This window comes from Pseudomonas sp. FW305-3-2-15-E-TSA4 (assembly GCF_058787295.1).
The window spans coordinates 57,224-415,422 of sequence record NZ_JBYSZP010000003.1; the positions used below are offsets into that span (position 1 = coordinate 57,224).

General features: G+C 61.3%; 293 protein-coding genes, 2 tRNA genes, 3 pseudogenes and 1 riboswitch. Of the genes and pseudogenes, 153 read left to right on the plus strand and 145 right to left on the minus strand.

Annotated features, from left to right (window positions below):
• Window positions 1–131 precede the first annotated feature (131 nt).
• The 3 genes from AC3WMV_RS04710 to AC3WMV_RS04720 form a co-directional block, all read right to left on the minus strand.
• Entirely contained in the window at window positions 132–839 is a 708-nt protein-coding gene (locus tag AC3WMV_RS04710) for an SPOR domain-containing protein (protein WP_041074932.1), read from the minus strand.
• Window position 840: 1 nt separating this feature from the next.
• Entirely contained in the window at window positions 841–2,577 is a 1,737-nt protein-coding gene (gene argS / locus AC3WMV_RS04715) for an arginine--tRNA ligase (RefSeq protein ID WP_103368728.1), read from the minus strand.
• Between the two features lie 230 nt (window positions 2,578–2,807).
• Complete coding sequence (locus tag AC3WMV_RS04720) at window positions 2,808–5,027, minus strand: primosomal protein N' (protein ID WP_103368727.1); 2,220 nt, start codon at window positions 5,025–5,027, stop codon at window positions 2,808–2,810.
• A gap of 288 nt (window positions 5,028–5,315) precedes the next feature.
• On the opposite strand from AC3WMV_RS04720, the gene rpmE reads away from it, so the two are divergent.
• The 3 genes from rpmE to AC3WMV_RS04735 all read left to right on the plus strand — a co-directional run bounded on the left by rpmE (window position 5,316) and on the right by AC3WMV_RS04735 (window position 7,807).
• Window positions 5,316–5,531 carry a 50S ribosomal protein L31 gene (gene rpmE, locus AC3WMV_RS04725; RefSeq protein WP_007968345.1) on the plus strand — a complete coding sequence of 72 codons (216 nt, stop codon included), beginning with the start codon at window positions 5,316–5,318 and terminating at the stop codon, window positions 5,529–5,531.
• Window positions 5,532–5,572: 41 nt separating this feature from the next.
• Complete coding sequence (locus AC3WMV_RS04730; RefSeq protein WP_103368732.1) at window positions 5,573–6,355, plus strand: thermonuclease family protein; 783 nt, start codon at window positions 5,573–5,575, stop codon at window positions 6,353–6,355.
• Between the two features lie 183 nt (window positions 6,356–6,538).
• A complete protein-coding gene (locus AC3WMV_RS04735; RefSeq protein ID WP_003220889.1) occupies window positions 6,539–7,807 on the plus strand; it encodes a malic enzyme-like NAD(P)-binding protein in 1,269 nt (422 codons plus the stop codon).
• A gap of 247 nt (window positions 7,808–8,054) precedes the next feature.
• Here the strand turns inward: AC3WMV_RS04735 and AC3WMV_RS04740 are convergent, their stop codons facing one another.
• Window positions 8,055–10,499 (minus strand): penicillin-binding protein 1A, encoded by a 2,445-nt coding sequence (locus AC3WMV_RS04740; protein WP_373558105.1) that lies wholly within the window; start codon window positions 10,497–10,499, stop codon window positions 8,055–8,057.
• Window positions 10,500–10,718: 219 nt separating this feature from the next.
• Between AC3WMV_RS04740 and AC3WMV_RS04745 the strand changes: the two genes are divergently transcribed.
• The 12 genes from AC3WMV_RS04745 (at window position 10,719) to AC3WMV_RS04800 (ending at window position 27,223) form a co-directional block, all read left to right on the plus strand.
• Window positions 10,719–11,783, plus strand: coding sequence for a pilus assembly protein PilM (locus AC3WMV_RS04745; protein ID WP_103368726.1), 1,065 nt, complete (start codon window positions 10,719–10,721; stop codon window positions 11,781–11,783).
• A complete protein-coding gene (locus AC3WMV_RS04750) occupies window positions 11,783–12,349 on the plus strand; it encodes a PilN domain-containing protein (protein ID WP_103368725.1) in 567 nt (188 codons plus the stop codon). Before AC3WMV_RS04745 ends, AC3WMV_RS04750 begins: the two co-directional genes overlap by 1 nt.
• The gene (gene pilO / locus AC3WMV_RS04755) at window positions 12,346–12,969 is read left to right on the plus strand and encodes a type 4a pilus biogenesis protein PilO (RefSeq protein WP_027611313.1); all 624 of its coding nucleotides are present in this window, start codon (window positions 12,346–12,348) and stop codon (window positions 12,967–12,969) included. Before AC3WMV_RS04750 ends, pilO begins: the two co-directional genes overlap by 4 nt.
• Window positions 12,966–13,493 (plus strand): pilus assembly protein PilP, encoded by a 528-nt coding sequence (locus tag AC3WMV_RS04760; RefSeq protein ID WP_027611314.1) that lies wholly within the window; start codon window positions 12,966–12,968, stop codon window positions 13,491–13,493. The genes pilO and AC3WMV_RS04760 overlap by 4 nt, the downstream gene beginning before the upstream one ends.
• A 13-nt stretch (window positions 13,494–13,506) precedes the next feature.
• Window positions 13,507–15,579, plus strand: coding sequence for a type IV pilus secretin PilQ (locus AC3WMV_RS04765; protein WP_103368724.1), 2,073 nt, complete (start codon window positions 13,507–13,509; stop codon window positions 15,577–15,579).
• 4 nt (window positions 15,580–15,583) lie between these two features.
• The gene (gene aroK, locus AC3WMV_RS04770) at window positions 15,584–16,102 is read left to right on the plus strand and encodes a shikimate kinase AroK (RefSeq protein WP_027611316.1); all 519 of its coding nucleotides are present in this window, start codon (window positions 15,584–15,586) and stop codon (window positions 16,100–16,102) included.
• A 151-nt stretch (window positions 16,103–16,253) separates the two neighbouring features.
• On the plus strand, window positions 16,254–17,354 hold the full coding sequence (gene aroB, locus AC3WMV_RS04775) for a 3-dehydroquinate synthase (protein ID WP_103368723.1): 1,101 nt from the start codon (window positions 16,254–16,256) through the stop codon (window positions 17,352–17,354).
• Window positions 17,355–17,364: 10 nt separating this feature from the next.
• Window positions 17,365–18,954, plus strand: coding sequence for an AAA family ATPase (locus AC3WMV_RS04780; protein WP_103368722.1), 1,590 nt, complete (start codon window positions 17,365–17,367; stop codon window positions 18,952–18,954).
• Window positions 18,955–19,304: 350 nt separating this feature from the next.
• Window positions 19,305–23,750: a glutamate synthase large subunit gene (gltB, locus tag AC3WMV_RS04785; RefSeq protein ID WP_103368721.1), complete on the plus strand. Its 4,446-nt coding sequence runs from the start codon at window positions 19,305–19,307 to the stop codon at window positions 23,748–23,750.
• A gap of 33 nt (window positions 23,751–23,783) precedes the next feature.
• Complete coding sequence (locus AC3WMV_RS04790; protein WP_096794696.1) at window positions 23,784–25,202, plus strand: FAD-dependent oxidoreductase; 1,419 nt, start codon at window positions 23,784–23,786, stop codon at window positions 25,200–25,202.
• A 252-nt stretch (window positions 25,203–25,454) separates the two neighbouring features.
• A complete protein-coding gene (hemE, locus tag AC3WMV_RS04795) occupies window positions 25,455–26,522 on the plus strand; it encodes a uroporphyrinogen decarboxylase (protein ID WP_007952372.1) in 1,068 nt (355 codons plus the stop codon).
• 188 nt (window positions 26,523–26,710) lie between these two features.
• Window positions 26,711–27,223 (plus strand): cytochrome b, encoded by a 513-nt coding sequence (locus AC3WMV_RS04800; RefSeq protein WP_027611321.1) that lies wholly within the window; start codon window positions 26,711–26,713, stop codon window positions 27,221–27,223.
• Window position 27,224: 1 nt separating this feature from the next.
• Here AC3WMV_RS04800 and AC3WMV_RS04805 read toward each other — a convergent pair whose 3' ends face one another.
• On the minus strand, window positions 27,225–28,502 hold the full coding sequence (locus tag AC3WMV_RS04805) for an MFS transporter (protein ID WP_103368720.1): 1,278 nt from the start codon (window positions 28,500–28,502) through the stop codon (window positions 27,225–27,227).
• A 118-nt stretch (window positions 28,503–28,620) separates the two neighbouring features.
• Between AC3WMV_RS04805 and AC3WMV_RS04810 the strand changes: the two genes are divergently transcribed.
• The gene (locus tag AC3WMV_RS04810) at window positions 28,621–29,523 is read left to right on the plus strand and encodes a LysR family transcriptional regulator (protein ID WP_027611323.1); all 903 of its coding nucleotides are present in this window, start codon (window positions 28,621–28,623) and stop codon (window positions 29,521–29,523) included.
• A gap of 105 nt (window positions 29,524–29,628) precedes the next feature.
• Here AC3WMV_RS04810 and AC3WMV_RS04815 read toward each other — a convergent pair whose 3' ends face one another.
• Window positions 29,629–30,066: a hypothetical protein gene (locus AC3WMV_RS04815; protein ID WP_027611324.1), complete on the minus strand. Its 438-nt coding sequence runs from the start codon at window positions 30,064–30,066 to the stop codon at window positions 29,629–29,631.
• A gap of 117 nt (window positions 30,067–30,183) precedes the next feature.
• Here AC3WMV_RS04815 and AC3WMV_RS04820 point away from each other — a divergent pair, with 117 nt between their 5' ends.
• A complete protein-coding gene (locus AC3WMV_RS04820; protein ID WP_103368719.1) occupies window positions 30,184–30,489 on the plus strand; it encodes a type II toxin-antitoxin system RelE/ParE family toxin in 306 nt (101 codons plus the stop codon).
• Window positions 30,486–30,773, plus strand: coding sequence for an addiction module antidote protein (locus AC3WMV_RS04825; protein ID WP_007943750.1), 288 nt, complete (start codon window positions 30,486–30,488; stop codon window positions 30,771–30,773). The genes AC3WMV_RS04820 and AC3WMV_RS04825 overlap by 4 nt, the downstream gene beginning before the upstream one ends.
• Window positions 30,774–30,830: 57 nt before the next feature.
• On the opposite strand, the gene AC3WMV_RS04830 is transcribed toward AC3WMV_RS04825, so the two are convergent.
• From AC3WMV_RS04830 to AC3WMV_RS04930, 21 genes are all read right to left on the minus strand, one after another.
• Window positions 30,831–31,634: a hypothetical protein gene (locus AC3WMV_RS04830; protein ID WP_027611326.1), complete on the minus strand. Its 804-nt coding sequence runs from the start codon at window positions 31,632–31,634 to the stop codon at window positions 30,831–30,833.
• A 25-nt stretch (window positions 31,635–31,659) separates the two neighbouring features.
• Complete coding sequence (locus tag AC3WMV_RS04835) at window positions 31,660–32,886, minus strand: beta-ketoacyl-ACP synthase (RefSeq protein ID WP_103368718.1); 1,227 nt, start codon at window positions 32,884–32,886, stop codon at window positions 31,660–31,662.
• Window positions 32,886–33,614 carry a 3-oxoacyl-ACP reductase FabG gene (gene fabG, locus AC3WMV_RS04840; RefSeq protein WP_103368717.1) on the minus strand — a complete coding sequence of 243 codons (729 nt, stop codon included), beginning with the start codon at window positions 33,612–33,614 and terminating at the stop codon, window positions 32,886–32,888. Before fabG ends, AC3WMV_RS04835 begins: the two co-directional genes overlap by 1 nt.
• Window positions 33,607–34,071: a hotdog family protein gene (locus AC3WMV_RS04845; protein WP_103368716.1), complete on the minus strand. Its 465-nt coding sequence runs from the start codon at window positions 34,069–34,071 to the stop codon at window positions 33,607–33,609. Before AC3WMV_RS04845 ends, fabG begins: the two co-directional genes overlap by 8 nt.
• Window positions 34,068–35,264, minus strand: coding sequence for a beta-ketoacyl-[acyl-carrier-protein] synthase family protein (locus AC3WMV_RS04850; protein WP_027611330.1), 1,197 nt, complete (start codon window positions 35,262–35,264; stop codon window positions 34,068–34,070). The genes AC3WMV_RS04845 and AC3WMV_RS04850 overlap by 4 nt, the downstream gene beginning before the upstream one ends.
• Window positions 35,261–35,857: a hypothetical protein gene (locus tag AC3WMV_RS04855; protein WP_492561386.1), complete on the minus strand. Its 597-nt coding sequence runs from the start codon at window positions 35,855–35,857 to the stop codon at window positions 35,261–35,263. The genes AC3WMV_RS04850 and AC3WMV_RS04855 overlap by 4 nt, the downstream gene beginning before the upstream one ends.
• Window positions 35,857–36,582: a class I SAM-dependent methyltransferase gene (locus AC3WMV_RS04860; RefSeq protein ID WP_103368714.1), complete on the minus strand. Its 726-nt coding sequence runs from the start codon at window positions 36,580–36,582 to the stop codon at window positions 35,857–35,859. Before AC3WMV_RS04860 ends, AC3WMV_RS04855 begins: the two co-directional genes overlap by 1 nt.
• Window positions 36,579–37,826, minus strand: coding sequence for an NAD(P)/FAD-dependent oxidoreductase (locus AC3WMV_RS04865; RefSeq protein WP_103368713.1), 1,248 nt, complete (start codon window positions 37,824–37,826; stop codon window positions 36,579–36,581). Before AC3WMV_RS04865 ends, AC3WMV_RS04860 begins: the two co-directional genes overlap by 4 nt.
• Window positions 37,813–38,976 (minus strand): sodium:proton antiporter, encoded by a 1,164-nt coding sequence (locus AC3WMV_RS04870; RefSeq protein WP_103368712.1) that lies wholly within the window; start codon window positions 38,974–38,976, stop codon window positions 37,813–37,815. Before AC3WMV_RS04870 ends, AC3WMV_RS04865 begins: the two co-directional genes overlap by 14 nt.
• Window positions 38,973–41,312 carry an MMPL family transporter gene (locus AC3WMV_RS04875; RefSeq protein WP_103368711.1) on the minus strand — a complete coding sequence of 780 codons (2,340 nt, stop codon included), beginning with the start codon at window positions 41,310–41,312 and terminating at the stop codon, window positions 38,973–38,975. Before AC3WMV_RS04875 ends, AC3WMV_RS04870 begins: the two co-directional genes overlap by 4 nt.
• Entirely contained in the window at window positions 41,296–41,898 is a 603-nt protein-coding gene (locus AC3WMV_RS04880) for an outer membrane lipoprotein carrier protein LolA (RefSeq protein WP_103368710.1), read from the minus strand. The genes AC3WMV_RS04875 and AC3WMV_RS04880 overlap by 17 nt, the downstream gene beginning before the upstream one ends.
• Window positions 41,895–42,320 (minus strand): acyl-CoA thioesterase, encoded by a 426-nt coding sequence (locus AC3WMV_RS04885; RefSeq protein ID WP_027611337.1) that lies wholly within the window; start codon window positions 42,318–42,320, stop codon window positions 41,895–41,897. The genes AC3WMV_RS04880 and AC3WMV_RS04885 overlap by 4 nt, the downstream gene beginning before the upstream one ends.
• Entirely contained in the window at window positions 42,313–43,857 is a 1,545-nt protein-coding gene (locus tag AC3WMV_RS04890; protein WP_096794708.1) for an HAL/PAL/TAL family ammonia-lyase, read from the minus strand. Before AC3WMV_RS04890 ends, AC3WMV_RS04885 begins: the two co-directional genes overlap by 8 nt.
• Complete coding sequence (locus AC3WMV_RS04895) at window positions 43,838–44,785, minus strand: lysophospholipid acyltransferase family protein (protein WP_103368709.1); 948 nt, start codon at window positions 44,783–44,785, stop codon at window positions 43,838–43,840. Before AC3WMV_RS04895 ends, AC3WMV_RS04890 begins: the two co-directional genes overlap by 20 nt.
• On the minus strand, window positions 44,782–45,516 hold the full coding sequence (locus tag AC3WMV_RS04900; protein ID WP_103368708.1) for a glycosyltransferase family 2 protein: 735 nt from the start codon (window positions 45,514–45,516) through the stop codon (window positions 44,782–44,784). Before AC3WMV_RS04900 ends, AC3WMV_RS04895 begins: the two co-directional genes overlap by 4 nt.
• A gap of 128 nt (window positions 45,517–45,644) precedes the next feature.
• Window positions 45,645–47,324, minus strand: coding sequence for an acyl-CoA synthetase family protein (locus tag AC3WMV_RS04905; protein WP_103368707.1), 1,680 nt, complete (start codon window positions 47,322–47,324; stop codon window positions 45,645–45,647).
• The gene (locus AC3WMV_RS04910) at window positions 47,321–47,866 is read right to left on the minus strand and encodes a COG4648 family protein (RefSeq protein ID WP_103368706.1); all 546 of its coding nucleotides are present in this window, start codon (window positions 47,864–47,866) and stop codon (window positions 47,321–47,323) included. The genes AC3WMV_RS04905 and AC3WMV_RS04910 overlap by 4 nt, the downstream gene beginning before the upstream one ends.
• A complete protein-coding gene (locus tag AC3WMV_RS04915) occupies window positions 47,863–48,117 on the minus strand; it encodes an acyl carrier protein (protein ID WP_003220947.1) in 255 nt (84 codons plus the stop codon). Before AC3WMV_RS04915 ends, AC3WMV_RS04910 begins: the two co-directional genes overlap by 4 nt.
• 9 nt (window positions 48,118–48,126) lie before the next feature.
• Window positions 48,127–48,387: a phosphopantetheine-binding protein gene (locus AC3WMV_RS04920; protein ID WP_007967290.1), complete on the minus strand. Its 261-nt coding sequence runs from the start codon at window positions 48,385–48,387 to the stop codon at window positions 48,127–48,129.
• Window positions 48,368–49,177, minus strand: a complete 810-nt coding sequence (locus tag AC3WMV_RS04925; protein ID WP_027611343.1) for a lysophospholipid acyltransferase family protein — start codon at window positions 49,175–49,177, stop codon at window positions 48,368–48,370. The genes AC3WMV_RS04920 and AC3WMV_RS04925 overlap by 20 nt, the downstream gene beginning before the upstream one ends.
• Window positions 49,153–49,872, minus strand: a complete 720-nt coding sequence (locus AC3WMV_RS04930; RefSeq protein ID WP_103368705.1) for a beta-ketoacyl synthase chain length factor — start codon at window positions 49,870–49,872, stop codon at window positions 49,153–49,155. The genes AC3WMV_RS04925 and AC3WMV_RS04930 overlap by 25 nt, the downstream gene beginning before the upstream one ends.
• A gap of 361 nt (window positions 49,873–50,233) precedes the next feature.
• On the opposite strand from AC3WMV_RS04930, the gene AC3WMV_RS04935 reads away from it, so the two are divergent.
• The gene (locus tag AC3WMV_RS04935; protein ID WP_027611345.1) at window positions 50,234–51,004 is read left to right on the plus strand and encodes a ParA family protein; all 771 of its coding nucleotides are present in this window, start codon (window positions 50,234–50,236) and stop codon (window positions 51,002–51,004) included.
• A gap of 131 nt (window positions 51,005–51,135) precedes the next feature.
• Here AC3WMV_RS04935 and trxC read toward each other — a convergent pair whose 3' ends face one another.
• The 6 genes and pseudogenes from trxC to AC3WMV_RS04965 form a co-directional block, all read right to left on the minus strand.
• Complete coding sequence (gene trxC / locus AC3WMV_RS04940) at window positions 51,136–51,570, minus strand: thioredoxin TrxC (RefSeq protein WP_096794713.1); 435 nt, start codon at window positions 51,568–51,570, stop codon at window positions 51,136–51,138.
• A gap of 80 nt (window positions 51,571–51,650) precedes the next feature.
• Window positions 51,651–53,114, minus strand: a complete 1,464-nt coding sequence (gene selO / locus AC3WMV_RS04945) for a protein adenylyltransferase SelO (protein WP_103368704.1) — start codon at window positions 53,112–53,114, stop codon at window positions 51,651–51,653.
• 48 nt (window positions 53,115–53,162) lie between these two features.
• Window positions 53,163–56,516, minus strand: coding sequence for a mechanosensitive channel MscK (gene mscK, locus AC3WMV_RS04950; RefSeq protein WP_097087044.1), 3,354 nt, complete (start codon window positions 56,514–56,516; stop codon window positions 53,163–53,165).
• 34 nt (window positions 56,517–56,550) lie between these two features.
• Window positions 56,551–58,293, minus strand: coding sequence for a potassium/proton antiporter (locus AC3WMV_RS04955; RefSeq protein ID WP_096794715.1), 1,743 nt, complete (start codon window positions 58,291–58,293; stop codon window positions 56,551–56,553).
• Window positions 58,294–58,596: 303 nt separating this feature from the next.
• Window positions 58,597–59,469: a methyl-accepting chemotaxis protein gene (locus AC3WMV_RS04960; protein ID WP_371917813.1), complete on the minus strand. Its 873-nt coding sequence runs from the start codon at window positions 59,467–59,469 to the stop codon at window positions 58,597–58,599.
• A 30-nt stretch (window positions 59,470–59,499) separates the two neighbouring features.
• Window positions 59,500–60,252 (minus strand): annotated as a pseudogene (locus tag AC3WMV_RS04965) (MCP four helix bundle domain-containing protein); the annotation flags it as partial.
• A gap of 248 nt (window positions 60,253–60,500) precedes the next feature.
• On the opposite strand from AC3WMV_RS04965, the gene AC3WMV_RS04970 reads away from it, so the two are divergent.
• The 3 genes from AC3WMV_RS04970 (at window position 60,501) to AC3WMV_RS04980 (ending at window position 63,068) form a co-directional block, all read left to right on the plus strand.
• Entirely contained in the window at window positions 60,501–60,731 is a 231-nt protein-coding gene (locus tag AC3WMV_RS04970) for a hypothetical protein (RefSeq protein ID WP_003220969.1), read from the plus strand.
• A complete protein-coding gene (locus tag AC3WMV_RS04975; protein ID WP_027611351.1) occupies window positions 60,728–61,030 on the plus strand; it encodes a cell division protein ZapA in 303 nt (100 codons plus the stop codon). The genes AC3WMV_RS04970 and AC3WMV_RS04975 overlap by 4 nt, the downstream gene beginning before the upstream one ends.
• Window positions 61,031–61,130: 100 nt before the next feature.
• Window positions 61,131–63,068 (plus strand): methyl-accepting chemotaxis protein, encoded by a 1,938-nt coding sequence (locus tag AC3WMV_RS04980; RefSeq protein ID WP_027611352.1) that lies wholly within the window; start codon window positions 61,131–61,133, stop codon window positions 63,066–63,068.
• Between the two features lie 119 nt (window positions 63,069–63,187).
• Here AC3WMV_RS04980 and AC3WMV_RS04985 read toward each other — a convergent pair whose 3' ends face one another.
• Window positions 63,188–64,990: an acyl-CoA dehydrogenase gene (locus tag AC3WMV_RS04985; protein WP_103368703.1), complete on the minus strand. Its 1,803-nt coding sequence runs from the start codon at window positions 64,988–64,990 to the stop codon at window positions 63,188–63,190.
• Window positions 64,991–65,250: 260 nt separating this feature from the next.
• Window positions 65,251–69,204 carry a trifunctional transcriptional regulator/proline dehydrogenase/L-glutamate gamma-semialdehyde dehydrogenase gene (gene putA, locus AC3WMV_RS04990; protein WP_103368702.1) on the minus strand — a complete coding sequence of 1,318 codons (3,954 nt, stop codon included), beginning with the start codon at window positions 69,202–69,204 and terminating at the stop codon, window positions 65,251–65,253.
• Window positions 69,205–69,661: 457 nt separating this feature from the next.
• Between putA and putP the strand changes: the two genes are divergently transcribed.
• The 5 genes from putP (at window position 69,662) to AC3WMV_RS05015 (ending at window position 76,008) form a co-directional block, all read left to right on the plus strand.
• On the plus strand, window positions 69,662–71,146 hold the full coding sequence (gene putP, locus AC3WMV_RS04995) for a sodium/proline symporter PutP (RefSeq protein ID WP_103368701.1): 1,485 nt from the start codon (window positions 69,662–69,664) through the stop codon (window positions 71,144–71,146).
• A 349-nt stretch (window positions 71,147–71,495) separates the two neighbouring features.
• Window positions 71,496–73,511 carry a type VI secretion system Vgr family protein gene (locus AC3WMV_RS05000; RefSeq protein WP_103368700.1) on the plus strand — a complete coding sequence of 672 codons (2,016 nt, stop codon included), beginning with the start codon at window positions 71,496–71,498 and terminating at the stop codon, window positions 73,509–73,511.
• The gene (locus AC3WMV_RS05005) at window positions 73,501–74,205 is read left to right on the plus strand and encodes a DUF4123 domain-containing protein (protein WP_103368699.1); all 705 of its coding nucleotides are present in this window, start codon (window positions 73,501–73,503) and stop codon (window positions 74,203–74,205) included. The genes AC3WMV_RS05000 and AC3WMV_RS05005 overlap by 11 nt, the downstream gene beginning before the upstream one ends.
• A gap of 326 nt (window positions 74,206–74,531) precedes the next feature.
• A complete protein-coding gene (locus AC3WMV_RS05010; RefSeq protein ID WP_097087106.1) occupies window positions 74,532–74,852 on the plus strand; it encodes a hypothetical protein in 321 nt (106 codons plus the stop codon).
• Window positions 74,853–75,168: 316 nt separating this feature from the next.
• Window positions 75,169–76,008, plus strand: a complete 840-nt coding sequence (locus AC3WMV_RS05015) for a 23S rRNA (adenine(2030)-N(6))-methyltransferase RlmJ (protein ID WP_003220988.1) — start codon at window positions 75,169–75,171, stop codon at window positions 76,006–76,008.
• A 124-nt stretch (window positions 76,009–76,132) separates the two neighbouring features.
• Here AC3WMV_RS05015 and msrA read toward each other — a convergent pair whose 3' ends face one another.
• The 5 genes from msrA to aceE form a co-directional block, all read right to left on the minus strand.
• The gene (gene msrA / locus AC3WMV_RS05020; protein WP_097087056.1) at window positions 76,133–76,798 is read right to left on the minus strand and encodes a peptide-methionine (S)-S-oxide reductase MsrA; all 666 of its coding nucleotides are present in this window, start codon (window positions 76,796–76,798) and stop codon (window positions 76,133–76,135) included.
• Window positions 76,799–76,813: 15 nt separating this feature from the next.
• Entirely contained in the window at window positions 76,814–79,573 is a 2,760-nt protein-coding gene (locus AC3WMV_RS05025; protein WP_492561387.1) for a putative bifunctional diguanylate cyclase/phosphodiesterase, read from the minus strand.
• A 252-nt stretch (window positions 79,574–79,825) separates the two neighbouring features.
• Window positions 79,826–81,223 (minus strand): alkaline phosphatase D family protein, encoded by a 1,398-nt coding sequence (locus AC3WMV_RS05030; protein ID WP_103368212.1) that lies wholly within the window; start codon window positions 81,221–81,223, stop codon window positions 79,826–79,828.
• A 279-nt stretch (window positions 81,224–81,502) separates the two neighbouring features.
• Complete coding sequence (gene aceF / locus AC3WMV_RS05035) at window positions 81,503–83,479, minus strand: dihydrolipoyllysine-residue acetyltransferase (protein WP_027611362.1); 1,977 nt, start codon at window positions 83,477–83,479, stop codon at window positions 81,503–81,505.
• Window positions 83,480–83,490: 11 nt separating this feature from the next.
• Window positions 83,491–86,136, minus strand: a complete 2,646-nt coding sequence (gene aceE / locus AC3WMV_RS05040; RefSeq protein ID WP_103368213.1) for a pyruvate dehydrogenase (acetyl-transferring), homodimeric type — start codon at window positions 86,134–86,136, stop codon at window positions 83,491–83,493.
• Between the two features lie 262 nt (window positions 86,137–86,398).
• Between aceE and AC3WMV_RS05045 the strand changes: the two genes are divergently transcribed.
• The 16 genes from AC3WMV_RS05045 (at window position 86,399) to AC3WMV_RS05120 (ending at window position 104,748) form a co-directional block, all read left to right on the plus strand.
• Window positions 86,399–86,524, plus strand: a complete 126-nt coding sequence (locus AC3WMV_RS05045; protein ID WP_256584922.1) for a hypothetical protein — start codon at window positions 86,399–86,401, stop codon at window positions 86,522–86,524.
• Window positions 86,521–89,460 (plus strand): bifunctional [glutamate--ammonia ligase]-adenylyl-L-tyrosine phosphorylase/[glutamate--ammonia-ligase] adenylyltransferase, encoded by a 2,940-nt coding sequence (gene glnE, locus AC3WMV_RS05050; RefSeq protein WP_103368214.1) that lies wholly within the window; start codon window positions 86,521–86,523, stop codon window positions 89,458–89,460. The genes AC3WMV_RS05045 and glnE overlap by 4 nt, the downstream gene beginning before the upstream one ends.
• Window positions 89,461–89,787: 327 nt before the next feature.
• Window positions 89,788–90,822, plus strand: a complete 1,035-nt coding sequence (gene waaF, locus AC3WMV_RS05055) for a lipopolysaccharide heptosyltransferase II (protein WP_047290935.1) — start codon at window positions 89,788–89,790, stop codon at window positions 90,820–90,822.
• Between the two features lies 1 nt (window position 90,823).
• Window positions 90,824–91,885 carry a lipopolysaccharide heptosyltransferase I gene (waaC, locus tag AC3WMV_RS05060; protein WP_027611365.1) on the plus strand — a complete coding sequence of 354 codons (1,062 nt, stop codon included), beginning with the start codon at window positions 90,824–90,826 and terminating at the stop codon, window positions 91,883–91,885.
• The gene (locus tag AC3WMV_RS05065; RefSeq protein ID WP_027611366.1) at window positions 91,885–93,006 is read left to right on the plus strand and encodes a glycosyltransferase family 4 protein; all 1,122 of its coding nucleotides are present in this window, start codon (window positions 91,885–91,887) and stop codon (window positions 93,004–93,006) included. Before waaC ends, AC3WMV_RS05065 begins: the two co-directional genes overlap by 1 nt.
• Window positions 93,007–93,813, plus strand: a complete 807-nt coding sequence (rfaP, locus tag AC3WMV_RS05070; protein ID WP_098966890.1) for a lipopolysaccharide core heptose(I) kinase RfaP — start codon at window positions 93,007–93,009, stop codon at window positions 93,811–93,813.
• Complete coding sequence (locus AC3WMV_RS05075) at window positions 93,813–94,547, plus strand: lipopolysaccharide kinase InaA family protein (RefSeq protein ID WP_097087069.1); 735 nt, start codon at window positions 93,813–93,815, stop codon at window positions 94,545–94,547. The genes rfaP and AC3WMV_RS05075 overlap by 1 nt, the downstream gene beginning before the upstream one ends.
• Complete coding sequence (locus tag AC3WMV_RS05080; RefSeq protein ID WP_103368215.1) at window positions 94,544–95,296, plus strand: lipopolysaccharide kinase InaA family protein; 753 nt, start codon at window positions 94,544–94,546, stop codon at window positions 95,294–95,296. The genes AC3WMV_RS05075 and AC3WMV_RS05080 overlap by 4 nt, the downstream gene beginning before the upstream one ends.
• Complete coding sequence (locus AC3WMV_RS05085) at window positions 95,296–96,747, plus strand: lipopolysaccharide kinase InaA family protein (RefSeq protein WP_103368216.1); 1,452 nt, start codon at window positions 95,296–95,298, stop codon at window positions 96,745–96,747. The genes AC3WMV_RS05080 and AC3WMV_RS05085 overlap by 1 nt, the downstream gene beginning before the upstream one ends.
• Window positions 96,748–96,960: 213 nt before the next feature.
• Window positions 96,961–97,296: a YceK/YidQ family lipoprotein gene (locus tag AC3WMV_RS05090; RefSeq protein ID WP_027611371.1), complete on the plus strand. Its 336-nt coding sequence runs from the start codon at window positions 96,961–96,963 to the stop codon at window positions 97,294–97,296.
• A gap of 171 nt (window positions 97,297–97,467) precedes the next feature.
• The gene (locus AC3WMV_RS05095) at window positions 97,468–99,225 is read left to right on the plus strand and encodes a carbamoyltransferase family protein (RefSeq protein ID WP_007967355.1); all 1,758 of its coding nucleotides are present in this window, start codon (window positions 97,468–97,470) and stop codon (window positions 99,223–99,225) included.
• Window positions 99,209–100,339, plus strand: coding sequence for a glycosyltransferase (locus AC3WMV_RS05100; RefSeq protein ID WP_103368217.1), 1,131 nt, complete (start codon window positions 99,209–99,211; stop codon window positions 100,337–100,339). Before AC3WMV_RS05095 ends, AC3WMV_RS05100 begins: the two co-directional genes overlap by 17 nt.
• Window positions 100,339–101,235: an antimicrobial resistance protein Mig-14 gene (locus tag AC3WMV_RS05105; RefSeq protein WP_103368218.1), complete on the plus strand. Its 897-nt coding sequence runs from the start codon at window positions 100,339–100,341 to the stop codon at window positions 101,233–101,235. The genes AC3WMV_RS05100 and AC3WMV_RS05105 overlap by 1 nt, the downstream gene beginning before the upstream one ends.
• Window positions 101,236–101,243: 8 nt before the next feature.
• Window positions 101,244–102,680 (plus strand): PIG-L deacetylase family protein, encoded by a 1,437-nt coding sequence (locus tag AC3WMV_RS05110; RefSeq protein ID WP_103368219.1) that lies wholly within the window; start codon window positions 101,244–101,246, stop codon window positions 102,678–102,680.
• Window positions 102,677–103,831, plus strand: coding sequence for a glycosyltransferase family 4 protein (locus AC3WMV_RS05115; RefSeq protein ID WP_103368220.1), 1,155 nt, complete (start codon window positions 102,677–102,679; stop codon window positions 103,829–103,831). Before AC3WMV_RS05110 ends, AC3WMV_RS05115 begins: the two co-directional genes overlap by 4 nt.
• A gap of 32 nt (window positions 103,832–103,863) precedes the next feature.
• Window positions 103,864–104,748 carry a glycosyltransferase gene (locus AC3WMV_RS05120; RefSeq protein WP_027611376.1) on the plus strand — a complete coding sequence of 295 codons (885 nt, stop codon included), beginning with the start codon at window positions 103,864–103,866 and terminating at the stop codon, window positions 104,746–104,748.
• Window positions 104,749–104,766: 18 nt separating this feature from the next.
• Here AC3WMV_RS05120 and AC3WMV_RS05125 read toward each other — a convergent pair whose 3' ends face one another.
• Window positions 104,767–105,984 (minus strand): acyltransferase family protein, encoded by a 1,218-nt coding sequence (locus AC3WMV_RS05125; protein WP_103368221.1) that lies wholly within the window; start codon window positions 105,982–105,984, stop codon window positions 104,767–104,769.
• The gene (locus AC3WMV_RS05130; RefSeq protein WP_103368222.1) at window positions 105,984–107,846 is read right to left on the minus strand and encodes a bifunctional O-antigen ligase/aminoglycoside phosphotransferase family protein; all 1,863 of its coding nucleotides are present in this window, start codon (window positions 107,844–107,846) and stop codon (window positions 105,984–105,986) included. Before AC3WMV_RS05130 ends, AC3WMV_RS05125 begins: the two co-directional genes overlap by 1 nt.
• A 153-nt stretch (window positions 107,847–107,999) precedes the next feature.
• Between AC3WMV_RS05130 and msbA the strand changes: the two genes are divergently transcribed.
• The 4 genes from msbA to hldE all read left to right on the plus strand — a co-directional run bounded on the left by msbA (window position 108,000) and on the right by hldE (window position 112,868).
• Window positions 108,000–109,802: a lipid A export permease/ATP-binding protein MsbA gene (gene msbA, locus AC3WMV_RS05135; protein ID WP_027611379.1), complete on the plus strand. Its 1,803-nt coding sequence runs from the start codon at window positions 108,000–108,002 to the stop codon at window positions 109,800–109,802.
• Window positions 109,803–110,035: 233 nt separating this feature from the next.
• A complete protein-coding gene (locus AC3WMV_RS05140; RefSeq protein ID WP_103368223.1) occupies window positions 110,036–110,740 on the plus strand; it encodes a sulfotransferase family 2 domain-containing protein in 705 nt (234 codons plus the stop codon).
• Window positions 110,733–111,344, plus strand: a complete 612-nt coding sequence (cysC, locus tag AC3WMV_RS05145; protein ID WP_103368224.1) for an adenylyl-sulfate kinase — start codon at window positions 110,733–110,735, stop codon at window positions 111,342–111,344. Before AC3WMV_RS05140 ends, cysC begins: the two co-directional genes overlap by 8 nt.
• Before the next feature lie 102 nt (window positions 111,345–111,446).
• Window positions 111,447–112,868, plus strand: coding sequence for a bifunctional D-glycero-beta-D-manno-heptose-7-phosphate kinase/D-glycero-beta-D-manno-heptose 1-phosphate adenylyltransferase HldE (gene hldE, locus AC3WMV_RS05150; RefSeq protein ID WP_103368225.1), 1,422 nt, complete (start codon window positions 111,447–111,449; stop codon window positions 112,866–112,868).
• A gap of 90 nt (window positions 112,869–112,958) precedes the next feature.
• Here the strand turns inward: hldE and AC3WMV_RS05155 are convergent, their stop codons facing one another.
• From AC3WMV_RS05155 to AC3WMV_RS05170, 4 genes are all read right to left on the minus strand, one after another.
• Window positions 112,959–113,927 (minus strand): hypothetical protein, encoded by a 969-nt coding sequence (locus AC3WMV_RS05155; RefSeq protein WP_027611383.1) that lies wholly within the window; start codon window positions 113,925–113,927, stop codon window positions 112,959–112,961.
• A gap of 31 nt (window positions 113,928–113,958) precedes the next feature.
• Window positions 113,959–114,771 (minus strand): aldo/keto reductase, encoded by an 813-nt coding sequence (locus AC3WMV_RS05160; RefSeq protein ID WP_097087087.1) that lies wholly within the window; start codon window positions 114,769–114,771, stop codon window positions 113,959–113,961.
• Window positions 114,768–115,943: an NAD(P)/FAD-dependent oxidoreductase gene (locus AC3WMV_RS05165; RefSeq protein WP_103368226.1), complete on the minus strand. Its 1,176-nt coding sequence runs from the start codon at window positions 115,941–115,943 to the stop codon at window positions 114,768–114,770. The genes AC3WMV_RS05160 and AC3WMV_RS05165 overlap by 4 nt, the downstream gene beginning before the upstream one ends.
• A 204-nt stretch (window positions 115,944–116,147) precedes the next feature.
• Window positions 116,148–116,480 carry a DMT family transporter gene (locus AC3WMV_RS05170; protein WP_003221050.1) on the minus strand — a complete coding sequence of 111 codons (333 nt, stop codon included), beginning with the start codon at window positions 116,478–116,480 and terminating at the stop codon, window positions 116,148–116,150.
• Window positions 116,481–116,582: 102 nt separating this feature from the next.
• Between AC3WMV_RS05170 and AC3WMV_RS05175 the strand changes: the two genes are divergently transcribed.
• Both AC3WMV_RS05175 and waaA read left to right on the plus strand, forming a co-directional pair.
• Complete coding sequence (locus tag AC3WMV_RS05175) at window positions 116,583–117,485, plus strand: LysR family transcriptional regulator (protein WP_096794744.1); 903 nt, start codon at window positions 116,583–116,585, stop codon at window positions 117,483–117,485.
• Window positions 117,486–117,496: 11 nt separating this feature from the next.
• Window positions 117,497–118,771, plus strand: coding sequence for a lipid IV(A) 3-deoxy-D-manno-octulosonic acid transferase (waaA, locus tag AC3WMV_RS05180; RefSeq protein WP_097087091.1), 1,275 nt, complete (start codon window positions 117,497–117,499; stop codon window positions 118,769–118,771).
• 168 nt (window positions 118,772–118,939) lie between these two features.
• Here the strand turns inward: waaA and AC3WMV_RS05185 are convergent, their stop codons facing one another.
• The gene (locus AC3WMV_RS05185) at window positions 118,940–120,373 is read right to left on the minus strand and encodes a TolC family outer membrane protein (protein ID WP_103368227.1); all 1,434 of its coding nucleotides are present in this window, start codon (window positions 120,371–120,373) and stop codon (window positions 118,940–118,942) included.
• A 205-nt stretch (window positions 120,374–120,578) separates the two neighbouring features.
• Window positions 120,579–120,684, plus strand: a riboswitch (TPP riboswitch).
• Window positions 120,685–120,832: 148 nt separating this feature from the next.
• On the opposite strand from AC3WMV_RS05185, the gene thiC reads away from it, so the two are divergent.
• Window positions 120,833–122,722, plus strand: coding sequence for a phosphomethylpyrimidine synthase ThiC (thiC, locus tag AC3WMV_RS05190; RefSeq protein ID WP_103368228.1), 1,890 nt, complete (start codon window positions 120,833–120,835; stop codon window positions 122,720–122,722).
• Window positions 122,723–122,922: 200 nt separating this feature from the next.
• The gene (cytX, locus tag AC3WMV_RS05195) at window positions 122,923–124,215 is read left to right on the plus strand and encodes a putative hydroxymethylpyrimidine transporter CytX (protein WP_103368230.1); all 1,293 of its coding nucleotides are present in this window, start codon (window positions 122,923–122,925) and stop codon (window positions 124,213–124,215) included.
• Here cytX and AC3WMV_RS05200 read toward each other — a convergent pair.
• On the minus strand, window positions 124,184–124,930 hold the full coding sequence (locus AC3WMV_RS05200; protein ID WP_096794749.1) for an RsiV family protein: 747 nt from the start codon (window positions 124,928–124,930) through the stop codon (window positions 124,184–124,186). The two genes, cytX and AC3WMV_RS05200, sit on opposite strands and share 32 nt — an antisense overlap.
• A 229-nt stretch (window positions 124,931–125,159) precedes the next feature.
• On the opposite strand from AC3WMV_RS05200, the gene AC3WMV_RS05205 reads away from it, so the two are divergent.
• The 9 genes from AC3WMV_RS05205 (at window position 125,160) to AC3WMV_RS05245 (ending at window position 134,614) form a co-directional block, all read left to right on the plus strand.
• On the plus strand, window positions 125,160–125,777 hold the full coding sequence (locus AC3WMV_RS05205; RefSeq protein ID WP_027611392.1) for an NUDIX domain-containing protein: 618 nt from the start codon (window positions 125,160–125,162) through the stop codon (window positions 125,775–125,777).
• Entirely contained in the window at window positions 125,768–126,220 is a 453-nt protein-coding gene (locus AC3WMV_RS05210) for a DUF1249 domain-containing protein (RefSeq protein WP_007967395.1), read from the plus strand. Before AC3WMV_RS05205 ends, AC3WMV_RS05210 begins: the two co-directional genes overlap by 10 nt.
• 99 nt (window positions 126,221–126,319) lie before the next feature.
• Complete coding sequence (gene cpdA, locus AC3WMV_RS05215; RefSeq protein ID WP_098966917.1) at window positions 126,320–127,135, plus strand: 3',5'-cyclic-AMP phosphodiesterase; 816 nt, start codon at window positions 126,320–126,322, stop codon at window positions 127,133–127,135.
• Between the two features lie 241 nt (window positions 127,136–127,376).
• Window positions 127,377–127,985 (plus strand): YqiA/YcfP family alpha/beta fold hydrolase, encoded by a 609-nt coding sequence (locus tag AC3WMV_RS05220; protein WP_096794752.1) that lies wholly within the window; start codon window positions 127,377–127,379, stop codon window positions 127,983–127,985.
• A 42-nt stretch (window positions 127,986–128,027) separates the two neighbouring features.
• Window positions 128,028–129,935, plus strand: coding sequence for a DNA topoisomerase IV subunit B (parE, locus tag AC3WMV_RS05225; RefSeq protein ID WP_007967400.1), 1,908 nt, complete (start codon window positions 128,028–128,030; stop codon window positions 129,933–129,935).
• Window positions 129,935–130,924, plus strand: a complete 990-nt coding sequence (locus AC3WMV_RS05230; RefSeq protein ID WP_096794753.1) for an esterase-like activity of phytase family protein — start codon at window positions 129,935–129,937, stop codon at window positions 130,922–130,924. The genes parE and AC3WMV_RS05230 overlap by 1 nt, the downstream gene beginning before the upstream one ends.
• Window positions 130,921–131,445 (plus strand): retropepsin-like aspartic protease family protein, encoded by a 525-nt coding sequence (locus AC3WMV_RS05235; RefSeq protein ID WP_027611396.1) that lies wholly within the window; start codon window positions 130,921–130,923, stop codon window positions 131,443–131,445. The genes AC3WMV_RS05230 and AC3WMV_RS05235 overlap by 4 nt, the downstream gene beginning before the upstream one ends.
• 7 nt (window positions 131,446–131,452) lie before the next feature.
• Window positions 131,453–133,717 carry a DNA topoisomerase IV subunit A gene (parC, locus tag AC3WMV_RS05240; RefSeq protein WP_027611397.1) on the plus strand — a complete coding sequence of 755 codons (2,265 nt, stop codon included), beginning with the start codon at window positions 131,453–131,455 and terminating at the stop codon, window positions 133,715–133,717.
• A gap of 186 nt (window positions 133,718–133,903) precedes the next feature.
• Window positions 133,904–134,614 (plus strand): PqiC family protein, encoded by a 711-nt coding sequence (locus AC3WMV_RS05245; protein WP_095138104.1) that lies wholly within the window; start codon window positions 133,904–133,906, stop codon window positions 134,612–134,614.
• 220 nt (window positions 134,615–134,834) lie between these two features.
• Here the strand turns inward: AC3WMV_RS05245 and AC3WMV_RS05250 are convergent, their stop codons facing one another.
• Complete coding sequence (locus AC3WMV_RS05250; RefSeq protein WP_096794755.1) at window positions 134,835–136,349, minus strand: AhpA/YtjB family protein; 1,515 nt, start codon at window positions 136,347–136,349, stop codon at window positions 134,835–134,837.
• A 134-nt stretch (window positions 136,350–136,483) separates the two neighbouring features.
• On the opposite strand from AC3WMV_RS05250, the gene serB reads away from it, so the two are divergent.
• Complete coding sequence (gene serB / locus AC3WMV_RS05255) at window positions 136,484–137,698, plus strand: phosphoserine phosphatase SerB (protein WP_007967407.1); 1,215 nt, start codon at window positions 136,484–136,486, stop codon at window positions 137,696–137,698.
• Between the two features lie 118 nt (window positions 137,699–137,816).
• Here serB and AC3WMV_RS05260 read toward each other — a convergent pair whose 3' ends face one another.
• Complete coding sequence (locus tag AC3WMV_RS05260) at window positions 137,817–139,571, minus strand: cyclic-di-GMP receptor FimW-related protein (RefSeq protein WP_103368231.1); 1,755 nt, start codon at window positions 139,569–139,571, stop codon at window positions 137,817–137,819.
• A 220-nt stretch (window positions 139,572–139,791) separates the two neighbouring features.
• Here AC3WMV_RS05260 and AC3WMV_RS05265 point away from each other — a divergent pair, with 220 nt between their 5' ends.
• The gene (locus AC3WMV_RS05265) at window positions 139,792–140,193 is read left to right on the plus strand and encodes a lectin OAA family protein (RefSeq protein WP_027611401.1); all 402 of its coding nucleotides are present in this window, start codon (window positions 139,792–139,794) and stop codon (window positions 140,191–140,193) included.
• A 60-nt stretch (window positions 140,194–140,253) separates the two neighbouring features.
• Here AC3WMV_RS05265 and asd read toward each other — a convergent pair whose 3' ends face one another.
• From asd to AC3WMV_RS05280, 3 genes are read right to left on the minus strand one after another with little or no spacing between them, the layout of a single operon-like run.
• A complete protein-coding gene (gene asd / locus AC3WMV_RS05270) occupies window positions 140,254–141,114 on the minus strand; it encodes an archaetidylserine decarboxylase (RefSeq protein WP_027611402.1) in 861 nt (286 codons plus the stop codon).
• Window positions 141,114–141,947, minus strand: a complete 834-nt coding sequence (gene rhdA, locus AC3WMV_RS05275) for a thiosulfate sulfurtransferase (RefSeq protein ID WP_098966921.1) — start codon at window positions 141,945–141,947, stop codon at window positions 141,114–141,116. Before rhdA ends, asd begins: the two co-directional genes overlap by 1 nt.
• A gap of 42 nt (window positions 141,948–141,989) precedes the next feature.
• On the minus strand, window positions 141,990–143,528 hold the full coding sequence (locus AC3WMV_RS05280; RefSeq protein ID WP_103368232.1) for an HDOD domain-containing protein: 1,539 nt from the start codon (window positions 143,526–143,528) through the stop codon (window positions 141,990–141,992).
• A 166-nt stretch (window positions 143,529–143,694) separates the two neighbouring features.
• Between AC3WMV_RS05280 and motA the strand changes: the two genes are divergently transcribed.
• Together motA and motB are read left to right on the plus strand one after the other, a co-directional pair.
• Window positions 143,695–144,546: a flagellar motor stator protein MotA gene (gene motA, locus AC3WMV_RS05285; RefSeq protein WP_007952169.1), complete on the plus strand. Its 852-nt coding sequence runs from the start codon at window positions 143,695–143,697 to the stop codon at window positions 144,544–144,546.
• A gap of 3 nt (window positions 144,547–144,549) precedes the next feature.
• Window positions 144,550–145,626, plus strand: coding sequence for a flagellar motor protein MotB (gene motB, locus AC3WMV_RS05290; protein ID WP_096794759.1), 1,077 nt, complete (start codon window positions 144,550–144,552; stop codon window positions 145,624–145,626).
• A 52-nt stretch (window positions 145,627–145,678) separates the two neighbouring features.
• Here motB and AC3WMV_RS05295 read toward each other — a convergent pair whose 3' ends face one another.
• From AC3WMV_RS05295 to rsgA, 4 genes are all read right to left on the minus strand, one after another.
• Entirely contained in the window at window positions 145,679–146,164 is a 486-nt protein-coding gene (locus AC3WMV_RS05295; RefSeq protein ID WP_027611406.1) for a toll/interleukin-1 receptor domain-containing protein, read from the minus strand.
• Window positions 146,164–147,123 (minus strand): caspase family protein, encoded by a 960-nt coding sequence (locus tag AC3WMV_RS05300; RefSeq protein WP_098966926.1) that lies wholly within the window; start codon window positions 147,121–147,123, stop codon window positions 146,164–146,166. The genes AC3WMV_RS05295 and AC3WMV_RS05300 overlap by 1 nt, the downstream gene beginning before the upstream one ends.
• Before the next feature lie 2 nt (window positions 147,124–147,125).
• Complete coding sequence (locus tag AC3WMV_RS05305) at window positions 147,126–147,533, minus strand: TIR domain-containing protein (protein ID WP_103368233.1); 408 nt, start codon at window positions 147,531–147,533, stop codon at window positions 147,126–147,128.
• 212 nt (window positions 147,534–147,745) lie between these two features.
• Window positions 147,746–148,777, minus strand: a complete 1,032-nt coding sequence (gene rsgA, locus AC3WMV_RS05310) for a small ribosomal subunit biogenesis GTPase RsgA (protein WP_095138114.1) — start codon at window positions 148,775–148,777, stop codon at window positions 147,746–147,748.
• Window positions 148,778–148,884: 107 nt separating this feature from the next.
• Here rsgA and orn point away from each other — a divergent pair, with 107 nt between their 5' ends.
• From orn to AC3WMV_RS05325, 3 genes are all read left to right on the plus strand, one after another.
• A complete protein-coding gene (gene orn, locus AC3WMV_RS05315) occupies window positions 148,885–149,427 on the plus strand; it encodes an oligoribonuclease (RefSeq protein ID WP_003221098.1) in 543 nt (180 codons plus the stop codon).
• A 204-nt stretch (window positions 149,428–149,631) separates the two neighbouring features.
• Window positions 149,632–150,243, plus strand: a complete 612-nt coding sequence (locus AC3WMV_RS05320; RefSeq protein ID WP_003221099.1) for a trimeric intracellular cation channel family protein — start codon at window positions 149,632–149,634, stop codon at window positions 150,241–150,243.
• 154 nt (window positions 150,244–150,397) lie between these two features.
• Window positions 150,398–151,444, plus strand: a complete 1,047-nt coding sequence (locus tag AC3WMV_RS05325) for a Fic family protein (protein WP_103368234.1) — start codon at window positions 150,398–150,400, stop codon at window positions 151,442–151,444.
• A 2-nt stretch (window positions 151,445–151,446) separates the two neighbouring features.
• Here AC3WMV_RS05325 and queG read toward each other — a convergent pair whose 3' ends face one another.
• Complete coding sequence (gene queG, locus AC3WMV_RS05330; RefSeq protein WP_097089863.1) at window positions 151,447–152,517, minus strand: tRNA epoxyqueuosine(34) reductase QueG; 1,071 nt, start codon at window positions 152,515–152,517, stop codon at window positions 151,447–151,449.
• Between the two features lie 63 nt (window positions 152,518–152,580).
• Between queG and AC3WMV_RS05335 the strand changes: the two genes are divergently transcribed.
• The 12 genes from AC3WMV_RS05335 (at window position 152,581) to AC3WMV_RS05390 (ending at window position 167,573) form a co-directional block, all read left to right on the plus strand.
• Complete coding sequence (locus AC3WMV_RS05335; RefSeq protein WP_103368235.1) at window positions 152,581–154,080, plus strand: NAD(P)H-hydrate dehydratase; 1,500 nt, start codon at window positions 152,581–152,583, stop codon at window positions 154,078–154,080.
• Window positions 154,068–154,538 carry a tRNA (adenosine(37)-N6)-threonylcarbamoyltransferase complex ATPase subunit type 1 TsaE gene (gene tsaE / locus AC3WMV_RS05340; protein WP_098966932.1) on the plus strand — a complete coding sequence of 157 codons (471 nt, stop codon included), beginning with the start codon at window positions 154,068–154,070 and terminating at the stop codon, window positions 154,536–154,538. The genes AC3WMV_RS05335 and tsaE overlap by 13 nt, the downstream gene beginning before the upstream one ends.
• 51 nt (window positions 154,539–154,589) lie before the next feature.
• Complete coding sequence (locus AC3WMV_RS05345) at window positions 154,590–155,969, plus strand: N-acetylmuramoyl-L-alanine amidase (RefSeq protein WP_371260346.1); 1,380 nt, start codon at window positions 154,590–154,592, stop codon at window positions 155,967–155,969.
• A 5-nt stretch (window positions 155,970–155,974) separates the two neighbouring features.
• The gene (mutL, locus tag AC3WMV_RS05350; protein ID WP_178085243.1) at window positions 155,975–157,873 is read left to right on the plus strand and encodes a DNA mismatch repair endonuclease MutL; all 1,899 of its coding nucleotides are present in this window, start codon (window positions 155,975–155,977) and stop codon (window positions 157,871–157,873) included.
• On the plus strand, window positions 157,873–158,844 hold the full coding sequence (gene miaA / locus AC3WMV_RS05355) for a tRNA (adenosine(37)-N6)-dimethylallyltransferase MiaA (protein ID WP_027611415.1): 972 nt from the start codon (window positions 157,873–157,875) through the stop codon (window positions 158,842–158,844). Before mutL ends, miaA begins: the two co-directional genes overlap by 1 nt.
• Window positions 158,845–158,938: 94 nt before the next feature.
• Window positions 158,939–159,199 carry an RNA chaperone Hfq gene (gene hfq / locus AC3WMV_RS05360; protein ID WP_003221112.1) on the plus strand — a complete coding sequence of 87 codons (261 nt, stop codon included), beginning with the start codon at window positions 158,939–158,941 and terminating at the stop codon, window positions 159,197–159,199.
• A 12-nt stretch (window positions 159,200–159,211) separates the two neighbouring features.
• Window positions 159,212–160,513 carry a ribosome rescue GTPase HflX gene (gene hflX, locus AC3WMV_RS05365; RefSeq protein WP_003221114.1) on the plus strand — a complete coding sequence of 434 codons (1,302 nt, stop codon included), beginning with the start codon at window positions 159,212–159,214 and terminating at the stop codon, window positions 160,511–160,513.
• A gap of 96 nt (window positions 160,514–160,609) precedes the next feature.
• The gene (hflK, locus tag AC3WMV_RS05370) at window positions 160,610–161,785 is read left to right on the plus strand and encodes an FtsH protease activity modulator HflK (protein WP_103368237.1); all 1,176 of its coding nucleotides are present in this window, start codon (window positions 160,610–160,612) and stop codon (window positions 161,783–161,785) included.
• Entirely contained in the window at window positions 161,785–162,654 is an 870-nt protein-coding gene (hflC, locus tag AC3WMV_RS05375; protein ID WP_047600702.1) for a protease modulator HflC, read from the plus strand. The genes hflK and hflC overlap by 1 nt, the downstream gene beginning before the upstream one ends.
• A gap of 313 nt (window positions 162,655–162,967) precedes the next feature.
• Window positions 162,968–164,155, plus strand: a complete 1,188-nt coding sequence (locus tag AC3WMV_RS05380; protein ID WP_047600701.1) for an ATP phosphoribosyltransferase regulatory subunit — start codon at window positions 162,968–162,970, stop codon at window positions 164,153–164,155.
• A gap of 54 nt (window positions 164,156–164,209) precedes the next feature.
• A complete protein-coding gene (locus AC3WMV_RS05385) occupies window positions 164,210–165,499 on the plus strand; it encodes an adenylosuccinate synthase (RefSeq protein ID WP_003221122.1) in 1,290 nt (429 codons plus the stop codon).
• 139 nt (window positions 165,500–165,638) lie between these two features.
• The gene (locus AC3WMV_RS05390; RefSeq protein WP_097089869.1) at window positions 165,639–167,573 is read left to right on the plus strand and encodes a methyl-accepting chemotaxis protein; all 1,935 of its coding nucleotides are present in this window, start codon (window positions 165,639–165,641) and stop codon (window positions 167,571–167,573) included.
• Window positions 167,574–167,673: 100 nt separating this feature from the next.
• Here AC3WMV_RS05390 and AC3WMV_RS05395 read toward each other — a convergent pair whose 3' ends face one another.
• The 4 genes from AC3WMV_RS05395 to AC3WMV_RS05410 all read right to left on the minus strand — a co-directional run bounded on the left by AC3WMV_RS05395 (window position 167,674) and on the right by AC3WMV_RS05410 (window position 170,806).
• The gene (locus tag AC3WMV_RS05395) at window positions 167,674–169,239 is read right to left on the minus strand and encodes an ABC transporter permease (RefSeq protein WP_103368238.1); all 1,566 of its coding nucleotides are present in this window, start codon (window positions 169,237–169,239) and stop codon (window positions 167,674–167,676) included.
• On the minus strand, window positions 169,239–170,249 hold the full coding sequence (locus tag AC3WMV_RS05400; protein WP_003221127.1) for an iron ABC transporter substrate-binding protein: 1,011 nt from the start codon (window positions 170,247–170,249) through the stop codon (window positions 169,239–169,241). Before AC3WMV_RS05400 ends, AC3WMV_RS05395 begins: the two co-directional genes overlap by 1 nt.
• A 203-nt stretch (window positions 170,250–170,452) precedes the next feature.
• Window positions 170,453–170,539 (minus strand) — tRNA-Leu (locus AC3WMV_RS05405).
• A 180-nt stretch (window positions 170,540–170,719) separates the two neighbouring features.
• Window positions 170,720–170,806: transfer RNA gene (locus AC3WMV_RS05410), tRNA-Leu, on the minus strand.
• A 225-nt stretch (window positions 170,807–171,031) separates the two neighbouring features.
• On the opposite strand from AC3WMV_RS05410, the gene rnr reads away from it, so the two are divergent.
• The 11 genes from rnr (at window position 171,032) to AC3WMV_RS05465 (ending at window position 187,933) form a co-directional block, all read left to right on the plus strand.
• The gene (gene rnr / locus AC3WMV_RS05415) at window positions 171,032–173,662 is read left to right on the plus strand and encodes a ribonuclease R (protein WP_103368239.1); all 2,631 of its coding nucleotides are present in this window, start codon (window positions 171,032–171,034) and stop codon (window positions 173,660–173,662) included.
• A complete protein-coding gene (gene rlmB, locus AC3WMV_RS05420) occupies window positions 173,659–174,423 on the plus strand; it encodes a 23S rRNA (guanosine(2251)-2'-O)-methyltransferase RlmB (RefSeq protein ID WP_003221131.1) in 765 nt (254 codons plus the stop codon). Before rnr ends, rlmB begins: the two co-directional genes overlap by 4 nt.
• A gap of 313 nt (window positions 174,424–174,736) precedes the next feature.
• On the plus strand, window positions 174,737–175,159 hold the full coding sequence (rpsF, locus tag AC3WMV_RS05425; protein ID WP_003221133.1) for a 30S ribosomal protein S6: 423 nt from the start codon (window positions 174,737–174,739) through the stop codon (window positions 175,157–175,159).
• 28 nt (window positions 175,160–175,187) lie between these two features.
• Window positions 175,188–175,418: a 30S ribosomal protein S18 gene (gene rpsR, locus AC3WMV_RS05430; protein WP_002551829.1), complete on the plus strand. Its 231-nt coding sequence runs from the start codon at window positions 175,188–175,190 to the stop codon at window positions 175,416–175,418.
• Window positions 175,419–175,454: 36 nt separating this feature from the next.
• The gene (locus tag AC3WMV_RS05435) at window positions 175,455–176,348 is read left to right on the plus strand and encodes a hypothetical protein (protein ID WP_103368240.1); all 894 of its coding nucleotides are present in this window, start codon (window positions 175,455–175,457) and stop codon (window positions 176,346–176,348) included.
• A gap of 19 nt (window positions 176,349–176,367) precedes the next feature.
• Window positions 176,368–176,814: a 50S ribosomal protein L9 gene (gene rplI, locus AC3WMV_RS05440; protein WP_003221136.1), complete on the plus strand. Its 447-nt coding sequence runs from the start codon at window positions 176,368–176,370 to the stop codon at window positions 176,812–176,814.
• Between the two features lie 120 nt (window positions 176,815–176,934).
• On the plus strand, window positions 176,935–178,332 hold the full coding sequence (gene dnaB, locus AC3WMV_RS05445; RefSeq protein WP_003221138.1) for a replicative DNA helicase: 1,398 nt from the start codon (window positions 176,935–176,937) through the stop codon (window positions 178,330–178,332).
• Between the two features lie 192 nt (window positions 178,333–178,524).
• Window positions 178,525–180,828, plus strand: a complete 2,304-nt coding sequence (locus AC3WMV_RS05450; protein WP_027611423.1) for a YgiQ family radical SAM protein — start codon at window positions 178,525–178,527, stop codon at window positions 180,826–180,828.
• Window positions 180,829–181,192: 364 nt separating this feature from the next.
• Complete coding sequence (locus AC3WMV_RS05455) at window positions 181,193–184,468, plus strand: transglutaminase family protein (protein WP_103368241.1); 3,276 nt, start codon at window positions 181,193–181,195, stop codon at window positions 184,466–184,468.
• A gap of 88 nt (window positions 184,469–184,556) precedes the next feature.
• Complete coding sequence (locus AC3WMV_RS05460) at window positions 184,557–187,043, plus strand: circularly permuted type 2 ATP-grasp protein (protein WP_103368242.1); 2,487 nt, start codon at window positions 184,557–184,559, stop codon at window positions 187,041–187,043.
• Window positions 187,043–187,933, plus strand: coding sequence for a transglutaminase family protein (locus tag AC3WMV_RS05465; protein WP_096794772.1), 891 nt, complete (start codon window positions 187,043–187,045; stop codon window positions 187,931–187,933). Before AC3WMV_RS05460 ends, AC3WMV_RS05465 begins: the two co-directional genes overlap by 1 nt.
• 154 nt (window positions 187,934–188,087) lie before the next feature.
• Here the strand turns inward: AC3WMV_RS05465 and AC3WMV_RS05470 are convergent, their stop codons facing one another.
• Window positions 188,088–188,273, minus strand: a complete 186-nt coding sequence (locus tag AC3WMV_RS05470; protein ID WP_103368243.1) for a hypothetical protein — start codon at window positions 188,271–188,273, stop codon at window positions 188,088–188,090.
• A 68-nt stretch (window positions 188,274–188,341) separates the two neighbouring features.
• Window positions 188,342–188,929, minus strand: coding sequence for a cytokinin riboside 5'-monophosphate phosphoribohydrolase (locus AC3WMV_RS05475; protein WP_027613525.1), 588 nt, complete (start codon window positions 188,927–188,929; stop codon window positions 188,342–188,344).
• Between the two features lie 340 nt (window positions 188,930–189,269).
• Between AC3WMV_RS05475 and azu the strand changes: the two genes are divergently transcribed.
• Entirely contained in the window at window positions 189,270–189,716 is a 447-nt protein-coding gene (gene azu, locus AC3WMV_RS05480) for an azurin (RefSeq protein WP_027613526.1), read from the plus strand.
• Window positions 189,717–189,938: 222 nt separating this feature from the next.
• Window positions 189,939–190,859 carry a hypothetical protein gene (locus tag AC3WMV_RS05485; RefSeq protein WP_103368244.1) on the plus strand — a complete coding sequence of 307 codons (921 nt, stop codon included), beginning with the start codon at window positions 189,939–189,941 and terminating at the stop codon, window positions 190,857–190,859.
• A 68-nt stretch (window positions 190,860–190,927) separates the two neighbouring features.
• On the opposite strand, the gene nadE is transcribed toward AC3WMV_RS05485, so the two are convergent.
• The 3 genes from nadE to AC3WMV_RS05500 all read right to left on the minus strand — a co-directional run bounded on the left by nadE (window position 190,928) and on the right by AC3WMV_RS05500 (window position 194,099).
• Window positions 190,928–191,755: an NAD(+) synthase gene (gene nadE, locus AC3WMV_RS05490; RefSeq protein ID WP_047600682.1), complete on the minus strand. Its 828-nt coding sequence runs from the start codon at window positions 191,753–191,755 to the stop codon at window positions 190,928–190,930.
• Window positions 191,756–191,759: 4 nt separating this feature from the next.
• Window positions 191,760–192,983 (minus strand): nicotinate phosphoribosyltransferase, encoded by a 1,224-nt coding sequence (pncB, locus tag AC3WMV_RS05495; RefSeq protein ID WP_003221154.1) that lies wholly within the window; start codon window positions 192,981–192,983, stop codon window positions 191,760–191,762.
• A gap of 213 nt (window positions 192,984–193,196) precedes the next feature.
• Window positions 193,197–194,099, minus strand: a complete 903-nt coding sequence (locus tag AC3WMV_RS05500) for a LysR family transcriptional regulator (protein WP_096794776.1) — start codon at window positions 194,097–194,099, stop codon at window positions 193,197–193,199.
• 165 nt (window positions 194,100–194,264) lie between these two features.
• On the opposite strand from AC3WMV_RS05500, the gene amaB reads away from it, so the two are divergent.
• From amaB to AC3WMV_RS05545, 9 genes are all read left to right on the plus strand, one after another.
• Window positions 194,265–195,755: an L-piperidine-6-carboxylate dehydrogenase gene (gene amaB / locus AC3WMV_RS05505; protein WP_007967480.1), complete on the plus strand. Its 1,491-nt coding sequence runs from the start codon at window positions 194,265–194,267 to the stop codon at window positions 195,753–195,755.
• A 221-nt stretch (window positions 195,756–195,976) separates the two neighbouring features.
• Window positions 195,977–197,260 carry an L-pipecolate oxidase gene (gene amaA, locus AC3WMV_RS05510; protein WP_103369803.1) on the plus strand — a complete coding sequence of 428 codons (1,284 nt, stop codon included), beginning with the start codon at window positions 195,977–195,979 and terminating at the stop codon, window positions 197,258–197,260.
• Window positions 197,261–197,628: 368 nt separating this feature from the next.
• Window positions 197,629–198,762: an ABC transporter substrate-binding protein gene (locus tag AC3WMV_RS05515; protein WP_027613531.1), complete on the plus strand. Its 1,134-nt coding sequence runs from the start codon at window positions 197,629–197,631 to the stop codon at window positions 198,760–198,762.
• A gap of 238 nt (window positions 198,763–199,000) precedes the next feature.
• Complete coding sequence (locus AC3WMV_RS05520; protein WP_027613532.1) at window positions 199,001–199,915, plus strand: ABC transporter permease subunit; 915 nt, start codon at window positions 199,001–199,003, stop codon at window positions 199,913–199,915.
• A 3-nt stretch (window positions 199,916–199,918) separates the two neighbouring features.
• Window positions 199,919–201,220 carry a high-affinity branched-chain amino acid ABC transporter permease LivM gene (gene livM / locus AC3WMV_RS05525; protein ID WP_096794779.1) on the plus strand — a complete coding sequence of 434 codons (1,302 nt, stop codon included), beginning with the start codon at window positions 199,919–199,921 and terminating at the stop codon, window positions 201,218–201,220.
• Window positions 201,217–202,089 (plus strand): ABC transporter ATP-binding protein, encoded by an 873-nt coding sequence (locus AC3WMV_RS05530; protein ID WP_027613534.1) that lies wholly within the window; start codon window positions 201,217–201,219, stop codon window positions 202,087–202,089. The genes livM and AC3WMV_RS05530 overlap by 4 nt, the downstream gene beginning before the upstream one ends.
• A complete protein-coding gene (locus tag AC3WMV_RS05535) occupies window positions 202,086–202,802 on the plus strand; it encodes an ABC transporter ATP-binding protein (RefSeq protein WP_047600666.1) in 717 nt (238 codons plus the stop codon). Before AC3WMV_RS05530 ends, AC3WMV_RS05535 begins: the two co-directional genes overlap by 4 nt.
• An 850-nt stretch (window positions 202,803–203,652) precedes the next feature.
• Window positions 203,653–204,417, plus strand: a complete 765-nt coding sequence (locus AC3WMV_RS05540) for an SDR family oxidoreductase (RefSeq protein WP_027613536.1) — start codon at window positions 203,653–203,655, stop codon at window positions 204,415–204,417.
• Between the two features lie 198 nt (window positions 204,418–204,615).
• Entirely contained in the window at window positions 204,616–205,521 is a 906-nt protein-coding gene (locus tag AC3WMV_RS05545) for a cation diffusion facilitator family transporter (protein ID WP_103369805.1), read from the plus strand.
• A 122-nt stretch (window positions 205,522–205,643) separates the two neighbouring features.
• Here AC3WMV_RS05545 and AC3WMV_RS05550 read toward each other — a convergent pair whose 3' ends face one another.
• From AC3WMV_RS05550 to AC3WMV_RS05580, 7 genes are all read right to left on the minus strand, one after another.
• Window positions 205,644–206,777, minus strand: coding sequence for an AGE family epimerase/isomerase (locus AC3WMV_RS05550; RefSeq protein ID WP_103369806.1), 1,134 nt, complete (start codon window positions 206,775–206,777; stop codon window positions 205,644–205,646).
• A gap of 181 nt (window positions 206,778–206,958) precedes the next feature.
• A complete protein-coding gene (locus tag AC3WMV_RS05555; RefSeq protein WP_103368036.1) occupies window positions 206,959–207,531 on the minus strand; it encodes a HupE/UreJ family protein in 573 nt (190 codons plus the stop codon).
• A gap of 27 nt (window positions 207,532–207,558) precedes the next feature.
• A complete protein-coding gene (ureG, locus tag AC3WMV_RS05560; protein WP_103368037.1) occupies window positions 207,559–208,173 on the minus strand; it encodes an urease accessory protein UreG in 615 nt (204 codons plus the stop codon).
• A gap of 11 nt (window positions 208,174–208,184) precedes the next feature.
• A complete protein-coding gene (locus tag AC3WMV_RS05565; protein WP_103368038.1) occupies window positions 208,185–208,859 on the minus strand; it encodes an urease accessory protein UreF in 675 nt (224 codons plus the stop codon).
• Window positions 208,856–209,356, minus strand: coding sequence for an urease accessory protein UreE (gene ureE / locus AC3WMV_RS05570; protein WP_103368039.1), 501 nt, complete (start codon window positions 209,354–209,356; stop codon window positions 208,856–208,858). Before ureE ends, AC3WMV_RS05565 begins: the two co-directional genes overlap by 4 nt.
• Window positions 209,357–209,569: 213 nt before the next feature.
• On the minus strand, window positions 209,570–210,202 hold the full coding sequence (locus AC3WMV_RS05575) for a TetR family transcriptional regulator (RefSeq protein ID WP_027613541.1): 633 nt from the start codon (window positions 210,200–210,202) through the stop codon (window positions 209,570–209,572).
• Between the two features lie 172 nt (window positions 210,203–210,374).
• Window positions 210,375–210,839 (minus strand): hypothetical protein, encoded by a 465-nt coding sequence (locus AC3WMV_RS05580; RefSeq protein WP_027613542.1) that lies wholly within the window; start codon window positions 210,837–210,839, stop codon window positions 210,375–210,377.
• Window positions 210,840–211,224: 385 nt separating this feature from the next.
• On the opposite strand from AC3WMV_RS05580, the gene AC3WMV_RS05585 reads away from it, so the two are divergent.
• Window positions 211,225–213,300, plus strand: a complete 2,076-nt coding sequence (locus tag AC3WMV_RS05585) for an AsmA family protein (protein WP_103368040.1) — start codon at window positions 211,225–211,227, stop codon at window positions 213,298–213,300.
• Between the two features lie 103 nt (window positions 213,301–213,403).
• Here the strand turns inward: AC3WMV_RS05585 and AC3WMV_RS05590 are convergent, their stop codons facing one another.
• Complete coding sequence (locus AC3WMV_RS05590) at window positions 213,404–213,937, minus strand: ferritin-like domain-containing protein (protein ID WP_027613544.1); 534 nt, start codon at window positions 213,935–213,937, stop codon at window positions 213,404–213,406.
• Window positions 213,938–214,027: 90 nt separating this feature from the next.
• On the minus strand, window positions 214,028–214,957 hold the full coding sequence (locus tag AC3WMV_RS05595) for a LysR substrate-binding domain-containing protein (protein WP_178085239.1): 930 nt from the start codon (window positions 214,955–214,957) through the stop codon (window positions 214,028–214,030).
• A 108-nt stretch (window positions 214,958–215,065) separates the two neighbouring features.
• Here AC3WMV_RS05595 and AC3WMV_RS05600 point away from each other — a divergent pair, with 108 nt between their 5' ends.
• The 3 genes from AC3WMV_RS05600 (at window position 215,066) to AC3WMV_RS05610 (ending at window position 216,992) form a co-directional block, all read left to right on the plus strand.
• Window positions 215,066–215,704, plus strand: a complete 639-nt coding sequence (locus AC3WMV_RS05600; protein ID WP_027613546.1) for an FMN-dependent NADH-azoreductase — start codon at window positions 215,066–215,068, stop codon at window positions 215,702–215,704.
• Complete coding sequence (locus AC3WMV_RS05605) at window positions 215,705–216,010, plus strand: DMT family transporter (protein ID WP_027613547.1); 306 nt, start codon at window positions 215,705–215,707, stop codon at window positions 216,008–216,010.
• Window positions 216,011–216,101: 91 nt separating this feature from the next.
• A complete protein-coding gene (locus AC3WMV_RS05610; RefSeq protein WP_103368042.1) occupies window positions 216,102–216,992 on the plus strand; it encodes an esterase/lipase family protein in 891 nt (296 codons plus the stop codon).
• A gap of 120 nt (window positions 216,993–217,112) precedes the next feature.
• Here AC3WMV_RS05610 and AC3WMV_RS05615 read toward each other — a convergent pair whose 3' ends face one another.
• Entirely contained in the window at window positions 217,113–218,000 is an 888-nt protein-coding gene (locus AC3WMV_RS05615; RefSeq protein ID WP_027613549.1) for a DMT family transporter, read from the minus strand.
• Between the two features lie 97 nt (window positions 218,001–218,097).
• On the opposite strand from AC3WMV_RS05615, the gene AC3WMV_RS05620 reads away from it, so the two are divergent.
• The 3 genes from AC3WMV_RS05620 (at window position 218,098) to AC3WMV_RS05630 (ending at window position 220,472) form a co-directional block, all read left to right on the plus strand.
• Window positions 218,098–218,892 carry an AraC family transcriptional regulator gene (locus tag AC3WMV_RS05620; protein WP_103368043.1) on the plus strand — a complete coding sequence of 265 codons (795 nt, stop codon included), beginning with the start codon at window positions 218,098–218,100 and terminating at the stop codon, window positions 218,890–218,892.
• Window positions 218,893–218,955: 63 nt separating this feature from the next.
• Window positions 218,956–219,261 (plus strand): PsiF family protein, encoded by a 306-nt coding sequence (locus AC3WMV_RS05625; RefSeq protein ID WP_007966973.1) that lies wholly within the window; start codon window positions 218,956–218,958, stop codon window positions 219,259–219,261.
• A 197-nt stretch (window positions 219,262–219,458) separates the two neighbouring features.
• Entirely contained in the window at window positions 219,459–220,472 is a 1,014-nt protein-coding gene (locus AC3WMV_RS05630; RefSeq protein WP_027613551.1) for an AI-2E family transporter, read from the plus strand.
• A gap of 156 nt (window positions 220,473–220,628) precedes the next feature.
• On the opposite strand, the gene AC3WMV_RS05635 is transcribed toward AC3WMV_RS05630, so the two are convergent.
• Window positions 220,629–221,903: an Hsp70 family protein gene (locus AC3WMV_RS05635; RefSeq protein WP_007966976.1), complete on the minus strand. Its 1,275-nt coding sequence runs from the start codon at window positions 221,901–221,903 to the stop codon at window positions 220,629–220,631.
• Between the two features lie 291 nt (window positions 221,904–222,194).
• Between AC3WMV_RS05635 and AC3WMV_RS05640 the strand changes: the two genes are divergently transcribed.
• Entirely contained in the window at window positions 222,195–223,142 is a 948-nt protein-coding gene (locus AC3WMV_RS05640; RefSeq protein ID WP_103368090.1) for a DnaJ C-terminal domain-containing protein, read from the plus strand.
• Window positions 223,143–223,165: 23 nt separating this feature from the next.
• Window positions 223,166–223,471, plus strand: coding sequence for a chaperone modulator CbpM (locus AC3WMV_RS05645; protein WP_027613554.1), 306 nt, complete (start codon window positions 223,166–223,168; stop codon window positions 223,469–223,471).
• Between the two features lie 124 nt (window positions 223,472–223,595).
• On the opposite strand, the gene AC3WMV_RS05650 is transcribed toward AC3WMV_RS05645, so the two are convergent.
• The 26 genes from AC3WMV_RS05650 to cbiE all read right to left on the minus strand — a co-directional run bounded on the left by AC3WMV_RS05650 (window position 223,596) and on the right by cbiE (window position 249,765).
• Window positions 223,596–224,723 carry a sensor histidine kinase gene (locus AC3WMV_RS05650; protein WP_103368044.1) on the minus strand — a complete coding sequence of 376 codons (1,128 nt, stop codon included), beginning with the start codon at window positions 224,721–224,723 and terminating at the stop codon, window positions 223,596–223,598.
• 147 nt (window positions 224,724–224,870) lie between these two features.
• Window positions 224,871–226,571 (minus strand): urease subunit alpha, encoded by a 1,701-nt coding sequence (ureC, locus tag AC3WMV_RS05655; protein WP_103368045.1) that lies wholly within the window; start codon window positions 226,569–226,571, stop codon window positions 224,871–224,873.
• Window positions 226,572–226,720: 149 nt separating this feature from the next.
• Window positions 226,721–227,026 (minus strand): urease subunit beta, encoded by a 306-nt coding sequence (locus AC3WMV_RS05660; RefSeq protein WP_098966985.1) that lies wholly within the window; start codon window positions 227,024–227,026, stop codon window positions 226,721–226,723.
• Window positions 227,023–227,559 carry a GNAT family N-acetyltransferase gene (locus AC3WMV_RS05665; protein WP_027613558.1) on the minus strand — a complete coding sequence of 179 codons (537 nt, stop codon included), beginning with the start codon at window positions 227,557–227,559 and terminating at the stop codon, window positions 227,023–227,025. Before AC3WMV_RS05665 ends, AC3WMV_RS05660 begins: the two co-directional genes overlap by 4 nt.
• A gap of 6 nt (window positions 227,560–227,565) precedes the next feature.
• Window positions 227,566–228,099 carry a GNAT family N-acetyltransferase gene (locus AC3WMV_RS05670; RefSeq protein WP_047600616.1) on the minus strand — a complete coding sequence of 178 codons (534 nt, stop codon included), beginning with the start codon at window positions 228,097–228,099 and terminating at the stop codon, window positions 227,566–227,568.
• Between the two features lie 9 nt (window positions 228,100–228,108).
• Window positions 228,109–228,411: an urease subunit gamma gene (gene ureA / locus AC3WMV_RS05675; protein ID WP_007915951.1), complete on the minus strand. Its 303-nt coding sequence runs from the start codon at window positions 228,409–228,411 to the stop codon at window positions 228,109–228,111.
• Window positions 228,412–228,558: 147 nt separating this feature from the next.
• Complete coding sequence (locus AC3WMV_RS05680) at window positions 228,559–229,398, minus strand: urease accessory protein UreD (protein WP_103368046.1); 840 nt, start codon at window positions 229,396–229,398, stop codon at window positions 228,559–228,561.
• A 30-nt stretch (window positions 229,399–229,428) separates the two neighbouring features.
• Window positions 229,429–230,127 (minus strand): urea ABC transporter ATP-binding subunit UrtE, encoded by a 699-nt coding sequence (gene urtE / locus AC3WMV_RS05685; RefSeq protein WP_027613561.1) that lies wholly within the window; start codon window positions 230,125–230,127, stop codon window positions 229,429–229,431.
• A 133-nt stretch (window positions 230,128–230,260) separates the two neighbouring features.
• Window positions 230,261–231,130 carry an urea ABC transporter ATP-binding protein UrtD gene (urtD, locus tag AC3WMV_RS05690; protein WP_103368047.1) on the minus strand — a complete coding sequence of 290 codons (870 nt, stop codon included), beginning with the start codon at window positions 231,128–231,130 and terminating at the stop codon, window positions 230,261–230,263.
• Window positions 231,127–232,206: an urea ABC transporter permease subunit UrtC gene (gene urtC / locus AC3WMV_RS05695; RefSeq protein WP_103368048.1), complete on the minus strand. Its 1,080-nt coding sequence runs from the start codon at window positions 232,204–232,206 to the stop codon at window positions 231,127–231,129. Before urtC ends, urtD begins: the two co-directional genes overlap by 4 nt.
• Window positions 232,206–233,708: an urea ABC transporter permease subunit UrtB gene (gene urtB / locus AC3WMV_RS05700; RefSeq protein WP_103368049.1), complete on the minus strand. Its 1,503-nt coding sequence runs from the start codon at window positions 233,706–233,708 to the stop codon at window positions 232,206–232,208. The genes urtC and urtB overlap by 1 nt, the downstream gene beginning before the upstream one ends.
• Before the next feature lie 237 nt (window positions 233,709–233,945).
• Entirely contained in the window at window positions 233,946–235,211 is a 1,266-nt protein-coding gene (gene urtA, locus AC3WMV_RS05705) for an urea ABC transporter substrate-binding protein (protein ID WP_103368050.1), read from the minus strand.
• A gap of 329 nt (window positions 235,212–235,540) precedes the next feature.
• Window positions 235,541–236,551, minus strand: a complete 1,011-nt coding sequence (locus AC3WMV_RS05710; protein ID WP_103368051.1) for a FecCD family ABC transporter permease — start codon at window positions 236,549–236,551, stop codon at window positions 235,541–235,543.
• The gene (locus tag AC3WMV_RS05715) at window positions 236,548–237,495 is read right to left on the minus strand and encodes an ABC transporter substrate-binding protein (RefSeq protein WP_103368052.1); all 948 of its coding nucleotides are present in this window, start codon (window positions 237,493–237,495) and stop codon (window positions 236,548–236,550) included. Before AC3WMV_RS05715 ends, AC3WMV_RS05710 begins: the two co-directional genes overlap by 4 nt.
• Window positions 237,492–238,280, minus strand: coding sequence for an ABC transporter ATP-binding protein (locus AC3WMV_RS05720; RefSeq protein WP_103368053.1), 789 nt, complete (start codon window positions 238,278–238,280; stop codon window positions 237,492–237,494). The genes AC3WMV_RS05715 and AC3WMV_RS05720 overlap by 4 nt, the downstream gene beginning before the upstream one ends.
• Window positions 238,281–238,452: 172 nt before the next feature.
• On the minus strand, window positions 238,453–240,576 hold the full coding sequence (locus AC3WMV_RS05725) for a TonB-dependent receptor (protein WP_103368054.1): 2,124 nt from the start codon (window positions 240,574–240,576) through the stop codon (window positions 238,453–238,455).
• A gap of 150 nt (window positions 240,577–240,726) precedes the next feature.
• Window positions 240,727–242,106: a PepSY-associated TM helix domain-containing protein gene (locus AC3WMV_RS05730; protein ID WP_103368055.1), complete on the minus strand. Its 1,380-nt coding sequence runs from the start codon at window positions 242,104–242,106 to the stop codon at window positions 240,727–240,729.
• Window positions 242,107–242,283: 177 nt separating this feature from the next.
• A complete protein-coding gene (locus AC3WMV_RS05735) occupies window positions 242,284–244,404 on the minus strand; it encodes a TonB-dependent copper receptor (protein ID WP_103368057.1) in 2,121 nt (706 codons plus the stop codon).
• Window positions 244,405–244,489: 85 nt separating this feature from the next.
• The gene (locus tag AC3WMV_RS05740; protein ID WP_103368058.1) at window positions 244,490–244,936 is read right to left on the minus strand and encodes a DUF2946 domain-containing protein; all 447 of its coding nucleotides are present in this window, start codon (window positions 244,934–244,936) and stop codon (window positions 244,490–244,492) included.
• A gap of 21 nt (window positions 244,937–244,957) precedes the next feature.
• Window positions 244,958–245,437: a copper chaperone PCu(A)C gene (locus tag AC3WMV_RS05745; protein WP_027613572.1), complete on the minus strand. Its 480-nt coding sequence runs from the start codon at window positions 245,435–245,437 to the stop codon at window positions 244,958–244,960.
• Window positions 245,438–245,485: 48 nt separating this feature from the next.
• Window positions 245,486–245,884 (minus strand): DUF2946 domain-containing protein, encoded by a 399-nt coding sequence (locus AC3WMV_RS05750; RefSeq protein ID WP_097089901.1) that lies wholly within the window; start codon window positions 245,882–245,884, stop codon window positions 245,486–245,488.
• A gap of 98 nt (window positions 245,885–245,982) precedes the next feature.
• A complete protein-coding gene (locus AC3WMV_RS05755; RefSeq protein WP_103368059.1) occupies window positions 245,983–246,273 on the minus strand; it encodes an addiction module antidote protein in 291 nt (96 codons plus the stop codon).
• Window positions 246,274–246,276: 3 nt separating this feature from the next.
• Complete coding sequence (locus AC3WMV_RS05760; protein ID WP_003221246.1) at window positions 246,277–246,579, minus strand: type II toxin-antitoxin system RelE/ParE family toxin; 303 nt, start codon at window positions 246,577–246,579, stop codon at window positions 246,277–246,279.
• 159 nt (window positions 246,580–246,738) lie between these two features.
• Window positions 246,739–247,467 (minus strand): cobalt-precorrin-6A reductase, encoded by a 729-nt coding sequence (locus AC3WMV_RS05765; RefSeq protein WP_103368060.1) that lies wholly within the window; start codon window positions 247,465–247,467, stop codon window positions 246,739–246,741.
• The gene (locus AC3WMV_RS05770) at window positions 247,464–248,561 is read right to left on the minus strand and encodes a cobalt-precorrin-5B (C(1))-methyltransferase (protein WP_097089903.1); all 1,098 of its coding nucleotides are present in this window, start codon (window positions 248,559–248,561) and stop codon (window positions 247,464–247,466) included. The genes AC3WMV_RS05765 and AC3WMV_RS05770 overlap by 4 nt, the downstream gene beginning before the upstream one ends.
• Window positions 248,554–249,765 (minus strand): precorrin-6y C5,15-methyltransferase (decarboxylating) subunit CbiE, encoded by a 1,212-nt coding sequence (gene cbiE / locus AC3WMV_RS05775; protein WP_103368061.1) that lies wholly within the window; start codon window positions 249,763–249,765, stop codon window positions 248,554–248,556. The genes AC3WMV_RS05770 and cbiE overlap by 8 nt, the downstream gene beginning before the upstream one ends.
• A 233-nt stretch (window positions 249,766–249,998) precedes the next feature.
• Between cbiE and AC3WMV_RS05780 the strand changes: the two genes are divergently transcribed.
• From AC3WMV_RS05780 to AC3WMV_RS05810, 7 genes are all read left to right on the plus strand, one after another.
• Window positions 249,999–250,655 (plus strand): hypothetical protein, encoded by a 657-nt coding sequence (locus tag AC3WMV_RS05780; protein WP_027613579.1) that lies wholly within the window; start codon window positions 249,999–250,001, stop codon window positions 250,653–250,655.
• A 119-nt stretch (window positions 250,656–250,774) separates the two neighbouring features.
• The gene (gene cobG, locus AC3WMV_RS05785; protein WP_310650487.1) at window positions 250,775–252,073 is read left to right on the plus strand and encodes a precorrin-3B synthase; all 1,299 of its coding nucleotides are present in this window, start codon (window positions 250,775–250,777) and stop codon (window positions 252,071–252,073) included.
• Window positions 252,066–252,692, plus strand: a complete 627-nt coding sequence (locus tag AC3WMV_RS05790; RefSeq protein WP_096794809.1) for a precorrin-8X methylmutase — start codon at window positions 252,066–252,068, stop codon at window positions 252,690–252,692. Before cobG ends, AC3WMV_RS05790 begins: the two co-directional genes overlap by 8 nt.
• The gene (locus tag AC3WMV_RS05795; RefSeq protein WP_409077710.1) at window positions 252,689–253,423 is read left to right on the plus strand and encodes a precorrin-2 C(20)-methyltransferase; all 735 of its coding nucleotides are present in this window, start codon (window positions 252,689–252,691) and stop codon (window positions 253,421–253,423) included. Before AC3WMV_RS05790 ends, AC3WMV_RS05795 begins: the two co-directional genes overlap by 4 nt.
• Window positions 253,423–255,123, plus strand: a complete 1,701-nt coding sequence (cobJ, locus tag AC3WMV_RS05800) for a precorrin-3B C(17)-methyltransferase (protein ID WP_096794810.1) — start codon at window positions 253,423–253,425, stop codon at window positions 255,121–255,123. The genes AC3WMV_RS05795 and cobJ overlap by 1 nt, the downstream gene beginning before the upstream one ends.
• 409 nt (window positions 255,124–255,532) lie before the next feature.
• A complete protein-coding gene (locus tag AC3WMV_RS05805) occupies window positions 255,533–262,588 on the plus strand; it encodes a TcdA/TcdB pore-forming domain-containing protein (RefSeq protein ID WP_103368063.1) in 7,056 nt (2,351 codons plus the stop codon).
• Window positions 262,589–262,698: 110 nt separating this feature from the next.
• On the plus strand, window positions 262,699–269,658 hold the full coding sequence (locus AC3WMV_RS05810; protein WP_256584954.1) for a TcdA/TcdB pore-forming domain-containing protein: 6,960 nt from the start codon (window positions 262,699–262,701) through the stop codon (window positions 269,656–269,658).
• Window positions 269,659–269,720: 62 nt separating this feature from the next.
• On the opposite strand, the gene AC3WMV_RS05815 is transcribed toward AC3WMV_RS05810, so the two are convergent.
• Window positions 269,721–270,317: a MarC family protein gene (locus tag AC3WMV_RS05815; RefSeq protein WP_027613585.1), complete on the minus strand. Its 597-nt coding sequence runs from the start codon at window positions 270,315–270,317 to the stop codon at window positions 269,721–269,723.
• Window positions 270,318–270,573: 256 nt separating this feature from the next.
• Between AC3WMV_RS05815 and AC3WMV_RS05820 the strand changes: the two genes are divergently transcribed.
• Both AC3WMV_RS05820 and AC3WMV_RS05825 read left to right on the plus strand, forming a co-directional pair.
• Window positions 270,574–271,359, plus strand: a complete 786-nt coding sequence (locus tag AC3WMV_RS05820) for a hypothetical protein (RefSeq protein ID WP_103368065.1) — start codon at window positions 270,574–270,576, stop codon at window positions 271,357–271,359.
• Window positions 271,340–272,134 (plus strand): hypothetical protein, encoded by a 795-nt coding sequence (locus AC3WMV_RS05825; protein WP_223849607.1) that lies wholly within the window; start codon window positions 271,340–271,342, stop codon window positions 272,132–272,134. The genes AC3WMV_RS05820 and AC3WMV_RS05825 overlap by 20 nt, the downstream gene beginning before the upstream one ends.
• 30 nt (window positions 272,135–272,164) lie before the next feature.
• On the opposite strand, the gene AC3WMV_RS05830 is transcribed toward AC3WMV_RS05825, so the two are convergent.
• From AC3WMV_RS05830 to gcbA, 12 genes and pseudogenes are all read right to left on the minus strand, one after another.
• Entirely contained in the window at window positions 272,165–274,939 is a 2,775-nt protein-coding gene (locus tag AC3WMV_RS05830) for a hybrid sensor histidine kinase/response regulator (protein ID WP_103368066.1), read from the minus strand.
• A 99-nt stretch (window positions 274,940–275,038) separates the two neighbouring features.
• The gene (purD, locus tag AC3WMV_RS05835; protein WP_103368067.1) at window positions 275,039–276,334 is read right to left on the minus strand and encodes a phosphoribosylamine--glycine ligase; all 1,296 of its coding nucleotides are present in this window, start codon (window positions 276,332–276,334) and stop codon (window positions 275,039–275,041) included.
• Between the two features lie 149 nt (window positions 276,335–276,483).
• On the minus strand, window positions 276,484–278,091 hold the full coding sequence (gene purH / locus AC3WMV_RS05840) for a bifunctional phosphoribosylaminoimidazolecarboxamide formyltransferase/IMP cyclohydrolase (protein WP_097089909.1): 1,608 nt from the start codon (window positions 278,089–278,091) through the stop codon (window positions 276,484–276,486).
• Window positions 278,092–278,173: 82 nt separating this feature from the next.
• Window positions 278,174–278,494, minus strand: a complete 321-nt coding sequence (gene fis, locus AC3WMV_RS05845) for a DNA-binding transcriptional regulator Fis (protein WP_003221275.1) — start codon at window positions 278,492–278,494, stop codon at window positions 278,174–278,176.
• Window positions 278,491–279,501: a tRNA dihydrouridine synthase DusB gene (gene dusB, locus AC3WMV_RS05850; protein WP_007961945.1), complete on the minus strand. Its 1,011-nt coding sequence runs from the start codon at window positions 279,499–279,501 to the stop codon at window positions 278,491–278,493. Before dusB ends, fis begins: the two co-directional genes overlap by 4 nt.
• A 185-nt stretch (window positions 279,502–279,686) precedes the next feature.
• Window positions 279,687–280,961, minus strand: coding sequence for a DUF3426 domain-containing protein (locus AC3WMV_RS05855; protein WP_097089910.1), 1,275 nt, complete (start codon window positions 280,959–280,961; stop codon window positions 279,687–279,689).
• A gap of 30 nt (window positions 280,962–280,991) precedes the next feature.
• Complete coding sequence (gene prmA / locus AC3WMV_RS05860) at window positions 280,992–281,870, minus strand: 50S ribosomal protein L11 methyltransferase (protein ID WP_027613592.1); 879 nt, start codon at window positions 281,868–281,870, stop codon at window positions 280,992–280,994.
• Window positions 281,871–282,040: 170 nt separating this feature from the next.
• On the minus strand, window positions 282,041–283,399 hold the full coding sequence (gene accC / locus AC3WMV_RS05865; protein ID WP_007961940.1) for an acetyl-CoA carboxylase biotin carboxylase subunit: 1,359 nt from the start codon (window positions 283,397–283,399) through the stop codon (window positions 282,041–282,043).
• Window positions 283,400–283,416: 17 nt separating this feature from the next.
• Complete coding sequence (gene accB / locus AC3WMV_RS05870; protein WP_027613594.1) at window positions 283,417–283,878, minus strand: acetyl-CoA carboxylase biotin carboxyl carrier protein; 462 nt, start codon at window positions 283,876–283,878, stop codon at window positions 283,417–283,419.
• A 48-nt stretch (window positions 283,879–283,926) separates the two neighbouring features.
• Window positions 283,927–284,379, minus strand: coding sequence for a type II 3-dehydroquinate dehydratase (aroQ, locus tag AC3WMV_RS05875; protein WP_025111759.1), 453 nt, complete (start codon window positions 284,377–284,379; stop codon window positions 283,927–283,929).
• Window positions 284,380–284,621: 242 nt separating this feature from the next.
• Window positions 284,622–285,128: pseudogene (locus tag AC3WMV_RS05880) on the minus strand (methyl-accepting chemotaxis protein); the annotation flags it as partial.
• A gap of 1,491 nt (window positions 285,129–286,619) precedes the next feature.
• The gene (gene gcbA / locus AC3WMV_RS05885; protein ID WP_027613596.1) at window positions 286,620–288,290 is read right to left on the minus strand and encodes a diguanylate cyclase GcbA; all 1,671 of its coding nucleotides are present in this window, start codon (window positions 288,288–288,290) and stop codon (window positions 286,620–286,622) included.
• Window positions 288,291–288,716: 426 nt separating this feature from the next.
• Between gcbA and AC3WMV_RS05890 the strand changes: the two genes are divergently transcribed.
• The 7 genes from AC3WMV_RS05890 (at window position 288,717) to AC3WMV_RS05920 (ending at window position 296,285) form a co-directional block, all read left to right on the plus strand.
• Entirely contained in the window at window positions 288,717–289,784 is a 1,068-nt protein-coding gene (locus tag AC3WMV_RS05890; protein ID WP_007963034.1) for a DUF2333 family protein, read from the plus strand.
• Window positions 289,785–289,787: 3 nt separating this feature from the next.
• Entirely contained in the window at window positions 289,788–290,345 is a 558-nt protein-coding gene (locus AC3WMV_RS05895; RefSeq protein ID WP_103368069.1) for an NUDIX hydrolase, read from the plus strand.
• A gap of 188 nt (window positions 290,346–290,533) precedes the next feature.
• Window positions 290,534–290,905, plus strand: a complete 372-nt coding sequence (locus AC3WMV_RS05900) for a translation initiation factor Sui1 (RefSeq protein WP_007914613.1) — start codon at window positions 290,534–290,536, stop codon at window positions 290,903–290,905.
• A gap of 219 nt (window positions 290,906–291,124) precedes the next feature.
• On the plus strand, window positions 291,125–293,038 hold the full coding sequence (gene speA / locus AC3WMV_RS05905; protein ID WP_103368070.1) for an arginine decarboxylase: 1,914 nt from the start codon (window positions 291,125–291,127) through the stop codon (window positions 293,036–293,038).
• 230 nt (window positions 293,039–293,268) lie between these two features.
• On the plus strand, window positions 293,269–294,606 hold the full coding sequence (locus AC3WMV_RS05910; protein ID WP_103368071.1) for a contractile injection system protein, VgrG/Pvc8 family: 1,338 nt from the start codon (window positions 293,269–293,271) through the stop codon (window positions 294,604–294,606).
• Complete coding sequence (locus tag AC3WMV_RS05915) at window positions 294,603–295,397, plus strand: DUF4123 domain-containing protein (RefSeq protein ID WP_103368072.1); 795 nt, start codon at window positions 294,603–294,605, stop codon at window positions 295,395–295,397. The genes AC3WMV_RS05910 and AC3WMV_RS05915 overlap by 4 nt, the downstream gene beginning before the upstream one ends.
• A 12-nt stretch (window positions 295,398–295,409) precedes the next feature.
• Entirely contained in the window at window positions 295,410–296,285 is an 876-nt protein-coding gene (locus tag AC3WMV_RS05920) for an alpha/beta hydrolase (RefSeq protein WP_103368073.1), read from the plus strand.
• Here the strand turns inward: AC3WMV_RS05920 and AC3WMV_RS05925 are convergent.
• Window positions 296,279–297,628 (minus strand): MATE family efflux transporter, encoded by a 1,350-nt coding sequence (locus AC3WMV_RS05925; RefSeq protein WP_103368074.1) that lies wholly within the window; start codon window positions 297,626–297,628, stop codon window positions 296,279–296,281. The two genes, AC3WMV_RS05920 and AC3WMV_RS05925, sit on opposite strands and share 7 nt — an antisense overlap.
• 151 nt (window positions 297,629–297,779) lie before the next feature.
• A complete protein-coding gene (locus AC3WMV_RS05930; RefSeq protein ID WP_007963021.1) occupies window positions 297,780–298,073 on the minus strand; it encodes a hypothetical protein in 294 nt (97 codons plus the stop codon).
• A 160-nt stretch (window positions 298,074–298,233) separates the two neighbouring features.
• Here AC3WMV_RS05930 and AC3WMV_RS05935 point away from each other — a divergent pair, with 160 nt between their 5' ends.
• The 5 genes from AC3WMV_RS05935 (at window position 298,234) to AC3WMV_RS05955 (ending at window position 302,759) form a co-directional block, all read left to right on the plus strand.
• Entirely contained in the window at window positions 298,234–298,536 is a 303-nt protein-coding gene (locus AC3WMV_RS05935) for a MazG-like family protein (protein WP_007951009.1), read from the plus strand.
• Complete coding sequence (locus tag AC3WMV_RS05940; RefSeq protein WP_103368075.1) at window positions 298,536–299,285, plus strand: methyltransferase; 750 nt, start codon at window positions 298,536–298,538, stop codon at window positions 299,283–299,285. Before AC3WMV_RS05935 ends, AC3WMV_RS05940 begins: the two co-directional genes overlap by 1 nt.
• Before the next feature lie 12 nt (window positions 299,286–299,297).
• Complete coding sequence (locus tag AC3WMV_RS05945) at window positions 299,298–299,909, plus strand: DUF4136 domain-containing protein (RefSeq protein WP_097089917.1); 612 nt, start codon at window positions 299,298–299,300, stop codon at window positions 299,907–299,909.
• 51 nt (window positions 299,910–299,960) lie between these two features.
• Window positions 299,961–300,518 (plus strand): DUF4136 domain-containing protein, encoded by a 558-nt coding sequence (locus AC3WMV_RS05950; protein ID WP_103368076.1) that lies wholly within the window; start codon window positions 299,961–299,963, stop codon window positions 300,516–300,518.
• A gap of 252 nt (window positions 300,519–300,770) precedes the next feature.
• Window positions 300,771–302,759 (plus strand): TadG family pilus assembly protein, encoded by a 1,989-nt coding sequence (locus AC3WMV_RS05955; RefSeq protein WP_103368077.1) that lies wholly within the window; start codon window positions 300,771–300,773, stop codon window positions 302,757–302,759.
• Here AC3WMV_RS05955 and AC3WMV_RS05960 read toward each other — a convergent pair.
• Together AC3WMV_RS05960 and AC3WMV_RS05965 are read right to left on the minus strand one after the other, a co-directional pair.
• Entirely contained in the window at window positions 302,756–305,485 is a 2,730-nt protein-coding gene (locus AC3WMV_RS05960) for a PAS domain-containing sensor histidine kinase (protein ID WP_027613606.1), read from the minus strand. The genes AC3WMV_RS05955 and AC3WMV_RS05960 overlap by 4 nt on opposite strands.
• Complete coding sequence (locus AC3WMV_RS05965) at window positions 305,482–305,922, minus strand: TadE/TadG family type IV pilus assembly protein (RefSeq protein ID WP_027613607.1); 441 nt, start codon at window positions 305,920–305,922, stop codon at window positions 305,482–305,484. The genes AC3WMV_RS05960 and AC3WMV_RS05965 overlap by 4 nt, the downstream gene beginning before the upstream one ends.
• Window positions 305,923–305,997: 75 nt before the next feature.
• On the opposite strand from AC3WMV_RS05965, the gene AC3WMV_RS05970 reads away from it, so the two are divergent.
• Both AC3WMV_RS05970 and AC3WMV_RS05975 read left to right on the plus strand, forming a co-directional pair.
• A complete protein-coding gene (locus AC3WMV_RS05970) occupies window positions 305,998–306,468 on the plus strand; it encodes a prepilin peptidase (protein ID WP_027613608.1) in 471 nt (156 codons plus the stop codon).
• 126 nt (window positions 306,469–306,594) lie between these two features.
• On the plus strand, window positions 306,595–307,371 hold the full coding sequence (locus AC3WMV_RS05975; RefSeq protein WP_027613609.1) for a response regulator transcription factor: 777 nt from the start codon (window positions 306,595–306,597) through the stop codon (window positions 307,369–307,371).
• A gap of 44 nt (window positions 307,372–307,415) precedes the next feature.
• Here the strand turns inward: AC3WMV_RS05975 and AC3WMV_RS05980 are convergent, their stop codons facing one another.
• Window positions 307,416–307,823 (minus strand): response regulator, encoded by a 408-nt coding sequence (locus AC3WMV_RS05980; RefSeq protein WP_027613610.1) that lies wholly within the window; start codon window positions 307,821–307,823, stop codon window positions 307,416–307,418.
• A gap of 59 nt (window positions 307,824–307,882) precedes the next feature.
• Window positions 307,883–308,086 (minus strand): Flp family type IVb pilin, encoded by a 204-nt coding sequence (locus AC3WMV_RS05985; protein WP_027613611.1) that lies wholly within the window; start codon window positions 308,084–308,086, stop codon window positions 307,883–307,885.
• Window positions 308,087–308,423: 337 nt separating this feature from the next.
• Between AC3WMV_RS05985 and cpaB the strand changes: the two genes are divergently transcribed.
• The 9 genes from cpaB to AC3WMV_RS06030 all read left to right on the plus strand — a co-directional run bounded on the left by cpaB (window position 308,424) and on the right by AC3WMV_RS06030 (window position 318,557).
• Window positions 308,424–309,374 (plus strand): Flp pilus assembly protein CpaB, encoded by a 951-nt coding sequence (gene cpaB / locus AC3WMV_RS05990; RefSeq protein WP_027613612.1) that lies wholly within the window; start codon window positions 308,424–308,426, stop codon window positions 309,372–309,374.
• A gap of 21 nt (window positions 309,375–309,395) precedes the next feature.
• Window positions 309,396–310,667 (plus strand): type II and III secretion system protein family protein, encoded by a 1,272-nt coding sequence (locus AC3WMV_RS05995; protein WP_027613613.1) that lies wholly within the window; start codon window positions 309,396–309,398, stop codon window positions 310,665–310,667.
• Entirely contained in the window at window positions 310,664–311,854 is a 1,191-nt protein-coding gene (locus tag AC3WMV_RS06000; RefSeq protein WP_027613614.1) for a CpaE/TadZ family protein, read from the plus strand. Before AC3WMV_RS05995 ends, AC3WMV_RS06000 begins: the two co-directional genes overlap by 4 nt.
• Window positions 311,851–313,122, plus strand: coding sequence for a TadA family conjugal transfer-associated ATPase (locus AC3WMV_RS06005; RefSeq protein ID WP_027613615.1), 1,272 nt, complete (start codon window positions 311,851–311,853; stop codon window positions 313,120–313,122). Before AC3WMV_RS06000 ends, AC3WMV_RS06005 begins: the two co-directional genes overlap by 4 nt.
• A 10-nt stretch (window positions 313,123–313,132) precedes the next feature.
• Entirely contained in the window at window positions 313,133–314,017 is an 885-nt protein-coding gene (locus AC3WMV_RS06010) for a type II secretion system F family protein (protein ID WP_027613616.1), read from the plus strand.
• Window positions 314,014–314,904 carry a type II secretion system F family protein gene (locus AC3WMV_RS06015; RefSeq protein ID WP_103368078.1) on the plus strand — a complete coding sequence of 297 codons (891 nt, stop codon included), beginning with the start codon at window positions 314,014–314,016 and terminating at the stop codon, window positions 314,902–314,904. Before AC3WMV_RS06010 ends, AC3WMV_RS06015 begins: the two co-directional genes overlap by 4 nt.
• A 10-nt stretch (window positions 314,905–314,914) precedes the next feature.
• A complete protein-coding gene (locus AC3WMV_RS06020; protein WP_103368079.1) occupies window positions 314,915–315,610 on the plus strand; it encodes a tetratricopeptide repeat protein in 696 nt (231 codons plus the stop codon).
• 11 nt (window positions 315,611–315,621) lie between these two features.
• The gene (locus AC3WMV_RS06025; RefSeq protein ID WP_103368080.1) at window positions 315,622–315,903 is read left to right on the plus strand and encodes a DUF3613 domain-containing protein; all 282 of its coding nucleotides are present in this window, start codon (window positions 315,622–315,624) and stop codon (window positions 315,901–315,903) included.
• A 254-nt stretch (window positions 315,904–316,157) separates the two neighbouring features.
• Window positions 316,158–318,557 (plus strand): autotransporter family protein, encoded by a 2,400-nt coding sequence (locus tag AC3WMV_RS06030; RefSeq protein ID WP_103368081.1) that lies wholly within the window; start codon window positions 316,158–316,160, stop codon window positions 318,555–318,557.
• Between the two features lie 169 nt (window positions 318,558–318,726).
• On the opposite strand, the gene AC3WMV_RS06035 is transcribed toward AC3WMV_RS06030, so the two are convergent.
• The 4 genes from AC3WMV_RS06035 to AC3WMV_RS06050 all read right to left on the minus strand — a co-directional run bounded on the left by AC3WMV_RS06035 (window position 318,727) and on the right by AC3WMV_RS06050 (window position 324,633).
• Window positions 318,727–320,397: a ShlB/FhaC/HecB family hemolysin secretion/activation protein gene (locus AC3WMV_RS06035; protein WP_103368082.1), complete on the minus strand. Its 1,671-nt coding sequence runs from the start codon at window positions 320,395–320,397 to the stop codon at window positions 318,727–318,729.
• 134 nt (window positions 320,398–320,531) lie between these two features.
• A complete protein-coding gene (locus AC3WMV_RS06040) occupies window positions 320,532–322,121 on the minus strand; it encodes a collagen-like triple helix repeat-containing protein (protein ID WP_097089931.1) in 1,590 nt (529 codons plus the stop codon).
• 302 nt (window positions 322,122–322,423) lie between these two features.
• Complete coding sequence (locus tag AC3WMV_RS06045) at window positions 322,424–323,278, minus strand: MaoC family dehydratase (RefSeq protein WP_103368083.1); 855 nt, start codon at window positions 323,276–323,278, stop codon at window positions 322,424–322,426.
• Window positions 323,279–323,280: 2 nt separating this feature from the next.
• Complete coding sequence (locus AC3WMV_RS06050) at window positions 323,281–324,633, minus strand: 3-oxoacyl-ACP reductase (protein WP_027613624.1); 1,353 nt, start codon at window positions 324,631–324,633, stop codon at window positions 323,281–323,283.
• A 236-nt stretch (window positions 324,634–324,869) separates the two neighbouring features.
• Between AC3WMV_RS06050 and AC3WMV_RS06055 the strand changes: the two genes are divergently transcribed.
• The 3 genes from AC3WMV_RS06055 (at window position 324,870) to AC3WMV_RS06065 (ending at window position 328,813) form a co-directional block, all read left to right on the plus strand.
• The gene (locus tag AC3WMV_RS06055; protein ID WP_103368084.1) at window positions 324,870–326,147 is read left to right on the plus strand and encodes an acetyl-CoA C-acetyltransferase; all 1,278 of its coding nucleotides are present in this window, start codon (window positions 324,870–324,872) and stop codon (window positions 326,145–326,147) included.
• 322 nt (window positions 326,148–326,469) lie between these two features.
• A complete protein-coding gene (locus AC3WMV_RS06060) occupies window positions 326,470–327,366 on the plus strand; it encodes a PA4780 family RIO1-like protein kinase (RefSeq protein WP_003221347.1) in 897 nt (298 codons plus the stop codon).
• Window positions 327,367–327,598: 232 nt separating this feature from the next.
• Window positions 327,599–328,813 (plus strand): MFS transporter, encoded by a 1,215-nt coding sequence (locus tag AC3WMV_RS06065; RefSeq protein WP_103368085.1) that lies wholly within the window; start codon window positions 327,599–327,601, stop codon window positions 328,811–328,813.
• Here the strand turns inward: AC3WMV_RS06065 and cueR are convergent.
• The 3 genes from cueR to AC3WMV_RS06080 form a co-directional block, all read right to left on the minus strand.
• Window positions 328,767–329,180, minus strand: a complete 414-nt coding sequence (cueR, locus tag AC3WMV_RS06070) for a Cu(I)-responsive transcriptional regulator (protein WP_103368086.1) — start codon at window positions 329,178–329,180, stop codon at window positions 328,767–328,769. The two genes, AC3WMV_RS06065 and cueR, sit on opposite strands and share 47 nt — an antisense overlap.
• Complete coding sequence (locus tag AC3WMV_RS06075) at window positions 329,177–331,570, minus strand: heavy metal translocating P-type ATPase (RefSeq protein ID WP_103368087.1); 2,394 nt, start codon at window positions 331,568–331,570, stop codon at window positions 329,177–329,179. Before AC3WMV_RS06075 ends, cueR begins: the two co-directional genes overlap by 4 nt.
• Window positions 331,571–331,764: 194 nt before the next feature.
• A complete protein-coding gene (locus AC3WMV_RS06080) occupies window positions 331,765–332,148 on the minus strand; it encodes a hypothetical protein (RefSeq protein ID WP_027613629.1) in 384 nt (127 codons plus the stop codon).
• A 148-nt stretch (window positions 332,149–332,296) separates the two neighbouring features.
• Between AC3WMV_RS06080 and AC3WMV_RS06085 the strand changes: the two genes are divergently transcribed.
• The gene (locus tag AC3WMV_RS06085; protein ID WP_096794848.1) at window positions 332,297–332,497 is read left to right on the plus strand and encodes a heavy-metal-associated domain-containing protein; all 201 of its coding nucleotides are present in this window, start codon (window positions 332,297–332,299) and stop codon (window positions 332,495–332,497) included.
• A 233-nt stretch (window positions 332,498–332,730) separates the two neighbouring features.
• The gene (locus tag AC3WMV_RS06090) at window positions 332,731–333,933 is read left to right on the plus strand and encodes a multidrug effflux MFS transporter (protein ID WP_103369680.1); all 1,203 of its coding nucleotides are present in this window, start codon (window positions 332,731–332,733) and stop codon (window positions 333,931–333,933) included.
• A 5-nt stretch (window positions 333,934–333,938) separates the two neighbouring features.
• On the opposite strand, the gene AC3WMV_RS06095 is transcribed toward AC3WMV_RS06090, so the two are convergent.
• From AC3WMV_RS06095 to AC3WMV_RS06105, 3 genes are all read right to left on the minus strand, one after another.
• Complete coding sequence (locus AC3WMV_RS06095) at window positions 333,939–334,112, minus strand: hypothetical protein (RefSeq protein WP_166496092.1); 174 nt, start codon at window positions 334,110–334,112, stop codon at window positions 333,939–333,941.
• Window positions 334,113–334,265: 153 nt separating this feature from the next.
• Window positions 334,266–335,279 (minus strand): zinc-binding alcohol dehydrogenase family protein, encoded by a 1,014-nt coding sequence (locus AC3WMV_RS06100; RefSeq protein WP_027613632.1) that lies wholly within the window; start codon window positions 335,277–335,279, stop codon window positions 334,266–334,268.
• Window positions 335,280–335,311: 32 nt separating this feature from the next.
• On the minus strand, window positions 335,312–335,605 hold the full coding sequence (locus AC3WMV_RS06105; RefSeq protein WP_103369679.1) for a putative quinol monooxygenase: 294 nt from the start codon (window positions 335,603–335,605) through the stop codon (window positions 335,312–335,314).
• A gap of 118 nt (window positions 335,606–335,723) precedes the next feature.
• On the opposite strand from AC3WMV_RS06105, the gene vimR reads away from it, so the two are divergent.
• The 3 genes and pseudogenes from vimR (at window position 335,724) to AC3WMV_RS06120 (ending at window position 339,205) form a co-directional block, all read left to right on the plus strand.
• Window positions 335,724–336,653, plus strand: coding sequence for a transcription regulator VimR (vimR, locus tag AC3WMV_RS06110; RefSeq protein WP_027613634.1), 930 nt, complete (start codon window positions 335,724–335,726; stop codon window positions 336,651–336,653).
• A gap of 315 nt (window positions 336,654–336,968) precedes the next feature.
• A pseudogene (locus AC3WMV_RS06115) lies at window positions 336,969–337,699 on the plus strand (ArsR/SmtB family transcription factor).
• A 126-nt stretch (window positions 337,700–337,825) separates the two neighbouring features.
• Window positions 337,826–339,205, plus strand: a complete 1,380-nt coding sequence (locus tag AC3WMV_RS06120) for an MFS transporter (protein WP_103369678.1) — start codon at window positions 337,826–337,828, stop codon at window positions 339,203–339,205.
• Between the two features lie 109 nt (window positions 339,206–339,314).
• Here AC3WMV_RS06120 and AC3WMV_RS06125 read toward each other — a convergent pair whose 3' ends face one another.
• The 3 genes from AC3WMV_RS06125 to AC3WMV_RS06135 form a co-directional block, all read right to left on the minus strand.
• Window positions 339,315–340,268, minus strand: a complete 954-nt coding sequence (locus AC3WMV_RS06125; RefSeq protein WP_003221371.1) for an adenosine deaminase — start codon at window positions 340,266–340,268, stop codon at window positions 339,315–339,317.
• An 82-nt stretch (window positions 340,269–340,350) separates the two neighbouring features.
• Complete coding sequence (locus tag AC3WMV_RS06130; RefSeq protein ID WP_096794852.1) at window positions 340,351–341,316, minus strand: 2-oxoglutarate and iron-dependent oxygenase domain-containing protein; 966 nt, start codon at window positions 341,314–341,316, stop codon at window positions 340,351–340,353.
• A gap of 144 nt (window positions 341,317–341,460) precedes the next feature.
• Entirely contained in the window at window positions 341,461–342,534 is a 1,074-nt protein-coding gene (locus AC3WMV_RS06135; protein WP_103369677.1) for a BMP family ABC transporter substrate-binding protein, read from the minus strand.
• A gap of 286 nt (window positions 342,535–342,820) precedes the next feature.
• Between AC3WMV_RS06135 and AC3WMV_RS06140 the strand changes: the two genes are divergently transcribed.
• Window positions 342,821–343,912 carry a calcium:cation antiporter gene (locus tag AC3WMV_RS06140; RefSeq protein WP_096794854.1) on the plus strand — a complete coding sequence of 364 codons (1,092 nt, stop codon included), beginning with the start codon at window positions 342,821–342,823 and terminating at the stop codon, window positions 343,910–343,912.
• Window positions 343,913–344,036: 124 nt separating this feature from the next.
• Here the strand turns inward: AC3WMV_RS06140 and AC3WMV_RS06145 are convergent, their stop codons facing one another.
• From AC3WMV_RS06145 to AC3WMV_RS06185, 9 genes are all read right to left on the minus strand, one after another.
• Window positions 344,037–345,395 carry an 8-oxoguanine deaminase gene (locus AC3WMV_RS06145; RefSeq protein ID WP_027613641.1) on the minus strand — a complete coding sequence of 453 codons (1,359 nt, stop codon included), beginning with the start codon at window positions 345,393–345,395 and terminating at the stop codon, window positions 344,037–344,039.
• Window positions 345,396–345,654: 259 nt separating this feature from the next.
• Window positions 345,655–346,341: an SDR family oxidoreductase gene (locus AC3WMV_RS06150; protein ID WP_095138233.1), complete on the minus strand. Its 687-nt coding sequence runs from the start codon at window positions 346,339–346,341 to the stop codon at window positions 345,655–345,657.
• Between the two features lie 248 nt (window positions 346,342–346,589).
• Entirely contained in the window at window positions 346,590–347,516 is a 927-nt protein-coding gene (locus tag AC3WMV_RS06155; RefSeq protein WP_003221385.1) for an ABC transporter permease, read from the minus strand.
• On the minus strand, window positions 347,516–348,622 hold the full coding sequence (locus AC3WMV_RS06160) for an ABC transporter permease (protein ID WP_003221387.1): 1,107 nt from the start codon (window positions 348,620–348,622) through the stop codon (window positions 347,516–347,518). The genes AC3WMV_RS06155 and AC3WMV_RS06160 overlap by 1 nt, the downstream gene beginning before the upstream one ends.
• Before the next feature lie 15 nt (window positions 348,623–348,637).
• Window positions 348,638–350,185, minus strand: a complete 1,548-nt coding sequence (locus AC3WMV_RS06165) for an ABC transporter ATP-binding protein (RefSeq protein WP_103369676.1) — start codon at window positions 350,183–350,185, stop codon at window positions 348,638–348,640.
• A gap of 606 nt (window positions 350,186–350,791) precedes the next feature.
• Complete coding sequence (locus AC3WMV_RS06170) at window positions 350,792–351,373, minus strand: IMPACT family protein (protein WP_103369675.1); 582 nt, start codon at window positions 351,371–351,373, stop codon at window positions 350,792–350,794.
• 7 nt (window positions 351,374–351,380) lie between these two features.
• Window positions 351,381–352,031 carry a TetR/AcrR family transcriptional regulator gene (locus AC3WMV_RS06175; protein WP_027613646.1) on the minus strand — a complete coding sequence of 217 codons (651 nt, stop codon included), beginning with the start codon at window positions 352,029–352,031 and terminating at the stop codon, window positions 351,381–351,383.
• A gap of 87 nt (window positions 352,032–352,118) precedes the next feature.
• The gene (locus AC3WMV_RS06180; protein WP_103369674.1) at window positions 352,119–353,507 is read right to left on the minus strand and encodes a uracil-xanthine permease family protein; all 1,389 of its coding nucleotides are present in this window, start codon (window positions 353,505–353,507) and stop codon (window positions 352,119–352,121) included.
• Window positions 353,508–353,629: 122 nt separating this feature from the next.
• Window positions 353,630–354,550, minus strand: a complete 921-nt coding sequence (locus AC3WMV_RS06185) for a LysR family transcriptional regulator (RefSeq protein WP_007968115.1) — start codon at window positions 354,548–354,550, stop codon at window positions 353,630–353,632.
• A 138-nt stretch (window positions 354,551–354,688) separates the two neighbouring features.
• On the opposite strand from AC3WMV_RS06185, the gene aptA reads away from it, so the two are divergent.
• Together aptA and AC3WMV_RS06195 are read left to right on the plus strand one after the other, a co-directional pair.
• Window positions 354,689–356,038, plus strand: a complete 1,350-nt coding sequence (gene aptA / locus AC3WMV_RS06190; protein ID WP_097089949.1) for an omega-aminotransferase AptA — start codon at window positions 354,689–354,691, stop codon at window positions 356,036–356,038.
• A gap of 76 nt (window positions 356,039–356,114) precedes the next feature.
• Window positions 356,115–357,608 (plus strand): CoA-acylating methylmalonate-semialdehyde dehydrogenase, encoded by a 1,494-nt coding sequence (locus AC3WMV_RS06195; RefSeq protein WP_041067919.1) that lies wholly within the window; start codon window positions 356,115–356,117, stop codon window positions 357,606–357,608.
• The last annotated feature ends 591 nt before the right edge of the window (window positions 357,609–358,199 follow it).

The window sequence follows — 358,199 nt, forward strand, 5'->3', positions numbered from 1 at the left end:
CTGAAACCTGCGGTTGCAGCGGTCTGACGCACCGCGAATGCCGGATTTACGACTGCTGCGCAGCCGGTCGGGGATAAATCCCCTCACCACAAGGTTGTGGGCAACCTCAGAGTGAGGTGCCCACAGGCCAATCAGCGGCTCTGGCGTTGTTGTAACAACAGGTTGCTGAAGCCGCTGCCGGCCAGTTGTTTTTGCGCAGTCGTCAGCTGTTCGCGGTTGCTGAACGGGCCGACCAATACGCGGTACCAGGTTTCATCCTTCACCGTGCCCGACTCAACCGAAACAGCCTGGCCCAGCAGAATGATCTGCGCCCGCACCTTGTCCGCGTCCGCCTCTTTGCGGAACGAGCCGGCCTGGAGGAAGAACTTGGTCACCGGCGCCGCTTTCGCCACCGGTGGCGCTGGCGGCGGGGTAATACCTGACAGCGCAGCCTGCGCCCGCGCGGTGTCGATCTTCGCCGCTTCCGCCGGGGTGACCGGCGTGGTCGGCACTTGTGGCGTCGGCAGGGTTTTCTCCGGCACGGCATCCGGCGGCACGATCACTTCCGATTCCGGCAGCAAGGTGTAGAAGTCGTACTTCGGCTTCACCGGTTGCGTCGGGCTCGGCGGGGTCTTGTTGGCCTCGGCGATCTTCGACGCTTTCTGCTGTTGCGCCTGCTCGACTTTCTCGCGCTTGACCGTGTCGCTGCCCTTGCCAGGCTCCAGTTTCATCAGAAACACGATGAACGCACCGACCGTCAGGCCGATGGCCATCCACAGCCAGCCCGGGATCGGTTGCTTTGCAGGAGCTTGGTAACGGCTGGCGCCACGCTTGGGTGCAGGTTTTTTCTTGGCAGCCAACTTACATTTGCTCCAGGACTTTCAGGCCCAGCAGCTCCAGGCCTTGTTTAAGGGTTCGACGCGTCAACTCGGTCAGGCGCAGACGGCTTTGCATCTGTTCTGGTGTTTCAGCTTTCAGGATCGGGCAGTTCTCATAAAAGCTGGAGAACAGGCTGGCCAGATCGTAGAGGTAAGTGCACAGAATATGCGGAGTGCCTTTTTCCGCGACGCCGTTCAGCACTTCACCGAATTGTGCCAGTTTGGTGCCCAGCTCCTGTTCCAGCTCGGCTTCGAGGACAATTTGGCCCTGGACCTCGCTGAAGTCTTTGTCCAGTTTGCGGAATACGCCGGCAGCGCGGGTGTAGGCGTACAGCAGGTATGGCGCGGTGTTGCCTTCGAAATTCAGCATCAGGTCGAAGTTGAAGCTGTAGTCGCTGGTGCGGTGCTTGGACAGGTCGGCGTATTTCACCGCACCGATGCCGACAACCTTGGCGATGTTGCGCAGTTCGTCTTCGGCCAATGTCGGGTTCTTCTCTTTGACCAGGTTATAGGCACGTTCCTGCGCTTCGGTCAGCAAATCGATCAGCTTCACGGTGCCGCCATCACGGGTCTTGAACGGACGGCCGTCGGCGCCATTCATGGTGCCGAAGCCCATGTGCTCCATTTCCATCGGATGGGTCACGAAACCGGCCTTGCGCGCCACAGCGAACACTTGCTGGAAGTGCAGGGCCTGACGCTGGTCGACGAAGTACAGCGCGCGGTCGGCCTTCAGTTTGCCAGAACGATAGCGCACGGCCGCCAGGTCAGTGGTGGCGTACAGGTAACCGCCGTCAGCCTTGACGATGATCACCGGCAGCGGATCGCCGTCGGCGTTCTTGAACTCGTCGAGGAACACGCACTGGGCGCCGTTGCTCTCGACCAGCATGCCGGCGGCTTTGAGGTCGTTGACCACGTTGATCAGGTCGTCGTTGTAGGCGCTTTCGCCCATCACGTCGGCCATGGTCAGTTTGACGTTGAGCAGTTCGTAGATCTTCTGGCAGTGCGACAGCGAGATGTCCTTGAACTTGGTCCACAGCGCCAGGCACTCGGCATCGCCGGCCTGCAGCTTGACCACCAGACCACGGGCGCGGTCGGCGAATTCTTCGGATTCGTCGAAACGCTGCTTGGCGGCGCGGTAGAAGTTTTCCAGATCGGACAGCTCGTCGCTGGTGATCGGGTTTTCCTGCAGATACGCCATCAGCATGCCGAACTGGGTGCCCCAGTCGCCCACGTGGTTCTGGCGGATCACTTCGTCGCCGAGGAACTCGAGAACACGGGCCACGCCGTCGCCGATGATGGTCGAGCGCAAGTGGCCGACGTGCATCTCTTTGGCCAGGTTCGGTGCCGACAGGTCGACCACGGTGCGCTGCGCCGGGCCGGCCTTGCGCACGCCAACGTTAGCGTCGGCCAGAGCGGCGTCGAGGCGCGAGGCGAGGGCCTGGGTGTTCTGGAAGAAATTGATGAAGCCTGGACCGGCGATTTCGGCCTTGGTGACGTTCTCGTCGGCCGGCAGCGCAGCGATGATTTTCTCCGCCAGATCGCGCGGCTTCATGCCCGCAGGCTTGGCCAGCATCATGGCGATGTTGCTGGCGAAGTCGCCGTGGGTTTTGTCGCGGGCGTTCTCCACCTGAATCGCCGGCGACAGGCCTTCAGGCAACACACCTTCGTTGACGAGTTGGGTGAGGGCTTGTTGGATCAGCTGGCGAATGGTGTCTTTCATGGTCTTCTCTTTCGACCGCAAGCGCGGCGGCGCATCGATGCGCGGGTGGAAAAACTGGGCATTATCCGTTGCGAAGACGGGCTTGCCAACCTTAGCAGGCAGCTTATGGATATGTGGTGACAATTCGGGCCTATTCGCGAGCAAGCCCGCTCCCACAATGGATCAGCGGCGTTCATTTGCCTGGCTCATACGCTGTGGGAGCGGGCTTGCTCGCGAAGGCGATTTTCAGATCAATACAGATCCACGGGATCGACATCCAGCGACCAGCGCACCGCCCGCCCGCTCGGCATCTGCTCCAGTTCCAGCAACCAGTTGGCGAGCAACCGATGCAGCGGGGCCCGGGCTGCCGCCTGCACCAACAACTGTGCACGATAGCGACCGGCTCGGCGCTCCATCGGCGCCGGCACCGGCCCGAGCAATTCGATGCCGCTCAGATTCTGCTCGACCAGCAAGCGTTCGGCCGCGTTGCATGCCTCATCGAGAAAACCTTCGGCCTGCCCCGGTTTGTGCGCTTCGGCACGCAACAGCGCCAAGTGTGAAAACGGCGGCAGTCCGGCGGCGCGGCGCTCGCTCAAGGCCTGTTCGGCAAAGGCGAAGTAACCCTGCTCGGTCAGTTGCACCAATAAAGGATGGTCGGCCAGGTGGGTCTGGATGATCACCTTGCCCGGCTCCTCAGCCCGCCCGGCGCGCCCGGCCACCTGCACGATCAATTGCGCCATGCGCTCGCTGGCGCGGAAGTCGCCGGAGAACAGCCCGCCGTCGGCATCCAGAATCGACACCAGCGTGACCCGGGGGAAGTGATGCCCCTTGGCCAACATCTGCGTGCCGACCAGAATGCATGGCTGGCCCTTCTGAATCGTCGCGAACAGTTGATTCATCGCGTCCTTGCGCGAAGTGCTGTCGCGGTCGACGCGCAGCACCGGGTAGTCCGGGAACAGAATCGCCAGGCGCTCTTCGGCGCGTTCGGTGCCGGCGCCCACCGGCCGCAGATCGACTTTGTTGCACTTGGGGCATTGGCGCGGCGTGCGCTCGACGTTGCCACAGTGGTGGCAGCGCAGTTCGCCGTAGCGCTGGTGCACGGTCATTCGCGCATCGCAGCGTGAGCACTCGGACATCCAGCCGCAATCGTGGCACAGCAACGTCGGCGCAAAGCCGCGCCGGTTGAGAAACACCAGCACCTGCTGGCCGGCCGCGAGGGTCTGGCCGATGGCTTGTTGCATCGGCCCGGAAATGCCGCTGTCCAGCGGACGGCTTTTCACGTCCAGCCGCAGGAACCGTGGTTGCTTGGCACCGCCGGCTCGCTCGTTGAGACGCAGCAGGCCATAACGACCGGTGTAGGCGTTGTGCAGGCTTTCCAGTGAAGGCGTGGCGGACCCGAGGACGATCGGGATGTTTTCCTGTCGCGCGCGCACCAGTGCCAGATCCCGGGCGTGGTAGCGCAGGCCTTCCTGCTGTTTATAGGAGCCGTCGTGTTCTTCGTCGATGATGATCAGCCCCGGGTTCTTCATCGGGGTGAACAGCGCCGAGCGAGTGCCGATAATAATGTCGGCCTCGCCGTCGCGGGCAGCGAGCCAGGCGTCGAGGCGCTCGCGGTCGTTGACCGCCGAATGCAGCAGGGCGATGCGCGCATTGAAGCGCTGCTCGAAACGCGCCAGGGTCTGCGGGCCGAGGTTGATCTCCGGGATCAGCACCAGCGCCTGCTTGCCGGCTTCGAGGGTTTCGCGGATCAGTTGCAAATAGACTTCGGTCTTGCCGCTGCCGGTGACGCCCGCCAGCAGAAACGCGTGATAACTGTCGAACCCGGCGCGGATCGCTTCGTAAGCGGCGCGTTGTTCGGTATTGAGCGGCAGTTCCGGTTGCGCCAGCCAGTGTTCATGGCGCACGCCGGGGGCGTGCCGGCGGATCTCCACCTGCACCAGGCCCTTGGCCAGCAGCAGGTCGAGGCTGTCCTTGCTCAACATCAGTTTGCTCAACAACTGATGGGCGACGCCGTGCGGGTGCTGCGCCAGCGTCGCCAGCGCTTCCCGTTGCCGTGGCGCGCGGGCGATGCGCGGATCATCAAGGCTGGCGCCCGGCGCGACCGACCAGAAACGCTCCTGACGGGCTTCGGCCGGTTCGCCCTGACGCAGCAATACCGGCAGTGCCCAGCTCAAGGTGTCGCCGAGGCTGTGCTGGTAATACTGCGATGTCCACAGGCACAGCTTGAACAGCGCGGGCGGCAGCGGCGGCTCGGTATCGAGCAGGGCCAACGCCGGCTTGAGTTTCTCCAGCGGCACGTCGCTGGTATCGGCGATCTCGACCAGAATCCCGATCATCTCCCGCCGCCCGAACGGCACCCGCAGGCGCATGCCCGGCTGCAACTGGGCGCGCAGCACCCCGGCCGGCGCCCGATAATCGAACAGGCGGCGCAGGGGCGAAGGCAGGGCGAGGCGCAGAATGGCGTCGGGCACGCGGGGGGATCTCGATCAGCAGGCGATTAAAAGGACTGCGTATATAACCTGTGGGAGCGAGCCTGCTCGCGAAAGCGGTGTATCAGGCGGCTGATATGCTGGCTGATAGATCGTCTTCGCGAGCAGGCTCGCTCCCACAGGGACAGCGCAATGGGCCGGGAGCCTAGCAGACGGTCGGTCTCAGGGACAGCTTGCGCGATTGACATTGTCTGGTAGAATCCGCGGCCTAATTACGTGCGGTATTCAACAATAGTGTTGGGTGGCGGCACGCTAGCTGAGGAAGACATCATGAAAGCTGATATCCACCCGAATTACCCAGAAGTTGCAGTAACCTGCAGCTGCGGCAACAAGTTCGAAACCCGTTCGACCTTCGGCAAAGCCCTGGCGATCGACGTTTGCAACGAGTGCCACCCGTTCTACACCGGTAAGCAGAAGACTCTGGACACCGGTGGCCGCGTTCAGAAGTTCGCCGACCGTTTCGGTGCCTTCGGCGCCAAGAAGTAAGATTGGTCATTCTGGAAAACTTCGACGGTTTCTCCAGGCTGATGAAAAAGGCGTCCCTTGTGGGCGCCTTTTTTGTGTCCGCGATTTGGCTGTCCGCTGCCCAGGCATTTTGCCCCACGCCTGCCGGCCTGAGCAGCGTCAGCGTCCAGCGCGTGGTCGATGGCGACACGCTACGCCTGAGCGATGGGCGCAGTGTGCGGATGATCGGTCTCAACACGCCGGAGCTGGGCAAGCAGGGCCGCAGTGACGAACCCTTCGCCGTGGCGGCGCGCAAACGTCTTGAAGCACTGGTGGCGGACAGCCAGGGTCGGGTCGGTCTGCTCCCCGGCAAGCAGGCCAAAGACCATTTCGGTCGCACCCTCGCGCATGTCTACAGCACCAACGGCACCAATCTTGAAGCGCAAATGCTCGCCGACGGCCTCGGTTTTCAGGTGGCGGTGGCACCGAATGTCGATCTTGTTGCCTGTCAGCAGGCGGCCGAACGCAGCGCCCGTCAGGCCGGTCGAGGCCTCTGGCGCCAGTCGCCTGTACTGAAAGCGGAGCAGATCCGCACTTCGGGTTTCGCCGTGGTCAGTGGGCGTGTGAGCAAGGTTCAGCGCAATCGCGGCGGAATCTGGATCGAGTTACAGGACTCGGTTGTACTGCGCGTTGCACCCAATCTGGTCGGACAATTCGACAGCGCTCGGTTGCAAACGCTGAAGGGCAGACAGATCGAGGCTCGCGGGTGGGTTGTCGATCGTTCGCGGCGTGGCGGGTTGAAACCGGGTCAGCCGCGTTGGCTGCTGCCGTTGACCGATCCGTCGATGCTGCTAAGCGCGCGCTGAAGAAAAATTGTAGACATTTTTTCTACCGATTGTGAACAGTCAAGCCCTTGTGCGCCGTGGCTCTTGGCCCAAAGTCGTAGGACAGGGCGCTTGACAGGGGTGACCGCTCAGTCTTGTGGGGACTTTGCGAGGCGCGTATCCTCGCTGACCAGTCTGTCCAACAGTAAAAAGCGGAATGCCAAAATGTCTGATCTGAAAACTGCCGCTCTCGAATATCATGCCAATCCTCGTCCAGGGAAGCTGAGTGTCGAGCTCACCAAGGCCACTGCTACCGCCCGCGACCTGTCGCTGGCCTACAGCCCCGGCGTAGCTGAACCAGTGCGTGAGATCGCCCGCGATCCTGAACTGGCCTACAAATACACCGGCAAGGGCAACCTGGTTGCAGTCATTTCCGATGGCACCGCGATTTTGGGCCTGGGTAACCTCGGCCCACTGGCCTCCAAGCCAGTGATGGAAGGTAAAGGTGTACTGTTCAAGCGCTTCGCCGGTATCGACGTATTCGACATCGAAGTCGACTCCGAAAGCCCGCAAGCCTTCATCGACACCGTAAAACGCATCTCCATCACCTTCGGTGGCATCAACCTGGAAGACATCAAGGCGCCTGAGTGCTTTGAGATCGAACGTGCTCTGATCGAGCAGTGCGACATTCCGGTATTCCACGATGACCAGCACGGCACCGCGATCGTGACCGCTGCGGGCATGATCAACGCCCTGGAAATCGCCGGCAAAACCCTGCCGGAAGCCAAAATCGTCTGCCTCGGCGCCGGCGCTGCGGCCATCTCCTGCATGAAGTTGCTGGTGAGCATGGGCGCAAAAATCGAAAACATCTTCATGGTTGACCGTACCGGCGTGATCCACTCCGGCCGTGATGACCTGAACCAGTACAAAGCCGTGTTCGCTCACGCCACCGACAAGCGCAGCCTGGCTGATGCTCTGAAAGGCGCTGACGTGTTCGTCGGCCTGTCCGGTCCGAACCTGCTGAGCGCTGAAGGTCTGCTGTCGATGGCGGCCAACCCGATCGTCTTCGCCTGCTCGAACCCGGATCCGGAAATCTCCCCGGAGCTGGCGCACGCCACCCGCAGCGACGTGATCATGGCCACCGGTCGTTCCGACTACCCGAACCAGGTGAACAACGTTCTGGGCTTCCCGTTCATCTTCCGTGGTGCCCTGGACGTTCGCGCCAAGCGCATCAACGAAGAAATGAAAGTGGCTGCGGCCAACGCCCTGCGTGAGCTGGCCAAACTGCCAGTGCCACAGGACGTGTGTGACGCCTACGGTGGTGCGCCGCTGGAATTCGGTCGTGAGTACATCATTCCGAAGCCAATGGACAAGCGCCTGATCACCCTGATCTCCGACGCTGTGGCCAAGGCTGCGATCGAGACCGGTGTGGCGACCCTGCCGTATCCGAAGAACTACCCGCTGAAAAGCGTGGATGACGTGTTCAACGGCTAAGCCGTTGTAGCGCTTCAACGAAAGCCCCGGCTTGTGAGAGTCGGGGCTTTTTTGTGCCTGTGTGATTTGTGGTGTTCTTCAGTGCCTCTTCGCGAGCAAGCCCGCTCCCACAGGTTTTGTGGCTACAACTCGCTCACTGTGGGAGCGGGCTTGCTCGCGAAGAGGCCGGCCCAGACAACATAAAATCACAGCCATAAAAAAAAGCCCCGCATTTCAATCGAAGGCGGGGCTTTTTGGGGCGCATTGATCAGAACAGATCGATCGGCGCCTGCTCATCCGCCGGCAGCGGACTGCCCGGTACGGCGCCGTTGCCCAGCTCATTCACCGAGGGCGGCGTGTCTTCGGACTTGAACAGCTCGAAGTAGGCGCCCGGCGTGCTCGGCGTTGCCGCACGACCGCTGACCGGATCCACCCGCAGGCTGAGAATGCCTTCCGGCTCAGGCTGTACGTGCGGCGGCTTGTCCTTGAGCGCGGCAGACATGTAGTTCATCCAGATCGGCAACGCCACGGTGCCACCAAACTCGCGGCGACCAAGGCTTTCCGGCTGGTCAAAGCCGGTCCACACGGTGGTCACGTAATCGGCGTTGTAACCGGAGAACCACGCATCCTTCGATTCGTTGGTGGTACCGGTCTTGCCGGCGATGTCGCTGCGACCCATGGCCAGTGCGCGACGACCGGTGCCGAGCTTGATCACGTCCTGCAGCATGCTGTTGAGGATGTACGTGGTACGTCCATCGACGATCCGCTCGGCCACGGCCGGCGCTTGTGGCGCAGTGGCAGCGCCCGGCGCTTCACCCGGAACCGGCGCGGCGTTGACGGTGATCGGCTGGGACTCCGGCGCGGCAAGGCCATCGGTCGCCGAGCCACCCTGTGGCACGGTCGGCGGGTTGGCGACGAACAGCGTGTCGCCGTTGCGGCTTTCGATCTTGTCGATGATGTACGGGGTGATCTTGTAACCGCCGTTGGCGAAGGTACTCCAGCCGGTAGCGATTTCCATCGGGGTCAGGGTCGCGGTGCCCAGTGCCAGCGACAGGTTCGGCGGCAGGTCCTGCTTGTTGAAGCCGAAACGGGTGATGTAGTCGATGGTCTTGCCCACACCCATCGCCTGCAGCAGGCGGATCGACACCAGGTTACGCGACTTGTACAGCGCTTCGCGCAGACGGATCGGGCCGAGGAAGGTGTTGGTGTCGTTCTTCGGCCGCCAGACCTTGTCCAGGTACTCGTCGACGAACACGATCGGCGCGTCGTTGACCAGCGTCGCGGCGGTATAACCGCTGTCCAGTGCAGCACTGTAGACGAACGGCTTGAAGCTCGAACCCGGCTGACGCTTGGCCTGCAGGGCGCGGTTGTAGTTGCTCTGCTCGAAGGCGAAACCGCCGACCAGCGAGCGAATCGCGCCGTTCTGCGGATCCAGCGACACCAGCGCGCCTTGCGCCTGCGGGATCTGGCTGAACTTCAGCGAATTGTTCGGCTGACGCTGCACGCGAATCAGGTCGCCGACCTGCGCCACATCCGACGGCTGACGCGGTGCGGCGCCCATGCTGTTGGTGTTGAGGAACGGCCGCGCCCATTTCATGGTGTCCCAGGCGACGTGCTCTTCGCCGGTACGGGTCAGCACCTGCAAGCCATTCTTGTCGACCTGGGTGACGATGGCCGGCTCCAGGCTGCTGATGGTGCGCTGCTTGGTCAGCTCGGTCGCCCACGCTTCGTGAGTCTTGCCCGGCAGGCGCGACTCGGGTCCGCGGTAGCCATGGCGCTGATCGTAGGTCATCAAGCCTTCGTGCAGCGCGGTGTTGGCCATTTCCTGCAGGTTGCTCGGCACCGTGGTGGTGACGCGGAAACCTTCGGTGTAAGCGTCGCTGCCATAGCGACCGACCATTTCGGCACGGGCCATTTCGGCGATGTACGGTGCGTTCACTTCCGGGGTCGGCACGTGATAGCTGGCGTTCAGCGGCTCGTTGATCGCGGCGGTGTAGTCAGCCTCGGAAATCTTCCCGAGCTTGTACATGCGTCCGAGAATCCAGTCGCGACGCTCCTTGCTGCGCGCCGGGTTGGCCAGCGGGTTGAAGCGCGACGGGGCTTTCGGCAGGCCGGCGATCATCGCCATCTGCGCCAGGCTGACGTCGCGGATCGACTTGCCGTAATACACCTGCGCCGCCGCCTCGATGCCGTAGGCGCGGTTACCCAGATAAATTTTGTTCACGTACAGCTCGAGGATCTCGTCCTTGGTCAGCTGCCGCTCGATCTGCAGGGCCAGAAGAATCTCGGTGGTTTTGCGCGAGAAGCTGCGTTCGCTGGTCAGGAAGAAGTTCTTCGCCACCTGCATGGTGATGGTGCTGCCGCCGGACTGAATGTGCCCGCTTTTGACCAGTTGGGTCGCGGCGCGCATCAGGCTGCTCGGATCGACGCCATAGTGGTTGGCGAAATTGTCGTCTTCAGCACTTAGTAACGCATTAATGAAATTGGGTGGAATGTCGGCGAAACGGATCGGAGTACGGCGCATTTCGCCAAATTCTGCGATCAACTTGTTGTCGCTGCTGTAGACCCGGAGCGGAATCTGCAACTGAATGCTTCTCAGCGCCTCCACAGACGGCAAACCCGGACTAAGGTAAAGAAACGCGCCGCTGAGACCTAAAAGCAGTCCGCAGAAAACGGCGACGATGGACCAACCGAAAAATTTCAGCAGACGAATCAAGGCTTTTGAACATCCAGGGCAAAGAATGAATTGGGCGACAGGGTTCCGGTAACACACAGAACAGCCTGGGCCGGCAGTAAAAAGCGGAAAAAAACGCTGGGCATTATAAGCACTTTTCTGCTGGGGGCGTCATTTGCGCTTCTGTCAAGACGGGGTGAAGGAACGCAATGCGTATTACAGAGTCCGTAACTCACGGAAAGTCATAGGGAATTGGTAGTGCTGGGACTCTTCAAGAAAAAGACCAATACGTTACTGGGGATCGACATCAGCTCCACTTCGGTGAAGCTGCTGGAGTTGAGCCGTCAGGGCGACCGCTACCGGGTCGAGGCCTACGCGGTAGAGCCGCTACCGCCCAACGCCGTGGTCGAAAAGAATATCGCCGAGCTCGAAGGCGTGGGCCACGCCTTGTCCCGGGTACTGGTCAAGGCACGCACCGGGCTCAAGAGCGTGGCGGTGGCGGTGGCCGGTTCTGCGGTGATCACCAAGATCATCGAGATGGACGCCGGGCTGACCGATGACGAGCTGGAAAACCAGCTGAAGATCGAAGCCGACCAATACATTCCCTATCCACTGGACGAAGTCGCCATCGATTTCGAAGTCCAGGGCGTGTCGCCGCGCAACCCGGAGCGGGTCAGCGTGCTGCTGGCCGCCTGTCGCAAGGAAAACGTCGAAGTCCGCGAAGCGGCGCTGGCGCTGGCCGGGCTGACCGCGCGCGTGGTCGATGTCGAGGCCTATGCACTGGAGCGCTCGTTCAGTCTGCTCGCTACTCAACTGGCAGCCTCGCAGGAACGCCTGACCGTGGCGGTGGTGGACATCGGCGCGACCATGACTACCCTCAGCGTCCTGCATAACGGCCGCATCATCTATACCCGCGAACAACTGTTCGGTGGCCGGCAACTGACCGAGGAAATCCAGCGCCGCTACGGCCTGACTGTCGAGCAGGCCGGGCTGGCGAAAAAGCAGGGCGGTCTGCCGGATGACTATGTCAGCGAGGTATTGCAGCCGTTCCGTGATGCTCTGGTGCAGCAGGTCTCGCGCTCGTTGCAGTTCTTCTTTGCCTCCGGGCAGTACAACGCGGTCGATCACATTCTGCTGGCCGGCGGCACCGCCTCGGTGCCGGGGCTGGATCGGCTGATCGAACAGCGTCTGGGCACCCCGACCCAGGTCGCCAACCCGTTTTCCGACATGGCCTTGAACAGCAAGGTCAACGCCGGGGCCCTGGCCAGTGACGCGCCGGCCCTGATGATTGCCTGCGGGCTCGCGCTCAGGAGTTTCGACTGATGGCGCGGATCAACCTTCTCCCCTGGCGTGAGGAACGTCGCGAAGAGCGGCGCAAACGCTTTCTGCTGATCCTGATCGGGGTGTTCGTCGGTTCGGTGGGCGCAGTGTTCATCGCCGATCAGATCTTCAGTACCGCCACCGAGCGGCAGGCAGCACGCAATGCCTACATCGGCAAACAAATCGCCGTGGTGGACGAGCGGATCAAGCAGATCAGCGAGCTAAAGGCACGGCGCCAGCAACTGGTCGAGCGCATGCGCATCATCCAGGACCTGCAGGGCAACCGGCAGATCAGCGGGCGGATTTTCGATCAGCTGGCGCGCACGCTGCCGGACGGGGTGTATTTCACCAGCGTGAAATTGCTCGGCAAGACGCTGTCGATCAGCGGCGCGGCGGAGTCGAACAACCGCGTTTCGGAGCTGATGCGCAATCTGGATGCTTCCGACTGGTTCGATGCGCCCAGCTTGAACGAGGTGAAGGCGACGACCGCCGGTCAGGTGGATCAGGCCAACGTCTTTCAGCTGACTGTGCGTCAGACCCAGCCAGCCGTGACGGAGGGCGAAAAATGAAGCCGTCCGAATGGCTGCAAAGTCTGCGCAACATCGACTTCAACGATCTGGATACCAGCAACATCGGCTCCTGGCCGGCCGCGGTGAAAACTATCGCGGGAGCATTGCTGGCGGTGCTGGTGTTGGCGCTTGGCTATAACTTTTTCATCAGCGACATGGAAAACCAGCTGGAAGCCAAGCGTCAGGAAGAGGACACCTTGAAGGAGCAGTTCGCCAGCAAGGCGCACATGGCCGCCAACCTGGAGCTGTACACCCAGCAGATGAAGGAGATGGAGAACTCCTTCGGCGTACTCCTGCGGCAGTTGCCCAGCGACACCGAAGTCCCGGGATTGCTCGAAGACATCACCCGCACCGGGCTGGGCAGTGGTCTCGAATTCGAAGAAATCAAGCTGCTGCCGGAAGTGACCCAGCCGTTCTACATCGAGTTGCCGATCCAGATTACTGTCACCGGGGCTTACCACGACCTCGCGACCTTCGTCAGTGGCGTCGCCGGGTTGCCACGGATCGTCACCTTGCACGATTTCGAACTGGCACCGGCCAATCCCGACGGCGGGACGAAGCTGCGCATGAGCATTCTCGCCAAGACCTACCGCTATAACGACAAGGGGTTGGACAAATGACCCCGATCCGTTATTTCGCCCTGTCGGTGCTGTTGCTGGGTCTTGGCGGATGCTTTGGTGGAGATGACTTCAGCGACCTCGATGCCTACATGAACGAAGTGCGTCTGCGCCCGGCCGGCCGGATCGAGCCGACGCCGACGTTTCATTCCTATCCTACTTTTACCTACAGCGCGGCCAACCTGCGTAGCCCGTTCTCGCGCCAGGTGCGCGTCGATCTGGCCGGGCAGCAGCGTGGCTCGCGCAACGTCAAACCCGACCCCAACCGGGTCAAGCAATACCTCGAAGGTTTCAACATCGAGCAGTTTGAAATGGTCGGCACGATCTCCAATGCCAGCGGCTCCTTCGCCTTGCTGCGCGGGGCGGGTGCAGTGCATCGGTTGAAAGTCGGCGACTACCTGGGGCGCAACGACGGGCGCATTGTCGCCATCAGCGCCACTCAGGTCGATGTGGTCGAGATCGTGCCCGACGGCGAAGGCGCCTGGCTGGAACGTCCGCGCACCATTCCTTTGAAAGAGCACTCATAGTGGAAGTCGAACAATGAACAGGATTTTCTCCACCCTCGGTTTTTCGCTATGGATAGCGCTGCTTTCACCGATGGTTCAGGCGGCCAGCCTCAAGACGCTGGATGTCGCGGCGTTGCCGGGTGACCGCATCGAGTTGAAGCTGTCGTTCGACAGCCCGCCACCGCAACCCAAGGGCTACACCACCGAATCGCCGGCGCGAATCGCCCTGGATCTGCCGGGTGTCGCCAGCCAACTGACGAGCAAGACCCGCGATCTGGGCAGCGGTAACGCGCGAACCGCCACAGTGGTGGAAGCCAACGACCGCACGCGCCTGATCATCAACCTGACGCAACTGACGCCCTACACCTCACGGGTCGAGGGCAACAATCTGTTCGTGGTGGTCGGGCAGGGCGCCAAGCCTGCTGCGCCACGGCCAGCCGTTGTTGCGCCACGACCGGTCGCGGCGCCGGCGAAGGCTTATACCCCCGTCGCCAAAACCATTCGTGGTGTCGACTTCCAGCGCGGCACTGCGGGGGAGGGCAATGTCGTCATCGACCTGTCGGACCCGACCATCGCCCCGGACATCCAGGAGCATGACGGCAAGATCATCCTCAGCTTTGCTCGCACGCAGTTGCCCGACAGGCTGCGGGTGCGCCTCGACGTCAAGGACTTCGCCACGCCGGTGCAGTTCGTCAACGCTGCCGCCACTGGTGATCGTGCGGTGATCACCGTCGAACCCAGCGGCACGTTCGACTATTCCACCTACCAGACCGACAACAAGCTGACCGTCAGCATTCGCCCGATGACGGTCGATGACCTGCAAAAGCGCAACGCTGACCGCAACAGCTACAGCGGTGAAAAGCTTTCGCTGAATTTCCAGGACATCGACGTGCGTTCGGTGCTGCAACTGATCGCCGACTTCACCAATCTCAATCTGGTGGCCAGCGATACGGTGCAGGGCGGGATCACTTTGCGTCTGCAGAACGTGCCATGGGATCAGGCGCTGGACCTGGTGCTGAAAACCAAGGGCCTGGACAAGCGCAAGATCGGCAACGTGTTGCTGGTGGCGCCGGCCGACGAAATCGCCGCCCGCGAACGCCAGGAACTGGAGTCGCAGAAACAGATCGCTGAATTGGCGCCGCTGCGCCGCGAACTGCTGCAAGTGAATTACGCCAAGGCCGCGGACATCGCCAAGCTGTTCCAGTCGGTGACCAGCGCCGAGGCGAAAATCGACGAGCGTGGCTCGATCACTGTCGATGAGCGCACCAACAACATCATTGCCTACCAGACCCAGGATCGCCTCGACGAACTGCGGCGGATCGTGGCGCAACTGGATATTCCGGTGCGTCAGGTGATGATCGAGGCTCGGATCGTCGAGGCCAACGTCGATTACGACAAGAGTCTGGGCGTGCGCTGGGGCGGTTCGATCCAGAACAAGGGCAACTGGAACACCTCGGGGGTCAGCAATGGCTCGTCGACCACCATCGGCACACCGGGCAGTACCAGTACCAACTCGCCGTTCGTCGACATGGGCACGGTCGGTAATACCTCGGGGATCGGCATCGCCTTCATTACCGACAATGTGCTGCTCGATCTTGAGCTGACCGCCATGGAGAAGACCGGCAACGGTGAGATCGTCTCGCAGCCCAAAGTGGTCACCTCCGACAAAGAGACGGCGAAGATCCTCAAGGGCACCGAGATTCCGTATCAGGAAGCCAGCTCCAGCGGTGCGACGTCGGTGTCTTTCAAGGAGGCTTCGCTGTCGCTGGAAGTGACGCCGCAGATCACCCCCGACAACCGCATCATCATGGAGGTCAAGGTCACCAAGGACGAACCGGACTACCTGAACAAAGTGCAGGATGTACCGCCGATCAAGAAGAACGAGGTCAACGCCAAGGTGCTGGTGAACGACGGCGAGACCATCGTGATTGGGGGCGTTTTCTCAAATACTCAAAGCAAGGTCGTAGATAAGGTGCCATTTCTTGGCGATGTGCCGTATCTTGGCCGCCTTTTCCGGCGTGATGTGGTTTCGGAGAAAAAATCCGAGCTGCTGGTATTTCTCACTCCGCGTATCATGAATAACCAGGCGATTGCTGTGAGTCGTTGATTCTGTGCGAAATTTGATTCTTGTAGGACCGATGGGCGCTGGAAAAAGCACCATCGGCCGGTTGCTGGCCAAAGAGCTGCGCCTGCCGTTCAAAGATTCCGACAAGGAAATTGAACTGCGCACGGGCGCCAATATCCCGTGGATCTTCGACAAGGAAGGCGAGCCCGGCTTTCGTGACCGTGAGCAGGCGATGATCGCCGAGCTGTGCGCGTTCGACGGCGTGGTGCTGGCGACCGGCGGCGGCGCGGTGATGCGTGATGCCAACCGCAAGGCCCTGCACGCGGGCGGACGGGTGGTGTATCTGCATGCCTCCGTCGAGCAGCAGGTCGGGCGTACGTCGCGCGATCGCAATCGTCCTTTGCTGCGCACCGCCGATCCGGCGAAAACCCTGCGAGACCTGCTCGAGATCCGCGATCCGCTTTATCGGGAGATCGCCGATCTGGTGGTGGAAACCGACGAACGGCCACCGCGCATGGTGGTGCTCGACATTCTCGACCGTCTGGCACAGCTGCCACCCCGTTAAAGCGCCGCCGGAAATGCGCTATCCTCGGCGTCCTGTCACAACCGCCGAGGTTGTGGCGGATGGCGTGCGAGCGGCGTCAGATTCGCTACAGGCCGCAGACAACCAATAATTCAGGGCAGGACGCCTGCTTCCATCTTCACTGTGGGGACACATGCAGACACTCAAGGTCGATCTAGGCGAGCGCAGCTACCCGATTCATATTGGCGAAGGTTTGTTGGATCAGCCCGAGTTGCTGGCGCCGCATATCCATGGGCGGCAAGTGGCGATCATCTCCAACGAGACCGTTGCGCCGCTCTATCTCGAACGTCTGACCCGCAGCCTTGCGCAGTTCTCGGTGATCTCGGTGGTGCTGCCGGACGGCGAAGCCTTCAAGAACTGGGAAACCCTGCAACTGATCTTCGACGGCCTGCTGACTGCCCGTCACGACCGCCGCACCACGATCATCGCCCTCGGCGGCGGTGTCATCGGTGACATGGCCGGTTTTGCCGCCGCCTGCTACCAGCGCGGTGTCGATTTCATCCAGATTCCTACCACGCTGCTGTCCCAGGTCGATTCGTCGGTGGGCGGCAAGACCGGTATCAACCATCTGCTGGGCAAGAACATGGTCGGCGCGTTCTATCAGCCGAACGTGGTGCTGATCGATACTGCATCGCTGAAAACCCTGCCGGAGCGTGAGCTGTCCGCTGGTCTGGCTGAAGTCATCAAGTACGGTCTGATCTGCGACGAGCCGTTCCTGACCTGGCTCGAAGACAACGTCGACGCTCTGCGCGCGCTGGACCAGAAGGCCCTGACCTACGCCATCGAGCGTTCCTGCGCGGCCAAGGCGGCAGTGGTCGGTGCCGATGAGAAGGAAACCGGCGTGCGCGCCACGCTCAATCTCGGCCACACCTTCGGCCACGCCATCGAGACCCACATGGGCTATGGTGTCTGGTTGCATGGTGAGGCGGTGGCCGCTGGCACCGTGATGGCGCTGGAAATGTCCGCGCGTCTGGGCTGGATCAGCGAGCAGGAACGTGATCGCGGCATTCGTCTGTTCCAGCGTGCCGGTCTGCCGGTGATTCCGCCGGAAGAAATGACCGAAGCCGATTTTCTCGAACATATGGCAATTGATAAAAAAGTGATCGACGGTCGTCTGCGCCTGGTGCTGCTGCGCCGGATGGGCGAAGCGGTGGTGACCGCCGATTATCCGAAAGAGGTTCTACAGGCCACGCTGGGAGCGGATTACCGCGCTCTGGCTCAGCTTAAAGGTTAATAAGATTCCGATGACTAGTTTGCATGCCGACGAGGCGTTCCTCGGCCATTTCCAGTTAAGTCACGACCCTTTCGCGCCGCGGGTGCCGGGCTTCAAATTCTTCCCGGCCCAGCGCAAACCGGTGCTGGGGCAATTGCACCACCTGGCGCGTTACAGCCAGTTGCTGCTGGTGGTCACCGGGCCGCAGGGCAGCGGCAAGACCTTGCTGCGTCAGGCGCTGGTGGCCAGCACCAACAAGCAATCGGTACAAAGCGTTGTCGTGTCGGCCCGTGGAGCTGGCGATGCCGCCGGCGTGCTGCGTCAGGTGGCTCAGGCACTGAACGTGGCTCAGGCCGAAGTTGGCGCGATTCTGGATCAGGTGGTGCAGCTCGCGCTTACCGGCCAGGAGGTCTATCTGCTGGTGGATGACGCCGAGCAGCTCGACGAATCCGCGCTCGAAGCGCTGATGGCGCTAGGGGCCGGTGCACCGGAAGGTCGCCCGCACGTGTTCCTGTTCGGTGAGTCGTCGCTGATCGCGCAACTGGAGGCCTTGCACCTCGAGGAAGAGCGCTTCCACGTCATCGAACTGCAGCCGTATACCGAAGAAGAGACCCGCGAATATCTCGACCAACGGCTCGAAGGTGCGGGCCGGGGTGTCGAACTTTTCACCGCGGATCAGATCTCTGAGATTCACGAAAGCGCCGAGGGTTGGCCTGGCAACATCAACCAGGTCGCTCGCGATGCACTGATCGAAGTCATGATTGCCAGCCGCTCTGCGGTCAAGCGTCCAAGTATGGGGTTCAACATGCCGAAGAAACACGTATTGGCGATATCCGCCGTCGTTGTGGTCGCGGTCGCCGCCGCCTGGCTGATGCCGGGTCGCAACAAGGCGCCAACCACTGGCGCACCCGCCAACGAACAGGCACAACTGCCATTGGGTCAGGGCGCCAAGGGTGGCGCACCGAACGTCGAGTTCGCCGGCAATACCCAGCCGATGCCGCTGCCGCTGGTCGGCAACTCGCAACCGGTGATGCGCGGCCCGTTGGCTGAAGCCGCAGGCGGCATCACTGAAGGTGACGACGGCGTGCCGGTCGAAGGCTCCAGCGCAACGCCGCCGACCGTCACGACTTCCGCACCACCGGCAGGTGTTCCGGCCGGCCCGGCTCCGACGCCAGTACCTGTTCCGGCGGCCAAGCCGACCCCGGCACCGACTCAGGTCGCCACCGCCAAGCCTGCTCCGGCAGCGCCAGCGGCCAAACCGGCTCCGGCTCCGGCCAAGCCTGTTGCGGCTGCCAAACCGGCAGAGAAGTCGGTTACCGTGGCCAAGGCTGCCGGTGGCAGCTGGTACGCCGGTCAGCCGACCAGCAATTACGTGGTGCAGATCCTCGGCACCAGCTCCGAAGCGACCGCGCAGAACTTCGTCAAGGAGCAGGGCGGCGAGTACCGTTATTTCAAGAAAGTCCTCAACGGCAAGCCTCTCTACGTGATCACCTACGGCAACTTCGCCAATCGTGATGCAGCCGTTTCTGCCATCAAGGCCTTGCCAGCGAAGGTTCAGGCTGGTAAACCTTGGCCTCGCACTGTCGCCAGCGTCCAACAGGAACTGGCAACAACTCGCTGAAGATTCGGCGGCCTTACCCAGGCCGCCTCTCCAAGCACCTCAAAATTTCTACGAGTGCGCGCCGTCTCTACAGACCGCGTGCCTTGTGGTGTCTGCGTCACAGTAGTCTTTGAGTCGTTGCAGTCAAAATTAAAAAAGTTTTGACTAGCACAGCAGATCGCTTTAAACCTTTCACAAATGCGACATGAATTTGCGACATTTCGTCGTCAAATTTGTGAGCCTCTGTGTCGCTGTGTACAATGACCACCCTTTTGCCCCCGCAAAGCCGGCGTACGTTCGGCGCGGCAAGCAAGTGGTTGAATTGAAAAGAAATTTGCCTCGTAAAGAGGCAGCCTGGTGAGAAAGTGTCTATGAAAGCAGGTCTGTACCAACCAGATGAATTCAAGGATAACTGCGGTTTCGGCCTGATAGCTCATATGCAGGGCGAGCCCAGTCATACCCTTTTGCAAACGGCCATCGAGGCCCTGACCTGCATGACCCACCGCGGTGGGATTAATGCCGACGGCAAGACCGGTGACGGTTGCGGTCTGCTGATTCAAAAGCCTGACGCGTTCCTGCGGGCGATGGCCCAGGAAAACTTCAGCGTCGAGCTGCCCAAGCAATATGCCGTGGGCATGGTCTTCTTCAACCAGGATCCGGCCAAGGCCGAAGCCGCTCGCGAGAACATGAACCGCGAGATCCTCGCTGAAGGCCTGCAACTGATCGGCTGGCGCAAAGTGCCGATCGACACCAGCGTCCTCGGCCGACTGGCCCTCGAGCGCCTGCCGCAGATCGAGCAGGTGTACATCGGCGGTGAAGGCCTGAGCGATCAGGACATGGCGGTCAAGCTGTTCAGCGCCCGTCGTCGCTCGTCGGTGGCCAACGCCGCCGACACCGACCACTACATCTGCAGCTTTTCGCACAAGACCATCATCTATAAAGGCCTGATGATGCCGGCCGACCTGGCTGCGTTCTATCCGGACCTGGGTGACCAGCGCCTGCAAACCGCGATCTGCGTGTTCCACCAGCGCTTCTCCACCAACACCTTGCCGAAATGGCCGCTGGCCCAGCCATTCCGCTTCCTCGCCCACAACGGTGAGATCAACACCATCACTGGTAACCGTAACTGGGCACAGGCCCGTCGGACCAAGTTCACCAACGATCTGATGGATCTGGAAGAGCTCGGCCCGCTGGTCAACCGTGTCGGTTCCGACTCCTCGAGCATGGACAACATGCTCGAACTGATGGTCACCGGTGGCATCGACCTGTTCCGTGGCGTGCGGATGATCATTCCGCCAGCGTGGCAGAACGTTGAAACCATGGACCCGGATCTGCGTGCGTTCTACGAGTACAACTCGATGCACATGGAACCGTGGGACGGCCCGGCCGGCGTGGTGATGACCGATGGTCGTTACGCGGTGTGCCTGCTCGATCGTAACGGTCTGCGCCCGGCGCGCTGGGTCACCACCACCAACGGTTTCATCACCGTTGCGTCGGAAATCGGCGTCTGGAACTACCAGCCGCAAGACGTGATCGCCAAGGGCCGTGTCGGCCCGGGGCAGATCCTCGCCGTGGACACCGAGACCGGGCAGATCCTCGACACCGACGCGATCGACAACCGTCTGAAGTCCCGTCATCCGTACAAGCAATGGTTGCGCAAGAATGCCCTGCGCATCCAGGCGACCATGGAAGACAACGACCACGGTTCGGCGTTCTACGATGTCGATCAGCTCAAGCAATACATGAAGATGTATCAGGTCACGTTTGAAGAGCGCGATCAGGTACTGCGTCCGCTTGGCGAACAAGGCTACGAAGCCGTTGGCTCGATGGGCGACGACACGCCAATGGCCGTGTTGTCGCAGCGTGTGCGCACGCCGTACGACTATTTCCGCCAGCAGTTTGCGCAGGTCACCAACCCGCCGATCGACCCGCTGCGTGAAGCGATCGTGATGTCGCTGGAGATCTGCCTCGGTGCCGAGCGCAACATCTTCCAGGAATCGCCGGAGCACGCCTCGCGCGTGATCCTCAGCTCGCCAGTGATCTCGCCGGCCAAGTGGCGCTCGCTGATGAACCTCGACCGCCCGGGTTTCGAGCGGCAGATCATCGACCTCAACTACGACGAAAGCGTCGGCCTCGAAGCGGCGATCCGCAATGTTGCCGATCAGGCTGAAGAAGCCGTGCGTGCCGGTCGTACCCAGATCGTTCTGAGCGACCGTCATATCGCCCCGGGCAAACTGCCGATCCACGCCTCCATGGCGACCGGCGCGGTGCACCATCGTCTGACCGAAAAAGGCCTGCGCTGCGATTCCAACATCCTCGTTGAAACCGCCACCGCGCGCGATCCACATCACTTTGCGGTGCTGATCGGTTTCGGCGCCTCGGCGGTCTATCCGTTCCTGGCCTACGAAGTGCTGGGCGACCTGATCCGTACCGGTGAGGTGCTGGGCGACCTCTATGAGGTGTTCAAGAACTACCGCAAAGGCATCACCAAAGGTCTGCTGAAGATCCTGTCGAAGATGGGCATCTCGACCATCGCCTCGTACCGTGGTGCGCAACTGTTCGAAGCCATCGGCCTGTCCGAAGAAGTTTGCGAACTGAGCTTCCGTGGCGTGCCGAGCCGCATCAAGGGTGCGCGTTTCGTCGACATCGAAGCCGAGCAGAAAGCCCTCGCTACCGAAGCCTGGAGTCCGCGCAAGCCGATCCAGCAGGGCGGTCTGCTGAAGTTCGTCCACGGCGGCGAATATCACGCTTACAACCCGGACGTGGTCAACACCCTGCAAGCCGCCGTGCAGCAGGGCGACTATGCCAAGTTCAAGGAATACACCTCGCTGGTGGATAACCGCCCGGTGTCGATGATCCGCGACCTGTTCAAGGTCAAGACCCTCGACAAGCCGCTGGACATCAGTGAAATCGAGCCGCTGGAATCGGTGCTCAAGCGCTTCGACTCCGCCGGCATCTCGCTGGGCGCCTTGTCGCCGGAAGCGCACGAAGCCCTGGCCGAAGCCATGAACCGCCTCGGTGCGCGTTCCAACTCCGGCGAAGGCGGCGAAGACCCAGCACGCTACGGCACCATCAAGAGCTCGAAAATCAAGCAGGTCGCGACCGGCCGTTTCGGCGTAACCCCGGAATACCTGGTCAACGCCGAAGTGCTGCAGATCAAGGTCGCCCAAGGCGCCAAGCCGGGCGAGGGCGGGCAACTGCCGGGCGGTAAGGTCAACGGGCTGATCGCCAAACTGCGTTATGCAGTGCCGGGCGTGACCCTGATTTCGCCACCGCCGCACCACGACATCTATTCGATCGAAGACTTGTCGCAACTGATCTTCGACCTGAAACAGGTCAACCCGAAGGCACTGGTCTCGGTGAAACTCGTGGCTGAAGCAGGCGTCGGCACTATCGCCGCCGGTGTGGCCAAGGCCTATGCGGACTTGATCACCATCTCCGGCTACGACGGTGGCACCGGTGCTTCGCCGCTGACCTCGATCAAATACGCCGGCGCTCCGTGGGAACTCGGCCTCGCTGAAACCCACCAGACCCTGCGCGGCAACGACCTGCGCGGCAAAGTCCGGGTGCAGACCGACGGCGGCTTGAAAACCGGCCTCGACGTGATCAAGGCGGCCATCCTCGGCGCAGAAAGCTTCGGCTTCGGTACCGCGCCGATGATCGCGCTGGGCTGCAAATACCTGCGCATCTGCCACCTGAACAACTGCGCCACCGGCGTTGCGACGCAGAACGAGAAGCTGCGCAAGGATCACTACATCGGTACCGTTGACATGGTGGTGAATTTCTTCACCTACGTCGCCGAAGAAACCCGTGAGTGGCTGGCCAAGCTCGGCGTGCGTTCCCTCGAAGAGCTGATCGGTCGTACCGATCTGCTGGAAATCCTCGAGGGCCAGACCGCCAAGCAGCACCATCTGGATCTGACCCCGCTGCTGGGCAGCGATCACATCCCGGCGGACAAACCGCAATTCTGCGGCGTTGAGCGCAACCCGCCGTTTGACCAGGGCCTGCTGGCCGAGAAAATGGTCGACATGGCGACGTCGGCGATCAACGACCTCAGCGGCGCCGAGTTCGAACTGGACATCTGCAACTGCGACCGTTCGATCGGTGCGCGGATCTCCGGCGAAATCGCACGCAAGCACGGCAATCAGGGCATGGCCAACGCGCCGATCACCTTCCGCTTCAAAGGCACGGCCGGTCAGAGCTTCGGCGTGTGGAACGCCGGCGGTCTGAACATGTACCTGGAGGGCGACGCCAACGACTACGTCGGCAAAGGCATGACTGGCGGCAAACTGGTCATCGTGCCGCCGAAGGGCAGCGTCTATCAGACTCAGAACAGCGCCATCATCGGCAACACCTGCCTGTACGGCGCCACCGGCGGCAAGTTGTTCGCCGCCGGCACCGCGGGCGAGCGTTTCGCCGTGCGTAACTCCGGTGCCCACACGGTCGTGGAAGGCACTGGCGATCACTGCTGCGAGTACATGACCGGTGGTTTCGTCTGCGTCCTGGGCAAGACCGGTTACAACTTCGGCTCTGGCATGACCGGTGGTTTCGCCTACGTGCTCGATCAGGACAACACCTTCGTTGACCGGGTCAACCACGAACTGGTGGAAATCCAGCGGATCAGCGGCGAGGCGATGGAAGCCTACCGCAGCCACCTGCAGAACGTGCTGAACGAGTACGTCAAGGAAACCGAGAGCGAGTGGGGTCGTGAACTCGCCGAGAACCTTGATGACTACCTGCGTCGTTTCTGGCTGGTCAAGCCTAAGGCTGCCAACCTGAAGTCGTTGCTTTCCAGCACTCGTGCCAACCCGCAGTGATATGCGCCTGAAGAGTTTGATGAGGTTTTAACAATGGCTGAACGTCTGAATAACGACTTCCAGTTCATCGATGTCGGGCGCAAGGATCCGAAGAAGAAACTGTTGCGTCAACGCAAGAAAGAGTTCGTCGAGATCTACGAACCGTTCAAACCCCAGCAGTCGGCCGATCAGGCCCACCGCTGCCTGGGTTGCGGCAACCCGTATTGCGAGTGGAAGTGCCCGGTGCACAACTTCATTCCCAACTGGCTGAAGCTGGTGGCCGAGGGCAACATCCTCCAGGCCGCCGAGCTGTCGCACCAGACCAACACCCTGCCGGAAGTCTGTGGCCGGGTGTGCCCGCAGGATCGGCTGTGCGAGGGTGCCTGCACCCTCAACGACGGTTTCGGTGCGGTGACCATCGGTTCGGTCGAGAAGTACATCACCGACACCGCATTCGCCATGGGCTGGCGCCCGGACATGTCCAAGGTCAAACCGACCGGCAAACGTGTCGCGATCATCGGTGCGGGCCCGGCGGGTCTGGGCTGTGCCGACGTGCTGGTACGTGGCGGCGTGACCCCGGTGGTGTTCGACAAGAACCCGGAAATCGGCGGTCTGCTGACCTTCGGCATTCCCGAGTTCAAGCTTGAGAAGACCGTGCTGAGCAATCGTCGCGAAGTCTTCACCGGCATGGGCATCGAGTTCCGCCTCAACACTGAGATCGGCAAGGACGTGACCATGGAGCAACTGCTCGCCGAATACGATGCGGTATTCATGGGCATGGGCACCTACACCTACATGAAGGGCGGTTTTGCCGGTGAGGATCTGCCGGGCGTCTACGACGCGCTGGACTTCCTGATTGCCAACGTCAACCGCAACCTGGGCTTTGAAAAGTCGCCGGAAGATTTCGTCGACATGAAAGGCAAGAAGGTCGTGGTACTCGGCGGCGGCGACACGGCGATGGACTGCAACCGCACCTCGATTCGTCAGGGCGCCAAGTCGGTGACCTGCGCCTATCGTCGTGACGAAGCGAACATGCCCGGCTCGCGCAAAGAGGTGAAGAACGCCAAGGAAGAAGGCGTGAAATTCCTCTACAACCGCCAGCCGATCGCGATCGTCGGTGAAGACAAGGTCGAAGGCGTGAAGGTGGTCGAGACCCGTCTCGGCGAACCGGATGCCCGTGGCCGTCGCAGCCCCGAGCCGATCCCGGGCTCCGAAGAGATCATCCCGGCCGACGCCGTGGTCATTGCGTTCGGTTTCCGTCCAAGCCCGGCACCGTGGTTCGAACAGTTCGAAATCCAGACCGACAGCCAGGGCCGCGTCGTCGCGCCTGAGCAAGGTCAGTACAAGCACCAGACCAGCAACCCGAAAATCTTCGCCGGTGGCGACATGGTGCGCGGTTCCGACCTGGTGGTAACGGCAATCTTCGAAGGCCGCAATGCGGCTGAAGGGATCCTCGATTACCTGGGTGTCTAACCTCGGATCCTGAACCAAACGCAATAACCCTGTGGGAGCGAGCCTGCTCGCGAAAGCGGTCTGTCAGCCAATTTCACTGTTGGATGTACCGGCCTATTCGCGAGCAGGCTCGCTCCCACAGTTGTTTCTCGGTGTTGCAAAATCAGTATTCCAACGCAATAAATTGACCCGATAGACAAAAGGCTGACCTGCATCCGTGCCTTTTGCGTCGCGCTCTGAGAAAATGCCCGCACTTTTTTTCCGGATGCCGACATGACTGCCCTGAAGAACGACCGTTTCCTCCGCGCCCTGCTCAAGCAACCTGTAGACGTCACCCCGGTGTGGATGATGCGCCAGGCCGGCCGCTACCTGCCTGAATACCGCGCCAGCCGTGCCCAGGCCGGTGATTTCATGAGCCTGTGCATGAATCCGGAATTCGCTTGCGAAGTTACGTTGCAACCGCTCGACCGCTACCCGCAACTGGACGCGGCGATCCTGTTTTCCGACATCCTCACCATCCCCGATGCCATGGGCCAGGGCCTGTACTTCGAGACCGGTGAAGGTCCGCGCTTCAAGAAAGTCGTCAGCACCCTGGCCGACATCGAAGCGTTGCCGATCCCTGATCCACACAAAGACCTCGGCTACGTGATGGACGCGGTCAGCACCATCCGCCGCGAGCTGAACGGCCGTGTGCCGCTGATCGGCTTCTCCGGCAGCCCGTGGACCCTCGCCACTTACATGGTTGAAGGCGGCTCGTCGAAAGACTTCCGCAAGACCAAGGCGATGCTCTACGACAACCCGCAAGCCATGCACCTGCTGCTGGACAAACTGGCGCAGTCGGTGACCTCGTACCTCAACGGCCAGATCCAGGCCGGCGCGCAAGCGGTGCAGATCTTCGATACCTGGGGCGGCAACCTGTCGGCGGCGGCGTACCAGGAGTTCTCCCTGGCCTACATGAAGAAAATCGTCAGCGGCCTGATCCGCGAGCACGACGGTCGCAAGGTGCCGGTGATCCTCTTCACCAAGAACGGCGGCCTGTGGCTGGAAAGTATCGCCGACGCTGGCGCCGACGCACTGGGCCTGGACTGGACCTGCGACATCGGCAACGCCCGCGCCCGCGTCGGCGACAAGGTCGCGCTGCAAGGCAACATGGACCCAACCGTGCTCTACGCCAAACCGGAAGCGATCCGCACTGAAGTCGGGCGCATTCTGGCCAGCTACGGCAAGGGCAGCGGCCACGTGTTCAACCTCGGCCACGGCATCACCCCTGAGGTCGATCCGGAGCACGCCGGTGCGTTCCTGCGTGCGGTGCACGAGTTGTCGGCGCAGTATCACGAGTAAGATTTTGACACGACCGCCCGAATGCAATGTTCGGGCGGTAATTGATTTTTGTATGTTTAAGTTGAAAGTTCAATAAACCTTGTTCGTAAAGATTGTTTACTTTGTGCAGTTTCTGTTAATGGTTTTCTCGTTGACGTTGATAATTCAGAGCTTTGTAATGGCGCCACTTGTTTATCAGGATGGTTGCAATGAAAAGGGTTGGATATTCGCGTCTCCAGATTGCTTTGCACTGGATATCTGCGGCAGTAATTTTATGGGCTCTGTTGTCTGGCTTCTATGTGTCAGTCATTAAAGTTGCAGCGGAAACAAAATCGATAGTCGGATTTATAAATGTTTCGGTGACGGCTTTATTTATTCCGATATTTATACTGAGATTGTATGTTTCTGTCAGAGGCTCTCACACCACTTGCGAGGTGGACAGGACCTTTGTGGAGCGTCTGGCGAGTTGGATGCATAAGTCTATTTATCTGATGACGGCGGTTGTCTTGCTCACAGGAATATTAATGATGGATCGACCGATCAATATATTTGATCTGGTTCTTATTCCGGCGCCGCTGAACGATCTACAGTGGATTGATCGGTTCTTCGTCATCCATGTTTGGGCGTGCGTGATGTTACTGGTTCAAGTAGCGCTACACATCGCAGCCGTTATCAAACACGAAATGTGTGGGCGCCGAATCCTGAAAAAAATGGTGTTCTGACTCAAGCGGGAGCGCTGCCACCGAGGGGCGGCAACTTCGCCAGTTTCAACGCCACCAACAGCGCGATCATCAGCAGGGCGCCAATAAACAGGCCGATGCCATTCCACCCGCCGAGATGCCAGAACACCCCGCCAGCCGTGCCGGCAATACTCGACCCGGCGTAATAGCTGAACAAATACAACGACGACGCCTGGCCCTTGGCCTTGGTCGCACGCCGGCCGATCCAGCTGCTCGCCACCGAGTGCGCGCCGAAGAAGCCGAAGGTGAAGATCAGCATGCCGACGATCACCAGCAACAGCGGTGTGAACATAGTCAGTGCAAGGCCGGCGAACATCAGTGCGATGGTTGCCCACAGCACTTTGCGCCGCCCCAGTTTGTCCGCCAGTGAACCGATCTTCGCCGAGCTGTAGATGCCCGACAGGTACACCAGCGACAGCAAACCGACGAACACCTGATCGAGGTTGTACGGCGCGGCCAGCAGGCGATAGCCGATGTAGTTGAACAGGGTGACGAAAGCGCCCATCAGCACGAACGCTTCAAGAAACAGCAGCGGCAGGCCGGCGTCGCGAAAGTGCATGGTGAAGCCATCAAGCAGGCTGCGTGGATGCAGCGAGCGCGAGCGGAAGTTGCGCGATTCGGGAAGGATCTTCCAGAACACCGCCGCTGCGACCAATGCCAAACCGCCGATCACCAGCATCGCCGTGTGCCAGCTGACAAAGTCGATCAGCACCCCGGTGATCAACCGCCCGCTCATCCCGCCAATTGCGTTGCCGCCGATGTACAGGCCCATCGCCAGACCGATGTGCTGCGGATGGATTTCCTCGCTCAGATACGTCATCGCCACCGCCGCCAGACCACTCAACGACAGCCCGATCAGCGCGCGCATGATCAGCACACCGTGCCAGCTCGGCATCATCGAGCTGGCGATGGTGCACAACGCGGCGGCGAACAGTGCCGCGACCATCACCGGTTTGCGTCCGACCCGGTCGGAGATCGGCCCGGTGATCAACAGCCCGACGGCCAGCATGCCGGTCGCCACCGACAGAATCAGGCTGCTCTGCGCGGCGTTGATCGAATACTCGTGAGACAGCAGCGGCATCATTGGCTGCACGCAATACAGCAAAGCGAAGGTCGCGAAGCCACCGCTGAACAGCGCGAGCACCGTGCGCATGAACATCGGCGTGCCTTTTTCGATGTAGATCTCCTGCAGCTCGGCGATGACATCGTCCGTCGCGGCAGGCGGAACTTCATGGGCAAGAGGGGCGGCGGCGGTTTTCACATCAGACCTCGGAGGGCACGGCCAGGCAGGCAATGAAAAAATCATATAGCTGGCTAATGTTTCTATCCAATATATTGTTCGACCTGTTTGATAGCTTTAACGACCTAATGGGGTTTCCATGGAATTGCGTCATCTGCGCTACTTCATCGCCGTCGCCGAAGAACTGCATTTCGGCCGCGCTGCACAGGTACTGGGGATCTCTCAGCCACCGTTGAGTCAGCAGATTCAGGCGTTGGAGCAAGAGGTCGGCGCGCGGTTGTTCGAGCGCACCAATCGTCGGGTCGAACTGAGTGAGGCCGGCCGATTGTTTCTGCAGGAGGCGCGGCTGGTGCTGGCGCAGGTCGACAAAGCCGCGGATGTCGCCCGGCGTGCGCAACTCGGCGAGCTCGGCGAATTGAAGATTGGCTTCACCTCGTCGGCGCCGTTCAACTCGACCATTCCCCAGGCGATTTTTTCTTTTCGCCAGCGTTTCCCGGCAGTGCACCTGAACCTGCGGGAGATGAGCAGCACCATGGTCGCGGATGCGCTGGTGGATGAGTCGATCGAAGTCGGGATCATGCGCCCGCTGGGCCTGCCGGATTCGCTCAGTGTGGTGGAGCTGATGCGTGAGCCGCTGGTGGCGGTGCTCGGCTCCAAACATCCGTTGGCGCAGGGCAGCGAGGAAGGCTTGTTCCTCTCGGCGCTGGCGCTGGAGCCGTTCGTGTTCTTTCCACGCAGCTACGGCAGCGGGCTGTATGCGCAACTGCTCAGTCTGGCCCGCGATGCCGGATTCAGCCCGCACTTCGCCCAGGAGGCCGGTGAGGCGATGACCATCATCGGACTGGTCGCAGCGGGGCTGGGGGTTTCGGTGTTGCCGGCGTCGTATCAGCGGATGCGCATTGACGGTGTGGTCTATCGACCACTGCTTGATCCGGAGGCGGTGTCGGCGGTGTGGCTGGTGCAGCGCAAGGATCAGAAATCGCCGATGGCCAAGGCGTTCGTCGAGCTGCTGACGCGCAAGGTTGAGCCTTCAAAAGCTTGATTGCTGCGCAATCAAATCGCGAGCAGGCTCGCTCCCACAGGGGAACGCATTCCAAGGTGGGAGCGAGCCTGCTCGCGAAGGCGTCAACTCAAACACCAACGCCCCTCAGGGCAACCGCACCAGATCCCCCTTCAACGCCACCCGTGTCACAAACACTCCCGCACGGCACTCATAGGTATTCAAATCCTTGCGCACATGCTGGTCGTAATAACTGACGATATTGACCACCGCATTCGCCCCGACCCGTTTGGCATCGGCCTGCAACTTGATCAGGTTCGACTGCAGCACCCACTCGCAGGAGTCGTGATCGCTCTTGTTGAAACCGTTGGTGCGCAAATCACTGACCACATCCCGGCGTAACAACTGCTGCGTGCCCTGCGGCCCGTTGCCGATCAGATAGAACTTCACACTGCCATCCAGCCGCCCGGCGCGGATCGCATCCGAGAGCACGGTTTCGAACGGCATGTACATCAGGTTGGTGGCGTGGCTGGCGATGGGCAATAGCCCGAGGAGTGCGGCGGCGATCAGGGCTTTCACTTGCATGGTCATCTCCTTGACTTTGCGAGTCAGCATTCAACGATTTAACGAGTGTAGACACCGTACGTCGGTGCAGAAAAAACCATCTGGAACATGTGTAGCTCAAGGGCTACACTTCCGAGCATGCCCGAGATTATTCGAAGTTCAACATTCTCCAGCTGGCTTTTGAAGCTGGCTGACAGCCGCGCCAGGATGCGTATTCAGGCGCGCATTGATCGTATGGCCGATGGGAATTTTGGTGATGTCAAAGTCGTCGGTGAGGGGCTCAGCGAAGTCAGAATTGACTATGGCCCCGGATATCGAGTCTATTTCATGCAACAAGGTCGGCAAGTGGTCATCCTCCTTTGTGGTGGAGACAAGAGCAGCCAACCCCGAGATATCAAGCAAGCCAAGCTCATCGCGGAGTCTTGGCAGGAGCAAAACCCATGACCGAACAATTCACTCGTTGGGACTCAGCCGAGTACCTCAAGACAGAAGAGGACATGGCCAATTATCTGGATGCCTGCATGGAGGAGGCTGGAGATGATCCTGCCTTTATCGCCAAGGCACTGGGCACCATTGCGAGAGCGCGAGGCATGACCCAAGTCGCACGTGACGCCGGGCTGTCTCGAGAAAGTCTCTACCGTGCACTGTCAGGTGAAGGAAATCCTGAGTTTGGAACGATTCTGAAAGTGGTAAAGGCGTTGGGCTTGAAGTTACATGCCAGCACTTGAGCTGAACAGAATAGCAAAGGGCGCCGCAAGGCGCCCTTTGTCGTTTCTACAGTTCAATCAATCAACGTGCGCCAAATCCCCACGCAACGCCACGCTCGACACCACCAGGCCGGCGCGGCACTGGAATTTCTCGGTGTCTTTGTACAGGTCGCGCTGGTCGACGCTGGCGATGTTGATCACGGCGTTGGCGTCGGCTTTTTTCGCGGCGTTCTGCAGGGTGGCGAGGGCCGACTGCAGCGCCCAGAAGCAGGCGTCGGCGTCGGATTTGTTCGAGCCGTTGGTTTTGCGGCTGCTGCTGACGGTGTCGAGTTTGCGCACCTGTTTTGGCAGGGTTTCGCCGGCCAGGTAGAACTTCACGCTGCCGTCGAGCAGGCCGGCGTCGGTGGCGCGTTTGACGCCCTCGCGAAAGCTCAGGTAGGTCGGTTCGTCGGCGCCTTGCTTGACGATGCCCAAGTCGTTGACGAACTCGATGTCCGGGTTGATCGACAGTTCCTTGAGCACGTTGTCGCGCAGGCGGTTGACCCAGCGATTGTAGTTGCCGTGGATCTTGCCGTCCTTGGCGTCGAGGCCGTAGCTGCTGCGGTAGTCGATTTCAAACGAGGTCGGGCTGAACGGGATGTCGACTTCGGCGTGGTGACGGCCGCGTACGGTAATCGCCGCTTTGATCATGCCCGGGCGCACCGACTGCACCACCCACTGGCGATCATTGAGTGCGGTGACGATGGCGCGGCTCATCTGTTGCTGGGTGAAGCCGAGGTTGGGCGAGAACTCTTCCTTGGCGTTGTAAACCGGTTTGCTGGTGCAACCGCCGAGCACAAAGGCCAGGGCCAGCAGGGCGGCGATGCGGTGAAACTGAGTCATTCCCTTCACTCCAAACGTGTTGCGGTCAGTGCCAGCGGCGGAAAATCAACGAGGTGTTGACGCCACCAAAAGCGAAATTGTTGTTCATCACGTACTCGTGATGCATCTGGCGGAATTCGCCGCGCAGGTAATCGAGCTTGCCGCAGTGCGGGTCGACCTCGTCGAGGTTGAGCGTGTGCGTGTACAGGTCGCGATTGAGCATTTCGATGCTGAACCACGACTCCAGCGCGCCGCAGGCCCCCAGCGTGTGGCCGAGGAAACTCTTCTGGGAGCTGATCGGCATGTGTTCGCCGAACAGACTGCTGGTCGCCAGTGTTTCGGCAATGTCGCCCTGTTCTGTAGCCGTGCCGTGACCATTGACGTAACCGATGGCATCCGGCGTCAGCCCGGCGTCGTCCAGCGCCAGTTCCATGGCGCGGCGCATGGTGATCTGCTCGGGGCGAGTGGTGTGCTGGCCGTCGGCGTTGCTGCCGAAACCGACGATCTCGGCGTGGATCCGCGCACCGCGAGCCAGCGCATGCTCCAGCTCTTCGAGCACCAGCATGCCGCCGCCTTCGCCGATCACCAGACCATCGCGGCCCTTGTCGTACGGACGTGGGCTGGTCTGTGGCGCGTCGTTTTTCAGGCTGGTGGCGTATAGCGCGTCGAAGACCATGGCTTCGGTCGGGCACAGTTCTTCGGCACCGCCGGCGAGCATCAGCGGCAGCCGTCCGAACTTGATCGCTTCATACGCGTAGCCGATGCCCTGACTGCCGCTGGTGCAGGCGCTGGACGTCGGGATCAGGCGTCCGGTGAGGCCGAAAAAAATGCTGATGTTGGCCGCGGTGGTGTGCGGCATCATCCGCACGTAGGAGTTGGCGTTGAGCCCCTCGGCCACCGAGTTCAGCAGCATGTTGCCGAAGGCCTTGATCTCGTCGGTGCTGCCGGTGGACGAACCACACGCCACACCCATGCGTCCGTCCTTGATCGATTCGTCACCGAGCAGGCCGGCGTCAGCGAGCGCCTGTTCCGCCGCACCCACCGCCAGCCGTGACACCCGGCCCATGCTGCGCAGTTGCTTGCGGGTCCAGTGCGGCGGTACGACAAAATCATCGATCGGCCCGGCCAGGCGGGTGTTGAGTTCGCTGAAGCGGTCCCACTCGTCCATGCGGCGGATGCCGCTGCGGTTGGCCGCGAAGTTGCCGGCGATGGTCTGCCAGTCGCTGCCCAGCGAGGTGATGCCGGCCATGCCGGTGACGACAACGCGCTTCATCAGCACAGGCCTCCGTTGACCGCCAGGACCTGGCGGGTGATGTACGAGGCTTCCGCCGACATCAGGAAATTTACCGCAGCAGCGACCTCTTCCGGGGTGCCCATGCGTTGCGCGGGGATAATTTTCATCAGCTCTTCCACCGGCACGTTTTCGTCGAGCATCGCCGTGTTGATCAGGCCCGGCGCGACGCAATTAACCGTGATTTTGCGCTTGCCCAGTTCAATCGCCAACGCTTTCGCCGCACCGATCACCCCGGCCTTGGAGGCGCTGTAGTTGACCTGGCCACGATTGCCGATCAAACCCGACACCGAAGTGATGCAGACGATCCGACCGGCGGCGCGACGACGGATCATCGGCATCATCACCGGGTGCAGGACGTTGTAGAAACCGTCGAGATTGGTGCGCAGCACCACGTCCCAATCGTCATCGCTCAACGCCGGAAAAGCGCCATCGCGGGTCAGGCCGGCGTTGAGTACCACGCCGTAATAGGCGCCGTGGGTTTCGACGTCGGCTTCGAGAATGGTTTTGCAGGCTTCGCGGTCGGCGACGTCGAATTGCAGGATGCGCGCGCTGCGGCCCAACGCTTCGACTTCGGCTTTCACGGCCTGGGCTTCAGCCACTCCGCTGCGGCAATGCAGGACGATGTCATGCCCGGCCTGCGCCAGACGCAAGGCAATGGCGCGGCCGATGCCACGGCTGGAGCCGGTGACCAGTACGGATTCAGTCATCGTTCGACTCTCTGTTTTGTTCAAGGTATTGGCTGGGCTGCGGCGGGCGGAACACGTTCAAGCGTGCACTGGCCTCGATGCCGGGGGCGTTGATGTGGCATTCGAAAACACCCATGCCGTTGTCGTCTTCCAGCGAACGGATGCCATGGATAGTCAGTTCGCTGCCGGCCGGAAACGCCTCGACGTTGCACTCGAATTTGCGCGTGCCGAGGAGGAAACCCAGCTCTACCGGGTTGCCCTTCAATCGGGCATGGCAACCGGCGAACGCGGCAACGCTCTGCGCCATCAACTCGATGCCAACCCACGCCGGCAGGCTGCCGTCGGGCAGGCTGAACAAGCCGTCGGACTTGACCGTGAGGCGGGTGTGGATCTGCTCTTCGTCGAAACTGAGGATGCGGTCGAGCAGAATCATGTCGCCAGCGTGGGGCAGCAGTTCGGCGAGCGGCCAGTCGTTCATGGGGCGTCTCCGATAATCAGGCTGACGTTGTTGCCGCCGAAGGCAAACGAGTTGCTCATCAGGTAGCGGGGTGCAATGGACGACAGGCGTTCGCTCGCGGTCACCCACTTCAACGCCGGCAAGTCGGGGTCGGGCTGGGCGTCCCAGACGTGTGGCGGCAGGGCGTGCTGCGGGTTGTCGGCGCTCAGGCTCAGCCAGCAGAACGCCGCTTCGAGGGCACCGGCCGCGCCGAGGGTGTGGCCGGTCATCGGCTTGGTCGACGAGCAGGCCACGCCGTCGGGGAACAGCGTGGCGACCGCCAGACTTTCCATCGCATCGTTGTGCTGGGTCGCGGTGCCGTGCAGGTTCAGGTAGCTGATTTGCGCCGCTTGCAGCTGTGCGCGGCTCAAGGCTTTCTGCATCGCTTGCAGGGCGCCGCGGCCGCTCGGTTCCGGCGCGGAAATGTGGTGCGCGTCGGAGCTGGCGCCGCTGCCGAGCAGGGCAATGGCCGGGCCGTCGCTGCGTTGTTTGCTCATCAGGAACAGCACCGCCGCTTCGCCGATGTTGATGCCGTTGCGGTTGGCCGAGAACGGATTGCAGCGCTGGTCAGACACCGCTTCCAGTGAACTGAAACCGTTGAGCGTCAGTTTGCACAGGCTGTCGACCCCGCCGCACAGCACCGCGTCGCACAGGCCCAGATCGAGCAGGCGCTGCGCGCTCATCAACGCCCGCGCACTGGACGTGCAGGCGGTGGAAATCACGTAGGCCGGGCCGCTGAGTTGCAGCCAGTCGGCGAGAAAATTCGCCGGGGCGCCGAGTTCCTGTTGCCGATAGTCGTACTCGGCCGGGAACTGCTGCTCACGAAGGTAGTGCGCCAACCCGCGACTGGCTTCGTCGATCCCCGAGGTGCTGGTGCCGAGCACCACGCCGATGCGCGCGCGACCATAGGTCTGGATCGCCCGATCGATGTCCTCGCGAATCTGCAGTGCGGCTTCCAGCAGCAGTTGATTATTGCGGCTGCTCTGGTCGGCCAGTTCGGCCGGAATCGCCGCCAGTTCACCGTGCACCGCCGCCACCGGCAACTCACGCCCGGCCACCCAGCCGGACTCGCGGCGCATGCCCGAGCAGTCACCGGCAAACAGGTTGTGCGCGACCTGGTGCTTGTCGCGGCCCAACGCGCAGATCACGCCGAGGGCATTGAGGTAGGCAGTCATGGCGTCGGTTCAGCGAGAGGAGAAACCCGATAGTGCGGGCCTTGGGGCAGATTCAATTGGAAACTCAACGGTTGTGCATAACGGATCGTCCAGCGCGGCACCAGCGTGCGTTGCTCGCCCTGCTGCTGCGCGGCGGGATAATTGCGCGCCAGTTCGCCGGAGGGAGTCAGGGCGAACAGCAGCGCGGCAAACAGCTCCCGGGCTTCCGGGTTGGGCGGCAATAGCCCGTCGGCCTGCCAGCGACCGTCGATCAGTTGTTGACGCGCCTGGGGGATGCCCAGCGGGTCCATCATCGACCAGCGGATGCCGGAGCCTTCGCGCTGGATCACCAGCAGCCAGTCCTGGCGTTGATCGGCCTGTTGGCGTTCGATGTGCAGTTGCAGCGGTAACGGCAGCGTCGGGTTGCTCGCGGGCAGCGGGGCCTGGCTGGCGCAACCACTCAACAGAAGCATCATGCTGACCACAAAAAGTCGCCACAACTCGGACACTGTGGGAGCGAGCCTGCTCGCGAAGACGCCGGCACATTCAACAAAGAGGCTGGCTGACCCACCGCTTTCGCGAGCAGGCTCGCTCCCACAGGTTAAGTGTTGCATCAGGAAGCCTCTGCGAGTGGTTTTCGGGCAACAACGTTGACCAACGTTTCCTCACGCTCGCCAAACGGCTTCGGCCGGCGCAATCCAAACCGCTCCAGCAGTCCGAAATCCTGCGACCGGCTCCACCACAAATACGGGTACGAGACATTGCGTTCGCCAAACTCGAAACCCTGCTGGCGAATCATTTCCAGGTACTGCGCCGCGCTCTTCTGCACATGCATCGGATGGCGGAACAGCCAGCGAATCACCCAGGTATCAATGTAAGCCTCGGTGGACTCGGCGAACAGCAGATAACCACCCGGCTTCAGTACGCGGTAGAACTCGGCGAGGGCTTTTTCCTGTTCGACCAGATGATGAAAGGTCTGATGGCAGAACAGCAGGTCGACACTAGCGTCCGCCACGTTGAGCGTCGCGCAGTCACTGCCGATCAGCTCCACATCGAAACCCTGACGCGCCGCTTCTTCGGCGCTCAATTCAAGGCTATGCGGATCGGCATCGACACCGATCAAGCGCTGCGGGGCGAAGGTCTGGCGCAAATGCCGGAACGACTTGCCCTGACCACAACCGGCATCCAGCAGCACCGGATTGGCCGGCAGCGACTCGCTGAACAGCCCGCGCAAATCGTTGATCGCCACGCGCAACACATGGTGCTGCCAGGTGTGGCTGCGCAGGAACCAGAAACCGAAGCGGGTTTCCTCGACGTAGCTGTCGCTCAAGTAATTCATGGGGCGTCCTTTGCACAGAGTTCGGAAATCATCTTCAACCGGCGGCGCGCTTCGCTGACGAACGGGTTGCGTTCATCCCAGGCATAACCGGCGAGGATCGAGCAGATCATTCGGCGAATCTCCGCCTGACTGTCTTGATAAAAAATCACGTCCTGAAAGGTGCCGGCATACCAGCCTTCGACGTAGCAGCGGAAGGTGTCGACCCCACGTTTGAGCGGTTCGGCGAACTCGCGCTGCCAATCGACGGTTTCGCCCTGCAACTGCCGGTGCAGGACGGCGGCGGCCATGCTCGCCGAACGCATGGCGATGGTCACGCCGGAGGAGAACACCGGGTCGAGAAATTCCGCGGCGTTGCCGAGCAGGGCGAAGCCGGGGCCATGCAGGGTTTTCACATTCGCCGCATAACCACCGAGGGTGCGCGCCGGAGTGTCCCACACCGCGTTGTTCAGCACGCCGGCGAGGCTTGGGGTTTCGGCGATGAAGCCGCGCAGGCAGGCGTCCAGATCGCTGTCGCGACCCTTGAAGTGTTCGGCGGCAGCCACCACGCCCACCGAGCAGCGCCCGTTGCTGAACGGGATCGTCCAGAACCAGATGTCGCGGTGCTCCGGGTGGGTGGTGACGAGGATCTTTTCGCGGTCGAAGGCCGGGTTGTCGATGTGATCTTCAACGTGGGTGAACACCGCCTGGCGCACCGGGAAATTCGATGGCGCTTCCAGATCGAGCAAACGCGACAGCAAGCGCCCGTAGCCGCTGGCGTCAAGTACGAAATCCGCTTCGACGCGGTACTCGCTGCCGTCCTCGCGCAGCACGTCGAGCTGCGGTCTGGCGCGATCGAAATCGACGCGGTCGATGGCGTCGCCGTAACGGATCTCGGCACCTTGCAGTGCAGCCTGATCGGCCAGCAGCTTGTCGAAATCGGCGCGCTGCACCTGGAACGTGGTGGGTTTGCCTGCGGTGAAGGTGTCGCTGAAATCGAAGGCGCTGTAGCGCTCGCCCCAAGCGAACGCAGCACCGGTCTTGCGCTGGAATCCGGCGGCGTTGACGGCGTCGAGCATGCCGGCTTCTTCGACGAAGTCCAGGCAATGGCTGAGCAGGCTTTCACCAATGGAAAACCTCGGGAAGTACTGGCGCTCGATCACTAGCACATCGTGGCCCTTGCGCTTGAGCAGGGCGGCGGCGATGGCGCCGGACGGGCCGGCACCAATGATCACTACCTGACGACGTTGCATTTCAACGGTTGGCACGTGAACTCCCGGGCGCAGTGGCGGTGGTTTTCAGGGGCGCGCGGTGCAGGCCGATCAGGGCCGGCAACAGCGTCGCGATCAGGCCCATCAGCATCAGCGCGAAGTACAGCGCCGGGCTGATCAGCTGTTGTTGCAGCAACAGGTTGAGAAAGACGATTTCGCTCAGCCCGCGAATGTTCAGCAGCACGCTTTCACGCCAGCGGCTGGCGCCTTCGAACGAGGCGCCGGCCCAGCCCAGCCCGAGCCAGTTGCCGAGCAGTTTACTGGCAATCGGCAACAGCAGCAGCGCCGCCCATTGCACCGCGCCGAGGCTGGCGAGGGCGCTGTGCACGTCGATCTGCACGATACCGAAGGTGAGGATCAGCGGGATCGCGATCCATGTCTGCAAACGGCTCATCCACCGCGCCGGCAATGGCAGCACCAGCGGCACTTTCAGCAAGGCCATGCACAGCAGATAACCGATGCCGAAAATCAGCGCGTTGAGTTTGTAGTGCTCGGCCAGCACCAGCAGCGCAAAGAAACCGAGGCTGTAGGTCAGCGGTCGACGCACGCGCAGCAGACTCAACAGCAGCGGCACGCAGGCCAGTCCCAGCGGCAACAACAGGCTGCTCAAATGCAGACTGCCCTGAGCGAGACCGAACAGCGTCCAGCAGGTCAGGTCGATGAGGATGGCGGTCTGCACCAGACGCCGGGTGGCGGCGGGCGGATAGTCGATGTGGCGCAGGTACAGGTACAGCACCGGGATCGCCGTGATCGCGAACACCAGACCGATCGCCAGCGAGTTCAGCCACGGTTGCGCTGGCAGCAACCAAGCGGCGGCCGCCAGACCGGAGGCAAATGGCACGGCAAAACTCGGCACGGCGATTTTCACGCTCTGGCGGTCCAGCCGCAGGTCGATCACATCACTGAGAATGTGCCCGAGCAACAGCGCGAAACTCAGGCTGTAGAGGTCTTTCAGCCACACCGGCGCAATCAGTTCGGCACCGCTGAGCTGCCAGCCCGGTTCGATCCAGAAATACATCAGCAGCGGCAACCCGAAGCTGGCCAGCAGCAACTGGCTGACGATCGGGATCAGGCCGAAATGCCGACCGACACGGGTCGCCACAGCGAACAGCGCCAGGGCCATCAGCCAGAAACCGACGACCATCATGCTGCCGGCTCTGCGACGGCGGCGCGGTGGACGTGACGTCCGGCCCACGGCGCCAGAATGAAACTGAAGGCCAGTCCCAGGCTTACCGCCAGGCCGAAGTTGCTCACCGCCGGCGTGCTCGACACCGCCAGCAGGCCGAACGACAACCAGGTCGTCAGCGCCGCCAGCAAGGTGCCCAGCAAGCTGACAGCCGCACCGCCGACCTGCTCACGCATGAGGATTGCGTAATCGACGCTGATCGCCGTTACCAGCAGCAGGCCGAACAGACTGAACAGGGTCAGCGGCTGACCGAGCCAACCGAGACTGGCGAGGCTGCACAGCGCCGCGAGTAACGGCAGAGCGACGATGCGCAAGGCGCCGCCGAAGCCGAACGGCACGATCAGCACCAGCACGATCAACACGCAGGAGGCGAGTTTCAGTTCGGCGGCGCTGATCTGGGTCGCGGCGAACACGTTGTTCAATTCGCCGAGACGATCCACCAGTATCACCCCCGGCAAGTCCAGCGCCTGCACCCGCAGCAGTGACGGATTGTTCAACCCTTGCAGGCTGGTCATCGCCGCCACGCCGTCAGCGGTCGGGCCGAGCCACAGCGTGCGGTAAGGCTCGCCCAACGGTCCGGCCAGTGCCGCGTCGATGTCTTCGGCAGGCAGGCTCTGCAACTGCTGCAACTCGGTTTGCAACGCCGCGAGCGGTACGCCGAGGTCGAGCAATGGCTGCCAGTATTGCGCCAGTTTGCTCAGCGCTTCGCGCACTTGCTGTTGCTGGCTCGGTGGGCTGAGCAGTTGATCGAGGGCCAGATAGCCTTGCAGTTTGTCGAGGTTGACCAGTTGCTGCAGACGCTCGCTCAACGCGGCCTGACGCTCCAGCAGTTGCTGCTGATTGGCGCCGCGCACGAGGAAGAACTGGCTGGTCGGCTGATAGCCGGTGATGCGCGCGATGGTCTGCGCCTCATCGGTCAGGCGTTGTGGTGCACCGACCCACTGGCGGATGTCATTCTTGCTTTGCAGCTGCACCAGACCGCCAGCGCAGAACGCGATCAGCAGCGCCAGCAGCACCGGGGTGCGCACGTGTTCGAGCAGGGTTTCGCGCAGCTGCACCAAACGCTCGGCCAGGCGCAGCGGCCATTGCGCCGGTTGCAGCTCAACGTTGTTCAGCAGGGCCGGCAGCAGGCACACCGCCGACAGATAGGCACCGAGCAATCCTGCGGCAGAGAACACCGCGATTTGTGTCAGCGCCGGGAAGGGCGTCCAGGCCAGCGCCAGATAACCGATGGCGCTGGTGATCAGGCTCAGCGTCAGTCCGGAGAGTGTCAGGCGCAGCGCCGGCCAGCTGCGCCACGGCTTGAGGCTCCAGCTTTTCGACAGATAGTGCAGCGGGTAATCCACCGCCACGCCGATCAGGCTGGAACCGAGTACCAGGGTCATCACGTGCATGTGGCCGAACAGCGCCACGCAGGCCACCGCGCCGAACAGCATGCCCACCAGCACCGGCACGAACGCCAGCAGCACCCGCCAGCGGCGAAACGCCAACAGCAGCAACAACAGAATCCCGAGAGTGGCGCCGCCGCCGACCCAGGTCATTTCGCGGGTGGCTTGTTGCTGGCCGTTGGCGGCGTACAGCAGACCGCTGGCGGCCAACAGTTGCACGTCGGCTCTCGCCGCCTGCTCGCGACTGTGCTGCAGCAGATCAGCGACTTTCAGCGGCAGGTTCATGTCGAAGGCATTGCCGGTGGTGCGCGCGCGCAGCAGCACCCAGCGCTTGCCGTCGGCATCGGCGACCAGTGCGCCGCTGCCGATGTCCAGTTGCACCGCGCCGTGTTTCGGCTGGCTGTTCTGGATCCGTCCGGTCAGGCCCAGCCAGTCGTCCTGGCTCGGCACTAGGGTGAAACCGTTGAACGGGTCGAACAGTGCCTGCACCCGTTGCTGAATGAACGCATCGGGATGCTCGGTCAGCAGTTGCCGGTCATCCGCTGAGAGCATCGCCAGCCGCCCTTGCAGCAGTTGCGTACGCAGCGCCGGCAGATCCGCCTGCAGGTTCCACTGGACCTTTTCGAACAGACCGCTGGCCTGCCATTGCTCGCCCAAAGTCTGGGCCATGGCCACCGCTTGCTGGCGATCAGTGTGACCGACCAACACCAGCATTTCCCGATTGAGCGGCTCCTGCATGCGCTGTTCGGCGCGCAGTTCGAGGGCGTCAGGGTTGGTCCCGGGCACCAGCTCCATGAGGTTGGCCGACAGCGGCGCACCGTCGCGCCACTGCCATCCGGCCAGCGCGATGACTGCCAGCAGCAGGATCAGAAACAGCCACGGCAGCCTGCGCTCACTCGGCAAAGTCATATTGCTCCGCTTCGCTCAACGGTTGACCGGAGGTACTGTCCTGCATGCGCAACACGGTGCTGTCGCCCTGGGTTTCCAGCAGTTCGATGGTCTGTACCAGCTCACCGCCGTCGATATTGATCTGATTGAACACTTGCTTGAGCAGCACCGAACGCGGGGTCAGGGTGAGTTTCCACTGCTGTGCGTCGCCGCTCAGGGCCAGTTCGAAATCCCGCTGCAAACCGCTGCTGTCGCCTTGCAGCACAGCGAGGAACAAGCGGTTCTGTTCGGCACCGGCGCTCTTGTTCGGCAGCAACTGCCAAGCGTTGCCGTCACGACGGGCGATGCCGTTGGCGGTGATGCGGTAATCCTGTTGCAGCGGGGTCTTGAGCAGCCACAGCAGGCCGTGATTTTTCGCCAGCACGAAGCTGCCCTTGCTGATCAACGGCTGAGGCAGGGCGCGCAGATGTTTTTCCTGAATGAACTGGCCGTGGATCACGTCCGGTTTCGCCAGTTGCTCGCTGAGCTGTTGCAGGTCGAAGGCGTTGGCCAGCGTTGACACGGCGAGCAGCGCCATCGCGCCAAGGCATTTGCAGAACAGTTTCATCGCAGCATCCTTTCCACCGCATCGGTGAACACTTTGGGTGAGGCCAGTTGCATCTCGCGGCTGCTGATCTCGACCGCTACCTGCACCGAGCTGGCACGGGTCAGGCGCTCACCGGTCTGCAGGTCGGTGATCAGATAATTGATCTTCAAGCGGTTCTCCCACTCCACCAGACTGGCGCGTACGTTCAAGCGCTGGCCGAACACCGCGCCGCGCACATAACGCAGTTGCAGGTCGATGATCGGCCACGCGTAACCGGACTCGGACATCTGCGTGTAGTTGTGGCCGATCTGGTCGAGCAGCGCGCAGCGCGCCACTTCCAGGTATTTGACGTAATGCCCGTGCCAGACCACGTGCATAGTGTCGACGTCGAAAAACGGTACGAGGATTTCCGTGTCGGCGTGCAGCACTCCGGCGCTACGCATGCAGCCTCCAGTGTTGCTCGGCGATACGTTGCAGACACAGGCGCAATTCGCCTTCGAGTGCACGGTCTTCGATGACCGGCGGGAAGTCCTTGGCCAGCTCTTCGTGCATGGCGGCCAGCGAAGGTGGCAGCGCGCGTGCGTCTTCATCGCGACCACGCAGCCAGACGCCCTGATTGGCCGCGAGCAACGTGGCGGCGGCGACTTGTTCGGTCAGCTCCAGCACGCGGATCGCGTCACGGGCGGCGATGGTGCCCATGCTCACCTTGTCCTGGTTGTGACACTCGGTGGAGCGTGAGAACACGCTGGCCGGCATGGTGTTTTTCAGCGCTTCGGCGGTCCAGGCGCTGGTGCCGATCTGCACGGCCTTGAAACCGTGGTTGAGCATGGCGCGATCCGCCGGGGCGCCGGACAGGTTGCTCGGCAAACCGTGGTTGTAGCGCTCGTCGACCAGCAGCGCGAGCTGCCGGTCGAGCAGGTCGGCGACGTTGGCCACCAGATTTTTCAGGCTGTCCATGGCGAACGCGATGTGCCCGCCGTAGAAGTGCCCGCCGTGCAGTACGCGCTCGGCTTCGGCGTCGATGATCGGGTTGTCGTTGGCGCTGTTGAGTTCGGTCTCGATGAACGCACGCAGCCAGTTCAGGCTGTCGGCCAGTACCCCGAGCACGTGCGGGGCGCAGCGCAGCGAGTAGCGATCCTGCAGGCGATGCAGCGGCGCGGTCGGCGCGTCGATCGCCAGATCCTTGCGCAGCCACGCGGCAACCTGCATCTGCCCCGGATGCGGCTTGGCGGCGAACAGACGCTCGTCGAAGTGTTCCGGATTGCCTTGCAGCGCGACCACGTTGAGCGCGGTGATGCGCGTGGCCAGTTGCAGCAGATAGTCGGCGCGGGCGAAGGCGAGGCAGGCGAGGCCGGTCATCACCGCCGTGCCGTTCATCAAGGCCAGCGCTTCTTTCGGACGGAGCACCAATGGCGTCCAGCCCAGTTCGCGATGCACGTCGGCCGCTTGCCGGCGTTCGCCACGGAACAGCACTTCGCGCTCGCCGGACAGGGTGGCGGCGACGTAGGACAGCGGCGTCAGATCGCCGCTGGCCCCGACCGAACCTTCTTCGGGGATCAGCGGCAGGATGTCGTGTTCGAGGAAGGCGTGCAGGCGCTCCAGCAGTTCGATGCGCACCCCGGACACGCCGTGACACAGCGACTGCAAACGCGCCGCCAGCACGGCGCGGGTGGCTTGCGGGTCGAGCAGTTTGCCGAGTCCGCAACCGTGGAAGGTGTAGAGATGACGCGGCAGTGCCTCGACGTGATGCAGCGGCACCGCGACCACGCAGGAATCGCCGTAACCGGTGGTCACGCCGTAGATCACGCCTTCCTTGTCCAGCAGCGAATCGAGGAACCGTGCGCCTTTGGCGATGCGCTCGCGGTAAGCGGCGTCGCTCTGCAACTGCACGGGCGCCTGACGGTTGGCCAGGGCCAGCACGTCTTCGATGCGCAAAGGGCGTTCGCCGAAGGTTACCGGCTCATGGGTTGGCGTCGTCATCGGTCTTCCAGAAAGGGTAAAAGTTGAACCATTGGTGCGGGGCTTCGAGGCAATAGTGACTCAGGCGCTGCGCATAGCGGGTGGCCCACTGATGAATGACCTGCTCGCGCTCGCGGCGTGTCCAGGTCACGCTGTCGGCGAACGGCTCGAGGGTCAGGCGATAGTGGCCGTCCGGTTGTTTCAGGCACATCAGCAGATTGACCGGACACTTGAGCAAACCGGCCAGCAGCCACGGGCCTTGCGGAAGCGCTGCCGGGTGGCCGAGAAAGTCCACGCTGACGCTGCGCCCGCCGTGCAACGGCACGCGGTCGCCAGCAATCGCCAGCCACTCGCCGCGCTCCAGGCGTTCGTGCAGTTGCAGCATGATCACCGGGTCCAGTTCGCTGACCTGGATCAGGCGCAGATTGGTCGCCCCGGCCTCGCCCAGCAAACGGTTGAACTGCTCGGCGTGCTTGGTGTGCACCAGCACATTCATGGTGACCTTTTCGCCGATCTCGGCCAGCGCCCGGCAGACTTCGAGGTTGCCCAAGTGCGCGCCGACCAGCAGTTGCCCGCGACTGCCGCGCAACTGATTGCGCAGCAGCGCCGGGTCGATGATTTCGATCTGCTCGATGCGCAGCTTGCCGTTCCACACGTCGAGCTTGTCGAGCAGCGAATCGGCGAACGCCATGAACTGGCGGAACACCCGCCAGTAACTCGGGCGCAATTCGGCGCGGTTGCTCCAGTCGGCCAGCCGTTGCTGGTATTGCCAGGCACTGTTGCGCGCGGTGCGGCCGAACAGGAAGAAGTACAGGACGATGCCGTACAGCAGCGGACTGAGCAGGCGTCGGCCAAGCACCTTGGCGGCGAACGCGGTGAATTTCATCAGCAGGAAGCTGCCGCGCTCTTCGCGGTCGGCCCAGTGCTTCTTGTCGGTCTCGACGCTCATGTGCGCCACCGGCGCCAGAGGATGACGGGCAGGCGCAGCAGCATGCCGAAGAACAACCGGGTGTGCATGCTGGAAATCAGCGCGTTGTCGTGCAGCAGACGGAAGTGCGAGACGCCGTCCAGCGGGTAATGCACGCTGGTCTGCAGCCAACGCATCGGCTGGTTGCGCCACGCCAGACGCACGAGGATGTCCGAGTCGAAATCCATGCGCTTGCCGACCCGCGCCGAGTCGATCACCGCCAGCGTCGGGGCCAGCGGATAGACGCGAAAACCGCACATCGAATCGCGGATCTGCAGCGACAGCGTGTTGATCCAGACCATCACATGAGTCAGATAACGTGCGTACAAGCGGCCCTTGGGCACGCTCTCGTCGAACAGCGGATAACCGCAGATCATGGCGTGCGGATGGGCGCGGGATTCCTCGACGAAACGGGCGACGTCGTGCAGGTCGTGCTGGCCGTCGGCGTCAACTTGCAGGGCATGGGTGTAGCCCAGACGAGCAGCTTCGCGCAGGCCGGTCATCACCGCGCCGCCCTTGCCCTGATTGAGGGTCAGGCGCACCAGATGCACGCTTTCGCGTTCGGCCAGCGCATCCAGCACTCGCGCGCAGGACGGGGTGCTGGCGTCGTCCACCAGAATGCACGGCAGGCCTTGGGCGAGCAGCGCGTCGACCACGGTGCCGATCGCGGTTTCATGGTTGTAGACCGGAATTACGGCGCAAGGGTTATGCATTGAACACATCCCCACTGTGGCGAGGGAGCTTGCTCCCGCTGGGCTGCGAAGCGGCCCCAAATCCAGTCGACATAAAATTGCTGGCGAGCGCTTCGCACTCGAGCGGGAGCAAGCTCCCTCGCCACAGGTTAAGCATTGGCAGGCTCCAGGATGATTCGTCCGCTGGAGCAGGTCGCGGTGTCGTTACGGTAGGCGAAATACAGTTTGCCGCGCTCGGGATCGAAACGCAGGTGCAGCTGGACTTCATCGCCCGGGCGCACCAGTTGCTGGAATTTCAGCACTTCCATGCCGGCAAATTTGCCGGGCAGGTTCAGCAGTTGTCGGCCAAGGTTCAGCGCCCATTCGACCTGCACCACACCGGGCAGCACCGGGGCCTTGGGGAAGTGGCCGCTGAAGTAGGCCAGGTCCGGCGGAACACTCAATTGCAGGCTCCACTCGCCGTCGGTTTCGACCTGCTCCAGCACTTCCGGGGCTTTCGGCCGTGGCGCCAGCAGCAGCGCTTCGATGTCGGCCTGCGGCAGCTTGCCCTGGCTGTTCAGCGGCAGTTGCCGCACCAGACGCCAGCGCCGGGGCAAGGCCAGCGCCTCGCAATGCTGGCTCAGGTGTTTGCGCAGGGCTTCGGTCAGGCTGCGACGACCGTGCTCACGCAAGGCAAACAGGCCCGCCTCGCTGAGCACCATCAAGGCGCCAAGTACCGCGCGGTTTTCCTGAACCACGCCCAGCCGTGCTTCGGCGACCCACTCGTGGGCGACCAGTGCCTGTTCGAGCATCGGCAGGGAGATGCGCTTCTCTTCGAGTTTGACGATGCGGTCCAGCCGCCCGAGCAGTTCGAAACGTCCGTCGGCGGCGATGCGCACGGCATCGGCGGTATGTTCGACATGCCCGGCCGGCAGATAGGGAGAAGTGATCAGCAGGGCGCCGTCGCTGTCCTGGCTTAGCTCAACCCCGGCGAAGGGCTGCCACAGACTGGCGCCCTGACGCCAGGCGATGCCGCCGGTTTCCGAGCTGCCAAGGATTTCGGTCGGCCATTGTTGCAGGCGTTGCTGCAGGCTCTGCGCGGCGTCTGCGGGTAAAGCGCCGCCGGAGGAAAACACCCGGCGCACGGCGCTCAGGGCCGGCCAGTCGAGGTTATCGCCCATGCGCTTGAGCAATGCCGGGCTGCCGACCCAGGCGAAGGCCGGGTGTTCGCGGCTGGCGCGCTGCAGGTCTTCCGGAAACGCCAGTTGCCTGCGCGCGAACGGGCGTCCGGCGCACAGCGGCCACAGCACCCGGAACAACAAACCGTAGATGTGCTGGGTGGCGACGCTGCCAATGATCCAGGCTTCTCCCAGATCCGCGCCCCACAGTTGCTCCAGTGCTTCGACCTCGTTGGCCAGTTGGCGCAGAGTCTTGTCGATACGCTTGGGCTCGCCGCTGGAGCCGGAGGTGCACAGGCTCAGGCGGCACTGCTCGAGGTCGAGTTCAGCACCGGGCAGGGCCGGCTGCAGCAGATCGCTCAAGTGAGCATCATCGGGGTGATCGCTCAACCACAGATCGACCTCACTCGACCAGCGCTGGCGGGTCTGCGCTTGCAGGTCGGAGGGCAGCAGGACGGCGACGCCCGCGCGCCAGGCGCCGAGCAGGGCGATGGCGAGGTCGGCGGCATCTTCCAGATGCACCGCCATGCGCTGCACGCCGCGTGCCTGCAGGCCGGCGGCAACGCTCAGCGCCTGCTCGCGCAGTTGCGTGTGGTCGAGCGCCGGGGCGGCGCTGATCGCGCGCTCCGGCAGGGCCTTGAGCAACAGGTGCTCAAGTTTTATCCAGTTCATTTACGGCCTCTTACCCGTTGTCGTATCAGCCATTCAATGGCAAACATCAGGCCGATCAATCCGTAGGAGATCAGGCCGGTGTACAACATCCACCAATGCAGCGGCGCCCACAGGGTCAGGAACGCGGCGCACAAACCGTTGCAGAAGAAAAACACGCTCCAGGCCACCGTGACCTGACGGGTGTAGCGGATCGCTTCGGGCGGCAATTGCGGCTCGCGCAATCGCGCCAGACGCTCGACCATCGGCGGCCCGTATTTCAGGCTCAGGCTGAACAGCACCAGCATGAAGCCGCTGATCAGCACCGGATACCAGCGCAGCAACAGCGGACTGTCGAACAGCGCCAGCAGCAGGCAGAACACGATCGCTACGCAGGCCATCCAGCGGCTGCCGGGTTTGCGCTCGCCGGTCAGCGCGCGCGCCAGCCACAGCCCGCCCAGCAGCAGTCCGAACTGCCACGGGGCGAAGTGCTCCATGCCGAAATACACCGCAAAGGGGTACAGCAGCCCCGCCAGCAGCAGGCCGAGGCCGATCAATCGGCTCATGCGGCCGGTTGAACCAGACGGTAGACCGCCTCGACCACGTCACCGACGGTGCGCACCGATTTGAATTCTTCGGCGGCGATTTTCTTGCCGGTCTGGCGTTTGATGTGATCGATCAGGTCGACCGCGTCGATGCTGTCGATCTCCAGATCCTGATACAGGTTGGACTCCAGGCTGATCCGCGCCGGATCCAGTTCGAACAGCTCGACCAAGGCATCGCGCAGGGTGTTGAAAATGTCGTCACGAGTTTGCATGGTCCGGTCTCAAGCTGCCTGTTTTGCCGTGACGAACGCCGCAAGGCTCGCCACATTGGTGAAGTGGTTACGGGTGTCTTTGGCGTCGGCGTCGATCTTGATACCGTACTTTTTCTGGATCGCCAGACCCAGTTCCAGTGCGTCGACCGAATCCAGGCCCAGGCCTTCGCCGAACAGCGTCTGCTCGTCGCCGATGTCGTCGACGCTGATGTCTTCGAGGCCCAGGGCGTCGATGATCAGCAGTTTTATTTCACGGTGCAGATCGCTCATCTTCGGCGAGCTCCTTAATGTAGTAAGAGTGCAAATAATCATTGAGCTTGCGCGAGGCCTGCGGTGCCGGGCCTTGCGTGGCGAAAGTCTGTGGATCTATATCGGCCCCGACACGAAAACTGAAGTGCACGCGGCGGTGGGGGATGCGATACCAGGGTTCGGCCTTGGTCAGGGTGGTCGGATTGACCTTGATGACCACTGGCGTAAGGATTTTCGCACCGCGCAGGGCAATCGCTGCAGCCCCCCGATGAAAGGCTGGCGCCTGACCAGGTTGAGTGCGCGTGCCCTCGGGGAAAATGATCAGGGTCTGGCCGTTTTGCAGGGACTCGGCGGCAGCGTCGAGCATGTCCATGCTGCCGTCGTTGCTGATGTATTCGGTACTGCGCAGCGGGCCGCGGGTGAAGGGGTTTTCCCACAGGCTTTTCTTCACCACGCAATTGGCCTGGCGCACCAGGCCGATCAGGAACACCACGTCGATCAGCGACGGGTGGTTGGCGATGATCATCTGCCCTGGACGCCCGAGGCGTTCGGCCCCTTGAATGTCATAAGTCAGCACACCGGTGCGGGCCATGAACCGCACGAAAAACCAGAACAGCCGACTGACGGTTTGCCGCGCGCGTTGACGATGCCTGAGCGCGTCACCCGGCAGACAGCCGAGCAGCGGAAATACCAGCAAGCGCAGGCACAACCCGCCGAGCCCGAACAGGGTGAAACTGGCGGCGGTGGCCAGCAAGCGCCAGTAATAGGCGTCGCGGTTCTTCTCGGTCACGGGTTGCGTTGCCAGGTCCATACACGATTTTTCCAGGCATGTTGGCAATGGGTTTGCTGACCGAGCAGGGCGCGCAACAGATTCAGCGCGTGGGGCCAGTGCGCTTTGGACACTGTTTCCTGGCCGCTGTTCAGGGTCAGCCGCCAGTCGGTACCGGGGGTGAGCAGCAGACCCAGCGCATAAGGGAACGGCACGTCGTCGACCCACTGCGAATAGGCCTCGGGCGGCTGTTCTTCGGTGATGATCAGCAGCACCGCGGGAGCGCCTTCAGCGAGCAGGGCGGAGGCTTCGATGATGCCGTGTTCCAGGCCATCGCCTGCGGCCGCCAGTGCAGTCATTTCGCTGGTTTCACCGCGCATGATCGACCACAGACCAATGATCGCGTTGTGCACCGACAGGCTGAACTGGGTCGGCGACAACGGCTCGTCCTTGGCCAGATCACTGAGGATCTCGAAGGTGCGCGGGGTTTCGCCGTGTCGTGAAACAAACACCAGCGGCAGGTTCTCCCGTCCGTCGGCCAGCGGCCAGCCGACGCTGAACGCCATCCGCGCCAGACGGCTGAGGCGTCGGCGCTGCATGGCTGGCAGAAACGACACATCGGGCGCGGCATCGCTGCTCGGGAGTACGACCGGTTGTCGGCTCCAGGCCTGCCACGCGTCCACGCTGTCGAGCCCCGGGGCCCACGCGCGCCATTGGGCGATGTTGAAGTTGATCACGGATGTTCATCCCGCCCCTGCGGGCTTTTATGACGCTTTGAGTCGCCAGGGCCGCGGCTGACCTGAGGTGGCGCATGGCGCCGGGTGGCGCGCATTATCCCGGTGCGACGAGTGTGTAGCAAATGTTGGTTACGTTTTACGCAACGAAATGTACCGAGTGGTTCGTGGAAAAAATGTCATTTGGCCATTATCCGGATCGTGCGGGATTTGTCTGTCGGGCATATCGGCGCACTCGGGAGGTTTTTACCCGCCGTGCCCGCTGATTTTTGCGCCTGACTCTGTAGTCCGCTTCGTTGAAGGTAGCGAAGCGCACGCACAGGCAACTACACTCGGTCATTCTTTGATACACGGAGGTTTTGTCATGCGGCGCGTGGTGTTCAATCAGAAAGGTGGCGTGGGCAAATCCAGCATTGCCTGCAATCTGGCAGCGGTGAGTGCCAGCGAGGGCTATCGCACGCTGTTGGTCGACCTCGATGCCCAGGCCAACTCCACTCAGTACCTGACGGGGCTCACCGGCGATGACATACCGATGGGCATTGCCGACTTCTTCAAGCAAACCTTGTCATCAGGGCCGTTCTCGAAGAAAAACCAGGCCGACATCTACGAAACCCCGTTCGACAACCTGCACATCATCACCGCTACCGCTGAGCTGGCCGATCTGCAGCCCAAGCTTGAGGCCAAACACAAGATCAACAAGCTGCGCAAATTGCTCGATGAGCTGGATGGCGAATACGACCGGATTTATCTCGATACCCCGCCAGCATTGAACTTCTATGCAGTGTCGGCGTTGATCGCCGCCGATCGGGTATTGATTCCCTTCGATTGCGACAGCTTCTCGCGGCAGGCGCTGTACGGCCTGCTGGCGGAGATCGGAGAGTTGAAGGAGGACCACAACGAAGGTCTGGAAGTCGAAGGCATCGTGGTCAACCAGTTCCAGGCCCGGGCCAGCCTGCCGCAGCAGATGCTTGATGAGTTGATCGCTGAAGGTTTGCCGGTGCTGCCGGTGTACTTGAGCAGCTCGGTGCGCATGCGTGAGTCGCACCAGGCCAGCACCCCGCTGATCCACCTCGACCCGAGGCATAAACTGACGCAGCAATTTGTCGAACTGCACAACCTGCTCGAAGACCACTGATTTCCGGATTTCACTCCACTCTCCTGTGGGAGCGAGCCTGCTCGCGAAGAGGCCAGCACGTTCAACATCTCTGTTGACTGAACGGGCGCGTTCGCGAGCAGGCTCGCTCCCACATTGGGGTCTCTGGAGGGTCAGATCCCTTGGCTGCGCAGCCACGCCATCAACTGCGGCAACGGAAACGCCCCGCTCTGGCGCGCCACTTCCCGACCGTTCTTGAACAGAATCAAACTCGGAATCGAGCGAATCCCCAGCTGCGCCGACAACTGCTGATTGGCTTCGCTGTCGAGCTTGGCCAACCGGCACTTGCCCGCCAACTGCGCCGCCGCCTGCTCGAATACCGGCGCAAAGGACTTGCACGGCCCACACCAGTCCGCCCACACATCCACCAACAACGGCAGATCCCCTTTGATCTGGCTGGCGTAATCGCCTTGCTTGAGTTCGAACGGCTTGCTCAATAGCACCGCGGACTTGCAGCGCCCGCATTTTGGCTGGTCGGCGAGGCGTTCGGCGGGGATGCGGTTGAGGCCGTTGCAGACGGGGCAGGGGATGAGGAGTGGAGTGGTCATGACGGGCTCGGTTTAAGTTGATATCTCGTACGACTGATCTGGAGTCGTACGAGGCGTTTATCAAGGTTGAATCCGGAGCCTCAAGACGAACAACTGATCTCCAGATGCTTGCCCCACTCCGGCGGCCGCTCGGCATAACCTTCCATCCCCGGCTGCTCGTCGAACGGCTTGCTCAGTACCGCATGCAGCCGTCGTACTTCGGAGTAGTCGCCTTGCTCGGCGGCGTCGATGGCTTTTTGCGCGAGATAGTTGCGCAGGATGTACAGCGGGTTGACCGCGTGCATCCGCGCCCGGCGCTGTTCCTGATCGCTGTCGCCATCGCGGGCAACCCGTGCCACGTAGCGTTCGCCCCAGGCATCGAAGCCTTTGATGTCGACGAAGTCATCGCGCAAGCGGGCGACAGCCTGCTCTGCGGACTCTTCGCCGAGATGGCGGAAGAACAGCGTGTAATCGACGCCGCTGTTCTGCATCAGTTGCAACAGGTCTTCGAGCAGTTTCTGGTCGTCATCCTCGGCGCTGGTGAAACCGAGGCGGCGGCGCATCAGGTCGAGGTAGTGCGCCTGGAACAACGGCAGGTACAAACCGAGGGTTTCGCGCAGGGCTTCGACGCTGATGAACGGCGTCAGGGCCTGGGCCAGAGCGCTGAGGTTCCACTGGCCGATCGGCACCTGGTTGCTGAACGAGTAGCGGCCCTGATCATCCGAGTGGTTGCAGATGAAGTTGGCATCGAAGTCGTCGAGGAAGGCGAACGGGCCGAAGTCGAAGGTGATGCCGAGGATCGACATGTTGTCGGTGTTCATCACCCCGTGACAGAAGCCGTAGGCCTGCCACTTGGCGATCAGTTCGGCATTGCGCTCGACGATCTCGCGGAACATCGCCAGATACGGTTCCGGTTGCTCCAGGCATTCGGGGAAGTGCATCGCCAATACATGTTCGCCGAGCTGTTTCTGCTGCTCTGGACGCTTGGTGTAGTAGAAATATTCGAAGTGGCCGAAGCGGATGTGGCTTGGCGCCAGACGCAGCACCATCGCCGCGCGTTCCTGCTTTTCGCGCCACACCGGAGTGTCGGAGCCAATCACACAGGCGGCACGTGAAGACGGGATGTTCAGCGCGTGCAGCGCCTCGGAGGCGAGAAACTCACGAATCGACGAACGCAGCACCGCGCGGCCATCGCCCATGCGCGAAAACGGCGTCTGCCCGGCGCCCTTCAGATGCAGGTCCCAGTGTTCACCGGCGTTGTTGTAGACCTCGCCGAGCAACAACCCGCGACCATCGCCCAGTTGCGGCGTGTAGCCGCCGAACTGATGCCCGGAATAGACCATCGCCCGTGGTTCGGCATCGGCCCACAACTTGTGGCCGCCGAACAGTTCAGCGAATTCCTGAGTCTCAGCGGTTGCCGGATCAAGATCGAGCAAGGCCAGGGCCGCCGGGCTGGCGACGACCAGACGCGGGTTGTCGATCGGCTCGGGCAGCACGTGAGCGGAGAACGCATCGCCCAGGCGGGCGAAGCGATTGTCGAAGGTCAGTTCGTCGAGGGCTTTCAAGGGCCGGCTCCAGCAGAATGTCCGAACATTCTGCTGGGATCAGACCGGTTAGTCGAGTTTGGCCGGCGGCGGCTCTTGCAGGGGCTTTTGCTCGGCGCCGATCGGAACGATGGTTTTGTTCTCGTCCTCGATGGGCACCAACTTGTATTCCTGACCGTGGAGGTTCTTCAGGTACACCTCCATCTGGCGGAACGAGATGTTGATGTGCTGCTTCTTGAACTCGCGGTTGATGAAGCGGTTCACTTCGTCGATCACCGGGTTGCGGTCACCGAGGTCACGCACGTGCATGCGCAGTTCGTGATCGAGGGTGCTTTCGCCGAAGTTGAGGAAGTACACGTGCGGCTCGGGTTCCTTGAGGACGCGCGGGTTTTCCCGGGCAGCCTTGAGCAGCAGTTCCTTGACCAGATCCAGGTCGGAGCCGTAATCCACGCCGAGTTTCAGGGTGACGCGGGTGATGGTATCGGTCAGCGACCAGTTGATCAGTTGCCCGGTGATGAACGTCTTGTTCGGGACAATGATGTCCTTGCGGTCGAAATCGGTGATGGTCGTGGCGCGGATGCGGATCTTGCTCACCGTGCCCGACAGGTTGCCGATGGTGATGGTGTCGCCGATCCGCACCGGACGCTCGAACAGGATCATGATGCCGGAGATGAAGTTGGCGAAGATCTCCTGCATACCGAAACCGAGACCGACCGACAGCGCCGCCACCAGCCACTGCAACTTGTCCCAGCTGACGCCGAGGGTCGACAGAGTGGAAACGAAACCGACGCCGGCGATCACGTAGGACAGCAGCGTCGTGGTCGCATAGGCGCTGCCCTGCGCCAGATTGAGTTTCGACAGCACGAACACTTCCAGCAGACCCGGCAAGTTGCGGGCGAGGGCGAAGGTGATGCCGATGATGATCAGCGCGCCGAGCATGTCGCCGATGCTGATCGGCACCATGCTCATGTTGGCGCCGGTGCCGCTGGTGTATTCGTAAAGGGTGATGTTGTCGAGGTACGAAAACACCGAGATCAGGTCTGCCCAGACCCAGTACAGCGCGGCGATAAAGCCACCGAGCAGCGCCAGACGGATCAGGCGCAGCGACTGTTCGTTGACCTTTTCGATGTCCAGGGTCGGCTCTTCGATGACTGCTTCGCCGTCGCCTGCTTCTTTCGCCGCCTGACGTTTGGCCAGGGCGCGCTGGTAGGCCAGGCGGCGTGCGGCGACCGCCAGACCACGGACGAAGGTAGCCTCGATCACCAGCCAGAACATCAGCAGGTACAGGGTGTTGATCAACCGGTCGCTGAGTTTCAGCGCGGTGTAGTAGTAGCCGAAGCACACCGCGACGAACAGGGCGATTGGCAGCAGGGTGAACATCACGCCCACGGCCCTGCGGAACAATGAGGTGTTTTCGTGGGCCGGACTGCTGATCAGCAGACGGCTGAGCAGCCACGCCATCAGGGCGTAGCAGGTCAATACCACCGGCATGCCGAGCACGTCGTCAGCCAGCGCTGCCGGTTGCAATTCGGCCACCGCCACCACGGTCACCAGCGCCATCACCACCAGCCCGAGGCGGCGGATCCAGCCTTGAAGGAACTCGACCTGCGGTTTGTCCCAGCGGAAATGCAGCTCGGCCACGCCGCCCGGCGAGAGAATCCGGTAAGCGGTGTAGAACACCAGCCACGCCTGGCCCATCTGCAGCAACGCCGCGCCCATGTTGGCGTTTTGCCCGCGGGCGTCGATCTGCAAGGCCAGGCCGCACAGGCCCAGGCCCAGCGCTACCGGCATCGCCAGCAGAATATTGATCAGAATCGCCTGGGGCGTATGCCACTGGCTGTCACGCTTGAAGTGCCCGATGTCCTGGTGAACCTTGTTCAGGCGCGCATAAAGCGCCTTGCGCCGCCACAGCAGAGCGCCGATCAGCAAGGCCAGCGGCAGGAACAGCAGCGGACGCTGGGTCAGACCGTCGGTCAGCTCGCTCAGGCTTGAGGCCAGCGGCAGGGTGTCGATCTGGCGCTTGAGCCGCTCTGGCACGCCGCGAATCCATTCCGCGTCCAGCGGCTTGTTGCTGGGGATCCAGAACATCTGCTCGTCAAGGGTCGCGCGCAGGCTTTGCGCGGTGCTCAGCAGTTGTTTTTGGTTGAGTTGCAGGGTGATCGATTCGTTGAGCACCGCGCTCAGTTCGCGGTTCAGGCGCTCCAGCAGGTCGGCGCGGGTGTTGGCCAGTTCCATCAGGCTCTTGCGCAGTTGCGGGGTGACTTGTTCCGGCGGCTGGGTGGAGAGCAGGTTGTCGACATAGGTCGCCGGGTTGCTCAGCAGTTCGCGCTGCTGGCTGACTTCGAATTGATACAGGCGAATGTCGGCGATCTGATCCGCCAGATCGCGGTCGACCTTGAGTCGCGGCAGCGCCTGTTTCTGCTTATAGAGAATCTTCGACAGCAGCAGACTGCCCTTGAGCACGTTGATCTGCTCGTCGAGGGCCGAATCGCTTTGGGTCAGGCTGTCGAGTTGCTGTTTGGTCTGCAGGTTCTGTTGAGTGACTTCGTTGAGGCGGTCGGTGCTTTTGAGCAGGTAATCGGAGAGCTTGAGGTTGGCCGCACTTTCGGTGGCGAGCAGGCTGCTGCCGCCGGCCTTCTGCGCCTCGATCGACTGCTGAGTGACAGTTTCCTGAGATTGCGCCAGACGCTTCTGGTTGATCAGGGTCTGCAGCTCCTGGATCTCGCGATCGAGACGGTCGGACTTCTCCGAGAGCAGGTCGTGCTGACTGTTGCCCAGATCCTGCAACTGGCTGTTGCCCGCCAGTTCCTGACGGCGCAGCGGAATCAGTGAGTTCAACGCGGCGAGCTCGGCGTTCAACTGGTCGCGCTGCTCGGCGCTGACGGTCTTGCCCGCGTCCTTACCGGACTTGAGGATGTTGTTGATCTGCTGGATGCGCGTCTGGCTGGCAGAGATTTCTGCCTGTGCACGCTCGGGGCGAGTCTGGGCGGTGATGATCAGGCTGTTGGCATCGGCCAGGGCCTTTTGCAGATCGCTCTGCTGGGTCGAGCGATCGGTGAGGATCTGCTCCAACTGCTGGATCGACTCTTTGGTGAAGCGCTGCGCCACCGGCACCACTGGCGTGGCCTTGAGGCGCGTCAGTTCGCGGGTGTTCTCGATGGTCTGCCGCGGGGCGGAGGCCAGTTGCTGCTTGAGGTCGATCAGCTTCTGGTCGTAATCACGCCGGCTGTTGAGTTGATTGAGCGTGGTTTGCAGGACCGTCTGCAGGCTCTTTTTGTCGGCATCCGGCAGTTTGCTGTCGGCCAGTTTGTCGAGGCTGGCCTGCACGGCTTCGCTGGACGGCGGTTCGGCGGCGTAAAGCGGGCCGACGGAAAGACTCAGGCCCAGCAGGGCCGCGAAAAAGAAGGAGCGCAGGGTAGGCATAGAGACCGGTCAAGCAAGTGAGAGTGGACGCAGTTTAGAGGAAGAGACCGGGGCCCGGGCGACTTCCTTCGGGGAATCTGACGCCCACTTTGCCGATCTTGTTCCCGTCCATGACCGCGACCGTCCAGTGAGTGTTGTTCCACTCCACCTGGTCGCCAACGATCGGTGCCCCCCCGACCTTGTGGGCAATGAACGCACCCAGGGTCATGTCCGGATCGATGCCTTCGGCCGGTAGGCCATATAGCGCGGCAACCGCTTTAAGCTGGGCGTCTCCTTCGAGCACGAAGTCGCCGAAGAAGCGCAGATCCAGACCGCGTTGCGGCGCCTGGCTGAACAGTTTTCCGAGGGCTGGCAAGTTGTGTTCATGGCCGATAACACACAGTAAATCATCGACTTCCAGCACCGTACTACCCGACGGATGGAGCAGTTGCTGGCCACGAAACAGGGCGGCGATGCGGGTGCCTTCGGGCATTTTCAGCTCACGCAGGGGCGAACCGATGCACCACTTCTCGGCACCGAGCTTGTAAACGAACAGCTCCCACTCGCTGGTGATGTGCACTTCCAGTGCCGAACGGGAGATAGGCGCCGGCTCCGGCGGGACCGTCACCTTCAACAGTTTGGCCACCCACGGCAGGCTCGTGCCCTGCACCAGCAGCGACACCAGCACGATGAAGAACGCGAGGTTGAAATACAGCTGCGCATTCGGCAGCCCGGCCATCAACGGGAACACTGCGAGAATGATCGGTACCGCGCCGCGCAACCCGACCCAGGAAATGAACGCTTTCTCGCGACCGTGAAACGCCTTGAACGGCAGCAGGCCGACCAGCACCGACAGCGGCCGGGCGAACAGAATCATCCACAGTGCCAAGCCAAGAGCGGGCAGGGCGATCGGCAGCAAGTCATGCGGAGTGACCAGCAGCCCCAGCACCAGGAACATGCCGATCTGTGCCAGCCACGCCATGCCATCGAGCATGTGCAGAATGCCGTGACGGCTGCGCACCGGGCGGTTGCCGATCACCAGACCGCACAGGTACACCGCGAGGAAACCGCTGCCGTGCAGCGCGTTGGTCAGGGCGAACACCACCAGACCGCCGGCGATCACCAGGATCGGATAGAGGCCGGTGGCGAGGTTGATCCGGTTGACCAGTTGCAGCATCAGCCAGCCACCGCCCAGGCCGATCACGCCGCCGATGCCGAACTCGCGAATCAGGTGGGTCAACAGGCTCCAGTGCAGGCCGGTCTGGCCGCTGGCGAGCATGTCGATCAGGGTCACGGTGAGAAACACCGCCATCGGGTCGTTGCTGCCGGATTCGATTTCCAGGCTGGCGGTCACCCGTTCGTTGAGGCCCTTGCCGCCGAGCAGCGAGAACACTGCGGCGGCGTCCGTGGAGCCGACGATGGCGCCGATCAGCAGGCCCTGGATCAGATTCAGGTCGAACAGCCATGCCGCGGCCATACCGGTCAGCCCGGTGGTGATCAACACCCCGACCGTCGCCAGCGACAACGCCGGCCACAGGGCCACGCGGAAACTCGAGACCCGTGTGCGCAAGCCGCCGTCGAGGAGGATCACCGCCAGTGCGAGGTTGCCGACCAGATAGGCCGTCGGGTAGTTATCGAAAATGATCCCGCCGCCATCGACCCCGGCGGCCATGCCGACCGCAAGAATAATGACCAGAATCGGGATGCCGAGACGGGAGGAAAGTGAGCTGACAAGAATGCTCGCACCTACCAGCAACGCGCCGATCAAGAACAGGCTGTTGATGGTCGTCGCATTCAAAGGCAGTACTCCAGAAGCGTAAAGACGGGCACAAACTGACCATGCAGTCTGCGTGCCAGCGATTCTAACCTGTTGAAATGTGATGCTGTCAAAAAGCTTTTTACGTGGGCATCACATTGAATGGGCACCGAATGAAAACTGTGGTGAGGGGATTTATCCCCGATGGGTGGCGAAGCCGCCCTAAACGCTGAATGCGAGGTGCATCAGATACACCTCGCACGATGGTTTTACGACTGCTTCGCAGCCGATCGGGGATGAATCCCCTCGCCACAATGGATTGCTCCCGATATGGCGAAGTGGGCCTTACAGGCTGAACCGCCCAACCATATTGTTCAGATCCAGCGCCAGGCGCGACAGCTCGTTGCTCGCCGCACTGGTCTGATTCGCGCCGGTAGCCGATTGCACCGACAGGTCGCGGATGTTCACCAGGTTGCGATCCACTTCGCGGGCCACTTGTGCCTGTTCTTCAGCGGCGCTGGCGATCACCAGATTGCGCTCGTTGATTTCGACGATGGCGGTATTGATGGTGTCCAGCGACATCCCGGCACCCCGCGCGATGTTCAGCGTCGATTCGGCGCGCTCGGTGCTGTTGCGCATCGAATCCACGGCGTGTTCGGTGCCACTCTGGATGCTGCCGATCATGCGTTCGATTTCGCTGGTCGACTGCTGGGTGCGATGCGCCAGCGCACGGACTTCGTCCGCCACCACGGCAAAACCGCGACCGGCTTCACCGGCACGCGCCGCTTCGATCGCCGCGTTCAGGGCCAACAGGTTGGTCTGATCCGCCAGACCACGAATCACGTCCAGCACCTTGCCGATGTCACGGGATTCATTCGCCAGATCACCGATCAGGGTCGCGGTGCTCTGTACGTCGGCGCTCATGCGTTCGATGGCGCTGACGGTTTCCTGTACCAGGTCACGGCCGTCGCCCGCCGAAGTGGTGGCGTTCTTCGAGGCTTCCGAAGTGCTCACCGCATTGCGCGCGACTTCTTCCACGGCGCTGGTCATCTCGTTGACGGCGGTGGCGGCCTGCTCGATTTCGTTGTTCTGCTGGGTCAGGCCACGGGCGCTTTCGTCGGTGACGCTGTTCAGCTCTTCGGCAGCGGAAGCCAGCTGGGTGGCCGAGCCGGAGATGCGCTGCAAGGTGTCGCGCAGCTTCGATTGCATCTTGGCCATGGCCGCCAGCAGACGCCCGGCTTCGTCGGTGCCGTCGACGTGGATCGGCTGGGTCAGGTTGCCTTCGGCGATGGTTTCCGCCGCGTCCAGCGCTTTGGAAATCGGCTTGGTGATGCTGATGGTCAGCAGCCAGGCGAACAGGAAGGTCAGGCCGGTCGCCACGACCAGCAGGGTGACCACCAGATTGAACGCCGAGGAATACTGGTCGACCGCCTCTTGATTGGTCTGGCTGATCTGCTCGCCGTTGATCTGCATCAGGCGGTTGAGCACGGTGTTCATCGCTTCGGAGTTGTTCAGCAACTCGGTGTTGAGCAGGTTGCGCAGCTCATCCACCTGATTGTTGCGCGACAGGCTCTTCATCCGGTCTTCGATCTGGCGGTACTGGCCGAGCAACTGCACATATTGATCGTAGGCCGCGCGTTCCTGCGGGCCGCTGATCAACGGCTCATAGGCCGTTTGGGCGGCGCGGATCTGCTGGTTGCGGGTGTCCAGCAGTTCCATGGTCTTCTGCTGTACGTCCGGCTCGCGGTTGACCAGCAAGCGGTAGGACAGCACCCGCAGGCGCAAGGTCAGTTGGGTGAACTCGTCGAGGTTCTTGATGCTCGGCACGCTGCTGTTGGTGATGTCCTCGGCAGCGCCGCGGATTTTGCTCATCTGGTTCAGGGCGAACACGCCGAGAATCAGCATCAGGCCGCCGATCAGGGCGAAGCCGGTGAACGCCCGGGGGGCGATATTCATATTGCGAAGGGACATGGCGCGGATACCAAAAAGGGCCGCATCCATGCGGGCTGAGACTGCTGTATGGATGACTTATCGGTCATACGACTAAAGTCTTGAGGCACTGTGCGTATTTGTCGCATATGGGCCTGAGCGACGAAGTGCAGGAACCAGATCGGCAGATCACAGTCTTTTAAACTCGCGAGAACGGTCGGCCGCCAGGAAAATCAAGGCCTTGCGCCGGTATAACCCTGGCATCCGCAGTGACTTTTCTTTATCGTACGCGCCCTTTGAAAAACGCTTGGAAGATCAAAATGTTGGAAGCATCCCTCAGCCAATTGGAACAGCTCGTCAGCGACCTGGTGCAACAGAACCAGACCCTCACGCAAACCAACCAGACCCTGTCCACGGAACTGGCCCAGGCCAAGGATGAAAACGAAAGCCTGCAACTGAGCCTGATGGAACAGGAAGAGAAGCACGGCGCCACCGCAGCGCGCATCCAGGCTCTGGTTGATCGCGTCAACGCAGGCCCTGTCAGCGCATGAACCACGGCACCGCAGGGGTAAAAGTCATCTCCATTCTCGGGGAGGACTATTCGATCAAGGCACCGGCCGGGGAAGAACAGACCCTGCTGGACGCCGCACTGATGCTCAAGGCCGCACTGGCCGACACCAAACGCAAATACCCGACGCTGATCGGTGACCGCTTGCTGGTGCTGGCAGCGATGAACCTGTGCTCGCAGCAGATCGAAATGAAGAAGCAGCATCAGGCAGAACTCGACCGTTACCAAGAGCAAGTCAGCGCCACGGTCGACACCATCGCCAAGACCATCAATCAGGGCTGATGGGGTTGCGCACAACCAAAGAATAAATTGTCGATACAGGTTGTATACAATCGGCACGGCTGTTGCATTGTTTCGGCCACTTATTCTTTGGGGGTGCTCCATGCAGTTGTGGCGACGCAGTATTCAATGGCAGCTGATTCTCAGCATGGGCACCGCCCTGCTGGTCAGCATCCTTATCGTGGTTGGCATTTATACCCTGGTGGTCAACCGCCTCGCCCAGAGCTATCTGGTCGAACAAGCGCTGCCGTCGAGCATCGAAGCGACGCGCAACGACATCGAACGCATCCTCGTCCAGCCGCTGACCGCCGCCAAAGACATCGCCAGCAATTCCATGGTGCGCGACTGGTTGGCGTCGGGTGAAGACAGCAGCAAAACAGCGGCCTTCGCGCAGTATCTGGAGGGCATCCGCGCCGAACATAAAGCCTTCACAGCACTGATCATCGGCACCGATTCCAATCACTACATCACCGAAAAAGGCCTCGACCGCACCCTCAGTCGGGCCAAACCGGCCGATGCCTGGTTTTATTCCTTCCTCGACAGCCATCAGCCGCGCACCCTGAACATCGACAACGATGGCGCCACCGGAGAATTGGCACTGTTCATCGACTTGAAGGTCGAGCAGGCCGGCAAAGTGGTCGGCGTCGCGGGACTCGGCCTAAGCATGAAAGAGCTGTCGGAGTTGATCCACAACTTCAGCTTTGGCGAGCGCGGTAAGGTCTATCTCGTGCGTTCCGACGGTTTGATCCAGGTTCACCCCGAGGCGCAGTTCAGTGGCAAGCGCACCCTCACGGAGCAGATCGGTGCGTCGGCGGCGCAAGCGGTCATGGGTCAAAAAGTTGCCACCAGCAGTTCCTTCCAGCGCGATGGCGAAGACTTCCTCGCCTTCAGCCTGCCGCTGCGCGATCTGGGCTGGACGCTGGTGGCCGAAGTGCCGCAATCGCAGATCTACGCCGAAGCCCGCAAGGCGATGTGGATGAGCGGCGGCATCGGTCTGGCGGTGGCACTGGTGTGCCTGGCGTTGGTGGTGTGGCTGGCCCAAGGGCTGGTGCGACCGATTCGTCAGGTAACAGCCGCGCTGGTAGCGATCGGTAGCGGCGGTGGAGATTTGACCCATCGGTTAGATTCCAGTCGCGCCGATGAGCTGGGCGATCTCGCGCGCGGCTTCAACCGTTTTCTCGACAGCCAGCGCGGGCTGATTGGCGAAGTGCTGACCACCAGCGAGCGCTTGCGCACGGCAGTCGGCCAAGTGGCGAAAGTGGTGGAAAACACCGCTGAACGCTCCGGGCGCCAGCAGGAAATGACCGACATGGTCGCCACGGCGGTGCATGAAATGGGTCTGACCGTGCAGGAAATCGCCCAGAACGCCGGCAACGCCGCGCTTGCTTCACAAACTGCTCGCGATGAAGCGCTGCAGGCGCGGGAGGTGGTCGGTGGCTCGATCCGTCATATCGAAAGCATGTCCGACGAGATTGGTGTGGCGGCAGGTGCGGTGGGTGAGCTGGCGCATCAGGTGGCGTCGATCGACTCGGTGCTGGCGGTGATTCGCGGGGTGTCCGAGCAGACCAACTTGCTGGCGCTCAACGCGGCGATTGAAGCGGCGCGCGCCGGAGATATGGGGCGCGGGTTTGCGGTAGTGGCGGATGAAGTGCGCACCTTGGCGCGCAGAACCCAGGCCTCCACCGACGAGATTCAGCAAATGATCGGCAGCCTCAAGCAAGGCGCCGAGAATGCCGTGTCATCGATGCGCACCGGGCAGGCTGCGACCGGCACCGGGGTTGAGTCGAGCCAGCGTACCGGCGCGTCGTTGACTGCGATTACCGGGCAGGTCGAGCGCATCAGCGACATGAACCATCAGGTGGCGACCGCGACGGAAGAACAATCGGCGGTGACCGAGGAGATCAATCGCAACGTGCAGGGGATTTCCGATCTGGCCCGGGCGACGGCGGGCGAGGTGCGGGCGTGTCGCGAGGATTGTCAGATGTTGCAGCGGTTGGCGGATGATCTGGCAAGGCAGATGGGTGGGTTCAAGCTGTCCTGAGAGATGTGTTGTTTGAACTGACGCTATCGCGAGCAGGCTCACTCCTACAGAGGAACGCATTCCAACTGTAGGAGTGAGCCTGCTCGCGATTGGATTTCAGCCGCGGCACACAACTCGGATCAGAACCACCCATCCTGCATCGCCAGGCACGTATCATCCCGCGCCTCCAGCAACGCCAGCTCCTGGTGACAGCCCGGCACTTCCCACGTCAGGAAATACCGCGCCGCCTGTAGCTTGCCCATATAGAAGTCAGCATCCGCCGCATTGCCTTTGGCCAAACCTTCCTCAGCCCGAATCGCCTGCTCCAGCCAGCGCCAGCCAATCACCGTGTGCCCGAACACCCTCAGGTACAGCGCCGAATTCGCCAGGCTGCTGTTGACCTTGCCCTGCGCCAGATCGGTGAGCAGGCCGATGGTCACCGCTTGCAGGCGCGCCACCAGTTTCTCCAATGGCTCACGCAGTGCGGTCAACGATTCATACGCAGTCGCGCGCTCGGCGGTGTTGGCGATCAGACGGATCAGTTGTTTGAGCCCCGCGCCGCCGTTCTGCGCCAGTTTGCGCCCGAGCAAGTCCAGTGACTGAATGCCGTGGGTGCCTTCGTGGATCGGGTTCAGGCGGTTGTCGCGGTAGTACTGTTCCACCGGGTATTCGCGGGTGTAACCGTGACCGCCGAGAATCTGGATCGCCAGTTCGTTGGCCTTCAGGCAGAACTCCGACGGCCAGGATTTGACGATCGGCGTCAGCAAATCCAGCAGCTCGTGGGCCTGTTTGCGCTCGGCTTCGGTTTCCAGCGTGGTGGTGTCATCGAACAGCCGCGCCGCGTACAGGCCGAGGTCAAACGCCCCTTCGACGTAGGACTTTTGCGTCAACAGCATGCGTCTGACGTCCGCGTGCTGAATGATCGCTACCGGCGCGGTGCTCGGATCCTTGCTGTCCGGCACTCGGCCTTGCGGGCGTTCGCGGGCGTATTCCAGCGAGTACAGGTAACCGGCGTAGCCGAGCATCACCGCGCCCATGCCGACGCCAATCCGCGCCTCGTTCATCATCTGGAACATGTAGCTCAAACCATGGTGCGGATTGCCCACCAGATAGCCGACGCACTCGCCGTTATCGCCGAAGTTCAGCGCGGTGGAAGTGGTGCCGCGCCAGCCCATCTTGTGGAACAGCCCGGCCAGCAGCACATCATTGCGCTGGCCGAGGCTGCCGTCATCGTTGACCAGAAACTTCGGCACAATGAACAGCGAAATACCTTTCACGCCTGGCGGCGCGTCGGGCAGTTTGGCCAGCACCATGTGCACGATGTTTTCCGACAGCGGATGATCGCCGCCGGAAATGAAGATCTTGTTGCCCTTGAGTCGATAAGTGCCGTCGGACGCCGGCTCGGCGCGGGTACGAATATCCGACAGCGACGAACCGGCGTGCGGTTCGGTCAGGGCCATGGTGCCGAAGAAACGGCCGTCGATCATCGGTTGCAGGAATCGCTGTTTCTGCTCGTCGGTGCCAAAGCTTTCGATCAGATTGGCCGCGCCCATGGTCAGGAACGGGTAGGAAGTGGTCGCCGCGTTCGCCGCTTGAAAGTGCGCGAAGCACGCTTGCGACAGCAGCGTCGGCAGTTGCATGCCGCCGGCTTCGAAGCTGCGCGCGGCATTGAGGAAACCCGCTTCAAGGAACGCGTCCACCGCCGGTTTCACTTCGGGAATCAGCATCGCCTGGCCGTTCTCGTAGCGCGGCTCGTTCTCGTCGCCCTTGCGGTTGTGCGGCGCGAAGTATTTCTCGGCGATGCTGCGCGCGGTGCCGATGGCCGCATCGAAGGTCTCGCGGTTGTGCTCGGCAAAGCGCTCACGCCGGGTCAGGCCCTCGGCATCGAGGACTTCGTACAGCTCGAAAGCCAGATTACGGGAACTGAGCAGCGTCTCGGACATGGCGGCCTACCTGAAAATGGGGGTTGGGCCGAGTCTAGGCTTGCTGATAAAGACTGAATACGATGATTGATAACGGTGATGTCAGGGCCGAGCACCGACTTAACAAACACCCCAAAACAACTGTGGGAGCGGGCTTGCTCGCGAATGCGGTGGATCAGTCACTGGAGATGTCGACTGACACAACGCCTTCGCGAGCAAGCCCGCTCCCACATTGGGATTTGATTGTCAGGCAACCATCGCGGTTGCCTGACTTCTCGGGTTTAACCGATAGTCATCAGGCTGGCATTACCCCCCGCCGCCGCGGTGTTGACGCTCAATGCACGCTCGATCACCAGACGCTCCAGCGCAATGTTGGTCTCGCCCTGGGACAGGCCCTGAACGCCAACGATCGCACCGGCACGCTTGGCAATCTGCTGGCAGACGCCACGCAACTGGTCGGAATGGCCGTGATGCAGAACCGCATCAAACACCACTTCATCCTTGTGCCAGTCGGCAACCCGTTTGATCCGCGCCTGAACTTCCTTCGGCAGGCGTGCGAACAAGGCCTTGCTGATGTCGGACTCCGGCCATACCGCCGAACCGCCGACAGCCAATACCGCCGCCAGTTGAGTCAGCAGATCGCCTTCGACGTCGGCCAGGCACAGCACGTGTTCACGCGGCAGGATCGCGTAGCTGTTCTTCTCGCCGGTCGGGCCGGCCAGCACGCGGGTGATGCCGCTTTGCGATTGCGCGGCGTACTGCACGCACAGGGTGCTCAGTTCGGCGTACTGGTTGCTCTCGGCCCAGGCCTTGAAGGCGTTCAGCGGTTTGCTCATGGCATCACGCAGACGCACGTCCGGGGCGACGACTGCATCACCGCGAGCGAAGGATTGCTCGATCGCGTCAGTAGGACGGGTCGACAGCAGACGGTACAGGTACAGCGGACCACCGGCTTTCGGGCCAGTACCCGACAGGCCTTCGCCGCCGAACGGCTGCACGCCGACCACGGCACCGACGATGTTGCGGTTGACGTAGACGTTACCGGCGTTGACGTTGTCGATCACCTTGGCGATGGTCTCGTCGATGCGGGTGTGTACGCCGAGGGTCAGGCCATAACCGGAGGCATTGATCTGGCCGATCAACTGGTCGATGTCCTTGCGCTTGTAGCGCACCACGTGCAGCACCGGGCCGAAGATCTCGCGTTGCAGCTCGTCGAAGCTTTCCAGCTCGATCAGGGTCGGCATGACGAAGGTGCCGCGTTTGACTTCTTCGCTGTCGGCGATAGCCACTTGGTACACGCTGCGACCTTTATCGCGCATGCCCTGGATGTGCTTGTCGATGCCGGCCTTGGCTTCGGCGTCGATCACCGGGCCAATGTCCACGGACAGACGCTCAGGGTTGCCGAGGCGGCTTTCAGCCATCGCGCCTTTGAGCATTTCGATGACACGGTCGGCGGAATCTTCCTGCAGGCACAGCACGCGCAGGGCCGAGCAACGCTGGCCGGCACTGTCGAAGGCCGAGGACACCACGTCGATCACCACTTGTTCGGTCAGCGCCGAAGAGTCGACGATCATCGCGTTCTGCCCGCCGGTTTCGGCGATCAGCGGAATCGGACGGCCCTGGCTGTCGAGACGGCCAGCGATGTTGCGTTGCAGCAGGCGCGCGACTTCGGTGGAACCGGTGAACATCACGCCTTTGACGCGCTCATCACCGACCAGACCGGCACCGACGGTTTCACCGCGACCCGGCAGCAGTTGCAGCACGCCTTCGGGAATCCCGGCTTCCAGCAGCAAACGTACGGCTTGCGCGGCAACCAGCGGCGTCTGTTCCGCAGGTTTGGCCAGTACCGGGTTACCGGCGGCCAGTGCGGCAGCGACCTGACCACTGAAGATGGCCAGCGGGAAGTTCCACGGGCTGATGCACACCACCGGGCCCAGTGGGCGGTGGGCGTCGTTGCTGAAATCGTTGCGCGCCTGCACCGCGTAGTAACGCAGGAAGTCGACCGCTTCACGCACCTCAGCAATGGCGTTGGCGAAGGTCTTGCCGGCTTCACGGGCCAGCAGGCCCATCAGTGGCTGGATCTCGCCTTCCATCAGGTCGGCGGCACGCTCCAGAATCGCCGCGCGCTCGGCCGGCGGGGTGGCCTGCCAGATCGGTGCAGCATTCAGCGCGCACTGGATCGCGTTGTCGACGTCTTCGACGGTGGCTTCCTGCACGTGACCGACCACATCGCGGTGATCCGCCGGGTTCAGCACCGGTGCCGGGGCTTCGTTGCTGGAAGCGCAACCGAGCATCGGCACGGCTTTCCAGTTGTTGTGCGCAGTGGCGAGCAGGGCGCAGGACAGCGAGGCCAGACGATGTTCGTTGGCCATGTCGATGCCGGCGGAGTTGGCGCGATCGGCGCCGTAGAGGTCTCGCGGCAGCGGAATGCGTGGGTGCGGCAGGCCGAAACCACCTTCCACGGTCGCCATCTGCTCGATCTGGGCCACCGGATCGGCCACCAGTTCCTGAATCGAAATCGACTGGTCGGCGATGCGGTTGACGAACGAAGTGTTGGCGCCGTTTTCCAGCAGACGACGCACGAGGTATGCCAGCAGGGTTTCGTGGGTACCGACCGGTGCGTACACGCGGCACGGACGGTTCAGCTTGCCTTCGGAAACTTTGCCGACAACCTGCTCGTAGAGCGGTTCGCCCATGCCGTGCAGGCACTGGAATTCGTACTGGCCCGGGTAATAGTTCTGACCGGCAATGTGGTAAATCGCCGACAGGGTGTGGGCGTTGTGCGTGGCGAACTGCGGGTAGATGACTTCCGGCACCGACAGCAGTTTGCGCGCGCAGGCAATATAGGAAACGTCGGTGTACACCTTGCGGGTGTAGACCGGATAGCCTTCCAGGCCTTCGACCTGGGCGCGCTTGATTTCGCTGTCCCAGTACGCGCCTTTCACCAGGCGGATCATCAGGCGATGACGGCTGCGGCGGGCCAGATCGATCACGTAGTCGATCACGTACGGGCAACGCTTCTGATAAGCCTGGATAACGAAACCGATGCCGTTCCAGCCGGTCAGTTGCGGTTCGAAGCACAGGCGCTCGAGCAGATCCAGCGACAGCTCCAGGCGGTCGGCTTCTTCGGCGTCGATGTTCAGGCCGATGTCGTATTGTTTGGCCAACAGGGTCAGCGACAGCAGGCGCGGGTACAGCTCGTCCATCACACGCTCGTACTGCGCACGGCTATAACGCGGGTGCAGCGCCGAGAGCTTGATGGAAATGCCCGGGCCTTCATAAATCCCACGGCCGTGGGAGGCTTTGCCGATCGAGTGAATGGCTTGTTCGTACGACGCCAGGTACTTCTGCGCATCGTGTTCGGTGAGGGCCGCTTCACCGAGCATGTCGTAGGAATAGCGGAAGCCCTTGGCTTCGAACTTGCTCGCGTTGGCCAGCGCTTCGGCGATGGTTTCGCCGGTGACGAACTGCTCGCCCATCAGACGCATGGCCATGTCGACGCCCTTGCGGATCATCGGCTCGCCGCTCTTGCCGATGATTCGGCTCAGCGACGAGGTCAGACCAGCTTCATTGTGGGTCGACACCAGTTTGCCGGTCAGCAGCAGACCCCAGGTGGCGGCGTTGACGAACAGCGACGGGCTGTTGCCCAGGTGCGGCTGCCAGTTGCCGGTGCTGATCTTGTCGCGGATCAGCGCATCGCGAGTGCCTTTGTCCGGGATACGCAGCAGTGCTTCGGCCAGGCACATCAGGGCCACGCCTTCCTGAGACGACAGGGAAAATTCCTGCAGCAGACCCTGAACAATGCCTGCACGACCGCCGGCACTTTTCTGGTTACGCAGTTTTTCCGCGATGGTCGCAGCGAGTTTGTTGGTGGCTTCGGCCATCGGTGCCGGCAGGCGTGCCTGCTCGATCAGCATCGGCACCACTTCCGGCTCAGGGCGGCGGTAAGCAGCAGTGATCGAAGCGCGCAGTACCGATTGCGGCAGGATGCTTTCAGCGAATTCGAGGAAGCACTGGTGGGCGTGATCGGTATGGACTTCGCCAGCGTCATCGCTGTCTTTGGCGGTCAAACCGTTCAGTTCGGTCAGGGTTGCACCACCCTCGAGTTTTTCCAGGTAATTGAAAATTGCCTGCTTGATCAGCCAGTGCGGTGTGCGATCAATCGAGGTCGCGGCAGCCTTCAGGCGCTCGCGGGTCGGGTCATCGAGTTTGACCCCAAGGGTGGTGGTAGCCATATTTTTATCCTCATGGTTGCCACAGTTGCGTGGCATCAGCTGGCGGCAAGATTAGCCGTGCGCCGGAAGAGGTGCAACCGGGTGCAACCCTTTTTTTGTCAGAAAAATAAACGCTTCGTCAGGAATTATTTTCTGGTACTGAAGTGCCGCTCCTGCTTGGTGCTTTTACTTCTAGCGGAGCGCCGTGACTGCGCTAAAAAGGAGCAAAAACGGCATATTTATTGGTATATCCGACTAGGTGCAACTTAATCGCCAGAAACTGGTTGCACCTTTTTTACTTTGTTGCATAGCATTCGCGCCCAAGGTGCAACCGGGAATACCCGGTGCATCGGCTGGTGGCTTTCCTGGGGAAACATCAGTCCTAAATGCGCGGGATCCCGTTTCGTCTGCCAAACGTCGTCGTTTGTGGACGATCAATCACCGCTGCAACATAAAAACAAAGCCAGGGCGTAACTTAATGAGCGTAAGCAATCCAACACTGATCACGTTCGTGATCTACATCGCAGCAATGGTGCTGATCGGCTTCATGGCCTATCGCTCCACCAATAACCTCTCTGACTACATTCTTGGCGGCCGCAGCCTGGGCAGCGTCGTGACGGCTCTGTCTGCCGGTGCTTCCGACATGAGCGGCTGGTTGTTGATGGGCCTGCCGGGCGCCATCTACATGTCCGGTCTGTCCGAAAGCTGGATCGCCATCGGCCTGATCGTCGGCGCCTACCTGAACTGGCTGTTCGTCGCGGGCCGTCTGCGCGTGCAGACCGAGCACAACGGCGATGCCCTGACTCTGCCGGACTACTTCTCCAGCCGTTTCGAAGACAAAAGCGGCCTGCTGCGTATCATCTCGGCGGTGGTGATTCTGGTGTTCTTCACCATTTACTGCGCTTCCGGCATCGTGGCTGGCGCCCGTCTGTTCGAAAGCACCTTCGGCATGTCCTACGAGACGGCGCTGTGGGCCGGTGCTGCGGCGACGATTGCCTACACCTTCGTCGGCGGTTTCCTCGCGGTGAGCTGGACTGACACCGTACAAGCCACGCTGATGATCTTCGCGCTGCTGCTGACGCCGATCATCGTGCTGCTGGCCACCGGTGGTGTCGATACTACGTTCCTCGCCATCGAAGCTCAGGACCCGAGCAACTTCGACATGCTCAAGGGCACCACCTTCATCGGCATCATCTCGCTGATGGGCTGGGGTCTGGGTTACTTCGGTCAGCCGCACATCCTCGCGCGTTTCATGGCCGCTGACTCGGTGAAGTCGATTGCCAACGCCCGTCGCATCTCCATGACCTGGATGATCCTGTGCCTGGGCGGCACCGTCGCCGTGGGTTTCTTCGGTATCGCCTACTTCTCGGCGCACCCGGAAGTGGCCGGCCCAGTCACCGAGAACCACGAGCGGGTGTTCATCGAACTGGCGAAAATCCTCTTCAATCCTTGGGTGGCCGGTGTCCTGCTGTCGGCGATTCTCGCCGCTGTGATGAGCACCCTGAGCTGCCAGCTGCTGGTTTGCTCGAGCGCTCTGACCGAAGACTTCTACAAAACCTTCCTGCGCAAATCCGCCTCCCAGGTTGAGCTGGTGTGGGTCGGTCGCGCGATGGTGTTGCTGGTAGCGCTGATCGCTATCGCCATGGCCGCCAACCCGGAAAACCGCGTACTGGGCCTGGTGTCCTACGCCTGGGCCGGTTTCGGTGCCGCGTTCGGTCCGGTGGTGCTGATCTCGGTGATCTGGAAGGACATGACCCGCAACGGCGCACTGGCCGGCATCCTGGTCGGCGCGATCACCGTAGTGGTCTGGAAGCATTTCGAACTGCTGGGTCTGTACGAAATCATCCCGGGCTTCATCTTCGCCAGCCTGGCGATCTACATCGTCAGCAAAATGGGTGAGCCAACCAAAGGCATGGTGCAGCGCTTTGAAGCGGCGGAAAAAGATTTCCACCTGAACAAGTGATGCATTGAGCTTCGGCTCACCAGAAAACGGCCCGCTTCCTACAGGAGGCGGGCCGTTTTTTTATGCCTTTGATTTCTCAAGAACTTGGAGAACCCTGTGGGAGCTGGCTTGCCAGCGATGGCGGTGTGTCAGTGAGCGCATAAGTTGGATGTGCCGGCCTCATCGCTGGCAAGCCAGCTCCCACAGGTCCAGTGGTGGTTTTGGGGGATATGTCTGTAGTCGATTGCGCCAATATCCGAAGGCTTTTTCGACAGGAGAAGTAGGGCAAATCTGATTTTCCCGTCACCCACCCAACACCTCTTGCCCCTCATGCAGAATCGCCCGCCCTCAATCTGCAGAGAGACATCGGATGTTCGCGCCTGCCAATCAACCGCGTTTCACGTTGACCCTCGAAGGCGCCCAAGTTGATCTCAAAGTCCTTGAGTTCACGGGCAAGGAAGCCATCAGCCAACCCTTTCGTTTCGAGCTGGAACTGGTCAGTGAGCGTCCGGATCTGGACCTCGAAAGCCTGCTGCACCGTCAGGCGTTTCTGAGCTTCGATGAGGAAGGTTCCGGTGTCCATGGTCAGATTTATCAGGTCGGGCAGGGCGATTCCGGGAAACGTCTGACGCGCTACCACCTGAGCCTGGTGTCGCGTCTGACCTACCTCGGTCACCGCATCAACCAGCGGATTTTTCAGCATCAGACGGTTCCACAGATCGTCGCGCAGATCCTCAAGGATCACGCAATCCTGCGCGATGCCTTCGAGTTCCGCCTCGGCAGCGATTACCCGGTGCGGGAATATTGCGTGCAATACGCCGAGAGCGATCTGGCGTTCATCCAGCGCCTGTGTGCCGAGGTCGGCATTCATTACCACTTTCAGCACAGTCCCGAAGGCCATCTGTTGGTGTTCGGCGACGATCAAACGGTGTTTCCGCGCCTGGCCGAGCCGACGCTGTATCTGCCGGGCAGCGGCATGGCGTCGACGGCGCCGGCCATCAAGCGCTTCAATGTCCGAGTGGAAACCCGTACCAGCGTGGTGACCCGGCGCGACTACAACTTCGAAAAGCCGCGACTGCAACTGCAAAGCCGCAGCGACTGTGAGCAGCGCCCGGTGCTGGAGGACTATCACTTTCCCGGCCAATTCAACGATCGAGAAACCGGCAGGCAACTGGCGCAACGTACGCTGGAAAGGCATGTCGCCGACTACCGTCAGGCTGAGGGCATCAGCGACGTATCCGCACTGGTTTGCGGACATTTCCTGCAACTGAGCGAGCATCCGCGCCAGGACTGGAATGACCTTTGGCTGCTCACCGTCATCGAGCATCATGGCCGACAGCCGCAAGTGCTGGAGGAATCGGTGACCAGCGATGGGGAAACATTCCAGGGTTACCGTAATACCTTTCTTGCCACGCCGTGGGAGGTGTTCTTTCGCCCGGCGTTGGGGCCGGAAAAACCGCGCATGCCCGGTTATCAGCCTGCCGTGGTCACCGGGCCGCAAGACACGGAAATCCATTGCGACGAGTACGGCCGGGTCAAGGTGCAACTGGCCTGGGATCGTGACGGCGAGCTCAACGAGCATTCCAGTTGCTGGCTGCGCGTTGCCACGGGCTGGGCGCATGATCATTACGGCAGCGTGCTGATCCCGCGGGTCGGCATGGAAGTGCTGGTCGGTTTCATCGATGCCGATGCCGACAAACCGTTGGTGATGGGTTGCCTGCCAAACGCCGCAACTCCGCTGCCGCTGGACCTGCCCACCGACCAGACCCGCAGCATCTTCCGCAGCCAGAGCAGCCCCGGTGGTGGCGGTTACAACGAGCTGCGCATCGAGGACAAAAAGGGCGCCGAAGAAATCTACCTGCGCGCCCAGCGCAACTGGACGCAGCATGTCCTGCACGACCAGCAGGTGCAGGTCGACAACCAGCGCAGCATTGTCGTCACTGGCCTTGCCAGCCATGAACTCAAGGCCGACGAGCAGCGCATCACCCACGGCCAGCGCCAGACCGAAGTGAAACAGGACGATCACCTAACGGTTATTGGTGATCGGCATATTCGGGTGAGTAGTCAGGCAACCAGTGCGAGCGCACAAATTCACGTCAGTGCCGGGCAACAAGTGGTGATCGACGGTGGCGCGAGCGCGACGATTCAGGCCGGCGGGCAATGGATCAACATCGGTCCCGGCGGGATTTTCAGTAGCGTGCCGATTGTCGTGGGTGGGGCGCCAATGGCGGCGATGAGTGCAGCGCCGGGAGTGCCGGGATTGCCGGCAAAACTCGCAGCAGCACCAGCGGCCATGCTCACTGCTGCGCAAATCATGAGCTTTAAAGGTGATGCACCATTCTGCGAAGAATGCGAGCGCTGCAAGGACGGTGTCTGTGCTGCCTGAGTGCCTCACACCTGCAGAGTGGTTGGCGCGTGAGCCGCTGAAACCTTCGGAGCAACTGTTCGCGATTTTCAGTAACGCTAGCGACGCCAGGCCTCCACTGGTTGCACCGAGCCCGATCTGGGCAGAGACGATCTACGCCGAGTGGGATGCGGTGATGCCCTTCGTGGGAATTGTCGCTGCGGACAGTGAGTTTCTCGATTGGGTGGCCTCTACCGAGTCTCGCGACTGGGGGTGGTTGGCGGTGTCTTCCGCGAGCCTTGAGGTGGTAGTTGAGCATTTTCGCAGCCTGACTCAAGTGCTGATGCCGGACGGCGCAGCGGTGTTTTTTCGCTTCTGGGATGGGCGGTTTTTGTTGCCGATCCTGCAGTCCGATGAAGTGCAATCTGCGCAGTTGATGCCGGTGATCTCGCGCGGCTTGATCAATGGACAGGCCGTGGATATCGGGGGCAGGGCGCAGGTTTCAGGGCGGGTGTTTCCCTGGTGGAAAGTGCCTGAGTCAGTGCTGGCTTCAGCAGGGAATTCAGTCCGGATCGGGAATGCGCTGCAGTGGCTGAGCGAGGAGCATCCGGCGCTGTACGAGGCGTTTCCGCAGGCTGTGTTGCGCTGCAAGGTTCAGCAGTTTTTTCAGGTTTCGGCGTCGGAAGAATCGTCGCAATCGGCGTTATTGGCATATTTGCAGGACGAAACGGAGTGAAATTTCCGGGCGAAGGCTTCGGAAATTTCCCGCGAGTTGCGGCGGATTTCATGAACTGGTGGGCGGTGGGTTGCGGGGATAGTCTTTTCGTTGTCACCGCGAGAGTGGTGACAGGGTGTAGGAACCCGTTACCTATGGTGCATCAGCGCTGTTGATTTAATTGCGACATGTAACTTGTGCCAGCAATATCTTTAGCGGCGGCTGTGTGCGGGGCACGCTTTGGCGTGGCCGAATTCCATGGGTCGGTTCCTACTCCCGTGCACAGCTGCCACCCGATCCCGTAGGAAGGAGCGAGGCAGTTCATTTTCACATCCATGGTAGAAAATATGACGATGCTTAAACCCGACCCACCCTACGAAAAAATCATCCCCCATCCCGACAACCGCTTCATGGCCCTGACCGGCAACTGCAGCGACATGCCCACTCTGTTCATCGACACCCAAGTCCCCCTCGACATCCTCATGGACGCCGCCAACCACCGCATCCGCGCCGTGATTCAAGTGCTGGAAAACATGTGCATGCGCGGCTCGGTCGAATGCGACTCGATCATCCTCAGCGACTTCGCCATGCTCTGCGCCATTCCGCTGCGTGACGGCTGCGATGTGCTGGATGTCATCGGCAAACGCCTCGGCAACCTATCCCTGTAAGTTTGAGAGCGTTTTTGTGGCGAGGGAGCTTGCTCCCGCTCGGCTGCATAGCGGCCGCAACCAGGTTGTCGCGGCGTCAGACGGAATGAGGGATTGAGGTCTTGGGGCCGCTGCGCAGCCCATCGGGGATGAATCCCCTCGCCACAAAGGCAAGGGCAAAAGATCGCAGCCTTCGGCAGCTCCTACAGGGGGGAACGCCAATCCCGTGTAGGAGCTGCCGAAGGCTGCGATCTTTGCTGTTGAGGCCCGCTCGGCCGCCAACCCCTGACTTGCCGCCCGGTAAAAGGTAAACTTCACGGCCCTCGCAGGAGCAGCCATGAATTATCGTCACGCCTTCCATGCCGGCAATCACGCCGATGTGTTCAAACACCTGACCTTGACCCGCCTCATCGCCCTGATGTCGCGCAAGGAGCAGCCGTTTGCCTATCTCGATACGCACGCCGGTATCGGTTTGTATGACTTGCAGGGTGATCAGGCCAACCGTACCGGCGAGTACCTGGAAGGCATTGCGCGTTTGTGGGATCAGCCGGATCTTCCGGCGCTGACCGCCGACTACATGAAGGTGCTGCACGAGATGAACCCGGATGGCCAGTTGCGCTATTACCCGGGTTCGCCGGAGTTGGCGCGGCGTCTGACCCGGCCGCAGGACCGGGTGATGCTCAACGAGAAACACCCGGAAGACGGCGTGCAGCTCAAAGAGAACATGGCCGGTGACCGTCGGGTGAAAGTGCATCTGGGCGAGGGCTGGCATGTGGCGCGGGCGATGCTGCCGGTGCAGGAGAAGCGTGCGGTGATGTTGATCGATCCGCCGTTCGAGCAGCTCGACGAGATGCAAAAGTGTGCGGCGTCGCTGAAAGAAGCGATTGGCCGGATGCGCCAAACCGTGGCGGCGATCTGGTACCCGGTAAAGGATCAGCGTGCGCTGCGACGTTTCTATCAGGATCTGGCTGGTACCGGTGCGCCGAAGTTGCTGCGCGTGGAACTGCTGGTGCATCCACTGGATACGCCGAACAGCCTCAACGGCTCGGGGATGGCGATTGCCAATCCGCCGTGGGGGCTGGAGGAAGAATTGCGTGAGCTGCTGCCGTGGTTGTCGAAGAAGCTTGGGCAGACTCAGGGCGGGTGGCAGATGGATTGGTTGATTGCTGAGAGCTGATCAACTGTTTTAGCGGTGTCTGAACGGACGCCTTCGCGGGCAAGCCCGCTCCCACAAAGTACTGCGCCATTTTGAAGTCGGCGCTAAACCTGTGGGAGCGGGCTTGCCCGCGATGCTTTGAGGTTTAGTTACCCGCCAGGCTCGGTGGCATGCACACGCCGGTGCCGCCAATCCCGCAATAGCCCTCAGGGTTCTTCGCCAGATATTGCTGGTGATACGCCTCGGCGAAGTACACGGTAGGCGCCTGCTCGATCTCGGTGCTGATTTCGCCCAGACCCGCCTTCGACAGTTCAGCCTGATACACCGCTTTGCTCTTCAGCGCCGCGTCCAGTTGCTCTGGTGAGGTGGCGTAGATCACCGAACGGTACTGGGTGCCGATGTCGTTGCCCTGACGCATGCCTTGCGTCGGGTTGTGCAGCTCCCAGAACATCGCCAGCAGCTCTTCGTAGCTGACTTTGTCCTTGTCATACACCACCAGCACTACTTCGGCGTGGCCGGTCAGGCCCGAGCAGACTTCTTCGTAGGTCGGGTTCGGCGTGTAGCCGCCGGCGTAGCCGACCACGGTGCTGACCACGCCTTCGCGCTGCCAGAAGCGGCGCTCCGCCCCCCAGAAGCAACCCAGACCGAAGATCGCAAAGTCGACGTCCTGGAAAAACGGGCCGAGCAGCGGAGTTTCTTCGAAGACGAAATGCTTTTCAGGCAGGGTCATCGCGGTTTCGCGGCCGGGCAGAGCTTGATCTTTGGTCGGTAGCACGTTTTTGTTCACCAGAATTTCCGAGCGCAGAACCATGATCGTTCCTCTCAGTCAGGATGGGATGTAAAAAGTCAGACCGCCAGTGTGCCGAATGATGCCGGATTTCGCACTATTCAAATGTGGGAGCGGGCCGCGCGGGTAGCGCTTGAGCGCCTGAATCAGCTCAGCGCCGGGGATCGGCCGGTCGAACAGGTAGCCCTGGCCGACGTCGCAGCGGTGGCGACGCAAAAACGCCAGTTGCTCGGCGGTCTCGATGCCTTCGGCCACGACTTTGAGTTTCAGGTTGTGGGCCATGGCGATCACCGCGGAGGTGATTTCCATGTCGTCCTGGTTGTCGGGGATTTCGTGGATGAAGCTGCGATCGATCTTGATGATGTCGATCGGGAATTTCTTCAGGTAGCTGAGCGACGAGTAACCGGTGCCGAAGTCGTCCATGGCCAGGGTCAGGCCCAGACGCTTGAGTTGATCGAGCTGCAAGTGAGTGTCTTCAGTGGCTTCCAGCAGCAGACCTTCGGTCAGCTCCAGTTCGAGCAGATTGGCCGGCAGCGCTTCTTCCTTGAGGATGTTGGCGATGGACGCGACCAGATCCGGGTCGGAGAACTGCTTCGGCGAAAGGTTGATCGCCACCTGCAGACTGCCCAGGCCAGCGGCGGTCAGGGCCTTGCTCATGCGGCAGGCCTGACGCGCGATCCACTTGCCGATCGGAATGATCAGACCGGTTTCTTCGGCGACGCTGATGAACTGGTCGGGGCGGATCATCCCGCGCTCCGGGTGGTTCCAGCGCAGCAGCGCTTCCATGCCCAGCAGGCGACCGCTGCGCAGGCACAGCTTGGGCTGGTAGAACACGTCCAGCTCGTTCTGGGTCAGGGCGCGGCGCAGGTTGTTCTCGACGAACAGCTTGTAACTGGCCTCGGCGTTGAGTGCTTCGGTGAACACCTGGACCTGGTGTTTGCCGTTGGCCTTGGCCTTGTGCAGGGCCAGGCCGGCGTTGCGCATCAGGGTCTGTGGATCGCGGCCGTGCAACGGGGCGCAGGCCAGGCCCACGGAGCCGGTGACGCTGATCAACTGGTTGTCGACGAACATCGGTTTGTCGAGGGTCGCCAGTAATTGGTTGGCGATCTGTTGGCCGGTGGCGAGGTCGGTGTCGTCGAGCAGCACCGCAAATTCGTTACTGGCGAACCGCGCGAGGCTGCCGCTCGGGCTCAGGCTGTTGCGCAGGCGTCGGGCGAGGCTGATCAACAACTTGTCACCGGTCTGGTGACCGAGGCTGTCGTTGATCCGCTTGAAGTTGTCGATGTCCACCAGCAGCAGGCTGATCGGCGTATCGCTGTCGCGGGCGAAGCGTTCGTCCAGATTGCGGATAAACGCCGGGCGGTTGCCGAGGTTGGTCAGGTTGTCGGTGTAGGCCAGACGCTCGATGCGCTGTTGCGCCAGTTTGGTTTGGGTGATGTCTTCGTAGATGCCGATGTAGTGCGTCAGCTCACGGTTGTCGCCATACACCTTGGAGATCGACAACTGGCCCCAGTACGGTTCGAGGTTTTTGCGCCGGCTCTTGAATTCGCCCTGCCAGCTGTTGCTCTTGGCCAGCGCCGAAGGTGCGTCGAACAGCAGCTCGCTGAGGTTTTCCAGCGCCGGCAGCTCCGACAGGCGCTGGCCATGGACTTCCTCGGTGGAGTACTGGGTGATCGCGGTGAAGCTCGGGTTGACGTACTCGACCACGCCGTCGCAATTGACCAGCAGAAAGGCGTTGGCACTTTGCTCGACCGCACGCTGGAACAGGTGCAGGGCGCTGGTGGCGGTGCGGCGGTTGTGGTTGTTGATGACCTGGGCGAACTGGTCGGCCAGCTCACCGGCAAAGGCGATTTCGTCGGACTGCCAGGCGCGGGTGACGCCGGTCTGCTCCAGACAGAGCACGCCGACCACCTGGCCGTCGACGCGGATGCTGGCGTCGAGCATGGCGTTGACGTCACGCGGGCGCAGGGCTTCGGCCATCTCACGGGTGCGCGGGTCGCGCATCGCATTATGCGCGTCGATGGCGCGGCTGCCGTGCAGCGCTTCCATGTAGTCGGGGAAACCGCTGATGTCGATCACCTCCGGCAGGATGTATTCCTGCGTCGCGCGGTGATACGCGGAAATCGGCACCAGCAGATTGCCTTCGAGGTTCCACAGGCTGGCGCAGTCGATTTCATAGATGTCGCAGGCGCAGCGGGTGATCAGTTCGGCGGCTTCCTGCAGCGAGTTGTGGCTGCTGTAGCGCTGGCGGGCGAGCAGCAGAATCAGATCCTGCTGGGCGCGCACGCGATCGAGGTGCTGCAGCTGTTCCTGCTGGGCACGTTGGTTGAGTTCGAGGGCGATCTGCAGGCGCGAGTTCTGGGTTTCGAGGTCAACGGACGGCAGCGTCGGCGCTTCGTCGAACACGTTATCGACTGCCAGCAGATAACCGCGCAGCAAGTGTCGATTGTGCTGTTTATAGGCTTCGCCGAGTTCGAGGATGCTAAGCACGCCCGCAGCGGTGTGCAGGGTGTAGCGCACCAGATAATGCGGGCTGTCGCGCAGTTGCTGCTGGATCGCGTCGTGCAACTGATAGCGCGCTTCAGGCTCCATCAGGCTGGCATACGGTGAACCGACCAGTGCACAGAGCTCAACGGCCGGCTGGCCGAACTGGCGTTCGCAGTTGGGATCGAGAAACAGCATCGCCCAACTGGCTTCATTCAAGCGCTCGAAACGCAGCATGCCGAGCCGCGAGGGCACAGGCAACTGCGTCACTACCTCGGCCGCCATACGGCTGGCGGCATCGGGTTGGCTCTTCATGAAGGAACTCGCTTGGAAATATGCTGAACGCGCCGGGCTCGCGCCCTCTTTACTGTTGCCTGCGGCAAGGTTGCATCATTGCGGCACCGACTGACAAGAGAGATGAAGGCCAAGTGCTATAAGAATGTGTCGGCCGCTCGGGGCATTTCTCCAGTGGGTGGTTGAAAAGAGCAAAAGATCGCAGCCTGCGGCAGCGCCTGCAGGGATATACGATGTCCTTCAGGAGCTGCCGAAGGCTGCGATCTTTTAGATTCAACGTAATTTCAGGCTGAGCGATTGCAGCTTCTTGCCATCTCGATCATGGTAATTGATCAAAATCTGATCAGCCTCGACCACTACATGGGCGAAGTTGTCTTCGCTGACCACAGTGCTGGTCAACTCATGTTGATAGTCACCCGCCGCAGTGCGTACCAGTGGCTGATCAAGGATGAACGTCGACGCCGTGGCATAGGGCAAAAGTTTGCTGTTACACAACGGCGAGGAGACGATGGTGTGGACTTCGAAGTCCGGGTCTTCGCTATGGGTCAGGCGCGAGGTCAGCGAGCCGTGCACGTCGCCCGAGACGAATACGACATTCCTGATCTGTCGGGTGCGGATGGTTTCCAGCACACGCAGGCGCTGCTCCGGGAAGGCTTTCCAGGCATCGTCGCCGTGCAGTTTGCGATCCGGATAGAACATCACGCTGGTGACCACGAATTTGACCCGTGCCTTGCTGTTGCTCAGCCAGGCGACCAAGGCCTGTTCCTGCTCGCTGTCCAGGATGCGTCGATCATCAGCAGCCAGGTTGCGCCGAGTCCGGCTATCAGTGACAAACCATTCAATATCGCCATCGCTGAACTGATACCAGTAATGCGCCAGTTTTGAATGATCAATCTCGCCATCAACTGTTAGTTCATGCGCCGGACTATGACTGGCTTGATACAACTCATACGCCGCCATTGCATTGCGATATAACTCATGATCGGACTTGCTGGCGTTCGCCGGCCAGTTGTCTTCAATTTCGTGATCGTCGAGGATCATGTAAGTCGAAGTGCCGGACATCAGCCGCTGAATATTCGGTTGCGAGAAGGCCGCGCGGTATTTATCGAGGATGTCCTTGTACTCGCGATCCGGGGCAATCAGGTTGAGGTCGTCGACATAGATCTGGTCTCCGGTCATCAGGGTGGCGCTGATCGGCGGCTCGGCGCCTTCGATCAACTGATTGATCGAGGCGAATATACGGTCGCCAATTTGGGGCATGGAAGCAATGCCGGCGGTCATGCGCAAGTAGCGACAGGAGCCGATGATATAAGCGCGTGGCTGCGCGGCGTCGCTGGCACGGGTGCGAAAGCGGTAGATCTCGCGCGGCCATTGCAAAGGCAATTCGGCGATGCTCTCGACGGTATGCACCGGGCTCATGGGGCTGAACCAGCCCACTTGGTATTCATACTCGCAATGGCTCTCCAGGTCATTCAATGAAAAGACCTGGCAAAAATCGCGCAAAGCACTTAAACGGGAAAAAAGGCTATTTGACCATTGATTGCTGTCGCGCTTTCGATAACGCAGGCCGGCAAATGTGGTGGCGTTGTTTTGCGAGTCGCCGCGCATGAAGATGCGTGCGTGATTAGTTGTTGTATGGCCAATAATCGGGCCGACAGTTGGTTTTAACATGTTCGAATCCGTTCGAATTGATACTTGAATAGCGGTCAGTGTGTAGCAAGTTATTCGTTTAACTTGTGCCGCCAAGGTTAGTTGTCGGCGGATAAAAAATATCGGCGCGAAGTGGACTGGACTCGTGGCTTAAGTAGACCGAAGTTGTAGGAATAAAAGCGTTGTAACTTTTCTTCGGGCAAAAAAAGCCCCGTCAAACTGACGGGGTTGAGGTACGAGCGTGTGGCGCCCGAAAACGTGGAACGCAATCGGCCCTCCGTTGCCGGAGGGCCGAACGCTTTACAGCAGGATGGTGCGGATGTCGCCCAACAGGCTGCCCAGACGCTGGGTGAAGCGTGCAGCAGCAGCGCCGTTGATCACACGGTGATCGTAGGACAGCGACAGTGGCAGCATCAGTTTCGGCTGGAAGGCTTTGCCGTCCCAGACTGGCTGGATGGTTGCCTTGGAAACACCGAGGATCGCCACTTCCGGCGCGTTGACGATCGGCGTGAAGCCGGTGCCGCCAATGTGGCCGAGGCTGGAAATGGTGAAGCAGGCGCCTTGCATCTCGTCCGAAGAGAGCTTCTTGGTGCGGGCTTTTTCAGCCAGCGAAGCAGCTTCTGCGGCCAGTTGCAGCAGGCTCTTCTGGTCGACGTTCTTGATGACCGGTACCAGCAGGCCATCCGGGGTGTCGACCGCGAAACCGATGTTGACGTACTTCTTGCGAATGATCGCCTTGCCGCTTGGCGCCAGCGAACTGTTGAAGTCCGGCAGCTCTTTGAGCAGGTGCGCACAGGTCTTGAGCAGCAGCGGCAGGATGGTCAGCTTGACGCCGGCCTTCTCGGCGACGGCTTTCTGCGCAACGCGGAACGCTTCCAGCTCGGTGATATCCGCCGAGTCGAATTGCGTCACGTGCGGCACGTTCAGCCAGCTGCGGTGCAGGTTGGCGGCGCCGACCTGCATCAGGCGGGTCATCGGTACTTCTTCGATTTCACCGAAGCGGCTGAAGTCCACGACCGGGATCGGCGGGATGCCCGCGCCACCGGTTGCACCGCCAGCGGCTGGCGCTTCTTTGGCCTTCTGCATCATCGCCTTGACGTAAACCTGCACGTCTTCCTTGAGGATGCGACCGTGCGGACCGCTGGCGCCAACGGCGCTCAGCTCGACGCCGAACTCGCGGGCCAGTTGACGCACGGCAGGGCCGGCGTGAACTTTCGCGCCAGGCTTGGCCGGAGCAGCAACCGGAGCGGCAGCAGCAGGTGCAGCGGCAGCCGGAGCAGCAGCGGCTGGCGCCGGAGCGCTAGGAGCAGCGGCGGCAGCTGGAGCCGGGGCAGCAGGGGCAGCAGGGGCCGCGCCTTTGACTTTCAGCTTGAGGATCAGGTCGCCGGTACCGACTTCGTCGTCCAGCTTGATGGAAATGCTTTCCACCACGCCAGCGGCAGGCGATGGGATTTCCATGCTTGCCTTGTCGGATTCCAGAGTGATCAGCGACTGGTCGGCTTCAACGCTGTCGCCAGCCTTGACCAGGACTTCGATGATCTTGGCCTTGCCGGCCGAACCGATGTCCGGAACGTGGATGTCCTGAACGCTGTCAGCCACTGGAGCAGCCGGGGCTGCCGCAGAAGCAGGCGCAGCGGCAGCGGCCGGCGCAGCAGCCTGAGCCGGAGCGGCCGCAGCAGGCGCCGCAGCCCCCGCCACTTCCAGATCCAGAATCAGGTCGCCAGTGCCGACTTCGTCGTTGAGCTTGACGCTGATGGCCTTGACCACGCCCGCGGCAGGCGACGGGATTTCCATGCTCGCCTTGTCGGATTCCAGGGTGATCAACGATTGATCAGCCTCGACGGTGTCGCCGACCTTGACCTGGATCTCGATGATCTGCGCCTTGCCCGACGAGCCGATGTCCGGCACGTGCACTTGCTGTACCGAAGCGGCAGCAGGGGCAGCAGGGGCAGCGGCTGGCGCGGCAGCAGCAGGAGCGGCAGCCGGTTTGGCTTCAGCTTTTGCAGCCGGTGCAGCAGCAGGTGCAGGGGCCGCTTGCGCGGCGCCCTCGACTTCCAGCTCAAGCAGTTCGTCGCCTTCTTTCAGGCGGTCGCCCAGCTTCACTTTCAGGCTCTTGATGACGCCGGCTTTCGGGGCCGGCACTTCCATGCTGGCCTTGTCCGATTCCAGAGTCAGGATGCTCTGGTCGGCTTCGATACGGTCGCCGACCTTCACAAACAGTTCAATTACTTCACCTTCACCGCTGCCGATGTCAGGTACGCGAATGAGTTCGCTCACAAAATGTCTCCTCAGCAGTCCAGTGGGTTGCGTTTTTCCGGTTCGATGCCGAACTTGACGATGGCCTCGGCCACGACTTTAGGTTCGATATCACCACGGTCAGCCAGTGCTTCCAGGGCTGCCAACACCACGAAATGACGGTCGACTTCGAAGAAATGACGCAGTTTCTTGCGGCTGTCGCTGCGGCCGAAACCGTCGGTGCCCAGGACTTTGAATTCCTTGGACGGTACCCACTGACGGATCTGCTCGGCGAACAGCTTCATGTAGTCGGTAGAGGCAATCACCGGACCCTTACGGCCGCTCAGGCACTCTTCAACGTAGCTCTGCTTAGGCTTCTGGCCAGGCTTGAGACGGTTGCTGCGCTCTACGGCCAGGCCGTCGCGACGCAGTTCGTTGAAGCTGGTAACGCTCCATACGTCAGCGCCGATGTTGAACTCTTCACGCAGGATCTTCGCCGCTTCACGCACTTCACGCAGGATGGTGCCGGAGCCCATCAGCTGTACGTGATGCGCCGCATCGCGGGTGTCTTCTTCGAGCAGGTACATGCCTTTCTTGATGCCTTCTTCGGCACCGGCCGGCATGGCTGGCTGCTGGTACGACTCGTTCATCACGGTGATGTAGTAGAAGATGTCCTGTTGTTCTTCGGTCATCTTCTTCATGCCGTCCTGAATGATCACCGCCAGCTCGTAGCCGTAGGTCGGATCGTAGGTGCGGCAGTTCGGGATGGTCGCGGCCAGCAGGTGGCTGTGACCGTCTTCGTGCTGCAGGCCTTCACCGTTCAGGGTGGTACGGCCGGCGGTGCCGCCGATCAGGAAGCCACGGGTACGGCTGTCGCCAGCGGCCCAGGCCAGGTCACCGATACGCTGGAAGCCGAACATCGAGTAGAAGATGTAGAACGGCAGCATCGGCTGGTTGTGGCTGGAGTACGAAGTACCGGCAGCGATGAAGGAGCTCATGGCGCCTGCTTCGTTGATGCCTTCTTCAAGGATCTGACCTTTCTGGTCTTCCTTGTAGAACATCACCTGGTCTTTATCGACTGGCTCGTACAGCTGGCCGACGGAGGAGTAGATGCCCAGTTGACGGAACATGCCTTCCATACCGAAGGTACGGGCTTCGTCCGGGATGATTGGCACGATGCGCGGGCCGATTTCCTTGTCCTTGACCAGTTGCGCGAGGATCCGCACGAAGGCCATGGTGGTGGAAATTTCACGGTCGCCCGAACCATCGAGGATGGCTTTCAGGGTGTCCAGGTCCGGCGTCGGTACGCTGAAGCTCTGCGCGCGGCGCTGCGGTACGAAACCGCCCAGTGCGGCACGGCGCTCGCTCAGGTAGCGGGCTTCGGCGCTGTTTGGCTCTGGCTTGAAGAACGGCAGGTTCTCCAGCTCTTCGTCCTTGACCGGGATGTCGAAGCGATCGCGGAACAACTTCAGGCTGTCGACGTCGACTTTCTTGGTGTTGTGCGCAGTGTTTTTCGCTTCGCCGGCACCGGTGCCATAACCCTTGATGGTCTTGGCGAGGATGACGGTTGGTTGTTCTTTGTGGTTGACCGCTTCGTGGTACGCCGCATAGACCTTGTACGGGTCGTGGCCGCCACGGTTGAGTTTCCAGATCTCGTCGTCGGACAGGTCGGCAACCATCGCCTTGAGTTCAGGCGTGTTGAAGAAGTGCTCGCGAACGAACGCACCGTCTTTGGCTTTGTAGTTCTGGTACTCGCCGTCGATGACTTCGTCCATGCGACGTTGCAGGATGCCGTCGACGTCTTTGGCCAGCAGTGGGTCCCAGAAACGGCCCCAGATGACTTTGGTCACGTTCCACTGTGCACCGCGGAACACGCCTTCGAGTTCCTGGATGATCTTGCCGTTGCCGCGAACCGGGCCGTCGAGGCGCTGCAGGTTGCAGTTGATGACGAAGATCAGGTTGTCCAGCTTCTCGCGGCCAGCCAGGGAGATCGCGCCCAGGGATTCCGGCTCGTCGCACTCGCCGTCGCCCAGGAAGCACCAGACTTTCTGTTTGCCCGGCTGGATGAAACCGCGGTGTTCCAGGTACTTCATGAAGCGTGCCTGGTAGATCGCCTGGATCGGACCCAGACCCATGGATACGGTCGGGAACTGCCAGAAGTCAGGCATCAGCCAAGGGTGCGGGTAGGACGACAGGCCCTGACCGTCGACTTCCTGGCGGAAGTTGTTCATCTGGTCTTCGGTGATGCGGCCTTCCATGAACGCACGGGCGTAAACGCCTGGCGAGGTGTGGCCCTGGAAGTAGATCAGGTCGCCGCCGTGTTCGTCGGTCGGGGCCTGGAAGAAATAGTTGAAGCCGATGTCATACAGGGTCGCGCTGGAAGCGAAGCTGGAGATGTGACCACCCAGGTCAGAATCTTTCAGGTTCGTACGCATTACCATGGCCATTGCGTTCCAGCGCACCAGCGAGCGAATGCGGCGTTCCATGAACAGGTCGCCAGGCATGCGTGCTTCGTGGGTTACCGGGATGGTGTTGCGGTAAGGCGTGGTGATGGCGTAAGGGAGCTGCGAACCGCTGCGGGTCGCCAGTTCACCCATACGGGTCATCAGATAGTGAGCACGGTCTTCGCCTTCTTTGTCGAGAACCGATTCCAGGGCGTCCAGCCATTCCTGGGTTTCGACGGGATCGAGGTCTTGCATGGCTTGCTCCAGGGCGGAAAGGCTTCCAGAATCGGTTGCCTGAGTTTGCGACTGGCCTTGTGGGCAGACGATTTAAAATTCTTGGATTGCCGACAGGTTGTTCCGGCGGCGTGTAGTTTTACTACAAATCTTTGAGCATTTCAGCCTTTCGCCTGTATAGACGAGTAGTAAAACTACAGAGGAAAGGCTTGTGGCCTCCGACTGCGTTGTGAGAATAATCGTTAAGGTTGGTCGATTACCATCCGAAAAAGGTGAAAGTTTGATGCTGGATGCCAAAAAAGAAGAAATTTCAGCTATTTCTAACTTTTGTTCGACAGTCCTTCGCGTAGCGGGTTTTCATCAAACACTACAAGCGGCCATTTACACGCCGATCAAGGATAGACCATGACCCTGCCCGTGCTCGCTGAACTCCCCGCCATTCTCCTGCCGTTGGTCACTCGATCCGAGCAGTCGTTCCGTACGGCCGTCGCCGCGCTGGAAGACGATCACGGCTTCTCTAACTGGACCCCGGAACGCTGGGCGCAATTCGCCCGCGTCAGTGCCGCCAGCGATTTCGTCATTGAACAGGGCGTTCGTGACCCTTTGATGTTGTTGTCACTGGTGCAGTCCGGCGAACTTGATCGGCCGTTCGCACCGGGTGAATTGTGCGCGCAGATTGCCGCCGCCGTGAACACCGCGCAAAGCGAAGACGAACTCGGGCGCGTCCTGCGCCGCCAGCGCGCCCGCCATCAAGTGCGGATCATCTGGCGTGACCTCAACCGCCAGGCCGATCTGGTGCAGACCTGCCGCGACCTCTCCGACATGGCCGACGCCACCATCGATCAGGCTTACCGGTGGCTGTACAGCCGCCATTGCCAGCAGTTCGGCACGCCGACCGGCCGGCGCAGCGGCTTGCCGCAGCAGATGGTCATCCTCGGCATGGGCAAGCTCGGTGCGGTCGAGTTGAACCTGTCGTCGGACATCGACCTGATCTTCGCCTACCCCGAGGGCGGTGAAACCGTCGGCGTGAAACGCGCGCTGGATAATCAGGAATTCTTCATTCGCCTCGGTCAGCGCCTGATCAAAGCCCTCGACCCGATGACCGTCGACGGCTTCGTGTTCCGCGTCGACATGCGCCTGCGTCCGTACGGTTCATCCGGCGCGCTAGTGCTGAGCTTCAATGCGCTGGAACAGTATTACCAGGATCAGGGCCGCGACTGGGAACGCTACGCGATGATCAAGGCGCGGGTGGTGGCCGGTGATCAAGCGGCGGGCGCACAGTTGCTCGACATGCTGCGCCCGTTCGTTTACCGCCGTTACCTGGACTTCTCGGCGATCGAAGCGCTGCGCACCATGAAGCAGCTGATCCAGCAGGAAGTGCGGCGCAAGGGCATGGCCGACAACATCAAGCTCGGCTCTGGCGGGATCCGCGAGGTCGAGTTCATTGCCCAGGCCTTTCAGTTGATCCACGGCGGGCGCGACCTGAGCCTGCAACAGCGTCCTTTATTAAAGGTGCTGAGCACGCTGGAAGGCCAGGGCTACCTGCCACCGGCGGTGATCAGCGAGCTGCGCGAAGGTTACGAATTCCTGCGTTACACCGAGCACGCGATTCAGGCGATTGCCGATCGCCAGACCCAGATGTTGCCGGACGGCGCTCAGGATCAGGCGCGTATCGCGTTCATGCTGGGCTTCGCCGATTGGCAGGCCTTCCATGAAAAGCTGATGTTCTGGCGTGGTCGGGTGGCCTGGCACTTTGCGCAGGTGATCGCCGATCCCGATGAAGAAGAGGGCGCCGACTGCGAAGTGGTAGTGGGCGGTGAATGGTTGCCGCTGTGGGAAGAGGAGCAGGATGAAGAGGCCGCTTGCCGACAGCTCGAAGAGGGCGGCTTTGCTGATGCGACCAAGGCCCTGAAGGCGCTGGCCGGTTTGCGCGGCAGCCCGCAGTTGCGTGCGATGCAACGGCTGGGTCGCGAGCGTCTCGATGCGTTTATCCCGCGTCTGCTGGCCCAGGCGGTGGAGCATGACAACCCGGATCTGGTGCTGGAACGGGTGCTGCCACTGGTCGAAGCCGTGGCCCGACGTTCGGCTTATTTAGTGTTGCTGACGGAAAACCCCGGCGCCCTGCGGCGTTTGCTGACGCTGTGTGCGGCCAGTCCGTGGATTGCCGAACAGATCACCCGTTTCCCGTTGCTGCTCGACGAGTTGCTCAATGAAGGCCGGCTGTTCAAGCCGCCACTGGCCCCGGAACTGGCCGCCGAATTGCGCGAGCGCCTGACGCGGATCCCCGAAGATGACCTCGAACAGCAGATGGAAGCCCTGCGTCACTTCAAACTGGCGCACCGCTTGCGCGTCGCCGCCTCGGAAATCGCCGGCAGTCTGCCGTTGATGAAAGTCAGTGATTACCTGACCTGGCTCGCCGAAGCGATTCTCGAGCAAGTGCTGGCGCTGGCCTGGCGTCAGACGGTGGCCAAGTACGGCACGCCGCTGCGCACTGACGGCAGTTTGTGCGATCCCGGCTTCATCATTGTCGGTTATGGCAAAGTCGGCGGGCTGGAACTGGGGCATGGTTCGGACCTGGACCTGGTGTTCATCCATGACGGTGATCCGCAGGCGGAAACCGACGGGCCGAAGCCGATCGATGGCGCACAGTTCTTCACCCGGCTGGGGCAGCGGATCATTCACTTGCTGACGGCGCAGACCAACTCCGGCCAGCTGTATGAAGTGGACATGCGTTTGCGCCCGTCCGGCGCGTCGGGGCTGTTGGTCAGTTCGCTCGGGGCGTTTGAGCGCTATCAGGAAAATGAAGCCTGGACCTGGGAACATCAGGCCCTGGTGCGGGCGCGGGTGCTGGTCGGCAGTCAGGATGTCGGCCAGGCCTTCGAGAAAGTCCGCGCGCAGGTTTTGGGCAAGCCGCGGGATCTGGCCAAGCTGCAGCAGGAAGTCAGCGAGATGCGTGCCAAGATGCGCGATAACCTCGGCAGCAAGAGCACGGCGGCCGGTACCGCGGCAAATGCCTTCGAAGCCACGGCGCCGTTCGACCTCAAGCAGGACGCCGGAGGTATCGTCGATATTGAATTTATGGTGCAATACGCGGCCCTGGCGTGGTCGCACAGCCACCCGCCATTGCTGCGCTGGACCGATAACATTCGCATTCTGGAAGAGCTGGAACACGAAGGGCTGATGCCTGCCGAAGATGCCAGCCTGCTGCGTGAGGCCTATAAAGCCTACCGCTCCGCCGCCCACCGACAAGCCTTGCAGAAGGACGCCGGGGTGATATCGGGCGATCAGTTTGCCGAAGAACGGCGGCAGGTTTTGCGGATATGGAAAGAGATGGGGTTAAGCTGAAACCGGATATTTGAAGCACCGAGTACCTTGTGGGAGCGGGCTTGCTCGCGAAAGCGCAGTGTCAGTCACCATCGATGCAGGATGTGACGGCCCCTTCGCGAGCAAGCCCGCTCCCACATCGGATCTGCGTTGATTGCAGATTAAGGGCCGGATGCAAAACCCTGTGGGAGCGAGCCTGCTCGCGATAGCGGAGTATCAGACGACAATAATGTTGGATGTGAAGACCCTTTCGCGAGCAAGCGCGCTTCCACAGCAGATCTACAGTGTTTGTAGAATTCTCGAGGCGGGGAGGCGTAAATGCCTCCCCGGTTCGTTTATGGAAACCACATGAATATTCTGATCGTTGGGCCCAGTTGGGTCGGTGACATGGTGATGGCGCAGACACTGTTTCAGTGTCTCAAGCAGCGCCACCCGCAATGCGAAATCGACGTGCTGGCCCCCGAGTGGAGCCGGCCGATCCTTGAGCGCATGCCCGAGGTACGCAAGGCCTTGAGCTTTCCGCTCGGCCATGGCGCTCTGGAACTGGCGACGCGTCGGCGAATCGGCAAGTCCCTGGCCGGCCAGTACGATCAGGCGATCCTGCTGCCGAATTCGCTGAAGTCGGCGCTGGTGCCATTCTTCGCCGGCATCAAACAACGCACCGGCTGGCGTGGCGAATTCCGCTACGGCCTGCTCAATGACGTGCGCACGCTGGATAAAGAACGTTATCCGCTGATGATCGAGCGCTTCATGGCGCTGGCTTACGAGCCGAACGCCGAGCTGCCGAAGCCTTATCCGCGTCCGAGCCTGCAAATCGATCCGGTGACCCGCGAAGCGGCGCTGGCCAAGTTCGGCCTGACTCTGGACCGTCCGGTGTTGGCCCTGTGCCCCGGCGCCGAGTTCGGCGAATCCAAGCGCTGGCCGTCCGAGCATTACGCCAAGGTTGCCGAAGCGCGGATTCGCGAAGGCTGGCAGGTGTGGCTGTTCGGCTCGAAAAACGACCACGCGGTAGGCGAAGACATTCGCGCGCGGCTGATTCCCGGCCTGCGTGAGGAATCAGTCAACCTCAGCGGCGGTACCTCGCTGGCCGAGGCCATCGACCTGCTGTCCTGCGCAGACTCGGTGGTGTCCAACGACTCCGGCCTGATGCACGTTGCGGCGGCGCTGAACCGTCCGCTGGTGGCGGTCTACGGCTCTACGTCACCGGGGTTCACCCCGCCGCTGGCCGAGCACGTCGAAATCGTTCGTTTGGGACTCGATTGCAGCCCGTGCTTCGACCGTACCTGCCGGTTCGGCCATTACAACTGCCTGCGCCAGCTGATGCCGGACGCGGTCAACGATGCCTTGCAGAAACTGCAGGGCTCCGTGGTCGAGGTTCATTAAGTTGCGGGTATTGCTGATCAAGACTTCATCGCTGGGCGACGTGATTCACGCGTTGCCGGCGCTGACCGACGCGGCCCGGGCCATCCCCGGGATCAAGTTCGACTGGGTGGTGGAAGAAGGCTTCGCCGAGATCCCGACCTGGCACCCGGCCGTCGGCAAGGTGATTCCGGTGGCGATCCGCCGCTGGCGCAAGAACCTCTGGCAGACGATCAAGAGCGGCGAGTGGAAGCGCTTCAAGCAAAGCGTGCGCGCCAGCCAATACGATCTGGTGATCGACGCTCAGGGCCTGCTGAAAAGCGCCTGGCTGACCCGCTACGTCAAAGCCCCGGTGGCCGGTCTCGACAAAGGCTCGGCGCGCGAGCCGATCGCTGCACGTTTCTACGACCGCAAACTGGCGGTGGCCCGTGGGCAACACGCCGTCGAACGGGTGCGTCAGTTGTTCGCCATCGCCCTTGGTTATGACCTGCCCAAAGGGTTGGGCGACTACGGCCTCAACGTCGAGCGTCTGGTGGAATTGCCGCGCAAGAGCGCCTTCGTGGTGTTCCTGCACGGCACCACGTGGGACACCAAACACTGGCCGGAAGCCTACTGGCGCGAGCTGACCGAGCGGGTCGGCTATCTGGGCGTCGGGGTCAAACTGCCGTGGGGCAACCCGCTGGAGAAGGCCCGTGCCGAACGGATTGCCGCCGGTTTCAAACACGCCGAAGTGCTGCCGAAGCTGAATCTGGCCGGGGTCGGCAAAGTGCTGGCCGGCGCCCAGGCCTGCGTCGCGGTGGACACCGGCCTCGGCCATCTGGCGGCCGCGCTGGACGTGCCGACGATTTCCCTGTTCGGCCCGACCAACCCGGGCCTGACCGGCGCCTACGGCAAGGTGCAGATTCACATGGCCAGTGATTTCCCCTGCGCCCCTTGCCTGCAAAAGAAATGCACTTACCAACCGACCGCGCAGGATGCCCGCCAGTTTGACCTGAAACGCGAGCAGCCCCTGTGCTTCACGCGTGTGAATCCCGAGCGTGTCGCCAGCCGTCTGAGCACGTTGTTAATGGCTGAGGAGCTGCGCTGATGCAATTGGCTTTTGTTCTGTACAAATATTTCCCGTTCGGTGGCTTGCAGCGCGACTTCATGCGCATCGCCCTCGAATGCCAGAAGCGCGGCCATCAGATCCGTGTCTATACGCTGATCTGGGAAGGCGACGTGCCGCCCGGTTTCGAAGTGCTGGTGGCGCCGGTCAAGGCGTTCTTCAATCATCGGCGCAACGAAAAACTCACGGCGTGGATGGAAGCGGATCTGGCCAAGCGTCCGGTGGACCGCTTGATCGGCTTCAACAAGATGCCGGGGCTGGACGTCTACTACGCCGCCGACGGCTGCTTCGAAGACAAGGCGCAGAACCTGCGCCATTCGCTGTACCGCCGCTGGGGCCGCTACCGCCACTTCGCCGAGTACGAGCGCGCGGTGTTCGCCAAAGACGCGAAAACCGAAGTGCTGATGATTTCCGAAGTGCAGCAGCCGCTGTTCATCAAGCATTACGACACGCCATTGGAGCGCTTCCACCTGCTGCCGCCGGGTATCGCCCAGGATCGTCGCCGGCCGGCGGATGCCGACCAGATTCGCGCCGGTTTCCGCGCCGAATTCAGCCTCAAGGACGATGAACTGCTGCTGGTGCAGATCGGCTCCGGGTTCAAGACCAAGGGCGTCGATCGCAGCCTCAAGGCGCTGGCCGCATTGCCCGCCGAGCTGAAGAAACGCACCCGGCTGTTTGTAATCGGCCAGGATGACCCCAAATTGTTCCAGATGCAGAGTGCGACTTTGGGCCTGGGCGACAACGTGACCTTCCTCAAGGGGCGCAGCGATATTCCGCGCTTCCTGCTTGGCGCCGACCTGTTGATCCACCCGGCGTACAACGAAAACACCGGCACCGTATTGCTCGAAGCGCTGGTCGCCGGGTTGCCGGTGCTGGTCAGCGCGGTCTGCGGTTACGCCCATTACATTGCCGAGGCGGACGCCGGGCGAGTGCTGGACGAACCGTTCGATCAGGCGCAACTGGCGCAATACCTGACTGACATGTTGAATGACGACGCTGCACGCGCGGCCTGGAGCCGCAATGGTCTGGCTTTCGCCGAGACGGCCGACCTCTACAGCATGCCGCAGCACGCGGCCGATGTGATTCTGGCGGAGCACGCTTAAATGAAGTTGATGCTGGCTGAACCGTTCAAGAGCCTTTGGGCCGGGCGCGACCCGTTCGCCGAAGTCGAAGGCTTGCAGGGCGAGGTCTACCGCGAGCTGGAAGCTCGACGGACTCTGCGCACGGAAGTCGACGGCAACGGATTTTTCGTCAAGATCCACCGGGGCATCGGCTGGGGCGAGATCTTCAAGAACCTGCTGACCGCCAAGCTGCCGGTGCTCGGCGCGGGTCAGGAGTGGAAGGCGATCCAGCGTCTGCAGGAAGTCGGCGTGCCGACCATGACCGCCGTGGCTTACGGCGAGAAGGGCAGCAACCCGGCGGATCAGCATTCGTTCATCGTCACCGAAGAGCTGGCGCCGACCATCAGCCTTGAAGACTTCAGCATCGATTGGGTCAAGAACCCGCCGCAGCCGAAACTCAAGCGCGCGCTGATCGCTGAAGTCGCGCGCATGACCGGCATGATGCACCGCGCCGGGGTCAACCATCGCGACTGTTACATCTGCCACTTTCTGTTGCACACCGACAAGCCGATCACCCCGGACGATTTCAAACTCTCGGTGATCGACCTGCACCGCGCCCAGACCCGTCCAAGAATTACTCAACGCTGGCGCAACAAGGATCTGGCCGCGCTGTATTTCTCGGCGCTGGACATCGGCCTGACCCGACGCGACAAGCTGCGTTTCCTCAAGGGCTACTTTCAGCAGCCGCTACGGCAGATCCTCGCCGAAGAAGCGCCGTTGCTGAGCTGGCTCGAAGGCAAGGCCAACAAGCTTTATGCGCGCAAGCAGCGTTACGGGGATGCGCTCTGATGGCGGGTTGGACGCTTGAACCGCAATACAGCGAACTGGCCGAAGATTTCGGCAGCCTCGAAGCGGTGTTTGCCCTGCAGGGCGAACGTCTGACCCGTGATCCGCTGTCCGAAGTCATCCGCGTGCAGCGCAACGGCGTGAATTACTACGTCAAACGCTACGTCGGCGCCGGTAAAGGCTTGCGCCGTTACCTGGGTAAGCCACGGGTGAAGATGGAGTGGCAGAACCTCAAGCGCTTCGCCAAGTGGGGTATTCCCACCGCCGAAGTGGTGGCCTGGGGTCTGGAGCGACGTGGCGCGGCCTATGCCCGTGGCGCCATGATCACCCGCGAGCTGCCGCGCACCGAAGACCTCTCGGCGCTGGCTGAACGCAACGATCCGAAACTCAAGGATCGTCTGTGGGTCGATGGCATCAGCCGCCAACTGGCCGGCTACACCCGAACCATGCACGACCACCGCTTTACCCATAACGATCTGAAATGGCGCAACCTGCTGATCGACGATCAGGCGCAGCTGTTTCTGATCGACTGCCCGAACGGCGATTTCTGGCGCGGCTTCTGGCTCAAATACCGGATCACCAAGGATCTGGCCTGTCTCGACAAGGTGGCCAAGTATCACCTGTCGAACACCCAGCGCCTGCGCTTCTACCTGCAATACCGCGGACGTGATCGGCTGAATGCCGCCGACAAGAAACGGATTCGCCACGTGGTGAGATTTTTCGAGGGACGCGAATGACTGATTTCCTGGCCGCTGAAGACCGGGCGCTGCTTGAGCGTCATGGCCTCGGCACTTTCGACGCGCTCTGGGCCAAACAGCTCGAAGCCGTGGACGAACCGAACACCGATGGCGGTGGCTGGAGCAGCGTGTTTCGCCTGGAGCTGGAAGGGCAGGCCTACTACCTCAAGCGCCAGAGCAACTACCTGACCCGCACCCTGCATGCGCCGTTCGGCGAGCCGAGTTTCGCCCGCGAGTTTCGCAATATCAGCCGCTACAACAAGTTAGGGATCCCGGCGCTGCAAGCGGCGTTCTTCGGTGAGCGCAAGGTCAAGGGCGATGTCCAGGCGATCCTGCTGACCCGTGCCCTCGACGGCTGGGACGATCTTGATTCGCTGTTGCAACGCTGGTCCGACCTGACCGCCGCGCAGCAATCGGCCATTCTCCAGGCCTGTGGACAACTGGCGCGCCAGCTGCACGGCGTGCGTCAGGTACACGGCTGCTTTTATCCGAAACACATCTTTTTGCAGGCTGATGGCGACGCGTATAAGGCGCAGTTGATCGACCTGGAAAAGACCCGACCCCTGCTGTTCGGCATGCGCGACCGGGTCAAGGATCTGGAGCCGCTGCTGCGTCGTGCGCCGGAATGGAGCGAAGCGCAATTGCGCGAGTTGCTCGCGGCCTATCTCGATCAGCCAGTCAACAGTTCGCTGGTCGACACCTGGGTGACGCGCCTGACTGCACGGCGCAGTCGCAAGGAGACCCGTTGATGCGCTTGTCAGAACTGAAAAACGCCGGACGTGCGCCGAGTCTGCCGCTGACGATTTCGCTTGCCGATGCGGCAGGCCCAGCGGATCTGCAACTGCTGAGTCTGCTGCGGGTGTTGCCGGGGCAGCGCTATGTCGGTGCAGGGGTGTGGCGCGGCCGGCCGGTGCTGGCCAAATTACTGGTGGGCAGCAAAGCTGCGCGGCATTTTCAGCGCGAACTGGCGGGCGTCAAGTTGCTCGCCGAACAAGGTCTGACCACGCCGCTGTTGTTGGCTGATGGCCTGACGGATGGCGAGGGCGGCTGGCTGCTGTTCGAGTTCCTCGAAGGTGCTGAAAGCCTCGGTGAGGCCTGGCAGAAAGTCGAATCGCTGCCAGTGCTGGCGGACGAGCAATCGGCGGTACTCGCCGAGGCGCTGGGCGCGATCGGTCAACTGCATGGCAAAGGCCTGTGGCAGGAAGATCTGCACCTGGACAACCTGCTGCGCCAGGGCGGTCAGCTGTACCTGATCGACGGTGCCGGGATTTGTGCCGAGACCGCTGGCCAGCCGTTGTCACGGCAGAAAGTGCTGGAAAACCTCGGGGTGTTTTTCGCCCAGTTGCCCAAGTCTCTTGAGCCGTTCACCGAAGAATTGCTGGTGTATTACCTGCTGAGCAACAGCGAACACGCGTTGCCGCTGGAAGCCTTGCAGAAGCAGATCGCCAAGGTGCGCGCCTGGCGCCTGAAGGATTACCTGATCAAGGTGGGCCGCGAGTGCACGTTGTTCAGTGTGCAGCGCGGTGCGTTCGGTCTGCGGGCGATCCGTCGCGAGGAAGAAGCGGCGATGCTGCCGGTGCTGGATCAGGCCGATGCACTGCTCGATCAGGGCCATCTGTACAAGACCGGCGGCGCGGCGAGCGTCGGCAAGGTCGAAGTGGCCGGGCGTACACTGGTGATCAAGCGCTACAACATCAAAGGCTTCGCGCACTGGCTCAAGCGTTTCTGGCGTCCGAGCCGCGCGTGGCACTCTTGGCGTGAAGGTAATCGTCTGGCATTCCTTGGCATCGCTACGCCGAAACCGCTGGCAGTGCTGGAAAAGCGCTTTTTGTGGCTGCGCAGCCGCGCCTATCTGGTGACCGAGTTCCTGCCAGGGCCGGACATCATCGAGCGCTTTGCGCCATATGTGGAAAGCGGTGCGGCGCCGGAGTCCGAGTTGCAGGCGCTGGATCAACTGTTCGCACGGTTGATTGCCGAGCGCATCAGTCATGGCGACTTCAAGGGGCATAATCTGTTCTGGCAGGAAGATCGCTGGGCACTGATCGACCTGGATTCGATGTGTCAGCACAGCTCTGTCGGAAGTTTCGCAGCGGCCTATGCGCGGGATCGGGCACGGTTCATGCGCAACTGGCCCGAGAGCAGCGCGCTGTATCAGGTGATCGATCAGCGGTTGCCCAAGGACATCTCCAGCGCGGCCTGAACCGCCTTCGCCAGCAGGCTGGCTCCCACATGGGATAGCATTCCCCTGTAGGAGCGAGCCTGCTCGCAACAGGGCTTTAAAGCCCCAAAAAACTCCCGTTGAGCAATAGCGGACAAACTGCACTGACTTGTCCTACAGCTTCTCCAGAAGCCATGAACTGTGCCCGCTCCAGCCCCGATGCTAGCTTGCCCTGACCACTTCGGAGGGCAAGACTTGACCATCAAAAACGCTTTAACACTCAGCACCTGCGCATGGCTTTTATCCGGCTGCGGCACCGCCGCCTCGGTCCTGCAAATGGACGCTGACGTCGCCCGCGACATGCGCAAACAGAAAACCTACTGCCAATCGATTCCACGGATCTACAGCGGTCTGGCGTTCGACTTCTGTGTGCTCCACGCGCCCCCTGACCCCTCCGGCGTCCTGGTGCCATTCGTGTTGCTGGACCTGCCATTGTCCGGGGTGCTGGATACGGTGGTGTTGCCGTATACGATTTATCAACAGGTCGTGGATGGCAATATCGGCATCTATTGGCGCGCGGGCGGTTATTGAGTGTGAAAGCAAGGTTTCACCGGGCCGATTCACCTGGGGCAATTCGCACAGGGTCATTCCCGCCACGTTTACGCTATAATCCCGCCCTTTAGCTGTCTCTCGCCCGGTGCGAGGGCACATCAATTTTCGAGGCGCATCGCGCCTGAATGCAGACTAAAGAGGCTAGACCCTGTGGCATTGACGATTCTTGGCCTGTCCGGCGCCCTTAGCCATGACCCTTCAGCCGCCTTGTACATCGACGGCAAGCTGGTGGCGGCGGCTGAAGAAGAGCGCTTCGTCCGCGATAAGCATGCAAAGAACCGCATGCCCTACGAATCGGCGAAGTTCTGCCTGGAACAGGCCGGTATCAAGCCGTCCGACGTTGACGTGGTGGCGATTCCGTTCGCCCCGATCAGCCTGTTCGGCAAGGCCCGCTGGCACTATGCCAAGCGTTACTGGTACGCACCGGATCGCGCCCTCGATGCGATCCTGATGGGCAACCGTCGCTACAAGCGCTATCGCAACAAGATCGTCTGGTGCCTGGAGCAACTGGGTTTTGATCCGAAGAAGATCAAGATCGAGCCGGTCGAGCACCACCTCGCTCACGCCTCCAGCGCCTACCACTGCTCGGGTTTCAAAGAGAAAACCGCGATCCTCGGCATCGACGGCAAGGGCGAGTACGCCACGACCTTCTTCGGTTATGGCGAAAACGGCAAGATCCACAAGATCAAGGAATTCTTCGATCCGGACTCCCTCGGCGGCCTGTACGGCGCGATCACCGAGTTCCTCGGTTTCGAGATGCTCGACGGCGAGTTCAAGGTCATGGGCATGGCGCCGTACGGCGACGCCAGCAAATATGACTTCTCGCGTCTGGCCTCGTTCGAGAACGGCGAACTGGTGATCAACACCGACTACGCCAACGTGATCGGCCTGCGTCGCTACAAAGAGAAGGGCAAAGGCTTCTACTTCTCGCCGAAGCTGATCGAGTGGCTGGGTCCGAAGCGTGAAGGCGATATCGCCGACGAACCGTACATCCACTACGCCGCCAGCATGCAAGCGCTGTTCGAGAAACTGGCGTTGCAGATGATCGATTACTACCTGGGCGATGTGCTCAAGGAAACCGGCAAGCTGGCCTTCGCCGGTGGCTGCGCGCTGAACGTCAAGCTGAACCAGAAAATCATCGCCCGCGATGACATCAAGGAACTGTTCGTCCAGCCTGCGTCCGGCGATGCCGGCACCGCGGTCGGCGCAGCAGCCTATGTGTCCCACGCCCGTGGCGTGCCGGTCGAGAAGATGGAACACGTCTACCTCGGCCCGTCGTACAGCAACGAAGACGTGATCGCCGCGTGCGCCCGTCACGAGAACAAGCCGACCTGGCGCAAGCTCGACAACATGCCGGAGCAGATCGCCAAAATCATGGTCGATGGCAACCCGGTGGCCTGGTTCCAGGGCCGCATGGAATTCGGTCCGCGTGCGCTCGGTGGTCGTTCGATCATCGGTTGCCCGAGCGTGGCCGGTGTGGCTGACCGCATCAACCACCAGATCAAGTTCCGCGAGCGCTGGAGGCCTTTCTGCCCGTCGATGCTCGACACCGTGGCACCGCAGATGATCAAGATCGATCACCCGGCGCCGTTCATGACCTTCACCTTCGAAGTGGCGGAGGAGTGGAAGACCCGCGTGCCGGAAGTCGTTCACGAAGACGGCACTTCCCGGGCCCAGGTCCTGAAGCGCGAATACAACCCGCGCTACTACGACATGATGAAGGCACTGGAAAACCTCACCGGCAACGGCGTGTCGCTGAACACCTCGCTGAACCGTCGTGGTGAACCGATGATCTGCTCGCCGACCGACGCCCTGAACATGTTCTTCGGCTCCGATCTGCAGTACCTGATCATGGAAGACATTCTGGTGGTCAAAGAGGGCGCAAACGCTTATGACTCGCTCGGCTGAACGCCATGTGCTGCAGTTCTGTCACGGCTATGACGGGCCGTTCCTCGACTGCGCACGGCAGTACGCCAGCCTGTTCGCGGGCACCGGTTATCGGGTGACCACGGTCTTTCTGACCGGGGCCGCCGATAGCGAGGTGGCTGCAGCGTGTGCTTCCGATGAAGTGTTGTTCATGGAATACAGCTCCAAGGCCATTCGTGGCCTGAAGCTGGGCGCCATCGGTGATCTGCGCAAGATCGCCGCTTCACGCAATTTCAGTTTCTGCATCGCCCATCGCTTCAAGCCGATCTACATCGCCTTGCTCGGCACGTCGCTGCCGGTGATTGGCGTGCACCACGCGTTTGACGATTACAAACGTGGCACGCGCAAGCTGTTCGCGCACATTTTCCGCAAGCGTTTGAGTCTGCTCGGCGTCTCCGATGCCGTGCGCGACGACATGCGGCGCTGCCTGCCGAAATGGCCGTCGACCCGCATCCAGACCTTGTACAACCGCATCGATGTGCCGGCCTTGCAGGCCAGCCAGGTGTCGGCCCGCGAAGCCCGCGAGACCCTGGGTCTGGCGGCGGATGCGTTCATTGTCGGCAACGTCGGACGGCTGCACCCGGACAAGGATCAGGCCACGTTGCTACACGGTTTCGCCGCGGCGTTGCCCGGTCTGCCGGGCAACAGTCAGCTGGTGATTCTCGGCAAGGGCCGTCTGGAACAGAACCTCAAGGAGCTGGCGCGCGAGCTGGGCATCGGTGACCGGGTGCTGTTTCTCGGTCAGGTACCGGACGCGCGCAATTACTTCCGCGCCTTCGATCTGTTTGCCCTGAGCTCCGATCACGAACCGTTCGGCATGGTGCTGCTGGAGGCCATGGCCGCCGGCGTACCGTTGCTCGCCACGGCCTGTGGCGGGGCGAAGGAAGTGGTGGAAGGCGTGGGCATTCTGTTCCCGCTGGGCGATGCCGAACACCTTGCACAAGGCCTGCAACATTTGGCCGGTATGGATGATCAGCAGCGCCGGCAGTGCGCCGAGCTGATGCTCGACCGCCTGCGCGAGCGTTTCTCCGACCGTGCGGTGCGCGACACCTTCTGGCGTCTGCCGCAAGTTACCGATCTGGCACCGAGGGGCTGATGCTCAACCGATTTCAAGGCTGGCGCGAACGTGGCTGGTCGCCCGTTGACGCCTCCACCTATGCCAGCGCCTGGCAGCGTTTTGGCGGCAGCGTCGCGACGCATCCTTTGGTAGTCGAGCGTCTGGCTTATCTGGCCGGCATCCCGGTGCGCTATCTGGCGTGGGAGCAGGACGGTGAAGTCAAAGCGGCAATCCCGACCTGGGGCCGCGACCTGGCCCTGTCCAAGGACGTGCTTAAGCGCAACGGCAAGAAAGGCCTGTTCGACCTCGGCAATGCCGAGCTGATCCTGCCGGCCGCCGTCGATGCCCAGGCACCGTTGCGCCATCGTGCACGCTATCTGTCGGCTCTCAACGAAAACCGCTTCAGCGGCCTCAAGTTGCAGACCGAACAACTGGCCATGGCCCGCACCCCCGAAGAACTGTCGAAGAAGTTCCGCTACAACCAGCGCCGCGAACTGCGCCTGCTGGAGGAGGCGGGTGGCGTGGTGCGTCCGGTTGCCGAGTTCTCCAGTGCCGAACTGGCGGCGATCTACTGTGATCTGTTCCAGCGCCGCTGGGGCTTCCCGGCCACCGGCGCGGCGCGCATGGCCGAAGTCATCGAGCTGCTGCGCGAACTGCTGATTGGCTCGGTGATTTTTCTCAACGATGCGCCGATCGCCATTCAACTGGTGTACCGCGTCGAAGCGCCGGAGTGGATCAGCGTCGAGTACATCAACGGCGGCGTCGATCCCGAAACCCGCGAATTCAGCCCCGGCAGCGTGTTGAGCTTCCTCAATACTCAAAGCGCCTGGGAACACGCGCGAGCACTGAACAAGCCGCTGCGGTTTTCCTTCGGTCGCGCCGACCGTGAATACAAGGATCGCTGGTGCAATCCTGTGCCGGTGTTCACCGTATGAGTCAGCCCATGAGCCGCAAACAGCAACTGCTCAAGCGTCATCGTCGCAATAAACGCATTACCTTGCTGATCGCCCTGAGCGTGTTGATCGCGCTCGGTGTGCTGGTCGCGTGGTGGTTGCCGCTGGTGCTCGCGGTGGTTGGCTGGGTCGCCCATGAAGCGTGGTTTGCCGATCACCTGTTCTATTCGCCGAAAGACGATTACCAGTACAGCTTTCCGCCGTTCACACCGCAGCCGAAGGTGCATTTGAGCGGCGAGCAATTGCGCCTGGACGAGGGTGTGATGCTGGTCGACGAAGCGACGTTGATCCTCGCGGTAAAGGTCAAAAGCACTTGGCTGGGACGTTTTCTCGATCCGCGCGTGGAACTGCTCGGCGGGACGCATCCGGATGCGCAAACCTTCGAGCGCGGGGTCAATGGCCTGCGTTACCTGAACCTCAGCGGTCAGGCGCAAGCTCTGGCGCAAGGCCAGTTGCGCTTGCGCGGGCGCTTCTGCCGGGTCTTTGGCGAGCCGGTGCTGTGGGCGCTGGAGCAACCGGACTACCGCCGTCAGCGGGTGATGGTGATCGCCCCGCACGCCGACGATGCCGAGCTGGCCGCCTATGGCTTGTACAGCCAGGCCGACGAAGCCTGGATCGTCACCCTGACCGCTGGCGAGATCGAAGCCGAACATTATCAGCAGATGGGCATGAGCAAGGTCGAGGCGGCACGGCTCAAGGGCCGGTTGCGCGCCTGGGACAGCCTCGCCGTGCCGCGTTGGGCCGGTGTGCCGCAGGAACACTGCGTGCAACTCGGTTACTTTTGCCTGCAACTGGCGGCGATGCAGGCCGCGCCGAATCAGGCGGTGGGCTCGCGTGAAGCCGACCTGAACGACACGCGCCTGTTTCGTCAGTTGAATCCGTTCACTCTGCCGGGCGATGCCGACGGCGCGCCGAGCTGGAACAACCTGCTGGCCGACTTGCGTGAAGTGCTGTTGCGCGCCCGACCAGAGGTGATCGTGCTGCCGCACCCGACTCTCGATCCGCACCCTGACCATATCTGCGCCCAGCAAGCGGTTTTGCAGGCGCTCCAAGGCCTCGACTGGCAGCCGACGCTGCTCGGTTACGCCAACCACTTGCACGACAACGACCGCTGGCCGATGGGCAACACCGGGCAGGGCATTGCCTTGCCGCCGGCCTTCGATTCGGCGGTGCCGATGCAGCCGCTGTGCCTGCCGCTGTCCATCGAGTTGCAACGGGACAAGGCCATGGCGCTGGGCATGATGCATGACCTGCAGCCGCCGGCACCGTTCAAGCGTCGCCTGCGCCGGGTTATCCAGCGTGTGCTCGCCGGGCGGGCTGGGTCGGTGTACGGCGAAAACGAATTTTTTCGAAAAGCAGTCAGGCGCCAGGAGTTGTTCTGGCTACTGAAGCACGGTGAGACAGGCGTCCAGCGGGGAGAGTCATGAGTCAACGGTTCAAGGTGTTGCAGCTGCAACCCGACTACAACGTCAAAGCCCATGACTTTGCCGACCTCGCCGAGCAGATCGTCAAGGCGCTGCCGAGCGATCGCTATGAGATCACCGCGGCTTTCCTGCGCGGCAAACCGGGGCCGGGCGAGCCGGTGAGCCGGGCCGACCATTCGGTGTACTTCGAGTTTTCCGACAAGTCGCTCAAGGGCATGCGCCTGCGGGCGATGTGGCAGTTGTACAAGTTCTGCCGCCGGGAAAAGTTCGACGTGGTGATCTGCAACCGCTTCAAACCGGTGAACATGATGCTGGCGCTCAACCGCTGGTTGAAGGTGCCGCTGTGCATTGGCATCTCCCACGGTTTCGGTGAATACGACCGCTTTTACCGACGACGCCAGACCCAGCGTCTGATCGATCGACACTGGCGCTTCGTTGGCGTGTCACCCGCAGTCAAACAGTACCTGCTCGATTGTGACTGCGGCTTCACCGACCAGAACACCTACGCCATCACCAATGCCATCGACATCGAGCAGGCCGAGGGCTTGCAGCACAGCCGCGAAAAAGCTCGCGAGTTGTTGGGCCTCGACCCGAATGTGCGTTTGATCGGTGCGTTGGGGCGGCTGGTGTCGGTCAAGGGCCACACCTATCTGCTGCAAGCCTTTGCCGCATTGAAGGACAAATACCCGAACACCCAGTTGGCGATCATCGGTGCCGGGCGCCTGCAGGCACCGCTGGCGGCCGAGATCGAGCAACTGGGCCTGAGCGGTCGCGCGCACCTGCTGGGCTTCAAGGAAAACGCTCTGCAATACGTGCGTGCGTTCGACATCTGGACCATGCCGTCGCTGGCCGAAGGCCTGGGCCTGGCCTTGCTCGAAGGCATGAGCGGCCATTTGCCGGTGATCGCTTCGAACGTGCCGGCAATGTTGCCGCTGATCGAAGGTGCCGGTGGTCTGGCGATCACGCCCAAGGACGTGCCGAGTCTGGTCGCCGCGCTGGATCACTATCTTGCGCTGTCGGACGACGAGCTCAAGGCCAAGGGCGAGCAGGCTTACCGCTATCTGCAGGAACAACACGACATCGAGGTGTTCCGTCAGGAATATCTGGACCTGATCGACTCCGGCCTGGAGCAGGCCCGCAAGGAACAGCCGTGAGCGAAGAGAAAACCGTGAGCGAAGAAAGAGTCATGAGCGAAGCCAACGCCCTCGTCACCGTGATCATCGCCTCGTACAACCACGGCCCGTACATCGAGGAAAGCATCCTCAGTGTCCTCAACCAGAGCTACAAGAACATCGAGTTGCTGGTGGTCGACGACGGTTCGAAGGACGACAGCGTCGAGCGCATCAGCGCGTTGCAGGCGCAGTACGGCTTCGATTTCCGAGTGCAGCAGAATCAGGGCCTGACCAATACCCTCAACGGCGCTATCGCCCGTTCGAAGGGCAGCCTGATTGTGCCGTTCGGCTCCGACGACATCATGTACCCCGAACGTATTGCCACCCAGGTAGCGTACATGGACGGCAAGCCTGAAGTCGGGATCTGTGCCGGCAATATCGAGCTGATGCACGCCGACGGCAGTCTTTACCCGGAGAAACGTCAGCGCCGCGACGTGCCGTTTCGCCGCCTCGATTTCGACGACATGTTTCTTGAACGCAAGCCGTATCCGCCAGCACCGACGTTGATGATCCGTCGTGAGGCGCTGGAAAAGGTGGGAGGGTTTGATCCAACGATTCGTCTTGAAGACCTGTACATTGAGCTCAAGGTGACCCGTGCTGGCTACTTCATCGACGGTTTGAACGTGGTGATGGCGCGTTACCGCAAGCACGCCACCAACTCGTACAAGAATCATCGCTTCATGATCGAGAACATCCTGCGCACCTATGCGCTGTTCAGCGATCATCCGCTGTACGACGAAGTGCGCTTCAAGGCGCTGAACTCGATGTTCCTCAAGACCGCCAACCGCAATCGCAAACTGGCAAGGGAGCTGCTGGCGCAGATCCCGTTCAAGGCCTGGAACAAGAAGACCTGGCGCGGACTGGGGCGTTTACTCTTTTCCCCGCTGGAAAAGGACTGAGGCAGCGGTCGCTCGCGCTCAGCGGGCGACCTTCTCCGGCAGGCGCTTTTCGCCCTTCTGACGCTGGCGCAGCCAATGCACAACCTTCTTGCCGGCAGCCATGCCCGGCTGCTCGATATAGAGGAACGTCGCGCTGCTGATCAGAATCAGCAAGCAGGTGCAGACGGCCACCAGGGGCAGGTACACCGCTGTTTCCCGCGCATCGATATTCAGCAGCAGCGGCAGCCGTTGCACCATCAGCCACAGCACGAACCCGTGCAGCAGATAGGTGCTGTAGCTGATCTCGCCGAGCCAGCGAATGCTGCGTGGTTTCAGCGCGCCGAACAGATTATTGCCGGACGCGACGATCACGAAAAACAGTCCCAGCAGAAACAGCGGTGCAGTCTTGAACGCCCGACTGAACGCGGTGAACGCAATCACCAGCGCGAGCACGGCGATGATGCTTGCCAGGCGTGACTGGCTCCATGCCACGAGCGCCGGTCGGCGAATCCAGTAGGCGGCGGCGATGCCACCGAGGAAGCTCGCCAGAAAGTTTTTCTTCAGCGAATGTTCCCAGCCGATGACCTGGTACAGCGTGTAGATGCCGATCAGGCACAGCACCACCTGCAACCAGCTGCCGCGGTAGATGAACACCAGCCCGGCCAATGGCAGCGCCATGTAGAAAAACACCTCATAGGCCAGCGTCCAGGTGACGTTGGATATCAGCATGCCGGAGTGGCGGTACTGGTTGATGTCCGGGCGGTCGAACGTCAGCCAGGCGAGGATCTGTTTGAACAGCTCCAGGCCAGGCTCCTTCATTTGCCAGCCCTGCAAGTGGAAGATCGAGACGAACACCAGCAGCATCAGTGGCAGATAAAGCGGATACAGGCGAAATACCCGTGACACGCCGAAGGCCAGCCAGTCATGGTTGCGTCCCTGCGCGAGCAGGCGGCTCCAGAACAGAAAACCGGTGATCATGAAGAACAGCGCGACGCTGCCTTGACCCAGCATCGAATAGAAGTTGCTCGGCGGAAAGTCGATCACCCCGGTGCGCAGGAAAATCCAGGTAATGACCGAGTGGTGCACGAACACACCAAACGCCAGATAGCCGCGCAGGCCGTCGATGCTGGCATATCGACTTTCGCCGGAATGCTGCAGGTGCCGAGCGATTTTCGGCACCGCGCGCAACAGCAGGGCGGAAGTGACGATGGCCAGCAGATAGGCTGCCAGCGCGATAAGCGGATTGGTTTCGATCATCAATGAACCCGAGCCGGGGTGTTGCCGGCCAGCACTTGCCTGTGCAGATTTTCAACCGCGGATTTAGACGCCGTCATGGCGTACCCCTGGAGCAACGCATCGAGGTGATCCTCGAACAGCCAGCGTTTGTCGACAGTGTAACGTTGCATATGACGCAAATTGCGTTGGCGCAGGGAAAGACTGAGCGGGGTAGGGTAGATGCGCAGGTCGGCCAGATCGATCAAGCCGAACTCGCCGTCTTCCAGTACCAGTACGTTGCCCAGGTGCAGCGAGCGGAAATAAACGCCTTTCTCGTGCAGTTGCGCCATGAATTTGCCAAAGCGCTCCACCAGCGCCTGGCGCACCGCAGGAGCGGTAATACTCTGCAGCACCTGACGCAGCGTGTGCCCCGGCAACGGCGCGTAATGCACAGCGCTGCTACCATCGTCGAGACGGTACAGATTCAATATTTGCGGGGTCGGGATGCCCATCTGACGCAGTTGTTCGCTGTTGACCGCGAAACGTTCGGAGTAGGGATTGAAGCTGCCGGAGGTGTACCAGCGGCGACGGCGGAACAGCTTGAGGAAACTGCCGTCGGTCAGGCGCAGGACTTTCGGGCCGAGGCCATCTTCTTCAATGATCTGGGCCGTGCTGCTCATGTGCTCCAGGTCAGCGGTCGCAAGCTTTTGCACCGGCTGGGTCAACAGGCGCCGCGCGCGTTGATTGATGCTCAACGCTGCGATCAGTGCCAGCGGGATCCACAACAGGAACCAGTGTTCCTTGGGCCGCGAAATGATCCCGCCGCCTTCGGTCAGCCCGGCGCCGATACCGAATACCAGCCAGGTCGAGGCAATGATCAGCAGTGGCTGCACACGCTGGCGCCAACTGCTCAGCAGGCCCCACAGCAGGAAGAACAACCAGGGCAGCAAGCCGATGATGCCGACGTAATACAGCACACCCAGGATAAAGCTGTGCGGCTCCTGAAAGCTGATGCCGTTACCGGGGTCTACGGCAAGGCTGGCGCTGTAGCCATGACCGATCCATGGATGATCGGCAATCATGTGCAGTACCTTCTGCCAGATTTCCAGACGATAGGAGTCGCCACGTTCGGTGATCATCTGCGAAAACTGCGTAATGACTGCTACGCCGCTCAGGACCAGCGCGATCAGTAACCCCACCGAGCGCTTGTTCCAGCAGATGAAACACAGCCACAGCGCCGCCATGGTCAGTGCCACCAACGGCGTCCGGGAACCGGTGCCGATCACGGCCATGAACATGATTGCCATCGCCGGCAAGCTGAGCCACATCATCTGGCGACGTTTGCAGGTCATGGTCACGCTCAGCCAGTAGGCACTGAAGAAGCCGAACAGGTGCGAGCTGAGCAACGGGTTATCGAAGGCACCACCGCCGATCAGGCGCATGCCCGGCTCATAAACCCGGGCGAACATGAACAGGAAAATGGTCGTGGCAATCAGCGCGACCAACGCGGCGCCGAACAGCAAGGGTTGCAGGATGTCGCTGCGGTAGCGCACCAGCAGGTAGCAGCCGGCAAACAGCAGCAAGGTATGCAGTGGCGGCTTGAACATTCCGCCGAGCGGCTCCCCGCCCGGCCCCCAGGCGAGGCTGAGCAACGCCCAGGCGGCAAACAGCAGAACCGCGATGAAAATCGGCTCGCGCAGCAGCTCCTTGAGTTCGCGCGGGCGCAGGCACAGCGCGATCAGTGTCGGAATGCTGAACAGGCCATAGAACAACTTGTGATGCAGACTTCGACCCGGCAAGAAGAACAGCGCGCACAGGAGCAGGAAATAACCGGTGGGAAGAATCCACAGGCTAATGAAATCGAAAATCCGATTGGACGTACTGCTGAAGCCGCGAAGTTGCATGCTGTGAGATTCATTCCTGAGGTTGATCGACCATTCGAGTGATGGCTATTTGATGCAGAAGAGGTGCATAACAATAACAGCCTTTCGCCGATTGCCAGAACCCTGAAGAAGCTGTGCTAAAGTCAGCGTCCTTTTTATCGACTTTCGCGTGATATGACCGATTCCAGTCCCGCCGCAAGCCCATCGAGCTTGAAAATCTACTTCCGCCTGCTCGGCTATGTCCGGCCGTACATCAGTCTGTTCCTGATCAGCATCGTCGGCTTTCTGATTTTCGCCTCGACGCAACCGATGCTTGGCTACATCCTCAAGTACTTTGTCGATGGCCTGTCCAACCCTGAAGCGGTGCTGTTTCCCTCCGTGCCCTATCTGCGTGACCTGCAGCTGCTGCAGGCCGTGCCGCTGTTGATCATCCTGATCGCCGCGTGGCAGGGGCTGGGCTCCTATCTGGGCAACTATTTCCTGGCCAAGGTTTCTCTCGGGCTGGTGCATGACTTGCGTGTGCAGTTGTTCAACAACCTGTTGGTGCTGCCTAACCGCTATTTCGACAAGCATAACTCCGGTCATCTGATTTCGCGTATCACCTTCAACGTGACGATGGTCACGGGGGCGGCAACAGATGCGATCAAGGTCGTAATCCGTGAAGGCATGACGGTGATCTTCCTGTTTGCCTCGCTGTTGTTCATGAACTGGAAGCTGACCCTGGTGATGGTGGCGATCCTGCCGCTGATCGCCGTAATGGTGCGCACCGCCAGCAAGAAATTCCGCAAGCAGAGCAAGAAGATCCAGCTGGCGATGGGCGATGTCACGCATGTGGCCTCGGAAACCATCCAGGGTTATCGCGTGGTTCGCAGCTTCGGCGGCGAGGCCTATGAAGAAAAGCGCTTCCTCGATGCCAGCCAGGGCAACACCGACAAGCAACTGCGCATGACTCGCACGGGTGCGATCTATACGCCGATGCTGCAACTGGTGATCTACACCGCCATGGCCGTGCTGATGTTCCTGGTGCTGTACCTGCGCGGTGACGCCTCGGCCGGTGACATGGTCGCCTACATCACGCTGGCGGGCCTGCTGCCCAAGCCGATCCGTCAATTGTCCGAAGTCAGCTCGACCATTCAGAAAGGCGTGGCCGGTGCCGAGAGCATTTTCGAGCAACTGGATGTCGAGCCGGAAGTCGATACCGGCACCGTCGAGCGCGATGCGGTGAGTGGCCGTCTGGACGTGCGCAACCTCAGCTTCACCTACCCTGGCACCGAACGCCAGGTGCTGGACGACATCAGTTTCTCGGTCCAGCCAGGGCAGATGGTCGCACTGGTCGGGCGTTCGGGCAGCGGCAAGTCGACGCTGGCCAACCTGATTCCGCGTTTCTATCACCACGACAAGGGCGAAATCCTCATCGACGATGTGGAAGTCGAACAGTACAAACTGCTCAACCTGCGTCGTCACATCGCTCAGGTGACTCAGCACGTCACTCTGTTCAGCGACACCGTGGCCAACAACATCGCTTATGGCGATCTGGCCGGTGCGCCGCGTGAAGACATTGAAAAAGCCGCGCGTGATGCCTACGCGATGGACTTCATTTCGCAGTTGCCGCAAGGCCTGGACACTCAGGTCGGCGAGAACGGCGTCTTGCTTTCCGGTGGCCAGCGCCAGCGTCTGGCGATTGCCCGTGCGTTGCTGAAGAACGCGCCGCTGCTGATTCTCGACGAGGCCACCTCGGCACTCGACACCGAGTCCGAACGGCACATTCAGGCGGCACTGGATCAGGTGATGAAGGGGCGTACCACGCTGGTAATCGCTCACCGTCTGTCGACCATCGAGAAGGCCGACCTGATTCTGGTCATGGATCAGGGGCGCATCGTCGAGCGCGGCACCCACGACCAGTTGCTGGCGCAAAATGGTTACTACGCGCGCCTCAACGCCATGGGCCTCGATGCCCCGGCCGAAGATATCGCCTGATTCCAGGCCCTGTCCTGTGAGAGCGAGCCTGCTCGCGAAAGTGCTGCAACAGACGACGTCCGTGTCGAATGTTCATGCGCTATCGCGAGCAGGCTCGCTCCCACAGTCGTTTGTATCCAGACCTTTACCCTTCTTGACCAAACCGGAATAAAACCGGGCACCGCGCTTGTTAAGGTTCCTCAACGAACTCTGACTTCCATCGAGGGGGCCATCCCCGTCGCGCGGGTGCTTTCATGCTGCAACGCTATCTCTGGAAACTGCTGCCCAAGCCACAGCGGGCTTTTCTGCTCGGGCGCCTGTCGGTGGTCGATCGGCAGGTGGTGAACAAGTCGATGTCGGCCAACCTGACGTTTCCTCAGGCCTTCCAGCAGCGCTCCTGCCTGTTTATCCATGTTCCGAAATGCGCCGGCAGCAGCGTTTGCGCGGCGCTGTTCGACGGCTGGCGACCCGGGCACTTGCCGCTGTATTGGTATGAAGAGCAGTTTCCCGAGCAGTTCGCCAACGCCTTCAAGTTCGCTTTTGTTCGCGACCCGCTGGAACGTGCCTATTCGGCCTACGCCTTTTTGCGTGGCAACGAGTTGAGCGCGCGTGACCATATGGCGCAACGGCTGGTGCGGCAGTACCGGGATTTCGACGCTTTTGTCGCGCGCTGGCTGCATCCGGAAACGATTGCCCGGCAATTGCACTTTGCCGCCCAGACCGACTTTCTGACGGACTCGCTGGGGCATCTGGCGCTGGACTTCATCGGTTATCAGGAACACCTGACGCGGGATTTTCGTCTGGTTTGCGAACAGTTGGGGCTGACTGGCGAGTTGCCTCACGTCAACGGCTCGCGGGAACGGCAATCATTGCCGGCGCGGGAGTTCTGTACGGTGCGCACCCGGCGTCTGGTGCGTCGGGTTTATCAGCGTGATTACGAGTTGCTTGGGTATGAATGAGTCCCTGTCACTGCCGCTACAGACGCTCGCCATTCGGCCTTACGGTCTGGCGCTCTCGCACCAGGCCCGGGCAGCGCTCAAGGCACAACACCCACGCTGCCTGTGGTTGACCGGGTTTTCCGGCGCCGGCAAGTCAACCCTGGCCAATGCCCTCGAACTGCGTCTGCATGCGTCGGGTCTGCACACCTTTTTGCTCGATGGCGACAATGTGCGCAATGGCCTGTGCCGCGACCTGGGCATGAGCGACCTCTGCCGCCGGGAAAACATCCGGCGTATGGCCGAGGTGGCGCGGTTGATGGTCGACGCCGGGCTGATTGTGATCGTTGCGGCCATTTCGCCGTTCCGTGCCGAGCGCGACGCTGCGCGCAGGCTGTTTGCCCAGGATGAATTAATTGAGGTGCACGTCAGCACTTCGCTCGAAGTCTGCGCCCGGCGCGATCCGAAAGGTTTGTATCAGGCCGTACGGGAAGGCCGGATCACGCACTTTACGGGCGTGGACAGTCCTTACGAAGCGCCATTGGCAGCCGAGTGGCAAATCGACACCGAGGCGCTGGAATTGTCCGAAGCCTGTGGACAACTGGCGGCACTGGTGCTCAAAAAATGAGCAAAGTAACGGACTGTTTCATCCTGTTGCAGGCTGCACGCAAGCCTGCGCCAACCCTGTGTTAATATCGCGCCCCTGTTCATTTTGTATGTGGGTTGCTCCATGAAGTTGTCCATGCCGCGATTCGATCAAGCCCCAGTCTTGGTGGTCGGCGATGTCATGCTCGACCGTTACTGGCATGGTGGAACCTCACGGATTTCCCCTGAGGCACCGGTACCGGTCGTAAAAGTCGAGCAAATCGAAGACCGCCCGGGCGGTGCTGCCAACGTTGCCTTGAACATTGCCGCGCTGGGTGCGCCGGCGTCGCTGGTCGGTGTGACCGGCGACGACGAAGCCGCCGACAGCCTGAGCAACAGTCTCAAGGGCGCGGGCGTGCGCGCGCTGTTCCAGCGCATTGCGCATCAGCCGACCATCGTCAAACTGCGGGTCATGAGCCGGCACCAGCAGTTGCTGCGTATCGACTTTGAAGAACCGTTTGCCACCGATGCGCTGGCCCTGGCCTCGCAGGTCGATGATCTGCTCGAAGGCATCAAGGTGCTGGTGCTGTCGGACTACGGCAAAGGCGCGCTGAAGAACCATCAGGCCCTGATTCAGGCGGCCCGTGCCAAAGGCATTCCGGTGCTGGCCGATCCCAAGGGCAAGGATTTTTCGATCTACCGTGGCGCCAGTCTGATCACGCCGAACCTCAGCGAATTCGAAGCCATCGTCGGCGGTTGCGCCGATGAGCACGAACTGGTGAGCAAGGGCGCAGCCCTGATGCACGATCTCGAACTCGGCGCGCTGCTGGTCACCCGTGGTGAACACGGCATGACCCTGTTGCGTCCGGAGCATCCGGCGCTGCATTTGCCGGCCCGTGCCCGTGAAGTGTTCGACGTGACCGGTGCCGGCGACACGGTGATTTCCACCCTGGCGGCGGCGATCGCTGCCGGTGAAGAACTGCCGCACGCGGTGGCGCTGGCCAATCTGGCGGCGGGCATCGTGGTCGGCAAACTTGGTACTGCGGCGATCAGCGCCCCGGAACTGCGCCGCGCGATTCAGCGTGAAGAAGGTTCGGAGCGTGGGGTGCTAGGTCTGGAACAGCTGGTGCTGGCAGTGGCCGATGCCCGTGCGCATAACGAGCGCATCGTCTTCACCAACGGCTGCTTCGACATTCTGCATGCCGGGCACGTGACCTACCTCGAGCAGGCGCGCGCCCAGGGCGACCGTCTGATCGTGGCGATCAACGATGACGCCTCCGTCAGCCGCCTGAAGGGGCCGGGACGTCCGATCAACAGTGTCGACCGACGCATGGCGGTACTCGCCGGCCTCGGTGCGGTGGACTGGGTGATCAGTTTCCCGGAAGGCACCCCGGAAAACCTGCTGCGCGAGGTCAAGCCGGATGTGCTGGTCAAGGGCGGTGATTACGGTATCGACCAGGTTGTTGGTGCCGATATCGTCAAGGCTTACGGCGGCACGGTGAAAGTGCTGGGTCTGGTGGAAAACAGCTCGACCACTGCGATCGTGGAGAAAATCCGCGGTAACTGATTCAAGCTAAAAAGATCGCCGCCTGCGACAGCGCCTACATTGGAATGCGTTTCCCTGTAGGAGCTGCCGCAGGCGGCGATCTTTTGCTTTTCAGGAACTGACTTTCTTGCGCGGTACGATCTTCTTCAGCAATTGCCTGGCCTTGCCGCGCAACCGCGCCAGTCCCGTGGGTTTCTCCGGCGGGGTCAGGCCTTGTTGGCGTAACCAGTCCTTCCAGCGAATCCGCTCGTCACGCACCAGCCAGCCATCCTGTCTGGCAAAACTTTCGGCCAGATACAAACCGCGCGTGCCCGCCGGAGACAGCTGACCTTTCTTCAAGGTATACAGCTCGGCCAGCGGTTCGCCGTCCTGCAACGGCATCAGGTACAAATCCGGGCGCTTGCGGTCCAGTCGCGCCACCAGTTGATCACCTTCCAGGCGTTCATCGACGTGAAACAGACTCAGGGATTTGGCTTCCTTGGGCACGTCCAGGCGCAAGTCGTAGATCAGTTGCAGCGATGCGGTCGGCAGATGCACGTAGGCCCGTGGTCGTTCGAGCAATTGCAGATTGGCGCAGCGCACCGGCCGCGCCGAGCCGGACTGCGGCGTCAGGCGAAACGGCAGGGCCTCGCGATAATGCAGGGCGGAGGCGTAGGGTGCGGGTAGCCAGGTGTCGTTGAAGCGTCCGCCGAGCCAGCCTTCCGGGGTTTCCAGCAGGCACTCTTCGGCAATTTCCTGAATCGCCGTGTGCAGCGGGATGTTCAGTTCTTGAGCAGGCACGTAACCGGAAATCAGCTTGAGCACGACATCCCCACGATCCTGCCGACGCTGGCGCACCAGCACCCAGTAATCGCGATTCTGCCAGTGCAGGGTCAGGCGCACAGAGACCCCGAGGTTGGCCAGTTCCACCGCAAAGCGCTCGGCATCCGCCACGCTCACCGGTTTGCGCCGCTGCAGGGTCTGGGCGAAATTCAGCGGCATGCCGACGCTCTGATACGTCAGGCCTTCGGGCGTGGCCTCGACGAACAGCGGCAGCGTCTTGAAGTTGCTCGGGTTCTTTCTGATGAGCGTGCGCGGCATGTCGGCTCCTGCTTAAGGCCGCGGGGCGGCGTCAGTGACCACGGAGGACCTGGGCAACGGTCGCAACGTTATGGGCGAGGTGCAGCGGATTGATCGTCCCGACAATAGCACTGGCCACGCCGGGCTGCTGGAACAACAACTCGAAGCTGGCGCGCACCGGATCCACGCCCGGACTCAGGCATACATGGCCGCTGGCCAGGGCTTTTTTCACCAGAATGGCTTTGCCGTGGGCAGCAGCATAGTCAATGACTGCCTTCTCGTTCTGTTCGTTCAGATTGTAGGTGACCATCGCGCAGTCCCCTTGCTCCAGCGCCTTGAGTCCGCCCTCGACCGTTTTGCCGGAGAAGCCGAAACCGCGAATCTTGCCCTCGGCCTTGAGTGCAGCGAGGGTGGCGTAGACCTCTTCGCGCTCAAGGATCGCCAGATCGTTGCCGTCGGAGTGCACCAGCACCAGGTCGATAAAATCGGTTTCAAGACGTTGCAGGCTACGCTCGACCGACATCCGCGTATGCGCCGCACTGAAGTCATGGCGCGACAGGCCGTCGGCAAACTCTTCACCGACCTTGCTGACGATTACCCAGTCCTGCCGCTGGCCGCGCAACAACGGGCCGAGGCGTTCTTCGCTGCGACCGTAGGCCGGGGCGGTGTCGATCAGGTTGATGCCCAATTCGCGTGCCTGCCTGAGCAGCATGCGCGCGGCATCGTCATCGGGAATCTGAAAACCGTTGGGGTATTTCACCCCTTGGTCGCGGCCCAGTTTGACCGTGCCCAGGCCCAGCGGCGAGACCGTCAGGCCGGTGCTGCCCAGTGGGCGGTGGAGGTCGTGCAGGTTCGCGATAGTCATGGCAGCAGTTGCTCCCAGGCTGGAACGCCCATCGGTGGTTTTGGCAACGCCGGCAAAGGTTCGGCGGCTTGTGGCTGAATGCCGTCGCGCTCCAGCGCAGCGATGACCCGGTCGGCGAAGTCCGGCGCCAGTGCGAGTTTGGTCGGCCAGCCCACCAGCAGGCGACCCTCCTCGGCGAGGAAGGCGTTGTCCGGACGGCTCAGGCCGGTTTGCAGCGGCTCGGCGCGATCCACGCGCAAGGTCGCCCATTGCACCTGGCTCAGATCGATCCATGGCAGCAACTGGCCGAGCTCTTTCTGCGCGGTGGCGATCTGCTCGGCAGGTTCGCGGGCCACGCCTTCGCTTTCGGCAATGTCGCCGCCCAGGTACCAGACCCAGTTGCCGTCAGCGGCCGGGTGGGTGGTGACGGTGATGCGCGGCTTGGTGCCGCCGCCCAGGCAGTGAGCGTACAGCGGCTTCAGGCTTGGGCCTTTGGCGATGATCATGTGCAGCGGTCGGCGTTGCATCTGCGGATGGGTCAGGCCCAGGTCTTCCAGCAATCGGGCAGTGCCGGCGCCGGCACTGAGGACGATGCGTTGGGCGTGGATTTCACGACCGTCGACCTTCAGACCGACCAGCACACCGGCTTCCAGCAGCGGCTCGATGGTTTGCCCGGCGAGCAGGCCGTCACCGGCCAGATCGGCCAGGCGCTGAATCAGGCTCGGCACGTCAACCACCAGTTCGGCGAGGCGATAGACCTTGCCCTTGAAGCGCTTGTCTTGCAGGGCCGGCGGCAGTTGATCGCCCTTGACCTGATCGACCCGGCCACGCACGGCTTTGCTGGCGAAGAAACTGGTGAGGTTGCCGGCGAGGGTGCCGGGCGACCACAGGTAATGCGCTTCGGACAACAGGCGCACGCCGGACAGGTCCAGCTCGCCGTTGCCGGCCAGCGCTTCACGCCAGCGGCGCGGCATGTCGGCGATGGCTTCCGAGGCGCCGGTCAGCGCACCGTGCAGCGCATACTTGGCGCCGCCGTGGATGATGCCCTGGGACTTCACACTCTGCCCGCCGCCGAGGCTGGCGCTTTCCACCAGCACGGTCGAAAAACCCTGACGGCGCAGACGCGCGTTCAGCCAGAGGCCGGCGACACCAGCGCCGACAATCAGAACGTCGGTGGAAATAACGGATGGCATGCAACGACCTCAGTGTTCAAGACGAGGGCGCAGTATACAGACTCGGGAAAGAGCGGGATTTGTCGATGATCAACAGGGCAGATGCAAAACCAAATGTGGGAGCGGGCTTGCTCGCGAACGCGGTGTGTCAGTTAACAGAAATGTTGTTGCCACACCGCCTTCGCGAGCAAGCCCGCTCCCACAGGGGATTTGCGTTACTGCAAATCAGTGCCCGGCAGTCTTGGAGAACAGCTGGATGACCACCACGCCGAGCACGATCAGCGCCATCCCGAGCATCGCCGGCACGTCCAGCTTCTGCCCATAAATGAACAGCGCTGCGACGCTGACCATGACGATGCCCATGCCCGCCCACACGGCGTAGGCGACCCCCACCGGCACAGTGCGCACCACCAGCGTCAGCATCCAGAAGGCGATCCCGTAGCCGACGATCACCAGAATCAACGGCAGCGGGGTGCTCAAGCCTTTGACCGCTTTCATCGAAACGGTGGCGATCACTTCGGCGCAGATGGCGATAGCCAGGAAGGCGTAGGCGTTCATGTGTAGATCCTCATGTAAAACGTTGCTTGCTGAGGCGGCATTCTAGTCGCTCGCCAGATGGGGTATAGTCATTACCTATCTGTTTTGAAGATGGGTTGCTGCATGAATACCCTGTGGAATCTGGAACAACTGCGCGCCTTCGTCAGCGTCGCCGAACAGCGCTCGTTTTCTGCCGTGGCGCGCCAGCAGCGCAAGGCGCAATCGGCGATCAGCAGTGCGATTGCCATGCTGGAGGACGATTTGGGCGTCAGCCTGTTCGAGCGTAGCAGTGGTCGCTCACCCAGGCTCACCGAAGCGGGCGAAGCCTTGCTCGAAGAAGCCCGGGAAGTGCTGCGCCAATGCGAGCGCCTCAATGGTCGGGCGATGGCGATGATGCGCGGTCAGGAAGCGCAGTTGCGCGTGGCGCAGGATGAAGCAATGCCGTATCAGGCACTGGTGGAAAGCTTCGATGCGCTGGCCGAGCAATTTCCCAGCCTCGAAGTGCAACTGACCAGCGCCGCCCAGGGTGAAGTCGCACGCAAACTGGTCGAGCGTCGCGCCGATCTGGGCTTGCTGTTCTATCACGACGAAATTCCCGAAGCGCTGGAGCGTCGGGTATTGGGCCGGGTGGAAATGGTCACCGTCTGCGGGATCAATCATCCGCTGGCGACGCAGTCCTATGTCACCTGCCAGCAACTGGCACAGCATCGGCAATTGTTGATGTCGACGCAGACCAGCGTCTACCCCGGCAACGAACCGGCTAGCCCGCAAGTCTGGCGCGCTGACAGTTTCTACGTGATGGCCGAATGGTTGGTGCGGGATCTGGGCTGGGCCTGGTTACCCCGGCATGTGGTGCAGTATTCGGCTTATCAGGGCCTGATGGTCGAACTGGACAGCGAATGGACCCCGCCGGCCTTGGTGGTGGAACTGGTCTGGCGCCGGGATGAACCCCTGGGACCTGCGGCGCGCTGGCTGGCCGAACGTTTTGCCGTGCACTTGCGGGCGATTGGCGACAAAAGTCGATAAACTCCGCCGCCATGAATAGAACTCTCTACACCGCGCTGTTTTACCTGGGGCTGCCATTGGTGGCGATTCGGCTGTGGCTGCGCTCGCGCAAGGCCCCGGCGTATGCCAAGCGGATTGGTGAGCGCTTCTCTTACGGGATGCCGCGACTGCAACCCGGCGGGATCTGGGTGCACGCGGTGTCTGTGGGCGAAAGCATTGCCGCCGCGCCGATGATTCGCGCCTTGCTGCAGCGTTATCCACAGCTGCCGATCACCGTGACCTGCATGACGCCGACCGGATCGGAACGGATTCAGGCGTTGTTCGCCGGCGAACCGCGCATCCAGCATTGTTATCTGCCCTACGACTTGCCGTGCGCAGCGGCGCGTTTTCTTGATCACGCCAAACCGAAACTGGCGGTGATCATGGAAACCGAACTCTGGCCCAACCACATCCATCAGTGCGCCAAGCGTGGGATTCCGGTGGCGCTGGCCAACGGGCGATTGTCCGAGCGCTCGGCCCGAGGCTATGGCCGCTTCAGCAAGCTGACCGCGCCGATGCTCGCTGAAATGAGTTTTTTCGCGGTGCAGACCGAGGCCGAAGCCCAGCGCTTCCGCGATCTCGGCGCGCGTCCGCAGACGGTCGAGGTCACTGGCTCGATCAAGTTCGACCTGACCATCGACCCGCAACTGCTGCAGCGCGCCCATGAGTTGCGCGGCCAATGGCAGGCGCTGGAGCGCCCGGTGTGGATCGCTGCGAGTACCCACGAAGGCGAAGACGAAGTGGTGCTCGACGCCCATCGCCGGCTGTTGGCGAACTACCCGAATGCGCTGCTGATTCTGGTGCCGCGCCATCCCGAGCGCTTCAACTCGGTGTTCGAGTTGTGCCAGCGTGAAGGCTTTGCCACGGTGCGCCGTTCCACCGGTGCCAACGTCGAAGCGGACACTTCAGTGCTGCTCGGCGACACCATGGGCGAGCTGCTGTTTCTCTACGCGCTGGCTGACAGTGCTTTCGTCGGCGGCAGCCTGGTGCCCAACGGCGGGCACAATCTGCTGGAGCCGGCGGCACTGGCAAAACCGGTGCTCAGCGGCCCGCATCTGTTCAACTTCCTCGACATCGCCGCGCAGTTGCGCGAGGCCGGTGCGCTGGCCGAAGTGGATGATGCCGAAGGGCTGGCGGTGGAAGTGCAGCGTCTGTTCGAATTGCCGCGCGATGCCCAGCGCATGGCCGAGGCGGGGCTGGCGGTGATGCGGCGTAATCAGGGTGCGTTGCAGCGGTTGCTGGATGGGCTGGGCCGGTTGATCAAATAGTCGCCCGGAACATTTATTGTGGTGAGGGGATTTATCCCCGATCGGCTGCGCAGCAGTCGTTAACCCTGCTTGCCATATCAGACTGAATCACCGCGGTGAATGGTTTTGGGGCTGCTACGCACCCCATCGGGGATAAATCCCCTCGCCACAGGGGATTTTCCAGATTGTTTAGGGGCGCGCCTTGAGTTGCGCTTCGGCTGCCTTGGCCAGATCCGGTGGCAAGAAGTCCTTGTCCGGGTTGTAGTCGGCCTTCAGATAGCGCGCCAGGTCTTGCAAGTCACCCGGATTCAACGTTCCTGCCGCCTGCTTCAAGCGCAGGTTGTCGAGAATGTAGTCGTAACGGGTGTTGTTGTAGTTGCGCACCGAGGTGTACAGCTGACGCTGGGCGTCGAGCACGTCGACAATGTTGCGCGTACCGACCTGATAACCGATTTCCGTGGCTTCCACTGCGCTCTGGTTGGAGATGATCGACTGGCGACGCGCCTGCACCTGCTCGACATCGGTGTTCACCGCGCGGTGCAGGTTGCGGGTGTTTTCCACCACTTGCCGGCGCAGGGATTCGCGCTGTTGCTCGCTCTGATCCAGTTGCGCATAGGACTGGCGCACTTGCGAACTGGTCAGCCCGCCACTGTAGATCGGAATGTTCAGTTGCAGGCCCAGGGTGCTTTGCTCGACGTTGCCACTGTACGGCGTACCGAAGGCGTTCGGGTTGGCGAAACCGAGGGCGTCGTTGTCACCCTTTTCGTATTTGGCCACGGCATCGAGGGTCGGCAGGTGACCGGCCTTGCGCTGTTTGAGGGTCTGTTCGGCGGAGCTGACCGCAAAGTTGCTCGCCAGCAGATTGAGGTTCTGCTTGCCCGCCGTGTCGACCCAGGCCTTGGCGTCGTTTGGCGCCGGCGGCAGGATCGGCAGCGTGTGGACGATGCCCTGAATCGAGTTGTACTGACGGTTGGTCAGGGTGATCAGCGCTTCGAACGCATCGTCAACCTGACGCTGCGCAACGATACGGTTGGCGCGCGCGGTGTCGTAACTGGCCTGCGATTGCAGGACATCGGTCTTGTCCGACAGGCCGACATCGAAACGCTCGTTGGACTGGTCGAGCTGACGCTTGAACGCGGCTTCTTCAGCCTTGGTCGAGGCCAGGTTGTCCTGACTGCGCAGCACGTTGAAGTAGCTTTCGGCCGATTGCAGGATCAGGTTCTGTTCGGTGGCTGACAGTTGCAGCGCGGCTTGTTCGTTGACGTCTTTCGCCGCTTGGTACTGGAACCAGCGATCGGCGCGGAACAAGGGTTGTGCCAGGGTCGCCTGATAGGAATGCGCGCTGCGATTGGCAGTGGCTGAAGGCTGGTCGATCGAGGTGCGCACATCCGCCACTTCGGCGCCGCCGGACAGGTTAGGCAGCAACCCCGCGCGTGCCTGCGGCACCACTTCTTTCTGGGCGCCGTACTGGGCGCGGGCGGCGGCCAGATCGGCGTTGTTGTCGACGGCTTCCTGATAGACGCTGACCAGATCGGTCTTGGTCGACAAGGGCGCTTCTGCTGCCCAGGCCATTGCGTTGGACGCACAAGACACGGCAAGAGCCAGTGAAAGTTTGCGCAGCATGAGGCGATCCCTAGCAAAAATATTACGAAAATAATGTGCGCGCCAAGGCTACGGCGCGGCCCCGGCAGCGTCAAGGCGCGCAGGGCACAGCGAGTGTAGTTGCGCAATCGTGCGGCAACAATCCTGCAAGTCCCGGTAATTGCGCCATTCATCATGGTGTTTGCCGCGGTGTTGGCGTTCTTTGCCGGTTGTGTCTAGACTGGCCGGGTTCTTGTCGGGGTGCCTTGCTATGAGGCTGAGATCGAATAATTTCGGATCCCGTTGAACCTGATCAGGTTAGCGCCTGCGTAGGGAACAAGATTTCTCGTCACCCGGCGAGTCCTCTTGTGCTTCGTCCGGGATATTGTTCGACAATCGAACGCTCGACGACGATGCACAGCACCAGTCCTGGTGCGCGTCCGTGCCTTTCAGGTTCTGCTCCGACAATCCATTGCCTGGATGCTGTCTGGAGAGCCCGTGATGACTACAAAAGCAAAAAACGCGATCAACCTGAGTGACTCGGCCAAGGTCGATGAGCAGTCGGTTCAGCCGTTCACCCGTTCGCAAAAAGTCTACGTTCAGGGCTCGCGCCCGGACATCCGCGTGCCGATGCGCGAAATCACCCTCGATGTGACGCCGACCGATTTCGGTGGCGAAATCAACGCGCCGGTCACCGTCTATGACACCTCCGGCCCGTACACCGATCCGAACGTGGTGATCGACGTGCGCAAAGGTCTGGGCGACGTGCGTTCGGCGTGGATCGACGACCGTGGCGACACCGAACGTTTGCCTGGCCTGAGTTCCAATTTCGGCCAGGAGCGCCTCGCCGACCCTGAACTGACCAAACTGCGTTTCGCTCACGTCAACAACCCGCGCCGGGCCAAGGCCGGGGCCAACGTCAGCCAGATGCACTACGCGCGCAAAGGCATCATCACCGCCGAGATGGAATACGTCGCCATCCGCGAAAACATGAAGCTGCAAGAAGCCCGCGCCGCTGGCCTGTTGACTCAGCAACACGCCGGCCACAGCTTCGGCGCGAGCATCTCGAAAGAAATCACCGCTGAATTCGTCCGCGAAGAAATCGCCCGTGGTCGCGCGATCATTCCGGCCAACATCAACCACGTCGAACTGGAACCGATGATCATCGGCCGTAACTTCCTGGTGAAGATCAACGGCAACATCGGCAACAGCGCCCTGGGTTCGTCCATCGAAGAAGAAGTGGCGAAACTGACCTGGGGCATTCGCTGGGGTTCGGACACGGTGATGGACCTGTCCACCGGCAAACACATTCACGAAACCCGCGAGTGGATCATCCGCAACTCGCCGGTGCCGATCGGTACCGTGCCGATCTATCAGGCGCTGGAGAAGGTCAACGGCGTCGCTGAAGACCTGACCTGGGAGCTGTTCCGCGACACGCTGATCGAACAGGCAGAGCAGGGCGTCGACTACTTCACCATCCACGCCGGCGTGCTGTTGCGCTACGTGCCGCTGACCGCCAAGCGCGTGACCGGCATCGTTTCCCGTGGCGGTTCGATCATGGCCAAGTGGTGCCTGGCGCACCACAAAGAGAACTTCCTCTACACCCACTTCGACGAAATCTGCGAAATCATGAAGGCCTACGACGTCAGCTTCTCGCTGGGCGACGGCCTGCGTCCGGGCTCGATTGCCGACGCCAACGACGAAGCGCAATTCGGCGAACTGGAAACCCTCGGCGAGCTGACCAAGATTGCCTGGAAACACGACGTGCAGTGCATGATCGAAGGCCCGGGCCACGTGCCGATGCAGTTGATCAAAGAGAACATGGACAAGCAGCTGGAGTGCTGCGACGAGGCGCCGTTCTACACCCTCGGCCCGCTGACCACCGACATCGCGCCGGGTTACGACCACATCACCTCGGGTATCGGTGCGGCGATGATCGGCTGGTTCGGTTGCGCCATGCTCTGCTACGTGACGCCGAAGGAACACCTCGGCTTGCCGAACAAGGATGACGTGAAGACCGGGATCATCACCTACAAGATCGCGGCGCATGCGGCGGACTTGGCCAAAGGGCATCCGGGCGCGCAGATTCGTGACAACGCCCTGAGCAAGGCGCGTTTCGAGTTCCGCTGGGAAGACCAGTTCAACCTCGGTCTGGACCCGGACACCGCGCGTTCGTATCACGACGAAACCCTGCCGAAAGACTCGGCCAAGGTCGCGCACTTCTGTTCGATGTGCGGGCCGAAATTCTGCTCGATGAAGATCACTCAGGAAGTCCGCGAATACGCGGCCAACCAGCGGATCGACGCGGTCGACGTGGACGTCGCCCAGGGCCTTGCGGAGCAGGCCGAGCGGTTCAAGAAGGAAGGCAGTCAGCTCTATAAAAAAGTCTGATCCCTGACTGATCTTTTGTGGTGAGGGGATTTATCCCCGATCGACTGCGCAGCAGTCGCAATTTTGAGAACCGGGTCCTTCAGATGTACCGCATTCTCAGGTTTTGGGGCTGCTTCGCAGCCCATCGGGGATGAATCCCCTCGCCACAAGTGGGCCAGCTTGATCACACACAACAACAAATGTCCCTCTGAGATAACACCTTGAGCATTCAACCCGGCACTTATTCCCCCGACCTCGCCGTACCCGCCGACAAGCGGGTGTTCGGCGGTCGCGATCTGTTTTCCCTGTGGTTTTCCCTCGGCATCGGCTTGATGGTATTGCAGACCGGCGCCTTGCTCGCGCCGGGTCTGGGCCTTTCCGGTTCGCTGCTGGCGATTTTCCTCGGCACGCTGGTTGGCGTGCTGCTGCTGGCAGCGGTCGGCGTGATCGGCAGCGATACCGGTCTGTCGTCGATGGCCGCACTCAAACTGAGCCTCGGCCACAAAGGCGCGAGCCTGCCGGCGCTGCTCAACCTGCTGCAACTGATCGGTTGGGGCTCGTTCGAAATCATCGTCATGCGTGACGCTGCCAGCCTGCTCGGCAGCCGTGCGTTCAGCGAAGGTTCGCTGTGGGCCAGCCCGATGCTCTGGACCTTGTGCTTCGGCGCACTGGCGACTTTGCTCGCGGTCAGCGGGCCGCTGACGTTCGTGCGCAAGATCCTGCGTAAATGGGGTATCTGGCTGATCCTCGCCGCGTGCATCTGGCTGACCTGGAATCTGTTCGCCAAGGCTGATCTGGCGGCACTCTGGGCGCGTACCGGAGACGGCTCAATGCCGTTTGCCGTGGGCTTCGACATTGCCATCGCGATGCCGTTGTCGTGGCTGCCGCTGATCGCTGATTACTCGCGCTTCGGCAAGCGTGCGAAGAACGTCTTCGGCGGCACCGCCATCGGTTTCTTCATCGGCAATTTCTGGCTGATGAGCCTCGGCGTGGCTTACACCCTGGCCTTTGCGCCGAGCGGTGAAGTCAATGCGTTACTGCTGGCACTGGCCGGGGCCGGTCTGGGCATTCCGCTGTTGCTGATTCTGCTGGATGAGTCGGAAAACGCTTTCGCCGACATTCATTCGGCAGCGGTGTCGAGCGGGATTCTGTTGCGCTTGAAAGTCGAGCATCTGGCCTTGGCCATCGGCGTGATCTGCACCCTGATTGCACTGCTGGCGCCATTGGCGCAGTACCAGAACTTCCTGCTGTTGATCGGTTCGGTGTTCGCGCCGCTGTTCGGCGTGGTGCTGGTCGATCACTTCATCATGCGCAAGCGCAGTGCTCAGGTGGCGTCAGCCGCATTGCGCTGGCCGGCGCTGCTGGCGTGGCTGGGCGGGATCAGCACCTACCACTTGCTGGCGAATCTGTATCCGGATGTCGGCGCGACCCTGCCGGCACTGGTGCTGGCAGGGCTGTTGCAACTGGTGCTCGGTCGGGCGTTCAGTTACGGCCGGGAAACAGTTCGGGTTTGAGAATGCCGTTCAGACGCGGGTAAGGGATCTTCAGTTCGACGTGGCCCAGCGCGTAAGGCGCGATGGTGCTCACGTCGTACTTGAGGATCACGCCACCGTAGGTCAGCGCCACGTTCGGGGTTTTGACGAACGGCCAGCTCTTCACGAAATCCGCTTCCTGATCGAGCTTGGTGCTGATCAGCCAGCTGTTGTGCGCCACTTGCGCCGCTTTCCAGAACGCCTCTTCCTGACCCGGCAGCAACATGTCCGACAGGTTCAGCACTTTATGCTGCTGACGCGAATAGTTGATGAAACCGCGGCCCGGCGTGCCATGGGCGCCGCCGGTGTCGAGGTAGCTCGACAGTTCGATGATCACCAAGCCGTCATGCTGCTCGCGTACCTTGGCCTGCAAATAGCTGCTGTTGCGCGGGCCGGCGTTGCGCAGGAATTGATCACGATAGGCAGCCAGGGTTGGCGCCACCGCTGTGTTCTGCTCGGTGCGGGTCATTTGCAGCAGGCGTTTTTCGATAATGCCGTCCAGCGCAGGCTCGGCCGCGAAGTGCACGGTATCGATATTCACCAGCGGGCAGTCCGGGTTGGAACAGCCGGGTTTCAGGGTTTCCGACGCATCGCGGGTGGTTTCCAGCGGCGTGCGGTAGTTGGGCTGGAACAGGTTGGCGCAGGCGCCCAGGGTCAGGGCGATGGCGGCCACGGAGGCAATTTTGAAAAGCGACATGGGCGTCCTTTCTGAAACAGGGGAAGGCAAAAAGTTATCCGCTTCGACTATCGCCGAAGCAGTCAGTTCGCCACTAAGCTAATTAGAGTGGGTTTCGCCTCCACCGTCCATCCCGCTGACGGTAAAGGGGCTGCATCAATCATCGCGGGCGCGTTAGGATGGCGCGAAGTCGAGGTCGCCAGTAACCAAAAGCAGCCTCGTATTGGATTTGCAGCAAGAGAGGATGCTCATGACAGATTTTGCCAACGCCACTCCGGCCACCGTCGATGTCGTAAAGCGCGAGCGCTGCTACGAGGGCTTCTACAAGCTCGACCGTTTGCACCTGCGCCATGAGCTGTTCGCCGGGGGCATGAGCCGCGAGATCAACCGCGAAGTCTTCGTGCGTCACGATGCCGTGTGCCTGCTGCCTTACGATCCAAAGCGCGATGAAGTGGTGCTGCTCGAGCAGTTTCGCGTCGGTGCCATGGGCAAGACCGACAACCCGTGGCTGGTTGAACTGGTCGCCGGTCTGATCGACAAGGCCGAAGTGCCGGAAGAAGTTGCTCACCGCGAGGCGCAGGAGGAAGCTGGGCTGGACATCAAGGCCCTGTGGCCGATGACCAAATATTTCCCGTCGCCGGGCGGCAGCAACGAATTCGTGCATTTGTACCTGGGGCACTGCAGCACCGAAGGTGTAGGCGGCCTGCATGGGCTGGAGGAAGAAGCAGAAGACATCCGCGTCACGGTCTGGGCCTTTGAAGATGCCTTGCAGGCCGTCCGTGACGGACGCATTGCCAACGCGGCGAGCATCATCGCCTTGCAATGGCTGGCGCTGAACCGCGCCGAAGTGAGGGGGTTATGGTCGTAAACAAGCTGCGCGATCGCTATCGAGTCGACCTCGCCGGGCTGCAGGCCGCCTGCGAGGCCAACTACGCGCGCCTGATGCGACTGGTGCCGGACATGCGCAACGACCCCGAGGCGCGGCGGATCGCCGTGACCCAGGGCGAGCAGATGCTCGGCGTGCTGGCCCTCGAAGTGCTGCAGACCTGCCCCTACACCACCACTTTGCAGGTGCGTCAGGAACACAGTTTGCCGTGGCTGCCGGTGCCGCAACTGGAAGTGCAGGTCTATCACGACGCGCGCATGGCCGAGGTGATCAGCGCCGAACATGCACGACGCTTTCGCGGCATCTATCCTTACCCGAACGCCGCGATGCATCAGCCGGATGAAAAGGCCCAGCTCAATCTGTTCCTCGGGGAATGGCTGAGCCATTGTCTGGCCCTGGGGCACGAGTACGAAGTCGTACGCTAGTTGTGAACTGCGTCCGGTTCGCCGGTTTCCCCTTTGCGTCATCCCCCAGCATAATTGCGGCACTCAACCGATTCCGTGCTTTTGCCCTGGGAGAACGCCTTGCCGAGCGTATCCACATTGACCACCGCCGATCCGGCGCTGCTGGTGCAGTTATCCGACAGTCATCTGTTCGCCGAGGCGGACGGCACACTGCTGGGCATGAACACCCGCGAGAGCCTGCAAAAGGTCATCGAACTGGTGCTCAGGCAGCAACCTCGGATCGACTTGATTCTGGCCACGGGGGACCTTTCCCAGGATGGCACTCTGGAGTCGTATCAGCAGTTTCGTGAAATGACGGCGCAGATCGATGCACCGGCGCGCTGGATTCCCGGCAATCACGATGAGCCGCAAATCATGGCTCAGGCCGCGGTGCAAAGTGCATTGCTGGAGTCAGTGGTCGATGTCGGCAACTGGCGCGTGACCTTGCTCGACTCGGCGGTGCCGGGCTCTGTGCCGGGGTATCTGCAGGATGATCAGTTGCAACTGCTGGCACGCTCGCTGAGCGAAGCGCCAGAGCGCCATCATCTGGTGTGTTTCCACCATCATCCGGTGCCGGTGGGTTGTGCCTGGGCGGAGCCGATCGGCTTGCGCAATCCCGAAGCATTCTTCGACGTGCTCGATCGTTTTCCTCAGGCTCGCGCGGTGCTGTGGGGGCATGTGCATCAGGAGATCGATCGCGAACGCAACGGCGTACGGCTGATGGCCTCGCCATCGACCTGCATTCAGTTCGAGCCCGGCAGTCACGACTTCAAGGTCGGCGAACAGGCGCCGGGCTATCGCTGGTTGCGGCTGCTGCCAGACGGGCGGCTGGAAACTGGCGTCGAGCGCGTTACCGACTTCCAATTCACTGTCGATTACGGCTCCGAAGGCTACTGATTTCGATCAAGAGCCCCTCACCCCAGCCCTCTCCCGGAGGGAGAGGGAGCTGACCGAGGTGTCTGGCATTATCCATCGACCTGAAAGAATGTGTCGATTATGGATTCGCTGAAACTCGCTCAAGTCGGTGTAGCTCTTGAATATCCCCCATTCAGTCCCCTCTCCCTCCGGGAGAGGGCTAGGGTGAGGGGCTTTCTCCCTGTAAACTCCGCTATCTTTTGCCGACACCCAGGGAGCTCAAATGTCCGGTTCGATCCTCTATATCCACGGTTTCAACAGCGCGCCGGCCTCGAAAAAGGCCTGTCAGCTGGTCGAGGTGATGGAACGGCTGGGTTTGAGCGACCAATTGCGTGTCCCGGCGCTGCATCACCACCCGCGTGAAGCCATCGGTCAGTTGCAGCAGGCGATTGCCGAGCTGGGCCGGCCGTTGCTGGTGGGAAGCTCACTCGGCGGCTACTATGCGACTCACCTGGCTGAGCGCCACGGCTTGAAAGCCCTGCTGGTCAACCCGGCGGTCAGCCCGCACCGGATGTTCGACGGCTACCTGGGCACACAGAAAAACCTGTATACCGATGAAACCTGGGAATTGACCCACGACCATGTGACGGCCCTGGCCGAGCTGGAAGTGCCGGCACCCGTGGATGCACAGCGTTATCAGGTGTGGTTGCAGACCGGCGATGAAACACTGGATTATCGCCTCGCCCAGCAGTATTACCGGGCCTGCGCCTTGCGCATTCAGGCCGGCGGCGACCATGGTTACCAGGGTTTTGCCGAACAATTACCGGCGTTGTTGAGTTTTGCCGGCATTGGCGCCGATTTGTATCAGGCAATCGACTTCACCGCACTGTGAAGTCTTGCCCCTTTTTCATTGAATCACTGACGACGAGACCCTATGGCCACTCCCAGCGCTAGCTCTTATAACGCCGACGCCATCGAAGTCCTCTCGGGCCTCGACCCGGTGCGCAAACGCCCCGGCATGTACACCGACACCAGTCGGCCGAACCACCTCGCCCAGGAAGTCATCGACAACAGTGTCGACGAAGCCCTGGCCGGCCACGCCAAATCGGTGCAGGTCATTCTGCACGCCGATCACTCGCTGGAAGTCAGCGACGACGGTCGCGGCATGCCGGTCGACATTCACCCGGAAGAGGGTGTGTCGGGTGTCGAGCTGATCCTCACCAAGCTGCATGCGGGCGGCAAGTTTTCCAACAAGAACTACCAGTTCTCCGGCGGTCTGCACGGGGTGGGTATTTCCGTGGTCAACGCCTTGTCGACCGAAGTCCGGGTGCGCGTGAAGCGTGACGGCAACGAATACCAGATGACCTTCAAGGATGGCTTCAAGGCCACCGAGCTGGAAATCGTCGGCACCGTCGGCAAGCGCAACACCGGCACCAGCGTGTACTTCGCGCCGGATCCGAAATATTTCGATTCACCGAAATTCTCCATCAGCCGCCTCAAGCACGTGCTCAAGGCCAAGGCTGTGCTGTGTCCGGGGCTGCTGGTCAGTTTCGAAGACAAAGGCACCGGCGAGAAAGTCGAGTGGCATTACGAAGACGGCCTGCGCTCCTATCTGGTGGACGCGGTCAGCGAGTTCGAACGCCTGCCGGACGAGCCATTCTGCGGCAGCCTCGCCGGTAATAAAGAAGCGGTGGACTGGGCGCTGCTGTGGCTGCCGGAAGGTGGCGACGCGGTGCAGGAAAGCTACGTCAACCTGATCCCGACGGCGCAGGGCGGGACCCACGTCAACGGTTTGCGTCAGGGCCTGCTCGATGCGATGCGCGAGTTCTGCGAATTCCGCAGCCTGCTGCCGCGCGGCGTGAAGCTGGCGCCGGAAGACGTCTGGGAACGCATCGCTTTCGTGCTGTCGATGAAGATGCAGGAACCGCAATTCTCCGGCCAGACCAAAGAGCGTCTGTCGTCCCGTGAAGCGGCGGCATTCGTTTCCGGCGTCGTGAAAGATGCATTCAGCCTGTGGCTCAACGCCAACCCGGAAACCGGTCTGGCGCTGGCCGAACTGGCGATCAACAACGCCGGTCGCCGCCTCAAGGCAAGCAAAAAGGTCGAGCGCAAGCGCGTCACCCAAGGCCCTGCGTTGCCGGGCAAACTGGCTGACTGCGCCGGACAGGATCCGATGCGTTCCGAGCTGTTCCTGGTCGAAGGTGATTCCGCCGGCGGTTCCGCCAAGCAAGCGCGGGACAAGGAATTCCAGGCGATCCTGCCGTTGCGCGGCAAGATCCTCAACACCTGGGAAGTCGATGGCAGCGAAGTGCTGGCCAGCCAGGAAGTGCACAACATCGCCGTGGCCATCGGGGTCGATCCGGGTGCGGCAGACATGAGTCAGCTGCGCTACGGCAAGATCTGCATCCTCGCCGACGCCGACTCCGACGGTCTGCACATCGCGACGCTGCTGTGCGCGTTGTTCGTCCAGCATTTCCGCCCGCTGGTGGATGCCGGTCACGTCTACGTAGCGATGCCGCCGCTGTACCGCATCGACCTCGGCAAAGAGATCTACTACGCCCTCGACGAAGCCGAGCGCGACGGGATTCTCGATCGTCTGGTGGCCGAGAAGAAACGCGGCAAACCGCAGGTCACCCGATTCAAAGGTCTGGGTGAAATGAACCCGCCGCAACTGCGTGAAACCACCATGGACCCGAACACCCGGCGCCTGGTGCAGTTGACGCTGGGCGATGATTTTGCCGAAACCTCGGAAATGATGGACATGTTGCTGGCGAAGAAACGCGCCGGTGACCGCAAGACCTGGCTCGAATCCAAGGGCAACCTGGCCGAGGTGCTGGCCTGATGCGGTTTGGCTGGGCCTTGGCGGGTGCGTTGCTGCTGAGTGCGATGAGCGTGTCGGCGGAGCCGCTGCAGGAATTGCGCGTGCTCTCCGAACACCCGGTCGAAGGCATGCGTGGCGGCAACCTGTCGGGACTGGCCATGTGTGGCAGCGAGTTGTGGACGGTGTCGGACCGCGATGACGATCAGATCTATCGGCTGAATACCGCCGATCAGGTCTGGCAGGCCGAGGCCTTGCACATCGACGTGCCGCTGGTGCCGGAGACCGGTTTGCCGTGGGGATTGCGCTCGCGCAATTGGGCCGCGTCGTTCGTGCGCGGTGGCGACCTCGATTTCGAAGGCATCAGTTGCGACAGCGCCGGCAATCGCTACATTGTCAGCGAGGGCCACGCGGCGGTCTTGCAGGTGCCCGTCAGCGGCCCGGTCAACTGGCTGAAGATTTCGCCGATGATGGTTCGCGAAGCGCGGGCCAGTGGCATGCTCCTGCATTTCAATGCGATCTTCGAAGGTTTGGCGATCAACCCGGCGGGCGATCAGATGTGGCTGGCCGGCGAACGGCAAAACCGCGGCCTGCTGCTGATCAAGCGTCAGCAGACGGTGTGGGATTGCGACGGTCGTTGCGTGCTGCTCAGCGAGGGCGGCAAGGAAATGCAGCCGCCGCAGTTTCCGCACGCCAAAGCGGTCGACCGCGACTTTTCCGACCTTTCGTTGTTCAACGGCAAATTGTTTACCCTTGAACGCAACGCCTTCCAGATTTGTCGGCGCGATGCGCAGACTGCCAAGGTCGAGCGCTGCTGGTCGTACGCCGCTGAACTGTTGCAGGCCAACCGCCGTTACTCGCAGAACTTCGGGTTGGAAGAAGCATTGATCGTTGACGCTGAGGGTGCGTGGATCGGCGTCGACAATAATTTCGGCCCCCGCGCCGACGGTGAGGTAAGGCCGATCGTCTGGCGCTTCGCCGCGCCTGAAGGTGGCTGGAGCGCCAAACCGTGAGTCAGCAACCGCCGGGCAAGCGCGCCGGCCGGGTGTTGATGATTCTGGCCTGGTGCGCGGGGCTGTTTCTGGCCACGCGGTTTTTCGGCCAGTGGGAAGAACGTCAGCAGAATCCGAATGTGGTGGTCACGTCCGAGCAGCATGGCGGCGTAATCGAAGTGAAGCTGGCCGGCAACGCCCAAGGGCATTTTGTCGCCAGCGGTCAGATCAACGGTGAGCCGGTGGAGTTCATGCTCGACACCGGCGCGACCGATGTGGCGATCCCGGCGGATCTGGCCAAGCGCTTGAAACTGGAAGAGGGTTTCGGTGTGACCCTGAGCACGGCCAACGGCCTGAGCCAGGGCTACCGGACAAAGATCGACCGTCTGCAACTGGGCGACATTGTGCTGCGGGATGTCCGCGCGCTGGTGGCGCCGGGGCTGCATGGCGATCAGGTGCTGCTCGGCATGAGCGCCCTGAACAAACTTGAATTTACCCAGCGCGGTGGCACCATGCTGCTGCGCCAGACAACGAACCGATGAGGCCCGCATGAGCGACTCCCTTGATCTCAGCCTGGACGGTGTAGAACGCCGCTCGCTGGCTGACTTCACCGAAAATGCCTACCTCAACTACTCCATGTACGTGATCATGGACCGTGCCCTGCCGCATATCGGCGACGGCCTGAAACCGGTACAGCGGCGCATCATTTATGCGATGAGCGAGTTGGGGCTGGACGCCGATTCCAAGCACAAGAAATCGGCGCGTACCGTCGGTGACGTGCTCGGCAAGTTCCATCCGCACGGCGATTCGGCGTGTTACGAAGCGATGGTGTTGATGGCCCAGCCGTTCAGCTATCGCTACACGCTGGTCGACGGCCAGGGTAACTGGGGTGCGCCGGACGATCCGAAATCCTTCGCCGCCATGCGTTACACCGAAGCACGCCTGTCGCGCTATTCCGAAGTGCTGCTCAGCGAACTGGGCCAAGGCACCGCTGACTGGGGCCCGAATTTCGACGGCACCCTGCAGGAACCGCTGGTGTTGCCGGCACGTTTGCCGAACATCCTGCTCAACGGCACCACCGGCATCGCTGTCGGTATGGCCACCGACGTGCCGCCGCACAACCTGCGCGAAGTTGCCACCGCTTGTGTGCGCTTGCTCGATGAGCCGAAAGCCACGGTCGAACAGCTCTGCGAACACATTCAAGGCCCGGACTATCCGACCGAAGCGGAAATCATCACGCCGCGTGCCGACCTGCTGAAAATGTACGAAACCGGCAAGGGCTCGGTGCGCATGCGCGCCGTGTACCACGTCGAGGACGGCGACATCATCGTCACCGCGCTGCCGCACCAGGTCTCCGGGGCCAAAGTGCTGGAGCAGATCGCCGCGCTGATGCAGGCCAAGCCGTCGAAAGCACCGCAGATCGCTGACCTTCGTGATGAATCCGACCACGAAAACCCGTGCCGCATCGTAATCATTCCGGTCAACAGCCGCGTCGATCACGAAGCGCTGATGCAGCACCTGTTCGCCAGCACCGAGCTGGAGTCGACCTACCGGGTCAACGTCAACATCATCGGTCTGGATGGCAAGCCGCAACTGAAGAACCTGCGTGCATTGCTGGTCGAATGGCTGGAGTTCCGCGTGCTGACCGTGCGCCGCCGCCTGCAATTCCGCCTCGACAAGGTCGAGCGTCGCCTGCACCTGTTGGACGGTTTGCTGATCGCCTACCTCAACCTGGATGAAGTGATCCACATCATCCGCACCGAGGAGCACCCGAAAGCCAAGCTGATCGAGCGATTTGCCCTCAGCGAGATCCAGGCCGACTACATCCTCGACACCCGCCTGCGGCAGTTGGCGCGTCTGGAAGAGATGAAGCTGCGCGACGAGCAGGACGAACTGCTCAAGGAACAAGCCAAGCTGCAAGCCCTGCTGGGCAGCGAAGCCAAGCTGAAGAAGCTGGTGCGCACCGAGCTGCTGAAAGACGCTGAAACCTATGGTGATGACCGTCGTTCGCCGATCGTCGAACGTGCTGAAGCGAAGGCGCTGACCGAACACGATCTGCTGCCGAACGAGAAAGTTACCGTCGTGCTGTCGGAAAAAGGCTGGATCCGTTCGGCCAAAGGCCATGACATCGATGCCACCGGCCTGTCGTACAAGGCGGGTGACGGCTTCAAAACCTCGGCGGCGGGACGTTCCAACCAGTCTGCCGTGGTAATTGACTCCACTGGCCGCAGCTATTCGGTCGCCGCGCATACGTTGCCGTCAGCGCGTGGCCAGGGCGAACCGTTGACCGGGCGTCTAACCCCGCCACCGGGCGCGACCTTCGAGTGCGTGCTGATGCCGGAAGACGATGCGCTGTACGTGATCGCCTCCGACGCCGGTTACGGTTTCGTGGTCAAGGGCGAAGACCTGCAAGCCAAGAACAAGGCCGGTAAAGCCCTGTTGAGCTTGCCGAACAACGCCAAGGTGATCGCGCCGCGTCCGGTGACTGATCGCGAGAATGACTTGCTTGCCGCCGTGACAAGCGAGGGGCGGATGCTGGTCTTCAATATCAGCGATTTGCCGCAGTTGGCGAAGGGCAAGGGCAACAAGATCATCGGTGTACCGGGTGACCGTGTCGCCAGCCGTGAAGAGTTTGTCACGGACATTGCTGTGATTCCCGCGGGTGCAACGTTGATCCTGCAAGCAGGCAAACGTCCGTATAAACTGAAAGCTGAAGACCTCGAACACTACAAAGGTGAGCGTGGACGGCGTGGCAACAAGCTTCCACGTGGCTTCCAGCGGGTCGATGCACTGCTCGTCGAAAACCTCAATTAGGCGAAAACGCCCATCTAGAGGCGTCGATCTACGATTTAACGCGTAGATCGACGCTTTGGCGCTGGAGTCGGAACGCATATTCACGGATGATATGGCCTTTCCAAGCGCCGGCGTGGCCGAGCGTTCTTCATATTTATTGAGTATTTTCACTGTGGTCAGCCTTGTGGCGGCCACCTGGACGGGATGATGACTGCTCTGCGCCCCCTTATTTTCCTGCTCGCCGGCGTTTTGGGCCTGGCGGGTTGCAGCGTTCACCAGCCGGTGTCGCTGTATCAGCTGGACAGCGGAAGTCCGGCTCAGCCTGCGCAAAGCACAGGCATGGCGGTTTTGTTGGGTCCGGTAGTCATTGCTGATTACCTGCAACGTGAAACTTTGCTGCAACGTCAACCAGACGGCAGCCTGCAGGCCTCGACCGACGGTCGCTGGGCGGGCAGCCTTTCGTCGGATATCGATCAATTGCTGATGCGTCAGGTGGCCGGTCATCTGGACAGCCAGCGTGTGGTATTGGCACCCGCCACTCTGGGATTTGCCCCGGATGTGCAGGTATTGCTGACCATCACGCGTCTGGACTCCGGTGAGAAGCAACCGGCGATCCTCGATGCACAATGGCGTCTGATCGACCGTCGTGGTCAGGTGCGCGATAACCGCATCGTTCATCTGCAGGAGCTGCATGCCGGTACCACGGCTTCGCAGGTGCAGGCGCAGGGGATTCTGCTGCAGCGTCTGGCCGAGCAGTTGTCGGTGGCGCTCAAGCCATTGGCCAACCAGCCTCCGGTGGCCGAAGCACCGCGTAAGGCAGCGCCTAAACCGGCAGCGCCGGCGGCGGATGCAGAGAAGCAGCCGAAGATTCCGATGGCTTCGCCGATTCGCACGGATATGGAAGTGTTCCGCTTCTGAGTCTGAATCAGAGTCAAACCAGAGCCCGCCTTGTGCGGGCTTTGTTGTTTCTGGGGGCTGGAGGACAGTTGCTCCCACCATTTGATCAGCGGTGGGCACGTACCCTGTGGGAGCGGGCTTGCTCGCGAAGGTGTCGGAACAGGCGCCATAAAAGATCGCAGGCAACAAAAAGCCCGCAGACAATCACTTGTCTGCGGGCTTCTATGCATCTGGCTAAGGCTTACGCCCGGCGCTCATGCATCCGCGCCAGTTGTCGCTCGAGCATCGAGGGATAAGGCTCCATCAACCGCTCGACACAGCAGGCCCCCTCAGGGCTGGCGATCGGGCGGATTCGCGCTCGCTGACGAATCAGCGCATCGTCACCGATCTTGCGCTCGACCAGCAGCAGGTTGCGACTGTGTTGCGACAGGGCCAGCGCATCCTGAGCCGAATCGGTCAGCAGCAGGTCGATCTGGCTCAGGCCGAACAACTCGTCGCCCAGGGTCAGGCCCAGTTGCAATTGCAGGGTGATGCCGCTGTCGGCGACTTCGATCTGCAACTGATGGCCCAGCGCCCGCAGCAACTCGCCGCAGCAGATGGCGTTGGTCAGGTAGTCGTCACCGCTGTCTTCGGTGTGGAACAGCATCAGTGTGCTGCCATCGTTCAGGGTTTCGATTTCGCCCTGATACAGCGAAGCGGCCTGATCGAGACAATCGCGATAGCGCTCCAGCAACTCTTCCAGACGGGCACGCGGCAGGCGCCGCAGTTGCTCTTGCGAACCCAGCTGGATCGCCAGCACCGCGCTGTGCTGCGGCACGCTTGGTGTCGCTTTACGCGGCGCCGGAACAGCTTCGGTCAGCGACTCGTCGCGCAGATCGGCAAACGGGTCTTCGTCGTCATCATCGTCTTCAACGGTGCTGACCACGTGGCGCGGCGCCGGTTTTTGCGCGGCCATCGGGCGGGTTTCGTCAAAGCTCGGGTCACGCAGGTTGCGCACTTCGAACTCTGGCTCATCCTCTTCCTCGAACTCGGGTTCCGGCTCTGGCTCAGGTTCAGGCGCAGGCTCCGGAGCGTAGTTGGCGTGCAGCTGACGCGCCAGATCGCCGATTTCGTCCTGACGATCTATGCCCGGCGTGTGTTCGTCGATGCGCCGCAGCCAGACGCGCAATTGCAGCAACGGCGTCGATAGATAGCGCCCCATGCGCAGGCTCAGGGCCAGCGACAAGGCCAGCAGGATCGCACTGAGAATGCCCATGCTCTGCAGGCTGATGGTCATCGGCTGCTGGAACTGATCCATGTCCAGGCTGATGCGCAGTTGCCCGGCAGTCACGTCCTGGAAGGTGATCTTGCTCTCGTACATGCCCTCGGCTTCGCCCAGCAGGCTGTGCTTGGGGCGCTGACCGGATTCGGCGAGGATGCGGTTGTCCACGCTATAGATCGCGGCGTGTGCCACCAGCTTGTTCTTGGTCAGGTTGTTGAGCAGCACGTTGAGGCTGAGGATGTCGTTGGACACCAACAGTTCAGTGGCAGAGGTGGCGGTCTGCGTGGTCAGGCTTTCGCCCAGCGCATCGGCCTGCTCGTGCATGGCCTGCTTGAACTGCAAGCCCATCACCCCGGCATAGATCACCAGGGCCAGAGCGACCAGGATCACGTTATGGCTGGCAATGCGCAATGCAATCGGTACACGGCGATGGCGCAGTGCACGGAAGATCAGCAGGAAGAAGTTATCGGTTTTAACTGGCGTGGGCCGGTTCACTGAGCTCGGCTCTTTTGTCCGTGAAGTTGACGCGCAGTATAGCGACAGGCCCTAGACCGGCAAAGCGCTCGCGGTGCCCGATGGTCACTGAAAGTGGGTAGAATGCGGTTTTTTTCCAGTTGCGGGGGTGCGCGTTGCGCGAAATCGTCCTGATTAACATCACGGGAGTCGACCGTCCGGGTCTGACTGCGGCCATTACCGGCGTTCTGGCACAAGGTGGTGTGAACATTCTCGACATTGGTCAGGCGGTGATCCACGACACCCTGTCGTTCGGCATCCTGGTTGAAATTCCCGACTCCGAGCAAGGCAAAGCCGTGCTCAAGGACATCCTGTTCAAGGGCTACGAGCTCGACCAGCAGGTGCGCTTCACCCCGGTGTCCGAAGAGGATTACCAGCAGTGGGTGGGCAATCAGGGCAAGAAACGCCACATCGTCACCCTGTTGACCCGCAAAGTGACCGCCGGCCAATTGCAGGCGGTCAGCTCGATCACCGCCAAATATGGCCTGAACATCGACCATATCGACCGTCTGTCGGGTCGCATGCCGCTGGACACTCCGGCGGACAAGGGCAAGGGCTGCATCGAGTTCTCCGTGCGTGGTGAAGCGGCTGATCCGCAGGCGCTGCGTGCCGAATTCCTCAGCGTTGCGCAGGAGCTGAACGTCGACATCGCCTTCCAGGAAGATTCGCTGTTCCGCCGCAACCGGCGTCTGGCGGTGTTCGACATGGACTCCACGCTGATCGAAGCCGAAGTCATCGACGAACTGGCCAAGGCCGCCGGTGTCGGCGAGCAAGTCTCGGCCATCACCGAGCGCGCGATGGCCGGCGAACTGGACTTCCGCGCCAGCTTCAAAGAGCGCCTGGCGTTGCTCAAAGGTCTGGATGTCAGCGTGCTGGACTCGATCGGCGCTTCGCTGCGCCTGACCGAAGGCGCCGAAACCTTGTTCGCCGAACTCAAGCGCCTGGGCTACAAGACCGCGATCCTGTCCGGCGGCTTCACTTACTTCGCCAAGCAGTTGCAGGCCAAACTCGGCATCGACTACGTGTTCGCCAACGAACTGGAAGTGGTCGACGGCAAGTGCACCGGCGTGGCCATCGAGCCGATCGTCGATGCGCAGCGTAAAGCGGATCTGCTGAAGGAGCTGGCGCACAAGGAAGGCTTGCGTCTGGAGCAGACCATCGCCGTGGGCGACGGCGCAAATGACCTGCCAATGCTGGCGATTGCCGGGCTGGGTGTGGCGTTCCGCGCCAAGCCGCTGGTCAAACAGTCGGCGAAGCAGGCGATTTCCACCCTTGGGCTGGATGGCGTGCTGTATCTGCTGGGCTTTCGCGATCGCGACGGGCAGCTCTGACATCTCTATCGTCTGACTGGCCTCTTCGCGAGCAGGCTCGCTCCCACAGTTGAAATGCATTCCAGTGTGGGAGCGGGCTTGCTCGCGAAGGTAGCGCCGCCGATCCATCGGCGGGTACTTAAAGCGATTTCCACAACGAATCAAAATCCTCCTCGCCCCCGCCATTCTGCGCGGCCTCCAGCGAGCGATAGGCAAACTGATTGAAACTGTGCGTACTCGCCACCCGTCGATCCAGCCCGGCGCGGTGTTCTTCGCCGTGGGTGTTGATCAGCACTTTATTGCCTTCCTGAAACGGCAGGCGCGGGGCGAGCAAGGTCGCGGGCAAGTCGATGGCGCTGATCTCCGGTAGCAGCAGACCGCGCAAATACTGACTGTGATCATCTCGCGAGCGCACCAGTTGCAAACCGCAGGGTTCGGCGTGTGGCGCCACCAGTTCTATGCCCATTTGCGGCCCGCTGCCGCGCACCTGACGAATCCAGCGCACCACCGCAATGCTCCAGCCCTGATTCGCACTGTCCTGAATCCCGAGCATTTCCCCGGCCTGCAATTCGGCGGGTACTTCGCTTGGCCACGCCAGACAATAGCCGCCGGGACTGTGGTTGATCACCGGCAAGCTGTAGGTCGGGTAGTGTGGAGGGCTGTCCGCGTTGCTCTCGTCTTCGCCCAGATGGTCGTACTGGATTTCTTCGTACGGCAGCAACTCTTCAGTCGCGCCCTGCGGTGCGGCGTCGAAGGCCTGGCTCCAGCTGTCCTTTTCGCCCTGGACCACCACGCGACTGAAATTGGCCGCGCGAGCACCGGGATGTTTCAGCAGTTCGCTGAAGCTGCGTTCGCCGCCCAGGTAAAAGTGCAGGGCGCTCATGCCGACGCACACGGTCAGGCTGCCTTGACCGGCGGTGCGCTGAAAACTGCGCTCAGCGGCCTGGCCCCAACTGGCGTGCAAATGTTGTAGGGTATCGAGGCTCAGTCCTGCCGGGATCGGCAACGGCGTCGACGTCTCCTGCTGCAGTAAATGCGCTTCGATCACGTTCACCAGCGGTTGCGGATCGAAGCCCAGCAGTGCGCCCTGTTGTTCTTTGCGAAACATGCTGCGGTAGCGCGGGCCGGCGTCCAGTTCAGCGCTGATGGCGAACAGTCCATCCTGCGGACTGCCGGGATGCAATTTGAGCAGGGCACTCCACGGCTCCAGCACTTCGGCCAGCCGAGCGATCTGGTTCTGGCGCAATTGATTGCAACGGGCGCTACCCAGCAGCAGGGCGGCGATATAGGTCTGTTCCAGGCTCAGTTCGCTGCTCAGGCTCGCCAGATCGTCATGCACCCGACGCTGTTGCAACTGCAAGGCGCAAGCGCAGCGATACAACTGATGCAGCTCGAACCACAGATGTTCCGGCGGCGGACTGTACAGCTGCGTCGCCCGCAGCAGTTGCCCCTTGAGCGCATGCGCGGCCCGTTGCAGGGCCTGACTGACCAGTGCCGCCCGATCCTTGTGATACTTGGGGACAATGCGCAGAACGATCTGCTTGTAGCCGATAGCCAGATGACTTTGCAGCGCCTGGCACAAGTTGCTGATCTTGCGAGAGCGCTCATCGAGCATGATTGCCTGATGCAGAAAGTGCCGCTCCAGATGCTGGCAGACGAAGTAAACCTCGGGGCGCAGCAGCTCCAGCAGTTGCAGGCGATTGTCACTAGGGGTGAGCAATTGGTTGAGTTCGCCCAGGCCTAGGTACAACTGGCGGGCGGTTTCGCCGATGTTGGCCTTGGGCAGGCCGGCGATCCAGCGCTTGAGATCGCGCGGGGTGGCTTCGCAGAACGACAGGCGCGTTTGCGTCGGGATCGGGGCGCGCAGGGAGGGTTGGGGGCGTGACTCACTCATGCCGTGACTGGCTCCAGCGGCGAAATTGGCAACACCAAGAACTCTAGCAGCTGTAGTCTGTTTCGCCGGATGGCGTCAGGCTTTTTGACCACTGGTCTGCTGGCCGGATGCCATTCAACAAGCCCTACTAGTCTCTCAGACGTGCGATCGGAAACGCACGGTTGCACGGCCTGCCGTCAACCTCGGGCAGGTCTCCCGAAACTTCAAGGAGATGAGGTTCATGTCTAAATATGCAGTGGCAAATCAATGGGGCGGTAGTTCGGCACCGTGGCATCCGGGTGGAACCTGGGTGCTGGGCGGGCGGGACAACCAGCAAGTCGTCGCCATCGAGATCAAGTCGGGCGATGGCGGCAAAAGCTTCACCGGCACCATGACTTACGCCGGCGAAGGCCCGATTGGCTTCAAGGCGCAGCGCACCGGTCAGAATCAATACAACGTCGAGAACCAGTGGGGTGGCAATGATGCCCCATGGCATCCGGGTGGCAAGTGGGTGATCGGTGGACGGGACAATCAGAACGTTGTCGCGTTGAGCGTCACTTCCAGCGATGGAGGGAAAAACCTCAGTGGCACCAATACCTACGCCAACGAAGGGCCGATCGGCTTCCGTGGGCAGATAGAGTAACGGCGCCTCCCAGGTCGTGTCCGCCCCTTCACAGACGTGTGAAAGGGCGGATCAGCCGGCTCAGGCCGTCGGCAGGGCCAGAGCCTGGCCCATTTGCACTGGCGAACCCGCCACCAGTTCTTCAGCCCATTTCACTTGATCCGGGCCAAACAGCACGATCGCCGTCGAACCCAGTTTGAAGCGCCCCAGTTCCGCACCTTTTTCCAGATGAATCGGCGCACGGGCGGCTTCGTCGTAGCGGAAGGTTTTCAGTTCGCGCTTCGGTGGGGTGACCAGACCGGCCCACACGGTTTCGATCGAAGCGACGATCATCGCGCCGACCAGCACCACGGCCATCGGCCCGCGTTCGGTGTCGAAAATGCATGCTACACGCTCGTTGCGGGCGAACAGCTCCGGAACGTTTTCCGCAGTGGTCTGGTTGACCGAGAAGATCCGGCCCGGGATGTAGACCATCTCGCGCAGGGTGCCGGCCAGCGGCATGTGCACGCGGTGGTAATCCTTCGGCGACAGGTAAATGGTGGCGAAGTCGCCGCCCATGAACGGCGCGGCATTCGCCGTGTCACCGCCCAGCAGTTCCAGTACGCTGAAGCTGTGGCCCTTGGCCTGGAACACCCGACCGTGTTCGATCGGGCCGAGCTGGCTGACCGCACCGTCGGCCGGGCTGAGGATCGCGCCCGGGGTCTGATCCAGTGGCCGCGCGCCGTCTTTCAGGGCTCGGGTGAAGAACGCGTTGAAGTGCTCATAGGCGGTCAGGTCTTCGACCAGCGCTTGCGACATGTCCACCTGATAACGCTTGGCGAACCACTGGGTGAAGGCATTCTTGAACCAGCGCACGCGGCACTCGGCGACGCAGCCGGCCAGGCGCGACAGCAGGTGATGAGGCAGCAAGTACTGGCTGAGGATAAACAGACGCTCTTTCATTAGTTGTCCTTAGAACCTTGAATCTCGACAGGCGTGTCAGGGTGGTTGCCCCATTCGCCCCAGGAACCGGCGTAGCCCTTGACCCGCGGATAACCGAGGGACTTGGCCACCAGATAAGTGAAGCCCGACCGGTGATGGGTCTGGCAGTGGGTAATGATTTCTTTGTCCTTGGTGATCCCGAGGTCTTCGAGGATCTGCGGCATGTCCGTGCGAATCCGCAATTGACGCGCCTTGTCCATGCCGGCGGTCCACTCGAAGTTCACGGCGCCGGGGATGTGTCCACCCTTGGCGGCCAGCACTTTCTCACCGGAATATTCCAGCGGCCCGCGTGCGTCCCAGATCGCCAGATCGGCGGCGCCGAGACGGCTTTGCAGGTATTCGCGGGTTGCCGTCGGCTCGTCGTGCAGGGTCAGCGCCACCGGCCCACCCACAGCAGGCGGAACCTGGATCGACATCGGCATGCCGGCTTCCAGCCACGCCGGCAGACCGCCGTCGAGGTAGTGGTATTTGTCGTGACCGATCACGTCGAGCAGCCAGATGAAACGCCCGGCCCAGCCACCGCCCTCGTCGTCATAGACCACGTAGACCGCGTCTGGACGATGGCCCAACTCACCGAACAACGCCTCCAGATCGGCTTTGGCCGGCAGCAGCCCCGGCGCCGGCGGCTGGCCGAGCTGGGTGCGCTTGGGGTCGACAAAGCGTGCGCCGGGCAGATGGCCCTCGGTATAGCGGGCGGCACTGGTCAGGTCCACCAGAATCAGTTCGCTGGCATCCAGCCGAGGGAGCAGGTCGCTCGGTTCGATGACGAGCGGCAAGCCAGAGAAGTCAGACATGTGAGGTCTCCAGAGCACAAAGGGGGGGATTGTAGCGCAGCCTCATCGGCCACGGCTGCTAAAGCTGTGCAGGGCCTTTTCGATGCACTGTGCGGTTTTGCCGAAAGCCTGCACGCTGATGTCGGCGAACGGCCCACCGCCCTGGTCGGCGACTACGATCATGATCACCCGGCCGTTATTGACCAGCGAACGCAGGAACAGATGCTCGCCACGGAACAGCGCACGCAGGCCCGGCGGCAACAATGCGGAAAATTGTGCGTTGTTCTCGGGGGTGATCCGCACCTGTGCCTGTTGTGCGAGCAGGCGCTGCAAGACTTTGCTCTGACTGACGACAAAATTCAGCGCGGCGGCTTCCTTCGGCAAACCGAAGGTCTGGTTGACCCGCAGATTCGATTGCGTGCGGTCGGCCATCAGAATCATCACCCGGCGCATGCCGCTGGCGACCAGCGCATCACGGGCGGCGACGGTCAGGCTCATGGCATTGGTGAAGCGGCTCGGCTCGGCCAGCAGTTCGGCGCATTGCCGGCGCCATTGAGTCAGATCCTCGGCATTCGGCGCCGCCGCCGGCAGCATCCCGGCCGGCAAGCGATGGGTGCCCCATGGCCATAATAATGAAACGGCCGGGTGCCACAGATCGGGCATGGCATGCTGGCGCGCACTGTTGGCGGCTTGCTGGTGCAACTGCTGCTGCACTTCGTCCATCGAGATTTGCAGATAAAGGCTGGTCAGGTACTGCCAGCGCTCGCTGTGCGGACTGTCCCAGGCCTGTTGTGCCGACAGCGCCAGGCCGTTGGCCAGCAACACGGTGTTGGCCGGCTGGTTGAGCCAGCGGCGCAGGGTCGGATCGTCGTCGAGGCGATTCTGCTGGCGCAACGGATGTTCGCTATCGCGGGCGATGCGCAGTACTTTCACCAGTTCGCGCTGTTCGCTGAGCAGCAGTTTATAACCCTGCTGCACCCAGATCGGCAGGTGCCAGACCTGTACCAGCGCCTCGGCGATCTTCAGCAGGCGCACACCAAACAGTTGCTTCTCGACCGTGCGCGCCGATTCGCCCTTGTGGATAACCCGCAGCTCCCACTCTTCGAGCAATTCGGGAAACGTCAGCGCCAGCGGCCATAACGGCGACAGAAACAACAGGCTGCCCCAGTGAATGTCCTGCCACAGTCGTGCGAGGCGACTGGCAAAAAAACCGTTGGCCTGTTGTGTTGCGTGCTGGCTGATCATCTGCAGTTGGCGCAAGGCCTTGGGGATCTGCATCTGCGGTTCGACGGGCAGACGTACGAGCAATTCTTCGGTACGCGCCAGGCCCAGACGGTTGATCGCCACCTCGAGATTTTCCGCTGGAGCGGCCATGGTGCCATGGGTGTGACGATTTGCCTCACGGATGATGCTCAAGGCCAGCGCCGGACTGTCCTGCATCAGGTCGGCGATATCGCGCAGCGAGCTGCGGTTGTCACGGATCGCCCGGCAAACCTTGTCGTGCGCCTCTTGCGGCACGGGCAGGCGCACGCCATCGAGCAGTTTGACCCAGCCCTCGAGCGTGGTCGGTTTTGCGTGTGGGACGTTCGTTTCATTAGCCATGTCTGGACGAGATCTTCACTGACTGTAGACGCGCCCGGCATGGGCTAAATTGGCTTTTCGCCTGAACTGGCTATAGTCTGGCGCAGTTTTGCCGATAAGTAGAAGAAGAGATTTTTTAACTTCCGAATATGACCTTGAACCCGACTTAAATAAGTACTTTCTACCTATGGCTAAAATTATCGGCATCATCGTCGTATTCGCGAGCGTGCTCGGCGGATACGTGCTCTCCCACGGCAAAATTGCCGCCCTGATCCAGCCCTTCGAGGTGATGATCATCGGTGGTGCGGCCCTCGGTGCATTCCTCCAGGCCAACCCCGGTTACATGACGATGCACGTGCTCAAGAAATCCCTGAGCATGTTCAGTTCGCGCTTCAGCCACACGTTCTATCTGGAAGTGCTCGGCCTGATCTACGAGATCCTCAACAAGAGCCGCCGCGAAGGCATGATGGCCATCGAAGGCGATATCGAAGACGCTGCCGCGAGCCCGATCTTCGCCAAGTACCCGGCCGTGCTCAAAGACGAACGCATGACCGCGTTCATCTGCGATTACCTGCGCATCATGTCCTCCGGCAACATGGCTCCGCATGAGCTGGAAGGCCTGTTCGACATGGAACTCTACAGCCTCAAGGAAGACCTCGAGCACCCATCCCATGCGGTGAACGGCATTGCCGACGCCATGCCCGGTTTCGGTATCGTTGCGGCGGTATTGGGTATCGTGGTGACCATGGCGTCGCTGGGTGAAGGCGATCAGAAATCCATCGGTCTGCACGTGGGTGCGGCACTGGTGGGTACCTTCTTCGGTATTCTCGCGGCCTACGGTTTCTTCGGGCCGTTGGCGCATTCCCTGGCGCACGATGCCAAGGAAGAACTGAACGTCTACGAAGCCATCAAGGCCTCGCTGGTGGCGTCGGCTTCCGGTATGCCGCCATCGCTGGCCGTGGAGTTCGGGCGCAAGGTTCTGTACCCGGCGCACCGTCCAAGCTTTGCCGAGCTGGAACAAGCCGTTCGCGGTCGCTAAGCCATGGAAAATAATCAGCCGATAATCATCAAGCGCGTCAAGCGCATAGCCGGTGGGCACCACGGCGGGGCGTGGAAAATCGCCTTCGCCGACTTCGCCACGGCGATGATGGCGTTCTTCCTGGTGTTGTGGCTGCTGTCCACCGCAACGCCTGAGCAAAAGATCGCCATCGCCGGTTACTTCAAGGACCCGGTCGGCTTCTCCGAAAGTGGCACGCCGTACATCATTGATCTGGGCGGCACGCCGACCCTGGCCCCAGAAAACACCCTCAACCCTGAGGTGAAGTCGCAGCCGCAACCGGACAAGGTCACGGTCGACACCGAGCAGGTCGAAGGCATGGCCGAGCAGGTCGAGAAAGAACGCCTGGAGCTGTTGCTGCAAGAACTGCAGAACAAGGTCGACGAGAACCCGCAGCTGCAGAAGTTCAAGGATCAGATCCTGTTCGAGATCACCCCGAACGGCTTGCGCATTCAGATCATGGACGCGGAAAACCGGCCGATGTTCGACTCGGGCTCCGCACGCCTGAAGCCGTACTTCGAAGACATCCTGCTGGCCATGGCCGACACCATCAAAGCGGTGCCGAACAAGATCAGCATCAGCGGCCACACCGACGCCAAGCCGTACACCGGCACCGGCGATTTCGGTAACTGGGAACTCTCGGCCAACCGTGCCAACGCCGCGCGGCGTGCGCTGGTGGCAGGCAGCTATCCGGATTCGCAGGTGGCGCGCGTGGTCGGTTACGCCTCGTCGGCGCTGTTCGACAAGGAAAACCCGTTCAACCCGGTCAACCGCCGCATCGACATTGTGGTCCTGACCAAAAAGGCCCAGGCCGCCATCGAAGGTTCGCAAGGTGCCGACGCGGCCAAGCCAGCGGCCGAAGATCAGAACGGCGCCGCTCCGGCGACGCCGGTCGATCCGAACGCGCTGCCGGCGGATCAGCAACCGGTGCCGGCGCACGAGTTGCGCGAACGCTTGAACCTGTTCGACGACGCCGCACCGAAACCGGCAGTGCCGGGGACTGCGGCGCCAGCGCCAACAGCTCCGCCAGCCGCTGCACCGGCCCCTGCGCCGAAGCAGTGAGCGACAAAAAAGCCGACAGTGATGTCGGCTTTTTTGTGGCTGTCGATTGGCCTCAGAAACCGCGCCGAATCCGGTTCTTCAGTTGTTCATGGAAAAGATCGGCGTTGCGCTTATAGGTGCCGCTGAAGGATTCGTTGCTCGAATCCAGCGTCATCGAGCGCTTGCTCGATACTTCTTCACGATAGGCATCGATGAAGAAATTCAGATCACTGGCCGTGCTCAGCTTCGGCCACTTGTCCAGATACTCCGGCAGCTTTGCCGGCCCGGTGCGGAACGAGCAGATCCGGCGGTTGCTGATCGTCGCTTCGCCGATTTCGAACGGTACCCACCACGACAGAGCGGTTTTCTCTGAAACCACCGCGAGCAGGTGTGTGCATTCGGTGATGTTGCGGGTGATCACGCCGGTGATGTCGTCGGTGGTCTGCGACTCCGGGTCGAGTACGTCGAGGTAAGTCTTGATGTTGGCCTGCATCAATTGCGCATTGATCGCCATGGCCTGCGGGCGATCCATGTGGCGGTAGCTGATGAATACGGGCATCAGAAGTGTCCTTTGAGGGCGAGTTCACGGTAATAGGCGCCGAGCGCCGTGAGGCGGCAGCCAGTGGAGTGAATGGCGGCGTAGTACATGTGCTCGGCATCCACCGGTTCGATCAGGCTGTGGCGATTGCACATTTGCAGTTGCTTGAAGATGTCGCCGTGTTCGGGGTCGAACAGTGCTTCGGTGGGCTCGTAGCTGGGATCGAGTCTGAAAACGAAGCTCGGCTCCGGGAACCAGTCCTTGAGTTTGCGCAGGGTTTCCTCGGCAATCAGCGGTGCGACCTCGCGTAACGGCACAAACTGCGAGACATTGGTCTTGAACACCGGACGCTGTTCCCAGGCGCCCAGCGCATTGTCGACAAATGAGTAAACGCTACCGGGGGTGACCTTGCCGAGTACGTTGGCAGCGCCACCGTGCAGCGCTTGCAGCAACAGATCCGTGAATACGCCATGACCGCGACTTTCCAGGGCGTACTGCTCTTTTTTGCAGGCCGTGAGAATGGTCACGCCTTCGCCGATCACACTGCTGCCGCCACGCAGATTGCGCATGGCGCCTGCTGCGCCGGCCTGGCAGCAATCGAGAATGATGATTTTGTTCTTGATGTGCGGGGCCTTGTCCGCCCACTCCAGAATGTCGCTGATGCGGATCCCGTCTCCGCCAGGCTGATAGTCCTGGGGAATCAGGAGTCCTTCGTCGATGCTGGTGTCAAACTGACCATGGCCGGCGAAGTACAGCAGTGCCACGTCACAATCGCCTGAGAACAGGCTCTGGATCTGCTGTTTCATGTGGCTGAGCGTGAGTTTTTCTTCGGCTGAAGTCAGCACTTTGCTGCTGAAGTTCGGTCGCCCGTTGGCATGACGCTCCAGCACCGACGCCATGGCCATGGCGTCGTTGTTACAGCCGCTCAAGGGCGAGACGTGGTCGTAGTGGTTGATGCCGATAAACAGTCCCTTGCGCATGGTTACACCGCCGTGTGCTGACGGATCGCACCGATGATGCTGTTGGTGTTCCACGCGCACTCGGCGTGCGCCGCGTCACGCACGACGCTGGAAATACGCTCGGCGCCGAACGGCTTGATCGCGATGATCACTTTGCCCATGCGCTTGGCGATCTCGATTTCCTTGTTGATCCACTTGCTGTAAGTCGAATACATCCCGGCCATGATCAGCACCGCCGAGCACGGGCGAATCTTGTTCTCGATGGCTTCTTCGAGTTGCTTGTCGGTCTGCGCGCCCATGATCGGGTTGTGCGGCGGCACGGAAAAATTCTTGAAACTGAAATCCGGTCTGGCGCCGAGCAGGCGTACCAGATTGTCGTGAGCGTGGGCGTAGTTCCACGAATGGCTGATGAACAAATGGTAGGTCTGCATGGGGTTCCTCGAAGGTCGCGAAGGTGCGAAGGAGGACCCCAATCTAGGCATCTGACGCGAGCCTACAAGGGCTGGGCGGTGAAAGAGAAATGTCCTGCAAACAGGTGCGAACGAGTCTGTCAGAAGAGTCTGACGTTTAACGGAATCGAGGATTTGTCAGGCGCGGTCCGACATCCGGCAGCCCTCGGGCGAGAGGCTGCCGGTGCAGATGTTTAGTAGCCGTTTTCCGGCAGGCTGGCGATGATCGAGCGGTAGCTGTTCATCCGCTGCTGCTGCACGCGGCCGTCTTCCAGGGCCTTGAGCAGTGCGCAACCGGGTTCGCGATCGTGCTTGCAGTCGCGGAAGCGGCAGGTGCCGAGCAGGTCGTTGAACTCGATGAAACCGGCTTCGACGTCGGCGCGGCTGACGTGGCCCAGACCGAACTCACGGATACCCGGGGAGTCGATCAACTCGCCGCCGCCCGGGAAGTGGAACAGGCGTGCGGTGGTCGTGGTGTGCGTGCCCTGACCGGACAGCTCCGACAACGGGCCGACACGGGTTTCGACTTCCGGCAGCAGGCTGTTGACCAGCGACGACTTGCCGACGCCGGACTGGCCGACGAACACGCTGATGCGCCCGTCGAGCTGCTTCTGCAACTGTTCCATGCCATTGCCGTGATGCGCCGAGACTTCCAGCACCGGATAACCCAGCGTGCGGTACACCGCCAGCAGGGCATTGAGCGCCGGGGCGTTCTGCTCGTCGATCAGGTCGAACTTGTTCAACAGCAGCAACGGGCGGATGCCGGCGTGTTCGGCGGCGACCAGGTAGCGGTCGATCAGGTTGGCATGCGGCTCGGGCAGGGGTGCGAAGACGATGACGATCATGTCGACGTTGGCGGCGACCGGCTTGAGCTGGCCACGGCTGTCCGGGCGGCAGAGTTCGGTGTTGCGCGGCAATTGCGCGACGATCACCCCGATGCCCTGGTTGCCGGCGCGCCAGACCACCCGATCACCGGTCACCAGCGCCGGCAGGTTGGCGCGCAAGTGGCAACGGAAAACCTGGCCGGCCTGTTCGCCGTCCACAGCCTCGACTTCGACCTGCACACCGAAGTGGGCGATCACCAGGCCGTGTTGCTCGGGGCCGAGGTCGCCGCCCTCGAGGGCTTCGACCGCCGAGGACTCGCGTTTGGCGGCGCGGGCGGCGCGCTCGCCCTGAATCTTTTCGATGCGCCAGTTTTGACGACGATTGAGTTGGCGTTTGGCCATGGGTGTTCCGTCTGAAGAATGCAGCGATTAGGTAAAACGGCCGCGAGTTTAGCACGCCCGGGCACCGGCCTAGGCTAAACTGCGCAGCATTGCCTAGGAGCCCGAATATGCAAAACCCGCAGAACCTGATCTGGATCGACCTGGAAATGACCGGTCTGGATCCGGAAAACGACGTCATCATCGAAATGGCCACCATCGTCACCGACAGTGACCTGAACACCCTGGCCGAAGGCCCGGTGATCGCCATTCACCACAGTGACGAAGTGCTCGCCCGCATGGACGAGTGGAACACCCGCACCCACGGCAACTCGGGCCTGACCCAGCGCGTGCGTGACAGCCGTATCAGCATGGCCGAGGCCGAGGCCGAAACCATCGCTTTCCTCGAGAAATGGGTACCGAAGGGCAAGTCGCCGATCTGCGGCAACAGCATCTGCCAGGATCGCCGCTTCCTTTATACCCACATGAAGGCGCTGGAAAGCTACTTTCACTACCGCAACCTCGACGTGTCGACACTCAAAGAGCTGGCCGCACGCTGGGCTCCGGACGTGCGCGACAGCTTCAAGAAGGGCAGCACCCACCTGGCGCTGGACGACATCCGCGAGTCGATCGCCGAGCTGCAGCACTACCGCAAGCATTTCATCAAGTTCTGATTGAGGGGTGTCTGCCCTGACGTCTTCGCGAGCAAGCCCGCTCCCACCATTTGGAATGCGTTCCCCCTGTGGGAGCGGGCTTGCTCGCGAAGAGGGCGTCAGAGTCCCGTAAGATTCAAGTCAGAAATGCATCCCGGAGCGCGCCCCCTTCTGGTGCGGCGCTGAAATGGCTAGACTGCGCGCCTTCCTGCCAGGACCGCCGCCATGTTGCTGATGCTCTATCTGATCGCCATTACCGCTGAAGCCATGACCGGCGCGCTGTCTGCCGGGCGGCGCGGCATGGACTGGTTCGGGGTGGTGTTGATCGCCTGCGTCACGGCATTGGGCGGCGGTTCGGTGCGCGATGTGTTACTCGGGCACTATCCGCTGACGTGGGTCAAGCACCCGGAATACCTGGTGCTGACTTCGGCCGCCGCGATGCTCACTGTATTCACCGCACGCTGGATGCGTCACCTGCGCTCATTGTTTCTGGTGCTCGATGCGGTCGGTCTGGTGGCGTTTACCCTGATCGGCTGCATGACCGCTCTGGAAATGGGCCACGGCATGCTGGTGGCCTCGGTCAGCGGTGTGATCACCGGCGTCTTCGGCGGCATCCTGCGCGACATCTTCTGCAACGACATCCCGCTGATCTTCCGCCGCGAACTGTACGCCAGCGTCTCGTTCGCCGCCGCGTGGTGCTACATGCTCTGCCTGTACCTGAATGTGCCGAGCGAACAGGCGATTCTGATTACCCTGTTCGGCGGTTTTCTGTTGCGGTTGCTGGCCATTCGTTTCCACTGGGAAATGCCCAAGTTCGTTTATAACGACGCACCTTGACGTCACGCTGGCGGGCGCGTGGAAATATTCTGTCGGGAATGTTGAATAGATGCTGCGCCTCTAAATAGGGTAAAAAATAAAGCCTAAAAGGGGTATTTTGTCATGAAATACCCTATTTAAGTCTTTTTACCTCATTTAGACGGCTGCCTGAATCATGCACTCACTCACCCCGGAATTTCTTGACGCCTTGCGCTTCGACGGTCTTCAGATTGCGACGCTTCGTGCATTGGGAGAGTTTCGGGGTAAGCAACAACTGTTCGTTGCTCAATCGCCGCAGGTCCTCCAAGGGCTTACGCAGATAGCCGTAATCGAATCCACGGAGTCATCTAACCGACTGGAGGGTGTAACTGTCGCGCCAGCGCGGCTGAAGTCACTGATGAGCAAAAACACTGATCCCAAGAGCCGATCCGAACAGGAAATTGCTGGCTATCGGGACGCACTGTCACTCATCCATGAATCTGCCGATGGGATGCCATTTGCCGAAGGTGTACTTAGACAATTACACAGTCTTCTTTACCGCTATCTACCTCAGGATGGTGGTGAATGGAAGGCGATGAACAACGACATCATCGAGCGTCATGCCGATGGTTCATCGCGGATTCGCTTCCAACCTGTTCCTGCTCATATGACCCCTATTGCGGTGACTGAAACCCTGGGGCATTACCACCGGGCGCTGGCATTGAATCTGGCTGACCCTTTGGTTTTAGTGCCGCTTACGGTCCTCGACTTCCTTTGCATACACCCCTTCTCTGACGGAAATGGTCGCGTCGCTCGTCTGCTGACATTGCTGCTGCTCTATCAATTTGATTACCGAGTCGGGCGATTTATCAGTCTTGAACGGATATTCGAGGAGTCAAAGGAGGGCTATTACGCAACACTCGAACTGAGTTCTCAGGGATGGCACGAGGGCACGCATGATGTTCGGCCATGGATGGATTATTTTTGGGGGGCATTGCTTAGAGCGTACAAAGAGTTCGAAGAGCGAGTGGGTACGATTGAGAAGCGTCGAGGGGGTAAAAGCGACCGAATCAGAGACGAAGCCTTGAAGCGAGTCCTCCCTTTTTCCATCTCGGAAATTGAAGAGTCCTGTCCGGGAGTCAGTCGCGATACAGTGCGCCTGGTTTTACGATCACTGAAAGCAGAAGGGCTGATTGAGCCGACAGGTAAGGGGCGCACAGCCAAGTGGAGAAAGCCGGCATAGCCTCAATTACGGCGTTCAGCGTGCTGTTTCAGCGCCCACTCAACATGTTCACGCACCAGCTCTGATGGGTAGTCACGGCGCGCCTTCAAGGCCTCCAGCACCGGAATACTCGATGGCGCGTTGCCCAGCCCGACTGCCAGATTGCGCAGCCAGCGCTCGTAACCGGCGCGGCGCAGCGGCGAACCCTCGGTGCTGCTGAGGAATTTGTCCTCGTCCCACATGAACAGCTCCGCCAGTTCGGCGTTGTCCAGGTTGTGCCGTGGCTTGAAATCGCTTTCCCCGGATGGCTTGGCGAAGCGGTTCCACGGGCAGACGATCTGGCAGTCGTCGCAGCCGAACACGCGGTTGCCGATCAGCGGGCGCAGGTCTTCGGGGATGGCGTTTTTCAGTTCGATGGTCAGGTACGAGATGCAGCGCCGGGCGTCCAGCACATAGGGGCCGACGAAGGCGTTGGTCGGGCAGATGTCCAGGCACGCCGTGCAGCGCCCGCAATGTTCGCTGCTGTGCGGTTCGTCCACCGGCAGCGGCAGATCGACAAACAGTTCGCTCAAGAAGAAATAACTGCCGGCCTTGCGGTTCAGTACCAAAGTGTTTTTGCCGATCCAGCCCAGCCCGGCCTGCTCGGCGATGGCTTTTTCCAGCACCGGGGCGCTATCGACGAAGGCGCGAAAACCGAACGGGCCGATCTCGGATTGAATCCTGTCAGCCAATTGCTGCACACGTTTACGGATCAATTTGTGGTAATCGCGGCCCAAGGCATAACGCGAAACATAGGCTTTCTCCGGTTGGGCGAGCATTTGCGCCATTTGCGTGTCGCCGGGCAGGTAGTCCATGCGCAGCGAAACCACGCGTAACGTACCCGGAACCAGTTGCTCCGGATGCGAGCGTTTGCTGCCGTGGGCGCCCATGTAATCCATTTCGCCGTGGTAACCGGCGGCGAGCCAGCGCTCCAGGTGCTGCTCATGCTCGGCCAGGTCCAGACCGCTGATGCCGACTTGCTGGAAGCCCAGCTCGCGGCCCCAATCCTTGATCGATTGGGCGAGGGCGGGCAGATCTGTGGTGATGGCGGACATGAGGCGAGAGAAACCGGAGCTGAGGTGCGTATAATTCTGCCAGACATCGGAGCCCGAAGACGCATGCCGCACACGAAAGATCAATTACCCGACGCGCTGTATGGCGCCGCACAGGTGCGAGCACTCGATGCGCGGCTGATCGCGGCGGGTACGCCGGGCTTCGAATTGATGCAGCGCGCCGCGCACGCGACCTGGCGTGCACTGGTACGGCAATGGCCGTCGGCGAGCGAAATGACTGTGCTTGCCGGGCATGGCAACAACGCCGGCGATGGTTTTCTGATCGCCACACTGGCGCACCGGGCCGGGTGGGCGGTGCGGGTGCTGGCCGTCGGTGATCCGCAACGTTTGCAGGGCGATGCAGCACAGGCTTATGCGCAGGCCATCAGCGATGGCGTCGCCGTGCAGAGCTGGGCTGCGCAAAGCGAGCTGCGCGGGGTGATTGTCGATGCCTTGCTCGGCACCGGGCTGGCCGGCGATGTACGTGAGCCGTATGCCGCTGCGATCAAGGCGATCAATGCCAGTGGCCTGCCGGTGGTGGCGGTGGATATTCCTTCCGGATTGTCTGCCGATACCGGACATGTCCTCGGCGTTGCGGTTCACGCTGACCTTACCGTGACTTTCATCGGCTTGAAGCTCGGCCTGTTCACCGGGGTGGCGGCGGATCAGGTCGGGGCGTTGGTGTTTAACGATCTGCAAGCCGCCGCCGACATTTACCGTGACATTCCTGTCAGCGCTCTGCGTCTCTCGGCGGCTAATCTTCCACGATTGGCCCCGCGTGCGCCCGCTGTACACAAAGGGCGCTTCGGGCACTTGCTGCTGATCGGCGGCGATCAGGGTTTTGGCGGGGCGATTCTGCTCAGTAGCGAAACGGCCTTGCGCAGTGGCGCCGGGATGGTGTCGCTGGCAACCCGTGCGGAACATGTCCCGGCAGCACTGACGCGGATGCCGGAAGTCATGGTGCTCGGCACGTCGTCGGCCAATCAGTTGATGGGGCTGCTGGAAAAGGTTTCGGTGCTGGTGGTTGGTCCGGGACTCGGACAGGCGAGTTGGGGGCGGGCACTGTTGTCCGCTGCCGCCAATGCGCCGCTGCCACAGGTGTGGGACGCCGACGCATTGAATCTGCTGGCGAGCGGGTTTGTCAGCCTGCCTGAGGATTGCGTGATCACCCCGCATCCGGGCGAGGCGGCGCGCCTGTTAGGGATCAGCACTGCCGAGGTGCAGGCAGATCGTCCGGCCGCCGCGCGGGCGTTGAGCAAAAAATACTCGGCCGTCGTCGTGCTCAAAGGCGCCGGCAGCTTGATCGCCCACCCCGATGGGCGTCTGGCGCTGTGTCATCAAGGCCATCCGGCCATGGCCACCGCCGGCCTGGGCGACGTACTCGCCGGCTTGACTGGCGCGTTGTTGGCCCAAGGCATGGATGGCTTCGATGCCGCGCGCCTGGCAGTCTGGCTGCACGCCAATGCCGGCGCGCAACAAGGTAAATTCGGCCGTGGACTGGCGGCCAGTGATCTGATTCCAGTCATTCGTCAGTTGTTGGAGGAGCATGCACCGTGTCTGAAGTAACCCTGTACCTGGCCGATGAACAGGCCATGAGCGACTTTGGCGCACGGATCGCCCGCATTACCCAGGGCCACGGCCTGATTTTCCTGGAAGGCAATTTGGGCATGGGCAAAACCACCCTGTCGCGGGGCATCATTCGTGGGTTGGGGCATGTCGGCGCGGTAAAAAGTCCGACCTTCACCTTGGTCGAACCCTACGAGATCGGTGATGTGCGCGCCTTCCACTTCGACCTGTATCGCCTGGTCGATCCGGAGGAGCTGGAGTTTCTCGGCATCCGCGACTATTTCGAAGACGATGCTCTGTGCCTGATCGAGTGGCCCGATAAAGGTGCAGGCTTTTTGCCAAAGCCTGACCTGACCATTACCATTAGTCCGCAAGACAGCGGGCGTTCGCTGAAAATTTTATCCCAGGGCTCGCGTGGCGAGGCCTGGTGTGCCGCTTTGGCATTGGAATCCAATTAAATGATGGGGTTAGGTATGCGCTTTCGCGCGTTGGTGGCTGCCGTTGGACTGATGTTGATGGCAGTGACCGTCAACGCTGTGGCCGAGACAAAGGTCAACAGCGTGCGCCTGTGGCGGGCGCCGGACAACACGCGACTGGTCTTCGACCTGAGCGGTCCGGTGCAGCACAGCGTCTTCACCCTGACCGCACCGGATCGGCTGGTGATCGACATCAATGGCGCCACCCTGGGGGCGCCGTTAAAGGTCTCGACTGCTAACACGCCGATCACCGCGATGCGCTCGGCCCAGCGCACGCCGACCGATCTGCGAGTGGTCATCGACCTGAAAAAAGCCGTCACCCCGAAAAGTTTCTCGCTGGCGCCGAACGCGCAATATGGCAACCGTCTGGTGGTCGACCTGTTCGACAACCCGGCCGATGCCGCGCCGCCGCCTGCGCCAACGCCATCGGTCGCCACCGTGCCGGCAGTGCCGGTGACACCGTCGGAACCGGCGATCAAGTTGCCACCGGCCCCGGCCGGCAAGCGCGACATCATTGTGGTGATCGACGCCGGTCACGGCGGCGAAGACCCGGGTGCGTCCGGCTCGCGCGGCCAGCGTGAGAAAGACGTGGTGCTGCAGATCGCCCGCGAGCTGCAGCGTCAGGTCAACGGCATGAAAGGTTTCCGCGCCGAGCTGACCCGTACCGGTGACTACTTCATCCCGTTGCGCGGCCGTACCGAAATTGCCCGCAAGAAGGGCGCCGACCTGTTTGTTTCGATCCATGCCGACGCTGCGCCGTCTGCGGCAGCCTTCGGTGCCTCGGTGTTTGCCCTGTCCGATCGCGGCGCGACATCCGAGACCGCCCGTTGGCTGGCCGACAGCGAAAACCGTTCCGACCTGATCGGTGGTGCCGGCAATGTCAGCCTCGACGACAAGGACCGCATGCTCGCCGGCGTACTGCTTGACCTGTCGATGACCGCATCGCTGACTTCCAGCCTCAACGTCGGCCAGAAAGTTCTGACCAACATCGGTCGCGTGACTCCGTTGCACAAGCAGCGCGTGGAGCAGGCCGGGTTCATGGTGTTGAAGTCGCCGGACATCCCGTCGATCCTCGTCGAAACCGGATTCATCTCCAACGCCAACGAAGCGAACAAGCTCTCGGCTTCAAGCCACCAGCAGGCGCTGGCGCGTTCGATCAGCAGCGGCGTGCGCCAGTTCTTCCAGCAGAATCCGCCACCGGGCACCTACATCGCCTGGCTGCGCGACTCCGGCAAGATCGCCCAAGGCCCGCGCGATCACCGCGTGAGCCCGGGCGAGACGCTGGCGATGATCGCCGTGCGTTATCAGGTGTCCCCCGCGACGCTGCGCAGTGCCAACAACCTCAGTAGCGATGAGCTGAAGATCGGCCAGCACCTGACCATTCCCGGCACCGAACTGGCGTCCAAAGAATGAATCAGGTGTTGAACGCCGCACGCATCGAACTGCTCAGCCCGCGGCTGGCGAACCAGATCGCCGCCGGCGAGGTGGTCGAGCGCCCGGCTTCGGTGATCAAGGAGTTGCTGGAAAACAGTCTCGACTCCGGTGCCAAACGCATCGATGTCGATGTCGAGCAAGGAGGCGTCAAGCTGCTGCGGGTGCGTGACGATGGCAGCGGCATTTCCGCCGACGACCTGCCGCTGGCGCTGGCGCGTCACGCCACCAGCAAGATTCGCAATCTCGAAGATCTGGAGCAGGTGATGAGCCTGGGCTTCCGTGGTGAAGCACTGGCGTCGATCAGCTCCGTGGCGCGCCTGACCCTGACCTCGCGCACACGCGATGCCGATCAGGCCTGGCAGGTCGAAACCGAAGGTCGCGACATGGCGCCTCGCGTTCAGCCGGCGGCGCATCCGGTCGGTACCTCGGTGGAAGTGCGCGACCTGTTTTTCAATACGCCGGCGCGGCGCAAGTTTCTCAAGACCGAAAAAACCGAATTCGATCACCTGCAAGAAGTGATCAAGCGTCTGGCGCTGGCGCGTTTCGACGTGGCCTTCCATCTGCGCCACAACGGCAAGACCATCCTCAGCCTGCACGAGGCCTACGATGATGCAGCCCGCGCTCGGCGTGTGGCGGCGATCTGTGGTTCGGGCTTCCTCGAACAGGCGCTGCCGATCGAGATCGAGCGCAATGGCCTGCACTTGTGGGGCTGGGTCGGGTTGCCGACCTTCAACCGCAGCCAGGCGGACTTGCAGTATTTCTTCGTAAACGGCCGTGCGGTACGCGACAAACTGGTGGCCCACGCGGTGCGTCAGGCTTATCGCGATGTGCTGTTCAACGGTCGTCATCCGACCTTCGCGCTGTTTTTCGAAGTCGATCCGGCGGCGGTGGACGTCAACGTGCACCCGACCAAGCACGAAGTGCGCTTCCGTGACGGACGTATGGTGCATGACTTCCTTTACGGCACATTGCACCGCGCGTTGGGCGATGTGCGTCCGGAAGATCAACTGGCCGGCTCTGTCACCACAGCCGTGGTGCGTCCAACCGGTATCGAGGCCGGTGAATTCGGCCCGCAGGGCGAAATGCGTCTGGCGGCCAACGCGCTGCTGGAACAGCCGCAGGCGCAACCGGTGTTCAACACCTCGTCGGGCGCCAGCGCTGGCGGCGCTTATCAGTATCAGTACACGCCGCGTCCGCAGTCGGCTGTGCCGGCCGCCGAGGCACAAGCTGCTTACCGCGAGTTCTTCGCACCGTTGCCGGAAGCGAATGCCAACGCGCTGCCAGCCGGCCAGGAAGACATTCCGCCGCTCGGTTACGCGCTGGCGCAACTCAAGGGCATCTACATTCTCTCCGAGAATGCTCAGGGTTTGGTGCTGGTGGACATGCATGCCGCGCACGAGCGGATCATGTACGAACGCCTGAAAATCGCCATGGCCAGCGAAGGTCTCAGCGGCCAGCCGCTGCTGGTGCCGGAGTCGCTGGCGGTCAGTCAGCGAGAGGCCGATTGCGCTGAAGAGCACGCTGCATGGTTCCAGAAACTGGGCTTCGAGCTGCAGCGTCTGGGCCCGGAAACATTGGCGATCCGGCAGATTCCGGCGCTGCTCAAGCAGGCCGAGGCCAATCGGCTGGTGGGTGACGTGCTGTCGGACCTGATGGAATACGGCACCAGCGACCGGATTCAGGCACACCTGAACGAACTGCTCGGGACCATGGCCTGCCACGGCGCGATCCGTGCCAACCGGCGCCTGGCTTTGCCGGAAATGAACGGCCTGCTGCGCGACATGGAAAACACCGAGCGCAGCGGACAATGCAACCATGGCCGACCGACCTGGACCCAACTGGGCCTGGACGATCTGGACAAACTGTTCCTGCGCGGTCGTTGATGAGCCAGCTTCCTCCAGCGATTTTTCTGATGGGCCCGACCGCTGCGGGCAAGACCGACCTGGCCATCGAGCTGACCAAGGTGCTGCCGTGCGAGCTGATCAGCGTCGACTCGGCGCTGGTCTATCGCGGCATGGACATCGGCACCGCCAAACCTTCCAAAGAATTGCTGGCCGAATTTCCGCATCGGTTGATCGACATTCTTGATCCGGCCGAGGCCTATTCGGCTGCGGATTTCCGCCGCGATGCCCTGCAAGCCATGGCTGAAATCACCGCACGCGGGAAAATTCCGCTGCTGGTTGGCGGCACCATGCTCTATTACAAGGCGTTGGTTGATGGCCTGGCGGACATGCCGGCGGCGGATCCCGAGGTCCGTGCGCAGATCGAAGAAGAGGCTGCACGCCTTGGCTGGCAAGCCCTGCACGATCAACTGGCGATCATCGATCCGGTGTCGGCAGCACGCATTCATCCGAACGATCCGCAGCGCCTGAGTCGGGCGCTGGAGGTTTATCGGGTCAGCGGTCAGAGCATGACTGCCCTGCGTCAGCAACAATCTGCGCAAAGTACTGAAGCAGCCGCTTCGGGACGGCAACAATTGCCCTATACTGTCGCGAACTTGGCCATTGCTCCGGCAAATCGTCAGGTACTGCATGAGCGCATTAAACAAAGATTCACAAATATGCTGGAACAGGGGTTCATCGACGAGGTCGTAGCCCTGCGTAAAAGAAGTGACCTGCATTCCGGGTTGCCGTCTATACGTGCGGTAGGCTACCGCCAAGTCTGGGACTACCTGGATGGCAAGCTGTCGTTAGCTGAAATGCAGGAACGCGGCATCATTGCCACGCGTCAATTGGCCAAGCGCCAGTTCACCTGGCTGCGCAGCTGGGAAGAACTGCACTGGCTGGACAGTCTTGATTGCGACAATCTGCCACGCGCCTTGAAATACCTTGGGACCATCTCCATATTGAGCTGAGTCCTTGCAATTGCCGTCTATCCTTGGGGGTGTGGCGGCCAAAGCCATCTGAATTACCTATTTTTATTATTGAATCCTTAAAGGAGTGCGGCACATGTCAAAAGGGCATTCGCTACAAGACCCTTACTTGAATACTTTACGTAAAGAGAAAGTTGGGGTTTCCATCTACCTGGTCAACGGTATCAAACTGCAAGGCACGATCGAGTCGTTCGACCAGTTCGTTATCCTGCTGAAAAACACCGTCAGCCAGATGGTTTACAAACACGCTATCTCGACAGTCGTGCCAGTACGTCCAATTCGTCTGCCTAGCGCAACCGAATCCGATGCAGGTGACGCTGAGCCAGGTAACGCCTGATAGGAGTCTCCTTTGTTCTTTGAGCGCCACGGTGGTGGTGAGCGAGTCATCCTCGTTCACTTGGAAGGTCAGGACCCTGAGGCGCGCGAAGATCCGCAGGAGTTTCAGGAATTGGCTAATTCGGCGGGCGCCGAGACCGTTGCGTTTTTTAACGTACCGCGTCATCGGCCAACCGCCAAATTCCTGATTGGCAGCGGCAAGGTCGAGGAATTACGCGACCTGGTCCATGCCGAAAAGGCCGATCTGGTGATTTTCAATCACATTCTCACGCCCAGTCAGGAGCGTAACCTCGAACGTGTTTTCGAGTGTCGCGTGATCGACCGTACCGGCCTGATTCTCGATATCTTCGCCCAGCGCGCCCGTACCCATGAAGGCAAGCTCCAGGTAGAACTGGCCCAGCTTGATCACATGAGCACCCGCCTGGTCCGCGGCTGGACTCACCTTGAGCGTCAGGGTGGCGGTATCGGCATGCGTGGCCCGGGCGAAACCCAGCTCGAAACCGACCGGCGTCTGCTGCGGGTTCGTCTGCGTCAGATCAAGGGTCGTCTGGAAAAAGTGCGCAGCCAGCGCGAGCAATCGCGTCGCGGCCGCTCTCGTGCGGATATCCCTACCGTGTCTCTGGTGGGCTATACCAACGCCGGCAAATCCACGCTGTTCAATAACGTGACCAAGTCCGAGGTGTACGCAGCCGACCAGTTGTTCGCCACGCTGGACCCGACCCTGCGCCGTCTGGAACTGGACGACCTGGGGCCGATCGTTCTGGCTGACACGGTAGGGTTCATTCGGCACTTGCCGCACAAGCTGGTCGAGGCATTTCGGTCTACGCTCGAAGAGTCGAGCAATTCCGACCTGCTGTTGCACGTAATCGATGCGGCCGAGCCGGATCGCATGTTGCAGATCGAGCAGGTGATGGTGGTACTGGGCGAGATCGGAGCCCAGGACTTGCCGATCCTCGAGGTATACAACAAACTCGATTTGCTTGAAGGCGTGGAGCCACAGATCCAGCGCGATGCCGATGGCAAACCGCAACGGGTCTGGCTGTCAGCGCGTGATGGCACGGGGCTGGAATTGCTTGAGCAAGCCATTGCCGAATTGCTGGGCAGTGATTTGTTCGTGGGCACATTGCGCTTGCCGCAACGGTTCGCTCGACTGCGTGCGCAGTTCTTCGAACTCGGTGCGGTACAGAAAGAAGAGCATGACGAAGAAGGCATCTGCCTGCTGGCCGTTCGTTTGCCCCGGGTCGAGTTGAATCGACTGGTAAGCCGCGAAGGATTGCAGCCGATGGAATTCATCGAGCAACACACTTTGCAATAAAAGCCTGGCAAAGCGGTTGTGCCGCAACGGCAGGCATTCTGTAGCATTGGTCGGCGCGCCGTGGGTGCGTCTTTGCTTTATCAGATGGAGAGCGCTATGGCTTGGAATGAGCCGGGTGGCAACTCGAATAATCAGGATCCTTGGGGTGGCAAGCGCCGCAATAACGGCGACCGCAAGGGGCCACCGGATCTCGACGAGGCCTTCCGAAAGCTGCAGGAAAGCCTGAACGGGTTGTTCGGTGGTGGTAAGAAACGCGGTGGTGATGACGGCGGTGGTTCGGGCAGGAGTGGTGGCGGCTTCGGCGGTCTGCTCGGCATCGGCCTTGTCGTGCTGGCGGCTGTCTGGCTGTACAGCGCGGTCTATGTGGTCGACGAGCAGGAGCAAGCCGTGGTGCTGCGCTTCGGCAAGTACTACGAGACGGTCGGTCCCGGCCTGAACATCTATTTCCCGCCGATCGACAAGAAGTACATGGAGAACGTCACGCGTGAGCGTGCCTACACCAAGCAGGGCCAGATGCTGACCGAAGACGAGAACATCGTCGAAGTGCCGCTGACCGTGCAGTACAAGATCAGCAACCTGCAGGACTTCGTGCTGAACGTCGATCAGCCGGAAATCAGCCTGCAGCATGCGACCGACAGCGCCCTGCGCCACGTGGTGGGTTCAACCGCCATGGACCAGGTGCTGACCGAAGGTCGTGAACTGATGGCCAGCGAAATCAAGGAGCGTCTGCAACGTTTCCTCGATACCTATCGTACTGGTATCACCGTCACTCAGGTCAACGTACAGAGCGCAGCGGCACCGCGTGAAGTGCAGGAAGCCTTTGACGACGTGATCCGCGCCCGTGAAGACGAGCAGCGTTCGCGCAACCAAGCGGAAACCTACGCCAACGGCGTAGTGCCGGAAGCTCGTGGTCAGGCCCAGCGTATCCTCGAGGATGCCAACGGTTACCGCGACGAAACGGTCTCGCGCGCCAAGGGTGAGGCTGATCGCTTTACCAAACTGGTCGCCGAGTATCGCAAGGCGCCTGAAGTCACCCGCCAGCGTCTGTATCTGGACACCATGCAGGAAGTCTTCAGTAATACCAGCAAGGTACTCGTAACCGGCAACAAGGACGGCCAGAGCAACCTGCTTTACCTGCCGTTGGACAAAATGATCCAGAACAGTTCGGGCGGCAATGCACCGGTTACCGGTTCGGCCGCCGCCAGCAACAACACGGACGTCACGCCGCATGTCTCTGACGTGCCGCAGACACGTACAAGGGAGACCCGCTGATGAGCAATAAATCGCTGATCGCCCTGATCGTAGGCGTCGTCGTGGTACTGGTGGGCTGGAACTGCTTCTATATCGTGGCTCAGACCGAGCGTGCGGTGCTGCTGCAATTCGGTCGTGTGGTTCAGGCCGATGTTCAGCCAGGCCTGCATGTGAAAGTGCCTTACGTTAACCAGGTGCGTAAATTCGACGCACGTCTGATGACGCTGGATGCACCGACACAGCGCTTCCTGACCCTGGAAAAGAAAGCCGTGATGGTCGATGCCTACGCCAAGTGGCGGGTGAAAGATGCCGAGCGTTTCTACACCGCGACGTCCGGCCTCAAGCAGATCGCCGACGAGCGTCTGTCCCGTCGTCTGGAGTCCGGTCTGCGTGACCAGTTCGGCAAGCGCACCCTGCACGAAGTCGTGTCGGGTGAACGTGATGCGCTGATGGCTGACATCACCGCATCGCTGAACAAGATGGCGGAAAAAGAGCTGGGGATCGAAGTGGTCGATGTCCGGGTCAAAACCATCGATCTGCCGAAAGAAGTGAACCGCAGCGTGTTCGAGCGTATGAGCACCGAGCGTGAGCGTGAAGCTCGCGAGCATCGCGCCAAGGGTAACGAGCTGGCTGAAGGCATCCGTGCCGACGCCGATCGTCAACGCCGCGTGCTGCTGGCTGAAGCCTATCGTGAATCCGAAGAGATTCGCGGTGACGGCGATGCCCAGGCCGCTGCGATCTACTCCAAGGCCTACGGTCAGGACCAGGAGTTCTACGGTTTCTACCGAAGCCTGCGTGCCTACCGTGAAAGCTTCGCGAACAAATCCGACGTCATGGTTCTCGACCCAAGCAGCGACTTCTTCCGTTACCTGGAAAAGTCCAAGCCTTGATACGACGTTGACCTGAATCATTCCGCCCGGCGGCTAAAACCTCGGGCGGGGTGATCCTTTGGGAAAACGTGTGTATGATGCGGCAGCCGGGAAATTCCCGGCTTTTTTGCGTCTGCACGTTTGATTGCTGTTTTTTGTTGCAGGCATCGGGTTGAATGGCCCGAGCGTTTTTCGAGGAAAGTGATGGGCGAAGCCGGTAACAGGCCTTTCGCCGCGTCGTTCATGCGCGTGCGTTTTGAACGGATCGGTCATTTTCTGCTTCACTCAAGGCTCGCCCGCAGGCTGGCCGCCCGGATCAAAGGGGAATGGCGTAATGGCAACGGTAGACCGCTGGCTGCTGCCAGATGGCATCGAAGAAGTACTGCCACCGGAAGCGGCGCGCATTGAAGTCGCGCGTCGTCAGGTGTTGGATCTGTTCCAGAGCTGGGGTTACGAGTTTGTCGTGACTCCCCATATCGAGTACCTGGAATCCCTGCTGACCGGTGCGGGCCAGGACCTGGATCTGCGTACCTTCAAGGTCATCGACCCGCAGTCGGGTCGGCAGATGGGGTTCCGTGCCGACATCACGCCGCAAGTGGCGCGCATCGATGCGCATACCCTGCGTCGCGAAGGTCCGAGCCGTCTGTGCTACGCCGGCAGCGTGCTGCATGCCCAGCCGCGTGCACTGTCGTCCTCGCGCAGCCCGATTCAGCTGGGTGCCGAGCTGTACGGCGATGCCAGCCCGAGCAGCGACGTTGAAGTGATCAGCCTGATGCTCGCCATGCTGCAACTGGCCGATGTGCCGGATGTACACATGGACCTTGGCCATGTCGGCATCTACCGTGGTCTGGCGCGCGCCGCCGGTCTGTCCGGTGAAGTCGAGCAGCAGTTGTTCGATGCGTTGCAACGCAAGGCCATCGACGAGGTCATTACCTTGACCGAAGGCCTGCCGGCCGATCTGTCCGGCATGCTGCGGGCGCTGGTCGATCTGTGTGGCGGACGTGAAGTACTGAGTGCGGCCCGTGAGCGTCTGGCCAATGCACCGGCGCCGGTGCTGGCGGCGCTGGAAGATTTGCTGGAGATCGCCGATCGTCTGGCGACGCGTTTCCCGGAGTTGCCGCTGTACTTCGACCTGGGCGAGCTGCGCGGCTACCACTACCACACCGGTGTGGTGTTCGCGGTGTTTGTCCCGGGCGTGGGCCAGTCCATCGCTCAGGGCGGTCGTTACGACGACATCGGCGCCGACTTCGGTCGTGCCCGTCCGGCGACCGGTTTCTCTACCGATTTGAAAACCCTGGTGACCCTGGGGCGTGCTGAGATCGAGCTACCGTCTGGCGGTATCTGGATGCCTGACAGTACGGATGCGGCACTCTGGCAGCAGGTTTGCCAGTTGCGCAGTGAGGGTCAGCGTGTCGTTCAGGCATTGCCTGGACAACCTTTGGCCGCCGCCCGTGATGCGGACTGCGACCGGCAATTGATTCAGCAGAACGGGCTTTGGCAAGTATCGCCACTGGCTTCTTGAGTTTTCCTGCCGGCCATCGCCGGCACCAAGTTTGCGCGAATGAGGACAAGTGTTATGGGTAAGAATGTCGTAGTCCTGGGCACCCAATGGGGTGATGAGGGCAAAGGCAAGATCGTTGATCTGCTGACCGAACATGCTGCCGCCGTAGTGCGCTACCAAGGTGGCCACAACGCTGGCCACACCCTGGTGATCGACGGCGAGAAAACCGTCTTGCACCTGATCCCGTCGGGCGTGCTGCGCGAAGGCGTGCAGTGCCTGATCGGCAACGGCGTGGTGGTTGCACCTGACGCCCTGCTGCGTGAGATCACCAAGCTGGAAGAGAAAGGCGTACCGGTGCGCGAGCGCCTGCGTATCAGCCCGTCCTGCCCGCTGATCCTGTCCTTCCACGTGGCGCTGGACCAGGCCCGTGAAAAAGCCCGTGGCGAGCTGAAGATCGGTACTACCGGTCGCGGCATCGGCCCGGCTTACGAAGACAAGGTTGCACGTCGTGGCCTGCGCGTGGGCGATCTGCTGAACATGCCGCGTTTCGAAGACAAGCTGCGTGAGCTGGTGGATTACCACAACTTCATGCTGGTCGGTTACTACAAAGAGCCGGCCATCGAGTTCGAAAAGACCCTGGCCGAGTGCAAGGAATACGCCGAGCTGCTCAAGCCGCTGATGCTCGACGTGACTGCCGAGCTGCATGACCTGCGTCGCGCCGGCAAAGACATCATGTTCGAAGGCGCTCAGGGTTCGTTGCTCGACATCGACCACGGTACCTACCCGTACGTGACCAGTTCCAACACCACCGCAGGTGGCGTGGCGACCGGTTCGGGCGTTGGCCCGATGTTCCTCGACTACATCCTGGGCATCACCAAGGCTTACACCACTCGCGTCGGTTCGGGTCCATTCCCGACTGAGCTGTTCGACGACGTGGGTGCGCATCTGGCCAAGCAAGGTCACGAGTTCGGCGCGACCACCGGCCGTGCCCGTCGTTGCGGCTGGTTCGACGCCGTCATCCTGCGTCGCGCTATCGATGTGAACAGCATCTCGGGCATCTGCCTGACCAAGCTGGACGTACTCGATGGTCTGGAAACCATCAACATCTGCACCGGCTACAAGGACGCGCAAGGCAATGCCGTGGCGCCGACCGACGCTGACAGCTACGTGGGCCTGCAGCCTGTGTACGAAGAAGTGCCGGGCTGGACCGAATCGACCGTGGGTGCCAAAACCCTGGAAGAGCTGCCAGCTAACGCTCGTGCCTACATCAAACGCGTTGAAGAGTTGATCGGCGCGCCGATCGACATTATTTCGACGGGCCCGGATCGCAACGAAACCATCGTTCTGCGTCATCCGTTCGCTTGATAAGTCGTTGATGTAAAAAACAAAGGCCCCTTAATCGGGGCCTTTGTCGTTTATGCCTGTTGGACGGCATGACCTTTGCTGTAAATCTTCCTACAAGAGTGCCATCAAATTAATGGCGTCAGAAGTAGAGGGATTCACAGTGTCGGCCGTTCTCTCACTGTTACAAAGCCGTTTGTTGCGGCCCGTGTTCGTTACCCTTGGTATCGCCCTTTTGGTGCAAGTGCTGGTGGCAGTCGCCCTGACACGAAGCACGGTCACGGCGCTGGAAGCCGATCTCGGCGCTCGTCTGGGCGCTGACAGCCAAAAGCTCTCCGGCGAACTGGAGCAGGCCGGGCGCGAGGTCACCTCAAGCCTCGATAACCTTTCCTCAAGTACCCGGCAGCGCCTGACCGCCGGCCTGTCTTCCCGTCTGAAGGAAGAGCAGGCGCAACTGCGTACGACACTGGAAAAAGATCTCAAGGACTCGGCCAATGACATGGCTCAGTTGCTCGCCTCGGTGGCGCCGCGCGCCATGTGGGACAGCGACGTGCCGACCCTGTCCGAATTTGCTCGTCGCGCCCAGCGCAATCCCAACGTGTTGTTCGTGGTTTACGACGATGCCACCGGACAGCACCTGACGCGTTATCTCAACCGCGAAAACCCGATCAACAAGGCCTTGCTGGAAAAGGGCCAGGGCGAACGCGCGCTGGATAAAGTGCTGGACGCGGCGAAAAACGATCCGTCGGTCTACTACCTCGAGGCCTCGATCAATCCCAACGGCGTGGAAATCGGCAAGGTGCTGATGGGCGTATCGACGGCTTCGGTGGACACCGATCTGGCGGCGCTCGACCAGCGCTTCTCGGCGCTGATCGCCAGCAGCGATCAACTGGTCGGCGACAGTCTCAAGGGTGCCGCTGCCGATAGCGCGACGGCAATGCAGGCGCGTCTGCAGTCGGCGCAATCCACCGCGACCGAGATGAAAGCCAATACCAGCAGCACCGTGCAGGAAGCCGCCGCGACCTTGCGCTGGCGCATCGGCATGGGCCTGGCACTCGTCGGTTGCGGCGTGCTGCTGTTGCTGGCGGTGGTGCTGGGGCACCGGGTGGTCAATCGCTTGAAGATGCTCAACGCGGCGATGGACGATCTGGCGGCAGGCGAGGGCGACCTGACCAAGCGCGTGCAGATCAACAGCAAGGACGAGATCGGCGACATGGCCTCGGCAGTCAATCGCTTTGTGGATAAGTTGCAGCCGATCGTGCGCGAGGCGGGCGACGTGGCCCAGCGTACCGGTGTGGAAATCGGCGCCATGACCCTGCGCAATGCCGGTGCCGACGCAGCGGCCGGGATGCAGCGTGACGAAGTGGCGGAAAGCCTGCGCGCGCTGTCGCAAATGGCTGACGAGGCGCAATCGGAAAGCCATGCCATGCAGGCGGCGTTGAAGCAGGTGGTGGATATTCGTCAGGCCACCGATGAAAACACTCGTACCTCGGCGAAAGTCGGCAGCCTGATCGAGGCGCTGGCAGGACAGGTCGACACCGGGGCGAAAGTCATCGAGCGGCTGGCGCAACAAAGTGAACAGATTGAAGTGGTGCTGACGGTGATTCACGGCATAGCCGAGCAGACCAACTTGCTGGCCTTGAATGCGGCGATCGAAGCGGCGCGGGCCGGTGAGACCGGCCGCGGTTTTGCCGTGGTCGCGGACGAGGTGCGCGCCTTGGCGAGCAAGACGCAAAGCTCGACCGGCGACATTCAGGCGCACATCGTCGCGTTGCAGCAGGGCGCGCGTGAGGCGGTAGAAGCGATTGGTCAGGCGGGGCGTCAGGCCAGCGAAGGTTTGCTGGTGTTGCGCGACAGCGCACGGTTGCAGCAGTCAGTGCAGGCCTCGGTCGAGCAGGTGCACGCGGCAATCGGTCTGGCGACGCAGGCAGCGGCGCATCAGGCGCAGGGCGCGCAGGCAGTGCGCGGACGGGTCGAAACGATTCATGCCCAGGCCGAAAAAGCGGCGCAGGCGGTGGTGGAAACCACGGCCAGTGGCAAGGTACTGGATGGGCTGGCGGCGCAGCTGAAGGCCAGTCTGGGGCAGTTCAGGGCCTGATGTTTCCCCCTTCGCGAGCAGGCTCGCTCCCACATTCGATCGCATTCCTCTGGTGGGGCTCGGTCAAGCTGTGGGAGCGGGCTTGCTCGCGAAGGCGATTTCAGCGGCTCAGATACATCCGCGTCGTCAGCAGATACACCGGCAACCCCGACACCACAATCAACAACGCCGCATAAGGCGCTGCCGCCGCGAACTCGACATTTGCCGTATGTGCCCAGACCTCGGTCGCCAGCGTGTTCAGCCCGGTCGGACTGAGCAGCAGCGTCGCCGTCAATTCCTTCATCGCATCCAGAAACACCAGCGCAAACGCCGCACCCAGTGCCGGGAAGATGATCGGCAGGGTCACCCGGCAAAACGCGGTGAATGACGATGCCCCCAACGTGCGTGCCGCTTCTTCCAGCTGCGGCGCAGCCTTGTTCAGTGCCGTGCGAATCGGCGCCTGTGCCAATGGCAGGAACAGCAGCGCATAAGCGATCAGCAGCAATGCCGAGGTCTGGTACAGCGCCGGCACGTAGTGCAGGGCGAAATACACCAGTGTCAGCGCGATCACTAGGCCCGGCAAGGCGTGGAGCAGATACGGCAAGCGTTCGGCCCAGATCGCCAGTTGACCCTTGTAACGCACCACCAGCAGCCCGACCGGCACCGCCAGCAGCAAGCACAGCGCTGCGCCACCGAGCGACAAGGCCAGCGAAGACAGCAGGGCTTCGGTGATCGCCGCGACCGGGAAGGCTGCCGATGAGCCCACCGCCAGCCAGTACGCGAGCATGCCCAGCGGAATCCCGCTGCCGACAATCGCCAGCAACAGGCAATACAACTGACCGGCAACCGCCCACGGCCCCAGCCGCACTTGCTCGGCCTGACGCGCTGCGCCCTGGCCGGTGCGCACATGGCGACCCTTGCCGCGTACACGCAGCTCCAGCCACAACAGCATCAGACATAGCGCGAGCAGCACCGCCGAAAGCATCGCTGCATTGGCGTTGCTGAATTCCAGTTCGAATTGCTGGTAGATCGCGGTGGTGAAAGTTTGCAGGCCGATGATCGACAGCGCGCCGAACTCGACCAGCATGTGCAGGGCAATCAGCAGCGAACCGGCCAGCAGCGACGGCCAGAGCAGCGGCAGGGTGACGCGGAAGAACACACCCCAGCGATTCTGTCCCAAGGTGCGGGCGGATTCTTCAAGGGACGGATCGAGGTTGCGCAGGGTCGCCGCGACCGGCAGAAAGATCAGCGGATACTTCGACAGGCTCATCACCAGAATCGCCCCGCCGAGGCCTTCGAACTGCGCGCTCAACGACACCCAGGTGAAGCTGCTGACAAACGCCGGCACCGCAAACGGCAGGCACAGAATCACCCCCCACAGGCGTCGTCCGAGCAGATTGCTGCGCTCCAGCAGCCACGCCAGTGACAGGCCGATCACGCCGCAAGTCAGCGTTACGCCGACCATCAACGCCAGGGTGTTGCGCAGCAGACCGAATACATAAGGGCGCCACAACAGGTGCAGCGCTTCGGCCCAGCCGGCCTGCCAGGCTTTCAGGCCGACATAGGCCAGAGGCAACAGGCTCATGACCACCAGCAATAAGACCGGCAGCACCAGCCAGATTGACGGCCGCTTGCGTCGTGGTACGAAACCCCCGCGCGCGGCGGGGGCGGATAACGATGTGGCCATCAGTTCAGGCCAACTTCACGTTCCAGGTCCAAGGCTTCTTCGGCGTTGCCCAGATCGGCCGGGGTCACGTTTGGCGCTTGCAGTTCGCTGAACGGCTTGAGCCCGCGATCCGATTCCATACCTTTGTGCAGCGGGTATTCGGCGGTGGTCTGAGTGATCACGCGCTGGCCTTCCTCACTGGCCATGTAGGCAAGGAATTGCTGGGCTTCTTTTGGATGTTTGCTGGATTTCAGCACGGCAGCGCTAGATACAGTGATCAGTCCGCCGACGTCGCCGCCGGTGAAGTAATGCAGTTTCGAGTCGAGTTTGCCTTTTTCGCGTTGCAGGGCGAACCAGTAGTAGTTGTTCACCAGCACGGTGGCGACTTCGCCGTTTTCCACGGCTTTGAGCGCGACCATGTTGTTGCTGTAGGTCTTGCCGAAAGCGCGCAGGCCGGTCAGCCATTCTTCGGCGGCGTCGCGACCGTGCATCTTGATGATCGCCACGGCCTGTTCCTGAAATGCGCCGCTGGTCGGGACGAAGCCGACTTTGCCTTGCCACTTCGGATCGGAGAATTCCATCACCGACTTCGGCAGGTCTTTCTCATCGACCAGTTTCGGGTTGTAGGCAACCACGCGAACCCGCGCGGTGACACCGATCCAGGTGCCGTTGCCGGCGACGTATTGCTTGGGCAGCACCGCCAGCGTGGCGTCGTCAGTCTTGGCCAGCAGGCCTTGCTCGCCGAGGTTGTTCAGCGGAGGAGATTCTTCGGTGTAGATCACGTCGGCGGGGGAACGGTCGCCTTCTTCGATGACCTGGCTGGCGAGCTGGTTGCTGCTGCCCTTGCGTACGTTGACGTGAATGCCGGTCTTGGCCTCGAAAGCCTTGGCGATCGCATCGCCGACTTCCTTGTGTTGACCGTTGTAGAGCGTCAGGGAAACCGCATCGGCTGCCTGGGTGAGGGGAGTGGCGAGTGCCAGGCCGAGCAGGGTGAAGGTCAAGCCGCGGCGCAGGGTATTTCGAAACATCATTCGCAGGGTTCCTCACTGTCGCATTGCAAAAACTTGCAACAATGATAAACGATATTGTTTCTCAAGTGCGCCTTGCGGGTCGGTTGAGTGTTTGCTAGAGGCTGGTCGCCACAAGGTCTTGCAGGTTTTCAAACGCCAGAAACACAAAAACCCGCTTTCGCGGGTTTTTTGGGAAACTCAACGTCGTAACCTTGAGTTTGAATTGGTGCCCAGAAGAAGACTCGAACTTCCACGACCGTAAGGTCACCAGCACCTGAAGCTGGCGTGTCTACCAATTTCACCATCTGGGCATTCATCGCGAGCGTTGCCGCTGTTGATGTGGCGCACTATACGGAGCGCTTTTTGATCTGTAAACCCCTGATTTAATTTTAATTAATCAGTTTTAACAAACCCGTTCCTTAGAATGCAAAAAACCCGCTTTCGCGGGTTTTGTGTGAGCCTTGAAACTGATCTAGTCTCAAACTCGAAATTGGTGCCCAGGAGAAGACTCGAACTTCCACGACCGTAAGGTCACCAGCACCTGAAGCTGGCGTGTCTACCAATTTCACCACCTGGGCATCTCGTCAACGTGTGTACGTCGTCGATGGCGCGCACTATACGGAGCGCCTTTTTAACTGTAAACCCCTGTCAGCAAAAAAAATGAATTTTTTTACCAGCGGTGTTCAAAAGGGCTTTCAGGCGTCGATACAAGGCTCCAGAAGGGCCTTATATAGTCGGAAATTTCCCGTTTGATGGCGCCTATGCCAAACTAACCCGCATATAGACAAGGTGAAAACTCTCTAATGGCCGATTGGCAGTCCCTCGATCCCGAGGCCGCTCGTGAAGCGGAAAAATATGAAAACCCTATTCCCAGCCGCGAACTGATCCTGGCGCATCTCGCCGATCGGGGTTCGCCTGCTGCCCGCGAGCAACTGGTCGAAGAGTTTGGTCTGACCACAGAAGACCAGATCGAAGCCCTGCGCCGCCGCCTGCGCGCCATGGAGCGCGACGCTCAATTGATCTACACCCGCCGTGGCACCTATGCGCCGGTGGACAAGCTCGACCTGATCCTCGGCCGCATTAGCGGTCACCGTGACGGTTTCGGCTTCCTGGTGCCGGACGACGGCAGCGATGACCTGTTCATGAGCCCGGCGCAGATGCGTCTGGTGTTCGATGGCGATCGTGCGCTGGCCCGCGTTTCGGGTCTCGACCGTCGTGGTCGCCGTGAAGGCGTGATCGTCGAAGTGGTGTCCCGTGCCCACGAAACCATCGTTGGTCGCTACTTCGAAGAGGGCGGTATCGGTTTCGTCGTTGCCGACAACCCGAAGATCCAGCAGGAAGTGCTGGTTACGCCAGGCCGCAACGCCAACGCGCAGATCGGTCAGTTCGTCGAGGTGAAAATCACCCACTGGCCGACGCCGCGCTTCCAGCCGCAAGGCGATGTGGTCGAAGTGGTCGGCAACTACATGGCGCCGGGCATGGAAATCGATGTCGCGCTGCGTACCTACGACATTCCGCACGTCTGGCCTGAAGCGGTGCTCAAAGAAGCCGCCAAGCTCAAGCCGGAAGTCGAAGAGAAAGACAAAGAGAAGCGTGTCGACCTGCGCCATCTGCCGTTCGTCACCATCGACGGCGAAGATGCCCGCGACTTCGACGACGCGGTCTACTGCGAAGCCAAGCCGGGCAAGTTGCGCCTGTTCTCCGGCGGCTGGAAGTTGTACGTGGCGATTGCCGACGTCTCCAGCTACGTGAAGATCGGTTCGGCGCTGGACAACGAAGCCCAGGTACGCGGCAACTCGGTGTATTTCCCCGAGCGCGTGGTGCCGATGTTGCCTGAACAGCTGTCCAACGGCCTGTGCTCGCTGAACCCGCACGTCGATCGTCTGGCCATGGTTTGCGAGATGACCATCTCCAAGTCCGGCGAAATGACCGACTACTGCTTCTATGAAGCGGTGATCCATTCCCACGCCCGCCTGACCTACAACAAGGTCAGCGCGATGCTGGAAACCCCGAAAGCCACCGAAGCGCGCAAGCTTCGCGGCGAATACACCGACGTGGTGCCGCACCTCAAGCAGCTCTATGCGCTGTACAAAGTGTTGCTGGCTGCCCGTCACGTGCGTGGCGCGATCGATTTCGAAACCCAGGAAACCCGGATCATCTTCGGTTCCGAGCGCAAAATTGCCGAAATCCGTCCGACCACCCGCAACGATGCGCACAAGCTGATCGAGGAATGCATGCTGGCGGCCAACGTGGCCACCGCCGAATTCCTCAAGAAGCACGAAATCCCCGCGCTGTACCGTGTCCACGACGGTCCGCCACCGGAGCGTCTGGAAAAGCTGCGCGCGTTCCTCGGCGAGCTCGGCCTGTCCCTGCACAAAGGCAAGGACGGCCCGTCGCCGAAGGACTATCAGGCCCTGTTGGCGAGCATCAAGGACCGTCCGGATTTCCATCTGATCCAGACCGTGATGCTGCGCTCCCTGAGTCAGGCGGTGTACAGCGCCCAGAACGAAGGCCACTTCGGCCTGAATTACGAGGCCTATACCCACTTTACCTCGCCGATCCGTCGTTACCCGGACCTGCTCACGCACCGCGCCATCCGCAGCGTGATCCATTCGAAACAGGACACTCCGCACGTTCGTCGTGCCGGGGCGATGACCATTCCGAAGGCGCGCATCTATCCCTACGACGAAGCGGCGCTGGAGCAACTCGGCGAGCAGTGCTCGATGAGCGAGCGCCGTGCCGACGAAGCCACCCGCGACGTGGTGAACTGGCTCAAGTGCGAGTTCATGAAAGATCGTGTGGGCGAATCGTTCCCGGGCGTTATCACCGCCGTGACCGGTTTTGGCCTGTTCGTCGAGCTGACTGATATCTACGTCGAAGGCCTGGTGCATGTCACCGCGCTGCCGGGCGACTACTACCACTTCGACCCTGTGCATCACCGCTTGGCGGGCGAGCGCACCGGTCGCAGCTTCCGTCTCGGCGATACCGTTGAAGTGCGCGTGATGCGCGTCGACCTCGACGAGCGCAAGATCGACTTCGAGATGGCAGAAAAAACCATCAGCGCGCCGATCGGTCGCAAGAAACGTGGCGCCGATACCGCAGCACCTGCGAGCAAGGCTGTGGAAGACAAGGCTCCGGCGAAAACCGCCAGCCGTCGTCCGGCCAAGGAAAAAGCCGTCGAGGCCTATCGCCCGAGCGATGCCGTGGCGAAAAACGCCGAGCTGCGCAAAAGCCGTGAATTGAAGAAGGCCTTGCTGGCCGAAGCCAAAAGCGGTGGTAAAGCGGCGTCTGGGGGAAAGACCGGACGGTCGGCGCCGGAGAAGGCCGTCGGCGGCAAGCCAGCCAAACCGAGCAAACACCGTAAAGGCCCGTCGAAAGCGGGTTCGGCTCCAGCCAAAAGTGGCGGGTCGCGTAAACCGAAGGCGAAGTCATGAGTCAGTTGGAAAAAATCTACGGCGTTCACGCGGTAGAAGCGTTGCTGCGTCACCACCCGAAACGCGTCAAGCAGATCTGGCTGGCCGAAAGCCGCAACGATCCGCGCGTGCAGACCCTGATCGAGCTGGCCAACGAAAATCGTGTGCAGATCGGTCAGGCCGAGCGCCGCGAAATGGACGCCTGGGTTGAAGGCGTACACCAGGGCGTGGTCGCGGACGTCAGTCCGAGCCAGGTCTGGGGCGAGGCGATGCTCGACGAGCTGCTCGACCGCACCGAAGGCGCACCGCTGTTGCTGGTGCTCGACGGCGTGACCGACCCGCACAACCTCGGCGCCTGCCTGCGGTCGGCGGATGCTGCCGGCGCGCTGGCGGTGATCGTGCCCAAGGACAAATCGGCAACCCTGACGCCGGTGGTGCGTAAAGTGGCCTGCGGCGCGGCGGAAGTGATTCCGCTGGTGGCGGTGACCAATCTGGCGCGCACTCTGGAAAAGCTTCAGCAGCGCGGTCTGTGGGTGGTCGGCACGGCGGGTGAGGCCGAGGTCAGCATTTATGACCAGGACCTGACCGGCCCGACCATCCTGATCATGGGCGCCGAAGGCAAAGGCATGCGTCGCCTGACTCGCGAGCACTGCGACTATCTGGTGAACCTGCCGATGGCCGGCAGCGTCAGCAGTCTCAACGTGTCCGTGGCCACCGGTGTGTGCCTGTTCGAAGCGCAGCGTCAACGCGGCGCCAAGGCCAAAGCTGCCGCGAAGAAGTAGTCTTGAGCTGAAATCGGTTCAAATGTGGGAGCGAGCCTGCTCGCGAAAGGGGTGTGTCAGCTGACAATAATGTTGCCTGATATATCGCATTCGCGAGCAGGCTCGCTCCCACAGTGTTTTGTGTCAGGTCGAAGATCGGTGGTTGTTCAAATAATCACCAATTGCCTTGCACCTGCGCAGTCCCTTCTCTACAATTGCGCCCCTTGCTGTGACGGCAGGCACGCATGTGCCCCGCGCCAGCAAGTCCATAAGTGTCATTCACTCCTTGTCTGACCGTTTTTGAGCGGCAGGCTACAACCCGTAAGGAGCATTCATGCGTCATTACGAAATCATCTTTCTGGTCCACCCTGACCAGAGCGAGCAAGTCGGCGGCATGGTTGAGCGTTACACCAAGCTGATCGAAGAAGACGGCGGCAAAATCCACCGTCTGGAAGACTGGGGCCGTCGTCAACTGGCCTACGCAATCAACAATGTTCACAAGGCTCACTACGTGATGCTGAACGTTGAGTGCACTGGCAAGGCCCTGGCCGAGCTGGAAGACAACTTCCGCTACAACGATGCTGTGATCCGTAACCTGGTCATCCGTCGCGACGAAGCCGTTACCGGCCAGTCCGAGATGCTCAAGGCTGAAGAAAACCGCAGTGAGCGCCGTGAGCGTCGCGACCGTCCTGAGCACTCCGACGCTGATGGCGTTGAGGGTGATGACAGCGACAACAGCGATAACGCTGACGAGTAATCCACGGACCTTTTAAGGAGCCTATCAAATGGCACGTTTCTTCCGTCGTCGTAAATTCTGCCGCTTCACCGCTGAAGACGTGAAAGAGATCGATTACAAAGATCTCAACACTCTGAAAGCCTACGTATCCGAGACCGGCAAAATCGTTCCAAGCCGCATCACCGGTACCAAAGCTCGTTATCAGCGTCAGCTGGCCACCGCTATCAAGCGCGCCCGCTTCCTGGCCCTGCTGGCCTACACCGACAGCCACGGCCGCTGAGACCGGGCAGTCGACAAGTAGCAAAGGATTGAATGCATGCGTGCCTTAGCTGAGTTCATCATGCGAGGCCGTATGCAGGCCACTCTCGTGGTGGCCGGATGTGCAACATTGCCGTTGTTGTATTGGTTGGGTGCTGCCGCCGGGAGCCTTGTGCTTCTGCGGCGCGGACTGACGGACGCCCTGGGTGTTCTGTCTCTGGGGCTGCTGCCGGCTTTGGTCTGGTGGCTGTATGCCGATGATCCACGGGCACTTCTGGTGCTGCTGGGGTCTTCGGGGCTTGCGTTGGTGTTGCGCGCAAGTGAGTCCTGGGTTCGCACGCTGCTGGTCAGCGTAGTGATTGGAGTGGTGTTTTCAGTGGTGCTCGGGGCAGCGTTTGCGGCCCAGATTGAGATGCTCGCGCAGGCCTTGATAAAGGTCATGCCGGCGCTTCTTGGTGAAACCTACAAGCAATTGTCGGTCGATGAGCAAGCGCGCTTCGCGTCCCTGATTGCACCAGTCCTGACCGGACTGATTGCGGCTCTGTTGCAGATCGTCAGCGTGCTGAGCCTGATTGTCGGGCGGCATTGGCAAGCGTTGTTGTACAACCCGGGTGGTTTTGGTCGCGAGTTTCGCGTCATCCGGATCCCGCTGGGGCCGGCGATGTTGCTGCTGGCGTTGATGCTTCTGGGCCCGAATCTCGGTGCACAGATGGCCATGTTGACGCCGTTGTGCAGCGTACCGCTGGTGTTCGCCGGACTCGCCCTGATTCACGGGCTGGTCGGGCAGAAGCGACTGGCCGGTTTCTGGCTGGTGGGGTTGTACGTCACGCTGCTGTTGTTCATGCAGCTGCTCTATCCGTTGCTCGTGGTTCTGGCCATTGTCGACAGCCTGATTGATTTTCGCGGTCGTCACGTGTCGAAAAACACCGATAACGCGAACGGTGAAGGTTAAAAGTTAAGAGGATTTCCACATGCAACTGATCCTTCTGGAAAAAATCGCCAACCTGGGCAACCTGGGCGACAAAGTAAACGTTAAGGCCGGTTACGGCCGTAACTACCTGCTGCCTTTCGGCAAAGCTACCGCTGCGACCGCTGCCAACCTGGCTGCATTCGAAGAGCGTCGTGCCGAGCTGGAAAAAGCTGCCGCAGACCGTAAAGCATCGGCTGAAAGCCGTGCTGCCCAACTGGCCGAGCTGGAAGTGACCATCACTGCCACCGCTGGCGACGAAGGCAAGCTGTTCGGTTCGATCGGTACTCACGACATCGCTGACGCACTGACCGCCTCCGGCGTTGAAGTGCAGAAGAGCGAAGTTCGTCTGCCGAACGGCACCATCCGCAACGTGGGTGAATTCGACGTGGCTGTGCACCTGCACGCCGAAGTTGAAGCCACCGTACGCGTTGTCGTGGTAGCAGCTTAAGCAATACTTGTCGGCTGGCACCCTCGGGTGCTTGCCGGTAACATCGGGCACGATCCTGTTTACAGGTCGTGCCCTTTGTCTTTCTGGTACTCCCGTTTTCAAACCTGACTCCAAGTGGCCATGAACGAAATCACCGCTCCCGAGCAATACGATCTGCAAACCGCTGCCCTGAAGGTGCCGCCGCATTCCATCGAGGCCGAACAGGCCGTACTCGGTGGTCTGATGCTGGACAACAACGCCTGGGAACGCGTGCTCGATCAAGTCTCCGACGGCGATTTCTACCGACATGACCACCGTCTGATCTTCCGTGCGATCGCCAAACTGGCCGATCAGAACATGCCGATCGACGTCGTGACCCTTGCAGAGCAACTGGACAAGGAAGGTCAGACGTCCCAGGTCGGCGGCCTCGGTTACCTCGGCGAGCTGGCGAAAAACACGCCGTCCGTCGCCAACATCAAGGCCTATGCGCAGATCGTTCGCCAGCGGGCGACGTTGCGTCAGTTGATCGGTATCAGCACCGAAATTGCTGACGCCGCCTTCAACCCTGAAGGCCGTACAGCCGAAGAGATCCTCGACGAAGCCGAACGGCAGATCTTCCAGATCGCCGAGGCGCGGCCGAAGACCGGCGGCCCGGTGGGGGTCAACGAACTGTTGACCAAGGCCATCGATCGCATCGACACCCTGTTCAACACTGCCGACGCGATTACCGGCCTGTCCACCGGCTATACCGACCTCGACGAGAAGACCAGCGGTCTGCAGCCGTCCGACCTGATCATCGTCGCCGGCCGTCCGTCGATGGGTAAAACCACCTTCGCGATGAACCTGGTGGAAAACGCCGTACTGCGCAGCGACAAGGCGGTGCTGGTGTACTCCCTCGAGATGCCAGGCGAATCGCTGATCATGCGTATGCTTTCGTCCCTGGGTCGTATCGACCAGACCAAGGTGCGTTCCGGCCAGCTCGAGGACGACGACTGGCCGCGCCTGACCTCGGCGGTCAACCTGCTCAATGATCGCAAACTGTTCATCGACGATACCGCCGGCATCAGCCCGTCGGAAATGCGTGCGCGAACCCGACGTCTGGTGCGTGAGCACGGCGACATCGGCCTGATCATGATCGACTACCTGCAGTTGATGCAGATTCCGGGTTCAAGCGGTGACAACCGGACCAACGAGATTTCCGAGATCTCCCGATCCCTGAAAGCCCTGGCCAAAGAATTCAACTGCCCGGTGGTGGCGCTGTCGCAGCTCAACCGTTCCCTGGAACAACGTCCCAACAAGCGTCCGGTGAACTCCGACTTGCGGGAATCCGGAGCGATCGAGCAGGACGCCGACGTCATCATGTTCGTGTACCGGGACGAGGTGTATCACCCGGAAACCGAGCACAAGGGCATCGCCGAAATCATCATCGGCAAGCAGCGGAACGGCCCGATCGGCTTTATCCGCCTGGCCTTTATCGGTAAGTACACCCGCTTCGAAAACCTCGCGCCGGGCAGTTACAACTTCGACGACGATGAGTAAATTCTTCATCGTTTGAGCTGACGCCTTCGCGAGCAAGCCCGCTCCCACACCTGGAATGCATTCAAATGTGGGAGCGGGCTTGCTCGCGAATGGGCGTGGCGCAATTTCCGACCACAGCCGTCGGAATTGGTCAAAATTTGTGCTATATTCCGCGCCCGCGAAATTCAATGAAAGCCAACACCGGTTATCGACATGCAAGCAGCCAAGCCGTTATTTGACTATCCGAAGTACTGGGCCGAATGTTTCGGGCCAGCGCCATTCCTGCCGATGAGCAGGGAGGAGATGGATCAGCTCGGCTGGGATTCCTGCGACATCATCATCGTCACTGGTGATGCCTACGTCGATCACCCGTCGTTCGGCATGGCGATCATCGGCCGGCTGCTGGAGTCCCAGGGCTTCCGCGTCGGGATCATCGCCCAGCCGAACTGGCAGTCCAAAGACGACTTCATGAAGCTCGGCGAGCCGAACCTGTTCTTCGGCGTCGCGGCCGGCAACATGGACTCGATGATCAACCGCTACACCGCGGACAAGAAAATCCGTTCCGACGACGCCTACACCCCGGGTGGCATGGCGGGCAAGCGTCCGGATCGCGCGAGCCTGGTCTACAGCCAGCGCTGCAAGGAAGCCTACAAACATGTGCCGATCGTCCTCGGCGGCATCGAAGCTTCCCTGCGTCGCATCGCCCACTACGACTACTGGCAGGATCGCGTGCGCAACTCGATCCTGATCGACGCCAGCGCCGACATTCTGCTGTACGGCAACGCCGAGCGCGCCATCGTCGAAGTGGCCCAGCGTCTGTCCTACGGGCACAAGATCGAAGATATCACCGACGTGCGCGGCACCGCGTTCATCCGTCGTGACACGCCGCAGGGCTGGTACGAAGTCGACTCCACGCGTATCGACCGTCCGGGCAAGGTCGACAAGATCATCAACCCGTACGTCAACACCCAGGACACCCAGGCTTGCGCCATCGAGCAAGAGAAGGGCCCGGTGGATGATCCCGAGGAAGCCAAGGTCGTACAGATCCTGGCCAGCCCGCGCATGACTCGCGACAAGACCGTGATCCGCCTGCCGTCGATGGAAAAGGTGCGTAACGACCCGGTTCTGTACGCCCACGCCAACCGCGTGCTGCACCTGGAAACCAACCCGGGCAACGCCCGCGCGCTGGTGCAGAAACATGGCGAGGTCGACGTCTGGTTCAACCCGCCGCCGATTCCGATGACCACTGAAGAAATGGACTACGTGTTCGGCATGCCTTACGCACGGGTTCCGCACCCGGCGTACGGCAAGGAGAAAATCCCTGCTTACGACATGATCCGTTTCTCGGTGAACATCATGCGTGGCTGCTTCGGCGGTTGTACCTTCTGCTCGATCACCGAGCACGAAGGCCGGATCATCCAGAACCGTTCCGAAGAGTCGATCATTCGCGAAATCGAAGAGATCCGCGACAAGGTCCCGGGCTTCACCGGCGTCATCTCCGACCTCGGCGGCCCGACCGCGAACATGTACCGCATCGCCTGCAAGAGCCCGGAAATCGAATCCGCGTGCCGCAAGCCGTCCTGCGTGTTCCCGGGCATCTGCCCGAACCTGAACACCGACCACTCGTCGCTGATTCAGCTGTACCGCAGCGCCCGTGCCCTGCCGGGTGTGAAGAAGATCCTGATCGCCTCCGGCCTGCGTTACGACCTCGCGGTCGAGTCGCCGGAGTACGTCAAAGAGCTGGTGACCCACCACGTTGGCGGTTACCTGAAGATCGCCCCGGAACACACCGAGGAAGGTCCGCTCAACCAGATGATGAAACCGGGCATTGGCAGCTATGACAAGTTCAAGCGCATGTTCGAGAAGTACACCAAGGAAGCAGGCAAAGAGCAGTACCTGATCCCGTACTTCATCGCCGCGCACCCGGGCACCACCGACGAAGACATGATGAACCTGGCGCTGTGGCTCAAGGGCAACGGTTTCCGTGCCGACCAGGTGCAGGCGTTCTATCCGTCGCCGATGGCCACTGCGACCGCGATGTACCACTCGGGCAAGAACCCGCTGCGCAAGGTCACCTACAAGAGCGACGGCGTGACCATCGTCAAGAGCGAAGAGCAGCGCCGCCTGCACAAGGCGTTCTTGCGTTATCACGACCCGAAAGGCTGGCCGATGCTGCGCGAAGCGTTGATTCGCATGGGCCGTGGTGATCTGATCGGTCCGGGCAAGGATCAGTTGATTCCGCTGCACCAACCTGCCACCGACAGCTACCAGAGCGCCCGTCGCAAGAACTCGACGCCGGCCGGCAGCCACAAGGTCGCGAAAGAGAAGACCACCAAGATTCTCACCCAGCACAACGGCCTGCCGCCGCGTGCCAGCGACGGTGGCAATCCTTGGGACAAGCGTGAACAGGCCAAGGCTGCGGCATTCGCCCGCAACCAGCAGGCGGCCAAGGAGCGCAAGGAAGCAGCCAAGGGCAAGGGGCCGAAACCGGCTCGCAAGCCAGTCGTTCCGCGCTAAGTCGCTTTTTGTTTCAACAAAACGCCAACCTTCGGGTTGGCGTTTTGCATTTCAGGTGTCAGGAAATTTGCTGAAGTCACTGCCCTCATCGCTGGCAAGCCAGCTCCCACAGGTTTATCTGTCGCTCACAAAACTGTGGCCACCGAGGAACCTTGTGGGAGCTGGCTTGCCAGCGATGGGGCCAGATCAATCACCTCATCAATCACTGCCCGCCACATTTAGGCGCAACTTCCTCGAACCATTTCCCCGCATCGCCCGATTTTGGTGCTGTACTGCCCTGAGCATTCCGGGAAAGCGCCCAAGCCCCTGCATGGCATAAGTCTTGCGCGCTTTCGAATACGCTTAGGCTCGCAGGAGGCACGCCGTGTCGATTCATGTCGCTTTGCATCACGTCACGCATTACCGCTACGACCGCGCTGTCGAACTCGGCCCGCAGATCGTACGCCTGCGCCCGGCCGCCCACAGCCGCACGCGGATCCTCTCGTATGCGCTGAAGGTCTCGCCCGAGCAGCATTTCATCAACTGGCAGCAAGACCCGCAGGGCAACTACCTCGCGCGGCTGGTGTTCCCCGAGAAAACCGATGAGTTGCGCATCGAGGTCGATCTGCTGGCCGAGATGGCGGTGTTCAACCCCTTCGACTTCTTCCTCGAACCCTACGCCGAGAAAATCCCCTTCACTTACGCCGCCGATGAACGCAAGGAATTGGCGCCGTACCTCGAAACGCTGCCGCTGACGCCTTCATTCAAAGCCTATCTGGACGGAATCGACCGTACGCCGCTGCCCGCCGTGGATTTCCTGGTGATGCTCAACCAGCGCCTCAGCGAAGACATCCGCTACCTGATCCGCATGGAACCGGGCGTGCAGACCCCGGAACACACCCTCGAACATGCCTCCGGCTCCTGCCGCGACTCGGCGTGGCTGCTGGTGCAACTGCTGCGCAACCTCGGGCTGGCCGCGCGGTTCGTCTCCGGTTATCTGATTCAACTGACCGCCGACGTGAAGAGTCTCGACGGCCCGTCCGGCACCGAAGTGGACTTCACCGACCTGCACGCCTGGTGCGAGGTGTACTTGCCGGGCGCTGGCTGGATCGGTCTGGATGCTACGTCCGGATTGTTCGCCGGCGAAGGGCATATCCCGCTGGCCTGCAGCCCTGATCCATCCTCAGCCGCGCCGATCAGTGGTCTGGTCGAGCCGTGCGAATGCCAGTTCAGCCACGAAATGTCGGTGGAGCGGATCTGGGAAGCGCCACGGGTGACCAAGCCCTACACCGATGAGCAGTGGCTGGCGATTCAGGCGCTGGGCCGGCAGATCGATGCCGACCTGCTGGAAGGCGATGTGCGCCTGACCATGGGCGGCGAGCCGACCTTCGTCTCCATCGACGACCCCGATGGCGCCGAGTGGAACACCGCCGCGCTGGGCCCGGACAAGCGCCTACTCTCCGCTGAACTGTTCCAGCGCATGCGCCAGCACTATGCGCCGAAAGGTCTGGTGCACTTCGGTCAGGGCAAGTGGTACCCGGGCGAGCAATTGCCGCGCTGGTCGCTCAACTGCTATTGGCGCCGCGACGGCGTGCCGATCTGGCACAACAGCGCGCTGATCGCCGATGAGCAGCAGGACTACGGCGCCGATGGCGAGCTGGCCGGGCGTTTTCTGGCGAGTGTTGCCGAACGCCTGAAACTGCCGGCACGTTTCGTGTTCCCGGCCTACGAAGACAATTTTTATTACCTTTGGCGTGAGGGCGCATTGCCGAGCAACGTCAACGCTGAAGACTCGCGTCTTGAAGAACCGCTGGAGCGTGCGCGTCTGCGCAAGGTTTTCGCGCAGGGCCTGGATAAAGTGATCGGCCAGGTGCTGCCGCTGGCCCGCACCGCCAAGGGTGATCAATGGCAGAGCGGGCGCTGGTATCTGCGCGACGAGCATTGCCGACTGGTACCGGGGGATTCGCCGTTGGGTTATCGCTTGCCACTCGGTTCACAGCCGTGGGTGAAGGCCGCCGAGTATCCGTTCATTCATCCCAACGATCCGAATCAGGACTTCCCCGAGCTGCCGGACACCGCGCAGCTCAACAGTCATGCCGAACCCGCCACGGCCGCCGAACGCGCGCCGAAAATCGACGAGTCCGCCGACTGGCTGACCCGCACCGCCTTCTGTGCCGAGGCCCGCGAAGGGCGTCTGTATCTGTTCATGCCGCCGCTGGAGCGGGTCGAGGACTATCTGGAACTGGTGGCGGCCATCGAAGCCACCGCCGAAGAGCTGCATTGCCCGGTGCTGCTGGAAGGTTACGAGCCGCCGAGCGATCCGCGCCTGAGCAACTTCCGCATCACCCCGGATCCGGGCGTGATCGAGGTCAACGTGCAGCCGTCGGCGACCTGGGACGAACTGGTCGAACGCACCGAGTTTCTCTATGAACAGGCGCGGCAAACCCGCCTGACCACCGAAAAATTCATGATCGACGGGCGCCACACCGGCACCGGCGGCGGCAACCATTTCGTCCTCGGTGGCGCGACCCCGGCGGACTCACCGTTCCTGCGCCGCCCGGACCTGCTGCGGAGTCTGATCAGTTACTGGCACAACCACCCGTCGCTGTCCTACCTGTTTTCCGGCTTGTTCATCGGCCCGACCTCGCAGGCGCCGCGGGTCGATGAAGCGCGCAACGACGCCCTGTACGAACTGGAAATCGCCTTCGCGCAGATGCCTGAACCGGGCGAAGCGTGCGCGCCGTGGCTGGTGGATCGCCTGCTGCGCAATTTGCTGATCGACGTCACCGGCAACACTCACCGCGCCGAGTTCTGCATCGACAAACTGTATTCGCCGGATGGCGCTACCGGGCGTCTGGGCCTGCTGGAGCTGCGCGCCTTCGAAATGCCGCCGCATGCGCGGATGAGCCTGGCTCAGCAGTTGTTGCTGCGTGCGCTGGTTGCGCGATTCTGGCGCGAGCCCTATGCGCCGCCGAAACTGGCGCGCTGGGGCACCGAGCTGCACGACCGCTTCATGCTGCCGCATTTTATCGCGCAGGATTTCGCTGACGTCATCGTCGAACTGAACAACGCCGGTTATCCATTGCGCGCCGAATGGTTCGCGGCGCATCTGGAATTCCGTTTTCCCAAAGTCGGCGATTACGCGGTCAACGGCATCGAGATGGAGCTGCGCCAGGCGCTGGAACCTTGGCACGTGCTGGGCGAGGAGGGGACGGCGGGCGGCACGGTGCGTTATGTCGATTCGTCGCTGGAGCGTTTGCAGATCAAGCTCAGCGGCTTGCCGCCGCAGCGCTATCTGCTGACCTGTAACGGCATTCCGCTGCCGCTGCAACCGACCGGGCGCATCGGTGAGTTCGTCGCCGGCGTGCGCTTTCGGGCCTGGCAACCGGCCAACTGCCTGCAACCGACCATCCCGGTGCACGCGCCGCTGGTGTTCGACCTGCTCGACACCTGGATGCAGCGTTCGCTGGGCGGTTGCCAGTACCACGTGGCGCACCCGGGCGGGCGCAATTACGAGACGTTGCCGGTCAATGCCAACGAAGCTGAGAGCCGGCGCATGGCGCGGTTTTTCCGCATCGGACACACGCCGGGGAAACTTCCGATACCGAACCTGACAATCTCCGACGAGCTGCCGATGACGCTCGATTTGCGACGTTTCTAAGTCCTGCACGACATGCGGATTTTTCGTATATCCGCACGTCATGTGCCTGCGTTAGTCTGACCGTTCCCTGCTGTCTGCCGAGCTTTCCATGCCTGACCTGCTAGACCGCTACCCGCTGACCGCGGGCACTTATCACGAACTGCTGAATGACAGCGGGGAAGTGCGCCCGCACTGGCGGCGGCTGTTCGATCAATTGCAGCGCAGCACCCCGGCGCAACTGGTGCAGCGGCAGGCGTTGCTGGCCCGGCAGATTCAGGAAAACGGCGTGACCTACAACGTCTATGCCGATCCCAAGGGCGCTGACCGCCCGTGGGAGCTGGACCTGCTGCCGCACGTGATCGCTGCTGACGAGTGGCAACAACTCTCGACGGGGATTGCCCAGCGAGCACGCCTGCTCAATGCGGTACTGGCCGATCTGTATGGCCCGCAGCGGCTGATCAGCGAAGGGTTGTTACCGGCGGAGCTGGTGTTCGGCCACAACAATTTTCTCTGGCCTTGTCAGGGTATCGCGCCACCGGAAGATGCCTTTCTGCATCTGTACGCCGTGGATCTGGCGCGCACGCCGGACGGGCGCTGGTGGGTCACGGCGGATCGTACTCAGGCACCGTCGGGCGCGGGCTATGCGCTGGAAAACCGCACCATCGTTTCGCGGGCGTTTCCCGAGTTGTACCGCGATCTGAAAGTGCAGCACCTGGCCGGCTTCTTCCGCACCCTGCAGGAAACCCTCGCGCGTCAGGCACCGTGTGCTGACGATGCGCCGCTGGTGGTGCTGCTGACGCCCGGGCGCTTCAACGAAAGCTATTTCGAACACCTTTACCTGGCACGCCAGCTCGGTTATCCGCTGGTGGAGGGCGGCGACCTCACCGTGCGCGATGCCACGGTGTACCTGAAAACCCTCAGTGGTCTGCGCCGGGTGCACGCGATCATGCGCCGGCTCGACGATGACTTCTGCGATCCGCTGGAGCTGCGCACCGATTCGGCACTTGGTGTGCCTGGCCTGCTGGAAGCGGTGCGTCAGGGCCGGGTGCTGGTGGCCAATGCCTTGGGCAGCGGCGTGCTAGAGTCGCCGGGGTTGCTCGGATTTCTGCCGAAGATCAATCAGTACCTGTTCGGCGAAGAACTGCTGCTGCCGTCCATCGCCACCTGGTGGTGCGGCGAGGCGCCGGTGCTGGCGCAGGCGTTGGAAAAGCTTCCCGAGCTGCTGATCAAACCGGCGTTCCCCTCACAAAGCTTCGCGCCGGTATTCGGCCGCGATCTGAGCAAACAACAGCGCCAGGCGCTCGCCGAGCGCATGCAGGCGCGGCCATACGCCTATGTCGCGCAAGAACTGGCGCAGCTGTCCCAGGCGCCGATCTGGCAGGCCGAAGACGGCCAACTGCAACCGCGAGCGATCGGCATGCGCGTGTACGCGGTGGCCAGTGGTGACGGCTATCGCGTATTGCCCGGTGGGCTGACCCGGGTCGCCGCCGAGGCCGATGCCGAAGTGGTGTCGATGCAGCGCGGCGGGGCGAGCAAGGACACCTGGGTGTTGGGCGATCGTGCGCCGAGTGGCGAGCAATGGAAAACCCAGCGCAACGTCGGCGTACACGATCTGGTGCGCCGCGACCCGTACCTGCCCTCGCGGGTGGTGGAGAACCTGTTCTGGTTCGGCCGTTACTGCGAGCGTTGCGACGACAGTGCGCGACTGCTGCGGATCATGCTCGCGCGGTATGTCGATGGCGATGATCCGCAAGCCTTGCAGGCGGCCGTGGAGCTGGGCGAGCGGCTGATGTTGCTGCCGGAGGAGGGTGAGCTACCGGAGCGGCTGCTGGCGGCGCTGCTCGGCGAGGACTGGTCGTTCAGCCTGCGCTCCAACCTGCAGCGCTTGCAGTGGGCGGCCTCGCAGGTGCGCGGCAAGCTTTCACGGGAAAACTGGCAGGCGTTGGTCGAGTTGCAGCGCGAGGCGCTGGAACTGGACACCGAAGAGCCGGACTTCGGCGAGTTGCTGGATTTCCTCAACCGGCTGGTGATGTCGCTGGCGGCGCTCTCGGGGTTCGCGCTCGACGACATGACGCGCGACGAAGGCTGGCGCTTTCTGATGATCGGCCGGCGCATCGAGCGGTTGCAGTTTCTCAGCAGCAGTCTGGCGGCGTTTCTGCGCGGCGCCGGGGCGTTCGATCAAGCGGGGCTGGAATGGCTGCTGGAGTTGGGCAACAGCAGCATCACCTACCGTTCGCGGTATCTGGCGGTGGCGCAGTTGATTCCGGTGCTCGACCTGTTGCTGCTGGATGAGCAGAACCCGCACGCGGTGTTGTTCCAGTTGAAACTGGTGACCCGCACTTTGAAACGCTTGAACGATGATTTCGGCGTACCTCGCGAGGCCGGGCTGCCGCAATTGGTCGAGCGTCTGGCGCGGTTCGATCTGGGCTGTCTGGAGAACCCGCTGTTCGGGGAAAACAGCGTGCGTGCCGCGCTCGATGGTCTGGCGGATCTGCTGCAAGAGATTGCCGAAGCCAGCGGTCAGGTGTCCGATCGACTGGCGCTGCGCCACTTTGCCCATGTCGATGATGTCAGCCAGCGCACGGTGTCCGTCTGATGAGCGCGCACTACCAGATCTTCCACGACACCTGTTACCACTACGACAGCCCGGTGTCGCTGGCGCAGCAACTCGCGCACCTGTGGCCGCGTGAGTGCACGTGGCAACGCTGCACCGAGCAGCAGTTGCTGATCAGCCCGGACCCGACCACGCGGCGGGATGAACTGGATGTGTTCGGCAATCCGCTGACCCGACTGGCCTTCGAGCGCCCGCATGACGAGTTGCAGGTCAACGCCCGGCTCACGGTTGAGGTGCTGGCGCGGCCACCGGCGGATTTCAGTCTGTCCCCGGCGTGGGAGCAGACGCGTGATGCGCTGACCTACAGCAGCCAGCCATTGTCCGCCGAAATGCTGGAGGCTTGTCGCTATCGGTTTCAGTCACCCTACGTGCATTTGAAACGCAGTTTCGTCGAATTTTCGGAAAGCTGTTTTCCACCGGGAAGGCCCTTGTTGCTGGGCGTGCAGGCCTTGATGCAGAAAATTTTCAGCGAATTCACCTTCGATGCCGAGGCCACGCAAGTGGCGACGCCGCTGGTCGAGGTGCTGGAGCGCCGGCGTGGCGTTTGTCAGGACTTCGCGCATCTGATGCTCGCTTGCGTGCGCTCGCGAGGGCTGGCAGCGCGCTACATCAGTGGTTATCTGCTGACCCAGCCGCCGCCGGGACAGCCACGGCTGATCGGCGCCGACGCGTCGCATGCCTGGGTATCGGTGTTCTGTCCGGTATTGGGCTGGGTGGATTTCGATCCGACCAACAACGTGCAGCCGGCGCTGGAGCACATCACCCTGGCATGGGGCCGGGATTTTTCCGATGTGTCGCCGTTGCGCGGGGTGATTCTGGGGGGCGGCAGTCACGACCCGGAGGTCCGCGTCACGGTGATGCCATTGGAATGAAGACAATCGAGTGTGGGGAGCTTTTGTGGCGAGGGGATTTATCCCCGATGGGTCGCGAAGCGGCCCCAAATTGTTTTGCGACTGCTTCGCAGCCGATCGGGGATAAATCCCCTCACCACAGATCGCTCCCGCAGGGAGCGAGTCAGCAATCAGCTCAGGCGTCAGGAGCCTGGTCTTTCGGTGCATCAACATCATCATCGTGGTCAGTCGCCACTTCACCGTCAGGGTTCAGTGCCGCTTCTTCAGCCTGCTGTTTCTTGCGCTGAAGCTTTTCCTCTTTCTTCTTTTCCTTTTCCAGGTCTCGTTGACGTTTGGCGAAGGAGTAATTGGGTTTGGCCATGGGCGATCCTCTGGGGTCGAAGGTGAGGTTGAGCGGCGCGTATTCTGCCCTGTATCGGTGCCCGGCGGTTAGCCGGGTTTTTGGTCGACCCACTTGGGCGTGACGGTCGGCTTCCAGTTATCCAGGGCGTCGAGCAGCGATTGTGCTGATTCGCTCACTTGCAGCATGTCACGGTGTGGGGCGCGAACGAAGCCTTCGCCGACGATATGGTCAAGAAAAGCCGTGAGTTTGCTGTAAAAACCGTTCACCTCAAGCAGCCCCAGCGGTTTGCCGTGGTAGCCGAGCTGGCCCCAGGTCCAGACTTCGAACAGCTCTTCCAGCGTGCCGAGACCGCCGGGCAACGCGATGAACGCATCGCTCAGCTCGGCCATGCGGGCCTTGCGCGCGTGCATGCCATCGACGACTTCGAGGCGCGTCAGGTTTTTGTGGCCGATCTCCTTGTCCATCAGGCTTTGCGGAATGATCCCGATCACTTCGCCGCCGGCGGCCAGCGCGGCGTCCGCCACCAGGCCCATCAGGCCCACGGCACCACCGCCGTAAACCAGCGTCAGTTGGCGCTCGGCGAGTGCCCGGCCAAGGGCTTGGGCGGCTTCGGTGTAAGCCGGATCAGTGCCGGCGTTGGCACCGCAAAATACACAAACGGATTTGAGAGACATGCCTTCCTCCTGGGTCAATCCGTCACAGGGTAATGGCTGGCACGTCTTGATCCAAGGGCTAAGCTTCGCGTTCTGGCGATTCAAAGGTACCGCTGGCGCCACAGGCGTAGGCGGCGAGCAAACTGCACAACAGGCCGTTAAAGAACATGATCGGTACTCCGTTTCAGTAGATGCGCCGATCATAGGCCCGGCCCGGGATTATCGCCGGTAGATTGTTTCGATGAGTGTCATAGCCTGAAAGTTGTATACAATTTTTGACTCAAGTCATAGGAACTTGCGAAGATTTCAGGCAGTCTTTCCACCATTAGTGTTTTTGTTAACCCTGCCTTGGAGATTCACCATGTTTTCCAAAGTTGTTGCGGTATCCCTGCTGGCGCTGGCCAGCAGCCAATTGATGGCTGCCGAGTGCAAAACCACCGTCGATTCCACCGACCAGATGTCCTTCAACACCAAAGAGATCGTGATCGACAAGAGCTGCAAGACCTTCACCGTCGAACTGACTCACTCCGGCAACCTGCCGAAGAACGTCATGGGCCATAACCTGGTGATCAGCAAAGAAGCCGACATGCAGCCGATCGCTACCGACGGCCTGGCTGCCGGCATCGACAAGAACTACCTGAAGGACGGTGACGAGCGTGTCATCGCTCACACCAAGATCATCGGCGCTAAGGAAACCGACTCGCTGACCATCGACGTGTCCAAGCTCAAGGCTGACGAGAAGTACGGCTTCTTCTGCTCGTTCCCGGGCCACATCTCGATGATGAAAGGCACCGTGACCCTAAAGTAATACTGCTCACACGTAACACGAAAAACGCCGCTGCAAGTGATTGCAGCGGCGTTTTTTCTGCTGATCAAATCTTCACCTTACCTCATTTCTGTGATCATGACCGCCCGTCGGAATTGCCCTCGTACCTGTAATTTCTGACAGTAGACACGGATTTCGAAGAAGCCTCGAATGAGGGTGCGCTCAGATGACTGTACGCATCCATTCCGAAAAAGGAGTTTTCGTATGACCGATCAAGAGAATTTACCCCAGCAGCGTACGTTGGTTCAGGATCCGAACAGAAGTAATGTGACAAGCGGAACCGTTATTGAGACAGTTACCAATGGCAATGGTGAACTCATCGAAAATGGCGGGGTCAGCACAAATCCATATTTGTCTTTTGTTGGTTCCGCTGCTCCCAATCAAAAGGCGCAGCTTTTCGACAACGGTGTCCCTGCGCATTCCCCGGTAAATGTTGATCACGTTGGCCACTACAGTTTGATCATTACAGATCAGAAAAACGGGCCGCATTTCTACACCGTGGAAACCACCGACGGGCAGGCGTCTGATCCATACATAGTTCACATGAAACTGTCCCTGCACGCCGCAATTTTGTGGATAAACGATCCCAACGGAGAGGTCATCGAAAATAGTGGAAGCACTACGTTTGTCGATCTGAGCTTTGTAGGTGAGGGAGAGCCAAATACAACAGTCAGTCTTCTGGATCGCGGAATTCATGTAGGCACACTGAATATCGATGCAAATGCGCACTGGAGTGCTGTGCTGAACGGACTGTCAGTAGGGGCGCATAGCTTCACAGTGGTAGGAAGCGATGGTGTTGAATCCAGTCCCTGGAACATTCGAGTCGTGAACTCCGTGCCGGTAAGCATCCAGTTTCTTCTGGGAGAAAGCGGGCAGTTGATCGACAATCACGAGCAAACGACCGATACATCGTTAACGGTTGTCGGTACGGCAAACCCTGGTGAAAACGGAACAATCGTCGACTACGATAACGATCTGGTTAAATTCGCGGCTAACTTGAATGGAATCTACACGGCAAAGATTTCGAATCTGGCTGAAAAGGTTCACACCATCAGAGCGGTAACGGCGAGTGGTCGAGTCTCGGACCCTTGGGCATTCAGGGTGGTTGCACCCAAAGCCCGTTAAATCGTTTATTGACACTGCTAAAGCCCGCTGAGGATCACTCCTTAGCGGGCTTTTCATTCACTTACCGATCAAGGCGCAAACGGCATCACACGCTTGTGATGAGTCTTGTTGTACGTATTGACGATGATGTCGAACGCTTCCTGACGCACCGGCTCGCCGTGCAGGAAGGCGTCGATCTCGGCGTAAGTCACGCCGTGGGAGGCTTCGTCCGGTTTGCCCGGCGACAGGTCTTCCAGATCCGCAGTCGGCACTTTTTCCACCAGCGATTCCGGTGCGCCAAAGCTGCGGGCAATCGCCCGGACCTGGTTTTTCACCAGACCGCTGAGCGGGGCCAGGTCGCAGGCGCCGTCACCGAACTTGGTGAAGAAGCCCATCACCGCTTCCGCCGCGTGGTCGGTGCCGATCACCAGACCGTGCGCGGCGCCGGCGATGGTGTACTGGGCGACCATGCGCATCCGCGCCTTGGTGTTGCCGAGCACAAAATCCACCGACACCGCATGTTTGCCTTCGAACGCCGCCACTTCCTTGGCCAGGGATTTGACCGCCGGGCCGATGTTCACCGTGTGGCGTTCGTCCGGGGCGATGAAATCCACCGACGCCTGGGCGTCGTGCTCGTCGAACTGGGTTTCGTACGGCAGGCGCACGGCGATGAACTTGTATGCGTTGTCGCCGGTGCGCTCGCGCAGTTCACGCATGGCGCGCTGGGCCAGGAGGCCGGCGGTCAGCGAGTCGACGCCGCCGCTGATGCCAAGCACCAGGGTCTTGAGGCCAGAGTTGACCAGGCAATCCTGGATAAAGGTGATGCGCCGGGCGACTTCCGCTTCGAGGGCCTGATGCCCGGCGAATGGCGGTTGCACCTTGAGCTGTTCAGCAATCTCACGCTGTACGGCTTGCATGAATTCACTCCTTGCTAGATAGACTGGAATCGGCAGGAACCTGGAACACATGTCGCAAATAGGCGACGAAATTCGGGTCTTTGCAGTGGGTCTTGCCGGGCTCGTCGGAGATCTTCGCCACCGGCTGGCCGTTGCAGGCGGTCATTTTAAGCACGATGCTCATCGGTTCGACACCCGGAATGTCACAGGTCAGGTTGGTGCCGATGCCAAAGCTGACGTTGATCCGCCCGTGCAGCGCGCGGAAGATCTCCAGCGACTTGGGCAAGGTCAGGCTGTCGGAGAACACCAGGGTCTTGCTCATCGGGTCGATGCCGAGCTTGTGGTAGTGGGCGATGCACTTTTCACCCCACTGCACCGGATCCCCGGAATCGTGGCGCAGACCATCGAAGAGCTTGGCGAAGAACAGGTCGAAGTCGCCGAGAAACGCGTCGGTGGTGATGCAATCGGTGAGAGCAATCCCCAGCAGGCCACGGTATTCGCGCACCCAGCAGTCGAGCGCGGCGATCTGGCTGTCGATCAAGCGTGGGCCGAGTTGCTGGTGGGCCATGATCCATTCATGGGCCATGGTACCCAGCGGTTTCATGTCCAGCTCGCGGGACAAGTGCACGTTGCTGGTGCCGACAAAGCGCCCGGGGAAATCGTGCTTCAGCACATTGACCACTTCTTCCTGCACGCGGTACGAAAAGCGCCGGCGGGTGCCGAAGTCGGCGACCTGCAATTGCGCCAGTTCGTCAGCCGAGGCGTTGGCGCTGAGCCAGTCGAACTTGCGATACAGCTGTTCCCGCGCCTGCACCAGTTCGATTTCCCGGTAGCGATAGCGGTTGCGCACTTCGCTGACGATCGCCAGCAGCGGCACTTCGTAGAGGATCACATGCAGCCACGGGCCACGCAGACGGATGAACAGTTCGCCGTTCTCGATGCCGGTGTGCAGGTAGCGCAGGTTGAAGCGGAACAGGCCGAGAAAGCGCAGGAAATCCGGTTTGAGGAAGGTGATGCGCTCGAGAAAACTCAACTGGTCGGCACTCAGGCTCAGCTCGGCCAGACGCTCGATCTGGTAGCGAATCTCGGCCAGATACGGCCGCAGATCTTCGCTGTTACGGCAACGAAACTCCCATTCGACTTCGACGTTGGGGTAGTTGTGCAGCACCGCCTGCATCATCGTCAGTTTGTAGAAGTCGGTGTCGAGCAGGTTCTGCACGATGCGATCGGCAAACACACTCTCGCTCATAAACGGGGTCTCCAGGTGCACCGCGCGGTTGCGCGGGATCAATCAATGACGCTAGTGGCGCATATCAGCGGTGGGGATTGCCAGCAATTTTTTAGATCACCGCAGAACCCTTGTGGGAGCGAGCCTGCTCGCGAAGGCGTCATTTCAGTCGACATTGACATTGAATGTGCCGGCCTCTTCGCGAGCAGGCTCGCTCCCACAGTTTCAATCGGGTCAGGCATTCGGGCTGTCGATCTGCTCCAGCATCCACTTCACAAAATCCCGCACCTTCGGCACTTCCGCCGCATGCTCCGGGTAGGCCAGGTAATAGGCGTCGGAACTGGGCATTGCATGCTGCCAGGGAATGACCAGTTTGCCGTCGGCCAATTCCTCTTCCACCAGAAACCGTGGCAGCAGCGCCACACCGCAGCCGACCTGGGCGGCGCGGATGCACATATAAAAGGTTTCGAAACGCGGGCCGTGATAGCTGTGTTCGGTGTGGTAACCCTGACTGTCGAACCAGTCATGCCAGGCCTGTGGGCGCGAGGCATTTTGCAGCAGCACCAGATCGGTCAGTTGCGTCGGGTCGGTGAAGGGCTGATCCGGCAGGCTGCCGGGCGCACAGACCGGCACCAGCTCTTCGCCGAACAGCTTCAGGCATTCGGTGCCGGGGCGTGAGCCCTGACCGAAATAGAACGCCAGATCGCTGCGCCCCTGTAGCAAATCGTCGGCCTCCTGCTCGTTGCACAAGTCGAGATGGATCGACGGATGGCGCAGACGCCAGCCCTTCAGACGCGGTACCAGCCAGCGCGCGCCGAAGGTCGATGGTGTAGAGACGCGCAGGACTTCGGTCTCGCCGCCGTAGGAACGCAGGTAATGCGTGGACATTTCCACCTGGGTGAGGATTTTTCGGACTTCCACCAGGTACAAATCCCCGGCCGGGGTCATCTGCAAACGCCGACGCACCCGACGGAACAACAAGTGCTGCAACAATTCCTCAAGCTGCGCGACCTGTTTGCTGACGGCACTCTGGGTCAGGTTCAGCTCCTCGGCAGCCCGGGTAAAGCTCAGGTGCCGGGTCACGGCCTCGAAGCACTGCAACGCGGTGATCGATGGCAGGTGGCGTTTATTCAGCATGGGTGATCCCTTTTTCTTGTCTTTCTGTGCGCAGCATGAATAAACGGAATGATATCTCGCGTAAAGGTCGTTTGTTGCCTCGCCTTCGGGAAGCTACAACTAAAGGCCTGCCCGGTCGCGAAAATGCGTCCGCACACATTCTGTTTTTCGCTTGAGGAGTGACCCATGGTTGCCGCATTGCTTGATCGTCTTGGTGTGAACCCGGCCCTGTACCAGAACGGCAAAGTGCCGGTGCATTCGCCCATCGACGGCAGCCGCATCGCCGCCGTGAACTGGGAAGGCCCGGCTGAAGTCGAGCAGCACATCAGTCGCGCAGATCATGCTTTCGAGCAGTGGCGCAAGGTGCCGGCCCCGCGTCGCGGCGAACTGGTGCGTCAGTTCGGCGAAGTGCTGCGTGAGTACAAGGCTGACCTCGGCGAACTGGTGTCGTGGGAGGCGGGCAAGATCACTCAGGAAGGCCTCGGTGAAGTGCAGGAGATGATCGACATCTGCGACTTCGCCGTCGGCCTGTCGCGTCAGTTGTACGGTTTGACCATCGCCTCCGAGCGCCCGGGCCACCACATGCGTGAAACCTGGCATCCGCTGGGCGTGGTCGGCGTGATCAGCGCGTTCAACTTCCCGGTCGCGGTGTGGGCGTGGAACACCACGTTGGCGCTGGTCTGCGGTAACCCGGTGGTGTGGAAGCCGTCGGAGAAAACCCCGCTGACCGCACTGGCCTGTCAGGCGCTGTTCGACCGTGTGGTGAAGAATTTCAGCGATGCGCCGGCGCACCTGTGCCAAGTGATCATCGGTGGCCGTGACGCTGGCGAAGCGCTGGTGGATGACCCGCGTGTTGCGCTGATCAGCGCCACCGGCAGCACCCGCATGGGCCGCGAAGTGGCGCCGAAAGTCGCCGCACGTTTCGCCCGCAGCATTCTCGAACTGGGCGGCAACAACGCGATGATCCTCGGCCCGAGCGCCGACCTGGACATGGCTGTACGCGCCATTCTGTTCAGTGCGGTCGGTACTGCCGGGCAGCGTTGCACCACCCTGCGGCGGCTGATTGCCCATGAATCAGTGAAGGAAGAAATCGTCACCCGCCTCAAAGCCGCGTACGCCAAAGTGCGCATCGGTCATCCGCTGGAAGGCAATCTGGTCGGCCCGCTGATCGACAAACACAGCTTCGAAAACATGCAGGACGCGCTGGAGCAGGCACTGAGCGAGGGCGGTCGGGTGTTCGGCGGCAAGCGTCAGCTCGAAGATCAGTTCCCCAACGCCTACTACGTGTCGCCGGCCATTGTCGAAATGCCAGAGCAGAGCGACGTGGTCTGCAGCGAAACCTTTGCGCCGATCCTCTACGTGGTCGGCTACAGCGACTTCCAGGAAGCGCTGCGCTTGAACAATGCGGTGCCGCAAGGCCTGTCGTCGTGCATCTTCACCACCGACGTGCGTGAGGCCGAGCAGTTCATGTCGGCGGTCGGCAGCGACTGCGGCATCGCCAACGTCAACATCGGCCCGAGCGGCGCGGAAATCGGCGGCGCGTTTGGTGGCGAGAAGGAGACCGGCGGCGGTCGTGAGTCGGGCTCCGACGCCTGGCGCGCCTACATGCGCCGCCAGACCAACACCGTGAACTACTCGCTGGAGTTGCCGCTGGCGCAGGGCATTACCTTCGACTGACAGGTGGAGATCCCCTGTAGGAGTGAGCCTTTGTGGTGAGGGGATTTATCCCCGACCGGCTGCGAAGCAGCCGCAAAACGTTGTATGCGGTTTTGTCTGGCAGTACGCGATTGCAGGTTTTGGGGCCGCTACGCAGCCCGTCGGGGATAAATCCCCTCACCACAGGGTTCGCTCCCACAGGATCAACAGTGTGTTTGGCAGGTTTCTGTTGGAGTCTGGCAATGCCGTTACGCGAAGAATGTCTGTGGGAAAAACTCACGCCGCAGCGCCCGGATAACACCGCGCTCAAGGATGAGGTCAAAGTCGATGTCTGCGTGATCGGCGCCGGGTTTACCGGGTTGTCGGCGGCGCTGCATCTGTTGGAAAAAGGCAAAAGCGTCTGCGTGCTCGAAGCGCATCGTGCCGGGCATGGCGGCTCCGGACGCAATGTCGGGCTGGTCAACGCCGGCATGTGGATCCCGCCGGATGAGATCGAGGCCGGATTCGGCGAAGCGGTCGGCAGTCAGCTCAACCGCATGCTCGGGGCGGCGCCGGCGCTGGTGTTCAGCCTTGTGGATAAATACAACATCGATTGCCAGTTGCGGCGCGAAGGCACCCTGCACATGGCGCACAACGCCAAGGGCGAGGCGGATCTGCGCAGTCGCGAGCAACAATGGAAGCGCCGCGGGGCGCCGGTCGAGTTGCTCACCGGCAAGGCCTGCGAGCAAGCCACCGGCACGCAGAAGATTGCCGCCGCACTGCTCGATCGCCGCGCCGGTACGCTCAACCCGATGGCCTATGTCACCGGCCTGGCCAACGCGGTGAAGGGCCTGGGCGGGCAGATGTTCGATCACTCGCCAGTGACCCGTCTCGAACGCGTGGGCCAGCTATGGTCGGTGCAGACCGAGCTAGGTTCGGTACTCGCCGAGCAAGTGGTGATCGCCTCCAACGCCTACACCGAGGGCGACTGGACCGAACTCAAGCGCAACTTCTTCCCCGGTTACTACTATCAGGTCGCTTCGGTGCCGCTGACCGAAGACGCCGCCCATGACATCCTCCCCGGCGGGCAGGGCTCGTGGGACACGCGCCAAGTGCTGAGCAGCATCCGTCGCGACAAGGACGGCCGCTTGTTGCTCGGCAGTCTGGGCAACGGCAATCAGAAACCGACGTGGTTCCTCAAGGCCTGGGCCGACCGGGTGCAGCAGCATTACTTCCCCCATCTGAAACCGGTGGAATGGGAATGCACCTGGACCGGGCGCATCGCCTTCACCCCCGATCACCTGATGCGCCTGTTCGAACCGGCGCCGGGACTGGTGGCCGTCACCGGTTACAACGGTCGTGGCGTGACCACCGGCACTGTGGTCGGCAAAGCCTTCGCCGACTACCTGTGTGACGGAAATCCTCAAGCCCTGCCGATCCCCTTCGCACCGATGCAGCCCCTGGCCGGCGTCGGCCTGCGCAGTTGCCTGTACGAGGCCGGCTTCTCGCTGTATCACGCGGGCCAGTGCCTGCGCATCGTCATTTGAGTGTTGAAATATGTTGCCGGAAGCGGCGCTTTTCGGCGTAGCGACTAGCCTCTAATGGTGCGGGTTGTAGCAGTCCCGCACCAGCAGTGTGCAGTTCGGTGACGCGAGCTGTTACAGGCTGGTTGCACGTCGTTTGGTGCCGCGGTTGCAATGATGGCGCAAGCGGGTTGCGCCTAAGATTTAAAAAGGTTTCACCTTCCGCGGTTTAGACGGTTGCACGCCCAATGAAAATGGGAACGAAACAGTCGAAATAACAAGAAAGCAGCGACTTTTTGAAGAATAAAAAACCGATGGCACGGCGCTTGCTCAGAGCATTCAGTGAAGTGAAGTCGCAGTGCCAACTAAAAAAAACCTTGGAGCACCACCTCATGTCCCAGACGTTTTACAAGAAAGGCTTTCTGGCCCTCGCAGTAGCTACTGCGCTGGGTGTTTCTGCGTTTGCTCAAGCTGATGTGAAAATCGGTGTAGCGGGTCCGATGACTGGCGCCAACGCGGCATTTGGCGAGCAGTACATGAAGGGTGCACAGGCAGCGGCGGACGCAGTCAACGCGGCAGGCGGCGTCAACGGCGAGAAAATCGTACTGGTCAAGGGCGATGACGCCTGCGAACCGAAACAGGCAGTGACAGTCGCCAAGGACCTGGTCAACCAGAAAGTCGCCGGCGTGGTCGGGCACTTCTGCTCCTCTTCCACCATTCCAGCCTCGGAAATCTACGACGAAGCCGGCGTTATCGCGATCACTCCGGGTTCCACCAACCCGCAGGTGACCGAGCGCGGCCTGAGCGCCATGTTCCGTATGTGCGGGCGTGACGACCAGCAAGGCATCGTCGCGGGCGATTACATCGTCGACGTGCTCAAGGGCAAGAAAGTCGCCGTGCTGCACGACAAGGACACCTACGGTCAGGGCCTGGCCGATGCGACCAAGGCTCAACTGGAAAAACGTGGCGTGAAGCCGGTGCTGTATGAAGGCCTGACCCGTGGCGAGAAAGACTTCAGCGCCGTGGTCACCAAGATTCGTGCAGCCGGTGCCGACGTGGTCTACTTCGGCGGCCTGCACCCGGAAGCCGGCCCGCTGGTCAAGCAACTGCGTACCGAAGGCCTGAAAGACGTCAAGTTCATGTCTGACGACGGCATCGTCACCGACGAACTGGTGACCACCGCCGGTGGCCCGCAATACGTTGACGGCGTGCTGATGACCTTCGGCGCCGACCCTCGCCTGCTGCCAGACAGCAAGACGGTAGTGGACGCGTTCCGCAAGGCCGGCACCGAGCCTGAAGGCTACACCCTGTACGCCTACGCGTCGGTTCAGACCCTGGCGGCCGCCTTCAACGGCGCCAAGTCCAACAGTGGCGAAAAAGCCGCCGAGTGGCTCAAGGCCAACCCGGTGAAAACCGTCATGGGCGAGAAAGCCTGGGACAAGAAGGGCGACCTGAAAGTCTCTGACTACGTGGTTTACCAGTGGGACAAGGACGGCAAATACCATCAGCTGGAAAAACAGAAGTAAGGGCTGACGTGATCATCCGAACACCATGAACCCCTGTGGGAGCGGGCTTGCTCGCGAATGCGGGATGTCAGTCGCCATCAACGGTAGCTGATACACCGCTTTCGCGAGCAAGCCCGCTCCCACAGGAGGCGATGGTGTTCCGGGGGAACGTGTCTGCATTGCTCCGACGTAAATCTGTATTTTTCCTAGAAGAGCCGCCCGCTCCGGTGGGCAGGTTCTCATTGCGTGAGATTGCGTTATGGATGGTATTTTCCTGCAGCAACTGGTCAACGGCCTGACCCTCGGGTCGGTCTATGGCCTGATCGCCATCGGCTACACAATGGTCTACGGCATCATCGGCATGATCAACTTCGCCCACGGCGAGGTTTACATGATTTCCGCGTACCTCGCGGCAATCAGTCTGGCTCTGCTGGCTTACTTCGGTATCGAATCCTTCCCGCTGTTGATGCTTGGCACGCTGGTTTTCACTATCGTCGTCACCGGCGTCTATGGCTGGGTAATCGAACGCGTCGCTTACAAACCTCTGCGCAACTCCACCCGACTGGCACCGCTGATCAGCGCCATCGGTATCTCGCTGATCCTGCAAAACTATGCCCAGATCAGCCAGGGCGCCCGTCAACAGGGTGTTCCGACGCTGCTCACCGGTGCCTGGCGCATCGACGTCGGCAGCGGTTTCGTCCAACTGACCTACACCAAGATCTTCATTCTGGTCGCCGCATTTGTCGGCATGGGCCTGCTGACCTACGTGATCAAGTACACCAAGCTCGGCCGCATGTGCCGCGCCACCCAGCAAGACCGCAAGATGGCTTCGATCCTCGGGATCAACACCGACCGGGTGATTTCCTACGTGTTCATCATCGGTGCAGCGATGGCGGCGCTGGCCGGCGTGCTGATCACCATGAACTACGGCACGTTCGACTTCTACGCAGGCTTCGTCATCGGCATCAAGGCGTTCACCGCCGCCGTGCTTGGCGGGATCGGCTCACTGCCCGGCGCGATGCTCGGCGGGATCATTCTCGGGATCTCCGAGTCGCTGTTCTCGGGCCTGGTCAACTCCGACTACAAAGACGTGTTCAGCTTCTCGCTGCTCGTACTTGTTCTGGTCTTCCGGCCTCAGGGCCTGTTGGGCCGTCCTCTTGTGTCGAAGGTGTAAGCGATGTCTTCAACCACTCAAAAAAATATCGATATCAAAAAAAGCCTGGTTGAGGCGATTCTGGCCGGCCTGATTGCCCTGATCGTGTTCGGCCCGATTGTCGGCGTCGTGCTCGAAGGCTACAGCTTCAACCTCGAACCAACCCGCGTGGCGTGGCTTATCGGCATCGTGATGATCGGCCGCTTTGCCTTGAGTCTGTTTCTGCAGACGCCCAAGGGCCTGAAGATTCTCGACGGATTCGAGAGCACCGGCTCCGGTGTGCATGTGCTGCCTGCCGATCACAAATCACGCCTGCGCTGGATCATTCCGCTGTTGATTGTGCTGGCGGTGATTGTGCCGTTTGTCTCCAACTCGTACCTGCTGGGCGTGGTCATCCTCGGGCTGATCTACGTGCTGCTGGGTCTGGGGCTGAACATTGTGGTCGGGCTGGCCGGTCTGCTCGATCTCGGTTACGTGGCGTTCTACGCCATCGGCGCCTACGGTCTCGCGCTCGGTTATCAATATCTCGGGCTGGGCTTCTGGACCGTATTGCCACTGGCGGCAATCACTGCCGGTTTGGCCGGCTGCATCCTCGGTTTCCCGGTGCTGCGTCTGCACGGCGACTATCTGGCGATCGTGACCCTGGGCTTCGGTGAAATCATCCGCCTGATCCTCAACAACTGGCTGTCGCTGACCGGCGGGCCGAACGGCATGCCGGCGCCATTGCCGACGTTCTTCGGCCTGGAGTTCGGCAAGCGGGCCAAGGATGGCGGGGTGCCGTTCCATGAGTTTTTCGGCATCGCCTACAACCCGGACGTGAAGTATTACTTCATCTACACGGTGTTGTTCCTGGTGGTACTGGCCGTGCTGTACATCAAGCATCGGCTGGTGAAAATGCCGGTGGGTCGCGCTTGGGAAGCGCTGCGCGAAGATGAAATCGCCTGCCGCTCGATGGGCCTCAACCATGTGCTGGTCAAGCTCTCGGCGTTCACCATCGGTGCATCGACCGCGGGGCTGGCCGGGGTGTTTTTCGCCACCTACCAGGGCTTCGTCAACCCGACCTCGTTCACCTTCTTCGAATCGGCGCTGATCCTCGCCATCGTCGTGCTCGGCGGCATGGGCTCGACCATCGGTGTGGTGATCGCCGCATTCGTGTTGACGGTTGCCCCGGAACTGCTGCGCGGCTTCGCTGAATACCGCGTGCTGCTGTTCGGCATCCTGATGGTGTTGATGATGATCTGGCGACCACGCGGGCTGATTCGCATCAGCCGTACCGGGGTCACTCCACGCAAAGGTGCCATTCACTATGAGAGGACTGCGCCATGAGTGAAGTCGTACTCTCTGTGGAAAAACTGATGATGCACTTCGGTGGCATCAAGGCCCTGAGCGATGTCAGCCTCAAGGTCAAACGCAACTCGATCTTCGCCCTGATCGGGCCGAACGGTGCCGGCAAGACCACGGTGTTCAACTGTCTGACCGGGTTCTACAAGGCCTCCGGCGGCAAGATCGAACTCAACGTGCGCGGCAAGCAGACCAACGTCATCCAGTTGCTGGGCGAGTCTTTCAAACCGACCGACTTCGTCTCGCCGAAAAGCTTCCTCAGTCGCCTGTACTACAAGATGTTCGGCGGCACCCATTTGGTGAACCGCGCCGGCCTGGCCCGGACATTCCAGAACATTCGCCTGTTCAAGGAAATGTCGGTGCTGGAGAACCTGTTGGTGGCGCAGCACATGTGGGTCAACCGCAACATGCTCGCCGGCATCCTCAACACCAAGGGCTACCGCAAGGCCGAAAGCGATGCGCTGGACTGCGCGTTCTACTGGCTGGAGGTGGTCGATCTGGTGGACTGCGCCAACCGTCTGGCCGGTGAACTGTCCTACGGCCAGCAACGCCGTCTGGAGATCGCCCGGGCCATGTGCACGCGGCCGCAGATCATCTGCCTCGACGAACCGGCTGCTGGCCTCAACCCTCAGGAAACCGAAGCGCTGAGCGCGATGATCCGGCTGCTGCGCGACGAGCACGATCTGACCGTGGTGCTGATCGAACACGACATGGGCATGGTCATGAGCATTTCCGACCACATCGTGGTGCTGGATCACGGCGTGGTCATCGCCGAAGGCGGGCCTGAAGCCATTCGCAACGATCCGAAAGTGATTGCCGCCTACCTGGGCGCCGACGAAGAGGAGCTGGTATGAGCAAACCGATCCTCGAACTGAAAGACCTGGACGTGTTCTACGGCCCGATCCAGGCCCTCAAGGGCGTGTCGCTGCAGATCAACGAAGGCGAGACCGTCAGCCTGATCGGCTCCAACGGCGCGGGTAAATCGACGCTGCTGATGTCGATCTTCGGCCAGCCGCGCGCGGCGGGTGGGCAGATCCTCTATCAAGGCGTCGACATCACCCACAAGTCCTCGCACTACATCGCCTCCAACGGCATCGCACAGTCGCCGGAAGGGCGGCGGGTGTTCCCCGACATGACCGTCGAGGAGAACCTGCTGATGGGCACCATCCCGATCGGCGACAAATATGCCAAGGAGGATATGCAGCGCATGTTCGAGCTGTTCCCGCGGCTCGAAGAGCGCCGCACTCAGCGGGCAATGACCATGTCCGGCGGCGAGCAGCAAATGCTCGCCATCGCCCGTGCGCTGATGAGCCGGCCGAAGCTGTTGTTGCTCGATGAGCCTAGCCTGGGCCTGGCACCAATCGTGGTGAAACAGATTTTCGCCACCCTGCGGGAACTGGCGAAAACCGGCATGACCATTTTCCTCGTTGAGCAGAACGCCAACCATGCGTTGAAGCTGTCGGATCGGGCGTATGTGATGGTCAACGGCGAGATTCGTCTGACCGGTACCGGCAAGGAGTTGTTGGTGAATGAGGAGGTGCGTAACGCTTATCTGGGCGGGCACTGATTCTACTTGAGTTGTCCACAAAGCCCCGCGACGAAAGTCCCGGGGCTTTTTACATCCCAATTCCAGCACAAATCCCTTGTGGGAGCGGGCTTGCTCGCGAAGAGGGTGTGTCAGATAACGCCGTGTTTTATGACACATCCTCTTCGCGAGCAAGCCCGCTCCCACAGTTGATCTGCGTCAGATTTCCGAATTGTGGAAAACAAATTCCCATAGCTGCCAAAGCGCGACATATAGACGCTGCAAATGGCTGTTTTTCCACAGTTTTGACTTGTCCCCGTTTACTGTGGAGCTGGCTGTGAATAACGTGGGAGTAGCTGGCTGAAGCCCTTGTTTTCCGTGGCTTGCAGGCTGGTGATCGCTTTTTGATCAGGCGTTTTTGCTGGAGCTGAAGACGCTGTTGTCAACCTTTTTCTAGGCTGTTCTGTAGAAATAATTACGTGTAAGCAAGCCTGTGGATAAGTCTGTGACTAAACTCTGGAAAGACCGCGCTGAGGGCCGTAATTACTGGCCTCGCGCAATCACTGCGCTGGCCGGTCGTTCGTGCAAAATGCCATCTCCGGCACAACAGCGGCTTCAGGGTCAAGCAAAAAACTTTCTGTTTCCCGCGCAAAGCCTTGTATGGCGCGGCTTTGCGCGTTTTCACTTGCCCCCGGAAACTGTGGAAGGGACTGTGGATAACGTGCGCGCACATGGCTACAGGCCAAGCCACATACGGTGTAGCGACGATTGATCAAATTTTGATCGGAAGATGTCCCGGTGCGGGTGTTGCTCGTAAATGCCGGGCCGGGCATGCTGGCTGCTGATTTTCTATTCCAATGGCTGCGCTGGCGGCCGACGCAAGGAGAACACGATGTCCAACACCCTGTTTATTACCGGCGCAACCTCCGGTTTTGGTGAAGCCTGTGCCCGACGTTTTGCCGAGGCAGGCTGGAAACTGGTGTTGACCGGCCGTCGTGCAGAGCGTCTCGATGCGCTGTGCGCCGAGTTGTCGAAGCAGACTGAAGTGCATGGTCTGGTGCTCGACGTGCGTGACCGCAAGGCGATGGAAGAGGCAATTGCCAATCTGCCGCCGTCGTTCGCCAAGCTGCGTGGCCTGATCAACAACGCCGGGCTGGCACTGGGCGTTGACCCCGCACCGAAATGCGACCTCGACGACTGGGACACCATGGTCGACACCAACGTCAAAGGCCTGATGTACAGCACTCGTCTGCTGCTGCCGCGGTTGATCGCTCACGGCCGTGGCGCCGGCATCGTCAACCTCGGTTCGATCGCTGGCAACTACCCGTACCCGGGCAGCCATGTGTATGGCGCGACCAAGGCGTTCGTTAAACAATTCTCGCTGAACCTGCGTTGCGACCTGCAGGGCACTGGCGTGCGTGTCAGCAACATCGAGCCGGGTCTGTGCGAAAGCGAGTTCTCGCTGGTGCGCTTTGCCGGTGACCAGGAACGCTACAACGCCACTTACGCCGGTGCCGAGCCGATCCAGCCGCAGGACATCGCCGAGACCATCTTCTGGGTGCTCAACGCCCCGGCGCACATCAACATCAACAGCCTGGAGCTGATGCCGGTGAGCCAGACCTGGGCGGGGTTTGCGATCGAGCGTAACAAGGCGTAAGACCGCATAATGGCCATCGCTGGCAAGCCAGCTCCCACAGGATCGTCGGTATACATAAATCTTGTAATCGACTCGGTACCTGTGGGAGCTGGCTTGCCAGCGATGAGGCCGTAACAGGCAAAACATGGCGATAAGGTAAACTCTCTCCTCAACAACCCCGCCGCACCCTGCGGTTTTCAAGGTTTTCGAGGAGTTAAAGTGAGTAACCGAGGTGAGCAGTCACTGCTCAAACAATCGACCATCCTGATGTTCGCGGTGTCGATTGCCGGGATCGTCACCGGTTTTGTTTCAGGTTCGCAATCCATCCTTTTCGATGGTTTTTTCTCGCTGATCGCAACGTTCATCAAAGTGCTGATGCTGATCACCGCCCGGCTGATCGCCAAAGAGAGCAATCACCGCTTCCAGTTCGGTTTCTGGCATCTGGAGCCTATGGTGCTGCTGATCGAAGGCAGCTTCCTGCTGTTGATCGCGATCTATGCGTTTCTCAACGGTGTGTTCGGCATCATCAACGGCGGCCGCGAGATCGAGCTGGGGCTGGTGATCATTTATGCGGCGGTGTTCACCGTCGTCGAATTCGCCTATTTCTTCTACGTGCGTCGGCGCAATCGCAAGATCAAGTCCAGCCTGATCCAGTTCGACAACATCAGCTGGCTGGTGGACGCGATGCTCTCGGTCGGCCTGTTGATCAGTTTTCTCGCCGCGTTGCTGCTCAAGGCCCAGGGCTTTGACGAGTGGGCGAAGTTTGTCGACCCACTGATCCTGATCGTGCTGGCGCTGACCATGTTGCCCCCGGCGTTCAAGATCCTCGGCCCGGCGCTGCGTGATGTACTGGGTATTGCACCGGACACCCTGGATGATCAGGTGCGTCAGGTCATGGAAGCGGCGAAGGTCGAGCATGGTTTCGATGATTACGTGACCTACGTGCAGAAGCACGGGCGGGCGCGGTTTATCGAGATTCATGTGGTGTTGCCGGCGGATTACCGGCTGCAAAGCGTGGGGCAACTGGATGCGTTACGTGAGGAAATTTCGGCGCAGCTCGGCGAGCCGGATGCGGCACGCTGGTTGACGATCAGCTTTACCGGTGACAAGAAGTGGATTGCCTAGAGACCGTGTAACGGCTATTCGCGAGCAAGCCCGCTCCCACAGGGATCCAGGCTGTTCACAGATTATGTGTTCGCCGAAATTCCCATGTGGGAGCGGGCTTGCTCGCGAAAGCTATTTTTCAATCAACGCAGATATTCGGCTAAACCGCTGTAGCACGTCGCCAAGTGATAAGGCGTCGTTGAAGGCATGTCCTTGCGGCTGACCTCTCCCAGCTCATCTCGGCACTCATGCCAACCGCCCGCATGCAGAAAACGCTGTTGCAGCGCCTGCAACTGGCGCAGCACTGTAGCTTCGCTGTCCGGGCGCAAGGTCAGGGCGCGCAGGTATTCCGCCTGCGCCCAGATGCGTTGGGTCGAATCTTTCGGCCGTCCATCCAGTTGCAGATCGAGCATCGCCCGCACCGCCCCTGAAGGCTGTTCAACACCGAATTGCTCGGTGAAAGCGAATGCCCGGTCCAGCGCTGCATGCAGTTTCGAACCGCGCAGCAGGGCTGAAGACTCAAGCAGGAAATACCATTCGAACTGATGCCCTGGCTCGTACCAGTTATCCACAGCCCCGAGCGGTTTCTCCATCAACACACCGTGCTGCGGATCGACGAACTGCTTGTGCATGGCTGTGCATAACTCCACCAGCGCTTGCTGCGTCGCCGCGTCTTCACGCACCGCCAAGGTGGCGAGGAACGCTTCGGCCAGGTGCATCAGCGGGTTTTGCAGTGGCCCGGTTTGCAGGGTGATCCAGTCGCGGTCCAGGCAGGCTTCGTACAAGCCATCGCCGGTGGCGAAGCGTCGGCCGATGACTTCCAGTGCGGCGTTGAGCGTGGATTCCACCAGCGGCTCCCGGGACTTGGCCCAGTAATGGGCGCAGGCGAACAGGATGAAAGCGTGGGTGTAGAGGTCTTTGCGCTGATCCAGCGGCTTGCCTTGCGCGTCGATGCTGTAGAACCAGCCACCGTGCTCTGCATCGTGAAAATGCCGTTGCAGAGAGCGGAATAGCGCGGCGGCGCGCACCTCGGCGTTATCCACAACCCCGATCAGGCTGGAAAACAGGTACAGCTGCCGTGCGCAGGCCATCGCCCGATAGCGTTGCGGTGGCAACGGATGATGCGCCGCGTCGAGTGCTTCGTAGGGCAGCGCCATGTCGGCGTTCCAGCCCGGGCCTTGCCAAAGCGGCACGATCACGTTCAGAAAGTGCTGTTGCACATCGCTGAACAGGGCGGTCAATTCGGGCAGGGAGGTGGAGCGGCAAGCATGGGGCATTGGCGGACGTCGTCACGGCTGGGGCGATTGCGCGACATGGTAGCAGAGCCGCGTCCTTTAGAGACGCGGAGTCTGTCAGACCGCTTTCGCGAGCAAGCCCGCTCCCACACTGGAATTGTGGTGTACACAAAACCTGTGGGAGCGGGCTTGCTCGCGAAGAGGCCGGTTCAGGCGATAAAGATCAGCCGGCCAGCAACCATGCACCGGTCACCGCCGAAGCAGCCCCCGCCACTCGCACCAATGGTGCAGCAGCCTGAGGCAACACGCGCACCAGGCCATAACCCGCCGCATGCAGCGCCGCCGTCGCCGCGACAAAACCGGCGGCATACGCCCAAGGGCTGCTCATGTCCGGCAGCTCCAGGCCATGCGCCACGCCATGGAACAGCGCAAACAGCGCCGTTGCCGCCACCGCCATCACCAGCGGTGGACGCACCGCCAGTGCCACTGCCAGACCCAGCGCCAGCACCGAAGCGGCGATCCCGCTTTCCAGCGCCGGCAACTCCAGCCCTTCAAAACCCAGCATGCCGCCGATCAGCATGGTGCCGACAAACGTGCACGGTAGCGCCCAGCGCGCCGCGCCTTGTTGCTGCGCGGCCCACAGGCCGACCGCGACCATCGCCAGCAAATGGTCGAGGCCACCGATCGGGTGGCTGATGCCGGCGACCAGACCGCTGTCGCCGTGGCCCGGGTGGGCGAAGGCGAGTGCCGGGGTCAGCAGCAGCGCCACGGCGCCGAGAATACGTTTGAGTGTCATGGATAAGCTTCCTTGTTGGTCAATAAGTCAGGCGGCGTTCAGCAGGCCCTGGCGTTCGATGAAGGCGATGATCTCTTCCAGGCCCTGGCCGGTTTTCTGGTTGCTGAAGACGAATGGCTTGCCGTTGCGCATGCGCTGGGTGTCGCTATCCATCATTTCCAGCGAAGCACCGACCAGCGGCGCCAGGTCGATCTTGTTGATCACCAGCAGATCGGACTTGCAGATCCCCGGGCCGCCCTTGCGCGGCAGCTTGTCGCCGGCGGAGACGTCGATCACGTAGATGGTCAGGTCTGACAGCTCCGGGCTGAAGGTTGCCGAGAGGTTGTCGCCACCGGATTCCACCAGAATCAGGTCCAGCCCCGGAAAGCGCCGGTTCAGTTGATCGACGGCTTCGAGGTTGATCGAAGCGTCTTCGCGGATCGCCGTGTGCGGGCAGCCACCGGTTTCCACGCCGATGATGCGTTCCGGTGCCAGCGCTTGGTTGCGCACCAGAAAGTCGGCGTCTTCGCGGGTGTAGATGTCGTTGGTGACGACGGCCAGGTTGTAGCGATCGCGCAACGCCAGGCACAGGGCCAGGGTCAATGCGGTCTTGCCGGAACCGACCGGGCCGCCGATGCCGACGCGCAGGGGTTGTGTGTTCATGGTTTGTTCTCCTAAGAGCGAAACAGTCGGCTGTACTGGCGCTCATGCGCCATGCACGCCAGGGACAGGCCGAACGCGGCGCTGCCGATGTGTTCGGGATTGATGCGGGTGGCGTCCTGCTGCGCCTGTTGCAGCAGCGGCAACAGTTCGCTGGTCAGGCGCTGAGCGGCTTGCTGGCCCAACGGCAGGGTTTTCATCAGCACCGCGAGCTGGTTTTCCAGCCAGCTCCACAGCCACGCGGCGAGCGCATCCTGCGGACTGATTTGCCAGGCGCGGGCAGCCAGTGCCCAGCCAAGAGCCAGGTGCGGTTCGGCGCATTGCTCAAGAAAGCGGCGGGCCGGCGCGTCGAGTTCCGGAAGACCGTTGAGCAATTGCTGCAGCGAGTAGCCCATCTGCCGGCTCTCCAGATGCAACTCGCGGGTCTCGCGACTGGCACGGTGGGTTTCGCAGAGATGCAGCAACTCGGGCCAGTTTTCCTCGGCCGCGGCCTGACAATGGGCAAGCAGCAGCGGCGCCTCGAAACGGGCGAGGTTGAGCAGTAGTTGATCGCTGATCCAGCGGCGGGCGCTGTCCGGGTTGTTCACGCGGCCGTTATCCACCGCCATTTCCAGGCCTTGCGAATAGCTGTAGCCGCCAATCGGCAGTTGCGGACTGGCCAGGCGCAACAGCGCCCAGGCCGGATTCACAGACGTACGCCGAACTGATGGAGTTTGGGCGCGTAGTTGAAATCTTCGTCGCCATGCCGCGAATGGTGATGGCCGCCGCCGTAGGCACCGTGTTCCGGTTGGAACGGCGCTTCAATCGCCTCGACCTGGGCGCCGAGCTGTTCGAGCATGGCCTTGAGCACGTAATCGTCGAGCAAACGCAGCCAGCCATCGCCGACTTGCAAGGCGACGTGGCGATTGCCCAGATGATAGGCGGCGCGGGTCAGTTCGAAGGCATTGGCGCAGGTGACGTGCAGCAGTTGCTCGGGGCGGGCGCAGACGCGAACGATGCGGTCGTCCTCGGCCTGCAGGCATTCGCCGTCATATAACGGTGCCTGACCGCGCTCCAGAAACAACCCGACGTCTTCGCCATCGGCACTGAAACAGCGCAGACGGCTTTTGCTCCGCGCTTCGAAGGTCAGGTGCAACTCGGCGGACCAGACAGGTTGAGGGTCTATTCTGCGATGAATCACCAGCATCGGAAAGCTTCCAGCAGTGGACTTGTAGGAGGGCTAGAGCAAGGGGCTTGCCAACCGGACGAGATGTAGGAAATCCCTGTCGGAGCGTAGAGGATGTTTCAAGATGTTGCAGAATTTTGGAAGGTTTTGGTGCGTGAAGATTTTTACATGCACCAAATCGGCGCCGGCTCGCTCCCACAGGGGAGTAGGGTGTGTCAGTAATAGGAGGGGGGATTACTCGGTACTGCCCAACCCTTGCCAGTGCTTGAGGCCGATAAAGATGAAGCGCAATTGCTGGGTGATCTTCGCCTGCGGCGTCAGATGCTCCGGCAGGGCCTCGGCGGGCGGGTCAATGATGTCCGGCAGGGTGGCGAATACCGATTTGACGATCAGGTCAGCGATCACGCTCAGGCCGGCAGCATCCAGATGTTGCAGCTTGGGCATCAGCGTCAGGTCGGCCGCGAGGTCGGCGCTGATGTTCTCGCGCAGACGGCCAATCGCCTGACGCACCGGCTGCGAGCCGCCGTATTGCTCACGAGCGAGAAACAGGAACTGCGAACGGTTGGCGCTGACCACGTCGAGGAAGATCCGCACCGACGCATCGATGATCCCGCCCATGACGAATTCATTGTGGCGCACCAGGCGGATGGTTTCGCGGAAGGTCTGGCCGACTTCACTGACCAGCACCAGACCCAACTCGTCCATGTCGGCAAAATGCCGATAGAAACCGGTGGGCACAATGCCGGCGGTCTTGGTCACTTCGCGCAGGCTCAGGCTGCCGAAACCTCGGCCGCTTTCCATCAAATGGCGGGCAGCGTCCATCAGGGCGTTGCGGGTCTGTTGTTTCTGTTCGGCGCGGGGCAGCATCGCAAAGGCGTTTTCTTGAGCGGGACAAGCGCCGCACTCTAGCAAATCGGCTTTGCTGGCGTCGAACGGCAGGGGGAAAGTCAGCAGGAAAAAAGGTTTCGCAGATTGTCGGTACTGAAAAAGTCAAAAGCCCAATCCGGTGATTGGGCTTTTTTTCCAGGCCGCCATGGGCTTAGCTCAAAGCGCTGTTGCGTTCGATCACACGGTCACCACCGCCTTCGGCAACGGCTTGGCCCAGTGGGGTTTTATCGAAACCGTCTTCAGCCAGGGTCTGGCCTTGTGGAGTACGGTCGCTGCCATCGGAAGCCAGGGTCTGACCTTGTGGAGTTTTATCATAGCCGTCTTCAACCAGACCTTTCTGTTCCAGGCGATCACGGCCGCCTTCTGCTACAGCTTGACCTTGTGGGGTCTTGTCGTAGCCATCTTCAACCAGACCTTTTTCTTCCAGACGATTACGACCGTTTTCAGCCAGGGTCTGACCTTGTGGGGTACGGTCGCTGCCGTCAGCCGCCACAGTCTGGCTGAACACCGAGTGGCTGGATTTCACTTGTGGGGTAGCCTGATCGGCAGCGGGCAGGGCAAAAGCGGTGCTGGCTAGCATCGACAGGGTAAGGCTGAGCAGTAATTGGCGTTTCATGATGGGTTGCTCCTTGGGAGGGCGATAAAGTGGGTACGAAGCCAATGCTACTCTCGATAAGTCGATATAAAAGTTCATAAACGCAATGGTAATAATCAACAGAATTGATTGTTCTGCGGAAGCGCTCTAGCTCGGGCATTTGCGGGCGGTGGTTTTGCACCGCAGTGGGTATTTTCGACTCACTCGCGCCTCGCAAATGTGCGGGCAGCGGTAACGCTGTTCGACCAATCGGTCAGCATTCGGGCGATTTTTTGCGCCGGATTCTATATTCCGATTAAACCTGCGCACTGTTTGCCAGTCGTAGAATTCATGAGGGCCGCTTTGGCCCGCCGTTTCAGCTGTGCGTCGCGAAGTCGGCGTGCGGTCGTCATCAGGAGTTTTGTGCATGACGCGCACCGGAAAAATCTTCAGTTGGACCTTCGCCATCCTCGTACTGCTGCTGGCGGTACTGGTTCTGATCATCGTGTTCTTCGACTGGAACCGGATCAAACCGCCGCTCAACGCCAAAGTCTCGGAAGAATTGCATCGTCCGTTCGCCATCAATGGCAACCTCGCGGTGATCTGGCAGCGTGAGCCGGACGAAGGCGGCTGGCGGGCCTGGGTGCCGTGGCCGCACGTGGTGGCTGAGGACCTGACGCTGGGCAACCCGGATTGGTCGAAGCAGCCGCAGATGGTCACGCTCAAACGCGTGGAACTGCGCATCTCGCCGCTGGCACTGCTGGCGCAACGGGTGACGATCCCGCGAATCGACCTGACCGAACCCAACGCGCAACTGCAACGCCTGGCCGATGGCCGCGCCAACTGGACCTTCAAGTTCGACCCGAAAGACCCGAATGCCGAACCGTCGAACTGGGTGGTGGACATCGGTGCGATTGGCTTCGACAAGGGCCACGTCACCCTGGATGACCAGACACTCAAGACTAATCTCGACGTGTTGATCGATCCGCTGGGCAAACCGATTCCGTTCAGCGATATCGTCGGCGCCAAAGCCGCGAAGACCGCGCAGGACAAGGGCGCCGCGCCGCAGGACTATGCATTCGCGCTGAAGGTCAAAGGCCAGTACCACGGTCAGAATCTTACCGGCCAGGGCAAGATCGGCGGATTACTGGCGTTGCAGGACGCGAACAAACCGTTCCCGCTGCAGGCTCAGGCGAAGATCGGCGCCACCAGCATCGAACTCGCTGGCACCTTGACCGACCCGCTCAACCTCGGCGCCCTCGATCTGCGTCTGAAACTGGCCGGCGCCAGCCTCGGCAACCTCTATCCACTGACCGGCGTGACCCTGCCGGACACGCCGCCGTACTCCACCGACGGCCATCTGATTGCCAAGCTGCATGATGCCGCCGGTGCGAAATTCACCTATGAACAATTCAACGGCAAGATCGGCGGCAGTGACATTCACGGCGATCTGACCTACGTCGCCAGCCAGCCACGGCCCAAGCTCAGCGGCGCGTTGCTGTCCAATCAATTGCTGTTCGCCGACCTCGCGCCGCTGATCGGCGCCGACTCCAATGACAAGCAAAAGGCCCGCGGCGGCGAGAGCAAGCAGCCGACCGACAAAGTGCTGCCGGTGGAAGAATTCAAGACCGACCGCTGGCGCGCGATGGATGCCGACGTCGAGTTCACCGGCAAGCGCATCGTCCACAGTGAAAAGCTGCCGTTCACCGACCTCTATACCCACCTGAAACTCAACGACGGCGAACTCAGCCTCGAACCGCTGCGCTTCGGCGTGGCCGGCGGCAATCTGGACGCGCAGATCCGCCTCAATGGTCGCACCGAACCGCTGGAAGGCCGGGCCAAACTGACTGCGCGCGGCTTCAAGCTCAAGCAGTTGTTCCCGACCTTCGAACCGATGAAAACCAGCTTCGGTGAGCTCAACGGTGATGCTGATATCAGCGGTCGCGGCAACTCGGTGGCCAAGCTGCTCGGCGGCGCCAATGGCCAGTTGAAGATGCTGATCAACGACGGCGCAATCAGCCGTGAGCTGATGGAACTGGCCGGTCTCAACGTCGGTAACTACGTGGTTGGCAAGATTTTTGGCGACAAGGAAGTGAAGATCAACTGCGCGGCGGCGGACTTCGACATCAAGACTGGCCTGGCGACCACACGGCTGTTTGTGTTCGATACCGAGAACGCGATCATCTACATCGACGGCACCGCGAACATGGCCACCGAGCAATTGGACCTGACGGTGACACCGGAGTCCAAGGGCTGGCGTCTGATTTCGCTGCGTTCACCGTTGTACGTGCGCGGCAAGTTCATCAAGCCGGACGCCGGGGTCAAGGCCGTGCCGTTGATGCTACGCGGCGCGGGGATGGTTGCACTGGGCGTGATTGCTGCACCGGCGGCGGGGCTGCTGGCGCTGGTGGCGCCGAGTGGTGGGGAGCCGAATCAGTGCGCGCCTCTGCTTGAACAGATGAAGTCGGGCAAGGCGCCAGTGACCGTCAAGCCAACCACGTAAATCTTCAGCGTCTGTAAAAGCGTCATCGCGAGCAGGCTCACTCCTACAGGTACAGCGCAAATCTTGTAGGAGTGAGCCTGCTCGCGATAGCGGTATAGAAGGTTCAGAGGTCTTTCAGGATGTCGGCCATGTCATCGGCATGCTCTTCTTCCTGCGCGAGGATATCTTCGAAGATGCGCCGGGTGGTCGGGTCTTTCTCGCCGATGTACTGGATGATCTCGCGGTAGCTGTCGATGGCGATCCGTTCGGCCACCAGGTCTTCGTAGACCATTTCCTTCAAGGTGTTCCCGGCCACGTATTGGGCGTGGGACATTTTCGACAGCAGATCCGGATTGAACTCCGGTTCGCCACCCAGTTGCACGATGCGCTCGGCCAGACGGTCGGCGTGTTGCGCTTCCTGGGTCGCGTGTTCGAGGAATTCTTCCGCGGCCACATGGGCTTTGACGCCGTTGGCCATGAAGTAATGACGCTTGTAACGCAGCACGCAGACCAGCTCGGTGGCCAGCGACTCGTTGAGCAAGCGCAGCACCTCGTCACGGTCGGCGCTGTAGCTCTCGGTTACCGCGCCGTTCTCGACGTGTTGTCGCGCACGTTCGCGCAGGGTTTTGACATCTGACAAGTGCAGGTCGTCGCTCATGTTGATCTCCAGGAGGCTAATCCAATGGCGCCACGCTCTACAGGCGTGATCGGTTACCCAAGTTGTGAGTCTTGAGCGACGCAAAAAGTTTTATGAGATTTCCGGCGACCTTGGTACCAGCCCGGACAACTGCGCTTCTTCGCGCAACCAGGCAAAAAACGCCCGCACCGGCGGATGCCGCTCCCGTCCCGGCACACACAGCGCGCTGTACCCGGCACCATCGACTTGCACCTGCCCCTTGTACGGCACCAGCAACCCACTGGCGACGCTCTGCGAGACCAGAATATTGCTCGCCAGCACCAGACCTTGCCCGGCAATCGCCGCTTGCAGAGCGTAATGCTCCTCATCGTATTCACGGATCGCCGGATGCTGGTTCAGCCACGACTCGCCGGAGCGAGCGCACCACGCTTCCCAGCCATGGGCATACAGCTTCGAGTTGTGCCAGCGCACGCTGATCAGCGCCGGCGTGCGCCGGGCGGCCAGCGCCACCTGTTCCGGCGAGCCATACACGCCGAAGGTCTCATCGAACAGGCACAAGCCGTAAAGGTTGGGGTAGTCGTCGAGGCTATAGCGCAGCACCAGATCGACGCTGGCGTCCTGATGCAGGTCGATGACTTCGCAGTGGGTATCGAGGCGCACGTTGATGTTCGGGTGTTGCACATAAAACCTTCCGAGGCGCGGCACCAGCCACAGCGCGGCAAACGCGGCGGTGGTCGACAGTGTCAGGTTGCTGCCGCTGCGTTGCGGACGCAGGGTGTCGACGCTTTGCGCCACTTCCAGCAACGCGCCGTGCAGGCTGCGAAACAGCCGCTCGCCCCCTTCGGTAAGGCGCACCTGACGCGGCAAACGCTCGAACAGCGCCACGCCGAGCCAGTCTTCCAGCGCTCGGATCTGATGGGAAATCGCCGTCGGTGTGACTGACAGCTCTTCAGCAGCGGCCTTAAAGCTCAACAGCCGCGAAGCGGATTCGAAGGCGCGCAGGGCAGTCAGCGGCAACGAGGCGAACATTGAATACTCCATGGATGAAACAGATTCATCCCGACTGATTTTTGCTCAGTTGAGACGGCGGCGGGTCGGCGCCAATCTGGCGCTACGCAGCCATTCAAGTCTAGACCCAAGGAGATTCAGATGAGCAAGATTCTTGCGATCCATGCCAGCCCTCGCGGTGATCGTTCGCACTCACGGCGTTTGGCAGAAAGTTTTCTCAGCGCCTGGCAGGTGCGCCATCCACAGGCTCAGGTCACCCGCCGGGAAGTCGGACGGGCGCTGATCCCTCCAGTCAACGAAGCCTTTGTCGCCGCCGCGTTTCACCCTGAACCCGAAGCGCGTCCGTTGTCGATGCAGGCCGATCTGGCGCTCAGCGATCAACTGGTCGGCGAGTTGTTCGAGCATGACCTGCTGCTGATTTCCACGCCGATGTACAACTTCAGCGTGCCCAGCGGCCTCAAGGCCTGGGTCGATCAGATTGTGCGACTGGGCCTGACCTTCGACCACACCCTGGATAACGGCGTGGCCCAATACACCCCGCTGCTGCAAGGCAAGAAAGCGCTGATCGTCACCAGTCGCGGCGGTTTCGGCTTCGGCCCCGGCGGCGAACTGGAAGCACTGAACCACGCCGATCCGTGGTTGCGCACCGCGCTGGGCTTTATCGGCATCAACGACGTCAGCGTGGTCGCGGCCGAGGGCGAGGAATCGGCCGAGCGCACCTTCGCCGTGTCAGTGGCCGAGGCCGAGCAGCGTTTGCTCGACCTCGCCCGGACGTTCTAAGTGGCCTGGCTGTGCCTGCTGATCGCCGCCGGCTTCGAGGTGACTTTCGCCATGGGCATGAAGTACGCCGAAGGCTTCACCCGCTTGTGGCCGTCGCTGATCACGGTGGCGGCGGCGATTGGCGGGATTTACTTCCTGACGTTGGCGATGCGCGAGTTGCCGGTGAGCATCGCCTATCCGATCTGGACGGCGATCGGCTCGCTGGGCACGGTGTTTCTCGGTTTTGCCCTGCTCGGCGAGAGCCTGACCCTGGTCAAACTGCTGTCGGTGGGGCTGATTGTGGCGGGGGTGGTGGGCCTGAAGTAGGCTGATGGTGCAGTTGTCATCATCAGGGAGGAGGCTTGGCGGGCGTTTTGCACGTCTGGCATCCACTCAGCGACCACAAGGATGTTTGCCCATGTCACAAGGTTCGGCGACACGTTATCCACTGGTGCTGGTGCCGGGCATGCTCGGGTTTATCCGGCTGGTGCTGTATCCGTACTGGTACGGGATCATCAAGGCGTTGCGCCGTGGCGGGGCGACGGTGATTGCGGTGCAGGTATCGCCGCTCAATTCCACCGAGGCGCGTGGCGAGCAGTTGCTGGCGCGCATCGACGAAATTCTGCGCGAGACCGGCGCCGCCAGGGTCAATCTGTTCGGCCACAGCCAGGGCTCGTTGACCGCGCGTTATGCCGCCGCCAAACGACCGGATCTGGTCGCGTCGGTAACGTCCGTGGCCGGACCCAATCACGGTTCTGAACTGGCCGACTATCTGCAGAAACACTACCCGGCGAACAGCGCCAAGGGCCGCTTGCTTGAGGTGCTGTTGCGTTTTGTCGGCTGGCTGATGGCGTTGCTGGAAACCGGTTACCACGGGCCGAAACTGCCGGTGGACATCCACGCTTCGCATCAATCGCTGACCAGCGAAGGCGTGGCGCTGTTCAATCAGCGTTATCCACAGGGCCTGCCCGAGACCTGGGGCGGTCACGGGCCGGAAGAGGTCAATGGCGTGCGTTATTACTCGTGGTCGGGGACGTTGCAACCGGGCAAAACGGATCGCGGTGGCAACCTGTTCGACGGCACCAACCGCAGCTGCCGCTTGTTCGCAAAAACCTTCGTGCGCGAGCCGGGGCAGTGTGACGGGATGGTCGGGCGTTACAGCTCGCACCTCGGCACGGTGATTGGCGACGACTATCCGCTGGATCACTTCGACATCGTCAATCAGTCGCTGGGGCTGGTGGGCAAGGGCGCGGATCCGGTGCGGTTGTTTGTCGAGCATGCGGCGCGGCTAAAGGCTGCCGGATTGTGACTCGCTTTTGTGGCGAGGGGATTCATCCCCGATGGGCTGCGCAGCAGCCCTTGTTTTGAGATAAATAGCGGGGTCGCTTCGCGCCCCATCGGGGATAAATCCCCTCACCACAGGGCCAGATCAGGCAACGCTGAGTTTGCGGCCTAGAACGGTGGTCCAGCGCTCCGACAGAATCACCCCACCCAATGTCAACACCCCACCCACCAGGTGATACATCGCCAACTCTTCCTTCAACACCACCGCCGCAATCAGCGCGGTAATCAGCGGCAGCAGGTTAAAGAACAAGGTCGTGCGACTCGGCCCCAGACGCTGCACCGCCTGCATCCACGCCAGCGGCGCGAGCATCGAGGCCAGCAGGCACGCGTACAGCACCAGCGGAATGTTCTGCGCGGTGAAGCCGGTTTTCGGCGAGGCGGCGTACAGCGGAAACAGCACCACAATCGCCACCAGAACCTGCAGGTACAGCAACACCAGCGGCGGCAGGCGCAGCTGCCATTTTTTCAGCAGGGTGCTGTAGATCGCGTAGGCCAGGGTGGCGATCAGCATCATCGCGTCACCCAGGTTCACCCCGTGTTGCAGCAAGGCGCCGAGGCTGCCGGACGACACCACCACCAGCACCCCGGCGAACGACAGCACCGCGCCGAACAAGGCGCCGGCGGTCAGGCGCTGGCCGAGGCTGATGATGGCCATGGCCAGCGACATCAGCGGCATCAGCGACAGGATGATGCCCATGTTGGTCGCCGTGGTCAGCGTCGCGGCGAAGTAGGCGAGGCTTTGATAGACCGCCATCCCGAGCACGCCGAGGATGAAGATCTTGCCCAGATTCGGACGGATCTGCGGCCAGTGCGCGATCACCGCTTTGAGCATGAACGGGGTGAACAGCAGCCCGGCCAGCAGCCAGCGGTAGAAACCGATCTCGGCGGGGAAGATCGCCCCGACCGCCAGTTTGTTGATCACGGTATTGCCGGCCCAGATGAAAATCGCCAGCAGGGGAAACGCGTATTGCATGGGGTTAAAACCAGTACGTTGATGAACGCTGATTATCCCTTGTCTGGATGTAGGCCTATACTGCGAAACGGCCAACCTGCCTCTGCAACCGGACAGCATGAACAGTAAACATATCGATCTGCTGGATTTCAGCGAACTGCCGTCGGCGGTGTACTTCCGCTACGCCGATTTCAACACCCATGAATATGCGGCGCCGCACCGCCATCCGTGGGGCACGCTGGAGTACGCGGCCCACGGCGTGCTGCACATGGATGTCGACGGCAGCCGCTTCATGTCGCCACCGCACTACGCGGTGTGGGTGCCGCCGCAGGTCGAGCACAGTTTCTACAGCCACCAACCGGTCAACTACCGCGCGGTGTGCCTCGATCCGAAGGTTTGCGCCGATCTGCCGCCGCGCGCCTGCACGCTGGCAATCAGCGACATTCTCAAGGCGATTCTCAAGGACTTCGCCGCCCGCGACGTGAAGATCCCCGAACTCGACGCTGACCAGCGTCTGGCCCAGGTGTTGGTCGATCAACTGCAACAGGCGCCGGTGCATGAATGTTATCTGCCGTACGCGAGCAATCCTGGGTTGCTGGCGATCCTCGACGCCTTGCAGGCTGATCCGGGCAATAACCAGCCACTGGCGCACTGGGCGGCGCAGGTGTACGTAAGTGAGCGCACGCTGGCCCGGCAGTTCGTGCGTGAACTGGGGATGAGTTTCGGCGAATGGCGTCAGCGCCTGCGTTATCTTGCGGCGATCGAGGCGCTGGAAAGCACGAAGAGCGTGCAGGAAATCGCCTTCGATCTCGGCTACAGCAGCGGCTCGGCGTTCATTGCCATGTTTGCCCGGCAGGCCGGGTGTACGCCGGAACAGTATCGGCGTAGCCACCTGGAAGGCAGGAAGGTGTAACAAGATTTGGCTACACTTCAGCGGAGGCCGCATCCATCGATGCGGCGACAAGGAGAAAACTCCATGAAGATGTTGCGTGTCCCTTTGTTGATGATCGGTCTGCTCCTGTGTTCCCAGGGTTTCGCCGCCACGGCGCAACAGAACAAAATGACCACCTGCAATGCTGACGCTACCGCCAAAAGCCTCAAGGGCGACGAGCGCAAGACTTTCATGAGCACCTGCCTCAAGGCTGCACCGGCCGCCAATGACGGCAAAGTGCTGACCCCGCAGCAGGAAAAAATGAAAACCTGCAACGCCGACGCGAAAACCAAGGCGCTGACCGGCGATGCGCGCAAGACCTTCATGAGTGATTGTCTGAAGAAAAAATAATCAGCAAGGATTGCGGTGAACGGGCCGGCCTCTTCGCGAGCAGGCTCGCTCCCACATTGAAATGCGTACCCCCTGTGGGAGCGAGCCTGCTCGCGAAGGGGCCATTGAGCGCGACAATAGCCCCTGCATATCCCTAGTGCTCTCCCCGGATCGCTGGCAGACTGCCAATCCTTTTACGCCGTTCGTTTTGAGGCTGTATGCCAACGTTTTCTGAGCGTCATGTTGTGTTTTGGGTCAGCTGCATCATCATTTGCGGCGGTTTGTTGCTGGCGTTGCCGCTGCGCTTGTTGCCCAGCCTGCTGGCCGGTTTGCTGGTGTTCGAGCTGGTCAACATGCTCACCCCGCAACTGCAACGGCTGATCGAAGGTCGACGTGCGCGCTGGCTGGCGGTGGCACTGCTGGGCACCCTGGTGGTCAGCGTGCTGGCGCTGATCTTTGCCGGTGCCATCAGTTTCCTGCTGCACGAAGCGGAAAACCCGGGCGCCTCGCTCGACAAATTCATGGGCGTGGTCGATCGCGCGCGCGGGCAACTGCCGCCGTTTCTCGACGCCTACCTGCCGGCCAGCGCAGCGGAATTTCGCGTGGCCATCGGCGAATGGGCGAGCAAGCACCTGTCCGAGCTGCAACTGGTGGGCAAGGACGCGGCGCATATGTTCGTCACCCTGCTGATCGGCATGGTCCTCGGCGCGATCATTGCCCTGCAGCGCGTGCCGGATCTGACCAAACGCAAACCGCTGGCCGCCGCCCTGTTCGACCGTCTGCATCTGGTGGTTCAAGCCTTTCGCAACATCGTCTTCGCGCAGATCAAGATTTCCCTGCTGAACACGTTCTTCACCGCGATTTTCCTGGTGGTGGTCTTGCCGCTGTTCGGTATCAAGCTGCCGCTGACCAAGACCCTGATCGTCCTGACCTTTCTGCTCGGCCTGCTGCCGGTGATCGGCAACCTGATGTCGAACACGCTGATCACCATCGTCGGCCTGTCGCTGTCGATCTGGGTGGCGGTGGCGGCGCTGGGCTATCTGATCTTTATCCACAAGCTCGAATACTTCCTCAACGCGCGCATCGTCGGCGGGCAGATCAGTGCCAAGTCGTGGGAGTTGCTGCTGGCGATGCTGGTGTTCGAAGCCGCGTTCGGCCTGCCGGGAGTGGTGGCGGGGCCGATTTATTACGCGTACCTGAAGAGCGAGTTGAAGCTGGGCGGGATGGTGTAAGAGCTGGTTTTTGTGGCGAATGACTGTGGTGAGGGGATTTATCCCCGATAGACTGCGCAGCAGTCTCTGCTTTTAAGATAAAAAGCGGGGGTCGCTTCGCGACCCAGCGGGGATAAATCCCCTCACCACAAAAGTCTCCTGCCACTGGATTGCTGATCAGTTCATGGCGCCGTAGCGCTTCATCGCCTCAATCGCCAGACCGCTGCCGATGCTGCCAAAGATATTCCCTTCAACATGTCGCGCATTCGGCAGCATCGCCGAAACGCTGTTGCGCAGTGCCGGAATGCCGCTCGAACCGCCGGTGAAGAACACCGTATCGACCTGCGCCACCGACACGTTGGCATCGTTCAACAGCTGCGTGACGCTGCCGCGCACGCGTTCAAGCAAGGCGTCGATCGACGATTCGAACAGGGCGCGGCTCAGTTCCACGCTCAGGCCCGGCTCAATACGGTCCAGCGGCACGTGGCGGCTGTCGGCGTGGGTCAGCTGAATCTTGGTTTCTTCGACTTCCATCGCCAGCCAGTGCCCGGCGCGCTGTTCGATCAGCTTGAACAGACGGTCGATACCGCCGGTGTCTTCAATGTCGTAGCGCATGCTGCCCAGCGCCAGGGTGGATTTCTGCGAGTACACCGAGTTGATGGTGTGCCAGGTCGCCAGGTTCATGTGGTGACTGGTCGGCATGTAGGCGCCGCTCTTCATCCGGCTGCCGTAGCCGAACAGCGGCATCAGGCCTTGCAGGCTCAGCTGTTTGTCGAAGTCGGTCCCGCCGATGTGCACGCCGCCGGTGGCGAGGATGTCATCGTGGCGGTTGTCCATGCCGCGACGCTCGGGCGACAGACGTACCAGCGAGAAGTCCGAAGTACCACCGCCGATGTCGACGATCAGCACCAGCTCTTCTTTTTCGATGGTCGACTCGTAGTCGAATGCTGCAGCGATCGGTTCGTACTGGAACGACACGTCCTTGAAGCCGAGCTTGCGTGCCACTTCGACCAGGGTGTCTTCGGCTTCCTGGTCAGCCAGCGGGTCGTCATCGACGAAAAACACCGGACGCCCCAGCACCACTTGTTCGAACTCGCGACCGGCGGCCGTTTCGGCACGGCTCTTGAGCTGACCGATGAACAGACCCAACAGATCCTTGAACGGCATCGCCGTGCCGAGAACGCTGGTGTCGTGCTTGATCAGCTTGGAACCGAGCAGGCTCTTGAGCGAGCGCATCAGCCGGCCTTCGTAGCCTTCCAGGTATTCGTGCAGGGCCAGACGACCGTAAACCGGACGGCGCTCCTCGATGTTGAAGAACACCACCGACGGCAGGGTGATCTTGTCGTCTTCCAGCGCGATCATCGTTTCCATGCCGGGGCGCAGCCAGCCGACGGTGGAGTTGGAGGTGCCGAAGTCGATACCGCAGGCACGGGCTGGAGAGGCGTTGTTCATGTCTTTCGGGTTCCGGTCAAAAAACGGCCGCGCAGTGTATGTCAGTGCGCGGCAGATTCGAAGGCCGGTCATCTGCTATTTCACGACTAAGCTTCTTGAAAGTCGCAGCTTCGCCCCAAACTTGCTGGCATGGGCCGGCAGACATACCGGCGGTCGCAAGAACCGTCGTCCACTGCCGATAAACTTCTGCTGCGCCACCCGGTCACAAAGTTGAGATCGGTCAACCCGGCACGCGCGAATGAGCGCATGCTGGCCTCGGCGCGAAATCGATAACGGATGGTGATTCCTTCGATGGACTTCAAAGACTATTACAAGATACTCGGCGTGGAGCCGACAGCGGACGACAAGGCAATCAAGGCTGCCTATCGCAAGCTGGCGCGCAAATACCACCCCGATGTCAGCAAGGAAAAAGACGCCGAGGCCAAGTTCAAGGACGCCTCGGAAGCCTATGAAGCGCTGAAAAGCGCCGACAAACGCGCCGAATATGACGAGCTGCGCCGTTATGGCCAGCACGGTCAGCCGTTCCAGGGCCCGCCGGGCTGGCAGAGCCGTGGCGGTTTTGGCGGCGGCGGTGGCGACACCGGCGACTTTTCGGACTTCTTCAGTTCGATCTTCGGCAATCGCGGCGCCGGTTTCGGTGGCGACGGTCGGCAACAACGCAGTGCAGGGCGCCGAGGGCAAGACGTGGAAATGGAACTGCCGGTCTTCCTTGAGGAGACCCTGTCGGACGAATCGAAGAAGGTCAGCTTCCAGATCCCGCAATACAACGCCAACGGTCAGCACGTCAGCAACACCAGCAAGAGCCTGAATGTGAAGATCCCGGCGGGCGTCACCGACGGCGAGCGCATCCGCCTCAAAGGCCAGGGCGCACCGGGCATCGGTGGCGGGGCCAATGGCGATCTGTACCTGACCATTCGCTTTGCGCCGCATCCGAAATTCGATGTCGAAGGCGAAAACCTGATCATCACCCTGCCATTGGCACCGTGGGAGCTGGCGCTGGGCGCCGAAGTGGCCGTGCCGACCCTGACCGGCAAGATCAACCTCAAGGTTCCGGCCGGCAGCCAGAACGGCCAGCGCATGCGCGCCAAGGGGCATGGCTTGAAGAACAAGGCCGGTGAGCGCGGTTATCTGTTCGTGCAGCTCAAGGCCGTGATGCCGAAAACCTCCGACGACGAGGTCAAGGCGCTGTGGCAGGAGCTGGCGAAGAAAGCCGCGTTCAACCCACGAGAGAACTTCTGAATCCGACGACGGAGTAGCCCATCATGAGCAGCCCCCTGATCGTTCAACTGGACATGGCAGAATTCTGTGAGGCGGCCGATCTGTCGGACGTCTACGTGATCGAAATCGTCGAACACGGCATCCTCGAACCTCAGGGCGCGCAGCCCCGGGAATGGCGGTTCACCGACTACGAGCTGAGCCTGGCCAAGCGCGCCGCGAAGTTGCGGCGCGAGCTGGAGCTGGAGTGGGAGGGCGTCGCCCTGGCGCTTGATCTGCTGGATGAAGTGAAGGAACTGCGAGCCGAGAATCGCATGCTGCGCCAGCGGTTGGGGCGTTTGGTGGTCGAATAGTTTTACCGTTGGTTCTGGAGTGTCTTTGCGGGCTCCTTCGCGAGCAAGCCCGCTCCCACAGGAGATCGCGATCTAAATGTGGGAGCGGGCTTGCTCGCGAAGAACGATAACGCGGTAAGCCTGCTTAAATCTTTCTCGGCAACACCACACTGAACAGCGTGCCGTCAGCCTCGCTTGAGCTGACGTCGATCGTCCCGCCATGGGCGGTCACCACTTCCTTGACGATGAACAAGCCCAACCCGAGGCTGGTCGACGGCTGCCCGAGCTCTTCGTCGGCGCTGCGCACCAGCGGGTCGAAAATCGTGCCGATCGCCTCTTCGGAAATCGGTGTGCCGTAGTTGTGCACCGACAGGCACACGCTATCGTCCTCGCCACGCAGATCGAGGGTCACGTCGCGCTGGTTGGCACCGTGCTGCAAGGCATTGCCGATCAGGTTTTGCAGTAATTGGTCGATCCGTCCGGCGTCCCACACGCCGCTGGTGTCACCGTGCACGGTGAGCCTGGGATCGGATTGCGGTTGACCGGCGCAGGCTTCGGCGATCGCCGCTCGCGCCGCAACGGCCAGATCCATCGGTGCCGGCTCGATCGGCAGGCTACGGCCCAGACGACTGCGCACCAGTTCCAGCAGATCGCTGACCATCGTCGCCATGTGCCGCGCGCCACGCTTGATGTGCTGGGCGCAGGCCAGGGCATCGCCTTCAAGGCTGGATTTGCGCAGCAGCAGTTCGGTGGACATGCTCACCGCCTGCAGCGGCGCACGCAGGTCATGGCCGAGGATGGCGAGGAAAATGTCCCGCGAGCGATTGACCTGCTCGGCGTAGGCCGCAGTGGATTCGGCGAGGGCTTCGTCGATGGCTTCGTTGAAACGGATCATGTCCTGAAAATAGGTCATGTCCGGCGATTCAAGGCTGTTGACCCACAGGCGGATTACGCAGGCACGCAAATGGCGGAATTCACTGGTCATCTGCACCAGGTCAAAACCGACGGTGTGGCGCAGTTCGCCATGGCTGGCGCCGGCCTCGTCCAGGCTCGGGGTCTTTTCCGGGCCTTCGCCCTTGGCTTTGGCAGCCTGTTCGGCGGGGCTTTGCGGCTTGTTCATGTCGCGGGCGGCGGCCCGCAGAATCTCGCTGGCGTGATCGCGCAGCGCAGTGGAATCCAGATAGTCGGCGGCCGGCGTGATGGTCGCGGCGAACTGTTCCCACTCATCGACGATAGGGTCGATATTGGCCACGATGAACTCGGAAAGACGCATGGGCAGTTCCTGAAAAAAGGCGGAGCGAATCGAATATTAGCCCCTTTGGCGGGAAATACACGACCGTTTGCACAGTGCTTTTCCAGCGACATGAAAAAGGCCCCGGGATCGTGCGCAAGACACGAAACCGGGGCCTTTTGCCGTGCGTCAGAACAGGAAGTAGCGCTGAGCCATCGGCAGGGTCTCGGCCGGTTCACACCAGAGCAGCACGCCGTCAGCCTTGACCTGATAGGTCTGCGGATCGACGTCGATGTTTGGCAGGTAATCGTTGTGGATCAGGTCGGTTTTCTGCACCTCGCGGCAGCCTTTGACTACGCCGATTTTCTTCTTCAGTCCCAGTGCCTCGGGCAGCCCGGCCTCCTGTGCGGCCTGGCTGATGAACGTCAGGCTGGTGGCGTGCAGCGAGCCGCCGTAGCTGGCGAACATCGGGCGGTAGTGCACTGGTTGCGGGGTTGGAATCGAGGCGTTGGCGTCGCCCATCAGGCTGGCGGCGATCGCGCCGCCCTTGAGGATCAGCGTCGGTTTCACACCGAAGAACGCTGGACGCCAGAGCACCAGATCGGCCCATTTGCCGACTTCGATCGAACCCACTTCATGGCTGATGCCATGGGTGATCGCCGGGTTGATCGTGTATTTGGCGATGTAGCGCTTGGCGCGGAAGTTGTCGTTGCCTTCGCCGTCCTGCGGCAGCGGGCCACGCTGCTTTTTCATCTTGTCGGCGGTCTGCCAGGTGCGCGTGATGACTTCGCCGACGCGGCCCATGGCCTGGCTGTCGGAGCTGATCATCGAGAACGCGCCGAGGTCGTGGAGGATGTCTTCGGCGGCAATCGTCTCGCGGCGGATACGGCTTTCGGCGAACGCCACGTCCTCGGCAATGCTCGGGTCGAGGTGGTGGCAGACCATCAGCATGTCGAGGTGTTCGTCGATGGTGTTGCGGGTGAACGGTCGGGTCGGGTTGGTCGAGCTCGGCAGCACGTTAGGGAAACCGCAGGCCTTGATGATGTCCGGCGCATGGCCGCCGCCGGCACCTTCGGTGTGATAGGTGTGGATAGTGCGACCCTTGAACGCGCCGAGGGTGGTTTCGACGAAACCGGATTCGTTGAGGGTGTCGGTGTGGATCGCCACCTGCACGTCATACTGGTCGGCGACGCTCAGGCAGTTGTCGATGCTCGCCGGGGTGGTTCCCCAGTCCTCGTGCAGCTTGAGGCCGATAGCCCCGGCCTTGACCTGCTCGATCAGCGGCTCCGGCAGGCTGGCGTTGCCCTTGCCGGTGAGGCCGATGTTCATCGGGAACGCGTCGGCGGCCTGGAGCATGCGCGCCAGGTGCCACGGCCCGGAGGTGCAGGTGGTGGCGTTGGTGCCGGTGGCAGGCCCGGTGCCGCCGCCAATCATGGTGGTGACGCCGCTCATCAGCGCTTCTTCGATCTGCTGCGGGCAGATGAAGTGAATGTGCGTGTCGATGCCGCCGGCGGTGAGGATCATGCCTTCGCCGGCGATCACTTCGGTGCTGGCGCCGATGGCGATGGTCACGTTGGGCTGTACGTCCGGGTTACCTGCCTTGCCGATCGCGGCGATGCGCCCGTCCTTGAGGCCGACGTCGGCTTTGACGATGCCCCAGTGGTCGATGATCAACGCGTTGGTGATCAGGGTGTCGACCACTTCGGCGGTCAGCAACTGGCTCTGGCCCTGACCGTCGCGGATCACTTTGCCGCCGCCGAATTTGACTTCTTCGCCGTAGGTGGTGAAGTCCTTTTCGACTTCGATCCACAACTCGGTGTCCGCCAGGCGCACCTTGTCGCCGACGGTGGGGCCGAACATGTCGGCGTAGGCTTGACGCGAGATCTTCATGTGTTTGCCTTGGAATTCAATTGGTTTTGAGATCGTTCGCTGCGCTCACTTTCGCGAGCAGGCTCGCTCCCACAGGGGATTGGATTCCAGCTGGAGGAACTCGGTTTAATGTGGGAGCGGGCTTGCTCGCGATGGAGGCACCGCAAAATTCAGAGATCACCCATGACCCGCCCGGCAAAGCCGAACACCCGCCGATGCCCGGCGTACTCCACCAGCTCGACCTCGCGACTTTGCCCCGGTTCGAAGCGCACCGCGGTGCCGGCGGGGATGTTCAGGCGCATGCCACGGCTGGCCGCGCGGTCGAAGGTCAGCGCGTCGTTGGTTTCGAAAAAGTGATAGTGCGAACCGACCTGGATCGGTCGGTCGCCGCTGTTGGCGACTTTCAGGCTGAGGGTGCGGCGGCCGACATTCAATTCGATGTCGCCGGGCTGGATCTGGTACTGGCCGGGAATCATGGCCGGGCTCCTTGCAGAATCTTGTAGTAGAGGGCGGTCGGGCGATACGTGCCGTGCGGGTCGCAGGCGTAGTCGGGAATTTCGCCGGCGCGGGTGTAACCCAAGGCCTTGTAGAAATCTTCGGCGGGCGAACCGGCCTCGGTGTCGAGGTAGAGCATGCCGCGCTTGTGCTTGGCCGCTTCGAGCTCCAGCGCATTCATCAATTGCTGGCCGAGGCCACGGCGGCGCGCCTGTTCACGCACCAGCAGCTTCTGCACTTCGGCGCGATTGAGGCCGTTGGCCTTCTGGCACAGACCCAACTGCACGCTGGCCTGCACCTCTTCATCCTTGACCACCACCCAGAGCAACACGCTGCCCTTGTTCACTTGTTGCTGCACTTCATCGAAATAGGCGCGGGCCTGCGCGGCATCGAGGTCGGCCATGAAGCCGACGCTGGCGCCATAACCCACGGCGTCGAGCAGCAGATCAATCAGGCCCTGACGATAGTGCGCAAAACTTTCCGCATTGACGCGTCGCAGTTGGGCGGGGTTCATCGCGTGTCACTCCTTGTTGGCGACCGGCGGCTGGGCGCCAGGATTGAGGGTCAGTTGCATGAAGGTCAGATCGAGCCAGCGACCGAACTTGGTGCCGACTTGCGGCATTTGTCCGGTGATGCTGAAACCGGCGCGTTCATGCAGACGAATGGAAGCGGCGTTGCCACTTTCGATGGCGGCCACCATCACATGCTTGTCGCAGGCTTTGGCCCGCTCGATCAGCACGCTCATCAATTGCGGGCCAAGGCCATTGCCGCGCTGATCGCTACGGACGTAGACCGAGTGCTCGACGGTATGGCGGAAACCGTCGAACGGCCGCCAGTCGCCAAAGGAAGCGTAGCCGAGCACAACGTTGTCGGCGTCGACGATCACCAGAATCGGGTAGGCCTGGGCCTGCCGGGCGCTGAACCACGCCTGGCGGTTGCCGAGGTCGACCGCCGATTCGTTCCAGATCGCCGTCGTGTTGAGCACCGCGTCGTTGTAGATGTCGCGGATTGCAGGCAGGTCGGCGTGCAGGGCATCGCGAATGGTGTAGGTCATGGCGCGGCCTCAGACGATCGGTTGGTGGACGGTGACCAGTTTGGTGCCGTCGGGAAACGTCGCTTCGACCTGGATCTCCGGGATCATTTCCGGGATGCCTTCCATCACCTGTTCACGGCTCAGCAGGGTGGTGCCGAAGTGCATCAGCTCGGCCACGGTCTGGCCGTCACGGGCGCCTTCGAGCAGGGCGGCGGAGATATAGGCCATGGCTTCCGGGTAGTTGAGCTTCACGCCACGGGCCAGTCGGCGCTCGGCGACGAGGCCGGCGGTGAAGATCAACAGCTTGTCTTTTTCGCGTGGGGTCAGGTCCATTGCGGGTATCCATCAGGGCAGTTTGAAAAATGTGCACAAATTTCCTGTGGGAGTGGGCTTGCTCGCGAAAGCGGCAGGTCAGCCCGCATCTGTGTGAATGACACACCGCCTTCGCGAGCAAGCCCGCTCCCACAATTGGATTGCATTTCAGGTGTTCCAGATTCGCGGGGGCTGGGCTTCGCGGCCTAGCAGAGCCGGGCGTAACAAACGCCATAAATCGATGAGCCAGGCACGGGCGAGCAATGCTTCTGACGCCAGACACCGAGCCACCAACAGGCCGGGCAACTGGGTCAGATCACCGCGCACCTCATGGCCCAGCGAGCGACAACGCTCCAGCAGCTCGGCATCGATTTCACCGCTCACCAGCAGCGTCGCAAACACCGGATGGCCATCCAGCCCGATCGGCGAATCCAGCAACCCGTCACCGCCAGTAATCCTCTGACGTTCGTGCCAGAGCAATCGCCCGTCACGGCGGATATCCAGATGCGCCTGAAAGTGTCCGAGGTCGAAGCGCTCGCCACTGGCCGGTCGGCCCAGCGCCACCACGTCCCAATAGAACAGCCGCGCATCGCCTTCAAGTTCGATCGAGGTGGTGAGTTCGGCCTGGGCGGCGCTGTAGACGATGGTTTCCTGCGGCAGCCATTCCAGCGTCGCACCTGCGGCCACTTTCAAATCGAGTTGCTGATAGGCCGGTCCCGCCGCGCGATACCACTTGGCCGCGCCGGGGCTGGTGATCTGCGCCCAGGCGTCTGCTTCGACGCGGGCGCTGATATTCAGTCGATCACCCCCGGCGATCCCGCCCGGCGGGTGGACGATGATGTGCTGGCAGACCTCGGGGCCTTCGGCATACAGGTGCTTTTGCACGCGCAGCGGGCCGAGGTGTCGGCGCTGAACCGGACGCGTGCAGTCGCCGAAGCGGGCGTAGGCCAGCTCCAGCTCGGCGTGCCAGCTCGGGGTAAACAGGGCAGTGGGAAGCGGTAAGTTCATAGTTTGTAATTATCGTTAGGAAGCTACAGATTAAATTGTTACCAGACCTCGTACACCCTCGGCCTCCATATTTTCACCGCGGCCCTGCTGCACGATCTCGCCCCGGGACATCACCAGGTACTGATCGGCCAGCTCCGCAGCGAAATCGTAGAACTGCTCGACCAGCAAAATCGCCATGTCGCCACGCGCCGCGAGCTTTTTGATCACCGCGCCGATCTCCTTGATCACCGAGGGCTGGATGCCTTCGGTGGGCTCGTCTAGGATCAGCAAACGCGGACGACTGGCCAGGGCGCGACCGATAGCCAGCTGCTGTTGCTGACCGCCGGACAGGTCGCCGCCGCGGCGCTGCTTCATTTGTAGCAGCACCGGGAACAATTCGTAGATGAAACCTGGTACTTCTTTCGCTTCGCTGCCGGGAAACCGTGACAGGCCCATCAGCAGATTCTCCTCCACGGTGAGCCGGCCGAAGATTTCCCGGCCCTGTGGCACATAGGCGATCCCGGCGTGTACACGCTGGTGCGGCTTGAGCGTGGTGATCGCTTTGCCCTCCCAATTCACCACGCCTTCCTTGGCCGGCAACAGGCCCATCAGGCATTTGAGCAGGGTGGTCTTGCCCACGCCGTTGCGCCCGAGCAGGCAGGTGACTTCGCCGACTTTTACGTCGAATGAGAGGCCACGGAGGATGTGGCTACCGCCGTAGTACTGGTGCAGCTTGTCGACTTGCAGCATTCTCAAAATCTCCTCAAATCCCTTGTAGGAGTGAGCCTGCTCGCGATAGCGGCGTATCAGTCAACGCCGGCTTATCTGATACACAGCTATCGCGAGCAGGCTCACTCCTACAGTTTGGAAAGGTGTTTGCAGCTCAGCGGCCGAGGTAGACCTCGATCACCCGCTCGTTTTCCTGCACCTGCTCCAGCGACCCTTCGGCCAGCACGCTGCCCTGATGCAGCACCGTCACGTGGTCGGCAATCGAGCCGACGAAGCCCATGTCGTGCTCCACCACCATCAGCGAATGCTTGCCGGCCAGCGACTTGAACAGCTCGGCGGTGAATTCGGTTTCGGCATCGGTCATGCCCGCCACCGGTTCGTCGAGCAGCAGCAATTGCGGGTCTTGCATCAGCAACATGCCGATTTCCAGAAACTGTTTCTGCCCGTGGGACAGCAAGCCCGCCGGGCGATTGACCGAGGTGGTCAGGCGGATGGTCTCCAGCACTTCGCTGATGCGCTCGCGCTGCTCGCCGCTCAAACGTGCGCGCAAACTGGCCCACACCGACTTGTCGGTTTTCTGCGCCAGTTCCAGGTTCTCGAACACGCTCAGCGCTTCGAACACCGTCGGTTTCTGGAACTTGCGCCCTATCCCGGCCTGGGCGATCTGCACTTCGCTCATCTGCGTCAGGTCGAGGGTTTCGCCGAACCAGGCTTTGCCGTGACTGGGGCGGGTCTTGCCGGTGATCACGTCCATCAGCGTGGTCTTGCCCGCGCCGTTGGGGCCGATGATGCAGCGCAGTTCGCCGACACCGATGTACAGGTTCAGATTGTTCAGCGCACGGAAGCCGTCGAAGCTGACGCTGATGTCTTCCAGGGTCAGGATCGTGCCGTGGCGGGTGTCGAGGCCCGGGCCGACGCGTTGGCCTAGGCCGATCGAGTCACGGCTGGTGCCTTCGTCCTTGTTCGGTTCCACGGGGAAAAACGCCGGTTCGAGCATGAATTCAGCACTCGCAGTGACTCTCATTGTTCACCTCGTTTCTTCAGCAGGCCGATCACGCCTTTGGGCAGATATAACGTCACGACGATGAACAGCGCGCCGAGGAAGAACAGCCAGTATTCAGGGAAGGCCACGGTGAACCAGCTCTTCATGCCGTTGACCACACCGGCACCGAGCAGCGGCCCGATCAGCGTGCCGCGACCGCCGAGGGCGACCCATACCGCCGCCTCGATCGAGTTGGTCGGCGACATTTCGCTGGGGTTGATGATGCCGACCTGCGGCACGTACAGGGCCCCGGCCAGACCGCACAGCACCGCGCTCAAGACCCAGACGAACAGTTTGAAACCGCGCGGGTCGTAGCCGCAGAACATCAGGCGGTTTTCTGCATCGCGCAGCGCGGTCAGCACCCGGCCGAACTTGCTCTGTGCAAGACGCCAGCCGATGAACAGACTCGCCACCAGCAACAGTACGGTCGCCAGAAATAGCACCGCGCGGGTGCCCGGCTCAGTGATGCCGAAACCGAGAATCGTGCGGAAATTGGTGAAGCCGTTGTTGCCGCCGAAGCCGGTCTCGTTGCGAAAAAACAGGAGCATCCCGGCGAAGGTCAGGGCCTGGGTCATGATCGAGAAATACACACCTTTGATCCGCGAACGGAAGGCGAAGAAGCCGAACACCAGCGCCAGCAGACCCGGTGCCAGCACCACCAGACACATCGACCAGATAAAACTGCTGGTGCCGCTCCAGTACCACGGCAGGTCGGTCCACGACAGAAAGGTCATGAACGCCGGCAAGCCATCACCGGCGGCCTGGCGCATCAGGTACATGCCCATCGCATAGCCGCCGAGGGCGAAGAACAGGCCGTGGCCCAGCGACAGCAGCCCGGCGTAGCCCCAGACCAGATCCAGCGCCAGAGCGACGATGGCGTAGCAGAGGATTTTGCCGACCAGCGTCAGCGTATACGCCGACACATGCAGCGCGCTGTCCGGCGACAGCAGCGAGAGCAGCGGCAGGGCGATCAGCAGCGCGAGGATCACCGCGCCGATGGCGAGGGTGACTTTCGGGCCGGCCTTTTGCGTGGCCGTGACAAGTAGAGGCTGGTTCATCAGTCGATCACCCGTCCTTTCAGTGCGAAGAGGCCTTGCGGACGTTTCTGGATGAACAGAATGATCAGCGCGAGGATCAGGATCTTGCCGAGTACCGCACCGATCTGCGGTTCGAGAATCTTGTTGGCGATGCCCAGGCCGAAGGCGGCGAGCACGCTGCCGGCGAGTTGGCCGACGCCACCGAGCACCACCACCAGGAACGAGTCGATGATGTAGCTCTGGCCGAGGTCCGGGCCGACGTTGCCGATCTGGCTCAGCGCCACGCCACCGAGGCCGGCGATGCCCGAACCGAGGCCGAAGGCGAGCATGTCGACGCGCCCGGTGGGCACGCCGCAGCAGGCGGCCATGTTGCGGTTCTGCGTGACCGCGCGGACATTGAGGCCGAGGCGGGTCTTGTTCAGCAGTAGCCAGGTCAGCACCACCACGAACAAGGCGAAAGCGATGATCACGATGCGGTTGTACGGCAGCACCAGATTCGGCAGCACCTGAATCCCGCCGGACAGCCACGCCGGGTTCGCTACTTCAACGTTCTGCGCGCCGAACAGCAGGCGCACCAACTGGATCAGCATCAGGCTGATGCCCCAGGTGGCGAGCAGGGTTTCCAGCGGGCGGCCGTAGAGATGACGAATCACCGTGCGTTCCAGCGCCATGCCGATCGCCGCTGTGACAAAGAACGCCACCGGCAGTGCGATCAGCGGGTAGAACTCGATGGCTTGCGGGGCGTAGCGCTGGAACATCAGCTGCACCACGTAGGTCGAGTAGGCGCCAAGCATCAGCATCTCGCCATGGGCCATGTTGATCACCCCGAGCAGGCCGAAGGTGATCGCCAGCCCGAGCGCCGCGAGCAGCAGGATCGAGCCGAGGGACATGCCGCTGAACGCCTGACCCAACACTTCGCCGATCAGCAGTTTGCGATTGACCTGAGCCAGACTGGTTTCGGCGGCGGTGCGCACCCCGGCATCGCTTTCGACGCCGGGTTCGAGCAGGCCTTCGAGGCGGGTGCGGGCCAGCGGATCGCCGGTTTCGCCGAGCAGGCGCACGGCGGCCAGACGCACCGCCGGATCGCTGTCGACCAGCTGCAGATTGGCCAGCGCCAGGCTCAGGGCGGCGTGGACGTTCTCGTCTTTTTCGCCAGCCAGCTGCTGGTCGAGGAATTTCAGCTGCGCGGGTTTCGCGCTTTTCTGCAATTGCTGCGCGGCAGTCAGACGGGTTTTGGCGTCGGCGGTGAGCAATTGGTGGCAGGCCAACGCGGTGTCGATCAGACCCCGCAGGCGGTTGTTCAGGCGCAGGATTTTCGGCTGGCCGTCGAGGGTCAATTCGCCTTGTTGCAGGGCGTTGATCAGCTCGACACGCGCCGGCTCGGGCTGCGCGGCCCAGGCTTCCAGCAGTCTGGCTTGCTGTACGGGATTGGCGGCGACGAAGTCTTCGGCGTCACCGGCAAAGGCAGTCATCGGCAACAGCAGTGCGATGGCGAGGATGAAGCGGTATAGGGTAGTCGGCATAAAGAGTCGCCTTGCGCGGACTAATGGTGGGCACAGTCTTTGTGGCGAGGGGATTCATCCCCGATCGGCTGCGAAGCAGTCGCAAAAACAGTCGCCGCGATTCACAGGTACATCGCGCCTGTAGCATTTGGGGTCGCTTCGCGACCCATCGGGGATGAATCCCCTCACCACAAAATATTGTTCCCACAGGGGGATCGAGTCGGCCTCACGCCAGGCGCGAGGCCGACACCCAATGGCTCAGTTGCTCTTCACCGCATAATCCGGCTTCTTGTCGTTGCCATCGATAAACGGACTCCACGGCTGCGCGCGGATCGGGCCTTCGGTCTGCCACACGACGTTGAACTGACCGTCGTTCTGGATCTCGCCGATCATCACCGGTTTGTGCAGGTGGTGGTTGGTCTTGTCCATGGTCAGGGTGTAACCGGACGGCGCGGCGAAGGTCTGGCCGGCCAGCGCTTCGCGAACTTTGTCGACGTCGGTGGACTTGGCTTTTTCCGCTGCCTGCGCCCACATGTGGATGCCGACGTAAGTGGCTTCCATCGGGTCGTTGGTCACCGCTTTGTCGGCGCCCGGCAGGTTGTGTTTCTTCGCGTAAGCCCTCCAGTCAGCGACGAACTTCTTGTTCACCGGGTTCTCCACGGACTCGAAGTAGTTCCACGCCGCAAGGTTGCCCACCAGCGGTTTGGTGTCGATGCCGCGCAGCTCTTCTTCACCCACGGAGAACGCTACCACCGGTACGTCGGTAGCCTTCAGGCCCTGGTTGGCCAGCTCTTTGTAGAACGGCACGTTGGAGTCGCCGTTGACCGTGGAGATCACAGCAGTCTTGCCGCCGGCGGAGAATTTCTTGATGTTGGCGACGATGGTTTGATAGTCGCTATGACCGAACGGGGTATAGACCTCTTCGATGTCCTTGTCGGCCACGCCTTTGGAGTGCAGGAACGAGCGCAGGATCTTGTTGGTGGTGCGCGGGTAGACGTAGTCGGTGCCGAGCAGGAAGAAGCGCTTGGCGCTGCCGCCTTCTTCGCTCATCAGGTATTCCACCGCCGGAATCGCCTGTTGGTTCGGCGCGGCGCCGGTGTAGAACACGTTCGGCGACATCTCTTCGCCTTCGTACTGCACCGGGTAGAACAGCAGGCCGTTGAGTTCTTCGAACACCGGCAGCACCGATTTACGCGACACCGATGTCCAGCAACCGAACACCACGGCGACTTTGTCCTGAGTCAGCAACTGCCGGCCTTTTTCGGCAAACAGTGGCCAGTTGGATGCCGGGTCGACTACCACCGGTTCGAGCATCTTGCCGTTCACCCCGCCCTTGGCGTTGATCTCGTCGATGGTCATCAGCGCCATGTCTTTGAGCGACGTTTCGGAGATCGCCATGGTCCCGGACAACGAATGCAGAATCCCCACCTTGATGGTCTCGGCGGCCTGGACAGTCCAGGTCATGCCCATCGCGGCAATGGATGCCGTGAGTGTGAAAGCCTTGATCAAACTGCGACGCTTCATTGTGCGATCTCCATGAACGTTAAAGTTTTTTATGGTTGGCAGATGCGGACGACTGAAGGTGTGTTTTGCAAGGGCTGTGCCCGGTCGGGATCGGGCAGGAAAATGTCGGTTTAGAGCGGTTGCGCGTTGGTGGGATGCACCATGAAGGGACGGGTCGCGTGTGACGGTGCATTCGTGTGCGCCGGATTAGGGCGCCGATTTCGCAAACAGTGCCATTCACTGTGGGAGCGGGCTTGCTCGCGAATGCGGTGGGTCATTCAAAAATGAAGTTGGCTGGCACGGCCTCTTCGCGAGCAGGCTCGCTCCCACCGTTTTTTATGTTTGTTGTGTCAGCGGCGGCGCATCAGGCCGATGAAGAACAGACCGCCGATAGCCGCGGTGGCAACGCCGATGGGCAGGTCTTCCGGGGCGATCAGAGTTCGCGCGGCAACATCGACCCACACCAGAAACAGGCTGCCGAGCAGTACGCAGGCCGGCAGCAATCGGCGGTGTTCGGCGCCGACCAGACGCCGGGCAATGTGCGGCACCATCAGCCCGACAAAACCGATTGAGCCGCTGATCGACACCAGCACCCCGGTCATCAAGGACGCGATTACAAACACCCGCAGGCGCACCGCGCGGGCATTCAGACCTAGGGTGACGGCGGTCTGTTCGCCGGCCATCAGTGCGTTCAATGGCCGGGCCATGCCCAATAGCAGACCGAGGCCGAGCAGCACGCTCAGCGCCGGCACCGTCAGCAACTCCCAACGCGCCAGGCCAAGACCGCCAAGCATCCAGAACATCACCGCCGAACTGGCGCGATGGTCGCCCATGAACAGCAGCAGATTGGCGATTGCCATCATCACGAACGACACCGCCACGCCGCACAGCAGCAACCGGTCGCTGTCGAGCCGACCCTGACGGTTGGCAATCCCCAGCACCAGAAACATGCTCAGCAAGGCGCCGATGAATGCGGCAATCGGCAAGGTCAGCAGGCCGACGACTTCACCGATGTGCAGCACCACGATCACGGCGCCGAGGGTCGCGCCGGAGGTGACGCCAAGCAGGTGCGGATCGGCCAGTGGATTGCGCGTCACCGCTTGCAGCACCGCGCCAATCAACGCCAACCCGGCACCGACCAACGCCCCGAGCAACATGCGCGGCACACGGATCAGCCAGACAATGTGCTCCTGCCCGGCGCTCCAGCTCACCTCGCCGAAACCCAAGGTCTTGTGCAGCAGAATCCGCCACACCACCTCCACCGGCACCCGCGCCGGACCAAAACCGAGCGAGACCACGCACGACACCAGCAACACGGCGCCGAGGGCAGTCAGTAACAGGGCGTAGCGACGGTCGATCATTCGCCGTGGAATCCTTTGGCCAGGGTTTCCACCGCCAGCACGTTATCGATCCCCGGCGTGGCCTGCACGTAAGGGATGACGATGAAGCGCTGGTTCTTGATCGCATCGACCGATTGCAGCGCCGGGTTCTTCAGCAGAAATTCGATCTTCTGCTCGGCAGTGATTTCGCTGTAGTCGACGATCACGATCACCTGCGGATTGCGTTCGACCACAGTCTCCCAGTTGACCCGGGTCCAGCTCGCTTCGACGTCATCGAGAATGTTGCGCCCACCCGCCGCGTCGATCAGCGCCTGCGGCATGCCGAGTCGCCCGGAGGTCATGGCGCGGTCTTCACCGCTGTCGTAGAGAAACACGCGCGGCTTGTCGGTGGGCAGGTCTTTGCGGATCTCGGCAACCTGATTCTGCATGTCGGCGATCAGTGTATTGGCGCGATCCTGCACGTCGAAAATTTTCCCGAGGTTGCGCAGATCGTTGTAGGTGTCGTCCAGCGTCGCCGCCGGGCGCTTCATCACGAAGGCGCAGGACTCGGTCAGCTCATACACGTTGATGCCCAGCGGTTGCAGGGTCTGCGGCGTGAGGTCGCCGCCGACGCGCATGCCGTAATCCCAGCCGGCGAAGAAAAAATCAACGTTGGCGTTGAGCAGGGTTTCCACCGATGGATATTTCGCAGCCAGCTCCGGCAAACCGTCGAGCAACGACTGCATCTCGGGCGTCACCGACTTCCAGCCGCTGACGCCGCTATAACCGGCCATGCGTGATTTGAGACCGAGGGCGAGCATCATCTGAGTCATGTTGATGTCGTGGCTGACCGCGTGCTTCGGCGCCTCGTTGAAGGTCACTTCACGGTTGCAGCTGTGGATGGTCAACGGGTATTTCGTGGCTTCGGCGAAAGCCTGGGCACTGCACAACAAAAGAGCGACGCAAAGCAGGGAACGCACAGTCATGGTCGGGTTATCCAGGTGATTCGCGGGTAGCCGTGGAGGGGATGGGAATCGATCAACGCCTCGACGCCGAACACGTCGCGCAGCAGCTCGGTGGTGAGTACCTGTTGCGGCGTGCCGCTGGCGACGATCCGCCCGTGATTGATCACGTACAGTCGGTCACAGAACGCGGCGGCCAGGTTCAGGTCGTGAATGCTCGCGAGGGTGCCGATCTGCAGACGTTTGACCAGTTGCAGCAGTTCGAGCTGATAACGCGGGTCGAGGTGGTTGGTCGGCTCGTCGAGGATCAGCAGTTGCGGTTGCTGAGTCAGGGCGCGGGCAAGGATCACCCGCTGCTTCTCACCGCCGGACAGGGTGGCGAACGCATGGTCTTCGAAGCCGTCGAGTCCGACTGATCTGAGCGCTTGCGTCGCCAGATTGCGATCTTCCAGCGTGTCGCCATCGAACAGGCCTTTGTGCGGCGTGCGGCCCATGGCGACCACTTCTTCGACGGTCAGGCCAAAGGCGTCGGGGAATTCCTGCAGGACCACGGCGATGCGTTTCGCGCACCAGCGCGAGGATTGCTTCCATACGTTGTGATGATCGAGTCTGACCTCGCCGCTTTCCGGCTGACTGAAGCGATAGGCGCAGCGCAGCAGGCTGGTCTTGCCGCTGCCGTTGGGACCGATCAGCCCGACAAACTCACCGGCGGCAACCTGCAACGAGGCGTCACGCAGCTGGAACTGGTGATGGCAGTGGCCGTGGCCCAGAGGTGTCCAGGCGAGGTTGGCGAGATTTAGCGAGGTCATCAAATTCCTGAATTCATTACATCATTTGTGGTGAGGGGATTTATCCCCGATGGACCGCGCAGCGGTCCCAAAACCTGTAATCACGATTTGTCAGAAGACTGTATTCATCGGATTGCGACGGCTTCGCCGCCGATCGGGGATAAATCCCCTCACCACAGGAATGTTTGAGCTTTTAAAAGGTGTAATCCGCCGTGACGAAGAACGACCTCGGCTCGCCGAGAATCCACTGCTGGCCCGCATTGTATTGGCTTTGTGCGTACTGGCGGTCAAACAGATTGTTCAGCTGCAGACCGAGCGTGGTGTTGCGCAGGGCTTGCCACGACAGCGTCGCATCGACCACGGTGTAACTCGGCAGCTCGTTGCGGTTGGCCATGTCGGCGTAACGCGCATCGACATAACGCACGCCGGCACCGGCCTTCAGATCATCGCTGAGGTTTTTGTTCAGCCACAGATTGGCGGTGCGCCGTGGCACATCCACCGGGCGATTGCCGTCGTACGACAGGGTTTGCCCGTCGACCACTTCGGAGAAGTCATCGTACTTGGCCTTCACAATCGCCGCGTTGGCCTGCAGTTGCCAGGCGTGCGGCAGTTGCAGATCGAGGCTGGCTTCCAGGCCGTTGGAAGATTGCTGGCCAACTTGCTGCTTGAGCGTCGGGTTGCCCGGATCGTCGGTCAGCAGTTTCTTTTTGACGATGCGATAGGCCGCCAGGGTGAACTCGCCGCGCTGATCCCAGAACAACTGCTTCAGGCCGATTTCTGTCTGGCGCGCGGTCGACAGGTCGTATTGCTGCTGGCTCGGACTGAGGGATATCAGGCCGCCGATGCCGTCGGTGCTGGTCGCGACCTGACCGTAGAACGAAGTCTCGGGCGTCAGGGCAAACACTAGTCCGGCCTTCCAGTTGTTGCTGGTCAGGGTCTTGTCGCTCTGGCTGTCGTCGATCAGATTGTTGCGATCAACGTGCACGTAATCACGGCGCACGCCGGTCACCAGCGACCAGCGCTCGCTCAGTTGCGTGCGGTTTTCAGCGAACACTGACATCTGTTTGGTGGTGCTGTCGAACTGGTCGCGGTATGGGTTGGCGCTTTCAAAATAGCCCGGCTGCGGGTGATACAGATCCAAGGGCTGACCGTTGGGCAGCACGTCGTTGAACGGCGAGTTGCTGTTGAGCTGGAAGCGGATGCGGTTGTAATCGACGCCGGTCACGGTCTGGCTGTCGAGGCCGAACAGCAAGTGTTTGAAGGTGAAGGTCTGGCGGTCGCCGATCTGTTCCTGCTGATGGCCGATGCCGAAGTAGCCGCTGCGGCTGAGCTGTTGCGTGGCGGTGTCGAAGTTGTAGTTTTCGGCGTTCTGCCAGCGGCGCTGGGCCTTGAGGTAGTACAGCTCGTTGCTGGCACTGACGGCGTCGTTGATCTGCCAATCCGTGGTCAGGCGCGTCCACTGATCGTTGTAGTGCTGCTGGTCGTCGCGCACGTTGTAGTTCTTGTTACGCAGGCTGTTCTGCAATCGGCCGTTGATCAGTGGCGTGCCGAAGTAGTTCTGCGGACGCTGGTCGCCGTAGTCGTGGGCGAGGGTGAAGGCCAGGTCATCAGTGGCTTGCCAGCGCAGCGCGGCGCTGATGAAGTCGCTGGAGGAGTCACCGCGATCGATCCAGCCGTTGCTGCGCAGACGATTGAGATTGAGGCGATAGCTCAGGGTGTCGGTCAGCGAACCGCCGCTGTCGAACGCCTGCTGCTGGCTGTCGTAGGAACCGTAGCCGACGCGCAGGTGATTTTCTATTTCGCCCTCGAACGGCTTCTTCGGAATCACGTTGACCACCGCGCCGGTCGCGCCTTCGCCGTACAGCACCGAGGCCGGGCCGCGCAGTACGTCTACGCGCTGCACCGACCAGGTGTCGACCGGAAAGGTCACGGTGCCCATGCCGGTGTACATCCGATTGCCGTCATACAACTGCATCACCGAACTCTGCCCGGTAAAACCGCGTGCCTGCAACGAGGTGCCGCCATCGCCCGGGGTGCCGGTGCGGCTGATGCCGGTGCTGCGCGACACCGCGTCCTGCACGCTGCGATCGCCACGGGCGCGAACCTGCTCGCCGCTGAGGCTTTCGACGCTGGCCGGGGTTTCCATGGCCGTCAGGTTCAGGCGCGAGCCGGCGGTGGTCGGCGTGGTCAGGCTGACACTTTCTGCGTCAACCGCCGGCGCGGAGATGGTGCCGGTGGGCAGCGTCAGCGGCTGGCCGTCGGCGTTGGCGTTGTTCAGGGCGAACAGGCAGAGGCTGGACAAGAGGTACTTGTTCATCGGGACGGTGAATCACTTCTTCAAAAGAAAGCCCGCAACTTTTGGTTGCGGGCAGGGCGGCCTATTTGCGTTATACAGTAACACTAAAAAATGCCGGAGTTTAAGCCCCGGCAGTTTAAAGATCTGTCTGAAACGCGCATCTCGCCTGCTTCACGTTGAAGTTGAGGCAGATTCAGCTTGGCGGCCCAGACGCGACAACAGCAGCCGATCCAGCAGCCAGACCAGCACCAGCGAAGCGCCCACCAGCGGAAAGATCACGGCCAGAGCGAGCATGATCGCCACGCCGGTTTTCCATTTCGGCAGGTCATGGCGCAGCGGCGGCACGCCGAACTTGCCCTGCGGACGCCGCTTCCACCAGATCACCACACCGCTGACGGCGCTGAGCAGAATCATCAGGCAGATCAGCAGCACGACAATCTGGTTGAAGGTGCCGAACATCTTGCCCTCATGCAGCATCACACCGATTTCCGTGGCCCGTGCCACCGCGCCGTACTGCTCGAAACGCACATCAGCGAGGACCTTGCCGGTGTACTGATCGACATGCAGGGTCGCGTCGTTGCGCGGGTCGTCGGCGAACACGGCAATGGTGAACACACCGGTTGCGGTGGTCGGCAGGGTGATGCTGTAGCCCGGTTCGACCTTGCGTTCAATGGCGATGTTCTGCACCTCTTGCAGGCTGATCGCGGGTGCGGCGGGACCGTGTTGCATGCCGCCGTGGGCCATGTGTTCGGCGTGGTCGCCGGACATCGGCATCGGCGTGTTTTCCATTGCCCATGGCACGGTCTGGCGCGCGGCGTTATTGAGGCTGCCGGCCTCGACGTCGGAGGTCGGCACGTTGTTCCACATCGCGGCCGGGAACACGTTCCACACCTGGGCGTACTGCTTGCCCCAGAAGCCGGTCCAGGTCATGCCGCTGAGCAGCATCACCAGCAGCAATGCCGCGCCCCAGAACCCGGTGACCGCGTGCAGATCACGCCACAATACGCGACCGCGACTGTTCAGGCGTGGCCACAGAATCCCCGCCGCCTGACCGCGCGGCCACCACAGAAACACCCCCGACACCACCAGCACCACGCCCCAACCGGCGGCGAGTTCGATCAGGCGGTCACCGAGCGTGCCGATCATCAACTCGCCGTGAATGGCGCGGGCGACGGCTTGCAGATTTTTCTTCGCATCCTGCTCGCCAAGGATGTCGCCGTGGTACGGGTCGATGAACACATTGAGTTCATGACCCTCATTCTTCACGACAAACTGAGCGCTGCGTTCGGCGTTGGCCGGCGGCAGGTACTGGGTGATCTGGCCTTGTGGATAAGCGCTTTTCACCCGTTGCAGCAGATCATCGGCCGGCACCATGTGATGCCCGGCGGGGACGTTGAGCAGGCTGCTGTACATCAGCGAATCGAGCTGCGGTTTGAACAGGTAGATGATGCCGGTCAGGGCCAGCATCACCATGAATGGCGCGACGAATAATCCGGCATAGAAATGCCAGCGCCACGCCAGGTTGTAGAAATTCGCTTTGGGCTTTTGCATCACGTTTGCTCCGCTTGGCTTGGATCTTTTCTTTGTTCTGTATGGGGAGTTTCACCACTGCACTCCTGTGGGAGCGGGCTTGCTCGCGAACGCGTCGTGTCAGGCGCCACCCATGCTGGATGTGCCGCCGTCTTCGCGAGCAAGCCCGCTCCCACAAGGGCAGGGCGTGCCGCTCGGTTAGAAACTCATATCAACCTTGGTCCAGAGCGTGCGCCCCGGTTCATTGATCGCTTGCGGGTCGTTGGCCGGGTAGCCGAAACCGGCGTTACCGGCCAGGTTCAGGTGCTCGGCGTAAGCCTTGCCGAACAGGTTGTCGACGCCGGTGCTGACCTTCCAGTTCTTGTTGATCCGGTAGGCGCCGTTGAGCGAGAACACGCCAAAGCCGCCGCTCTTGTCGTAGTCCTTGCCGACCACGTTGCCCTTGTTCTGGTCGATGCGGTTTTGCGCCGCGACCACGCGCCACAGTGCCCCGGCGCTCCAGTTGTCTTCGCTGTAGGTCAGGCCGAAGCGCGCATCCAGCGGCGGCATTTGCGGCAGGGCCTTGCCGTCGCTGCTGTTCTTGCCCCAGGCGTAGGCCAGAGTGGCATCGGCTTTCCAGTTATCGGTGAGTTTGTAGGCGGCGCCGAGCTCGCCACCCATGATCCGTGCGTCGATGTTTTCCGCGCGCGAAGTGCTCATGCCCATCATCGTTGGCGTGTAGTCGAACAGGATGTAGTCGCGCACTAAGCCGATGTAGCCCGAGGCCCAGGCCTCGAGTTCGGCGGTCTTGTAGTTCACGCCGAAGTCGAACTGGGTGGTCTTTTCCGGTTTGATCGAGTCGAACGCATTCAGCGAACCGGCCGGGCCGGACTTCGGTGAAAACAGCTCCCAATAATCCGGGAAGCGCTGCGCGTGACCGAGACCGGCGTACAGCGTGGCCGGGCTGTCAGCGAGGTCATGCTCGTAACGCACGAAGCCGCTTGGCAAGGTGTCGGCGCGGGTCTCGTCGGCGGTCGGATTTGGCCGGCTCATCATTCCCGAACCAATGCGCTGCCGGTAATCCTTGGCCGAAGCACGGTCGACCCGGGCGCCGGTAATCAGCCGATCACGGTCGGCGGCGTACCAGGTCATTTCGCTGAACACGCCGTAGTTATGGAAATCGGCGTCCTTGGTGTAGGGCTGATCCTTGTAGGTGTCGATGCCCATGCCGCTGCGCTGGCGATGCTCGTTGGTCTGCGCATCGAGACCGGTGATCAGTTGGATGTCGGCCCAGCGCCAGGTTGCCTTGATCCGCGCGCCGAGGGTGCGCCGGTCGACGTTGGACGCCATGGGCCCGGCCATCATCCCAGTGCCGGACGGCGTGCGCAGGGTGTAGTTGTCCATCACGTGGTCGGCGTAGTTGTAGTAAACCTGTGCTTCAACTTTCTCCAGCACGTCGGTGATGTTGGATTTTTCGAAGCGCAGGCCGAGGCTTTCGCGCAGGAACTGCGAACCGTCCATGCCGCGCCCGGCGTAGCGCGCTTCGCCATCGCCCTTGCCGGCGGTGAGTTCGATCAGGGTGTCGGCGTCCGGGGTCCAGCCGACGGCGATGTCACCGTTCCATTTGTCGTAGCGCGAGGCAACGATGTCGTTGTTGCCGTCGCGATAGTCGTCGGAGTGCGCGGTATTGCCGATTACCCGTACGTAGCCCAATGGCCCGCCGGCAGCGGCGTCGACAACTTTGTCGAAGCGTCCGTTGGAGCCGGCCAGCACGCTGGCATTCACCCGCGTGCCGAGTTCGCCGAAGCTTTCCGGCTCACGGTCGAAGAGGATCGTGCCGGCCGATGCGCCCGGCCCCCAGAGTACGGTTTGCGGGCCCTTGATCACCGTGAGTTTGTCGTAGGTTTCCGGCGAGATGTACGAGGTCGGCGCGTCCATCCGCCCCGGGCAGGCGCCGAGCAGCATGCTGCCGTTGGTGAGAATGTTCAGGCGCGAACCGAACATCCCGCGCAGCACCGGATCACCGTTGGTGCCGCCATTGCGCACCAGAGCGAAGCCGGGAATGGTCTTCAGGTAATCGCCGCCGTCACTGGCTGGCACCGGTTGGCGCGGGTCCTTGGGGTTGGTGACGATGGTCAGTGGCGAGCTTGGAGCGATCGCGGTGATCACCGTCGGACTCAGTTCTTCGTTGTGCCCGGCGTGGTCATCGGCCAACACCAGCGGCGACAGCAGGACGCCGCAAAGGACGGCGGTGGCGTGCGAGAAACCAATGCGCGATGCGTTCAGCGCGAAAGACGCCCGGGCAGAACCCGAGCGTGGAACAGCAGAAAACCTGGACATGACAATTTCCATCAAACAGTCGTAAACGACACGGCCGGCAGCCTGAAGCTGTCTTCTCAACCGTGTGCAATCAAAGGTGCGGTGCTTACGCGTTGACGGGCGGGGCGCGGGTGCGGGCGCCGGGGAAGAAGGTCTGCCGGGCATGGCCCAGACGCGGGGAGGGCGGGGTGAAGGTGTTGACGTGGGCAATGCTGAACGTGGCGAACGTGCCGCCACCGGTCAGCGCCGGGCAATTGAACAGCAGGCTGCAATAACCGCATTTTTCCCACAGGGCGTGGTGCGAGGATTGTGGCGGGCAGTGTTCGGCAGCCGGTTGTGCACCGTGCGCGGCGTGATCCATGCCCGGCATATCCATCGCCAAGTCCATGCTCATCGGCATGGAAGTCGAGGCGTGCTGATCCATCGGCATCGACTGAGAAATCAGCGGGCCGATGAAGATCATCAACATGGCGAACAGAGCGATCCAGCTACCGCGGGTCAGAGTCTGGCTCTGGCGATGCAGGCGGGATGCCCCGGCGCGTTGCAGGCGCACGGGCGTGGTCAGCCGGATCGGTTACTGGGCGTGATCGTGTGCCTGGGTATCTTGCGGAGGTTTCTTCTGCACCGCGACTTCGACGGTGACGTTACCGGCCTTCTCGAAATGCAGGGTCAGCGGGAAGCGTTTGCCGTCGCTGAGCAGGCTGCGGTCTTTCGGGTTGAGCAGCATCACGTGATAGGCCATCGGCGCGAACGTCACCTTGCCGCCAGCAGGAATCACCACGTCGGGCACCTGCTGCATCTTCATCAGATCGCCCTGCATCACATGCTCATGCAGTTGCGCTTCGGCGGTGATCGGCGAGTCGACGCCGAGCAGGCGGTCGTCGGTCTTGCCGGGATTGCTGATCACGAAATAAGCCGCGACAGTCGGCGCGTTGGGCGGCAGCTCCTGCGACCACGGATGAGCGATTTCCAGCTCGCCGGCCTTGTATTCGTGGGCATGGGCGAAGCACGCCGGCAGCAACAGCGCAGCGATGACGAAGAGTTTGTTCAACATGGCAGTTCTCCAGAACGATTTGATACGCAGGTCAATTGCGAGAACAAATCAAACCAGAGGCGAGGCGCGGGGATTAAGGCTCGGCCATTGCTGGCGCGGTGTCGGTGGTTGCAACGAGGGTGGCGCCACGCTGCGATTGCTTTCGTAGCGGGCGAAATACAGCTGCGGTGCATGGCCCGGCAACGCCACCAGCGGCGCTGAACCCGAGCAGCACCAGCAATGCTGCATGTTGGAATGGCTGTCGTTGGACGGGGCTTTCTGCTCTGGGGCGCCGATGTTGATCGCCACCATCTTCGTCCCGCTGCCGGTGCAGAAACTGCTCCACAGCAACTGTTCGGCCGGTGAACTGGCCGCCTGCGCCATCGCCCCGGTCATCGGCATGGCGAGCATGTTGAACAGCACTGCGAAGCAGGCGATCCAGGCAAATGCAAGCCGGTGTCGGTTCATGGGACAGATCCGTTGGGTGGGCGATCAGGCGCGGGCTATTTAGCCTGATCAGGGCCGATAAGTAAAAAGGCGTCGTGCGGTATGGTGTCGCAGATCAATCACACCGCGACGGCGTGCAATCTCAAACCCAAAGCCTTCATGACCTTCATGATAGTTGCGAATTCGGGGTTACCAGTGCTGCTCAGCGCTTTATAGAGACTTTCACGACCCAGGCCAGCATCACGTGCCACCTGTGTCATGCCCTGGGCTCGGGCTATGTCATTCAGTGCTGCACGGATGAGTACGCCATCGCCTTCATCATCATCAAAGCAAGCGCCCAGATAAGCCGCCATGTCCTCGGGGGTTTTAAGGTACTCGGCGGCGTCGAAACGGGTGAATTTTTCGGTCATGACTTACTCCTCATTACCGATGCTATGTGCCATTTGTACGGCGCGCTTGATATCACGCCGTTGTGTCGATTTGTCGCCGCCGATCAACAGCAGATAAATCACTTCGTCTCGACGAGTGAAGTACATCCTGTAACCAGGGCCGTAGTGAACACGCATTTCGTAAACGGTGTCACCGACAAATCCGCAATCGCCAAAGTTGCCATGTTCGGCTGCTCGAAGTCTGGAGATGATTCGGCCTTTGCCGATGATGTCTTTCAACGAGTCGAGCCATTCGGAAAATATACGGGATCGTTCGAGTTCGATCATGTCAGGATCGTATTCCTTGGGATACAGGCTGGCAAGCCGCTTTTTGACGGTTGTCTGCCTGTATGGATTAAAGGAACCGAAGTATTAGGTGAGGGAATAGCGAAGAACAGTCGGCTGCTTCCTCAAAACAGGCCGGCTAATTCGCAGATTAAATCGAAATCAGGAAAAGTCTGACGTCAGCAGTGCATTAAGGACTTCAGACGTAGACCCAAACTCCCGATCAACCCCCGGCAAGACTGGCCGCTTCAACACATGCACCGGTACCCCCAACTCCCGCGCCACTTCCAGTTTCGGCTCGGTCGCGGTGCTGCCGCTGTTCTTGCTGATCAGCACATCGATCTGCCGGCGTTCGAACAGTGCGCGTTCATCCTCCAGCAGAAACGGCCCACGGGCGCCGATGACTTCGCAGCGTTCGTTACCGGGATAAGCGTCGAGGGCGCGCAGGGTCCAATACTGGTTGGCAGGGATTTCGTCGAGGTGTTGCAGCGGTTCGCGGCCGAGGGTGAACAGCGGGCGGCGGAACGGTTTGAGGGCTTCGATCAGTTCGGCCCAGTCGCTGACTTCTCGCCAGTCGTCGCCCGGTTGCGGCTGCCATGCGGGGCGGCGCAAGGCCCAGCAGCGGATGCCGGCGAGTTGTGCGGCGATGGCGGCGTTGTGGCTGATTTGCGCGGCGTAAGGGTGGGTCGCATCGAACAGCAGGTCGATGCCTTCAGCGCGAATGAATTGCGCCAGACCTTCGGCCCCGCCGTAGCCGCCGACGCGCACCTGGCAGGTCAGGTCGGTCGGCACCCGGCCCACGCCGGCCAGACTGTAAATGTGTTCTGGCCCCAGCGTACGGGCGATGGCCAACGCCTCGGTGACGCCGCCAAGCAACAGAATGCGTTTCATGCAAAACCTCCGGCGTGGCCGACAATGCCGCCTTGGCGATCAATCGCAAACACCTCGACCTGCACCTGCGCCGGCACCACGCTGCGTGCGAAATCAAGCGCGTGGCGGCAGACCTCATCGCCGAGGGCAATGCCCGCCGCGCTGGCCATCGCCAAGGCCTGTTGACTGGTGTTCGCTTCACGAATGCTCTGCTGCAACGCCTGATCAGCGCCAATCGCCGCCGCCCATTCAGCCAGTTGCGGCAGGTCGATACTCGAATGCCGCGAGTGCAGATCCATGTGCCCGGCCGCCAGTTTGCTGATCTTGCCGAAGCCGCCGCACAGGCTGAGTTTATCCACCGGCACTTTGCGCAGATGCTTGAGCACTGCGCCGACAAAGTCGCCCATTTCGATCAGGGCGATTTCCGGCAGGTCGTAGACCCGGCGCATGGTGTCTTCGCTGGCGTTGCCGGTGCACGCGGCAATGTGCAGATAGCCATTGGTTTTGGCAACGTCGATGCCCTGATGGATCGAGGCGATGTACGCCGCGCAGGAAAACGGCCGGACGATGCCGCTGGTGCCGAGGATCGACAAACCACCGAGAATGCCCAGCCGCGGGTTCATGGTTTTCAGCGCCAGCGCCTCGCCGCCCTCGACGTTGACCGTGACCTCGAAACCGCCGGCATAAGCGCTTTCGGTGGCGAGCAGCGTCAGGTGGTCGCTGATCATCTTGCGTGGCACCGGGTTGATCGCCGGTTCACCGACGCCGAGCACCAGCCCCGGCCGGGTCACGGTGCCGACACCTGCGCCCGCGACAAAGCGAATCCCCGGCTCGGCCAGCAGCCGCACGTGCGAATAGAGCAGAGCACCGTGCGTTACGTCGGGGTCGTCGCCGGCGTCCTTGATCGTCCCGGCCTCGGCGCCGCCCTCGGTCAGGCGGCAGAACTCCAGGCGCATCTGCACTTGTTTGCCTTTGGGCAGAACGATCTGCACCGCATCCGCCGACGTACCGCCGAGCAGCAGGCGGGCGGCGGCGAGGCTGGTGGCGGTGGCGCAGCTGCCGGTGGTCAGGCCGCTGCGCAGGGGCGCGGGTTGTTCGGCGGTTTCGTCACGCATCGAGGGGTTTGACCAGATCCAGCAGGGTAATCGGCAACGCCTGACGCCAGGTGTCGAACTCGCCCAGCGGTTGCGCCTGGGCCATGTGAATTCGGGTCAGTTCGCCGCCGTGGCGTTCGCGCCAGTGCATCAGAGTGACTTCACTTTGCAGGGTCACGGCGTTGGCAACCAGTCGACCACCGGGTTTGAGTTGTTCCCAGCAGGTTTCAAACACGCCTTCACGGGTCACGCCGCCGCCGATGAAGATCGCGTCGGGTCGCTCCAGCCCGGCAAGGGCCTGCGGTGCGCGGCCACGCACCAGGTGCAGACCGGGTACGCCCAACGCGTCGCGGTTGTGTTCGATCAAGGCCTGTCGGCCTTCGTCCGCCTCGATGGCAATCGCGCGGCAGCTCGGGTGCGCGCGCATCCATTCGATGCCGATCGAGCCGCAACCGCCGCCGACATCCCACAGCAGTTCGCCGGGGATCGGCGCGAGGCGGGCTAGGGTGATGGCGCGGACATCGCGTTTGGTCAGTTGGCCGTCGTGCTGGAATGCCGAATCGGGCAGTCCGGCAAGACGTGACAGGCGCGGTGCCTGCGCATCGGCCAGGCATTCGATGGCGATCACATTCAGATCGGCAATCGCCGGGTCATTCCAGTCATTGGCAGTACTTTCGAGGCGCCGTTCGGCATCGCCGCCCAAATGCTCAAGCACAGTCAGGCGGCTGCCGCCAAAACCGCGCTCGCGCAGCAGCGCCGCGACTGCCGCCGGACTGTGCCGGTCATTGCTCAATAGCAACAGGCGCACCCCGCTGAACAGCTGCGCATTGAGTGCCGTCAGTGGTCGCGCCACCAGCGAGAGGGTGACCACCTCCTGTAACGGCCAGCCGAGCCGGGCGGCGGCCAGCGAACAGGAAGAGGGCGCGGGCAGGATCAGCATCTCGGCACTCGGCACGTGCCGCGCGAGGCTGGCGCCGACGCCGTAGAACATCGGATCACCACTGGCCAACACGCACACCGCTCGGCCGCGCTGCTCCAATACCGGCGCGAGGGAAAACGGACTCGGCCACAAAGTGCGTTCGCCACGAATGCACACCGGCAGCAAGTCCAGTTGCCGCTGGCCGCCGATGATCCGCGAAGCAGCCAGCAGGGCGCGCCGGGCGTTTTTGCCCAGGCCCTTGAAGCCGTCTTCACCGATTCCCACAACCGTCAGCCAGGGTGTCATGCCGTTCCTTAATCCTGAGTAGATCTTCACGGGCGGCATGATAACGCGACTGCCGGCACCTGACGCAGGTCTGTCGTCGCGGCGTGTCGAGAACAACGCGGAAACTTAATGTCGAGTAATAGTGATTTTTTCAACTTCCGTTTTTGTTAGTTTGATTCCAAGTCAGTTCTTTTTAATAAGTCTGGCGCAATGAAGCTATAAAATTAATACGTGCCAAGTTGGCAGGGAGCGATATGGATATCAATTCAGCTACACGTTTAAGTCAGAGTAATGCAGTTGCCGTTAATAATATGTTGTTCACCGGACTGGAGGGGCGGGCAGAGGCCGATAACAGATTTGTGAGGAACTGCATTTATCTCGCCCAGATCGCGGCGGACAGCCGTTGTGACAGCAGTCTTCAGCCTGCAGAGTGGTTCGATTACTTTGTCGGAGGCTTGTGGTCATGTGGCTGGGAACAGGAGGAGAAACCGGTGGTGCTGGTCCAGGAAGCGTTTTCCGGAAGTGTGCAGGAGGCGTGGCGGCGGTCGACAGCACCCTTGCTCGCCCGCGTTCAATTAGCGCAGGTTGAAGCCGGGCTGGCAGCGCTTGAAAAAGATGTAGCGCTACTGCAAAAGTTTACCGCCCTGAGTGGCAAGACCTTCACCTCGCACATTGTGCCGGTCAGTCAGAACGCCAACGGCGAGTTGGTTGTGTTGCTCAGCCATATCCGCTTTTTCAAGTTGGTGTTGAGTACCAACTACCTGTTCTGGCAGGTCCATCAACCGATGTCGCAACTGGACATCCGCGCCAGGAGAATGGTGATCAATCGACGGGACATCGACAAAAACCGGGACGTTGTAGATCAGGCGATTCGCGAGAGCGTGCCCGACCTCGAGGAGGTCGAACTCTGAAAAGCCGCAGTTTCCGACCGGCAGGCATTTTCATGCGCTCGGGCAAAGCAGGCATAATGGCGACCTTTCGCCCACCACAGCGCTGCCCGTCAGCCGGTCATCCCTTGAACGAACGCTCAATGTCCACCGCTCTGCGCCCCTCGGCTTGTCCGGGGTTGCTGCGTATTGTCCAGGCGCTGGACGGCGGCATTTGCCGGATCAAGCTCAATGGCGGCTCGATCACTGCCAATCAGGCCGACGCGGTGGCCGATGCAGCCGAGCGTTTTGCCAGTGGCGCGATCGAGGCGACCAACCGCGCCAATCTGCAGATTCGCGGCATCGGCGAGCACTCAGCGGCATTGATCGACAGTTTGCTGGCCGCCGGTTTGGGGCCGCAAACCGCAGCGGGCGACGATGTGCGCAACCTGATGCTCAGCCCGAGTGCCGGGATCGATCGGCAGTTGCTGTTCGATACCCGCCCTTTGGCCGAACAGATTCTGGCGACATTGCAGACGCATCCGCGTTTTCACGAATTGAGCGCCAAGTTCGCCGTGCAACTGGACGGCGGTGAGGCGTTGGCGATGCTCGAGCATCCGCATGATCTGTGGCTGTCGGCGTTCGAACGTGACGGTGAAGTGTTGTTGGCGTTCGGTCTGGCCGGCTGCCCGACCGATCGTGCGGCCGGTGCCGTGAGCGTGGAAAACGGCCATGCACTGGTGGTCGCGGTGCTGGAGTTGTTCCTTGAGCTGGCTCGGCCGGAGCAGACCCGCATGCGCCATTTGCTCGATGAACTGCCGCTGCTGGCGTTTCTCGAACAATTGCGCGAACGCGTGGCGATCAAAGCTGCCGTTGCTCGACAGCGCACGCCGATGGCGGATGCGCTGCATATCGGTGTTCACGCGCAAAACGCTGACGACCGGGTATATGTCGGTGCGGTGCCGGCGCTCGGCCGTCTCGATCCGGCCATGCTGCGGGGCGTGGCCCGGCTGGCTCGCGAGTTCGGAGATGGCAGCCTGCGTTTCACCCCTTGGCAAAGTCTGCTGCTGCCGAACGTGAAACCCGCCGACCCGGGGCGAGTCCTGCAACACCTGAGGCAATTGCACTGGCTGACCGACACCCGCGAGCCGCTGTCCCGGCTGATTGCCTGCACCGGCTCCAGCGGTTGTGGCAAAGGTCTGGCCGATACCAAACACGACGCGCGGCTGCTGGCGACGTTGTTGCCACAGGCGCAGCACGTGCACCTGTCCGGTTGCCCGCGCTCTTGTGCTGCGGCCCATCGCACACCGGCGACATTGCTGGCGGTCAGCCCCGGTCACTACGACCTCTATTTTCGCGATGCAACGCTGCCGGGTTTTGGCACGCTGCACGCACGCAACCTTACTATTGAAGCGGCCGCGATCCTGCTCGACGCCCGCTCACGGAGCCCCCTTGATGCTTGATTACATCCGCGACGGTCAGGAGATCTATCGCAACTCCTTCGCGATCATTCGCAGCGAGGCCAATCTGGCGCGCATCCCGGCCGATCTGGAGAAACTCGCGGTGCGGGTGATCCACGCCTGCGGCATGGTCGAGGCGGTCGATGGTCTGCAGTTTTCCGAAGGTGCCGGCAAGGCCGGGCGCGATGCGCTGGCGGCCGGTGCGCCGATCCTGTGCGACGCGCGGATGGTCTCCGAAGGCGTGACCCGCGCCCGTCTGCCAGCCAACAACGAGGTGATCTGCACTTTGCGTGACGACAGCGTGCCGCAGCTGGCCCGTGAGCTGGGCAACACCCGCTCGGCGGCCGCGCTGGAACTGTGGCGTCCGCATCTGGAAGGCAGCGTGGTGGTGATCGGCAACGCGCCGACCGCGCTGTTCTATCTGCTGGAAATGCTCGACGCCGGGGCACCGAAACCGGCGCTGATCCTCGGCTTCCCGGTGGGTTTCGTCGGCGCTGCCGAATCGAAAGCGGCGCTGGCGGCTGACAGTCGCGGCGTACCGTTCGTGATCATGCAAGGCCGGCTCGGCGGCAGCGCCATGGCCGCCGCAGCAGTCAATGCCCTCGCCACGGAGATCGAATGATGCAGGCCAAAGGACGTTTGATCGGCCTCGGTGTGGGCCCCGGTGATCCGGAACTGATCACCGTCAAAGCCCTGCGCCTGCTGCGCGAGTCGCCGGTGGTGGCGTACTTCGTCGCCAAGGGCAAGAAGGGCAATGCCTTCGGCATTATCGAGGCGCATCTGCAGGATGCGCAGAATCTGCTGCCGCTGGTGTACCCGGTGACCACCGAAGTGTTGCCGGCACCGCTGTCCTACGAGCAAGTGATCAGCGATTTCTACGATGAAGCCGCCGAGACTGTGGCCGCACATCTGGACGCCGGCCGCGATGTGGCGGTGATCTGTGAAGGCGACCCGTTCTTCTACGGCTCCTACATGTATCTGCATGACCGGTTGTCCACACGCTACGAAGCCGAAGTGGTGCCGGGCGTGTGCTCGATGCTCGGCGGCGCCTCGGTGCTCGGCGCGCCCCTGGTGTATCGCAACCAGAGCCTGTCGGTGCTCTCCGGTGTGTTGTCGCATGAGGATCTCAAGCGCCGTCTGGCCGACGCCGATGCGGCGGTGATCATGAAACTGGGGCGCAACTTTCCCAAGGTCCGTGCGGTACTCGAAGAACTCGGTCTGGCCGAGCGGGCGCTGTACGTCGAACGCGCGACCATGGCCAATCAGAAGATCGTGCCGCTGGATCAGGTCGAGCCGATGTCCTCGCCGTACTTCTCGCTGATCATCGTCCCGGGCGAACGGTGGCAAGGTTGATGACGCCATCCACACCGGCCATTGTCATCCTCGGACAAGGCGCGCTCGCTACCGCACGGCGGATCCAGCAGTTGTATCCGACAGCGCAGATCCATGGCCTCGCCGGACGCGTCGAAGGCGCCGACTGCAGCTATCAGGAATTCGGCGCGACCCTGCGTGAGTTGTATCAGCAAGACACGCCGATCATTGCCCTGTGCGCGGCCGGCATTGTCATTCGCACCCTGGCGCCGTTGTTGCTGGAAAAAGGTGCTGAACCGGCGGTGCTCGCCGTTGCTGAAGACGGCAGCGCCGTGGTGCCGCTGCTCGGTGGCCTCGGCGGAGTGAATGTCATGGCCCGGGAAATCGCCGCCGCATTGCAGGTCGCCGCGGCGATCACCACCAGTGGCGAATTGCGTTTTGGCACCTGCCTGCTCAATCCACCCAGCGGTTATGCGCTGGCTGATCTGGAACTGGGCAAGCGTTTCGTTTCCGATCTGCTGGCGGGGCACAGCGTGCGCATTGAAGGGGCGGCGCCGTGGCTGGATCAGGCGCAGTTGCCGCAAGACCCGCAGGCGCAGCGCTCGATTCATGTCGGCAGTGCCGAGCGTGTCGCGAGCGCCAACGAGTTGCTGATCTATCCCCGCAGTGTGGCGGTGGCGGTGAGTGCGCAGTTGGACGATCTGCCGCATGCCGTGCGCGCCGCGTTGCAGCAGGCCGGGGTTGCGCAGCAGTCGCTGGCCTGTCTGCTGGCGGCTGACACTGAAATGGCGTCGGCCAGACTGCGTGAAGCCGCCCTCGAACTGGGGGTGCCGCTGCGCTTTGTCGCGGCGCAGAAAGACCTCGGCGAGTTGGCTCGTCAGGCACTGCCGCAGGCCGCGATCAGCAATACCAACGGTCTGGCGATTGCGCGGGCCGAACAGCCGCTGGACGTCGCGCAGATCGGTCGTCAACGTGGGCGCCTGGCGGTGATCGGCCTTGGCCCCGGCGCTGCCGAGTTGATGGTGCCTGCGGTCAAGGCGGAACTGGCGCGGGCCACCGATGTGCTCGGCTACGAAACCTATGTGCGCATGGCCGGCCCGTTTCGCGATGATCAGGTGCAGCACTGCACCGACAATCGCGAAGAAATGCAGCGCGCCCGCCACGCCTTCCGGCTGGCGGCCGAGGGGCGTTCGGTCATCGTGGTCTCATCCGGCGACCCCGGCGTGTTCGCCATGGCCGCGGCGGTGCTCGAAGCGTTGCACGAGTCGACCGACCCGAAATGGCACAGCGTCGAGCTGGAAATCCTGCCGGGAGTGTCCGCCTCGCTTGCCACGGCTGCGCAAGCGGGTGCGCCGCTGGGGCATGATTTCTGCGTGATGTCGCTGTCGGACAACCTCAAGCCGTGGTCGATCATTGAAAAACGTCTGGATCTGGCGGCCGAGGCCGATCTGGCGCTGGCCTTCTACAACCCCATTTCCCGGGCACGCCCGTGGCAATTGGGGCGTGCGCTGGAAATCGTCGCGCAGCATCGCAGCGCGGCAACACCGGTGGTGCTGGGGCGCGACATCGGTCGCCCGGGGCAAACTCTGCGCGTGACGACACTGGGGCAACTGACCCCGGATCAGGTGGACATGCGCACCATGGTGCTGGTTGGCTCTTCAACGACTTGCACCTTCCCCAAGGCTGAAGGTGGCGAGTGGGTCTACACGCCGCGCTGGTACGGCGAAAAGCCCCAGTCCTGAGCCGTTGGCGAGGGAGCTTGCTGCCTCGCCAACCGCGATCTCCCGCACAGATTGTTTCCGGATCTGACCGCGTCATATTGTTCAACGCGACCTGTACGATCTGCTCCGCTTCTGTGTGAGAGCTTTCTCTTTGCTTACATTCTGTTCGACTTATCTTGAATACTGATAGGCAGACCTGAAATTGCAGCCTTGATAATTTCGCGTTCTGCTCGGGTGCGTTTGATTTATATATTGATTGTAGAAATAACTTGTTGCCGTTACATGCGTTATCAGTTGTTTTTTAGTTGTTGATTTTGACATGTATTGAAAGTTTTGAAGTTTGAGCTCCGATTCGCCAGAAGTTAGTTTGGCCGCTATGCAAGTGCCAGCGGGCACTTTCGTTACTGGTCAGGGCAAAGGAGCAACTTTCATGCAGGACCGAAGAACTCAAGACGCCAGCGGGTTTGTCAAATTCATCAAACTGTTCAAGCAGGCGGATCTGGAACAGGCCATGTCGGCGTACAGGGGCAGTGAATCCTATCAGTCAGTGTGGCGTTATTATTTTGCCTGTATCGGCTTGCTCGATTCTCCACGACTGATCGAGCCTTTGGCACTGCTCAAGCAGTCGATCGGCCAGTTGATCGGTTCGCCACATAAATACTCGCAATCCGATAGCCAGCCTGCACAGTTGTCGCGCATCTATAACAGCATCCAGGCTTTCGAGACCCGTGTGCAAAACAGCCTGGCGTACGCGAAGAGCACCCCGACTGCGGTGCCGAAGAATCTGCACTTTGTCTGGCTCGGTGGAGGACTGGGCGCGATACAGCGTGACTATCTCAACCTCTGGAAACAGGTGCTGAACGGGCAAGGTTACAGCCTCCATCTCTGGTACGACAGCGACGCATTGTTGGCCTGGCAAACCAACAGGCTGATCGTCGAGGCGGCCAAGGCTGACGCCCTGCAACAAGATGGCAGCGACAGTATTTCCAAAGACCAGTTGGGCACGCTGTACGAAGAACGGGCCATCGTCCTTAAACAACAGATGTCCATGCATATCGATGCCGCACTGGCGCGGGGACTTTCAGCTGATGAAGCACGCGTCGATCTGTTGGCCCGTGCCTATGGGCAGGACGCCGCGCAACTGGAGGCGCTGATCGAGCAAAACCGCCGCAGTCTGCTGGACCTCGCAGGAGACGACCTGCAGTTGCGCGACTTGAACGCCCTGGATACTCCGCTGCAATTACAGGATATCTACGAGCGTGAAATCCGGTTGCGCGGCAATCTGGCCGCTGCTTCCGATGTGGTGCGCGCCGAGGTCCTTTACGAAGAGGGCGGCGGATATGCCGATGTCGATAATCTGCCGCCACTGGTCAAGACTCTGGGAGGCGTTGACATCAGCGGGTTTGATCCCCGGTCACGCGTTGGCGTTCTGCAACTGCTGCTCGATCACAATCGGCACTGGATGCCTGCACGCGAGGCGCTGCGCCACCAGTACACTGATTATCTGGCAAGCATTCCCGAGCAACACCGCGCCGCGCTTGAGACGTTTGCCCGACAAAAACCGGCGCTGAATGAAGTGTTCCAGGCGCCGGCCGAGTTGCTCGTCCGCCCACAGGACTTGCGGGCAGTTGCTGTGCAGAGCTCGCTGAGCAATTCCTTCCTGATGGCCCATGCCCGATCGCCGATGCTCAAAAGCGTGATCGACCGGTTTCGCTTCAATTATGACTTCATCGACCTGACGGCTCGACTGGCGGCCAAGCGCGGCGTTGCGCTGAGCGATTTTTACGGCATGTCGACGCTTGCGCGCGAGGTATTCGAGCAAAACTGCGGCTCGATTGCCGCTCTGTCCTCGATCGAGCATGCAACGGCGAACGAACTGATTCTGGCGGTCGCTGGATATTTCGAAGACGGTATCCGCCCGCAGAGCGAATGGACAATTTTTCTGACTGGCCCGGCCGCGATGCGCGCTGGCATGCGCGATTACGAACGGCACAACTTCGTCCCGCGCGAAGATGAAACAGTGCGCGTCGAGACTGCCATCGAGCCGCTCTGGATGATCAACGACAAGACCGAGGAGGAGCAGGATCACTCGTGGAAAGACAACGCCAGCGATGATGAACAATGGGTTGTCGACGAACAGCAGCGTTGGCGGCAAGGACAGTTCAGTGCCCGCTACAGCGGTGATGTTGCTGCCCTGCTCAAACAACAGACTGTGTTGTTCGAAGAGGGTTGGCCGCTCATCGAGGGACGCCCGGTGTTATTGACGGAGGTCTTGCAAGGGATGATCGACCGACTCGGTGCACCGTTTGTGGCGGCGATGAGGCAAGGTCATAACGGTCCGCTGGTTTTTCCCGAAGGGCCGGGTCTGGGGTTCGACGATCGTCAGGCCATCAAGGCCCAACCCGTCACTCTGCAAGCTCCGGCGTCGCTCAGTGATGCGCGGATTCAGGGGCTGGCGCTGGATGAGTTGCTAAGCGGCATTGCCGAGGGTTCGCTGCAGTTCTTCCAGATCAGTCCCTTGCAAAGGGTAGTGTTGGGACAGATGCTCGGCGTACGCTCACTGGATAACTCAAGCTTCACGCAACTTGCCCCCGAGCTCGACAACCTCGCCAACAGCGTTGCCGAGGTAGGAGCATCGGTGCGTTATGCGGCCATTGAACGCCATCTGTATCAGCATCGGGCGCCGCAATTCATGGCCGGTCTCGCCAGCCATGTCGACCAGCCGATGGTCTCGTCGGACAGCGCGCTAACGTTGAAACGAGCTGCGCTGTCGCAGGCGCACACGCTGTTTCAATGGGGCCGTCATGTTGCCCATATCCAGACCATCGCCACCCGCGAACATCGTGAGCAGGTGATCCTGCGGCTGGGTCAGGTACTGGGGCAAATCGAGGCCAGTGACGTCAAACTGGTGCCGCAGGATCTGTTGCTCCAGGGGCCAGGGGATCCCGGTGGCCGTTGTTACCCGCTGGCGCTGATCATGAGCGCTGCTCTGGAGCACGGCGTGGCGGCGTCGCGACGCTTGCGCGAGCGATTCTTTCTGGCCACCGTCGAGCCGCAGCAGCGCGATTCAATTGTATTTCTGGAGGCGCTCGAGGAGTTGCGCGGCGTGCAGTTGCACGATATCGGCAAGCCGCTGGGGCGGGTCGATCTGCAGCAGCTCGGCACCACGCTGGAGGCGTTCGCCAGCTCGCGCACGCTGATGCTCAACTCGGATAACCACGCCATGCTGGTGGCGAAAACCTTCAATGGTGGGCGCGCCACCTATCACTTTTATGATCCCAATTTCGGCGTGTTCGAGTTCGGCCAGCCAGACCAGCTCCAACTGGCACTGACCGACCTTTTCCAGAAACAGGGCATGGCGAAATACTATGCGGCCTATGGCGACGACGCGCGCCCGACATTTGATCTGATCGAGCTGCAGGGGCAAAAGATAGCGGCGCTGGATCTGTCCGGCGGTTTGCGCGTCGGGCAATTGCTGGAATCCGACAATGTGCTGCCGGAGCATACACAGCGACCGATCCGTCGGCGCCTGAACAGTGCTCGCGGCCATTCGCTGGTCAGTAATCCGCACCTGGGGCGCAGCCTGCGCGATCTGGACAGTCATTGGTGGGGACAGCAGATTGCCCAGGCGACTGACGCTCTACAGCACTTGCATGCTGCGGCAAAACCGCTGGTGCCGTTGTTCGAAACCCTGGAGATGACGCCTGCCGGCGAGTACCGGATCAACCTGATCGATCCCTCGCAGGCCGAGCATGTGGTGCAGGTGGTGAGCTCCGATCACCGTCTGCTGCGCATCAGAAATTATCTGTCGGAGCAGTTTTCGGCACTGGGCACCCGAGCCTCGCCACAGATGGCAGAGGCGGGTGCCGTACACACGCTCAATACCGGCTTCACCATCCAGGCACTGATGAACGTCCTGCGTGGACGAGAGGGGGATGACCGCACCCTGACCACCGCCGTGCGCTTGCACGCTTACGTCAATTACGCGCAGTTGGTGCATGGCAATGTCACGGATGTCGCTGGCCTGATCAGTCTGGTAAAAACCGCGCTCAATGAAGAGAAGATCATCGCCCGCACCTGTGCGCCGGTGGTTGGCGAGGCGCTGGGACATGTCGCCAACGAAGGCGTGGGCGCGGTGCTGGGGCTGGCCAATGTCGGTTTCGACATCTATCAATTGGCGACGGCAGACAACGAGATCGAGCGCGCGCAATTCGGCACCCAACTGGCCTTCGACTCCGCCAGTCTGGCGTTGACCGCCGGTGGTCTGGGGGCTGCCACGGCGGGCGCGGCAACAGCGGCCGCCGTGCTCGGTGGAACCGGGGTGATCCTGGGCGGACTGGCCGTGGGTGTGGCGGCCCTGGCCCAGGGGTTTGCCAGGATCGCTGAGCAGGCGCAGGAGGTCGGGCTGTTCTTCGATGAGCTGGAGCGGGCCTGTCGGGGTGTCGGTTATCGGTATGACGACGGACTCGGGGCGTGGGTCGCTCACCCTTCGCTGGTCGTCCAGAGCCTGGACTTCAATCGCACGATGCTGGTGCTCGACAGTCCGAAGGTGTATCGGCTGCGCGACCATTTCGGGGTGCCGGATTTCAATCCGGATGATCAACAAGCGCTCGATCTGCGGCGTGAACTGGGACTTCCCGGCTACATCCACTTCGATCCGCCGACCACGCAACTGGTCGTCCTGCCGTGCACGCCGACCACGTTCTACGGTTACGAATACAAGGCGCTCCCTTTCTCGACGCTGCGTCACGACACCGGCTTCGATACCGCCCGCAAGCTGGAGAAGAAGGATGCGGCTGGCCAGCGGCGGTTTCTGTTTTCGTTCTACTCCTTTCCCGTGCACTACATCATCAACCGTCTCGCACCGTCGTATCGGCCAACCGTGATCGAGGTGCGGCTGGATGCCCACGAGCGTGCGCTGGCGGTGCCAATGATGCCGCAGCTCTGGCACGACAAGGTGTCGTACCGCATCGAAGGTGCGGGCGGCGCCTGCTCACTGATCCTCAATCGCGGGGTCAATCTCCAGTTGCAGTCCCCCAGCCTGCAGCAGTGCCGCTGGAATCTGGTAGCCGCCTGGGCCACCGAGAGGGATGTGCGGATCGACGTCGGCGGGGTTCTTTCGGTGGGTGGGGTGAAGGTGACGTTCGGCGGCAGAGGTCGGCATGAGGTCATGCTTCAGCTGACCGGGCGGCAATCGTTCAAGGTCAACCGCAGTGACGGACGACTGGACATTATCGAGCAGAGCGCGCCAGCCGGGGAGAATGAGCAGTCTCTGCTCACGCATTACCAGACACTGTCCCGTGAGCATCGGCTGGTGCTGCCTTACACGCCAGTTCATCACTTTCCGATTCCTTTCGAGCCCGAGAGCCAGCCGCGTCACACCACGGCCTGGTACGACGCTGCCGAGGATCGTTTTCTGTACATCCGCAGTGAAGAGGTACTGGCGGCCGATGAAATGCTGCTGGCGGCGGTGGTCGACGATTCTGCGTTTTTCTATGAGCTGCACAACTACGATATCTGGCAGATCGATGCCGTCAGCGGTTTGCTCAAGTGCCGCTACCGCCTGCTGGTGATGGAGGGGCAGTGCAGCATTCGGCGTATCGATGTCGACGCGCAGGGCGTGATTCATATCGAACAGCAATGGCAGGGGGCCAATCAGCAAGTCACGCAGTTCAACTACCTGCTCCATGAGGGCCAACTGCAACTGGTGGCAGTTACCCGAGAGATTGACCGTGAGCTGGGCCAGCGAGTGTTCGCCAACCCGACCTTGACGGATTGGACGGCGGTGCTTGGTCACTATTTCACGTTATCGCCGGTACCCGAACGCGCAGGCGTCAGTACCGTCGACTGGCAACCGGCCGCTTACGTGTCGGTCTGCTGGGCGTTCGATCCGGGCAAACGTGACCTGGTCTGGATTCGCAGCCGTGACCTGTTGTGCATTCATCCGTTTGCCTTCGGGCATGACCGCGGCTGGGTCGATTCGATCAAACAGCTTGGTGATCTGCTGCTTCTGCCGGTCAACGATGAGCACGAGCTGTTTTTCATCTACGACCGGCTGGCGCAAAAGCTGTGCAAGGTGCAACGCAGCGCGTCCGCTGGCAGCGAGCGCTGGCCGACACAATGGACGCATCAATGGCTGCAACCCGACGGGTTGAATGACGTTGTACCGGTGCAGGACGGGTATCTGGCCCTGACCGACGACGGTCTGTTCTTCAACCTGACCGCAGAGGGTGAAGTGCATCTGGGTGGCTTGAGTGAGCGCTGGCTCAGGGGGCGCGCACAGTGGTGGCAGGCACTCGAAACGCTGGCGGTGAAGTACCCGGTCAACAGTTTCGCCATTCTGGGTCTGCGCAACGCCGCCGGTGATCGCAGCCTGTGTGCCTGGTATGTGGATAACCGCTTGCTGCTGTGCGATTCGGGGCACGAACGGGAAATGCGCCTGCTCGGGGTCACACCGGACAACCAGGCGGTCTGGCTGTTCGATGTCGCCAGCGGTGAAATCTGCAGTCAGCGGTTCTTCGACAGCCGGCAACTCGAGCCAGCATTCGGCAGCGGCGCCCAGTTACTGGCGAGCGACATGCTGCCGGCACCGCAGGCCGAGTGGGACGACTGGCGGTTCAGCGCTGTGCGCAATGACGGCTCCGGTCTGTACGGGACATCGGTCAACGGCGTGTCACTCAAGTTGCGATATCAGGAAGCTGAAAGGATCATCGGCGTCGATCATCACTGGGCCAGCGAGCACGCGGAACATTTGCCGGAGTCTCTGCAGGCATTGCTGGAGACCGCCGAGCATGGGCCCTACATCGCCGTGGAGTCTGGCGCGGGCAACCTGCAATGGTACGACGTGGCGAATGCACAACTGATTCGGGTAGCGGGCCAGAACCTGCCAGACGATTGCGAATTGCTCGGCACCCGCCATCGGCATGTGCTGCTGCACGAACTTCAGGCACACCGCGTACACGTCTACCCCGGTCAGCAGAGCATCGGCCCGTTCGAATACATGCGGCGCGAGGCCGAGGTGTTGGTGGTCGAGGGCCAGAACAAGGTTGAAGACCTGTTGCCACTGATCGCTGATGACGTGAGCTGTCTGGTGTTGCGCCTGGGGCAGGGCGGCGTCACGTATCACCTGTCGAGGGCCTGCTGGTTGCGGCTGGACTCGGTGATTGTCGATTGCCGTCACCCGCTGGGCGAGATCCCGGCGATTCCCGGCAAGCTGGTCTGGGCGCTGGACGCACCGCAAACACTGCAACTGTCGTTTGTCGACGCGCACTTGCTGATTGTCGACCCGGATCGCCAGCACAGCCTGATCCTGCGGGATGTGTGCTCGGCGGATCCGGCGATGCGCGGTGACGTCTTCCTCGGGTTCGAGGGCGGGCGTTCCTATCCGGTATCGAGCCTGGTGCAGAGGCTGCGGGAAATCGTCGAAGTCGATGATGGCGACGGCAGTACAACGCTGGCGCAGTTGCTGGGAGCGGTGCCGGCCTGACGAAAGTCTTCGTTGGGTTTTTTGAAGTTTGTTTTCTCTCTGTGTCGCGACGGTTCATGTCGTCGCGATGGGTTCGTTTGGCCAAAAAAAAGGAAATTGCATTGAGCACTATGGATGAAGTCACGATGGGCAGAGTGTTCGCCGATCTTATTGCGCGCACAGAACTTGAGTCCGTCAGCGGTAGCCTGGGGGAGGCTCCTTTGCGCTACTACGACGGAGCTACGGCGGCTACCAGTCTTGCAGAACAATTGATAGCGATCAGATTGCTCAAGGACGCGATTGAATCAACACAGCTGGACGCCGCGGATGCTCAGGTCAATAAACTGCGCCTGAAACTGGGCGACTACGACCGCCGCTTGAGTGCGACTGTGAAGATGCTCTCCGCTGGCAAACCGATACCGCGCATCATGCATTTTGTCTGGGTCGGTGGCAGTGAGGTCGGGCCGAATCAGCGCGATTACATGAACATCTGGCGCAAGGTACTGGCGTCGCAGGGATATGCATTCAATCTCTGGTATGACAGTGATGCGCTGCTGGCCTTTGAAATGAATCGGGTGATTCTCGACAGTGCCCGTGCGGACACGATGAAGGTATTAAAGGACGAAAAGGTAACCCCGACGGGACTGTCGAGAATGATCGAAGACCGCGCACGGGTACTCAAACAGCAGATGTTCGACTACCTGAATCAGCCACGCTGGGCCGGACGCGCAGACGAGGCGCGGATCGACCTGATGGTGCGGGGTTATGGCAAGGAACGTGCGACGCTCGAAGCCTTCCGCCAGAAATGTCTGGATTCGCATCAGGCCATGGTGGGTGAGGACTTGCGCCTGCGCGATGTTCGCCAGGAGTTTGCCAGTCATTTTCTGGCTGACGTCTACCAGCGCGAAGTCGCCATGCGCGGCAACTTTGCTGCTGCCAGTGACGTGGTGCGACTGCAGGCCGAGTTTCTCGAGGGCGGGCGTTACAGCGACATGGATTATTTGCCGCCGCTGATCGAGAGACCGGGCGGCGTGGACATCAGTGGTTTCAGCACAGACGCGAAGATCGGTGTCCTGCAGTTATTGCTCAACCATGACGATACCTTGATGCCGGGGCGCGATCGGCAACGTTATGTCGACAGAACCGGGCATATTCCCGCCGAGCATCTCGAGGCACTGAGCGCATTTGCCCGGAGCAGGCCGGGTGTGGAGCAGATTTTCGCTTCGCCGCAGCCGACGTCTTTATCCCAGGATGCCATCGGGCGCGGCGCGGCCTGGGGCAATCCGTCGTCGAAGGAAATGAATGCCTATGTTCTGGCTCATCCTGGCAGCAAGATGGTCAATGCGAGCATGCACTTCATCCGGGTGGCTTATGACTGCCTGTATGAGGTTGAGCGCCGCATGATACTCGCAGGCGTGACGCCAGCAGATGTGTCGTCAGTCGATGATATTGCAATCAAGGTCGTCTCTGAAGCACAGGCTGATGGGCGCTTGCCCAATACATCGCGTGAATATTCATCAGAGAAGCTCATACGCGCCATAGCTCAGTATTATCAGGACGGGATTCGTTTCGACGCCTTGGGCACCATCTACATGACCGGTCCGGGCGCACTTGAAGGCGGTGTAATCGGCTATGTCGAAAGAGAACTGCAGAGTGAACAGCTGAACAACATTCGCCATCATATGAAGCAGGTCGACGGCTTCAACGTCTTTACCGAAGAAGAAATGATCTCCGGCTGGGCAGTCAAGGATACCCCCGAAGACTGGCTGGCAAAAGAACATGAGAAGTGGAATTCGGGCAAGGTCAAGTCGCGCTACGCCGGTAATCTGGCCGACTTGCTGAAAGAGCGGACCCTCACGTTCAAACTTGGCTGGCCGGTCATAGAAGGAAAATCAGTGTTGCTGACTTCGGTCCTGCAGCAACTGCTTGATGATCTGGGTGAGCCGTTTGTACGGGCCATGAATGACCGCTTGACCGGTGATGTGACGTTCAACGTTCCCATCCACCTCGACTTTGATACTCGACAGCAGGTGCTGAACCAGACAGTCGACAAAGCTCCAACGTCCATGGGGGCCGAGTCACTGGGTAACCTCAACGAGGCCTTGGCGCGCATCGCGGCGGGCAAGTTGCCGCTGGATCAGTTGAGCCCGTTGCATCGGGTGATGTTCGGCGGCCTGTTCGGTGCCGCAACACTGGATCAGGTCGGGTTCGCAGACGCCTGGGCAACCACCGTCGCCTTTGCCGAAGATACGCGCGACCGTGGCCTGGTCGCGCGCTACGAGGTGATCGAACAGACACTGCTCAATCGCGATCCTGCACCGGTGGAAGCACGAGTCAATGCATCGGAGCGCGAATCGCTCGGGCAGAACTCCAGGGTGCTGAAGGCGCAGGCATTTGCCGAACCGATCAGCGTGCGGCAATGGCGCGAGTACGTGAGTCGGGTCGAGGTCGCCGCCGTGAATGAGCGCCGGGCGTCGATCCTTGCGCGGGGTGCGGCAGTGCGCGAGACGTTCTTCGAGGCGGGTGCGCATACGGCCAGACAATTGCCGCAGGATTTGCTGCTGCGCGGTGCGGGGGATCCGGGCCGACGCTGCTATCCACTGGCGCTGGTGATGGCCGCCGCGCTGGAGAAAGGCGCTTCGGCCGAGCGCGCGCTGATCGGCAAACTGGCGATTGCCAATCTCACTCCCGACGCACCGCAAGCCCATGCCCTGCTCAAGGTGCTGGACGAGTTGCGTGGCGTACCCATGGCGCGATTCGGCGAGAAGAGGCCGGCGGCGAACCTGGCCACTGTGATGCAGACGCTGGAAGCGAAAACCGCTGCCGGCAGCCTGTTGCTCAACACAGACAATCATTCGATGCTGGTGAGCAAGGTTCTAGCGCAAGGCGAGACATCCTATCGCTTCTACGATCCCAACTTCGGGCTGTATGCGTTCGCCCGGATCGAGGATCTGCAACAAGGCGTCCAGCGCTTCATGCAGGAGGAAGTGATTGCCAGGCTTTATGGTCTGGAACGGGGGGCTGCCAGCGTTTTCGAGGTCATCGAACTCGACGGCGCAAGCATTGCCGGTAAATCGTTGCCTTCGGAAATTAGCGTTGAGCATTTGCTCAGCAGTGATCCGCTGGGTGGCGGGCGTGCCGTCGAACCCTGGAGTCAGCATGCCGCCTTGCGCGCGCGTTCCTTGTCAGAGAACGCGCGTCTGGGACAGGCGCTGAGCAGTGTGGACAGCCACAAGTGGGCGCGGACGATCGAAAGCGCGACCCTGCGGTTACAGGACCAGCATCAACTGTCTCGTGACTTCGTTCCGGTGTTCGACTCCCTGAAGAGCACTGCGCAAGGGCGCAGCGAAATTACCATGGTCAGTGCCAGTGATCCGCAGCGCACACGCACAGTGCAGACCGATGACACGCGCCTGCAAGGGATCAAGTCTTACCTGAGCGATACGTTTGAAGCGTTGTCCGGCAGACGCGCGGGGGCGCCAGTGATCGATCCGACGGATGTCGGTGCGGTGCACACGCTCAATGCCGGATTTGCCATTCAAGCCCTGCTGCTCGGGTTGCAGAACGCGGAGTCCGGGATGGGGTCGACCGCGTTGACGTCAGCAGTGCGCATCCACGGTTACCTGGCCTACGCGCAGATGGCTCACGGGCTGGTGGTCGACGCAGTACAACTGCTGAATCTGGTGCGTCATGCCTTTACCGACGGTTTGCGGGTGGCCAAAACCACCTCGTCGATTGTCAGTAATGCGCTGGGCAGCGTCTTGAACGAAGGTGTCGGCACCGTTTTGCAGCTGGCCAGCATCGGCTTCGACATTTATCTGTTGGTCAATGCCCAAAACGATATCCAGCGTGCGGTCTATGCCACGCAGCTGGCCTTCGATTCAGCTGGGCTGGCGCTGGGTGTTGGCGCTTTGGGCGCCGGTGTTGCCGGTGCGGGCACGGCGGCGGCCTTCCTCGGCGGCGCCGGGGTGATTCTGGGCGGGCTGGCGGTGGGCATCGGCGCCCTGGTCGAGGGGTTCAGCGCCAGGGCAGAACGTGGAAGACGGATCGGCCGGTATCTGAATGATGTGCATTCGGCCTATCGACCGCAAAGCCATTCGGTGCAAGGCGATACCTACATTGCCAATCCTTGTGCGGTCTATACCGGGCTTGATTTGCGCAAAGGGCTCATTACCTTCGGCGGCCACAAAATTTTCGCCGCGGAAGATTACTCCTTTCTGCATAAGCCGAGGATCGTCGGGGATCGCAGCAAGGCATTCAGCATTCGAGAGGCCCTCGACCTTCGCGACTCGATTTCCTTCGATATGGCGCCGGGTATTGAAAGCGTCGTGCTGCCGAGTGTGCCGGAGTGCTTTCTGGGCTTCGTCCATGAAGGTCTGCCATTTGCGACAACGCTCACAGAAAACATGGAAACGGCTTTGGCACTGGAAAAATACAAGCTGGCAGGCAAGCGGCAATTCTGGTTCAGCTTTTACCAGGCACCGACCGAGTACATCATGGAAAAAATGGTGCCCAACTACGAGGAAACCCGCGTCAGTGTTGCGATTGGCCCTGATCAGCGTTTTCTGCACGTCCCCCCATTGCCGCAGGAGGTGCACGGTTACCTTTGCTATGACATCGATGCCACTGGCGGGCACTGCTCGATCACCCTGACCGAGGGCGTCAAGTCGTTGCGGCTGCAGGTTTCCTCCGATGATCCAATGACGTGGTCATTGCGTGCCCCATGGGTGAGTGCGGCGGCGGTGAAGCTGGAACAGGATACTTTTCAGTTGGGCTCGATGCGGGTGCAGGTGCCCGCCAGGAGTGTCGTGTACCTGCAACTTGCGGAGGGCTTCTATCAGGTTGGCTGGGCAACGGGAGCGCTGCTCTTTGCTGAACTCGACGCGCTCAACGATGCCGACGGCCCGGCCACGCGCAAGCATTTGCGCGAACTCGCCCGCGCTCATCGTCTGGCCGATGGCCCGACGGTCATCCGCAACTATCACGATGCCCTGACTGGTGTTCGTACCACGGCCTGGTACGACCACACCGAAGATGCCATGCACTTGGTGCGCGGACTGGACCCACAGTATGCGGCGCAGATCTGCATCGGCCCGAAGATCGGCGAGGAGATGTTTTATTACTGCCCGGCGCAGGGAATCATCTGGCGTACGGATCTGGTCACCGGGCAGATCAAACGCACTTACCGGGTGATGAAAATACATTCATCAAAAAACCCCTGCATTGTTTCGATTCAGGCGACGCCAGAGGGTTTGCTGCAGGTGGTCCAGCGCTTTGAAGACATGTGGAAAAGCTTCTACAAGCTGACTTACCTGCTCGGCGAAGACTACCTCGCCCTTACTGCGATCTCCGATATGAATTCAGACCATCCGTGGATCATTCGCGAAGGACGCGACAATGTTTCGGATTTCCTCCGACGGCACGACTACCCATACCATGAGGTACTTGATGACCAGAGAGTGGAATTCACACTGGGCGCAATGATTACGATCGACACCTTCGACGAGAATTTGCGCAAAGCCACCCGAGCCTGGGTGCGCAGTGAAGATGAGCGCGTCATTCGGCCTGTGCTGCGCAATACGGAAGGTACACCTGACTTTCTCGATTGGGTGCTGCTTGATCCGCTTCAATCAAGCGGCGATACAGTGTTGTTTCATCATCTTGGCCATCGCCTTGTTTATCGACAGCACATCGGCGCAGCGGATCAGATGCCCGAGATGTTTGCACAAAGTGTCTTGCACCTTGAGGTGCAGCATGTGCACCGCCAGGGCGGACAATACGTCATCCTCACTGACGAAGGCATGCTGTTCCAGATGAATGACGACGGCCAGACGCGGCTGGTGGGACTCAATCACGCATGGCTGTCGGCCCGCCAGCAGCGCACTGTGCAAGGGTTCAAGTGGTGGGAAACGGTCGGGACCAGCATTCAGAACGAGTCCGCCGATGGCGTGGAAGTCGGAGGTATCAGCGATGCAACGGGCAAGACATCGCTGTATGTCATCTATCTGGATCAGCAATTTCTGATTGCCGACACAGCGGGCAAAGCCATGCGCGTGTTGAGGCTGACGCCAGATAAAAAAGCGGCGTGGATGATGGACTGGGCATCCGGACGAATCTATCGTCAGCCCTTCATGGCGCCTGAAAGCCTGGCGGCGGCATTCGGTTCGGGGACACGTCTGCTGCAGGCGCACTTGCTGGCCCCGATGCAGCGAGTCATGCCGCGGGACACTTTTGCCTGGGCCGTGCCCCATGGAGCCGGCCTGCACGTCCGCCGGCATGACCACGTGCTGTTCAACCTGGTCGATGGCGAGCCACCGCGTATCGTCGGTGTAGAAGTCGAATTCTTCAATGGCCTGGCGTCTCGTCAGGCGCGGGAGGAAAAGCTGGCGCGACTGCTTGCCGGTCAGCGTAGCGGTCCTTACCTCTTTGCGGGCAGGAGCGATAATATTTGCAGCTGGTATGACGTCGCAGCCGGCCGTCTGCTCAGTGTCGCGGTGTCAGGACGTGAATGGCCACAATATCTGGGCGTGGCGAACGATCAGACCCTGGTGCTGCATGACCCTGTAACGGGCCGCCTGTTCAGCAATGCCAGTGAAGACATTGAACCCATCGATATATGGATGACTGTGGAAGCGGTCAGCCGGATTGCAGATACGCTGGTTATCGACGGTATTGGCTCATCGGGCAGGATTGTAGCGATTCCGGATGGCGTCGATACACTGGTACTCAAGTTTGCGAAATCTGCAGATTACCTTTCACTGGCCCGACAGACTTGGGATCGGCTTGATTGCCTGATTGTCGACGCCGAGGAAGCAGGCATTCATCTGGCGTTGACACTGGAGCCGATGCAGCGATGGCTGGTCTCGAGGTCCGACGGCCATTTGCTGCTGACGGATCCCGATTCGGGAAGCAGCATCATCTTGCGCAATGCCACGAGCCTTGATGCGGCACGGCAACAGCAGGTGACATTCGGGATTGCGTTACCTGACGAAATCTCGGTGACCGTTAGCCTGGAGGAGCTGATGAGTGCGATGGCCACGGAACCCCTGCTGGAACTCGGCGCGCTGATCGGGCTGTCCATCGACCAGTAAGCCATTGCGAGCTGGCAGATCAGACCGGGCTGCGGAGATTGTCCTCCGCAGCCCTTTTTCGTTCAGGACACCAGATAGCCCTTGATCCCGGTAAAGATGATCTGCGCCGCCAGTGCGCAGACGAAAAGGCCCATCAGCCGGCTGACGATCTGCAGGCCCTGATCACCGAGCACCCGTTCGATGTGATTGGACAGATACAGCACCACCCCTACGGTGAAACTGGCCAGAGTGATGCTCATGATCGCGGTCAGTTTGTCGTCCCAGTGTGGTTGGCTGACGCCCATCACCAGCAGCGCACCGATGGTGCCCGGGCCGACGGTCAGCGGAATGGTCAGCGGGACGATCGTCACGTCCTGTTGCACGTTGTCACTCTGCACCACAGGCTTGCCCTGCGCCATGCCCAACGCCGAAATGAACAGCACGCTGCCGGCACCGATGCGGAATGCGTCCGCAGTGATCCCGAATACATCGAAAATCACCCGCCCGAACAGATAAAGCAAGACGCTGGAGATCAGAGTGGCGATCGCCACTTTCCAGGCCAGGCGCCGCTGTTCCTTGCGCGAGTAGCCACGAGTCAGGCTGATGAAGCAGGACAACACGAAGAACGGGCTGTAGAGCACCAGCATCTTCAGGTAAACGCTGAATAACACGTGGAGCATGAGGGCGACTCGCATCCGGAGAGTGATGACGGCGAGTCTATCAGTCGGTTAGTTGCTTGTGTGTGCAGAAGATTCTGCGCGAGGCAGTCGGTTTTTCGTTTTTTGTTTGATAGTTGTTTTGTGTGATGTTGTTAGTTGCATCTTGTTTGCTGGATAAGATGTTACAGATTTGAGTTTGTAGTGCTGGGCTTGTTTGTTTATTGTTTTCTTGCAAGTTCAAGAGGGGCTTGCCTACTAATTAATAAGGACTTTTATTGTGCATAGTCAAATCGTTAATGAGCTTTATATCTCTTCCTGTATTAACGCGATTGAAGCCTGTGATGTGGGTGCGCCGGTTATTCGCTCTCGTGGCCTGTTGGCTGTAGGGGACGAAATCGAGGCACCGTCGAAAGGCTCTGTTGTCGGCGAAGTCACAATGGGTTTTTCTGGCAAACTTTCGGATCAGAACAAGTCGGATGCCCAGAACGCTCTTCTGTTCGCCACACGTGCAGCGAACAAGCTATACCCCGAAGAGCATCAGGGCCGAGAGTGGTATAAGCGGTTCCGTGAGGTGATGACCCTCGCTGGCTGGACGCCTGTCGATCAGTACTACAATGACCTCAGTATCGAAGGCACGAGTGTGCGGATGGACAAGCTGGTACTGGAGATTCTGGGTTCCGTGCTGGCTAATGTTGCACTGCCAGGACCAACCAGCGTTCTGATGCTGAAGGTCGCGGGTGATGCAATCTCGGCCCTGCAAAAACGGGACACTGCTGCGTTGACCGCTTATGAGCGAAATTTGCTGGACCACGGCGTGGGCGGCATCTCGACCGGCGCGTGTGTCGAACTCGACGGTGAGGCAATCATGGCGCTGGGAACGGTGCGTTTTCTGCGCAAGAACACCTCTACCAAAGTGATGTTCGTGGATGTCGATGTTCGTAATGTAAGTTTGTATCGAGCTCAAACTTTCTTTGCCAAAAACACCGACGTCGCCAACGCAGTGCGTGAGACGATCAAGAAAAAGCTGGTGGGTATCGATCAGATTGAAGATATTGATATCTGATAAATCGAAAAAAGCAGTCGAAGGTCGACTGCTTTTTTTTGAGGGCGATTATATGAATTGCAAATATTCCGTTTTGATCGTTGCGGGTGCCGTTGTACTGATTCCGCCGGCAGACAAACCGGAACGCTATCAGGATTTAATAAACTCTCTGTTGTTGGCGCAACTGGCGGCTAACAAGAAACTTGAGAAAGATCCGGGTATTGGCTGGTATGACGTCTACATGGAATTTCTGGACAAATATTGGCTGCGACATTTCAGAGCACGGTTGGATCTGTCCGTCGCACAGGGTAACAGCGTGTCTGTCGTTGACTGGGTGGTCGCTCCTGAGTTCGGTGGGGCTGTGGAGCAATGTGGCGTTGCGAACGCAGTCATGCGTCGACTGGCAGCACTTTCCGCAAGCGAGCCGGCACTAGAGCTGCTGCGTGGTTACATGCAGAAAAGCGCCAGCGATGCATCGACGGATCAGTCAGATGTTTCCAGAATCATACGGCTGTTGGTGGTCGTGGCGCACTCGCCGATGTCGATGAGCAGCGTCTACATCGAATTTGCGACTGGACGGATTCTCGCTGACAACCCTTTGGCCGAGCTATTCCAGGCTGAGGATATTCGCGGCAGTGTTTGCAGACGCTCTGCCAGTGCCAATTTGTCCGAAACGCTCTATGGGCCGGTTCGCGCAGCCATCGCCCTGAAAGTCCAGGACAGGCTTGAAGCTAACGTGGCGTTGTTGAGGGTGAATGAAGACGTTCCAGCCGAAGAGAACGGCGCAGCCGATTGAGTCACGCTCGAACTGGCGTGGTACCCCTGCTTAAAAGGTCGACGCCGTACGGTTCTGCTGATCGCGCTGGGCTACCCAGTGTTCGATCAGCTCGCGCAGTTGCGACAACTCCACCGGTTTGGCCATGTGGCCATCCATCCCGGCCTGACGCGCACGTTCCTTGTGTTCGGCGAGGATGTGCGCGGTCAGCGCGACGATCGGCGTGCGTATACGCTGATTGCTGACCTCCCACGCCCGTAGCTGCTGGGTCGCCGAGAAGCCATCGAGAATCGGCATTTCGCAGTCCATCAGCACCAGATCGTAACGCTGGGCTTTCATCGCCTGCAGGGCCTCTTCGCCGTTGCTGGCGGTGTCCGGTTGCAGGTTGAGTTTGCCGAGCATGCCGCGAATCACTTTGGTCGAAATCGTGTTGTCTTCGGCGACCAGAATGCGGAAATCGCTCGGCACCTTGGCCGCCGTAGCGGGAGTGACCACTTGCGGCTGGAACACTACCTGACCTTTATTGCGCTGGTTCAACTCGTCGGCCAGCGTGGTCTTGAGCGTATAGCCGGCCACCGGTTTGGCGAGGATGCGTTTGATCCCGGAGTTGCGCGCGATGATCTTGCTCGGCGCGTTACTGATGCCGGTGAGCATGATCAACAGGATGTCGTGATTGAGGCTCGGGTCTTCCTTGATCTTGGCCGCCAGTTGCATGCCGGTCATGCCGGGCATGTTCTGGTCCAGCAGCACCACATCGAAGTAGTCGCGCAGGTGCGCCTTGGTGCGCAGCAGCGCCAGCGCTTCCTTGCCCGATGGCACGGCGCTGACGTTCAGACCCCAGGCGCTGCATTGCTGCACCAGCACTTTGCGGCAGGTATCGTTGTCGTCCACCACCAGCACGCGCGCACCTTGCAACGGGCCGTCGAGGTCGGAGGTCGGGTGTTCCAGACGATCCGGGTCCAGTGGCAGGGTCAGCCACAAGGTGCTGCCCTGATTGGTGCCGCTCTTGATCCCGAACTCGCCGTGCATCAGGCGGATCAGTTGCCGCGCAATCACCAGCCCGAGGTTGCCACCCAGACGGTTGGCCGAGAGGAAGTGTTTGCTGTGCAGTTCGGCGTGCAGCAACGCATCGCGCTCTTCCGCCTCCATTGGCTGACCACTGTCCTGCACGGCGATGCGCAGGCGCGGTTTGACGCTGCGCTCGTCGAGGGCGACGACGATCAGCACTTCGCCTTCGTCGGTTTTCTTCAGGGCGTTTTCCAGCAGGCTCAGCAGGGTCTGGCGCAAGCGGGTCGGGTCGCCGCTGATCACGCGCGGCACTTGCGGCTGGATGAAGCTGATCAGCTCGACGTTCTGCTGTTCGGCCTTGGCCCGGTAGATGCTCAGGCAGTCGTCGATCAGCGCGTTGAGGTCGAACTGCACATCGTCCAGTTCGATCTGTCCGGATTCGAGCTTGGAAATGTCGAGAATCTCGTTGATCAACGTCAGCAGTTCGTTGCCGGCACTGTGGATGGTTTGCACGTAATCGCGTTGCTTGACCGACAGTGGCGTGCCCAGCAGCAGCTCGGTCATGCCCAGCACGCCGTTCATCGGGGTGCGGATTTCGTGGCTGATCTTGGCGAGGAATTCGGCTTTGGCGTTGATCTCGGCATTGCTCGCGGCAAGATCGCGGCTGATGCTGAACCGGCTTTCGGTGATGCTGCGCTGGCGTTCACCCAAGGCGATGCTCATCAGCAAGCCACTGATGCAGATGAAACCCATCAGGGTCATGATCAGGCCTTGCGGCGCCACCAGGGTCAGCCCCAGCAGGGCCGGCAAAATAATCAGCGTACCGATGTTGAACACCACCATCCCGGCAACGAACAGCCGCGCCGGGCGATAACCTTTTTGCCAGTGATAGAAGCCGACCAGCAACATGCTCAGACCGGCCAGCGCCACCAGCGCGTAGGTGATGATGTTCAGCGGCAGGGTGTTGACGAATAACAGCAGCAGGCTGCAGATCACGATGAACAGAATGTCGCCCAGCAACAGTTTGTTCAGCGGGTGCGGGCCGAGTGGGGCGAAGAAGCGCAGGGCGAACATCAGCCCGGCCGGGGCGGTCAGCAGCAACGCCAGATAGGCGCCCGGGGTCTGGATCGCGTGCCAGTTCGGCAACCACGGGCCGGCGAGGTTGAGCAACAGCAACAGACTCAGGCCCAGCAGTCCTTCGCAGACCGCCAGCCACAGGCTGCTGCGCGAGCGGGAGTAGGCGTAGCGCACAAGATTGTGCAGCAGCAACATGCCGAGGCAGCCGAACAGCAGACCGAAGATCAGCGTCTGGTTCTGGTTGGCGGCACTCATCACCGCCGATTGCAGGGTGATGTGCGGGCGCAGCTGATGGTCGGAAACCATCCGCAGATAAACATCGAGGGATTTGTCGCTCTGCGGCAAGGGCAGCAGAAAATCGCTGCTCGGCAGCGGCCGTTCGACTTGTGGCTGCTGGGTGCCGGAGGTGCGTTGTTCGATCAGCTTGTCGCCGTCGAGCACGTAGAGACTGAGGTTGGACAGGTCGGGGGCAAAGATCCGCAGCACTTGTTCGTGCTTGCCCGGCGCCAGTTTGAAGCGCAGCCACAGTGCGCCATCGGGCTCAGCCGCCGTGAGGCGATCAAGTTCGATGGGGCTGAATTGATTGGTGTAGCGAGCCGAGCGGATGTCGCTCAGTTGCAGATTGCCCTGATCGTCAAGCAATACCGACCAGCCACTGCCTTGCGCGGCCTGGGCCGGGAGCATGCAGAGCAAGGTCAGCAACGTGACGGTGAAACTTATGGCAATCCTGAGCCAGCGCACGGCGAAATCCCTTCGTAGGTTGATGCCAGAATATAACGATGCGCGGCGGCGGAACAGCCCGGCGAGGGACTGCATCCCGCGCCGGACGTGAAGGACAGCTTATTCCTGCGTTTCGCCACGTTCACGGGCAATGGCGCGGTAGCCAATGTCCTTGCGGTAGAAGCAACCTTCCCAGTCGATGGCGGCGGCCAGCTTGTAGGCTTGCTGCTGCGCTTCGCTCACGCTGGCGCCCATGGCGGTGGCGCAGAGTACGCGACCACCGGCCGTTACCACGTTGCCATCCTTCAGCGCCGTACCGGCGTGGAAGACTTTGCCTTCCAGGCCTGCGGCTGCGTCCAGGCCGTTGATCGCCGCACCCTTGGCGTAGTCGCCCGGGTAGCCGCCAGCGGCCAGTACGATGCCGACGCTCGGACGCGGATCCCACTGTGCTTCAACCTTGTCCAGCGCTTGCGCCAGAGCGGCTTCGACCAGCAGCACCAGGCTCGACTGCAGACGCAGCATCACCGGTTGGGTTTCCGGGTCGCCGAAGCGGCAGTTGAATTCGATGACTTTCGGGTTGCCGGCCTTGTCGATCATCAGACCGGCGTACAGGAAACCAGTGTAGACGTTGCCTTCTTCGGCCATGCCGCGCACGGTCGGCCAGATCACCTGGTCCATCACACGCTGGTGCACGTCGGCGGTGACCACTGGGGCAGGGGAGTAGGCACCCATGCCGCCGGTGTTCGGGCCGCTGTCGCCGTCGCCAACACGTTTGTGGTCCTGGCTGGTGGCCATCGGCAGCACGTTCTTGCCGTCGACCATGACGATGAACGAGGCTTCTTCGCCGTCGAGGAATTCTTCGATCACCACGCGCGAACCGGCGTCGCCGAAGGCGTTGCCGGCGAGCATGTCGCGCACGGCGTCTTCGGCTTCGGCCAGGGTCATGGCAACGATCACGCCTTTACCGGCGGCCAGGCCATCGGCCTTGATCACGATCGGTGCGCCTTTTTCACGCAGGTAAGCCAGGGCCGGCTCGATCTCGGTGAAGTTCTGGTAGTCGGCGGTCGGAATCTTGTGGCGCGCGAGGAAATCCTTGGTGAAGGCTTTAGAGCCTTCCAGCTGTGCAGCGCCGGCGGTCGGGCCGAAGCAGTCCAGGCCACGGGAGCGGAACAGATCGACCACGCCTGCCACCAGCGGCACTTCCGGGCCGACGATGGTCAGGGAAACGTTTTTCTCGGCGAAGTCGGCCAGTTGCTCAAGGGCCAGCACGTCGATGGCGACGTTCTCGCACTTGGCTTCAATCGCGGTACCGGCGTTGCCCGGCGCGACGAAAACCCTCTGCACGCGCGGATCCTGAGCCACTTTCCAGGCCAGGGCGTGTTCACGGCCACCGCTGCCAATGATCAAAACATTCATTTCAAAAACCTCAAAAATCTGTCATGCGCTGCTGGAGCGCTTTATGTGGGAGCGGGCTTGCTCGCGAAAGCGGTGTGTCAGGCAAAACGGCTGTTGCTGACAGATTGCATTCGCGAGCAAGCCCGCTCCCACATTTGGATCGGGTTGTATCAGTGACGGAAGTGGCGCATGCCGGTGAATACCATGGCGATACCGGCTTCGTCAGCTGCAGCGATCACTTCAGCGTCACGCATCGAGCCGCCTGGCTGGATCACTGCAGTGATGCCAACCTTGGCCGCGTTGTCCAGACCGTCGCGGAACGGGAAGAACGCGTCCGAGGCCATCACCGAACCGGCCACTTGCAGACCGGCGTGCTCAGCCTTGATCGCGGCGATACGCGCGGAGTTTACGCGGCTCATCTGGCCGGCGCCGACACCGATGGTCTGACGGTTCTTGGCGTAGACGATGGCGTTGGACTTGACGTACTTGGCGACTTTCCAGGCGAAGATCAGGTCGTTGATTTCCTGTTCGGTCGGTGCACGCTTGGTCACCACTTTCAGGTCGTCGGCGCCGATCATGCCGATGTCGCGGCTCTGCACCAGCAGGCCACCGTTGACGCGCTTGTAGTCCCAGGCCGCAGCGCGATCCGCCGACCACTCGCCGCAGGCCAGCAGGCGCACGTTGGCTTTGGCCGCCACAACAGCACGGGCTTCTGCGCTGACGCTTGGAGCAATGATCACTTCCACGAACTGACGCTCGACGATCGCCTTGGCGGTCTCGGCATCCAGTTCACGGTTGAAGGCGATGATGCCGCCGAAGGCCGACTCGGTGTCGGTGGCGTAGGCCAATTCGTAGGCCTGACGGATGCCGCCCTCGGCGTCCGGGCTCACGGCCACGCCGCACGGGTTGGCGTGCTTGACGATCACGCAGGCCGGCTTGACGAAGCTCTTCACGCATTCCAGCGCGGCGTCGGTGTCGGCCACGTTGTTGTACGACAGCTCTTTGCCTTGCAGTTGGGTCGCGGTGGCGATGCCGACTTCAGCAGGCTTGGCTTCCACGTAGAACGCCGCGCTCTGGTGCGGGTTCTCGCCGTAGCGCATTTCCTGAGCCTTGATGAACTGGCTGTTGAAGGTGCGCGGGAATTCGCTGCGGCCTTCGGTGCTCAGCACGTCGGCAGCCTGATTCACGGTGCCCATGTAGTTGGCGATCATGCCGTCGTAGGCGGCGGTGTGTTCGAAGGCCTTGAGCATCAGGTCGAAACGCTGAGCGTAGGTCAGGCCACCGGCCTTGAGGTTTTGCAGAACGTTGGCGTAATCGCTGGCATTCACCACGATCGCCACGTCTTTATGGTTTTTCGCTGCCGAACGAACCATGGTCGGGCCACCGATGTCGATGTTCTCGATCGCAGTCGGCAGGTCGCAGCCGGGCTTGTTGATGGTGGCTTCGAACGGGTACAGGTTGACCGCAACCAGGTCGATCGGCTTGATGCCGTGCTCGTTCATGATTGCATCGTCGATACCGCGACGACCGAGGATCCCGCCGTGGATTTTCGGGTGCAGGGTTTTCACCCGACCGTCCATCATTTCCGCGAAACCGGTGTAATCCGCGACTTCCACTGCGGCAACACCGTTGTCGCGCAGCAGCTTGAACGTCCCGCCGGTGGAGAGGATCTCGACGCCGAGGGCTTCAAGCTCCTTGGCGAATTCGAGGATCCCGGTCTTGTCGGAAACGCTGATCAAGGCGCGGCGGATCGGCAGGCGGGTAGTCTGGTCGGTCATCTCAATTTCCATCAAAAGCAAAGGAAGTCAGCAAAAAAGGCGACCGGTTTTACGCGGGCGCCTTTCTGGTTTGATTGAATGCTTACAGCAGATCGTACTGCTTGAGTTTCTTGCGCAGCGTGCCGCGGTTGAGTCCGAGCAGCTCGCTGGCCTTGGTCTGGTTGCCCTTGACGTAGTTCATCACGCTTTCGAGCAGGGGAGCCTCGACTTCGGAGAGCACCAGGTTGTACACATCCGTGACGGACGCGCCCTCAAGGTGGGCGAAATAATTGTGCAGCGCCTTCTCGACACTCCCGCGAAGGGTCTGACCTTCTTCGCTCGGGGTATTGAGGTGCTGTTTCAAATTCACGTTGTCGCTCACGGGTGCTGTTCCACTCACTAAAGTCTCGGTCATCATCGTCATGCGGCCACCCCTTCTTCGTCCCCTGTCAGGCTCTTGTAACGCTCGGCGAAGAACTCCCGAACGTTGGCGCATTGTGTTTCCGTACCATCCAAACGATTGAAGTGGGCGCGAAACTCCCTGGCGCCCGGCAAGGTTGCGAGATACCAGCCCACATGCTTGCGGGCAATACGGACGCCCATCACATCCCCATAGAAGGCGTGAAGTGCGGCCAGATGCTCCAGCAGGATGCGTTCCACTTCGCTCAGCTCCGGCGCCGGCAATTTCTCGCCGGTACGCAGGAAGTGTTCGATCTCGCGAAAAATCCATGGCCGCCCCTGGGCAGCCCGGCCTATCAGCAGGCCATCGGCACCGGTCGCGTCAAGCACGTAACGGGCCTTTTCCGGCGAATCGATATCGCCATTGGCAAACACCGGGATCGACACCGCCTGCTTGATCGCGGCAATCGTGTCGTACTCGGCTTCGCCGGTGTACAGATCGGCGCGCGTGCGGCCATGCACGGCCAGCGCGGTGATCCCGGCCTGCTCGGCGATCTTCGCCACAGTCAGGCCGTTCTTGTTGTCGCGATCCCATCCGGTGCGGATCTTCAGGGTCACCGGCACATCCACTGCAGCGACGACGGCCTGCAGGATCTCGGTCACCAGTGCTTCGTCTTTCAATAACGCGGAACCGGCGGCCTTGTTGCAGACCTTCTTTGCCGGGCAACCCATGTTGATATCAATAATCTGTGCGCCCAGTTCGACGTTGGCCCGTGCCGCGTCCGCCAGCATCTGCGCATCGCCACCGGCAATCTGCACCGAGCGTGGCTCGGGATCGCCTTCGTGGATCATGCGCATGCGCGACTTGCGGGTATTCCACAGGCTCATGTCACTGGTGACCATTTCCGAGACTACAAGCCCTGCGCCCAAACGCTTGCACAGCTGACGAAAGGGCTGGTCGGTGACGCCCGCCATCGGGGCGAGAATCAAACCGTTCTGCAATGTATATGGGCCGATGCGTACCGCCGACATAGGACTTCCCTGAAGTGGGGCCGGATCATGAGAGTTCGAAAAAGGGTTGGCATGATACCCGCTCTCGATGACTGGATAAAGGCTGAATTGAACAAAATCTGAACAGTTATTCTGTTATTACCAGCGGTTTGGTAAGCGCGGGCGAAGTCAGAAAACTGCCGTCAAACCTGAAGCGATGAAGCGATTCACTCGGGCGAGTGGAAACTCAGGCTGTAATTCACCGCTTTGGGGCCTGGATCGAGAATATCCAGCGCGATGTGGATTGGGGTTTGCGGCGGCATTTCCGCCATGCCCTCAAGGTCGCCGTTGAGGTATTCGCCGGGTTTGAAGCGACGACTGGCGATCAGATGACCGTTGAGGTCAGCGAAGCGTAGCTCCAGCAACGGAAATGGCTGGGAGAACGTTGCGCGGTTGTAGATGATCGCATCCACCACCAGCGCCCCGCTGAATTCCGGATGGCTGCGCACCACCAGATTGCTGCTTTTGATTTTGCCGATGTCGACCTTGGACGGCACCGTGCAGCCGATCTGCGGGCAGAACTGCTGAAACCATGGGCGGTACTGATCCTGCCGCGCCAGTTCATCGAAGTGATAGGCAATGTACTGGCCGGCCAGACCGGCGGCAGCTAGCAGCACCAGCAAACCCCAGAGCAGACGCCGGCCCCAGGGCGAACGGCGTTTCTGCCAGTCCAGTTGCAGCGGGTCGTCGGTCAGGTCCTGCAACACTTCGGCGCGTTGACGTTTTTTGCGCAGCGGTTCGACCGATGGCAAGTCGTCATCGTCCGGCTCGACGTTGGCCGACAGGCGTTCACGACGGGCATTCGGGTCGATCGGGTCGTGCAGGCGCAGTTGCGGGATCGGCGGTTCATCGTCCAGATCCACCGGCTCCAGCGACAGGGAAGGCTCGGTGCGCGCGGTGTTTACCGGTTCCGGTTCGACGGCATCTGGCTCGACGTCATCTTCGGGCTCGGGCAGACGTTCATCGTCGCGTGCGCTGAACAGGCTGTCGCGCCACTCCGTTTCATCGGCTTCAGGACTGTCGCGCCGGGCGCTCAGGGACTCTTCGCGCTGACGACCGAATTCGGTGGTCGGCTGGATTTCCCGTTGTTCGAGGCGGGCGAGTTCTTCGTCCAGATCGAGGCTGTCCAGGTCCAGCTCGCTGGCGCTCCATTGCTTTTGGCTGAGGGCGCGCGGCGCGGGCGGTTCGTCATTGACGGGGGCTTCGACCACTGGCGGCGGCTCGCTGACCACTGCCTGAGACGGTGCAGGCTGGACAATGGACGGCGCCACCGGAGTGACCGCTTCCTTGCCGGCGTGTTGTTCCAGCAGCTGTTTGGCGGCGTTGAACACTTGCAGGCAGGAGCCACAGCGAACCACCCCGCGGGCCACGCTCAACTGAGCATGGCTGACGCGGAAGCTGGTTTGGCAATGCGGGCACTGGGTGACGAAGCTGTCGGTCATGCGGCGATCCGGTTTATGCAGGCGGTCATTCTAGCGCCGACGGCCGGTGATACGCACCCAGCCATCGCGATTGGCGATCGGGTCCAGATCAAAGTCCTGCGCATAGGCGGCAGCGACTTCTTCACCTTGTTCGGCGAGGATGCCTGACAGTGCCAGACGACCGCCGGTTTTCACCAGGCCGGACAGCTGCGGCGCCAGGGAAACCAGCGGGCCGGCCAGAATGTTGGCCACCAGCACGTCGGCTTTGACCTGCGGCAAATCTTCCGGCAGGTACAGCGGGAACAGCTCGTCGGCAATATTGTTGCGCCCGGCGTTGTCGCGCGAGGCTTCCAGCGCCTGCACGTCGATGTCGGTGCCGACGGCTTCTTTCGCGCCGAGCAGCAGGGCGGCGATCGCCAGAATTCCCGAGCCGCAGCCGAAGTCCAGGACGTTGCAGTCTTTCAGGTCCTGACCGTCGAGCCATTCCAGGCACAGGGCGGTGGTCGGGTGGGTGCCGGTGCCGAACGCCAGGCCCGGATCCAGCAACAGATTGACCGCGTCAGGCTCGGGCGCGGCGTGCCAGCTCGGCACGATCCACAGGCGCTGACCGAAACGCATTGGCTGGAAGCCGTCCATCCAGCTGCGTTCCCAGTCCTGGTCTTCGATGACTTCGCTGTGATGCTCGGGCAGCGGACTGCCGGTCAGCAGTTCCAGATGCGCGAGCACCGGCGCAGGCTCGGTGCCGCCCTCAAACAGGGCCAGCAGGTGCGTGTGCGCCCACAGTGGGGTGGTGTTGAGTTCCGGCTCGAAGATCGGCTGATCTTCGGCGTCCATGAAGGTCACCGAAACGGCGCCGACTTCAAGGAAAGCGTCTTCGTAGGTTTCGGCTTGTTCCGGGCTGATGGCGAGACGTACTTGCAGCCAAGGCATGGCGGGCACCTTTGAAAAAGTATGATTGCAGCCTAGCGGCCAGCGAGAAGCGCGCAAGTTTACGCGAGCGCGCAGGGTTTGTGGGAGCTGCATTGCACCCACAGGGGATTTGAAAACTGTAGAAACAACAAAGCCGCCCGAAGGCGGCCTTGTCTGTGCGGACTTGAAGCTTAGTGCTTCTCGCCTGCCAGCTTGTGCTCGAGGTAGTGAATGTTCACGCCCCCTTTGCAGAAGCCTTCGTCGCGGGTCAGATCACGGTGCAGCGGGATGTTGGTCTTGATCCCGTCAACCACGATCTCGTCCAGGGCATTACGCATGCGCGCCATGGCTTCGTCGCGGGTGGCGCCGTAAGTGATCAGCTTGCCGATCAGCGAGTCGTAGTTCGGCGGAACTGCATAACCGCTGTACAGGTGCGAATCGACGCGAACGCCGTTGCCGCCTGGGGCGTGGAAATGCTTGACCGTGCCCGGGCTCGGCATGAAGGTTTTCGGGTCTTCAGCGTTGATCCGGCACTCCAGCGAGTGACCGCGGATCACCACGTCATCCTGCGTGAACGACAGCTTGTTGCCAGCGGCGATGCTGAGCATCTCCTTGACGATGTCGATACCGGTGACCATTTCCGAAACCGGGTGCTCCACCTGAACACGGGTGTTCATTTCGATGAAGTAGAAACGACCGTTCTCGTACAGGAACTCGAACGTGCCGGCGCCACGGTAGCCGATGTCGATGCACGCCTTGACGCAGCGAGCCAGAACTTCCTGACGCGCCTGCTCGTCGATGCCCGGTGCCGGCGCTTCTTCGAGAACCTTCTGGTGACGGCGTTGCAGCGAGCAATCGCGGTCGCCCAGATGGATGGCGTGACCCTGGCCGTCGGACAGTACCTGAACTTCGACGTGACGCGGGTTGGTCAGGAATTTTTCCAGATAGACCATCGGGTTGCCGAACGCCGCGCCAGCTTCGGAGCGGGTCAGTTTCGCCGAGGCGATCAGGTCTTCTTCCTTGTGCACCACGCGCATGCCGCGACCACCGCCGCCGCCAGCGGCTTTGATGATCACCGGGTAGCCGACTTCACGACCGATACGCAGCGCCGTTTCTTCGTCTTCCGGCAGCGGGCCGTCGGAACCTGGAACGGTAGGCACGCCGGCTTCGATCATCGCGTGCTTGGCCGATACCTTGTCGCCCATCAGGCGAATGGTTTCGGCTTTCGGGCCGATGAAGGCGAAGCCGGAATTCTCGACCTGCTCGGCAAAATCGGCGTTTTCCGCGAGGAAACCGTAGCCTGGGTGGATGGCGGTAGCGCCAGTCACTTCAGCGGCAGCGATGATGGCCGGGATGTGCAGGTAGGACTGAGCGGCAGAAGCCGGGCCGATGCAGACGGATTCGTCTGCCAGACCCAGGTGCATCAGCTCTTTGTCGGCCTTGGAGTAAACGGCGACGGTCTTGATGCCCATCTCTTTGCAGGCACGCAGAATCCGCAGGGCGATCTCACCGCGGTTAGCGATCAGAACTTTTTCCAACTTCGCAGTCATCAAAGGCTCTCCGCAGTTCAAACGATGGTGAACAGCGGTTGGTCGTACTCAACCGGCTGGCCGTCTTCGACGAGGATGGATTCGATCACACCGCTGGTTTCAGCTTCGATGTGGTTCATCATCTTCATGGCTTCGACGATGCACAGAGTGTCGCCTTTCTTCACGGTCTGGCCGACTTCAACGAAGGCTGGCGAGGTTGGCGAAGATTTACGGTAGAAGGTGCCTACCATTGGCGAGCGGGCCACGGTGCCGTTCAGTGCAGGAGCAGCAGCGGCAGCCGGAGCGGCAGCAGCTACTGGAGCAGCGGCGGCAGGCGCAGCGGCCGGAGCCTGCATCGGCGCCGGAGCGTAGTACTGCTGAGCCGGGGTCTTGCTGTGACGGCTGATGCGTACGGACTCTTCGCCTTCCTTGATCTCGAGCTCGTCGATGCCGGACTCTTCCAGCAATTCGATCAGTTTCTTAACTTTACGGATATCCATGAATCATCAACTCCCAAGGGTCGGTCAGGGGCGTTTAACGCTTGTGGTTCAAGTCGTTGCCTGTGTTTCAAGCTGTTCTAGTGCGGCCTCCAGGGCCAGTCGGTAACCGCTGGCGCCAAGGCCGCAGATCACTCCCACCGCTACATCGGAGAAGTAAGAGTGATGGCGGAAAGGTTCGCGCTTGTGCACGTTGGACAAATGCACTTCGATGAATGGGATGCTCACTCCCAGCAGCGCGTCACGTAATGCGACACTTGTGTGTGTAAATGCTGCTGGATTGATCAGAATGAAATCGACACCCTCACCGCGAGCGGCGTGGATGCGGTCGATCAATTCGTACTCGGCATTGCTTTGCAGGTGCAGCAGATGATGGCCGGCTTCACGGGCGCGGCGCTCCAGATCCTGATTGATCTGCGCCAGGGTCGTTGACCCATAGGTGCCCGGTTCGCGGGTGCCGAGCAGGTTCAGGTTGGGGCCGTGCAGCACCAGTAGCGTCGCCATCTGCGTGTTCCTTGTTATGAATGAGCAGTCGTCAGAACCCGGCGACTATGCCGCAAAGGCTTTGTGACTGTCCAGTTCTCTGCAATAGCCAGCACGATGACCGATGTTTGCGCGAAATTTGTGACTGAGTGATTTGATCCGGTCACTTGTAGTGATTGTGCTGACGCCTTCGCGAGCAGGCTCGCTCCCACAGGGGGTACATATTCCAATGTGGGAGCGAGCCTGCTCGCGAAGGCGGTTCATCAGACGCGAAAGGCCTGTACGGCCGTATGCAATTGCCCACCCAACTCCAGCAGATTCTCACCCTGCTCACGCCCGCGGCCGATACGTAGCAGGTTATCCCCGCCCAATTGATGGATCCGCTCGCTATGGTCGCGGATCTCGCTGACCGCGCCGCTTTGCTGAGCGGTGATATCGGCGATGCGGATCGCCGTGTCGGAAATGGTCTGGATCGCGCCAACGATCTTGTCCAGCGCGCCGTCCGCCGCTTGTGCCTGACTGGCAGTGGCTTCGGCGTGTTCGACTTGCGCGCGCATGCCTTCGACCGATTGTCGGGCAGCAGTTTGCAGGCCGGCGATCAGTGTCTGGATCTCTGCCGTGGCGCCCGCCGTGCGTTGCGCCAGTGAGCGCACTTCCTCGGCCACCACCGCAAAACCACGGCCCATTTCCCCGGCCCGCGCCGCTTCGATCGCCGCATTCAGCGCCAGCAGGTTGGTCTGGTCGGCGATCGAGCGGATCACCGTCAGCACGCCGCCGATGGTCGCCGACTCTTCGGCCAGATGCTCGATCATCTGCGCGTTGCCTTGCACTTCGCCGACCAGCGCATGCAGGCCGGTGAGGCTTTGGCCGATCACGGTTTGCCCGTGTTCGACGGCCAGTCCGGCATGGCGACTGGCATCGGCTGCCTGCCGTGCATCGCCAGCGACCTGCTGAATGGTCGCTTCCAGTTCGCCCAGTGAATCGCGGATCAACGCGGTATCGCCGGCCTGATGTTCGGCGCCGCTGTGCAGCTCGTTGCTCAGTTCGGCGAGGGTAAGGCTGCTGCCGGCGACTTGTTCGGCATTGCCGCGAATCGTGCCGACCAGATCCACCAGATAGGCGCGCAAGCGATTTAGCGAAGCTTCGATGTCGTGCAGCTCGCGGTTGGTCTTGCCCAAGTGAATGTCGTTGCTGAAGTCGCCTTCGGCCCAGGTCGACAGCGCCGGCGCGAGGTTGGTCAGGGTGCGCGACAGGCGCCGTTGCAGGGTGTCGATCAACAGCGCGATCAGCAGAATCAGGCCGATCATCACGCCTTGCATCAGCCGCACTTCGCCCTGGATCTGTCCGTGCTGGGCGCGCACCACCGGCTCGAGTCCGGCGATCGCCTGTTGCACGGCAGCGATTTTCAGGTGGGTCGCGGTGCTCAGGTCGGTGCGTTTCTGGATCTGCTCGCGGGTGCGTGCCAGCTCCGCCGGATAGCGACCGAGCAGGCTGTTGAGTTCGCGCTTGAGGCCGACCCCGGCGTCTTCGGCGGCGGCTTTTTCGGTGCTTTCGATGCCCATCATTGCGGCGAAATCATCACTGCCGGATTCGTTCCTGGCGACCACGCCGAGCAGGGGCAGGGCGTCGATGGCCTGAGCCTGGATGCGGATATTGTCGACTTCACGCTCGACGTCGGCGGCCAATTCACTGCGGCCGCTGCTGACCAGTTTGTCGCGGGCCAGCGACAGCTTGCCCAGGTGCTGCGAAGCGACCAGCAGCGGCGTCAGATACGTCGCGTTGCCATTGGCGTAGGTGCTGAGTTGATCGAGACTGGCGCTCAGTTCGCGTTCGGCTTGCAGCAGCAGTGCTTGCGGATCACCGGCCAGTTTGCCGGCGGCGAGCAGGTCGGTTTTGCTGAACTCTTCGAGGCTCGACAGACTCGGGCGCAGGGTCTCGGCCAGTGCCGGCGGCAGTTCGCCGAGCTCCTTCTGCAGGCCGTCGATGGCTTGGCTGGCGCTGCTCAGGCGCAGGGCGTCGCCGCTGGCGAGGTAGTCCTCGATATTGCGTGCCACGTCATTCTGAAATTGCTGCGACAGACCCAGGTAGCGCTCCATCAACAGATACGGACGCTCCAGGGCTTTTTGCGACCACCACAGCGTCGCGCCGAGGGCCACGCAAACGGCGACCAGCAGCAGAGTGTTGAGATTGGTGAGCAACTTCAGGCGCATGACGGCTACCAACGGCAGAAATGGTAAGCGCCTGAATTTATTGCGGTTCTGTTACAGGGTTATGACCGAATCAGTGGATTCCGATGAAAAGGTGGCACTTTGCTTTGAGTCGCGCGCGGTCTGCACTCGATTGCGTCCGGCACCTTTGGCGCGGTACAGCGCTTCGTCGGCCTGGCTGGCCATCATCAGGCTGTCGGAATCCTCGTGCATTTCCACCACGCCGGCGCTGAAGGTGCACCACAAATCGTGCGGTTGCGCCGGGTAGTGGATTTCGGCGAAGCGCTGGCGGATCTCGTCGAGCACTTTGTGCGCCGCTTCTATATCCGTGTCGGGCATGACGATGGCGAATTCTTCGCCACCGTACCGGCCGATGAAGTCGGTCTTGCGCAGGCGTTGCTTGAGGAACAGCGCCAGGCTCTTGATCACTCGGTCGCCCATCGGATGGCCGTGACTGTCATTGACTCGCTTGAAGTGGTCGATGTCGAGCATGGCAAAGCTCAGCGGCTTGTTCTCGCGACGGGCGCGGAACGAGCAGTCTTCGAGCAATTGCAGGATGTGCGTGTGGTTGTACAGGCCGGTGAGGCTGTCGCGGACCATGCGTGCCTTGAGATTGCGCGCGCGGGCGGCGCGGTTGCGCACAGTCGTAATCAGATGCCGAGGCTTGATCGGTTTGGTAAGGAAATCGTCGCCGCCCTCGCTCATGGCGTCGAGCTGCTTGTCCAGATCGTCCTCGGCCGAAAGATAAATGATCGGCACGCTGACGTAGCGGTCGTTGTGGCGGATGACCTTGGCCAGTTCGGTGCCGGTGCAGGCCGGCATGTACATGTCGAGGATGATCAGATCCGGCTGGAAGTCCGCCAGTTCGGCCATCGCCTGGATCGGTTCGATCAGGGTGCGCGTGACGATTCCGGCGCTGTTGAGCAGGCGCTCGGTGTGCAAGGCCTGGGCGCGGGAGTCGTCGATGATCAGCACTTTGTAAGGTTCGTACTGGGCGACGCACGTCAGGACTTCGATCTTCTCCAGCAGGCTCGACGCTTCGAGGGTGCCGGTGAGGAATTCCTGGCCGCCGGCGCGCACGGCGGCGAGGCGCGTCGGGGTGTCGGTTTCGTGCAGGCTGAAAAACAGCAGCGGCAGCGGTTCTTCCAGGCCAACCTGGGCTTCGGCAGCCAGTTGCAGGCCGACGCCTGCGCCGCTGAAGTCCACGTCCATGACGATCGCGGCGGGCAAGCGCTCGACCATCGAGGAGCGAAACGCCGCGACACTGTCCAGCGCCTGCGCGGTCAGGCCGAAAAACTCCAACTGCTTGGCCAGCCGCTCGGCGCGGTCGTGATCCTGCAACATGACGTAGATCGGTTTGCGCAGCGGCGGCAGGAAGGTCTGGTCGAGTTGATCACCGTGGCGCAGACCGGTGCGCGACAGACGCTGCATCAAACGATTGAGGTCAGTGATCAGGCCGCTGCTCAGGCGTCCGCGATTGGCGTCCACCGCTTCCAGCGACTGGCCGATATGACGCGCGAGTTGCGTATGCTCGGGCTGCTCGAAGCGCTCGGCAAAACGCAGCAGGCGCAGATTGGCCTCGCTCAGTTCGGCGAGGTCGGCGGTGGACCACTCACTGCGTTGCAGGCGCTGCCATATCTCAAGAATCTGACGTGCCTGATGAATTACCCGCTGGGCAAAGTGGTGCTTGAGGCGCTCACGGCTGGGGTCTTCTGGCTCGGTCATATCCTGACTACTAGTTAGAGCGCATGCTGAGATCGACTGGTGGCTCTATGCTAGCACCTCTTTTCCCTTATATGAGTGTCGTGCGTCAATAATCTGCGGTGCTGCACAATTCAGTTTCTGACCGGGTGGTTTTGGATGAGACCTGTTCGTCGATGAACCTCCCGAAAACCGGGCATATGGTGCTGCTCGAAGCGTAAACAAGCCTGTGTGCACCACGCTGTGCTGCAGACAGACGCTGATCTGCAAATGCCTGTTTCGCAGCTTTGTTGATGGCGCTGTATCAGGGAAACCCCTAGAGAATTTGCGGGTCGATGCCGCGCGTTCCGTGGATTTTCTGCTTCTCTTCAATGGCGGGTGCCGGCCTTGGCACGTTGTTGTATGGTTGTGGTCGAACCGTTGAACCCAAGTGATTGAAAGGATATCGCCATGCTGGACTGGAAGAACCGCGCGGGCAGCGCGCCTGAACGTGCCGCTGAGCCGAAGTCGGCCACCCGCAGCTATGTGGGCGGGCTGTTGTTCAGCCGCGCGCTGGCCACGCTGATCGGCATTTATCTGCTGGTGACCATCGGCCTGGGCTGGTACTGGAGCCAGGAGCCGGCGCTGTTTCCGGTGGCGCAAAATGCCCAGGCGGCTGCCGAGAAAGAAGGCAAGCAAATGGTCGTCGGCTACACCACGGTCGAAACCCTCAAGACCGTTGCCGGTACGTTGCTGAACAAACCGGGCGGCTACATTTCCAACGACCGTTTCCCGCCTGGCCTGTGGATGGACAACACGCCAAGCTGGGAATACGGCGTGCTGGTGCAGGTACGTGACCTGACCCGTGCCCTGCGTAAGGACTTTGCCCGTTCGCAGTCGCAGTCGGCCGAGGATGCTGATCTGGCCAAGGCCGAACCGCGTTTCAACTTCGACAACAAGAGCTGGATCCTGCCGTCGAGCGAATCGGAATATCAGGAAGGCATCAACTCCCTGAGCCGTTATCAGGCGCGTCTGTCTGATCCAACGCAGAAAAACGCCTTGTTCTACGCCCGCGCCGACAACCTCAACAACTGGCTGGGCGATGTCGGAACCCGTCTCGGTTCGCTGTCGCAACGCCTTTCGGCCAGTGTCGGCCGGGTCAAGCTCAACACCGCGCTGAAAACCGAAGTGCCGGCGGTTGGCGAAGTACCGCAGGTCGACGAGGAAGTCGTCGAAACCCCGTGGATGCAGATCGACAACGTGTTCTACGAAGCACGCGGTCAGGCCTGGGCGCTGTCGCACCTGTTGCGCGCCATCGAAGTGGACTTTGCCGATGTGCTGGCGAAAAAGAACGCCACGGTCAGCGTGCGCCAGATCATCCGTGAACTGGAAGCATCGCAGGAGCCGGTCTGGAGCCCGATGATCCTCAATGGCAGCGGCTTCGGCGTGCTGGCCAACCACTCGCTGGTCATGGCCAACTACATTTCCCGGGCCAACGCCGCAGTGATCGATCTGCGTCAATTGCTCAATCAGGGCTGAGTCATGGTCGATAGCGCCAAAGAGGCGGCGCACCGCGCCGCCTCCGATGCCGAACAGATCGCCTGGGTCGACGAGCAGGACAACTTGCTCGGCGCCCTGGTGCGGGCCGATCTGCGTGAGCGCGGGCTGATCGGGCGCGGCACCTACATCATGTTGTTCAATTCCGCTGGTGAGCTCTGCGTACACCGGCGCACCCTGAGCAAGGCGATCTATCCCGGTTACTGGGATGTGGCAGCCGGCGGCATGGTGCAGGCCGATGAGACCTACGCCGAATCGGCGGCCCGCGAGCTGGAAGAGGAATTGGGCGTGAGCGGGGTGGAGCTGACCGCCCACGATCATTTCTTCTTCGAAGACACCGGCAACCGCCTGTGGTGCTCGGCATTTTCCGCGGTGTGGGACGGCCCGCTGAAACTGCAGCCGGAAGAAGTGCTGGAAGCACGCTTTATTCCGGTCGATCAGGTAATGCTGGAAATCGAGCAAAAGCCTTACTGCCCGGACTCTCTGGCCGCGTTGAAGCGCTATCTGAAGGCTCAACAAAGCGGCGTCGCAAAGAACACATAAATTGGCGCCGATTGGCTCTTAGCAATTGCGCTTTTTGCCGTTACACTGCGCGACCTTTTCAAGCTGCACCGACCTGCTTTTGTTCAAGCGCACGGTGCAGTAGCGCTGCCCCTGCCTGAGTGGGGCTTCGCGGTCGATGACCTTGCCCAAGGTCGCGATCAGTCTTTGTCCTCCCAAGAGGATTGCCGGTGGCCAAAAAAGCCGCATCCTTCGCCGCCCTTGGTGGCCTGGTATTTTCCACCGACGCAGGTCGTCATTGCCCGGAATGCAGTAAACCGGTGGACGCCTGTATCTGCAAACAAACCGTGATCCCGGCCGGGGACGGCATTGCCCGCGTGCGTCGCGAGAGCAAGGGCCGTGGCGGCAAAACGGTGACCACCATCACCGGCGTGCCACTGGCCGAAGACGCCCTCAAGGAGCTGGCGACAACGTTGAAGAAACGTTGCGGCACCGGTGGGGCGTTGAAGGACGGGATCATCGAAATCCAGGGCGATCATGTCGAGCTACTCTTGGCAGAGCTGATCAAACACGGTTTCAAAGCGAAGAAGTCCGGCGGCTAGCAGCCTCTGTGAAATCCATCTGCGGCTTGATCCGGCACTGAAGCAGTTCAGATCCGGCGTCGTCTCCATGGTTTTCACAGAGCCTGTTCATGACCGGTTTCTAAACTACACGCGGTCAGCGCGGTCTACCGCCGCGCTGACGAACCGTCATTTTCATTCTTTAGACTGCGCCGGCCTGCGATCAGGCGACGCACTATGACTTCTTTATAGGGGACTTCGATGTCCGTACGACGCACACGTAAAGACGATGGCAGCCAATGGACAGTTGCGGACAGCCGCAGTGTTTACGGGATTCGCCATTGGGGGGCCGGGTATTTCGCGATCAATGACGCCGGTCGCGTCGAAGTTCGTCCGAACGGCCCGAGCAGCTCGCCCATCGACCTGTTCGAACAAGTCGACCAACTGCGCAAGAGCGGCTTGTCCCTGCCGTTGCTGGTACGTTTCCCCGACATCCTGCAAGACCGTGTCCGTCAGCTGACCGGTGCTTTCGACTCGAACATCGAGCGCCTGGAATACCAGAGCAAGTACACCGCGCTGTACCCGATCAAGGTCAACCAGCAAGAAGCGGTGATCGAGAACATCATCGCCACCCAGAACGTTTCCATCGGTCTGGAAGCCGGCTCCAAGCCTGAGCTGCTGGCGGTGCTGGCACTGGCGCCGAAGGGCGGCACCATCGTCTGCAACGGTTACAAGGACCGCGAGTTCATCCGTCTGGCGCTGATGGGCCAGAAGCTCGGCCACAACGTGTTCATCGTGATCGAGAAAGAATCCGAAGTCGGCCTGGTGATCGAAGAAGCTGCCTCGCTGAAGGTCAAGCCACAGGTCGGCCTGCGCGTGCGTCTGTCGTCGCTGGCGTCGTCGAAGTGGGCGGACACCGGTGGCGAGAAATCCAAGTTCGGTCTGTCGGCGGCGCAACTGCTGTCGGTGGTCGAGCGCTTCCGCGCCGCCGGCCTCGATCAGGGCATTCGTCTGCTGCACTTCCACATGGGTTCGCAGATCGCCAACCTGGCTGACTACCAGCACGGTTTCAAGGAAGCGATCCGTTACTACGGCGAGTTGCGCAACCTCGGTCTGCCGGTCGATCACATCGACGTCGGCGGCGGTCTGGGTGTCGACTACGACGGTACCCACTCGCGCAATGCCAGTTCGATCAACTACGACATGGACGATTACGCCGGTGTCGTGGTCGGCATGCTCAAGGAATTCTGCGTCGCGCAGAGCCTGCCGCATCCGCACATCTTCTCCGAAAGCGGCCGCTCGCTGACCGCGCACCACGCGATGCTGGTGGTGCAGGTGACCGACGTCGAGAAGCACAACGACGAAATCCCGCTGATCGAAAACAAGGAAACCCTGCCGGAAACCGTGCAGTGGCTGGTGGATCTGCTTGGCCCGACCGACATCGAAATGGTCACCGAGACCTACTGGCGCGCCACCCACTACATGAGCGACGTGGCCGCCCAGTATGCCGACGGCAAACTGACCCTGGCGGAAAAAGCCCTGGCCGAGCAGTGCTACTTTGCCGTGTGCCGTCGCCTGCACAACTCGTTGAAGGCACGTCAGCGTTCGCACCGCCAGGTGCTCGACGAACTCAACGACAAGCTGGCCGACAAGTACATCTGCAACTTCTCGGTATTCCAGAGCCTGCCGGACACCTGGGCGATCGATCAGGTACTGCCGATCATCCCGCTGCATCGTCTGGACGAAGAGCCGCTGCGTCGCGCCGTGCTGCAAGACCTGACCTGCGACTCCGACGGCAAGATCAACCAGTACGTCGACGAGCAGAGCATCGAGACCAGCCTGCCGGTGCACGGTCTGAACGAAGGTGAGGACTATCTGCTGGGCGTGTTCCTGGTCGGCGCCTATCAGGAAATCCTCGGCGACATGCACAACCTGTTCGGTGACACCGACTCGGTGAACATCTACCAGAACGCCGATGGCAGCGTGTACCACGCCGGTATCGAGACCCACGACACCATCGAAGACATGCTGCGCTACGTGCACTTGTCGCCGGAAGAACTGATGACCCACTACCGCGACAAGTGCGCCAGTGCCCGCATCAGTGCCAGCGAGCGTACGCAGTTCCTCGATGCCTTGCGTCTGGGCCTGACCCGTTCCTCCTACCTGTCTTCCTGAGTCAGGTCTGTTGCACCGGGTTGTCTGAAATTTTCCCTCAAACTGTGGAAAATTCGGATGACCCGGTGGGACATTTCCCAAATCCCCTGCGAAATAATTGCCTGCCACAGCCGGAGAAGTGATCCGGTCTGCTTTTCGCGTAGGTCATTTCCTAAGTTGTACTTCAGCTCTCTACTCGGCCATGGCTCTCGGCGAGAATCCCCGGCCGCCCCTCCTGTAGAGATCCGCCCATGTTCGAATCAGTCAACGAGCCGTCGTTTCGTCTCGATGTAACGGGGCTGCCCGAGCCCTTCGAGGTGCTGGCCTTTACCGGAAGTGAGGGCATCAGCGAACCCTTCGCCTTTGATATCGATCTGTTGATCAATGATCCGCAACTGGACCTGGCCGGCCTGCTTTTCCGCTCGGCGTTCCTGCAGTTCGGTCCCGGACACAATGGCCTGAGCGGGCAATTGCAGAGTGTCGTTCAGCATGAGCACGATCAGGGCGCCCGATTGTGTCGAGTGACACTGGGACCGAAGCTGAGTTGTCTGGCGCTGCGTTTCAGTCAGCGGATCTTCAGCAGCCAGTGCGTGCCGAAGATCCTCGCGCAGGTGCTCAAGGAGCATGGGATCGTTGGTGCGCAACGGCGTTTTGATTTGCAGTGCGAATACCCGGTGCACACTTTTTGCACCCAGTACCGTGAGTCGGACCTGCAATTCGTGCAGCGGCTGTGCGCGCAGGCGCGGATCCACTACTACTTCGAGCACCGGCCGGACGGACACTGTCTGGTCTTTGTCGATGATCCAGGGCGTTTTCCCGTGGCCGGCGCGGCGTCTGTGGACGATGGCGCGAGCACCCCGGCGGTAAGACGCTGGCAGATGCAAGTGGACGCCAGCGATGTGGACGCGGGTTCGGCGCAGGCCGGCAAAGCTTATGGCCACAGCGATCTGCCGACATTGCGCGCCGCGCAGTGGCTGGCGTTGACCGCGCATCCGTTTGCCGAATGCAACCGCCGCTGGTTGCTGAGCCGGATCGAGCATCGTGCTGATCCCGCCAGCGAGCCGGCTTACAGCAACCGGATCGTCGCCGCCGCCCAGGCGCAACTGCCGACATTGACGAGCACCTGTGCCAGGCCGCGCATGCACAGTCTGCAACGTGCATGGGTAGTGACGGTCGATGAACCGCAGCCTGACGAACAGCGGCCGGTGGCGGTGCAGTTCGACTGGCTTTATCAGGGTGAAGGCGCTGCCGCCAGCCATTGTTGGCTGCCGCTCGCAGCAGCGTTGAGCGACGCCTCACTGACATCGTTGCGCGAAGGCGTTGAAGTGGTGGTGAGTTTTCATGAAGGCGATCCGGATCAGCCGGTGATCAGTGGTGTGCTGCAGGAGCCGGCGGTGATCGAAGACTGCGAAGCGCCATTGGCGCTGCCGGACGTGCTGCCGAGCGCGGGCCTGGCGCAATGGCTCAAGTCTGCCGAACCGCTGTTGCTGTTGTGTCTGATGCCCGGCGGCGGCAGTTACAACCACTGCACGGCGTCGATCTGCAGTTGCCGATTGGTGGCGTCGCTGGATCAGGACGGCGCCGCTTGAGCGGCGTCGGCTTTGCCCCGCAGGTACAGTGGCTGTTGCTCGATGGTGCCGATGCGCAGCAGGCGATGGCGACATTGCGCCTGGGGTTCGCCAGCGTACGTTGCACGCGGCTGTTCGAGGGCACCGAGTTTCAAGCGGTAAGCGAGCACGGTCCGCTGCTGGTCGACCTGCATGACTGCCCGGCACTGGCGGCGCTGTGTCAGCATGATCCGCAGACCTGGCGCGGGTTGTTGTTCGCCAGTGATGCCTCGCAGGCAGTAATGCTGAGCCACCTGCGACGGATGCTGACGGTCTCGTTCGGGCTCAATCACCGCGCCTTGCTCGGTTACTACAATCGACAGACAGCGAGTTATTTTTTCGACGCCTGTGATGCCGCCGACTTGAGCCGCTGGCTCGGGCCGATCCGCCTGGTGCGCTGGTTCGGTGGCACTTGGGCCGACCTCGCCATCGGCAGTCAAGGCTGGCAGCAACTGCGCAACCCGCAGTGGGTGGTCGAGCCGCTGGGGATCGACGAAAGCCTCACCCATCGTCAGCGCGAACGTTTGCAAAGCTGCTTGCTGGAACAACACATCTGGCGCTGGTGCCAATCAATGGGAACCGACTATGCGCGCATGGCCTCCCATGTGCAGGAGGGGCTGAGCCTGGGTTTCAGCGACCGTACGGTGCTGGATGGCTGGTTGTGGCTACGCTTGCAGCATCCGCGGGCGCAACTGCCGGGCGTGCCGGACGGGCTGAGCCAGCAGGAACGGCTCGAGCATGTGCGGCGACAGTGGCAGAACGATCAATCTTGAGGTGCGACATCCATGACAAATCCTCTGTGGCAGCGGTTCGGCGCAGTCCTCGGCGGGTTTCTGCTGCTGGTGCTGACGGGATGTTCCCCGGTCAAGGTGCTCAATGCGCTGACCCCCGCCGACACGTTTCACAGAACCGCCGGGATTGCCTATGGCGATGATCCTCGACAGAAGCTCGACGTCTACGTGCCGCGCCAGCCGCTGGAGGGCGCGCCGGTGGTGGTGTTCTTCTACGGCGGCAGCTGGAATAGCGGTGATCGTGGCGATTACGCGTTTGTCGGCGAGGCGCTGGCGTCGCGGGGGATTGTCGCGGTGCTGGCGGATTATCGGCTCTACCCGCAGGTGCGCTATCCGTTGTTTCTTGAAGACTCGGCGCGGGCGGTGGCCTGGACCCGGGCGCATATCCGCGAGTTCTCCGGCAACCCGCAACGCCTGTATCTGATGGGCCACAGTTCCGGCGCTTACAACGCGGCGATGCTGGCGCTGGATCCGGGTCTGCTCGGTGCGGTGGGCATGACGCCCAAAGACCTCAGCGGCTGGATCGGCCTGGCCGGGCCGTATGATTTTCTGCCCATCAAGAATCCGCAGGTGCGTCCGGTATTCTTCTGGCCCGACTCACCGCCGCAATCGCAGCCGATCAACCATGTCAGGCAGGGCGAGCCTCCGGCGCTGCTGATCGCCGCGACCAAGGACAATCTGGTCAACCCGATGCGCAACACCGCAGGCCTGGCGCGCAAACTGCGCGAGGCGGGTGTACCGGTGCAGGATCTTTACTACTCGCGCCCCAGTCATGTGACGCTGGTGGCGACCCTGTCGCGTCCGCTGCGGCGTCTGGCGCCGGTACTCGATCAGGTCGTCGCGTTCGTCAAACACACACCGGCTCAGTGAGCGGCACCGCTGAACCAGCCGTCGTTGCGCCGCAGCCACAGGGCCAGTGCGCCGAGGGTCAGGCTGCGCAAGACCATAAACAGCAGGAACGTTATCCACAGCCCGTGATTGCCCAGTCCCTGTAATGCCCAGGCGAACGGCAGCAGCAGGGCGACGGTCAGCAGCATGCCGTTGCGCATCTCCCGGGCTCGAGTGGCGCCGATGAACAGGCCGTCGAGCAAGTAGCTCCAGACCGCAATCAGCGGCAGTACCGCCAGATACGGCAGGTAGATGAACGCGGTATCGCGCACGCTCTGGATGTCGGTCTGCATCTCGATGAACAAGTGTCCGCCCAACAGAAACAGCGCGGCAAAACCGAGGCTGGCCAGCAATGACCAGCCGCCGGCCACCACCAGCGAACGGCGCAGGGCGAGCCGGTCGCGGGCGCCGATGGCGTGTCCGCACAACGCTTCGACCGCATGCGCCAGACCGTCCAGCGCATGCGCGGTCAGCAGCAAACCGTTGAGCAGCAGAGCATTGGCCGCCACCGTGGCATCGCCGAGCCGCGCGCCTTGCACGGTGATCAGGAAAAATACCGATTGCAGCGCCAGGCTGCGGATGAAAATGTCGCGGTTGACCGCCAGCAAAGGGCGCCAGCTCTGCCACACCTTCAACGCTGCCCAGACGATGTGCCCGGGATAGGCGCGCAATGCGCCGCGGGTCAGCCACAGGCCGAGCAGGGCGCCGCTCCACTCGGCAATCACCGAGGCCCGGGCCGAACCGACCACCCCCCATTCCAGGCCAATCACGAACCACAGGTTGAGAGCGATGTTGATCAGGTTGGTGCTGAGCAGAATTGCCAGCGGCGCCCGGGCGTTCTGGGTGCCGAGGAACCAGCCGACCAGGGCGTAACTGGCCAGCGCTGCCGGCAGCCCGAATAACCGGGTGTGGAAGAACTCGCGGGTCAGTTGATCGAGTTCGGCCGACGGCTGCATGAAGTGCAGGGCCACGCCGCTCAACGGCACGCCGAGAGTGCCGAGCACGATCGCCAGTCCCAGCGCCAGCAGCAAACCCTGCAACAGAATCTGCCGTAACGCCGCGCCGTCGCTGCGCCCGGCGGCCTGAGCGGCAAACCCCGTAGTGCCCATGCGCAGAAAGCCCATGGCCCAGGCGAGAAACGTGTAGAGGCTGGCGCCGACCGCCACTGCGCCCAACTGATGGGCGTGGGGCAGGTGGCCGATGACGGTGCTGTCAACCAGCGCCACCAGCGGTACGGAAATATTGGAAAGAATCATCGGCGCAGCGAGCGCCCAGACCTTGCGGTGAGTCGGGCGGTCGCGCCAGTCGGCAATCAGTTTGGACATGCGGGCTCCTTGGGGGAGCGGGGATTGTAGCGATTCGTACGGCCTGCGATGCAACCAATGTGGGAGCGAGCCTGCTCGCGAAAGCGGTGTGTCATTCAGAACATTTTTGACTGATCTGACGCCTTCGCGAGCAGGCTCGCTCCCACAAGGGCTAATGAATAATCCAGCTCAACAACCACAACCCCAACAGCAGCCAGATGATCCCGGCAATGATCGACGCATTCATGAACGCGCGAATCGCCGACCACAGCAGCATCAGGCCGACGATCAGCGCGAGGATGCTGATGATCGAAGTGTCCATGCCCAGCGTCTTCGCCAGGCCATCGACAAAGTTGCCGCCGGCGTTGCTCAGAATGTTGAACAGGCCGCTGAGGCCGTCGACGATGAAACGGATGATCGAACCGAGTGCCTGGCCGAGCCATTCGAAAAAGCTTTCTACCTGCATGTGTGCATCCTGATGAAAGAGCTGAGCCTTGGGCCACCGCGCGGGTGGCCGAGTTCCCTGCAACTATAGAGGGTTTGCCTCAATCCTGTGTGGGAGCGAGCCATGGCCGCTTGCGTTCAGCCGACATCCCCCCGAAGCTATACGCCTTCAGGAGAGCCCGATGAACCTTGTTGAACTGACCGAACGCCTGCACGCCATTCGCGACCGCAATGACTGGCGGCAATTTCACAGCCCGAAAAACCTCGCCATGGCCGCCAGCGTCGAGATGTCCGAGTTGGTGGAGATTTTCCAGTGGCTGACCGAAGACCAGTCACGCCAGTTGCCGGCGGACAAACTGGCGCATGCCGGGCAGGAAGTCGGCGACATCGTCCTGTATCTGTTGCTGCTGTGCAGCGAGTTGGGGCTGGACATGAATGAAGTGGTGCGCAGCAAGCTCGCCGACAGCGAACGGCGGTTCAGCTGATGAGCGACCGGCATTTCGATCAGTTGGCGACCCGGTTCGCCGAAAAAATCTACGGTGGCGCCAAAGGCGCGATTCGCCTCGCGGTGTTGCAGGCCGACCTGGCCGAAGCGTTGCCGGACCGGCCGTTGCGCGTGCTGGACATCGGTGGCGGTCTGGGTCACATGTCGCTGTGGCTGGCCGAGCGCGGCCATGAGGTGACCTTTACCGAACCGGCTGAGCCGATGCTTGAGGGCGCCCGTCAGCGCTTCGCCGAAGCCGGGCAGAGCGCGACGTTCATTCAGGCACCGTGGCAGGAACTGCTCGGTCAGCTCACCGAACCCTACGATCTGGTGATCTGCCATGCCGTGCTCGAATGGCTGGCCGAGCCACACGCAATCCTGCCGGTGCTGCATCAACTGACCAAACCCGGTGGCTGGCTGTCGCTGGCGTTCTATAACCGCGATGCGCTGATCTACCGCAACCTGCTCAAGGGCCATTTCAAGAAAATGCGCAAAAACACCATGGCCGGTGAAAAGCAGAGCCTGACCCCGCAGCAGCCGCTTGATCCGCGGGAACTGGCAACGCAACTCGAAGGGTTGTGGCAGGTCGAAACCCAGAGCGGGATCCGGGTTTTCCACGACTATATGCCGGTGGAATTCCAGGCCCGCGCCGAACTCGTGGATTTGCTGGAGATGGAGCTCGCTCACCGTCGCCACCCAAGCTTCGCCGGGCTTGGGCGTTACTTGCACTGGATCTGCCGGCCGATCTGATCGGAGCACCACATGAAAGCTCAATCCGGTTTATTGCTGATCTGTCTGGGGTTGGCCGCCTGCCAGGGCAGCAACCCGTATGTCGCGCAGTCGCGGCCGTTGCCGCCGGCGCCGCCGCAAGCGGCCAACACCTTCGATCGCAGCGCCTACCCGGCGCCACCGCGTGATTACGGGCGCTATCGCAGTTGGGCCTGGCTCAACGGGCAATTGCCGCCGGGCACGGCCTGGGCCGACTCGGCGCAAGTGGCCGAAGCGGTGAGCAATGCGCTGGATCAGCGTGGTCTGCGGCCGTTGCACGACAATCGTCCGGCCGATTTGCTAGTCAGCGCCAATCTGCGTCTGGAAACCCGCTTGCGTCAGGTGCAGGACGATTACGGTTACTACGGTGGGTACGGCGGCTATGATCGTTATGGTCGCGGTTACGGCATGTACAACACTGTGCCGATTGTTCGTACTTATCAGGAGCAGGTCGTGGTGGTGCAGGTCAATCTGTTCGATGCCGGCACCGGTCAACCGGTGTGGAGCGCCAGCGCCGAGACCGCCAACCAGGGTAGCCAACTGGTGCGCACCGACGCCATTCGCGAGGCTCTGGAAAAAGCCCTGTCGGCCTATCCGCCGAGCTAGACTTCAGGTGAGAACGCTTCGCAGGTTCAGGCCTTCAACCGGAGAACAACTATGTTCCGTCGTCTCGCTTTACTGGCCATGGCCGCGCTGCTCAGTGCCTGCGCTGCCAACCAGGTCAACCATGACTTCGACGCCAGCCGCGACTTCGCCGCCTATCGCAGCTGGAGCTGGAAAGAACCGGCGCTGCAATATCGCCCGGATGATCCACGGATCAAGAGCGACCTGACCGAGCAACGCATCCGCCAGGCCGTCAGCGATCAACTTGATCAGCGCGGCTTGCGCCCTGCCGCTGCGGGGGCCAAAGGCGACCTGAGCGTGCAGACCTACCTGATTGTCGAGGATCGCCAGCAGCAAGTGACCACCAACTACGGCGGCGGTTGGGGTGGCCCGTGGAACGGGTATTGGGGCGCGCCGATGTACAACGAAACCCGCAACATCACCTACAAGGTGGCAACGATCCAGATCGATCTGCTCGATGGCAAGGACGGCAAACTGGTGTGGCGTGGCAGCGATGAGCAGATGCTCAGCAGCACGCCCAATCCACAGGATCGCAGCAATGCGGTGCGCGAAACGGTGGGCCGAATATTGGCCAACTATCCACCACGCTAGTTCGCTGTAAAAAAAAGGGAGCCCAAGAGGCTCCCATTTTTTGCCCCACCACAAATCTCCCTGTGGGAGCGGGCTTGCTCGCGAAGACGGCGTGTCAGCCACATCCATGTTGAATGACACAGCGCATTCGCGAGAAGACGAGGTCTGCAGGGTTTTGTGCAGCACCAAATGGCGCGTTGCCACTAGCGCCGTCTACACTCAAATCCACCATCGGAGGTAGCGCTCGGCAACGCGCCGGCAAAGGAGTGCGCCATGTCGCCTCGTACGCAGTTCAACGGCCCGGCCCGGCAACGCGGGGCGATCGGGTTGATGGCGGCGCTGACACTGGGCCTGGCTCTGGTGTGCATGGTGCTGGTGGTCGATAGCGGCCGTTTGTACATGGAGCAGCGCCGCCTGCAGCGGGTGGTGGATGTGGCGGCACTGGAAGCGGTGTCGCGCCAGGGCGATTGCCTCACGGGCACAACGGCTGCCACTTATGCTACAGCGAGCGCTGCACGCAACGGCTTCACGGTGGGGCAGGGTACAACGTTGAACGTGACCTGCGGCACCGTGCAGACCGGGGCGAACAATTTGCGTTCGTTCAGCGCGAACGCTGCGCAAAAGCAAGCCATCAGTGTCGTTGCCACTCGCGTGGTACCGACCAGCGTCGCCGCCGCCCTCTACGGCCTGTTCACTCCGGGCGCCGTGTCCACGACCACTCGTCTTACGGCCACGGCAGTCGGGACTTACGCGGTACTGCCGCCGATCGCCCAACTGACCATTGGCACCACCGTGCTGACCATCGACGCCAGCAAGTCGGCTGCCCTCAATGCGTTGATAGGCCAGATGCTTGGCGGCAATCTCAACCTCAGTGTGGCGGGCTGGCAGGGGTTGGTGAACACCAATATCAATGTGCTGAGCTACCTCAATCAGCTGGCGCTGGATGTCAACGTTCAAGCCGGGAATTACACCCAACTGCTCAGCCAGAACATACGGCTGACACAACTGATCGACACCGCCATCAATGTGCTGACCCAGGGCGGCAAGACCGCCAGTGTGGCGGTCGACGGCCTTGTCGGGCTGCGGGCGGTGGTGGGCAGTACTTCGGTGGTGCTCGGGCAATTGCTGCAACTGCAAACCGGCGCTGCGTCTTCGGCGCTCAACGCCAATCTTCAAGTTTTCCAGTTGGTGGAAGCCTTCGTGCAACTGGCCAACAGTCAGAATGCGTTGGTGGCGAGCGTGCCGCTGAACATTCCGGGGCTGGTCAATGGCTCGGTCAAGGTCAAGGTCATCGAGCCGCCGCAATTGTCGGCGTTCGGTAACCCGGCACTGGCAAAGGCCGACCCCATGGGCGCCAACCGGATCTATGTGCGAACCGCCCAAGTGCGCACGGTGATCTCGCTGAATCTGCCGTTGCTCAGCGGTGTCGCCGGCCTGGCCAACGCGATTGTCAGCACGCCATTGGTGGGCGGGTTGACCGACACCCTGAACAACCTGTTGCACTTGAACATTGCCGGTACCTTGAACTCGTTGTTCTGCACATTGGGCGGAACCTGCCAGCGCACCGACCTGAAAATACTGCCAACCTCGACCATCGACATCGCCCTGGATGTGGCCGCCGCCGATAGTCATGTCACTGATTACAGTTGCGTCAGCGATGCGACCAAGACCTTGACCACCCAGACCAACTCATCGCTGGTCAAGCTCAAAGTCGGCAGGATCGATGCTGCCAATGCCTTTTCGTCCTCGGCGGACATTACTGTGCAGCCGCTGGCGCTGATCGATGTCGGGGTCATCACCTGCACCATTCCGCTGTTGGGACTTGGCTCGGCGACCTGTGATCCGAACAGCCGCATACCGTTCTACGGCGGTGGCCTGGGGATCAAGGTCGATACCTCGGTGGCCGCCACACAAAACACGCACATCTACAATCAGCCGCCGGAAGTCAGGACACCGCCGCAGTACTACAGCTTCGGCACTCAAGGGCTGGTCGACAGCCTCAAGGGAACATTGGCCGGCGTTCAGGTGCAGGCATACAAGCCGACGGGCTCCAGCCTTTTGGGTGGTTTGCTGACCACCACCGCGGATGTGCTGGCAGGGGTGAACAGCACGCTGGGCGTCGTGATCGATAATCTGCTCAGTCCGGTGCTCGATCCGATCCTTGATGGTTTGCTCGCCAACCTTGGCATCACTCTGAACAAGGTTGATGTTGGCGCCAACCTCAGTTGCAAGCCGCCCGGACAGCCGATGCTGGCGATCTAGTCGATCACTGCAACCGGCAGCTCAATGCAGAATCGTGCGCCTTCATCGCCGTTGCGCGCACTCAGGCGTCCGCCCATGTTTTCGACGATGCCATAGCTCACCGACAGGCCCAGACCGGTGCCGACACCCACCGGTTTGGTGGTGAAAAACGGCTCGAAAATCCGCTCCAGCAGGCGTTGATCGATACCGCCGCCGTTGTCCTCTACCCACAACCGCACCACGTGCTCGTCGCTCTCGGCAGACACGGCGATCCATGGCTGGAAATCACGATTGGCTTCGCGCTTGCTCAGCAGCGCATCGCGGGCGTTGACCATCAGATTGATCAGTACCTGCTCCAGTTGGTCGACATAACCGCGCACCTGCACCTGCAAGCCTGACTCCTTGACCCGCAACTCCACGCCTTTGCCGCGCAGACCCTCCGAAAGCAACGACAATGTGCCTTCGATGGCATCGAGGGGATTGAACGGTTGCTGTTCGATTTCCGAGCGGCGTCCGAACACTCGCATGTGATCAACCACCCGTGCGGCGCGCTGGACCTGAGCGTCGATTCGATTGAGCTTGTCGGTCAGGTAATCGACCTGCACATCGCCGTTGCTCAGGCGCTTGAGCACGTTGACGATGGCCATGCGCATCACATTCAGAGGTTGATTGATTTCGTGCGCAAGACCGGTAGCCATTTCGCCGAGGGTGGCCATTTTCGCGCTCTGTGTGAGCTGCTGCTGCGAGCGGCGCACCTCCGTGTTGTCGCGTCCCACTGCTTGTACTTCGAGCAGTCGCCCATGCTCGTCGAACACTCCGCGATCCGACCAGACCCACCACGCATGTTCGCGGCCGGGCAGGCGCAGATTGATTTCGGCAGTACTCACCGGTAGTTGCGGGGTCAGTTGCGCCAAGCGCTGGTTGAACGCTTCGCGTTGTTCGTCGGACATCCAGCTGCCGAGGTTAACCCCGGTCAGCTCCTCCGGTGCACATTCCAGATACTTCGCCAGGGGCCGGTTGCCGAAGATCAGCGTCAGGTCCGGGCGATAGCGGCAGATCATCGCCGGCGAATCTTCCACCAGAATCCGGTAGCGTTCTTCGCTGGCCCGGACCTGTTCAGCGGCGAGCGTCGCCTCGGTGACATCCAGCCACAGGCCCACCGCTTCCACCGGCAAACCGAGATCGTCGCGCAGCAGTTTGGCTTCATCGAGCAACCAATGTGCCTGGCCTTGCTGGTCGAGAATCCGGTAGCGCGTGCTCACCGTGCCCTCGCGCAGCAATTGGCGGGTGCGCTGGAAATAGACGGAGCGGTCGTCGGGGTGCACATGCTCTACCAGTGCGCCGTCGGCGCAGTCGGCCAGACTCCAGCCCAGCAGCGGTTGCAGGCTGGCGCTGAAAAAGGTCGGTTGCAGCGCACCTTCGACGTAGCGCTGCACATAGATCACCGCCGGTGAACTGGCGATCAGGTTATCCAGCCGCGCGTGTGCGGCGGCGGCCTGTTGCTGCTGATTCTTGATGTCGCTGATGTCCAGCATGAATCCCACGAGTCGGCGTTCGGCACCGATGCCCAGCGCCTGGCCCTGTACGCGATACCACATCAGTGGTGCCTCTTCGGTGCGTTGCAGGCGCACGCAAAGCTCCAGCGGCGAGCCTTCATCTTGCAAGGATTGCAGGTTGCTGCGCAGTTCATCCCGGTCGGCGGGGTGTACACGGGCAAACCAGTCCTGAAGCGACAGGCGTGTTGCCGGCAGGCCGAGGTTGTCGGCCAGTGCCTTGGCCAGTTGCACCTCGGCGCTGTCAAACACTTCCCACCACCCGGTGCCCAGCAGCGCCTGGAGGATCTCCAGGCGTTCCAGTTGTTGCTGATGATGGTGCTCACGCAAGCGCTCCAGCAGTGGTGCGGCGATGGCGGTGGCCAATGACTGCCAGTCACGATCGCTGAGGTCTGGCGCCTGTTGCCGGGCGTCATAACAGGCACAGAGCAACCACGCCGCCACACCCCGAGCGTCGCAGTAGGGCACGGCAAAACCCGGATGGGGGCCAGATACGCTGCTCAGTCGTGGCTGCTCGCTGGCATTCAGTTGTTGGGGCGCCGCGCTGTTCAGGCTATCCAGCGCAGTACCCAGACGTTGTCCCGGGTGCCACAACTGCGGCGCGTCGAGCGCGGTGTAGTGTTGATGGATCTGCCAGCCCTGTTCCTGATCGTCGAGCAACGCCACCGCCAGACACGGGATATGCAAGTGCTGGCTGACGCGTTGCAATTGTTCGCCGAGCACATCGGCCAGGCGCACGAGGCTGCACTGACACAACTGATCGCGGATCTGTCCCGCGAGCCATTGGCACTGCTCACGACTGTGTGCCTGACGCCGCTCGCTCAACAGGTCACCGATGTCGAGCAAGTGCATCAGCCAGCCTTCACTCCGGGGCTCGATCCAACCGCGTAAATGCAGCGGGGGGCCGGCCTGGCTGAAGAAGTCCAGATCGAGTATTTGCCCCTGCCAGTCCTGCGGCCGACCTTCAACCACAAGGCTGCTCTGAGGCAAAAGGTAGTCGGTCAGGTGTGTGAGCGGACGGGCCGTCAACTGCACCAGCGCATGGCGTACCGGGCCGCTCAGGTGCTCGACGTGACCGTCATTGTCCAGATACACCTGCAGGCCGACGCTCTGCACCAGAGGAGAACCCGGGGCGTCAGGCAAGCCCGGCGGTCGATTGAGCAGGCGGCCGAGCAAGGTGTGGCCCGCACTCAAAACTGCAGGCTCGAGGAGGCGCGCAATGTCGCCGGCAGACGCGGCACCGGACCGATTCCCGGCAGCACCAGAAACGGCAGTGCCTGATTCAGTTTGGACGTGGGGTAATTGATGCTCACCGTCAGCAACCCTCCGACATAGGTGATGCTGCTGTCGGTGGCGGCGTTGAAGTTCAGTGCCCCAGGCAGCCATCCCAGTTGCCGGGTCAGTTCGGTGCGGGCGAGGTTGGTCAGTGCAGTCGAGTAGTTGGCGGTGGCCGGATCCAGCGCCACGCTGCGGCGCACTGCCTCGGCGGTGGACTCGTTGAATGACTGCATCAACAACAGCGGCAGGCTGTAGCTCACCAAGCCGTAAAACACCGCGAAAAACACCACGAACACCAGGGCGAACTCAATGGCCACGGCGCCTTTTTGCTTGCGGGGGAGGTTGGTTTTCATGAGTGCGTCTACCCTGACAATCACTACGTAATGTCAGCATAGAATCAATCGGCCAAAACGGACGTTTTTTAGCGCATGCACAGCATTGTCCTACTGATCTGGCTGACGCTTTGCGCGGCGCAGGATGCCCGACAGCGGCATATCTCCAATGTGCTCACGCTGGGGGGCGGCGCCTTGGCAATGGTCTATCTGTTGGGCACCGGCAACACCTGGCTTGGAGCTGAAGCGGTTCAGGGCGGTTGGGCCGCATTACTCGCTCTGGTGCTGACATTGCCCGGTTATCGATGGCGCCGATTGGGCGCCGGCGATGTGAAACTAATGACAGCCTTTGGTCTTGCGACGGACGGTCAGCTGTTGCTTTACACGTTTATCGGCGCCGCACTCGCCAGTTTGATGTGGTTATTGCTTGCGCCAAAACTCTGGCTGCATATGAGTCAAGGGGTTAGGCAACGTCTACGATATCTGGAGCCATCAAAGTCAAAAAAGCTGCCATTTGCACCGTTCGTGTTGAGTGGAACGCTGCTGGCTTTGCTTTGGATCCATTAGTCGCCAGCTGCCACTACTGCTATGTACATAGTAGGAAAGTGGGTCTACTTTCAAATCAGCGGTTATACAGCCACCTGCGCTGAGTACAGGAACGGTCAGCCTTTTGGCCTGAGCATGGAGTTGCAAGTGAACAAGCTTACGTCCGTTATGAAGGTTCTCGTGGTCGACGATCAGCCACTGATTGTCGAGGAACTGTGCGAATTTCTCGAAAGCAGCGGCTACCGTTGCGTGCCTTGCGAATCCAGCAAGCAGGCCATCGAGCAATTTGTCGAAAACCCCGCCATCGGCCTGGTGCTGTGCGATCTGCACATGCCGGACATGGACGGTATCCAGTTGGTACAGGAACTGCAGCGTCTTTCGGGCAAGCACCGGGTGTTCGAGGCCATCATGCTCACCGGTCGCGCCGACAAGCAGGATGTGATCAAGGCATTGCGTGCCGGAATCGCCGATTACTACCAGAAGCCGATCAACATGGACGAGCTGCTGGAGGGTTTGCAACGTCAGGAAGCTGCCTTGCAAGAACGGCAGAAAACCCTGCAACTGGGACACTTGAACGAGAAGCTCCAGTATCTCTCCGAGTCGATCGACGACCTGTACCAAGATCTCGACAAGGTGCGGCGCGCGCCGGCACCGAGAAGCGATGAGCTATCGGCTGAAGGCGACGGGCTGGAAATCCCGGCGATCTTCAATCAGCTGTCACCGCGTCAGCTCGATGTCGCGCGGCTGGTCGGCAAAGGCCAGACCAACTACCAGATCGCCTGTGAACTGGGAATCACCGAGAACACGGTCAAGCTGTATGTCTCGCAGGTGTTGCGTTTGACACACATGCATAACCGCACTCAGTTGGCCCTCGCATTGTCACCAGGCACTTCAGGATTACGCCAGCGAGTGACCGCGCACTGACCTCTGTTTGTCCCGGACATCCGCCCGGGTCAAACCTTTCGATTTCAACCAATATTGGTCTTGGCCTTGGGAAACAGGTTGTCCAGGGTTTCCAGCAGGCGCACGTGATAGATCGGCTTGCGAAACAGATCGAGAACCTGCAGGCGCAGCATATCGCTGACGTCCTCCATGTCCGCATGCCCGGAGGTGACGATCACCGGCAGGTGCTGGCGCGAAGTGTGTTCACGCAGGCGCTTGATCAGCGACATGCCGCTTTCTTCCGGCATGCGCAGATCGGTGATCACCAGGGCGATATCGGGATGGCGGGTCAGATGGTGCAGCGCAAGCTTTACCGATGTCGCGGTGTGGCAAGTGAAGCCCTCGCCTTCCAGCAACTCCGCCAACTCCAGCAGTGCATCCTCTTCATCGTCGACGAGAAGCAACTGCTGGCGAGGAGGTACGGAAGAGTTCATGGGCAACACCTGCAATGGACTGAGTTCTGACGGTAGAACCCAATGGGCACATTGACAAGTTATCCGCCCAACGCAGTCTGGATCGACGTCAGGATTGCGGTAACCCGGGTACCAATGCCGTTACCGAAGGCGGCTATCACCAGCGCCACCAGACCCACGACCAGCGCGTATTCGATGGCTGATGCTCCTTCGGTGTCTTTGGCCAGGCCTTTGACGAACGCAACTTGAGCTTTGATTTTGCGGGCTACCCGGGAATACGACATGAGAGTTCTCCTTGAGCACACCAGGTGTTGCGCGTTCGCAACATGATTTCCCTGTGCCAGCATCAGCATTGTCGGCATTTTCAGGACCAACAACTGTAAGAACGAATTAATACCAAAGTAGTGAGGCACTGTTTCGCGATTCAAAACCGCTTTTGGCGCATCAGCCTTCTACTTTCGCTGGATATTTCAACCATTCGTAATGGCGTTTTGTTCTTCCTGCGCTACCGTCAAATAGCGAAATAGTTACTTGTTCATAGCTGCCTGATTGCGAAGTTATCTCGTTGGAAGTACGGGTCATTGCATAAGAAGAGCACGCAGCGGGAAAGGGAGAGCCGTCATGAACAGTCGCGTCACTTTGGGCCTGGCCGGATTGTTTCTGGTGGGGGCCATCATCGCCGGGTATTGGGGACTCACTTTGGGTCGGCAACCTGTCGCCGCTGAACCGGTCGCGACCCCCGTAGCCGTTCCTGTGGAACCAGCGCCAGCCGCTCCCGCCGCGGTGGAGGATCCGAGCCGCCAGCCAGTCGTCGTGCTGCTACGCGATATCGCCCCTTTCGTGAAAATCACCGCCGCCGATGTCGCCGTGGAGAAAGTACGAACAGCACCGGCCGGTAGCCTCGGCAATGTCGATCAGGTCATCGGACGCACGCCGTGGCGGCCGTTGAGTGCCGGCACCTGGCTCAGTGACGAGAGCTTCGAACCTGGCAGTCAACTGTCGAGGATGATTCGTCCCGGCGAGCGTGCACTGGCTGTGGCCGTTGATGAAGTGATCAATGTCGGCGGGCAACTGGCGCCGGGCGATTACGTCGACGTGCTGCTGTTTCTGCGCAAGGACGAAGTGAATCCACAACCTTCTGCGCAACTGGTAATCCCGGCGGTCCGGGTGCTGGTGGTCGGCAGCCAGACAGGACTGACCAACGACGGCCAGCCAACTGGCGCGGCCCGCAGCGACGACGAACGCCTCAAGCAGGAACAGCAACGCATGGCCGCACGCAGTGTGGTGCTGGCGGTGCCGGAGCCAATGCTCAGCCGCTTGATGCTGGCGTCCGGTGCTGGTGTGTTGCGCCTGGCCGTGCGCAGTGCCGATGAGCAGCAATTGGCGAAGTATTGGGCAGGCCAAAACGATGTTGCGACGCGCCTTGATACACCGCGTCGCGAACTCCTGGAGTTCAGTCAGCTGTCACTGGCGACGCCACCCAGACCCATGGCCGTAGCCGGTGCACCGGCCCCGCGCAAAGCGACCGTCGAAGTGATCCGCGGCGCCGAAACCACCCCACCCACTCCCTGAATAGAGCAAGGACGCCTTTACATGCGCAGACGCTTTACGCCCCTGTTCAACGGCTTGCTTCTGGCCCCGCTGCTGGGTATTGCCGCCAGCGGCAGTGCCGTCGCCGCGACTGGCAATTGCGCAGCACTCGGCCAGTTGCCGGCCACGCTGGAAGTCGGCGAGGGCTTGCAGCAGGCGCTGCAATCGCCGGTGGCGATCACCCGAGTCGCGGTGGGCGACCCGAAAATCGCCGACGTGCGCGTGACCGGCGATCAAGGGGTGTTGGTGACCGGTGTCGCTCCCGGCGCAACCACCCTGATGATCTGGAGTGCCTGCGCCAGTGCACCGCGTCAAAGCATGGTGTTCGTCCAGGGCAAGGCCAGTGCGGCGATGACAGCCGTGGCATTGCCGGCCAGCGAAGATCCGACACTGCCGTCACAAGTGCAGACCGACATCCGCTTCGTCGAGGTCAGCCGTACCAAATTGAAAGAGGCTGGTACGCAGATTTTCGGCAAGGGCTCGAACAATTTCCTGTTCGGCGCACCGGGCACGGTGCCTAACACCGGCGTCACGCCAGGCGTGGTGCCGTTGCGTAATCTAGACCCGCGCATCGCGGTGCCGAGCATCCCGCTGGCCAACGACATGTTCAACATTGTCTGGGGCGGCGGCAGCAGTAAATTCCTCGGCATCGTCAATGCGCTTGAGGGCAGCGGTTTTGCCTACACTCTGGCCCGCCCGAGCCTGGTGGCGCTGAGCGGACAGAGCGCCAGCTTTCTGGCCGGCGGTGAAATCCCGATCCCGGTCCCCAGCGCCAACAGCAACAGCTATTCCATCGAATACAAGGAATTCGGCATTCGCCTGACACTGACCCCGACCGTCGTTGGCCGCGATCGCATAGCCCTCAAGGTCGCACCGGAGGTCAGTGAGCTGGACTACAACAACGGCGTTACCATCGGTGGCACCAGGGTGCCGGCGTTCACCATTCGCCGCACCGATACCAGCATTTCACTGGCCGATGGCGAGAGTTTTGTCATCAGCGGCCTGATCAGCACCAACAACGCCTCCGAAGTGAACAAGTTTCCCGGGTTGGGCGATATCCCGGTGCTCGGTGCGTTTTTCCGCAACTCCTCGGTCAACCGCCAGGAGCGCGAGCTGCTGATGATCGTCACCCCGCACCTGGTACAGCCGCTGGCCGCGAATGCACCGTTGCCGTCGCTGCCGGGGGAAAAACTGCGTAATTACGACCCGAACTGGTACCGCCTGTACTTCCTGGAAAATGGCAACTTCGATAAACGCAGTGGGCTATCGCAATGAGTCAGAGCCTCAGCCAGACCTTCCTGGCCATCACCCGCAACGACACCGATCTTGAATGGTTGCAGGGCGCACTGGCGCCGCTGGGCCAAGTGGTCAGCGCCGGCGGCGGCAGTCTTGACGAATTGCTCGCGTTGGTCGATGTGACCTTCGCCAGCCTGGTGTTCGTCGGTCTCGATCGCGATCATCTGGTGGCGCAAAGTGCCTTGATCGAAGGCGTACTGGAAGCCAAGCCGATGCTCGCCATCGTGGCCCTGGGCGATGGCATGGATAATCAACTGGTGCTCAATGCGATGCGCGCCGGTGCGCGGGATTTCGTTGCCTATGGTTCACGTTCCAGCGAGGTTGCGGGGCTGGTTCGACGCCTGAGCAAACGCCTGCCGGCGGTGACGCCGAATGCCCAGCTTGGTGGCCTGACCGTGCTTTACGGCGTGCAAAGCAACGCCGACGGTGCGTTGCTCGCCAACCACATGGCGCTGGTCGTGCAGAAGAGCGGTCAGCAAACCCTGTTGCTCGATCTTGGCTTGCCGCGCGGTGATAGTCTGGCGTTGCTGGGGCTGGAGAGTTCGTTCCATTTCGGCGATGCCTTGCGTCACTTGCGGCGCCTTGACGCGACCCTGATCGACAGCGCATTCACCAGCGCCGAGGCGGGCCTGCGCATTCTGGCGTATGCCAGTGGCGACGAGCCGCTCGAGCGCACCAGTGCCGCTGAGTTGTACATGCTGCTCAGTGCGTTGCGTCAACACTTCCAGCACATTGTGGTCAACCTCACCGGTCAGCCGGACAGCGAAGCCTTGCGCACCTTCGTCAGCCATTGCGACAAGCTGTTGTGGTACACCGACCAGAACGTCCTCGATTGCCGGCGCAACCTTACGGTGCTCAATCTGTGGCGGGAAAAAGGCATGAAACTCGACCACGGGCGCTTGTTGGTCGACCGTTATCTGCGCAACGTCGCGCCAGACTCCGACACGCTCGGCAAGACGTTTGGCCTGGAGGTGATCGCCGTGCTGGCGTGTAATCCGGAGCTGCGCCTGAACGCGAAAAACCAGGGCGTCACGCTGTTTGAACTCGCCCCGCGCGAAGCCCTCAGTCAAAGCCTGCGCACTCTCGGCGAGCGTCTGGCCAAACGCTCCGAAGGCTTGGCGAAACCCAAAATCAACTGGTTCAACCGCCTGCGGGGCACCTCATGAACGGGGAGCAACTGTTTGGCGGGCAGCAACGCCACTCTACCGGTAATACCGATCACGACGGTCTCAAACTGGTGCTGCACCGCTACATCATCGACGCCATCGAGGAGTCCGGAAAAAACCTGCTGGAAGGTTCGCGGCAGGTGCTTTCGCAGTTTGTCATCGACAAGGTGGCCGAATATATCGCACGCCTGCACCTGGCGATTTCGCGATATGAAATGGAGCGGCTGGCTGAAGAAATCGTCGACGAGCTGACCGGTTTCGGCCCGCTCGAAGTACTGCTGCGCGACAGTGCGGTGACCGAAATTCTGGTCAACGGCCCGTACCGGGTGTTCATCGAGCGCGACGGTGTGTTGCACATGAGTGATCTGCGTTTTATCGATGCACATCACGTCGAGCGCGTCATGCAACGCATCCTCGCCCCGCTCGGGCGACGTCTCGACGAGTCCTCGCCGATGGTCGATGCGCGGCTGCCCGATGGCAGCCGCGTCAACGCGATCATTCCACCGATTGCCCTCGACGGCCCGTGCCTGTCGATTCGAAAGTTTCGCAAGGACATGCTCAAGAGCAGCGACCTGATGGCGATGCAAACCATCGACCAGGCGATTTTCGACTTTATCGAAGAGGCGGTAGGCAAGCGCTGCAACATCCTCATCAGCGGCGGTACCGGCACCGGTAAAACCACCTTGCTGAACATTCTCAGTCAGTTGATCAATCCCCACGAACGTCTGGTGACCATCGAAGATGTCGCTGAGTTGCAACTTGGCCACCCGCATGTCGTACGGCTGGAAACCCGCCCGCCGAATGCCGAGGGCCACGGCGAAGTCAAGGCCAGCGACCTGATCCGCAACGCCCTGCGCATGCGTCCCGACCGGATCATCCTTGGCGAGATTCGTGGGGTGGAAGTGGTCGATGTGCTGACCGCGATGAACACCGGTCACGACGGCTCGATGAGCACCGTGCACGCCAACAATGCGCAGGATGCGCTGCTGCGCCTGGAGACACTGGTGGGCCTTACCGGCCGCACGATCGCCGAGCGTACCCTGCGCCAGATGATCTGCGCCGCCCTCGACGTGATTATTCAGCTGACTCGCATGCCCGACGGCCGCCGCTGCGTCAGCGAAGTAGTGGAAGTGGTCGGTGTGCGCGACGACGTCTATGTCACCAACACGCTGTTTCGCCTCGACCGTCGCACCGGATTCGGTTTTCTGCGTGAAGCGGTGAACCCGGCCGGTGACAAATTGCGCCGCGACCCGGCGCATCCGCATTGAGGGGCACGGCATGCTCAAGCCGCTATTGCTGATCGTGATTTGCCTGGCTTTGCTCGGCCTGTCGTTGCGCCTGTTTTACAACGGCTGGCGGCAGAGTGGCTCGGAGCGCGTGCTCGAGCGGCTGAGTCAGGGGCAGCCGCAACTGGCAGGCGAAGAACCGCGTTGGGCGGGTCTGGAGCGTGCGTTCTTGCGCGCCGGTCTGGGGCGCCCGACTGATCGACTCGGCGTGTGGCTGCTGTTGTGGGCGTTTGCAACATTGATCGGCTTCGCCGTCGCCGGGTGGGTGGGTTTGCTGGTACTGATGGCGTTGCCGCCGGTAGTCATGCGGCTGTATGTCAGTTGGCGTTACCAACGGCGATTGCGGCGCATGATCGAACAATTGCCGCAACTGCTCGACCACACGGTGCGCAGCCTCAAGTCTGGACGCACCCTGGCAGATGCCGTACTCGGTGGCATCGAGGCCAGTGAAGCGCCTCTGAAAGACGCCATGGGTCGGGTGCAGCGCAACGTGCAGTTGGGGGTCAGTTTGCCTGACGCGGTGGCGGATCTGGCCGAGCTTTACGAGCGGGACGAGTTTCGCCTGTTCGCCCTTGGCCTCAAGGTTAATCATCGCTACGGCGGCAACGCCAGCGAGCTGCTGGAAAACCTGATCAAGATGATCCGCGAACGTGACCAGGCCTCACGCCAGTTGCGTGCCATGACCGGCGAAACCCGGCTAACCGCGTGGGTACTGGGACTGTTGCCGATCACCATGGCGGGTTATTTCCTGCTGTCCAATCCAGTGTATCTGGTCGCCATGTGGCACGACCCGTCCGGGCAGCACATGCTCGCTGCGGCGTTCGGCATGCAGGTGCTCGGCAGCCTGTTGCTTTGGCGGATGTTGCGCAGCCTATGACCACGCCTCTGATGATCAGCGCTTTATTCTTGCTCGGTGCCGCGGTGCTGCTGATCGCCAATCTGTTGGAGCAGCGTCGGCGCAGCCGGCAGATCAGTCGTCGGCTCGATGGCGAGATGATTCGCGAGAATCGTTTTGGCAACCTCCTGCAAGTGCTCGGCGAAAGCAAGGTCGGCCAGCACAGCGTAAAGATTGACAATGAAACCCAGACGCTGCTCAACCGCCTCGGCTGGCGCAGTGCGCAGCAACGTTCGCTGTTCGCCGCCTGCCAGATCGGCTCTCCGCTGTTAATGCTCGCCTTGGTGCTGTTGCTGCAAGGGGTGTTCTTCCCCCACGTGGAAAAACAGTGGATTGCGCCATTGTTTGCCCTCGGCGTCGGCTACCTGCTGCCCAAACGCCTGCTGGTGATGGCGGTGGCACGTCGGCAGAAACGACTGGCGAGCGAGATCATCACGTTCCTGCCGCTGCTGCGCATTCTCTTTGAGTCGGGCATGGCGGTGGAGCAGGCGTTACGGGTGTTGAGCCACGAGGCCCAGGCGCTGTTGCCCGTGCTGACGCAAGAGCTGCGTCTGGTCCTGGTGCGGGTCGACTCGGGTCTCGAACTGGGTGAAGAACTGAACAAGGCCACCCAGCTGCTGGCGGTGGACGAGTTCACCGACACTTGCGTGATCCTTCAGCAATTGCTCTATCAGGGCGGCGGCGCGATGAAATCGTTGCTGTCGCTCAAGCAATTGCTTGACGACCGGCGCCTCACCCGGCTGCAGGAATACATATCGAAAATGTCCGCCAAAATGTCCGTCGTGATGATGCTGTTTCTCTTCCCGGCGTTGTTGATTGTCCTGGCTGGCCCGGGCTTCACCGCCCTGGCCAAGGCCTTGGGTGCTTAGAGGGATCGTGATGAAAGCAATGATTGCAGGTGCATGCCTTGTGTTACTCGGTGGCTGTGCCAATACCGGACAGACCCCTTGGGAGGCGCTGAGCAGCAACGCCAGTTGCGGCAAATTGAATTCGGAGCAGCAATTGTCCCTGAACCTCGCCGACGACATGGCCAATGACGGCAAGCTGCACGCCAGCCTTGCCAACCTGCAGAGCCTGCCGGACAACCTCGCCGATGTGCGCTTGCGCAAAGCCCGGGTTTACCGTTTGCTTGGGCGCAGCGAGGCCGAGCCGCTTTATCGTGGTTTGCTCGGCACCTGTCTGGCGGCCGAGGCCGAGCACGGTCTGGGGCAACTGGCCGCGGCCAAGGCCGATTACGGCCAGGCCCAGGCTCATCTGCAACGTGCCGCACGGTTGGCGCCAACCGACGAAAAAATCCGCAATGACCTGGGCGTGGTCTACCTCAATCAACTACGTATCGAAGACGCGCGCTTCGAATTCCTGACGGCTATGGAACTCAAGCAAAGCGATCAACTGGCCGCGCTGAATCTGGTGACGCTGTTGCTGTACCAGGATGACTGGACCCGTGCCGGTGAACTGGTCAGTCGTCTGGGCCTCAGTCCTGCGCAATTCAGCGAAGCCCAGAGCCGCGCGGAAAAACTCAGGGTGCCGGCGAAGGCCCCGGCTTCGGCCGCCGTCACGGCAATGCTCAAGTAAGGAGAGCTGCGATGAAAGCCGCGATTGTCTGCTTCAGCCTGTTGGCCTTGCCACTGGCCAGTCACGCCATCGACGCGGGGCCGGCCTCGGCCCAGCAACAGGAAACCGAAGGCTGGTTGCAGTTGCAGGCCCGGAACAAGGTGCCCTCGCCGACACTGCAAACCGTCACCCCAGCCGAGCGTGAGCTGGCCATGCAACGCTGGTTGAAAAGTTACCAGCACGATATTCCAGTGTTTTTCGACCAGGACCAGGGCGGCAAGGTCGACAGTGGATCGGGGGGGGGAACGCCTTAAGATCAACCTGCATCGTCGTTTATCGTCGGCCGCGCGGAATCTGCAGCATCGATTCCGGCCGGCGGAGTCTCGATCGTGACGCGATCAACAGAAAAATTGACGCCATCACTTTGACTTTTGTGTGGTATCAAAATGATGGCTCGTGTACATTCCCCGCGCCCGAACCAGGACGACTTGGTGGGACGGTAGGGATGCCTGAATCATGTAATGAACCCTGCTGAAACTGTTTCTCATGTTTTGGAAGGGAATCTCGCGTGACTATCGTTTGCCTGCGCCGCTCTGCCTTGGCGCTCTCCATCTCCGCCGCCGCTTTGCACACCTCTATGGCTATCGCCGCCGGCGCGAGCCTGAACCACGATCTGAGTGGCGGCCCGCTGACCAGTAACCTGCAGAACTGGGGGCTGATCACTCTGAGCGGTAACGGCAATATCGCTCCTGTTTCCCAGGTGAGTACGACCTACGGCGCACAGCTCTCGGGAGTCACGGCGGATCAACTGCGCAACACCGGCAATATCCGGATTGACGGCGCCAGGTTCGGCACCGGGATCAGTCTGGGGACCGCTGGAGTGGTGCCGACCAAAATCGCCGGCGCGCTGCTCAACGAAGGCTCTATTTCAGTTCACGGTCTGGCCGACGCTGGCACCTCCAGCGGTATTTCCGATCTCGGCAGCACGCTGGGCGATTCGTTGGTCAACAGTGGCAGCATCGACGTCAGCGGCCAGACCGCCAGTGGCCTGCTGCTGGTGCATACCAGCATGACCGGGCTCAGCAACCGAGGCACCATCACCGCAAGCGGCACCGACGCATTGGGCGTATTGCTCGATGGCGCGACGCTGAGCCAGTCGGTCAACAACACCGGGACTATCCGTGCGACCGGTGCCAATGCCGAGGCGGTAGTGTTCGAGGGCGTCAAGTTCAGCGGCGCAGCGGGTTCCGGCTCCACCAGGCTGTGGAACGGCGGAACCATCTCCGGCGAGGACATCGGTGTGCATGTCAGCGGCCAGGCCAGTGGCGCCCTGCCTTTCGGCATCTATCAAATGAACGGGTTGATCGAGGGCGGCAAGGCGGCGATCCAGGTCGATGACGGCACGAGCTACTTTTATTTCTATGGCGGCGCGGTGAAGGGTGACTTGCTCGGCCTGTCTGGAGTACTGGTCGACGGTGATGCGACTTTCGACGGTTCGACCATCCGCTCCGGCTACGTCACTATCGAAGAGGGCACGCTGACCCTGATGAAGCCGCACACCACCTTCATCGGCGACTTCGATATGGAAGAGTCGAACTCGGTGCTGGAGATGTACCTGGGCAATGACACCAACCCGGCGCTGCCTGTGCTGAAAGTCACCGGCACCACCGATATCGCTCCGGGCGCGCAACTGCGTCTGCTGGCGCGCTCCAGTGATTTTCGCGTGAGCCCCGGTGGAACGCGTTACACCCTGATCAGCTCGGGGAATCTGGTCGGTGGCAACAACCTGACCGTGACCTCGACCTCCGCGCTGCTGGATGTGAAGAGTTTCGGTGTGGTCGGTAACGACATCACCAGCGTGGTGACGACCAAGTCGAGCGAGGTGCTGGCCGAGAACACCCTGGCAGTCGGCGGTAGTGATAACGCGGCGACGGCGGTCGGGCATGTGCCAGGACTGCTGGCACGCCTCGATGAACAGGATCCGGTGTTCCAGGCATTCGCCAACGCTGGCACCGATGCCGAACTGGCGCGCCTGAGTGAAACCCTCAGCCCGGATGTCAGCCGTGGTGTACTGCACGCGGCGACCAACAGTCAGACGCTGGTCTCGGGCGTGATCAATGATCGCTCCAGTCGCGCACGCTCAGCCACCGGCGCCCCGGAAAAAGGCGTATGGCTGCAAGCCTTGAGCAGCGATGCCAATCAGGACGAGCGTCGCGGTGTCGCCGGTTATGACGCCGACAGCCACGGGATCGCGGTCGGTGCCGATGGTCAGTTGAATGCCGATACCACATTGGGTCTGGCCTACAGCTACCTCGATACCGATGTGAAATCCGACCTCGGCAACAAGACCAAGGTCACTGGGCATGCGCTGACGCTGTACAGCAACTGGGTGCATGACAACTGGTTCGTCGACTCGTCGCTGATGTACGGCTGGAACGATAACGAATCCAAACGCTATATCGCTGGCACTCAGGCCAAGGCTGATTACGACAGTGATGTATTCGGCGTGAGCGCACTGGCCGGGTACAGCCTGCGGCTGATGCCTGATGTGGTGCTGGAGCCTCAGGTCGGCGCGCGCTATGCCAATGTCGGCATGGATGCGTATCGCGAGAAGGGCAGTTCGGCGTCGCTGAATGTCGGCAGTCAGCGTTATGAAGTCGGTGAGATGGGCGTCGGTGCACGTCTGGCGGCGGCATTCGATGTCGGCAGCGGCAGCCTGGAACCGGAAGCGAAGCTGATGGCCTGGCATGATTTCATCGGTGACAAGGTCAGCACCACATCGGCCTTCGTGCTGGGGGGCGAGTCGTCCGTCAGCCGCGGTACCACTCCGGTGCGTGACAGCTATGAACTGGGCCTGGGCGCCAACTACCGCATGGGCGCGTGGAGCGTCGGCGGCTCTTACAACTATCTGACCTCCAGCGGTTTCGACTCCGACAGTTTCACCGCGAAGGTGCGTTACGCGTTCTGATCCACATCGGGTAAAACCTGTGGGAGCGAGCCTGCTCGCGAAGGCGTAGTGTCAGTCGGCAAAAATGCTGGCTGATCCACCGCTTTCGCGAGCAAGCCCGCTCCCACAGTGATGTGCGCTGCAATGTGAGAGCAAGCGGTCTGCCTGCTCAGTTGATTGATCTGACACCCTACAGTTGATAGCTGAAACTGATGCTGTAACGCGCCCGACGATTGAACGTATCCAGCGCTTCATCGGACATCGGCTTGGCGGCCTCCAACGCAATGTTGTAGTACTTGGCATCGCCAAAACGCAGACCTACTGCTGCCGATGACAGGTCATTGCTCTGCACCGCCAGCTTGTTGAACCAGGTTTTCGAACGGTCCAGCACCACGTACGGCTGCAGGATGCGCACCCAGTTGCCGTCGCGATTGAAACTGTAGTTGACCTCGTAAGCCGCACCCCAGCCCTTGTCGCCCGATGCCTGATCGTCCGGGTAGCCACGGCCGAAATTCTGCCCGCCGAACACCGCGCGTTCGCTGTCAGGCAGGGTGTCATCACTCCAGTACAGCGCGGCCGACAGCACGCCTTGCCAGTTGTCGAAGAACTTGTCGCTTTGCACCCCGGAGAGGCGCAGGCGCAGGAAGTTCAGGTCCAGCGCCGGGTTGTTGGAATGCGCGCCCATGCTGTCCAGACCCTGATACACGCCACCACTGAGAATCCGCAGTTGCCGGGCATCGCTCTTGCGCCAGTCGCCTTCGAATGCGAGGGCACGCACGTTGGTGCGCTCTTCGATGCTGAGCGGATAGCCGACCACGTCGTAGCGGTTTTTGTCATCCACTGCATAGAGCCGCGCTCCCGCGTTAAGCAGTTCGTTGGAGGCGGCAATGAACGGGTGGCTGACACCGATGGAGTAACGATTGTCTTCCTTGTGCGGTTTGAGTTCGAAGCCATCGCTGGTGAGCACATTGGTGCCCGGATCGGCCCGGTAGCGCGAGGCAAACAGGCTCAGTTGCGTACCTTCGCTATTGAGGAACTGGTTGTAGTCCAGGCGGTAGTAATGTTCGTGATCGTCGCCCGGCGGAAACAGCCCGCTGAGGGTCAATTGCTCGCCCATGGCGGTCTGCGAGTTACTGCTGACCCCCAGCAATGCCTGCGTGCCGTTGCGGTTATCTTCGGTGGTGCTCATGGTGCTGGTGAACGGTTTGCGGCTGGCCTGGGCCACCAGTGTTGTTGCGCCGTCGGTGGTGCCGGGCGGCGGCACTTGCGCCTGGATGGTCACGCCGGGGATGCGGGTCATCAGGGTGGTGTAGCGTTCGAAGGTCTTGCGGGTCAGCGGGCGTTCGGCCTGGATTTTGGCTGCCAGTTCGTCGAGCAGACCTTTGACCCGGCCGACATCGCCCTGCACCTGCACATCGCGCACATAACCTTCCACCAGCACCACTCGGGCTACGCCGTCGTCGAAACGCTGTTGCGGCAGGAAGGCGTAGGACAGCAGATAGCCGTCCTTCTGGTAGCGCCGGGTGATGTCGCGTGTGGCTTCGATCAGGTCGGCGAGGCTGGTCTGATGGCCGATCAGGGGTTTGTAGACTTCGGCCAGTTCGTTGAGCGGGTAGATCGTGCCGCCTTCGATCTGCACGGTTTTCAGATTGACTTTGGTCTCCATCAACAACGGCTGCGCCGTGGCCGCGCCGGGGTCGGGTACTTGCAGGGGCGTGGCGGCGGGGCGATAGGCATCTGCCGGCAGATTCGGCACGGGCAGGTTGCGGGTGGTTTCGTTGCTGTTGAGAAAGCTGGGCAGGGTGTCGGCGAGGGCGGCGGAACTGAGACTGAGGAACAGCAGGGATGCCATTACGCGCATAGGACACTCCATGGTCAGATCACAGCGCTGGGCTGAATTTTTCCTAAGAAAAAAGCGGAAGACTCGTGGGAATCTTCCGCCCTCAACCAAGCGTAGGCGCTGTAGGTGAGGCCGTCGAATCGGCCAGGTGCAATTTAGCGTTTGTTGCCTCCAAGAGCGCCGGTCAGACCACCGAGCACGCCACCCAGACCTCCGGTTGCGGTGCCTCCGGTGGCGGTGCCGCCGCTGACCAGTCCGCCGACCGCACCGACGGTGGCGCCGACGTTGCTGACCACACCACCCACGGCGGTGGTGACCGGGTTGTTGGTGGCGGCGATGGTGTTGCCGATGCCGCTGACGGCGCCGCCAACCTGGCCGGTGAGACCGGCGACCGGCGCGCCCAGACCTGTCGCGGCGCCGACTTGTTGAGTGACGCTGGTGACCGCACTGGTGACTGGGTTCAGCCCTGCGCCGACGGTAGCGCCGACGGTGGCCAGTGGCGAGGTGGTGGCGGTGATCGGCGTGCCCGAGCCGCCGAGTACGGTGTTGAGCGAAGCGATGGTGTTGCCCAGTCCGCCAGCCGTGACGCCGCCGGCGCTGACCACGCCGTTGGTGCTGCCGGCGTTCAGACCGGCACCGACGTTGACCACGGCGCCGCCAACCGTTTGCAGCAAGCCGGTACCGCCCAGGCCGCCGCCGAGACCACCGCCCAATCCGCCACCGCTGCTGGTGCCGTTGTCCACCAGCCCGCCGGCTTTGCCGACGGCAGTGCCGACATTGGTCAAGGCGCCGCCGACGGTGTTGGTCAACGCGTTGCCGCCGCCAGCACCGGTTACCTGACCGCCCACGCCTTTGACGGCGCCACCGACCTGGCCGAGGACACCATTGAGCGGAGCGCCGAGGCCGGTTGCATCGCCGACTTTGTCGGTGGTGCTTTCAACCATGGCAATCACTGGTACCAGACCGTTGCCGACACTTTTAGTCACCGAGCCCAGTGGGCCAGTGGTAGTGGCCAGACTCAGGGTGTCGCCGAGCATGGTGACTTTTTCACCGACGCCGTCGAGCACCGGAGCGACTTTGGTGACCACGCCGCCGACAACCGGAACGCTGCCGGTGGCGGTCGCCAGTTTGCTGCTCAGATCCGAGACGCCGGTACCGACATCTGAAACCACGCCGCCGACCGAGGACGCCGTGACGCCCAGGCCATTGTCGACCGTGCCCAGTTTGCCGATGCCGTTGGCCACGCCATCACCCAGGGTAGTGACCACATTGCCTGTGGTTTTTACTGCGCTTTGCACCACGCCGCCCACTACTGGAACGGTGCTCAAGGAGTCGCCGACCTGACCGACACCACTGCCGACGCCCGCGACGGTGTTGCCGACATCCTGCACCAGGGTGGTGGTCACTAGCGGGGTGGTAGTCGGGTTGGTCGGGTTGGTTGGATCCGTAGGGTCTGTCGGATTGGTAGGATTGGTCGGGTTCGTCGGATTGGTCGGATTGGTCGTGCCGGTACCGCCAGTGCCACCGGTACCACCTGTGCCAGCGGTATCGGTGCCGCCAGTACCGCCAGTGCCACTACTACCGCCTGTGCCACCAGTGCCGCCAGTGCCCGACGTCGCGCTGTCTGGCGAAGAGCTGCCGGAGCTGCTGTGATGGCCGCCACCGCCGCTGCTGCAGCCAGCGAGGCCAAGGGAGAGGATCAATGCCAGAGCTGTTGCCGATTTGCACCACACTTGAGTTTTCATGATTGAGATTCCTTGCACCTGTAACAACATTCGTCGTTTTCGATGGCTCACCGATCTGTCGCCGGTGATGCCTCGTCCGTGGTGCCAATCTCGATCGCGCGGTGCTTTTCCACCATTCTCAAGTTGGTATTAACGCCTTTATATATAAGGCGCCGCGCCGTGCCTAAGGACTAATACCCAGGATATAGACGCATAAAAAAAGGCCTTGAAAATCAAGGCCTGGAGTTTTTCAGAGTGCGGCGCCAAACGCGGAAAAACTTAAGTGATATATACACAATTTACAGGCTTGCCTGGGCGGATACTCAGGCAACCGGTTGCCACTGACCGACCATATGTTCCAGATCGCCGTTTCCGATCAGGCGCAACTCGCCGCTGGATCCCGGCGCGCTCGCCAGCAATGAGACCTCGCTGGGCAAACGCACCGGTTTGCGAAAGTGCACGGCGATTTCAAGGTTGGCCTTGGGTAGATGATCAGCCAGCGCGGCGAGGGTTCGTGCCTTGTTCCACAGACCGTGAGCAATCGCCGTGGGAAAACCGAACAGCTTGGCACTGGCCGCGCTCAGGTGAATCGGGTTGTAGTCGCCCGAGACTTTGGCGTATTGCCGACCGATATCGGCCGGGGCTTTCCATTGCGCGACTTGCGTCAACACCTGGGACGGTTCCCAGTGTTGATCGACGGGTTCGCCGTCGAGTTTCACGCCGCGACAGAGCATCTGGCTTTCGGCTTCCCACAGCGGCCCGAGTTGATCATCCAGAGTGGTCAACACCTCGAAAGTCGCCCCTTTGGGATGCGGCTGCAGGTTGTGCACGCGGACGCTGACTTGCGCGCGACTGATCCCGCCCATCGGCCGCAACACGCGAATGCGGTTGCTCAGGTGAATCAGCCCCAGCAACGGGAACGGAAACTCCTTCGCCGTGAGCAATTGCATCTGCAGGGCGAACGCGAGGATGTGTGGATAAGTCGGCGGCAGCAGGCCGTCATCGGTAAAGCCGCAGACCTTGCGATAGGCCGCCAGTTTTTGCGGGTCGACATCGACCCAGCAGCGCAAACCGCTGTCGGGCAGTCGGGTGCCAGTGATCTTGCGCCGTGTCGCGGCCCGCGCGTACAGGCCGGGCAGGCTCGGTTCACGGTCGAGGGTGTGCCATTCAATGCTCATGCCTATGCCCCCAGAACACTTTGGCCACAGACCCGCAGCGCCTGGCCGGTAAATGCGCCGGTGCCCGGTTGCGCCAGCCACGCGACGGCTTCGGCGACGTCTTGCGGCAAGCCGCCCTGGCCCAGCGAACTCATGCGCCGTCCGGCCTCACGCAGGCCGAACGGGATGTGCGCGGTCATCTGGGTTTCGATGAAGCCCGGGGCCACAGCGTTGATGCTGATGCCGCGTTCGTGCAGCGTTGGCGCCCAGGCCTGAGCCAGGCCGATCAGCCCGGCCTTGCTCGCGGCGTAGTTGGTCTGTCCACGATTGCCGGCGATGCCGCTGATCGAGGCCAGCAGAATCACCCGCGCATTGTCGTGCAGGGTGCCGCTGTCGAGCAGCGCCTTGGTCAGCACTTGCGGGGCATTGAGGTTGACCGCCAGCACCGCGTCCCAGAATTCCGGGGTCATGTTGGCCAGGGTCTTGTCGCGGGTGATCCCGGCGTTGTGCACCAGAATGTCGAGGCCGTCCGGCAGTTGTTCGATCAGGTGCGCGGCGGCATCTTCGGCGCAGATATCAAGGGTGATCGCCCGGCCGCCAAGACGTGCGGCGAGGGCTTCCAGATCAGTCTTGGCCGGGGGGACGTCGAGCAGAATCACCTCGGCGCCATCGCGGGCGAGGGTCTCGGCAATCGAGGCGCCGATCCCGCGTGCCGCGCCGGTGACCAGCGCCTTGCGTCCGGCCAATGGCCGGGTCCAATCGGTGACCGGCGTGGCGCACGGGCTCAGGCGAATCACCTGCCCGGAAACAAAGGCACTTTTCGGTGACAGGAAAAACCGCAACGGCCCCTCAAGCTGATCTTCAGCGCCGTCACCGACATAGATCAGTTGCAGCGTGCCGCCGCTACGCAGCTCCTTGGCCAGCGAACGCGAAAAGCCTTCGAGCGCTCGCTGTGCACTGGACGCAAACGGATCGCGCAGGGTTTCCGGGGCGCGGCCCAGGATCACCAGGTGCGCGCTGCTGTCGAGGTTTTTCATCAACGGCTGGAAGAACTCGCGCAGCTGTTTGAGCTGGTCGGTGTGCTGCAGGTCGCTGGCGTCGAACACCACGGCCTTGAGTTTAGGCCCGTGCCCGGGAATCCACGCGGTGGCCAGCGACGGTTCAGTGCCGTAGCTGTAGATCGCATCGGTCAGGCGGTTGGCGAACGCATTGACCCGCTCGGCCAGCGGCCCGCCACCGATCAACAGCGCGCCGTCCACCGGCCGCAGGCGTCCGGCCTGCCAGCGTTCCAGCCGCACCGGCGACGGCAGGCCCAAAGCCCCGACCAGACGGTGGCCGATGGATGAGTTGGCGAAGTCGATATAGCGGTCAGACATGGAACGCTCTCCAAAAGTTGGGGTTCAAAGTGTGGACTACCAACGGCAATCAATCGTTCGATCCACGCAATAAGGCCTACGCTAGAACAGCAGAGTAGACCACCGTCCCTGTGGGAGCTGGCTTGCCAGCGATGGCGGAGTGTCAGCCACTGGAAATGCTGGAGGTGCCGGCCCTATCGCTGGCAAGCCAGCTCCCACAGGGATATCCATGAATTCGGATCAACAAGGAGCTTTTCATGAGTCAGCTGCGCCGCGTCGCCATCATCGGTGGTAACCGTATTCCTTTCGCCCGTTCCAACGGGCCGTACGCCACTGCCAGCAATCAGGTGATGCTCACCGCCGCGCTTGAAGGCCTGGTCGAACGCTACAACCTGCACGGCCTGCGCATCGGCGAAGTGGTGGCGGGGGCGGTGCTTAAATTGTCACGGGATATGAATCTGACCCGCGAGTGCGTGCTCGGCTCGCGGCTGTCGCCGGCCACCCCGGCCTATGACATCCAGCAAGCCTGCGGCACCGGGCTGGAGGCAGCGCTGCTGGTGGCCAACAAAATCGCCCTCGGCCAGATTGACTGCGGCATTGCCGGTGGCGTCGACACCACCTCGGACGCGCCGATCAGCGTCAGCGAAGGCTTGCGCAAAATCCTTCTGCAGGCCAACCGCGCCAAGACCACCGGCGACAAGCTGAAAACCTTTCTGCAACTGCGTCCGCGGCACCTGATCCCGGAATTCCCGCGTAACGGCGAACCGCGCACCGGCCTGTCGATGGGCCAGCACTGCGAACTGATGGCGCAGACCTGGGACATCCCCCGTGAGGAGCAGGATCAACTGGCCCTCGAAAGCCATCACAAACTCGCCGCGTCCTACAGTGAAGGCTGGCACAACGATCTGATGACGCCTTTCCTCGGCCTGACCCGCGACAACAACCTGCGCCCGGACCTGACCCTGGAAAAACTCGCCACGCTCAAACCCGCTTTCGAAAAAAGCGCGAAGGGCACGCTGACGGCAGGCAACTCCACGCCACTCACCGACGGCGCCTCAGTGGTGCTGCTGGGCAGCGAGGAATGGGCGAAAGAACGTGGTCTGCCGATCCTCGCCTACCTGCGCGATGGCGAAGCGGCGGCGGTGGATTTCGTCAACGGCGCCGAAGGCCTGTTGATGGCGCCGGTGTATGCCGTGCCGCGCTTGCTGGCGCGTAATGGGTTGACCCTGCAAGACTTCGATTACTACGAAATTCACGAAGCGTTCGCCGCGCAGGTGCTGTGCACGCTCAAGGCCTGGGAAGACCCCGAATACTGCAAGACGCGTTTGGGGCTGGAGGCACCGCTGGGTTCGATCGACCGCAGCCGGCTGAATGTGAAAGGCAGCTCACTGGCGGCGGGGCATCCGTTTGCCGCGACCGGCGGGCGGATTGTCGCCAACCTGGCAAAACTGCTGGATGCGGCGGGCAAGGGCAGGGGGCTGATCTCGATCTGCGCCGCTGGCGGCCAGGGTGTCACCGCGATCATCGAACGTTGAGCGCAATCCCCTGTGGGAGCGGGCTTGCTCGCGAAAGCGGTCTGTCAGACACAATGACGGCGCCTGACACGGCCCCTTCGCGAGCAAGCCCGCTCCCACAGGGGAAATGAATGCCAATGTCAGATTCTGTCGCAAATGCCCTCGACGCTGATTGCCAACATTTCAAACGGGCTCAGCTATGATCGGCAACGGTCGATTATTTCGGCACAGTGTGTGCATCCACAGGGTTCACAGGTCGGCAACCCCTCCCCGTAGCGCGAGGATTGCCGTATAACGAGTGACATTCGCGTGTTTGGTAATAAAGGACCCACAATAAAAGCTGATGAAGACTCCAAAACGCATTGAACCCCTGATCGAAGACGGTCTGGTCGACGAAGTGCTGCGCCCACTCATGAGTGGTAAAGAAGCAGCTGTTTATGTGGTGCGCTGCGGTAACCAGTTACGTTGCGCGAAGGTTTACAAGGAGGCGAACAAACGCAGTTTCCGCCAGGCAGCCGAGTATCAGGAAGGCCGCAAGGTGCGTAACAGCCGGCAGGCGCGAGCGATGGCCAAGGGTTCGAAATTCGGTCGCAAAGAGACCGAAGACGCTTGGCAGAACGCCGAAGTCGCGGCGCTGTTCCGTCTGGCCGGTGCCGGCGTGCGAGTGCCCAAGCCATACGACTTTCTCGATGGCGTGCTGCTGATGGAGCTGGTGGCCGACGAATATGGCGATGCCGCCCCGCGTCTGAACGACGTGGTGCTGGAGCCGGATCAGGCCCGCGAGTATCACGCGTTCCTGATCTCGCAGATCGTGCTGATGTTGTGTACCGGTCTGGTGCACGGTGACCTCTCGGAGTTCAACGTGCTCCTGACCCCGACCGGCCCGGTGATCATCGACCTGCCGCAGGCGGTGGATGCCGCTGGCAACAACCACGCGTTCAGCATGCTCGAGCGCGATGTGGGCAACATGGCTTCGTACTTCGGGCGCTTTGCCCCGGAGCTGAAGCAGACCCGCTACGCGAAAGAAATGTGGGCGCTGTACGAAGCCGGCACCTTGCACCCCAACAGCGTGCTGACCGGTGAGTTCGACGATCCTGAAGACCTGGCCGACGTTGGCGGAGTGTTGCGCGAGATCGAAGCGGCCCGGCTCGACGAAGAGCGCAAGCAGGCGATCCGTGCGGCGGATGACGAGCCCAAGGGCAAGTCCGACGAACCGCCTCCGCCACCGTGGATGCAGTAAGCGCATGAACAGAAACCCGGCTTCGGCCGGGTTTTTTGTGCCTGCCGCATTTCCAGAACCACCGCAGATCCCCCTGTGGGAGCGAGCCTGCTCGCGAAGGGGCCTTACCAGTCACCATCCCTGTTGACTGACATACCGCTTTCGCGAGCAGGCTCGCTCCCACAGAGGATGGGTGGTGTTGCTAATAGTTGTGTGTGAATCTGTCCGGCCTCGGCACACTCAAGGACTGAATGTGATCACCCCACGCAACACCCAATTGATCATCACCGCCCGGCTGATCTCCGACTTCGGCGCCTTCCTCAACATGGTCGCGCTGGCGACTTACGTTTACCTGCTGAGCAACAGCGCCATGAGCGTCGGGGTGTTCCTCGCCAGTCGGGTCGGCGGGGGGATTTTTGCCAGCCTGATGGGTACACGCTTCTACCGGCGCTGGAATGGCCGGGTGCCGCTGATCGCTTTCGATCTGCTGCGCGCGGCGTTGCTTGGCCTGCTGTTGATCCTGCCGCTGAGCCAGCAGGCGTTGCTGTTGCCGGTGATCGCTTTCGGCCTGGGTTTTGGCAATTCGATGTTCGCCATCGGCCTCAACAGTCAGTTGCCACGGCTGATCGAACCGGCGCAGCTATTGAAAACCAATGCCTGGATCACCTCGGCGTCGTCGGCGGCAATGGTCGGCGGCAGCCTGGTGTCCGGTTTGCTGGTGGCAGCCTTCGGTTTCGAAACGGTCTTCGCGCTCAACGCACTGACCTATGTGCTGGCGGCGCTGTTGATTGCGCCGTTGCGCTTCACCGCTGCAGAAGTCAGCGAACAATCAACCAGCGAACGCGGCGAATGGTCAGCCCTGAAACAAGGCCTGCGCAGCGCTCCGGTGATTGCGGCGATGCTCGCCGTGACCATGGCCGACACCTTGGGCAGTGCCGCGCACAACGTCGGGTTCCCGATCATCTCCAAACTGCTGACACCCGATTCGGCCAGCACCACGCTGGGCCTGATGCTGGCGGTGTGGGCCAGCGGCAAACTGCTGGGTGCGCGGATTGCCAGTCGCCTCAAAGGCACGGATAACCGTGATCTGGAGCGACGGTATTTCTTCGGCGTGGCGTTGATGTCCTGCGGTTTCATCCTGATGTTCCAGCAGCACAGCCTTTTCGGTCTGCTGCTGTTTTCCCTGCCGGCGGGGTTGGGTGACGGTATTTCTGAAGTCGGCCTGATGTCGCGCCTGCAACGTGAACCGGAGCATTTGCGGCTGCCGATTTTCAGTTTCCTGACCTTGCTGCAAATGACCGGGTTCGGCGTCGGCATGCTGATTGCCGCGCCGTTTTACGGTTGGTGGACGCCGGGTGCCGTGGTCATGCTGTTCCACGGCATCCCGCTCGGCACATTGTTGGCCGTGAAGTGGCTGGCGCTCAGGCGCGGGCGGGTTGCGCGCAGCAGCCCGACGCCAGTTCCTTGAGGATCGGGCAATCGGGGCGATTGTCGCCATTACAGTGCTCGACCAGATCCTGCAGGGTGTCGCGCAATTCGCCGAGCTCGCGGATCTTCTGATTCAGCTCGTCGATGTGCTGACGCGCCAGCGCTTTCACATCGGCACTGGCACGCTGGCGATCCTGCCACAGGGTCAGCAGCTTGCCGACTTCCTCAAGGGAAAAGCCCAGGTCCCGCGAACGCTTGATGAACGCCAGGGTGTGCAGGTCATCTTCGCTGTAGACCCGGTAGCCGCTGTCGGTGCGATGGGCAGCCTTGAGCAGGCCGATCGACTCGTAATAGCGGATCATCTTTGCGCTCAGGCCACTGTGCCGGGCCGCTTGGCCGATGTTCATCGCTGTTCCTCCAGATCCTTCGGTTTCCAGGTTTTCAACAGTAGCGCATTGCTCACCACGCTGACGCTCGACAGCGCCATCGCCGCACCGGCCAGCACCGGATTGAGGAAGCCGAGCGCTGCCAGCGGAATGCCGATCAGGTTGTAGACGAAGGCCCAGAACAGGTTCTGGCGGATCTTCGCGTAAGTCTTGCGGCTGATCTCCAGCGCTGCCGGCACCAGCCGTGGATCGCCGCGCATCAGAGTGATGCCGGCGGCGTGCATCGCTACGTCGGTGCCGCCGCCCATGGCGATGCCGATGTCGGCAGCCGCCAGTGCCGGGGCGTCGTTGATGCCGTCGCCGACCATCGCCACCACGCCGGTTTTCTTCAGTTCGGCGACGGTCGCGGCTTTGTCGGCGGGGAGTACTTCGGCGTGAACGTTTTCAATGCCCAGCGCCTCGGCCACCACGCGCGCACTGCCACGGTTGTCACCGGTCAGCAGATGGCAGTGAATACCGCGGACGGCCAGTTGCTGCACGGCTTGCAGTGCGCCGGGCTTGAGCGTGTCGCCGAAGGCGAACAAACCGAGTACACGCGGTTCCGGGCTTTGCTCGATCAGCCACGACAGGGTTCGGCCTTGGCTTTCCCAAGCCTTGGCGGACTCGGCGAGATTGCCCGCGCTCAGGCCACTTTCTTCCAGCAAGCGCCGATTGCCCAGCGCCAGGCGCCGACCATCAAGCGTGCCAGCGATACCGCGCCCGGACAGGGCCTGGCTGTCGCTGACATCCGGCACGCTCAGGTCACGCTCGGCGGCCGCGTCTAACACGGCTTTGGCCAGCGGATGCTCGCTGCCGCGTTGCAGGGCGCCGGCCAGTGTCAGCAGAGTTTTTTCATCGCCATCCAGCGCACTGAAATGGGCGATACGCGGGGTGCCGGAAGTCAGCGTGCCGGTCTTGTCGAAGACCACGTTGTCGACTGCATGGGCACGTTCCAGCGCTTCGGCGTCCTTGATCAGAATGCCGTGACGCGCAGCCACACCCGTGCCGGCCATGATCGCCGTCGGCGTGGCGAGGCCGAGGGCACATGGACAGGCAATCACCAGCACAGCGACCGCGTTGATCAATGCTGTTTCCATAGGCGCGCCGTACAGCCACCAGCCAATCAGTGTCGCCAACGCGATCAGCAACACGGTGGGCACGAACACCTGGCTGACTTTATCCACCAGTTTCTGGATCGGCGCTTTCGCCGCCTGAGCGTCTTCTACCAGACGGATGATCCGCGCCAGCACGCTTTCCGCGCCGAGGGCGGTGGTGCGCACCAGCAGTCGGCCTTCACCGTTGATCGCACCACCGGTGACCTTGTCGCCCGGCTGTTTTGGCACTGGCAGGCTTTCGCCGCTGATCAGCGCTTCGTCGGCGTGGCTTTGGCCTTCAAGTACTTCGCCGTCTACCGGGAAACGTTCACCGGGTTTGACCAAGACCTGATCGTTCAGACGCAGGGCGCTGATCGCGACGTCCTGTTCACGACCGTCGATGACTTGAATCGCCCGCTCCGGGCGCAAGGCTTCGAGGGCGCGGATGGCGCTGGCGGTCTGGCGTTTGGCGCGGCTTTCCAGGTATTTGCCGAGGAGCACCAGGGCGATCACCACCGCCGAGGCTTCGAAATACAGATGCGGCATGCGCCCGGCGGCGGTGGCCCATTCGTACAGGCTTAAGCCATAACCGGCGCTGGTGCCGAGGGCCACCAGCAAGTCCATGTTACCGGCGCCGGCGCGCACGGCTTTCCACGCGGCCACGTAGAAACGTGCACCGAAAATGAATTGCACCGGGGTGGCGAGGGCGAATTGCGCCCAGGCCGGAAGCATCCAGTGAATGCCGAACGGTTGCAGCAGCATCGGCAACACCAGCGGCAACGCCAGGACGATCGCGCAGATCAGCGCCCAGCGCTCATGTTGCAGGCGCTGTTGCTGGTTATCGGTGGCGGGGTGTTCGGCTTGCCAGACGCTGGCCGAGTAGCCGGCCTTGCTCACAGCATCGAGCAGCGACTGAATATCGACCTGACCGAGCCATTCGAGGTGCGCGCGTTCGTTGGCGAGGTTGACGCTGACGCTCTTCACCCCGGGGACTTTGTTCAGGGCGCGCTCGACGCGACCGACGCACGAGGCGCAGGTCATGCCGTCGATGCTCAACTCCACCGTCTGCTGCGGCACGCTGTAACCGGCGCGTTCAACCGCCGCCATCAACGACGGCAAGCTGTCACCAGGCGCCTGGACGCGGGCCTGTTCGGTGGCGAGATTGACGCTGACGGCACTGGCGCCGCTGACTTTGCGCAACGCCCGCTCGACACGCCCGGCGCAACTGGCGCAGGTCATGCCGGCAATCGGCAGATCGAAAGTGATGGAATCGGACATCGGTCTTACTCCCTGTAGAAGATGCCTACAAGGATCAACCTTGCCACGCGGGCAAGGTCAAGCGCCAATATTTGACTCACTACAAAAACAGTGTGGGAGCGGGCTTGCTCGCGAATGCGCTGTGTCAGTCAACATCATCGCTGAATGACACAGCGCATTCGCGAGCAAGCCCGCTCCCACATTTGGAGTTTTGCTTAGTATTCGAGGGCGGCAGGTCGCAGGTACAAGCCTTTGGCATTTGCCGCGATCCGGTACTTGAGCACATCGCCGGCCTTAAGCGAGATCTCCTGCGCCGGCGGCGCGAGCATGCCTGCCTGGCAACCCGGCACTTGGCCAGGCAATTGTTTCAGACGGATGGAAATCGTCCCGTGGGGCAGGTTGAACGAAGTGGTCTGTTCCTGAAGCAGGCGCGCTGCCAGTTCATCATTGACGTACACGCCAATCTCGCAGGGAGTCGGCACTTCCAGACGCTCGCGCGAGATGATCAGAACGGCGTAGTCCTCACCGGTCGCGTTGGCCTGGGGCAGGGCGGCAAAGAGGCTGAGCAAGCCAAACAGGCTGAAAGCTGACCAGCGCATGGCTGAATCTCCTGAATTTGAGTCATTGATGCACGCAGCTTGGCTGAGCGCGACGCCGATTGCCAGCCCGGCAGTTTTCTGCAGAACTTGACCTTGCCATGGTGGCAAGCTCGACACTGCGGGCAACCTCACTCAAAGGAGTCCATCCATGCAAGTGTTCAACGTTCAAGGCATGTCCTGCGGCCACTGTGTCAAAGCCATCACCAACGCCGTGCAGGCGAAGGATCCGGCGGCCAGCGTGCGGGTCGATCTGGCGGCTAAAGAAGTTGGTGTCGAGAGTTCGCTGAGTGCCGAGCAGGTGATCGAGGTGATCAGCGAAGAGGGCTACCCGGTAAAACTCGCCGGATAACGATAAATCCCTGTGGCGAGGGAGCTTGCTCCCGCCGGGTCGCGAAGCGGCCCTTTTTTTCAATTGAAAAACACTGGGCCTGCTGCGCAGTCCAGCGGGAGCAAGCTCCCTCGCCACAGGTTTCAGGTGTAGGTCATCTGATTTCTAATAGTTAGCGAGCTATCGGAATGTTCAAGGTGTCTCAGCGCGGCTAGACTGTCGGGCTGCCGACCTCTATCCCACCTGGATGCCTGATGAACTTCCGTACCATTCTGATTCTCGGTGCCCTGAGCGCCTTCGGTCCGCTGGCGATCGACTTCTATTTGCCGGCGTTCCCGTCGATGGCGCTGGCCTTTGGCACTGATGAAAAGCATGTGCAACTGACCCTGGCGGCCTATTTCGCCGGTCTGTCGATCGGGCAGTTGCTGTATGGGCCGGTGGCCGACCGGTTTGGGCGGCGCCTGCCGCTGTTGGTCGGTGTCGGCCTGTTCACCCTGGCCTCACTGGCCTGTGCCTATGCACCGAGTCTGGAGTGGCTGATCGGTGCGCGTTTCGTTCAGGCGCTGGGCGGCTGCGCGGGGATGGTGATTTCCCGGGCGGTGGTCAGTGATAAGTGCGATGCGGTCGGTTCGGCGAAAGTCTTTTCACAACTGATGCTGGTGATGGGATTGGCGCCGATTCTCGCGCCGTTGCTCGGCGGTCTGCTGGTCAATACCACGGGCTGGCAGTCGATCTTCCTCGCACTGACCGGCTTCAGCGCACTGGCCGCCCTCGCTGTGGCGCTGGGTCTGCCGGAAAGTCTGCCGGACTACGTGCCGCGCCAGCCGTTGTCCGGTGCGTTGCGCCAATACGGCCGGCTGTTTGGCGACCGGGTGTTTCTCGGCCACGCCCTGACCGGTGGTATCGCGGTCGCCGGGATGTTTTCCTATATCGCCGGTTCGCCGTTCGTCTTCATCAAACTGTACGGCGTACCGGCCGAGCATTTCGGCTGGCTGTTCGGCACCAATGCGGCGGGTTTCATTCTGGTGGCCCAGGTCAACGCACGGCTGTTGGCCAAGCGCGGTCCGGCATTCCTGCTGGCACGGGCGGTGTGGGTGTATCTGTTGGCCGGGGTTTCTTTGCTCGCGGTCAGCTCGCTGCACACCGAAGCGTTGTGGCCGCTGTTGATCCCGTTGTTCGTGTGTATCGCCAGCCTCGGCTGCATCCTGCCCAACGCAGCGGCGTGTGCAATGAACGGCCAGGGTGCGCGTGCCGGTAGTGCGTCGGCACTGATGGGCTGCCTGCAGTTCAGCGTGGCTTCCGGCGCGGCTTCGCTGGTGGGCGTTCTGCACGATGGCAGCGCCATGCCGATGGCCATGGTCATCAGCCTGTGCGGGTTGCTGGTGGTGAGCGTCGCGATGTACACCCGGCATTTGCAGAATGCCCGGGCGTTGGCGCAAGCACAGGCCGAAGCCTGACTGCCTCAGCCGACGGCGCGTTGCTGTCCGGGGTCGGGAATCCGATGGGGCGCGTGCAGGCGCGCTTCGAGGGTGCGGGTGAAGGCGAGCGCCTCGGCTTCACTGCGAAAGGTCACGGCGTGCTGGTCCAGGCGAACCTGCCATTGGGACTTTGCCACTTCTTTTATCAGGATCTTCATTACTGACCTCCCTTGTGTAAAAGATGCATCGCAGAGGCTTCGAGTGTAGACCTGAATACGATCGGATTTGTGACAACGATCAAGCATCTGACTGACGGCAAACAACAGCGCCAGCCCTTGAAAGGACTGGCGCCGATGACGTCGTTCGGGTTTTCAGAAACTTTCTAAAACAATTTTGCCTTTGGCTTTGCCGCTTTCCAGCAGCTCATGCGCCCGGCGCAGGTTCGCCGCGTTGATCGTGCCGAAATGCTCGCCGACGGTGGTCTTCAACGTCCCCGCATCAATCAGCTCGGCCACTCGGTTGAGCAGCTTGTGCTGCTCGATCATGTCCGGTGTTTCGAACAGCGAGCGGGTGTACATGAACTCCCAGTGCAGCGACAGGCTCTTGCGCTTGAGCTGGCTCACGTCCAGCGACTTCGGATCGTCGATCAGCGCGAGTTTGCCTTGCGGGGCCAACGCCTCGACCAGTTGCTCCAGGTGCAGATCGGTCTGGGTCAGGCTGGCAACGTGGGTCACGTGATCGATGCCGGCGCGTTTCAGTTCTTCGCTCAGCGGCTGGCTGTGGTCGATCACCAGGTCGGCGCCCAGCTCCGTCACCCAGTCGCGAGTCTGTGCGCGGGACGCGGTGCCGATGACCTTCAGGCCGGTCAACTGGCTGGCCAGTTGGGTGAGGATCGAACCGACGCCGCCAGCGGCGCCGACGATCAGCAGGCTTTGACCTTCATCGGTCTTGCCCTCACGGATCTGCAGGCGTTCGAACAGCAGTTCCCACGCGGTGATCGCGGTCAGCGGCAGCGCGGCGGCTTCGGCAAAACCGAGGGATTTGGGCATGTGGCCAACAATGCGCTCATCGACCACGTGCAGCTCGCTGTTGCCACCGGCACGGGCGATGGAGCCGGCGTAAAACACTTTGTCGCCGGCCTTGAACAGCGTCACTTCACTGCCGACGGCCTTGACCACACCGGCGACGTCCCAGCCCAGTACTTTTGCTGCGCCGTTTTCCGGCGCCACGTTCTGCCGCACCTTGGTGTCGACCGGGTTGACCGAGATGGCTTTGACTTCCACCAGCAGGTCGCGCGGGCCGGCGACCGGCTCCGGCAGTTCGATGTCTTGCAGGGATTTTTCGTCGCTGATCGGCAGGGAGGCGTAATAGGCGATGGCTTTCATGACTTGCTCCGTAACGGTAATAGAAGAAGGGCTCAGGCGATGGCGCCCAGACGTTTCAATTGGAAGTGTTCGATGCAGTGGCCGGCGGCGGCCTGGAAGTTCTGAAAATGCGCGCTGGCGTTGTGCGCCGAAAGGATTTCCTCGCTGGCCCAGTGTTCGATCACATAAAAGGTCAGCGGATCGGCCAGGTCGCGATGCAGGTCGTACTGGCTGCAGCCTTCTTCGGCGCGACTCGGCTCAACCAGTTCGCGCAGGGCGTTTTCGAGGGTGTCCTGCTGGCCGGGTTTGGCGATCAGGGTGGCGATGGCGGTGAATGCTTGGGACATGTGCGGCTCCAGTCGCGGGATAAATTTGCTTGAACCCATCATTGGCTATTTCTCGGCGCGATAAAACCGGCTAAAAGAGCAGTCTCTTTCAATATTTTTTTGATAATCGAGGCTGAGAATGCTGCGTTTCGACGATTTACAGTTGTTCGTTCGCGCGGCGGATCTGGGCAGCCTGTCGGCAGCGGCGCGGGTGATGGACATGTCCGCGGCAGTGGCCAGCGCCGCGCTCAAACGCATCGAACAGCAACTGGGCGTGCGTTTGCTGGCGCGCTCGACCCGCAGCCTGCGTCTGACCGCCGAGGGCGAAGGCTTCCTCGAATACGCGCGGGCCGCGTTGAGTTCGCTGGACGAAGGCCGGCGATTTCTCTCCAGCGCGCAGGATCAGGTCAGCGGCATCCTGCAGTTGTCGGCGCCTTCGGATTTCGGGCGCAACTTGCTGTTGCCGTGGCTCGACGAGTTTCAGCGCGAGCATCCGAAACTGACCGTGCGCCTGTTGCTCGGTGATCGCATCGCCGACCTGTTCCGCCAGCCGGTGGACATCGCCCTGCGTTATGGCGAACCCGAGGATTCGAGCCTGGTGGCCCTGCCCATCGCTCCGGACAATCGCCGCGTGCTCTGCGCATCGCCGGCGTACCTGGCGCGCCACGGCGAACCGCGTCAGCTCGAACAACTGGCGCAGCACAATTGCCTGCTGTACATGCTCGGCAGCCGCGTGCACGACCATTGGAGTTTTCATGACGGCAAACGTGAAGTCGGCCTGACGGTCAGTGGCGATCGCTTCAGTGATGACGCCGACGTCGTCCGGTTGTGGGCGGTGGCGGGGGCGGGCATCGCCTACAAATCGTGGCTCGATGTCGGCACGGATGTGCTCGCCGGGCGCCTCAAAGTGTTGCTGCCAGAGCTGCTCTGTGAGCGTGCTCCGCTGAATCTGTTGTGCGCCCATCGCGCACAATTGAGTAAGCCGGTGAACCTTTTGAGGGAAATGCTCGCCAGCCGATGCGCCGAATTGAGTAGTCAATTTCCCCATTTCCCGAAAGTTGATCATTAGTCGCAGGCAATTAGCGAAATTTCACTCAGGAACTATCACCATTCGTGTCAGCCACGGCGCAGGAAGCAGCGTGCATCCCGCTTATACTAGCGACCGCCTCAAACCTGCACCGATAACCGGTCAGGACTGAATCCGGCCGGTTTTTCAGAGCCGGGCGAGCGCTGCACAAACGCCGCGGACACTCCATTGACGGGTGCCGCAGCACCGGCCTGGCTTGCTCCGGTTCATGGCGTTTTACCCGTCTTGGCCGATGACCCATTACTGGTCAAGATGTCTTCGAGCAGTAGACGATACGATTCAACAGGGAGTGAATACATGGAACATGCACCTTGCATCAGCCAGATCGCCACGCTGCTGGCCGACCCCAAGCGCAGTGCGATGATGTGGGCGTTGATGGATGGCTCGGCACGCCAGACCGAAGAGCTGGCGCTGCTGGCAGGGTTGTCGCCATCTTCGGCCAGTGCGCATCTGGGGCGTTTGTCCGCCGGGGCCTGTTGAAAGTCGAGGTCCGTGGGCGCAAGCGCTTTTTCCGTCTGGCAGCCCCGGAGATCGCGGCGGCCATCGAAGCGCTGGCCAGTGCCACGATCGCCAGCGCACCGCGGGAAATTCCTCACGTATTCAAACGCTCGGCACCGAGCGCCAATCCCCGGACTGCGCCGTCTTCACTGCTGCGTGCGCGCTTTTGCGATGATCATTTGGGTGGCACGCTGGCCGCCGATCTGTATCAGCGTCTGCTCGATGCCGGCTGGCTCGAACAGATCGAGCAGCGGGTCGTGGTGACCCTCAAAGGCTCGACGCAACTGGCCAACCGGGGGGTGTTCATCCAGGCCCTCGCTCATCGCAAGGCTCAGGTGGCGTGCGCCTGTCCGGACTGGAGCGAGCGTCGCCCGCACTTGGGCGGTTCACTCGGCGCGGCGGTGCTGCAACTGTTCATGCAGTCCGGCTGGCTGGCGCTGCCCAAGGACTCCCGAGCCTTGCAAGTGACCCCGGCCGGGCAGCGGGAAATCCAGCGGTTCGCCAAGGAAACCGAGCTGGAATTGGCCTGATAGAGCGTTCGCCGGCCGACACTTCGACGCTGGCGTCGCCTGTGACTGCGAACAGGTCGTATCCAGAAAAAGCGCTGAGGCGTTATCACGCACACTCGATCCGCACACATTGCGGAGGGGATGGGCATGGATACGCGAGACTTCAGCGCAGCAGAACGCCTGGAACGGCTGCCGCTCAGCGGTTATCACCAGGTTATTTTCATCATCATTGCCCTGGCGTTCTTTTTCGACTCCATGGACCTGGCCATGATGACGTTCCTGCTCGGCTCGATCAAAACCGAGTTCGGCTTGAGCAGTGCACAAGCCGGCCTGCTCGCCAGTTCGAGTTTTTTCGGCATGGTGCTGGGGGCGTCGTTATCGGGGATGCTCGCCGACCGCTTCGGGCGCAAACCGGTGTTTCAGTGGAGCATCGTGTTGTGGGGCGTGGCCAGTTATCTGTGTTCGACCGCGCAAACGGTCGAGAGCCTGACGCTGTTCCGGATCCTGCTGGGGATCGGCATGGGCATGGAGTTTCCGATTGCACAGTCGATGCTTTCGGAGTTGATCCCGGCGCAGCGGCGCGGGCGCTACATTGCATTGATGGACGGTTTCTGGCCGCTGGGTTTTGTTGCCGCCGGGGTGCTGTCGTACTTTCTGCTGCCGCTGATTGGCTGGCGCGATATCTTCCTGGTGTTGGCGGTGCCGGCGGTGTTTGTGCTGGCAATCCGTTTCTTTATCCCCGAATCACCGCGCTGGCTGGAGCAAGCCGGACGCCATGAGGCGGCGGACAAGGTTCTGAGCGCAATAGAGACGCGCGTGCGCACGTCGCTCGGGGGGGCGACGCTGCCGGAGCCGGTGCGCCTGCCAAGAACAGTGACGCCGCCGGGCAACTTCTTCTCGGCGCTCAAGCAGATATGGTCGCCGCAATATCGTCAGCGCACCACGATGATCTGGAGCCTGTGGTTTTTCGCCTTGCTCGGTTTCTACGGGCTGACATCGTGGCTCAGTGCGTTGTTGCAACAGTCGGGTTTCGCCGTGACCCAGTCGGTGTATTACACCGTACTGATTTCTCTGGGCGGGATTCCCGGGTTCCTGATGGCCGCGTGGCTGGTGGAACGCTGGGGGCGCAAACCGGTGTGCATCGTGACGTTGCTCGGCGGCGGAGTGATGGCGTTTCTCTACGGGCAGAGTGCGGTGTTCGGCGGCAACGTCGCGTTGCTGATCAGCTCGGGGCTGCTGATGCAGTTTTTCCTGTTCGGCATGTGGGCGGTGCTCTACACCTACACGCCTGAGTTGTACCCGACTTCGGCGCGCGCCACAGGCTCGGGCTTTGCCTCGGCGATTGGCCGTGTCGGCTCGTTGCTCGGGCCGCTGGTGACCGGGCTGGTGTTCCCGATTACCGGGCAAGGCGGAGTGTTTGCGCTGGGCGCGCTGTGCTTTGCGATTGCGGCGGGGGTGGTGTGGCTGTTCGGGATGGAGACGCGGGGCAAGACGCTGGAAGAGCTGACAGAGTCGACACCGGTATAAATGTGGGAGCGAGCCTGCTCGCGAAAGCGTCGTGTCAGACAACTCAAACTGTGACTGACATGAAGCCTTCGCGAGCAGGCTCGCTCCCACATCGGTTATGCGGTGTTGCTTACGGTTTTACCAGACGCGCATCCAGGCTGTTCTGCGCCAGGCGCTTGGCCTGATCCTGGGTCATGCCCAGGTGCTCGTGCAGCGCATGGAAGTTCTCGGTGACGTAGCCGCCGAAGTACGCCGGGTCATCGGAGTTGACGGTGACCTTCACCCCACGCTCTAGCATGTCGAGGATGTTGTGCTGCGACATGTGATCGAACACGCAGAGCTTGGTGTTCGACAGCGGGCACACGGTCAACGGGATCTGCTCGTCGATGATCCGCTGCATCAGGCGCTCGTCTTCGATGGCGCGTACGCCATGGTCGATACGCTGGATCTTCAGCAGGTCGATGGCTTCCCAGATGTACTCCGGCGGGCCTTCTTCACCGGCGTGGGCGACGGTCAGGAAGCCTTCGTGACGGGCGCGGTCGAATACACGCTGGAACTTGCTTGGCGGGTGACCCATCTCCGAGCTGTCGAGACCGACGGCGACAAACGCATCACGGAACGGCAGCGCCTGATCGAGGGTTTTCTGTGCTTCGTCTTCGCTCAGGTGGCGCAGGAAGCTCAGGATCAAACCGCTGGTGATGCCCAGTTGCTGTTCGCCATCCTTGAGTGCCGCAGCGATGCCGTTGAGCACCACTTCGAACGGGATGCCCCGGTCGGTGTGGGTCTGCGGGTCGAAGAACGGTTCGGTGTGAATCACGTTCTGCGCTTTGCAGCGCAGCAGGTAGGCCCAGGTCAGGTCGTAGAAGTCCTGCGAGGTGCGCAGCACGTCGGCGCCCTGGTAATACAGGTCGAGGAATTCCTGCAGGTTGTTGAAGGCGTAGGCCTTGCGCAGGGTTTCGACATCGCTCCACGGCAGGGCGATCTTGTTGCGTTCGGCCAGGGCGAACAGCAACTCAGGCTCCAGCGAGCCTTCCAGATGCAGGTGCAGTTCGGCCTTGGGCAGGGCGTTGAGCCAATCGTACATATTCTTTTCTCATCAGGTGCAGATGGCCGCCATTCTACAGATGCGCGCCGAAACAATTGGCAAAACCTGACCAAGCGATCCATCACACCGCTTGCGGCTCGCGCCGATAGGCGTAGGTATCGGCGAAGCGCGACAGCAGGAATTCGGCGCAGGTGGTGGTCGGATATTTCGCCGGATGCTGTGCGTCCTGGCAACCGGGCAGGCATTCGATACGGGTGTCCGGGTGCGGCTCGGCGAAGAACGGCATCGAATAGCGATCCACCCCCAGCGGGCTGATCACCCGATGCGGGGTCGAGCGATAACGGTCATTGCTCCAGCGCGCCATCATGTCGCCGAGGTTGACCACGAAGGTGCCGTCAATCGGTGGCGCGTCGATCCATTCACCGTTGATGTTCTTCACTTGCAGGCCGCCGGCGCTGTCCTGGTAGAGCAGGGTGATGCAGCCGTAATCGGTGTGCGCTCCGGCGCCTTGCTGTTCGGCGCTGCTGGCGGTGTGGCGTGGTGGGTAGTGGATCATCCGCAGTACGCTGACCGGCTCAACGAAGCGCGAATCGAAGAAGTCGCGTTCGATCCCCAGCGCAATCGTCATCGCCCGCAACAGGGTTTGCGCGAGGGCCTGCATGTCGAGGTAGTGCTGCTCCATCAGCGCTTCCCAGCCTGCTTGCGCCGGATGTCGATTCGGCCCGCGCAGCGGTTTTTCCGCGAGCACCTCGGGATGATCCGCCGGCAAGTGCAGGCCCATGTCGAAGGTTTCCTTGAGGTCACTGGGTTTGTCCGGGTCGAGCTGTTCGGTGGCGATGGCGCCGTAGCCGCGATGGTGGCGGGTCTGGGTGATGTCGATCCTGAGTTTTTCTTCGGTCGGTTGCGCAAAAAAACGCTGGGCGTGGTCGAGCAGCGAGTCGATGCGCTGTGCGGAAATCGGGTGGCCCTTGATGTAGAAAAAGCCCCATTCGCGGCAGGCCTGGTCGATCTGTGCGGCGACGGCGGGCCAGGCGTTTTGGTCGTTGGTGTAGAGCGGTGAGATGTCGATGATCGGAAGACTGTTCATACACAATCCTTGAATACGCTGGGTTCCAATGTGGGAGCGAGCCTGCTCGCGAAGAGGGAGTGTCAGACAACATTTTTGTTTAATGACACACCGCTTTCGCGAGCAGGCTCGCTCCCACAGGGTTTTGTGTGGTGAATCGGAGGATTACTTCGGCATCTCGGCCTTCATCCCTTCCACGTAATAGTTCATCGACGCCAATTCGGCATTGGTTGCGCTCACCCCAGCAGGGATTTTCTCCACGCCGGCCTGATCCTTGATCGGCCCGGTGAACGGTTGCAACTTACCGCTCTTGATGTCGGCAATGATCTGCTCAGCCTCGGCTTTCACTGGTGCCGGAACCAGATCGCTGATCGGCAGTTCAACCGTGCCTTCCTTCAGCCCGCCCCAGTAATCCTGGGACTTCCAGTTGTGGTCGATCACGCTCTGGGTCGCCTGAATGTAGTGTGGCGCCCAGTCGTTGACGATCGAAGTCAGCACCGCTTTCGGGCCGAAGTGCGCCATGTCCGAGGCGTAACCCACGGCGTACACGCCACGCCGTTCGGCGGCCTGAATCGGCGCCGGGCTGTCGGTGTGCTGGAACACTACGTCCACACCCTGATCGATCAGGGCGTTGGCGGCGTCGGCTTCCTTGCCCGGGTCAAACCACGAGTTGACCCACACCACTTTGATCTCGGTGCCGGGGTTGTACTTGTTCAGCGCCAGCTGGATGGCGTTGATATCGCGGATCACTTCCGGAATCGGGAACGAGGCGACGTAACCGACCTTCTTGGTCTTGGTCATCTTCGCTGCAAGGAAACCGCCGACATAACGACCCTCGTAGGTGCGCGCGAGATAGGTGCCGAGGTTCTTGTCCTGCTTGTAGCCGGTGGCGTGTTCGAAGGTGACCTTGGGAAACTGTTTGGCGACTTTCAGCGTCGGGTTCATGTAGCCGAAGGAGGTGGTGAAAATCAGGTCGTAATTGTCCTTGGCCATGTTGCGGATCACCCGCTCGGCGTCGGCGCCCTCGGCCACGTTCTCGACGTAATTGGTGCTGATCTGCGCGCCGAATTTCTCCGCCAGTGCCTTGCGCCCCTGTTCATGCTGATACGTCCAGCCGTGGTCGCCAATCGGGCCGATGTAGACAAAACCGACCTTCAGCGGATCGGCAGCGCTGGCGCTCAGACTGATCCCCAGACCGATGGCGGCGCACAGCAGTTTGTGCAGCGGACGTATTTGCATGAATTGGAGCTCCATTTTGTTGTGTGTGGTCAGGGGCAATGCAAATTGCTGACCAACAGGACAACAAACAATCCAAAACCGAGGTGCGGCCTTCGCGAGCAGGCTCGCTCCCACAGGGCAACGCGATCAAATGTGGGAGTGAGCCTGCTCGCGAAGAGGCCGGCAAGGCCGATAAAAGTGCATGCCTGAACCAGCTGCCATCCACTGGTGCGCTAAGGTGTAACGAAACGTTAGCGCCACGCCGCAGTCAGTAGCTCATTCGAATCTCTCGGCAAAAAGGCCCGCCATGCTCACGATCCTCAAGCAAGAAAGCTTTCTGCTGCTGGCGGTGATTGCCGCGTGCATCGCTTATCCGCTGGAACACTGGATGCTCCACAGCGGCCAGATCGTCGCGCTGATCTGCGGTCTGGTGCTGATCGCCTTCATCGTCGCCGCCTCGATGCGCGTCGCCCATCATGCCGAACTGCTCGCAGAAAAAGTTGGCGACCCCTACGGCACGATGATCCTGACCCTCGCTGCGGTGCTGGTGGAAGTGGTGATCCTGGCGATCATGATGAGCAACGAGGCGTCCGCCACGCTGGTGCGGGACACGATCTATTCGGCGGTGATGCTCGACATCAACGGCATCCTCGGCCTCGCCGCGTTGATGGGCGGGCTCAAGCACGGCGAGCAGTCGTACAACGATGATTCGGCACGCAGCTACAGCGTGATGATCCTCACCGCCATGGGCGTATCGATGGTGGTGCCGGAGTTTATTCCGGCGGCCAACTGGAAGATTTATTCAGCGTTCACCATCGGTGCGATGGTGGTGCTTTATGCGTTGTTCCTGCGCATGCAGGTTGGGCCGCACAGTTATTTTTTCAGCTACAGCTACCCGGATAAACGCCGCAAGAAAGAACCGGTGGAAGATGAACCGAAACCGCTGAGCCTGACCTGGTCGATCGGCATTCTGGTGTTCGGCGTGGTGGTGATCGGCGCTCTGGCCGAAGTGATGTCCAAGACCCTCGATCTGGGCCTGGAAGGTACGGGCGCACCGCCGGTGATCACGGCGATTCTGGTGGCGGCGATTTCCGCAGCGCCGGAGATTCTGACGGCGTTGCGTGCCGCGTTGGCCAACCGCATGCAATCGGTGGTGAACATTGCGATGGGCGCGTCACTGTCGACGGTGATCCTCACCGTGCCGGTGATGGAAGCGATGGCGCTGTACACCGGTCAGCCGTTTCAGATGGCGATGACCCCGGTGCAGACGGTGATGATCTTCATCACGCTGATTGTCAGTGCGATCAACCTGAATGACGGCGAGACCAATGCCATCGAAGGCATGACTCACTTTGTGCTGTTTGCGACGTTTATCATGCTGTCCCTGCTCGGCCTTTGAGGCTGACAGAGACCAATGTGGGAGCGAGCCTGCTCGCGAAAGCGGTGTGTCATTCAACAAACATGTTGTCTGACACTCCCTCTTCGCGAGCTGGCTCGCTCCCACAGTTTTGAACGGCCGTGGATCAGGTGCCGGCGATCAACTGCCGAGCCGCCTGGCTGTGATCGGCGATCAGGCCTTTGAGATCAAGCCCCTCAACCTGACCGTCCACCACGCGCCACTTGCCGCCAATCATCACCCGATCCGCACGATCGGCACCGCACAACAGCAGCGCCGAAATCGGATCATGGCTGCCCGAGAAACGCAGCTCATCGAGCTTGAACAACGCCAGATCCGCCTGCTTGCCCACCGCCAGCTCGCCAATGTCGGTACGCCCCAACAGGCTCGCCGAGCCTTTGGTTGCCCAGCCGAGCACGCGTTCCGGGGTGATTTTTTCCGCACCATAACGCAGACGCTGGATGTACAACGCCTGCCGCGCTTCGAGGATCATGTTCGACGCGTCGTTCGAGGCCGAACCATCCACGCCCAGACCGAACAACGCACCGGCATCGGTCAGATCGATGCTCGGGCAGATGCCGGAGGCCAGACGCATGTTCGAACTCGGGCAATGGCAGATACCGGTGCCGGCCTGGCCGAGGCGAGCGATTTCATCCGGGTTGAAGTGGATGCCATGGGCCAGCCAGGTGCGTGGGCCGAGCCAGCCGACGCTGTCCAGATAATCCACGGTGCGCAGGCCGAAACGCTGCAGGCAGAAATCTTCTTCGTCGAGGGTTTCGGCCAGATGGGTGTGCAGACGCACGTCGAGTTTATTCGCCAGTTCGGCGCTGGCCGACATGATTTCCGGGGTCACCGAAAAGGGCGAGCAAGGCGCCAGAGCGATCTGGATCTGCGCACCATCGCCGCGCTCGTGGTACTCGTGAATCAGGCGCTGGCTATCGTCGAGAATCACCTGACCTTCCTGCACGGTCTGCTGCGGCGGCAGGCCGCCGTCCTTCTCGCCGAGGCTCATCGAACCGCGAGTGAGCATGGCGCGCATGCCCAGTTCACGCACGGTGTCGACTTGCACATCGATAGCGTTTTCCAGACCGTCCGGGAACAAGTAGTGGTGGTCGGCGGCGGTGGTGCAACCCGACAGCAGCAGTTCAGCCAAAGCCACTTTTGTCGCGAGGGCGAGTTTTTCCGGGGTCAGCCGCGCCCATACCGGGTACAGGGTTTTCAGCCACGGGAACAGCGGCTGATTGACCACCGGCGCCCAGGCGCGAGTCAGGGTTTGATAGAAGTGGTGATGGGTGTTGATCAGGCCCGGCAGGATCACATGCTCGCGGGCATCGAACACTTCGTTGCATGGCGCGGACGGTTGCTGACCGGCAGCGAGCACTTCGACGATCACGCCGTCTTGCAGCACCAGACCGCCACGGGCATCAAGCGCGTTGGCCGTGAAAATGGCGAGGGGGTTTTTTAACCAGGTACGGGTCGCAGGCATTGTGGCCGGCTCCTCTGAAAGTGGGGTTCAGGGTTGCCAGCTCAGTGTTGCCCTGTCTGCTGATCCAGGGTCGCCGCGATGGACGAGGTGCGGAGTTTCAAACAAATCGCCGGATCGGGCAAGCCCAACCCGACAGGACACCACCATCCCCTTGTAGGAGTGAGCCTGCTCGCGATAGCGGTCTTTCATTCAATATCATCGGTGACGGACACACTGCGATCGCGAGCAGGCTCACTCCTACAGGGAAGATCTGTGGTGCTTACCAGGGAATGGTTTCACCCTTGTAGTTGATGAAGTGATGGCCGCCCTTGCCGGTATACGCATTCACCTGATCAATCAGCCCGCGAGTGCTGGTCTCCACATCCAGGTCAGCCCCTTCACCGCCCATATCCGTCTTCACCCAGCCCGGATGCAGCGACAGCACGGTGAGTTTCTGTTCGCCCAACTGGGTGACAAAACTGTTGGTCATCGAATTCAGCGCGGCCTTGCTCGCCTTGTACAGCGCCAGCTCCGGGGCGTCGGGTACGGTGACGCTGCCCAGGCCGGAACTCATGAACGCCAGCACGCCGCTGCCGTCGCGGATCTGCCCGACGAAGCGTTGCGCCAGGTTGATCGGCGCTACGGCGTTGGTGAAAAACAGTTGGCCGACTTCGGCCAGTGTCGCGCCACCCGGGGTTTGCACTTCAGGGCCTTTGACCCCGGCGTTGACGAACAGCAGGTCGAAGGTCTCGCCCTTGAGCTGCTGGCTCAGGGCGATCACCGCTTGCTGGTCGTCCATGTCGAGTTTCTCGATCCGCACCTTGCCCAGCGCTTGCAGCGCCTCGGCCTTTTGCGGATTGCGCACGGTGGCGGTCACTTGCCAGCCATCGGCCAGCAGGGTTTTCACCAACCCGAGGCCCAAACCACGGGAGGCGCCGATGATCAGTGCGTTTTTTGCCTGGGACATGACTCGGTTCCTTGAAGATTACGGTTCACGGATTCAATGGACACGCCTGACCCAGCCGTAGTTGCAGCACTCGTCGCAACACATCGAGCCGGGTCTCAAAAGAGCTGTTGAGCCCGGAGCATACTCCAGGCTTTAGCGCGGTTGCTTGTCAAATTCGCAGGACCCTCAGCGGTGTTCGCAAGTCAGATACACAACACGGACACTGTGGGAGCTGGCTTGCCAGCGATGAGGCCCGTGGCATCACCACCCTAATGCCCGGCCTGCCACGGCTGCCCCAACGACACCGGCGCATACAACCGGGTACGAACGGCATCCCGTGACAACAGCACCAACACCACAATCGTCGCCACATACGGCAGCATCGCCAGCAGACTCGACGGAATCGCCAGCCCCAAGCCCTGCGCCACCAGATGCAGGATGCTGGCGAGGCCAAACAGATAAGCCCCGAGCAACAAGCGCCACACCCGCCAACTGGCAAACACCACCAGCGCCAGGGCAATCCAGCCGCGTCCGGCGGTCATGTTCTCGGCCCACATCGGCGTGTACGCCAGCGACAGATACGCCCCGGCCAACCCGGCCATCGCCCCGCCGAACAGCACCGCCAGCGTGCGCACGGTCAGCACCGGCAGGCCCATCGCACTGGCCGCGTCCGGGTTCTCACCAACGGCCTGAATGATCAGCCCGACACGGCTTTTGATGATCACCCACGCCACCAGCGCAAAAAGCGCGAACGACAGGTACACCAGCAAGTCCTGAGCAAACAGCATGCGCCCGATCAGCGGAATCTCACTCAAGTACGGAATCGCCAACGGCTCGAATCCGGCCAACGGCTTGCCGACCCACGCTGCACCGACAAAGGTCGACAGGCCCACACCGAAGATCGTCAGCGCCAGCCCGGTCGCCACCTGATTGGCGTTGAACACCAGCGCCACCAGGGCAAACAGCGATGACAACAACATTCCCGCGAGCATCGCCAACAACACGCCGAGCCACAAGTTGCCGCTGTTAAGGGCGACGATAAAACCGATCACCGCGCCAAACAGCATCATTCCTTCCTGGCCGAGATTGAGCACGCCGCTCTTCTCGCAGATCAACTCACCCAGCGCCACCAACAACAGCGGCGTGCCGCAACGCACCATGGCGTAGAAAATATTGCTCAGCAGATCGATATCCATCACAGCGCTCCGGCGGTTACGGCGGTGGTCGACGCGCGCCGTGCCCAGCGCAGTTTCAGGCGTGGCCGATAGAGAATCAGCACGTCGCAGGCCAGCAGGAAAAAAAGCATCATTCCCTGAAACAGTTGGGTGATGGCTTGCGGCAGATTGAGGGTCATTTGTGCGCTTTCACCGCCGATGTACAGCAACGCCATCAGCAGGCTTGAGAACAGAATCCCGATCGGGTTCAACCGCCCGAGAAACGCCACGGTGATTGCTGCATAGCCATAGCCCGGCGAGACTTGCGGCACCAATTGCCCGATCGGCCCGGTCACTTCGCAAACCCCGGCCAGCCCGGCCAAACCACCGCTGATCAACAGCGCGAGCCAGATCAGACGCTTCTCACGAAAGCCGACAAAACCCGCCGCACGTTTATCCAGACCGAGCACTTTGATCTGGAAACCGACGAAGCTTTTCTGCAACAACACCCACACCGCAACCAGCGCGAGCAGGGCGAAATACACCCCGGCATGCACCCGGCCATCCTCCATCAGCAGCGGCAGGCGACTGGCGTCGCCGAACATCGCCGACTCGGGAAAGTTGTAGCCGGCCGGATCCTTCAGCGGCCCGTGCACGCAGAACAGCAACAGGTTCAGTGCGATGTAGTTGAGCATGATGCTGGTGAGGATTTCGTTGGCGTTGAAGCGCGTGCGCAGCCATGCCGTCAGCCCGGCCCAAGCGGCCCCGGCGAAGGTCCCGGTGAGCAGAATCAGCACCAGCGCCCAACGGCTTTGCAGGTCGATAATGTTCACCGCCAAGGCGCTGCCAGCGAGTGCACCGAGGAGCAACTGGCCTTCGGCGCCGATGTTCCAGATCCGCGCTTGATAAGCCACCGCCAGACCGAGTGCGCAAAGCAGAATCGGCAGCGCCTTGACCAGCAGTTCGGAGACGCCATACAGATCGCTGACCGGTGCGATCAACAACGTGTGCAAGGTTTGCAGCGGATCATGCCCCAGGGCGATGAACAGCAGCGAGCCGCAACCGAGGGTCAACAGTGCCGCCAGCAACGGCGAGCACCACAACATCAGGCGCGATTGCTGGCCACGGGGTTCGAGGGAAAGCAGCATGTTGGGAAAACTCCGTCAGGCCGTGGCCGATGAATGCGTGGGGTTGATGTGCCCGGCCATCCAGCCGCCGACATCGCTCAGCAGGGTGTCGGTGGTGTTCTGCAGCGGCGACAGACGCCCGGCGCACAGGGCGCCGAGGCGGTCGCTGATCTGGAACAGTTCGTCGAGGTCTTCGGAGATCACCAGGATCGCCGCGCCGGCATCGCGCAGGGCAATCAGCGCGCGGTGAATGGTCGCCGCTGCGCCAACGTCCACGCCCCAGGTCGGGTGCGCGGCGATCAGCAGTTTCGGTTGCTGGAGGATTTCCCGGCCGAGGATAAATTTCTGCAGATTGCCGCCGGACAGGCTGCGCGCGGCAGCGTGAGTGCCCGGGGTTTTCACCCCGAAGCGCTGAATGATCTGTTGGGCGAGGGTTTCGACTTTACTGCGCTCGATCAAACCGTTGCTCACCAGCCCCTGTTGAAAGGCCGTGAGCAAGGCGTTGTCGGCAAGGCTCAGTTCCGGCACTGCGCCGTGGCCCAGGCGTTCTGCAGGGACAAACGCCAGACCGAGTTGGCGCCGCGCATCCGGACGCAAATCGGCGACCGCTTGCCCGGCGAAACAAATTGTTGTCGCGCCGTCGCGGGGCAGGGTTTGTTCACCGCTGAGCAGGGCGAGCAACTCATCCTGGCCATTGCCCGCGACCCCGGCGATGCCGACGATTTCGCCGCCGCGCACTTGCAGGTTGATGTCGCTCAACGAGCAGCCGAAGGGATCGGGGTTGTGCCAGCTCAAGCCGTTGACCTGTAGAAAGTCCGCGCCGCCACTGACCTTCGGATATTCGCCGATCAACGCCGCCGCTTCGCCAACCATCATCTGCGCCAATTGCTGATCCGAGCATTCGGCCGGCTGGCAATGCCCGGCGACCCGCCCGCCGCGCAAGACCGTGGCGCTATGGCACAGCGCGCGCACTTCCGCGAGCTTGTGGCTGATAAACAGAATGCTGCAGCCCTCGGCGGCGAGACGGCGCAGGGTGATGAACAACTCGTCCGCCTCTTGCGGCGTCAGCACCGACGTCGGTTCGTCGAGAATCAGCAGGCGAATGTCCTGCATCAGGCAGCGAATGATCTCCACCCGTTGCCGCTCGCCGATCGACAGGCTGTGGACAAGTCGCTCCGGCTCCAGCGCCATGCCGTAGCGGCGCGACACTTCGCGAATCTTCGGCTCAAGCTGTTTCGGCGTACCGGCCTCGGCGCCCATTGCCAGAGCAATGTTCTGCGCGACGCTGAGGGTTTCGAACAGCGAGAAATGCTGGAACACCATGCCGATCCCCAACTGCCGGGCCTGCGCCGGGTTGCGAATATTTACTCGCTGACCCTGCCAGAGCATTTCCCCCGTATCGGCCTGGGTCACGCCGTAGATGATCTTCATCAAGGTACTTTTGCCCGCGCCGTTTTCACCGAGCAGCGCGTGGATTTCCCCGGGCGCGATGCACAGGTCGATGGCGTCATTGGCCAGGCAACCGGGGTAGTGTTTGCTGATCTGGCGCAGTTGCAGGCGCGGCGTTGAATCTGGGCTTGGCATGACAGGCTCGACTGACTTGGAGTTGTACCTGTGGATAAAGCAATTTCCTGGCCATTGAGTCAGGAACGCCCGCCGTCACTGTTGCCGCGTGCCGGCGGCAGAGCTTCGCGCTGAAAAACGCAGTGGGAGCGGGCACCAATTCAGCGCAAAGCCGTTGATCCGGCTCCACTTTTGCACCGTGACGAACTGGTTAAAAAACGAGCAGCCGGGTCGAAGCTATACAGAACCGGCTACTGCGCCAGCCATGAACGGCTTATCCACAGGTTGTTCCACAGTATTTGTGCGCAATTGGAAATCCTTGGCATAAGCGCTGGGATGCTATCTCCCAATGGTGATAAACAGCGCTAACTATCTGTTTTTACGTGGGATTTCTCTTTTTTCATGCGCAATGGACGAAAAGTGAGCAAATCGCGCAAAGCCACGTGACAGAAGGGTTACAGCCATATGTGCTCAGGTTATCCACAGTCGGGTGCACAGCAGATGTGGGCAAGTTGCTGGAATAAAGAAATCCGTCGATGCCCTAAAAGATCGCAGCCTTCGGCAGCTCCTACAGGGAAACGCAAAGTCCTGTGCAGAAGCTGACGAAGGCTGCGATCTTTTGCTCTTCTAACGCTGCAGCACTATCCGCCCACGGCTGAGATCCGCCAGTTGCGTTTGCAACAACTCGATCTGCGCCTCACCCACTGCCAACTGCAACTCAACACCATTGGCAGTGAAGTTTTCTTCCACTACCAAGCCACCCAGGTCCGCCACCCGCAGCTTCACCAGCGCCAACTCGGCAAAGCCGCAGGCACAGCTGAGCGGCACACGGCTGATCAACTCCACTTTTTCCGCATTCTGCAGGCACTTGTTCGCGCCGCCGCCATAGGCCCTGGCTAAACCGCCGGTGCCCAATTGAATGCCGCCATACCAGCGGATCACCAGCACCGCGACCTGATCGCAATCCTGCGCTTCGATGGCCGCCAGAATCGGTCGTCCGGCGGTGCCGCCGGGTTCGCCGTCGTCGTTGCTGCGGTATTGCGCACCGAGTTTCCACGCCCAGCAGTTGTGCGAGGCATTCAAGTCGCTGTGTTGTTCGAAGAACGCCTGCGCGTCGGCGGGGCTGCCGATCGGCGCGGCGACGGTGATGAAGCGGCTTTTGCGAATCTCTTCGCGGTACTCGCAAAAACCGCTGAGGGTGAAAGGCATAAACGTCTTAAATAGTCGGGGTGAGGCCGCAGCCTTTGAGAATGATGCGGATCAGGTTGTTGCCGGCGTCTTCCATGTCCTGCTTGGTCAGCTTGCTGCGACCGCTGACGCGGCAGATCTGCGTGGCGAAGTCGGCGTAATGCTGGGTGCTGCCCCACAGCAGGAAAATCAGGTGCACCGGATCCACCGGGTCCATCTTGCCGGCATCGATCCAGGCCTGGAACACGGCTGCGCGGCCCTGGAACCAGGCGCGGTAATCCTGGTTGAAATACTCGGTCAGGCATTCGCCACCGCTGATCACTTCCATCGCAAAGATCCGCGAGGCTTGCGGTTGGCGGCGGGAGAATTCCATCTTGGCGCGAATGTAGCGGGTCAGCGCTTCGGCCGGATCATCCTCGGCGGTCAGGGTGTTGAAGGTGCTGTCCCACAGCTCGATGATGTTGCTCAGCACCGCCACGTACAACCCAAGCTTGTTGGTGAAGTAGTAATGCAGGTTCGCCTTGGGCAAGCCGGCATTCTGCGCGATGGTGTTCATGCTGGTGCCTTTGTAACCGTGACGGGCGAACTCGTCTTCGGCGGCTTTGAGGATGGTCTCTTCGTTCTTCTGACGAATGCGGCTGGCGGGTTTGCCGCCGTGAGCAGGGACTTCAAAGGTCATAGGCACTTCCGGTTTGTCTGTGGGTGCAACCAGTTGCGTTGATAACGCACCCACAGGCATCCGACAAGTCCTGATGCAATAAAACCGTTACGCCTGTTCGATCTTGTTCAGCGCTGCGGCGGATTCGACGCGGGTGGTTTTCGCCTCCGGCAGCAACAGGCACAGGATGATCGCGGTCAGGCCACCGCTGGTGATCGCCGAATCGAACAGGTTTTGCACCAGTTTCGGCAACAGATGCAGAAGGTTCGGTTGCGCGGCAATGCCCAGGCCTACGCCGAGCGAGGTGGCGATGATCAGCATGCTGCGTCGGTCCAGCGGCGACTGCGCGAGAATCCGAACACCGGCTGCCGCCACGCTGCCGAACATCACCAGGGTGGCGCCGCCGAGCACCGGTTTGGGGATCTGCTGCAGCACCGCGCCGATCATGGGGAACAGGCCAAGACAAAACAGAATCGCGCCGATGTACAGCCCGACGTAGCGGCTGGCCACGCCGGTCAACTGGATCACGCCGTTGTTCTGCGCAAACGTGGTGTTGGGGAAGGCGCTGAAGGTGGCGGCGATCATGCAGCTCACGCCGTCACCGAGCACGCCGCCGCGCAGTCGGCTTATATAAGAGGGGCCGCTGATCGGCTGGCGGGCAAGCATGCAGTTGGCGGTGAGGTCGCCGACGGTTTCGATGGTGCTGATCAGGTAAATCAGCGCGACCGGCAGGAAAGCGGTCCAGTCGAAGCTGAAACCGAACTTGAAGGGTGCAGGAAGACTGACCAGCGGCAAGTCAGGCAATGCTTGCGGAACCAGTTTCCCGCTGAACCACGCGGCCAGACTGCCGAGCAGCAGTCCGATAATGATGGCCGACAGCCGCACCCACGGCGTGTTCGAGCGGTTGAGCAGGATGATCGTCAGCAACACGAACACCCCCAGCGCCAGATTGCCCGGCGCGCCGAAGTCCGGCGCATTGAATCCACCGCCCAGATCGGTGATGCCGACCTTGATCAGACTGACGCCGATCAGGGTGATGACGATCCCGGTCACTAGCGGCGTAACAACCCGGCGTAATTGACCGATGAAACGGCTGAGGACGATCTGCACCACGGCGCCGAAAAAGCATACGCCGAAGATCATCGCCAGAATGTCTTCCGGGCTGCCACCGCGCTGCTTGACCAGAAACCCGGCCGACAGCACCGCGCCGAGAAAGGCAAAACTGGTGCCCTGCAAACAGATCATCCCGGCGCCGATGCCGAACGGCCGTCGCGCCTGAATAAAGGTGCCGACCCCGGAAACCATCAGCGCCATGCTGATCAGGTACGGCAAGTGTGCGGTCAGGCCGAGGGTCGAGCCGATCACCAGCGGCGGGGTGATGATGCCAACGAAACTGGCGAGCACGTGTTGCAGGGCGGCGAGGATCGCGGCGGGTGGTTTTGGGCGGTCGTCGAGGCCGTAGATCAGGTCGCTGGACGGTTCAGAATCTGGCTGCATGGCTTAAGGCTTCTTGTTGAAGGATCGGGGTTGATCCTGCTTTGCAAAAAGCTGTCCACTTGCTCAGGTTATTCAGTGATTTTGTGGTTGAAAACCTGATCTGTCGGGCCTTGCAGGATTTTTCAACGCGTCGCCGCCAGACTCTCCAGAAAACTTTCCAGCACCAAATGAGGGCGCCGCCCCTTGCGCGTGACCGATGCCAGACTCAAATCATAAAAACGTGTCGTCGATTTCAGCGCACGCAAGCGACCTTGCTGCACCCACAGGCTGGCGTAATGATCCGGCAGGTAACCGATATAACGCCCGGTCAAAATCAGAAACGCCATGCCCTCACGGTCGGACGCACTGGCGGTGCAATTGAGCGCCTGGTAATGCGCCTGAATCTCCGCCGGCAAACGAAACGTCGGGGCAATCGCGTCCTGACTATTAAGACGTTCGTCATCCAGTTGCTTGTCATCGACATAGAACAGCGGGTGGCCGACCGCGCAATAAAGCAGCGAGCGTTCGCTGTACAACGGCTGATATTCCAGCCCCGACAGTGCGCTGGCCTGCGGCACCACGCCGACATGCAGGCGACCGTCGAGCACGCCTTGTTCGACTTCATTGGGTGCGATCATGCGGATCTGGATCTGCACGTCCGGCCCGCGTTCCTTCAACTGTGCGAGGGCGTGGGTGATGCGCATGTGGGGCAGGGTGACGAGGTTGTCGGTCAGGCCGATGATCAACTCGCCACGCAGGTGTTGGTGCAGGCCGTTGACCTCGGTGCGGAAACTTTCCAGCGCACTTAACAGTTGCAGCGCTGACTGATAAACCTCGCGGCCCTCTTCGGTCAGCGAGAACCCGGCGCGGCCGCGTTGGCACAAACGCAGGCCAAGGCGCTGTTCGAGATCGCTCATTTGCTGGCTGATCGCCGAGCGACCGATGCCAAGCACGGTTTCCGCCGCCGAGAAGCCGCCGCACTCCACCACGCTGCGGAAAATCCGCAGCAGGCGAATATCAAAATCACTGACCTGGGCCAGCGGATCGGGGCGGCGACTGCTCATGCTGTTGTTCTCATTGTTTAGCAGGCTTCTAACTGAAGGTTAGAAAAGTTGGATTTCACCGACTTTATCCGCGTGGCAATTTAGCTGCAACAACGCTTTTTATCTCCCTGATGCTTATGCCCTGCGAGGTTTTGCCCGATGAACATGCCTGAAAACGCGCCGTCGCCACTGGCCAGCCAACTGAAGCTGGACGCGCACTGGATGCCGTACACCGCCAACCGCAACTTCCAGCGCGATCCGCGTCTGATCGTGGGTGCCGAAGGCAGCTGGCTGTTCGATGACAAGGGCCGCAAGATCTACGATTCGCTGTCCGGTCTGTGGACCTGCGGCGCCGGGCACACCCGCAAGGAAATTCAGGAAGCGGTATCCAAACAACTGGGCACCCTCGATTACTCGCCAGGCTTCCAGTACGGCCATCCGCTGTCGTTCCAGTTGGCGGAAAAGATCACTGACCTGACCCCGGGCAACCTGAACCACGTGTTCTTCACCGACTCCGGTTCCGAGTGCGCCGACACTGCGGTGAAGATGGTTCGTGCCTACTGGCGTCTGAAAGGTCAGTCGACCAAGACCAAAATGATCGGCCGTGCCCGTGGTTATCACGGCGTGAACATCGCCGGCACCAGCCTCGGCGGCGTCAACGGCAACCGCAAACTGTTCGGTCAGGCGATGATGGATGTCGATCACCTGCCGCACACTTTGCTGGCCAGCAACGCATTCTCCCGTGGCATGCCGGAGCAGGGCGGTATCGCCCTGGCCGATGAGCTGCTGAAGTTGATCGAACTGCACGACGCGTCGAACATAGCGGCGGTCTTCGTTGAGCCAATGGCCGGTTCCGCTGGTGTGCTGGTTCCGCCTCAGGGTTACCTGAAGCGTCTGCGCGAGATCTGCGATCAGCACAACATCCTGCTGGTATTCGACGAAGTGATTACTGGTTTCGGCCGCACCGGCTCGATGTTCGGCGCCGAGAGCTTTGGCGTGACCCCGGACCTGATGTGCATCGCCAAGCAAGTCACCAACGGCGCGATTCCGATGGGCGCAGTGATTGCCAGCTCCGAGATCTACCAGACCTTCATGAATCAGCCGACTCCGGAATACGCGGTGGAATTCCCCCACGGCTACACCTACTCGGCCCACCCGGTGGCGTGCGCCGCTGGCCTGGCGGCACTCGACCTGCTGCAAAAGGAAAACCTGGTGCAGAGCGTGGCCGACGTCGCCCCGCATTTCGAAAACGCCCTGCACGGCCTGAAAGGTTCGAAGAACGTCATCGATATCCGTAACTACGGCCTGGCCGGTGCGATCCAGATTGCGGCCCGTGACGGCGACGCCATCGTGCGTCCATTCGAAGCCGGCATGGCCCTATGGAAAGCCGGGTTCTACGTACGCTTCGGCGGCGACACTCTGCAGTTCGGCCCAACTTTCAACAGCAAGCCGCAAGACCTCGATCGTCTGTTCGACGCGGTTGGCGAAGTGCTGAACAAGCTCGACTGATTTTTCCCTCTATATATACCTGCGAATAACAGGCGCCCCATGTGGGCGTCTGTACACAAGAATTCAGGAGTTTTCGATGAGCGTTATCCCGCATTTGATCAATGGCGAACTGGTGACCGAGAACGGTCGCGCGGTTGATGTGTTCAACCCGTCCACCGGTCAGGCGATCCACAAGCTGCCGCTGGCCACCCGCGAAACCATTCAACACGCGATCGACGCCGCCAAGGCCGCGTTCCCGGCATGGCGCAACACCCCTCCGGCCAAACGTGCCCAGGTGATGTTCCGCTTCAAGCAATTGCTGGAGCAGAACGAAGCACGCATCTCGCAATTGATCAGCGAAGAACACGGCAAGACCCTCGAAGACGCCGCCGGTGAACTGAAGCGCGGTATCGAGAACGTCGAGTTCGCCTGCGCCGCCCCGGAAATCCTCAAGGGCGAATACAGCCGCAACGTCGGCCCTAACATTGACGCCTGGTCGGACTTCCAGCCACTGGGCGTGGTTGCCGGCATCACGCCATTCAACTTCCCGGCGATGGTCCCGCTGTGGATGTACCCACTGGCGATCGTCTGCGGCAACTGCTTTATCCTCAAACCGTCCGAGCGTGACCCAAGCTCGACGCTGCTGATCGCCCAACTGCTGCTGGAAGCCGGTTTGCCGAAAGGCGTGCTGAGCGTGGTGCATGGCGACAAGACTGCAGTGGACGCGCTGATTGAAGCGCCGGAAGTCAAAGCGCTGAGCTTTGTTGGTTCGACGCCGATTGCCGAATACATCTACGCCGAAGGTACCAAGCGCGGCAAACGCGTTCAGGCACTGGGCGGCGCGAAGAACCATGCGGTGCTGATGCCGGATGCGGATCTGGACAACGCAGTCAGCGCGCTGATGGGCGCGGCCTATGGTTCTTGCGGTGAGCGCTGCATGGCGATTTCGGTCGCAGTGTGTGTCGGCGATCAGGTAGCGGATGCGCTGGTGGCGAAACTGGTTCCACAGATCAAGGCGCTGAAAATCGGTGCCGGCACTTCGTGCGGTCTCGACATGGGCCCACTGGTAACCGGTCAGGCGCGGGACAAGGTCAGTGGTTATGTCGATGACGGTGTGGCAGCGGGCGCGACCTTGGTCGTCGATGGTCGCGGCTTGAGCATTCCGGGTAACGAAGAGGGCTTCTTCCTCGGCGGCTGCCTGTTCGACAACGTTACCCCTGAAATGCGCATCTATAAGGAAGAGATCTTCGGGCCGGTGTTGTGCGTGGTTCGGGTCAACAGCCTGGAAGAGGCGATGAAGCTGATCAACGATCACGAATACGGCAACGGCACCTGCATCTTCACTCGTGATGGTGAAGCGGCGCGTCTGTTCTGCGACGAAATTGAAGTCGGCATGGTCGGCGTCAACGTACCGCTGCCGGTTCCTGTGGCTTACCACAGCTTCGGCGGCTGGAAGCGCTCGCTGTTCGGCGACCTGCATGCCTATGGCCCGGATGGTGTGCGCTTCTATACCCGTCGCAAGGCCATCACTCAGCGTTGGCCGCAGCGTGCGAGCCATGAGGCTTCGCAGTTTGCTTTCCCTAGCTTGTAAGTAGCAGGGCAGGACGAAGGCCGACCTCTAGAGGTCGGCCTTCGTGTTTTCGTGTTTTTTCGACCGATATGACAGAAATGTGAAAAAAGCGGTTGACGGCAGATTCTGGAGGTCTATAATTCGCCCCACTTCCGGCGCAGTCGAAACGGAAAACTCCTTGAGATTCAATGAGTTACGCGGTTTTCGGCAGCGGCTTGCTTCAGTTTATCGAAGCCTGGAAGGAGTTGAAAGAGCGGTGATGTTTGGCTCTTTTGACGGTTCGATCTTCTCGGTCGAAAGCGGAGAAAAAGAGGTGTTGACAGCAGCGTGTAACGCTGTAGAATTCGCCTCCCGCTAACGAGAGATCGGAAGCGCAAGTGGTTGAAGTTGTTGAAGAAATCTTCGAAAACTTCTGAAAATAATCACTTGACAGCAAATGAGGCTGCTGTAGAATGCGCGCCTCGGTTGAGACGAAAGATCTTAACCAACCGCTCTTTAACAACTGAATCAAGCAATTCGTGTGGGTGCTTGTGGAGTCAGACTGATAGTCAACAAGATTATCAGCATCACAAGTTACTCCGCGAGAAATCAAAGATGTAACCAACGATTGCT

Bases quoted from the DNA above. Each gene is read 5' to 3' on its own strand.
- AC3WMV_RS05085 (WP_103368216.1), top strand. From the start codon at position 95,296: ATGCGCTTGTCAGAACTGAAAAACGCCGGACGTGCGCCGAGTCTGCCG.
- argS (WP_103368728.1), bottom strand. From the start codon at position 2,577: ATGAAAGACACCATTCGCCAGCTGATCCAACAAGCCCTCACCCAACTC.
- AC3WMV_RS05200 (WP_096794749.1), bottom strand. From the start codon at position 124,930: ATGTCGCTTTTCAAAATTGCCTCCGTGGCCGCCATCGCCCTGACCCTG.
- AC3WMV_RS04935 (WP_027611345.1), top strand. From the start codon at position 50,234: ATGCGGCGCGTGGTGTTCAATCAGAAAGGTGGCGTGGGCAAATCCAGC.
- msrA (WP_097087056.1), bottom strand. From the start codon at position 76,798: ATGGTTCTGCGCTCGGAAATTCTGGTGAACAAAAACGTGCTACCGACC.
- dnaB (WP_003221138.1), top strand. From the start codon at position 176,935: ATGAACGAAATCACCGCTCCCGAGCAATACGATCTGCAAACCGCTGCC.
- AC3WMV_RS06120 (WP_103369678.1), top strand. From the start codon at position 337,826: ATGGATACGCGAGACTTCAGCGCAGCAGAACGCCTGGAACGGCTGCCG.
- AC3WMV_RS05795 (WP_409077710.1), top strand. From the start codon at position 252,689: ATGATGCAGGCCAAAGGACGTTTGATCGGCCTCGGTGTGGGCCCCGGT.
- rnr (WP_103368239.1), top strand. From the start codon at position 171,032: ATGGCCGATTGGCAGTCCCTCGATCCCGAGGCCGCTCGTGAAGCGGAA.
- accC (WP_007961940.1), bottom strand. From the start codon at position 283,399: ATGACTGCGAAGTTGGAAAAAGTTCTGATCGCTAACCGCGGTGAGATC.
- asd (WP_027611402.1), bottom strand. From the start codon at position 141,114: ATGAAAGAGCGTCTGTTTATCCTCAGCCAGTACTTGCTGCCTCATCAC.
- AC3WMV_RS05260 (WP_103368231.1), bottom strand. From the start codon at position 139,571: ATGAGTGAGTCACGCCCCCAACCCTCCCTGCGCGCCCCGATCCCGACG.
- AC3WMV_RS05485 (WP_103368244.1), top strand. From the start codon at position 189,939: ATGACCGATCAAGAGAATTTACCCCAGCAGCGTACGTTGGTTCAGGAT.
- AC3WMV_RS05210 (WP_007967395.1), top strand. From the start codon at position 125,768: ATGGTCGTAAACAAGCTGCGCGATCGCTATCGAGTCGACCTCGCCGGG.
- AC3WMV_RS05470 (WP_103368243.1), bottom strand. From the start codon at position 188,273: ATGGCCAAACCCAATTACTCCTTCGCCAAACGTCAACGAGACCTGGAA.
- AC3WMV_RS05765 (WP_103368060.1), bottom strand. From the start codon at position 247,467: ATGAAACGCATTCTGTTGCTTGGCGGCGTCACCGAGGCGTTGGCCATC.
- AC3WMV_RS05730 (WP_103368055.1), bottom strand. From the start codon at position 242,106: ATGCAAAAGCCCAAAGCGAATTTCTACAACCTGGCGTGGCGCTGGCAT.
- AC3WMV_RS04925 (WP_027611343.1), bottom strand. From the start codon at position 49,177: ATGGACCTGGCAACGCAACCCGTGACCGAGAAGAACCGCGACGCCTAT.
- AC3WMV_RS04890 (WP_096794708.1), bottom strand. From the start codon at position 43,857: ATGACGACGCCAACCCATGAGCCGGTAACCTTCGGCGAACGCCCTTTG.
- AC3WMV_RS05080 (WP_103368215.1), top strand. From the start codon at position 94,544: ATGACTGATTTCCTGGCCGCTGAAGACCGGGCGCTGCTTGAGCGTCAT.
- AC3WMV_RS05175 (WP_096794744.1), top strand. From the start codon at position 116,583: ATGAATACCCTGTGGAATCTGGAACAACTGCGCGCCTTCGTCAGCGTC.
- AC3WMV_RS05645 (WP_027613554.1), top strand. From the start codon at position 223,166: ATGAGCAGCCCCCTGATCGTTCAACTGGACATGGCAGAATTCTGTGAG.
- AC3WMV_RS05335 (WP_103368235.1), top strand. From the start codon at position 152,581: ATGCCGCACACGAAAGATCAATTACCCGACGCGCTGTATGGCGCCGCA.
- AC3WMV_RS04915 (WP_003220947.1), bottom strand. From the start codon at position 48,117: ATGCAAACTCGTGACGACATTTTCAACACCCTGCGCGATGCCTTGGTC.
- AC3WMV_RS04730 (WP_103368732.1), top strand. From the start codon at position 5,573: ATGAAAAAGGCGTCCCTTGTGGGCGCCTTTTTTGTGTCCGCGATTTGG.
- AC3WMV_RS04735 (WP_003220889.1), top strand. From the start codon at position 6,539: ATGTCTGATCTGAAAACTGCCGCTCTCGAATATCATGCCAATCCTCGT.
- AC3WMV_RS05465 (WP_096794772.1), top strand. From the start codon at position 187,043: ATGAGCGCGCACTACCAGATCTTCCACGACACCTGTTACCACTACGAC.
- prmA (WP_027613592.1), bottom strand. From the start codon at position 281,870: ATGCCTTGGCTGCAAGTACGTCTCGCCATCAGCCCGGAACAAGCCGAA.
- AC3WMV_RS04760 (WP_027611314.1), top strand. From the start codon at position 12,966: ATGACCCCGATCCGTTATTTCGCCCTGTCGGTGCTGTTGCTGGGTCTT.
- AC3WMV_RS05125 (WP_103368221.1), bottom strand. From the start codon at position 105,984: ATGATCGAAACCAATCCGCTTATCGCGCTGGCAGCCTATCTGCTGGCC.
- AC3WMV_RS05160 (WP_097087087.1), bottom strand. From the start codon at position 114,771: ATGACTATCGCGAACCTGCACGACCTCCACCGCCCACTGGGCAGCACC.
- AC3WMV_RS05935 (WP_007951009.1), top strand. From the start codon at position 298,234: ATGAACCTTGTTGAACTGACCGAACGCCTGCACGCCATTCGCGACCGC.
- AC3WMV_RS06095 (WP_166496092.1), bottom strand. From the start codon at position 334,112: ATGAAGATCCTGATAAAAGAAGTGGCAAAGTCCCAATGGCAGGTTCGC.
- aceE (WP_103368213.1), bottom strand. From the start codon at position 86,136: ATGCAAGACCTCGATCCCGTCGAAACCCAGGAATGGCTGGACGCCCTG.
- AC3WMV_RS05130 (WP_103368222.1), bottom strand. From the start codon at position 107,846: ATGCAACTTCGCGGCTTCAGCAGTACGTCCAATCGGATTTTCGATTTC.
- AC3WMV_RS04800 (WP_027611321.1), top strand. From the start codon at position 26,711: ATGAAAAGGGTTGGATATTCGCGTCTCCAGATTGCTTTGCACTGGATA.
- AC3WMV_RS05460 (WP_103368242.1), top strand. From the start codon at position 184,557: ATGCCTGACCTGCTAGACCGCTACCCGCTGACCGCGGGCACTTATCAC.
- AC3WMV_RS06140 (WP_096794854.1), top strand. From the start codon at position 342,821: ATGCTCACGATCCTCAAGCAAGAAAGCTTTCTGCTGCTGGCGGTGATT.
- AC3WMV_RS05945 (WP_097089917.1), top strand. From the start codon at position 299,298: ATGAAAGCTCAATCCGGTTTATTGCTGATCTGTCTGGGGTTGGCCGCC.
- AC3WMV_RS05540 (WP_027613536.1), top strand. From the start codon at position 203,653: ATGTCCAACACCCTGTTTATTACCGGCGCAACCTCCGGTTTTGGTGAA.
- AC3WMV_RS06090 (WP_103369680.1), top strand. From the start codon at position 332,731: ATGAACTTCCGTACCATTCTGATTCTCGGTGCCCTGAGCGCCTTCGGT.
- AC3WMV_RS05320 (WP_003221099.1), top strand. From the start codon at position 149,632: ATGTTGCTGATGCTCTATCTGATCGCCATTACCGCTGAAGCCATGACC.
- urtE (WP_027613561.1), bottom strand. From the start codon at position 230,127: ATGCTGCAAGTCGACAAGCTGCACCAGTACTACGGCGGTAGCCACATC.
- nadE (WP_047600682.1), bottom strand. From the start codon at position 191,755: ATGCAAGCCGTACAGCGTGAGATTGCTGAACAGCTCAAGGTGCAACCG.
- putP (WP_103368701.1), top strand. From the start codon at position 69,662: ATGAGCGTAAGCAATCCAACACTGATCACGTTCGTGATCTACATCGCA.
- AC3WMV_RS05000 (WP_103368700.1), top strand. From the start codon at position 71,496: ATGTTCGCGCCTGCCAATCAACCGCGTTTCACGTTGACCCTCGAAGGC.
- AC3WMV_RS04875 (WP_103368711.1), bottom strand. From the start codon at position 41,312: ATGACTTTGCCGAGTGAGCGCAGGCTGCCGTGGCTGTTTCTGATCCTG.
- cysC (WP_103368224.1), top strand. From the start codon at position 110,733: ATGAATGAGTCCCTGTCACTGCCGCTACAGACGCTCGCCATTCGGCCT.
- rlmB (WP_003221131.1), top strand. From the start codon at position 173,659: ATGAGTCAGTTGGAAAAAATCTACGGCGTTCACGCGGTAGAAGCGTTG.
- AC3WMV_RS05380 (WP_047600701.1), top strand. From the start codon at position 162,968: ATGGCAACGGTAGACCGCTGGCTGCTGCCAGATGGCATCGAAGAAGTA.
- AC3WMV_RS05720 (WP_103368053.1), bottom strand. From the start codon at position 238,280: ATGACCTCGCTAAATCTCGCCAACCTCGCCTGGACACCTCTGGGCCAC.
- AC3WMV_RS05550 (WP_103369806.1), bottom strand. From the start codon at position 206,777: ATGCCCCATGCTTGCCGCTCCACCTCCCTGCCCGAATTGACCGCCCTG.
- AC3WMV_RS04815 (WP_027611324.1), bottom strand. From the start codon at position 30,066: ATGCAAGTGAAAGCCCTGATCGCCGCCGCACTCCTCGGGCTATTGCCC.
- AC3WMV_RS06025 (WP_103368080.1), top strand. From the start codon at position 315,622: ATGAAAGCCGCGATTGTCTGCTTCAGCCTGTTGGCCTTGCCACTGGCC.
- hflC (WP_047600702.1), top strand. From the start codon at position 161,785: ATGAGCAATAAATCGCTGATCGCCCTGATCGTAGGCGTCGTCGTGGTA.
- accB (WP_027613594.1), bottom strand. From the start codon at position 283,878: ATGGATATCCGTAAAGTTAAGAAACTGATCGAATTGCTGGAAGAGTCC.
- AC3WMV_RS04905 (WP_103368707.1), bottom strand. From the start codon at position 47,324: ATGAACTGGATAAAACTTGAGCACCTGTTGCTCAAGGCCCTGCCGGAG.
- AC3WMV_RS06130 (WP_096794852.1), bottom strand. From the start codon at position 341,316: ATGAACAGTCTTCCGATCATCGACATCTCACCGCTCTACACCAACGAC.
- AC3WMV_RS05755 (WP_103368059.1), bottom strand. From the start codon at position 246,273: ATGACCGAAAAATTCACCCGTTTCGACGCCGCCGAGTACCTTAAAACC.
- AC3WMV_RS05940 (WP_103368075.1), top strand. From the start codon at position 298,536: ATGAGCGACCGGCATTTCGATCAGTTGGCGACCCGGTTCGCCGAAAAA.
- AC3WMV_RS05165 (WP_103368226.1), bottom strand. From the start codon at position 115,943: ATGCCATCCGTTATTTCCACCGACGTTCTGATTGTCGGCGCTGGTGTC.
- AC3WMV_RS05030 (WP_103368212.1), bottom strand. From the start codon at position 81,223: ATGTTAAAACCAACTGTCGGCCCGATTATTGGCCATACAACAACTAAT.
- AC3WMV_RS06045 (WP_103368083.1), bottom strand. From the start codon at position 323,278: ATGAGCATTGAATGGCACACCCTCGACCGTGAACCGAGCCTGCCCGGC.
- parE (WP_007967400.1), top strand. From the start codon at position 128,028: ATGGCCACTCCCAGCGCTAGCTCTTATAACGCCGACGCCATCGAAGTC.
- AC3WMV_RS05015 (WP_003220988.1), top strand. From the start codon at position 75,169: ATGAATTATCGTCACGCCTTCCATGCCGGCAATCACGCCGATGTGTTC.
- AC3WMV_RS05585 (WP_103368040.1), top strand. From the start codon at position 211,225: ATGACGCGCACCGGAAAAATCTTCAGTTGGACCTTCGCCATCCTCGTA.
- AC3WMV_RS05595 (WP_178085239.1), bottom strand. From the start codon at position 214,957: ATGGAGTATTCAATGTTCGCCTCGTTGCCGCTGACTGCCCTGCGCGCC.
- AC3WMV_RS05995 (WP_027613613.1), top strand. From the start codon at position 309,396: ATGCGCAGACGCTTTACGCCCCTGTTCAACGGCTTGCTTCTGGCCCCG.
- fis (WP_003221275.1), bottom strand. From the start codon at position 278,494: ATGACGATGATGACCGAGACTTTAGTGAGTGGAACAGCACCCGTGAGC.
- ureA (WP_007915951.1), bottom strand. From the start codon at position 228,411: ATGGACCTGACCCCACGCGAAAAAGACAAGCTGTTGATCTTCACCGCC.
- AC3WMV_RS05815 (WP_027613585.1), bottom strand. From the start codon at position 270,317: ATGCTCCACGTGTTATTCAGCGTTTACCTGAAGATGCTGGTGCTCTAC.
- AC3WMV_RS05760 (WP_003221246.1), bottom strand. From the start codon at position 246,579: ATGATCGAACTCGAACGATCCCGTATATTTTCCGAATGGCTCGACTCG.
- AC3WMV_RS05660 (WP_098966985.1), bottom strand. From the start codon at position 227,026: ATGATTCCCGGCCAGTACCAGATCCAGCCCGGCGACATCGAATTGAAT.
- AC3WMV_RS05780 (WP_027613579.1), top strand. From the start codon at position 249,999: ATGGATATCAATTCAGCTACACGTTTAAGTCAGAGTAATGCAGTTGCC.
- AC3WMV_RS05920 (WP_103368073.1), top strand. From the start codon at position 295,410: ATGACAAATCCTCTGTGGCAGCGGTTCGGCGCAGTCCTCGGCGGGTTT.
- AC3WMV_RS05665 (WP_027613558.1), bottom strand. From the start codon at position 227,559: ATGAACCCCGCCCAACTGCGACGCGTCAATGCGGAAAGTTTTGCGCAC.
- AC3WMV_RS05555 (WP_103368036.1), bottom strand. From the start codon at position 207,531: ATGACACTCAAACGTATTCTCGGCGCCGTGGCGCTGCTGCTGACCCCG.
- AC3WMV_RS06085 (WP_096794848.1), top strand. From the start codon at position 332,297: ATGCAAGTGTTCAACGTTCAAGGCATGTCCTGCGGCCACTGTGTCAAA.
- AC3WMV_RS06160 (WP_003221387.1), bottom strand. From the start codon at position 348,622: ATGCTGCTTTCCCTCGAACCCCGTGGCCAGCAATCGCGCCTGATGTTG.
- AC3WMV_RS05295 (WP_027611406.1), bottom strand. From the start codon at position 146,164: ATGCCCGTATTCATCAGCTACCGCCACATGGATCGCCCGCAGGCCATG.
- AC3WMV_RS05265 (WP_027611401.1), top strand. From the start codon at position 139,792: ATGTCTAAATATGCAGTGGCAAATCAATGGGGCGGTAGTTCGGCACCG.
- AC3WMV_RS06150 (WP_095138233.1), bottom strand. From the start codon at position 346,341: ATGTCCCAGGCAAAAAACGCACTGATCATCGGCGCCTCCCGTGGTTTG.
- AC3WMV_RS05600 (WP_027613546.1), top strand. From the start codon at position 215,066: ATGAGCAAGATTCTTGCGATCCATGCCAGCCCTCGCGGTGATCGTTCG.
- AC3WMV_RS05680 (WP_103368046.1), bottom strand. From the start codon at position 229,398: ATGAACTTACCGCTTCCCACTGCCCTGTTTACCCCGAGCTGGCACGCC.
- rhdA (WP_098966921.1), bottom strand. From the start codon at position 141,947: ATGTCTGACTTCTCTGGCTTGCCGCTCGTCATCGAACCGAGCGACCTG.
- AC3WMV_RS05280 (WP_103368232.1), bottom strand. From the start codon at position 143,528: ATGGCTAATGAAACGAACGTCCCACACGCAAAACCGACCACGCTCGAG.
- AC3WMV_RS05715 (WP_103368052.1), bottom strand. From the start codon at position 237,495: ATGACTGTGCGTTCCCTGCTTTGCGTCGCTCTTTTGTTGTGCAGTGCC.
- AC3WMV_RS06105 (WP_103369679.1), bottom strand. From the start codon at position 335,605: ATGTCCCAAGCATTCACCGCCATCGCCACCCTGATCGCCAAACCCGGC.
- dusB (WP_007961945.1), bottom strand. From the start codon at position 279,501: ATGTCGGCGGTACGCATCGGCCCATATACATTGCAGAACGGTTTGATT.
- gltB (WP_103368721.1), top strand. From the start codon at position 19,305: ATGAAAGCAGGTCTGTACCAACCAGATGAATTCAAGGATAACTGCGGT.
- AC3WMV_RS04920 (WP_007967290.1), bottom strand. From the start codon at position 48,387: ATGAGCGATCTGCACCGTGAAATAAAACTGCTGATCATCGACGCCCTG.
- AC3WMV_RS05305 (WP_103368233.1), bottom strand. From the start codon at position 147,533: ATGCAGACCTACCATTTGTTCATCAGCCATTCGTGGAACTACGCCCAC.
- miaA (WP_027611415.1), top strand. From the start codon at position 157,873: ATGAGCCAGCTTCCTCCAGCGATTTTTCTGATGGGCCCGACCGCTGCG.
- AC3WMV_RS05955 (WP_103368077.1), top strand. From the start codon at position 300,771: ATGTCGCCTCGTACGCAGTTCAACGGCCCGGCCCGGCAACGCGGGGCG.
- AC3WMV_RS05535 (WP_047600666.1), top strand. From the start codon at position 202,086: ATGAGCAAACCGATCCTCGAACTGAAAGACCTGGACGTGTTCTACGGC.
- fabG (WP_103368717.1), bottom strand. From the start codon at position 33,614: ATGACTGAATCCGTACTGGTCACCGGCTCCAGCCGTGGCATCGGCCGC.
- queG (WP_097089863.1), bottom strand. From the start codon at position 152,517: ATGTCCGCCATCACCACAGATCTGCCCGCCCTCGCCCAATCGATCAAG.
- AC3WMV_RS05435 (WP_103368240.1), top strand. From the start codon at position 175,455: ATGCGTGCCTTAGCTGAGTTCATCATGCGAGGCCGTATGCAGGCCACT.
- AC3WMV_RS05590 (WP_027613544.1), bottom strand. From the start codon at position 213,937: ATGAGCGACGACCTGCACTTGTCAGATGTCAAAACCCTGCGCGAACGT.
- AC3WMV_RS05205 (WP_027611392.1), top strand. From the start codon at position 125,160: ATGACAGATTTTGCCAACGCCACTCCGGCCACCGTCGATGTCGTAAAG.
- AC3WMV_RS06145 (WP_027613641.1), bottom strand. From the start codon at position 345,395: ATGCCTGCGACCCGTACCTGGTTAAAAAACCCCCTCGCCATTTTCACG.
- AC3WMV_RS05635 (WP_007966976.1), bottom strand. From the start codon at position 221,903: ATGAACAACGCCTCTCCAGCCCGTGCCTGCGGTATCGACTTCGGCACC.
- AC3WMV_RS05120 (WP_027611376.1), top strand. From the start codon at position 103,864: ATGAGCGAAGCCAACGCCCTCGTCACCGTGATCATCGCCTCGTACAAC.
- motA (WP_007952169.1), top strand. From the start codon at position 143,695: ATGGCTAAAATTATCGGCATCATCGTCGTATTCGCGAGCGTGCTCGGC.
- AC3WMV_RS05140 (WP_103368223.1), top strand. From the start codon at position 110,036: ATGCTGCAACGCTATCTCTGGAAACTGCTGCCCAAGCCACAGCGGGCT.
- AC3WMV_RS06165 (WP_103369676.1), bottom strand. From the start codon at position 350,185: ATGCCAAGCCCAGATTCAACGCCGCGCCTGCAACTGCGCCAGATCAGC.
- AC3WMV_RS06060 (WP_003221347.1), top strand. From the start codon at position 326,470: ATGAAGACTCCAAAACGCATTGAACCCCTGATCGAAGACGGTCTGGTC.
- AC3WMV_RS06040 (WP_097089931.1), bottom strand. From the start codon at position 322,121: ATGAAAACTCAAGTGTGGTGCAAATCGGCAACAGCTCTGGCATTGATC.
- AC3WMV_RS04810 (WP_027611323.1), top strand. From the start codon at position 28,621: ATGGAATTGCGTCATCTGCGCTACTTCATCGCCGTCGCCGAAGAACTG.
- AC3WMV_RS04850 (WP_027611330.1), bottom strand. From the start codon at position 35,264: ATGACTGCCTACCTCAATGCCCTCGGCGTGATCTGCGCGTTGGGCCGC.
- AC3WMV_RS06125 (WP_003221371.1), bottom strand. From the start codon at position 340,268: ATGTACGATTGGCTCAACGCCCTGCCCAAGGCCGAACTGCACCTGCAT.
- waaA (WP_097087091.1), top strand. From the start codon at position 117,497: ATGAATAGAACTCTCTACACCGCGCTGTTTTACCTGGGGCTGCCATTG.
- AC3WMV_RS06135 (WP_103369677.1), bottom strand. From the start codon at position 342,534: ATGCAAATACGTCCGCTGCACAAACTGCTGTGCGCCGCCATCGGTCTG.
- AC3WMV_RS05950 (WP_103368076.1), top strand. From the start codon at position 299,961: ATGTTCCGTCGTCTCGCTTTACTGGCCATGGCCGCGCTGCTCAGTGCC.
- AC3WMV_RS05520 (WP_027613532.1), top strand. From the start codon at position 199,001: ATGGATGGTATTTTCCTGCAGCAACTGGTCAACGGCCTGACCCTCGGG.
- AC3WMV_RS04900 (WP_103368708.1), bottom strand. From the start codon at position 45,516: ATGCATAACCCTTGCGCCGTAATTCCGGTCTACAACCATGAAACCGCG.
- AC3WMV_RS05115 (WP_103368220.1), top strand. From the start codon at position 102,677: ATGAGTCAACGGTTCAAGGTGTTGCAGCTGCAACCCGACTACAACGTC.
- AC3WMV_RS05500 (WP_096794776.1), bottom strand. From the start codon at position 194,099: ATGCTGAATAAACGCCACCTGCCATCGATCACCGCGTTGCAGTGCTTC.
- AC3WMV_RS05890 (WP_007963034.1), top strand. From the start codon at position 288,717: ATGCTGGACTGGAAGAACCGCGCGGGCAGCGCGCCTGAACGTGCCGCT.
- cbiE (WP_103368061.1), bottom strand. From the start codon at position 249,765: ATGACACCCTGGCTGACGGTTGTGGGAATCGGTGAAGACGGCTTCAAG.
- AC3WMV_RS05155 (WP_027611383.1), bottom strand. From the start codon at position 113,927: ATGCCGCGCACGCTCATCAGAAAGAACCCGAGCAACTTCAAGACGCTG.
- AC3WMV_RS05045 (WP_256584922.1), top strand. From the start codon at position 86,399: ATGCTGGATGCCAAAAAAGAAGAAATTTCAGCTATTTCTAACTTTTGT.
- amaB (WP_007967480.1), top strand. From the start codon at position 194,265: ATGGTTGCCGCATTGCTTGATCGTCTTGGTGTGAACCCGGCCCTGTAC.
- hfq (WP_003221112.1), top strand. From the start codon at position 158,939: ATGTCAAAAGGGCATTCGCTACAAGACCCTTACTTGAATACTTTACGT.
- gcbA (WP_027613596.1), bottom strand. From the start codon at position 288,290: ATGACCGAGCCAGAAGACCCCAGCCGTGAGCGCCTCAAGCACCACTTT.
- urtD (WP_103368047.1), bottom strand. From the start codon at position 231,130: ATGAGAGTCACTGCGAGTGCTGAATTCATGCTCGAACCGGCGTTTTTC.
- AC3WMV_RS05170 (WP_003221050.1), bottom strand. From the start codon at position 116,480: ATGAACGCCTACGCCTTCCTGGCTATCGCCATCTGCGCCGAAGTGATC.
- urtC (WP_103368048.1), bottom strand. From the start codon at position 232,206: ATGAACCAGCCTCTACTTGTCACGGCCACGCAAAAGGCCGGCCCGAAA.
- AC3WMV_RS06050 (WP_027613624.1), bottom strand. From the start codon at position 324,633: ATGTCTGACCGCTATATCGACTTCGCCAACTCATCCATCGGCCACCGT.
- waaF (WP_047290935.1), top strand. From the start codon at position 89,788: ATGAATATTCTGATCGTTGGGCCCAGTTGGGTCGGTGACATGGTGATG.
- AC3WMV_RS05965 (WP_027613607.1), bottom strand. From the start codon at position 305,922: ATGAAAACCAACCTCCCCCGCAAGCAAAAAGGCGCCGTGGCCATTGAG.
- AC3WMV_RS05220 (WP_096794752.1), top strand. From the start codon at position 127,377: ATGTCCGGTTCGATCCTCTATATCCACGGTTTCAACAGCGCGCCGGCC.
- pilO (WP_027611313.1), top strand. From the start codon at position 12,346: ATGAAGCCGTCCGAATGGCTGCAAAGTCTGCGCAACATCGACTTCAAC.
- AC3WMV_RS05670 (WP_047600616.1), bottom strand. From the start codon at position 228,099: ATGACCTACACCATTCGCGATGCCCTGCACGCCGACCTGCCTGCAATC.
- AC3WMV_RS05580 (WP_027613542.1), bottom strand. From the start codon at position 210,839: ATGAAACGCCAATTACTGCTCAGCCTTACCCTGTCGATGCTAGCCAGC.
- AC3WMV_RS06185 (WP_007968115.1), bottom strand. From the start codon at position 354,550: ATGAGCAGTCGCCGCCCCGATCCGCTGGCCCAGGTCAGTGATTTTGAT.
- AC3WMV_RS06005 (WP_027613615.1), top strand. From the start codon at position 311,851: ATGAACGGGGAGCAACTGTTTGGCGGGCAGCAACGCCACTCTACCGGT.
- purH (WP_097089909.1), bottom strand. From the start codon at position 278,091: ATGACCGACCAGACTACCCGCCTGCCGATCCGCCGCGCCTTGATCAGC.
- AC3WMV_RS05810 (WP_256584954.1), top strand. From the start codon at position 262,699: ATGGATGAAGTCACGATGGGCAGAGTGTTCGCCGATCTTATTGCGCGC.
- motB (WP_096794759.1), top strand. From the start codon at position 144,550: ATGGAAAATAATCAGCCGATAATCATCAAGCGCGTCAAGCGCATAGCC.
- AC3WMV_RS04780 (WP_103368722.1), top strand. From the start codon at position 17,365: ATGACTAGTTTGCATGCCGACGAGGCGTTCCTCGGCCATTTCCAGTTA.
- AC3WMV_RS05710 (WP_103368051.1), bottom strand. From the start codon at position 236,551: ATGATCGACCGTCGCTACGCCCTGTTACTGACTGCCCTCGGCGCCGTG.
- AC3WMV_RS06010 (WP_027613616.1), top strand. From the start codon at position 313,133: ATGCTCAAGCCGCTATTGCTGATCGTGATTTGCCTGGCTTTGCTCGGC.
- AC3WMV_RS04835 (WP_103368718.1), bottom strand. From the start codon at position 32,886: ATGAAGCGCGTTGTCGTCACCGGCATGGCCGGCATCACCTCGCTGGGC.
- AC3WMV_RS05855 (WP_097089910.1), bottom strand. From the start codon at position 280,961: ATGACCGACAGCTTCGTCACCCAGTGCCCGCATTGCCAAACCAGCTTC.
- AC3WMV_RS06170 (WP_103369675.1), bottom strand. From the start codon at position 351,373: ATGCCTTTCACCCTCAGCGGTTTTTGCGAGTACCGCGAAGAGATTCGC.
- AC3WMV_RS06055 (WP_103368084.1), top strand. From the start codon at position 324,870: ATGAGTCAGCTGCGCCGCGTCGCCATCATCGGTGGTAACCGTATTCCT.
- AC3WMV_RS05725 (WP_103368054.1), bottom strand. From the start codon at position 240,576: ATGAACAAGTACCTCTTGTCCAGCCTCTGCCTGTTCGCCCTGAACAAC.
- AC3WMV_RS06100 (WP_027613632.1), bottom strand. From the start codon at position 335,279: ATGAAAGCCATCGCCTATTACGCCTCCCTGCCGATCAGCGACGAAAAA.
- AC3WMV_RS05010 (WP_097087106.1), top strand. From the start codon at position 74,532: ATGACGATGCTTAAACCCGACCCACCCTACGAAAAAATCATCCCCCAT.
- AC3WMV_RS04790 (WP_096794696.1), top strand. From the start codon at position 23,784: ATGGCTGAACGTCTGAATAACGACTTCCAGTTCATCGATGTCGGGCGC.
- AC3WMV_RS05615 (WP_027613549.1), bottom strand. From the start codon at position 218,000: ATGCAATACGCGTTTCCCCTGCTGGCGATTTTCATCTGGGCCGGCAAT.
- AC3WMV_RS06180 (WP_103369674.1), bottom strand. From the start codon at position 353,507: ATGCAGCCAGATTCTGAACCGTCCAGCGACCTGATCTACGGCCTCGAC.
- AC3WMV_RS05325 (WP_103368234.1), top strand. From the start codon at position 150,398: ATGCACTCACTCACCCCGGAATTTCTTGACGCCTTGCGCTTCGACGGT.
- AC3WMV_RS06020 (WP_103368079.1), top strand. From the start codon at position 314,915: ATGAAAGCAATGATTGCAGGTGCATGCCTTGTGTTACTCGGTGGCTGT.
- pncB (WP_003221154.1), bottom strand. From the start codon at position 192,983: ATGAGCGAGAGTGTGTTTGCCGATCGCATCGTGCAGAACCTGCTCGAC.
- AC3WMV_RS04970 (WP_003220969.1), top strand. From the start codon at position 60,501: ATGTTGGAAGCATCCCTCAGCCAATTGGAACAGCTCGTCAGCGACCTG.
- ureE (WP_103368039.1), bottom strand. From the start codon at position 209,356: ATGCTGGTGATTCATCGCAGAATAGACCCTCAACCTGTCTGGTCCGCC.
- AC3WMV_RS04750 (WP_103368725.1), top strand. From the start codon at position 11,783: ATGGCGCGGATCAACCTTCTCCCCTGGCGTGAGGAACGTCGCGAAGAG.
- rpsF (WP_003221133.1), top strand. From the start codon at position 174,737: ATGCGTCATTACGAAATCATCTTTCTGGTCCACCCTGACCAGAGCGAG.
- speA (WP_103368070.1), top strand. From the start codon at position 291,125: ATGTCCGTACGACGCACACGTAAAGACGATGGCAGCCAATGGACAGTT.
- AC3WMV_RS05610 (WP_103368042.1), top strand. From the start codon at position 216,102: ATGTCACAAGGTTCGGCGACACGTTATCCACTGGTGCTGGTGCCGGGC.
- aroB (WP_103368723.1), top strand. From the start codon at position 16,254: ATGCAGACACTCAAGGTCGATCTAGGCGAGCGCAGCTACCCGATTCAT.
- AC3WMV_RS04980 (WP_027611352.1), top strand. From the start codon at position 61,131: ATGCAGTTGTGGCGACGCAGTATTCAATGGCAGCTGATTCTCAGCATG.
- AC3WMV_RS05980 (WP_027613610.1), bottom strand. From the start codon at position 307,823: ATGAACTCTTCCGTACCTCCTCGCCAGCAGTTGCTTCTCGTCGACGAT.
- AC3WMV_RS05625 (WP_007966973.1), top strand. From the start codon at position 218,956: ATGAAGATGTTGCGTGTCCCTTTGTTGATGATCGGTCTGCTCCTGTGT.
- AC3WMV_RS05385 (WP_003221122.1), top strand. From the start codon at position 164,210: ATGGGTAAGAATGTCGTAGTCCTGGGCACCCAATGGGGTGATGAGGGC.
- AC3WMV_RS06155 (WP_003221385.1), bottom strand. From the start codon at position 347,516: ATGGATATCGATCTGCTGAGCAATATTTTCTACGCCATGGTGCGTTGC.
- AC3WMV_RS06195 (WP_041067919.1), top strand. From the start codon at position 356,115: ATGAGCGTTATCCCGCATTTGATCAATGGCGAACTGGTGACCGAGAAC.
- AC3WMV_RS05105 (WP_103368218.1), top strand. From the start codon at position 100,339: ATGCTCAACCGATTTCAAGGCTGGCGCGAACGTGGCTGGTCGCCCGTT.
- hflK (WP_103368237.1), top strand. From the start codon at position 160,610: ATGGCTTGGAATGAGCCGGGTGGCAACTCGAATAATCAGGATCCTTGG.
- AC3WMV_RS05770 (WP_097089903.1), bottom strand. From the start codon at position 248,561: ATGCGTGACGAAACCGCCGAACAACCCGCGCCCCTGCGCAGCGGCCTG.
- ureC (WP_103368045.1), bottom strand. From the start codon at position 226,571: ATGAAGATCTCGCGTCAAGCCTACGCCGACATGTTCGGCCCCACCGTC.
- rpmE (WP_007968345.1), top strand. From the start codon at position 5,316: ATGAAAGCTGATATCCACCCGAATTACCCAGAAGTTGCAGTAACCTGC.
- AC3WMV_RS05575 (WP_027613541.1), bottom strand. From the start codon at position 210,202: ATGCTGCCCCGCGCCGAACAGAAACAACAGACCCGCAACGCCCTGATG.
- thiC (WP_103368228.1), top strand. From the start codon at position 120,833: ATGACTACAAAAGCAAAAAACGCGATCAACCTGAGTGACTCGGCCAAG.
- AC3WMV_RS06080 (WP_027613629.1), bottom strand. From the start codon at position 332,148: ATGCGCTGGTCAGCTTTCAGCCTGTTTGGCTTGCTCAGCCTCTTTGCC.
- AC3WMV_RS05630 (WP_027613551.1), top strand. From the start codon at position 219,459: ATGCCAACGTTTTCTGAGCGTCATGTTGTGTTTTGGGTCAGCTGCATC.
- AC3WMV_RS04975 (WP_027611351.1), top strand. From the start codon at position 60,728: ATGAACCACGGCACCGCAGGGGTAAAAGTCATCTCCATTCTCGGGGAG.
- AC3WMV_RS05650 (WP_103368044.1), bottom strand. From the start codon at position 224,723: ATGCGTCTTTCCGAGTTCATCGTGGCCAATATCGACCCTATCGTCGAT.
- AC3WMV_RS05925 (WP_103368074.1), bottom strand. From the start codon at position 297,628: ATGTCCAAACTGATTGCCGACTGGCGCGACCGCCCGACTCACCGCAAG.
- AC3WMV_RS04860 (WP_103368714.1), bottom strand. From the start codon at position 36,582: ATGAATTACTTGAGCGACAGCTACGTCGAGGAAACCCGCTTCGGTTTC.
- AC3WMV_RS04880 (WP_103368710.1), bottom strand. From the start codon at position 41,898: ATGAAACTGTTCTGCAAATGCCTTGGCGCGATGGCGCTGCTCGCCGTG.
- AC3WMV_RS05640 (WP_103368090.1), top strand. From the start codon at position 222,195: ATGGACTTCAAAGACTATTACAAGATACTCGGCGTGGAGCCGACAGCG.
- AC3WMV_RS04855 (WP_492561386.1), bottom strand. From the start codon at position 35,857: ATGCAACACTTAACCTGTGGGAGCGAGCCTGCTCGCGAAAGCGGTGGG.
- azu (WP_027613526.1), top strand. From the start codon at position 189,270: ATGTTTTCCAAAGTTGTTGCGGTATCCCTGCTGGCGCTGGCCAGCAGC.
- AC3WMV_RS05450 (WP_027611423.1), top strand. From the start codon at position 178,525: ATGCAAGCAGCCAAGCCGTTATTTGACTATCCGAAGTACTGGGCCGAA.
- rsgA (WP_095138114.1), bottom strand. From the start codon at position 148,777: ATGGCCAAACGCCAACTCAATCGTCGTCAAAACTGGCGCATCGAAAAG.
- AC3WMV_RS05065 (WP_027611366.1), top strand. From the start codon at position 91,885: ATGCAATTGGCTTTTGTTCTGTACAAATATTTCCCGTTCGGTGGCTTG.
- AC3WMV_RS05345 (WP_371260346.1), top strand. From the start codon at position 154,590: ATGTTGATGGCAGTGACCGTCAACGCTGTGGCCGAGACAAAGGTCAAC.
- AC3WMV_RS05075 (WP_097087069.1), top strand. From the start codon at position 93,813: ATGGCGGGTTGGACGCTTGAACCGCAATACAGCGAACTGGCCGAAGAT.
- aptA (WP_097089949.1), top strand. From the start codon at position 354,689: ATGAACATGCCTGAAAACGCGCCGTCGCCACTGGCCAGCCAACTGAAG.
- AC3WMV_RS04845 (WP_103368716.1), bottom strand. From the start codon at position 34,071: ATGAACGACTGGCCGCTCGCCGAACTGCTGCCCCACGCTGGCGACATG.
- AC3WMV_RS05300 (WP_098966926.1), bottom strand. From the start codon at position 147,123: ATGCGCAAGGGACTGTTTATCGGCATCAACCACTACGACCACGTCTCG.
- AC3WMV_RS05515 (WP_027613531.1), top strand. From the start codon at position 197,629: ATGTCCCAGACGTTTTACAAGAAAGGCTTTCTGGCCCTCGCAGTAGCT.
- AC3WMV_RS06075 (WP_103368087.1), bottom strand. From the start codon at position 331,570: ATGTCCGATTCCATCACTTTCGATCTGCCGATTGCCGGCATGACCTGC.
- glnE (WP_103368214.1), top strand. From the start codon at position 86,521: ATGACCCTGCCCGTGCTCGCTGAACTCCCCGCCATTCTCCTGCCGTTG.
- AC3WMV_RS05930 (WP_007963021.1), bottom strand. From the start codon at position 298,073: ATGCAGGTAGAAAGCTTTTTCGAATGGCTCGGCCAGGCACTCGGTTCG.
- AC3WMV_RS06175 (WP_027613646.1), bottom strand. From the start codon at position 352,031: ATGACCTTTGAAGTCCCTGCTCACGGCGGCAAACCCGCCAGCCGCATT.
- rpsR (WP_002551829.1), top strand. From the start codon at position 175,188: ATGGCACGTTTCTTCCGTCGTCGTAAATTCTGCCGCTTCACCGCTGAA.
- trxC (WP_096794713.1), bottom strand. From the start codon at position 51,570: ATGACCACTCCACTCCTCATCCCCTGCCCCGTCTGCAACGGCCTCAAC.
- AC3WMV_RS06035 (WP_103368082.1), bottom strand. From the start codon at position 320,397: ATGCGCGTAATGGCATCCCTGCTGTTCCTCAGTCTCAGTTCCGCCGCC.
- AC3WMV_RS05230 (WP_096794753.1), top strand. From the start codon at position 129,935: ATGCGGTTTGGCTGGGCCTTGGCGGGTGCGTTGCTGCTGAGTGCGATG.
- AC3WMV_RS05790 (WP_096794809.1), top strand. From the start codon at position 252,066: ATGCTTGATTACATCCGCGACGGTCAGGAGATCTATCGCAACTCCTTC.
- AC3WMV_RS05245 (WP_095138104.1), top strand. From the start codon at position 133,904: ATGACTGCTCTGCGCCCCCTTATTTTCCTGCTCGCCGGCGTTTTGGGC.
- cobJ (WP_096794810.1), top strand. From the start codon at position 253,423: ATGACGCCATCCACACCGGCCATTGTCATCCTCGGACAAGGCGCGCTC.
- amaA (WP_103369803.1), top strand. From the start codon at position 195,977: ATGCCGTTACGCGAAGAATGTCTGTGGGAAAAACTCACGCCGCAGCGC.
- AC3WMV_RS04985 (WP_103368703.1), bottom strand. From the start codon at position 64,990: ATGTCCGAGACGCTGCTCAGTTCCCGTAATCTGGCTTTCGAGCTGTAC.
- AC3WMV_RS06000 (WP_027613614.1), top strand. From the start codon at position 310,664: ATGAGTCAGAGCCTCAGCCAGACCTTCCTGGCCATCACCCGCAACGAC.
- AC3WMV_RS04825 (WP_007943750.1), top strand. From the start codon at position 30,486: ATGACCGAACAATTCACTCGTTGGGACTCAGCCGAGTACCTCAAGACA.
- AC3WMV_RS05805 (WP_103368063.1), top strand. From the start codon at position 255,533: ATGCAGGACCGAAGAACTCAAGACGCCAGCGGGTTTGTCAAATTCATC.
- AC3WMV_RS05895 (WP_103368069.1), top strand. From the start codon at position 289,788: ATGGTCGATAGCGCCAAAGAGGCGGCGCACCGCGCCGCCTCCGATGCC.
- AC3WMV_RS05530 (WP_027613534.1), top strand. From the start codon at position 201,217: ATGAGTGAAGTCGTACTCTCTGTGGAAAAACTGATGATGCACTTCGGT.
- rplI (WP_003221136.1), top strand. From the start codon at position 176,368: ATGCAACTGATCCTTCTGGAAAAAATCGCCAACCTGGGCAACCTGGGC.
- AC3WMV_RS05110 (WP_103368219.1), top strand. From the start codon at position 101,244: ATGAGCCGCAAACAGCAACTGCTCAAGCGTCATCGTCGCAATAAACGC.
- AC3WMV_RS05910 (WP_103368071.1), top strand. From the start codon at position 293,269: ATGTTCGAATCAGTCAACGAGCCGTCGTTTCGTCTCGATGTAACGGGG.
- urtB (WP_103368049.1), bottom strand. From the start codon at position 233,708: ATGCCGACTACCCTATACCGCTTCATCCTCGCCATCGCACTGCTGTTG.
- AC3WMV_RS04910 (WP_103368706.1), bottom strand. From the start codon at position 47,866: ATGAGCCGATTGATCGGCCTCGGCCTGCTGCTGGCGGGGCTGCTGTAC.
- AC3WMV_RS04960 (WP_371917813.1), bottom strand. From the start codon at position 59,469: ATGGCCAAGATGCAATCGAAGCTGCGCGACACCTTGCAGCGCATCTCC.
- livM (WP_096794779.1), top strand. From the start codon at position 199,919: ATGTCTTCAACCACTCAAAAAAATATCGATATCAAAAAAAGCCTGGTT.
- AC3WMV_RS05395 (WP_103368238.1), bottom strand. From the start codon at position 169,239: ATGGCCACATCGTTATCCGCCCCCGCCGCGCGCGGGGGTTTCGTACCA.
- ureG (WP_103368037.1), bottom strand. From the start codon at position 208,173: ATGAACACACAACCCCTGCGCGTCGGCATCGGCGGCCCGGTCGGTTCC.
- AC3WMV_RS05745 (WP_027613572.1), bottom strand. From the start codon at position 245,437: ATGTTGAACAAACTCTTCGTCATCGCTGCGCTGTTGCTGCCGGCGTGC.
- aroQ (WP_025111759.1), bottom strand. From the start codon at position 284,379: ATGGCGACGCTACTGGTGCTGCACGGCCCCAACCTGAACCTGCTCGGC.
- hldE (WP_103368225.1), top strand. From the start codon at position 111,447: ATGAAGTTGTCCATGCCGCGATTCGATCAAGCCCCAGTCTTGGTGGTC.
- msbA (WP_027611379.1), top strand. From the start codon at position 108,000: ATGACCGATTCCAGTCCCGCCGCAAGCCCATCGAGCTTGAAAATCTAC.
- AC3WMV_RS05620 (WP_103368043.1), top strand. From the start codon at position 218,098: ATGAACAGTAAACATATCGATCTGCTGGATTTCAGCGAACTGCCGTCG.
- cpaB (WP_027613612.1), top strand. From the start codon at position 308,424: ATGAACAGTCGCGTCACTTTGGGCCTGGCCGGATTGTTTCTGGTGGGG.
- mscK (WP_097087044.1), bottom strand. From the start codon at position 56,516: ATGCCTACCCTGCGCTCCTTCTTTTTCGCGGCCCTGCTGGGCCTGAGT.
- AC3WMV_RS05735 (WP_103368057.1), bottom strand. From the start codon at position 244,404: ATGTCCAGGTTTTCTGCTGTTCCACGCTCGGGTTCTGCCCGGGCGTCT.
- vimR (WP_027613634.1), top strand. From the start codon at position 335,724: ATGCTGCGTTTCGACGATTTACAGTTGTTCGTTCGCGCGGCGGATCTG.
- AC3WMV_RS04885 (WP_027611337.1), bottom strand. From the start codon at position 42,320: ATGCGTAGCGCCGGAGTGCTGCACGCCGACACGGAAATCCTCGTACCG.
- cobG (WP_310650487.1), top strand. From the start codon at position 250,775: ATGTCCACCGCTCTGCGCCCCTCGGCTTGTCCGGGGTTGCTGCGTATT.
- AC3WMV_RS04820 (WP_103368719.1), top strand. From the start codon at position 30,184: ATGCCCGAGATTATTCGAAGTTCAACATTCTCCAGCTGGCTTTTGAAG.
- AC3WMV_RS05750 (WP_097089901.1), bottom strand. From the start codon at position 245,884: ATGAACCGACACCGGCTTGCATTTGCCTGGATCGCCTGCTTCGCAGTG.
- hemE (WP_007952372.1), top strand. From the start codon at position 25,455: ATGACTGCCCTGAAGAACGACCGTTTCCTCCGCGCCCTGCTCAAGCAA.
- AC3WMV_RS05475 (WP_027613525.1), bottom strand. From the start codon at position 188,929: ATGTCTCTCAAATCCGTTTGTGTATTTTGCGGTGCCAACGCCGGCACT.
- AC3WMV_RS06015 (WP_103368078.1), top strand. From the start codon at position 314,014: ATGACCACGCCTCTGATGATCAGCGCTTTATTCTTGCTCGGTGCCGCG.
- AC3WMV_RS05185 (WP_103368227.1), bottom strand. From the start codon at position 120,373: ATGCTGCGCAAACTTTCACTGGCTCTTGCCGTGTCTTGTGCGTCCAAC.
- AC3WMV_RS05025 (WP_492561387.1), bottom strand. From the start codon at position 79,573: ATGAAGAGCCAACCCGATGCCGCCAGCCGTATGGCGGCCGAGGTAGTG.
- AC3WMV_RS05985 (WP_027613611.1), bottom strand. From the start codon at position 308,086: ATGTCGTATTCCCGGGTAGCCCGCAAAATCAAAGCTCAAGTTGCGTTC.
- urtA (WP_103368050.1), bottom strand. From the start codon at position 235,211: ATGAAGCGTCGCAGTTTGATCAAGGCTTTCACACTCACGGCATCCATT.
- putA (WP_103368702.1), bottom strand. From the start codon at position 69,204: ATGGCTACCACCACCCTTGGGGTCAAACTCGATGACCCGACCCGCGAG.
- orn (WP_003221098.1), top strand. From the start codon at position 148,885: ATGCAAAACCCGCAGAACCTGATCTGGATCGACCTGGAAATGACCGGT.
- AC3WMV_RS04765 (WP_103368724.1), top strand. From the start codon at position 13,507: ATGAACAGGATTTTCTCCACCCTCGGTTTTTCGCTATGGATAGCGCTG.
- purD (WP_103368067.1), bottom strand. From the start codon at position 276,334: ATGAATGTTTTGATCATTGGCAGCGGTGGCCGTGAACACGCCCTGGCC.
- rfaP (WP_098966890.1), top strand. From the start codon at position 93,007: ATGAAGTTGATGCTGGCTGAACCGTTCAAGAGCCTTTGGGCCGGGCGC.
- AC3WMV_RS05400 (WP_003221127.1), bottom strand. From the start codon at position 170,249: ATGATGTTTCGAAATACCCTGCGCCGCGGCTTGACCTTCACCCTGCTC.
- parC (WP_027611397.1), top strand. From the start codon at position 131,453: ATGAGCGACTCCCTTGATCTCAGCCTGGACGGTGTAGAACGCCGCTCG.
- AC3WMV_RS04830 (WP_027611326.1), bottom strand. From the start codon at position 31,634: ATGACTCAGTTTCACCGCATCGCCGCCCTGCTGGCCCTGGCCTTTGTG.
- AC3WMV_RS05100 (WP_103368217.1), top strand. From the start codon at position 99,209: ATGACTCGCTCGGCTGAACGCCATGTGCTGCAGTTCTGTCACGGCTAT.
- cueR (WP_103368086.1), bottom strand. From the start codon at position 329,180: ATGAACATCGGCCAAGCGGCCCGGCACAGTGGCCTGAGCGCAAAGATG.
- AC3WMV_RS04895 (WP_103368709.1), bottom strand. From the start codon at position 44,785: ATGAGCGTCGAGACCGACAAGAAGCACTGGGCCGACCGCGAAGAGCGC.
- AC3WMV_RS05970 (WP_027613608.1), top strand. From the start codon at position 305,998: ATGCACAGCATTGTCCTACTGATCTGGCTGACGCTTTGCGCGGCGCAG.
- AC3WMV_RS04870 (WP_103368712.1), bottom strand. From the start codon at position 38,976: ATGATGGTCGTCGGTTTCTGGCTGATGGCCCTGGCGCTGTTCGCTGTG.